Here is a 457,981-nt window from a genome sequence, read left to right as displayed (position 1 = left end):
CTTCATCTGGTCCTCGAGGTTGGCCCCGACGATCCCGACCCCGATCGCGCGACGGACGGTGTCGGCGGCGTCGCCGTAGCCGCCCTCGAGGTCGGCGCTCACCGGCAGGTCGGTCGCCTCGACGATGCGGCGGCTCATGTCGAGCATCTCCTCGACGGGTATGACCTCTCCGTCGGGGTAGCCCAGGGTCGCGGCGATCGAGTGGCTCGCGGTCGCCAGGGCCCTGGTGCCGGGCACGTCGGCGACGACCTTGGCCGAGATCGCGTCCCAGACGTTGACGACGGTGAGGAGCTCTGGGGCTCGGTGGAGGGCGAGCAGGTCGGTCGCGCGTGCGGAGGTAGTCATGTCAGGCATCAAAGCGGACGCGGCGGTTCCTATTCCCCCGGGCGCCCGATCTCGCCCTGCTCAGACGGCGTCCAGCCCCAGGCGGCCCTCCTTGAAGGCCTCGACGAAGAGGGGATAGTCGGTGTGCACCTGCGCGGCATACGCCATGGCCTGCTCGACCACCCACGTCGTGAACTCCGAGCGCCTCCCCTCGAGCGGGCCGGCGATCGCCTCCTCGACCTGGAAGGTCACGAGGTGCTGGTCGCTGTCCTCATCGGAGGCGCAGTGGATCTTGGCGGTGGCCTGCCCCAGCTGTCGCACCACGACGCCGATCTCGTCCGGCTCGTCGAGGTCCGACCAGGCCAGCCCCACCTCGTAGGGCGAGATCTCGGACAGGACGAAACCCACTCCGTCCATCGTCGTGTGCCCGAGGAGGGAGTCGGTGTGCGCCTGGAGGGCGCGCTGGCTGACCACGGTGCGGTGCGCCTCGTGCTCGAAGGCCGCGTCGATGTCGGCACTGTCGATGAAGCGGCTGAGCGCCGGCACGTTGGCCTGCTTCATCTGCACGACGACGTCGTTCTCGAGGGCCTGGCTGTGGCCCTCGAGCAGCAGGTTGTAGCTCGTGAGGCCGGCGCTTCCGATGCCGTGGGTGACGGTGGAGACGACGTCGCGCACGTCGTAGAAGACGGGGATGTGGCTGCGCTTGTCGTCGGGGATCGTCGACAGGTAGCCCTCGTAGGCCCCCATCACCCGCGCGCGCTCCGCCTTGCCGAGGCGGCGCACCCCGTCCTTGACGATGAAGAGCCGATGGTGCTCCTCCACGGTGGTCAGCCCGTTGAGCAGGTCCACCCGGCGCACCTCGCGAGCCTTGCGCAGCGCAGCAAGGACGGGACCGCGAGCGTTCTCGAGACGGATGGCGAACTCGGTGTCGTCGGGCGTGCCGCGGTAGTGGTTGACCTGGCGCAGGTACGAACGCAGGTAGGTCTCGATCAGCGCGCGCACCTCCTCGTCAGGGAGCGCCTTCTGCCAGCCGTGCAGTGCCAGCGACGTGCTGAAGCGCAGCAGGTCCCAGGTGAAGTGGCCGACGTAGGCCTCGTCGAAGTCGTTGACGTCGAAGACCAGCCGGCCGGCGGAGTTGAGGTAGGTGCCGAAGTTCTCGACGTGCAGGTCGCCGTGGACCCAGATCCGGGAGGACCGCTCGTCGACGTAGGGGGCGTCCATCCGGGTGACGTCCCGGTAGAACAGAGCGGCGGAGCCGCGGTAGAAGGAGTGCGGGTCGTGCGCCATCCGCCGGAACTTGTGCCGGTATGCCGTCGGGTGGGCAGACATCGCCTCACCGAACGACTCCTGGAGCACGTCGACGATGGTGCGCGTGCGGCTCTCGGACCGGGTTGTCGGCATGGTTCGGACCCTACTGCCGGGAGAGGCTCCAAACCGGGCGCGCGCCAAGTGCCGTTGGGACGCAGGACCGCGCCTCGAGAATCCCCCAGGGCGGCAGCAACGTCTGCTCGACAGGACGACTCTGCCAACTCTGGTTACCCTGTGGTCAACAGTTCTGTGGGGGCCTGTGGACAACTGCACGGTCGCTCTCGCGAATCTTGTTTGGATGGCGGGGACAGCGACGAGAGATCGTCGACGAGAGATCAACATCGACGCGTGAGCCAGTGGGGTGAGCGCGAGCATTGAGGGGGAGGGGTCCCGTTGGACGCCGTGCGTACCGTTGAGGCCGAGGTCCGTGAGCTCATCCGACGCTCCGGACTCGACCCCGCGCGCGACCCCAAGGCCGTGCAGCGTCTCGTCCGCGACGCCGTCGCCGACTACGACCAGCGCTCGATGCACGGCGGTATGCCAGTGCTCGTCGATGTGGCTCGGACCGAGAAGTCCGTGTGGGACACCGTTGCCGGCTTCGGACCGCTCCAGCAGTACTTCGACGACCCGACGGTCGAGGAGATCTGGATCAACGAGCCGACCCGTGTCTTCATCGCCCGCAACGGTGTGGCCGAGCTGACGACGACCCTGCTCACCGGCGACGAGGTGCGCGACCTCGTCGAGCGCATGCTCAAGTCCTCGGGTCGGCGGGTCGACCTCTCCAGCCCGTTCGTCGATGCCGTCCTGCCCGACGGCTCGAGGCTCCACGTCGTCATCCCCGACATCACCCGTGAGCACTGGCACGTCAACGTCCGCAAGTTCATCGTCAAGGCCGACAGCCTCGACGACCTGGTCCGGCTGGGCACGGTGACGCGCCAGGCCGCGACCTTCCTCGATGCGGCAGTGGCATCGGGCCTCAACATCCTCGTGGCGGGAGGCACGCAGGCGGGCAAGACCACGATGCTCAACTGCCTCGCGTCCGCGATCCCGGCCCGCGAGCGGGTGGTCACCTGCGAGGAGGTCTTCGAGCTGAAGATCCCGATGCGCGACGTGGCGTCGATGCAGTGTCGCCAGCCCTCGCTCGAGGGCACCGGCGAGGTGCCACTGCGACGGCTCGTCAAGGAGGCGCTGCGCATGCGGCCCTCGCGGATCATCGTCGGTGAGGTGCGCCAGGCCGAGAGCCTCGACCTCCTCATCGCGCTCAACAGCGGGCTTCCGGGCATGTGCACGATCCATGCCAACAGTGCCCGCGAAGCGATCACCAAGATGTGCACCTTGCCGCTGCTCGCCGGCGAGAACGTCGGCAGCCGCTTCGTCGTGCCGACCGTCGCCGGCTCGATCGACATCGTCGTCCACGCCGCCCTCGAGCGCGACGGCACGCGCCGCATCCGAGAGATCGCTGCGGTGCCCGGTCGGGTCGAGGGCGACGTCATCGAGATCGCCGACCTGTTCGTGCGTCGTGGGGACGAGCTCGTGCGCGCCGATGGCTACCCTCCTCACCGCGACCGCTTCGAACGGGCGGGATACGACCTTCCGGCCCTGCTCGCCCAGGGGTCGACGTGACGGGCATCGTCGTCGGCCTCCTCTTCGGCACCGGGCTCTTCTGCATCTGGTGGAGCTTCTGGCCCCGCGACGAGAACCCGAGCCGGCAGCCTGAGCCACCCACGCTGATCCGGGTCCTTCGCGACGACCTGGTCCAGGCGGGCTACCCGACCGTGACACCGCGCATGCTCCTCGTGGGGTGCGGAGTGGCGTTCACCCTGGTCTTCCTCTTCGTGTATGCCGTGGTCGCCGTCCCGGCGATCGGCTTCTGCTTCGGTCTCATGGCGGCATGGGGTCCCTATGCGCTGGTCCGGATGCGGGCGCGGCAGCGTCGCAACCGGTTGCGTGACCTGTGGCCGGATGCCGTCGACAACATCACCTCCGCGGTGCGAGCCGGCATGTCCCTGCCCGAGGCGGTCTCGCAGCTCGGGCTCCGTGGCCCCGAGGAGCTGCGGCCGGCCTTCCAGGCCTTCGCGCAGGACTACCGCATCACGGGGCGGTTCCACGACTGCCTCGACCGGCTCAAGGAGCGGCTCAGCGACCCCGTCGCCGACCGGCTCATCGAGTCGCTGCGCATCGCCCGCGAGGTCGGGGGCAGCGACCTCGGCCGGCTCTTGCGCACGTTGTCCGTCTTCCTGCGCGAGGACTCGCGCACCCGCTCAGAGCTCGAGACCCGGCAGGCGTGGACGGTCAACGCTGCCCGGCTCGCGGTGGCGGCACCGTGGATAGTCCTCGCGATGCTGTCGACCCGACCCGAGTCGGTCCAGGCGTACTCCACGGGCACGGGGGCGCTCGTGCTGCTCTTCGGGGCAGCCATGACGGCCATCGCCTACTGGATCATGGTGCGCATCGGCCGCCTCCCCGAGGACGAGCGGGTGCTCCGGTGACCGATCTCGCACGCTCCGGCGCCATCCTCGGCTTCCTCATGGGCGCGGGCCTGCTCCTGACGTGGGTCGGCCTGCCGCGCCATCGTCGAGCGGGGTTGGGTGACCGGGTCCTGCCCTACCTCAAGGACACCCCGAGACCCTCGAACCTGCTCGCCGTGGACAGCCAGACGAAGGGGGTGTTCTCGGTCCTGCTCGCGCCGGTGGTCGGTGAGCTTTCCGGCCACGTGGAGCGGATCATGGGCGGAGCACCGTCCATCCGCCGTCGCCTCCTGCGAGCCGGACTGGCTCCGGACGTGGACAGGTTCCGAGCGCAACAGGTGCTCTGGGGTGTGGGTGGTGGACTCGGGATGCTTGCCGTCGGGACGCTGGCCTTCTTCACCCGTGGCTCCAGCCCTGTCCTCGTCGTGCTGCTCACGGCCATCGGTGTCGCGTCCGGTGTCGTCGCGGCCGACTGGTTCCTCAGCCGCCGTGCCGCCAAGCGCGAGGAGCGCATGCTCGCCGAGTTCCCCACGGTCGCCGAGCTGCTCGCACTCGCCGTGGGGGCCGGTGAGGGGGCCGTCGGTGCTCTCGAGAGAGTGTGCCGGCTGTCCCATGGCGCGCTCTCCGACGAGCTTCGCCGGTGCCTGGCCGATGCCCGAGCCGGTGCCAGCCTCCCCGTCGCCCTCCACGGTCTCGCCGACCGCACCGGGCTCATGAGTCTCACCCGGTTCGTCGACGGCATCGTCATCGCCGTCGAGCGCGGGACCCCCCTCGCCGACGTCCTGCGCGCACAGGCGCAGGACGTGCGGGAGGAGGGCCGCCGCCTCGTCATGGAGGCCGGGGGCAAGAAGGAGATCGCCATGATGGTCCCGGTCGTCTTCCTGGTGCTCCCCGTCACCATCCTCTTCGCCGTATATCCCGGCTTCTCGTTCCTGAACTTCTCGATATGACACCTGAATTCGTCGATGTGACACCAGCGAAAGGCAGCACCATGCAGACCATCCAGCGATCGCTCGTCCGAGCCCAGCTCGCCGCCATGCACCTCGTCGACAACGCCGATCGTCGGCGTGAGCGCGGCGACGTGCCGGGCTGGGTCCTCATCACCCTCATGACGGCCGGGCTGGTCGCGGTCCTGTGGACGGTGGCCGAGGACCAGCTGCAGAACCTGTTCCAACAGGCCATGGACAGCGTCTCTCGTTGAGATGACCACGCTCGCCCGTCGGGACGAGCGCGGGTCGGCCGTGGCGGACTTCGTCATGGTCTCGGGGCTCGTCGTGTTCCTGTTCATGACGGTCTTCCAGCTCGGGCTCGTCCTCCACATCCGCAACACCCTCATCTCGTGCGCGAGCGAGGGTGCGCGGCTCGGTGCCCGCGCTGACGCCGATCCGGGGATGGGGGCCGCCAGGGCGCGAGAGCTCATCGAGACCTCGCTGTCCGACGACTACGCCGACAACGTCTCGGTGGGCACCGACGTGGTCGAGGGGGTGCAGGTCGTCGAGGTGCGGGTGCGTGCGCCGTTCCCGGTTCTCGGCCTGCTGGGGCCGGATGGCCAGCTCGACGTCACCGGCCGAGCCTTCCTCGAGCGGCAGTGAGCGAGGTGAGCGCATGGACAGGAACACCTGGCGGGACCGACTAGGGCAGGCCCGCGGCGAGGAGGGGAGCGCCATCCTCGAGTTCATCTTCCTCGCCGTCCTCATGCTCGTGCCCCTCATCTACCTCGTCATGACGCTGGGGCGGATCCAGGCCGGTTCGTATGCCGTGACGACGGCCGCGCGCGAAGCCGGACGCGCCTTCGTGACGTCGCAGTCCGGGCAGGACGCGGCGGCGCGGGCACAGGCGGCCTCCGAGGTGGCGTTCGCGGACCAGGGCTTCGGCGGGAGGGGGACGATGGAGGTCGCCTGCTCGACCTCCCCGTGCCTCACTCCGGAGGCCCGCATCGAGACGACGGCCCGGGTCGTCGTCCCCCTGCCTCTCATCCCCGGCTTCGCCCGCGACGTCGTTCCTCTCGAGATCCCGCTGACCGCGAGCCACCTCTCGACCGTCGACCGGTTCCGAGGTTCATCGTGACCAGGCATGGCCAGCAGGTTCGAAACCCGCTGCGGCACAGTCCTGTCCAGCGTGACGAGCAGGGGCGGGTCGCCCTCCTCGTCCTCGTCTTCACGATGATCTGCGTGCTGCTCATCACCGGTGTCATCGCCGTGACGTCCGTGCACCTGTCCCGGATGAAGCTCCTCGACGCCGCCGACGGCGCCGCCCTGGCAGCCGCGAACGCACTCGACGACACGGCATACGGGGGAGGTGTGGGTGAGGCGGTCCCGCTCAGCAACGCCACGGTCCAGCAGGCCGCAGGTGACTACGTCGCGAGACGACCGATGCCCGCCGGGATGCGCGAGTGGGGGCTCGGCGCAGAGACTGGGACGCCCGACGGCGAGCTCGCGGTCGTCCACATGTCTTGCGTCGCAAAGGTGCCGCTGGTCGGCTGGATGCTGGGCGACGGAGTGCGTGTCGACGTCGTGTCCCGCGCGCGGGCAGACCTCGAGTAGGGCCATGATGTGCCCGTGGACACCCAGCGACTGGCCCGCCCGTGGCACGCCCTCACCGCCGTCGTGACCTGGGCGGCGCTCATCCTCCAGGTCGCCCTCGTCCTCAAGGGTGGCCGGGTCCTCGATGAGTCGGTCGGGCCCGTCCCGCTCGGCACCCGCCTCATCCGGTTGGTCTCCTACTTCACGATCCTGTCCAACCTGCTCGTGGCGGTCACGACGACGACGCTGGCGCTGCGGCAGGACACCTTCCCGAGGTGGTGGCGGGTCATTCGGCTCAATGCCATCATCTGCATCGCCGTCACCGGCGTCGTCCACTTCTTCCTCCTGCGGCCGCTGCTCGACCTGAGCGGTGCCGACTGGGCGGCCGACAAGCTGCTGCACATGGTCGTCCCGCTGCTCGCCATCATCGGGTGGCTCGCCTTCGGCCCTCGCGGCCGGGTCGACAGCAGCCTCCTGCTGCCCTCGCTCATCTTCCCGATGGGGTGGCTCGTCTACACCCTCGTGCGTGGCGCCGTCGTCGACTGGTACCCCTACCCGTTCCTCGACGTCGGGCTCCACGGCTACCCGAGCGCCCTCCTCGCCTGTGCCGGAGTCGCAGTGCTCCTGCTCGCCCTGACCTGGGCCGCCATCAGGCTCGACCCGCGCCTGCCGGGCCAGCATGCAAAGGAGTCACGCCACGTCCCTGCGTGATGTGGCCACGGGCCGGTCCGCGACGTGCCAGATTGGGCACATGAGCGACACGACGGGCGGCCCGAACCTGACCCAGCAGCGCACCTTGGCCACGGCCATCCCCGGCCCGAAGTCTCTCGAGCTGCAGGCCCGCAAACAGGCCGCCGTCGCGGCCGGGGTCGGCACGACGCTGCCCGTCTACGTTGTGGCAGCCGGCGGTGGGGTGGTCCTCGACGTCGACGGCAACTCGCTCATCGACTTCGGGTCCGGCATCGCCGTCGTGACAGTGGGCAACAGCGCCCCGCGCGTCGTCGAGGCCGTCACCGAGCAGGTCCAGGCCTTCACCCACACCTGCTTCATGATCACGCCCTACGACGGCTACGTCCGCGTCGCCGAGGCGCTCAACCGGCTCACCCCCGGCGACCACGAGAAGCGCACCGCCCTCTTCAACTCCGGGGCCGAGGCCGTCGAGAACGCCGTCAAGATCGCCCGTCAGCACACCAAACGGCAGGGGGTCGTCGTCTTCGACCACGCGTACCACGGTCGGACCAACCTGACCATGGCGATGACGTCGAAGAACATGCCCTACAAGTCCGGCTTCGGCCCCTTCGCCGGCGAGGTCTACCGGGCGCCGCTGTCCTACCCCTATCGCGACGGGCTGGACGGCAAGGCCGCCGCGGCCCGTGCCATCAACGTCATCGAGAAGCAGGTCGGTGTCGAGAACCTCGCCGCCGTCGTCATCGAGCCGATCCAGGGGGAGGGCGGCTTCATCGTCCCGGCTCCCGGCTTCATCGCCGAGCTGGTGCAGTGGTGCCGTGACAACGGCGTCGTCTTCGTCGCCGACGAGGTGCAGACCGGGTTCGCCCGCACCGGAGCGCTGTTCGCGATGGAGCACGAGGACGCCGTGCCGGACCTCATCGTCACGGCCAAGGGGATCGCCGGCGGGTTGCCGCTGGCCGCGGTCACGGGGCGCGCCGACATGATGGACGCCCCCCACGTCGGCGGGCTCGGCGGGACCTACGGCGGCAACCCGCTCGCGTGCGCCGCAGCCCTCGCCGTCATCGAGACCATCGACGCCGACGACCTCGTGGGCCGCGCCCGGGCCATCGAGGCCACGATGATGGAGCGCCTGACCGCCCTCGCCGAACGCGACCCGAGGGTCGGCGACCTGCGCGGTCGCGGGGCGATGATCGCGATCGAGCTCGTGGACCCAGCCACCGGCGCGCCGGATGCCGGTCTGACCAAGGCCGTCGCGACAGCCGCCCACCAGCGCGGGCTCATCGTCCTCACCTGCGGCACCGAGGGCAACGTCCTGCGCTTCCTGCCCCCACTGGCGATGCCCGACCACCTGCTCACCGAGGGTCTCGACCTCCTCGACGAGGTCTTCGCCGACGCCTGATCGTGGGCCGACCAGCGGTCAGTGGCAGCTGGGCGCCGCACCGCCCTTGCCGCCATCAGGCTTCGGAGCCTGCGAGGCCTTCTCGGTCGGGGCCACGTTGATCGACGGGTTGCGGTCGAAGAAGCCAAAGGGCTTGAGCCAGAAGGCAATCGTGTCCGCCGGCATGATCGGCCAGTCCTCGACCCGGGTGATGTGGTGGATCCCCATGACGTACCAGAGCACGACGTCGGTGTTCTCGAGCGGCTCGTCGTCGGCGACCCACCGGCTCATGCCCGTGTCCTCGCGTGACTGGGTCGGGTAGGCGCCTGCCGGCCACAGCTCGTTCGCGTGGTTCTTCGTCACCCACAGCGTGTGCCCGATGACCGGCGCACGGAGGAACTGCGGGGCCTCGGGGTCCATCAGTGCCGGGACCGAGGCGCTCGGGACGAGCTTGTATGCCGGGTGCGTCCCGTGTGCGTTGGTGCGGTTCGGGTTGACGACCTTCCAGGCCCGCTGCCGCTGCCAGTCGAAGTCCCGGCCCGACTCGGCCTCGGACCGCACCGGCGTCGACCGCGTCCTCAGGGCGAGCCCGTGCGGGTTGTCGGCCGAGATCGGGACGACCTCGGAGTCCACCTCGTGCACCGTGTTGTCCTCACCGTCGACGTCGAGGTCGAGCCGGGCCACGATGAAGTGCTGGTGGAAGGGCGCATAGGTCTGGTTGTCCACGACGGTGCCGGTCTCCGGGGCGGGGGAGCCCTCGGCGTAGGGCGTCGTGACCATGAGCCCGGTCGCCCGGACCTCGCACTCGATGCTGCCGTCCTGGTAGAAGCGCCAGTAGACGATGTACTCGTAGTTGGCCACCGTGGCGTGGAACGAGACGACGAGCCTTCGCATCCGGCGCACCTCGGCGCCCGTGCGGTCGTCGACGTGCTTCCACAGCAGGGCGTTGTCCTCCTCGTGGATGCAGATCGCGTTGGGGATGTCATAGGGCTCGCCGCGGCTGTCGTGCAGCGTCGCGTCGAGGTAGCGGATCTCGCCGAGGCAGTCGCAGCCCAGCTCCAGCGAGGTCGTCATGAACCCCAGGCCCCACTCGCCGATGTCGTAGGCCGTGCGCCGGTAGTGCTCGAAGCTCGGGTCGCGGTAGGGAACGATCATCTCCGCGAACGACATTCGGTGTGCGATGGGCCGACCGTCGTAGCCCACCTGGTGCAGCACGAGCCCCTCGCGGAAGGTGAAGCCGACCCGCAGCCGCCAGCCCTGCCAGGACAGCTCGTTGCCGTCGAGTGCGAACGAGACCCCGTCGGGCTGGGTGATGTGCAGTGGCTTGAGGTCCGAGCGCAGCTCACCACCACGGACGGAAGGTGCGTACTCACCGTCGACACGCGGCATACCGGGGTTGGGTCCCTCGTCGATCTCGAGGAGCTGACCGGTGTTCATGTCGACGATGAGCTTGATCCCGGGCACGGGGTGCGCATAGGGGTTGCCGTCCGGGGTCTCCCGCAGCCACAGGTCGCACCACCCCAGCCGGCGGTCGCGCCACTTCTCGGGCATGAGGTCGTAGCCGTAGGTCCAGGCGTCGACCAGCAGCAGGCTGAGGTCGGTGATGCCGCGCTTGGCCAGGGCGGCGATGACGTCGGGATGGGCGCGCATGAGCACGTCGATCTCGTGCCACTCGTCGATGGTGAAGTTCGGGGTCATGCCCGGCACGTGGGTCCACGTCACGACCCGGTCGGCGGTGAGGTCGACGACCGCCTCGTAGGCCCGGTTGTCGTCCCGGTTCCATGCGACGGCGAAGGCGGTCCGCGCGAGCGGTGCACCGGCCTCTGCGTCCCGCAGTGCGGCCTTGTCCGGCTCCTGGAGAGAGATTCCGGCGAAGCGCCACCGCTCGTCGACGCCCTGGTCCCGTCGCAGGATGGCGGCGGTCGCCCGGAACTCCTCGGCGGACAGCGGATCCAGCGGGTGATCGGTCATTTCTGCTCCAATGCCTCGTCGCCGTTGCCCATCCGGCCTAGCCTGATCGCAGAAGGGCATCGGCGTAATGAGTTCGGCGAATCCGGGAGTGACGAATGTCGACGAAGAAGGTTCTGCACAACATCATCGACGGCGAGGCCCAACCAGCGGCGTCCGGCGCGATGATGGACATCATCGACCCCTCGACGGGGGAGGTCTATGCAACCGCGCCGCACTCGGACGAGGCGGACGTCGACCGGGCGTGCGCCGCCGCCGGCAAGGCCTTCGAGAAGTGGCGCTGGACCACCCCGAACGAGCGCCAACAGGCGCTGCTCAAGCTCGCCGACGTCGTCGAGAGCAACGCCGATGAGCTGGTGGCGATCGAGTCCGAGAACACCGGCAAGCCGTTCTCGGTGACGATGTCCGAGGAGCTGCCGGTGATGGTGGACCAGATCAGGTTCTTCGCCGGTGCCGCGAGGATCCTCGAGGGCAGGTCCTCGGGCGAATACATGCGCGGCTACACGTCCTCGGTCCGGCGCGAGCCGATCGGTCCGGTCGCCCAGGTCACGCCGTGGAACTACCCGATGATGATGGCGGTGTGGAAGTTCGCGCCCGCGCTGGCCGCCGGCTGCACCGTCGTCCTCAAGCCGTCCGACACCACCCCGGCATCGTCGGCATGGATGTTCGAGAAGATGCAGGACATCTTCCCGCCCGGGGTGTGCAACCTCGTCACCGGCGACCGCGACACCGGCGCGGCCCTGACTAAGCACAAGGTGCCGCAGCTCGTCTCCATCACCGGCTCGACCCGCGCCGGCATGGCGGTGGCCACCGCAGCGGCGGCCGACCTCAAGAAGGCCCACCTCGAACTCGGTGGCAAGGCGCCGGTCGTGGTGTTCGACGACGTCGACATCGCCTCGGCGGTCGAGGGCATCTCCGTCGCAGGCCTGTTCAACGGTGGCCAGGACTGCACCGCCGCCACCCGGGTCATCGTGCAGGACGGGATCTACGACGAGTTCACCGCCGCGCTGGCCAAGGCGGCCGCGGACACCAAGACCGGCTACGACCGCTCCGACGACGACATCCTCTATGGCCCGATCAACAACGAGAACCAGCTCGGCCACATCTCCGGCCTGGTCGACCGCACGCCCCCGCACGCCCGCGTCGCCACCGGCGGGCAGCGGCTCGACCGGCCGGGCTACTTCTATGCACCGACCGTCATCGCCGACCTGCGCCAGGACGACGAGCTGGTGCAGACCGAGGTGTTCGGGCCGGTCATGACGGTGCAGCGCTTCACCACCGAGGATGACGCCGTGCGGATGGCCAACGACACGGTCTACGGACTGTCCTCGTCGGTGTGGACCAAGGACGCCAGCACCGCGGCCCGCATGGCGGCGAGGCTCGACTTCGGGTGCGTGTGGATCAACACCCACATCCCGCTGCTGGCCGAGATGCCCCACGGCGGCTTCAAGCACTCCGGCTACGGCAAGGACCTGTCGGTCTACGGGTTCGAGGACTACACCCGGATCAAGCACGTCATGCAGCACCACGGGTTCGAGGGCTGACCCGCAGCTGCCGACTTCGTGCCCCATTGGGCCGTGTGTGCGTCGGGCGCACCTGCGCACTCAAGGGCCCAATGGGGCACAAAGTCGAGGGGTATCCGTGGGTCACTCCGGCGCCTTGACGGGGGTGTCCACGTGGAGGGTCTCGCCGTTGAAGAACGGCTTCTGCTCCTCGCGCCGCGACAGGATGAACATGATCGGCAGGCCGAGCAGGATCGTGCCCATCCCGAAGAGGAAGACGCTGCCGATCTCCCAGCCGAGGCCGGGCACCGTCCAGGCTCCGAGGTAGCCGTAGTCGGCAGAGAGCATGTCGATCGCGCTCTTGAAGAAGGCGAAGGTGAGGATGAGCGCGCCCAGCAGCGGCAGGATCCCCTTGACCCACAGGTCCTTGCCGCCGCGGGCGATGTCCTTGCGGAAGTACCAGACGCACGCGTAGGCAGTGATGCCGTAGTAGAAGGCGATCATCAGGCCGATCGCCAGGAGCACGTCGCCATAGACGTTGTCGCCCATGAGGCTCAGCGCCACATAGATCGCCGTCGCCACTCCACCGATGAACACGGTGGAGTAGGTCGGGGTGAGGTAGCGCGGGTGGGTGTCGGCGAACCGCGTGAGGATCGCCCGGTAGACGCCCATCGCCAGGGTCCCGCGGGCGGCCGGCAGGATCGTCGTCTGCGTCGAGGCCACGGCCGAGACGAGGACCGCGAGCAGCACGACCCAGTCCCAGCTGCCGAGCGCCTGCTCGCCGATGACGCTGAAGACGTCGTCGGCGTTCTCCTCGTTGCTCAGCCCGATGCCGGTGTCGCCGACACCGGCATACGAGACGGACGCGACGGTCGTCAGGAGGTAGGTCGCCAGCAGGATGAGGGTGGCCGCGACGGCCGCGCGACCGGGGGTGTTCTCCTTGTCCTTGGTCTCCTCGTTGAGCGACAGGATCGTGTCCCAGCCCCAGTAGATGAAGACCATGAGGATCATGCCCTCGGTGAGGGAGCCCCAGCCGCCGCCACCTTCCTGGAAGAACGCCAGCGGGTTGAACCACGAGGCCGAGATGTCGATCGAGGTGTCGGGACGGTCCGCGCCGAACACCGCCCAGAGCAGCGCGCCGACGAGTATCGCGAGCGCGACGTACTGGACCGCCACGAGGACGTTCTGCAGCCACTTCGCGATCTCGATGCCGCGATAGGAGATGTAGGTCATCGTGGCGAGCAGGACGACGCCGAGCCCTGTCACCGCCACCTTGTTGTCGGCGAGGCCGTCGGCCCCGAGGAGAAGGAACGAGTACTGCGCCGCGACCTGCGCGAGGTTGGCCAGCACGATGATCCCGGCCATCGCCAGCACCCAGCCGCTGAACCAGCCGGTGCGCGGACCGAACGCCTTCGTCACCCAGGTGAACGTCGTCCCGCAGTCCGGCACCGCCCGGTTGAGCTCGCGATAGGCGTAGGCCGTGAGCAGCATCGGGATGAAGCCGAGGATGACGGCGACCGGAGCGAGCACTCCCGTCTCGATGACGACGTAGCCGAGCGTGGCAGCGAGGCTGTATGCCGGTGCCACCGATGCCAGCCCGATCGCGAGCGTGCCCGTGAAGGAGAGCGAGCCCTCGCTCAGCCCCTTGTGAGCCTGGATGTCGCCGCCGGGTGCGTTCCTGGTTGATGCGGACACGTCAGCCTGCCCTTCACGCTCGGGCGGCACGGGCACGCAGTCCGCCGGGTGAGCGCACTGTATGCCCGCGGCCGGGGGGCCGGTGGGCTCTTTCGCGGAATCGCGCTTCCGCCCTCCACGCCCGCAACGGGCCACGGGCTGCAACGATGTGGCGATGGTGCCCGATGTCGCCGCCTCACTTGCTCACGCCGAGCCGAAGGTGTTCTGGCTGGCCGACCGGGCGGCGCCTGCCCCCGCGCCGACCCTTACCGGCGACACCACGGCCGACCTCGTCGTCGTCGGGGGCGGCTACACCGGACTGTGGGCGGCACTGCAGGCCAAGGAGGACCACCCTGCTCGCGACGTCGTCCTCCTCGAGGCCCACACCATCGGGTGGGCCGCCTCTGGTCGCAACGGCGGCTTCTGCGCTGCGAGCCTCACCCACGGCGAGGCCAACGGGCTCGACCGCTTCGGCCCCGAGTTCGACACCCTGCAGGCGATGGGCCGGGACAACCTCGACGGGATCGAGGACGCGCTCGTGCGGCACGGCATCGACGCCGAGTTCGAGCGCACCGGTGAGCTCGACTTCGCCGTCGAGCCGTGGCAGGTCGAGGACCTGCGGGAGCTCGTCGACACGGTCAACCGTCACGGCGGCTCGATGGCCTTCCTTGACCGCGACGAGGCGCGGGCGCACGTGGACTCCCCGACCTACCTCGCCGCGATGCACGACCCTGACGGTGTCGCCATGGTCCATCCGGCCAAGCTCGCCTGGGGCCTGCGCCGTGCCTGCCTCGACCTCGGTGTCCGCATCCATGAGCACACGAGCGTCACCGCCATCGACACGGACGGACCCGGCGTGCGGCTCCGCACCGACCACGGCAGCGTCCGAGCGGCCAAGGCGGTGCTCGGCACCAACGTCTTCGGCGGTCGGCTCCTGCGCCGGCTGGACCACTACGTCATCCCGGTCTACGACTACACGCTCGTCACCGAGCCGCTCAGCGCCGAGCAGCTCCACTCGATCGGCTGGAAGGGACGCCATGGGCTGGCCGACAGCGCCAACCAGTTCCACTACTACCGGCTCACCGCCGACAACCGGATCCTCTGGGGTGGCTACGACGCCGTCTACCACTTCGGCTCCCGGGTGCGAGCCGAGTACGACCACCGACCAGCGACGTATGCCGTTCTCGCGCAACAGTTCTTCGACACCTTCCCCCAGCTGCGCGGGCTCGCCTTCACCCACCGGTGGGGAGGGGCGATTGACACCTGCAGCAGGTTCACCGCGTTCTGGGGTCGGGCCCACGGTGGGCGGGTCGCCTACGTGGCGGGCTACACCGGGCTCGGTGTCGGGGCGAGCCGGTTCGGGGCCCGGGTGATGCTCGACCTCGTCGACGGCGCCGACAACGAACGCACCCGGCTCCAGATGGTGCGCAGCAAGCCGCTGCCGTTCCCGCCGGAGCCCGCCCGGTGGGCCGCGATCAAGGCCACGACCTGGTCGATCCAACGAGCCGACCTGCACGAGGGCCGACGCAACCTGTGGCTGCGAACCCTCGATCGTGTCGGGCTCGGCTTCGAGTCCTGACCGCAGACGACGGAAAGAGCAGCTCATGCCCATGGCCCAGGGTCCGCGGGACGCGGACGTCATCATCGTGGGCGCCGGCCTGTCCGGGCTCGTCGCCGCCCGTGAGGTGCAGCGCGCCGGGCACGAGCCGCTCGTCCTCGAGGCCAGCAACCGCGTGGGCGGGCGGATCCTCACGGAGGAGCCGCTGCCGGGTGTCTTCCTCGAGCTCGGGGCGCAGTGGATCGGCGACACCCACCACCGGATGGAGGCGCTGGCCGCAGATCTCGGCATCGCTCTCTATCCGCAGTTCGAGGAGGGCGAGACCTCCTACGAGTTCGGTGGACGGCTGCTGCGCGGCGACGCCTTCCGGACGGCCCACGAGCAGGACCTCGCCGACGTCGACCGCGTGCTGCGCCGACTCGACGCCATGGCCGAGACCGTGACCGTCGCCGCCCCCTGGCTGGCCCCGGACGCCGACGAGTGGGACCGCATCACCGTCGGCCAGTGGTACGACGCGCAGGGCCTCTCGCCGACCGCACGCTCGCTGCTGGAGATCTGCACCGTCGGCATCCTCGCCGTGCCCACCGTCGAGGTCTCCCTGCTCGGGCTGCTCGTCAACGTCGTGACCTGCGGCGTCACCGCCGACCTGCTCTCGGAGTCGGAGGGAGGCGCCCAGACCCAGCGCTTCGTCGGTGGCACCGCGCAGATCCCGGAGCGGCTCGCGGACGACCTGGGGGAGCGGGTGGTGCTCGACGCCCCTGTCCTCACCATCGACCACGGGCCGGACTCGGTGACGGTGACCTGCCGGGGCGGTCTGGTCGCGAGAGGTCGGCAGGTCATCGTCGCGCTCGCCCCCACGCTGGCCGGGCGGATCATGTACGACCCGCCCCTGCCGGGGACGCGCGACCAACTGACCCAGCGCATGCCACAGGCCTCGGCGCACAAGGCGTTCGCGATCTACGACGAGCCGTTCTGGCGTGCGGACGGGCTCAACGCCCAGCTCATCTCCGACGTGGGCCCGGCCCGCATGTCCAACGAGTCCTGCATGCCCGAGGGGAGCGGGGGGCCCGGCATCATCCTGGCGTTCCTCGAGGGTGAGAACGCGCGCGCCGAGGGTCGGTGGCCCGCGGAGCAGCGGCAGGAGGCGCTGCGCGCCGAGCTGGGCCGCCACTTCGGACCCCGGGCCGCTGCTCCCGAGCTCATCGTCGAGGGCGGCTGGGCCGACCGGGAGTGGACCCGCGGCTGCTACAACGCCAACCCGGGACCCTGCGGCTGGATCCACTTCGGCCAGGCCCTCGCGGCACCGATCGGGCCGATCAAGTGGGCCGCCACCGAGACCGCGACCCAGTGGAGCGGCTACATGGAGGGCGCGGTCGACGCAGGGGTGCGCGCCGCCGCCGAGGCCCTGGCCGACCTGCCCTGAGGGACACGGCACACCTGCAGGGCGGCCGCGGTGACTACGTCAGGGGTCGAGGAGTTGCATCACGAGTAGTCCGGCCGGGCTCGCGAAAAATGATCCTGACGGGTGGCCCTCGGTTTCGCCAACGCCCGGACGGCCGAACCGGGTCGGAGAAGACTCCTTGGTCAGGAGTTCCGCCGCACCACGGCGACGTCCCCGTCGCCCCGGCGGCGCTTCGGAAAGGGATCCGAGATGCGTCGCACGACCAAGCGCTTCGGCGCCGCCATTGCCATGACGGCCGCCATCGGTCTCGCCACCGCGACAACAGCGGCGGCTCACGAGTGCTACAACGCCAGCCGCTCCGACAAGGGCAACACACAGGCCGGTGCCAACTCCAACGCGTGGTTCACGCTCGTGGTGTCCGACGCCATCGGTGGTGACGTCGAGGACGGTGTGCTCACTGCGGAGCAGGGCGAATGCGTCATGGCTGCATACGAGGCCAGCGGCGCGCCATCCTCCTTCACCATCAAGACCGTGGCCGGCAAGGACGGTGTCGTCGGCGGCCCCAACAACGCCGACGGCCGTGGCATCGACCACGTCTTCGCCGCCTACGGTGACGTCATCGGCGGCGCCTACGCGTCGTGCGGCGCCGGAGGTCCCGGCTGACCGGACGCGACTTCCTGACCTGGGCGGGTTACCGACACCCCTCGTCGGTGGCCCGCCCAGCCCGTCCAGCCCGCCCAGCCGGTCCGGACCGCGGGAGGTGAGCGGACGGCATACGGGCACGTAGTCTTGGCTCTTGTGGCAACCGACTTCCAGCAAGAGATCAAAGACCTGCGCACGACGATGACGTCGGTGCGTGACGTCACCGACCTGAGCGCGCTCGAGGCGACGATCGCCGACCTCGAGCAGCAGGTGGCGGCACCCGACCTCTGGGACGACCAGGAGAAGGCGCAGGTCGTCACCTCGGCGCTCTCTCGCGCCAAGTCCGAGTACGAGCGCGTCACCGGCATGGACACCAAGGTCGACGACCTCGAGGCTCTGGTCGAGATGGGCCAGGAGGAGAACGACGCCGAGACCCTGCTCGAGGCCGAGAAGGAGCTGCGCGCCGTCAAGAAGGCCGTCGGCGAGCTCGAGGTCCGCACCCTGCTCAGTGGCGAGTGGGACGAGCGCTCCGCCGTCGTGACGATCCGCGCCGGCGCCGGCGGCGTCGACGCGGCCGACTTCGCCGAGATGCTCATGCGCATGTATCTGCGCTGGGCCGAGCGCCACGGCTACCCGACCAAGGTCATGGACACGTCCTACGCCGAGGAGGCCGGCATCAAGTCCGCGACCTTCGAGGTCAACGTGCCCTATGCGTTCGGCAACCTCTCGGTCGAGGGCGGCACCCACCGCCTCGTCCGGATCAGCCCCTTCGACAACCAGGGCCGCCGCCAGACGAGCTTCGTCGCCGTCGAGGTCATCCCGCTCATCGAGGGGACCGACTCGATCGAGATCCCCGAGAACGACCTCAAGATCGACGTCTTCCGCTCCTCGGGACCGGGCGGTCAGTCGGTCAACACCACCGACTCCGCCGTGCGCATGACGCACCTCCCGACCGGCACCGTGGTGTCGATGCAGAACGAGAAGTCCCAGATCCAGAACCGCGCCGCCGCGCTGCGGGTCATGCAGTCCCGCCTGCTCCTGCTCAAGCGCGCCGAGGAGGCCGCCGTCAAGAAGGAGATGGCCGGCGACGTCAAGGCGAGCTGGGGCGACCAGATGCGCTCCTACGTCCTCAACCCCTACCAGATGGTCAAGGACCTGCGCACCGAGTACGAGACCGGCAACCCGACCGCCGTCTTCGACGGTGACATCGACGGCTTCATCGAGGCCGGCATCCGTTGGCAGATCGCCCAGCGCAAGGCCGCTGAGTGAGTTCCCTTGCGGGACAGTGAGACTCGAGACCAACGATGAGGTATGCCGTGGAGCTCCCGGCTGATGGACCGGCGGACTGGACGGAGTGGTCGGCTGCGCTGGCGCTGCGGATCCGGGGTCTGGCCGCGGGGGAGGACGTCGTCATCTCGCTCCCCTCGCTGGCGCGTCCGCACCTCGTGCGCAAGAGCCGGTTCCTGGGGATCATCCCCGCCGTCCACGAGGACACCTGGCCGTGGGCACGGGTGCGGCGCGATGACGACCACGCCGTCGCCGAGCTCGTGGGCAGCGAGCGCTTCGGCGGTGAGCTCCTCCTGTCGGAGGCCGAGGAGGCCCAGATCGACGCACTCGGCTGGCGCCGTCCGAGCCACGACGAGATCGAGGCGCGGATCTGGTCACGGTGGTTCCCCGACGACGTCGCGGTCTCGGGCTACCTACCGGCCTCGGACGCCGCGGCAGCGGCAACACTCGTGACCCGCACGCTGCGCGAGCTCTTCGTCACCGACGCCTGAGCGGTCGCACAGACACACACGCTCCACGGGGGAGTGGGGCCTGCGCACATGGGACTGCGGGTGGCGCCCGAGGATGCTGAGCGCCATGTGCCCGACAATGACGTCTCCTCGCGCGGTCCTCGCCACCCTGACCGCCCTCGCAGCCACCGCCGCCCTCGTGGCCGCCGCACCAGCGGCTACCGCCGACAAGCCGGGTGGCGGGCACTGCGCCCGCCAGGCCAAGATCGCGGTCCCCGGAGCCGAGAAGCAGAAGGTCTCCTGCCTCGACGACCTCACGACCGCCGGCACGGTGCCGTCCGGACACAGCAGGGCCGCGGACTTCGCCGGTCTCCACACACCCGGCACGGTCAACCCGACGGGGGTGCCCGGCATACAGGTCGACGGCTACTTCCCCGACACGTCGACGACGAACACCAACAACGGCTGGAACCACGACAGCCAGTTCGTCATCCGCATCCCCGACGACTGGAACGGCGGGCTCGTCATCACGGGCGCCCCGGGCAACCGCACGCAGTACGCCAACGACTTCATCTGGTCGGACTGGGTTCTCGCACAGGGATATGCATTCGCGAGCACCGACAAGGGCAACATGGGCCTGCGCTTCTACGACGACGGCTCGGAGCCGGGCGGCAGTGTGCGCGAATGGAACTCACGCGTCACCGAGCTCACCCTCGCCGCCAAGCGCGTCGTCAAGCAGGTCCGGGCGAAGGCGCCGCAACGGACCTGGATGGCCGGCATCTCCAACGGCGGCTACCTCGTCCGCTGGCAGCTCGAGAACCGCCCCGACCTCTATGACGGCGGGCTCGACTGGGAGGGCACGCTCCTCCGCGCTGACGGACCCAACCTGCTCACCTACCTGCCGACCGCGCTCAAGCACTACCCCGCGTATGCCGCGACCGGCAGTCCCGAGGCCCACGCGGCGATGATCGCGGCCGGCTTCGCACCCGGCAGCGAGTTCCTCTGGCCGTTCCACCACACCGTCTACTGGGACCTCACCCAGCGGATCTACCGCGAGGAGTTCGACCCCACCTTCGACGGCGCAACCGACGCCGGGACGCCCTACTGCGCTAGCGGCACTCCCCAGTGCGACGCGGACTACGACTACGCGAGCCGCCCCGCCGCGGTGAAGGAGGCCATGCGGTCGGTGGAGCTCACCGGCGACATCGGCAAGCCGCTCATCACGGTGCACGGCGACCTGGACACGCTGCTGCCGATCGGCACCGACTCCGACGTCTACGAGCAGCTCGTCGATGACGCCGGCCGGGGCTCCGACCACCGCTACTACCGGGTCGAGGACGGCACCCACACCGATGCGCTCGTCCCCGCGTTCCCGGACCGCCTCCGCCCGCTCCTGCCCTGTGCCCGCGCCGGGTTCGACGCGCTCACGGCGTGGGTCGAGGACGGGACGGCGCCGCCGGCGGACGCGACCGTGCCGCGCCCGACCTCGGGAGACCTGCTCCACACGTGCGCCCTGTGACCCGGCCACGTCCGACTTCGTGCCCCATCGGGCCGGTTCCGCATCCGGCGCACCCGCGCTGAAGGTGGCCCAATGGGGCACGAAGTCGCCTGGTGGGTGAGGGGATCTGCGGTCAGTCGATGGGCCGTTCGAGCCCGAGGGGATCCTTGTCGTCCTGCTTGGTGACCGTCGTCCGCAGCGCGGTGTGCGGCATGAACGCGATGGCGACGAGAGTGAAGACGGCCACGCCCGCCGCGATGAGGAAGATGAAGCCGGTGCTGTCGCCATAGGCCTGCCGCACGACCTCGAGTGCCGGGGCCGGCAGGGTGTCGAGGTCGAGGTTGCCCCCGCCCGTCGCGTCGCCCGAGCTGGGGATGCCCTTGGCCCGGAGACCGCTGACGATGTTGTCGCTGACCCGGCTCGTGAGGATGGCGCCGAGCACGGCGATGCCGACGGTGCCACCGAGCGAGCGGAAGAAGCTCACGACGCCACTGGCGGCACCGATGTCGCGCAGGTCGACGGTGTTCTGCACGACGAGGACGAGGTTCTGCATCAGCGTGCCCTGGCCGACGCCCATGAGGAGCATGTAGATCGAGAGGTGCCAGATCGGCGTCGTGTGGTCGGTCGGCCCCATGAGGGCCAGCCCGGCGATGAGGACGACGGTGCCGACGAGCATGTAGGGCTTCCAGATGCCGGTGCGGGTGATCAGCTGGCCCGACACCGTGGCTCCGACCATGCTGCCGAGGATGAGGGGCAGCATGAGCAGCCCGGCCTCGGTGGGCGAGAAGCCCTGGGCCACCTGGAAGAACTGGCTGAGGAAGACCGAGGTCCCGAACTGGGCGATGCCGACCGCGATGCTGGCGACGATGGCCAGCGTGGTCGTGCGCTCGAGGAGGATCTTGGGCGGGATGAGCGGCTCGGGGTGGCTCCGCTCCACGAAGATCAGGGCGAGCACGGCGAGCGCCGCGGGGACGAGGAAGGCGGCGGTCTCGACCGAGACCCAGTCGAAGCGGCTGCCGGCGAAGGAGACCCAGACGAGCGGGAGGCTGGCCGCGACCGAGATGAGGACGGCGCCCCACCAGTCGATCCGGACCGGGCGGCGGACCTGCGCGAGGTGCAGGAACCTCTGCAGCATGGCGAGCCCGACCAGCGAGATCGGCACCGCCGCCCAGAAGCACCAGCGCCAGCCGACCGTGTCGACGAGGAGCCCTCCGAGGAGCGGGCCGGACACGGTCGCGACGGCCATGACGGCAGCCATGTAGCCGCTGTACCTCCCGCGTTCGCGGGGCGGGATGATCGAGCCCATGATGGCCTGGGCCAGCGCCAGCAGGCCGCCGACGCCGAGCCCCTGCAGGCCCCGGGCGCCCAGCAGCTGGGGCACGTTCTGGGCGAACCCCGCGGCGAGTGAGCCGAGCAGGAAGAGCACGCCGGAGATCTGGACGAGGAGCTTCTTGTCGAAGAGGTCGGCGAGCTTGGACCAGATCGGGCTCGACACCGTCATCGCCAGCAGGGTGGTGGTGACGACCCACGTGTAGGAGGTCTGGCTGCCCTGCAGGTCCCCGATGATGGTCGGCAGGGCGGTGCTGACGATGGTCGAGCTGACCATCGCGACGAAGAGCATGGACAGCAGCCCGGTGAGGACCTCCAGGACCTCCTTGTGGCTGAGATCCGGTTCTGCGTAGGCGGTCCTGGTCGCCGTGGTGGTGGTGCGGTCAGACATGGGTGTCCTTGTTGGTGGTGTCGGTGGTGTCGGTGCTGGTGGTGTCGCCCGAGCCCCGCTCGGGACCGCCGAGTGCCGGGCTGAGGTGGTCGGAGATCTCGTCGAGCAGGGCTGCGGCGGCCTGGGCCCTGGCGGCGTCCCAGTCGGTGAACTGCTCACGCATACCGCGGACGTATGCCGCGCGCAGGGTGCGCAGCCGTGCCTTGCCCTGCGCGGACAGGCTGATCAGCTCGGCGCGGCCGTCGTCCGGGTCCTTGCGCCGCAGAACCAGTCCGTCGGCGACGAGGGAGACGAGCTGGCGGCTGACGACGGAGGCGCCCACGCCGAGCCGGTCGGCGACGAAGCCGGGGCGGCAGTCCCCGTGGTCGGACAGGATCGTGAGGATCGTGATGTCCGTGCGCTTGAGGTTGCCGGGCAGCTGGACCCACAGGTGCGACGTCGAGCGGAGCGAGCGGGTGAGGCGGAAGAGGCTGGTGCTGAACTCCTCGAAGGCGTCGTCCGCGCCCATGTGCTTGACCATGTCAACCATTGAACACCCGTTGGTTGCATCAAGCAACTTCATCACCGGAGTCCATCCGGGCACGCCGTTCTGCTCAGGGGTGCACTCGGGCCACAGGTCCGGAACCTATGCTCGACAGGCACCCTTCCCCGAGCCGTGAGGCCTGACCCCAGCGCATGATTCGCTTCGACAACGTCACCAAGGTCTATCCGAGGTCGACCCGCCCCGCGCTCGTCGACGTGTCCGTCAACGTCGAGCGCGGCGAGTTCGTCTTCGTCGTCGGCCCCTCGGGGTCCGGCAAGTCCACGATGCTCCGGCTCGCCCTGCGCGAGGAGAAGGCGACCTCCGGCGCCGTCCTCGTCGCCGGTCAGGACCTCGGGACCCTGTCGACCCGCAAGGTCCCACGCTTCCGTCGGGGGATCGGCGCGGTGTTCCAGGACTTCCGGCTCCTCCCCGGCAAGACCGTCGACCAGAACGTCGCCTTCGCGCTCCAGGTCATCGGCAAGCCGACGTCGGCCATCCGCCAGCTCGTGCCCGAGACCCTGGAGATGGTCGGGCTCGAGGGCAAGGGCAAGCGCCTCCCGCACCAGCTCTCCGGTGGCGAGCAGCAGCGCGTCGCCATCGCCCGGGCGGTCGTCAACAAGCCGCAGATCCTTCTGTGCGACGAGCCCACCGGAAACCTCGACCCCAAGATCAGCCTCGACATCGTGCACCTGCTCGACCGGATCAACCGCGCGGGCACGACCATCGTCATGGCGACGCACGACGCGGACACCGTCAACGAGATGCGTCGCCGGGTCGTCCAGCTCGACGACGGCGTGGTCGTGCGCGACGCCGAGGACGCGACCTACCTGGCTCTGGAGGTGGACAAGTGAAGGCCGGCTTCATCGCGGGCGAGGTCTGGTCGGGACTGCGCCGCAACCTCTCCATGGCGCTCTCGGTCATCCTCGTGACGATGGTGTCGATGTTCCTGCTCGGCATGGGCCTGCTCGCCCAGAAGCAGGCCGACACGATGAAGGGCTACTGGTACGACCGGATCCAGGTGTCGATCTACCTGTGCGCCGAGTCCTCCCTCCAGCCCAACTGCCAGGGCCAGGCTGCGACCACGGCGCAGGAGGAGAGCATCGAGAACCAGCTCCGCGCCATGCCCGAGGTCAAGGAGGTCTTCCACGAGTCGGAGGCCGAGGCCTTCGAGCGCTTCAAGGAGCAGTTCCGCAACAGCCCGATCACCGGCAACGTCCAGCAGGGTGACATCCCGCAGAGCTTCCGCGTCCAGCTCGGCGACCCGACGAAGTATGCCGTCGTCACGAGCCAGTTCGAGCGCGCACCGGGCGTCGCGAGCGTCCAGGACCAGGAGAAGGTCCTCAAACGCTTCTTCCAGATCATCAACTGGATCACCGTGTTCTCGGTCTTCCTCGCCGGCCTCATGGTCATCTGCGCGACGCTGCTCATGGCGACGACGATCCGGCAGGCGGCCTTCATCCGCAGGCGCGAGATCGGCATCATGCGGCTCGTGGGGGCGTCCAACTGGACCATCCGGATGCCGTTCATCATCGAGATGCTCGTGGTCGCCACACTCGGAGTGGGGTTGGCGGTCGGTGCGTTGTGGCTCGGCCTGCGGCTGATCTTCAACCTGGGCTTCAACCAGGTCGTGCTCAACCAGGCCCTCATCGGGGCGGGTGACGTCTGGTCGCTGACACCGTGGCTCTTCGGCGGCGTCATCCTCATCGCGGTCCTCACGAGCGTGGTCACCCTGCGCCGCTACCTGCGGGTCTGAGCCATCTCTGCCAGTGCGCCCGCACCCGCCAATCGCCTGCGGTCCGACCCCTGCGTCCGCGACAATGGTCGAGTTCCCGACCACCTCTGCGGACGCAGGAGAGACGACGGGCAGGAGAAGCTTCCCGGCGGGGGAGGTTCCATTCGGAGGTGACTCGTGTTACCAATGGTGACTATGTGGCGAACCCCTGCGCCTCGATCCGCTTCCGTTCGCCGGTATGCCGGTGTCTCGGTGGCGCTCGCGTGCTCCCTTGCTCTCGTGGCTCCCGTCTCAGCGCTCCAGGGCGCTGACCCCGACCCCGGTCAGCAGAAGCGCAAGGTCGACTCGCAGATCAACCAGCTGCGCGAGGATCTCAGCGAGACCAACTCGAGCCTGGCGGCGGCATACACGGCCCTGCAGGCGACCCAGGCCAGGCTGCCGGCCGCGCAGGCCGCGCTGACCCGGGCGCAGACCGCCGCAGCTCGCGCCGAGACCGCCAACGCCATGGCGACGCAGGAGCTCGAGGTCGCCCGGGCCAACGAGACCAAGGCGCAGGACGAGCTGACGTCCACGACCACGCAGATCCGCGAGAGCCGCGACGAGGTGGCGCAGTTCGCCGCACAGATCTACCAGGAGCAGGGCTTCGGCGAGTTCGACATGGCCATGACGTCGACGAGTCCGCAGCAGTTCGCGGACCGCATCGCCCTCATCGGCACGGTGATGGACCTGCAGGGCCAGTCGATGGTGGCGCTCGCGACGGCCAGGGCCAGCCAGACTGCGCAGGAGGACCACCTCTCAGCGCTGCGTGCCGACTCCGAGAAGGCCAAGCGCAAGGCCGAGGCATCACTCGCCGCCGCCAACTCCGCCCGCGACGAGGCCACTGCGGCCAAGACGGCGCTCGACACCCTGGCCGCCCAGCAGACCACCCAGGCAGCTACCGTCCGGGCCCAGTCGATCGCCGAGAAGGCCAGGCTCGCTCAGATGCAGGCCGAGTCGGCGCGCCTCAGCTCCGTCATCAAGGCCCGCGCCGCCGCCGCCCTCAAGGCCGCGCGCATCGCTGCCGCGGCCAACGCTCGCGCCAAGGCAGCGGCTGCGGCACGCGCGGCTGCGGCACGTGCCGCTGAGGCCCGGGCCTCAGCCGCGGCCGCCGCGGCGGATCGCGCGGCACGCAACAACAACAACCGGCCGGCGCCTCGAGGCCCGGCTGCACCGCCGCCGCCCCCCGCACCGCCCAGCGGCGGTCCGCTCAGCGCTCCGAGCGGAGGCCGGATCAGCTCCGAGTTCGGCATGCGCTTCCACCCGATCCAGCGGGAGTGGCGGCTGCACAGCGGTCGCGACTACGCGGCGCCCTGCGGCACTCCGGTCAGGGCCGCGGCCGCGGGCACCATCATCGAGTCGGGCTACAACTCCGGCTACGGCAACCGCGTCATCGTCGACCACGGCGTCATCAACGGAGTGCACCTGACGACGACCTACAACCACCTGCAGCGGATCCGCGTCGGTTCGGGTGGGGTCTCGCGGGGCGCCGTCGTCGGCTACGAGGGCTCGACCGGCAACTCCACCGGCTGCCACCTCCACTTCGAGGTCTACGAGGACGGCACCTTCGTCGACCCGCGCAACTACCTCTGACCGCGTCGGGGCTTGGGGCGGGACCAACGACGCCGCGGGTGCGGGCCGAAGGCACGCGCGCACACGGCATACGCTGCAGTAGCGTGTCGCACTGACTCGAGGAGGTGAGCGTCGTGGCACAGGCCAACAAGAAGAAGAGCGCCAAGGTCGACGACGGGCGCAAGCTCATCGCGAGCAACAAGAAGGCGCGGCACGACTACCTCATCGAGGACACGTTCGAGGCCGGGCTCGTGCTCATGGGCACCGAGGTCAAGGCCCTGCGCATGGGTCGCGCGACGCTGGTCGACGGGTGGGCCAGCTTCAGCGGTGACGAGCTGTTCCTCGAGGGAGTCCACATCCCCGAGTACCTCTCCGGCTCCTGGACCAACCACACGCCGCGGCGTCGGCGCAAGCTCCTCCTCAACCGCAAGGAGCTGGACCGCATCGCCCACAAGACCCGCGAGAGCGGCCACACGATCGTCCCGCTGCAGCTCTACTTCAAGGACGGCCGCGCCAAGGTGGAGATCGCCATCGCCAAGGGCAAGAAGGAGTACGACAAGCGCCAGACCTTGCGGGAACGCCAGGATCGTCGTGAGACCGAGCGCGCGCTCGGCACGAGCAGGGGGTAGTTCGTGAGGGGTCGGCTTCGGACCTGGTGGGTTGGCCTCGGTGCCATGGCAGTGGTGGTGCTGGGCTGCGTCCCGGTGGGAGCGGCCCTGGCGGCACCTGGGGTCGGCGGCGACGCCACACCGGCCTCGGTCGTCGGCTTCGTGCCGACGGACGACGACGCCACCCGCTTCAACGTCTCGTATGCCGTGCAGCCGGACGGGTCGATGCAGGTCACCCAGCGCATCCGCTGGGACTTCCCCGAAGGGGAGGAACGCCACGGCATCTATCGCACGATCCAGGTGCGCGCCGGCTACCAGGAGTCCACGACCCAGTACCGCCACTACGAGCTCTCCGACGTCGAGGTGACCTCCCCGACCGGGGCACCGACGGACACCGACATCTCGGACTTCGGCGCCTATGAGCAGGTGCGCATCGGCAACGCCGACGAGACCGTCGAGGGCGTGCACGACTACGTCCTGTCCTACACGCTCGACAACGTCGTCAACGACATCGGCGACGGCACCGCCGAGCTCTACTACAACCACATCGACCCCTCCAACGAGTACGTCTACCGCGACGTGAGCGCCGAGGTCACCGGCCCGGTCCCCGCGACGAAGGTCGCCTGCTACTACGGCGCGCTCCAGGAGGACACGACCTGCACCGGCACCGCGGGGGCCACGTCGACGTTCACCGTCCCCGACATCGCACCCGGTCAGGGGGCGACGATCGTCGTCTCGTGGCCACGCACGGCCTTCGGTGACCTCACCCCGGACCTGCGGGATGCCGAGGCCGACGGCGGTTTCGGTGGAGGCTATGGCGACCCGGGGCCCTCGCTCAGCCCGGACCAGCAGAAGTACCTCGGGGCGGCACTGGCCGGTGGCGGCGTGCTCATCCCGTTGCTCGCCGGTGGTCTCATGGGGGTGCTCGTCTGGACCCGTGGACGCGACGAGGTGTATGCCGGACTGACCCCGGGACTCTCGCCCGGCGCTGGTGAGAGCGTGCCCGTGGTGCGGGGGAGCGCCCCGACCGTGGCGGTGCAGTTCACGCCACCGGCGGGAGTCCAGCCGGGAATGGTCGGCACGATCATGGACGAGAAGGCCGACGTCGTCGACGTCACGGCCACTCTCATCGACCTGGCCGTCCGGGGACACCTCACCCTCACCGCCGAGGAGAAGGGGCGCTTCCGCAGCGACGACTGGATCCTGCGCCGGGCCACGCCGCCGGCCGGCGCCGCGGCCCTGGCGCCCTACGAGCAGCAGCTGCTCGACGGCGTGTTCGCCTCCGGTGACGAGACCAGGCTCTCCGCCCTCAAGAACACCTTCGCCGGCACCCTCAAGCAGGTGCAGGGGATGATGTACACCGAGGCCGTGCAGCGCCACTGGTTCCGCCGCTCACCCGATGCGCAGCGCTCCGCGTGGAGTGGGTTCGGGATCGTCCTGCTCATCCTGGGTGCCCTCGCCCTCTTCTTCCTGACGTCAGCGCTCGGTGGGCTCGGGGGCGGTGGGCTGGTGGCCATGGGATGGGTCTTCGGCATCGGCCTCGTCGTCGCCGGGCTCCTCGTGCAGGCGCTGGGCCGCCGGATGGCCTCCCGCACGGCGCAGGGCAGCGCGGTCCTGGCCCAGTCCAGGGGATTCGAGCAGTACATCGCGACGGCCGAGGCCAACCAGATCCGGTGGGAGGAGGCACAGGACGTCTTCTCGAAGTTCCTGCCCTACGCCATCGTCTTCGGCCTGGCCGATCGCTGGGCCACCGTCTTCGAGGACGTGGCCTCGGCGGCTGCCGCGGCGGGCCACGTCATCGCTGCCCCGAGCTGGTACCTCGGGCCGATGACCGGCTGGAACTTCGGCCACGTCGCCACGAGCATGGACTCGTTCTCGACGCAGGCCGCCGGAACGTTCGTCTCCACCCCTGGCTCGTCCGGCGGTTCAGGGCTCGGCGGCGGGGGTTTCTCCGGCGGCGGTGGGTTCTCCGGCGGAGGCGGCGGCGGGGGTGGCGGCGGCTCCTGGTAGCCGCTCCTCGCGCACGCACCACGTCGGAAGTCTCGAGTATCGCAATGCACGCTCAGTTGCTCCTTCGTCGCAAACGCGCGCATCGCGATACTCGAGACTTCCGCCCGCACCCTCTTCACCCCTCCGGAGGTGCCGAACACCGTTCGTCCGTGATGGGCTGGGTGGCATGACCAAGAAGATCGCATTCCTGACCGCACCAGAGGGCATCGAGCGGGTGGAGCTCACCGACCCCTGGGACTCCGTGACCGACACCGGGCACTCAGCCACGCTGCTGAGCACCGAGCCGGGCACCGTGCAGACCTTCGACCACCTCGACAAGGCGGAGACCCGCCCGGTCGACGGCCTCGTGAAGGAGGCGTCGGTCGACGACTTCGACGCTCTCGTCCTGCCCGGCGGCGTCGCGAATCCGGATGCGCTGCGCATGGACGAGGACGCCGTGGCGTTCGTCAAGGCGTTCGTCGAGTCGGGCAAGCCCGTGGCCGCCATCTGCCACGCGCCGTGGACCCTCATCGAGGCGGGCGTGGTCGAGGGCCGGACCCTCGCCTCGTGGCCCAGCCTCCAGACCGACCTACGCAACGCAGGCGCCACCTGGCAGGACGAGGAGGTGGTCGTCGACGGCAACCTCATCACCAGCCGCAACCCCGACGACATCCCCGCCTTCACCAAGGCGCTGCTCGACGCGCTGGGCTGAGGCCGCCTCGACACAGCGAAGGCCGGTCACCCGCGGGGTGACCGGCCTTGGCTACGTGCGACTCAGTTCTTGAAGGCGTCCTTGGCCTTCTCGCCGGCCTGCTTCAGGTCCGCCTTGGACTGGTCGGTGCGACCCTCGGCCTCGAGGCGCTCGTTGTCGGTCGCCTTGCCGGTGCCCTCCTTGGCCTTGCCACTGAGGTCGTCCTTCATGTTCTCGATCTTGTCTCCGATACCCATGGTGAGTCTCCTTGGTTGTGCGGATGATGATCTGCACCGAGCCAGCGCCGCGTCTTGACGCTTCGGTGCCCTCTCAGGCTAGACCCTTCAGGACGATGAGAAGGTCTCCGCCCTCGACCTGTTGGTGACCACCGATGGCGAGGCGCTCGACGGTGCCAGCGCTCGGTGCGGTGATGCTGGCCTCCATCTTCATGGCCTCGATCGTCGCCACCACGTCGCCGACCTCGACCGTGGCGCCCTCGGCGACCACCGGGGTGACGACCCCGGCAAAGGGCGCGGGCACGTGCCGGGAGTTGCCCGGCTCGGCCTTCTCGGCGGCCTTGACGTCGACCTTGACAGCGCTGTCGCGCACGGTGATCGGGCGGAACTGGCCGTTGAGCGTGCACATGACCGTGCGCATGCCCTTGGCGTCGGCGTCGCCGATCGACGACACCCCGAGAAGCAGTCGCTTGCCGGCCTCGATCTCGACCTCGTACTCACGGTCCTGGTCGAGCCCGTGGAGGAACTCGACCGTTCCGAGCACGGAGAGGTCGCCGTGGCGCTCCCTCGACGTCAGGTAGTCCTGCGTGGGGCCTGGGAAGAGCAGCTCGTTGAGTGCGCCGCGCGGGCTGACGTCGAGGGCCTGCTCCTGCGCGGGCGTCAGGTCGGTCACGCGGGGCTTGCGCCCGCGTCCGCGGAGGGCCTTGGTCCGGAACGGCTCGGGCCAGCCCCCGGGAGGGTCGCCGAGCTCACCCTCGAGGAAGCCGATGACCGAGTCGGGGATGTCGTACTTCGTGGGGTTCTCCTCGAAGTCGTCCGGGTCGGCTCCGGCTCCGACCAGGGCCAGCGCGAGGTCCCCGACGACCTTGCTGCTCGGGGTGACCTTGACCAGGTTGCCGAGGATGCGGTTCGCGGCGGCATACATGTCCTCGATGTCCTCGAACCGGTCGCCGAGCCCGAGGGCGATGGCCTGCTGGCGCAGGTTCGAGAGCTGCCCACCGGGGATCTCGTGGAAGTAGACCCGGCCGGTGGGGGAGGGCAGGCCGGACTCGAAGGGGGCGTAGAGCTGACGGACGGCCTCCCAGTAGGGCTCCAGCGCGAAGACGTGGTCGATGTCCAGCCCCGTGGGCCGGTCCGTGCCGTCCGTCGCAGCGATCAGGGCCGAGAGGGACGGCTGGCTCGTGGTCCCTGCCATGGCGGCGCAGGCGGCGTCGACCGCGTCCACCCCGGCGTCGATGGCGGCGAGGAGCGTGCCGATCTGCCCACCGGCCGTGTCGTGGGTGTGGAGGTGCACGGGCAGGTCGAAGCGCTCGCGCAGGGCCGTGACCAGCGTGCGCGCGGCGGGTGCGCGCAGCAGCCCGGCCATGTCCTTGATCGCCAGCACGTGCGCGCCGGTCTCGACGATCTGCTCCGCCAGCCGGAGGTAGTAGTCGAGCGTGTAGAGCTGCTCGGCGGGGTCGCTGAGGTTGCCGGTGTAGCAGAGAGCCACCTCGGCAACGGCGGTGTCCGTGGCGAGCACGGCCTCCACGGCCGGGCGCATCTGGCTCACGTCGTTGAGCGAGTCGAAGATCCGGAAGATGTCGAGCCCGGTGCGGGCCGCCTCCTGGACGAAGACGTCGGTGACCCGGGTCGGGTAGGGCGTGTAGCCCACGGTGTTGCGTCCCCGCAGGAGCATCTGCAGCGGGATGTTGGGCATGGCCTCGCGCAGGAGGGCGAGCCGCTCCCAGGGGTCCTCGCTGAGGAACCGCAGACCGACGTCGTAGGTCGCTCCGCCCCAGGCCTCCATCGACAGCAGCTCGGGGGTGAGGCGGGAGACGTGGCCGGCGACGTGGAGCAGGTCGCGGGTGCGCATCCGGGTCGCGAGCAGCGACTGGTGGGCGTCACGGAACGTCGTGTCGGTCACGGCGACGTCGGTGCGCTCGCGCAGCTGCCGTGCGAACTCCACCGGACCGACCCGCTGCAGCAGGTCACGTGAGCCGGGCGGCACGGGGGCGTCGAGGTCGAGCGCCGGCAGCTTGGTGCGGGGCCGAACCCTGGTGCGGGCCGGGCCGTGCGGCTGGTTGACGGTGACGTCCGCGAGATAGGTGAGCAGCTTGGTCCCGCGGTCTGCTGGGGTGCGGGCGGTGAGCAGCCCGGGGCGCTCGTCGATGAATGACGTGGTGGCCTCGCCTGCCTGGAACTGTGGGTCGGCGAGGACTCCCTCGAGGAAGCGGATGTTGGTGGACACACCGCGAATCCTGAACTCCGCCAACGCCCTTCGCGCCCGTCGCACTGCCATGGGGAAGCTCCGTCCACGACAGGTGAGCTTGACGAGCATCGAGTCGAAGTGGGCCGAGACCTTGGCGCCGACGAAGACCGTGCCACCGTCGAGCCGCACCCCACCACCGCCGGCGGAGCGATAGACGGTGATCGTGCCGGCGTCGGGACGGAACCCGTTGGAGGGGTCCTCGGTGGTGATCCGGCACTGCAACGCGAACCCGCGGACGACGATGTCCTCCTGCCGCAGGTCGAGGTCCTCGAACGTCTCGCCCGAGGCGATCCGCAGCTGGGAGACGACGAGGTCGATGTCGGTGACCTCCTCGGTGACGGTGTGCTCGACCTGGATGCGAGGGTTCATCTCGATGAAGACGTAGCGTCCGTCCTTGCCGAGGAGGAACTCGACGGTGCCGGCGTTGACGTAGCCGATCTCGCGCGCGAAGCGCACCGCGTCGGCACACATCTGCTCGCGCACCGCGGGGTCGAGGCCCGGTGCCGGAGCGATCTCGACGACCTTCTGGTGCCGGCGCTGCACCGAGCAGTCGCGCTCGAAGAGGTGGAGCACACCCGCGTCACCGTCGGTCGTCCCGGTGCCGTCGCTGAGGATCTGGACCTCGATGTGCCGCGGGTCGACGACGGCTTCCTCGATGTAGAGCGTGGGGTCGCCGAAGGCCGCGTCGGCCTCGCGCTGAGCCGCCTCCAGTGCGTCGCGCAGCTGGCCCGGGTCGGCCACCCGTCGCATGCCACGGCCGCCTCCACCCGAGACGGCCTTGACGAAGCACGGGAAGCCGATGTCCGCGGCGGCCGCCTCCAGCGCGTCGAGGTCGGTCCCGGCCTCGGACCCTCGCAGCGTCGGCAGTCCTGCCGCGCGGGCGGCAGCGATGGCCTTGGACTTGTTGCCGGTGAGGTGCAGGACCTCGGGCGGCGGACCGACGAAGGTGATGCCGTGGGCGGCGCACTCCTCGGCCAGGAGCGGGTTCTCGGAGAGGAAGCCGTAGCCGGGGTAGATCGCGTCGGCGCCACAGTCGAGGGCGACCCGCACGATGCTCTCGTGGTCGAGGTAGGCCCGGACCGGGTGACCCTCCTCGCCGATCTGGTAGGACTCGTCGGCCTTGAGCCGGTGCTCGGAGTTGCGGTCCTCGTGGGGGAAGACGGCGACCGTCTTGGCCCCCAGCTCGGTGGCCGCGCGGAAGGCCCGCACGGCGATCTCACCTCGGTTGGCGACGAGGACCTTGCGGAACACGGCATACCTCCAGCTGGGGACGAAAACGTGCCTCGATCGTAGTGACCGCTCACGGGGTGAGACGGTCTGCTCAGAGTCCGGACCTGTTAGCCCTCTCGACGCGCGCGGTTCACCCGGGAGGGGCAGGGTGTCGGACATGCCTCGTATGCCGTTCGCCCGCCCAGCCGTCCTCCTCACCGCGCTGCTCGGCGCCGGTCTCGTCACCGGCCCGGTCGCCTCCGCCTCCGTGTCGACGCCCTCCCCGGCGGGCGTGAGCGCCGTTGCCGCACCGGCCCCACGCTCGAGCGTGCAGCCGCTGGAGCGTGCTCATGCACACAACGACTACGAGCATGACCGCCCGCTGCTCGACGCTCTCGACCACGGCTTCACCTCGGCCGAGGCGGACGTCTGGCTCGTCGACGGCGAGCTCTATCTCGGGCATGACGGCCCCGATCTCAGCCGCACCCTGACCAACACCTATCTCGAGCCGCTGGCCCGGCGCTTCCGCGAGAACGGCGGCGCCATCCACCCGCGGTGGCGCGAGGACTTCCGCCTCCTCATCGACGTCAAGAGCAACGGCCCGGCAGCGTGGCCGGTCATCGACCGGCAGCTCGCGGCATACCCACAGCTGTTCTCCGCGTCCCGCCAGGGGCGCGTGCACGAGCGCGCCGTGACCGCAGTCATCTCCGGCAACCGCGACCTCGCCGCGATGCAGGCCGCGACGACTCGCTTCTCGTTCTACGACGGTCGGATGAGTGACCTCGGTGGGCCGCTGGATGCGGGCATCGTGCCGCTCATCAGCGACAACTGGACGAAGTTCTTCACCTGGCGGGGCGTCGGCGAGATGCCGGCGGGGGAGCGGGCCAGGCTCCACGAGATCGTCGCGACGGCCCACGCCCGCGGGCAGGACGTGCGCTTCTGGGCCACGCCCGACCTCGCCCTGCCCAACCGCGAGGCGCTGTGGCGAGAGCTCGTCGCCGCCGACGTCGACGTCCTCAACACCGACGACCTCGCCGGACTGCAGCGCTTCCTCCTCGCCGAGGACCCGGCTGAGCAGAGCGCCGCTCGCGCCGCCTGACTCACGACGCGGCGGCCGCATCCTCGAGGATGTCGGGGGCGTTCTCGACCACCCAGACCATGAGCGGGTTGAGCAGCGCGGCGAGCTCGAGCCCACGAGGAGTGAGCGAGTACTCCACGTGCGGCGGCACGACCGGTCGTGCGTCGCGCAGCACGAACCCGTCGGCCACGAGGGTCCGCAGGGTCTGGGCGAGCATCTTCTCGCTCACCCCTTCGGCGCGCCGGCGCAGCTCGCTCCACCGCAGGGGCTCCCCGTCGCCGAGAGCCAGGAGCACCAGGAGGCCCCACTTGCTCATGACGTGGTCGAGGACGGTGCGGCTCGGGCAGCCCGCTGCGAAGACGGCGTCCGGGAAGAGCTCGCGCAGAGGGGTACTCACTTTCATGTAGGTACCTTACTTCAAAGTGGGTACTAACTTCTGGGAAGTATGGCCCGGTGTCGGTCGTTCTCCGGGTGTCAGCCCCACAGCCACCACCTCGAAAGGCCTCAACCATGACCACCATCCTCGTCACCGGCGCCACCGGAGCGCTCGGCCGCCTCGCGATCGACTCCCTGCTGGACCGCGGTGTCGCAGCCGCCGACGTCGCCGCCCTCGTGCGGGACCCGGGCAAGGCCACGGACCTCGCCGAGCGTGGGGTCGAGCTGCGCGTCGGAGACTATGACGACCCGGCCTCTCTCGACGCTGCCCTCGTCGGGATCGACCGGCTGCTCCTCATCTCGTCGAGCGAGGTCGGCAAGCGAGCAGGCCAGCACCAGAACGTCATCGACGCCGCCGCCCGGGCCAGCGTGGATCTCGTTGCCTACACGAGCATCGTCCGGGCGGACTCCTCGTCGCTGGGTCTGGCCGCTGAGCACAAGGCCACCGAGGACGCGCTCACGGCGTCCGGACTGCCGACGGTGCTCCTGCGCAACTCCTGGTATCTCGAGAACTACACCGGGCAGATCCCCGTGCAGCTCGAGCACGGTGCCGTCCTCGGCGCGGCCGGCGAGGGCCGGATCAGCGCTGCCACCCGGGCCGACTTCGCCGAAGCCGCTGCGGCGGTCGTCACGCAGGACGGTCACGCGGGTCAGGTCTACGAGCTCGGTGGCGACGCCGCGTTCACGCTGGGCGAGTATGCCGCGGCGCTGTCGGAGCAGTCCGGCACGCAGGTGACCTACCGCGACCTGTCCGTGGACGACTACGCCGCCGCGCTCGTCGATGCAGGTCTCCCCGAGGGCTACGCCCAGGTCCTGGCGTCGAGCGACGAGGGAATCAGGCACGGCGCCCTGCTCACGGAGTCGGGGGACCTCTCACGCCTCATCGGCCGCCCGACCACGACGCTGGCGCAGGCTCTGAAGTCGGCCCTGGCCTGATCCGTGACCGGTGCCGGACACGGAATTGATTCGGGGCCGCCGCGCGTTGACAGGTAGAGTTCGACGACACAACTGAACAGCGTGGGATGAGCCCCCTCAGGGGGGTGATCGGTTTCGACATTGGTCGGCGGATCAAGGGAAGCGGGTCGAGGATGCACGGTTATCTCGTAAACGCTCCGTGCAAACCAATAGGTGCCGACTCAAAGCGCACCGACTTCGCCCTCGCCGCCTGAGCGAGCTCCGAAGTCCGTCAGCCTGAGCTAGATCTCGACTCAGTGCCTGGCGCCATCTAGAGAACTGGCTGCGTCACTCTTGTCGGGGGGTGGCGTGGGACTTAATCCGACTGGGCCTGTCAGGGAACGTGTGCGCGCGAGCCCTGGGGCCGAGAAAATCCACAGCGCACTGCACCCGGAGAAGCCTTGGTTTCCCGTCAGTGGACGCGGGTTCGATTCCCGCCACCTCCACCACCGTGGTCATCCCACGAACCTCGACACCCGGTTCGGGCGGCACTGCTGCCCGAACCGGGTGTCTGTGTGTCCGCACCTGTCGATGTGTGACGATCTCGTATGCCGTCCGCTCCCACCCCGACCCCCGCGCCGCACGACGAGGAGCGGGTCGGCACCCGCGACCTCGCGCAGTGGCGCACGGCCACGGGACGCCGACTCGTCCGGCTCGTCGCCCAGGTGGCCGAGGTACTGGCCCGGCTCCTGCGCTGGTCGGTGTCCAACATCGCGCTGCTGCTCACCGCCGGAGTGGGGCTCGCGCTCGTGTGGGGCCCCAGCGCCGTGACGGCGGAGGTCTATGAGAACGTCGTCGACCGCGACGGCATCTCGGTCATCGACCAGCCGGTGCTCGACGCGTCCGTGGCGGCACGCACCCCCTTCCGGTCCGAGCTCGCCACCGACTTCACCGACGTCGGCGGACCGGTGGTCATGCCGATCCTCACGGTTCTCGTCGCCGGCGGGCTCGCGCTCATGTGGCGCCGGTGGACGCCGGTCGTCCTCATGGCCATCGCCAGTCTCGGGTCGTTGGCGATGACCGTGACGGGCAAGCAGCTCACCGGCCGAGCCCGTCCGCCCGAGTCGCTCGCCGTCCCTCCCTTCGAGACCTCACCGAGCTTCCCCTCGGGGCACACGCTCAACGCGACCGTCATCCTCGGGCTCACGGCATACCTGCTCGTCCTCTGGATCAACCGCCAGCGCTGGCGGGCGGTCGTCATCGTCCTGCTGGGTGCCCTCATCGTCGGGATGGGCCTGTCACGCGTGTTCCTCGGCCACCACTGGCTCACCGACGTCATCGCGGGGTGGGCGGTGGGCCTTGCCTGGCTGGCCAGTGTCATCACCGGGCACCGCGTCAAGATCACCCTCGACCGCCAACGCAGGCGCCGGGCCGACGGTCAGGGACGGGTGCCGGACACGACGAGCATCTCGCACGGCCCGACGAACCCCTCCGGCCCCTCGAACTGACCGAGGGCTCCCTCGATCTCCCGCCACGCACCGGCGCGAGCGGTGTCGTCGACGCCGGACAGCATCTGGTGCAGGGCGCCGAACGACTCCTGCTCGAAGCGGACGCACTCTGCGGCGTTCGCCATCCGCACCGGTGAGGGCACCGTCGAGACGGTCACGTCGACGAGTCCCGCCGCTGCATACGCCGCCTCGGCCACACCGGGTACGCCCAGGCTGAACGGTCCGGGCAGCCCGGGACCGGGGGCCGGCAGGCCGGCGACCCTGCGGATGATCCCCACCGGGATCGAGAAGAAGCCGTTGCGGTCAGGTGTCGAGTAGACGATGGCCGAGACCCGTCCACCGGTCCGGAGCGTCCGACAGATCTCCTCGAGGGCGCGGGCCCGGTCGGGGAAGTAGATGAGACCGACCCGCGAGATGGCCGCGTCGACGCTGCCATCCGGCACGGCGGAGAGGTCCTCGCCGTCGGCCTCCAGGGTCGTGACGTTGGACAGTCCGGCCGCCGCGGCCTCGTCCGCCGTGAACCGGAGGATCGCCGGTGAGATGTCGGTCGCGAGGACGTGGCCGGAGCTGCCGACCCGGCGGGCGGCGGCGAGGGTCTGGCCTCCTGCACCGGCGGCGACGTCGAGGACGCGAGAACCCTCGGTGAGCCGGACGTCGTCGAGCATCTGCCCGGTGGCCGTCCCGAGCCACCTCTCGATCGAGGGGCCCCAGCGGTGCCAGGCCTCGGCTGCGTTCTCCCACTGGGCGCGGGTGGTGGTCTTGAAGGCGATGGGGTCGAAGGTGGTGGTCATGGTTCCTCCTGGTGTCGGGGTGATGGAACGAGCGTGCCTCTCGGAGTTCGGGCCCCTCCAGAACGCAAAGTGGACCGAACTGGGCCAGTTTCTGGACCGCAGGCCCCCGGCGGGTCGACACTCGACAGGTGAAGGAGTACTCGCAGTACTGCCCGGTCGCCTTGGCCAGCTCGGTGTTCGCCGAGCGGTGGACGCCGCTGATCATCCGGGAGCTCGTGCTGGGTGCCCGCCGCTTCAACGAGATCGACCGCGGGCTGCCGGGGATCTCCCGCTCGCTGCTCAAGCAGCGCCTCGAACACCTTGAGCGCAAGGGCGTCGTCCAGCGGGTGGCCGTGCCTGCGGGCCACGAGTACCAGCTCACGCCGGCAGGGCGAGACCTCGAGGGCGTCATCACGGCTGCCGGTGAGTGGGCGGTGCGCTGGATGTTCAGCGAGCCGGAGCCCCGTGAGGTCGACCCGGTCACCCTGACGTGGTGGATGTCGCGCCGCCTGGTCAGCACGGAGCTGCCCGACCACCGCACGATCGTCGAGTTCGACTACACGGGAGAGGACCCCACCCGGATCTGGATGGTGATCGAGCGCCGTGAGACCTCGGTGTGCACCGACCCACCCGGCTTCGCGAACGACCTGGTGGTTACCACGGAGCCGGTCGCGTTGATGCGCGTCTTCTCGGGCATCGTCACCTATCCGCACGCACTGGCTGACGGGAGCCTGGCGCTGACCGGACCGTCACACCTCACCCGGGCACTTCCGCACTGGTTCGCGTGGAGCCCGTTCGCTCCTGCGGTGCGCAGGCACCTGGGGCTCGACACCTCACCCGCGTGACGACGGCTCAGCGATTGCCGTCCGGGCGGGTGACAGCGGCGATGTCGAGGGCCCAGGCGTCACCGTCGCGGCGAAACCCCAGCCGTTCGTAGTAGGCCCCCACCATGGCGTCGGGTGTGCGGATCGTGCGCCACCCGTGGCCGGTGAAGAGGCCGCTGTGCCGCCACACGAACTCGCCCGGCGTGAAGTCGCGGTAGCGCTCGGTCACGTAGTCGAGCTCGACCTGGCCGACACCGCCGCCGGCGTCGCGCAGCACGACCACGCCCACCGTCTCGTGGCCGTGCAGGACGAGGTAGGCGAAGCGCCCGGCCGACTCGGTGACCCCGCTGAAGCCGGGGTTGAACTTCGCGATGTCGCCCCGCTGGACCTCGAGGAAGTGCTGCAGGTAGGCCTCACCCTCCTCGACCTCGATGACGGCGAAGGCGTTCTCGTCGTTCCTCTCCTGCAGCATCCGCGCGATGAAGAACAGGTTGATGCCGGCGAGGACGACGTTCATGGCGACCATCGGCCAGACACCGATGAGGGCGTTGAAGGCGGTGAGGATGACACACGCGACCGTGTTGAGGATCCGGAGCCGGAGGATGCGCGCCTGGAGGAGCGAGAAGATGAGGAGCGCCGACCCGAACCAGCCGAGGGCGTCGAGCCAGCTCACGCCAGGGCCCACCGCACCGTGACGGTGGTGGCGATGGCCTGCGTCCCGCCCTCGACGGGCATCGACCCCCCGAAGGCGTCCGCGGACCGAGCCATCATCGGCCGCGGCCGGTGGTCGTCGACGCCACCTTCACGGATGTGGATGACCCGACCGAGCTCGGCCCCGGCGAGGCGCGCGAACTGCGTGGCCCGGTCGTGGGCATCGGCGAACGCGGCGTCGCGGGCGGAGGCGACGGCGTCCGTGGTCTGGTCGGCCCCCATCTCGATGCCGTCGACGGCGAGCGCGTCGCCCGCCGCACCGGCGAGGGCCTGGAGGAGGTCGCCGACCCGGTCGCGGTCGCGGACGGTGAGCCGGAAGGCCTGGTATGCCGTGTAGCCGATGACCTTGCGCCCGTTCTGGTCGTGCCGTGGATGGATGCCGACGTCATCGGTGCGTCGGTCACGAGGCTCGACGCCGTGGTCGGACGCCGCCTGCAGTGCGGCAGCGGTGCGGTTCGACGACTCCGTCAGGGCGGAGGCGACGTCGCGGGCGTCGCACTGCACGCGGGCCCGCACGATGACGAGGTCGGGGACGACGTGGTGGGCTCCGTGGCCGGTGACTTCGACGTGGTCGGTCATGGTCGCAACTCTAGGTCCGCGCAGCCGCCTCGTGACCCAGGGTGCGGGAGGTCCGGCTGTGGCGGGTCGATGAAGTCGAACTGGCGAGTAGCAGGTTGAATCGTCTCCATGGCCGCCCTCCCCTCTGCTGCGAACTCCGTCACCGTCCGCCTCATCGTCCCCGCCAGAGCCACCGCCGTCAGCGAGCTCACCAGCGTCGTCGAGCAGGCCGGGGGAGTCGTCACCGGTCTCGACGTGACGGCCTCGGGCCACGAGCGGATCCGCGTCGACGTGACCCTCATGACCCGCGACCCGGGCCACGCCGACGAGATCGTCGAGCGCATGCGCACGGTCGAGGGCGTCGAGATCGGCAAGGTGTCGGACCGCACCTTCCTCATGCACCTCGGCGGCAAGCTGAGCATCGAGTCCAAGGTCCCGATCCGCAACCGTGACGACCTGTCCCTCATCTACACCCCCGGTGTCGCGCGCGTCTGCCTGGCGATCGCCGCCAACCCCGAGGACGCCCGCCGCCTCACCATCAAGCGCAACACGGTCGCTGTCGTCACCGACGGCACCGCGGTCCTCGGTCTGGGCGACATCGGCCCGCTCGCCGCACTGCCTGTCATGGAGGGCAAGGCGGCTCTCTTCAAGCGGTTCGCGGACATCGACGCGTTCCCGATCTGCCTCGACACCACCGACACCGAGGAGATCATCACGGCGGTCAAGGCGATCTCGCCGGTCTTCGCGGGCATCAACCTCGAGGACATCTCGGCGCCGCGCTGCTTCGAGATCGAGGCGCGCCTGCGTGAGGAGCTCGACATCCCGGTCTTCCACGACGACCAGCACGGCACCGCCATCGTCTGCCTCGCCGCCATGCGCAACGCGCTCGCCGTCGTCGGCAAGAGGCTCGAGGACGTCACCCTCGTCATGAGTGGTGCCGGCGCTGCCGGCACCGCGATCCTCAAGCTGCTTCTGTATGCCGGCCTGCGCAACGTGGTCGTGGCCGACTACTACGGCGTCATCCACAAGGACCGTGAGGACGTGGTGTCGGGAGAGCACCCCAACCAGGCGTGGATCGCCGAGCACACCAACCCGCAGGGCCTGTCCGGAACCCTGGTCGAGGCCCTGGCCGGTGCCGATGTCTTCCTCGGCGTCTCGGCCCCCAACATCCTCACCGGTGACGACATCGCCACGATGGCCGACGACGCCGTCGTCTTCGCGATGGCCAACCCGACGCCCGAGGTGGACCCGCTCGAGGCAGCGAAGCACGCAGCTGTCGTCGCCACCGGTCGCTCCGACTTCTCCAACCAGATCAACAACGTCCTGGTCTTCCCCGGCGTCTTCCGCGGCCTGCTCGACTCCGGCTCGAAGGTGCTCACGCCGGAGGTCCTCCTCGCCGCAGCCGACGCGCTCGCCGCGGTCGTCAAGGAGGAGGAGCGCAACGCGACCTACATCATCCCCAGCGTCTTCCATCCCGACGTCGCCGGTGTCGTGGCGGCCGCCGTCTCGAAGGCTGCTCTCGCTGCTGGTGCCGCGACCGCAGAGCCGAAGCCGAACGCCTCGGTGGCGGAGCCGGCCAACACCACGGCGTGAGGAGCGAGCCCGCTCGTCGTGGGACCCTCGCGCCGGTGCTTGCGGCGCTGCTCCTCCAGCTCGCGGTGCTGTATGCGCCGTCCGGCGGGGGCACCCCGCCCTTCGCCCACTTCGACAAGCTGGTGCACTGCGCGGTCTTCGCGCTGCCCGTCTTCGCAGCGCTGCTGGTCCGCCTGCCGTTCACCCCGGTCGTCCTCGGTTTTGCTGCGCACGCACCGGGCAGCGAGATCGTCCAGGCGACGCTGCTGCCCAAGCGGGCCGGTGATCCCTGGGACGTCGTCGCCGACCTCGTCGGCGTCTGCCTCGGAGTCGCTGCGGCCCATCTCGCGCTGGGCAGGGCGAAGCGGGATCGCTGATAAGATGGACCCTTGCGCCACATCCGGCGCCCGCGTTCCAGCCCGTTGAATCTCGTTGACACAGATGTCGCGTGGAGGGCCGTATACGCCCCCACCACCGACTCGGATCGAGTGATTCACCATGCCCAAGAAGACTTCCTCCGGCGGCAAGAAGCCGCGTTGGACCTCCTCACAGAAGTCCGCGGCCCAGGCCAAGGGGCCCAAGAAGGCCCACCGCGGCCAGCCCGACGGGCCCACCCGCACCAAGGCGCCGCGCTCCGAGCGCAGCCCGCGCTGGGACCGTGAGGACCGTGGAGCGCGACCCGAGCGCAGTGAGCGCCCGGAGCGTCGCGACGACCGCGCCTCCTCGGGCCCGCGCCGCGATGACCGTTCCGACTCGCGTGGCGGCTACCAGGGTCGCGACAACCGCTCCGACTCTCGCTCCGACTCGCGCGGGTACCAAGGTCGCGACAGCCGCACCGACTCCCGTGGAGAAAGCCGCGGCGAGCGGCCGGCATACGGCCAGCGTCGTGACGACCGCGGTTCCTCCGCGCCACGTCGTGACGACCGTTCCGACTCTCGCGGCTACCAGGGCCGGGACAGCCGCAGCGACAACGGCACGAGCAGCCGCGGCGGCAGCCGTGGTGAACGGCCGGCATACGGCCAGGGTCGTGACGACCGCGGCACCTCTGCGCCGCGACGTGACGACCGTGGTGACCGGCCCGATCGTGGTGACCGTCCGGCATACGGCGGTCCCCAGCGTGGCGAGCGCAACGCCCGCCCGGGCTACGCCGGCCCACGTCGTGACGACCGCAACGAGCGCACCAGCCGCCCCGCCTACGGCGAGCGCCGTGACGGTCGCCCGCCGTTCCGTCGTGACAGCGACACCCCTGCCCGTCGCGTCGCCGACCCGGTGCGTCGTGACCGCCACGAGGGCCGTCACTTCGACGAGCGTCGCAACGACCTGCCCGAGCAGCGCACCTTCGAGGAGGCCGAGGCCGAGCGCGCCCAGGCCGACACCTGGGTGAAGTACGAGTCCAGGAAGGGCACCGGCCCGACCGAGGTCACCGAGGACAACGGCTTCGCCAGGCTGGGGGTCGACCCGCGCCTCGTCGAGCGTCTCGCCCGCGACGGCATCTCCTCACCGTTCCCGATCCAGGAAGCCACCATCCCCGACGCGCTCGCGGGTCGCGACGTCCTTGGTCGCGGCCAGACCGGCTCCGGCAAGACGCTCGCGTTCGGCCTCCCGACCATCACCCGCCTCATCGACGGGACCCGCCCCGCGCCCAAGCGCCCGCGCGCCCTCATCATGGTGCCGACGCGCGAGCTCGCCATGCAGGTGAGTGACGCCCTCGAGCCGCTCGTCCACGTGACCGGGCTGCGTCACAAGCTCGTCGCCGGTGGCCTGTCCTACGAGCCCCAGGTGCGGGCGCTCAAGAGCGGCATCGACATCCTCGTCGCCACACCGGGCCGCCTCAACGACCTCATCGAGCGCGGTGCCTGCGAGCTCGACGACGTGCGCGTCGTCATCCTCGACGAGGCCGACCACATGGCCGACATGGGCTTCATGCCCGAGGTCACCGCGATCCTCGACAAGATCCCCGCGGGCGGTCAGCGGCTGCTTTTCTCGGCGACGCTCGACAAGGGCGTGGACAAGCTCGTCGACCGCTACCTCACCGACCCGGTCACGCACTCGACCGAGGACGCGCAGGCCAGCGTCACCACGATGGCCCACCACATCATGCTCATCGACCCCAACAACAAGAAGCAGCTCACGGCCGAGCTCGCCGCACGCGACGGTCGCACCGTGGTCTTCGTGCGCACCCAGCTCGGCGCCGACCGCATCGCCCGCGAGCTCCGTGAGAAGGGCGTCCTCGCGGCCGCCATCCACGGCGGCCTGTCGCAGAACCTGCGCAACCGCGCACTCGGCGCCTTCCGCGACGGGTCGCTGCCCGTCCTCGTCGCCACCGACGTCGCCGCCCGTGGCATCCACGTCGACGACATCGGTCTCGTCCTGCAGGCCGACCCGCCTGCCGACCACAAGGACTACCTGCACCGCGCCGGCCGCACCGCTCGTGCGGGGAGAAGGGCACCGTCGTGACCTTCGCCCTCCCGCACCAGAAGCGGACGATGGCCCGTCTCGCCGAGGCTGCCGGTCTCGACGTCGAGCCCATCCGCGTAGTTCCCGGCGACCACAACGTCGCCGCTGCTGGAGGGCGTATGCCGTCCGGCGTCCCCGTGGCCGACCACGTCTGGATGCCGCTGCTCGAGGCCAAGGAGCAGCGTGGCCGTCGCCCGGGTGGCCCGCCGCGTCGCTTCCAGGGCGCCTCGCGTGGTCACCAGGGAGGATCCGGTGGCGGCTCGGGCGCACCTCGTGGTGGCGAACGCCGGGGTGCCGGCAGCCGCGCGGGTGGCCGTGCAGAATGGAACCGTGGCCGCTGACAGCACGACGGGACGACTTCTCGTCTCCACCCCGCAGCTCGATGACGGGTTGTTCCACCGCAGCGTGATCCTCGTGCTCCAGCACGACGACAACGGCGCCCAGGGGGTTGTCCTCAACAAGCCGCTGGGCGCCGACGTCGACTCCGTCCTCCCGGGGTGGGGCGAGCACATCGCCTCGCCGCAGACCCTCTTCCAGGGGGGTCCGGTGCAGCTCGACTCGGCGCTGGGGCTCGTCACCTTCCGCGGCGACGCAGAGCCGCCTCCGGGCAGCAAGCGGTTGTTCGACTCGGTCGCGATCGTCGACCTCGACACCCCGCCACTGCTCGTCATGCCCGAGGTCGGCGGCCTGCGGATCTTCGCCGGGTATGCCGGGTGGTCCAGCGGGCAGCTCGAGGGCGAGCTGGATCGCGGGTCGTGGTTCGTCGTGGACTCCGTCGCCGGTGACCTGCTGACCGGCGACCCGGGACGCCTCTGGGAGCAGGTGCTCCGGCGCCAGCGGGGCGAGCTGGCCTTCGTCGCCTACTACCCGTCGGACCCCGAGCTCAACTGACCGCCGGCCGAACCCGACGTACGCTGGACCGGTGAGCGACCCGCAGATGCCCAATGACCCCTTCACTCCCGAGCGGGAGTCCGAGCCTTCGGGTCCCTCGACGCGCACGGCTGTGCTCGAGCGCGAGGAGACGGTCCCGCAGCTCCAGGAGCCCGGTGACCACGAGCGCTTCTCGCACTACGTGCGCAAGGAGAAGATCCTCGAGTCCGCGCTCTCCGGCGAACCCGTGACCGCTCTGTGCGGCAAGGTGTGGGTCCCGGGTCGCGACCCCAAGAGGTTCCCGGTCTGCCCGGAGTGCAAGGAGATCTACGAAGGGCTGCGCAAGCCGCAGGACGGCGGCGAGTGACCCGCTGACGCGTCCCTCACCGCCCGCCGGACCAGTGGCGGCGGAGCGGGGGCGCGGTGTCATCGCGGGGTGAGCGGACGGCATACCGGCCATGGTCGCTTTGCCAAACCTTGACCGGATCATGGAACTTCTTTGGTATCCGGGGTTCGGTGGCGTCGCTAGGTTCGAGAGAACCGGACCTCACAGAGGTTTGTGCAAACCGAAAGGGACACCACATGTCTGTTCGTCCAGTGCGCACCGTCGCACTTCTTGCCGCCTCGCTCCTGTCGGCAGCCGGGCTCGGCGTCACGAGCGCCTCGGCCGTCACCACGGCCGGTGACCCGACCATCTCCGCCGAGTGCGTGCACCACGACGACGAGGCCGGGGGCGCCGCCGCTCGCTCCGGCAAGGCCGGCAAGTCCGACCCCCACCACTTCACCGCAGCCGAGGTCGCCGCCAAGGAGTCGGCGTTCGCCAAGGCGCTCGCGGCCAAGGGACTGACCAAGAGCAGCTCGGGCAAGGCCGTGGACGCCAAGAGGCCCGGCGGTGGCGGCGGAACGGCAGCGTTCGCGCCCACCACGGTCAACGTCTACTGGAACACGATCACCAACGGTTCGGCCGGTGCGGTCAGCAGCACCGCCATCGCCTCGCAGATCAACGTCCTCAACCAGGCCTACGCCTCCACCGGTTTCTCGTTCGTGCTCAAGGGCACCAAGGTGACCAACAACGCGGACTGGTTCAGCGTCACCATGCCGAACCGCGGTGAGCCCAGGGACGCAGCGGCCATGAAGACGGCGCTGCACCAGGGCACCATGGCCGACCTCAACGTCTACTCGCTGAGCTTCGCCGACGGCACCCTCGGCTATGCCACCTTCCCGGGCGGCTCCCTGAGCTACGACGGCGTCGTGCTCGACTACCGGACCCTGCCCGGTGGGAGCGCGGCTCCCTACAACCTCGGCGACACCGGCACCCACGAGGTCGGTCACTGGGCCGGGCTCTACCACACCTTCCAGGGTGGCTGCACGACCACGGGCGACTCGGTCGCGGACACCCCGGCCGAGGCCAGCCCGGCCTTCGGCTGCCCGGTGGGACGCGACTCCTGCACCTCGCTGCCCGGCACCGACCCGGTCCGCAACTTCATGGACTACACCGACGACTCGTGCATGGACCAGTTCACGCCGAACCAGATCACCCGCATGCAGAACCAGTTCGTCGCCTTCCGCGCCTGACTGCGCTGACCATCTGAACGGACGCGCAGCCGACAGTGCTGCGCATGCACACCACCGAGGGCCCGTCCGTGAGGCGGGCCCTCGGCATGTCGTCCGGCGATCATCGTTACCCTTGCGGAGCCGATGAGTACCTCTGCTGCCAGCCACCTCAGTCCCGCCTTCCCGGAGCGGGCCGCGTGGGGTACCGCCGCGAAGCTGCGTGCTTGGCAGCAGGACGCGCTCACGGCATACCTCGAGGCGGATGCCAAGGACTTCCTGGCGGTCGCGACGCCCGGTGCCGGCAAGACGACCTACGCGCTGCGCATCGCCGCCGAGCTCCTGGAGAGCGGTGAGGTCGAGGCCATCACGGTCATCGCGCCCACCGAGCACCTCAAGACGCAGTGGTCCGAGGCGGCCTCGCGCGTCGGCATCCAGCTCGACCCGAAGTTCTCCAACTCCACCGCCGTCCACAGCCGTGAGTACGACGGTGTCGCCCTGACCTACGCCCAGGTGGCAGCGCGGCCGGACCTGCACCAGCGCCGCACGGAGTCGACCCCGACGTTCGTCATCCTCGACGAGATCCACCACGGGGGAGACGCGCGCAGCTGGGGCGATGCCATCCGGGTGGCCTTCACGCCCGCGAAGCGACGGCTCTCGCTCACCGGGACGCCGTTCCGGTCCGACTCCAACCCCATCCCGTTCGTGCGCTACGAGATGGACGAGGCCGGGATCGTGCGTTCCGCCGCTGACTACACCTACGGGTATGCCGCCGCGTTGCGTGACGCCGTCGTCCGTCCCGTGCTCTTCCTCGCCTACGGCGGCGCGATGCGGTGGCGGACCAAGGCCGGTGACGAGATCGCGGCCCGCCTCGGCGAGCCGCTGACCAAGGACCAGACGGCCCAGGCCTGGCGCACGGCGCTGGACCCCAAGGGGGAGTGGGTGCCGTCGGTGCTCGCTGCCGCCGACAAGCGGCTCACCGAGGTACGACGCCACGTGCCCGATGCCGGCGGGCTCGTCATTGCGACCAACCAGACCACTGCTCGTGCCTACGCCAAGATCCTGCACTCGATCACGGGGGAGAGGACCACGGTCGTCCTCTCCGACGACGCCGGGTCGAGCCAGCGGATCGAGGAGTATGCCGCGGGTCAGTCGCGCTGGATGGTGGCGGTGCGCATGGTGTCCGAGGGCGTCGACGTGCCCCGCCTCTGTGTCGGCGTCTATGCCACGTCGACCTCGACGCCGCTGTTCTTCGCGCAGGCCGTGGGTCGCTTCGTGCGGGCGCGCAAGCGCGGGGAGACCGCCTCGGTCTTCCTGCCGTCCGTGCCCACGATCCTCGAGCACGCCGCGTCGATGGAGCTCGAGCGCGACCACGCCCTCAACCGCAAGAGCGACCCAGAGGCCGAGGCCTCGATGTGGGCTGAGGAGGAGAGCCTCATCGCGGCGGCCAACCGCACGGACAGGACGATGGGACTCGAGGACGAGAGCTTCGAGGCGCTGGAGTCCGATGCGCACTTCGACCACGTGCTCTTCGACGCGCAGCAGTTCGGGCTGCACGCCGACGTCGGGTCGGACGAGGAGCAGGACTACCTCGGGCTGCCCGGCCTGCTCGAGCCCGACCAGGTGTCGGTCCTGCTCCACGAACGACAGGCCAGGCAGAGCAGCGCCCCCGGGCGCAAGCCCCGTGCCTCGGAGGCCCCGGTCTCGGCCCACCGCGCGCTCGCAGCGCAGCGCAAGGAGCTCGACAAGCTCGTCGCGGCCTATGCCAAGAAGACCGGGTCACCCCATGCCAACGTGCACATGGAGCTCCGAAGGGCCTGTGGCGGACCTGAATTGGCGGCCGCGACGTCCGAGCAGGTGGCCGTCCGGATCGACAAGCTGAGGCTCTGGTTCGTCGGACGCCGCTGAGGGCCTCGACCCGGCGGTCAGTCGTTGCCCCGCTGGGCGGACGCCTCCACGAGCGGTCCGGTGCGGTGGTCCAGGTGGGTCACGAGGCACATCGAGGTGTTGGCGCGCAGGACGTGGACGTCGTCGATGATCTCGTCGATGACCCGGCCGAGGTCGGCGTTGTCCCGCGCGACGACGCGGACGATGAGGTCGCCGACGCCCGTCGTCGAGTGGATCTCGAGGACCTCGGGGATGGCAGCGAGGTGAGCCACGACGGGCGCGTGCCCCTGCCGTTGGCGGATCTCGAGCGTGCAGAACGCCGTGACCGGATAGCCCAGCGCTGCCGGGTCGACCTGGGGGCCCATGGCCGAGATGATCCCGCGCCCCTGGAGCCGGTCGAGCCTGGCCTGGACGGTGCCTCGGGCCACGCCGAGGCGCCGGGAGGCGCCGAGCACCCCGACGCTCGGGTTCTCGGTGAAGAGAGCGATGAGGCGCGCGTCCAGGGCGTCGATGCCGTCGGGTCGGATCATGGGCACAGTGTCAACCTGATGCCCCTCCCAGGGCAAGACGGTGCGCAGACTGTGCAGCGCGGCGGCATACCGTTGCACATCGTGCGTGGGTCAGACACCCTGCAACCATGACCGACACCACGATGACGACCCAGGCCACGGACGCACCGGCGCAGCCCGGCCAGCTCGACCTCACCCCTCAGGAGCGCGAGGCCAACCTCGACCTCGACCAGCTCAAGCAGCTCGTCGGACTGGTCGAGTACGACGAGACCAAGGACCCGTTCCCCGTGACCGGCTGGGACGCCATCGTCTTCGTCGTGGGCAACGCGACCCAGGCGGCGCAGTACTACCAGTCCACCTGGGGCATGGAGCTCGTCGGCTACTCGGGTCCGGAGCACGGCAACCGCGACCACAAGGCGTTCGTGCTCAAGTCGGGCTCGATCCGCTTCGTCCTCAAGGGCGCCGTCAGCCCGGACAGCCCGCTCATCGCCCACCACACCAAGCACGGTGACGGCGTCGTCGACATCTCGCTCGAGGTGCCCGACGTCGACAAGTGCATCGCCCAGGCCAAGGCCGCCGGTGCCCGCGTCGTGCAGGAGCCCGAGACCGTCTCCGACGAGTTCGGCTCCGTGCGCATCGGGGCGATCGCGACCTATGGTGAGACCCGCCACACCCTCGTCCAGCGCACCATCGACGGCCAGACGTATGCCGGCCCCTACCTGCCGGGCTACGTCGCGCGCACGTCGACCTTCACCAAGCGCGACGGTGCGCCCAAGCGGCTCTTCCAGGCGCTCGACCACATCGTCGGCAACGTCGAGCTCGGCAAGATGGACGAGTGGGTGACCTTCTACAACAAGGTCATGGGCTTCGTGAACATGGCCGAGTTCATCGGCGACGACATCGCCACCGACTACTCGGCGCTCATGTCCAAGGTCGTCGCCAACGGCAACCACCGGGTGAAGTTCCCGCTCAACGAGCCGGCGATCGCCAAGAAGCGCAGCCAGATCGACGAGTACCTCGACTTCTACCAGGGCCCCGGCGCGCAGCACCTCGCGCTCGCGACGAACGACATCCTGCGCAGCGTCGACGAGCTCCGCAAGGAGGGCGTGGAGTTCCTCGACACCCCGGACGCCTACTACGACGACCCCGAGATGCGGGCTCGCATCGGTGAGGTCCGCGTCCCGATCGAGGAGCTGAAGTCGCGCAAGATCCTCGTGGACCGTGACGAGGACGGCTACCTGCTGCAGATCTTCACCAAGCCGCTCGGCGACCGTCCGACGGTCTTCTTCGAGATCATCGAGCGCCACGGCTCGCTCGGCTTCGGCAAGGGCAACTTCAAGGCCCTGTTCGAGTCGATCGAGCGCGAGCAGGACGCGCGCGGCAACCTCTGAGGTAGCCGCCCCAGAACGACAGGCGGGGTATGCCGGGTGGTGACACTCCGGCATACCCCGCCTTTTCGCATCCCTGCCCGCCGCATTATCGGGTCACCCGATAAAGGGGCGCTCGACCCTGTTTGGCAACTCGGGTGGAGCGGCACATTGTCGGGTCGCCCGATAATGCGGCCGTCGGCGTGGCGTCACGCTGTTGACAGTGACGTCATGGTGGTGTCATCATGACGTCATGGAACTCACGAGATATGTCGACTCGCTCCAGCAGCAGCTGGCCGTTGCCGCCGCAGCAGGCGGTCCGGAGGCGGAGGCTGTCGCCGAGCGGCTTGCGGCGCCGCTGGACTCCGCTGTTCGGCTGACCCTGCAGGAAGCGGTGGTCGACGCTGCCGCCGAGATCACGCTCGCACTGGCCCCGGCGTCGGTCGACGTCCGCCTCGCGGGTCGCGGTCTCGCCTTCGTCGTCTCCGGTGCTCCCGAGACGCCCACTCCAGTGACGTCACCAGTGACGTCATCACCCACGACCGAGGACGGAGACGAGGGGGGAACCTCCCGCATCACCTTCCGCCCCTCCGACCGGCTCAAGGCCGACATCGAGACCGCCGCCGAGCGCGAGGGCCTCTCCGTCAACGCCTTCCTCGTCCGCACCCTCACCCTCGTGGTCCGACCGAGCGGTCCGAGCGCGTCGGCACCCCACCCCACGACCGCAACGGTCTCCACCCCCCAGGGCGGCCAGCGGCTGTCCGGGTGGGTCCAGTGACCTGCGCCATGACCGCCACCGACCACCCGCAGGAGCTCTCCATGACCACCTTCGACACCCCCGCACCCATCCGGGCGCGCGTCCGGCTGCATGCCGGCAGCGTGCGCGCCGTCGCCTCCGACACCGACCACACCGTCGTCACGGTGACCCCGTCCCGCCCCGACCGGGCAGGGGACGTCGACGCCGCCGAGCGCACGAGCGTCACGCTGGTCGACGGTGTCCTCGACGTGGCCGCCCCCCGCGACCGGGGTATCAGCCTCGTGTGGCGCCCGGCCTCCGTGGAGGTGCTCGTCGAGCTGCCGAGCGGCTCCCACCTCGACGCCGAGACGAGCGCCGGCGACATCGAGGCGACCGGGCGGCTCGGCGAGTGCACCCTCAAGACCTCAGCGGGCAACGTGCGCGCCGACGAGGCCTCTCGCGCGCAGCTCCGGACCTCGGCGGGCAACGTCGACGTCCGGCGCGCCACCGTCGAGGCAGACCTCAACACGAGCGCCGGCAACGTCACCCTGGGGGACAGCGGCGGCCGCGCCACCCTGCGGGCCAGCACCGGCGACATCTCCGTGGGCCGCAGCTCCGGCCACCTCGACGCGCGGACGTCCTACGGACAGATGCGGGTCGACTCCATCAGCCAGGGGGAGCTCACCCTCGCCACCGGATACGGGTCCATCGACGTCGGCGTCCTCGATGGGACGGCGGCCAGGCTCGACGTGTCCTCCAACCACGGGCACGTCCGGAGCGAGCTGTCGCCGACGCCGGGCCGCCCCGAGGGCGCAGAGCTCACGGCGACCATCGCGGCCGTCACCAAGTACGGCAACATCACGATCAGGAAGGCACTGTCATGACGACCACCACCGGCGCCCCGCCGGCCACGGCCACGCCGGCCATCGCGGTCAAGGGGCTGCGCAAGTCCTACGGCGACGTGGCGGTCCTGCAAGGCGTCGATCTCGAAGTTGCCTCGGGGAGCATCGTCGCCCTGCTCGGCAGCAACGGCGCCGGCAAGACCACCCTCGTGCGGATCCTGTCCACGCTCCTGCAGGCCGACGCCGGCGAGGCGAACGTGCACGGGCTCGATGTGGTCTCCGACGGCGCCGCCGTGCGGGCGGCGATCAGCCTCACCGGGCAGTTCGCGGCCGTCGACGAGGTCCTGACCGGCCGAGAGAACCTCGTCATGATCGCCCAGCTGCGACACCTCAAGGAACCGGGTCGGATCGCCGACGACATCCTCGAACGGTTCTCGCTCACCGATGCCGGCGGTCGACGCGTGGCGACCTACTCCGGCGGCATGCGTCGCCGGCTGGACATCTCCATGAGCCTCATCGGCGACCCGCGGGTCATCTTCCTCGACGAGCCGACGACCGGCCTCGACCCCGAGGGCCGCCTCGAGGTGTGGGCGGCCATAAAGGAGGTGGCGGCGCAGGGCACGACCGTGCTGCTCACCACGCAGTACCTCGACGAGGCCGAGCACCTCGCCGACCGGATCGCCATCCTCCACGAAGGCCGGATCATCGTCGACGGGACGTTGGCCGAGCTCAAGGCCCTGCTGCCTCCGGCAGAGGTCGAGTACGTCGAGAAGCAGCCCAGCCTCGAGGACGTCTTCCTCGCGGTCGTCGGCGCCAGGAAGAACTGAGGAACACCGATGAGCACCACCACACCAGCGACCGCCCACTTCTTCGGCGACACGGCGGTCCTGCTCCGCCGCTCACTTCGCCACATCGCCCGCAGCCCCGACACCATCATCACGACCCTGGTCATGCCGATCGCCATGATGCTGCTCTTCGTCTACGTGCTCGGCGGAGCGATCCGCACGGGGACCGAGTCCTACGTGAGCTACCTCCTGCCCGGCATCCTCGTGATCACCATCGCCTCCGGGATCTCCTACACGGCGTTCCGCCTCTTCCTCGACATGCAGGGCGGCATCGTCGAGCGGTTCCGGTCGATGCCCATCGCGCGCTCGTCGGTGCTCTGGGCCCATGTCCTCACGTCGCTCGTGGCCAACCTGCTGTCCCTGGTGGTCGTGCTCCTCGTGGGACTGGGGATGGGATTCCGTTCCGGCGCAGGGCCGCTCGCGTGGTTGGCGGTCCTCGGCATCCTCGTCCTGCTGACCCTGGCCCTCACGTGGGTGGCGGTCATCCCGGGCTTGAGGGCGAAGACGATCGACGGCGCCAGTGCGTTCGCCTACCCGCTGATCTTCCTGCCGTTCATCAGCTCCGCGTTCGTGCCGACCGACAGCATGCCCGGGCCGGTTCGGGCCTTCGCCGAGCACCAGCCGATCACGACGATCGTGGACGTCCTCCGTCGGCTGTTCACCGAGCAGCCCGTGGGCAGCGACATCTGGACCGCCCTCGCCTGGTGCGTCGGCATCCTCGTCGTCGCCTACGTCGTCGCGGTCCGCACCTACCGGAGCAGCGTCGCCGTCTGACCGGACCACCGAGAAGCCGAACGTATGCCGTGGGGCCGCCCCCACGGCATACGCTCGTCTTCATGGGATATGAGTACAAGGTCGTGCAGATCCGCGAAGGGCTCGTCGGCGGCAAGATGTCGGCAGGCAAGCTCGAGTCGGTCCTCAACGAGTGGGCCGCCAAGGGGTGGCAGCTCAAGGCCGTCACCGCTGTCGAGGTCAAGGGCCGCATCGGTCCGGGAGGCACCGAGGGCGTCCTCGTCACCTTCGAGCGCGCGCTGAGCTGACCTCGGCGCGCGACGCCCCGCCTCTGACTGCGCACGCGTGGGGAAGGGTCCCAAGGCGGTGTGACATCCTGCGAGGCATGAGCACGCCGAGCAGCGCCGGGTGGTACGAGAACCCGGACAACCCCGATGAGCTGCGCTATTTCGACGGCATCCTCTGGACCGCGAACACGACGCCCCTGCGCAAGCGGCCGCAGCAGGGCCCACCGGTCGTCCCCCCGTCGTCGGGACCGCAGCCGAGACCCGAGGGCTGGGGTCCGCAACCGCACCAGCAGACCGGTCATCCGGAGCCGCACGCCGCGCGCCCCGGTCCCTCGGACGTGCCCGGTCAGCCGATGCTCGCCTCCTACCCGCTGCGCGTCGTGGCCTACCTCATCGACATGCTCGTCGTCGGTGCTCTCTCACTGCTCTTCGGAGGTTTCTTCCTGTTGAAGGCCTTCGAGCCGATCGCTGACCGGCTCGACGCAGCCGTCGTGAGTGGCGACGTGGGTGCCATCAGCGCGGCGTTCGCCGACGTGCACTTCGGCTACCTCGGAGCCTTCCTCGCCATCCAGCTGCTCCTCTTCGTCGCCTACCAGTTCCTCTGCCTGCTGAGATGGAGTGCGACTCCGGGCAAGCTCGCCGTCGGGATCAGCGTGCGTCGGCTCGACCGTCCGGGACTGCTCGACGCCGACACCGCCATCCGTCGGGTGGGCTTCCAGGCAGCGGCCCAGGCACTTGGCAACATCCCGTTCCTGGCGGTCTTCGGGACGTTCCTCATCATCGCCGACCTCGTCTGGCCGCTGGCCGACGCCAGGAAACAGGCCCTGCACGACAAGGTCGCCAAGACCATCGTGGTCAAGGGCAAGGTCCAGCGCTGACCCGTCCGGTACGGGCCCCTGCGGGTTCGCCTCGTTGACGAAGAGATCGCGTCAACGACGGACGACAGGGCTGGTGGACTCCCAGATGTAGGTCGCAGGACGGAGGACGACACGGTACTCACGTGAGGCCGAGGTCGTGTAGGTGTAGCTGTAGGTCCCACTCGTCGTGGAGTAGACGTCCTTCAGCCCGTTCCAGGTGCTGCTGCCGGGGGTGCGCCACTGGATCTGGCCGCGGGCCCCCGACCATCCGATGAACTTGCGGCCACCAGCCCAGTAGCGCATCGCCGTCGTGCGCACGTTGACCTTGGACCCTGCTCGCGTCGCGGTGACCCGGCCGTAGGAGCCGTAACGCACATCGGTGGAGTACGGGCCGTACTGGTCGACCTCGTTAAAGTCTGCGTCGAAGGCACCCTCGGGGTTCCACGCCCACCGACCCACGGCATCGAAGTCGTAGAGCTCCCACGGCTCGCTCGATGTGCCGTCGTACAACATGAAGGTCTGCGTCCCCTGCGTCGGGTGGACTGCTTCCCAGGCTGCGAGCTCGACACCGGCCGCAGCACAGTTCGGACCCAGCGGCACGTTGATTGCGCGGTAGGGCGTGGTGATGGAAGCGCGGGTGGGGACGTGCATGGAGCAGGTCCCTGCATTCGAGCTGCTCGCCCCGGTTCGGGCGTCCCTTGCTGCGTCCAGTGTCTGCTCCGCCGCGTGCGCTTGGGCAGCGCGGTCGGCTTCGACCTGACCGGGACCCGGCTTGGTGTCGGCGGAGACGCTCCCCGCGGAGATGCCCCATCCGCTGGCAGCGATCGCGACAGCGAGTGTGACGTGGAACGACCGACGCATGGTGAGGCCTCTCGAGTTCGACGGATGAGTTGAGGCGTGACCATACATATCGAGGTCCACGGGCGCGCGACGGACGCACGGACCCGCCGCAGAGTTGCCCCTAACCTGCCGCTCTCGGGGCGCGCGTCATCAGGACCCGGTCACGGCCGGCCGGATCGTCCCCACGCACTCGCCGAGCGAGATCCTCGTGCCGTCCGGGCCGGGTGCGCTCGCGCGCAGGATGACCGTGTCGTCGTCCTCGAGGAAGGTCCGGGTCGAACCGTCGTCCAGGGTCACGGTTTCTTGACCGCCCCAGGAGAAGCTCGAGGAAGGAGCCGCGCTCGGCCTTCTCGGGTCCCGAGATGGTGCCAGACCCGAAGAGGTCCCCGCTGCGCAGCGTCGCTCCGTTGACCGTCATGTGCGCGATCATCTGGGCCGGTGACCAGTACATGCTGCGGTAGGGCGGGCGCGAGACGACCGTGCCGTTCCACTCGACCTCGTAGGTGATGTCGAGCCCGTATGCCGTGCTCGCACCGTCGTCGGTCGGCTCACCCTGCAGATAGGGCAGGGGAGCGGGGTCGGACTGCCCCGGGAGGGGCACCCGCGCGACGCGCAGGGCATCGCTCGTCACGACCCATGGTGAGATCGTCGTCGCGAACGACTTGCCCAGGAAGGGTCCGAGCGGGACGTACTCCCAGGCCTGAAGGTCGCGCGCGCTCCAGTCGTTGAGGAGGACGACGCCGAAGAGGTGGTCGTCCGAGTCGGCAACGGAGACAGGCGAACCCAGCTCGGTGCTGCCGCCGACGATGAAGCCCAGCTCGGCCTCGATGTCGAGGCGGACGCTCGGCCCGAACACGGGGACGGGCTCGGTCGGTGGCTTGCGCTGCCCGGTCGGCCGCACGACGTCGGTGCCGGAGACGACGACCGTTCCGGACCGGCCGTGGTAGCCGATCGGCAGGTGCTTCCAGTTGGGGGTGAGCGGTTCGGAGTCCGGGCGGAAGAGGCGGCCGACGTTGGTCGCGTGGTGCTCGCTCGCATAGAAGTCGACGTAGTCGGCGACCTCGATCGGGAGGTGCATGGTGACCTGGTCGAGGGGGATCAGGTGGGGCTCGACGCAGTCCCGACGGGCCGGGTTGGTGAGGACCTCCACGAGCCACTCGCGGGCGGCGGTCCACGCAGGTCGCCCCAACGCGAGGAACGGGTTGAGGGACGGCTGCTGCCACACGGCATACGACTCCATCCCGGCCTGCTCGGCGCAGGGCGCGAGGTCGAGGACGTGGTCGCCGATGCGGGTGCCCACCCGCGGTGTCGAGTCTGCGGTCGAGAAGACGCCGTAGGGAAGGTTGCTGATGCCGAAGGGGTGGTCGGCGGGCAGGTCGAGCCAGGTCATGAAGGGTTCTCCTCAGGGAGGTCGAGGTCGAGCAGGCCGAGGTCGTCGAGCTCGCCGATGGGGTCGGTGACCTCACAGCATCCGTATGCCGTGAGGAGACTTCGCAGACGTGTCGTGTCGGCGTCGTCGAGGGACTCCACCGCGTCGGCGAGCAGGTGTGAGTCACGTTGTGCCAGAAGGGCTTCGACCGCCACGAGGGCTCCGTCGTGGGCTGCCGAGTGCACCGCGAGCAGGACGTTGAGGAGCCCGTGCTGGGGCTCGCCGTCATGCTCGGCGCGGACGGCGTGGTGCAGGCCGCCGGTCAGCTTGAAGGGAACTCCCAACCGGGCGGATTCGTGGATGAACGCCGCGAGCTCGGCCTCGTCGGGCCAGGCCCACGTCGGGGTCGCTCCCGTGCGGAACTTCGCCTGGACGACGTGGCCAGCCTCGTCGACTCCTGCGCGGATGTCGTCGAGCGCACGGCGATGGTCCGCGCCACGGGGCACCTCGAGCGTCAGGGGCAGCGGGCCCACGGGGAGGGTGCGCCAGCCGGGGAACCAGCCGAGCTCGGCACCGACGGCAACCACACTCGCCTCGGCCTTCAGCCGCTCCACCACGTCGAGGACGACTGAGGGGTCGACCCCGGGGCGAGCGATCAACCCGACCTCCAGCGGATTGTCCGACGCCGTGTCGACGGAGGTCAGGAGCGCCTCCACGTCGGAAGCGGGGACGAGCAACGGACCGATGAGGCCGGCATACGCCGCCTGTCTGTGCACTCGGTGGCGGGCGACGGCGACGTCGAGCGGTGCATTGCCGGGAGGGAAGACGGCGGCATCGTCGATGAGCCCTGCGAGCAGGGCGGTGGGCGCCGTTGACATGGCCGACACGCTACTAGGCTGAGGGAAGCAGGAGTTTCGACACGTACTCGACACAAAGAGGTGGAGACCAAGTGGCGCACTACCAGTCGATGGGCAGCATCCCGCCCAAGCGGCACACGCAGCACCGGCGACCAGCCGGGCGTGGCAAGACCGGCGAGCTCTACTACGAGGAGCTCATGGGCGAGGAGGGCTTCTCGTCAGACTCCTCCCTGCTCTATCACCGGGGCATCCCGTCGACGATCGTCGATGCGCGGGTGTGGGAGATCGGCGACCTGTCCACGACGCCGAACCACCCGCTGAAGCCGCTCCACCTGCAGCCGCACAAGCTGTTCGATGAGGGTTCAGGCGCCAAGTCCGTCAAGACGACCGATGTCGTCACGGGCCGTCGCCTGCTGCTCGGCAACGGTGACGTGCGGATCTCGTATGCCGTGGCCGGCGCCACGAGCCCGTGGTACCGCAACGGCATCGGCGACGAGTGCGTCTACATCGAGCGCGGCGCCGCCCGGGTCGAGACGATCTTCGGCGCCTTCGACGTCGCGCAGGGCGACTACATCATCATCCCGCGGGCCACGACGCACCGCTGGATCCCGAAGGGGTCGCGCAAGGAGCCGCTGCGGGCCTATGCCATCGAGGGCAACAGCCACATCGCGCCGCCGAAGCGCTACCTCAGTAAGTACGGCCAGCTGCTCGAGCACAGCCCCTACTGCGAGCGTGACCTGCGGACGCCGCAGGGGCCGCTTCTCGCCGAGGACATCGGCGAGAAGGAGGGCGCAGAGACCGAGGTCTACATCAAGCACCGCGGCTCCGGCCCGGCGGCCAGTGGCGGCATCGTCGGGACCGTCCACACGCTGCCGTTCCACCCGCTCGACGTCGTGGGCTGGGACGGCTGCCTCTATCCCTACGTCTTCAACGTGCGCGACTTCGAACCCATCACCGGCCGCGTGCACCAGCCGCCGCCCGTGCACCAGGTCTTCGAGGGCTGGAACTTCGTCGTGTGCAACTTCGTGCCGCGCAAGGTCGACTACCACCCGTTGTCCATCCCGGTGCCCTACTACCACTCGAACGTCGACTCCGACGAGGTCATGTTCTATGTCGAGGGCGACTACGAGGCGCGCAAGGGATCGGGCATCGGCCAGGGCTCGATCTCGCTGCACCCGGGCGGACACGCCCATGGTCCGCAGCCGGGCGCTGCGGAGGCGTCGATCGGTGCGGAGTACTTCGACGAGCTCGCCGTCATGGTCGACACGTTCCGTCCGCTCGACCTCGGCGAGGGTGGGTTGGCGTGCGACGACGGCAAGTACCACCTCAGCTGGAGCGGTGGCCGGGGCGGCCGCCGCTGAGCAACCGCCACTGGCGCCGCGCCTCGACCCACCCGCATACGAGGGAGTCGAGCGCGGCGTCGCCGGTCGCGGCGTGCACCAACCAGACCCGGTCGAGGTCGCTGGGGCGCGGGGCGCGGTTCTCCCACGTGATGCGCCGCTCGGCGAGCAGGTCGAACATGTCGTCGCAGAGGTGGGCTGCGATGACGGTCACCGCGTGCGCGCTCTGGGCGAGGGCGTCGACCCGGGCCGCCGCCACGCGTCCTCCGCCCACGACGAGCACGTGCCGGTCCGGCGTGGGGAAGTCGAGCAACCTCACCGTGTCACGGTGTCTGTCTGTAGTCATGAGTCATCATCGCGACGCTGGGTTGCGGTGGGTGTCACGCTGCGTTACGTCTGGGTTGCCCGACGGGTTCACTCGGCAGGGCTGAGGCCGAGGCGGTAGCCGCGTTTGACGACGGTCTGGACGAGGGCGCGCCCTCCGGCGTCGCGCAGGCGGCCGATGGCCACTTCGGCGGCGTGCGGGTCGGTCGAGTCGCCCGGGAGCACGGCGAGGACTTCGGCCCGCGACACGACGCCGCCCCCGGCGTCGACGAGGAGCCGCAGCACGGACAGCCCGCTCGGTGACAACGGCAGGACATGGCCGTCGAGCAGGGCCACGGTGCGCCGCACCTGGAGGTGACCGTTGACGGTGGCCACGGCCGACGACTGCGCCACCTCGTAGTGGTGGACGAGGCGTCGGACGAGCGCCCCCAGTCGCCCTCGGTCCGGCACGATCGGCTCGATCCCCCTGTCCTGCAAGGGAAGTGCTGTCACCGGTCCGACCGCGGCCGCGACGAGGCAACCGGAGGCGCAGCGGGCGACGATCCCGTCGGTGACCCCTTCGGCGTCGGCGGCTGCCAGCCAGGCGTGCGCTCCGGGTGCCGATGTGAACACGACGGCGTCGATCTCGCCGGCGGCGGCGTCGCGCACCGACTGGGCCAACGCTGCGGGGTCCGGCGTCGGCCCCCACCGATAGACGACGAGGCTCGCGACATCGGCTCCGGCGGCAGCGAGCTCGGTGTCGAGACCGTCGGCGCCGGCCCCATGGTGTTGCACGGCGATGCGCAGACCCGCGACGCCCTCGTCGAGCAGGAGCTCGAGGATCTCGGCGGACGTCTCGCTCTCGGCGACCCAGTCGGCGGTGAGCCCAGCGGCCTGGATGGCGCCACGCGCCTTGGGTCCGCGGGCGATGATCCGGGCACGACCGAGCACGAGGACCAGGTCGTCGGCGAGACCCGCGGCGTCGGCCGCCTCGATCCAACCCCTCAGGCCGATGCCGGTGGTGACGACCACGACGTCCGGCGGGGCGGCGAGCAGCTCCTTGGTCGCGATGAGCAGGTCGTCGTCGTGCTCGTGGGGGACGATCGTCATCGCCGGCGCATGGCGGACGGTGGCACCACGCCTGACCAAGGCGGACGACAGCTCGGCCGAACGCCGGTCCGCGGTCACGAGGACGACGCAACCGGCCATGACCTGGCTGAGCGTCGGGGGAGTCCGGGCAGCGCTCACACCGTCAGCCTGTCCGACGGCTCGGGCGCCAGCAGCGCGGGGTCCGCAACCCGGCCGACGACGATGACGGCGGGCGCGCGCACGTCGGCAGAGACGGCGGCCTCGACGATCTCAGCGAGACAGGCGCGGGTGACGCGCTGGCGCTCGGTGGTCGCATCCTCGATGATCGCCGCCGGCAGGTCGGCGCGGGCTCCGTGAGCGACGAGGTCGCGCACGTGGTCCGCCAGCAGTCGCACTCCCATGAGGATGACGAGTGTCGCAGTCTCGGCCGCTGCCGCTGACAGCGCGTGGGTGTCGATCTGATCGTGGCCGTGCACGATGTGCACGGCACCGACCGTTCCCCGGTGGGTGAGGGGTATGCCGGCCGCCCCCGGAGCGCTCAGAGCTCGCTCACGCCGGGGACCACCTCGACCGAGACCCCGGCCCCGCGGCACGCCAGGACCTCTTCGCCGCCACGGCCATAGACGAACGGGTCGCCTCCCTTGAGCCGCACGACGGTGCGCCCGCGCTGGGCGTGCTCGACGAGGAGGCGGTTGATCTCGTGCTGGGGAACCGGGTGGTGACCGGCGGTCTTGCCCACGTCGATGACCTCGACGCTGACGGGGAGGGTGCGCAGCAGGGCGGTGGGGCCCAGCCGGTCAGTCACGACGACGTCCGCCTCGGCCAGGGCCCGACGTCCGCGCACGGTGATGAGGTCGCCCGCGCCCGGTCCACCCCCGACGAGGATCACCCGCCCGTCGCTGTCGGGCCGCCTGCGTCGGGCGCGCAGGTCCAGGTCGGCGCTCTCGAGGTGCAGGGCAAGGGCGTTGCGGATGGACACCACCCGAGCCGGGTCAGGGCGCCCGGTCGAGACGACGCCCACCCTCACGCCGGCGTGGTCGGTGACCGCCGGGCTGCGGGCGGTGCCGTGCTCCGAGGTGCCGGCACAGACACTGAAGACCCGTGCTGCGGTGGCCTGCTCGCACAGTGCTCGGTCGACCGACACGTCACCGGTGGCCGCGACGACGAACCAGGTGCCGGCGACGTCATCGAGCGCCACCTCGCGCTGGCTCCAGGTCACCGACGCCTCGGCGACGAGGTCGAGCATGGCTTCGCAGACGACCGGCGTGACGACGTGCACGACGGCACCATCGGCGACGAGCGCCGCAGCCTTGGTCGCCGCGACCGGCCCTCCGCCGGCCACGAGGACCGGACGGCCGACGAGGTCGACGCCCAGCAGAGTCGTCATGTCACCCTCCCGCCGTGAGGTTCGGGACGAGCGACGTGCACGACGCCGTCGCGCACCTCCGCGGGCCAGGTCCGCAGGGGCTGCGGCTCCTTGCCCACGGGGTCGAGGCACTCGCCGGTGCGCAGGTCGAAGACCTGCTTGTACATCGGCGAGGCCACGGTCGGTGCCTCTCCACGAGTCCCGACGATCCCTCGGGACATCACGAAGGCGCCGGAGAAAGGGTCGAGCTGCTGCACGGCATACACGTCGTCCGAATGGGTGCGGAAGAGCGCGACCTGCTCGCCGCCCACGAGGGCCGCAGAGCCGCGTTCCGGCGCCAGGTCGTCGAGTCGGCACACCGCGATCCACCCTGGGATCGCGAGGGTGAGCTCCTGCGTCGCGACGTCGATGGTCATCGGCGGACCTCCAGGGTGGTGCCGGCGATGAGCACGCCGCCGGCGCGCTCCTCCGCGGTGGCAGGGCGGGGCTGGCCGCGTTCGGCGACGTAGGCGAACGAGTCGTCGGCCTGGTCGGGCGCGTTCACGAAGGACCCGAAGCGGCGCAGCTTCTCGGGGTCGGCGAGCGCTGCGGCCCACTCGTCCTCGTAGCCGTCGACGTGGGTCACCATGGCCGCGTCGAGGTCGGCGGCGATGCCGAGGGAGTCGTCGAGGACGACCGCGCGGATCGCCTCGAGCCCGCCCTCGTGGTCGTCGACCCACGCAGCCGTGCGCTGGAGCCGGTCAGCCGTGCGCACATAGAACATGAGGAAGCGGTCGATCGCCTGCACGAGAGTCTCGGTGTCGAGGTCCTCGGCGAGGAGCTGCGCGTGCTTGGGGGTGAATCCGCCGTTGCCACCGACGTAGAGGTTCCAACCGTTGTCGGTGGCGATGACGCCGACGTCCTTGCCGCGGGCTTCGGCGCACTCGCGCGCGCACCCGGAGACACCGAGCTTGATCTTGTGCGGCGAGCGCAGACCGCGGTAGCGCAGCTCGAGGGCGATCGCGAGGCCGACCGAGTCCTGCACGCCGTAGCGGCACCAGGTCGACCCGACGCACGACTTCACCGTGCGCAGCGACTTGCCGTAGGCATGGCCGGACTCGAAGCCAGCGTCGACCAAGCGGGTCCAGATCTTGGGGAGCTGCTCGATGCGAGCCCCGAAGAGGTCGATCCGCTGGCCACCGGTGATCTTGGTGTAGAGCCCGAAGTCCTTGGCGACCTCGCCGATGACGATGAGCCCCTCAGGCGTGATCTCACCGCCAGGGATGCGCGGCACGACGGAGTAGGAGCCGTCCTTCTGCAGGTTGGCCATGACGTGGTCGTTGGTGTCCTGCAACGTCGCTCGCTCACCCTCGAGGATGTGACCGGTGCCGAGCGTGGCGAGGATCGAGCCGATGACGGGCTTGCAGATGTCGCAGCCACGGCCGCGTCCGTGGGTCGCGATGATCTCGCTGAAGGTCGTGAGCCCCTGAACTCGCACGACGTCGAAGAGCTGGGCGCGGGAGAGGTCGAAGTGCTCACAGAGAGCCTTGCTGACCTCGACACCGGACTTCTCCAGCTCGGTCGTGACGAGCTTCTTGACGAGGGGGAGGCAGGAGCCGCAGCTCGTGCCGGCCAGGGTGCAGGCCCTGACGCCGGCGAGGTCCGTGCAGCCGCCGTCGGTCACCGAGCACCGGATGGCCCCGGCCGTGACGTTGTTGCACGAACAGACGGTTGCGTCCTCCGGCAGGTCCGTTGCCGGCGCCGGTCCACTTCCTTCGGGGAGCAGGTATGCCGCGGGGTCCCCTCCCAGCTCACGGCCCACCATCGGACGCAGGGCGGCATACGCACTGGCGTCACCCACGAGGATGCCGCCACGCAGGGTGCGGGCGTCGTCGGACATGACGAGCTTCTTGTAGACGCCACCGACCGGGTCGGAGATGACGACCTCGAGGCTGCCCGGCTCCTGCGCGAACGCGTCACCGAAGCTCGCGACGTCGACGCCCAGGAAGCTTGAGCTTGGTCGACAGGTCGGCGCCGGGGAAGGTGCCCTCACCGCCGAGCAGCCGGTCGGCGACGATCTCGGCCATCGTGTAGCCGGGAGCCACGAGGCCGAGGCAACGGCCGCCGATGTTGGCGACCTCGCCGATGGCCCAGATCGCGGGATCGGCTGTAGCACAGGCGTCGTCGATGACGACACCGCCGCGCTCGCCCACCTCGAGTCCGGCGGCCCGGGCGAGCTCGTCCCGAGGTCGGACACCCACGGCGAAGATGACGACGTCGACGTCGAGCGCTGGTCCCTCGGCGAACTCCATGCGCGAGACCGTCCCGCGGGCGCCGACGATCTTGGAGGTCGCGGTCGACGTGCGCACCGTGACGCCGAGGCCCTCGATGAGGCGCTTGAGGCCTGCGCCGCCACCCTCGTCGACCTGGAGCGGCATGAGGCGCGGCGCGAACTCGACGACCGTCGACTCGACCTCGAGTGCCTGGAGGGCGCCCGCTGCCTCGAGTCCGAGGAGGCCACCACCGACGACCGCGCCACGCACCGGGCGGTCGAGCTCCTCACGACGCTTCTCGACGAAGGCGCGCAGGTCGGCGACGTCGTCGATGGTGCGGTAGACGAAGGCGCCCCGGAGGTCTTTTCCGGGGACGGGGGGCACGGCGGCATACGAACCGGTTGCCAGCACGAGGGCGTCATACGGCAGGACCGCGCCACCGTTTGTGGTCACCGTCCGTGCGTCGCGGTCGATGCTGCCGGCCTTGACACCACGCTTGAGCGTGACGAGTGGGTCGTCCCAGATCTCCTGACCACCCAGGGCGAGCTCCTCGGGGTGGCGCCCGGTGAAGTAGGACGTGAGGGCGACGCGGTCGTAGGGTGCGCGCGGCTCTTCACAGAGCAGGGTCACCGCCCACTGCCCGGTCTCGTCGCGGGCACGGAGGGCGTCGATGAGTCGTCGTGCCACCATGCCGCCGCCGACGACGACGAGCTGTTTGATGTGCGGTGCCTCGAGCATGGTGACGACGCTAGGCATGGGCCGTTTCGGGACGGTCGTCCAACTGTTTCCCCTACGTAAAACGGTCCTCACACACCGGGGTGCCCCGCAGTGAGATTGCGAGCGCGATGGTTCCAAGGCAGATCAGCGCCTGCGAAGTCTCTGCTCGTGGCCGCCGCCGAGTGCTGGCTCTTCGTGTGTTCATCGGACCCTTGTGATCGGCCCAGCCGATTTCATTCCATGAGAGCGCGTCAGTAGACGGGGAGTGGCAGTGGCGTCATCAGGCTTCACTCTCATGCCGAATTGAGGATGTTCGGCGGAGGGCATGCGGGCCCCGTTCTGGCGCGGTCAGCGGTCGATTGCTGCCATGTTGGTTTTGTCGTGCCGCTCGCCGGCGGCGGGGTCGAGGTGGTCGAGCCGGTGCAGTTGGTCGGGTGTCAGCTCGACGGCGTCCGCTGCCGTGTTCTCCTCGACGCGTGACACGCGACGGGTGCCGGGGATCGGGGCGATGTCGTGGCCTCGGGTGAGCAGCCACGCCAGCGCTGTCTGCGCGGGGGTGGCGCCGTTCTCGGCTCCGATGGCCTTGACCTCGTCGACGATCGCGAGGTTGCGTTGGAAGTTCTCGCCAGTGAATCTGGGATTTGTCTTGCGCCAGTCGTCGTCGGCGAAGTCTGCGACGGTGCGGATCTGACCGGTGAGGAGGCCGTGGCCCAAAGGCGAATAGGGGACGAGGCCGATGCCGAGCTCGCGCAGCAACGGCAGGATCTCGGCTTCGACGTCGCGGGTCCAGAGCGAGTACTCGGTCTGCAGGGCACTAATCGGGTGCACGGCGTGCGCGCGGCGGATGGTGTCCGGACTGGCCTCAGACAGGCCGATGTGTCGGATCTTGCCCTCGACGACAAGCTCGGCGAGCGTCTGCACGGTGTGCTCGATGGGCGTGCCCGGGTCGACGCGGTGCTGGTAATAGAGGTCGATGTAGTCGGTACCGAGCCGGCGCAGAGAGCCCTCGACGGCGGCCCGGATGTTGGCGGGGCTGCTGTCGGTGATGCCGGGGGTCGGGTCCCCTTCGCCGTGCTGGACAAGGCCGAACTTGGTGGCGATGACGACCTGGTCGCGGCGACCCCTTACGGCCTGACCTACGACCTCCTCACTGTGGAAAGGCCCGTAGATCTCGGCGGTGTCGACGTGGGTGACGCCCAGGTCGAAGGCTCGGTGGATCGTGCGGATGGACTCGGCGTCGTCGACTGCGCCTTCGGTGGTGTAAGTGCCGGCCATGGTCATGGCGCCCAGACCGATGCGGGACACGTCGAGGGCGCCGAGGTGAGCGTTGTGCATGAGGGTTCAATCCTTCAGTGGTGGTGTGCGGAAGAGGGTTTGGCGTTCCAGTTGGCTAGCAGCCGCAGCGCGCCGTGTCGGAGGCTGCCCGGCCCTGGCAGTGCTCTACTTGCGCTCGATGAGCATTTCGACGTTGTCGGGGAGGTTCTCGAAGGCGGCGAGGTCGGAGGTGACCTCTCCCATCTTGGTGAGGGTGGGGACTGAGGAGGTCGGGGCGTAGATGATGGTGATGCTGTCCATCGGGTTGTAGTAGACGATGTCGCCGGCCTCGACGCTGGTGTAGAACGGTCCCGTTTCAGTCATCGGGGCGGGTAGCTCGGTGATGTACTCGATGCCCGCGTTCCGCTCCCAGGGCAGCGTCACGGGCAGGGTGGCCAGGAAGTCCCGCGACACCTGGCTGTCGTTGATAGTTGCCTCGAAGGTCTGGTTCCCGGCCGTGATGGTTACGGCGGTGTCCTGACCCGAGGTCTGAGGGGTGGTTGACGGGCTCGAGGAGGGTGAAGCCGTCGCGGGTGCGGCCGATGGCTGCGACGGTGCGGCGGTGCCTGCCGGCGCCTCGGTGTCAGGGGTGGTGGTGCAGGCGCTCAGGGCCACGGCGGCCGTCACGGTGGCGAGGGAGGCAAGGGTCTTCTTCATGGCGGGTGTCTTTCGTGAGCTGGTGAGTCGGGCGGGGTGGCGGGATTCAGGCATCGTCGTGGGCAAGGGAAGAGGACAGCTGGCGGTGGGCGTCGGCCTGGGTGAGGAGCTCGTTCGCCTTCTGCTCGACCGCGGCGACTGCGTCGGCGCCGGCGATCCAGCGCAGCGGTGGCTCGTCGAGGGCCATCACCTGCACCAGAGCGCGGCCGAGTTTGGCGGGGTCCCCTCCCTGCTGGCCGTTCATGGCCTTCCAGGCGGTGATCGTCTGTGCTGTGCGTGGGGCGTAGTCCTTGATCGAGAGCTCGGGCCAGATCGACGAGGCGCCTTCGACGAGCAGCTCGGTGCGGAAGAAGCCCGGCTCGACCACGGTGGTGGTGATGTCGTAGGGGGCCACGTCGAAGTGCAGGGACTCCATCCAGCCCTCGAGGGCGAACTTGGAAGCGGCGTAGGCCGCGCAGAACTCCCCTCCGACGATGCCTGCGGTTGAGGTGATGGTGACGACCTGGCCGCTTCGCTGCCGGCGCAGGACGGGCAGGACGGCCCGGGTGACGTTGAGGGGGCCGAAGAAGTTGGTCTCCATCTGGGCCCGGAACTGGCTGTCACTGATCTCCTCGAAGTAGCCGGCATAGAAGTTGCCGGCGTTGTTGACGAGGGTGTCGATGCGCCCGAACCGCTCGACGGCCGCGGCGACGGCGGCGTGTGCGGCGTTCGGGTCGGTGACGTCGAGGGAGACCGCGAGGAGATTGTCGTGCTGGCCAAGGGCGGCGGTGACCTTGCCAGAGTCGCGGGCGGTTCCGACGACGCGGTGGCCGGCGTCGAGAGCGGCCTTGGCCAGGTCGATGCCCATCCCGCGGGCCGCGCCGGTGATGAACCAGACAGCCGAGGTGCCGGGGGTGGAGTCAGTCATGAGGGGAGTGCCTTTCTGGAGTGATGTGCTCCAGTCAAGACGGCCCGCGACCGCGCAGGGAGTCACTACCTATGGGGTTAATGCCAGTGACTCCCTGGCGTCTGGGTGCGGTGCCTAAAGTCGAACCCATGGACCCCCGGAACGACCTGCGCGACTTCCTGACGACACGTCGGGAACGCCTCACCCCCGCCCAAGCGGGCCTGCCCGACTTCGGGGGACGACGCCGCGTGAAAGGCCTGCGCCGTGAAGAGGTTGCCCTCCTCGCCGGGATGAGCACCGAGTACTACGTCCGGCTCGAACGGGGCAATGGGACTGGCGTCTCCCAAGCCGTCCTAGACGGGGTCAGCCGGGCCTTGCAGCTCGACGAGGCCGAACACGCCCACCTTTACGACCTGGTGCGCGCTGCGAATCAAGGCAACAACCCCGGGCGCCGCCGAGGGCCCACACGTGCTCAGCAGGTCCAGGCCAACGTGTTGCAGCTGATCGACGCCATGCACGACGTACCGGTTTTCGTCCAGAACGGCCGCCTCGAAGCCGTGGCTACGAACCGGCTCGGCGCAGCGCTTTTCTCCGAGATGTTCGTGCTGCCGCAACGGCCGATGAACGCGGCCCGGTTCACCTTCCTGGACCCTCGCGCCACGACCTTCTACCGGGACTGGGAGAGCAACGCCCACCAGATCGTCGCCCTCCTGCGAGCCGAGGCAGGCCGCGCACCCTACGACCGGATCCTCACTGACCTGGTCGGAGAGCTAGCCACCCGCAGCGACCTCTTCCGCACCCTGTGGGCATCACACGACGTACGGGTGCACCGCACAGGGACCAAGAACGTGCACCACCCCATCGTCGGAGACCTTGACCTCACCTTCGAGGCCATGGACCTCACCTCCGAACCGGGCCTGCAGCTGCTGGCCTTCTCCGCCGCCCCCGGCACCCCCAGCCACGACGGACTCCAACTGTTGGCGACCTGGGCTGTCACCGCTCAGCTCGAGGCAGTCCGGCCCACCGCAGCCACGAAGAGGAAGGTCGACCAGCCCTGACATCGTGTCCGACGTCTTTGCCGAAGACATGGCGTTCCTCGACACACTCACCAACCCATGAGTGGAGCGTCCTGCCCGCACGCCTAGACCCGACCTCGAACGAGCCTGAGGGCCCGCGCCGCAGCTGACCGCGCCACAACCAGCCAAATCATCCGACCCATTGCGCTCGGCTCGCCACCGCCTAAGCAGCGTCCGCAATTGCCGCATCCGTGGGTCGGGCGTGCCAGGACCGTGCGGGCACTTGTCGGGCGTTGGGCGTCGGGCGCCGTCCCGTCCGGGACACTGGGGGAAACCGACCGTAGCTTCGAGAAGGAGTCAGCCGTGACCGAGGGAACCGTCCGCTGGTTCGATGCCGAGCGGGGGTTCGGCTTCATCGCCCTCGGTGAGGATGTAGAGGACCTGTACGTGCACGCATCCGAGATCGTCAGCAACGACGCGATGAAGCTGCTCCGCGAGGGTCAGGTGGTCGAGTTCGAGGTGGGCGAGGGGGACCGCGGTCCGCAGGCGCGCCGCGTCCGGGTCACAGGCGACCAGGCCCGCGACACACCACTGGGCGTGCTCGGCACCGTCTCCTGGTACGAGCCCTCCAAGGGGTACGGGTTCATTACGCCCGACGGCGGTGGAGCCGAGGTCTTCGTGCACAGTTCGGCCATCGTGGGCGGCGGCGTGGTCTCGGAGGGGCAGCGGGTGGCCTTCCTCGTCGTCGACGGCGAGAAGGGACCGCAAGCTGACCATCTGCTGCCACTGGGAGCCCAGGCTGCCCAGCAGGCCGTGGCATCCGACGGGGCGGACGGCACCGTGTCCTGGTACGACGGGGGCAAGGGCTTCGGCTTCATCACCCCCGATTCGGGCGGCCCCGATGTCTTCGTCCACGTCCGGGAGCTGGCCGATGGGCTCCCTGAGCTGGGCGAGGGGGACCGGGTGACGTATGCCGTCGTCGTGAGCGAGAAGGGCCCGCAAGCTCGCGATGTGCGCCTCGCACGCAGCTCGACACCTCGGGGCGCACCCGCGACGTCGACGACCCACGCTCGATCGGGACGCCGGGACGCATCCGACGTCCCGGCGCGCGGCGGAGAGGGAGTGGTCGCGCGCTACGACGCGGAGCGGGGATTCGGCTTCATCTCCCCGGACGCGGGAGGCGCGGACCTGTTCGTGCACGTGTCGGTGCTCAGAGGCGCAGAGGCGCTGGAGCAGGGCGATCGGGTCCGCTATCAGGTGCGACAGAGCGATCGAGGACCACAGGCAGACCGCGTCGAACGGCTGTGAGCCGAGGGCGGTCCCGGCAGAGCTGATGCTCACGCGTGTCCCGTTCCCACCACACGCTCATCCCGCAGACAGGGCCGGCAAGACACATCTCCGTCGGCGACACCTTGGTGACCCAACGGGATGCTGGAGCGGCGAAGGCACAGGCTTACACCGCGGCAGTGGCCGCGGGCTTCTCGTTCAGCCAGCCGAGGAGTCCGCAGACCTCGTCCTTGCAGCCGCCACATCCCGTCGTGGCTTGGGTCGCCCTGGCGATGTCGTCGACGGACCGCGCACCGCAGGCGTGGGCCGTCATGATCTCGGCCTTCGTCACGCTGTTGCAGCGGCAGACGGCCGCGTCGTCCGTCAGTGCGTCAGGTGTCGTGGCCGCCACCGGCGCCGCGGACAACGCCGTGAGGAGCAGGCGGGCTGGGTCGCTGGGGACCGGGGTGCGCCGGGTGTAGGCCGCGACGAGGTCGGCCGCCACCTGCCCCGCGCCGATGCAGGTGGCGCCGACCAGCCGGTCGCCCGAGACGACGACCTCGACGTGCCGACCGGCGTCCGGGTCCGAGAGGCTCAGCGTGCGCTGCGCGGGATCGTCGGTGCGAGAGCCACCGCACACACCCATGGTCACGACGTCGAGCCCATGGGCTTTGACGCGCACGATGTCGCTGATCGCGGTGTCGGACCCGCGGCTGCGCGGGGCGGTTCCGGTGAGACGGTCGGCGAGGCCGCGGGCCCGGTCCCATCCGAGTGCGACGAGCCCCATGGCTCCGCTTGGTGGCTGGGCGCAGTCACCGATGGCGAAGATGCGGGCGTCGGCCGTGCTCGACGCGTCGTCGACGACAATGCCGCGCTCACAGGCGAGCCCGGCCTCGGCGGCGAGCTCGGTGTTGGCGATCGTTCCCGTGGCGACGAGCAGGAGGTCGGACTCGACGACGTCGCCGTCGGTGAGACGTATGCCGGTGAGTCGCCCGTTCGCGACCACCGCGGCTTCCGCTCCCACGCCGACACGCGGGTGGATGCCGAGCTCGGGCATGGCGCTCGCGAGGACGCGACTCGCGGACCCGTCGAGCTGGCGCTCCATGAGAGCCTCAGCCGGATGGATGATCGTCACGGCGCAGCCGCGTTGAGCCAGTCCGCTCGCCGCCTCGATCCCGAGGACGCCGGCGCCCAGGACGACGGCGCGACGGGAGTTGAGCGTGGCCGCGACGATCTCGCGGGCGTCGTCGATGCTGCGCAGCGAGTGCACGCCGAGGGGGAGCGTGCCGGTGCCGCTGTCCAGGCCCGCGAGGGGAGGGATGCGTGCTGCGGCGCCGGTGGCGAGCACGAGCTGGTCGTAGCGGTGTCGGCTGCCGTCGGTCGTCGTCACGACGCGGTCGTCACGGTCGATCGACGCGGCCGCGGTGCCTCGCAGCACGGTCAGCCGAGGGTGGTGCGGGGTCGGCAGCGTGAGGGACGTCAGGTCGTAGCGTCCGGCGACGACCTCGCTGAGGAGGACGCGGTTGTAGGGCTCGCATCCCTCGGCCCCGATGACGGTGATGTCGTACTTGCCCACGGTGTCGCGTCTCAGGAGGTCCTCGACGAACCGTGACCCGACCATGCCGTTGCCGATGACGACGAGCCTCATGTCAGAACCTCCGTGGCGGTTCGGAAGCTCGGCGAGCTCCGAGGTGGCGGGGGAGTCGGCGCGGGCCACGATGACCGCGCAGACCTTGAACTCGGGCATGCCCGAGATGGGATCGGTGGCGTCGTTGGTGACGCGGTTGACGCTCTCGGCACCGGCCCAGTGGAACGGCATGAAGACCGTGTCCGGGCGCACCGACTCGGTGATGCGGGCGGGGGCAGTCACGACACCACGGCTGCTCGTCAGGCTGACGAGGGCGCCCGCGGCGATGCCGTGCAGGTCGGCGAGGATCGGATGGATCTCGACGAAGGCTGCGGGCGACGCACTGACGAGGGCGTCGACGCGTCGGGTCTGGGCCCCTGACTGGTAGTGCTGGAGCACCCGCCCCGTCACGAGGTGGATGGGCGCACCGGAGCGCACGTCCTCGGCGGGTCCGTGGTCGTCCACGGCGACGAAGAGCGCGCGTCCGTCAGCCGTCGGGAAGCCGTCGAGGAAGAGCCGAGGCGTTCCGAGGTGTGGGGCTCCGTCCGTCGCCGGGCACGGCCAGTAGAGATCGGGCTCGGCGTCGAGACGCTCGTGGCTCAGGCCGCTGTAGTCGGCCCGACCACCCGCGCTGGCCCTGGCGAGCTCGTCGAAGACGAGGGACGCGTCTGTGTCCCAGGTGCCAGGAGCGTCGAGCCGCTCAGCGAGCTCGCGCCACAGCCAGAGCTCGGACCGCGCACCGCTGGGTGCGTCAATCGCCTTGCGACGACGCAAGATCCGTCCTTCGAGCGAGGTCATCGTGCCCTCCTCCTCTGCCCACTGCAGCACGGGCAGGACGACGTCAGCACGCTGCGCGGTCTCGGACGGGACGACGTCGCACACAACCAGGAGCTGCAGCGCGTCGAGACGGTCGCCCACGTGGTTGGCGTTGGGCGCAGACACCCGGACATTGGCTCCGTGCACGAGCAGTGCACGCGGGCCGTCCTCGCGTCCGAGCGAGTCGAGCAGCTCGACCGCGGGCTTGCCCTTGCCGGGGATGATCCCCGGGTCGACGCCCCACACCGAGGCGACGTGTGCCCGCGCCGCAGGGTCGTCGATCATCCGATATCCCGGGAGCTGGTCGGACTTCTGCCCGTGCTCACGCCCGCCCTGGCCGTTGCCCTGGCCGGTGATGGCGCCGTAGCCCGAGCCGACCCGTCCGGGCAGGCCCAGCGCCAGGGCGAGGTTGATGGCGGCGTTGACGGTCGCGGTGCCCTGCGAGGACTGCTCGACGCCACGCCCGGTGAGGATGTAGGCACCGGTGCCGCCCCGTGACGGGCTCGCCGCCGCGAGCAGCCGAGCGGTCTCGCGCAGCAGCATCGCCGGGACTCCGGCAACCTGCTCGACGCGTTCGGGCCACCAGGCGGCCGCGAGCCGACGGACGTCGTCGACCCCCGTCGTCCGAGAAGTGATGTATGCCGTGTCGGCCAGTCCCTCGGCAAACGTCACGTGGAGCATTCCGAGGAGGACGACCAGGTCGGTCCCGGGCACCGGCTGAAGGTGAAGTCCCTGACCGTTGTCCGCCAGGGACGCCGTGGCACTGACCCGCGGGTCGACGACCACGAGCCCACCCCTGGCCCGGGCGCCCGCCAGGTGCGCCACGGCGGGGGGCATCGTCTCGGCGAGGTTGCTGCCGAGGAGCAGGACGGCCTGGGCGCCGCCAAGGTCGGCGAGCGGGAAGGGGAGACCCCGGTCGATCCCAAGGGAGCGGTTGGCAGCGGCTGCCGCACTGCTCATGCAGAACCGTCCGTTGTAGTCGATGTTCGCCGTCCCAAGGGCGATCCGGGCGAACTTCCCCAGCTGGTAGGCCTTCTCATTGGTGAGCCCGCCACCGCCGAACACGGCCACCGCGTCGGCACCGTGCTCGGCGCGGACTGCCCTGAGCTGCAGCGCAACCAGGTCGAGCGCCGCCTCCCACGACGTGGGCTCGAGCTCGCCCGACGCGCTGCGCACCAACGGAGTCGTGAGCCGGTCCGGCGCACGCAGCACCGAGGCACTCGTCCAGCCCTTCTGGCACAGCCCTCCCCGGTTGGTCGGGAAGTCACGCCCGGCGACGCTCACGCCGGTGGGCTCCGGCGTGAGCGTCTGGGCGCACTGCAGGGCGCAGTAGGGGCAGTGCGTGGCAACAGTGGTCATGGAGACGTCAGATCGTCTCCGAGGCCAGCGCGGAACCACGGCGCTGGTACACGGCATACACGGTCAGGGCCATGAGGACGTAGGCCGCCACGAAGACGTACAACGCCGGGACCAGCGACCCATAGGTGTCCTTGGCCATCGCGAAGCCGCGCGGGATGAAGAAGCCGCCATAGGCACCCACGGCTCCGGCGATGCCGATGCAGCCGGCCGCCGCCTTGCGCGCGGCGGGGAGCGCCTCCGCGGACACCCCGGCACGGAAGACCGCGGGGATCATCCGGTAGGTCGCACCGTTGCCGATGCCAGCGCCGGTGAAGAGCACGAGGAAGGCGCCGAAGAAGAGCGGGAAGCTCTTGGCCTGCAGCCCTTCGATCGCCGCCAGGGCGCCACCGGCGAGGATGACGAACGACGCGATGGTCACTCGTGCGCCGCCGAGGCGGTCCGCGACCATGCCACCGAGCGGGCGGGTCAGGGCCCCGATGAGAGCACCGATGAAGGCCAGCCCGAGGGGAGCCGTCGGGAACTGGGTCTTGAGCAGCGTCGGGAACGCACCGGCATACCCGATGAAGGAGCCGAAGGTCCCGATGTAGAGGAACGAGATGATCCACGTGTGGGGGTTCTTCGTCGCGAGGGCGAAGGACCTGTAGTCAGCCCTGATCCCGGTGAGGTTGTCCATCCACCGCCAGGCGCCGACGGCGGCCAGCAGCGCCAGCGGGATGAAGATCAGCCCCGCGCGCTCGAGGTGCACACCGGCACCGATGGCGATGACCGCGGGGACGACCATCTGGACGATGCCGGTGCCAAGGTTGCCGCCAGCAGCATTGAGCCCCAGCGCTTTCCCCTTCTCGGCCTCCGGGAAGAAGAAGGAGATGTTGGTCATCGAGGAGGCGAAGTTGCCGCCTCCGAAGCCTGCCAGGGCGGCACACAGCAGCAGGACACCGAACGACGTCTCTGGCCGGGTGACGATGAACGCGAGAGCCGACGCCGGAAGCAACAACAACAGCGACGAGATGATCGTCCAGTTGCGGCCGCCGAACGCCGGCACGGCGAACGTGTAGGGGATGCGGATGGTCGCGCCGACGAGGCTCGGGACGGCGATGAGCCAGAACTGCTGGTTGAGAGTGAGCGAGAAGCCGGCTGCGGGCAGCAGCGGCACGACGACGGACCAGAGGGCCCAGACGCAGAAGCCGAGGAACTCGGCGAAGACGGAGAAGCCCAGGTTGCGGCGCGCGACGCTGCGGCCGGTGGACTGCCAGAAGCTGGTGTCCTCGGGGTCCCAGTGCTCGATCCAGCGACCGGGACGCGTCTCAGGGGCGGTGGCGGCGGGGGCCGCAGCGGCAGTGCCGGCAGGGGCCGGTTGCGCGGTGGGGGTGGTGGTCTCCATGGGGCCAGACCCTGCCCAAGGCGTGTTTCCGAACCCTGCGGCCCAGGTAAATCATCCGTAACGCCGGCCGCACAGCCGGGCTGGCGCCACTGTGAGAAGAGGAGGGCCCTCAGAGGTAGGTGGTGGGGATCGCCGGCTCGCCGCGGCTCAGCTGGTGCGCCGACCGAGGCAGCTCGGCAACCGACGCCTCGTGCCGATCGCGCGCCGTGGCCAGCTCCGCGTGCTGACCGCCGACGACGTCCCCGCCCCGGACGTACTCCACGAGCAGTGGGCGGTCGTCCCCGTCGTCGTCGGGCGGCTCGCCGATCCCGATGATCTCGGCCTCGGCGATGCCGCGGGTACTGCGCCGCCGCAGGGCGTACTTGCGCCCACCGACCGACGTCTTGTCCTTGCTCGCCTTCGCGACGCCGACCATCTCGCCGGAGTCGTCAGAGCGGGCCACGAGCTTGTAGACCATGCCCGCGGTGGGCGCACCGGACCCGGTGACGAGCTGTGTGCCCACGCCATAGGCGTCGACCGGCCCCGCGGCCAGTCCGGCGATGGCGAACTCGTCGAGGTCCGACGTCACGACGATGCGCGTGTTCCTGGCGCCGAGCGAGTCCAGCTGCTCGCGGACCTCACGCGCCTGGACGAGGAGGTCCCCGCTGTCGAGACGCACCGCGCCCAGCTCGGTCCCCGCGACCTCGATGGCGATCTCGACGGCCTTCTCGACGTCATAGGTGTCGACGAGCAGGGTCGTGCCTACACCCAGCACCTCGACCTGCGCCGCGAAGGCTTCTCGCTCGTCGTCGTGGAGCAGCGTGAACGCGTGCGCAGCCGTCCCTGACGTGGGCACCCCCCAACGGCGGCCTGCCTCGAGGTTCGAAGACGTCGCGAACCCGGCGATGTATGCCGCCCGCGCAGCTGCCACTGCGGCTTCCTCGTGCGTGCGTCGAGACCCCATCTCGATGCACGGCCGGGTGCCTGCGGCTCCGGTCATGCGCGAGGCCGCGCTCGCAACAGCGCTGTCGTGGTTGAGGATTGACAGCACGAGGGTCTCGAGGACGACTCCGTGGGCGAAGTCGGACTCGACCACGAGCACCGGTGAGCCGGGGAAGTAGGCGTCGCCCTCGGCATACCCCCAGATGTCCCCTTCGAAGCGGTAGCCGGCGAGGAAGTCGAGCGTCTCGTCGTCGACCACGCCCCCGGCCCGCAGGGCTGCGATGTCGGCATCGTCGAACCGGAAGCGTTCGATGGCGTCCAGCAGCCGTCCGGTCCCCGCAACCACGCCGTAGCGCCGGCCGTCGGGCAGTCGCCGGGCGAAGGTCTCGAAGACGCAGCGTCGAGACGCCGCCCCCGACCGCAGGGCCGCCTGGACCATCGTCAGCTCGTAGTGGTCGGTCAGCAGGGCCGTCGATGGCGCGGTCGAGGACGCAGGAGCAGGGGAGGAGAGGCTCACCCCCAGCACCCTATTGTGGGAGCCGTGTCCATCGCGCCCGTGCAGGAGGAGATCACCTCCTCCTCGACCGATGTCGCGCCAGACGTCCCGTGGATCACGCTCGTCTGGAACGACCCGGTCAACCTCATGTCCTACGTGACCTACGTCTTCCAGAGCTACTTCGGCTACGACCGGACCAAGGCCGAGAAGCTGATGATGGACGTGCACACCAAGGGTCGTGCCGTCGTCTCCCACGGCTCGCGCGAGAAGATGGAGAGCGACACCGAGGCCCTGCAGGGCTACGGGTTGTGGGCCACCTTCCAGAAGGACGACTGATGTTCCGAGCGAACGTCCGCATGTGCAAGGGCGCCACAACCAGCCAGAAGGACGACTGACTGATGGCGCGCGCGTTCGCCCGCAAGGGCAAGGGAACCAACGTCCGGTATGCCGCCAAGCTCGATGCCGTCGAACGTGCCGTCGTCGCCGGGCTCATGGAGCAGGTTCACGCCCTCGTCGCGCCGGAGCCGGTGGCGGGCGTCGAGACCGGCCCTGCGGGCGAGTCGGGCGACGATGACTTCGCGGCGATCGTCTCGGGCCTGGGCGGTCTCGGCATGGGTGTCTCGGTCTCCGCCGAGGACCAGGTGCCCGACGACCGGCCCGTCCCCAGCGACGCGCGCTCGTTCGGTGACCGCGACCCGGCTCTCGAGCGGCTGCTCCCGGCCGGGAACCGGGCCGACGACCAGGCCTCGGCCGAGTTCCGGCGGCTCACTGAGCACGGCCTGCGGCAGCGCAAGGCCGGCCACCTCGAGTCCGCGATCCGCTCACTCCGGGCGCCCGGTCCGGGGGTGCAGCTCGACGAGCGCGCCGCCATCGACATGGTCATCGCCCTGACCGACGTGCGCCTCGTCCTCGGCGAGCGCCTCGGGCTGCGCGAGGACGCCGACGTCGACCGCCTCGAGCAGGAGCTCGCCGACGTGGACGACGACGATCCTCGGGCGCACGCCATGTCGGTCTACGACTTCCTCACGTGGCTGCAGGAGACGCTCGCCACGGCGATGCTGCCCGGTGCCGACCGCAGCGCATAACCTTGTGCGGTGCCTGACTCTCCCATCGGAATCTTCGACTCCGGGTATGGCGGTCTCACGGTGGCGCGAGCCGTCCTCGACCAGCTCCCGCACGAGTCGGTGGCCTATCTGGGTGACACGGCCCGCACGCCCTACGGCCCCCGCCCGATCGCCGAGACCCGGGCCCTCGCGCTCGAGTGCCTCGACCGCCTCGTGGCGCACGGCGTCAAGGCGCTCGTCATCGCCTGCAACACCGCCAGTGCCGCCGTGCTCCACGACGCGCGGGAGCGCTACGACGTGCCGGTCGTCGAGGTCATCCGACCGGCGGTCCGTCGCGCCGCCGGAGCCACGCGCAGCGGTCGGATCGGCGTCATCTCCACGCTCGGCACGCACCAGTCGCGCGCCTACCTCGACGCCTTCGCGGCCGCCCCGCACCTCCGGGTGACGAGCGAGCCGTGTCCGCGCTTCGTCGACTTCGTCGAGTCGGGCGTGACGGGCGGCGCGGAGCTGAGGAACGTGGCCCGCGACTACCTCGCCCCCCTCCAGGACCAGGACGTCGACACGCTCATCCTCGGATGCACGCACTACCCGTTGCTCGCCGGTGTCATCTCCTACGTCATGGGGCCTGACGTCACGCTCGTGTCCTCCGCCGAGGAGACGGCCAAGGAGCTCTATCGCGTGCTCGCGGACGCCGACCTCCTCCGCCCTGACGACCGCCCCGCCCCGGAGCACGGGTTCACGACGACGGGCGACCCGCAGGAGTTCCGCCGGCTGGCGCTGCGGTTCCTCGGGCTCGGTCCGAACTTCGGCCACATCTTCACCTCCGCCATCGGCGTCCCGGCGGTGATCGCGTGAGGGTCACCGTCATCGGCTGCAGCGGGTCGTTCGCGGGACCCGAATCGGCCGCGTCGAGCTATCTCGTGTCGGTGGACGCCGGGGATCGCACGTGGAACGTCCTCCTCGACCTCGGTTCCGGTGCCCTGGGCCCGCTGCAGCGGCACCTCGACCCGCGAGACCTCGACGCGGTCTTCCTCACGCACCTGCACCCGGACCACTGCGCCGACCTGTGTGGCCTCTATGTGGCGCACCACTACGCCCCGGCCGGAGCGCCGGGCAAACGACTCCCCGTCTGGGGTCCCCACGGCACCGCGTCTCGCATGGCGCTCATGTACCACGGCCTCGAGGAGGGCGGCATGGACGGGGTCTTCGCCTTCTCCGAGCTCGGTGACCGCGTCCCGGTCACCGTCGGCCCGTTCACGATCACTCCGTATGCCGTGAACCACCCGGTCGAGGCCTTCGGCTTCCGCGTCGAGGCCGAGGGGGCCGTCCTCTGCTACACCGGGGACACCGACACCTGCGACAACCTCGAACCGCTCATGCGCGACGCCGACCTCGTGCTCGCGGACTCGGCCTTCGTCGACGGACGCGACGAGGTCCGCGGCATTCACCTCTCCGGGAGCCGTGCGGCGCGTGCCGCCGCCGAGGCCGGGGGAGTCAGGCGCCTCGTGCTGACGCACATGCCGGCGTGGAACGACCGAGATGTATGCCGTGATCAGGCCGAGCCGTTCTGGCCCGGTGTCGAGGTGGCCCGGCCCCACGACGTCTACGACCTCGGCGCGGCTGCAGGCACGAGCGCCGTCTAGCCTGCTCGTGTGACTTCACAGCAGACCAGACATGACGGCCGCGCCCCCGAGGACCTCCGCGAGGTGCGGATCACCCGCAACTGGCTCGACCATGCCGAGGGCAGCGTCCTCATCGAGTTCGGCCGCACCCGCGTGCTCTGCGCAGCGTCCTTCACCGAGGGGGTGCCGCGCTGGCTCAAGGGACGCGGCACCGGGTGGGTCACCTCCGAGTACGAGATGCTCCCGCGCTCGACCAACACCCGCTCGGACCGTGAGTCCCGCAAGGGCAAGGTCGGCGGCCGCACCCACGAGATCTCCCGTCTCATCGGACGTGCGCTGCGTGCCGTCATCGACACGAAGGCGTTGGGGGAGAACACGATCGTCGTCGACTGTGACGTGCTACAGGCCGACGGTGGCACGCGCACGGCGTCGATCACCGGTGCCTACGTCGCGCTCGTCGACGCCATCGAGGACGCCCGTGCCAAGGGCCTCATCGCCAAGAACGCCCAGCCGCTGTCCGACTCCATCGCGGCTGTGAGTGTCGGCGTGGTCGGCGGGCTCCCCGTCCTCGACCTCGACTACCCCGAGGACTCCACGGCCGACACCGACATGAACGTCGTCATGACCGGCTCGGGTCGCTACGTCGAGGTGCAGGGGACGGCCGAGGGTGCCGACGCGGCATTCGACCGCGACCGGCTGAACGAGCTGCTCGACCTCGCCGCTGCCGGCTGCGCCACCCTCACGGCCCTGCAGAAGCAGGCGCTCGACGAGGCCCCTCGGGAGCGGACGCGATGACGAGGCTGGTCCTCGCGACCCAGAACGAGCACAAGGTCCACGAGCTCCGCCAGATCCTCGCCGAGCTCGTCGAGGAGCTCGGGCTGGAGGTCGTCGGCGCCTCGGACTTCCCGGACGCCCCCGACGTCGTCGAGAGCGAGGTGACCTTCGTGGGCAACGCCCGGCTCAAGGCCGTCGCCGTCGCGCAGGCCACCGGACTGCCCAGCGTGGCCGACGACTCCGGGTTGGCCGTCGATGTGCTCGGCGGCTCGCCCGGCGTCTTCTCGGCACGGTGGTCCGGGTCGCACTCCGGCCCCGACGCCCCCCGCGCCGAACGCGACCGTGCCAACCTCTCGCTGCTCCTCGAGCAGCTCGGCGACGTGCCCGACGAGCACCGCAGCGCCTCCTTCGTCTGTGCCGCGGTGCTCGCCATGCCCGACGGCTCCATCGAGTCCGTCGAAGGTCGCGTCACGGGCACGATCCGACGGGACCCGGTGGGGGACAATGGCTTCGGCTACGACCCGATCTTCGTCCCCGACGGCGACACCAGAGCAATGGCGGAGTACTCCGACGTCGAGAAGAACGAGATCTCGCACCGGGGCCGCGCCTTCCGCGCCATGATCCCGGTCCTTCGCGAACGCCTCACCTGACTCTCACCTCCCCCTTGCGTCCACGGAGGTGGCCGCAAGAGCCGCCAGATGCGCAGACGCAAGGGTGGGGGTCAGGGCGGAAGGTGGGCGGACGGCATACCCTGTCCTCGCGCGCGAGTGGCGGAACAGGCATACGCGCTGGTCTTAGGAACCAGTGCCTTCGGGCGTGCGGGTTCGAATCCCGCCTCGCGCACTGGCTGTCGGTGCCTCGCTGATAGTTTGGCGAGAGCCGACCATCGAGGAGATCTGCGTGACTGAGCGACTCAGTCCGGGCGACGTTGCACCGGACTTCACCCTGACCACCGACACCCGTGAGAGCGTCACGCTCTCGGACCTGCGTGGCGACAAGGTCATCGTCTACTTCTACCCGGCTGCGATGACGCCCGGGTGCACCAAGCAGGCCTGCGACTTCAGCGAGTCGCTCGAGCTGCTCAAGACCGACGGCTACACCGTGCTCGGCATCTCACCGGACAAGCCCGAGAAGCTCGCGAAGTTCCGCGACGCGGAGCACCTCTCGCTCACGCTCCTCTCGGACCCCGACAAGTCCGTCATGACGTCGTGGGGCGCCTTCGGTGAGAAGAGCCTCTACGGCAAGACCGTCCAGGGCGTGATCCGCTCCACCTTCGTCGTCGACGGTGAAGGCAAGGTCGAGCACGCCTTCTACAACGTCAAAGCCACAGGTCACGTCGCCAAGCTCCGGCGCGACCTCGGACTCAGTGAGGACTGATTCGATGACCAGCATCCCCGCCCTCGAGGCCGACATCGCGGAGCGCCGCACGCGCCTCGCGCGCACCCTCAACGAGCTCACCGCCAAGGCGACCCCCTCAGCGATCGCCAAGCGGCAGGTCGACCAGGCGAAGGCCCGGTTCGCCGACGCCACGACGACCCCCGAGGGTGACCTGCGGGTGGAGCGCGTCGCTGCAGCGGTGGCCGTCGTCGCCGTCATCGTCGTGATCAAGGTGCTGCGTCGCCGACGGCGCTGACCGATACTGGGGTCACGGCAACGCTGCCGCACCTCGTCGGGGCCTGAGCCGTCGACGGGTGAGACCCCTGGGAGTGTCCATGACGACCACTGAGACGGCCACGCCCTCGGACGCCACGCCGACGGTGCCCGACGAGAGCACTCGAGCAGCACTTGACGCGGCGATCGTCACTGTCCGGGCGGGCGAGCAGCGCTGGGCCGAGCTGGGGCTGCGCGACAGGGTCGACCTGCTGGGCCGCGTCCACGCCGCCGTCGCGTCGCAGGCCGAGCAGTGGGTGGCTGCCGCCGTGCGGGCCAAGGGCCTCGAGCCGGACTCGCCTCTCGTGGGTGAGGAGTGGCTCTCCGGTCCCTACTGCACGCTGACGGCCTTGTCGGCGCTGCAGCACTCGCTGACCGCCGTCGGCCAGGGTGAGAGCCCGGTCGAGACCCAGCGGTTCGGCACGGCGCCCGGGGGACGGGTGGCCGTGCCCGTCCTGCCGACCAGTGCCTACGAGTACCTGCTGCTCCACGGCTTCTCGGCCGACGTGTGGATGAAGCCCGGCCTCAGTGCCAGCGACGTGCGGGCCAACGCCGGCCTCGGTGCCCTCACGCCCACGAGCACGGGCGGGGTGGGCCTCGTCCTCGGCGCCGGCAACATCACCTCCATCGCGCCCCTCGATGTGCTCTACGAGCTCGTGGCCCACAACCGCGTCGTCGTCCTGAAGCTCAACCCGACGATGGACGAGCTCCTGCCGGTCTACACCGCCGCCTTCGCGCCGCTCATCGAGCTCGGGCTGCTGGCCGTGGTGACCGGCGCCGGGGACGTCGGCAGCTATCTCGCCCACCACCCGGCCTTCTCGCACGTGCACATCACCGGCAGCGCCGTGACCCACGACGTCATCGTCTGGGGGCCCGGGCCGGAGGGTGCCGCGCGCCGGGCAGCGGGCACGCCGGCCCTCGACAAGCCCATCACGAGCGAGCTGGGTGGCGTCTCGCCGATCATCGTCGTCCCGGGGGAGTGGTCCGCGGCCGACCTCCGCTTCCAGGCGCAGCACGTCGCGACCCAGCGCCTGCACAACGGCGGCTACAACTGCATCGCCGGCCAGGTCGTCGTCCTCAGCAGCGAGTGGCCGCAGCGGGAGGCCTTCGTCGAGGAGCTCCGGCGTGCGCTGGCGCAGGCCCCGGAGCGCGCGCCCTGGTATCCCGGGAGCGGTGACCGCGTCGCCGCTGCGGGTGCGGCCTACGCGCGGGCCGATCGTCTCGGACAGGGCAGCGGACGGTTGCTCGTCGACGCGCGGAACGGCGTGGATGCGTCGGCGATCGAGACGACCGAGTACTTCTCACCGGTCCTCGGGGTCGTCGACGTGCCCGGCACCGGGCAGGCCTTCCTCGACGCCGCCGTCGCCCACGCGAACACCGCCCTCGTCGGGACTCTCGGCGCGAACCTCATCGTCGCCCCGGCCACGCTCAAGGAGCTCGGCAGCGGCTTCGACGAGGCGCTGGCCCGGCTCGAGTACGGCTGCATCGCCGTCAACGCCTGGACGGGCCTCGGCTTCCTCGCGGCCGGTGCGCCGTGGGGGGCCTTCCCCGGCCACACGCTCGCCGACGTCCAGAGCGGGATCGGCACCGTCCACAACGCGTTCCTGCTCGAGGGCACGGAGCGGACCATCGTCCGGGGACCGTTCCGGCCGTTCCCCCGCTCCGTCCTCGGCGGTGAGCTCTCGCTCTCGCCGAAGCCGCCGTGGTTCGTCTCGGCCCGCAGCGCGCGGCGGACCGGGCAGCTGCTCACGCAGTTCGCGGCCAAGCCGTCGTGGGCCAAGCTTCCCGGGGATCTTCCTCTCCGCCTTCCGCGCCTGACGGCCGGGCGTATGCCGGGTGCGCACCACCCGGCATACGCGCTGAAGACTCCAGCACCAAAAAACCGCAGACCGGGCAAGATCGCCCGGTCTGCGGTGCTGGTGCGCCATCAGGGACTCGAACCCCGAACCCGCTGATTAAGAGTCAGCTGCTCTGCCAATTGAGCTAATGGCGCGCGATCGGAGACATTATCAGGACTCGCGCCCGGTCGCGAAATCGATCTCGGCACGCGCGGCGGCGGCGAGGCGGTAGGGCTTCGTGCCACCGGTGCTCAGGACTGGGACTCGTCGCGCCGCACGGCGTAGAAGGTGGCGGCGACCGCTCCGACGAGCGCTGCGAAGACGATGAACCAGACCCACGACGGGGTGCCACCGGATTCCCCGGAGTCGGCTGCCGCAGGGGCGTCGCCGGTGGCCTCAGAGGCCGCCGGCGGGCTCGCGAGCGAGGGACTCGTGGACGCACGCGGAGTGGCTGCGCCGGACGCGCTGCCCGAGGGCGACTCGGACGCAGTGGCGCTGGGTGAGCTCGGCGGGGCAGCGGGGTCGCCGGCCACCGTGAAGCGCGTCGACCCAGAGATCGGATGGGAGTCCGCGCTCACCACGCGGTAGACGACGTTGTAGGTCCCGGCGGCGATGGGGTCGCTCACCGGCAGGGTGACCTTCGCCCCCTGCGTCGACGCCTTCTCGCCGACGACCTCGCCGCCCTCGCCGTCGGTGACGCGCACCGTCACGAACTGGGGGTTGATCGGCTCGTTGAAGGTCAGCACGATCTCCTGGGGAGACGCTGGCACTGACGCGCCGTCGGCGGGGGAGATCGAGATCAGCCGCGAGTGGGCGCTCGCCGGAAGCACCCCCAGCGTCACTCCCGAGAGTGCGGTGAGGAGCAGCAGGACGAGTCCACGCGTCGTCGTTCTCATGGGACCCATACTGCACACCCAGCCTGAACATGACGAAAGCCCCTGCGGTGCAGGGGCTTTCGAGCGGGGTGAGTAACGGGACTTGAACCCGCGACATCCGCCACCACAAGGCGGCGCTCTACCAGCTGAGCTATACCCACCAAGGCACTGCACGGCATACACATCAGTGGAGCCGAGGCAGCGCGAACTATCGTACCTGCTCCCCGGGCGTGCTCCTGACCAGACCGACAGTGCCGCTCGACACCGGCTCGGAGTGGTCGACGACGTGCTGGGCAGCGATGGTGCGCAGCTCGTCGGTCCCGCGTCCCGGAGGGTCGACGAAGACGGCGGCGCGGTAGTAGCGCAGCTCCGCGATGGACTCCCGGATGTCGGCCAGCGCCCGGTGGCCACCGGACTTCTCGGGGGCCGCGAAGTAGGCGCGGGGGAACCAGCGCCGCGACAGCTCCTTGATCGAGGAGACGTCGATGATCCGGTAGTGGAGGTGCTCCTCGAGCTCGGCCATGTCGCGCGCCAGGAAGCCGCGGTCGGTCGCCACGGTGTTGCCACCCAAGGGCGCCTTGCGGGGCTCGGGCACCCACTCGCGCACGTAGTCGAGGACCCGCTGCTGCGCCTCCTCGATGCTCACCCCGTTGGCGAACTCGTCGATGAGCCCGGAGGACGTGTGCATCTCGCGGACGAAGTCACCCATCTGCGCGAGCGCCTCGTCGTTCGGCTTGATGACGACGTCGACGCCGTCGCCGAGGATGTTGAGCTCGAAGTCGGTGACGAGCGCTGCCACCTCGACCAAGGCGTCGTTCTCGAGCGAGAGCCCGGTCATCTCGCAGTCGATCCAGACGATGCGGTCGGTCAGGGCTCGGTCGGGGGCTGAGGACATGGCCTCCACTGTATGGCGCTGCACTAGGGTCGCGGACATGAGTGGGGAGCAGGCCGTCGCCATCGGTCCAACCGTGCCCTCGGGGCCGGATCGCACGCGCTCGGGTGCGCATCGGGGGAGGTCCATGATCCGGCGCTGGGTGCTCCTCGGCGTCGCAACGCTGGGCTTCGGAGTCGCCGCGCTCGCCGTCGCCGTCGCCATCGGGGCCGCGGCCGGAGTCAGCGCGACCCTGCTGGGGCTCGTCATCGCCATCATCCCCTTGGGCATCGTCGTCCCGACCTTCATGTGGCTCGACCGCTTCGAGTCCGAACCGACCCGCTACCTCTGGATGGCCTTCCTCTGGGGCGCCCTCATCGCCGTTCTCATCGCGATGACCCTCAACACCGCCGGCCAGCTCGTCCTGTGGGGGTCGATCCCGCAGGACGAGTCCCTCGCGCTCACCGCCGTGTTCGTCGCGCCCGTCGTCGAGGAGGCCGCCAAGGGTCTGCTCATCCTCCTGGTGTGGCGCTTCGCCCGACGGGAGTTCGACGGGATCACGGACGGCATGGTGTATGCCGGTGTGACGGCCGCCGGTTTCGCGTTCACCGAGAACATCCAGTACCTCGCCCTCGCGTGGGCCGAGCATGGGCAGGACGGGCTCACCGCCACGTTCATCGGCCGCTGCCTCCTCTCGCCCTTCGCCCACCCGATGTTCACCATCTGCACCGGCATCGGGATCGGCGTCGCCGCGATGTCGCGCCGCGGCTGGGTGCGGTGGGTCGCGCCTCTCGTCGGTTTCGTCATCGCGGTCATCTCCCATGCCGTCTGGAACCTTGCGGCGGTGAGTGGAGGTGAGGGACTCATTGCCGTCTACCTCGTCGTCGAGCTCCCGCTCTTCCTCGCGTTCCTCGGCTTCGTCGTCTGGGTCCGGCGTCGTGAGGGACGCCTCATCGGCCAGTTCCTGCATGCCTACTCGGACGCAGGATGGCTGTCCTCCGCCGAGGTGGCGATGCTCGCCTCGATGCCGCGGCGACGCGAGGCGCGACAGTGGGCGAGGGCCAACGGTGGCCGACCCGCTCTGCGGTCCATGGAGGACTTCCAGGACGCGGCGAGCGAGCTCGCGCTCCTCCGTCGACGCATGCACCACTCGGCCGCCGACGCTCGGGCCCTCGAGGACGAGCGCGAGCTCCTCGCCACCCTGGTGACGCGACGACGCGAGTTCGCCGGCCAGGTCCTCTGATGGGGCGGCACCCGTCCGTCCTCGAGCTGTCGCAGGCCGTGGCACCCGAGCTGGTCAGCCTGCGACACGACCTGCACCGTCACCCCGAGCTCGGCAACGACCTTCCGCGAACTCAGCAGGCAGTGCTCGACGCGCTCGACGGCCTCGACCTCGAGATCACCCTGGGGCAGAGCCTCAGCAGCGTCGTCGCGGTGCTGCGTGGTCGCGGGGGGTCGGCCGACGGTCGTGAGCGACCCGTCGTGCTCCTGCGCGGTGACATGGACGGGCTGCCCGTCACCGAGACCACCGGGCTCGACTTCGCGTCCGAGCGAGACGGACTGATGCACGCCTGCGGTCACGACCTGCATGTCGCCGGGCTCGTCGGTGCAGCGCGCATCCTGCACGAGCTGCGTGACGAGCTCGCCGGTGACGTGGTCTTCATGTTCCAGCCGGGCGAAGAGGGCCCCGGAGGGGCCGAACCGATGCTGCGCGAAGGACTGCTGGACGTCGCCGGGCGACGGGTCGACGCGGCATACGCCATTCATGTGTATGCCGCGGAGCACCCCCGAGGCGTGTGGTTCGGTCGCCCCGGCCCCCAGATGGCCGCAGCCGACGAGGTGCTGGTCACGGTGCAGGGCAAGGGCGGTCACGGCTCGCAGCCGCAGTACGCCCTGGACCCCGTGCCCGTCGCGTGCGAGATCGTGCTCGCTCTCCAGACCATGGTGACGCGCCGGTTCGACGTCTTCGACCCGGTCGTCGTCACGGTCGGTCGGATCAGCGCGGGCACGGTCAACAACGTCATCCCCGACACCGCCGAGATCGAGGCGACGCTGCGGACCTTCTCGCCGGAGCACCGCGACAAGGCGCACGCCGAGATCCGACGCGTGGCCGAGCACGTCGCCGCCGCACACCACCTCACCGCCACCGTCGACATCGGCGGGGGATACCCCGTGACGGTGAACGACGCGCAGGAGTTCGGCTTCGCGCAGGCCACGGTCGTCGACCTCTTCGGCGCCGAGCGTTGGGCCGACATGGTCACCCCCGAGGCCGGCGCGGAGGACATGTCCTTCGTGCTCGAGCAGGTGCCCGGCGCCTACCTCAACGTCGGCGCCTGCGTCGTGGACGACCACACGACCGCAGACGACAACCATTCTCCGCGGGCGGCATACGACGACTCGGTCATCCCGGACATGGCCGCCCTGCTCGCCGAGCTGGCGTTGCGACGCACCGCCGCAGGAGCTCAGCCGCGCTGAAGCCGCACCGTCAGCGGCCGACTCGTGAGGACGGCGACGGCGGCACGGTGGTCGACACGACCGACGTCGAGGTCGCTGACCTGCATCGGACCGGGGAGGTGCTGGGCCGCCTTCCACTCGAGCAGCTCGGCGGGGGCGTCGTGGGCGGACACGACGATCTGGCTGGGGTCGACGACGAGCCCGTGCCCGGTGGCCTTGAGGATGGCCTCCTTGCGCGACCACAGCTGGGCACGCACGCCGAGCAGGGCGTCGCCGTGCAGCTCGGCCAGCTGGGCCACCTCGGTGGGGTCGAGGGTGACCGAGCCGAAGCCGTCGAAGTCCGCGGACTCGAGGTCCTCGACGTCGACACCCACCTCACCCAGGCTGGTCACGGCCGCCACGGCCATCCGCTCGCCGTAGGACACGGAGACATGGACGTCACGCATGCCGACGACGTGGGGCTTGCCGTGCCGGTCGGTGCCGCACGTGGCGCACCGTCTCTCGAAGTCGAGAGCACGTGGATCCACACCGGTCTCGTCCGCCACGAGGCGACGCAGGAGTGCGTGGGCGGTGATGAAGGGATGCGGATCGGCACGGCGTTCGGCCCGTTCGCGCTCGCCGGCGTCGAGCAGGTCGAGCAGTCGCGGGTCGTCGACCACCTGGGTGGCCCGGATCGCGACGGACATGGCCCGATCATCGCACCTCTCCTCGCCAAGCCCGTGGAGTCGCTGAGCCCGGCTGAGCTCCATCGCGCTCGACGCCTGCTCCCATCGACCCCCCTCTCGGTCCGACGCGGGGCTGCGAGGCGTGATACTTGACCCATGACGACCCCGAGCTCGCGCGAGACGACCTCAGCCTTCGCCTCCCTGGCGGAGCTGGTCTACTCCGGCAACGGACCGGACGACGTGCTGGGCGCGATCTGCCGCACTGCGGTCGAGATCATGCCCGGCGCCGACCACGCCTGCGTCTCCACGCTCCACAAGAACGAGCAGCTCGTGACCCGAGCCGCGAACGACGACGTGGCTGCCCTGATGGACCGACTGGAGTCCGAGGCGCACGAGGGACCGTGCCTCGACAGCATCGTCGAGGACTCGGTCCAGCACGACCCGGACATCCGCCGCAACAGCAAGTGGCCCCGCCTCGCCGAGCTCACCCTGGCCCGCACCACGGTGAGAGGGATGGTCGGCTACCAGCTGCTCGACGGCCTGAGCGGACGAGCGGCGCTGAACATCTTCTCCGACACCCCCGACGCGCTGACGCAGGAGTCCGTGGACGTCGGCGCGGTCCTTGCCGCCTTCACCTCCGTCGCCCTGGCTGCGGCCGAGCGTGAGGCGAGCGCCGACAACCTCCGCCGGGGGCTGCAGAGCAACCGTGAGATCGGCAAGGCCATCGGACTGCTCATGGCGGCCCACAAGGTCGACGACGAAGCGGCCTTCGAGATCCTTCGTGGTGCCTCGAGCCGCACGAACACCAAGCTCGCCGACCTGGCAGAGCGGATCAACGCGAGCCACCGCGCCGGCCTGACCTGACCTGCGCGCTCCACGGGCACCGGCGCCGGTGGGGATCTCCCGCCGCGGCCCGAGGGCGCTATGTTGGCTCGAAGTCCACGGCGGTCAAACAGCGTGCCGTCTGCCCATCGGTCGCGCCACCATCTCCGCGCGCCTTGTCACGAAGGTCAGCCGTGATCAACGTCGCCTCGATTCCCTCTGCCCACGTCTACGTCAGGCACCTCTCATCTCCCTTGGCCGGAGCAGATTCGGTCGTCCGTCTGGCCGACCCGCCCTCCGGTGAGTCAGCGGACTCCCCGTGGTGGCCGCCGCGCATGCTGAGCCGGACGTGGATCTGCGAGCACGCCGCCGAGTTCGACGTCATGCACATCCACTTCGGGTTCGACGCCCTCTCTGCCGAGGACCTGCGGGACGTGGCGGCGGCACTGCGCGAGCACGACAAGCCGTTGGTCGTCACGGTCCACGACCTGCGCAACCCGCACCATGACGCCCCGCTGCTGCACGACGCGCAGCTGGGTGTCCTCGTCGACGCCGCCGATGCCCTCATCACCCTCACTCCGGGAGCCGCGGCAGAGATCCGCGACCGCTGGGGACGGGAGGCGACGGTGCTGCCCCACCCCCAGGTGGTGCCCGCCGAGTGGCTGCACCGGGACCGTCCGGAGCGCGCCGAGTTCGTCGTGGGGATCCATGCCAAGAGCCTGCGCGCCAACATGGACCCGGCGCCGCTCATCGACGCGCTGGTGACGGCACTTCCTGGTATGCCGGGTGCGCGCTTGCGCGTGGACGCCCACACCGACGTCATGACTGCGGGCTTCGTGCGTCACGACGCCGGGTTCTCGGATCGCGTCACCTCCCTGGCCCGGCAGGGACTTCTCGAGCTGCAGGTGCACGACTACTTCTCCGACGACGAGCTCTGGGGCTACCTCCTCGGGCTCGACGTGTCGGTCCTGCCCTACCAGTTCGGCACCCACTCGGGTTGGCTCGAGGCCTGCCACGACCTCGGGACGTGGGTCGTCGCCCCGGACTGCGGGTTCTATGCGGAACAGCGACCAGCCCTGTCGTACTCCGCCACGGGGCCCACGCGGCTCACGTCGCTCGTCGACGCCGTGCGCAGAGCTCACGGCCGATGGCTGTCCGGTGAGAGTGCGCCACGGGCCACCGCTGCCGAGCGGCACGCTGAGCGCGTCAGCCTCGCGCGAGCCCACGAGGCGATCTACTCCGCGGTCCGGACCCTGGCTGCCTGAGCCCACGCCCCCGCTGGATCACGCTCGGCCGCTGTGCCCGAAGTCCGCCCCAAGGACGGCAAAGACCGGTCGACACGGACGGACCGCGTCGCCGGACAGTTATGCCGTCTCCGCCGCGAGGAGCGTGTCGGTCGTTTTGTACCCCTCGACTCGGGTAGGCAGACAGTGCACGTCGTCCGTCTCCAACAGCGTGGGACGGGCGGCGTGCGCCTACACGGTTGACGAGCCATGCCCCGCGAGCTCGACTCCGCGCGGAGCCCCGTCGGCGCTCTCACTCCATTCGAGCGCGCCTGTTGCTTCTGCCGTACAGCCAATCGTCACGACGCGCTCCGCGGATCTACGACGTTTGGCGCCCCCGGCAGGACTCGAACCTGCGACCCAGTCATTAGAAGTGACTCGCTCTATCCGCTGAGCTACGGGGGCTGATCGAGAAAGGAGTCTAATGTCCCCGTGGCGGCCGACCGTCGTGGACCGACGAACGACAACAACGCAGGTGGGAGCGTCGGCACGTCGGCGCGCGGCGTCTCGCCATTTCGTTAGGCTGAGCGCGTGACCACATCCGAGACGACCGAGGCGAGTGTCCTTGTCGAGGCCGTGACCGGACTGCGCGACGCCGTCGAGTCCTCCGTGCTCCCGCTCAGCACCCCCGGGCAGGCACGCGGCGTCACCGTGCGCCGCGAGCTCATCCAGCAGCTCGACGACTACGTCCTGCCGCGACTGCGCTCCATCGACGCACCGCTCCTCGCGGTCGTCGGAGGGTCGACCGGCGCCGGCAAGTCCACCCTGGTCAACTCGATCGTGGGGGCCCAGGTCAGCCGCTCCGGCGTGCTCCGCCCCACCACCACGAGCCCGGTGCTCGTCCACCACCCGCAGGACCGGAAGTGGTTTGCCGACCAGCGCATCCTCCCCAGCCTCGCCCGGGTCACGGGCGGCCCCGGCGAAGAGGCGGCGCCGGGCACCGTGCGGCTCGTGGACTCGTCCTCGCTCCCGCCCGGCATGGCGCTGCTGGATGCGCCCGACATCGACTCGGTCGTGCAGGCCAACCGTGAGCTCGCCGGCCAGCTGCTGTCCGCCGCCGACCTGTGGCTCTTCGTGACGACTGCTGCCCGCTACGCCGACGCCGTGCCCTGGGACCTGCTGCGCACCGCCGCCGAGCGAGGCACGGCCGTCGCCATCGTCCTGGACCGCATCGCTCCCGAGGCCGTCGACGAGATCCGCCCCCACCTCGCAGCCATGTTGCGCGAGCAGGGACTCCCGACCGCCCCTATCTTCACCGTGCCCGAGGCCACGCTGTCGCCCGAGGGCTTCCTCCCACCCGAGGCCATGGGCCGGCTCAAGGCCTGGCTCGATGCCCTCGCCGGAGATGCCAGGGCCCGCTCCGTCGTCGTGAGCCAGACCCTCAAGGGCGCGATGAGCTCGACTTTCGGGTCGCACGGCCACCCTGGCCGAGGTCTCCGACGAACAGGCCTCGGCCGCCGAGGCGTTGACGGCGGCGGCATCCGGCAACTACGAGCGCGCGACCCAGGGCGTCAGGGACGGCATGACCGACGGCACGCTCCTGCGCGGTGAGGTCCTCGCCCGCTGGCAGGAGTTCGTCGGCACGGGCGAGTTCTTCCGCCAGATCGAGTCAACCCTGTCCAAGTGGCGCGACAAGCTCACGGCTGCCGTCAAGGGTCAGCCGGCGCCCGCCGAGGACCTGGGCGAGGCGCTCCAGTCGGGCGTCGCCAACCTCCTCGTCTCCCATGCCTCCGCGGCCTCGGCCGACACGGCCCGCGAGTGGCGTCGCCTGCCCGGTGGCGACACCCTGCTGGCCGACCACCCCGAGCTGGCCAAGCCGTCCGCCGACTTCAACCTCCGCGTCGAGGCCATGGTGCGCCAGTGGCAGGGGGAGGTCTTCGACATCGTCCGCAACGAGGGCGGCAACCGACGCACCAACGCCCGCATCGCGGCATACGGCGTCAACGGCATCGGGCTCTTCCTCATGCTCGTCTCGTTCGCCGCGACCGGTGGGCTCACCGGCGCCGAGGTCGGCATCGCGGGCGGCACGTCCGTGCTGGCCCAGCGCGTCCTCGAGGCGATCTTCGGGGACCAGGCCGTGCGCGAGATGGCGGCCAAGGCGCGAGCGAGCCTGCTGGCCCACGTCGCCGAGCTCTACGAGACCGAAGAGCAGAGGTATGCCGCAGTCGTCGCCTCCGTGGGTGACACCGCGGAGCAGTCGGCCGCGCTCCACGCGGCAGCGACCCGTGTGCGCGAGGTCGCCGCATGAGCCCACTTCGCATGGGCAGCGCCACGATCAAGGGTGTGTCCGCCGAGTCGCTGACCGCTGCCTCCACCTCGCTCAGCGCCGCCATCGAGAGTGGCGGCTCCGAGCTGCCTCCCGCGCCCGTCGCCAAGGCCACGGCCGTCGTCACCAAGGTGGGGGAGCGGACATCGCTCGTCGGCGGCCACACGGTCGTCGCGCTGGCCGGTGCCACGGGCAGTGGCAAGTCGTCCCTCTTCAACCAGCTCGTCGGCTCCGACGTCGCCACCGTCGGAGCGCGCCGTCCCACCACGTCCAAGCCGGCTGCGGGCGTCTGGGGCGACGAACCCGCCGGACCGCTTCTCGACTGGCTCGGTGTCGCAACCCGGCACCACGTCGCCGCCGACCAGACCAGCGACAAGGCCAGTGACAAGGCCGGCAACAAAAGGATCGGCTCCCTCGACGGGCTGGTTCTGCTCGACCTGCCCGACTTCGACTCCCGCGAGACCTCGAACCGGGTCGAGGCCGAGCGCGTCCTCGAGCTCGTCGACGTGTTCGTCTGGGTCACCGACCCGCAGAAGTATGCCGACGCGCGCCTCCACGACGACTACGTCTCGGCGCTCGCGACCCACGATGCCGTCACCATCGTCGTGCTCAACCAGGTCGACCGCCTCAGTGACTCGGAGATCGACCAGTGCGTCACCGACCTCACCCGGCTCATGGCTCGTGACGGCATCGCCAAGGCCACCGTCATCCCCACCTCGGCGCGCACCGGCCGCGGCCTGGACGTCCTGGGCCAGCGACTCAGCAACGCCGTCTCCGGCTCGAATGCCGCCAGGGCTCGTCTGGCGGCGGACGTGCGGCAGTCGGCCGCAGCCCTGCGTCCGGGCGTGGCCGACTCCGAGCCGGCCATCAAGGCCAAGGGGGAGGGCGAGCTCGTGGACGCCCTGGCCCGGGCCGCGGGGGTCCCCACCGTCGTGCGGGCCGTCGAGCGCGACTACTCGATGCAGGCCGTCAGCCACACCGGTTGGCCGATGACGCGATGGGTGCAGCGCCTCCGACCGCGACCGCTGCGTCGGCTGCGCCTCGACACAGGCCGTGACGACATCGGCGTGACGCAGGCCGACGTCCGCTCCGTGCTGGGCCGCTCGTCACTGCCGCCACCCACGCCGGCTGCACGCGCCGCTGTCGACCTCGCGACCCGACGGCTCGCCGACAGGGCGGGCTCGACGCTGCCCACTCCGTGGGGCGACGCCATCGACGCTGCCGCTGCGCCCCCCGGCCATGCGATGTCCGACGCCCTCGACCAGGCCGTGATCCACACGTCGCTGCGTTCGCGCACCCCCGTGTGGTGGCGGGTCGTCGGCCTCATCCAGATCCTGCTCGCCCTTGCTGCACTGGCGGGCGCACTGTGGTTCGTCGTCCTCTGGGTGCTGGGCTGGCTCCAGTTCCCCAGCATCGAGACCCCCATGTGGGGGCCGTTGCCCTGGCCGTTCGTGCTGCTCGTCGGAGGCATCGCGGCGGGTCTGCTGCTGGCACTGGTCTCGCGCTTCCTCGCCGGCATCGGAGCCCGTCGTCGGGGATCGGTCATCAACGGCCGGCTGCGCGACTCCATCGCGGTCGTGGCCGACGAGCGGATCCTCTCGCCGGTGACGGCCATCCTCGAGCGGCACCGCGAGACGCGCCAGCACATCGACGCGGCCGCGAAGGTCTGAGCCCCTCCGAGCACGGGGTCGCTGTCCACAACGCAGCGGTCCAACCGGGGCTGTCCACAGATCCCGGAGTCAGGGTTGTCGCGTCGATCGGCCTTGCCGAGGCTGTCATCAGCGCACCGCACGAGCGGTGCCTGATCAGCAGAGGAGCAGCCATGCAGGACACCATCGTGACCGTCCACGGACGCCTCGTCGCCGACCCCGAGGTCTGCGTGGGGCGTAGCGGTCAGCCCTACGCGAAGTTCCGGGTCGCCTCGACTCCACGTCGACCGGTCTCCGGTCAGCCGGGTGCCTTCGAGGACGGCGACACGGCGTTCTACACCGTCTACGCCTTCCGCAACCTCGGTGCCAACATCGTGAAGTCCTTCACCAAGGGCGAGCCGGTCGTCGTCCACGGACGTCTGCGGGTGCGCGAGTTCCAGCGCGAGGACAAGTCCTACGGGACGTCGGTCAACATCGACGCCAACGTCGCGGGGCACGACCTCAGCTGGGGTCAGGCCGCCTACGAGAAGGTCGCCAAGCCGTCCTACGGGTCCGGGGACCGGATGGACGACGCCTTCGGAGCGGAGGAGGAGGCGGAGGGCTACGGGGACCCGGAGCGCGACGACTACCTCCTGGCGGAGCGTCCGGCCGACGTCACCTCGGGGCCGTTGGTCCAGGAGGCGGCGGCCTGACCGCAAACGGATTCGGGTATGGGGCGGGCAGTCGATAGCCTTGCCCCATGCCCGAGTTCATTTATGTCATGTCGCGCGCCCGCAAGGCCCACGGCGACAAGGTCATCCTCGATGACGTCACGCTGTCGTTCCTGCCCGGCGCCAAGATCGGCGTCGTCGGCCCCAATGGTGCCGGCAAGTCGTCCGTCCTCAAGATCATGGCGGGCCTGGACCAGCCCTCCAACGGTGAGGCGCGACTGACCCCGGGCTACAGCGTCGGCATCCTCATGCAGGAGCCCGAGCTCAACGAGGACAAGACCGTCCTCGGCAACGTCGAGGAGGGTGCCGGCGAGATCAAGGCCAAGCTCGACCGTTACAACGCCATCTCCGAGGAGATGGGTGAGCCGGACGCCGACTTCGACAGCCTCATGGTCGAGATGGGCAAGCTGCAGGAGGACATCGACGCTGCCGACGCGTGGGACCTCGACTCCCAGCTCGAGCAGGCGATGGACGCGCTGCGCTGCCCGCCGCCGGACGCCGACGTCACCGTGCTCTCCGGTGGCGAGCGTCGACGGGTCGCCCTGTGCAAGCTGCTCCTCCAGAAGCCCGACCTGCTCCTCCTCGACGAGCCCACCAACCACCTCGACGCCGAGTCGGTCCTGTGGCTCGAGCAGCACCTCGCCGCCTACCACGGCGCCGTCGTCGCCGTGACCCACGACCGCTACTTCATGGACAACGTGGCCGAGTGGATCCTCGAGCTCGACCGGGGGCGTGCCTACCCCTACGAGGGCAACTACTCGACCTACCTCGAGAAGAAGCAGGCCCGCCTCCAGGTCCAGGGCAAGAAGGACCAGAAGCTTCTCCAAGCGCCTCGCCGACGAGCTCGAGTGGGTGCGCTCCAACGCCAAGGCCCGCCAGACGAAGTCCAAGGCCCGGCTGGCCCGCTACGAGGAGATGGCCGCCGAGGCCGACCGCACCCGCAAGCTGGACTTCGACGAGATCCAGATCCCGCCAGGCCCGCGGCTGGGCAGCAAGGTCATCGAGGTCAAGGACCTCAAGAAGGGCTTCGGCGACCGCGTCCTCATCGACGGGCTGTCGTTCTCGTTGCCGCGCAACGGGATCGTCGGTGTCATCGGCGCCAACGGTGTCGGCAAGACCACGCTCTTCAAGACCATCGTCGGCCTCGAGTCCGCGGACGGTGGAGTCGTCGACGTTGGCGAGACGGTGAAGATCTCCTACGTCGACCAGAGCCGTGGCGGCCTCGACCCCAACAAGAACCTCTGGGAGACGGTGTCCGGTGGGCACGACTACATCCAGGTCGGTCAGGTCGAGATCCCGTCTCGCGCCTACGTCTCGCAGTTCGGTTTCAAGGGGCCCGACCAGCAGAAGAAGGCCGGAGTCCTCTCCGGTGGCGAGCGCAACCGCCTCAACCTCGCGCTGACCCTCAAGGAGGGTGGCAACCTGCTCCTCCTCGACGAGCCGACCAACGACCTCGACGTCGAGACCCTGGGCTCGCTCGAGAACGCCCTGCTCGAGTTCCCCGGCTGCGCCGTGGTCATCAGCCACGACCGGTGGTTCCTCGACCGGGTGGCGTCGCACATCCTCGCCTACGAGGGCACCGAGGAGAACCCGGGCAACTGGTACTGGTTCGAGGGCAACTTCGAGGCCTACGAGGCCAACAAGATCGAGCGCCTGGGTGAGGATGCGGCTCGACCGCACCGCGTCACCTACCGCAAGCTCACCCGCGACTGAGGTCAGCGCCGAGAGGGCAGGCCGCCACCGCTTCGTAGTGGGGCCTGCCCTTTCCCGTGCCCCGGTGCGACACGAAGACCGTCACCTCGTCAGCGGTCCAGGATGGGCCGGCATACGCATCCATGACACGCAGCCAGCGGGTCGCCTCGAAGGGGCGACGCGAGCGCGCCAGGGTGAGGTGTGGGCGGTAGTCACCGCCCGCGGGTGAGGCCCCGACGCGTCCACACGCACGCCGCACACCGAGTGCCAGGTGCTCGAGCCCGACGAGGCCTCCGGGTGCGTCGGAGCGAACGTCCATCCACACGACCCGGGCGTCGGCGACCGACGGGAAGACGCCAGCACCGCTGAGCTGCAACGCCATGGGCTGGTGCTGGATCGCCACGCCGGCGATCTCGTCGATGACCTCGTCGACGATGCGCTCCTGCACGTCGGCCATGAAGGCCAGGGTCACGTGCCAGAGGTGGGGTGGGGTCCATCGCAGCCCGGACTCGACGTCACGTCGCACCTCGACGAAGGCGTCGAGGTCGGTGTGAGCGGCCGGTGACGGCACGATCGCGGCAAACATTCGCACGGCGCCATTGTGCTTGCCACCGATCCGGAAGTCTGCGCAGGATCACCACATGCGCTGTGGACTGCAGGTCTCCTCCTTCTCCTGGCCGAACGCCCCGGCGTCCATCGGCCCCACCTTCCGGCGCATCGCCCAGAATGCCGAGGGCGCGGGCATGGCCTCGCTCTGGGTGATGGACCACTTCTTCCAGATCGAGATGATCGGCCCGCCGGAAGCTCGAGATGCTCGAGGGCTACACCGCCCTGGCGTATGCCGCAGCAGCCACCGAACGCATCGAGCTCGGCACGCTCGTCACCGGGGTGACCTACCGGCACCCGGGCCTGCTCGCCAAGACCGTCACCACGCTCGACGTGCTCTCCGGTGGGCGGGCGTGGCTGGGCATCGGCGCAGCATGGAACGAGGAGGAGCACCGAGGGCTCGGCGTGCCGTATCCCGGTGTGTCAGAGCGGTTCGAGCGGCTCGAGGAGACGTTGCACATCACACGCCGGATGTTCGACGGCGACCAGAGACCGTATGCCGGCAGGCACTTCACGCTCGAACGTCCCCTCAACGTCCCTCCGCCCCTGCGCCGCACGCCGATCCTCGTCGGCGGCAGTGGGCCGAAGAAGACACTGCGGCTCGTGGCGAAGTACGCCGACGCGTGCAACCTGTTCGACGCCGGGCCGGAGGCGATGGCGGCCCGACTCGCGATCCTGCGCGGACACTGCGACGACGTCGGCCGCGATCCTGGCGAGATCGAGGTCACCGCCCTGTCGCGACTCACCCTGGGGCGCTCCGGTGGCACCTCAGCTCGTGGAGAGCCGGTGAGGTCGGTGGACGAGGCGGTCGACCACTACGGCACCCTGGCCGCGGTGGGACTCGACCACGTCATCCTGTCCATGTCCAACGACACGGACGACACGGCATACGACCTCGTGGGTGAGCTGGTCCGTCAGCTCGAATCGGTCACCTCGGGCACGTGGTGACCCGCTGCGTCAGCGTGGGTCGCTGACCTTCGTCGCGGCCACGAAGACGGAGCTGCCGAACGGGAGGTCGGTGCGCTGGAGGACGGCGTGGTCGAGCTTCGTGAGCCCCATGAGCACGTGGTGCAGGGCCCGCGGGACCGCGGGGACCTCGACGACGTCGGCGGGACCCGTGTGCTTGCGGTCGCGCAGCCTCCGCACGATGCGTTCGGCGACGAACCCTGGGAAGACGGACGTGAAGGCATAGGTTGCCCGTTCCACCTTGAAGCCGGCGCGCTCGACGGCGGCAACCGCGCGACCCCTGGTGTAGCGGCGGAAGTGCCCGTTGGCCACGTCGAAGTCGGTCCAGGCCCACTGGTAGGCCGGCACTGCCATGAGGAAGCGTCCTCCGGGGCGCAGCACCCGGTTGACCTCCGCGAGCGCCTCGGCCTCGGGTTCGCAGTGCTCGATCACGTCGAAGGCGGAGACCATGTCGAAGCCCGAGTCGGCAAAGGGGAGGGAGAGGGCCGAGCCGCAGACCCCGTTGGCGCCGAGACCCCGCGGGTCGATGTCGAGGGAGGCGAGCTGTCGTGTCCCGTCATGGAGCCAGCTCGCGCTAGGGCCGTCGGCGCTGCCGATGTCGAGGACCGTCGTGCAGTCGGTCGCGAAGTCGCTCAGCGCCGCGTGGAGGAGGTCGGTGCGGGCGAGGTACCACCAGTAGTCGGGCTGGGCGATCGACGGGGAGCCCCCGTGTCCTCCGGCGTCGGTCATGGGCCGAGAGCCTAGCGTCGGGCGACGAGGCGCACCGCAAGGTCCCCGTTGGTGCGACCGATGTCCTCGGGGGTGCGGCGGATCTCGGGGGAGTACCAACGCGCCACGTCCACGGCCATGGAGAGCAGGGCCAGCGCGGTGCCGGGGACGTCGTCCACCTCGAAGTCGCCGCGGGTCACACCGTCGGTGAGGACGCCTCGCACCACCTGGTCGATCTCCTTGCGCAGGGTGAGCACCGTGTCGCGGTGCTCCGGCGTGAGGTGGCGGAACTCGTACTGGACGATCCGGCCGAGCTGGTGGTGCTCGGCGTGCCACCTGGAGAAGCCGGCGAGGATCGAGCGCAGGGCCTCGGTCGGTGAGGCTGCGGCTTCGGCAGCGGCGACGAGCTGGTCACGGGCCGTCTGGTGACCTCGCCGGCTCAGCTGGAAGAGGAGGTCCTCCTTGGACGTGAAGTGCACATAGACGCCCGCGGGGGAGAGGCCGGCGCGGGAGGCGATGTCGCGGGTCGTCGTGGCGTGAAAGCCCTTCTCGGAGAACGCATCAGCCGCCGCCATCATGAGACGGAGCACGGTGGCACCGGCTGTGTCGCCGGAGTCCTCGAGAGTCGCGAGGATGCTCTGCTCCGACTGCGGTGCTCCGGTGGTGGCCGACATGTTGACAGCATGCCCGAGGCCGGGTTGACTAAGCAAGCGCTTAGTCAACCGTGTTCTGCCGAGGAGTGCCATGCCCCGCAACATCTACGACGACGACCACGAGGCCTTCCGGGGCTCCGTTCGTGAGTTCGTCGAGCGGACCCTCAAGCCTCGTGCCGAGGAGATGATCCGCGAGCACGTCATCCCGCGCGACATCTGGGTGGAGGCGGGCAAGCAGGGCTTCTTCGGTCTGGGCATCCCCGAGGAGTTCGGGGGCGCGGGCATCGTGGACTACCGCTTCAACGCGGTCGTGGCCGAGGAGCTCGCCAAGTTCAACGCCGCGACGTCCTCGTGCTTCGGCATCCACTCCGACATCACCGCGCCCTACATCGTCGCGCTGGGCACCCAGGAGCAGAAGGAGCGCTGGCTCCCGCAGGTCGTCACCGGCGAGAAGATCCTCTCCATCGGCATGACCGAGCCCTCGGGCGGCTCCGACCTCGCCGCGCTCAAGTCGTCGGCGGTCAAGGCCGACGACGGCAGCGGCGACTGGATCATCAACGGGTCCAAGACCTTCATCACCAACGGCCACCAGTGCGACGTCGCCGTCGTGGCCATCCGCACCGACCCGAGCAAGGGCGCCAAGGGCATCTCGCTCTTCGTGCTCGAGGCGGAGGACGAGGGCTTCTCCAAGGGCAAGCCGCTCGACAAGGTGGGCCAGCCCGAGTCCGACACCTCCGAGCTCTTCTTCGAGAACGTGCGGGTCCCTGCCGACCGGCTCCTCGGCGAGCCCGGCATGGGGTTCATCTCGATGATGCAGAAGCTTCCCGCAGGAGCGGCTCGGCAACGCGATCGCCAACATCGCCAACTGCCGCCAGATCCTCGAGGAGACGATCGACTACACCAAGGAGCGCAAGGCGTTCGGTCAGCCGATCGGCGCCTTCCAGCACAACAAGTTCAAGATCGCCGAGCTGGTCACCAAGGTCGAGGTCACCGAGGCCTACATCGACGACTGTGTCGTCGCGCATGCCGAGGGCAAGCTCACCGCGGTCGACGCGGCCAAGGCCAAGTGGTGGGCCGCCGAGGTGCAGTGCGACGTCCTGGACGAGTGCGTCCAGCTGCACGGCGGCTACGGCTTCATGAACGAGTACCGCGTGGCGCGCGCCTGGAAGGACGCCCGGGTCCACAAGATCTGGGCCGGCACGAACGAGATCATGAAGGAGCTCATCGGCCGCGACCTCGGCCTCTGAGGCGTCAGCCCCCCGTCCCGAAGGTCGAGAGGAGAGAACACGCTGGGTATGCCGGCCGGCATACGGCGAGTTCTCTCCTCTCGACTGTGTCTGGTCACGTGATTCTCAGGCTTGACCGGTCCAAACCCAGCAGCCGGGCGACCGCCTCCATGGTCGTGATCCGCCGTGGTCGTCGGTAGACGTCCTCGGCGAACAGCTCACGCACGAACCACCCCCTGTCTTCCAGGAGGTGGCGACGGTTCGCATCGATGCTGCGGCGTCCGATCGGCGCATGGTCGGCGCCCTGGTACTCGGCGATGACGCGCTCGCGTCGCCACACCAGGTCACCCTCGGCAAGGAACTCGCCGATCTCGTCGCGGACCACGCCTCCCGGCTCCGGTTCGGGGAACCCGGCACGCACGAACATCAGCCTGGCCCGGGTCTCCATCGGAGAGCGAACCCTGGGGCGAATCAGCTGTAGGGCTTGGCGCAGAAGGACTTTGCCGCGTGGTCTGACCCGTGCGTGCAGGGCTTCGTGCAGGGCACGCGTTCCTGGTGAGGTGCGCGACCCGGACGGCACGTCGATGCCTGACTGCTGGTCGACCCGCGCCACGACGGCATCTCCGAAGACGACGAGATCGTCGAGAGACAGACGCCCCCGACGCAGTTCGCCGAGGTCGACCCACGTGTCTGCCGGGCCCACGACTCGCACGCCGACGAGCTCGAGTGTCGAGCGGAGCTCGAGGCCGCGGTGACCCGTGCAGCCCTTGCGCAGCACCCGTCCGTCCTTCGTGCGAGCCATGACATGGAGCGGGCCGCTGCTCGCCTCCTCCTCGAGGAGGGCGGGAAGTGGAAGCGACTGCAGCACCGCGGAGGTGAGGTGGGAAAAGGCCCGATCGGACGGCATGCCCACGCTGTAGGCCGCGGCGCGCGTCGCGAGGGTGCTCGGAGGGGTGCAGACATGTGCCCCTCGCGTCGGATGCTCGAGATCACCGCGCCGCAGCCGTGATCCCGTAAGTCCCAGCTCGCGAGCTCGGGCCGTGCTGAACGGTCCGGCGACGAGCTCCTCGGGAAGGGGCGATGGCTGCATCCACCGAGGATGGCGAAGTTTGGAGAAGCCGCCGGTTGGTCATCCACAGGCTCGGTCGAGAGGAGAGAACACGCCGGGTATGCCGGCCGGCATACGGCGCGTTCTCTCCTCTCGACTCGTGTCAGCTGGCTTCGGCGGCGAGCTCGAGCACGACGTCGTCGATGGCGTCGTAGGAGGTCTGCATCCCACTCTCCATGCCCGAGTCGAGGACGGCCTGGACGGTCTCGGGGGAGTCGTAGGTGATGACCGCACGCAGCTCGGTCTTGCCGTCGGTCTCGGTGTAGGTGGTGTCGATGACCGAGTAGGGGCTGTCGATGTTGTCGAACTTCTCGGTGTGCACGAGCCGGCCCGGACGCTCGATCTGCTTGTAGTGGCCCGAGAACGACACCTCGTCGCCGGTGGAGCCGGCGGTCTGGGCGAAGTGCCAGGCGCCACCGACCCGGAGGTCGACCTCGCAGGCGGTCATGGTGCCGTGTCCGGCGCCCCACCACCGGCGGATGTGCTCGGGGTTGGTCATGGCCTCGAAGACGAGCTCGGCGGAGGCCGGGAAGGTGCGGGTGATGACCATCTCCGAGCCGGAGGTGGTGACGGTGGCGCGCTCGTGGGCGCCCGTGGCGTGCTGGCTGGACTGCTGGACGGACTCGGTGCTCATGCTGGGAACTCCTTGGGTTCGCCCTCGTCGGAGGGCTCGTGGATGGTCGCGAGGTAGGTGCCGAGGTTGTCGAACTGCTCTTCCCAGTGCTGGCGATAGAGCTCGAGCCACGACGTCGCGTCCTTGAGGGGTGCGACCGAGATCCGGCAGTGGCGCCGCTGCCCATCTCGGCTCTTGGTGACCAGGCCGGCGCGCTCGAGGACCGAGAGGTGCTTCGAGATTGCCGGCAGTGACATGGCGAACGGCTCGGCGAGCTCGCCGACCGTGGCCTCGCCCGAGGAGAGGCGAGCCAGGATGGCCCGCCTCGTCGGGTCGGCCAGGGCGGCGAACGTGGAGCTGAGTGCGTCGGTCACGTTGTTAACCTAACGGATAATTAACCAGATGGTCAAGAGTCTTTCGGAAGGTTCTTCGCTCCGGCTGCGACGAGCGCGACAGGGCATGGCGAAGCGTCATGGCCGGGACGAGTGGACGACGAGGTGGCTGGACCGGCCGTCAGTCGAGGGGCCCACCAGCGACATAGATCACCTGACCGGACACGAAGCCGGCCTCCTCGGAGCAGAGGAAGGAGATCGTCGCCGCGATGTCCTCGGGCTGGCCGACCCGCTGCACCGGCGTCTGCGAGGCCGCGTGGGCAAGGAAGTCCTCGAACGAGACGCCCAGCCGCTCCGCCGTCGCCGCGGTCATGTCGGTCTGGATGAAGCCCGGTGCCACGGCGTTGGCGGTGACGCCGAACTTGCCGAGCTCGATCGCCAGCGTCTTGGTGAACCCCTGGAGCCCCGCCTTGGCCGCCGAGTAGTTGGCCTGACCGCGGTTGCCCTGCGCCGAGGACGAGGAGAGGTTGACGATCCGGCCGAACTTCTCGGCCGTCATGTGGGCCTGGCACGCCTTGGCCATGAGGAAGGCCCCGCGCAGGTGCACGTTGATGACCGAGTCCCAGTCGGACTCGCTCATCCTGAAGAGGAGGTTGTCGCGGATGATGCCGGCATTGTTGACCAGCACGACGGGCGGACCCAGCTCGTCGGCGATGCGCGCCACCCCCGCCTCGACCTGCTCGGCATCGGTGACGTCGATCCCCACCCCTAGGGCCGACCCGCCGACTTCACGGATGCCGGCGGCGACCACGTCGCAGGCCGACTCGTCGAGGTCGACCACTGCCACGGCGAGACCATCCGCAGCCAGGCGCCGGGCGGTGGCCGCACCGATGCCACGAGCGGCTCCGGTGACAAGGGCGGTGCGAGCGTGCGTCACGGCCGGTTCCTCTGGGTAGGGGGACGTTGGGTAGGTTGGCCAACTGCGCGAACCATACCCAGCCGAGAGTTCCGGACGGCTGCTCGCGCCACGTGGGCCGCCGTCGTCCCGTGTGAGGAGTGCACCGAGCTTGACACAAGACACGATGTTGGAGGCGGCCATGGAGATCTGGCCCGGAACGGCATACCCCCTGGGTGCCACGTACGACGGCAGCGGAGTCAACTTCGCCCTGTTCAGCGAGATCGCCGAGGAGGTGGAGCTCTGCCTCATCGACGACGAGGGCGTCGAGACCAGGATCGAGATGCCGGAGGTCGACCACTTCGTGTGGCACTGCTACCTGCCCGGCCTGCAGCCGGGACAGCGCTACGGCTACCGCGTGCACGGGCCCTACGAGCCCGAGGCCGGGCACCGGTGTGACCCCAGCAAGCTGCTGCTCGACCCCTACGCCAAGGCGATCGAGGGGCAGGTGTCCAACGACCAGGCCCTGTTCTCCTACGACTTCCTCGACCCGTCCCAGCGCAACACCGAGGACTCGCTCGGCAAGACGATGCTCAGCGTCGTCATCAACCCCTACTTCGACTGGGGTCACGACCGGCCCCCGCGCCACGAGTACCACGACACCGTGATCTACGAGGCCCACGTCAAGGGCCTGACGATGACCCACCCGGACCTCCCTGAGGAGATCCGCGGGACGTATGCCGCGATCGGCCACCCGGTGATCATCGACCACCTCAAGGGCCTCGGCATCAACGCGATCGAGCTCATGCCGGTCCACCAGTTCGTCCAGGACACCTCGTTGCAGGCCAAGGGTCTGACGAACTACTGGGGCTACAACACCATCGGGTTCCTCGCGCCGCACAACTCCTACGCGCAGGGGCAGCAGGGCCAGCAGGTGACCGAGTTCAAGGCGATGGTCAAGGCGCTGCACGAGGCCGGCATCGAGGTCATCCTCGACGTCGTCTACAACCACACGGCCGAGGGCAACGAGTTCGGCCCGACCATCTGCTTCCGCGGCATCGACAACGCGAGCTACTACCGCCTCGTCGACTCCGACAAGCAGCACTACTACGACACGACCGGCACGGGCAACAGCCTGCTCATGCGCAGCCCGCACGTCCTGCAGCTCATCATGGACTCGCTGCGCTACTGGGTCACCGAGATGCACGTCGACGGCTTCCGGTTCGACCTCGCCGCCACGCTGGCCCGCCAGTTCCACGAGGTCGACAAGCTCTCGGCCTTCTTCGACCTCATCCAGCAGGACCCGGTCATCTCCCAGGTCAAGCTCATCGCCGAGCCGTGGGACGTCGGCGACGGCGGCTACCAGGTCGGCAACTTCCCGCCACTGTGGACGGAGTGGAACGGCAAGTACCGCGACACGGTCCGCGACTTCTGGCGCGGCGTGCCGGCGACGCTCGGCGAGTTCGCTTCGCGCATCACCGGCTCGAGCGACCTCTACGAGCACAGCGGTCGCCGGCCCATCGCGTCGATCAACTTCATCACCGCCCACGACGGCTTCACCCTGCGTGACGTCGTGTCTTACAACGACAAGCACAACGAGGCCAACGGCGAGGACGGGAACGACGGCGAGAGCCACAACAACTCCTGGAACCACGGGGTCGAGGGGCCGACCGACGACCCCGAGATCCGAGCCCTGCGGCTGCGCCAGGTGCGCAACTTCCTCACGACCCTGCTGCTCTCGCAGGGAGTGCCGATGATCAGCCACGGTGACGAGATCGGTCGCACCCAGGACGGCAACAACAACGTCTACTGCCAGGACAACGAGCTGGCCTGGGTCGACTGGGACCTCGACGAGGACCAGCTCCAGCTGCTGGAGTTCACCAAGGCAGTCGTGCGGCTGCGCCTGAGCCACCCCGTCTTCAAGCGTCGGCGCTTCTTCGCCGGGTCCGCCGATCACGGCGGCCAGTCGACGCTGGGCGACATCTACTGGCTCCAGCCGTCCGGCGAGCCGATGGCCGAGGACGGCTGGGACGGGTCAGCCCTGCAGGTCACGATGTGGCTCAACGGCGGTGCCATCTACGAGCCTGACAGCAGAGGTCAGTCCATCACCGACGACGACTTCCTCGTCTTCTTCAACGCCGACCACGAGGAGACGTCGTTCACGATCCCCTCGCAGCAGTGGGGCGAGCGCTGGGTCACCGAGGTCGACACGTGCGCCGACGTGGTCGACGCCGACTGGCACGAGGCCGGGTCGCAGATCCCTGTCGGCCCACGCGCGATGGTCGTCCTCCGGAGCCCGCGTGAGCCCATCACGCACCCGGTGGGTGCCGCGAACCCCGACCGCGTGCTCTGATGGGTATGCCGTCCGCCCCCGTCGTCGTCCACAGCTCCCGTCGTGCCGTCCCCACCTCGACCTACCGGCTCCAGATCCACGGCGGTTTCGGGTTCGACGCGGCAGCGGAGCAGGCGGCATACATCGCGTCGTTGGGTGTCTCGCACCTCTATCTGTCGCCGATCCTGCAGCCGGCGCCGGGTTCGACGCACGGCTACGACGTCGTGAGCCACGACGCGCTCAACGAGGAGGCGGGAGGACGCGAGGCGTTCGACCGGCTCGTCGCCGCTGCGCACCAGCAGGGCCTCGGGATCGTCGTCGACGTCGTGCCGAACCACATGACGGTGCCCGAGGCGACCCACCTCAACGCCCGCCTCTGGGCGTTGCTGCGGGACGGGCGCGGCTCGGCGGCGGCGGCGTGGTTCGACATCGACTGGGACGTCGACGGCGAGCGGGTGCTCATGCCGGTGCTCGGGTCCTCGCTCGACGAGGTGCTGGCGGCCGGTGAGCTGTCCGTCTCCGACGACGGCGGGCCGGACGGCTCCGAGACGGTGCTGCGCTACTACGACCACGACTACCCGGTCCGCCCCGGGACCGAGGACCTCGACCTCGCGGATCTCGTTGCGGCACAGGCCTACCGGCTCACGAGCTGGCGGGACGGCGCGACCGAGCTCAACTACCGCCGGTTCTTCGACGTCACGACGCTCACGGCGGTGCGGGTCGAGGACCCGGCCGTCTTCGACTCCAGCCACGCCCTGCTGCTGTCCCTGTTCGGCGACGGGTCCATCGACGGCTTCCGGATCGACCACCCCGACGGCCTCGCCGACCCCGGTGGCTACCTCGCCCGCCTCGCCGACGCCACCGGCGACGCGTGGGTCGTCGCCGAGAAGATCCTCGAGGGGGAGGAGCAGCTGCCGGAGTCCTGGCGCTGCGCGGGGACCACGGGCTACGACACCCTGCTGCGGGTGCAGCAGGTGCTCACCTCGGGCGAGGGTGACGCAGTGCTCGACAGCCTCTGGGCAAAGCGCGCACCGGGTCGCGAGTCGCTCGACGACGTCGTGCTCGAGGCCAAGCAGCACGTCGTCGGCTCGGTCCAGGCTGCGGAGGTCAACCGCCTCATGCGGCTGGTCGACCGGGTGCTCCCTGAGTCCGACCCGGCCCGCACCCGTGAGGCCCTCGGCTCGCTGCTCGTGTCGATGGACCGCTACCGGGCCTACGTCGTGCCCGGTGCCCAGGTGGACCCCGAGCAGCGCGCCGTCCTCGAGGGGGCGGCCGCCCGCGCCCGCGGGTTGCTGTCGCAGGAGGCGCACGAGGACCTCGACCGCGTGGTCGCCCTGGCGCTGGGTGAGGCGCCCGAGGGTGCCGACCGCACCCTGGTCGACGACTTCGTCGTGCGCTTCCAGCAGACCTGTGGGCCCGTCATGGCCAAGGGCATCGAGGACACCGCGTTCTACCGGTGGTTCCGCATGACCGGTGCCAACGAGGTGGGAGGTCATCCTTCGCACCTGTCGATCGGCGCCGACGAGTTCCACGCCTTCGCCGCGCGCCAGCTCGCCACGTGGCCCTCGACGATGACGACCCTGACCACCCATGACACCAAGCGCTCCGAGGACGTCCGGGCCCGGCTCATGACGCTTCCGGAGAGCGCCGTTGAGTGGGCGGAGTGGGTGCAGGAGGCGTCGGACCTCGCTGCTCCCGACCGCGACGAGCTCCTCGACGACGCGACCGAGTACTTCGTCTGGCAGAGCGTCGTCGGCTCCTGGCCGATCACCCCGGACCGCATCGAGGGCTACGTCCTCAAGGCCGTGCGCGAGGCCAAGGACCACACGGCGTGGGTCGACGGGAACCCCGACTACGAGGCGGCCGTGGTGCGCTTCGCGCGAGCCGCGGTCTCCGACCCCGCCGTCGTCGCGCACGTCGAGACATGGCTCTCGCTGCACGGTGCGTCGGTGCGGGCCAACGTGCTCGGGCAGAAGCTCCTCCAGCTCGTGACCGTCGGTGCGCCGGACGTCTACCAGGGCGCCGAGCTGCAGGCCCTCACGCTCGTGGACCCGGACAACCGCGGCGTCGTCGACTACGCCGAGCGGGTCGAGCGGCTGGCCCGGCTCGACGCCGGTGAGCGGCCACGCGACCTCGACGACGAGAAGCTGCTCGTCACCGCCAACGCACTGCGGCTGCGTCGCGAGCACCCCGAGTGCTTCGTCGGCGACACGGCGACCTACTCGGGTCTCGACACGATGTCCCGCTTCGCAGTCGCCCTCTGCCGTGGTGACGACTCAGGGCCGCAGGTCGTGGCCGTCGTCACCCGGGGGGCCGACAGCCTCACCGCCTCCGGTGGTTGGGGCGAGGCCCGGATCGATCTCCCTGCTGGGGAGTGGCGAAACCTGTTGTCGGAGAGCGAGACCGACCGCTTCTCCGGTCCCGTCGAGATGGCCGACCTCATGGTCGACCTGCCCGTCGCGCTGTTGGTGAGGTCGTCATGATCGAGGTGTGGGCGCCCGAGGCCACGCGAGTCGAGATCAGCTTCGGTGCGCCCGGCGCTGAACCGACGCGAGAGCCGATGGTGCGTGGCGACGGGGGCTGGTGGCGCTGGGACGGTGACTCCACGGCATACGCCGCCTTCGAGTATGCGTTCGTGCTGGACGGCGAGGAGCCGGCCCTGCCGGACCCACGCAGCGCCTGGCAGCCGCACGGCGTCGACGGGCCGAGTCGCCTCTTCGACGTCAGCGCCCACGAGTGGGCGGACACCGGCTGGCGCGGGCCCCGTGACGGAGCCGGCACGCGCGGCGGCGTGATCTACGAGCTGCACATCGGCACGTTCACTCCCGAGGGCACCTTCGACGCCGCGCTCCAGCGGCTCGACCACCTCGTCGACCTCGGTGTCGACGTCGTCGAGGTGCTTCCGGTCGCGGCCATCCCGGGACGGTGGGGATGGGGCTACGACGGTGTCGACCTGTATGCCGTCCACGACGCCCTCGGCGGTCCGGCAGCCTTCCAGCGGTTCGTCGACGCCTGCCACGCCCGGGGTCTGGGCGTGTGCCTCGACGTCGTCTACAACCACCTCGGACCCAGCGGCAACTACCTCGGACGGTTCGGTCCCTACTTCACCGAGAGCCACCTGACACCGTGGGGACCGGCGGTCAACCTCGACGCACCGGGCGCTCCCGAGGTGCGCACGTTCATCGTCGAGAACGCGTTGCGGTGGCTGCGCGACTTCCACGTCGACGCCCTGCGGCTCGACGCCGTCCACGCCCTCGTCGACGACAGCGAGCGACACCTGCTCGTGGAGCTGTCCGAGGACGTCGCGGAGCTCGCCGTGGCTCTCGGGCGGCCGCTCGACCTCATCGCCGAGAGCGACCTCAACGACACCTCCATGGTCACTTCCACCACCGACGGGGGGCTGGGGATGACCGCGCAGTGGGCCGACGACGTCCACCACGGCCTGCACGTCGCGCTCACCGGTGAGATGCAGGGCTACTACGAGGACTTCGGTGGTGGCACCCGCAGCCTGCCGGACGGTGGTCCGCTCGACGTGCTGGCCCACGTGCTGACGCGGGGCTTCCTCCACGACGGCCGCTGGTCGACGTTCCGCGACAGGGAGTGGGGCAGGCCGGTCGACGTGGACACCCTCGACGGCCGTCGGCTCGTGACGTATCTCCAGACCCACGACCAGGTGGGCAACCGAGCGACCGGTGACCGGATCGGCGCCAGCATCACGCCGGGCCGTGCCGCCATCGGTGCCGCGCTCTATCTCCTCGGCCCGGGCACGCCGATGATCTTCATGGGTGAGGAGTTCGCTGCATCGTCCCCGTGGCAGTTCTTCACCGACTTCACCGACGAGGGCATGGCCGAGGCCGTGCGCGCCGGTCGCCGGGCGGAGTTCGGCGGGCACGGCTGGGCCGCCGTCGACGTCCCCGACCCGCAGGCGCGAGCGACCCGGGACGCCAGCGTGCTGCGCTGGGACGAGGTCGGCTCGGAGCCGCATGCCTCGCTGCTCGAGTGGTATCGCCAGCTGATCCGTCTGCGTCGCACCGTCATCGGCACCGACGAGACCCGCTTCGCCGACGTCTCGTGCTCCGTCGTCGACGATGGCGCCGGGTTCGAGATGCGGCACCGGGGCATCACCCTCCGTGCCGACCTCGCACGAGACACGGTCACGGTGTCCGCACCCGGCATACCGGATCTCGTCTTCCCCTGACGGCAGCGGCACTGACGGCGGGCGCCCGTCTCGGCACAAAGTCACGAACCGGAGTCGATCACCGACGCCGACTGCCGCACCGTGGCCCGGTCAGTAGGTTGGCAGAACGCGGGCGCCCAGGGCGCTCGCGGCGGTCTGCGCGAGGAGCGCGGGGAGCGTGCCAGGGCAGTGAGGGAGGTCGGGGATGGGCGTGCTCACGCTGCTGCGTCGGCGCATCGGCACCCATCCGCTCGCCCTCACCGCCGTCGTCGTCGCCGCCCTGCTCTCGATGGTGGTCGTCGCGACCCTGCAGCTGTTGTCCGTGGCGATCTCGGACGCCGGCGTGCGCTCGAGCCTGGGGGTGGGGGGACCCGGTGGAGACCCCGTCGCGCGCACCGTGAGTGCGGCGGCGGCGATCCCACCGGCCTCGCTCCCGGCTGCCGACACCGTCGTCCGACCTCGGCTCGAGGCGCTGGCGGACGACGTCGACGTGAGCCGCGTGGCCTACCCCACGGTGCGGGGCCTGCGCGGCGGTGACGCCCGCGCGCGTATCCAGCTCGCCGACATCGATGGCCTCCAGAAGCACAGCGAGCTCGTCGCGGGCCGGTGGCCGACCCGCACCGACTCGACGGTCGAGGTGTCCCTGCCGGAGGAGGCGGCCAAGGCGCTGGAGCTTCGCCCCCGGTGGCTCGCTCAGGCTGATGAGCCTCACCGACACGGCGGCACCCGACCTCACCGTCACCGTCGTGGGCACCTATCGGGTCCGGGACCGGGCGGCAGCCATCTGGATCGACGACCCGCTCAGCCCCGTCGGTGTGCGCGAGACGGAGTTCACGACCTACGGCCCCCTCGTCCTCGGGCCGGGAGTGTTCGAGACCGGGGTGGTCGGCCAGACCCAGGTCACGTGGCGGGCGTCCACCAGGTTCGACGAGGCGACGGCTGCTTCGGTCGACGACCTCCGCAGCTCGCTCACCGACGTGCTCACCCGCCTGCGCGCTGAGGTCGGCGACACGCGTGGCGCCGAGCCAGGCACGAGTGCGCCGCCATCCACGGCCATCAGCGGCGGGCGGGTCGAGACGGGGTTGGCCGAGCAGCTCGACGCAGCCGCCCTCGTGGCAGCCCGCATCCGCGCCTCGCTCCTCACCCCGACCGTCCTCCTCGTCCTCCTCGGCGCTGCCTCGCTCGTCATGGCGGCCCGGCTCCTCACGTCGCTGCGGGCCGACGAGACCCGGTTGATGCGCACCCGTGGGATGTCCACGAGCCAGGTGGCGTTGCTCGCACTTGCCGACTCCGGGCTCATCGTCGGCGTGGGAGCCGTGGGGGCCTTTGCCGTCGCGCCGCTGCTGACGCGGGCCATCGGGGTCGCCGCGGGGGTGGAGCTCGGTGCGGCGGACCACGGCGACGCCCTGGGCAACGGGCAGCTCTGGCTGGCACTCGTGACGATGGCGCTCCTCGCCACGGTCGTCGTGGTGGCGACCAGTGTCCGCTCCGGGCGGCACGGCGACGCCGGCTCCGCTTCGGGTGGTGGTGGCCGCACCCCTGCCGCCCTCCAGTTCGCGTCGGGGTCAGGACTCGACCTCGCCCTCATCGGGCTCGGGGTCCTCGCGGTCCTGCAGCTGCGTCGCTACGACGTCGCCGGGTCGGCCACCGTGGACCCGCTGACGATCGCGGCCCCGGCATGCGTCATCGCCGGCCTGTCGGTCCTCTGCCTGCGTGTGCTCCCCGGGGCCACGCACCAGGTCGAGCGCGTGTCGGTCGGGCACGTGGGGCTGGACCGGGCGTGGGGCGCGTGGCAGCTGTCGCGACGGCTCGCCGCGCAGGGAGGCACCATCCTGCTCATCCTGCTGTGCATGGCCATGGGTGCCCTGGCCCTGTCGCACCTGGCCACGGCGGGCCGGGCGCTCACCGACCAGTCGGCGTTCGAGACCGGGTCCCCGGTCCGCATCGACACGTCGGTGGGTCGCGCCCTGGCCGAGCGAGCCGCCGGTGAGGACACCCGGGCGATGCCGGTCCTGCGCGAGACCACCGACCTGCGCACGGTCCGGGGAGTGTCGGTGCTCGGCGTCGACGCCACCCGGGCCGGGGGCATCGTCGACCCGCGACCCGACACCCTCGCTGGAGGCACCTGGCGCGGCGTCATGTCCGACCTCGCTCGCGATCGCCCGACGCCGGGGGGAGTGGCCCTGCCGCCACGAGCCACGGAGCTGACCTTCACCTCCAGGGTCCTGGTGCGGTCGGGTTCCGGGGACTTCATCGAGGGTGTCAGCGCGTCCGGCCAGGTCCTGCTCCTTGATGGCCGGGGGATGGTCACGTCGGTGCCGACCGGGTCGGTGACCACGGACCCCACGTCGTTGGCGGTCAGCCTGCCCCAGGGTGACCGGGTGCTGGCCGAGCCGATGTCCGTCATCGGGTTCGCCATGAGGATGCCCGACTTCATCCGGGAGTTCGGAGCTGCCGACCTCGTCCTGGGGCTCGAGGTCAGCGACCTGCGCGCGGACGGTCGGCCGGTGGCCGGCACCGACCGGCTGACCGACCAGTCGCAGTCCATCGACCTCCGGCTCACCACTGCCGCCTCGACGGCGAAGCACGCTCCGGTCGTGATGACCCGGGCGTTGGCCTCCGAGCTCGACGTCCCCATCGGTGGCACGCTGCCCCTGCCGGTCGGTGGGCGGACGGTGCCCGCTGAGGTCGTCGCGCTGATGGACTCGGTCCCGACGGCCGCGGACCCCACGCGGGCCGTCATCATCGACCTGCCCACGCTCTATGCCACGACCGACCGCCCTGGCGTCGACAAGGGATGGCCGACCACCGTCCCGACACCGGGGGAGTGGTGGCTCGACCCGGCCGACACCGATGCCGCCGTCGAGGTGCTGCGGGGGCGCGGGGTCCGCTCCGACGCGGTGGTCGTCCGGGAGGACGTCGAGGCAGCACGTCGGGCCAACCCGGTCAACGCCGGCATGCAGGGAGCGATGCTCCTCGTGACCGGTGCTGCCCTTGTGCTCGCGGCGGTCGGCTTCGCGGCGACGACGGCGTCGCTGGCGCGGACCCGGCACCACGAGAACGCGATCCTGCTGGCGCTCGGCATGGCGCCCGCCCGGATCCGGCGGGTGCTCACCCTCGAGCGCATCTGTGTCGTCGTGCTCACCGTGCTCGTCGGGCTGGCGATGGGCGCCGTCGCAGCGTTCGTCGTCGTCCCCTTCCTCGTCGGCGGTGACGGTCACGCACAGGTGCCCGACGTCCTTGTCGTCATCCCGTGGTGGCAGCTCGGAGCGCTCGCCGGTGCCATCACGGCCGTGCTCTCGGCGATCGGCGTGCTCGTGCTGCGCCGCACGGGTTCCGACCTGGCCATGGAGCTCCCGGATGGGGGCGCCACGATGAGTGGACGGCACGAAGCCAGGCCGGTGCGCAGGCTCCGGGTGCTCGCCCTCGTCGGGCGCGGCGCGCGCAGCACCCTGCTCGTCTCCTTCCTCTTCGCCGTGCTCACCGCGACGGCAACGGCATACCTCGTGGTGACACCGCGACTTCAGGGGACGGCATACGACCGGGCACTGAGCGACGAGCTGCGCGACGCGACCCAGCTCCAGCGCGACCTCACCCTCTCCCTCCTGCCCCGGGACCTCGGAAGTGGCCTGACGGCGCCACCCTTCGACGGGCCGGAGGGCCCCATCGGTCCCGGGGAGGGCACGTCGCCGCCCTTCGACGTCGTCACCGACGCCGCACGGCGCGCGATGGGACCCGACGCCAGCCTCGTGGGCGAGGCGCTCGTCGCCGCACAAACCTCACCCTTCGCGATCCAGCGGGAGGACGGCTCGGAGCTCCCGGGTCAGCCGCAGGCCGTGGTCCGGGTCCAGGAACGCCTCGCCGACCACGTGCGCTGGACGTCGGGAGCGGCTCCGGGCGCGCCCACGCAGACGCGGGTCCTGCTCAACGAGGGCGTGGCGATCCGCCGGGTGCACCTCCTGCCCGTGGGGGTGTCCGACGTCGTCGCCAAAGGACTCGGTCTGAGGACGGGTTCGGTCCACTCCCTCTTTCCCGCAGTGGACTCGTTCCGACGAGCTCGCGACCAGGTCTACGTCGTCATCAGCGGCACCTTTGCGCCACGTGACCGCCGCGACAGCCTGTGGGAGTCCGACGCCCGCATGCTCGACGTCGCCTCGATCCCGACGCCCCAGGGTGGCGCGGTGCGACAGGGGGCCCTGATGGTCCTGGTGGAGAACTATCCGGCGCTGTCCGACAGCCTGCGCGGCGGGCTCACGCCGGAGCTCGCTCCCATGGGCAACCCCCTGCTCACCCACACGTGGCGCTACACCGTGCGCGACGACCTGGCGCGTGCCGATGCCGCACCCCTCGCGCGCATGGCGGCGCGACTGGACACCGCCCCCGCGATGACGGCCCTCCCGGAGCGCCCTCGCCTCACCACGGGCGTCCTCTCGCTCCTGGAGAAGTACGAACGGTCGCTGGCGAGCACCGGTGTCGTCATCTCGTTCGCCACCGCGGGCATCACCGCGCTCGCGACCATCGTGCTCATGCTCACGGGGCTGGTGGCGACCGGCGGGCGACTCCGCGAGCTCACCCTCCTGGCCTCGCGGGGAGCGTCGAGCACCCACCTCCTGACGATGGCGCTGGCCGGTCCGACCTTGTCGGGGCTCCTCGCAGCCGCAGCGGCCGGCTCGCTCGCCGTGCTGCTCGTCGACGGAGTGACCCCATTGGTCACGTGGGCCCAGGTGGCTGTCCTCGTCGCTGCGCCCGCAGTGGCCATCGCGGCCCTCGTGCTCGGCACCGTGCGGGTCGGGGCGAGCGCCGCCGGCGACACGGTGAGCCGGGTGCGTGCCTGGCGTCGGATCGTCGCCGAGGCCGGCCTCGTCATCATCGCGGTCCTGGCGATCTCGACGGTGCGCGCTCGCGGCGACGTGATCTCGGGTGGACAGACCGACTGGTATGCCGCCCTCTCGCCCGTGCTCCTGGCCGCCGCTGCCGCTGTCGTCGTGTTCCGAGCGCTCCCCGCACCGATGCGGGCCCTCTCGCGACTGGCCGGACGAGGCCGCGGCTACGTGTCGTTCCTCGGGCTGGCGCGCTCCTCGCGAGCGACCGGCACCGCCGGACTCCCGCTGCTGGCGCTCGTCGTCGGGGCGAGCATCCTCACGGTCGTGGCCACGATCGCCGCGACGATCGGCGACGAGCGCTCACTGGCGGCCTACCGGACGGTCGGCGCCGACGTGCGCGTCGACGGCGCCCGGATCGAGGACGCCGACCTGGCCACGCTGCGGAAACGACCCGGTGTCTCAGCCGTCAGCGGGGCCTACGTGGACCACACCGCGCAGTTCGCCCGCGTCAGCGACGCGTCAGGTGCCGACGGAGGCCCCGTCAAACCCGTGACGCTCATCGGGACCGACCCTGCAGCCCACGCCGATGTGCTTGGAGGGACGCCACTGGCCCCGGGTGCGATGCCGCCCGCGGACGGGTCACTCGCGACTCCCGGGGGCCGCCTGCCGGCGATCGTCAGTGACGGCGCCGATGTCGGCGACGAGCTCGAGATCGTCGTCATCGGTGTGCGAGTCCCTGTCACGGTCACGGCCATCGACCCGTCGCTGGCCCGGATCCACTCCGGCCGGCTCACGCAGACGGCGCTGGTCCCGCTGGACGCGCTGGAGGCCAAGCTTCCCAGAGCACGGCCGAACACGGCATACGTCAAGGCGTCTGCAGAGGCGAGCGCCGCGCTCGTGGCGCAGGGCACGGACGACAGGGTCACGATCGGTGAGCTCGTCACGGGGGTGGTCTCGGCCCACTCCCTCGTCGAGTCGGCGGCGGGTCGGTCCCTGCCGTCGTTCGTGACGAGCAGCTATGCCGTCGCGGCGGCCCTCGCGGGACTGCTCACCTTCCTCACCACGGTGCTCCTCCTCATCGCGGGTCGTCCGGAGCGTCGCACGCTGATCCTGCGCCTGCGCGCGATGGGTGTGCCGCGGCGGGCGGAGGCCGGCCTGCTGGCCGTCGAGGTCCTCCCGCTCCTGGTCGCCGCCGTGCTCGTCGGTGCCGCCGTCGGCATCGCCGTCCCACCGCTGGTGTCGGGGGCGATCGACCTCGAGGGCTACACGGGCGGTCCGCGGCCGGAGCTCAACCCCAGCTGGGTGGTGGGTGGGCTCGCGGCCCTGGGTGCCTTCCTGCTCGCGGTCCTCGCCCTCGCCATCGAACAGATCCGAACCCGCCGTGCCTCGGCCGCCGAGCACCAACGTGCAGGAGGAAACGCATGACCCCGACCCGCCCCGTGCCAGCCGCGGACGCGACCGACCTGGTCGGTCCCCCCGGGCTCGACATCGTCTGCGACGGTCTCGTCCGCATCTTCACGTCCGAGGGAGTGGAGGTGGTGGCGCTCCAGGGCCTCGACCTCGAGGTGCGGCGCGGTGAGCTCGTGGCGGTCATCGGGGCCTCCGGCTCAGGCAAGTCGACCCTGCTCAACATCCTCAGCGGGCTCGACGTCCCCAGCGCCGGCTCGGCATCGGTGGCCGGGCACGACCTGCTGACCATGGGGCGCGCCGAGCGTCTCCGCTATCGACGCACGACCGTGGGCTTCCTGCACCAGCAGGCCACCGCGAACCTCCTGCCCTACCTGTCGGCCATCGAGAACATCCAGCTTCCCGATGCTCTTCGCCTCGGGCCAGCGGGACGAACGGACCACGCGCGCCGAAGAGATCCTGGAGGTGCTCGGCATCGCGGAGTGCGCGCCCCGCATGCTCGGCGAGCTCTCCGGCGGGCAGCAGCAGCGGGTGGCGCTCGGGGTGGCTCTCGCGAACCGTCCGATGGTGCTCCTGGCCGATGAGCCCACGGGAGAAGCTGGACTCGCGCAGCAGTGACGAGGTCTTTGGGGCGATCCGGCGGGCCAACGAGGAGCTCGGGACGACCGTGGTCGTCGTCACCCACGACGTCCATGTGAGCGAACAGGTCTCACGGACCGTGGCGATCCGGGACGGGCGGACGGCATCGGAGGTGCGCCGCCACGTGACCACGGGCGCCGACGGGGGTGAGCTCGTCATCAGCCAGGAGTACGCCGTGCTCGACCGGGCCGGCCGGCTCCAGCTGCCCAAGGCCTTCGTCACCGCGCTGGGGCTGCGCGAGCGGGTCCGCCTCGAGCTCGAGGGCGACCACATCGGGGTGTGGCCCGAGCAGCCGAGCGAGGGCGAGGGGGAGGAGAAGCCATGACGACGGCATACCTCGATGTGATGGACGTCCACCGGACGTTCGGGACGGGGGCGACCACGGTGCACGCCCTTCGTGGGGTGTCGCTCACCGCCGAGCCGGGCGAGGTCGTGGCCGTGCGCGGTCGCTCCGGCTCGGGCAAGACGAGCCTGCTGAACATCATCGGTGGGCTGGACCGACCCGACTCCGGCACGGTGCACGTCGACGGGGTCGAGGTGAGCGCGTTGGACGATGACGCGGTGCTGGCCCTGCGACGCACCTCGGTGGCCTACGTGTTCCAGTCGTTCGGGCTCGTCCCGATCCTCACCGCTCACGAGAACGTTGAGATCCCATTGCGGCTCAGGGCAGTTGACGCCACTGAGCGTGAGGCCAGAGTCGCCGAGGCCCTCGACCACGTCGGGCTGACGAAGCATGCCCGCCAACGCCCCGGCCAGCTCTCCGGCGGTCAGCAGCAACGTGTGGCGCTGGCCCGGGCCCTGGCGTCCAGACCGGGACTGCTGCTCGCGGACGAGCCCACCGGTCAGCTCGACTCGGAGACCTCACGCGAGATCATGGAGCTGGTCGTGCGCCTGGCCAAGGAGGCCACGATGACGACGATCGTGACGACCCACGACCCGGTGCTGCTCTCTCTCGCCGACCGCGTCGTCGAGATCGCCGACGGGCGTGTGCAGGAAGGTGCGGAAGTCCTTCGACCCTGACGGAGGTGTGAATGGCGCTGTGCGTGCGTTTGCGACGAAGGAGCAACTGAGCGCGCACGGCGTCGTTCACGCCTCCGGCGGTCGGCTCCCATTCGGTCAGCCGAGGTCGTCGCGCACGCGGAGCATGCCCTCCTGCGCGACCGACGCGACGAGGGTGCCGTCGGCGGTGAACATCCGCCCCAGCCCCAGGCCCCGGCCGCCCTGGGCTGACGGCGACTGCTGCGCATAGAGGATCCACTCGTCGGCACGGGCGGGCCGGTGGAACCACATTGCGTGGTCGAGGCTGGCGACGTTGAGTCCGCCGCCGACCCACTGTCGGCCGTGGCGCCGCAGCACCGGCTCGAGCAGGGCGTAGTCCGACGCATAGGCGAGAACGGCGGCATGCAGCAGCGGGTCGTCGGGCAGCCGACCCACGGCCCGGGTCCACACGCTCTGCCGGGCCACCTTCTCGTCTCCGGGAGCGAGGAAGAGCTGCCCCTCGACGTGCCGCTGCTCGATGGCGCGGCCCTCGGCGAGGTGCTTGGCGCCGGGGTGGTCGATGCCACCGAAGACGTCCGTGAGCGACTTCAGCTCCTCGGGACGCGGCACGTCCGGCACCTCGTCCTGGTGGTCCAGCCCGTCCGCCGGCTCCTGGAACGAGCAGCTCATCGACAGGATGGGCTTGCCGTTCTGGATGGCGTGGGCGCGCCGCGTCGAGAAGGACCGGCCGTCACGCATCTTCTCCACCGAGAAGTGGATGGGCTGCGTGTCGTCACCCGGACGCATGAAGTAGGCGTGCAACGAGTGGATCGGCCGCGGGGCCTCACCCTCCGCCGGCGTGACCGTGCGACCGCAGGCCACGAGCCCCTGGGCCAGGACCTGGCCACCGAAGACCCTGCCGTGCGGCATCTTCTGGCTCTGGCCGAGGAAGAGCGTGGTCTCCTCGGCGAACGTGGTCGGCACCGAGGCGGTGCCACCACCACCGGTCGGGTTGGCGCTGACCGTGACGGCCGCCGTCCCGACCTCCTCGAGGTCGAGCACCCGCAGCAGCTCGGCCAGGGCAGGCGGGTTCTGGTCCTCCACGACGTCATTCACAGGCGTCACCCTAACGACGGGGGTTGCCTCGCCCGTCCTCAGGCCACCAACGGACCGTGGCGGTGCTCGGAGCGACCCCGTCGAGAGACCGTGCCCCCGGCGGCGACCCGGTCGACCGCCCGGGCGAGTCGCTCCGCGGCCTCGACGAGCTCGTCAGGTGTCAGCACGTAGGGGAGCCGGATCCACCGGTCGAGGCCACCGGCGGCCGCGAAGCGTGGGCCGCTGGCGATGAGCACACCCTCGTCCTCGGCGGCCAGCGTCACCTCGGCGGCTACCGGGTCGGGCAGCTCCAACCACAGGGACAGGCCGCCGCTCGGCAGGACGAACCGCAGCTGCGGCAGCCGCTCCCGCAAGGCGCCGGCGAGCGCGTCACGGCCGGCAACGAGGTCGCGTCTCCGCTCCGCGGTGATGCCGGGAGTGACCTGCATGAGCTGGAGCAGCACGAGCTGGTCGATGACCGGCGCCCCGATGTCGAGGGGGACGCGAGCCGCGGTGAGTCGCTCCAGCATCGAGCCCGACGCCCGGATCCAGCCGATCCGCAGGCCACCCCAGTGCGACTTCGAGGCACTGCCGACCGAGATGGTGTCGGGGTGGTGGGTGGCGAACGGCAACGGCATCGGACCCTCGTGGTCGAGGGAGATCTCGACGACCGTCTCGTCCACGATGGCCGTGATCCGCTCTCGTACCAACGCTTTTGCCACGACGGCGCGCTGCTCGTCGGACATGAGGTTGCCCGTGGGGTTGTGGAAGTCGGGGAGCAGGATCGCGGCTCGTGCCCCCGAGGCACGGATCGTCGTCGCCATCATCGCGACGTCCCAGCCGGTCGGTTCGACCGGGACGGCGGCGATGCGCGACCTCAGCTGGGTCAGGGTCGGGAAGATGTTGGGATAGGTCGGCGTCTCCATGACGACGGTGTCGCCGGGGGAGAGCAGGGCCCGTGCCGCGATGGCCGTGCCGACGACCGCGCCGGTGGTCACGATGACCTCGTCAGCCGTGGTGGGCAGGCCGCGCGCGGTGTAGCGGGCCGCGATCGCCTCGCGCAGCTCCGGAACCCCGTTGAGCAGGTAGCCGCTTCCACTGAGGTAGCCGGGCGACGCCGCGATCGCCGCCTCCGCGGCCTGGGTCATGCCGGCTGGCGCGCGTTGTGCCGCGCAGGTGAGGTCGATCATGCCCTCCGGGACCTGGGCCGACATGTGCAGCCCGGTGTCGCGGCGCATGGCCCCGGCCGGGAGGCTCGCCACGCTGCCCGAACCACGACGCGACGTGAGGTAGCCGCGCTCGCGCAGCACGGCATACGCGCTGCTCACGGTCGTGCGGCTGAGCCTCAGCGCGATCGTGAGGTCGCGCTCGCTCGGGAGCCGCGTCCCGACTGCGATGCGGCCGTCCGCGATGAGGAGGCGGAGCGAGTCGGCAACCACCTGGTATGCCGGTCGGTCACCCGACGTGGGACCGATCAGCTCTGCGGTGCGGACGGCGGAGAGCACGGGAGCAGCCATGAGGCCACTGTCCCACAAGTGGCCATGGATCCAAGGGCCACTTGCCGGGCAGGATGGGGGCATGAGCCCGATCCAGACCCTCCGCGCCGGTGCCCGTCGCCGGGTGGACCTCGTCCCGATGACCCCGATGGAGCAGCTGCGCGCCGGCCGGACGCTGCGCCGTGTCAGTCAGCTTTTTGTCGGGCTGTGGCTCTACGGCACCGCCATGGCGATGTTCATCCGGGCAGAGCTGGGTCTCGACCCGTGGGACGTCTTCCACTACGGGGTGCAGCAGCACATCGGGCTGAGCTTCGGGACGATCGTCGTCATCGTCGGAGGCCTCGTCCTGCTCCTGTGGATCCCGCTGAGGCAGTGGCCCGGGCTGGGCACGGTGGCCAACGTCTTCGTCATCGGTATCGCGACCGACGTCATGCTGGCCGTGCTCGACGCGCCGTCCGAGCTCTGGCTGCGTTGGGTCTTCCTCCTCGGCGGCATCGTCGTCAACGGCATCGGTGGCGCGATGTACATCGGCAGCCAGTACGGCCCCGGTCCGCGCGACGGGCTCATGACCGGGCTGGCGCGACGCAGTGGCCTGTCGATCCGGCTCGTGCGCACCGCCCTCGAGATCTCGGTGCTCGCGATCGGCTGGCTGCTCGGGGGCGTCGTCGGCGTCGGCACGGTGCTCTATGCGCTGCTCATCGGACCGGCGGTCCAGGCCTTCCTGCCGCTGGTCACCGTGCGGCTGCCCGCGACCTCACGGGGCGAGGCTCAGAAGGACCTGATCCGCGAGCCGTAGCGGTCCTTGAGGGCCTGATTGTGCTCGTCGCCGCCGGGGATGTTGGCCGACAGGAACACCGGCGGCACCTCGTCGGCCTCGAGCATCCTGCTCACCACGCCGAGCGTCAGCGACTGCGCGATGAACGCCGCCGTCAGCGAGGAGACCGCGCCCACCTTGATGCCGTGCGGCAGCTCGAGGGTGGCATCGCCGAAGGGCGCCAGGTTGTCGATGACGACATCGGCGATCTCGCTGAGACGCTTGCCGCTCTCGTGCTTGGGCTCGACCGCCATCGTGTGCTCCAGGCTGGTCACGGCGATGACGCTGTGCCCACGCTCCTTGAGGGCGAGTGCCATGCCGACGATGGAGGAGTTGACGCCGGAGTTGCTGGCGATGACGAAGACGTCCTGCGGCTGGATCTCGGTGTGCGAGAGCAGCTCCTCCACGACGCCCGGGTCACGCTCCAGCTCGGCCCCGAACAGCTCCTCGGGGTCGCGGTCGCCGACGATGACGACCTCTCGGAGGGTGATCCGCCGGGTCGGGATGAGGCCACCGGCGCGGCCGGCCACCTCCATCGAGAACCCTTCGGAGTGGCCGGTCCCGAACGCCTGGATGACACCGTTGGACCGCACACACGTGGTGAGGAGGTCGATCGCCACATCGAGGCCACCGCCCGCGACGTGGTCCTGCAACCGTGCGAGTCGGCGGGTGACCTCGGCGGCGAAGTCGGCCTGGGCGGTCTGGGGCGTGCTGTCAGTCATGTCGTCCGCTCTCTCGAGGTTGATGGTCGGTGTTCGTGGCGCCGCCCTGCGGACCACGCTGCTCCGGCGGGGAGCACCCGGCAAGATGGTCCTGTGATCCTTGCAGCAGTCGACGCCGGAGGCACCCGAACCCGCGCCTCCATCGTGCAGGACACGCTCGTGTGCCGGAGCATCGGTCTCGCCGGTCGGGGGAACCCCATCTCGGGCGGTGGCCCCGAGGCGGCGTTCGGCGAGGTCGCGTCGGCCATCAGGCGTGCCGCTGCTGACGCGGAGGTGGCGCTCACCGAGATCGAGGCCGTCACCCTGGCCAGCGCGGGTGGGACCGCCTTCGAGCCGGGCTTCCTCGCAGACGCCTTCGCCGCTGTCGGCATCCGGGCGCCGTTCTCCAAGAGGGGTGACCTGGCGGCGTTGTTCTGCTCAGGCACCCATGAGACCTCTGGCTACAGCCTTGTCGCGGGGACCGGTGCCACGGCGGTGCGCATGGTGGACAGCGCTGAGGTGCAGACCATCGACGGCCTCGGCTGGCTGCTGGGCGACACCGGCTCAGGTTTCTGGATCGGCCACCGGGTGGCCCGGGCGGTCGCGGCCGCGCTGGACGGCAGGATCTCGACGTCGATGGTGGAGCCTGCTCTCCAGGTGCTGGGGATCGCGCCGGACCTCGCCCTGCGGACCGGGCGCCCCATCGCAAACCACGAGCTCGTCCGAGTCGTCTACACCCAGTCGCCCTTCGCCCTCGCAGCCTTGGCGCCGGTCGCCTTCCTCGACGAGGGTGACCCGGTGAGCGTCGCGATCGTCGACGAGGCGGCGCGAGGACTCGCCCAGGCGGTCATCGACGTCCATGCCGACGACGTCACCGGGCCGCTGGTGGTCGGCGGTGGCGTCATGGCCGGCCAACCGCGGCTGCTCGAGGGGATCGTGGCGGCGCTGCGGTCCTCCGGGCTGGAGCTGCAGGTGATCAGGGCGACCGACGGTCTGGTGGGGGCCTCCGTCCTCGCCCTACGTGGTGCCGGCGTCGCGGTCGATGCCGAGGCCTTCGAGACCGTCAGAACGACGACGGCCACGCAGCTCGCGCGGCACGCAGCGCTCTAGCCGGGACGGACCCGGACCCCGAGTCCTCACCCGTCGGTGGGTCTGTGACCAGTCGGGTGGTCTGTGACCAGTCGGGGTGTCCAGAACCCCCGACTCGTCACGCATGGCCCGACTGGCCACGCAAGCCCCGGCCGGTCGTCGTGTTTCCACCCGGGACGGCGTCGCCTGTCCAACGCCCGACTCGTCGCCGCGGCTCGACCGGCAGGCGGGGCGCTAGCCCGCACTCGCTCAGCCGTCGACCGCGAGGGCGAAGGGGAGGACGCCGTCAGCGCCCGCGCGCCGGAGCTCGCGGGCAGCGACGGTGAGCGTCCAGCGTGAGCTGACGAGGTCGTCGACGAGCAGCACCGGCCCACCCACTCCACCGAGCGTCCGCGCCAGCTCGGGTCCGACGACGAGCCGCTCCCACACTCCGGCGAGGCGGAAGGCGCTGTTGCCACCCGGCTCGCCCGTGGGCCCGCCGTGCTCGAGGTCGAGGGTCCCGAGCAGCGGCAGCCGCCCGATCTCGGCCAGCCCTGCGGCGAGCGACTGCACGAGCTGGGGATGGCTGCGGGACGGCATGGCAACGATGCCGGCGGGCCGCTGCGACCAGCCCCATTCGGCAAGGACACCGACGCAGGCGCGGAGCAGCTCGGGAGTGGCGGGTGCGTCCTCGCGCAAAACCTGGCGCAGACGGTTCCCCCAGCCGAGGTCGCTCAGCCGGGCCAGCGCTCGCCCACCCGACATCGCCTCGTCGGCCGGGATCTTGCCCTTGACCGGCACCCCGAGGCGGTCCATGCCGGTGGGCCACTGGGCACGTGGGTCGAGGTCGACCCCGACCCGGGCCAGCCGTTGGCGAGCGGCGCCGATGACGTTGTCGGGCACGTCGGTGGCGTACCAAGGGCTGGCGCAGGTGTCGCACTTGCCGCACGGCACGGCCGTCGCGTCGTCGAGCGTGCGCTGGAGGAAGGCCATCCGGCACTCGGTGGTGCGTTCGTAGTCGAGCATCAGCTGCTGCTCGTCGGTGCGGGACTGGGCGACCCGGGAGTAGCGGTCGGCGTCATAGGTCCACGGCTGACCCGTCCCGGTCCAGCCACCCTGCACCCTCGTGACGGCCCCGTCGACGTCGAGGACCTTGAGGAGCAGCTCGAGGCGGGTGCGGCGGACGTCGACGATCGTCTCGATGGCTGCCGTGGACAACGGGCGACCAGCCTCGGCGAGGGCCGTGAGCACCGCGTCGGCCTGCTCCTGCCGGGGCATCGACACGGACGCGAAGTAGAGCCAGATGTCCTTGTCCTCCGGCCCGGGCAGCAGGAGCACGTCGGCCCGCTCGGTGGCTCGCCCGGCGCGGCCGACCTGCTGGTAGTAGGCGACGGGCGAGGATGGCGCGCCCAGGTGGACGACGAACCCGAGGTCCGGCTTGTCGAACCCCATCCCGAGGGCTGACGTCGCGACGAGGGCCTTGACCCGGTTGTCGCGCAGCTCGGCCTCGAGCCGCTCACGGTCGGCGGGGTCGGTGCGGCCGGTGTAGGCCGCCACGCGCTGACCGGCCTCAGTGAGTGCGGCGGCCACCTCCTCGGCGGCAGCCACGGTGAGCGTGTAGATGATGCCGCTGCCGGGGAGCTCGTCCAGGTGGGCGAGGAGCCAGCCGAGGCGCTGCTCGGGAGACATCGAGCTCAGCACGCCGAGCCGCAGCGAGTCACGCGCGAGTCCGCCGCGGACGGTCAGGACCTCTCGCCCGCCCACGCCGAGCTGCTCCACCACGTCGGTCACGACGCGGGCGTTGGCGGTCGCCGTGGTGGCGAGCACCGGCACGTCGTCGGGGAGCTCGCCCAGCAGGTCGCGAATACGGCGGTAGTCGGGCCGGAAGTCGTGTCCCCAGTCGGAGACGCAGTGCGCCTCGTCGACGACGAGCAGCCCGCAGCGACGGGCGAGGTCGGGCAGCTGCTCGTCACGGAAGCGCGGGTTGTTGAGCCGCTCGGGGCTGACGAGCAGGACGTCGACGGAGTCGCTGGCCAGGGCCTGGCGCACCTCGTCCCAGTCCTGGGCGTTGGCGGAGTTCATCGACACCGCGCGTATGCCGGCGCGCTCGGCCGCCGCGATCTGGTCGCGCATGAGCGCCAACAGGGGGGAGATGATGACCGTCGGCCCGGCACCCTCGGCCCGGCGCAGCGCAGTAGCGACGAAGTAGACCGCCGACTTGCCCCACCCTGTGCGCTGGACGACGAGAACGCGGGACCGGTCGGCGACGAGTGCGGTGATCGCCTCAAGCTGGCCGTCGCGGAAGTCGGCGTCGTCACGCCCGACGAGCCGGCGCAGGGTCGTCGTCGCGTCGGTGGCGAGCGTGGTGGTCTGCGTTGGTGACACTGCTGATGCGTTGGTCATGATCACCCCACCGTAGGCGCGTCACCCGACAGGCGAACCATCCGCTGTGGACAACGACGCAAGGCGTGGCTGCTGTGGACGACCTCAGGGTCAGGGCTCAGCCCCGACCTAGTGCCACTCCTGCTCGTCGACCCCGCCCGGCACGTCCGCCTCCGGGTCGTAGGGCGTGCGGGTGAACCGGAACGTCGCGAGGTCGAGGTGCGACACCGACCCGTCGCCGCGACGCACCACCCGCAGCGGCTCGCCCGTGTAGTAGCCGTCGAGCCCCACCCACTCGTCGGCCCCTGCACCCACCCGCCGGAAGCGTGACCCGCGACCCTTCCCCGGCGCACCCAGCACAAGGTCCTCACCGACGAACCGCGCGGTCTCCACGCTCGGTCCCCAGTGCCACGTGCCCGCAAGCTCCAGCACGTCCGCGGACCCACTGGCCACCCACGGCGCCACAGCCGGTGCCTCGAGCTCGCGCAGGGTCCGCAGCAGCTCCTTGGGCAGGTCCTTGAGCGCCGCGCTCGCGGTCGTGTTGGTGAAGAGGACCACGCCGTCACCCACCTCACCGGCCGGTCCCTCGCCACCCTCGGCATCGAGGTGGACGAGCTGCTTCGCCAGGAAGCCGGGCATCGAGCCGCCGTGACCTGCGGACCGTGCGCCCGCGTCGTTCCAGACCTGCCAGCCGAGACCGTGGGCACCGGTCCAGGGCTGGCCGGGCTCGTCGACGACGTGGTGTGGCTCGACCATCTCGGCCAGCGACTCGGCGGAGACCACCCCGTCCGTCCGGCCGCCCAGCAGCGCTGCCCAGCGCGCGAGGTCGGCAACGGTCGTCCACAGCTGACCAGCAGGCGCCATCGCACCGGCGTCGTGCTCCGGCTCAGCGAGCAGCACGTCGGCAAAGGGGTGCACGGCCAGCCCGAGCGCCGCCTTGCCAAAGGGCCGCAACGTCGTCCGCGCCATGCCCAGAGGCTCGAGCAGCTCCTCGCTCACCACTTCGAACCAGGGACGCTCCCGGACCACCTCCAGAAGGCGACCGAGGGCGGCATACCCCGTGTTGGAGTAGTGGAAGCGCCGCCCGGAGCGGAAGCGGGTCCCGACGCCGGACGCCACCAGTGCGTCCCAGTCGCTGCCGGGGGTGCGCTCCCACCAGTGGCCCGCCGACTCCGCCTGGACGCCGCCCGCGTGGCTGAGGAGCTGCTCGATCGTCACGTCGTCGAGAAGGCTGCCAGGAACGTGCGTGCCGAAGCGGTCGGACAGCTCGAGCCTCCCTTCGTCGCGCAGTCGCATCACGGCCACGGCCACGAACGTCTTGGTGATCGACCCCATCCGGAACTGCGTGTCCGCGTCGACGGCGACACCGTCCGCGCGCCCGTCCAGAGTGCCGACGGCGCCGGACCATACGAGCTCGCCACTCCGGACGAGTCCCGCTGCGACAGAGGGCAGTCGGTGCGTGCGCTGCCCCGTGGCGAGGAGGTGGTCGAGGCGTGCGGACGTCGTCGGTGAGACTGGCATCAGACCACCCTAGGTCTGGCTGCGGGACGGGCGCTGCCGGGGATGCGCGGTGCTGCCAGACTGGGGCCATGTCGCAGGTCGATCCCGTTCCCGAAGTCACCGCGCGGCCCTACCGCACCCAGGTCCCGCTGCGCTGGTCCGACATGGACGCCTACGGTCACGTCAACAACGTGCAGTACCTCCGCCTCCTCGAGGACGCCCGTGTCATCGGCTTCCGCGAGTGGTTCGGGAGCGACCGCTCACTCCTCGACAGCGGGGTGATCGTCTCGCGTCACGAGATCGAGTACGTCGCGCCGCTCACCTACCGACCGGAGCCGATCGAGGTCGACATGTGGGTCACCGGGGTGCACGGTGCGGGGTTCAACCTGGGGTATGCCGTCCGCGACCCTGAGTCGCTCGGCAAGACCGTGTATGCCGTCGCGGAGACCGGCCTCGTGCTCTATGACTTCGCTGCGAGCAGACCGCGCCGGCTCACCCCGCAGGACCGCGAGATCCTCGCCCAGCACGCCGGCGACCCGGTCGCCTTCCGGTGGTCGCGCCGGTGAGCGCTGCCGTCGCGTCCGAGCTCGTCCTCGCCGATGCCGAGTCCCTCCAGGACCTTGGCCGGTATGCCGCCCGCGCCCGTGCGCTCGATGCTGACGGTGCCGTTCGTCTCCAGGCCGTGGGGCTCGTCCTTGCGTCGTGGGTGGGCGTGCTGCCCGGTTCGGGGTTGCTCAGCACGGGGGTGACGATCGGACTGCGGACGTCGCAGCTGGCCGAGCCGGCCCAGCTCGATGTCGTCGTCCCGCTCGCCTCAGTGAGCGACCGGGTGGCTCGGCCGGGGGAGCGGGCGGTGCTGCCCGTCCCGCCCATGACGGTGTCGGCGGCTTGGGCGGCGGTCTCTCCGCCTCGGTCGGGCTGGCAGCCGGTCGGTGTCATCGAAGCAGAAGCGTTGCAGCAGAGCGCTTCCGAAGGCATTGCCGAGGTCGCCGATGGCACCCCTGCTGGTGCTGGAGCCCCAGCCCTCGCGGCTCTGCGTGAGCAGGTCTGGCGGCGTCCAATCGCTGGGACGTCTGGCGAGGCGCCTGTGCCTGCGGCCCTCGCGTTTGCGGCGTACGCGCTCGGTTTCCTCAGCCAGGACGTGGAGGCGACGGTGGCGACGAGCGGTCGCTGGACCCGCCTCACCACCCCCGCCGGTCATGCCCTCACCCGCTCCTGAGCCGCTGGTCATGGTCTTCGTGGTCTCGCGCCTTCCCCTCTCGCGCGGGCAGAACAACTGACCCGGACATGCCTGTGTCCCCGATGCCCTCGGGCGTCGAGGTGTGGGGCGAGGTCATGGTCGGTGCCAGACGCCGGGATCCCCTGAGGCTCGACGGTGGTCACGAGCGTGCTCGCTCAAGTGCGCGGGTGCGGCTGCTCGTCCACGCCCGGAGTCGAGTCGTTCGAGGGCGTGGTCGTAGGAGCCGCGGGTGCGGTCCCACACGACGTGTCTGGCCCCGTTCTGGTGGGGTTGGATCCAGCCGTGGTTGCGCTGGGTGTGGACGGTGGTGTGGTGTCGTGGGCAGAGGAGGGCGGCATTGTCGAGGTTGGTGGGGCCGCCGTCGGCCCAGTGGATGAGGTGGTGGGCGTCGGTCCAGGAGGCGGGGGCGTCGCAGCCGGGGTAGGTGCAGTGCCGGTCGCGTAGCCAGAGCCGTTTGATCTGGGCTGGGGTGAAGAGCCGTTGCGCGCGTGCGAGGTCGACTGCTTCACCGCAGGAGTTGAGGACGGTGGGGATGATGGTGGCGTCGCACGCCCATTTGCGGACGGTGTCGGGGGTGGCGAGCTCCCCGGTGGTGAGCCCACCCAACAGGATCCGGCGCCGGCCTTGCGTTGGAGGTCCTCGAGCGCGATCTGGACGAAGATCTGCGTCTTGGCGCTGGACCAGCTCATGTCGCCGACTCTCTGGGCCAGGCCGATGACGGCCAGGAGGGCGTGGGCGCGGCGCTGGTCGTGGGGGGCGCAGGTCGGGTTCGGCGGGTCCGTGCTTGTCGACGGGGGTTGGGGTGGGTGCTGATCCGGGTCCGATCGCGGCTTCGAGGGCGGCGCGTCCTTCGCGGGTGATCCGCAGGACGTACTCCCACAGCCCGGGAGCGATCTCCTTGCCCAGCGACAGGGACTCGCCTTTCTTTGCCCGGTCCTCGGTGTCGTCGAACTCCCCGTCGAGTCCGTGGCGGGCCAAGAGCTCGTCACGCAGCCGGCGGACGGTGCGGGTGTCGTGGCGTTCCGCCAGGGTGGTGTAGGCGTGCCAGACGGTGTCGACGGCGTCGGGGTGCAGGTGCGGTGTGAGCAGTCGCATCTCGGTGAGGATCACGGCCGCGGTCGCGAAGCTGACCCGGCCGGTGGTCACGGCTTCGCGCAGGATGCTGTGGCGTGGGTCGCGGCAGGCTTGCGCAACAGTGGCGACGCGGCCGGCGCCGGTCACGGCATACCTGCAGTGGTGCTGGGCCACCCATTCGCGGTCGGTGACGGGCGGGTTCGAGGCGGCGGGTTCACCTCGCTTCAGGGCGTCGATGGTGATCGCGGCCTCGGCGCCCTCGACCACGGCGGAGAGCTCACCCAGCACCTCCAGACCCTCACCGAGCTGCGCACCGGTGGCTTGCCACAGCACGGCCGGTAACGCGGCCGCGGCTTCCTGGGCAGCACGCAGCCGGTCCACGCAGTCCGCGTAGGTCAGCTCCAGTGCCGTGTCCATGGAAGGAACTCTACGGACCACCACCGACAGCCGACGCGGTTCGAACAGGCTCTCACTGCAACGGTATTCACTTGATCACATACTCACCGCAACACCAGGCACACCGGCATCGTGGGTTGCGCTTCACCCGAGAAAGTCCCGTCCAATGATGGATGACATTCATCGAGCCGCAAAAGGCCTAGGTGCGGATGCGGCGTCCGGCCACGATGACGAGCGTCGCCACCGCTGCGGTCCCCAGCCACATCGCGACGAACGCCGGCACGTCCTCGCCCGCACGCGTGTGCAAGGCAGCGAAAACCGCCCCCGTCGCCGCGATCCCGATGACCGACCCGAGCACATCCGACAGCTGGAGGCTCGACGACGCCGAGCCATGGTCCGCGGGAGCGGTCAGCGAGAGCGCCAGCACCGAAAGGCTCGCCGTGCCGAGGCCCATCCCCAACCCGGCCAGCGCCAGAGGTGCCGCGACGAACCACGGCCACCAGCCGGCCCAGGTCACCAGGACGACACCGACCAACCCCGTCGCCAGCGCCGCTCCACCGAGGCTCACCAAGCGGTCGCGTTGACCCGAGAAGCGGTCACGGCCCTGGACCCATGAACCCACGGACCAGCCGATCGAGCCGATCGCCAGGACCATCCCCGCCTGGGCGAGCGAGAGACCTCGCTCCCCGGTGAGCATGAGCGGGATGTAGGTGATCGTCCCGAAGAAGGCACAGGGGAGGAAGAAGCGGCTGAGCATGACCGACGGCAGTCCGCGCCGCATGGTGAACGTGCCCGCTGGAAGAAGAAGGGGAGCGCACACGAACACACCCACCAACCCGACGAACGCGGCCCCCGTCTGGACCGACCCCCCCAGCTCGAGCTCGTGGGTGCCCCACTGCATGATGCCCGCCGACACCGCGATCCCCACCCCGAGCCTCGCGGCTCGTGCATGAGCCCGGTGGTCCCGGCTGGAGGGCTCGAGGCCGACCTCGCTCGCGCGGACCTGGTGCCGTCGCAGAAGCAGCACGGTGAGAGCGACCACGACGGGCGCGATCACCATCCAGAAGACCCATCGCCACGACCACGTGCTCGTGACCCAACCGGCTAGGACCGGGCCGACGAGCGACGGGACCACCCAGGCGGCACTGATGATGCTGAAGACCTTGGGCCGCAGCGCCTCCGGATAGGTGCGGCCGATGACGACGAAGGCCGCGACGAACGTCACCCCTGCGCCGAGGCCGGCGACGGCTCGGCCGAGGAGGAAGGGCGCAAAGGAGGTCGACGCTCCGCACACGGCACACCCGACGGCGAAGAGCACCTGCCCGGAGAGCAGGGAGGGCAGCGCACCGGCTCGGTCGCACCACACGCCCGCGAGCACGATGCCGAGCAGCTGCAGGGTGAGCATGACGGAGAACGCGAGACCGTAGGACCGGACGGCGTCCAGCTCCAGCGCGACCTCCGGCATCGCCGTCGAGACGGCCATCGACTCGAAGGCGATGACGGTGATGAGGGCCAGAAGGGCGAGGGTCAGCGCGGCATACGTCGGTCCGAAGACTCCCTCACGCGTGGGTGACTCGACCGCTGTTCCTTGGACTCCCCGGGTGCTCACCCGGTCACGCTACGTGAGACCACGTCGCCTCAGGCGACCGGCTGGAGGGGGTGGCCGCGCTCGGCCAGGACGTCGCGCAGCGTCGCGATGTGGTCGGTGACGATGCCGTCGACGCCGAGGTCGAGGAGCCGGTGCATCTCAGCGGCGGACTCGTCGCTCCAGGGGTGGAACCACACGTGGACCTGCTTGCCGAGCCGGTGCGCCACGGACACGAGCTGCGGTGTCACCAAGGTGATCTGGCGACCGCGCAGGCGGTGGGCGACCGGGAGCTGCAGCACGGGAGCGGGCGTGTGCAGCCACCGTGACAGCAGGCCCGGGGCATAGCGCAGCGCACCCGTCCCGACCTGTCCCGCAGCCGTCGCCAACGCCGGCCCGAGCGCACGTCGCGCGGCTCGCACCCGCCGCTCGCTGAACGACGCGATGCACACCCGCTCGACGGCCCCGTGCGCCCGGATCGTCTCGACCGCTGGCGCCAGCGCCGAGTCCGCCTTGACGTCGATGTTGAGCCGCACGGTGGGCAGCTCCTCGAGCAGCTCGGTCAGCAGCGGCACCGCGTCGGTGCCGTTGATGCGCGCCTCGCGCACGGCGGCATACGGAAGGTCGATGATGGCGCCGACGCTGTCCGTGGTCCGGTCGAGATGGGTGTCGTGGAAGGCGATGAGCTCACCGTCCGACGTGGCGTGCACGTCGGTCTCGAGGTAGCGGTAGCCCATGGCCACGGCCCGCCGGAAGGCGCCCATCGTGTTCTCGAGTCCCACGTTCGGACCGTATGCCGCACCGCCCCGGTGTGCCATGCCGATCGGTCCGCTGTGGTCGAAGTAGGCGAACTCCGAGGCCTTGGCCATGGTCAGATCGTGGCCCAGACAGCCACGTCGGTCGGCACGAGACCGTCTGCGGTGAGCTCATCCGACTGGTGCGTGACGGTGGCGCCGTCGGGCAGGGCCACGGCCTCGGGGCCGAGGTTGACCAGGACGAGCGTGCGACGCGAGTCGTCCTCGGACGCGTTGACGAACGCCACGACGTCACCACCCGAGAGCTCGTGCCGGGATGCCGAGCCCAGACCGAGCCGACCCGCACGGCGCGCAGTCAGCATCGACCGGTAGAACTCCAGCGTCGAGCCGGCGACACCGGCCTGCTGGTCCACGGCATACGCACCATAGGACTCCGGCTGCGGCAGCCAGCTCGCGTCGCTGGGACCGAAGCCGTGGCTCGGTGCGTCCTTAACCCAGGGGATCGGGATCCGGCATCCGTCACGCCCGATCTCCTTGCCCTCCGTGCGGTGGAACGTCGGGTCCTGGCGGAACTCGTGCGGCAGGTCGGTCGACTCCGGGAGTCCCAGCTCTTCACCTTGGTAGAGGTAGGCGCTGCCGGGCAGGCCGAGCATGAGCATCGTCGCCGCGCGGGCGCGTCGCAGGCCGAGCTCGGCATTGGGCTGCGCCTGGTCGGCGGCGATGCCGTTGGGCCGGGGGAGCGACTGGTCGAGCCCGAGCCGGGAGGCGTGGCGGACGACGTCGTGGTTGGACAGCACCCAGGTCGTCGGAGCGCCCACCGCGTCGTTGTCGGCGTAGGACCGCTCGATGACCGCCCGGAGGTTCTCCGCCCTCCAGTGGGTGTCGAGGAAGTCGAAGTTGAAGGCCTGGTGCATCTCGTCGGGCCGCACGTAGCGGGCCAGCCGGTCGCCGGGCTTGACCCAGGCCTCGGCGCACAGAATCCGCTCGGGAGAAGGCTGCTCGTCGAGAACCTTGCGCCAGCGGCGATAGATCTCGTGCACGCCCTCCTGGTCCCACATGGGGGGACGCGACCCCGGGCCGGCCTCGTGGATGCGGACCGGCTCGTCGTCCTCGGGAGGCAGGGCCGCCTCCTCCGAGCTGTCGAGCATCGTGAGCGGAGCACCCCAGTCAGGGAGTCCCTCCTCCTTGACCAGACCGTGCGCGACGTCCACCCGGAAGCCGTCGACCCCCCGACCGCACCAGAACTCGAGGATCGAGGCGAACTCGTCACCGACCTCGGGGTTGGTCCAGTCGTAGTCGGGCTGGGTCGTGTCGAAGATGTGGAGATACCACTGCCCGGGCGTCCCGTCGGCGTCGGTGACGCGCGTCCACCCCTCGCCACCGAAGACGGACGGCCAGTTGTTGGGCGGCTCCTCACCGTGCTCGCCCTTGCCGTCACGGAAGATGTAGCGACCGCGCTCGGCGCTTCCGGGCTCGGCGGCCAGCGCTGCCTTGAACCACTCGTGCTCGCTCGACGAGTGGTTGGGGACGAGGTCGACGATCACCCTGATCCCGAGGTCGTGCGCCCCGGCGATGAGGGCATCGGCGTCATCGAGGGAGCCGAAGACCGGGTCGATGTTGCGGTAGTCCGCCACGTCGTAGCCGGCGTCGTGCATGGGCGAGACATAGAACGGCGACAGCCAGATCGCGTCGACCCCGAGGTCGCGCAGGTAGGGGAGGCGGGCCGTGATGCCGGGCAGGTCACCGATGCCGTCGCCGTCGGAGTCCGCCCACGACCGAGGGTAGATCTGGTAGATCACCGCGTCACGCCACCATGGCGCGTCGGTCGGGTCGGCGGGGTGGAGGGTCGTCTCGGACAGGGCGTCAGGGGTGGTCAGGGTCACGTGTCCCATGCTTCCGTATGCCGTCCGCCCATCCAAGCGGGCGTCTCACCTCCTGGTGACCTCACGTCGGGTTCAGGACAGCGTGTGGACGAGTTCGCGGTGGTCCTCGTTGCGGCCGTGGCGGGGGCACGGCTGTCGAGCGGCTCGTGGGCAGAGGACCCAGACCTGGCTGGCCCGGGCGCGATAGAGGCGGTAGGGCGCCTCCCCGGTCACGTCGTCGAGCGTGAGCGTGCTGCCACCGCGCGACTCCGGACCCGGGTAGACGCGCAACCCGTGCTCCAGCTCGCTCTCGTCGACCACGGCAGCGGCGCCCACGGCATACAACGCTCGTCCGTGGTAGGCGGGAACCGTCGAGTCGAAGACGACGAGGCTCACCTCCCGGTGGGCCTCGAGGTTGACCGAGTGGCGGGCTCCGCGGCTCGACGCCCAGTAGTAGTCGCCGAGCCCGTCGGCGGCGAAGTATACAGGGGAGGTCCACGGCTGCCCATCGGCACCGACGGTGCCGAGGGTCAGGTAGGCGTTGCGCTCGAGCAGCGCCCGTGCGTGGTCCGGGAGGGGTGCGGTCAACGACTCGTCCGTCATGCCACCAGTCCTACCGCACGGCGGCGACCTGCGACCTGCGACCGGCGACCTGTGCGAGTGGCGCGGAGCCTCAGAGGGTCGGGCGCCCCTCAGGGCTCACGGCGGAGGACGGGGCCGCGCTGCTCGTGGGTGACGAAGGAGGGTTCTCGTCGGTGTTGACGAGCATGTGCGCCGCCCGCATGAAGTAGTCGCGCATCGCCTCGGCGTGGGCCTCGGGCAGGTCGAGCGTCTCCATCGCCGCAAGCATGTGACGCATCCACCGGTCGCGCATGTCGAGCGTCACCGGATAGGGAGCGTGCCGCATCCGCAGGCGCGGGTGGCCGCGCTCCTGGCTGTAGGCGTTCGGGCCGCCGAAGTACTGCTCGAGGAACATCCGCAGGCGGCGCTCGGCGGGTGCGAGGTCTTCCTCGGGATAGAGCGCCCGCAGCTCGGGGTCGGCCGCGACGCCGACATAGAAGGCATGGACGAGGCGGTCGAACGTCTCCGCCCCACCGACCTCTTCGTAGAACGTCATGGTCGGGGTCCTCCGAACGGGTTGACAGGTGGAGCCTTGACGCCGGCCACGTCGAGCGCCGTCTTGATGCGCTGGCGCAGCTCGCGCTGGATGTCGATCTTGTCGCCGGGTGAGGCCTCCGCGAGCACCCGGATGGTCATGGTCTGCCCGACGATCGACTCGATGCCGGCGACCTTGGGAGTGTCGAGCAGCCGCCCGTCCCAGGCCTCCTCGCCCGCCATGGCAGCCGCCGCCTCGCGGATGACGGCGGTCACGTGGGCGACGTCCTCGTCATAGGCGACCGGCACGTCGATGATCGCCGTGGCCCGGTGCTGGCTGAGGTTGCCGATCCTGATGATCTCGCCGTTGCGGATGTACCAGGTGACACCGTCGGCGTCACGCAGGCGGGTGACCCGCAGCGAGACCTCCTCGACGGTGCCGATCGCCTCACCCGTGTCGATGACGTCGCCGACGCCGTACTGGTCCTCGAGGATCATGAAGATGCCGGAGAGGAAGTCCTTGACCAGGCTCTGCGCACCGAAGCCGAGGGCCACGCCACCGACACCGGCCGAGGCGAGCAACGGCCCGAGCGGGATCCCGACGAGGGCCATGACGGTCAGCACGCCGACGAGCCCGACGACGAATGTCACGACGCTGCGCAGGAGCGACCCGAGGGTGGCGGTCCTCTGCTGGTGCCGAGCACGCGCGGTGATGGACGCCTCGGCGAAGAGCCGCCCGGTCAGCGACCGGTCGCGACCCTCGCTGTCGCGCTCGCTCGCTTTGGCGGTCATCGTCCGCACGACGCGGGTGATGAGGCGATGGAGCAACCAGCGCACGAGGACGGCGAGGACCACGGTCAGCAGAATCCGCAGACCGTCGGTGAGGAGCCACTCCTGGATACGGTCGGCGGTCACCAGGGTCGCGGTGAGGTCGACTTGGGTCATGCCTGGGCGTCACGCTCCTGCGCCGCGAGGGCGCGCGTGATCGGGTCGCGGTTCTCGGCGACGATCCGACGGAGGGCGTCGGGCGAGTCGGTGTGGGCGTCGAGCCACCCCTGCGTCGCGTCGCGCAGCTCCACCGAGGCAAGACCACGGGGATAGAAGCCGAGCACGATCGACTCGATGAGAGCCATGGAACCCCTGTCCTGCAACGACCTCAGCGCGTCGTGGTAGCGCGCGACGAACGGCTCGAGGGCACTCACGTCACCCAGTCGGCCGAAGCCGAGACCGTAGGCGTCGACCATCGAGTTCGAGAGCCCCTCGTCCTCGACGGCGGCCTTCCACGCGGCCTCCTTGGCCTCCACGGTCGGGATCGACGCGCGCGCCCGTGCGGCGCGCTCCTGACCGGTGGCGGTGGCGTCGCGCGCGAGCTCTGCGTCGATCTCGCCGTCCTCCAGCGCGTTCGCCCCGGCGAGACCCGTGAGGAGCGTCCAACGCATGTCGGTGTCGAGCTCGAGCCCCTCGAGGCTCTCGTCCCCCGAGAGCAGACCACGCAGGTATGCCGTGTCGTCACCCGTCGTCGTGAACCCGGCTGCTGCCGTGACGAGCTGGAGCTGCGCGTCACTGCCGGGCTCGGCGGAGGCGGCCGCACTCCAGAGGCGCTCGAGCGTGGAGCGACGGGTCGCGTCGCGGTGCTCGGGAGCGACATACAGGTGCACCGCCGTGGTGAGCTGGGCGAGCAGGGTGCGGATGAGCGTCGAGTCCGACTCGCCCGGCAGCACGTCGAGGACGAGCTCGGCGAAGGTGCGCGAGCTCATCTCCGCGTCGCGGGTCATGTCCCATGCCGACGCGAGCACGAGTGACTTCGGCAGGGAGCTCTCGAAGCCGCGCACGTGCTCGATGGCGGTGGCGAGGGAGCGCTCGTCGAGCCGGATCTTGGCGTAGGTGAGGTCGTCGTCGTTGACGAGGACGAGGTCGGGCTGCACCCGACCGACGAGCTCCGGGACCTCGGTGCGCTCGCCGACGAGGTCGAGCTCGAGACGGGCGGTGCGCACGAGGCGAGCGCCCTGGGCGCCACCCAGCTCGACGGCATACAGGCCGATGGCCAGACGGTGCGGGCGCAGGGTCTCGAAGCCGGGAGCGAAGGTCTGCTCGACGACGGCGCTGGAGATGCGGCCACGGTCGTCCACCTCGATGACCGGACGCAGCGTGTTGACGCCGGCGGTCTCCAGCCAGGCCCTGCTCCAGGTGCGCAAGTCGCGCCCCGACGTGGCCTCGAGCTCGTCGAGGAGGTCGTCCAGCGTGGTGTTGCTCCACTGGTGCTTGGCGAAGTAGGCGCGCAGCCCGTCGCGGAACGCCTCGCGCCCGACGTAGGCGACGAGCTGCTTGAGGACGGAGGCACCCTTGGCGTAGGTGATGCCGTCGAAGTTGACCTCGACGTCCTCGAGGTCGCGGATCGGCGCGACGATCGGGTGGGTCGAGGACAGCTGGTCCTGGCGGTAGGCCCAGTCCTTCTCGTGGGTGCCGAACGTCGTCCAGGCCTCGGTCCACTGCGTGGCCTCGGACTGACAGGTCGTCGAGGCCCACTCGGCGAAGGACTCGTTGAGCCAGAGGTCGTTCCACCACTTCATCGTCACGAGGTTGCCGAACCACATGTGGGCGAAGCTCGTGGAGCACGGTGAGGCCGCGGCGCTCGACGATCGCGTCGGTGACCTTGGACCGGAAGACGTACATCTCGTTGAACGTCACGCACCCGGCATTCTCCATCGCGCCCATGTTGTACTCGGGCGTGAAGATCTGGTCGTACTTCTCGAACGGGTAGGGCTGGTCGAACTCCGCCTCAAAGAACTCGAAGCCCTTCTTGGTGAGGTCGAAGAGGTTGTCGGCGTCGAGGAACTGGGTGAGCGACTTGCGGCAGAAGATGCCGAGAGGCACCTCGCCGCGACGGCTCGTGAGGGTGTCGCGCACGACGTCGTAGGGGCCGGCGACGAGTGCGGTGATGTAGCTCGAGATCGGCTCGGTCGCGCTGAACGTCCACGTCGCGACACCGTCACGGTCGGTCGGGGTCGGCTCCGGCGTCGGGGAGTTGGAGATCACCTGCCAGTGGCTCGGTGCCGTCACCGTGAAGCTGAACCGCGCCTTGAGGTCGGGCTGCTCGAACACGGGATACATGCGCCGCGAGTTGGGCACCTCGAACTGGCTGTAGAGGTAGACCTCGTCATCGACCGGGTCGACGAAGCGGTGCAGACCCTCACCCGTGTTCATGTAGCGGCCCGTCGCCTCGATGCGCAGCTCGTTGAGTCCTGCCGCGGGCGTCACGGGGATCCGGGACCCGTCGTATGCCGCCTCGACCACGTCGCCGTTGAGCGTCACCTTCTCGACGGACTCGCCGAGGAAGTCCACGAAGGTGGCTCCTCCTTCGGTGGCGGTGAAGGTGAGGGTGCTCGTCGTGGCGAACGTCGTGTCGGACGTCGTGAGGTCCAGCTCGACGGCATACGCCTGCACCGACACGAGCGCGGCGCGCTCCTCGGCCTCGACGCGGGTGAGGTTCTTTCCGGGCACGAGGGATCTCCTGGTCTGCGGCGGAACGACGTGTTGGGGGGCCTCAATCCTCGCACGCGCACCGGACGGCACGAGGCCGCTGGGGGAGTGGCACGATGAGCGCATGAGCGAGACACAGCGCCACACCGCCGAGTTCTGGTTCGACCCCCTGTGCCCCTGGGCCTGGATGACGTCGCGATGGATGGGCGAGGTCGAGCAGGTCCGCCCCGTCGACGTGACCTGGCACCCGTTCAGCCTCGCCGTGCTCAACGAGGGTCGCGACCTGCCGCCCCAGTACCGCGAGCTCATGGACCGCGGCTGGGGACCGGCCAGGGTCGTCACCGCCGCTCGTGAGCTGCACGGACAGGACGCCGTCAAACCCCTCTACGACGCCATCGGCACCGCGATCCACCCCGGCGGGGTCGACGACTACGACGAGGCGATCCGGATCGGGCTCGACGAGGCCGGGCTGCCGGCAGACCTCGCGAAGTACGCGTCCTCGGACGAGTACGACCCGCAGATGCGCGCCTCGACGCAGCGAGCCCTCGACCTCGTCGGCGACGACGTGGGCACCCCCGTGATCTCCGTCGACGGCGTCTCCTTCTTCGGGCCCGTCGTCACCCCGGCTCCCAAGGGCGAGGACGCCGGCCGCCTCTGGGACGGCACCGTGCTCGTCGCCGGCACCCCCGGGTTCTTCGAGATCAAGCGCAGCCGCACCGCCGACCCCCAGTTCGACTGAGCCTCCGGCTCGACCCGCTCGACCCGCTCGACCCTCTCGACCCGCTCGACCCTTTCGACCCTGACGTCTCGACACAGGAGCACGACCAGACATGCGCGTACACATCGGCGGCGACCACGCGGCATACGAGCTGCACCAGGAGCTCATCACCTTCCTCGAGGGCGAAGGGCACGAGGTGACCGACCACGGTCCCTTCGAGCTCGACCCGGAGGACGACTACCCCGTCTTCGTGCTGCGGGCGGCCGAGGCCGTCGCCGCGGACAGCGGCTCCTTCGGGATCGTCCTGGGCGGGTCGGGCAACGGCGAGCAGATGGCGGCCAACAAGGTCGCTGGGGTGCGGGCGGCACTCTGCTACAACGACGAGCTCGCCCGGCTGGCCCGCGAGCACAACGACGCCCAGGTCATCTCCATCGGCGCCCGGATGAACACCGTCGAGCAGGCGCGATCCATGGTGCGCACCTTCCTCGGGACGCCGTTCTCGGGCGAGGCACGGCACCAGCGCCGGGTCGACATGGTGAGTGGCTACGAGGACAGCAAAACCCTGCCTGATCTGCACTGACGCCTCATTGCTGCAATCCTTCCGCCTGTCGCTGACCGTGAGTTACTGTGATCCGCACGCAGTCCACGACAGGAGAGTTGCTGGTGGCCACGGACGTCGGCGTCCTCACACGCAAGGCACCCTGGACGCTCGCGCGTCGCCTCGGCGGGACGTTGGTGGCGGCGGGTCCCCGTCGTGACCGCATCGTCTTCGCAGTCCTCGCGCTCATCGCGCTCACCTTCCTGCTGCTCGTCATGGGTGCACCGGCCCGTGTCCCGATCGTCACGCTCGCGCCGCTGATCCTGCTCAGCGGTCTCTACCTCACCCACCGCCACCTCGTCGCCCTCTACGTCGTCCTAGGCTTCGGCATCGCCACGACGATCCCGGGACAGGCCGGCACGGCCATGGCCAAGACCCTCATGGTGTCGGCGATGTTCGCCCTCATGGCCATGATGCTCATCGTCGCCTCCTCGCGGGTGCGGGTCGGGTCGGTCGGCTTCCACGGCGAGAACCTCTTCGTCGAGCTCCGCGACCGCATCGCCCGGTCGGCGCGGCTGCCCGGACTGCCGCGGGGATGGACGGCGGAGTCCGCTGTCCGGTCCGCCTACGGCGAGGGCTTCTCCGGTGACTTCATGGTCGCGGACCGGACCCACGACGGACGGCACCTCGAGGTCGCGCTCGTCGACGTGAGCGGCAAGGGCCGCGAGGCGGGGACCCGCTCGCTCCTCCTCTCCGGTGCCCTGGGCGCCCTGCTCGGGTCGCTGCCCCCGTGTGCCTTCCTCGACGAGGCCAACCGCTACCTCGTCCGGCAGTCGTGGGACGAGGGATTCGCCACCGCCGTCCACGTCGACATCAACCTCGACACCGGCGAGTTCTCGATCGGCAACGCGGGCCACCCCGCCCCGGTTCGCTACTCCCACGGCACGGGCAACTGGGAGATCCTCGAGGGCGGTCGGGGGCCGGTGCTCGGAATCATGCCGGGCGTGGCCTTCGCCCGGACCCACGGCACCCTCGCCATGGGCGACGCCCTGATGATCTATTCGGACGGCATCATCGAGTCCCGCGGTCACGACCTCACCGAGGGCACCGACCGCATGCTGGGGGCGGCCTCCGAGGCGATGATCCGTCGCGGTGACAGCGTGGCGAACGCCGTCGTCTCCTCGGCCAGGTCCGGCGAGGCCGACGACCGCGCCGTGTTCGTCATCGTGCGCGCCTGACGACCCACGATTCCGCCCGGGTTAGCCTCGAGCCGTGCCGTCCTCGCGCTCGACCCTCGACCACCTGCCCCGAGAGGGCGTGCGGACCTACACCCCTCGGTGGCGCAAGTCGCCGCTGACCACCGAGCGGATGGAGCGCCTGCTTCCCGCGCACGCCATCCCGGCCGACGGGCCACTCGACCGCCAGGCCTGGTTCGGGCGCACGGCACCGGTCGTGCTCGAGGTCGGCTCCGGTCACGGTGCCGCCGCCGTCGCCTATGCCGCAGCCCACCCCGAGCACGACCTGCTCGCGGCCGAGGTCCATGTGCCCGGAGTCGCCCGGATGCTCGCCGACGCCGAGCCGTTCGCGCTGACCAACCTCTGGGTCGAGGTCGGCGACGCCCTGGAGCTCCTCACGGAGCGCATCCCCAGTGGCTCGCTCGCTGCCGTGCACCTCTGGTTCCCCGACCCCTGGCCCAAGCTCAAGCACGCCAAGCGCCGCTTCGTGCAGCAGCACACGCTCACCCTGGTCGCCGACCGGCTCGAGCCGGGAGGTGTGCTGCGGATCGCCACCGACCACGAGGTGTATGCCGCCCACGTCCGTCAGCAGGTCGCCTCCCATGCAGGGTGGCAGCTGCTCGAGGGGGAGCGCCCCGCATGGCGTCCGAAGCACGGCTTCGAGGCCAAGGGCCTGCGCGCCGGCCGGGACATCCACGAGTTCACCCTCACCCCCGCCTGAGCGTGCCAGCCCCGGCTTCAGCGTGCCGCGGTCCACGACGGCGAAGGGCCCCTGCGTCGCGACACTTCGCGCTCGCAAGGGCCCTGCACCTGTCGGGGTAGCCAGATTCGAACTGGCGACCTTCCGCTCCCAAAGCGGACGCGCTACCAAGCTGCGCCATACCCCGGCTCGCCCTGCGGCTTCAGCGACATCCGTGGCACCTGAGGTGCCGGCCGATTTCGGATCCCGCGGAAGAGGCCATTAGGCTAACCCCTGCTCCAACCGGCCGACGCACGTCGACCGCGACGAGCGCGCGGGCGTAAGCTCAATGGTAGAGCCCCAGTCTTCCAAACTGACTACGCGGGTTCGATTCCCGTCGCCCGCTCCACACACAGGCATGCCGCCCGCTTCCCAGAAGCGGGCGGCATACCTATTTTCGTGTCCTGTCGTGCTCGGACGTCAGGCGCGGAAGGCGAGCCAGGCGTCACTCATCCGCTCGGACTGACCGCGCGTGAACATGTTCATGCAGGAGTCCTGCGTGTAGTCCATGAAGTTGTGGATGGGGTCGAGACCGGGGGCCGTGCACGTGTCCGCGCCGGTCGGGCAGTTGAACTGCGGGACGGCCTCGCGAGGGGTGTCGGCGACGAAGTCACCGGCGGCCGAGCAGCCGTGGGCGAAGGTGTGCTCGAGCATCAGCCAGTGGCCGACCTCGTGGGTGAGGGTGTCGCCGAGCGAGTACTTGCCGGCGGTGCCCCCAGGCATCGACTCGTCGAGCATGACGACGCCGTCGATGAAGTCACGACCGGTGTTGTAGCCCTTGGGGAAGTAGGCCCAGCCCAGCAGTCCGTCACCGATGTCGGCGACATAGACGTTGAGGGTCCTGGAGTCGCCCTCGTAGAGCGCCTTCTTCATGTCGCGCTCGACCTTGCCCGGGGTGACGGTGTTCCAGACGGAGTTGACCGTCCACGTCGTCTTGGTGTGGTCGAACCGGAACGGGGTGTTGGCCGCCATCGCCGCGGTGGTTCCGGCGAAGGAGTCGTTGAGGACGTCAACCTGGTCGTTGATCATCTTCGTCATCCGGGCCTCGCCCGCGGCGTCGAGCCTGGCCTTGGAGACGACGTGGAAGATCGTGGGCACCGTGACCGACCCGGCTGCCATGAGAGGGCGGTCCTTGAGGACGCCGTAGGCGTTGGCCTCGTTCTTGTTGTAGAGCTCGGGCTCCTTGGCGCCCTTGGCGTCATCCCGCACGCGAGCAGCCGAGGGCTCTCCGGTCACCGGGTCGCACTCGGCGACGGCGGGGGAGGGGGCCGAGGCGGCGCTCACGGTGGCGGGAGCCGAGACGGCGAAGGTGGACGCTGCGAGCGCGATGACGCCGAGCGCAGGACGGATGAGACGACGTGACATGGGGGATCTCCTCGCGGGATGCGGGCCGGTTCTGGCCCACCGGGCACGCTACCTGCGCGATCGCCGCCGATACGGGGTGCGCGGTGACCATTCGCGTCGGCGATTCGGCCCACGTGGCGCGTGCCGTTAGCATGTTCGCGAGTTTGATTTTCTTTTCGGTATGCCGTGTGCTGACGATCCGTGGTTCGCGGGCAGTTGCCCGCGACCGGCACGCCGATCCTGATCTCACCCGCGAGGACTCCTCGCAATCATCCGTGATCCCAACACCTTGTGGAGTGCCTGAAGTGAAGAGTGCTGTCGAGACCCTCAGCCCGACCCGGGTGAAGCTCATCGTCGAGGTGCCGTTCGACGAGCTGAAGCCTGACCTCGACGCGGCGTACCAGACGATCGGGTCGCAGATCCAGATCCCCGGTTTCCGCAAGGGCAAGGTTCCCGCTCGCATCATCGACCAGCGCGTCGGCCGTGGCGCCGTCGTGCAGGAGGCCGTCAACGAGGCCCTGCCCCGCTTCTTCTCGCAGGCCGTCGACGCCGAGGGCATCAAGGCGATCGGCCAGCCCGACGTCGACGTCACCGCCGTGCCCCTCGAGGACGGCCAGGACCTCGAGTTCACCGTCGAGACCGACGTGCGTCCCGAGATCGAGCTCCCCGAGCTCGACGGCATCGCGGTCGAGGTCGACGAGGTCAAGGCCACCGACGAGGACATCGAGGAGCGCCTCACCACGCTCCGTCAGCGCTTCGGCACCCTCACCGCCGTCGAGCGTGCGGTCGAGACCGGCGACGTCCTGTCCATCGACCTCAAGGCCGTCATCGACGACGAGGAGATCGACAGCGTCGAGGGCGTCACCTACGAGGTCGGCTCGGGCAACATGCTCGAGGGCCTGGACGACGCCGTCCTCGGCGCCAACGCCGGCGACACCAAGACCTTCACCGCGCCGCTGGCCGGTGGCGACAACGAGGGCCAGGACGCCGAGTGCACCGTGACCGTCCAGTCCGTCAAGACGCGCGAGCTCCCCGAGCTCGACGACGACTTCGCCCAGCTCGCCTCGCAGTTCGACACCTTCGACGAGTTGCGCGCCGACATCGTCACCCAGGCCGAGCAGGCCAAGAAGTTCGAGCAGGGCGTCCAGGCCCGTGACAAGGTCCTCGAGCACCTGCTCGAGGTCACCGAGGTCGCCGTGCCCGAGGGCATCGTCGAGGCCGAGGTCAACAGTCACCTGGAGGGCGAGAACCGCCTCGAGGACGACACCCACCGCGCCGAGGTCGACGAGAGCACCCGCAAGGCGCTCAAGGGTCAGTTCCTCCTCGACGCCCTCGCCGAGAAGCTCGAGATCGAGGTCGAGCAGCCCGAGCTCATCGAGTACCTCATCATGAGCGCGCAGCAGTACGGCATGGACCCCAACCAGTTCGCCCAGGCCATCGACCAGCAGGGCCAGGTGCCCGCCATGGTCCAGGAGGTCTCGCGCCGCAAGGCCCTGGCCGCCGTCCTCGAGAAGGCAGTCGTCACCGACACCGCCGGCAACTCGATCGACCTCAACGAGCTCGTGCCGCAGGCCGACGTCGTCGAGCCCGAGCTCGAGGACGAGGGCGACCTCGACGAGCTCTCCGACGAGGCCGAGGTCGTCGATACCGAGACCGAAGAGCCCGCCAAGGCCTGACGCTGCACAGCACGACCACGACGTATGCCGTGTGCTCACCGCGAGGTGGGCACACGGCATACGTCGTTCTCGCAGGTCAGGGTTTGCTTCTCCGCGCGATCCGTGATGAGGGTGGAGGCATGACCAACGACACGCAGATCACTGTTTCGCGCACGATCGACGCGCCTGCCCAGGCGATCTTCGACGTGCTCAGCAACCCGCAGCGGCACCCGGACCTCGACGGCTCGGGCTTCGTCCGGTCCGTCGAGCAGGCCGACCGCATCCAGCAGGTCGGGGACGTGTTCACGATGAACATGACCGGCGACCACATGGGCGGCGACTACCAGACCGACAACCACGTCACGGGCTATGACGAGAACTCCCTGCTGGCGTGGCAGAGCACTCCGGCCGGCCAGGAGCCCTTCGGCTGGGAGTGGGTCTGGCGCCTGGAGCAGCAGGGCCCGGGCCAGACGCTCGTGACCCACACCTACGACTGGTCCAAGGTCACCGACAAGGAGATCCTGCAGAAGGTGAGCTTCCCGCTCGTCTCGCAGGGCCAGCTCGAGGACTCGCTCGCCAGGCTCGCCGAGGTGTCGGCAGGCTCCTGACGCCGCCCGACAGCGCGCGCGCTGTCCTGAGGTGACCACGCGGCACCGTGTCGCCCGACCAGTGTCGGAGATGCGGGCTCTCGAGCTCGAGTGAAAGCCCACATCTCCGACACTCGGCGTAGAGGCCGGTACGGCGAGGGGTGGCAGCGTGACCGATCATGGTCACGTCCACGGGCAAGATCCCTGCAGCCCCCAAAAGCCGCAGGACGATGATCGGCGTCCCCTACGACGTCCACGAGACCGTCCGCATCGGCGTCGTCGGCCTGGGCAACCGCGGCATGGGCATGCTCGGCGGCTGGGTCGCCGTCCCAGGTGCCCGCGTCACCGCAGTGTGTGACGTGCGCGCACCTCGGGCCAAGACGGCTGCCGACCGGGTCGAGGCCGCCGGTCGTCCGCGCCCGGCCGAGTTCAGCGGCACGGCGGGCTACGCGCAGATGCTCGCGTGCGACGACATCGACTTCGTCTACGTCGCGACGCCGTGGGAGTTCCACCACAGCCAGGCCAAGGCGGCGATGCTCTCGGGCCGACACGTCGGCATCGAGCTGCCCATCGCCACGGAGCTGCGCGAGCTGTGGGACCTCGTCGACACCTCGGAGGCCACGAGGCGCCACGCCTTCCTCATGGAGAACTGCAGCTACGGCCGCAACGAGCTCGCCATGCTCAAGATGGCCCACGCGGGTGTCTTCGGCGAGGTGACCAACGGACACGGCGGCTACCTCCACGACCTGCGCGACCTGCTCTTCTCGGACACCTACTACACCGACGCGTGGCGGCGGAAGTGGCACACACGCAGCACCGCCAGCTTCTACCCGATGCACGGTCTCGCGCCGATCGCGGCGGCGATGGACATCAACCGCGGTGACCGCTTCACCACCCTCGCCGCCACCGCGACCCCCGCCAAGGGGCTCGCCGACTACCGCGCTCGCAACGTGCCGGCAGGACACCCCTCCTGGAGCGAGACCTACGTCAACGGCGACCTCGTCACCTGCCTCATCGAAACAGACAAGGGCCGCATCCTCCGGGCCGAGCACGACGTCTCGACGCCTCGTCCCTACAGCCGGATCAACTCGCTGGCCGGGACCCGGGGCATCATCGAGGACTACGCCGGCACGGACTCCACCGGTGCCCGCGTCTATGTCGAGCCGAACCACTCCGGGCACTCCTGGCGTGGCTTCTCGACGATGCGCGGCGAGTTCGACCACTGGATCTGGAAGAAGGTCGGCGACGACGCAGAGCAGAACGGTGGTCACGGTGGGATGGACTACATCCTCCAGTGGCGCGTCGTGCAGCAGATGCGGACTGGTCAGGTGCCCGACATCGACGTCTACGACTCCGCAGCCTGGTGCTCGCCGGTGCCGCTGAGCGTCGCCTCGCTCGAGGCCGACGGTGACCCCGTGGCCGTCCCCGACTTCACGCGTGGGGACTGGTCCAAGCTGCGCATCGGGCTGGACTCGCGCGAGAGCGACATGCCGCCCACCGCCGATGCCCCGGTCGCTGCGACCAGGCTCGACAGCACGCCGACCACCCAGCGGGTGGCGTCATGAGCTCGGTGATGGTGCGCAGTGTGCTCGGCGCCGCTCTCGGCCTCTGCCTGACCGTGGGAGCGACTGCCCCTGCCGTCGCCGCCGCCTCCGGCTCCACGTCCGGCTCCGGCTCCTCGGTCCTGGCCGCGCCGGCCGTCGCCGAGCAGTCGGTGAGCATGAGCGTGAGCGAGGTCGACCTCGACGGCCCGGCGATCAACCCGGTCACGGTGACGATCCGCAACGACTCGTCGAAGTCCATGAGCAAGGTGACGGCGAGCATCAGCGGACCGGTCGGCTGGACGGTCTCCGGCAGCCAGACGCTCCCCAGCCAGATACGGCCGGGCGCCGCGACTGAGCTGACCTTCTGGGTCCAGGTGCCCGAGATGCGGCCGGGCTTCCGGACCTACACGTTCTCCGCCACGGCGACCTACCGCGGAGGGGACGGGGCAGGCTCGGCCACGGCGTCGCGCGCCACCCACTCCGGGACGGTCCTGCCCGACCTGGCGGCGGCATACAACAACGTGGGCGTCACCAACGAGAGCGCCACGACAGCCGGAAACTTCGACGGTGAGGGCAACTCGTTCTCGGCGCAGAAGCTCGCGGACAAGGGGCTGACTCCCGGCGCCGCGGTGTCAGCGCTGGGTGCGTCGTTCACCTGGCCCGCCGCCGCCGCCGGCACTCCCGGCAACGTGGCCAGTGCCGGTCAGGCGGTCGCGTTGTCCGGCAGGGGCAGTCGACTGGCCTTCCTCGGGTCGGGCGCGGGCACCTCGGCGACGGGGATCGCAACGGTCCACTACACGGACGGCACGTCCTCGACCGGCTCGTTCGGCTTCCCGAACTGGTCCTTCCAGGACGCGACGGCCCACGGTGCGACCCTGGTCGCCTCGAGTGTCGGACGCAACCGCCCGAGTGGCTACGGCGACGCCGCCTACGCCTACCGCGTCTTCGCGAACTCGATCGCGATCGACGCGAGCAAGACCGTCGAGTTCGTCATCCTGCCATCCAACGGCGCGGTGCACGTCTTCGACATGAAGCTGGTCCCGTGACCTGATCCGTCTGCGGCACAGGCGCATCCACGTATGCCGTGTGCTCACCCCCGAGGTGGGCGCACGGCATACGTGCGTGCGTGGTCCGGCGTTCAGGCCGGGGGAGCGGTGGTGTCGCCGATGCGCAGGCGCACCTCGAAGGGTGCGTCGTCGGGCGCCTCGCCGGCGAGGGCTCGACGCGTGAGGGCGCCGAGGAGTCGACCCTTGGCCTCACCCGGCTGCTCGACCGTCGTCAGCCGGCGGTCGAGCCAGGGAAGGTCGACCCCGTCGAAGCCGGTGACGGACACGTCCTGCGGAACCCGCAGACCGAGACCCTCCGCGGCACGAACCACGCCTGCTGCCAACAGGTCTGACTGGGCGACGATGCCGGTGGGGCGCCTGCCAGCCGGTGCGTCGAGCAGCAGCCGGCCAGCCGCCTCGCCCTGTGCGACGTCCGGGAACTCGGCCTCGACGAGGGGACTGCCGGGGGCGGCGATGTCGAGGAAGCCGAGGGCTCGGTCGCGAGCGTCGGGGTAGGCCGCATGCTCCAGCTCGGCTGTGTCCAGCCGATGCGTGGCTCGATGTCGCCCGATCGGCATGAGCACGTGGGCGAGGTCGCTGTGACCGAGCTCGACGAGGTGCCGGGTCGCCGTCGCGGACGCCCCGCGCTCGTCGACGAGCACGTGGACGACCTCGTCGTGGACCGGCGCACCGGCGCCGACCAGGGGGATGCGCCGGGCCAGGAGGTGGTCGACGAGGGGACTGACGGTGCGCCCGCAGAGCGGGAAGATCGCGGCGTCGATGGCGTGGGCGGTGAGCGGGTTGGGCTGGCCGTCCCCGTGGTCGGCGACGAGCAGCATGCTCGTCCCCATGTCGTCGAGCTCCTGGGCGAGCCCGTCGAGCACCGCGAGGGCGAACGGGTCGCGGAACGCGTGGAGCAGCCGGTCCTCGACGATGACGGCCACCGTGCCAGCCCGACCCTGGCGCAACGAGCTGGCCAGCGGGTCCGGCCCGGCATAGGCGAGCTCGGCCGCCGCAACGCGCACCCGGCTGGCGGTCGCCGCGGCCACCGGCCCCTTGCCGCTGAAGACGAGCGACGCGGTGCTGATCGAGACACCGGCCCGCTCGGCGACGTCACGCAGCGTCACCTTGCGGGTTTGACGAGAGGGGCTCATGGGGACCAGACTATCGAATCGATTCGACCCGCGCGAACAACGCCCTGTCGAGTCGAGTGTGCACGACGCGCCGGGGACCACGAGCCCACGCGGCACGTCGCGCACTCTCGACCCGGACCAGCGCAGCCGAACAGACATCGGCCGCCAGACCAGAACCCGCCAGACCAGAACCCGCCAGACCAGAACCCGCCAGACCAGAACCCGCCAGACCAGAACCCGCCAGACCATAACCCGCCAGACCAGAACCCGCCAGACCAGAACCAGAGGACTTCCCGTGACCAGCCCCGCAGCCCTGCCCCGCGAACGCGTCGTGAGCGCCCGCACCGCGGTCTTCGTCGTCTTCGCCCTCGCGGGCGTCGCCTTCGCCTCGTGGGCCTCACGCATCGCGGATGCCAAGTCCGGTCTCGACCTCACTGCGGGCCAGCTCGGCGCGACCCTCTTCGCCATGTCGGCCGGCTCCCTGATCGCCATGCCCTCGACCGGGCGCATCGCCGCCCGGATCGGGGTGGTCAACACCATCCGCATCGGCATGCTCATCGGCGTCGTCGGGTTCGCCACCGTGGGTGCTGGGGTCGACCTCGCGGAGTCCCGCCTCGTCGTCGGTGCCGGCCTCTTCCTCATCGGCAGCGGTATCGGCGTCTGGGACGTCGCCATGAACCTCGAGGGCGCCAGCGTCGAGCGGCTCCTCGGGCAGACGGTCATGCCGCAGTTCCACGCCGCGTTCAGCGGGGGGACCGTGGCCTCGGCGCTCGTCGGGTCGGCCATGTCGTGGGCCGAGGTGCCGCTCCTGCCGCACCTGCTCGGCTCTGCGGTGTTCGTCACCGTGGGTGGCTTCTGGGCCATGAGGACCTTCCTGCCGCGCGCCATCGAGGACGCCGACCCCGACGAGGCCCAGCACGACGGCCGCATTATCGGGTCACCCGATAATGCGAAGCTCGACCCGACCAGCCAACCGGGGTCGAGCGGGACCAAGTCGGGTCGAGCGGGCTCGGAGCGCTCGGCCTGGCTCGAGCCGCGCACCCTCCTCATCGGTCTCGTCACCCTCGTCGCCGCCTTCACGGAGGGCACGGCCAACGACTGGCTCGCCGTCGCCTTCGTCGAGGGCCACGACCTGCCCGCGTGGGCCGGGGTCCTGGGCTTCGCCACCTTCCTGTCCTTCATGACCGTCGGGCGGCTGCTCGGCACCAGGTGGCTCGACACCTACGGCCGGGTCCCGGTGCTGCGCGCCACCTTCGCGCTCGCCGTCCTCGGCTCGGTGCTCGTCATCTTCGGTGCGCCGTGGATGGCCTTCATCGGTGCCGCGGTCTGGGGCGTGGGCGTCTCGCTCGGCTTCCCTGTGGGCATGAGTGCCAGCGCCGACGACCCCGCTCGGGCCGGGGCACGGATGTCGGTCGTGGCCACCATCGGCTACCTCGCCTTCATCGCCGGTCCACCGGCCCTGGGCTTCCTCGGCGACCACGTCGGCGTCCTGCGCAGCCTGCTCGCCGTCGGCACGATGGCCCTCCTCGTCCAGGTCATCCTCGAGCACGTCCGCGAGCCCGCTCGCGACGCGATCACAGCGGAGCCGGCGGCCGCGCGAGACGCCCGCTGACCGGCATACCGGATGGTCTGTGGCTTCATCCCAGCACCGGCGTTGTGCTCACGGCGAACACGGGCCGGCACCGGGAGTGTGGGGGAGGACCCGCGCGTTAAGGTCTGCGAAAGGCAAGACCCCCCACATCACGGCAGGAGCAGATCAGCGTGAGCAGCAACGAGATCGTCGCAGCCGGACCGGGCGAGAAGCTCGGGCTCGACGACAGCATCTACAACCGCCTCCTCAAGGAGCGGATCATCTTCCTCGGCTCCGAGGTGCGCGATGACAACGCCAATGCGATCTGCGCGCAGATGCTCCTGCTCGCCGCGGAGGACTCCGAGAAGGACATCTGGCTCTACATCAACAGCCCCGGTGGGTCCGTGACCGCCGGCATGGCGATCTTCGACACCATGCAGTGGGTGCCCAACGACGTGGCCACGGTCGCGATGGGCATGGCCGCCTCGATGGGGCAGTTCCTCCTCTCGGCCGGCACCCCGGGCAAGCGCCACGCGACGCCCCACGCCCGCGTCATGATGCACCAGCCCTCTGGCGGCATCGGTGGCACCGCGTCCGACATCAAGATCCAGGCCGAGCAGCTGCTGCACATCAAGAAGCAGATGGCCGAGCTCATCGCCGACCACACCGGGCAGACGCCGGAGCAGATCGAGGAGGACTCCGACCGTGACCGCTGGTTCACGGCTCAGGAGGCCAAGGAGTACGGCTTCGTCGACCACGTGTTCTCGCGTGCGGACCAGGCCGGCAGCACGTCCGACAACCCGGTCACCGACTGACCCGGCGACCAGGAGAGACACGGAGATATGAACGCCAACTACCCGAACGCCCATGGCCGGCCCGGCGCGGCTGCCCCGATGGCCCCGTCGAGCCGCTACATCCTTCCGCAGTTCGAGGAGCGCACCTCCTACGGCATGAAGCGGACCGACCCCTACACCAAGCTCTTCGAGGACCGCATCATCTTCCTCGGCGTGCAGGTCGACGACGCGTCCGCCGACGACGTCATCGCCCAGCTCATCGTGCTCGAGTCCCAGGACCCGGACCGCGACATCCTCATGTACATCAACAGCCCCGGTGGCTCGTTCACGGCGATGACCGCGATCTACGACACGATGCAGTACATCCGGCCCGACGTGCAGACGTTCGTCGTCGGCCAGGCGGCCTCGGCTGCGGCCGTGCTTCTGGGCGCCGGCGCCAAGGGCAAGCGCTACGCCCTGCCCAACGCCCGCGTGCTCATCCACCAGCCGGCGATCGAAGGCACGGGCGGCATGGCCTCCGACCTCGAGATCCAGGCCAACGAGGTGCTGCGGATGCGTGGCTGGCTCGAGGACACCATCGCGGAGCACTCGGGTCGCGACGTCGAGCTCGTCCGCAAGGACATCGAGCGCGACAAGATCCTGTCGGCGGCCCAGGCCAAGGAGTACGGCCTGATCGACGAGGTCCTCCTCTCCCGCAAGGGCACCCTCGAGGACTGAGGACCCCGGGGTCGTCACGGACCCACACGCAAGAACAGGTATGCCGTCCGCTCACCGAGCGGACGGCATACCTTTGTCTGGGGTGACCGAGGGTCAGCGCGAGGCGCGTGCGCTCTCGACCGCGGCCGTGATGGCCGCTCGCTTCTGCTCGAGCTGGTCAGCCGCGGACCGCCGCGCATCGGCCTTGCCCGCCGAGCCCGCGAGGGACGCCGGGAAGGAGTAGTCGAAGGCGCCGAAGGCATCGACGATCGTGGGCGTGGAGCCGGCCGCGTTGTGCACGCGGTACTGCAGGTTCTCGTCCAGGTCGATGAACGTCGAGTTGGCACCGACGGCGCCCTGGGAGACGTTGAGGTTGCTCGTCTCGGGACGAAGGAAACCGTTGGGGTAGAGCGTCAGGTAGGTGCTGGCCGTGGGCCGCACCGCGGTGGTGTTGGCGACGACGGTGGAGGTGTCGATGTTCGCGACCGTCGCGGGCGCGGTCTGCAGGCGTGCCTCGTTCGCACCCAGCGGCGTCTTCGCGGTCCCGACGCCGGACCGGGTGTCCATGATGCGCTGCGGTGCGACCGGGCGGAAGCGGAGGTACTCGTCGTCGGAGGAGTCGTAGATCCCCACGAGGTCGACGATGACGTGGACGGTGCCGGGACCACGGTTGAAGACCTTGAAGCCCATCCCTTCTCCGGCGATCGAGTTGGCCTTGACCACGGCCATGTTCGCGAGCGACTGGCCCTTGGTGTAGTTGAGGATCGACGTGCTCGCGGACTCGGTGGAGATGTAGCCGGAGCCGGTCGCGCCGGTCACGGTGACGTTCACCGCGAGGGCCGCGATCTGGGCGTCCCAAGCCGGGTCCCCGGTCTGGAGGGTGATCGCCACGGAGTCACCCGGGGCGAACGCGCCGTCGCCCTGGCGGGAGTCGTAGTAGCGCTCCGGGTCGAAGTTGACGTACTGGCTCTGCCGTCCCGGGGTGCTAGGGACCGCCAGCCCCTGGTAGTAGCCGACGACGTCCGCGAGGATGTGGGTCGTGCCGGTGCTGTTGTAGATCCGCACGCGGCCGTCGCTGCCGACGGGCAGGGTGACGAGGTTGGCCCGGTTGGTCTTCGCCGCGACGTTGAGGTTGGAGGTCGAGGGGCGCGTCGTCCCGGACGGGTAGGCCGTCAGGAAGGTCGTGGCCGACGGGGTCACGGCCGTGAGGTTGAGGACGACGGCCGAGAGGCCGCTGGGCACCCCGCCTCGACCGGCGATGAGCACGGACACCTCGCCGCCTGCACCCACCAGGCCCTTCGGGGCACCGTTGCCGCTGCGGGTGTCGAGGAGGCGCGCGGCGTTGACGGGTTCATACGTTCCCTGCGCTCCCTCGAAGTCCGCGCCGGCGGCGCTCGGAGCGGTGGTCGCTGCGGATGAGACGGGCGCTGCCTGTGCGGCGCTTGCGGCGATGGCGGCGCACAGCGTCGCCGTGGCAGCAACGGCTGCCAGAGTGCGGGTCCTGGTGGACATGGGTTGTTCCCCTCGGGTCGTGGCCAGCTCCATGGCTGGCGATCGAAATGTAGACGACGCGAGCCCTCGGTGCGGTGGTTCGGGAGAATTCGGCATGTCACCGACCATTGGGGGAGGTTCTGCCCTCAGCGGACAAGGGCGACTCGCGCCGTGTCGGAGGCGTTCAATGGGTTGCGTCGACGGTGCTGCGAGGTAGCGTCGGTCGCGTCGCTCGACGGGTGTTGGCCCGAGCAGTTGCCGATGGCCAAGGAGCGGCACCCACCGTCTGGACGAAGGGACCCAAGGCAAGTGGCACGAGTTGGAGAGACCAGCGATCTGCTGAAGTGCTCGTTCTGTGGCAAGTCCCAGAAGCAGGTCAAGAAGCTCATCGCCGGACCGGCGGTCTACATCTGTGACGAGTGCATCGAGCTCTGCAACGAGATCATCGAGGAGGAGCTGGCGGAGTCCTCCGACCTCGGCGGGCTCGACGAGCTCCCCAAGCCTCGCGAGATCTTCGACTTCCTGCAGCAGTACATCATCGGCCAGGACGTCGCCAAGCGCTCGCTCGCGGTCGCGGTCTACAACCACTACAAGCGCATCCAGGCCGGTGAGGGTGTCGGCAAGAAGGACGCCGACCACGTCGAGATCGCCAAGTCCAACATCCTGCTCATCGGGCCGACCGGCTGTGGCAAGACCTACCTCGCGCAGACCCTGGCCAAGATGCTCAACGTCCCGTTCGCCATCGCCGACGCGACCGCGCTGACCGAGGCCGGCTACGTCGGCGAGGACGTCGAGAACATCCTCCTCAAGCTCATCCAGGCCGCGGACTACGACGTCAAGAAGGCCGAGACCGGGATCATCTACATCGACGAGGTCGACAAGATCGCCCGCAAGTCCGAGAACCCGTCGATCACCCGCGACGTGTCCGGTGAGGGCGTGCAGCAGGCGCTGCTCAAGATCCTCGAGGGCACGACCGCGAGCGTCCCGCCGCAGGGTGGTCGCAAGCACCCGCACCAGGAGTTCATCCAGATCGACACGACCAACGTGCTCTTCATCGTCGGGGGCGCGTTCGCCGGCCTCGAGAAGCTCATCGAGTCGCGCAACGGCAAGAAGGGGCTCGGCTTCGGCTCGGAGCTGCACAACCCCAAGGACCTCGCCGAGTCGATCCACGAGGTCATGCCCGAGGACCTCATGAAGTTCGGGCTCATCCCCGAGTTCATCGGTCGCCTCCCCGTCATCACGACGGTGGCGCCGCTCGACACCAGCGCCCTCACCGAGATCCTCACCGAGCCGCGCAACGCCCTCGTCAAGCAGTACCAGAAGATGTTCCGCATCGACGGCGTCGAGCTGGAGTTTACCGACGAGGCCGTCGTGGCGATCGCCGAGCAGGCCCAGGCGCGTGGCACCGGCGCCCGCGGGCTGCGCGCGATCATGGAGGAGGTCCTCCTCCCGGTGATGTTCGACGTGCCCAGCGACGACGAGATCACCAAGGTCGTCGTCACGGACGAGGTCGTCCGCAAGAACGTCCTGCCGACGATCGTGCGTCGCGACGCCGGTCCCAAGCGTCGCAAGCGCACCGCCTGAGTCCCGCGTCGAGCGAAGCCGACCGGGACCGCACGCTGGCCTGGTCGGCGGAGCTGCGCGCGGTGCACGGTCGTCTGCGGCAAGCCCTGGAGCTGGTTCGTGAGGGGATCGAGGACGGCGCCGAGAGCGGGGCGGTCGCGGCAGATCTGCTTCTCCACTGTCACGGGTTCTGTGCAGCGCTCGAGGGTCATCACCGCAGCGAGGACGCCGGGCTCTTCCCGCAGATCGCCTCTGCGCGACCTGACCTCGTGCCGGTGCTCGCCAGGCTCAGCCAGGACCACAGCATGATGAGCCACCTCATCGGCAGCCTCCAGCAGGCGCTCACCTCGGGGGCGGGGCGCGACGCGCTGAGTGGGCACCTCGACGGGATCGAAGCCCTCATGGAGAGCCACTTCCGCTATGAGGAGCGCTCGCTCCTCACCGTGCTCGACGACCTCCCGCTCACGGTGGGTCGTCGCGACGCCCTCGGCGCCATCGTCGACTGACCGACCCCCGCGTATGCCGGGTGCTCACCTCACCGGAGGCCTCACCTGCCTGGCTCACGCTCCGGCCTCGTCGGGGTGCTGCGTGCGGGGTACTGCACTCGCCAGAACGCGAGCGCAAGGACCGCCAGGGACACGATCGCGGCATACGACGCCAGGGGGTCTCCCTCCGGGGTGCTCGCAGACTGTGCGACGAGCACGGCCCACACCGGCGTCGACAGCGCGACCACCACGAGCCCACGTCGCCCCCACCTCAGCAGCGTGGGTCGAGGGAGCGGAGCCGACGGTGGCAGGGCCGACGCCAGCGATGCGGCGAGATGGATCACCAGCAGCACCGTCGCGGCCAGCACCGTGAGCACCCAGTCGCGAGGACGCGTCGGGGAGGCCGTGCTGGTGAGCCAGCTCACGGCGTGCAGGGCGACGAGCAGGGTCGTGAGCCGCGAGCCAGGATCGAGCACGACGAAGGCCGTGAGCAGCGCGAGCACGACAGCACCGACGATGCTCCCGGAGGGCGTCATGAACGCCCCGACGACCGCCAACCCCACGGACGACACGGCGAGGAGCGCCCTCAGCGCCCGGTGTGAGGGCGCCATCATCGCGACCTCACCCGTGGCGAGCGTCGTTGGCGTCCGATGTCGCGCAGGACGAGGTCGAGCGTGCCGGGGCCGTCCCAGACGACGATCGGCACGCCACCCTGTCGCGTGCGGGCCAGCTCACGTGCGCGTTCGAGGAGACGCAGTCGCCAGGCGAGCCTCGCTCCCTCGGACACCTCCTGCCCGGGGACGAGCCCGGCCAGCAGGTCGTCGGGGAGCTGCGCTTCGGACATGGCCCGGGGCAGGGTGTCGACGACCACCGTCGCGCGCCCCTGGCGCACCAGGGCCGTGGCGTGGGCCAGGACCTCGACGGAGACGGCCGGTGTGAGGAGGACGACGAGCGTGCCCGCCGAGACCGGGTGACGCAGCTGGCCGCGCAGGCGCTTCTGGTCGACGACGCCCCCATCGGCCACCCGGACCCGGGCGAGCACGTCGAGGAGCCGGCGCAGCTGGTTGCTGCCGAGGGCAGGGGGCAGCCGCGGGCTCTCGTGCGCGCCGAGGGCCTGGAGGCCGACCCTGTCTCCGGCGCGCAGATAGTGTTCCGCGATGGCCGCGGCAGCTCGCACGCCGTTGTCGAGGCTGCTGGCCTCCCCGTCACGACTCGAGCTGCGGCCGAGGTCCTGCATCGCGTCCACGAGGATGAGGATCTCGCTGTCCTGGTCGGCGTGGGTGGTCGTGACGTGGAGCTCACCGGTCCGCACGGACACCGGCCAGTGGATGCGCCGCATTCGGTCACCGAAGCGGAAGGCTCGCAGGTCGGCGATCTCGCTGCCGTCGCCCTGGTGGCGGGCCCGGCTGCGTCCCACGAGGCCGTCCGGGTCGGGGACAGGCGTGCGACCCGAGAAGGTGGCCGGGAGGGGGACCGTCGGGACGGGGGGCGCCTCGACCGGCACGGGCGCCCAGGCGAACGCACCGAACGCACTGCTGACGGCGCACGTCGCCGGGCCGAGGCGACGCAGCCCCCAGCGGGTGCTCTCGCAGAGGACGTCGAGCTGCCGAGCCGTGGGGTCAACGTCCCCGACGGCGACGGCGAGGCTCGCCGGCGTGTAGCGGGTGTACGCGGTCTCGGTCACGGAGAGACCCACGTCCTCGACCCCGTGGCCGGGCTCGACGACCGTCGTCCAGGCGGTCGTCTGCCCCTCGCGCAGGACCGAGTGGCGCAGCCAGGTGTGGACGGTCGGTGTGGCCTTGGGCCGTCGCAGCACCGACCAGGCCGCGACGATCACGAGCGGGGTGCCGATCGCGACGGCGTCCGGTCGGCGCAGCAGGACCCCGAAGGCGACCAGGACAAGGCCCACGGCCGCGGCCCGGACGTGTGCCGGCGTGGCGCGCCACCGTGCCGACAGCTGGCTCCCCGCGGGCGCCCTGGTCGTGATCTCGCCCTCGGCAGAACGGTCGATCTGCTCCCTGTCGGTCACGATCCCTCGAACCCGGTCCGTCTCTCTCCCTCGGTGGGGGAGGGCGTCGGCACGGTTGCGAGGATCGATGTCACGACGCTCTCGGCGGTGACGTCGTTGATCCACAGCTCGGGACGCACCGTCACCCGGTGGTCGAGGGCGGCGTGCGCAACCGCCTTGACGTCCTCGGGGGTGACGTAGTCGCGACCCCGGATCACGGCATACGCACGGCTGGTCAGCATGAGGGCCAGCGAGCCACGCGGCGAGGCACCCAGCACCAGGCTCGGGTGCGCGCGAGTCGCCGCCGCGAGGCGCACGCAGTAGCGCCCCATGCTCTCGTCGATGGTGACGGTCTCGACGGCGCGCTGGAGGGCGACGACACCAGCGGCGTCCGTCACGGCGGGCACGGTCTGCTCCTCGCGCTGCCTCTCCACCCGCCGCCGGAGGACCTCCCACTCCTCGCCGGCGGTGGGATAGCCGAAGGACACCCGCAGCAGGAAGCGGTCGAGCTGGGCCTCGGGCAGGGGATAGGTGCCTTCGTACTCGACGGGGTTGGCCGTGGCCAGCACGTGGAACGGCTGCTCCAGGACGAAGGTCTCGCCCTCGACGGTGATCTGGCCCTCCTGCATGGCCTCGAGCAGTGCCGACTGGGTCTTGGGTGGCGTCCGGTTGATCTCGTCGGCGAGGAGGACCTCGGTGAAGAGCGGACCGCGCCGGAACACGAACTCCTGGTTGCGCTGGTCATAGATGAACGCCCCGGTCAGGTCACTGGGCAGCAGGTCGGGGGTGAACTGCGCCCGGGCGAAGTCGAGCCCGAGGGCCTGGGCGAACGAGCGGGCCGCCAGCGTCTTGCCGAGCCCGGGGAAGTCCTCCATGAGGATGTGCCCGCCCGCGAGCACACCAGCGAGGACGAGCTCGAGGCTGGCTCGCTTGCCGACGACGGCCCGCTCGACGGCCTCGAGGATGCGACCCGACAGGTCGATGACGTCGCGCAGCGAGCGGTTGTCGGTGCTGGTGGGTGTGTCGGACACTCAGTGCTCCTCGAGGGTGGTGATGAAGGACGCGAGCCGGTCCGCGTCGACGCGCTGTGGACCCGAGGACAGGAGGTATGCCGTGAGGTCCCGTCCGAGGACCGTTTCGGTCTGGTCTCGGGGGCCGTCGAGCTCGAGTCCGCGGGGCGCTAGGTGGGCTTGCGCCAGCGGGCGCAGGACCGATCTGACCTCTTGGGAGGCAGCCGGGTCACCGGCGAAGGACGCATCGAGGCTCCGAGCGAGCGACGTGATCCGGTGGTCGCTGCCACGCACCCGCGGCAGGGCGCTGCCCCGGGTAGGCCAATCCGGGCCGTGGTGGTCACGCACCAGCCAGACCACGAGAGCGGCCAGGGCGATGAGCAGTCCCGTCCCGGCAGCGACGAGCAGGACCCGGTCGAGTCCGGGCGCGACCATCAGGGCCAGACCCAGGACTGCGCCGATCGCGAGGGTCGTGGCGACCTCCCGCCCCCGGGTCAGCTGCACGAGTCGGGTCCTCACCGCTGGGCCACCTCACCCAGCGCGTCCAGTGACCGGGTGAGGTCGTCCCGCACCTGACGCAGGGCGAGTCGGGCCGCGTCCCGGTGCTCCTCACCGATGGCGTGCACCGAGAAGCGGGCCTCACGGTAGAGCGACGCCAGCCGCTCGATCGCCCCCCGGTCCACGGCATGGCTGCTGAGCACCGCCAGGACCAGCTCGGTCGGGGTGCGCGCCCGGTCGTCGTCCACGCCGACCGTCGCGGCCGTCCGCTCGAGGGAGAGCCAGGCGTTGATGACGGCCTCGCTCGAGGAGCCGCGGTCGAGCTGGGCCTCGCTGTCGCGCACTGCCGCGACGAGCACGTCGGGCAGGACGCCTGTCCGCACCTCCTCCTTGGGTTGGACGGGAGCCTGGCTGACGCGGCGCCAGAGAGCTCGCAGGACGACGACGAGGATCGCAGCGACGACAAGGACGAGCAGGACCCGAAGTGCACCCATGAGGATCGTCGTGAGCAGGGGGTCCTCGTCGGACAGCTGCGAACGGTCGACGCGAGGAGTGGAGCGGTCGACCCCCTCCGGGTCGAAGACGTCGCCGCGATCCTCGGCCCAGGGTCTGTGTGAGGACGGGCCGAAGGCGCCGATCGCCCCGGCTCCCGAGACCCAGGCGGCGAGCACGAGCACGCACCCGGCTCCCAGTGCCCAAGCCCACTCGCGTCGCCCCATGAAGGGAGCCTACGACTGGTTCGACCGGCATCCCGGGCTCCGCCGCCGCCGGGGTCGTCCGGGCCGCACGTCGGTGGTGGCGCGAGGGGCAGGCGCGCGACAGGATGACCGTGTGGCCACGGCATACCGACTTCGCGCAGGTGACACAGGTCCGGTGCAGCAGTCGCCGGCGACCTGTGGCTCCGCCTGCCTGACCGTGGCGCGCATGCTCGTCGACCCGATCTTCGCCTCGTGGGTGCGCACCGGGAGCCCGCGACTGCCCGGCTCGCCCGAGGGTGACACCGAGGCCGAGCGGTTCGCGGCCTACGAGCGCGTCGTCATGCACCGCACCAACAGCGTCTTCCCAGGACGTCATCGGGTGGGGCTGCCCTGGCCGCGCGCGCTAGGCACGCCGCCGTGGGGTGCCAAGCGCGAGCTCGAGCTCGGCGCAGCCTCGTCGGGCACGCGCTACGACGTCGCGCTCGTGCGCCCGTTGACGGACGGCGGCCTGCGCGACGCCTTCGACCACCTCGTCGATGTCGTCGCCGAGGGCGAGCCCGGCCTGCTCTACGTCGGCTCGGCCCACCTTCCCCGCCACGTCGTGCTCGTGCTGCCGGGCGACGGCGACCGGGTCCTGGACGTCTATGACCCGGGCACGGGACGGGTCGACCACCTCCGTCGTGACACCGTCGTCGAGCGTCGGGTCGGGCTCAGTGGCTGGCAGGTCCCGTGGTTCGTCGTGCAACCGACCGGCCACCGACGGATCCGCGCCTACTCCACCTCACCGTCGCTCAGTGGCGCACGGATCACCTCAGGCGCGTGACCCCAGCCGGCGGGCCACGCCCAGGGTGAGGAGCAGGACCGCGCTGAGATACGTCGCCATGACCCAGAACCCGGGCAGTGGCACGGCCAACGACGGCACGAACTCCCCGACGGCGATGAGCCCGTCCGAGACGAGGAAGAGCACCCCGCCGACGCCGGCAAGACGGTGGACACCGGCCGACAGCAACGCCATCAGCGCCAAGGTTGCGCCATACACGGCGATGCCGAACGTCAGAGCACCGGCACGCGGAGCGCACACGACGACCATGACGACCGCCAGCGCCCCGTAGCCCCACGCCCACCGGCTCCCCAGCAACGACTCCCGACGCCACGGCCAGAAACCGGCGACGAAGAGCACGTGGGCCACGAGGAACGAAGCCATCAGCACGATGAACGCCACCGACTCGGGGACGAGGTCCGGCGCTGTGTCGCCCACCCACGACCACACCAGCCCACCGGCCGTGAACCGCGAGAGCCGCGACGCCAGCCGGGTCTGCACGACGAGGGCCAGCAGCAGCCACGGCACGGCGACCCACTGGGTCGCGTTCGAGACCGCCTCGGCGCCCACCAGGTGTCCACCCAGGTGGACGACGACGACGACGCCGTATGCCGCCAGCGCACCTGCCGCTCCCGGTGCCAGTCGTGCGCCCGGCGGGGTGTCGGACGTCGTGGCAGGGACTGGGGCCGCAGTGCTCACGACTGCGGCTTGGGCTTCTCCACGGGGATGAGCTCGACGTCGGTGGCGCCCCACGAGTCCGCCGCGACCAGGTCGAGGGAGCCGGTGATCTTGCCGGCGGAGCGGAGGTCCTGCTCGCCCGCACGGACATGGGTGAGCAGTGACTCCGGTCCACCGAGGACGATGCGGGCGACCTCGGCCCGCATCGACAGCTTGGCCTCGGACTTGCTCTTGCGGACCGTGGCCAGCGCGGCACCCACGGCGCCGAGCATCGCGGGATCCACGGCCTCACCCGGGACAGCCACCTCGGCGGGCGTCGGCCACGCCGTGACGTGCACCGAGCCGTCGTGCCACCACGACCACACCTCTTCGGTGACGTAGGGGAGGAAGGGTGCGAGCAGCCGCAGCTGGACGTCAAGCGCGATGCGGAGCGTGGCCCGGGCCGAAGCCGCCTCGGCGTCGCCCTGCGAGCCGTAGGCCCGGTCCTTGACGAGCTCGAGGTAGTCGTCGCAGAAGGTCCAGAAGAACGTCTCGGTCGCCTCCAGCGAGCGCGTGTAGTCCCACGACTCGAAGCCCGCAGTCGCCTTCTCGACGACGTCGCGCAGGCCCGCGAGGAGCGCCCGGTCGAGCGGGTTGGTCACATGTGAGATCAGCCCGCCGTCCACCTCTCCGAACGTCAGAGCGAACTTCGACGCGTTGAGCACCTTGATCGCGAGGCGGCGGCCGACCTTCATCTGACCCACGTCGTAGGCCGCGTCGGTGCCGAGGCGGCCGGAGGCGGCCCAGTAGCGGACGGCGTCGGCGCTGTGCTCACGCAGCACGTCCTCGGGCGTGACGACGTTGCCCTTGGACTTGCTCATCTTCTTGCGGTCGGGGTCGAGGATCCAGCCGCTGATGGCGGCGTTGGTCCACGGCACCGTGCCGTGCTCGAAGTGCGAGCGCACCACCGTGGCGAAGAGCCAGGTGCGGATGATGTCGTGGGCCTGGGGCCGCACGTCCATCGGGAACACCTTGTCGAAGATCGGATCCGAAGTCAGCGAACCGGACTCGTCGACGCGGCGCCACCCAGCGGCGATCTGCGGGGACAGGGATGACGTGGCCCAGGTGTCGAGGACGTCGGCGTCGCCGATGAACCCGCCCGGCTGGTCGCGCTGCGACTCGTCGAAGCCCTCGGGGGCCTGGGCGGCGGGGTCGACCGGCAGCGAGGCCTCGGACGGCACGATCGCCTTGTCCCACACCGGCTCACCGTCGCCGTCGAGCGGGTACCAGACCGGGATGGGCACTCCGAAGAAGCGCTGCCGCGAGACGAGCCAGTCGCCGTTGAGGCCGGCGACCCAGTTCTTGTAGCGGGCGCGCATGAAGTCCGGGTGGAACGCCACCTCGTCACCGCGGGCAATCAATGCGGAGTTGACCTCGGCGTCGCGGCCACCGTTGCGGACGTACCACTGGCGCGAGGTCACGATCTCGAGGGGCTTCTCGCCCCGCTCGTAGAAGTTGGCCTTGCGCTGGGTGGCCTTGGGCTCACCGTCGAGGTCGCCGGACTCACGCAGGGCGGCCACGACGACCTCGCGCGCCGAGTGCACGGTCTTGCCGGCCAGCTCACCGAACAGCGCGGCTCCGGGCCCGCCGGCCAGCCACTCGGGTGTCTCGGCCTGGATGCGACCCTGGCGGGTGATCACCGAGCGGGTCGGCAGCTGGAGCTCGCGCCACCAGATGACGTCGGTGAGGTCACCGAAGGTGCAGCACATCGCGATGCCCGCGCCCTTGTCCATCTCGGCCAGGGGGTGCGCCACGACGGGCACCTCGACGCCGAACAACGGTGAGCGGACCGTGGAGCCGAACAGGCCGGCATACCGCTCGTCGTCCGGGTGCGCGATGAGCGCGACGACCGACGGGATCAGCTCGGGCCTCGTCGTCTCGACGTGCACCGGCCCGTCGGTGGAGTGGAAGGCCACGCGGTGGTAGGCACCCGGGTAGTCGCGCGCCTCGAGCTCGGCCTGTGCCACGGCGGTCTGGAACGTCACGTCCCAGAGCCCCGGAGCCTCGGCCTGGTAGGCCTCGCCGCGAGCGAGGTTGCGCAGGAACGCCTGCTGGGCCGTCGCCCGCGAGTGGTCGTCGATCGTGCGGTAGGAGATCGACCAGTCGAAGGACTGCCCGAGGCGGCGGAACAGCGACTCGAACGCCTTCTCGTCCTCGACCGTCAGCTCGTCGCAGAGCTCGATGAAGTTCTGGCGCGAGATCGGCATCGCGTCACCGGCCCGCAGGCTCTTGGCGTCGCCGCGGTGGGGCGGCTCGAAGGCCGGGTCGTGAGGGAGCGAGGCGTCACCGCGCACGCCGTAGAAGTTCTGGACCCGCTTCTCGGTCGGCAGGCCGTTGTCGTCCCAGCCGATCGGGTAGAAGACGTTGAAGCCGACCATGCGCTTGTAGCGGGCCATGCAGTCGGTGTGCGTGTAGGAGAAGACGTGGCCCATATGCAGGCTGCCCGACGCGGTCGGGGGCGGGGTGTCGATGGAGAAGACCTGGGAGCGGTCGCCGGCCAGCGCTGCCTCGCGGTCGAAGGCGAAGGTCTGCTGCTGCGCCCATACCTGGCCCCACTTGTCCTCGAGGCCGTCCAGCGAGGGGCGCTCGGGAATCGTGGCAGCGCGAGATGGGGTGAGGTCAGCAGGCATGCGCGTGATTCTCCCAGAACGTCACCCGTGCACCCAACCGGGATACCCGCGATGGCGTATGCCGCCCGCCCACCCGACCGCTCGGGTGCGCCGATCCGTGCCGGGGACCGACGGGTCAGGCGGGCGGGGACCTGCGCAGCATGCGCGCCATCGCCAGCCCCAGGACCGAGGCGGCGGCGCCGAGCAGGAGCCACTGGACGGCGGCGCGGTCGGGGGCGCGGGGGTCGGGCGGCGGGGTGAGGTCGACCGCCGACACCTGCGGCGGGGGAGTGGCCCGGGGCTTGCCGCCCGGCGGGACCGGCCCGGCGACGCTCTCGTCGAGCACGGCCGTCATCGCCTCATAGGGCTGCACGACGCCCCACCCCGACACGTCGTCGCGGACGGTCCGAGAGCCTCGTGACGCGGTGGTCTCGAGTCGGTAGGCGATCTCGGCGGGCGAGGCCTTGGGGAACCGCTGACGCAGCAGGGCGACGGCACCGCTGACGTAGGCGGTCGCATAGCTCGTCGACTGCTGCTGCTGCGAGAAGACGCAGTCGCCCCACGCCCGGAAGGTCGTGATGACGTTGTCCCCCGGTGCGGAGACGTCGACCTGGGGGCCGTGGATGGAGTCGTCGGTGACGACATCGGCGGAGCTGGTCGCGGCGACACCGATGACACCGGGGAGGGCGGCGGGGTAGCGAACACCGTCCCGGACCTCGGCCGCCTGGTCCCGGTTGCCGCCGGAGGCGACGACGACGATGCCGGCCCTCACGGCCGACGCCACGGCTGCGCGGACGTCGCCCCGGTTGGACGTCGTCGACAGCGACAGGTTGATGACGTCGGCACCGGCCGACACGGCATACGCGATCCCCTTGGCGAGGTTCGCCGACCGCTGCCGCTCCTCGTCACCGCCGTTCTCCCCGCCGGAGATCTTGACGGGGAGGATGAGCGCGTCCTTGGCGACCCCGACGACACCGGACTTCTCGCCGATCTCCCGCGCGGCGATGATGCCCGCCAGGGCCGTGCCGTGACCGTCCTCGTCGACGGTCGCGGCGCCTCCGACGAAGCTGCGGCCGGCGAGGACCGAACCCCGCGGGAAGTGCACGTTGGCGGCCGAGACGCCGGAGTCGACGATCGCGACGACGACGCCCTTGCCCGTGGCCAGGGTCCACGACTGGCGTGCAGCCAGGCGACCGAGTGCTGGTGGGGCGTCGGCGACGAAGCGGGTCTGGTTCTCGGTGCACTGCCGGGCCTCGGCGTGGGCGGGTGGTGCGGCCGCCGGAGCCACGAGGGCGCTGGCTAGCACCCCGAACGCGCCGAGCGCCGCGACGACACCGATCCGACGCACGGTCACGACGCGGCGGCCACGGTGGTCTGGGCGGACTTGACGCTGAGGACCGGTCCTGCCCGGAAGAGCTCGGCCCATGACTGCGGCACAGGGGCGACGTCGGTGTCCTCATAGCCCAGTCGCTGCAACAGGTCCGGTGTCGAGCCGTCGATCGCATAGGACGTGCCGGTCTGGTCGATGGCCAGCAGCGGGCCGGAGCTCAGCGACCCGGCGCCGACGGCCCTCACGAGGGAGCCGGTCCCCAGGTCGACGGCGACCTTGGTGACTCCGGGGTCGGCCTTGACGGCGGTCGAGGTCGACAGCGCGACCTTGGGCTGCTGCCCACGGGCCGCGGTGAGGGTGGCGCAGGGCGCTTCGCGGACCAACGTCGGCAGGGCCGTCGGCCACGCCTGGGGTGCGACGCGCTGGGGCTGGACCTCGAGCTGGGTGACCTGCGCCGGGGTCACCGGCAGGTCCTGGGTGGTGCTGCCGGATCCCAGACCATAGAGCGCGTGGGCGAGGTCCGGCAGCGGCTCGAGATCGCCGGCCGTGTTGACGAGGTAGCGGCGAGCCTCCTGTCCGCTGTTGGCGACGGCAAGGACGGAGCCGACGGTGGCGCCGGGAGGCAGCCCCGGCGCGGACTTGCCGAAGCCGGGGATGGTCAGCGGCTTCATCTCCGGACCGAGGGTGAAGAGGTTGGTCCACACGGCGGGGGCCTGGCGCGGCGGTTGCCCGTCGAGGCCGAGGGTCAGCGAGACGAGGGAGAGGTTGGCCGCAGAGACGGGGTAGCGCATCCCGCCGGCGATGACGAAGGCCTGCCGGCCGGTCGTGACGACGGAGGCGCCCGGTGCGGTCGGCGTGCTCCTGGCCGAGGCGCCCACCGCGGTCGCGACGCCACCCTCGGGACCGAGGCACGAGACCCATCCGCTGTTGGTCAGCGACTCGGGCGGCGTGAGGGAGTCGGGCGCACCGGGGATGCCGATCGTGCTCCCACGCTTCTTGGTGGCGAGCTTGTCGTCGGCCACGGTGATGACCTCGAAGCTGTTGGCGGGGATGAGCAGGCGTGCGCTGGTCGTGTTGAGGACGGGGTGCAGCGTCTCCTTGATGGAGACGTAGCGGGCACCACTCGTCTTGGCGATGACAAGCTTGTTGTTGCCCCAGTTCTGCGGCAGGGAGCCCTTGAGCCAGCCGAAGGCGAGGCTGCCGAGGACGAGCACCACGGTGAGCGCGAGTCCGCCGATGACGGCCTTCATGGGCCGGTGCGGCTCGACCTCACGACCGCCGGGGGCGCCGCTGACGAAGGCCGTCGTGAGCCGACGCCTGCTGAAGGACTGGGCCTCGACGAGGTCCTTCTTGGTGGCCATCCCGCCGCCTCAGAGGAGCCCGACGGCGAAGGCCGCGAGCGGGACGAGGGCAGCGAGAGCGACACCCTCGACGGCATCGGCGACGCGGCCGAGCTGCACGCGGGTTCTCGGCAGGACGAGAGCCATGCCGACGACGAGCGCCGCCGCGCCGGCGAGCGCCAGCGCGAGGACGGGCCGCCAGTCGGGGTGGGTCTGGGCGGCGGTGACCGCCGCGACGGCGACCCCGGTCACGCCGGCGATCATGGCGATGAGCACCGTCGTCCGGGTGCGGCTGTGCCGGGTGCGCAGCAGGGTGGCGACGAACCCGACGAAGGTGAGCAGGGCACCCCACACACCGGAGGCGACGAGCTGGGGAGTGCACAGGACCATCACGGCGGCGCTCGCCACGCCGAGCGAGACCATGAGCTCGTGGCCGGCCGCCACCTGGCGCCGGACCTGGTCGCGCTCGACCTCCGGGGCATCGGTGAAGATCTCGAGGTCGGACTTCGGCGGGTGCGTCGTGAGGCGGCTCGACGAGATCCCGACCCAGGGGAGCACGTTGCCGATGACCGCCGCGACGACGAAGGTGACCGCCGCGATCGAGGTGAGGCCCCACCCGACGAAGTGGCTCAACGCGCCGAGCGCGACCATGGCGAGTCCCAGGGCGGCCGTGGCGCCGACGAGGAGCCGGTGGTGGGTGACCGCCACGGCACCCAGGACGCCGACGACGCTCACTCCTGCGCCGGCATACAGCAACCCTTCTCCCCACAGCGGGACGTCGGGAACGGCTGCGTAGCCGGACACGCCGGCATACGCGACCGCCGTCAGGGCGAGGGCGACGGCTGCCGACGGCTGCCGACGGACGTGCGCGAGAACAGCCGCAGCGCCCACGAGGAGAACGGCGCACACCCCGGCGAGCGCCGCGATGAGGATGCCGCTGTCGCGTGCCGTGAAGAGCGCGTATGCCGCGGCGAGGAAGAGGACGACCGCGGCACCGACCGCGGTGCCCGCGCTGTGCGACGGTGTCCACGGGGTGAACTGGGTCTCGACGAGGTCGGCCACCGCCTCGACGACATCGTCGTAGACCTTCTCGTCGTCGGGTCGGTTGGGCTCCAGCGCCAGGACGGATCCGTCCTCGATCCCTTGTGCCGCAAGGCTTCTGTCACTCTCGACGGCATGACCGTCGGACCGGACGAGGCGGTAGCCCATGCTGGCGGAGTGCGCGTCCAGGACACCGAGCTCGCGCGCGAGGTCGGGAATGACCTCCGCGACCGGGATGGAGCCGGGGATGCCGAGGTCTGCTCGTCGCGTCCCCGATGTGACGGACAGCCGGACGAGCGACGCCGCCGTGCTCTGACTCACGAGTGTGATCCTCCCCAATCGCGCATGTGCTGGAACGCCTCCGCCGCAACGGAGGTCGTCCCGAGCATAGACGGGGAGTTCTCCCCATTGGCCGGTGCGTCATCCGCCCGTATGGTCTTCCCTGTCAGGACTTCGGGGGAACTGCAAGCCGGGGTCCAACCACCATGAGTGGTCGGTAGGACCACCGAGGTCCTTGAGGACCATTGAGAGAAGGGAAGTGGCATGGGCAACACGACACACAGCGTTGGCGCTGGCGCTATCACCAAGAGTGCCGGCATCGTCGACCAGACGAGGACCGACCTCAAGACCAGGCTCAACACGCTGCAGGGGCAGATGGAAGAGGTCAAGGCGCACTGGGAGGGTGCAGGTGCCGGTGCCTTCCAGAACGTCCAGAACGCGTGGACGGTCCAGGCCAAGGATCTCGTCGACATCCTCGACAACTTCCGCGAGAACCTGATCGCCAACGACAAGCAGTACACCGCGGACGACCAGGGCGCGGCCGACATGCTCAGCAAGTACACGTCGCAGATGGGTGGTAAGTGATGAGTGGCCAGAACATCAAGGTCGCCGGTGGCGGGCTCGACACGCTGATCGACGCCATGGTCAAGGGTGTCAACGACCTCAAGGGCAAGGTCACCGACATGGAGAACGACATGAAGCCCCACATGGGTGAGTGGGAGGCCGGCACCAAGCTCGCGTTCGAGGACGTCAAGCGCAAGTGGAACGGTGAGGTCGAGGACCTCAACCAGCTCCTGCTCGACATCAAGACGGCCGTCCAGCAGTCCAAGGAGGCCTACCTCGCGGGTGAGCTCAAGAACAAGAACAGCTGGGGCTGACCTACCGGTCATGCACAGCGCAAGCCGTGCCGACACCCCGCAGGCGGGGTGTCGGCACGCACTGCGTCACAGCGACCGCACGCAGCGAGCGCAGTGACGCCCTGACCAGCGACGACGAAGTGCAGCACTGAGGCAGAGAGATTTCAGGGGAGGCAGCCATGGCGGGCGAGGACGTCGAGTACCCGACCGAGTACATGAACACCTTGGCCAACACCAAGCAGACGAAGTGGGAGAACGACTCGACCGACGGCATCAAGTACCTGCGTGACGCCCTCGCAGACGAGAGCTCGTTCGGTGACGTCCCTGCCCTGGCGTCCTACGGGCGGGTGTTCACGGAGGTGCGCACGATCTATCTCGAGACGATGCGCGGTGCCAAGTCGGACCTCGATGCGGTCGCCCAGGGGATCAAGACGTCCGCTCAGCAGATGACCGACAACGACGACGCGGCGGGTGCCGCCTTCCTCGCGCTCTGGCAGAGGTGGGAGAACGGCCCGCTCGACACGACGCGCCACCACGAGCAGGCGGCATCGACCACCGGGGCCCAGCAGGCAGCAGCGGACGCGGACGCCGCCGAGGTGGCGCCGGAGGGTGCTGTGCCCTCCGAGCCGGGTGCCGCGGACGACGCCGGAGCGAACCCCGACACTCGTGACGAAGGCGCCGTGCCGGTCGAGGCAGCGCCCGGGGACTCGACCGGGCAACCGGACGCACCTCTCCCGTGACCATGCCCGGCCCTGCCCTGCACCTCCTCCGTCGCGGCGCGGTCGCGACGGTGATCGGCGCTGCCATCTCCACGACGATGTTCGCCGTGGCGCCGACCGCCTCGGCGGACGCACTGGATGACGGCCAGTGGTGGCGGGCTGCCATGGGGGTCGAGGAGCTGCACCGCAGCGGGACGGGCAAGGGCGTGACCGTGGCCCTCATCGACGGGCCGATCGACTCCAGCGTTCCAGAGCTCAAGGGACGCGTTGCCTCGTCCACCACCGAGTGCCTCGCGCCGGGTGGTGAGCTCCGACCGAGCACCATGAAGGGGGTCGTCTCCGAGCACGCCACGAGCATGGCGGCGCTGATCGTGGGCAGTGGCAAGGGGACTGCCGCAGACGGGCGAGGCATCTCCGGAATCGCACCCGAGGCGACCCTGCGCCACTACGCGGCGGCCTACCGAACCGGAGGGGCCGAGTCGAAGCTCGCCTGCGGGCTCAAGTACGCGGACCTCGACGTCGCCTCGGAGGCACTTGCGAGGTCGATCCGACAGGCCGTCAAGGACGGTGCCAAGGTCATCAGCATCAGTCTGACCGCCGGCTACGACGACGAGTTCATCCCTGCTCTGCTCGAGGCCTACAAAGCCGGTGCCATCGTGGTGGCCTCGACCAACAACGAGACCCGTCAGGTCTTCTGGCCGGGCATCGGCAACGGGGTCGTCACCGTGACCCATGTCGATGCTGCGGGCAACCTCGACAACTCCGCGATGCGCAAGAGCTCGTTCGTGGACTTCGCGGCGCCCGGGACCAAGATCGCCACGGGTGGGTGGACCTCCTCGGGCTGGAAGAGCGACGTCCTCGCGGACGGCAGCTCACAGGCCACCGCGATCACCGCCGGCGGGCTCGCCGCCCTCTGGTCGGCCCACCCCGGCGCGACCGGGAACCAGGTGCTGCAGGCGGCCAAGGACGCCATCGGTCTGCGCGCCGAGAACGGCAAGTTCCTCACGTGGTTCCGCAGGGTCGGCGACGACCTGCCCAAGAGCTCGGGCAAGACCGAGTCCTATGGCTTCGGGATCGCCTCGCCGGCGGATGCCGTCAAGCTCGACGTCGAGTCCCTGCCGGACACCAACCCCATGGTCGAGCAGAAGGGAGTCGGGATGCCGACGGCTCAGCAGATTGCTGCGGCGACGGGCGCCACCCCCACCTCCTCCAGCCCCACCTCCTCGGCGGGGTCGAGCACACCCAGCCCGTCCCGACCCACGGCCACCGCGTCCTCCGATGCGTCTGGCGCGTCCGACCGACCCACGGAGCCGGAGTCGTCGATGACGCCCTGGCTCCCCGGTGGCGCCCTTGTCCTCTTGCTCCTCGCTGCCCTCGCCTTCGTTCTTCGGAGGCGGTCCGGCCCGGCGCACCGGGAGATTCCAGCAGCTGAGGCTGGATCTCCGCTCCGGTCCTCCGAGAGCTCACAGCCACACGACCTGCATGACACCCCGGCCGCGGCGGATGGGGCCGCAGCCACGACGAAGGAGCACAGCCATGGTCAGAGTTGACGATGGTGGGGGAGGCCCCACCCTGAATCCCAAGGCCAAGCACTACGAGCGCGAGCTCTTCAAGGTCTTCGGTGTCCAGACCGGCTCGATCTATCTCACCCAGACCGACTGGCAGAACGCCAAGAAGCAGCTCGAGGGTCTCGCCAAGGACGTCCGCACCGTGCACGGTGAGCTGGCCGCGCCGTCCGACGGGAGCAAGGGCTGGTCCGGGCCCGCTGCGGAGGCCGCGCGTGCGAGCCTCGAGAAGCTCAGCTCCACGCTCGACACCCGCGCCGGCGAGATCGGTGAGGTCGACACGAGCCTGGGGCAGGTCTACAAGGCCGTCAGCGACGCAAAGGCCGCCTGGTACGCCGAGGTCGCGAGCATCTCGACCTACGTCGACCCGGACGACCACAAGCGCCTGCCCGCTCCGTATCTCCCCACGGCCGAGAACACCGACAAGTACAGCGTCCGTGACCCGGCCGCCGCTGCTGCTGCTGAGGACGCGTTGTGGGAGCAGCGCAACCAGGCGGCCAAGAAGGTCCTCGACCAGCTGACTGCCGACACGCAGTCCGCCAAGGGCACGATGCCCATCGACGTCAAGGACGACACCCAGACGCCCTACGACAACCAGGGGCCCGCCTCGACCAACCGCACGCCGGGGTCGGCCAGCCAGTCGTCCTCCTCCGGCGGCTACATCGAGGGTGGTCACCACGTGGGGACGATCCTCGACCCGAACGGCAACGGCAACGGGGACGGCGACGGCGACTCGGACGACGACCCCACGATCGTCAACCCCCCAGACCCGGTGGACCCGGACGTGGTCATCACCGACCCACCGACCGGTGACCCGGAGGTCTTCGACCCGGAGGTCTTCGACCCGATCAGCTCAGACGGTGACGTCACCGGCTCAACGGGCGTCAACACCGGGACGGGGCCGGGCGGCGGCTCGCCGGGCTCCTACCCGACCGGCTCCGGTGGCGGCGGGATGGGCGGCGGTGGCCTGGCCGCCGGTGGCATCGGCGGCGCTGCTGGTCTCGGTGGACTGCTCCGCCGTGGTGGCGGCCTGGCCGGTGGCGGCTCGAGTGCGGCACGCGGCGGCGCTGCGGGCACCCGAGGCTCCGCGGCCCGATCGGGTGGCGCTGCCCGCGGAGGGTCTGCCGTCCCCGGTGGCGCCGGACGTGGCGGGACCGTGGTGCCGGGCAGCGGGGGTGGGGCGCGCGGTGGGGCATCCGGTCGCACCAGCGCCGTCAAGGGCGCCACCGGTTCAGGCCGCTACGGAGTCCCCAAGCTCGCAGGCAAGGGTGGAGCAGGAGTCGTGCCCGCCGGCGGCGGCCAAACCGGACGCGGCACGGGCTCGGGCAAGGGTGGCGCTCGCTCCGGAGGCCAGGCCGGGAGCCGGGGGGCCGTGGGCGCGGCCGCCGGCGGCGGCACCCGCAAGGGTCCCAAGGACGGTCAGTCCCAGGACGTCGACAAGCTGACACACGAGGATGAGGAGACCTGGTTCGACGGGACCGAGGAGTCCAGCCCCCAGGTGTGGCAGTGACTGGCGCGCACCACGTCAGCTGACGGCGGTCAGCCAGTCGATCCGGCGGATGCCCTCAACCCGAGGTCATCCGCCGGATTGCTTCGACGCCACCGGCGGCCACGATGCCGAGCGGCAGGGAAAGGGCGACCGTCAGGGTCTCGACGGCGTCGGCGAAGCGGGACATCCGGGTGGAGCGGTAGCCCCGCACGATGGCGCTGGCGCTGACCACGCTGATCCACGCGATCGCTGACGCGACAAGGAAGACGACGACCGTGGCGCCGGACCAGCCGGTCGCGAGCAGCGCGAACGCTGCGGCCAGGAGCAACGAGCCGCAGGCCGCCAGCATGCTGTAGCGCGGCAACCGGTCGCGCACCGTGCGGGACTGGTAGCCACAGGCGAGGGCGGCCACGAGGAGCAGGGCGATGGTGCCCCAGCGCGTCACCGTGTCGCGCGCCGGCGTGGTCACGAGCAGCCATCCACCGACCGCGGTGGCCAGCGAGAGGTATGCCGTACCGATGGCGACGATCTCGCGCGCGGCCTCGAAGCGCGCTCGCATGTCCGAGCGGTTGATCCGCCTGCGTCGCTGGGCGCCCCGCTCCCGGACAGACCAGATCGTCGTCGAGAGGCGTTCGGTGTCGACGAGCTGGTTGAGGTCGACGGTGAGACTCGTGGTGGGGAGCAGGCGCATGAGCAGCGGACCGAGGCCGGTCACGAGGGCGGCGATCGCGGGACCTCCCCAGTCGAGGATCGTGCCGAGGCCCACGAGCAGACCGAGGCCTCCGATGGCCGACATGACCGTCCGGTCGCCGGGGGAGTCGACCTCGACCCGGGTGCGGGTGATGGCCAGCGCGAGGACGGCGACGGCACAGCCGGCGACGACCGCGACGGACTCGCGACCGGGAGTCGTCCCCAACGGCAGGGTGAGTCCGGCGGCGAGGCCCAGTGCCGGAGCCGTGGCAGCGGCTGCGAACTGGTGCAGCCGCTGCGTGCTCAGGGCGGCGAGCCCGATGGCACCCAAGGCGAGGAGCGCTGCGGCCACGGTCGGCATCCAGGACGCCGTGAGTCCCGAGAGGCCGGGGGAGGACGAGGTGGAGGTGGGGTCAGCCCCGCCACGGGCCAGGCTCCACGCCGCGACGAGGCTGATGACGGCTCCGAAGGCGGCAGCGAGCCAGATGAGCTGGGCGGCGGTGGAGGGGAGGGGGGCCGCGATCGAGGGGCGGCGCTCGCTTCGAGCAGCGCGCACCGGCTGCGGGGAGCCGAGGGTCGAGCGTGGAGCGGTCACGTCGGAGACGTCGCTGGCAGGGGCCTCGCCGCGGCGTCGGGTGGACTCGTCGACCTCGGGTCGGCGCGGTGCCTCGACCTGCTCCCGGTGACGGCCGCCGGAGCCGGCCGGCGCCGGCGCGCTCGCCCGCGCACCGCCGGCGCCACGTCCGCGGTCGAGGTTGAGGATGTCGCGCGTCACGGCGTGCGTTGTCACCGGCACCACGCTGAGGATGGATCCGGTGGGGACCGACTCGTCGAACGTGTCGAGCGGCCCGAGCACCCGACCGCTGGGGGTCGCGATGGCGTGCGGGTTGGCGCGGGAGGCGATGCCGAGGACCGAGAGCACCTCGGTGACCTGTGCGCCGACGGGCACGACGAGGTCGTAGCGGCGCGTGCCTGCGGTGAGGCTGATCTGGAGCCCCGCGCTCGCGTCCGTACCCGGCATACCCAACCCCTCCTCGTCCACACGGCCCCGGCCACCTCGAAGGATAGGCGTCGGAAGCGACTCGTGGTGCGGCACCCTCGGTCCCCTCCACGGTCTCGGGATACGTTGTTCTCCGTCATCGGCACACGGGAGGGGAAGCGTGACAGCGACAGTCGGAGGGACGCGGCAGGAGGCTCCGTCGGTCCCCACGGGACGGATCGTCCTGCAGCCACCGCCGGAGATCACCCCGGCCGAGGGCATCAGCAACACCCTGATGCAGGCCGTCCCGATGCTCGGCAGTGTCGGCTCGATGGGCTTCGTCGCCCTGTCGTCGCCGGGCCCCAAGGGCATCATCGGCGCCGGCATGTTCCTCGTCGCCTCGCTCGGGTTCGTCTTCTCGAGCGGTCTGCGCACCCGCCAGCAGCACAACGCCGAGGTCATCTCCAACCGACGCGAGTACCTCGCCTACCTCGCCGAGGTCCGCGGGACGGTGCGTGACGCGGCGGCCAAGCAGCGCGAGGCGGGCCTGTGGAACTACCCCGCCCCGGCGTCGCTGGCCCTGCTCGCCGAGGAGAAGAGCCGCGTCTGGGAGCGCCTGCCCAAGGACGAGGACTTCCTGCACGTGCGCATGGGCACGACGTCGCAGCCGCTGTGCCTCACCCTCGAGCCCGCAGAGACCCCGCCGCTGGCGCAGCTCGACCCGGTCGCGGCGTCCGGCCTGCACCGCCTGCTCACGACGCACCGCGTGCAGCACGGACTGCCCGCCTCGGTCGCGTTGCCGGCCTGGTCCCGCATCCAGGTCACCGGCGAGGCTGGACCGGCCAGGGCCCTCGCCCGCTCACTCGTCGTCAACGCGGCGCTCATGCACTCACCCGACTCGCTCGTCGTCGCCGCCATCACGGGACCCGACGCCCGCGAGGAGTGGGACTGGCTCAAGTGGCTCCCGCACGCGCTGAGCCCGCGCGAACGCGACGCCATCGGGCCGATGCGCCTGGTCGCGGACTCCGTCGACGAGCTCCTCGAGCTGCTGCCCGAGGACATCACCGACCGGCCGAGGTTCGGGCCGACCAGCCAGATGCCCGCCCCGCACGTGCTCGTCATCGTCGACGGAGCCCGGCTCCCTCGCCACAACCCGCTCGTCACCGACGACGGAGTGCTCGGTGTCACCGTGCTCGACCTGCCCGAGCAGTGGGGGAGCTCGACTCGACCTCCACCCTGCGGCTTGCGGTCGACCCGGCTCGACAGGGTATGCCGGCCGGCCAGGTTCCGTTCGAGATCCTCAGCCTCAGCCGTGGCGGGGCCAGGGGCCTCGCGGATCAGATGAGCGTGACCCAGGCCGAAGCCGCCGCGCGACGTCTCGCCCCGATGTTCGTCAGCGGTGAGGTCGAGGTGCGCGACGCGCTCACGTCCAGCACCGAGCTCGTCGACCTCCTCGGCCTCGGCGACGTGCGTGACTTCGACCCGACCACGGCATGGCGGCAGCGGCTCCAGCGCGACCGGCTGCGCGTGCCGATCGGTGTGGGAGCCAGCGGCCAGGTCGTCGCCCTCGACATCAAGGAGTCCGCCCAGCAGGGCATGGGCCCGCACGGGCTCGTCATCGGTGCCACGGGTTCCGGCAAGTCCGAGCTGCTGCGCACGCTCGTCCTCGCGCTCGCGATGACGCACTCGTCCGAGCAGCTGAACTTCGTCCTCGTCGACTTCAAGGGTGGTGCGACCTTCGCCGGCATGGCCGACATGCCGCACGTCTCGGCCGTCATCACCAACCTCGGTCAGGAGCTCACGCTCGTCGAGCGCATGCAGGACGCCCTCCAGGGCGAGATGACCCGACGCCAGGAGCTCCTCCGCTCGGCCGGCAACTTCGCCAACGTCACCGACTACGAGAAGGCTCGAGCCGGTGGCGCCGACCTCGAGCCGCTGCCGGCCCTGCTCATCGTCGCCGACGAGTTCTCCGAGCTGCTCTCGGCCAAGCCCGAGTTCGCCGACCTCTTCGTCGCGATCGGGCGGCTCGGGCGGTCGCTCTCCATGCACCTGCTGCTCTCCTCACAGCGGCTCGAGGAGGGCCGCCTGCGCGGGCTCGAGTCGCACCTGTCCTACCGGATCGGTCTGCGCACCTTCTCGGCCGGTGAGTCGCGCACCGTCATCGGTGTCCCCGACGCCTACGAGCTGCCCCCCGTCCCGGGCCTGGGCTACCTCAAGCCGGACCAGACGACACTGCTCAAGTTCAAGGCGGCATACGTCTCGGGTCCGCCCAAGGGGCGGCGCCGTCGAGCGGCAGCCGCCGGCAACGGCTCCAACATGCAGGTGCTGCCGTTCACCTCCACCAAGGCCGTGTCCTCGCTCCCGCGCGTCGAGGACGTGCCGCAGTCGGCCGACGGACCCGAGGAGACGCGGGCCGTCTTCGACATCGCCGTCGAGCGGATGAAGGGCAAGGGTCGCCCCGCGCACCAGGTCTGGCTCGCCCCCCTCGACGTGCCCAACTCCATGGACCAGCTCCTGGGCGACCTCGCGCCCGACCCGCAGCTGGGCCTCGTCAGCAAGCGCTGGCGCTCGCAGGGCTCCTACGTCATCCCGATGGGCATCGTCGACCGGCCACTCGAGCAGCGACGCGAGCTCCTCGTCCTGCACCTCGGTGGCGCCGCCGGACACGTCGCGGTCGTCGGAGGCCCGAGGACAGGTCGCAGCACGTTCGCTCGCACCCTGGTCGCCTCCCTGGCGCTCACGACCACGCCGCTCGAGACCCAGATCTATGTGCTCGACTTCGGTGGTGGCACGTTCACGCCCTTCGCCGGGCTGCCGCACATCGCCGGTGTCGCGAACCGCAACGAGCCCGATGTCGTGCGCCGCACGGTCGCCGAGATCACCGGCATCATCGACAAGCGCGAGGCCTACTTCCGGGCCCACGGCATCGACTCGATCGAGACCTATCGCAGCCGTCGTGCCGAGGGTCGGGTCGACGACGGCTACGGCGACGTCTTCCTCGTCGTCGACGGCTGGCCGACGATCCGCGCGGAGTTCGACGAGCTCGAGCAGACCATCAGCGGCATCGCCGGGCGAGGCCTGACCTTCGGCATCCACATCGTCATCACGACGTCGCGCTGGATGGACTTCCGCATGCAGATCCGCGACGTCCTGGGCACCCGCGTCGAGCTCGGGCTTGGTGACCCCGGCGACTCCGAGATCGACCGCAAGGTCGCGGCCAACGTGCCCAAGGGTCGTCCCGGCCGGGGCATCACGACGACCAAGCACCACTTCCTCGCCGGCATCCCGCGCATCGACAACTCCGGCCGGGTCGACGACCTTGGTGATGGCGTCGAGGACCTCGTCGCCAAGGTCTCGGCCGCGTGGACGGGACCACGCGGGCCCAAGCTGCGCCTGCTGCCCGAGCAGATCTCGCTCGAGACGATCCGGTCGCAGGCCGGTGCCGGCGACAAGCGGGTGCTCCTCGGCATCAACGAGTCCAACCTCGAGCCGGTGGGCGTCAACGTCGCCGAGGAGTCGCACCTCTATCTCTTCGGTGACAGCGACTCCGGCAAGTCGGCGATGCTGCGTGCCTACGCCAGCGAGGTCGCCCGCCTCTACACCCCCGACGAGGCCAAGCTCTTCGTCGTCGACTACCGCCGGGCGCTGCTCGGTGAGCTGCCGACGGAGCACCTGGCCGAGTACATGACGACCGAGGAGCAGGTGACCGCCGAGATCGAGGGTCTGTCGGCCTTCCTGCGCACGCGGCTCCCGGGGCCTGACGTCACCCCCGACCAGCTCCGTTCGCGCTCGTGGTGGTCCGGCTCCGAGGCGTTCATCCTCGTCGACGACTACGACCTCGTCGTGACCTCGGCGGGGTCACCGCTGCGGCCGCTCATCCCGCTGCTCGCGCAGGCCGCCGACGTGGGCCTCCACCTCGTGCTGACCCGCCGCGCCGGAGGCGCCTCGCGCGCAAGCTACGAGCCCGTCCTCCAGGCCATGCGCGACCTCGCGACCCCCGGCATCATGCTCAGCACCCCACCCGACGAGGGTGCGCTCGTCGGCAACGTCAAGGGCTCTCTTCAGCCGCCCGGACGGGGCCTGCTCGTCACCCGCGACCAGGGCAACCAGGTCGTGCAGCTGGGGTGGCTCCCGGCGCAGCACTCGTGAGCCTCGAGCGGCTGATGCAGTCCGGCGACAGCAGGAGGCGCGAGGTGCTGCGCCTCGTGGGTGCCGTGGTGATGGCGCTCGTCGGAGGCGCGGTCGCTGTCCTGGCGCCCTCCGCCGTGACGCCCGGAACTCCGGAGACGGCCGGCGTCGTATGGCGGGTGGGAGCCGTTGCCGGCGTCGTGGCCTGTCTGCTCGTGGCCGGCTCCTCGCTCCTGCGTCTGAGCGGGCGCCGGGACGTGTTGTCGACGGCCGCGGTCTGGCTGGCGTGGGCGACGATCCTGGGTCTGGTCCTGGGCGGGCTCCATGGCGTGGTCACCGGCGTGCCCGCAGCTGACGCAGTGGGCCTGTCGTTCATCGTCGCGATCCCCGCAGCAGCGGCCGTGATGCTGACGTGGGCGGGACGCGGCGTGGTCGACCGATCGCAGCCATGACGCAACCTACGGCGCCGTAGGCTGCCGTCCATGGAACCCGTCTACACCCCGGTCATCACCACCGCTCGAGCCCTGTTCGCGGCTCAGGGGCTGAAGTTTAGGATCGAGGGCGCCGACAACGTGCCCCGCGTGGGTGGCGCTGTCATGGCGATCAACCACACCGGCTACTTCGACTTCACGTATGCCGGCCTGGCCGCCATCGACTCGAAGCGTCTCGTGCGCTTCATGGCCAAGCAGTCGATCTTCTCCCACAGGGTCGCCGGACCGCTCATGCGCGGGATGAAGCACATCCCGGTCGACCGCAGGGACGGCCGTGGCTCCTTCAACCGGGCCGTCCAGTCGCTCAAGGACGGCGAGATCGTCGGCGTCTTCCCCGAGGCGACGATGTCACGCTCGTTCGAGCTCAAGGAGTTCAAGCCGGGCGCCGTCCGCATGGCCCAGGAGGCCGACGTGCCGATCCTGCCGACGACGATCTGGGGCTCCCAGCGCGTGTGGAGCAAGAACACCCCCAAGCACCTGGGGCGCAAGCGGATCCCCATCTTCATCACCGTCGGCGACCCGATCCGCGTCGACCCGTCCGAGAACCGGGTGGAGGCGACCGTGCGCCTCCAGGCCGTGATGCAGGCCCAGCTCGAGGCCCAGCAGGCCGCCTACCCCCCCATGACCGGTGACGACCTCATGTTCCTGCCGGCCCGACTCGGAGGCACGGCCCCAACCCCCGAAGAGGCGAAGGCCGAGGACGACGCCGACATGACCCGCACCGTCGACAAGTTCAACAAGGGCCGCAAGGCCTGATACTTCTCACGTCAGTGCGTCTCGCTCCACGGCGCTGCGCGCAGAAACTGCCCGTTCGCCGCAGTCCCATCCGCGCTGCGCGCGTAGACCGCACTTCGCGCTCCCGCCAGGCCCAGCCAGCGGCGAACGGGCAGTTTCGGCGCTTGCCTGTGGGCGCGCCTTCCGCTCCCAGGCGTCGACTTTCGGGCTTAGACGGGGTGGCCCAGGTGGGCCAATGCTTGGCGGAGGAGGACTCCGTGGCCGCGTTCCATCTCGGCGAGGACGCCGGGCGCGAGGGCTTCGTCGGGCGTGAGCCAGGCGAGGTCGAGGGCGTCCTGCTGGGGGGCACAGTCGCCGGTGACGGGCACGACGAAGGCGAGTGAGACGGCGTGCTGGCGTGGGTCGTGGAACGGCGTGACGCCCGGGGTGGGGAAGTACTCGGCCACGGTGAAGGGGACGGGTGAGGTGGGGACCTGCGGGAGGGCCATGGGGCCGAGGTCCTTCTCGAGGTGGCGAAGGAGGGCGTCACGGACGCGCTCGTGATACAGCACTCGTCCGGAGACGAGCTCACGCTGGATGTCTCCGTCGCTGGAGGCTCGCAGCAGGAGTCCCACCGCTGCGACGGATCCGCGTTCGTCGACGCGGACTGGGACGGCATCGACATAGAGGATCGGCAGGCGCTCGCGTGCGTTGTCGAGCTCCTCACGGCTCAGCCAGGCGCGGGCGTTGTCGAGCTCGAGATCACTCATGGCCGCGATTGTGCCAGTGGACCCGGTCGGTCCTGTGCAGGTGGTCGACGGGGCCGCAGGGTGGCCCGGGTCGGGGGCGTCAGGCTCCCCAGCGTGAGCGAGACCAGGACCTGGTAGGCCGGACAGGAGGGCCCCGCCCGCGGCCATCGGCCCGCCGAAGTCGGTCGGTCACGGGTTCGAGATGCCTTGCGAGGCTCGCAGTCGCATGCGGGCGAGTCCACGGTTGTGCAGCACCCATCCACCGATGATGAGGAGCACACCGAGCACCAGGAAGCCGATGTCCCATGACGACGGCCCGCCCAGGTCGTCGCGCACGTGGTGGATCCCGAGGAGGTGATGGTTCACCAGACCCTCGACCACGTTGAAGACTCCCCAGCCGCCCAGCACCAGGCCGAAGTGGAACGACCAGCTGGGCGCGACCCGTCCCTCGCGCCAGGCATGTATCGCGGTGACGGAACCAGCCAGGACCAGGAACCACGTCGCCAGGTGGAAGAAGCCGTCGGCGAGGGTGTTCACCTCGAGCCCGGCCAAGGTCGTCATCGGGTACCTCTCCACATCACTCACCAGGTGGTGCCACTGCAGCACCTGGTGGAGGATGATGCCGTCGACGAAGCCGCCCAGCCCGAGGCCCAGCAACAGTCCGGACGCCTTGGACGGCATGGGCCACTCGGTGGCGGAGGGCGGGTGCCTTCTCATGCTCTGCCCCTACCCGAGTGCTGATGCAGGAAACCGAGTCGGTGGCGCTGGCTGAGGGAGCCGCTCGGGACGGTCCGGTCGGTACGCTTGACGGGGTGACGACGACCTTCGAGACGTTCCCGTTCACCCAGCGCTTCGCTGCCGAGCTCCCCGAGCTGGCGCTCGAGTGGCGGGCCGAGGAGGCGCCCAACCCGCAGCTGCTGCTGCTCAACGATGCCTTGGCCACCGAGCTCGGCATCGACCCGACAGCGCTTCGCGGTGTGCAGGGCCTTGGCCTGCTCACGGGCACACTGGTGCCCCTTGGTGCCACCCCGGTCGCCCAGGCCTACTCGGGCCACCAGTTCGGCGGGTACTCGCCGCGGCTCGGTGATGGTCGGGCACTCCTGATCGGCGAGGTGACCGACAGCCGGGGACGGTTGCACGACCTCCATCTGAAGGGGTCAGGGCGCACGCCGTTCTCGCGCGGGGGTGACGGACGGGCGGCAGTCGGCCCGATGGTGCGTGAGTTCGTGGTGAGCGAGGCCATGCACGCTCTGGGAGTCCCCACGACCCGAGCGCTGGCGGTGGTCGGCACCGGCCGGTGGGTGAACCGCGAGACTGTTCTCCCCGGGGCGGTGCTGGCCCGCGTGGCAAGCAGCCACCTTCGCGTGGGCACCTTCCAGTACGCCGCCTCGATCGGCGACATCGCCCTCGTGGCGCGCCTGGCGGATCACGCCATCGAGCGCCACCACCCCGCCGCAGCCGCTGCGCAGCACCCGTACCGTGCGCTGCTCGATGCCGTCGTCGCGGCGCAGGCCCACCTCGTGGCGCAGTGGATGCTCGTCGGCTTCGTCCACGGCGTCATGAACACCGACAACATGACGATCTCCGGCGAGACCATCGACTACGGACCGTGCGCCTTCATGGAGGCGTTCGACCCCGACGCGGTCTACAGCTCGATCGACGTCGGTGGCCGCTACGCCTACGGGAACCAGCCTCTCGTTGCGGAGTGGAACCTCGCGCGGTTCGCCGAGACCCTTCTTCCACTTCTCGCCGAGGACCAGGACCAGGCGGTGACGCTTGCGGAGGCGTCGCTGAACACGTTCGCGGACACGTACTCGGCCACCTACGCGGCGGGCCTCCGAGCGAAGCTCGGGCTTCCCATGGCGCTGGAGAACTCGGTCGTCGACGAGCTCGGCAAGGAGCTGCTGCAGCTTCTCCGCGTCAACCACGTCGACTGGACTGCCGGCTTTCGCGCCCTGGGGGCGGCGGCTCGCGGCGACACCCAGCCGGTCCGTGGACCGTTCCCCGACCTTGGCGCCATGCACGACTGGCTCACGCGCTGGGGGCGGCTCGGTCCGGACCCAGCCCTGATGGACCGCACCAACCCCGTCTACATCCCGCGCAACCATCTGGTGGAGGAGGCGCTCGACGCCGCGACGGCCGGCGATCTCGATCCGGTCCAGCGGCTGCTGGAGGTCGTTCAGCACCCCTTCGAGGAGCGTCCCGGTCTGGAGCGCTACGCCGAGCCAGCACCAGAGGACTTCGGGAGGTACACCACCTTCTGCGGCACCTGAGTGCCACGTGCGCGAGCCATCCACCCCGCCCAGCCTCGCGTCAGGCGGAGGCAGAGCCCCTTCTCGACAGTCCTCGTCGCTGCGGTCGTGGTTGTCGTGCTGGGTGGTTCGTCGGACCGAGAGGTCACTGGTGCTTGTCGCCTGAGAGACGGACCATGTGCGGAGTGAACTCGACCGGCGTCTCGAACGCCGCCCTGCGAGCGGCGCGGCGCAGGGTGCGCAGGACGACGCTCCCGGTGAGGCCGACGAGGACGATGTTGGTGACGGCGCGACCGATGTCCCAGCCGAGGGAGGTCGCGAACGAGTACACGAGGAAGCGATGGAGGTTGTCGAGGACCGGCGCGCCGGCGACGAAGGACAGCTCGCTCTCGAGACCGGTGGTGAACGGCCAGAACATGAGGTTGAGGGCCACGCCGTAGAGCAGCCCCGACACCGCGCCGTAGGCCGCGAGCAGGGCGATCTCGGCCTTGCCCTTCAAGGGCGGGAGCAGGCCGGCGCCCAGGCCGACCCACGCGGCGCCGAGCATCTGGAAGGGCAGCCACGGTCCGACCCCTCCGGTGATGAGCGACGAGGCGAAGAGCGTCGTCGCGCCGAGGACGAAGCCGAAGCCGGCGCCGAAGACACGCCCACCCAGGATGAGCAGGAAGAAGACGGTCTCGAGCCCCGCCGTCCCGGCGCCCACCGGCCTCAGCGCGGCGCCGACCGCGGAGAGGACGCCGAGCATGGCGATGGCCTTGACGTCGAGGCCCCCCTCGGAGATCTCGGCCAGCACCACGGCGAGCAACAGCGGCATGAGCAGCGAGAAGAGCAGGGGTGCGTCGGTCGAGTGGCCGAAGGCGCTCCCCGGATCCACGATGAGCGGCCAGCCGAAGGCGACCACACCGGCAAGGCTCACGGCCACGATGGCAAGGACCGAGCGGGGGCGCAGGCGGATCGCGCGGGTGCGACCCCCTCGCACCGAGGGGGCGGTGAGCATGGTCATGAGCCGCCCTCCACGGCATACCGGACGTCGTCGACCGTGAGCCACGGCTGAGGTGCGGTGATCTTGGCGACCTGGGGCGCGAACGCAGGGCTGGACACGACGACGCGGGCGGTCGGGCCGTCGGCGACGAGCTCGCCGGCCGCCATGACGACGACGCGGTCGGCCGTCTCGGCGACGAACTCGACGTCGTGGGTCGACACGACGACGCATCGCCCGCGTGCGGTCAGGTCGTGCAGGGCCCCGCGGAGTGCCGCCTTCCCGCTGTAGTCGAGGCCGCGAGTGGGCTCGTCGAGCAGCAGGACCGGTGGGTCGGCGGTGAGCTGGACGGCGAGGACGACGGCGAGCCGCTGGCCCTCGGACAGGTCTCGCGGATGACGGTCGTCCGGTATGCCGGGTGCCAGGTCGTCGAGCAGGCTGCGGCAGGTGCCGGGTGGGCGATCGCTCTCGCGGTCGGCCTGCTGACACTCGGCACCGACCGTGTCGAGGTAGAGGAGGTCGGATGCGGACTGGGGCACGAGGCCGACGTGTCGGCGGCGCTGCGCGGCGTCGAGCCGGTGCACGTCGACCTCTGGCGAGCCCGGGCCGGAGACGTGGACGCTGCCCGAGCGCAGCGGCCCCGAACCCTGCAGGCCCCAGAGGAGTGAGGATTTACCCGCGCCGTTGCGTCCCATGAGCGCGGTGATCTCGCCGCCGCGGAGCGAGAGGTCGACACCCGCGACGGCGAGGACGGCGTCGTGCTGGATGACGACGTCCTCGGCGGCGACGAGGACCGGGCCACCACTGACCGCCTCCGTCGGAGGCGCGACAGGGAGGTCTCGCCATGCCACGGCGTGTCGGCGGGCGTCGCGCACGGACAGGGGCAGGGGGGACCAGCCCGCCCAACGCCCGAGCTCGACCACCGGCGGTGCCACGTCGGCGCTGAGCATCACGTGCGCCGGATCGCCCTGCGAGACAGCGCCGTCGACGCCGACATGGACCACGGTGTCGGCGTACTGGAGCACGCGCTCGATGCGGTGCTCCGCCACGACGACCGTGACCGCGAGGTCGTGCACGAGGCGGGTGATGGTCGCGAGGACGTCCTCGGCGCCGGTCGGGTCGAGTGCCGACGTGGGCTCGTCGAGGACGATCACTTTGGGGTGCGCCGTGAGGACCGAACCGATGGCGACCCGCTGCTGCTGGCCACCCGACAGGTCACGCAGCGCTGCCCCACGCAGGTCGGCGATCCCGAGGACGTCGAGTGTCTCCTCGACCCGCTTGCGCATGGTCGACGCCGACAGGCCGAGCTGCTCCATGCCGTAGGCCAGCTCCTCCTCGACCGTGTCCGTGACGAACCCGGCGAGCGGGTCCTGTCCGACGACGCCGACGAGGTCGGCGAGGTCTCGTGGCCGGTGGTCCCGGGTGTCTCGACCGTGGACACGGACGTGCCCGGCGAGCGTCCCGCCCGTGAAGTGCGGGACGTGGCCGGTCATCGTGCCGAGGAGGGTGGACTTGCCAGAGCCGGTGCGACCGATGACGAGGACCAGCTCGCCCTCGTCGATGCGCAGCGAGACGTCCCGCAGGGTTGGCTTGGCGGCGCCGTCGAAGGTCACCGAGACGCGGTCGAGCTCGATCACGCCTGCCCCCTTGCCGACTTGTTGCGAGTTTGGCTCACGCGAGGAGGGCCTGCGGCCCGATCGGCGTGAGCCAAACTCGCAACAAGTCGGGGATTTCCCGGGCCACGGGTCGCCGGGGCGGGCGGCTCGGGGGTGAGGAAGGCAGGGAGCCCGGCGACGAGAAGGCTGGCCACCGCCACGAGGGGCAGAGCGGGCACGGCAAGGGGGCCGAGAGGCATACCCAGGGACGCGGCATCGCCGCGCGCGACGAGGTGCACGGCAAGGGCGGCGGCCAGGCCGGAGGCCACCGTGAGCCACTCCGGCCACTGCCAGGGGTCGGGCCGGTAGGTCGAGCGCGCGTTGCTCCGACCGCCGAGCCAGATGCCGGTGAGGGACAGCGCAACTCCCACGACGAGGACGGGGGCACCCAGCCAACCGGGCGTCGTCGAATCGAGGAACCCGTAGATCCCGACGGCACTCGCGAGGAGGCCACCGAGGGTGCAGGCGGCCGTGAGGTGGCGCTGGGCCGGGGCGACGTCGCGGCGACGTCCGTAGCCACGGGAGTCCATCGCCGCCGCGAGCATGAGCGAGCGGTCGAGGGTGTCCTCGAGCACGGGGAGGGCGATGCGGGGGAGGGCACGGATCCCGCGGGCCGTGTCGCCACGCAGGGCGCGAGCCCGCATGACGCGCTGGACGCTCTCGGCCAGCTGGGGTGCGACCGTGATCGTCACGACCACCGCCGACCCGATCTCGCTCAGCGCGCCGGGCAGGCTGCGCAGCAGGCGCTTGGGGTTCGCGAGGGCGTTGGCGGCGCCGATGCACGCGATCATCACGGCGAGTCGCAACCCGTCGGTCATGGCGCCGAGCAGCCCCTCGAGGCGGACGTCGCCGAGGATGTTGATCCCGGCAGCCCAGCCCGGAAGGGTCACCTCGGGCAGGGGGAGCACGACGGTCTCGCCGACCTTGAGTCCCACGAGGACGTGGAGGAGGGTGCGCACCGCGACGATGAAGACGCCGAGCCAGAGATAGAGGCGGAACGACCTCGCCCACGGTGAGCTGCCCCGCCGTGACGTGACGACGAGCGCCGCCACACCCAGGGCGGTGAGGAGGAGGAACGGGTTCGTCACGGTGGCCACGGCGACGGCGAGCCCGATGGCCCACCCCCACCACGCGGCGGGGTGCACCGCGCGAGGGAGGAGCGGGCTCATCGGCTCGTCATCAGGGCAGCGTCACGGCGTCAGCGTGGTCTCTGGGGCAGCACCGTCACGCCGTCGCTTCAGTGCGGCGGCACCGATGGCGGTCGCCAGGGCGAGGAGCAGGACGCTGCCGCCGACGAGTCGGCCTGAGCCTCCCGAGCCTGTGCCCGGGGGCTTCTGGGCGCTGACCTCGGACGCCGCGTCGACCGTGGATGACGTGGGTGACGCGGTGGTGGTGGGAGATCCGGGCGTTGTGGCCGAGGCCGCGGTCGACGCCCTGCGTGATGCCTGGGCAGACGCCGAGGCCGATGCCGATGATGCGACCGAGGCGGCCGTCGATGCGGCCGCACCTGCACTGCCAGTGGGCCGTGCCTGGGTTCCCGTCGACGGCCCGGTGGTCGGTGCAGTTGTGCGACGCGGAGCCGATGTCGTGCGCGGTGCAGCCGTCGTGCGCGGTGCAGCCGCCGTCGTGCGCGGTGCGGCGGTCGTGGCCCTGGGGGCGGCCGTCGTGGGTCGGGGTGCGGCCGCCGTCGGCTTCGGCCTGGCCGTGGTCGGCTTCGGCGCGGGCGCCGGAGCTGCAGGCCGCACGGTTGGCGCCGCCCCGGAACCGAAGCGGAAGCCCACCGACGAGCCGGGCCTGGGGTTGTAGCCGGCAGCACCGTCGTTGGAGTAGGTCCAGGAACCGCCCGCGGGTCCGTGGAAGAACGCCCAGTACGCACTGCCCGGAGGAGTTCGGCTGCAGTTGGCGTTCGGGTAGCCGTTGATCTGGCAGATGAAGCCGGGCTGAGGGGTCACCTGCGTCACCGATGCCACGCTCTGCAGTGCCCCCAGGGCGCTGCCGGGGTCGCCGGGTGCGCAGTGAGTGGCCGTGCCCGTCGACGACTGGATGACCACAGTGACCCCGTTGGTGCCCGAACAGGCAGCCGCCTGAGCCGAAGCGCTGACGCCCACGAGACCCACTGTCACGAGGGCGGCACCGGCGAAGACGCCGAGGACGCGACGAGCCACCGTCACTGGTGGGCACCTCGACGTCGTGCGAGCACGGTCGTTGCACCACCGAGCAGCAGGAGCAGGGCAGCGATGCCCAGCGGCCCTGCCACGGAGGCACCGGTGTAGGCCAGGCCCGATCCGGCCGACGTCGGCACGGAGGGTGCCGAGGTGGTGGGTGCAGTGACCGGCGCCGTCGTGGTGGGGCTCGCCGTGGGTGTCTCTGCGCCGCTCGAGGTGGGGGTGGCCGAGGGGGTGGCCGTCGGCGTCTGCGTGGGCGTCGGTGAGGGCTCGGCACAGACGAGGACCGGCGCCGAGGCCGCAGCGCCGTCGGCGGTGACGTCGAGGAGCGAGCCGCCGGCGAGCCCCAAGGTCGCCTGCGGGGTCGCGCGCAGCAGTCGGTCGAAGGCCTTCTGGTCCGTCGGGGACTTCATCAAGGTGGCGTGGTCTGCGGCGGTGAAGGCGATGCCACCACGCAGGCCGGCCGGTGCAGTGCAGTCGAACTGCAGACCGGCGAGGAAGGACTGTGCCTTGGCCAGTTCGGCGGCATAGCCACCGACAGCGAAGGCCTGGGCCGCGACGCCAGCGGTGTTGGTGTTGGCCTGGCCGTCCTGGTTGAGCAGACCGCCGTTGGCCGACTGCCTGGACGCGAGGAAGTCAAGGGCCTTGATCGTCCTGGCGTCTTCCGTGCCGTAGCGGCCCACGAGCGCCTGGGCCGCGAAGGCGGTGGCGTCGAGATCGCTCACGCAGGTGGCCGCGTCCACGTCGCCCCGGAACCCACCGTCGGCGCACTGCTGGTCGAGGAGGAACTCCATCGCCACGTCGGGGACCTCGCCGGTGGCAAGACCCACCCCGATGAGGTCGAGGGACTGCCCGATGGTGTTGGAGTAGTCGCAGACGGGGAAGCCGCACTCGGTGGGCAGGTCCGAGAACCGTCCCGGCTCGACCGCACCGAGCGAGTCGTTCAGCAGGACGTCGACCAGGTCCACCCCGCCGAAGCCGGTGGGGTCGCCACCATGCGCCACCACGCCCAGCAGCGCCTTGCCCGCGGGGCCGGCGTAGAGCGAGTCGAAGTCGGTCCCGATGTAGCCCCCGACGTTGTCCTCGACGTAGGCGAAGGCGGCGTCGGCACCGTCGAGACCGACCTTGGCGCCGTCGAGGCCGAGGATGGCGTCGATGGTGTTGCCGCCGTCGAAGAACGTCGAGTCGGGGAAGTTGTAGTGGTTGCCGTTCGCCGCCAGGGTGCGCACCATGAACCCACCGGCGTATGCCGCCTGCTCGCTGGGGGTGCCGGCGATCCGTTGGCTGCTACGCGCGCTCGACAGGCCGAACGGCGACATGGCCAGGGGTGCTGACGCCGAGGCAGACGCTGACGGGGTGGGGGAGGGTGTGGACGACGTGGAGGGCTTGGTCGCCGGGCTCGTGCTCGAGCTCGTCGAGGGGGTCGGCGTAGGAGACCCGGACTCCGTGGCACTCGTCGAGGGACTCGGGGTGCCGGTCGTGCTTGCGGAGGTCGTGGGGCTGGGAGTCGGCGTGGTCTCGGCGACCGCGACGGACGGCATACCCAGGGTGAGGGCGGCCAGCGCCAACGGCGCGGCGACGCGCACGCGAAGAGCGGAGCGGAGCATGTGGGGGACAGCCTTCCTGAGCGGTTCGTGACGATCGCCCGAACCCGGCCGCAAAGGCTGTCCGGGCTCCGTCCCGTGACCTCGACGGGTGATGTGGAGCCGCTCGCGCCTACGAGGAGGTCCGGCTCGCCACCCTCGCGGGCGGCCTACGGTTGCGGGTCAGCGCCGGACTTGGACCGGCTTTCCCCCGCGGACGCGGTTGGTGTCGCCGAAGGATCGGCAACGCTGGCGAGTCTAGCGCGCTCCGGGGTGCCCCCCAACTGCCGTTAGACTGGGCTCACAGGCGTTCGAGCCGTCATCAGCGGCGAGCCTCCGGAAGAACGGCGTCCCACGGGGCGCTCACTAGAACCGGACGTCAGGGTCACGTGACGACCTTGGACAAGAGCGGTTGTATGCCGGGTGCCCCAGCTGGGGTGCGCGAATGCGGCAAGCGGGGTGGTACCGCGGTGCCGCCGGGATCGGTCCCGGTGACGTCGTCCTCGGTCAGCAGGAGCACACGAGTGCTCAGCGATCGAGCAGAGGACGAGACGACGATGGCCTACCCCCAGGTCTCCACGAGCGGCGACCAGCCGGAGCAGTCGGAGCGGTCGGGCACCCCCAAGGTGCCCTCGAGCCCGCGCTTCCCGCAGATCGAGGAGGCCGTCCTCGCCTACTGGGACGCCGACGGCACCTTCCAGGCGTCGATCGACCAGCGTGACGCCGGCGAGAACGGCGACAACGAGTTCGTCTTCTACGACGGCCCTCCCTTCGCCAACGGGCTGCCGCACTACGGCCACCTGCTCACCGGCTACGTCAAGGACCTCGTGCCGCGCTTCCAGACGATGCGCGGCCGCCGGGTCGAGCGCCGGTTCGGCTGGGACACCCACGGCCTGCCCGCCGAGCTCGAGGCGATGAGCCAGCTGGGCATCAAGACCAAGGACGAGATCCTCGAGCTCGGCATCGAGAAGTTCAACGACGCCTGCCGTTCCTCGGTCCTCAAGTACACCGACGAGTGGCGCGACTACGTCACCCGCCAGGCGCGCTGGGTCGACTTCGACAACGACTACAAGACGCTCAATGCGCCCTACATGGAGTCGGTCATGTGGGCGTTCAAGTCGCTCTACGACAAGGGCCTGGTCTACGAGGGCTTCCGCGTCCTGCCCTACTGCTGGAACGACCAGACGCCGCTGTCCAACCACGAGCTCCGCATGGACGACGAGGTCTACCAGCAGCGCCAGGACCCGGCCGTCACCGTCGGACTGCGCCTCGAGACCGGCGAGCTCGCACTGATCTGGACGACGACCCCGTGGACGTTGCCGAGCAACCTCGCGATCATGGTCGGGCCTGACATCGACTATGTCGTCGTCGAGTCCGACTTCACGGGCACGACGGAGCGCTACGTCCTTGCGGAGGGGCGTCTCGCGGCATACGCGAAGGACCTGGGTCTCGACCCGGGTGCGTTGGACGACGCCGTCGTGGAGCGCCTCACCGGCGCCGACCTGCTCGGCCGCAGCTACACGCCACCGTTCTCCTACTACGCCGGTCACGAGAACGCCTTCCGCGTCGTCGAGGCCGACTTCGTCACGACGACCGACGGCACCGGGCTCGTGCACAGTGCCGGCGCCTTCGGTGAGGAGGACAAGGTCGTCACCGACCGCGAGGGCATCGAGCCGGTCATGCCGGTGGGTGCCGACGGTGCCTTCACCTTCCCCGTGGCCGAGTACGAAGGCCTGCTCGTCTTCGACGCCAACGCCCCGATCATCGAGCACCTCAAGGCGGCGACGCGTGGTTCGGTCGAGGCCGGCTCGGTGACGGCAGGGACGGTGCTGCTCCGCCGCGAGACCTACGACCACTCCTACCCGCACTGCTGGCGCTGCCGGCAGCCGCTCATCTACAAGGGTGTGTCGTCCTGGTTCGTCGAGGTGACGAAGTTCAAGGACCGCATGGTCGAGCTCAACCAGCAGATCGAGTGGGTTCCCGAGCACGTCAAGGACGGTCAGTTCGGCCGCTGGCTCGAGAACGCACGCGACTGGTCGATCACGCGAAACCGCTTCTGGGGCAGCCCTGTTCCCGTCTGGCAGTCCGATGACCCGGCCCACCCGCGCATCGACGTCTACGGCTCCTTCGAGGAGATCGAGCGCGACTTCGGGCGCCTGCCCCTGAACGCGCAGGGCGAGCCGGACCTGCACCGCCCGTTCGTCGACTCGCTCACCCGGCCCAACCCCGACGACCCCACGGGTCGCTCCACCATGCGCCGCGTCGAGGACGTGCTCGACGTCTGGTTCGACTCCGGGTCCATGAGCTATGCCCAGGTGCACTACCCGTTCGAGAACGCCGAGTGGTTCGAGCACCACTTCCCGGCCGACTTCATCGTCGAGTACATCGGGCAGACCCGCGGCTGGTTCTACATGCTGCACATCCTGTCGACGGCACTCTTCGACCGGCCGGCGTTCAGCTCGGTGATCTCACACGGCATCGTCCTGGGCTCCGACGGCCAGAAGATGAGCAAGTCGCTCCGGAACTACCCCGACGTGCGCGAGGTCTTCGACCGCGACGGCGCCGACGCGATGCGCTGGTTCCTCATGGCCTCGCCGATCCTGCGTGGTGGCAACCTCATCGTCACCGAGGAGGCCATCCGCGAGGGAGTGCGCCAGGTCCAGATCCCGCTGTGGAACAGCTGGTACTTCTTCACGCTCTATGCCAACGCCTACGGCGTGGACGGAGCCGGGTATGCCGCCCAGTCGTCGACCGCTTCCACCGCACCGTTGGACCGATATCTGTTGGCGAAGCTGCGCCAGCTCGTCGAGACGACGACGGCCCAGCTCGACGGCCTCGACGTCGCCGGTGCGTGTGACTCGGGGCGCGGGTTCGTCGACGTGCTCACCAACTGGTACATCCGCCGCTCGCGAGAACGCTTCTGGGACACCGCCTCTGGCGATGCAACAGATGGTTCGGACGCCGACACCAGGGCTGCGTTCGACACGCTCTACACGACGCTCGAGGTCCTGACCCGGGTGACGGCACCGTTGCTGCCGCTGGTCTCCGAGGAGATCTGGCGTGGGCTCACGGGGGAGCGGTCGGTGCACCTCTCCGACTGGCCGTCCCCGGAGGAGCTGCCGGCCGACGACGAGCTCGTCGCGCGCATGGACCAGGCGCGCGTCGTCTGCTCCGTCGCGTCGTCCCTGCGCAAGTCCGAGAAGCTGCGCGTGCGTCTGCCCCTGCGTGACCTCACCGTGGTCGTGCCCGGCGCGGCTGCGCTGCAGGACTTCGCGGGCATCATCGCCGACGAGGTCAACGTCCGCCAGGTCTCGCTGCTCGACCTCGACGCGGCCGCCGACAGCGACTTCGGGGTCACCCAGAAGCTCACGGTCAACGCCCGCGCCGCTGGTCCGCGACTGGGGCGTGAGGTGCAGACCGCCATCAAGGGGTCGAAGTCCGGGGACTGGACGGTCGGTGAGGACGGCACCGTCACCAGCGGTGGCCTCGAGCTCGTCGAGGGTGAGTACTTCCTCGAGACCGTCGTCGAGGGCGGCGGCGAGTCGTCGCGGGCGACGGCGGTCCTGCCCGGTGGTGGCTTCGTCGTCCTCGACACGGAGGTCACCCCCGAGCTGGCGGCGGAGGGTCTGGCGCGCGACGTCATCCGCGCCGTGCAGCAGGCCCGACGAGAGGCCGGCCTCGACGTGAGTGACCGCATCTCCCTGACCGTCACCGGCTCGCAGGTCGTCTGGGAGGCGACGGTGGCGCACCAGGCGCTCATCGTCGACGAGACCCTGGCGACCCAGTTCGGCTCGGCCCCTCAGCTCGATGCGATCCCGGCGGGCGACGGCGCGACCGACGCCACGGTCGGCGACGGCGAGGCGGTCCGGATCCTCGTCACGAAACTGGGCTGACCGGCATACGCGGGCCGTCTGTGGTCCGGCTCATGGCGAGCCGGGCCTACGGACGAGTAACTTGTCGCCATGGACACGCCGTGGGAGATCGTCAGCGACCCGACGCACGACCCGGTGTTGTTCGCGGTGCCGTTCTTCGCGCTCTTCATCGGGCTCGAGCTGCTGGCGATCAAGTACCTCGACGACGACGAGGAGGAGCCTCGCAAGGGCTACTCCACGCCGGACACCCTCTCGAACCTCGGCAGCGCCGTCGGCTCGGTCGTCATCAACCTCGGAGCGCGGTTCGCGGCGCTGTTCCTCTACTTCGCGCTGTGGTCGGTCGCGCCGTGGCAGCTGGACGCGAGCAACCCGTGGACCTGGGTCCTCACCCTGCTGGCGGTCGACCTGCTCTGGTACTCCTACCACCGCGCGAGCCACCGCGTCCGCATCCTGTGGGCCGCGCACCAGGCGCACCACTCCTCGGTCCACTTCAACTACTCGGTCGCGTTGCGGCAGAAGTGGAACCCGTGGGGCGAGCTGCTCTTCTGGACTCCACTCCCGCTGCTCGGGGTGCCGCCGTGGATGATCTTCTTCGCCTTCTCGCTCAACCTCATCTACCAGTTCTGGGTGCACACCGAGACCATCCCGAAGCTGTGGGGCCCCCTCGAGCTCGTCCTCAACACCCCGAGCCACCACCGGGTGCACCACGCGAGCCAGAAGCAGTATCTCGACCGGAACTACGGCGGCATCCTCATCATCTGGGACCGCATCTTCGGCACCTACGCCGAGGAGAAGGACCTCCCGGTCTACGGGCTCACGGTTCCGGTGACGACTCACAACCCGTTCCGCCTGCAGTACGGCGAGTTCCTCGCGGCGGTGCGCGACGTGCGCCGTGCTCGGACCTGGCGCCACCGCGCCGGCTACCTGTTCGCGCCGCCCGGATGGAAGCCGGGGGAACCCACGCTGCCGCCGGAGTCCGAGGTCGTCACCCGCTGACCCTAGGGTTGGGCGGTGCCTGAGCCCGCCCGACGCGTCCCCGGTGACGTCCTCGTGCACCTGCGCCGAGCCCGCGACCACATGGACCGCAGCTTCGCGCAGGAGCTCGACCTCGACGAGCTCGCCGCCATCGCGCGGCTGAGCAAGTTCCACTTCCTCCGGTCGTTCGCCAAGGTCTACGGACTCACCCCGCTCGCCTACCTGGGGGAGCGGCGCGTCGAACGCGCTCAGGACCTCCTGCGGACGACGAACCTCACCGTGACGGAGGTCTGCCACGCCGTCGGCTACTCGAGCCTGGGCTCCTTCAGCAGTCGGTTCCGCGAGATCGTCGGTGAGACTCCCAGTGCCTTCCAGGCGAGGTATGCCGTGAGCGGCGCCCCACGCATTCCTGGCTGCTGGGTCTTCATGACCGGCCTCGTCGAGAGGCGCGGCGACCCGGGAACGGGAGCGGGCGGCATACCGAGCAATTCGGGAGAAGCGGGGCGCTGACCCGGCGGCATACCGTCGAACCCATGATCACCAACGTGTCCCTCGTGTCCGTCTGGGTGAAGGATCTCGACGAGTCCCTCGCCTTCTACACCGACGTCCTCGGCTTCGCCGCCGGCGACGACATCGTCCTCGGGGAGGACTTCCGCTGGGTGACCGTCACCCACCCTGACCAACCCGAGCTCTCGCTCCACCTCACGACCCCGAGCAAGCCCCTCTCGGACGACCTCATCTCGGCGATGCAGCGGGCGCAGGCCGAGGGCGGCCTCCCCGGAGTGGGCCTCCACGTCGACGACTGCCGCAGGACGGTCGAGGAGCTCAAGGCCAAGGGGGTCGAGTTCCTCCAGGAGCCCGAGGACCGTCCCTATGGCGTCGAGGCGCTCATGCGCGACAACTCCGGCAACTGGATGGTGCTCGTCGAGCCGCGGAACTACACGCCCGAGGACTTCGACGGCGCCTCCTTCGACTGACCCCGTCGGTTTCCCACCCAATTCCCCCGAAACTCACGGGCACCCCGGTGAGACTCGGGGGAATTGGGTGAGAAACTCACGGGCACCCCGGTGAGAATCGGGGGAATTGGGCGAGGAACCCACTGGTCCGGGGCAGGACGTGAGGGCTGAGAGAATGGGTTCCATGGCACCGGCTCCCGACTCGTCCCAGCGTGAAGCAGCGCGCACCCTCGAGATCATGCAGCGGTTGCGTGAGGTCGAGGAGTCGATCCTCGCCCGTGCGCCCGAGCACGACCTCGAGCCATCGCTCGACCGCATCCAGGCCGTCATGGAGCTGGCCGGTGACCCACAGCGCACCTATCCGGTCATCCACCTCACGGGGACCAACGGCAAGACGACGACCGCTCGGGTGGTCGAGTCGATCCTGCGCGAGATGGGGCTGAACACAGGGCGGTTCACCTCACCGCACCTGCACACGATGCTCGAGCGCATCGCCATCGGTGGACGTCCGATCGAGGCCGAGAAGTTCCTGCGTGCCTACGCCGAGGTCCTCCCGCTCATCGAGCTCGTCGACGCGAGGTCGGCGCAGGACGACGAGCCGCGGATGACCTACTTCGAGGTCCTCGTGGCTGTCGCCTACGCGGCGTTCGCCGACGCCCCCGTCGACGTCGCGATCATCGAGGTGGGGATGGGCGGCAGCTGGGACGCGACCAACGTCGCTGACGGAGTCGTCTCGGTCATCACCCCCATCGCCCTGGACCACCAGCACTTCCTCGGCAACACCGTGGAGGCCATCGCGCTCGAGAAGGCCGGGATCATCAAGGCCGACGGCATCGTCATCTCGGCGCAGCAGGACGACCCGGCCGTCACCGCGATCCTCGCCGAGCGCGCCGACGACGTGGGCGCCCAGATCGCGGTGGAGGGACAGCAGTTCGGGCGCGAGGGCGCAGACGTCGCCGTCGGGGGACAGGCGCTCACCGTGCGCGGCCTGGCGACGACCTACGGCGACCTCTTCCTCCCGTTCCACGGCGCGCACATGGCTCAGAACGCAACCCTCGCCATCGCCGCCGTCGAGGCCTTCATCGGGGGCGGGGAGCAGGAGCTCGACCTCGACGTGCTCAAGGCCGGGCTCGCTGCGGCGACCTCGCCGGGTCGGCTCGAGGTCGTGCGCCGCAGCCCCACGGTCCTCGTCGACGCAGCCCACAACCCGGCCGGCGCCATCGCCCTGCGCGACGGCCTGCAGGAGGCCTTCACCTTCACCAAGCTCGTCGGTGTCGTCGCGATCCTCAAGGACAAGGACGCGTCCCAGATGCTCGAGATCCTCGAGCCGGTCCTCGACGAGGTCATCGTCACGCGCACCACGTCGGCGCGGGCGATGCGCCCCAACGACCTCGGCGAGCTCGCCAAGGGGATCTTCGGTGAAAGTCGCGTGACCGTGGTCGACGACCTCCCCGATGCCCTCGACCGCGCGGCCGGCATCGCCGACGAGAGCGGGGTCGGCGGGGGAGTCCTCGCGACGGGTTCGGTCATCACCGCGGCCGAGGTCCGCATGCTGCTGGGCGTCACCGACGCCTGAGGGTCATGGGGCGGGGATCTCGACCGTCGTCGTCTGACCCGCTGTCACCGTGATGGGCCCGAGACCGCTCGGAGGTGGCGCGCACGGCCACTGCTGGCAGAGGTAGTAGGTGCCAGGCCGCAGACCTCCGTGGTTGAACGGGTCGCTGACACCGAACGACCGGAAGAACAACGGTGTCCCGTCACTTGTGAAGAGCCTGACCCCGGGGCCCGGTGTCCGGACGGTTGCAATGACACGGCCGCCGAGGGCGAGTGTCCTGGTGCCCAGCTCGGTGCGTTGGCCGGCTGTCACATGAACCGTCTCCGCGCCGCGGGCGAGCAGCTCGGCGGTGGTCAGGGTCCCTGCCTGCAGCCCACCGACCCACTCGAACTCGTAGTTCTCCGTAACGTCATACAGAAGCACGAGGTATTCGCCCTCCTCGAGACCGTCGACCACGACTCGGCCATCGGACCGTTCTGGGCGTCGCACGAAGAACTGTTTCTCCGTGTCCACGTTGCGCACGAGGGCGTAGGCGGTGAGCGGCTGGATGGATGACGGGAGCAGGGTGGTGGCCACGGATCCGGCGCCGGGGAGAGTGAGGTCGATGCCCAGAGCCCTCGACCCGGCTGGGAACGCGTACGTCTTGGGGTCGACGATGTCTCCGGCGACGCACGCAGGTGCCCACGTGAGATCCGCTGCGGGGTCGATTCGTGGTTGGACCGCGCAGACAGGTGCAGAGGCCGCTGCCGTGTACCTGCGCCACCGGCCATCGAACCCTGTGCGAGCAGGCATGGCCGTAAGACCCAGGCGCCCGGGAGCCAGGTCCGGAGCGGCCAAGCCCACGTCGATCCCGTTGAGGGCCTGGCCGGCGGGCGACGTGACCTGCCCGCCCAGCACGACGTCGGGTCCCACCCAGCCGACCTGGTCGACCACGACGTGAACGGACGCCGATCCGCTGTTCTGGAGTCGCGGGACGGCCCGCGGGCTGTTGCCGCGGAAGACCGTGAGGCTCGTCGTCGTGCTTCCTGCGGCGAAGTTGGTGATGGACGCGCGGCTGCCCGAATAGGAGAGATAGCCGACTCCGGTCGCCTGGGTCGTGGTCACCGCATAGATCGGCCAGTGGTACCCCGGATATGCCGTGGTGGGAAGGTCGAAGGTGCCCCCAGGCCTGATGAGCGAGCCTCTTCGTGTGTCCAGGAGGCGGATCGGCGCATCCAACGTCACGGCAGTGGGGCGCTCCTGCGTGGACCCCGGGGCGATCCACGCCGAGACGTCGACCAACAGGTCCACGGCCGAGGTGCCGCCGTTGTGGACACGGACCTTGCCTCCGGAGACGGACGACAAGACGGCAGTGGCCCGGGTGGTTCCCGTAGTCCAGGTCAGTGACGACGACGGCGGACGCGGCGCCGACGGTGAGTGGACCACCGCCCACCCGCCTGCGTTCGGGGTCACCGCGGTGACGTTGAGCGCCACTCCGGATGCGGTCGTGGGCACCCCGTTGCGACCCGTGACCGGCACGTCGGTCGAGCCACCCGCCGGGACCTTGACCCGTGTCGCTCGCGTGTCCAGGGCGCGGAACGGCGTGATCGACTGCGTGCTCCCCGGGGCCACCGAGGTGCCTCCGCCGACTCGGGCGACCACGTCCACGACGACATGGACGGTGCCGCTGGATCCGTTGTAGACGGTCGCCTTTCCCGCGTCGGTGACGGAGACGGCAGCCAGGTTCGGGACGTTCTGGCCGGCGGTGAAGTTCAGGGTCGACGTGCTGGGACGAGGACCCTCCCCCGACCACACGGTGAGGTAGCCGGGTGCCTGCGCCTGTGCTGCCGTGACGTTGATCCACGCGCCGGCCCACGTGTCGGTCCGATCTGGCGGGCGCACGTTGATGATGCGGAGCTCGCCGGGCTTGAGGGCTGTGTGGGACCTCGAGTCGTAGGTGCGTCCGGAGGGCACCGGCTCGACGGCACCCAAGGCGGGAGGTTCGATCACGGGATCCCCACTCGTGCCGACACCAGCCGGTGTCCTGGCCACAGCAGAACCAGCCGGAACTGCAGTCGCGGCGACGAGTGCCGCACTCAGAGCAACCCCGACAGCGATCAGGGCCCGTGGGCGACGACGAGACGTCATGGTTTTCCTCTGCTCCCCCCGGGTCCCCAGCGCACCCAGCCGAGCAGATCCTAGATGGGACGAGGGTCCGGCGCAGGGAAACGGCCCCCGTGCCGAATCCCGGCGCGCAGCGGCCCGACCTCGATCAGGTGGAGGCGAGGGTCGGCGGTGGCAAGGGGACGAGTGCGGAACAGGCGCCCGTCCAGGAAACGAGAGCGGGCGGCATACCCTCATGGCATGCATCCGATCACCAAACTGATCGTCCTCGTCGCCGTCGCGGCGCTGGTCTTCTGGCTCGTGACCAAGCTGCGCGAGAGCACCCGGGGCGACAAGATCAGCTTCCGGCCGGTCGAGGACCTGCCGCCCGAGGTGCAGCAGTCCATCGACCTCGCCCTCGCCAAGGGCAAGAAGGTCACCGCGATCAAGCTCTACCGCAAGGCGACCAAGGCTCCGCTCGAAGCCGCCAAGGCCGCGATCGACGTGCGGGAGTGGAAACGCGGATGACGCGCCTCCCGTTCCTGGGTCGGACGGGCACGTTCACCTGGCGGATGCTTGCCACGGTGCTCGGGAGCCAGGCGCTCGTCATCCTGCTCGGCGCCCTGCTCGCCCGCAGCACGGCACTGGCGGACGGATCCGACAACGCCAGGACCCTGCTCTGGGGTGGTTGCGGGCTCGCGCTCCTCGCCTTCGTCGCGGCCGGGATGCTGCGCGGTCCGCTCGGGCTGCCGCTCGGCTGGGTCGTCCAGCTGCTCACCTGGCTCAGTGCGTTCGTCGTCCCCCCGATGATCGGGGTCGGCCTGATCTTCACCGGGCTCTGGGTCCTCTGCCTCGTCAAGGGCCAGCAGGTCGACACGATGATGGCGGCCCGCGAGCAGGACGCCGAGACCGATCGCTAGGGTGGCCGCGTGACCATCGAACGCTCGCTCGTCCTCGTCAAGCCTGACGGCTACGCCCGCGGTCTCTCTGGGGAGGTGCTGCGGCGCATCGAGGCCAAGGGCTACACCCTGGTAGCGCTCGCCGTGACGTCCCCGACCCGCGAGATGCTCGCCGCGCACTACGCCGAGCACGAGGGCAAGCCCTTCTACGAGCCGCTCCTCGAGTTCATGTCGTCCGGCCCGGTGACCGCCGCGGTCATCGAGGGACAGGGCTGCATCCCCGGCTTCCGCTCCCTCGCCGGTGCGACGAACCCGACCGACGCAGCACCGGGCAGCATCCGCGGCGACCTCGGTCGCGACTGGGGCGAGAAGGTGCAGAAGAACATCGTCCACGGCTCCGACTCCCCGGAGTCGGCTGCGCGCGAGATCGGGATCTGGTTCCCCCAGCTCTGAGCGATCTGACCCTCCGCACGACCCCGCGCGAAAAGATGGCCCGCTCTCACCGGGCAGAACGGCCGTCGGCGCTCTAGGTTGAGGCTCGCGGCCCATCAGGCCGCGTCCCTTGATCGAAGGAGTGCGCATGAGGATCAGTCGAGTCGGGCCGGGGGTGGTGGGCGTTGTCGCGCTGGCCACTGTCGGCCTCGTGGGTGCGGGAGTCGCCACCGCGGCGCCGCGCCCCAATGCACAGGACGACAAGGTGCAGATCGTCACCGTCCATGCGTCCACGCAGAAGGAGCGCTCGGCGGTCGACGCCCTGGGCCTCGACACCACGGAGCACGCCGACACCACCGGCGTCGACGTCGTGCTGCACGGAGCGGCCGACGTGGCCAAGCTGCGGGCGTCCGGCAAGAAGTGGACGGTGAAGGTTGCCGACCTCGCTGCCGTGGAGCGGGCCAACAAGTCCAAGGACAAGGCGTATGCCGCGAGCGTGGCCGAGTCCGCGCTCCCGAGCGGTCGCACGGGCTACCGCCACCTGGTCGACTACAACTCCGAGATGGCGGCCCTGGCCGCGAAGTACCCGACGAAGGTCAAGTCCCTCACCCTTGCGAACCCGTCCGTGCTGGGCAAGCCGATCCAGGGCATCGAGGTCACCGACAACGCGCCGAACACCAAGGACGGCAAGCCGGTCTTCCTCCTCATGGGCGCCCACCACGCCCGCGAGTGGCCGTCGTCCGAGCACGCTCTGGAGTTCGCGTACGACCTCCTCGAGGGCGACGACGCCCGCAACGCCGGACTCCTCCAGAACATGCGTCTGATCGTCGTCCCCGTGGTCAACGTCGACGGGTTCGAGATCTCGCGCAAGGCCGCCCCGTTGGGCGACTTCAGCAGGTTCGACTACGAGATGAAGCGCAAGAACTGCTCCATCAGCGTCCAGACGCCAGCGGCGTCCCGCACGGGCACCTGCGACAACAACCTCGCTGGTCGCGAGCGCGGCACCGACCCCAACCGCAACTACCCCGGATTCTGGGGTGGCCCCGGCGCCTCCACGAACTGGCGGAGCGACACCTTCCGCGGTGACGCCCCGGGCAGCGAGCCCGAGGTCGACGCGGTGCGCAAGCTGGTCAGCTCCGCCAGGTGACCAACCTCATCACCAACCACACCTTCAGCAACCTCATCCTGCGCCCGCCGTCGCTGGCCTCGACCGGCTTCACCCCCGACGAGCTCAAGTACCGCGCGCTCGGCGCCGACATGGCGCAGCACAACGACTACGCCAACATCCCGTCGTTCGGTCTCTACGACACGTCGGGCTCGACCGAGGACTGGAGCTACTGGAACACCGGTGGCCTCGGCTTCACGTTCGAGATCGGCACGGAGGGCTTCCACCCGCCGTACGAGACCGGAGTCGTCGCGGAGTACGCCGGACTCGCCCCCGCAGCCGGGGCAGGCAAGGGTGGCAACCGCGAGGCGTACTACAAGATGGCGGCGGCCACGGTCGACAAGTCCCTGCACTCGACGATCACCGGCAAGGCGCCGGCCAACACCAACCTCACGATCCGCAAGACCTACCAGGGCATGACCTCCCCGGTGATCCAGGCGGACGGCTCCGTGGGCGCACCGATCCCCTTCACCGACGTCCTCACGTCGTCGCTCCAGGGCAAGGGTGGGTCGTTCTCGTGGGCGGTCAACCCGTCGACCCGACCGATCGTCGCCGGTCGCTACGGTCGTGACGCGGTCGCCCCGCAGCAGCCGAGCACACCGATCCCCAACCCGGCCGGCCTTCCCGCGGTCGGTGGCTCGGAGTTCTCGAACGTCACGATCCAGGGCCTGCCGACCTACGACAACGGCAAGGTGCTCTTCACCTTCGGTTGGCAGGGTCCGAACCCCGATCCCAACGTCGACTGGGACTTCTTCATCTACGACTCGGCCGGCAACCAGGTCGCGTCGGCAGCAACCCTGGCCAACCCGGAGATCGCGGCCGCTCTCGACCCGGTGCCCGGTGGCTACCGCGTCGAGGCCGTGAACTACGGCGGCGGCTCGGCTGCCGACTGGACGGGCACGATGTCCTTCCAGGCGCCGGACCCGGCCATCGTCACCGGCGTCAAGGAGACGTGGAACCTCACCTGCGAGAACAAGCAGGGCAAGGTCCTCGCCACCCGCAGCATCGTCGTCGACCGCGGCGAGTCCGTGGACGTCGGCAACCCCTGCAACCGGGGCAAGAACCCGAAGCAGTGAAGCTGGAGAAGCTGACACACAGCGCAAGGTATGCCGTCCGCACCCGTGTGCGGGCGGCATACCTGCGTCTGTTCGCCCTCTTCCTGAGTAGGCTGCGGCAAGAACGACTTCTGGCGTGTGCCCCGTCCACGAGGAGAAGCCTGATGCCGGTGACCCGAGGGTTCTTCCGCCGCCGCCCCGATGGCCCCGAGGGCCGGCTGCCTCCCGGACAATACGATGTCGGTGGCGGTTGGCCGGTCCTGACCGCCGAGGCCACACCGGGCATTCGGCTCGAGTCGTGGACCCTTCGCATCGACGGGCTCGTGGACCAGCCCACGACCTGGACGTGGGACACCATCCAGCAGCTGCCGAAGTCTGCGTTCCACGGAGACATCCACTGCGTGACGACCTGGTCGAAGTTCGACGTGAGCTTCGGCGGCGTCAGCGTCGACAGCCTGCTCAGCGCTGCACGGCCGCAGGAGGAGGCACGGTTCGTCATCGCCCACTCCGAGACCGGCTACACCACCAACCTGCCCTTGGCGGACGTCACCGACGGGCGGGCGTGGGTGGTGTGGGAGTACGACGGCAGACCACTGACAGCCGAGCACGGTGGCCCGGTTCGGTTGGTGGTTCCGCACCTGTACTTCTGGAAGTCCGCGAAGTGGATCAGCCGTCTCGAGCTGACGGCGGAGGACCGACCCGGGTTCTGGGAGCGCAACGGCTACCACGACCGCGGCGACCCGTGGCGCGAACAACGCTACGAAGGCGACCAGTGACGATCGACAGCTCCGTCGCGTCCTCGAGCCCGGGCCCGACGGCCTGGACGACCGGCCGCATCATCACCAAGGACTTCCCCTCCCCGGATCTGGTGAGGCTGCGCATGCGCGTCGAGGACCGTCATCGGCACTGGCCCGGACAGCACTACCTCATCCGGCTGCGCGCCCCGGACGACTACACGGCCCAGCGGTCGTACTCCATCGCGTCCGACGACAGCGACCCACTCGTCGAGTTCCTCATCGAGCGGCTACCGAACGGCGAGATCTCGGAGTTCCTGGCCGACGTGGCCGAAGTCGGCGACGTCCTCGAGATGCGCGGCCCGATCGGCCGCTGGTTCAGGTGGGACACGCAGACCCCGGCGCTCTGCCTGGTCGGCGGGACCGGCGTCGTCCCCGCGGTCGCCATGACTCGGGCAGCTCGGCAGCTCGGCCGCGAAGACCTGCTGCGCGTCGTGGCAGTCGCTCGACGCCCTGAGGAGCTGCCCTATGCCCAGGAGCTCGCGCAGGCGGGCGCCACGATCACCTTCACCCGTCTGGCGACGAGCGAACGTGCGGCAGGCGCCCCGACCCGAGCGGAGATCACGCCGCTCCTCGAGGGCATCCAGCTCGCGTACGTCTGCGGTTCCTCGCGGTTCGCCCAGTTCGCGGAGGACCTCCTGGTCGAGTCCGGTCTGGATCCGGCGGCCATACGCGTCGAACAGTTCGGCGCCACCGGCTGAGCACACGGCGTGCGGTCCACCTCGACTGATGGAGGAGCCTGTGCCCGCGCGTGTTGGGACGCGGAGCGCGGCACGTCCCGACGTAGCATCGGTGACGTGGCTGGACTGGACCGATGGGTGCGCGCGAGAGACCTCGCGATCGACCTCGGGACGGCCAACACGGTGATCTATGAGCGGGGCCGTGGGGTGGTCCTCGACGAGCCGTCGGTCGTCGCGGTGCGCACCGGCACCTCCCAGCTCCTCGCCGCCGGTCACCGCGCCAAGGAGATGCTCGGCCGCACGCCGGACTCGGTCAGTGCCGTCCGCCCGCTGCGAGACGGAGTCATCTCCGACGCCGACGTCACCGAGCGGATGCTGCGCTACTTCGTCGACCAGGTGGCGCCGTCGCGCCTGCTCCGGCCGCGGATGGTCGTCTGTGTGCCGAGCGACATCACCAGCGTGGAGCGCCGAGCGCTGGAGGACTCCACCCTGCGCTCCGGTGCGCGACGCGTCCACGTCATCGAGGAGCCCATGGCGGCGGCCATCGGAGCCGGACTGCCCATCGAGGAGACGATGGCCTCGATGGTCGTCGACCTCGGCGGCGGCACGACCAACGTCGCCGTCATCAGCCTCGGCGGCATCGTCACGTCCCGGTCGATCCGCACCGGCGGCGACGAGGTCGACGAGGCGATCATCGCCCACGTGAAGTCCGAGTACTCCCTGCTCCTCGGTGAGCGCAGTGCCGAGCAGATCAAGGTCGCGGTCGGGTCGGCGTTCCCGATGCGCCAGGAGCTGAGCGAGCGGGTGCGTGGTCGTGACCTCGTGACCGGCCTGCCCAAGACCGTGTCGATCTCGTCAGTCGAGGTCCGTCGCGCCATCGAGGCACCGGTGCTGCAGATGGTCGAGCTGGCCCGGGCGGTCCTCGACGTCTGCCCTCCGGAGCTCGCCGGCGACATCCTCGAGCGCGGCATCACCCTCACCGGTGGTGGAGCCCTGCTGCGCGGGCTCGCCGAGCGGATGCACCACGAGCTCGGCGTCCCCGTCACCGTCGCCGAGGACCCGCTGCGTGCCGTCGCCAGGGGGGCCGGCAAGTGCGTCGAGGAGTTCGACACCCTCCACCGCGTCCTCGTCGACAACCGACGGCCGTGAGGGGAGACGCGTCCGACCGCCGACGGCGTCAACTCGTCGCGCTCGCAGTGCTCGTCACGCTGGCCCTCGTGGTCGTGGACCTCGTGGGTGGCCCCGGCACCGGGCTGCTCCGGCGCGGAGCCGCGACCGTCCTCGGCCCGCTCGAGCGGGTTCTCGCCCCGGCGGGCCGCCCAGGCGAGGAGGAGCTCCGTCGCGAGAACGACCGGTTGGCGAGCGAGCTGCGTGAGGCCCGGCTGGCCCGGGAGGGTGGGGCCGCGCTCACGACCCTGCTCGCCTCCGCCTCGACCGCGGGGGCTCGGGTGGTGCCCGCCCGTGTCGTGGGCGTCGGTGCACCCGGGCCGCAGGGCATCGTCCGCATCACCATCGACGTCGGCAGCCGTGACGGCGTCAGCGCCGACCGCACCGTCGTCTCGGGTGACGGGCTCGTCGGCCGCGTGGAGTCCGTGGCCCCGTGGACGTCCGACGTCCTCGTCGTCGGCGGGCCGGACGTCACCGTCGGTGCCACGGTCGGGGCGGCGGGTGCCCTGGCGACCGTCGGTGGGTCGGCTGCCCCGGCAGCCGAACGCGGGGCGGGCGAGCTCGGTCTCACCCTCGTCCAGACCGGCACGCTCCGTGTCGGGGACCAGGTGCGCACGCTGGGAAGCGTCGGAGGCCGCCCGTTCGTCGCTGGTGTCCTCGTCGGGACGGTGAGCGAGGTCGAGCCGCGACGCGGTCGGCTCGCGTCGACGGGCACCGTGCGACCTGCCGTGGACGTGGGTCAGCTGTCGGTCGTCGGTGTCCTCCTCACCGGTCCTCGCAGCACCCCACGACCGGACCTCACCGGGGGAGCGCCGTGACCGTGCCGGGAGCGCTCCTGCGTGGCGCCCTCCTCCTCGTCGGGGCCGTCCTCGCGGTGACGCTGGGCGCCCGTCACCTCGCTCCGCTGCCCGACCTCGTCCTCGTGGTCGTGTCGTCCGCGGCCCTTCGCGCCGGACCGCGTGCCGGCCTGCTCACCGGCCTGGCCGGTGGGTGGCTCCTCGACCTGCTCCCGCCGGGTTCGGCGGTGCTCGGCACCCAGGCCCTTCTGTATGCCGTGTGCGGCGTCGCCGTCGGGCTCGCCCGACGCCCCGGTCGGGTGTCGCTCGTGTGGGTGGTCGCCGTGATTGCGGCCGCCGGCTCCGGACTCGAGATCGCGCGGGCCCTGCTCGCCCTCGCGCAGGGTGTCCCGGTCGATGTCGGCTCCTCGCTGGGTCGCGTGCTGGCCACCGCGACCGTCGGACTCCTGCTGGTGCCGCTGTTCAACGTCGTCGAGCGGCATGCAGAGCACCGGAGGTTCGCGTGACCGACATCGGCATCCGACCCAGGGACGGGTCGGCGCACCAGGGCCGGTTCCTGGCGGCAGGCGCAGTGGTCGCGCTGCTCTTCGTCGCGCTCTTCGGTCGGCTGGGCCAGGTGCAGCTCTCCGAGCACGCCGACTACACCGCCGCAGCCGCCGCCCTCAACACGCGCGAGATCATCGTCCCCGCGGTGCGGGGTCGGATCCTCGACCGCACCGGGAAGCCGTTGGCGGACAACACCTCCGTCACCGTGGTGACGCTCGAGCGGCGCGTCGTCGCCGAGAGCGACGACGCGGGCCGCGGCCTGCTCACGCGGGTGGCCCAGACCCTCGGGCGCCCCCTGGACGAGCTCCTGGCCCGGACCCACCTGTGCGGTGAGGAGGGTGCTCCTCCAGCGCCGGCGTGCTGGTCGGGGTCGCCCCAAGTGCCCATCCCGATCGCCAGCGGCGTCGATGCGCAGCGCGCCCTCAGCCTCGTCGAGCGGCCGGACCTCTTCCCCGGGGTGTCCGTCGAAGCGGTGCCGGTGCGGCGCTACCCCGCGCCCCTGGGTGTCAACGCGGCACACCTGCTGGGCTACCTCGGCCGGGCCACCGACAAGGAGGTCGCGGCGAGCGAGTCAGGCGCCGGAGTGATCACCGCGGACGACCTCGTGGGGCGTGCAGGCCTGGAGCAGCAGTACGACACGGCCTTGCGTGGCACCCCGGGTCGCACCACCGTGTCCGTTGACCCGCGCGGTCTCGTCACGGGTGTCGTGTCGCGGGTCGACCCGGTGCCGGGGCGCGACCTGGTGACGAGCATCGACGCCTCCGTCCAGGCTGCCACCGAGAAGGCGTTGGCTCGTGAGATGGCTGCGGCACGCACCCGCGGGCAACCGGCCGACTCGGGGGGTGCGGTCGTCCTTGACGTCACGTCCGGGCGGGTGCTGGCCTCGGCGAGCGCCCCGACCTATGACCCCAACGTGTGGACCGGGGGCATCTCTGCCAAGGAGTACGCCGCGCTCACCGCACCCACGGCCGGGACACCGCTCCTCTCACGGGTGACCGGGTCGGCGACGGCTCCGGCGTCGACCCTCAAGGCGCTGAGCGTGCCGGCCGCAGTGGCCGCCGGGAAGCCGTTGACCGGGACCTACGAGTGCGGGTCGAGCTATCGGATCGGCAACAGGAAGCTTCCGGAACTTCGAGTCGCGAGCCTATGGTCCGATCAGCTTCCACCGTGCCCTCGAGGTCTCCTGCGACACGGTCTTCTATGACGTCGCCTACCGGTCGTGGCTCGCCCTCGGGGGACTCAAGGGGGCAGACGCCAAGGACCCCTTCATCACGACGGTCCGGGACTTCGGTCTCGGCAAGCGGTCGGGCATCGACCTCCCCGACGAGAGCGCGGGACGCATCCCGGACCGCACCTGGAAGCGTGCGGTCTGGGACGACACCAAGGACGAGACCTGCAGGCGGGCGAAGTCCGGCTATCCCGAGGTGTCGCGCGACGATCCGGCGCGAGCGGCATACCTCAAGGCCCTGGCCAGCGAGAACTGCACCTCGGGTGCCCTGTTCCGTGCCGGTGATGCGGCGAACTTCTCGATCGGCCAGGGCGACGTGGCGACGACACCCCTGCAGATGGGGGTGGCGTATGCCGCGGTCGCGGGAGGCGGGGTCGTGCGCACCCCGCGTGTGGGCGTGAAGGTCGTCGACCCTGTCTCCGGTGTGGCACAGGCGGTTCCGGCCGGACCGGTGCATCGTGCCGCGCTTCCCGAGGCGGTGGCGACGTATGTCCACTCCGCCCTTCGGGCAGTGGTCGTCTCGGGCACCGGGGCGCCGGCGTTCACGGGCATGCCGGCGGACTGGCCGGTCTCGGGTAAGACGGGGACGGCGGAGGTCTTCGGCAAGTCGGACACGTCGTGGTTCGTGTCCTACGCCCCGACGACCAAGCCGCGGTATGCCGTGTCCGTCGCCGTGAGCCAGGGCGGCCACGGCAGCGACACGGCGGCGCCCATCTCGCGCTCGATCCATGAGGCCCTGCGGCTGCTGCCCCGATGAACGAGCCACGCCGACCGGTCGCGAGTGGCGGTGACGGGGGAGCGCGACGGGAGCGGACGGCATACAACTAGTCTTTGTCGTATGGCTGATTTCGATGTTGTCGTCCTCGGTGCCGGTCCCGGCGGATACGTCGCGGCGATCCGCGCCTCGCAGCTGGGTCTCAAGGCCGCTGTCGTGGAGTCCAAGTACTGGGGCGGCGTCTGCCTCAACGTCGGGTGCATCCCGTCCAAGGCGCTGATCAAGAACGCCGAGCTCGCGCACACGCTGCAGCACGACAAGGCGAAGTTCGGCATCGAGGGTGACGCGACGATGTCCTACGGCCCGACGCACAAGCGCTCGCGCACGGTGTCGTCCGGCATCGTCAAGGGCGTCCACTTCCTGATGAAGAAGAACAAGATCGAGGAGATCGACGGCTGGGGCACGCTGACCAGCCCCACGTCGATGGACGTCGCGCTCAACTCGGGTGAGAAGCGCACGGTGACCTTCGACAAGCTCATCATCGCGGCCGGCGCCGTGACCCGCATGCTCCCCGGCATGGAGGTCTCCCAGAACGTCGTGACCTACGAGGAGCAGATCCTCGACGAGAACCTGCCTGGCTCGATCGTCATCGCCGGATCGGGCGCCATCGGCGTCGAGTTCGCCTACGTCATGAAGAACTTCGGCGTCGACGTGACGATCGTGGAGTTCCTCGACCGCATGGTGCCGACGGAGGACGCGGACGTCTCCAAGGAGCTGCTCAAGCACTACAAGAAGCTCGGCGTGAAGGTGATGCTCTCGACCAAGGTCGACGGCGTCGAGGACACCGGCTCCGGGGTCAAGGTCACCGTGGCCCCGGCCGCCGGCGGCGACTCGCAGGTGCTCGAGGCCGACAAGTTCATGTCGGCGATCGGGTTCGCACCGCGCACCGAGGGCTACGGGCTCGACGCCATCGGGGTGAAGCTCACCGACCGCGGCGCCGTGGAGATCGACGACTACTGCCGCACCAACGTCGAGAACGTCTACGCCATCGGCGACTGCACCGCCAAGCTGATGCTCGCCCACGTCGCCGAGGCCCAGGGCATCGTCGCCGCCGAGACCATCGCCGGCGCCGAGACCATGCCGATCGAGTACGACTTCATCCCGCGAGCGACCTACTGCCACCCGCAGATCGGCTCGTTCGGCTACTCCGAGGCACAGGCCAAGGAGAAGGGCTACGACGTCAAGACCGCGACGTTCCCGTTCAGCGCCAACGGCAAGGCGATGGGGCTCGGCGACGCCGTCGGCTTCGTCAAGATCGTCGCCGACGCCAAGCACAACGAGATCCTCGGCGCCCACATGATCGGCCCCGACGTCACCGAGCTGCTGCCCGTGCTCAACCTCGCGCAGAAGTGGGACCTCACCGCCGACGAGGTCGCCCGCAACGTCTTCGCGCACCCGACGCTGTCCGAGGCCGTCAAGGAGTCGGTCCACGGCATCGTCGGCCACATGATCAACCTCTGACCCATCAGCGCATTCAGTCGGCTTCACGCCGGTATGCCGTTCGCCGCAGTCCCATCCGCGCTGCGCGCGTAGACCGCACTCCGCGCTCCCGCCAGGCCCAGCCAGCGGCGAACGGCATACCGGCGTTTCGCCGGGGTGCCGCGGTGCCAGATCAGTTCATGCCGGACCTCCCCGGATCAGGGCATGCCGGTGCCGAGGTTGAGGATGTTGCCGTCCGGGTCCGTGAACCACACGCTCCTGAACGTGTTTTCGCCGTCGCTCCCGCTCGCGACGCCGTCGTCCCACTCCATGCCCTCGACGTCGAAGGTCTGGAACGTCACGCCCTTCGAGCGCAGGTCGGCCACAACTTCGTCGAACGCGTCGTCGGGCAGCTCGAACATCATCGCCGTCGCCTTGTTCGTGCCTGCGAACTCGGACGTGTAGACGAAGAAGGCGCCAGAGCCTGACTGGTAGGTGACGCCCTGGTCCATCATCTCGGTCCCGGGTGCGAGGCCGAGCGTGTCTTCATAGAACTCGCGAGCCCGCGCAAGATCCGAGACGCCGAGGGTGGTGACGGGAGTGTGGTCGCCGAGCATGTCTTCTCCTTGGGCGGACCGGACGACCCTCGCTCGATCGGCCCCCTCGAGCGTAGGGGCCCGTCCCGCACCGGGCAATGGGCTGATCCGGCCAGTGGCGGGGTTCCGGTGGGCCACCCCGAGAGCGGTCTGCCGGCCTAGGACGCCAGGCGTCCGCGCGCCCGGTGGGGAGGTCGGCCGGGGACCGGAGTGACCTCGCTGCTGGCCGGGCTGATCTCGGCCCACACCACGTCGAGCGAGAGGCCGAGGACCTCGGAGATGGCGGCAATGGTCGGGAAGGCGGGAGTGGCGACGCGCCCGGACTCGATCTTGCGGAGGGTCTCGGGCGAGATGCCCGCGTCGAGCGCGATGTCGAGCATCGGGCGCTCGCCCCTCGCGTCGCGCAGCAGGGCGCCGAGGCGCTGTCCGCGCTCGATCTCGGCGGGGGTGAGTGGAAGCCGAACCATGCCCGCACTCTAGCCGGGATAGTCTTACCGGGATAGTTATTGGTTCCAGGCCGGGAGGCACTGCATGATGGAGATCCTGAACACCACCGAGCTGGGCCGGGCGCGGGGGGCTGGTGCCCTCGTCGCCGACATCCTGCAGTCGCTCAAGAAGCGCGCCAGGGTCGGGACCAACCTCCTCGAGATCGACGAGTGGGCGAAGTCGATGATGCTCGAGGCGGGAGCCGAGTCCTGCTACGTCGACTACGCGCCGTCGTTCGGGCGAGGTCCCTTCGGCCACTACATCTGCACCTCGGTCAACGACGCTGTCCTGCACGGCCTGCCGCACGACTACGCGTTGGCAGACGGCGACCTGCTCTCGCTCGACCTCGCGGTCTCCCTCCGCGGCATCGTCGCCGACTCGGCGATCAGCTTCGTCGTGGGCGACTCACCCTCGGCCACGGACCTCGCCATGATCGACGCGACCGAGCGGGCGCTGCGGTCCGGGATCGCTGCCGCGAGGCCCGGCGCGAGGGTGGGGGACATCTCGCACGCGATCGGCGTCGTCCTGACGGAGGCGGGCTACCCGGTCAACCTCCAGTTCGGTGGCCATGGCGTCGGGTCGACGATGCACCAGGACCCGCACGTCTCGAACACGGGGCAGCCCGGGCGCGGCTACAAGCTGCGGTCGGGGCTGCTCCTTGCTCTGGAGCCCTGGGTCATGGCCGACACCGACGAGCTCGTCACCGATGACGACGGCTGGACGCTGCGGAGCGCTACGGGTTGTCGGACGGCCCACAGCGAGCACACGATCGCCATCACCGACGGTGGAGCGGAGATCCTCACCCTGCCCACGGCATGAGCCAACGCAGCACCCACCCGAAGGGGCACATGGCATCAGGCCCTACGCTTCCGCGATGACGTCGTTGGTGCTTCGCCGGGCGCGCATCGTCCCGGTTGGTGATGGTTCCCGCTACGCCCCCGCCCCCGCTCGCGAGGTCGACGTGCGCATCGTCGGCGAACGCGTCGTGGAGGTCGCGCCCCGGCTGCGTCCAGACCACGACGACGACGTGCTCGACGCCGAGGGGCGCTGGCTCCTCCCAGGCCTGTGGGACCAGCACGTCCACCTCGGCCAGTGGGCCGCGACGGCGGGGCGGCTCGACCTCTCGTCCACGACGAGCCCCGAGGGCGCCGTCCGCCTCGTCGAGGCCGCGGTCGGTGCACGCCGCGGGGGAGCACCGGACACCGTGATCCAGGGATTCGGGCACCGCACCGCGAGCTGGGCGCGGCAGCCCACCGTCGCCGAGCTCGACGCCGTCAGTGGCGACGTACCCGTCGTCCTCATCAGCGGCGACGCGCACAACGGCTGGCTCAACTCCGCCGCGCTGCGCCTGTTCGACGTGCCGCCGCGCGACGGGGTGCTCGAGGAGAACGACTGGTTCCCCGTCTGCGCCCGGCTCGACGAGGCGACGATGACTGCGGAAGGCAGGCGGACGGCATACGCCAAGGTTCTCGACGCCGCCGTGCGTCGCGGCGTCGTCGGCGTGCGGGAGTTCGAGTGGGCCGACAACGCCACCGACTGGGTGGAGCGTTCCAACTCCGGTCTCGCCGTGGTCCGGGTGCGGACCGCGACGTATGCCGCGGGGCTGGGCGACACGATCGCCGCCGGTCGTCGCAGTGGCGACGTCCTCGACCGGGCGGGGCTCATCACGATGGGACCGCTCAAGATCATCAGCGACGGGTCACTCAACACGCGCACCGCGTTCTGCCACGACCCCTACCTGGGCGACGACGTCCTCGAGTTCCCACGAGGGCGCGCCAACAACTCACCGGAGGAGCTTGACGAGCTCCTCACCCTCGCGACGGCCAACGGCCTCGACGTCGCGGTGCACGCCATCGGCGACGCGGCAGTGGGGATCGCGCTGGATGCGTTCTCGCACACCGGTGCTCACGGATCGATCGAGCACGCCCAGCTCGTCGCACCGGCCGATGTCGCACGGATGGCTGCCCTAGGCGTGGTCGCCAGCGTCCAACCGGCCCACCTGCTCGACGACCGGGACGTGACCCACCAGTGCTGGTCCGACCGGGCGGACCGGTGCTTCGCGCTCGCGTCCATGCTCGACGCCGGCGTGACGCTTGCCCTCGGCTCGGATGCTCCGGTCGCGACGCTCGATCCCTGGGAGGCGATGGCTGCCGCGGTCCACCGCACCGGCGATGAGCGCGAGGAGTGGAACGCCGCCGAGACGATCAGCGTCTCCCAGGCGCTCGCGGGCAGCCTCGACGGGGCCGGGGCCGTCGGGGTGGGCAGCCTGGCCGATCTGGTGCTCCTCGACTCCGACCCTCACGCCGCCGGCGAGAGCGGTGCGGCCGTCGCCGCGCACCTGCGTTCGGTCCAGGTCGCCGTGACGGTCATCGCCGGAAAGGTCGTCCAGCGGAGCCTCTGACCCGTTGTCACTAGCCGTGACTAGTCAGTGTGGCCATGATTTTTGTCCCTTGGGCGGACTTCTACGAGTTCGCGTCTCGCGCCGTCTGGCACCGACCTAGCGTCGGTGACGTCGTCAGGAGTTGACGAATCGTCAGGCTTTCCAGGGGTGCTAGATGTCGAGGTCGCAGATCTTCGCTCGACGGTCAGTGATGATCGGGTGGGACGCAGGGTCCTGGCTGCTGGCGCTCCTGGGCTTCCTCCTCGTGCGGCACGAGTTCTCGCTGAGCGACCGGATGTGGGTCATCGCGTGGACCTATGTCGCCCTGGCCATCGCGCTCCAGGTCGTCGGTGGTTTCTGGACCCACCTCTACCTCGGCCGGTCCAAGGTCGGCAGCTTCGACGAGGTCACCTCGCTCGGCCAGCTCGTCATCGCGATCAGCGTCGTCCTCGGCGCCACCTTCTACATCACCGCGCCGCTCTTCTCGCGCGGCATCGCGTTCGTCATGCCGGCGCTGGCCTTCCTCTTCATGACCGCCGGCCGTTGGGCCCACCGCGTGTCCCGCACGCGGGGTTCCCGCCGTCAGGCTGAGACCTCGGGAGTCCCGGCGCTCATCTACGGTGCCGGCGACGCGGGTCACCAGCTCGCGGGCCTCGTCGAGAGCTCGCCGGACTCGCCCTACGCCATCGTCGGCTTCATCGACGACGACCCTCGGCTGCGGTTCCGGCGCGTTCGCGGATACCGCGTCCTGGGTCAGGGGAGCGACCTGGTGAGGGCGGCCCACGCGACCGGGGCTCACACCGTGGTGCTGGCCATCAGCCAGGCGAGCCCCCAGCTCATCCAGAAGGTCTCCGACCACTGCACCGAGGCAGGCCTCGACCTCGTCGTCGTCCCGCCACTGCGAGAGATGATCGCCGGGCGCCTCGAGCTCGACACGCTGCGCGCCTTCAACGTGGCCGACCTGCTCGGCCGCCGCCCGATCGAGACCGACCTCTCCAGCATCGCCGAGCACATCAACGGCAAGGTGGTCATGGTCACCGGGGCAGGCGGCTCCATCGGGTCCGAGCTGGCCCGTCAGGTGCGCCAGCTCGGCCCGGCCAAGCTCATCCTCCTCGACCGCGACGAGTCGGCCCTGCACGCGGCCCAGCTCTCCATCGACGGCAACGGGCTGCTCGACACCGACGACACGGTCCTCTGCGACATCCGGGACAAGGAGGCCGTCTGCGCGGTCTTCAGCCGGCTCGCTCCGGAGGTCGTCTTCCACGCCGCCGCCCTCAAGCACCTGCCCATGCTCGAGCGCTTCCCCGAGGAGGGATGGAAGACCAACGTCCTCGGCACCCTCAACGTCCTCGAGTGCGCCGCCACCAACGGCGTACAGCACTTCGTCAACATCTCCACCGACAAGGCCGCCGACGCGACGAGCGTTCTCGGACAGACCAAGCGCGTCGCCGAGCGACTCACCGCCTGGTATGCCGCGGAGTCCGGACTGCGGTTCCTCTCGGTCCGCTTCGGCAACGTGCTCGGGTCCCGTGGGTCGGTCCTCGACACGTTCCGCGCCCAGATCGAGCGTGGCGGTCCGGTGACCGTCACGGATCCGGACGTCAGCCGCTTCTTCATGACCATCCCGGAGGCGTGCGAGCTCGTCCTCCAGGGTTCGGCCATCGGCCACCCCGGTGACGTCCTCGTCCTCGACATGGGTGAGCCGGTGCGCATCATCGATGTCGCCCGCCGCCTCATCGAGGAGTCCGGCAAGGACCTGCGCGTCAGCTTCACCGGGCTGCGCGAGGGCGAGAAGCTCCACGAGGTCCTGCTCAGCGCTGCCGAGAGCGGCAGCCCCACCGCACACCCGCTCATCACGCAGGTGTCGGTGCCCCACGTCAAGCCTTCCGACGTGCTCGCCGAGCACGCCGACCACGATTTCGCAGAGTTCGGTGTCAGCGGGACCGCCCGCGACGCCTCACAGAGGGGTTCACGATGACCACGTTCACCAAGGCCACAGCCACTTTCGCCCCGGCCTTCCCGGCGCTCCCCAGCGGCGTGCGGCTCGCCGTGGTCGGCCTCGGCTACGTCGGGCTGCCGCTCGCCGTCGAGTTCGGCAAGATCATGGACGTCGTCGGATTCGACATCAACGGTGCCCGCGTCAAGGAGCTCAGCACCGGCACCGACTACACCCTCGAGGTCAGTGACGAGGAGCTCGCGTCTGCCGGCGGACTGCGGTTCACCGAGGACCCCGCTGACATCGCGAGCTGCAACGTCTTCATCGTCACGACCCCGACCCCGATCGACGACGCGAAGCAGCCGGACCTCTCGCCCGTGCTCTCCGCCACCGAGACGATCGCCAAGGTCCTGCTGCCCGGTGACGTCGTCATCTATGAGTCCACGGTCTACCCCGGCGCGACCGAGGAAAAGTGCGTCCCGGTCCTCGAGGACCTGTCCGGGCTCCTCGTCAACGTGGACTTCTTCGTCGGCTACAGCCCCGAGCGGATCAACCCCGGCGACAAGGAGCACCGTCTCCCGACGATCGTCAAGGTGACCTCCGGGTCCACGCCCGAGGCGGCGGACTTCGTCGACGACCTCTATGCCTCGATCATCACGGCGGGCACGCACCGTGCCTCGTCGATCCGTGTCGCGGAGGCCGCCAAGGTCATCGAGAACACGCAGCGCGACGTCAACATCGCGCTCATCAACGAGCTCGCCATCCTCTTCAACCGCCTCGGCATCGACACCGAGGAGGTTCTGCAGGCCGCCGGCTCGAAGTGGAACTTCCTCGGCTTCCGCCCCGGCCTCGTCGGCGGTCACTGCATCGGTGTCGACCCCTACTACCTCACCCACAAGGCGCAGGCCGTCGGCTACCACCCGGAGATCATCCTGGCCGGGCGACGCCTCAACGACCAGATGGGCTCCTACGTCGCCTCGCAGCTCGTCAAGCGGATGACGAAGGAGAACATCCCGGTCCGCGGCGCTCGTGTCCTCGTCCTCGGTCTCACCTTCAAGGAGAACACCCCGGACCTGCGCAACTCGCACGTCGTCGACATCCTCGACGAGCTCGCCGAGTACGAGGTGGCCGTCGACGTCCACGACCCCTGGGCGCGGGCCGAGGAAGCCAGCAAGCACTACGGGATCGACCTCGTCGACAAGCCCGAACTCGGGTCGTACTCCGCGGTCGTCATCGCGGTCGGGCACCGTGAGTTCGTCGAGATGGGCGCCGAGCAGATCCGCGCCTTCGGGGACCCGAACGGCCACGTGCTCTACGACCTCAAGTACATCCTCGACAAGTCCGACTCAGACCTCCGCCTGTGACCCTCCGCTCGATCAAGTCCGAGGGCTTGGTCAACCTTTGACCAGAAAGGCAATACCGGGGTAAACATGGAGCTCGTGAACATCGGCGTGTTGGGGCGCGGACCGCGTACCCCACTCGGGGAAGCGCTGAAAAGTGTTGTCATGCGCTTGGACGCTGTCGACGAGCTCCTGCAGCAGACCAACGGCAGAGGTCGGCGGAGCAGGATCGCCGCCTTGGTAGGACGAATAATAGCTGGTCGACAAATCCTCGATGACGTACACACTCCCTGCTCGCATATTTGGCCAGAGGCAAGCAAAGGATCGTCGAATGTCAGACCCCAAATGTGAGCCATCGTCGATCACGAGATCCGGCACACCATGTCGGCTGACGACCACGCGCAACTGGTCCGCATTGCCTTGGTCGGCACGCTCGAAGGTAACCCGTTTTCCGAGGTTGACTGCCTTGTCCTCGATGTCAAGACCAACGATCCTTGACCGAAGCAGGTAGTCGCGCCAGATCGCTAGCGAGCCTCCGGGCGTTCGACTCTCGTAACCTCCTACGCCAATTTCGAAAACCAGCATCCTCTCGAATCGCCGCGCGCCCAAGTGCTTCTCGTAATACGCGGTGTAACCGTGCGTGAGCTTGTCGGTGCCTCCGTAGAGGCGAACGAGAGATGACAGGGAGTTGGCAAACCCAAAAACTGCGCCGGCGTGCGTTTGGCGCGCCGGGTTCCTCAAAATCTTGGCAAAGGTACCCAGTCGAACCGTCACGCCGTGCCTCCCGTTGTCCGCTTGCGGCTCCGGTGCGGAATCACACACACGGTCGGAATGCAGCGGCTGAGCTTCAGTGGTCTCAAGTTACTCGCTCAAGCCGTCACAGGTGCCGGAATGTCGCCGAGACTGGGGCGCTGAGGTGATGGCGCGGTGGGGTTGCGCATCACCGGTGTTCTGGCTGCGCGCTTGCCGTACGGTGGGGTTCGCGGCCCCCAAAGGGGCCCAGAACTGGGGCGCCAGGTCGACGACGAGCGAGCATCTCGGAGGTCTTCAATCAAACACGGCCGGACGGGCCTGTGAGTACGCGTACCGCGGGACAACAGTTGATGTCAGATGGAGTTGGCTGATGGCACGTCATGCATTCCTCATAGCCGCCTACGACGACTTCTACGTGCTCGAGAAGCTCGTTCGCATGCTTGACGATGAAAGAAACGACATCTACCTGCATGTAGACAAAAAGGCCAAAGGGTTCGATGGCGCTAGGTTCGTGGCCCTGTGTCATCACTCGCGAGTCGTTTTGCTGCCCAGGAGGAAGGTGTATTGGGGTGACTTCTCGCAAGTGGAAAGCGTCTTGGCGATGATGCGGTTGGCGTTGGCAAGCGGAGACTATATCTACCTGCACCTTCTTTCGGACTCTGACTTGCCCCTGAGGGCTTGCGGTGAAATACACCAGTTCTTTGAGGCACACGAGGGCCGAGAGTTCGTCGCCTTCAGCGACCTGCCTGCGTATGCTCACTCATGGGTCGCCTACCGCTACCCTTTCAACAGACTATTCAGGTCACCTCACAGGTCGGTGCGCAGTACCTACGCCCGCGCGCGCAAGGGCCTTCTGGCACTTCAAAGGAGGAGTGGGGTAGATCGAACTCAAGGCTTCGGAGCCGAACTGAAATATGGTAGCGACTGGTGGTCAATCAGTGCCGCACTGGCTGCCCATATGGTGAACGAACAAGCCGACATTCGTCGAATGTTCAAGAAGGCATTTATCCCCACGGAGTTCTACGTTCAGACTGCTGTCTGGAACTCCGACTTCCGAGACAAGGTGTTTGACTACGAACAGCCGTACCGCAGCAGTCAGCGCTTGTTGGACTTCAAACGCGGATCAGGCGATGGCAGCCCGCTCACCTGGAGGGAGTCTCACTTCGCCGAGCTCATCGGGTCAGACAGGATGTTCGCCCGAAAGTTCGACTCGCGGGTCGACGTTGCTGTGATCGATCGACTTTACGAGCACGTCATGTCTGACCATCCAAGATGACGAGAGGGTCCCGGGTGCAGTCCGAGTGGCCCCACCTTGCGCCCACTCGGCGCGCTGGTGAGGATGAATCGACTATGAGTAGGAGTTCCTGGGATAACGCACGCCTTGGAGCAAGGTATCGAGCCGCCCCCGGTGCCTCCGCCGACGCCAGTCGTGACAGAAGGAGGACTGAGTGAAGAGGATTCTGATCAGCTCAGGGTGGCTTGGTGGCGCCGGCGGCGCTGAACGGGCGCTGTACTCGATAGTGCGCGCCCTCGGCGAAGCGGGCCTTGAGACCGATGTGGTCGTTCGCGGTCGACTCGGGGGAGCTTGGTCACACCTGCCTCCGGAAGTCAGGGTCATGTCAGCGGGGCAGCGGCGCTGGTGGGGCGCTGGTCACGACTCGGGCGTCAAGGGGCGAGTCCTCCAACGGGCTGTCAATCCCATGCGGCGATTGCTCAACGGGAGATATGACGTGTATCTCCAGTTTCTTGCCGGTGCCCATGTCGCACCAGCGGCATCGACGGGCGTTCGCCTCCTCGTGCCGTCCGGGAATGTCGTTGATCCCGTGATCGCGAGTCGGTTCGATGCGATCGCCATGCAAGCACCCGACAACTCGCGTCTGGTGCCCCCGGGTGTGCGATCCGTTCTCCTTCCTCCTCCAGTGTTCGATCTCGCCTCGCGGGCCCTTGCACCATCTGATCCTGTGCCGGATCGATATCTTCTGACCGTGTTCAACCCCTACGACCCGGTGAAGGGCGTCGCGGATCTCAAGCGGGCAGCCGATAGGGCGCCGCTGCCCATCGTCTGGTGCCACAGCCAAGCGACAGTTAGTTTCGACATCTCCGCGGAGTTGCGCGAGCACCCACGGATACATCACGTCACGGACGCGCCTCCCGAAGTGCTTCGCCACCTGTATGAACGGTCTGCGGCCTATGTGTCCTTCTCCCTCAGCGAGGGGTTTGGGTGGAGCACCGCGGACGCCCTGCGGTACTCACCGGCCGTGGCGACACGTCCGATCGGCGTTTTCAGCAACAAGGGGGCGCTTCAGCCGGGCGTGATTCTGATTCACGATGACGGGGAAATCGACTTCGATCAACTGCTCGATGGGGCTCGTTCGCCCTCGGATCGGGACCTTTCGGTCCTCGATGGGGAAACATTCAGGGGACGACTGAGCCGTATCGTGAGCGAAGTCGATGCCTGACCAGTGGGAAGGCTTGCCGCTGGTGAGCGTGATTGTCCCGGTCTATGGAGTCGAGGCACACCTTGATGCGTGCGTGCGGAGCATCGCCGCCCAGGACTACCAGGCGCTGCAGATCATATTGGTTGATGACGGCTCGAAGGATCGGTGTCCAGAGATCTGCGACGAATGGGCTCGACGGGACTCCCGGGTGACGACTCTGCACGGCCGCAACGGTGGTCTTTCGAAAGCTCGCAATCGCGGGTTGGACGTAGCACGGGGGTCCTTCGTCACGTTCGTGGACGGTGATGATCTTCTGGGGTCGCGCCACGTCAGCCACCTTGTGGAGGTGGCTCGTCGACACGGAGCAGACTTGGTGTTGGCCAACCTGGTGCGTTTCGACGACGCCAGTAGCGAGCCGGCATACGTGCAGCCTCGCCAGGTTGGTTGCGCAGAGAAATACGAGGCCCTGTCACAGATCGTGCGAACAGGAATTGGGTTTGCTTCTTGCGGAAAGTTGATGTCCTTGAGTCTGTTCTCGGACCTTCGCTTCCGTCCGGGCGCCGACTTCGAGGATTTGGAGATCCTTCCCCGTCTGTTCGCCAAGGCTTCGGTCGTGGCGGTGACCGACGCGGCCAACTATGGCTATCGTCAGCACTCGGGAAGCCTCATGTATGGGCACCGACAGTTGCTGACTGGTTTCATCCTTGAGGTGCTCGACTCGAACATTCACTTCACAGCCCGACAAGGGCCTTCTCAAAAGGAGATCCAGGAACGACTGACGGTTGGGTACGTCCTGCACGCCTTGCGCGTCCTTGAAGGCTCTTCTCGTCCAGGTGCGCGCCGCGAACCAGGTTATGACGCGCAGCACCGCAAGTTCATGGTGCGTCACGTTGTCCACCTCTTGCGGTCGCAGGAGGTCAACAGTTTGTACAAGGTCGCAGCCCTCATTTCGACCGTTTCCCCCAGTCTTTTTGTTTGGGGGGCCAGAGGAGCTGTTCGACTCAAAGCCACGGTGGCTCCGAACCTGCGTCGCGGTCACCGAACTCTTTCGGACGCTTGACGATCCAGCCTCTCTGGGATCACGTGGCTCGTGGACCCCCTGACGCCTTCGAGACGAGCATCTCGCGCACGGCGCTCTGCCAGCCATCGGCGCCGAGTACCAATGCCGCCGCCTTCACACCTGGAGGTCGTTGTTCGCCGATCTCCGCCAAGTAGCTGACGATGGCTCCGGCTGTGATCTCCGGTGGGTCATCCCAGCTCACTACGAGGCCGGCTGAGTGATCTGCGACGAGAGGCGCCAGGTCCCACCCACAGTCACTGACGACGACCGGGGCTCCTGCGGCGAGGTACTCACCGAGCTTCATCGGCCAAGAGACAGCGTTAACGATGTTGGGTGCGCGATAGAGGAAGCCGAGACGAGTCTCAGCGAGTAGGCGCGAGACACCAACCGCGTCGGGCGACGAGACACACTCGATGGCACTCTCGGGCAGGCCGGTGCTCAGCACCAGCGTTCTGGGGTCTCGACTGATGACCCGGAAGCGCAATGATGGGTCCATCGCGTGGGCGGCCGCCCAAACCTCCGCCAACCGATCAAGGCCCTGCCACGGAGATCCGCCGCCTTGGTACGTCAGGTACACAGGCGCTTGAGGCTCGTCGGACTCGTAGGTCGTGAGGTCGACGGCGTTGGGGACCACCTCGACCCGTGTGGTGCGAAGTCGCCGTGTCACCATCGCAGCCATCGGCTGTGACACCACGACATGCAGCTCACTCGTCACGGTCCTCGCGCCCAACCAGGACGCAAGGACGACCATGCGACTCGCGACGGAAGAGTTGGTGAGGAGGCGCTCGTCCGGAATCCCGTTGAGAAACCACGCTCGGCAGCGCAGGCCAGCGACATAGGGCCAGACGCTGAAGCCCACCGCGACGATGGTTTGAGCGTCGGGCGCAATGGCATCGCGCAGACGTCGACGAGCGGCGCGAACTCGCCCTGCGGAGGCCCCGAGAAAGGCGACATGACGCACGTTGGGGAATGAGCGGGTGAAGGTTCGAAGTTCCGTCTCGCTAGAGCCGACGCCGGGAGACAAATGGAGTACATCGACCGTATCGAAGGTCTTGCACAGGCTGGCGAGGATGAACTCGATACGGGACCGCTCGATCTCGAGCTGACCACGGTAGACGAGGGTGACGCCACCTTGAGTGCCATCGCCGACCACAGCTGTGCACCCCCATATGTGTTGACCTGACCGGTATTGCCGTTCGGTACGGCAACCGTACAGCCGGTCCCAGTTCAGAGGAGAGATTCAACGAAGTTCGGTGCCACGTGCCTGCGCACACTGATCCCTGTTACGGGCACAGTCTCGCCGGTAGCACCTACGATTGCGCCAGCACCATTGTCGACGCGCGGAGGGTCATGAAGCACAGCCGATCTGAGTCCTACACTGGCGCACTTGCGGGGCCCGATGTCGCTGTGGCCAGGTGGAGCGACCTTGCAGATGACCCGAATGACCCAATCGCCCTTTTGCGTCGATCGCGCACGCTGAGGGAGGCTTGGCGGCCGCCGGTCGACGACCGCACCAACTTCATCCTCGACCGGTGCCGCGGCCGTCGAGTGCTCGACATCGGGTGTGTGGCTCACGATGTCGAGCGAATGAAATCACCGGACTGGCTCCACGGCCGGATCGCCGGTGTTGCGTCGAGCTGCTTGGGTGTTGACGTGCTTCCAGACGGCGTGGAGCATATGCGTCGCGCGGGGTACGACGTCGTAGCCCACGATCTGAGTGAAGGACTGGGTCCAGTAGCGAGCGTGGGACCGTTCGACGTGATAGTTGCAGGCGAGCTCATCGAGCACCTCCCGTCCCTCGACATGCTGTTCGCTGCTGCGCGTGACCTTCTGGCAGATGATGGACAGCTCGTCATCACAACACCGAACCCGTGGGCTCCGCACCGCGTGGCGGCTGGGCAGCGCGGGGACTGCTGGGAGAATGTCGACCACATCATGTTCGCATTCCCCAGCGGTATCGCCGAGCTGGCCGAGCGTCACGGTCTCGTTCTCTCAGAGGCCTCGACGACCGGTCCGGAGAACACACGTCCGAACGGGTTCCGAGATGTTGCACGCCGTATTCGTCGTCGCTTGCGTGGCACAGGACGGAGGCGGGTGGGGTTCGCGACGCAGGGGCCAGAGGCCGTTGTCCGAGTCGCTGGACGACCCACAATCGGATTGAATGCACGGGCACGTAAGGCGAACTTTGTGGGGGAGACCTTCGTCTACGTGGTGCGCCCAGTCACAGGGGGCTTCTGAGCATCGCTGTGGCCTAGATCGATGAGGCCGGCCGTCGAAAGTGCTCGCCGGTAGAACGTACTTGAGGCCTGGAGCGTCGCCGGGGTGCCCAGCGCAGTGACGTTCCCGGCTTCGAGCACCATGATGCGGTCACACATGTCGATGGTCGACATGCGGTGGGCGATGACCACAACGGTGACCCGACCGCGGAGCCCGACGATCGTGTCGCGGATGAGCATCTCGCTAAGTCCATCGAGGGCGGAAGTGGGTTCGTCGAGTACGAGAAGTGACGGTGAGCCTGCCAAGGCGCGAGCGATGGAGAGGCGCTGCCGCTGACCACCGGAGAGCCCGCTGCCGCGTTCGCCCAGATGGTTGTCCATCCCGTGCGGTAGCACGTTGATGTCATCGAGAACGTTCGCCTGTTGGGCCGCCCGTGTGAGGCCGCTGTCATCGATTCCTTCACGGAAGAAGCGGATGTTCTCGGCCACGCTGCCCGTGAACAGAGCGGGATCCTGCGGCACGAACGAAACCCGGTCGGTCCACCACTCACGGTCAACTTCGCTCAGGGGGACTCCACCCGCGGTGATCTCGCCGGAGTCCGGCTCGCGCAGGCCAAGGAGCAGCTGCGCCATCGTTGACTTACCCGCGCCTGATGGCCCGATGATGCCAAGGATCTCGCCCTGCTCGAGGCTGAGATCCACGGCGTCGATGATCGAACGGGAATCGTCGTAGGAGAACCCTGCCGCCCTGAGCACCACTGGAAACAATGACTGCGGCTGCGCGGTCCCTCCAGCAGCTGGAAGCCGCTCATAGCGACGAGCGGTGTCGTCCACCTCCTCGATGGCCGGGAGCGCGGAGACGACGGTGCCATGTACCGACACCAGCTGTTGCCCGTAGGTCAGCGAGCGAAGCATAAGCAGAGTGACGGCGCCCACCGTGGTGAGGTCCCGAGTGTCGACCAGACTGAGTCCTGTGATCGCCAACAGGACAGCGCCATAGGCAAAGAAGGTATAAGTCGGCGCTAGTGAGCCGTAGAGCACCTGGACCCTGTGCTGTCTCTCGGTGGCGACGTCAGTCAGGTGGTCGACCTTCTTGAGAAAGGCTGCCCGTGCCCCGAACACCTGCATCTCCCGTCCGAGGGCACCTAGTTCAGCCACTGATGTGGCGAACTCAAGGTCAGCCGCGCCTGACCGAACTGCGGCCCGGTGAATGGCGCGGCGCAGCGGACCGAGCAAGGCGGCCAGAATGCCGAGGAATGCCAGCACGGCCAGAGTCGCCAAAGGTTGGATCACGAGGCCGGCACTCAAAAATGCGGCGACGCTCAGCGCGGCTGTGAGCCCCTGGATCGCGGCGGCAACTGCGACGAGTACCCGTGAGATGAACGAGGTGAGAAGCTCCTGCAAGCGACCAGACGGCTCCCGGTTGTGAACCGACCAAGATGCTCCGAGATAGGCATGGGCAAGCCGTCGGCGCTGGCTGGTCCGAACGGCGGCGCTGAGCGCGGCCGACTGCCGAAGAGTGAGCATGTTCAGTGCAAACCGAAGGGCGAGTCCCACGGCCGCCGCCACTAGCGCAACCGAGACACTCAGATCGCGACCCGCCACCGGCCCGATGACGTCGCGTCCGCTCGTGAGCGCGAGAAGAAGTCCAGTCACAAGCACAAGGAATGCAGCTTCCACCATGGCGGCGCCGAAGGACGCGACAGCAAGCAGTGAGATCCGACCACGATGTCCCGCCCCGAGCCGCCAGAGCGCCGACCAACCGCCGGATTTGCTTGTTTCTCGTGCCGGTTTCGGCATTATGCGTTCGACCCCTCGGGCTGTGTTCGTCCGGCTTTCGAGATTCGGCGTGCTAGCCCCTTGACGCGGTAGGCGAGCACCACGGCCTTGGGGGAGAAACGAGCCAGAGCGCGGGCTATCTTCATGGAGCCTGGGCGTGGCAGGCCCCTGCCAAGTCTGGCGGCGCGCGCAAGTTCGGTCGTCTCGCGACCAGACCCTGGGCGGTCCCCTAGATGATCGAGGAGGGTGATGAGTCGTATCCGCTTTCTCAGAGCCTGATCCTGCGCCCAAGCAGCAGGTCGTAGGTGCCCGGCTGCCAAGAAGTCCCGGGCCTGAGCGTCGGCTGCCTCGATGGCGTCTCTTTGCCGGCCTGGCGTGAGGGCGGAGGCCGAGATGCCGGACGGGCGCTGGCGGTAGTTGTACAGGGCTGCAGGAACGACGACCGCGTTCGTCCCGAGAAGCGCGCGGTAGGTCGTGAATTCGTCCTCGTGCAGTCGCCCTGTCGGAAACGCGATCGTGCTCAATGTCTCGCGACGATAGAGCTTCGCGCAGGCAGTCGTCAGCATGGCGTGATGCGCGCTGGCGAACAGCTCGATGGCCGCGCCAGAGCTCAACTGCGTCACGGCACTGAAGGGACCCATCCACGCGTCCCCGGGAACTCGACGGTAGGAGGACATGGCAAGCCCTGCGTCGGGATGAGACCGCAAAGCGTCGACGAGGGAGGCAACGAACTCAGGCTCCCACCAGTCATCTCCGTCGAGGAACGTCACGAACTCACCACCTGACGAACGCAGGCCTACGTTCCGGGCTTCGCTGAGACCGGCGTTGTCCTGGTGAATGACGCGAACGCGCGAGTCTCCGGCAGCCCATGCATCGGCGATCTGGCCGCTACCGTCCGTCGACCCGTCGTCCACGACAATGATCTCAAGCATCGGGTAGGTCTGCGCCGCCACGGACTCGAGGCACTCGTCGAGATACTCCGCGATGTCGAAGACCGGCACGATCACGCTGACCATCTCGTCGTCTTCTCGCCCCACACGTCGATGCTACGGGAGACGATTCATCTCGGCGGTGTCTTGGGCAACAGCGCGGAACCTCGGTGACTCATGTCGTCTGGCCAGTAGTGTCTGTGGCGTGAAAATAGTGCGTCGTCTCTGGCCCGGTTTCGGGCGCACGCTTCCCGCACCGGTTTTCGCATCCGTCCTTCTGCCACGCCCGCTGCGCCACTATCCACTGCGGTGTGTGGGCGCAGACGTTGACAAGGCGGCCCGGGTGGAAGCCGGTGTCCGTATCGGGTCACGCAAGCTCATCGTCGGCTACGGGACCTTCATCCAGCCCTTCGTCGTCATCGACAACCAGCACGCATGGGTGCGGATCGGTCGACGCTGCGATATCGCTCGTGAGGTCCTCCTGCTCACGACGTCTCACGAGATCGGGCGGGATGGGCGCCGTGCAGGAGCGCCGAAGGCCGCAGACATCTTCATTGGTGACGGCGTCTGGATCGGAGCCCGCGCCACGGTTCTTCCGGGCGTCACCGTTCATGATGGATGCATCATCGCTGCGGGCGCGGTCGTCGCCAACGACTGCGAACCCAACGGGGTCTACGCAGGTGTTCCGGCCCGTCGCGTACGTGACCTTGACCCGGCCCGAGCGCTTCTATAGACGTCGAGCGACTTCTGCGCGATCTGCTTCTGGTCGAAGTGGCCCAAAGCGCGCTCGCGCGCGTTGGCGCTCAGCCGGGCACGTAGGGGAGCGTCGTCGAGAAGCCGCTCCACGGCATACCCCAAGGCTGGTGGGTCGCTGACCGGCACGAGCAGGACGTGCTCGTCGTGGGTGCCGATCTCGCGGCATCCGCGAATGTCGGTGAGCACCATGGCGACGTCGCACGCCGCCGCCTCCATCGAGGCCCTTGAGAAGCCCTCACGGTGCGAGGCGAGGACGAAGACGTCGAGTGCCGAGTAGATCGCCGCCATGTCGGAGCGCTCACCGAGGAAGCGCACCGCCGACTCGTGGGGGACCGTCGTCAGCGTGTCCGTCCCGTCCTCGGGGCCGACCCAGACGAACGTCGCCCGGTCCCCGAGCCCCGCGGCGACCTCGGCGAACTCGGCGAGGCCCTTCTCGCGAACCCGGCGCCCGATGGTTCCGACGAGCAGGTCGTCATCGGACAGTCCCAGCTCCTGGCGGACCCGGCGGCGGCCCTCGGGGTCCGGCTGGAAGCGCTCGAGGTCGACGCCGTTGCCCACGACCTCGTGCCGTCCGGGCTTGAGGAAGCGGCGCATCGTGTCGTGATCGGCAGCGTTCTGGAACAGCTCGTAGTGCGAGAACCGGATCGCGAGCGCCTCCGCACCGTAGACGAACGCCCGTTTGCGCAGCCGGTCCTCCGGGCGCGCCCAGAGTCCGTGGCACGTGTTGACGACGACCGGTATGCCGGCCAGTCGGCCGGCGATGCGGCCCATCACGCCCGTCTTGGGGTTGTGCGTGTGGAGGACGTCGAGGTCGAGCGAACGCAGGGTCCGCACGAGGTCACGGAACGCCTCCGCGTCACGACGCACGTCCCAGGCTCGGGTGAGGGCGGGCAGCGGCACGTGCGTGACACCGAGCGCCTCGACCCGGGGGACGTAGCGGCCGGGCGCACTGATGCCGAAGACCTCGTGACCTGCGGCGACGTCCACCTCGAGCTCGGTCGAGAGGAGAAGGGCAAGGCTCATGTCGATGGTCGTGAGGTGGGCGATGCGCATGGCCGTCACACACACCTCTCCCCGAGTCCGACGATGACGAGAGGCCATCTTGGCAAACGAACCTCCCCAGCGCGACTGTTCGGCAAAGACCCGGTGCCGAGCGGGTCCGACGGATAGAGTTGGGCGCGGACTGTCCCCCCGATCGGAAGGTGTCGTTTCATGCTGACGCGGGGGGACGCACATGGCTGCAGGCAGGAAGTGACGGCGTGACGCTGCAGGACTACATCAAGGTGTTCCGGCACCGATGGATCGTGATCGCCATCTGCACCGCCATCGCGGCCGGCGTGACGTGGTTCGTCACGCCCGCGAGCACTGACACGACCGTGAAGATCGGGTCCTACACGGCCACCGCGACCATCCTCGTGGGGTCCTCGAACTCCGAGACGGGCGCACCCAACCTGGGCCGGCTCGCGCTGTACCTGACGACTGGCGAGGTGCCCAAGCGTGCTGCCGCCCTCGTCGACTTCGAGGGCGACCCCGCGTTGCTCGCCTCCGGTCTCACAGTCACTCCCGACCCCGTGTCCCAGGCGCTGACCGTCTCGGCAACGGCCTCGGACGGGGACCAGGCGGCCGCGGTCGCCAACGCCTTTGCCAACGAGACCGTCAAGTTCATTAGCGAGGCGGATCGACCCGGCGCCGAGAATGCCAACCTGTCGATCCTCCAGCCCGCCACACCGATCCCCAGTGCGGCCTCCGACGGTGGGTTCGTCGTGCCGCCGGGGCGGGGCCCGCGCACGGCCATCGCCACCCTGCTCGGCCTGCTCGCCGGCCTGGGGGTGGCGCTGATCCTCGACCGGCTCGACTCGCGACTGCGGTCTCGCGGCGAGATCCACGCCGCCCTGCGGATGCCGATCGTCGCCGAGGTCCCGCGGCTCAAGCGGTCGCAGCGCAACCGCAACACGCTCGCGGTCCTCGAGGACCCGCTGAGCATCTACTCGGACGGCTACCGAGCAGCCCGCACGGCGCTCGCCCACACCACCGGACAGATCCTGCCGGGCGACTATTCGCCGCGACGCTCCGCCGCCGAGCCGCGACGGGCGGTCAACAGCGCCCGCCTCGTGCTGATCACCTCCGCCCACGCCTCCGAGGGCAAGACCACGAGCGTGGCCAACCTCGCCGCGAGCTTCGCCGAGACCGGCCAGCAGGTCCTCGTGCTCGACGCCGACCTCCGCTCGCCCGACATCCACAACGTCTTCGACGTGCCGCAGGGCGCCGGGATCTCGGACTACCTCACCGACCCGGGTGACGGGTCGCTCGACGCGGTGGTGCGTCCCACGAGCGTCCCGGGCGTGCGGATCATCACGGCCGGCACGAGCCTCGCCCACCCGGCCTCCCTGGCGAGCCGCATGGGGTCCCTCCTCGAGGAGGCTCGCGAGATGGCCGACATCGTCCTCATCGACACCGCCCCTCTCCTCGAGGCCAGCGACGTCTTCGACATCCTGCCCATGGTCGACACGCTCATGCTCGTCGTCCGCAGTGGCCGCCTCACCGAGGTCGCGGGCAACCGGGTCGCCGAGCTCGTGGGTCGGTTCCAGGTCCCGGTCAGCGGCGTCATCATCGTCGGTGCCAAGGCCAAGCTGGGCGACACCTACGGCTATGGCTACGGGGACGCCCGCAAGACCAAGAAGAAGGTCAAGCGTGGTCGCAAGCTCGCGGAGCAGCGGCGTCCGGCAGCCCCGGTCGTGAGCGGAGCCCAGCCCGCTGAGCTCTTCGGTGATGCCCGCGACGCCAACGACGGCACTGACGTCAGCGACGCCAGCCGCGACAGCCGTCGCGCGCGACGCGCCTCGTCAGCCTGAGCCCCTCATGACGTCCGCCCGGATGCGGCTGGCCGCAGTCGCTCTCGCGGTGCTTGCCGGGCTCGGCGTCGCAGGCGGATTCCAGTGGGCAGTGGGGACCGAGTCCTACAACTTCTGGGGTGCGGCGATCGTCGTCCCGGTCGTCATCGCCCTCAACGTCCTGCTCATCCGACGCGTCACCAGGGGCGAGGAGGAGCCCTGGCTCGCGGGACTTCTCGGAGCGGCCTACGCCCTCAAGGTCGCCGGCGCCCTGGGCCGCTACGTCGTCGCCTACATCGTCTACTCCGGTGCCGCCGACGCCCAGCGCTACAACCTCTATGCCGCCTCTCGCTACAAGCTGTGGCGCGACGGGGTGATCACCTTCGAGTGGGGTGGCAAGCAGGGCACACAGTGGATGGAGCTCATCACGACGGCGCTCTACACCGTCATCGGGCCCTCGCCCATCGCGGCGTTCGTCATCTTCGCGTCCTTCGCGTTCTGGGGTCAGTACTTCCTCTTCCGCGCCTTCCGCGTCGCCCTGCCCGACGGCAACCTCAAGAGGTATGCCGTCCTCGTCCTCCTGCTTCCCTCCTTGCTCTACTGGCCGTCGAGCATCGGCAAGGAGGCCTGGCTGATGTTCTTCGTCGGGGTCACCGCGCTGGGTGCGGCCTACCTCTTCGCCCACAGACCCCGGGCCATCCCGCTCCTGCTCGTGGGGGCGGCGGGGACCGCGCTCCTGCGGCCGCACCTGGCCGTCCTGCTCTTCGCCGCGCTCTTCGTCGCCCAGCTCTTCCGCCCCACGGCGGCGCGCAGCACCGGGATCCTCAGCAAGGTCGCCGGCGTGGTCGTCCTGGGCGCTGCGGCATTCGTGCTCACCTCCCAGTCGGCGAGCTTCCTCGGCATCGACGACCTGTCCGTCCAGGCCGTCTCCGACAGGGTCGACTCCGCCAGCGAGCAGGCGAGCGAGGGGAACTCCTCGTTCGAGTCGAGTCCGATCCAGTCACCCGTCGACATCCCCAGTGCCATCGTCACGGTCCTCTTCAGGCCCTTCCCCTTCGAGGCGCGCAACGCCCAGATGCTCCTGCAGGGCCTTGAGGGACTGCTGCTCATCGTGCTCCTCGTGCGTTCCTGGCCGAGGATCCGCCGACTGCCCGGCCTGCTCAGGCGCAACCCCTATGTGACGTTCTGCGTCGTCTACACCGCGACCTTCATCTGGGCCTTCTCAGGCTTCGGCAACTTCGGCATCCTTGCGCGACAGCGGGTGCTGATGATCCCGTTCTTCCTCATCCTCCTGGCCCTGCCGGAGGTCAGCCGTTGGCGTGCGCCGGACGACCGCACCGTGAGGAGCTCGCCCGTGCCCGCCGCTGAGACCACCGGCCCCCGCCGCCACTTCAAGAAGGCCCTGGCCAGGGTGGGGCGCAGCACGCCCGCGAGCGGGGCGAGCCTGCTCATCTATCACCGCATCGGTGGCGGCACACCCGACGAGCTCGACCTGCCGACGGCGGACTTCGAGCGCCAGCTCGACGTCCTCGCCTCGCACGACGTCCTGTCCCTCGACGCCGCCCTCGACCGGCTGGACGCCGGCGACACCCGGCCCTCGGTGGTCCTCACGTTCGACGACGGCTTCGACGACGTCCACGCCAACGCCTGGCCGCTCCTGCGGGAGCGCCGGCTGCCCTTCACCGTCTATCTCGCCTCGGGCTATGTCGCGAGCTCGATGCTCTGGGAGGGCTCCACGGCCAAGGGGGCCACAGGGCGCGGCATGACCTGGGACCAGCTGGGCGAGCTCATGGCGTCGGGCCTGTGCACGATCGGCAACCACACCCACGGACACGTCCGGCCCGAGGTGCTGACCGAGCAGGAGCTCGACGCCTGCACCGAGACCATTGAGCGGCATCTCGGTGCCACTCCTGCCCACTTCACCTACCCGTGGGGGATCCCGGTGCCCGCCATGGAGACCCAGCTGCGCGCTCGCTTCCGCAGTGCCTCGACCGGCGAGCTCGGCCGCAACCTGCCGGACACCAACCGGATGAGGCTCGTGCGGGTGCCGGTGCGCCAGTCCGACCCGCAGTCGTTCTTCGCGGCCAAGCTCACCGGTGCACTGGGACCGGAGCGGGCGTATGCCGCGGCCGTGCGTCTCGGGAAGGCCGCCGGTCTGCGCGGTTGAGTCAGCTGCCCTGCCGGCGAGGTGCGCCGCCACGCGAAGGTGCGGCCAGGGCGGCATACACCAGCTCCTGCTCCGCCACGGCGTGCCTGATGTCGTAGTCCGAGGCGCGCGCTCGAGCGGCCGCGCCCATGCGCTGGCGCAGGTCGTCGTCACGGGCCACCGCGACGAGGGCGGCGGCGAGGGCGTCGGAGTCGCCCGGTGGGACGAGAAGTCCCTCCACGTCGGCAGTGACCTGGTGGGGGAGACCGCCGACCGCCGTGGCCACCACGGGCAGCCCGGCCGCGAACGCCTCCATCACCGCGACCGGCAGTCCTTCGTGCGCGGAGGCGAGAGTGAAGACGTCGGCCGCTGCCATGAGGTCGTGGACGTCCCGACGGAAGCCGAGCAGGAGGAAGCGGTCGCCCAGCCCGAGCGATGCGTGGAGGGTGGCGACCTCCTCGACGAGGGGTCCCTGGCCGACGGCCGCGAAGCGGAGCCGGGGTTCGGCGTCGAGCGCCGTCCTGGCGGCCCGCAGGAGGTTGGGGTAGTCCTTGTTGTGACGCAGGTTGGCGACGGTGAGGGACAGGACCTCGTCGGTGGCCACACCGAGCTCTGACCGGAGGCGCTCGCGGGCGCCCGGCGACGGACTGACCGACTCGGGGTCGATGCCGTGGATGAGGACCTCGTAGTCGCCGCGCCGTGACGTCCACACGGTGCGCTTGACCTGGTCCGAGACGGCCCAGTGGTGGGCGTCCAGCGGTGCGGTCAGACCGTTGAGCAGCCGGGTCGGCGGCCGGTGGCTCGTCCACTCGTTGTGCTCCGTGGTGACCACGACCGGCCGCTGGGAGGCCGGCAGGGTCCGGGCGACGAGTCGTGCGGCCGAGGCTAGGACGGGGGAGTGGATGTGGACGACGTCGACTTGGGCCATGGCCAGCCGGAGGTCGGCCAGCCACGCGACGCGCAGCACCGGGCCCGAGGCGTTGGCGCCAAGTCGCTGTGGGACAAGGCCTTTGGCCTCGAACTCGGGGACGAGGTGGGTCTTGTCGGCGCGCACGTAGGCGACGCGGTAGTCGAAGCGGGCCCGGTCGACGACGCCCGCGGCCAGCAGCAGCAGCTGTTCTGCGCCCCCTGGACCCAGACCCTTGACGAGCCACAGGACACGCACGCGATCACCCGCCAGCGGCTCTGACCCCATCTCGTCCCTCCCGGGTGCCCGGACAGCGTGGAGAGGACGCGGAGCATCCGGGCGCGGCCCTAAACTCGCTCGAGGGTACCAACGACGAAGAGGAGCAGGCATGAGCTCGGTCACGGCGCAGGACCTCGTCATCCGGGCGGCCGAGCCCGCGGACGATGCCACGGCGTTGCCGATGCTCCGAGCCTCGCTGGGCAAGGTCGACGACCCCCACTACGAGGCGTTCCTCCGATGGAAGCACCACGACAACCCGTTCGGTGCCTCGCCCGCGTGGGTGGCCCTGCACGATGGGGTCGTCGTCGGCTATCGCACGTTCCTCCGCTGGGAGTTCCTCACCGACGAAGGCCGCACGCTGCGGGCGGTGCGCGCCGTCGACACGGCGACGGACCCGGCATACAGAGGGCTTGGGATCTTCCGCACGCTCACCCTGCAGGGAGTGAGCGAGCTGACCCTCGCCGGCGACGGCATCGTCTTCAACACCCCCAACGACCAGAGCCGGCCGGGCTATCTCAAGATGGGGTGGAGCCTGGCCCGCCAGCTCCCGGTCGGAGTGATGCCTCGTGGCCCACGGTCGCTGGTCTCCATGGTGACCTCGCGCGTGCCCGCGTCGCTGTGGTCGGAGCAGACGGAGGTGGGGCTGGATGCCGCGGTCGCCCTCGCCGACCGGTCCCTGGCGGAGCAGCTCATCGCGCACGCACCGTCGGCCGGCGTCCGGACCCACCGCACGCCCGACTACCTTGCCTGGCGCACGGCGTTCGGTCCGCTGCGCTATCGCCTGCTGCTGGCGGACGACACCGACCCGAGCCGTGGAGGCGTCGTCTTCCGGCTGCGCCGCCGGGGAGACGCGGTGGAGGCAGCGGTCGTCGAGCAGCTGACGCCGGATCGCCGCACCGGGGCGTCACTCGTGCGCCGGGTTCTGCGCGAGACCGGGGCGGACTACGCCATCGGGCTGCGGACCGGGCCGTCGGCGGGCCTGATGCCTCTGCCCCGTCAAGGACCGCTGCTCACGACCCGCCCGCTCGCCGCCTCGCCGCCGTCGCCCGGAGACTGGGCGCTCACGCTGGGTGACGTCGAGCTCTTCTGAGGGCGCCGGACCGAGACCTGGGTGGCGGCGGCCCAGCCGATGACCGTGCCAGCCGTGAGGACGACGGGCGCGAACTCCAGGAGGTGGTCCGCGTAGGAGTGGACGAGCAGCGCGGTCCAGGCCGCCGCTGCAACCACCACCTCCGGTGCTCTCCCTCGAGCAGCCCACAAGAGGCCGGCCAGCCCGGTGAGCGCCAGGAAAGCCACACCCACCCAGCCGGTCTCGGCCCCGATCTGCAGCACCGATGAGTGAGCGCTCGACGTGTCGGGGTCGACCGCCAGCGCGGTGGCGTCCTGGAACGAACCCGGTCCGGAGCCGGTGAGGGGACGCGTTCGCCAGAGAGCCACGGCGTCGCTCCAGAGCTGCTCCCGGACCGTGTCGAAGACCCCGCGCGCCCACGGCGGGAAGTCCGGTCCCTGCCCGAGGCGCAGGATCACCGCTGCACCGGCAGCTGCCAGGACCGCCCCCAGGGCCACCGCCCACCAGCGATGCACCGGCGGCCGTCTCAGCACGGCGCCGATGACCAGCACGAGGGGCACGCACACGGCGAGCCCGGCGGCGGAGCGGTTGAGAGCCACCGCGACCACAGCGAGTCCCAGGGCGACCATCAGCGTTCGTCGCCGGCCGCCCTGACCCTGCTGGTCGTGCTGGTCGCGCTGGTCGTGCTCAGCGCGCTGACCACGCTGGGTTGCGAGCAGCGCCAGGCCGCAGAGCGCCACGACCTGCACGGCCAGCGCCGCGTTGGCGTTGGCATAGCCAAGAGGACGCTTCCCGGGTTCTGCGGTGAGCAGGACACCGAGGACGAGGACGCCACCCACGAGGGCGAGGGCGACGTGCAGTCGTGAATCACCGGCATACCGCTCCAGAAGATGCCCGGCGCAGACACCGGCGACGAGCACGGCCGGGGCCAGGACATAGGGAGACGTCGGCGAGAACCCCTGGTCCAGGCGAACCCCCACGAGCAGCGACCACGCCACCCACGCCACCAGGAGAGCGAGACCGAGGAGGCCGGGCCACCCGACGAAGGCAAGAGGCCGTCGCACGGCAGCCCCCGGGTCAGGCGTGGTAGTCGGGAAGGGTGCGGAACCAGTCGACGGTTGCCTCCAGCCCGGCGCGCAGCGGGACGGGCGAGACGTCGGGGAAGTGCGCCAGCAGGCGGGAGTTGTCGGCCTGCGAGTCGCGCACGTCCCCGGCCCGGGTCTCGACGTGCTCGACCGCGGGACGCTCGCCGAGGATGTCGGCGAGCTCGTCCACGACGGCGTTGAGGGAGGTGCGGCTGCCGAAGGCGAGGTTGACCGGCTCGAGGTCGGTCACCTTCCGCACGACGGCGTCGGCGATGACGCGGGTCACGGTGCCGACGTAGGTGAAGTCGCGCGTCTGCTCGCCGTCGCCGTGGACGGTGAGCGGGACGCCACGCAGGGCGGAGTCGATGAACGCCGGCAGCACGGCGGCATACGCGTGGCCTGCGGGCTGGAGCGGACCGTAGACGTTGAAGAAGCGGAACGCGAGCGTCGGGAGGCCGTAGGTGTGGGCGAAGGACACGGTGTAGGCCTCGGTCGCCTGCTTGCTCACGGCATACGGAGAGATCGGTGCGGTGCGCATGCTCTCTCGTTTGGGCAGCTCACGGTTGGCGCCGTAGACCGACGACGAGGAGGCGACGACGACGTGGAGGTCACCCGCCCGACGGGCCGCCTGGAGCACCTCGAGGGTGCCGGTGGCGTTGGCGTGGTGCGAGGCGACCGGGTCGAGGACCGAGCGTGGAACCGACGGCAGGGCACCGAGGTGGACGACGGCGCTCGCGCCGGCGCAGGCCTCGTCGAGGGCGGCGGTGTCGAGGACGCTTGCCTCGCGCAACTGGATGTCGGTGCCCTCGAGGTTGGCCCGCGACCCGGTGGAGAGGTCGTCGAGGGCGACGACCTCGTCGACGTCGGGTCGGGCGAGCAGGTCGCGCCCGAGGTTGGAGCCGATGAAGCCGGCTCCGCCGGTCACCACGACCTTCACGTGTGTTCCCCCATGTCGAGGCGATGGCACTGCCAGCAGCTGCCAGCGGTGCCCGGTTTCGGCACGCTACCACCGGCCGGACAGGGCGTTCGCGACTCGGTAGGGTCGGGCTGTGGATGCTGCGACGATGCCCTGGTCAGTGGGTATCCGCTTCTCGCACGCCGCACTCCAGGCGATCGCCGAGGACCACGGTGTGGACCTTCTGCACATCAAGGGGCCCGCTGTCGACGAGAGCCTCGGAGGGGGGACCCGACAGAGCATCGACGCCGACGTGCTGGTCCGCCCGGCGCACGTCGACGCCCTCCTGGCGGCGATGCACGACCACGGGTGGTCCACGCGCTACCTCTTCGAGGACGGTTCCGCCTTCGAGCACGCCGCCACCCTCGGCCACCCCTTCCTCGCGCCGGTCGACGTGCACCGCAGCTTCCCGGGGATCGGCGGCGACGCCGCCGCAGCCTTCGAGCGTCTCTGGGCGGACCGGCACGACACGGACATTGCCGGTATGCCGTGTCCGGTCCCGTCCGTTGCTGCGCAACGCCTCATCCTCATCGTCCACGCGACGCGAGGGGGCAGGCTCGACCACCCGGACATCGAGCGGAGCTGGACGAGTGCCACCCCCTCCCAACGAGAGGCGGTGGTCCGCTTGGCCGACGACCTCGGCGCCGGTGTGGCACTGGCGGCAGGGACGGGGCGGCTCGATGAGTTCGTCGGCCACCGCGGTCACGAGCTGTGGCGCGTGCTCTCGACGGGCGAGCAGTCCCGAGCCAGGATCTGGGCAGCCCGGGTGAGGGCGGCGCCGACGAGAAGAGCGGCGCTGCGGGTTGCCGTGCGGCTCGTGGTGCCCAACCGGCATCGGATGGAGGCCCGTCTCGGCCGCCGTCCCACAGCGCGTGAGGTGGCCACGGCCTACGTCACGAGCGCCCGGGCCGGGGCCGGGGAGCTCGCCGGGTTCGTCCGTGCCACGGCGGTCGGCCGGCGTGGCCGATGACGACCTACTCCCTGCCGCCACGTCTGGCGGTCGTCATCCCGGAGGACCTCGACGCCCAGCTGGTCTACCTCATGAAGGCACCGGACGGGCCTCCCGTCGTGCTCCGGGACGTCTCCGCGGTGATCTGGCTGCTGGCGGCTGACGGAGAGGACGATGTGGCAGCCGCGGTGGGCGAGGTCGTGGGCCGAGATCGGGGACAGGTTGAGACCGAGGTGGAGAAGCTGCTCAGTGATCTGGTCGTTCGGGGGCTGCTGACCATCCGGAATGACTAGGCCGCGTCTGACCCGTCGGTGCTGGTCACGACCCATTTTTCGACGGTGCGACGCATGCAGTGGGCATCTTCGCCCAATCGTGGGTTCGGGCTGTTGGCGCGGTGCTAACTTGACCTCAAACCCACCATGACGAAATACAGGGGAGCATGCCATGACTGAACAGCGCGAGGATCGCCGCGTTTCGCGTCGCACCATCGCCAAGGGAGCGGCATGGGCCATTCCGGCGGTCCCGCTCGTGGTCGCCACGCCGGCCTACGCCGAGTCGGGCGGGGGTCCCACGGGCGTGTTCCTCGGGGCGTGCAAGCAGCCGGGCAACAGCTGCTTCAACCAGTTCGGCTTCCGCAAGGGTTACACCTTCACGTTCAGGATCACGAACACCACGGACCAGACGATCTACGTCTATCCGACCCTGAACAACGTGGACAACCCGGACAGCGCGAACCCGTCCCACACCCTCAACCCCGTCTTCTCCCTGACCTCGAACCCGGCCAAGGACTTCAACTACAACACCGCTCGTCGATTCACCGGCGGCGCCATCGGCGTGCCACTCCAGCCGGCCGAGGCCATCCTGCCGGGGCAGAGCCTCAACATCATCGTCAACGCAGGGACGAGCGGAAACAGCGCGAACGTCTCCGCCGTGGGGTCGGTCTACATCGCCTGGGGCCACACGGCAGTCATCGGTGCCGACCGCGACCACCCGTATGTCCCCGTGCCCCCGGCGAACCCGGCGGGAGAGGGATGGATCAGGATTCCCATCCAGTTCGGCTCGACCCCGCCGTGTGGCACGGACTGCGGCCCGGGTGGCGACGAGAGCGAAACCGGAAACTGACGGAAGTCAGAGTTCCTTGAGGACGCCGTGACGGACAAGGTCCGCCACGGCGTCCTTCGTCGCAGCCAGGGGTGAGGACCCGTCAGGCGCGCCGAAACGAAGCGTCAGTGCGCTGGCCAGCACGTCTTCCTCCACCGGGTGCTCGGCCAGCTCGAAGATCGCGGCGCTGAGACCGCTCAGTCGAAAGACGGTGCCGTTGTCGAGCATCAGGACCATCTCCCCGCCACGCCTCAGCGCATCCGCGGGCTCGATTCGCTGGACGGTCATGTCGTCTCCTGGACGAGGGCGAGCAGCGACTCCTCGGGGTGCGTCGCCTCGCTGTAGCGCAGCCTGATCACCGGTCCGTTGCCGTCGATGAGCGCGGCCAACTGTTGGAGGGGTCGGGGCAGCCTGGTCAGCGCCGACGACTGCTCCACCAGCGTCATGACGGCATCGAGGAGGGGCACCTCGTCCAGGTGCGCCGAGGTCATCCCGGGGCGCCGGTCGAGGAGCACGAGCCTGCCGACGCGCGGGGTGGCCGCGGCACGCAGCAGCCCGAGCGCGTCGGGGGAGACCTCGTCCTTGAGGGCGGGCGTCTGCGGGCGCCGCACGGACAGGGGCTTGGGATAGGGATGGATGACTCCGTCGGCGTCGATGCCAACCGTCTCGTCGGTGAGGTAGCCCATCCGCTGCCCGAGCAGGGAGCTGAGAGTGGTCTTGCCGGTGCCCCCGCGGGCGACGTAGACGAGGCTGCGACCTGTCGCCAGGTCGCACACCGCGCCGGCGTGGAACATGACCAGGTCCCCGGCGCGCGCAGCGATGAGGCTCTTGGTGACCTTGCGCGTGGTGAGCATCAGTCGGTGGGGGAGGTCCTGCACGTCATCGAGGCGGACCTCCAGGAGCTGCGCGTCAACAGGGGAGGTGGACGGCACCTCGAGACACCGGGACCACGCCGTGCGCATCGCCGACTCGAGGGCCCGGCCCGCGGTCCCGACGCAGCGCACCTCGACGACAGCGCCGAGCCCGTGCAGCCGAAGCCCCTCGCTCACCGACGGCGCCTTCCTCGTGGATGCGGAACCGGGCGCCCGCTGACCTGTTCGCACCCTATCCAGCGGATCGCCCGGATGTGCCCGGTCCACGCCGTTAGCCTGAGCCGGTGAGACCCCGACCCGAGCGAGTCGACGAGCCGCTGCGTGTGCTCTTCGTGTGCACGGCCAACATCTCCCGTTCCCCCTACGCCGAGCGCATGGCCACCCACTTGGCAGGCCCTGGGGCCGCATCGGCCGTGCGCTTCGCCAGCGCCGGAGTGCCGGGCTTCCCCGGTCGTGACATGGACCCCGACATGGCTGCGCAGCTGAGGGACCGCGGCGTGGAGCCCAACGGCCACGTGAGCAGGTCGGTCTCGTCGGCGGACCTCGCGGAGTCGGACGTCGTCGTCACGGTCGAGCTCGCCCACCGGTGGCGCATCGCCGAGGGGTGGCCCGACCAGGCGGGCAAGGTCTTCGGTCTGCGCCAGCTGGCCGACGCCCTCGGTCGCAGCACCCCCTCGACGGGAGGGCTCGCGGCCCTCGACGGCGCACTGGCCGTCGCCGGCCCGGACAGCCTGTCGTGGGACGTCGCCGACCCCTACCGGCGCGGCAGCGCGGCCGCACGCCTCTGCGCCGTCGAGATCGACGAGGCCCTGTCCGTCATCGTCCCAGCGCTGACGGGCCTGCCCGTTCCTCGATGACGGGGTCGGCCCAGCCCTCATGCACCTAGTCGAGCTCGAGGGCGGCTTCCTCCGTCGTCTCCCAGGAGACGTGGCTCGTGTGCTCGTCAATGAGCGCCAGGAGCCGGTCACCGTCCCTGACGTGCTTGGCCCACAGTGGCCCGCTCGAGCCATCGGCGAAGTGCAGGAAGCGGAAGCCGTCAGCCCGACCCACACCCACGACGTCGACCCACTCGCCTCCAATGGTCGAGCCGGCGGCGGTCACCGTGATCCCCTCGGGTCCCGCGTGCACCGCGAGGTCGCGTGGGGGCACGATCGCAGTGAGGCGTCGCTTGTGGACCTGCCCGGCGATGGGTTCACGACTGGGGAACTCCCACTCGGTCCGGTCGACGATGTCGGGGAGCGGGTTCTTCGGCAGCTCCGGCACGCCGATGACGGCGCTAGCCCTCGCCGCACGCGCCCAGTCGCGGACCTGCTCCACGGTCACCGCCTCGAAGCGCTCCCGCAGCTCCTCCCGGCTCGGAGCCGAACCCAGTCGCAAGTAGCGAAGGGCAGCGCCCTCAAGGACCGACATCACCGTGCGTGGGTCGTCGAGGTAGGCCGCGAAGCCGGCCTTCTCGTGCGCGAGCTCCCCCTCGGTGGGGCCGTGGGCAGCCAGGTCCGTGAGCTCCGCCCAGAGTGCGTGGACGATCTCATCGCTGTCCTCCTCCGCGCCGTCGGTCGCGAGGCTGACCAGTCCGAGGTCCGTGTCGACGAAGCACCCGTCGATCGAGACCTCGTAGGCCAGGCCGAGATCGTGGCGCACCTTCTCCTCGATCCGCCGCATGAGGACAAGGTCGACGAGCTGGGACTCGGTCGCCTTCGGGCTCAGGTAGGACAGGGCCACGACGGGGATCCCTCCGGCCATCAGGGCGGGGGTCTCGAAAGGCGAGGGACGCCACGAGATGTCAGATGCACGCGTACCGAGCGGCAGGTCGAGGTGGAGCTCGTCCGGCACGGGTCCAGAGAGCGCCAGCACCGCGTTGGAGGCCACACAGAAGGTGCGGGCGAACTCGATGACGTGGTTGGCGGTCGGCGCGCGTCCCTCCCGCTGGAGCTCACCGAGCAGCCCCGGACCCACCGGTCCGGACCGGACGAACAGGGCCCACCCGAGGTGGGGCTCGCACGAGCGGCCGTCCTCGGCCGCGAGGACCTTGAGCTCACGCTCGAGGCGATCCAGGGGCAGGGAGGTGAGCGCACGGCATACACCGTGCAGGAAGTCGACCACCTCGTCACGCCGACCGGTCGCATAGAAGCGCATCGAGTCGACGTCCACGGAAGCGTTCTTGTCGAGATGGTCGCGGGGGAGGGTCGACATGACGAGGTGCTCGACGAGGTGGGCGACCCCCCGGTTGCGGAAGGTCTCGTGGCGGTCGCCCGCGAAGAAGGTCAGGGTCGCGCTGAACGGTTCGGGCCCCTGCTCCCAGAAGGTGGGAACTCCGTCGACCTCGGTCTGCTGCATGATGCGGGACTGTAGTGGACCACCCGGCAGTCCCGGGTGAGGTCGTGGATTAGGGGCGAGAGGAGCCCGCTGCTAATCTTGCCTCGCCGTGAACTTCGGCCGCGGATTCAGAGTGCCCCGGTGAACCAGCCCGGAAGCGCCGCGCAACCACATCAGAAGGAGTCTCCTCGCCCATGCCTTTGGACGCAGACGTCAAGCAGAAGATCATGACCGAGTACGGCACGACCGAGGGTGACACCGGCTCCCCCGAGGTCCAGATCGCGCTTCTCACCCAGCGCATCCTCGACCTCACGGAGCACTCCCGTGAGCACAAGCACGACCACCACTCCCGTCGTGGTCTGCTTCTCCTCGTCGGCAAGCGCCGTCGCCTCCTCCGCTACCTGGAGGACATCGACATCGAGCGTTACCGCTCGCTGATCAAGCGCCTCGGCCTGCGACGCTGACCCCACGACTTCCGTCGGAGCGGCTCTCCACTTGGAGGGCCGCTCTTTCGGATGTGTCGGGCAGGTCCACAGCGGACCTGACCGACACGAAGCACGCCCGTGCACAACGACGATGCACGTGGACAGATGAAACTGACAGAAAAGGAGGACCCAATGGAGGGTCCTGAGATCACATTCGCCGAAGCCACCATCGACAACGGCTCACACGGCACCCGCACTGTCCGGTTCGAGACCGGACGCCTGGCCAAGCAGGCCGCAGGCGCAGTCAGCGCCTACCTGGATGAGGACACGATGCTCCTCTCCACCACCACCGCTGGAAAGCACCCGCGCGAGGGCTTCGACTTCTTCCCGTTGACCGTGGACGTCGAAGAGCGCATGTATGCCGCCGGCAAGATCCCCGGTTCGTTCTTCCGTCGCGAGGGTCGCCCCTCCACCGAGGCCATCCTCACCTGCCGCCTCATCGACCGCCCGCTGCGCCCGACCTTCAAGAAGGGTCTGCGCAACGAGGTCCAGGTCGTCATCTCGGTGCTCGCGCTCAACCCGGACGTCCAGTACGACGTCCTCGCGATCAACGCCGCCTCCGCGTCCACCCAGATCTCCGGCCTGCCGTTCTCGGGCCCGATCGGTGCCGTGCGCGTCTCGCTCATCGACGACCAGTGGGTCGCGTTCCCGCAGTTCTCCGACATCGAGCGCTCGACCTTCGACATGGTCGTCGCCGGCCGCGTCGCCGGTGACGACGTCGCGATCATGATGGTCGAGGCCGAGGCCACCGAGCAGACCTGGAACCTCGTCAAGAACGAGGGCAAGACCGCTCCCACCGAGGACGTCGTCGCGCAGGGCCTCGAGGCCGCCAAGGGCTTCATCAAGGTCCTCTGCGAGGCACAGGCCGAGCTGGCCGCCAAGGCCGCCAAGCCGGTCCAGGAGTTCCCCGTCTTCCTCGACTACGAGGACGACGTGTATGCCGCAGTCGAGGCTGCCGCTTCCAGTGACGCTGCTGCCGCTCTCCAGATCGCCGGCAAGGCCGAGCGTGAGGACCGCCTCGACGAGATCAAGTCGGCGCTGCACCTCAAGCTCGTGGGCGACTTCAACCCCGAGTCCTCCGACGGCACGGCCGGCGACTTCGCCGGACGCGAGAAGGAGGTCTCCGCGGCATACCGCGCGGTGCAGAAGAAGCTCATCCGTGAGCGGATCATCACCGACAAGGTCCGCATCGACGGCCGTGGCCTCGCCGACATCCGCGCGCTCAGCGCCGAGGTCGAGGTCCTGCCGCGCGTGCACGGCTCCGCGATCTTCGAGCGTGGCGAGACCCAGATCATGGGTGTCACCACGCTCAACATGCTCCGCATGGAGCAGCAGCTCGACACGTTGTCGCCGGTGACGCGCAAGCGCTACATGCACAACTACAACTTCCCGCCCTACTCCACCGGTGAGACCGGTCGTGTGGGTTCGCCGAAGCGTCGCGAGATCGGCCACGGAGCGCTCGCCGAGCGCGCGCTCATGCCGGTGCTGCCGACGCGTGAGGAGTTCCCCTACGCGATCCGTCAGGTGTCCGAGGCGCTGAGCTCCAACGGGTCCACGTCGATGGGCTCGGTCTGCGCCTCGACCCTGTCGCTGCTCAACGCCGGGGTGCCGCTGCGCGCCCCGGTCGCAGGCATCGCGATGGGGCTCGTCACGGCCGAGGTCGATGGCAAGACGCAGTACGCCGCGCTCACCGACATCCTCGGTGCCGAGGACGCGTTCGGCGACATGGACTTCAAGGTCGCCGGCACGCGCGAGTTCGTCACGGCCATCCAGCTCGACACCAAGCTCGACGGCATCCCCGCCGACGTGCTCGGTGGTGCGCTGACCCAGGCCCGTGAGGCTCGCCTGCACATCCTCGATGTCATGAACGAGGCCATCGACGTCCCCGACGAGATGAGCCCGTTTGCTCCTCGCGTCATCTCGGTGCAGGTCCCCGTCGACAAGATCGGTGAGGTCATCGGCCCGAAGGGCAAGATGATCAACCAGATCCAGGACGACACCGGCGCCCAGATCTCGATCGAGGACGACGGCACCATCTACATCGGTGCCACCGACGGTCCCTCGGCCGAAGCGGCTCGCGCGGCGATCAACGCCATCGCGAACCCGCAGATGCCCGAGCTCGGTGAGCGCTTCCTCGGGACCGTCGTCAAGACGACGACCTTCGGTGCGTTCATCTCCCTGCTCCCCGGCAAGGACGGTCTGCTCCACATCTCCGAGGTGCGCAAGCTCGTCGGTGGCAAGCGGATCGACGCCGTCGAGGACGTCCTCGCCGTGGGCCAGAAGGTCCAGGTCGAGCTCAAGGAGATCGACCCGCGCGGCAAGCTCTCGCTCGGTGCGGTGCTGGCCGAGGGTGACTCCGAGGCCCCGGCTTCGGACAGCTCGCACGCCGACGACGCGGATGACGCGGATGACGTCGACCAGGACGAGTCGACCGACTCGGGCGAGTCCGGCGAGTCCAGCGAAGGTGGCGAGGGTGGCGAGCGCCGTCAGCGCAGTCGCCGTCGTGGTGGCCGCGGTCGCGGTCAGCGCTCGGACGCGGGAGACGCGTCCGGCGACGCGTGACCTGAGTCAGGCACCAACGCACCAACGTGACGGGGCGGCATACCTTTTGGGTATGCCGCCCCTCGCCTTTGCGCGTGCGCCATGATGAGGCTTTGGCAGGGTCGAAGGGACGGAAGCCGTGGACGTTCAGCAGGTCAAGCGGGCGATGCGGGGTCGCTTCGGTGGTCCGCTGCGTCTGGCCTACCGGGGGGCCGAACGGGCGCAGGTCGCCCTCCTGCGACGTGTCGACCAGGCGCAGTTCGGCCGGGCCACGGCGCACGAACGGGCCGAGGTGGCCCGCCGGGTGACGATGACCGTCAAGACCTTCGAGCGGCCCGCAGTCCTGTCCCGCTGCCTCGCCAGTGCCCGGACAGTGTTTGACGGTCGCATCGTCGTCGCGGACGACTCCCGGGCGCCGGTGAATGACCTCGGGGCCGGCATCCATGTCATCCCGTTGCCGTTCAACAGTGGTGTCCCCGCAGGTCGCAACGCGGCCCTGGACGCGGTCGAGACCGAGCTCGTCCTCGTCACGGACGACGACGTGGTGTTCACGCCGGCGAGCGACATCGTGGCGGCGATGAACTTCCTCGACGACCACGCCGAGGTCGACCTCGTGGCCCTCACGCGCGTCGACCTGCCTCGCTGGCGGGTCGTGGTCGCTGGGCCGGACTCCCTCTTCCCGGGGGCGGCCGCGCCCCTGCTGCCCTTCGGGACCCTCATCGACGGGCTGCCCGTCGTGCCCAAGCCCCCGCAGCTCTACCTGGCCCGGACCGCGTCCATCCGGGCCGTGAGGTGGGACGAGCGCCTCCGGATGGTGGACCACCGTGACTTCTTCTCACGAGCGAGCGGCACGATCGTCTCGGTGCAGGCGCAGACGATCCGGGGCTACCACCTGCGGACGCCGTTCGACCCCTTCTACAACGCCTACCGCGAGGACGTCGCCGAGGACCTGCGCACGCTTGCCACGATCTGGAGCGGTTGAGTCCCCGACTGAGACCCGGTTGGCCCCTCCAGCGGACGTAGGGTGAGGGCGCCGGAACGACGAAAGGACACCGTGGAGCCGCAGGTCATCGCTGGACGATACGAGGTGGTGCGCGCCGTCGGGCAGGGAGGCATGGGCACTGTCTGGCTGTGCCTCGACCTCACCCTCGAGCGTGAGGTCGCCGTGAAGCGCATCGGCGCGCTCCCCGGGGACTCGGCAGCGGCGCTACGGGCGATGCGTGAGGCACGGATCGCGGCGTCCCTCAACCACCCCAATGCCGTGGCCGTCTACGACATCATCGACCAGGACGACGCGCACTGGCTCGTCATGGAGTACGTCGACGGCGCGAGCCTGTCGGAGCTGGTGCGAGACGAGGGCCCGCTGTCACCGGTTCGTGCAGCAGAGATCGGGGCCGCGATCGCCAGGGTGCTCGACCGAGCCCACGACCGGGGCATCGTGCACCGCGACATCAAGCCGGGCAACATCCTCGTGCACCGGTCCGGCACCCCGAAGATCAGTGACTTCGGGATCGCCCGCAGCGGAGCCGACGCCCAGCTGACCCTCACCGGGCAGATGACGGGAACGCCCGGCTTCCTCTCGCCCGAGCTGGCCCGCGGCGAGGACCCGACGCCTGCGTCGGACACCTGGGCACTGGGGGCCACCCTCTTCCATGCCGTCGAGGGGAGGCCGCCCTTCGAGGAGCGAGACAACCCTCTGGCGGTCCTCCAGGACGTGCTTGCCGGGCGGATGCGTCCGCTCGTCGCAGCGGGCCCGCTCGGTCGAGCGATCGAGGCGATGATGGACCCGGATCCCCCTCGGCGCTGGACCATGGCCGAGGCCGCCATCGAGCTCGACGACATCGCAGCCGGACGAGTGCCGACGTCCGTCCTGCCTGCTGCCACGGCCCCGGTGGACCGCCCCACCAGCGGGTTGGACGAGCTCGACGACTTCCTCGGTGCCCAGTCCGGAGCCGGCAGACAGTCCGGCGGGGGGTGGGCTGCGGGAGCGGGCGCGACGGCTCCTGCGTTCGGGGGAGGCGGCGCCGACGGTGAGCGTGAGGCCGGGTCCGGCCAGAGGGAGGACGGGCGGCGTCCACTCTGGCCCCTCGTCCTGCTGCTGGCGATCCTGCTCGGTGGTGGGGGTTATGCCCTCGCCAACCGGGACGACGTCGACGAGCCGGACTCGGCGCAGGGCACGCGCACGAGCACCGCCCCGCAGACGACACCTCCGTCGTCGTCCACCCCTTCGCCGTCATCGACCCCGTCGAGCACGCCTCAGGGGACGACCAGCTCCTCCCCGACGCGGACGCCGAGCAGCACACCCTCGAGCCCGACCCGCACCCCGACGCCGACCCCCACCCCGACGAGCTCCCCGTCACCGAGTGCACCGAGCAGCGATGCCGCCCTCGGAGCGTTCGTCAGGAACTACTACGCCGGGGTCACCGACTCCTCCCGTCGCGACGACACCTTCGCCCAGCTCACGCCAGCGATGCAGCGCGAGGCTGGCGGGCGTCAGGGGTACGAAGGTTTCTGGAGGACGATCGAGTCGGTGAGCGTGGCCGCGCTCGACCCGGATGCGGAGGCGCGGACGGTGGACATGCGACTCACCTTCCGTCCCAGGAGCGGCGCCCCGATCACGGAGTCGCACCGATGGACCGTCGAGCGGGACGGCGGTCGATGGCTCGTCAGCAGTGACGACGCGGTCGGCTGAGCCCGACGGGCACGACGTCGCCCGTCCCTCTGCGTCCTCGCGCCCGGGCCACCTGCACCAACGCTGCGGACCGACGCGTCAGATGACGAACTGGAAGCCGCGGCCCACGACCTTGATCGTGCCCTGAGGATCCACGACCAGCGTGAGAGTCACTGCCATGGTCGAACGGATCGAGGTCCGCGGGCCCTCCTGGAACGAGACGGCGGCGTACTTCTCGTCCCTGAGGCGGGTCGTCCATCCCGGCTTGGTGGTCTGCTCGGACTGGACCCTGTAGGACGCCTGGACGAGGAGGCCACCATCGAGTCGGACCGCCCGCACCGAGCCGTCCGGCAGCATCTGGTCCGGTCGTGACATGTTGAAGAACTCGGCCTTGGCGGTGGCGGTGGCGTGGCCGGTCTCGCGCTTGCGTTCGCGCGTGAGGTACTCGGTGACCTGCTCGGGCAGGGCGGGCCCACCCTTGCCACCGTTCAGCGACGTCATCGCGGCGGTGGAGGCCTTCATCGCCGTCTTCTCGTCCGTCGGGCCCAACGGCGATGCGGACCGGGCCGGCCCCGGGAGGGGAGTGTCGTGCCAGGCCTTGGAGTCCATGATCCATGGCGACGTGGCGCTTGCGCGACGCATGACGACCAGGACGTCCTGCGGCTCGCCGCCCTTGGCCTGTGTCGACGCGGAGACCAGGGCATACATGGGATAGCTCTTCCACTCCGAGGCGTAGACGTCCTTCACCGTCGTCGTGGTGGGTTGGACCGGCCACTTCCTGGTCAGCGCCGCGTAGCGGGTGTCAAGACGGTCCCCGGCGAGAACCACACCCGAGTCGACGCCCTCCCAGACCTGCGGCTTGAACGTTTTTGCGACGGCGGTGATGGCGGCGGTGTTGCGGACGTCGTAGCCCTTCATCGCCGCGACTGCCTCCGCACGGTTGGCCATGGCCGGCTTGGTGACCGTGTCCGACGTCCAGGCCTCGACCTTGGTCGGCACCATGCCGCACCCGGCGAGGGCAGGCACCATGAAGCCGACCGTGGCGACGGTGACGACCCGGCTCATCGTCCGCGACGGCACCGCGAGAGCGTCACCGTCGGTTCGTGCGGATGACGCGACGTCGCCGTGGGCTCCCGGGCCCGAAGCATCCACTGCTGCGGACCTGCGCCGGCGACGGAGCACCAGGACTGAGGCCATGAGCAGAAGTCCGGCGGCAACGGCACCGATGGAGAGTGCGAACCCGTTCTCCACCCGAACCCCGCTCGTCACCGTGAGGTCGCCCGGCTTCCCGATCGGCATGATGACGTACTGGGTGGGCGTCCCGTCGAGCTCGAGCGTCAACGTCTGCGTGCCGTCTCCAGTGGCGCGGGCGGCCCAGAAGCTCTGCCTGGTGGGGTCCGGGAGCGAGGTGCCGGGGTCGCCCTTGATCGCGGTGCCGCTCATTCCCGACCGGTCGACCCGGGTCACGGCATACCGCGGAGCGGTGGCGAGATAGCTCGCCGCATCGACGGGGTGTGCCTGCCCGATGAAGACCTTCCCGCCCGAGCTGCTGGCGGTGACTCGCATGGTCGTGTCGGCGAACGCGAGAAGGCTGGGCGTGGAGACCACCGCCCTGGCCTCATCCAGGGTCAGGGTCGCAGCGGGGGAGTCGAGGTTGTCGTCGCTCCCGATGAGCACGACGCCCGCGATCCCGGCTGCGGTGAGCAGCAGGCCCACGAACGCCACCAACATCCCCAAGAACTTCTTCATGGCCAGCCCCCTCAGACGTCGGGGACCCCCGCTGGCCCCCCAGGTCAGCCATTCTGCCAGCGCCACAGGAGGCGCGCCTGTCGCCATCCACAGGGTCGGGGGACAGGTCGTGAGACAGGACTGCCCCCATCGAGATCCCGATGGGGGCAGTCCTGGTTCGTGTAGCGGGTCAGGCGACCTTGGGGATGCGGCGGACGGTGGCGGGTGCGCTCCAGCGCATCTCCATCCGAGTGCGTCCGTCCCGGGTGACCGGCACCCAACGCATCGTCAGGCAGGCCGGACCCGTGACGGTCGTGGCGACCTTCTTCATGGGTGTCTCCTCTCGAGGACCTGCGGGAGGTGGGCGACGCCAATGGAGTCACGGGCGGTCGTTCACCTTCTGTTCACCCAAAGGTACACCAAAGATGAACACCAGGTGAACGGCATACGCCATGGTGTGTCTCAGGGACGGGGGGAGTGCTCCCCATTGCGAAGAACGCGGGCCGCCGTGAGACTCGGTGCAGCGCGCAGGGGCGCCGATGAAGGACGCGACGAGAGGGGTATGCCGTGCCGAAGGACTTCCGAGAAGAGCTCCACGAGCTGCGTGAGCAAAACGACCGCGAGATCCAGGCGCTGGAGGCTGCTGCGCCGGAGCGGATCGAGCGGGAAGGCCACGACGAGCTCGACATCGTCACGGTGCGCATCGGTCCCGACGGCGACGTCCGTGATGTCCGGATCTCTCCCCACTGGCGCACCCGGACAGACGAGGCCTCCCTCTCGGACGTCATCCTCGAGGCGCTGGTCCGCACGCAGGGCAGCGTCCTGGACGAGTTCGCGACCAAGGTCGAGGCCATCGACGCGCAGCCCCTCCCCCCGGCGCGCCCGATGCCCATGCCGCAGGACAGCGGGGAGATCTTCGGTCGCACCGAGCCGGTGAGCCGGGAGGAGGCCGAGCGGCTGCTGGGGGAGATCTTCGGGGAGGCCGAGCAGGCGCTCGCGGCGCTCGAGTCCTCCTTGGACTCCGCCTCGGCCCACACGGCGTCAGCGCGGAGTCGACGCGGTGAGGTCCACGTCGAGATCGACTCGAGCGGCGAGATCTCGCGGCTCGAGCTCGACCCCCGGTGGCTCGCCGGCGCACACCCCGCCAACATCGGTCGCCTCGTCGGTGACACGCTGCAGGACGCGCAGAGGCAGATGATGGCGGGTTTCGCCACGGTGAGCGAGACGGCCCGATCCACCCAGGAGGCCATGCGCCGCCTGGGCGACCCTCACACCCTCAGCCGCCGGTTCGGGCTCCAGCCATGACCGCGGACGCATCCACCACCCACGGGAGGACGACATGAGCTACGAAGTCGAACGGCAGGCACTTCTGGACGCAGCGGCCACCTGGAGCTCGGCCGAGACCGACATGACCACTGCCCAGACCAACGCGAATGCGATCAACGTGACGACCAACGGCGCGTCCGTCATCGGCGACATGACCGGGTTCGTGTCGACGTACGACGACGTCCGCGACCGAGTCGCCACCCTGCTGGGCCAGGGGGCCGCCGCGATGACGCTCATCGACGACACGCTCAAGGGCACCGAGCGACAGTACGCCACCGACGACGACGCCGCCCTGGCGCAGATCGGTGCCATCTGGTCACCGACGAACCCGTGAGGACGAGGACATGACCGCCGAAGAGCTGATGGAGAAGATCCGCGCCAAGTACGAGGAGTTCCAGCGCAAGATGGACGAGTGCCTCGAGAACTTCAACTCGGTCGTGCGCAAGATAGGCCGCTTCTTCGGGTGGGCTGCCGACCGGGCCGTCGACCTGTGGAACAACCTCGTGGTCCCCCTGTGGAACAAGTTCACCGCGTGGTTCGCGGACCACTGGAACGTGTTCGGTGCTCCGTGGATCCTGTACGACGCCGCGACCTCGTGGCGCAAGGACGTGGGTCAGGTGGTCACGCCGTGGGCCGGAACGGTCACCCAGGAGACGACCGACGTCGATGTCTACTGGAAGGGCACGGCCTCGGACATCTATGTCTCCCGTTCCAAGGACCAGATCGCCGCCTTCAAGGCGGTCGGCCCGATCGCCGAGAAGATCGCCGGGGCGCTCGACAACGTCGCGCTGGCCATCATCGTCTGGTGGGGGTCGATCGTCACCGCGATCATGGCGGCCATCGCCGGGATCCTCGTCGCCGCAGCCTCGACGGCCACCGGCCCGGGGGCGGTCGTGGGCATCCCGCTCGGCGTGAAGCTCGCGATCGCGGGCTTCTTCGTGGCGTTGCTCGTGGGGACGGGGATCCTGACCGGAACCTGCCTGGTGCAGAAGGGCAACCTCAACGGCTCGCTCACGGACATGTCGGCGTTCCCGGGCAGCAGCTGGCCGACCTTCGCATGAGCGACCCCACATCTCGCCGGGCGCCGTTGGCCCGCAACGTCAGTCTCCTCGTCGGAGGTGTCGTCGTGGTGGAGCTGGTCTTCGCCGCCTTCCTGTTCTCCATGGGTCAGCTGGCGTCCGCGAGCTCGGAGGAGACGGTTCAGGCGCTCCTCCTCGGCGCCGGGACCTCGGTCGTCGCGGCCCTCGTGGGCGTCTGGCTCTGGGTGGCGGCACGGGCCGCCGAACGCCGCATCGCCTCGCCGGTGTGGGTCGCGCGGGCCCTGCCCCTCGTCGCCGCCGGTCTTGCGGGCCTCGTGGCCGTTGCCGGCCTGGTGCCGTGGCTGGCCGTCCCCCTCGGGCTGTTCGCGGCCGCTCCGGTCTCCGTCGTCGCCCTCGTCGTCCCGCAGCTCCTCGCTTCCACGCGCGTGGGCGGCGCCGGGGCAGGGCACCGCGAGCCGCACTAGAGTTCGGGCGTGAGCATCACCAGGGTCTCGGTCATCGGCGCATCCGGACGCATGGGCTCGGAGGTGTGTCGGGCCGTCGAGGCAGCCGACGACCTCGAGCTGGCTGGTCGCTTCGACGTGGGGGACGACCTCGGTGACCTCGCGGACGCCGATGTCGTCGTAGAGTTCTCGGTCCCCGACGCCTCGGCCGCCAACGTCGCCCACTGCCTCGACCAGGGTGTCCATGTCGTCGTGGGCACGACCGGTTGGAGCGAGGGCAAGCTGGCCGAGCTCGGCACCCGGCTGGAGGAGCACCCGGACGTCGGAGTGCTCATCGCACCGAACTTCGCGATCGGCGCGGTGCTGATGATGGCCTTCGCAGAGAAGGCTGCCGAGTTCTACGAGTCGGTCGAGGTCATCGAGCTGCACCACCCGGACAAGGTCGACGCGCCCTCGGGCACGGCTGCCCGCACCGCCGAGCTCATCGGCGCCGCGCGCGACCGAGTGGGCCTGGCGGCGGTGCAGGACGCCACCACGAGCGATCCGGACGGTGCTCGCGGAGCGCGGGCACACGGCATACCCGTGCACTCGGTTCGGCTGCGCGGACTCGTGGCGCACCAGGAGGTCCTCTTCGGCCAGACCGGCGAGATGCTCACGATCCGCCACGACTCCTTCGACCGCGTGTCCTTCATGCCCGGAGTCCTCGCCGCCGTCCGCAAGGTGGGCGATCACCCCGGTCTCACCGTCGGCCTCGAGCACTACCTCGGCATCGCCTGAGGTTCGCTCGCCGCGGCTTCGTGCAGCGGGATGGCCGTTTCGACTGGTCGGCGGCCTCTGCTCGGATACGATCGGCCCGCGAGCTCACCCCGAGCGTGGTGCACCTGCCCGGAGGGACGACGCCCTGTCGTGAGCGGTGGGAGAGACGGCATGAAGCTCAATGACTACCTGAAGGCGTTTCGTCAGCGCTGGCTCGTCATCGCCCTGTGCACGCTCGTCGCCGGTGCCGTCATGTGGACGGTCACGCCCGCCAACCCCGACGTCACGGAGGGAGCCGGCAGCTACACGGCCACGGCGACCCTCCTGGTGGAGAGAACCGAGGACGTCAACGGTCAGCTGGGACGCATTGCGCTCTTCCTCACCACGGGCGAGATCCCGCGGGGTGCGGCGAGGCGACTGGCCTATGAGGGTGACCCCGCGGTGCTGGCCGCCGGGCTCACGGTCAAGCCCGAGTTCATCGCCGCCGCGCTCACCGTGTCCGCGACGGCCACTGACGGCGCTCGGGCCGCTGCCGTCGCCAACGCCTTCGCCGACGAGGCGGTGTCCTTCTTCGAGCAGCCGCGGCCGGGGACCGGCGACGCCGGAGTCACCGTCCTCCAGGCCGCCTCCCCGATCCCGAACGCCAACAGCGGCGGCTTCGTCGTCCCGCCGAGCCGGCCGGTGCGAGCGGCCCTGAGCGCGATGCTGGGCCTCCTCCTGGGGCTCGCCCTCGCTCTGGCGCTGGACCGGCTGGACTCTCGTCTGCGCACGCGCACGGAGATCGCTGCCGCTCTCGCCCTGCCCATCGTCGCCGAGGTGCCGCGGCTGGGGCGCACCAAGCGCTCGGACAAGACGATCGGGGTGGCGGAGCAACCGCTGAGTCCGTATGCCGATGCGTACCGCGGGGCGCGCACGGCGATCGTCCACACCGCGAGCCAGCGGCTTGCCGATGGAGCCGTGCCGGGTCGGTTGCTCGACGCGGGCGCCGCGCAGCCCGAAGGGGCCCGCGTCGTCCTCGTCACGTCTGCACACCCTGCTGAGGGCAAGACGACGACCGTCGCGAACCTCGCCGTGAGCTTTGCGGAGAGCGGTCAACGTGTCCTCGTCCTCGACGGCGACCTCCGCTCGCCCGACACGCACACGCTCTTCGACGTGCCACAGGGCGCGGGCATCTCGGACTACCTCAGCCGGCACAACGAGTCCTCGCTCGAGGCGTTGATCCGACCCACGAGCATCTCCGGCGTGCGCATCATGACGGCGGGCACCCGGTTGTCCCACCCGGCATCGTTGGCCAGCCTCATGGGTGGCCTCATCGCCGAGGTTCGCGCCCTCGCCGACGTCGTCATCATCGACACCGCCCCGCTGCTGGCCGCCAGTGACGTCTTCGACGTGCTGCCCGTCGTCGACACCGTGGTCGTCGTGGTGCGGCACGGTCGCATCACCGACGCTGCCGGACGCCGGGTCGCCGAGCTCCTGGGTCGGTTCCAGGTCCCGGTGACCGGAGTGGTCATCGTGGGCGCGCCGACGAGGGGAGCCGGGCGCTACGGCTACGGCTATGGGACCGGCTATGGGACCGGCTACGGCAACGGCTATGGCAACGGCGCAGACCGCGGCAAGGGGGGCTGGCGCAGACGACCGGGCCGGGGCAGGTCAGGAGGCGACGAGCTCGCCGGCCCGCCGCACCAGGAGGAATCCGACCCCGAGTCCGGGAGTCGTCGCGACGTGCGCACGACCTCCGCCTGAGCCGTTGACGAGTCGAGCGGCCCTCCGGCTGGGTTCGGTGGCGCTCGGCGTCCTCCTCGCGGGGGGCATCGCTCTCGGCTTCGCCTGGGCGCTGGAGGAGCAGTCCTACAACGTGTGGGGCGCCATCGTGGTCGTGCCCGTCCTCGTCGTCCTCAACCTGGCGCTCATCGTCAGGATCGCCCGGTCAGCGAGCGAACCGTGGCTGCTCACCCTGCTGCTGGCCGCGTTCGGCGCCAAGCTGGTCGGCGCCCTGCTGCGCTACGTCGTCGCCTACGTGGTCTACGGCGGCGCGGCCGATGCGGAGCGCTACAACCGCTATGCCGCGAACCAGCACCAGCTCTGGCGGCAGGGCTCCATCGTCTGGGAGTGGGGCGGCAAGCAGGGCACGCAGTACATGGAGCTCATCACCACGGCGGTCTACACCGTCATCGGCCCGTCGCCGCTGGCCGGGTTCCTCGTGTTCGGGACGTTCGCCTTCTGGGGCCAGTACCTCCTGTTCCGAGCCTTCCGGACCGCTGTCCCGACGGGTGACGGACGCAGGTATGCCGTGCTGGTCATGTTCCTGCCCTCGATGCTGTACTGGCCCTCGAGCATCGGCAAGGAGGCGTGGCTCCTCCTGTTCGTCGGGGTCACGGCGCTGGGCGCCGCCCGGCTCTTCGCCAGTGCACCCGGCGCCATCGCGCTCCTCGTCATCGGAGCTGGCGGCACCGCCATCGTCCGCCCGCACGTCACGGTGCTGCTCTTCGCTGCCCTGTTCATCGCTCAGCTCTTCCGCCCCGCCGGCGACCAGCCCACCGGCATCCTCAAGAAGGGTGTGGGTGTGCTGGTGCTCGGCGCGGCCGCCTTGGTCCTCGCGTCGCAGTCGGCCGTCTTCCTGGGCACCGACGACCTGAGCTGGCAGGCGGTCTCGGAGACCGTGGACGCGGCCAGCGGGCAGACCTCCCAGGGCGGGTCGACCTTCGAAGCCGTTCCCGTCTCGTCGGTCTGGGGGATACCCGTCGCGGTGGTCACCGTGCTGTTCCGGCCGTTCGTCTGGGAGGCAGGCAACGCCCAGATGCTCGTGCAGAGCCTCGAGGGTGTGTTCCTGCTCTGGCTGACGGTGCGTGCGTGGCCACGCCTGCGCCGCCTTCCCGGGGTCCTGCGACGAGCGCCCTACCTGGTGTTCTGCCTGCTGTTCACGGCGGCGTTCATCTGGGCGTTCTCCGGCTTCGGGAACTTCGGCATCCTCTCCCGGCAGCGGGTGCTGATGATCCCGTTCTTCCTCGTGCTCCTCGCCCTCCCGGACGAGCGATCGTCGATTCATCCCGCTGATGTGGACGAGGAGGACGAGCTCGACGACGTCGCAGACCTCGACGAACTGGAGGTCCCGCGTCGCTGACCCGGCCGCAAAGCGAGTCAGGTGCCGTGCTCGTCAGGCCGACGGAGTGACGCTCACGCCTTGGTTGCTGTCCCGTTGGCCGGGGTGGTGCCCGGGTTCGTCGCGGTGACGGCGAGCTGGACTGTGCCCGTGGTGCTGTTCAAGTTGCCGCTCGAGAACGTGAGTGTCGGCTGGAAGGTCACCGTGCCATTGCGGCCGATCTGCGTGTTCGAGGTGAAAGTCACGGTGTTTCCCGTGATGGAGGAGGTCCAGCCTGGAGCGGTTGCCGTGCTGATAGGGGTGGGGAAGCCAGCTGGCAGGGTGAGCACTACGCGAAGGCTGGTCGTGGTCTGGAAGCCGGTGTTGGTGATGGTCCGCGAGGTGAACGTCATCGTCCGCGACGGATTGCCTGGGCCTGCGGACCACGTGCCGGCGTTGATGCTGAGGACCGGGGGGCTCGCGGCGACGGTCGTCGTGGTCGAACCCGGCGTGCCGGGGGCGCCTGGGGTGGCCGTGACGTTGACCAGGATCTGGTTGCCGACGACGGTGTCGACCGGGTCGAAGGTCACGACGAACGGTCCGGTGGAGGCGTTGGCCCCCAGCTGAGGGTCGACCTTGTCGATGGTGATGACGTTGGATCCGTTGCCGGACACCACGGTCCATCCCGCTGGCGGGGTCACCACGGCGGTGACGCCGACGGGCAGCGTGTAGGTGACCTTGAGGTCCGTCGTGGGCTGGGTGTTGTTGTTGGTCACGGTCGTGGTCACGGTGAAGCGGGCGAGCGCGGTGCTCGCGCCGGTCCACCCGCTGTTGGTCGCAGTGACGGTCAGGGCGGCGGGGCCGGACGCAGCCATGGCGGGCGACTGCGTGACCAGCTGCACCGCGGGCACCGTCCACGCGACATGAGCGCCAGTGCGGATCAGGGTGCGTCGGTTGACACCCAGCCTGCGTGTGGAAGCGGGCGACTCTTGCTCGCGTGTCGTCATGACTCTCCCCCAGGGGCTCAGTGAGGTTGAGGCGTCAACGACCCTCACCAGAGGCTCAGCGTAGCGCGAATTCGCAGGTCAGACGCCGAACCCCTGCAATTCCACGATGTGCGCAGCCGTGAGCTCGGTCAGGAGGCGGCCCACTGCGTCGGCAGTGCTTCCGTCGGGCGGGGAACCATAGGCCGACTCCACCGCGTGGACGATCTCGGGGACTGGGGTCCAGTGCCTCCCGAGGAACGCCACCACTGTCGTCGCGATCGGCGAGAGCACGACCACCTGGTCACCTGCGTAGACAGCGCACTGGTCGCCCTCGACGAACAGGTCGTGGATGATCGCTCGCCTGGCCTTCACGGCGCCCCCACGAGCGTGTGGACCGCACCGGTGACGTCGCCGGCCTCTCGGTAGGTCAGCCGCTGCAGCCCTCCGCACGCGGCAAGCAGATCGGCGAGTCGGTGCAGGGGCGCATCCAACCGCTTGAGGTGGGAGGCGTGCTCGGACAACCGAGACAGCGCTGGCAAGGTCGGGACCACGTCGAGCATGGGAGGTCCGGTGTGGCCGGAAGCGCGATCGAGCAGCACCACGGCAACGGCGCGCAGCGGCCCCGGACCGGGTGCCGTCAGGCCGCAGTCGCCCGGGGCTCGCTGCGCCTTGAGCCGACCATCTGCGCGATGCAGCGAGAGGGGTTTGGGGAACGGCCTGATGACGTGGTCGGACTCGATCGCCGCTGTCTCGTCCGTGACATAGGCCAGCCCCGAGCCGAGCGATCCCAGCGAGAGGGCGAGGGTCGTCTTGCCTGCTCCGGACCGACCGACGAGCACCACGGCCGCGCCCGTCCGGGGATGAGCCAGGACGCATGCGTGGAGCATGAGCACCCGACCGGCGAGGTGCTCCATGGCGGCCCGCGTGATGTGCGGCGTGAGCCAGTCCTCCATGGTGTCCTCGTCGCAGTGGGCCAGCATCCCAGTGGCGCTCGCGTCCGCCACGACGGCAGGGTCTGCGTCGAGCAGTGCCTGCACGGTGACGACGGGATCGAGCTCGTCGGTGGTCAGGCACCAGGACCACGTCAGCCGGAGGGCGCCGGCGAGGGTCTCGTGACGGGAGCCGAAGCACTCCACAGCCACGGGCACCCCGAGCACCTCCAGCCGGACTTTGGAGCCACGGGTGGCTGGCATGGGCACCGCGCCAGTCTAGGTGTCCGCGCCTCAGCCCCACCCGAGCGCACGGAGGCCGGCGGCGACGGCAGCCGCCCCGATGACGACGACGAGGAAGTTCGCGCGCAGGAGCAGCAGGACGACGGCCGCGCCGACGGCCGCCAGCCGGGCGTCGACGTGGAGCGAGCCGCCGTCGCCACCGAAGGTCTGGATGGCCACCAGCCCCGCGAGCAGGGCCACCGGGAGCAGCGTCAGCACGCGGCTGCGCTTCGGACCCTCGACCCACGCCGCGGGCACGAGGTAGCCCGCGAGCTTGGTGGCATAGGCGAGTCCCGACGCGAGCAGGACGATGGTCCAGGAGCTCATGACGCGACCTCGGGGTCCGTGGTGGCTCGTTCGTGCCGGCCGCCGCCACTCAGCCCGATGACGAGGGCGGCGAGCACGGTGAGGATGACCGGCACTCCCACGGGCAGCAGGGGAGAGGTGAGGAGCGCGATCGCGACGGCCAGGACCATGGTCGCGGCGGCGTCACGGCTGCGCAGACGGGGCCAGAGCAGCGCCGTGAACGCCGCCGCTGCCGCCGCGTCGAGGCCATAGCGCTCGGGGTCGCCGAGGGCGTTGCCCACGAGCGCGCCCACGAGCGTCATGAGGTTCCAGAAGACGAACACGGCGATCCCGGTGACCCAGAACCCGAGACGGCCAGCACGCCGGTCCTCCTGTGCCACACCGACCGCCGTCGACTCGTCGATCGTCAGGTGCGCCGCGAGCAGGCGCCGCAGACCCCGCACGTCGAGGATCCGGGACGTCTGGAGGGCATAGAGGCCGTTGCGCACTCCGAGCAGGGTCGAGGTCGCCACGGCGGCCGACCCGGTGCCGCCGGCGCCGAGGATCCCGACGACCGCGAACTGCGACCCACCGCTGAACAGGAGCACCGACAGGGCCACCGTCTGGAGGACGCTCAGCCCCGACGCGACGCCGAGCGCGCCGAAGCTGATGCCATAGGCGCCGGTCGCGATACCGACCGAGAGCGACTGTCGCAGAACGGCTTTGCGCTTCGACCCGTCAAGCGGTGGGTATGCCGCCTGCTCACCGTCGGCGAGCTTCTCCACCTCTCGGGTCGGCCGCCGGGGTCGTCACCGCCCCGGCTCCGTCTCCTCGGGGTCGGGGTCCTGTGGGGCGAGCGAGGCGACGAGGCGGACCTCGCGCAGCGTGTCTCCGTCCGCCGAAACGACGCGGTCGCGGAAGGCGCCATCGGGTCCGAGACCTGAGGCGACGAGGAACGCACGGGTGGCCTCGTCGTCGGCGAGGACCCAGGTCGCGAGCTCCTCGGCCCCTGCTCCACGAAGGGTGTCGACGCAGGCGTTGAGCAGGCGGGAGCCGTGGCCCATGCGACGAGCGCCCGGGTGCACCCCCATCGCGGTGACCTCTCCGCAGGCCGGACCGGCGTCCGGGTCCTGGCTCGGGCCGATCGCGGCGAAGCCGACGACCTGCTCCCCGGCTCTCGCGACGAGCAGGCGGTGCACGCCCTCCGGCGGGCTCTCGAGCGACTGCCGCCAGGCCTTGGCGAAGGCGGGCGCCTCGAAGAGGGCGACGACGTCGTCGGGCAGTCGGCCGGCATACGCCTGCGTCCAGACGGCAGCCTGGACGACACCGACGGCTGGAGCGTCGGTGGGCTTTGCGGTCCGCACGCTCGCATCAGCCGTGGGACCCATGGCGTGCGAGTGGTCGGCGCCGTCGCCGTGGTCGTGGCTCATCTGCCCTGGAACTGGGGGGTGCGTCGTTCGCGGAAGGCCGAGCGGCCCTCGGTCAGGTCGTCGCTGGACCAGGCCTCGGCGAAGGCCGCCTCGTAGCGCGCCACCTCGGTGTGGTTGCCGCCGTGGGCGTCGAACCCGAGCTTGGAGCCCGCCTGGGTCATGGGCGCGAGGTCGGCTGCGCTCGCGGCCAGCTCGAGGGCGGCGTCGAGGTCGCCGCGCACCTGGGCGAAGCCGAGCCGCCACGCGTCGTCGGCGGTGAGCACCGCGCCGGTGAGGACCATGTGACGGGCCGCGCCCTCGCCCCAGAAGCGGGTCACCCGCTCGAGGGTCCAGTGGTCGACCATGAGCCCGAGCCTGGCCACGGGCACCGCGAAGCGGGCGTCGTCGGTGACCACGCGCAGGTCGCACGCGACAGCCAGCTGCATCCCGAGACCCATGCACGAGCCCGAGATCGCTGCGACCGTCGTGATCGGCGCCTGCGAGAGGCGGTCCAGGACCTCGGCGAGCCGGTCGGTGAAGCCCACGTCCTCGAGCTCGGTGAGATCGGCACCGGCGCAGAAGTGTCCACCCTCACCGGTGACGACGATGGCGCGCGAGACCTCGATCGCTGCCCCGACCGCCTCGTCGAGCTCGTCGAGGGCGTCATGGTTCAGCGCATTGCGTCGCTCCGGCCGGTCGATCGTGATGACGGTGACCCGGTCGGAGGTACGTGAGGAAATCGTCACGCGGTCGAGCCTAACCGGGAGGCGTTTGTGAGGATGGAGGGCGTGTCCCTGCTCCGTCGTCCCTCGAAGCCGCACCCGGTCTTCCGTCCCCTCGCCGTGGCCGAGGTCGACCCGGTGGCGGAGCACGCCGTGTCGATCGGTTTCGACGTCAGCGACATGCCGATGTTCCTCGACTACCGCGCCGGTCAGTACGTCACGCTGCGGGCGCTCATCAACGACGAGGACGTGCGGCAGTCCTACTCGATCTGGGTGCCGCCGAGCCGTGCCCGCCGCGACGGCATCATCCGGGTGGCGGCCGCGGCCGTGCAGGGCGGGCGCATGTCACCGTGGCTGGCGTCCGAGGTCGCCGCGGGCGAGGTCATGGGCGTGCTCCCACCGTTGGGGGAGTTCGTCCTCGACGAGGTGACGGGTCCACGCCACCACGTCGGCGTCGTCGGCGGCTCGGGCATCACGCCCGTCCTCGCGATCGCCGCGGCGGCCCTGGAGCAGGACGACGCCTCGACCGTCGACCTCATCATCGCGAACCGGACCCGGGAGTCGACCGTGCTCGGGCGTGAGGCGGCTGCCCTCGAGGCGGACTCGGGCGGCCGGCTGCGCATCGAGCACGTCCTCAGCCGTGAGCGGGTGGAGGGCGTGCGGCACGGACGCATCGACCCGCTCGTCATCCGGAGCGTGCTCGACGACGTCGGCGGCCCCGAGGGCGTCGACGACTGGTGGCTGTGCGGACCCGAGGGCCTCATCGCCGACGTCGAGGCCTGGCTCATCGGCTCCGGCGTCGGGGCCGAGCACGTCCACCGCGAGCGGTTCACCTCGACCGGGCCGGTCGACCCGCGCAAGCCCTGACGCACAGCGCGCGCGCCATCGGGAAGCGCATCGGCGCGGGGGAGCAGGTGATCCGGAAGCAGATCGTCCACAACGGGTCATAGTCTGCGGCCCATGGCGATCCACTGGACCTTGGGCTGCGACGCGAGCGATCCGCAGCTGTTGGCTGCGTTCTGGGCCAAGGCCCTCGGGTACGTCATGGAGCCGGGGTACGACGACCCGGACGGCGCGTCGATCATCGACCCGGGCGGTCGTGGCCCGGCCATCGGCTGGTTGCGGGTCCCGGAGGAAAAGTCGAGCAAGAACCGGGTCCACATCGACGTCCGGGTCGCGGGAGAGGGGCCCTGGGACATGATCGAACGGGAGCGGATGATTCGGGCGAAGGTGCCCGAGCTCGTCGCTCTCGGGGCGCGCGTCGTCCGAGAGGAGCAGGTCGGCGACGTCCTCGGCCATGTCGTCATGGAGGACCCTGAGGGGAACGAGTTCTGCGTCGCCTGAACGCGACCATGACGCGCCCGTCCGCTCGGGGAACCGCCTCGTCAGGCCAGCGAACGCTCGTAGGTCACCCAGGCGAAGCCGTCACGCTGCTCACGAGCCGTCTCGCGCCAGTGCGCCGGGTCGATGTCGGGGAAGCGCACGTCACCGTCGGGCTCCTGGTCGACCTCGGTGATGAACAGCCGGTGCGCGAACGGCATCGCCTGCGCATAGATCTCGCCGCCCCCTGCGACGAACACCTCACCCACCGGACCCGCCAGCCCGAGTGCGTCGTCGAGGGAGTGGACGGTCTCGACGTCGGCGTGGTGCCAGTCGCCCTGGCGCGTGATGACGATGGTCCGGCGCCCGGGAAGTGCCCGACCGATCGAGTCGAACGTCTTGCGCCCCATGACCATCGCGTGGCCCATGGTCGTCCGCTTGAAGAAGGCGAAGTCCTCGGGCAGGTGCCAGGGCATGTCGTTGTCCGCGCCGATGACGCCGTTGCGCCCGACGGCCGCGATGAGGGTCACTTGGGTCATGCCGCTCACCCTATTGCCGGCGGAACCACGACGTCAGGCATGCCGGCCGCGCACCGTGAGCGGACGGCATACCTGATCGTTGAAAAGTCGGAGAAGACGTGTCTCAGACCGCGATCGGCGCCTTGATCGCCGGGTGCGGGTCGTAGCCGACGAGCTCGAAGTCGTCGAGGTCGAAGTCGTCGATGGCGGTCTTGGGTGCGATGCGCATCGTCGGCAGGGCGCGCGGCTCGCGGGTCAGCTGGAGCCGGGCCTGCTCGAGGTGGTTGGAGTAGAGGTGCGCGTCGCCGAGCGTGTGGACGAACTCGCCGGGCTCGAGGTCGGTGAGCTGGGCGACCATCATCGTGAGCAGGGCGTAGGAGGCGATGTTGAACGGCACGCCGAGGAAGACGTCGGCCGAGCGCTGGTAGAGCTGGCAGTGCAGCTTCGCTGCGTGGTCCTCGCTGGCGGGGCTCACATAGAACTGGAAGAGCGCGTGGCAGGGCGGCAGGGCCATGTCGTCGACGTCGGCGACGTTCCAGGCGCTGACGATGTGGCGGCGGCTGTCGGGGTTGGTGCGGATGCCCTCGATGACCTTGGCGATCTGGTCGACCTGGCGGCCGTCGGGGGTGGGCCAGGAACGCCACTGGTGGCCATAGACGGGTCCGAGGTCCCCGTGCTCGTCGGCCCACTCGTCCCAGATCGAGATGCCGCGCTCCTGGAGCCAGCCGACGTTGGTGTCGCCGCGCAGGAACCAGAGGAGCTCGCCGATGATCGACTTCAGGTGCAGCTTCTTGGTGGTGACGACGGGGAAGCCCTCGGCGAGGTCGAAGCGCATCTGGTGCCCGAAGACCGAGCGTGTCCCCGTGCCCGTGCGGTCGGACTTGTCGACGCCCTCGTCGAGGATGCGGTCGAGGAGGTCGAGGTACTGGCGCATGGGTGCGAGCGTAGCCGTGAGCACCGACGGCGCAGCGACTACGGCGAGCAGGTGCGGGGTCGACAACGACTACTCTGAGGGCCATGACGACGAACCCCTTCGGCCGGGTCATCACGGCCATGGTCACCCCGATGCACCCGGACGGATCCATCGACGAGACAGGGGTGCGAGCCGTCGTCGAGCACCTCGTCGCGAACGGTCATGACGGCATCGTCGTCAACGGCACGACGGGCGAGGCCTCGACCCTCACGGACGACGAGAGCGTCGACGTCGTCCGCCTCGCGGTCGAGGTGGCGGGGGACCGCGCGGCGATCACGGCCGGTGTCGGTTCCAACGACACGGCACACAGCATCCACATGGCGGGTCGCGTCGCCGAGGTCGGGGCGGACGCGCTGCTGCTCGTCTCGCCGTACTACAACAAGCCGACCCAGGCCGGGTTGCTCGCGCACTGCCGCGCCGTGGCCGACTCGACCGAGCTGCCGATCATGCTCTACGACATCCCCGGCCGGACCGGGGTCGAGTTCAGCACGCAGACGCTCGTCGAGCTGGCCGAGCACCCGCGCATCGCGGCGGTCAAGGACGCCAAGGCCGATCTGTGGGCCTCGACCCACGTCCTGGCTGCGACCGACCTGCTCTGGTTCAGCGGGGACGACGTGCTCACGCTGGCCCTGCTCGCCCAGGGTGCGGTCGGCTGCGTCTCGGTCGTCGGGCACGTCGCCGGCCAGGAGTATGCCGCGATGATCGCGGCCGTGGACTCCGGCGACCTCGCCACCGCGCGCTCGATCCACCAGAAGCTCATTCCGGCCGTCGACGCCATCATGACGACGTCGCAGGGCGCCATCATGGCCAAGGCCGCGCTCGTCGAGCTGGGCGTCATCGAGTCGGCCTTCGTCCGGCTGCCGCTCGTCGAGTCACCGCCCGAGCACCTCGCGGTCCTGCGCAAGGGTCTCGAGGAAGCAGGCCTGCGGTGAGTCACCCGCACCCAGAGCTTCTCCCTGCCCGGACCCCTCGCGGACGATGGCGTGCGCGTCGTCGCCCTCGGAGGTCTCGGTGAGGTCGGCCGCAACATGGCCGTCCTCGAGCACAAGGGCCAGCTGCTCGTCATCGACTGCGGCGTCCTCTTCCCCGACGACCACCACCCGGGCATCGACCTCATCCTCCCGGACTTCAGCTACATCGCCGACCGGCTCGACGACGTCCAGGCCATCGTCCTCACGCACGGTCACGAGGACCACATCGGGGCGGTGCCCTATCTCCTGCGCCTGAAGTCCGACATCCCCCTCGTGGGCTCCAACCTCACGCTGGCCCTCATCGAGGCCAAGCTCAAGGAACACCGGATCAAGCCCTACACGCTGGCCGTCAAGGAGGGCGGGCGCGAGAAGTTCGGGGTCTTCGACTGCGAGTTCGTCGCCGTCAACCACTCGATCCCCGACGCGCTGGCCGTCTTCGTGCGCACCTCCGGCGGCACGATCCTGCACACCGGCGACTTCAAGATGGACCAGCTGCCCCTCGACGGGCGCCTCACCGACCTGCGCGCCTTCGCCCGGCTGGGGGAGGAGGGCGTCGACCTCTTCCTGACCGACTCGACCAACGCCGAGGTTCCCGGGTTCACCACGCCCGAGAAGGACATCGCCCCGGCCATCGACCGCGTCTTCCGGGACGCGCGCCGACGCGTCATCGTCGCCTGCTTCTCCTCCCACGTGCACCGCGTCCAGCAGGTCCTCGACGCCGCCGAGAATTCCGGCCGCAAGGTCGCCATGGTCGGCCGCTCGATGGTGCGCAACATGGGCATCGCCGCGGACCTCGGCTACCTCCACGTCCCCGACGGCATCCTCGTCGATTTCAAGAAGCTCGGGGACCTGCCCGACGACAAGGTGACGCTCATCTGCACCGGCTCGCAGGGTGAGCCCATGGCGGCGCTGTCGCGGATGGCCAACCGGGACCACCAGATCGAGGTGGGGGAGGGCGACACCGTCCTCATGGCGTCCTCGCTCATCCCCGGCAACGAGAACGCCGTCTACCGGGTCATCAACGGGCTCATGCGACTCGGCGCCGACGTCGTCCACAAGGGCAACGCCAAGGTCCACGTCTCGGGCCACGCCAGCGCCGGCGAGCTCCTCTACTGCTACAACATCGTCAAGCCGCGCAACGTCATGCCGGTCCACGGCGAGTGGCGACACCTGCGCGCCAACGCCGACCTCGCGCTCGCGACGGGGGTGCACCCCAAGGGGGTCGTCGTCGTGGAGGACGGGGTCGTGGTGGACCTCGTCGAGGGCAAGGTGCGAGTGGCCGGTGCGGTCCCGTGCGGCTACGTCTATGTCGACGGGTCGTCCGTCGGTGAGGCCGACGAGGGTCTGCTGAAGGACCGCCGAATCCTGCGTGACGAGGGGTTCATCTCCGTCATCGTCGTCATGGACTCGACGACCGGCAAGATCGTCGCCGGTCCGGAGATCACCGCCCGCGGCTTCGTCGAGGGCGACATGGTCTTCGACGACGTCATGCCGAGCCTGGTCAAGGCCCTCGACGACGCGACGGCCGGGGGCATGAACGACAGCTACCAGCTCGAGCAGGTCATGCGCCGCTCGGTCGGGGGCTGGGTGGGTCGCAAGATCCGCCGTCGCCCGATGATCATTCCCGTCGTCATCGAGGCCTGAGGCACGGTCGGTCGCCCGCGCGGGCCCGGTCGGTCGGCCCGCGCGCCCCCTTCCCTTGCGGTGGCTTTTCCACCAAGGTGTAGCCAACACAGGGAGGTGTTGGCGGTGGCGACTCAGGATCGAACCGGCGTCCGAGGACCGACGCGGGCGGGGATCGAGGCGCGCACCCTGCGCGAGGACCGCTGGTGGCTCTCGCCACTCGTGACCTTCGTGGTGTTCGGCGCCTTCGTGGTCTACGCGACCATCCGCGCGTTCATGGGGCGCGACTACTACGCCTCGCCCTACCTCTCGCCGTTCTACTCGCCCTGCCTCGGCGACTGCGTCGAGGGCGCGTCCGACTTCGGGCAGCCCTTCAGGGCGTTCCCGTTGTCCGCGGCGCTGATCATCCTGATCTTCCCGCTGGGCTTCCGGATGACCTGCTACTACTACCGCAAGGCCTACTACCGGGCGTTCTGGCTCTCGCCGCCCGCGTGCGCGGTCGCCGAGCCGCACTCAGCGTACTCCGGCGAGACTCGCTTCCCGTTGATCCTGCAGAACGTCCACCGCTGGTTCTGGTATGCCGCGGTGCTCGTCGCGATGGTCCTCACCTTCGACGTGGTGCTTGCCTTCCGCAACGCCGAGCACGAGTGGGGCCACATGGGGCTCGGCACGGTGCTCATGCTCGTGAACGTCGTCTTCATCTGGCTCTACACCCTCTCGTGCCACTCGTGCCGGCACGCGGTCGGCGGTCGGCTGCGGCACTTCTCCAAGCACCCCGTGCGCTACCAGCTGTGGACCTGGGTCTCGAAGCAGAACGTCCACCACGGTCGCTACGCGTGGGTGTCCCTGTTCTCCGTCGCCCTGGTCGACCTCTACATCTGGTTGCTGGCGGCGGGCGTGATCGACGACGTGAGGTTCTTCTGATGACGCAGGCCTCGGCGCCCGGCGAGGGCCGGCACCCGATGACGGGCAACGCCATGTCCGGTGACGCCCAGGGCGGCATGGAGCGCCACAGCTACGACGTGGTGGTCGTGGGCGCGGGCGGTGCCGGGCTGCGCGCGGCGATCGCGGCCCACGACTCCGGCGCCAGGGTCGCTGTCGTCTGCAAGTCCCTCCTCGGCAAGGCCCACACCGTGATGGCCGAGGGAGGCATCGCCGCGTCGATGGGCAACTCCTACCCCGAGGACAACTGGGAGGTGCACTTCCGCGACACCATGCGCGGCGGCAAGATGCTCAACAACTGGCGGATGGCGCAGCTGCACGCCCAGGAGGCGCCCGAGCGGGTCATGGAGCTCGAGGACTGGGGGGCGCTGTTCGACCGCACCGAGGACGGGCTGATCAGCCAGCGCGACTTCGGCGGCCACAAGTACGCCCGGCTCGCGCACGTCGGCGACCGCACCGGACTCGAGATGATCCGCACCCTGCAGCAGCGAGCCGTGGCCCTGGGCATCGACGTCTTCATGGAGTGCACGGTGACGGACCTGTTCAAGGCCGACGGCAGGATCGCCGGCGCCTTCGCCTACTGGCGCGAGTCCGGTCGCTTCATCGTCTTCGAGGCCCCCAGCGTCATCCTCGCCACCGGCGGCATCGGCAAGTCCTTCAAGGTGACCTCCAACTCCTGGGAGTACACCGGCGACGGCCACGCCCTGGCCATGCGGGCCGGCGCCAGTCTCATCAACATGGAGTTCGTGCAGTTCCACCCGACCGGCATGGTCTGGCCGCCCTCGGTCAAGGGCCTGCTCGTCACCGAGTCGGTGCGCGGCGACGGCGGCATCCTGACCAACTCCGAGGGCAAGCGCTTCATGTTCGACTACATCCCGGAGTACTTCAAGACCGAGACCGCGGACACGGTCGAGGAGGCCGACCGCTGGTACGACGACAAGAAGAGCAACCGGCGACCACCCGAGCTGCTGCCCCGCGACGAGGTCGCGCGCGCCATCAACTCCGAGATCAAGGCGGGTCGCGGGACCCCGCACGGCGGCATCTACCTCGACATCGCCTCGCGACGCTCACCCGAGTTCATCCGCAAGCGGCTGCCGTCGATGTACCACCAGTTCAAGGAGCTGGCCGACGTCGACATCACCGCCGAGCCGATGGAGATCGGCCCGACGTGCCACTACGTCATGGGCGGGGTCGAGGTCGACGCCGACACCCAGGAGAGCGCGGTCACCGGCCTGTATGCCGTGGGCGAGTGCTCGGGCGGCATGCACGGCTCCAACCGGCTCGGGGGCAACTCGCTGGGGGACCTGCTCGTCTTCGGCAAGCGCGCGGGCGAGGCCGCGACGGCATACGCCAGGTCTCTCGGCGACAGTCGACCGCAGGTCGACCAGGAGGACGTGAAGTCGGCCCAGACGAGCGCCCTGGCTCCGTTCGAGGTCGAGGGCGGGGAGAACCCCTACACGATCCAGTCGGACCTCCAGCAGTCGATGAACGACCTCGTCGGGATCATCCGCACGGCGCCCGAGCTGGAGGAGTCGCTCAGCGCGATCGAGGCGTTCAAGGCACGAGCCAGCACGATGGTCGTCGAGGGGCACCGGCAGTACAACCCCGGCTGGCACCTCGCGCTCGACCTGCGCAACATGCTCATCGTCAGTGAGTGCATCGCCAAGGCCGCGCTCGCCCGCGAGGAGTCACGCGGCGGGCACACCCGCGACGACTTCCCCGGGCCCGATGAGGAGTGGGGCACCAAGAACCTCGTGGTCACCCTCAACGCCGAGGGGACGGGCGTCAGCCTCCACGAGAAGCCGTTGCCCGAGATGCCCGACGAGCTGAAGGGGTACTTCGCATGAGCGAGCGCAGCGAGCGAGTCATCCAACACAGCGCGACATGTGCCTCATGCGCGCACGGAGCGAAGCGAGTACGCGCATGAGCTACACGCTGAAGCTGAGGGTCTGGCGTGGGGACAGGGACGGTGGGGAGATCAAGGACTATCCCGTCGAGGTCTCCGACGGCGAGGTCGTGCTCGATGCGATCCACCGCGTGCAGGCCTCGCAGGCCGGGGACCTCGCGGTGCGCTGGAACTGCAAGGCCGGCAAGTGTGGCTCGTGCAGCGCCGAGGTCAACGGCAGGCCGCGCCTCATGTGCATGTGCCGGCTCTCGGACTTCGAGGAGGACGAGGTCATCACGGTCACGCCGATGCGGGCCTTCCCGGTGATCCGCGACCTGGTCACCGACGTCTCCTACAACTACGAGAAGGCCAAGGAGCTGCCGGCGTTCGCGCCACCGGAGCGTGACGCGGACGGCAAGCGCCGGATGCAGCAGATCGACGTGGAGCGGGGCCAGGAGTTCCGCAAGTGCATCGAGTGCTTCCTCTGCCAGAACACCTGCCACGTCGTTCGTGACCACGAGGACAACAAGCCGGCGTTCGCCGGACCGCGCTTCTTCCTGCGCTATGCCGAGCTCGACATGCATCCCCTGGACACCCACGACCGCCGGGCCCTCGCGCAGGACGCGGCCGGGCTCGGCATGTGCAACATCACCAAGTGCTGCACCGAGGTCTGCCCGGAGGGCATCAAGATCACCGACAACGCGATCATCCCGCTCAAGGAGCGGGTCGTGGACCGCAAGTTCGACCCGCTGGTGTGGCTGGGCAGCAAGATCGGCGTCCGCAACAAGGACAACGACGGCCGCACCGAGGTCTGAGTACTCGAACCGACCCTCGGCCCAGGTGCCGCATTATCGGGTCACCCGATAAAGGCCCCCTCCGCCCGAGTTGCCAACCCGGGTGGAGCGGCCCAGTATCGGGTCACCCGATAATGCGGCGGGGGAAAGGGGAGCGGGCTGTGGCGCGTGTGACGCGTGTGTCTGAGGTGACTTTCGCCTAGGGTGCGAGCATGGCCTCCCGTTCGACTTCTCCTGCGCGCTCCCGCCCGGCCTCCGGGCGACCGGCCAACCGCCGCGCGCCCGCCCGACCCGCGAGCCGCAAGAAGGCCCCGGCCAAGGGCGGCACCCCCATGCCGGTGGCCGCCGTGCGCGGAGCCTGGATGGGTCTGGCCCACGCCACCGGGGGAACCGTCCGCAAGGTCTCCCATGCCGGACACGACCTCGAGCCCGAGCACCGCCGCGACGGAGCCGGCCTCACCCTCATCGCCCTGGCCGTCGTCGTCGCCGCTCGCGAGTGGTGGGGTCTCGCCGGCATGGTGGGCGACGCCACGCATGCCGTCGTCGCGGGCACCTTCGGCCGCGTCGCCTATGTCGTCCCGATCGTCCTGCTCCTCTTCGGCCTCCACCTGTGGCGCACCCCGCGCGAGCACCCCGCGACGAACCGCATGGCCATCGGCACCGCGCTCCTCGCCTTCGCCTCGACCGGCGTCGTCCACGTCGCCGCGGGCATCCCCGAGCCGCCGGCCGGCGCCGACGGCATGCGCGCTGCCGGTGGCATCATCGGCTTCCTCGCCTCGAGCCCGCTCGAGACCGCGGTCTCGATCTACGGCACCATCCCGCTGCTCATCCTCCTCGGCATCTTCGGTCTCCTCGTGCTCACCGCGACGCCGGTGCACGAGATCCCCGACCGCTTCGACCAGCTGCGTGCCACGATCCTCGGCCAGCCGGCCCACGACGACGAGGACCACACCGAGGCGCTGCCGACCAAGAAACCGCGCCGGAGCCGCGCCGTGCCCGACGAGCCACTCGTCGGGGACGAGGCCTTCGAGCAGGCCGCGATCGTCGCCTACGAGGACCGCGTCGGCGGCAAGGGCCGCAAGAACCGTCCCGCAGAGTCCGCACCCGTGGCCGAGGAGGGCGGACCGCGCCCCGGCGAGAAGCGCCCCACGGCCCCGGGCGTCCTCGCTCCGGGCGCGACCGTCAAGGCACCGCTTGAGCCGACCCGGCTCGAGGCGCCGCCGACGACCCCGTTGCCGCAGCGCGTCGAGCAGCTCTCCCTCGCCGGCGACGTCACCTACACGCTGCCCGACAACTCCGTCCTCAAGCAGGGCGCGCCCCACAAGGAGCGCTCCGAGGCCAACGACCGCGTCGTCGAGGCGCTCACCACGGTGCTCGACGAGTTCGGCATCGACGCCCAGGTCACCGGCTTCACCCGCGGACCGACGGTCACCCGCTACGTCGTCGAGCTCGGCCCGGGCATCAAGGTCGAGCGGGTCACCGCCCTGTCCAAGAACATCGCGTATGCCGTCGCGTCCGCCGACGTGCGCATCCTCAGTCCCATCCCGGGCAAGTCCGCGATCGGGATCGAGATCCCGAACCCCGACAAGGAGATGGTCTGCCTCGGCGACGTCCTGCGCAGCCGGGTCGCGCGCGACAACCACCACCCGATGGTCATGGGCGTCGGCAAGGACGTCGAGGGTGGCTACGTCATCGCCAACCTCGCCAAGATGCCCCACCTGCTGGTCGCCGGCGCCACCGGCTCGGGCAAGTCGAGCTTCGTGAACTCGATGATCACCTCGATCCTCATGCGAGCGACGCCCGACGAGGTCCGCATGGTGCTGGTCGACCCCAAGCGGGTCGAGCTCACGGCATACGAAGGTATCCCGCACCTCATCACGCCGATCATCACCAACCCCAAGAAGGCGGCCGAGGCCCTCCAGTGGGTCGTGCGTGAGATGGACGCTCGCTACGACGACCTGGCGGCCTACGGCTACAAGCACGTCGACGACTTCAACAAGGCGGTGAAGTCCGGCAAGGTCCAGCCGCTGCCGGGGTCGAAGCGGGTCATCCAGCCCTACCCCTACCTGCTCGTCGTCGTCGACGAGCTCGCCGACCTCATGATGGTCGCGCCGCGTGACGTCGAGGAGTGCATCGTCCGCATCACCCAGCTCGCGCGCGCTGCGGGCATCCACCTCGTCCTCGCGACCCAACGCCCGTCCGTGGACGTCGTCACCGGCCTCATCAAGGCCAACGTGCCCAGCCGCATGGCGTTCGCGACCTCGTCGCTCGCCGACAGCCGCGTCGTCCTCGACCAGCCCGGCGCCGAGAAGCTCCTCGGCCAGGGTGACGCACTCTTCCTGCCCATGGGGGCCAGCAAGCCGATGCGCGTCCAAGGCGCCTGGGTCACCGAGACCGAGATCCAGGACGCCGTCGCCCACGTGACCGGCCAGCTGAAGCCGACCTATCGCGAGGACGTCGCCGTCGTCGCGCCCAAGAAGAACCTCGACGACGACATCGGCGACGACCTCGACCTGCTGCTGCAGGCCACCGAGCTCGTCGTGACGACGCAGTTCGGCTCGACGTCGATGCTCCAGCGCAAGCTGCGGGTGGGCTTCGCCAAGGCGGGTCGCCTCATGGACCTGCTCGAGTCCCGTGGCGTCGTCGGACCCTCCGAGGGGTCGAAGGCGCGTGACGTGCTCGTGCGCCCCGACGACCTCGAGACCACCCTTGCGGTCCTGCGCGGGGACGAGATCCCGGACGACGTCGCCGCCTTCGACAACGAGGCGACCGACGGGATGACCCAGGACGGCGCTCCCTCGATTGACGCGCCGCCCATGTCTCCGGCGAAGGCACCGACCCAGCAGGTCCCGACCGACCGCTACGGCCCCGACGCGGTCGCAGCCGGCCTCGAGAGCCGGCCCCAGGTCGAGGCCTGGGACGAGGACGAGGACGACAGCGAGGACGCGTGGGAGCTCACCGGTCGCCGGTGAGCTGTCCCTCCGACTGACCGACGTCGACGGTGGCTGGAGGCCTATCCGCTGCCCCCGGCGCATCGGAGGCAGCCGGCGCCTCGCTCAGCGTCTGGGCAAGCTCGGCGACGAAGTCGCGGACCTCGTCGTACCCAGCCACCGGACCGCCGGCGAGGAATCCGTCGACCCCGAGGAGCACCGCGCTCGGTGATCCCGTGAGCCCGAGGGCCCGCCACGCGAGGCCTCGGTGGTCGGTCAGGGTCAGCCGCGGGGTGCTCGGGAGGAGCGACTCGACGAGGGGCACGGAGAAGACCATGCGCACGTCGACGACCTGCAGCTGCGCCTGCCAGTCCTCGAGCTCGGTGACGATGCCTCGGGTCGAGACGCAGTAGCAGTTGACGAACACGAGCAGCTGGGCCCGCCGCGCCGAGAGCTCGAGGAGCGTCACGGGACCCGACGCGGGGTCATGGAGCAGGAGCTCTGGCGTGGGGCTCCGGACGTAGTCGTCCTCGTCCACGTGGGATGGCTCGAAGGACAGACCGGGCGCGAGGGCATCGGGTCCCTCGAACGCTTCCGCCTGCTCGATCGGATCCGACTGCCCGAACCTGCCGAGGACGAGCGCCGTCACCAGGCAGGCCAGGCCGGCAAGGACGAGCCAGAGGCCGTCGTCGGCGGTGAAGTCCGCCACGAGCGACCACAGGGTTCGACCCGACGCCGCCAGGCCGAGCGCCGCCGCCGCGGCCGAGACGAGGAGCGTGTTGCGCAGGAGGGTCCGCCCGGAGATGCGGTGGTCACCGGCCTGACCGAAGCAGCCGCAGCTGGGGCGTGGGGTGATCGTCAGGCCGCGTGCGATGAGGGCCCAGTAGGCGAGCATGAGGAGCAGCGTGGCCGCGGCGGCCACACCGAAGAGCGGTGCCCACGGGGCGAGCAGGCCGGCGGCGAGTGCCAGCTCGATGCCGGGGACGGCTCGGGCCAGTGCTGCCGGGAGGACCCACTCCGGAAGGTGCAGGTTGCGGATGATCCGCTGGAGCGAGGCGCCCTTGCCCATCTTGGCCACGGCGCTGAACCCCAGGACGCCGACGAGGACGAGCGGTGCGATCACCCACGCGGCATGGTGCATGTCGTCATCGTAGGTCGGGCCCCCTTCCGGCGGAGGCGCTTAGAGTGACGCCATGGAGACCACTTCCTGGGACGACCTGCGCGAGCCGCTGACCCGGACGCAGCGCTGGGCGGCAGTGCTGCGCAAGCAGCCGTCGGCGTTCCTCCTGGCTGTCCAGCTGCTCGTCATCGTGCTGCTGCCGTGGCTCCAGGACCTCGACTACGGCCGCGTCGCGCTTTCGGTCCTCAGTCTCTCCGCGCTCACCGTCGCCGTCTTCACCGTGCGGAGCACCCCGGCGCTCACGTGGCTCTCGGTCCTCATCGGCCTCCCCGCCGGCGTCCTCGAGATCTGGACCGTCGTCTCGCCCGACAACGCGGTCGTCGTCCCCCTCGCGCACACGGCGCTCTCGCTCTTCTACTTCTACACGGCCTACGGCCTGGTCGCCTACATGTTCGAGGACGCCTGGGTGACCAAGGACGAGCTGTTCGCGGTCGGGGCTGCCTTCACCGTGCTGCTCTTCGCGTTCGCCTACCTGTTCCTCGCGGTCCAGGAGCTGTGGCCCGGGTCCTTCATCGGCCACACCGAGGATGCCGAACGCTCCTTCCTGGAGCTCCTCTATCTCTCGGGCGCCAACCTCACCAGTGTTGGCCTGTCGGACGTCCTCCCGGTTGGCTCCCAAGCGAGGGCGGTCGCAATCATCGAGCAGCTCGCGGGCGTCATGTATGTCGCCATGGTGATCTCGCGCCTCGTCGCGCTCACTGTCATGCGCAACCGGGGCTGAGCGGCTCAGACCCCGTCGAGGTCCTCGATCCGAGCAGTGCTGGGAGCGCGTCCGCCGAGGTCGCGTGCGGTCGCCTCGACACCCTCAAGCACGCGCAGGGCGTTGCTCCACGTCAGCCTGCCGAGGTCGTCGTCGGACCAGCCGCGCTCGGCGAGGGCCTCGAGCAGGCGGGGGTAGCAGGACACGTCCTGGAGACCCGTGGGCAGCACACCCACCCCGTCGTAGTCGCCGCCCAGACCGATGTGTTCGACGCCGGCGACCTCGCGGACGTGCTCGACGTGCGCGACGACGTCGTCAAGAGTCGCCGCCGGCTGCGGATGCCTCACGCGATGGCGCTCGAGGAAGGTCGTGTATGCCGTGTGGTCGGCCCAGTGGACGCCCTCGACCGCCGCTGCGTCCGCCGCTTCCAGGTCCCACTCGCGCACGGCGGGTGAGACGAACTTGGGGACGAAGGTGACCATGCAGAGACCACCGTTGGCGGGGAGCTGGGCGAGGACGTCGTCGGGGACGTTGCGCGGGTGGTCGCAGACGGCGCGAGCCGAGGAGTGCGAGAACATGACCGGCGCCGTCGTGGTGGCCAGCGCGTCACGCATCGTGTCGGCAGACACGTGCGAGAGGTCGACCGCCATGCCGACGCGGTTCATCTCGCGCACCACCTCGCGCCCGAAGGGGGAGAGGCCACCGAGCACCGGCTCGTCCGTGGCGGAGTCGGCCCAGGGGACGTTGTCGTTGTGGGTGAGGGTGAGGTATCGCACCCCCAGCGCGTGGAGCATGCGAAGTGCTCCCAGTGAGGAGTCGATGCTGTGACCGCCCTCGGCGCCCAGGAGCGATGCGATGCGGCCGCTCGCGCGCGCAGCACGCACGTCAGCCGCACTGACCGCGAGAGCCAGCTCACCGGCATACCGGGTCGTCATGGTCCGGACGAAGTCGATCTGCTCGAGCGTTGCGGTCACCGCCCGCTCGCCGGCCCACTTGGCATCGACGTAGACCGACCAGAACTGTGCACCCATGCCGCCACGGCGCATGCGGACGAGGTCGGTGTGGGTCGAGGCCAGCTCGGTGCCCAGGTCGAGGCGGTCGAGGTCATAGGCCACCTGTTCGCGAGCCGCCCACGGGAGGTCGTTGTGGCCGTCCCAGACGGGGCGGCTCGCGAGCAGGTCGGTGATGCGCTGGCCGGTCGACGTCATCGCCCCAACCTAGGACACGTCGACCCGGCACCGTCGGGAGTGCACCACGCGCGCAACTAGAGTGGACCCATGCCTGCACCCGACACGACCACTCGCTCGGTGGCCGTCGTCACTCTGGGCTGCACCCGCAACGACGTCGACTCCGAAGAGCTCGCGGGGCGCCTCCAGGCCGGTGGCTGGACCCTCGTCGACGACGCCGCCGACGCCGACGTGGCCGTCGTCAACACGTGTGGGTTCGTCGAGCAGGCCAAGAAGGACTCGATCGACAGCCTCATCGAGGCGTCCTCCCTCAAGGAGAGCGGCCGGACGCAGAAGGTCGTCGCCGTGGGCTGCCTCGCCGAGCGCTACGGCCAGACGCTGGCCGACGAGCTGCCCGAGGCCGACGCCGTGCTGGGCTTCGACTCGTATGCCGACATGTCGACGCACCTGCGCACCATCCTCGACGGCGGCAAGGTCGCGAGCCATGTGCCCAGCGACCGTCGCAAGCTGCTGCCGCTCTCACCGGTGACGCGTCAGGAGGCGTCGGCCGACGTCGCCCTTCCGGGTCACGCGGCACCCCGTGCCCGGCTCGAGACCGGCCCGTGGGCCCCGCTCAAGATCGCCAGCGGCTGCGACCGGCGCTGCGCCTTCTGCGCGATCCCGATGTTCCGCGGTTCCTTCGTCTCACGCCGACCCACCGACGTCATCGAGGAGGCCCGCTGGCTCGCCACCCAAGGGGTGCGCGAGCTCTTCCTCGTGAGCGAGAACTCCACCTCCTACGGCAAGGACCTGGGCGACCTGGCCCTCATGGACGCGCTCCTGCCCGAGCTCGCCGGCCTCGACGGCATCGAGCGGGTCCGGGTGTCCTACCTGCAGCCGGCCGAGGTCCGGCCCGGCCTGCTGGACGCGATGGTGGCCATCCCCGAGGTCATGCCCTGGTTCGACCTGTCCTTCCAGCACGCCTCCGCGCCGCTGCTGCGTCGCATGCGCCGCTTCGGCGGCACCGAGGCGTTCCTCGGGCTCATCGAGGACGTCCGGCGGCGCTCGCCGCTCGCGGGCATCCGCAGCAACGTCATCGTCGGCTTCCCGGGTGAGACCGAGGCCGAGGTCGACGAGCTCGCCGAGTTCCTCACCGCAGCGCGTCTCGACGTCGTCGGTGTCTTCGGCTACTCCGACGAGGACGGCACCGAGGGTGAGCTGCTGACCGGCAAGATCGCGCCCCAGGACATCGCCGACCGCGTCGAACGCCTCACCGACCTCATCGAGGAGCTCACCGCGCAGCGGGCGGAGGACCGCATCGGCGAGAGCGTGCGGGTCCTTGTCGAGGGGGTCGACGACGAGAGCGGCGACGTGTTCGGGCGCGCCGAGCACCAGGGTCCGGACGTCGATGGCGCGACGCGGGTCGTGGGCGTCGACGCCGCCATCGGCGAGACCGTCGTCGCCACCGTCGTCGCCACCGAGGGCATCGACCTCGTCGCGGACCCGGCGTGAGGTCTGCGTCGTGACGCCTGCTCCGGGTGGAGCGCCGACCGCGGTGAGCACCTGGAATCTGCCCAACGGCCTAACCATGCTCAGGATCCTGCTCGTCCCCGTCTACGGCGTGCTGCTGCTCAGCTCGGACGGGGCCGACCCGGCGATGCGCTGGTGGGCCGCCGTGGTCTTCGCCTTCGCGACGCTGACGGACCGCATCGACGGCGACCTGGCGCGCAGCCGCGGGCTCGTGACGAACTTCGGCGTGATCGCCGACCCGATCGCCGACAAGATGCTCATGAGCATGGCCTTCGTCGGCCTCTCTCTCCTGGGCGAGGTCTGGTGGTGGGTCACGATCGTCGTCCTGGTCCGGGAGTGGGCCATCACCGTGATGCGCTTCTTCGTCATCCGGCACGGCGTCATGCCTGCGGGCCGTGGGGGCAAGATCAAGACAGTGCTGCAGAGCCTGGGTCTGTTCTTCTTCAGCCTGCCCCTTGCCACGTTCCCCGAGCCGGACGTGTGGCGGTGGGGCGCCTCCACGCTGCTCGCGATCGCGGTGGTCGTCACGGTGGGCACCGGGCTGGACATCGGGATGAAGGCTCTGCGACTGCGGCAGACCAGCGAGCGCGCCGCCATGAAGCGGGCCAGTCGTGCTGCTCAGGGGCGCGTGGGAACTCGCGCCGCCGGCCCGGGCGCCCTCGTCCAGGCCTTGGTCGACAGGGGCCTGACGATTGCCACCGCCGAGTCACTCACCGGAGGGCTCGTCGCGGCGACACTCACCGAGGTTCCGGGTTCGTCCGCGACCGTGCGAGGCGCGATCGTCGCCTACGGCACCGATCTCAAGAGTGAGCAGCTCGGGGTCGACAGCGCACTCCTGAGCGCCGGCGGTCCGGTCCAGGCCGAGGTCGCTCGGCAGATGGCTGCGGGCATCTGCCGGGTGCTGGACGCCGACGTCGGGATCTCGACCACCGGCGTGGCCGGACCCGGACCGCAGGACGGCGTCCCCGTGGGGACCGTCTTCGTCGCCGTGGCGCACCGGGGGACGGTGACCGTGCAGGAGCTGCAGCTCTCGGGCAGCCGCGAGACCATCCGCGCGGCCTCGGTCGTCGCGGCCCTCGACCTGTGCGCGTCGCGCGTCACGGAGGAGTCGGCGGCGGACGGCGCCTGAGCCGTTCCCCGAGGGTGCGGTGGCGACACGCCGGACCCCCTCGCACCGCCACGCCGAACCACCAGCAGGAATAGGACTTCGTGCGGAACACTTCGACGTGAGGGGACCCATGCGATGTAGCGTGGTTCCAGACGAGTTGCCCGGACGCCGAAGGGAGGCACCCATCATGATCCTGCTCCGACACGAGCTCGGTGAGGTGCTGCGCGAGCGGCGGCAGGAGCAGGGCCGCACCCTGCGTGACGTGGCTGCGGCCGGTGCCGTCTCACTCGGCTATCTCAGCGAGGTCGAGCGTGGCGTCAAGGAGGCCTCCTCGGAGCTCCTCGGTGCGATCTGCGAGGCGCTCGACATCCCGATGTCGGTGGTCCTCGACGAGACCGCCCAGCGCGTGGCCCGCGTCGAGTCGATCACCGCCCCGGTGTCGCTGCCCGTGGGCGACCGGGCCTCCGTGGTCTCCGCCTCCGCAGCCTGACCGACCCGCTCGCGTCCGACCCGGCGACACTGGGCACGGTCGTCGGTGCCACCCTCGGAGCACCGTCCTTCATGCCGGGCGTGCCGCTCAGGCGCGTCGGTAGGGCGAGCGGCGACCGGCTGACGAGGAGCCCAGCGGACGTTGGGGCCGTCCGTCGTCGTGCGGAGCGAGGCCGCCCTGGCAGGTCGGGCAGTAGAACATCGTCCGCTCCTGCCCCGCGGGGCCGGTCATCGCCACGCGCACGGTGTCTCCACAGCGTCGGCAGGGGCGACCCGAGCGCGCATGGACCCACATCTCCTCACCCTTGCGCCGGACACCGGTGGGCGCCTGGACCGCGTGGAGGCGACCGGCGTCGAGCAGGTGCTGCGCTCGATCGATGATCGCGACGACCCGCTCCCGGGGCAGCTCGGCCACCGGGGTCCACGGGTGCTGGCGCTCGATGAACAGGGTCTCCGCGGCATACATCGTGCCGACGCCGGCGAGGTTGCGCTGGTCGAGCAGGGCCGACCCGATGGGACCACCAGCAGCAAGGACCCGCTCAGCGGCGACCTGCAGGTCCCAGTCGGGACCGAGCGTGTCGGGCCCGAGGTGACCCACGACGTCGCCCTCGCGGTGGGTCGGCAACAGCTCGAGCAGGCCGAGCCGAAGTCCGAGTGCCGTCCAGGCGCTGGTGCCGATGGCCGCCCTCAGGTCCGCCCGGCGCAGCCATCGCGTCGTCTCGGTCGGGGACTCGATGCGCCACTGGCCCTCCATCTTGAGGTGCGAGTGGAGGGTCACCCCGGAGTCGAACCGGTGGAGCAGGTGCTTGCCACGACTCACGACCTCGACCGTCGTCGTCCCGCGCAGGTCAGCGGTCGCGATCTCCGGGAAGCGCAGGTCACTCAACGTGACCACCTCGCCGGCCAGCGCCCGGTGCAGGCGGGTGGCGGTCCGCCACACCGTGTCGCCCTCAGGCATCGAGCTGCCTCCTTGTCATGCGTCAGCGTCGCAGCCGGAGGCCACGCGGGGTCGCGTGGAAGCCGGCCTGCGCCAAGGCATCGACGAGGGGATGGCCCGAGCCGAGCAGGGCGCCGCCATCGGCCTTCTCGACGGTGAGCCGACCCAGGGCCCCCTCGCGCACGGCCAGGGCGAGGGCATCGGCGGCGGCCTGGAGGGTCGTGGGGTCGTCGGTCCAGGAGAGCAGGGTCTTGCCACCCCGCTCGACGTAGAGGACGAGGTCACCGTCGACGAGGATGACGAGGGCGCCGGCCTTGCGGGCGGGCTGGTGGCCCCGTCGACCGGAGGTGCCCGCGCCGTCAGCCTGATCGGCACCCTCGGCGACGGGCCGGTCGGGCCACGGCAGGGCCGCGCCGTAGGCGTTGGCCGGATCGGTGGCCGCGAGCACGAGAGCAGGCTGCGCCACGGGATCGGGGGTGGCGCCGAGCTGCCGGGCGTGTGCCCGCAGCCGGTCGATGGCTCCGGTCGTCGCGAACTGTGCTGCGCCCAGGGACTCGACGAAGTATCCGCGCCGGACCCGGCCGGACTCCTCGGCGGCGGCGAGGACCCGATAGACGGCGGCGAACCCTCCGGTGACGTCCTCGGCGACGACGCTGCCCCGGGTGAGGACGCCGTAGCGGTCCTGGAGGACCTCCGCCGTCGCCAGCAGGCGCACGGTGGCATCCTGCTCGACCTCGGGCAGGAGCGCCCAGCGGCCCGCGACCACCGCAGGTGCGGTGCGTGCGACGGACAGGGGTCGGGAGGCACCCCGACGGCCACCGAGGGTACCCAGGGATCCGGTGCGACCGGCATACCGGGTGGTGCGTGGGCCGGCGGCGGAGCGCTTGTGCGAGGTGCGGCCACCGGCGAGCAGGGCACGCACTGGCGCGAAAGTGTCGCCGGAGACGTGACCGGACCACACGAGCGACCAAAGGTCCTCGACCACCTCGTCGTCCGTGCCCGCGACCGTGTCGGCCAGGGCGCGGAAGAAGTAGGCGCCACCCCCCGAGAGCACGTCCAGCAGGGCCTGAGCCCGGTCGCCCAGCTCGGTGCCGTCGGGAGCAGCCATGGTCACGTCGGCGTTCTCGGCGAGGTGGAGGGACACCCAACCGTCGTCACCGGGGAGCGACCCGTGACCGCGCCACAACACCTCTCCGACGCTCATGAGCTCGTCGAGGAGCGCGGGGGAGTAGCCGACGACGCGGGCGGGCAGCACCAGCGACTCGAGGGCGCTGGCGGGGAGGACGGCCCCGGAGAGCTGCTCGACGGCGCGGATGAGGCCCTCCCGACCACGCAGGCCACCGCCCACCGACTGCCACTGCGGCAGGAACCGAGCGAGCTCGACGGCCGCCACTGGCTCGACCTCGGCACGCAGCGCCGCCAGGGACCGGCGGCGCAGCGTGCGCAGCACCTCGGCGTCGCAGTGGTCGAGACCGTGCTGCCCGCCACCGCTCTCGGTCGGCAGGAGCTCACCCTCGACGACGCGCCCGGTGGCGACGAGGCGGCGCAGCGCATCGAGGGCGACGGCTGGGCCCACGCCCCACCACTGCGCCACGGCCTGGGTCGGGAAGGGCCCGTGGGTGCGGGCGAAGCGGGCCACGAGGTCACCGAGCGGGTCGGGCACGGGCTCGAGGAACGTCTGGGGAACGCCCACGGGGAGCGAGACCCCGAGGGCGTCGCGCAACCGCGAGGCGTCCTCGATCGCGGCCCAGCGCTCCTCACCGGCGATGCGGACCCTGATGACCCGGCGAGCCCCCTCGAGGTCGACGAGCCAGCCGCCGATGTCGCGGGTCGGCACCGTGTCGCGGGTCCGACGCTCGATCTCGGGGAGCGACAGCGGACCCAGGGTGCGCAGGAGGTCGGCCACGTCCTCGCCGTCGCGGCACCGGCGGTCCTCGGCGAGGCGCTGCAGCTCGGACTCGGTCCGGGCGATGGCCTCGGGGTCGAGAAGGTCACGCAGCGACAGGCCCTCGCCGCGACCCAGCAGCTCGGCGAGCAGGGTGGGATCGAGCGAGAGGGCGGCGGCGCGCTTCTCGGCGAGTGGGGAGTCGCCCTCGTAGAGGAACTGTGCGACGTAGCCGAACATCAGCGACCGGGCGAAGGGTGACGGCTGCGCAGACTCCACGTCGACGAGCGTCACCTCACGAGAGGCGATCGAGGACATGAGGGCCGTCAGGCCGGGCACGTCGAAGACGTCCTGCACGCACTCGCGCACCGTCTCGAGGACGATGGGGAACGAGGCGTACTGGCTGGCGACCTCGAGCAGCTGGGCCGCCCGCTGGCGCTGCTGCCACAGCGGTTGACGACGGTCGGGACGTCGCCGGGGCAGGAGCAGGGCCCGCGACGCGCACTCGCGGAACCGGGCGGCGAACAGGGCCGATCCGCCGATCTCGCCGGTGACGAGGTCGTGGACGTCGTCGGGGTCGAGCCGGACGAGCTCGAGCAGCTCGGCGGCCGCCCCCTTGCCGGACGAACCCTCACCGTCGAACTCGAGGTCGGGGAGCCGGAAGACGATGCCGTCGTCACCGTGCATGGCCTGCACGTCGACCCCGAACCGCTCGCGCATCCGAGCCGAGACGCAGAGGGCCCACGGGGCGTGCACCTGGCCCCCGAAGGGACTGTGCACGGCGACCCGCCAGTCGCCGATCTCGTCGCGGAAGCGCTCGACGACGATGGTCCGGTCGTCCGGGACGTGGCCGGTCGCGGCCCGCTGCTCGTCGAGGTAGCCGACGAGGTTGTCGGTGGCCCAGGCGTCGAGCCCGGCGGCCGAGACTCTGGCGCGAGCAGCCGCGGGGGTGGACCCGGCGACCTCGCGGACGAAGGCGCCGACCGCCTTGCCCAGCTCGGCCGGCCGGCCCAGCTGGTCGCCCTTCCAGAACGGCAGCTTCCCCGGCTGGCCCGGCGCCGGGGTGACGAGCACCCGGTCGTGGGTGATGTCCTCGATCCGCCAGGTGGACGTGCCGAGGGTGAAGACGTCGCCGACGCGCGACTCGTAGACCATCTCCTCGTCGAGCTCGCCCACGCGGCGGCCCGTGCCCTCGCCGGTGGCGAGGAACACGGCATACAGCCCGCGGTCCGGGATGGTGCCGCCGGAGGTGACGGCGAGGCGTTGGGCGCCCGGCCGCCCGGAGAGGACCCCGCCCACACGGTCCCAGACGATGCGGGGGCGCAGCTCGGCGAACTCGTCGCTGGGATAGCGGCCCGACAGCATGTCGAGCACCGACTCGAGGATCGACCGGGGCAGGCCCGCGAAGGGCGCAGCGCGGCGGACGACCTGCTCGAGGTCGTCGACGGTCCAGTCGTCGAGCGCGGTCATGGCGACGATCTGCTGGGCGAGGACGTCGACCGGGTTGGCGGGCACCCGGAGCGACTCGATGGCACCGGCCCGCATGCGCTCGACGACGACGGCCGTCTGCACGAGGTCGCCTCGGAACTTGGGGAAGAGCACTCCGCGTGACACGGCGCCGACCTGGTGGCCGGCCCGGCCGACCCGCTGCAGGCCGCTCGCCACGGAGGGTGGGGACTCGACCTGGATCACGAGGTCGATCGCACCCATGTCGATGCCGAGCTCCAGGCTGGAGGTCGCCACCACCGCGGGGAGGCGGCCGGCCTTGAGGTCCTCCTCGATGAGCTGGCGGTGCTCCTTGCTGACCGAGCCGTGGTGGGCGCGCGCCAGGATGGGCGCGGCTCCCGAGGAGGCGCCGGACTGGGCCATCACCTGGGCGGGAGTGCGGGAGGACGAGGACGAGCCGGTATGCCGTCCGCCCACCTTCGCGACCGGCTTGCCCCCGCCGTCGCCGTCGCTTCCCGCTGACTCAGCCACTTCGGCGGCCGCGGCCTCGAGCCGCTCCTCCCAGATCTCGTTGAGGCGGGCGGTGAGCCGCTCGGCCAACCGCCTCGAGTTCGCGAAGACGAGCGTCGACTGGTGCGATGCCACAAGGTCGACGATGCGCTCCTCGACATGCGGCCAGATCGAGGCGCGTCGCGCGGCGCCGGAGGCCGGCCCGCTCAGGTCGTCCTCGATGACCTCGCCGAGGGAGGACATGTCGGCGATGGGCACGACGACGTCGAGCTCCCACTCCTTGGTCGACGGCGGGCGGACGACGTCGACAGGCCGACCGCCAGCGAGGTAGCGAGCGACCTCGTCGACCGGCTCCACGGTGGCGGACAGCCCGATCCGCTGGGCCGGCCGGTCGAGGAGCGCGTCGAGGCGTTCGAGCGACAGCGCCAGATGAGCTCCCCGCTTGGTGCCGGCCACGGCGTGCACCTCGTCGAGGATGACGGTCTCGACGCCGCGCAGGGCCTCGCGCGCCTGCGAGGTGAGCAGCAGGAACAGCGACTCGGGCGTCGTGATGAGGATGTCGCTCGGTGCCCGGGCGAAGGTGCGGCGCTCGCCCGCCGGTGTGTCCCCGCTGCGCACCGACACCGTGATGTCGGGCTGGGGCACACCGAGCCTGGTCGCTGCGTGACCGATGCCGACGAGGGGACTGCGCAGGTTGCGCTCGACGTCGACGGCCAAGGCCTTCATCGGCGAGATGTAGAGGACGCGGCAGCGCCTCAGCTTCTCGGCCGGCAGGGGCTCGGTGCCGAGCCGGTCGAGCGCCCAGAGGAAGGCCGACAGCGTCTTGCCCGAGCCGGTCGGTGCGACGACGAGCGCATGGTGCCCCGAGCTGATCGCCTCCCAGGCCCCGGCCTGGGCCTGGGTGGGCGCGCTGAAGGAGTCGCGGAACCACGCCGCGGTGGCGGGGGAGAATCGCTCGAGAACGTCAGCCGTCATGAGGTGTCCAGCCTCTCACCCGGTGCCGACAGCCGCGTCGATGGCGGTGTCGCTCTTCGCGGGGGCGTCGTGACCGGTGGCACCCGGTGGAGCGCTCGTCAGGTGTCGACGTTCTGCCCAGCACCGCGGATGGGACGGGCCCGATCCATGGCGCGCCACTCGGGTTGCAGGCCGGAGACGGTGGTGGACACGAAGTAGACCGCGCCGGCGACGCCCAGTGCCGGGGCGACGCCCATGGCCGCGACCGCCACACCGCCGACCACACCACCCACCGGGAGACCGGCCCAGGCGAGGGCGTCGGCGAGCGAACCCACACGACCGACGATGTGGCGCGGCACGCGCTCGAAGAAGAGCGCGCTGATCGTCGGGTTGACGAAGCCGGCCCCCAGACCGGCGACGACGTTGGAGCCGATGATGAGCCACAGCGGCGCGTCGAGGGCCAGCACGAGGTAGCGCGGAGCCCCGGAGAGGGTGAAGCCCACGAGGTAGGCCGTGCGCCGGCTGAACCGACCGGCCATCGTCGTCGCGACGAGGCTGGCGGCGACGGCCGCGCCTCCGTAGAGCACACCGACCAGCCCGACGAGCCCGGCGTCGTAGCCGTTGGTCAGGGCCCAGGTGGGGAGCATGACCCCGAGGTAGGCGGCCTCGAGGAGGTTGGTCACGGTGATCATCGCCAGGATGGAGCGCAGCAGCCGGTCCTGGCGCAGGAACGAGGCCCCGGCCCGGAGGCGGGAGAGGTAGGAGCCGCCCTCGCGCGAGTCACCGAGCGTGACCCGGGGGATGAAGAGCGCGACGACCAGGGCGCTGAACAGCGCGGCCCCTGCCGTCACCGCGACGGTCTGGGCGGCGCCGAACGCCATGACGAGGAGTCCACCGAGTCCCGCGCCGAGGAGCCCGCTCGCGCGGTCGATCGTGCTGTCGAGGCCCGTGAGGCGTTCGAGGGGGACGCCGGAGGCGTCCGCGACCGCAGGGATCATCGCGTTGCGGGCGCCGTCGCCGGGGCCGCGGAACGCACCGGCCAGGGCCACGAGGCCCAGCAGCAGCGGAACGCGATCGGGCAGCGAGAGGTGCCCGACGGCATACAGGATCGGGATGAGGCCGAGGAACACGCCACTGACGACGTCGCCCAGGACACTGACGACCCGTGGGCCGTAGCGGTCGATGAGGGGTCCACCCAGCGCCTTGGCGATGACGTAGGGCGCCATCTCCGCCGTCAGCACGAGGCCGGCGAGAGCGGGGGAGTTGGTCTCGGTGAGGACGAGCCACGGCAGCGCGATCGTCGCGACGCGGGTGCCCGCGATCGACACGCTCGAAGCCGCGAACATGCCGTAGAGACTGCGCCGGCTAGGGCGCGCGTGCAGGCTCACTCCGGTGACATCCCGGGGGCGAGGAAGACCTCCAGGTTGACCGACACCGGGCGTGCCGTGTCGGGTGCGTCCACCGTCCCCTGGTGCGGTCGGTAGCCGCGGATCACACTGATGACGTCGCGCATCAGCGAGTCCGTCTCCTCCGGCGTGAGCCGCAGGGTGTAGTTGCTGAACGTACCGGCGTCCTCCCACTCCGTCGGCAGGGTGGCGATCTCGGCGATGGCGCGCTGGGCGTTCTCGGCGTAGCCGGCCGCCACGGCGGACAGGTATGCCGCAGACGTCACCTTGTCGGCGTCGTGCGTGTCGAAGTAGGTGCGGGCGTGGGCAGCGCGCCACCACCGGTCCCGGGCGTTGCCGAGCTCGCTGGCCTCGACGACGAAGCCGGCCTCGGCGAGCTGTCGCACGTGGTAGCTCGTGGCTCCCGTGTTGACCCCGAGGTGGGCGGCCAGACGGGAGGCGGTGGCCGGTCCGTGGAGGCGGAGGGCGCTGAGGATGCGTGGTCGGAGGGGGTGCGTCAGCGCCTTGAGCGTCGTCGCATCGAGGACGACGTCCCGACGGGGGTCGGGCTCAAGAGGAACTGGCATGGCGTTGACCTTACAAAGGAATCTCTGTGATCGCTGGATGAGCACGAGGGCCGTGCGTCCGGGTCGCAGGGGCCTGGTCGCCAGCATGCCGTGTGACAGACTCGCGGACATGCGGATCAGTCAATTCTGGACGCTGATGAACGACGAGTTCGGCGAGACCTACGCGCCCACGCTGGCGCGCGACCACGTCCTCGGCGTCCTCGGCGGTCGCAGCGTTACCCAGGCCCTCGAGGAGGGCATGCACCCTCGACTCGTCTGGCTGGCGCTGTGCGACGACATGGACGTGCCGCCGGAGCGTCGGCTGGGTCGGGTCGACGCACCGCGACGCGGCTGACCGGTGACGCTGCTCGATCGAGGGTTGGTGCTCGCGCCGATGGCGGGAGGGCCGAGCACGGTCGACCTCGCCGCTGCGGTGACCTCGGCGGGAGGGTTCGCCTTCCTCGCCGGCGCCTACCTCCCACCTGACCGGCTCCGTGACGACATCGTGCTGCTGCGCGCGGCCGTCGGTGGTGCGGCGTTCGGGGTCAACCTCTTTGCACCCAGCCCCTACGAGCCGGGGAGCGCCGCCCGGGTGCTGGAGTACGCCAACCGGCTCCAGCCGCTCGCGGACAAGGCGGGCATCCCCCTCGGCGACGCCATCCACGACGACGACTCCTTCGATGCCAAGATCGAGGTGCTCCTCGCCGAACGCCCGGCCGTGGTGTCGTTCGCCTTCGCGTGGCCACCCGCCCACGTCGTCGACCGCCTGCGAGGGGCTGGGATCGAGGTGTGGGTCACCGTCAACGACGCGAGCGAGACGGCCTGGGCCGACGAGCTCGGCGTCGACGGCATCGTGGCGCAGGGCTGGGAGGCCGGTGGGCACCGTGGCGGCCCGGTCGACAGCGGCCACCACCAGGCCCCCACCCGGATGCTCCTGCAGAGCATCCGGTCACTCACCTCCCTGCCGGTCATCGCGTCCGGGGGTGTCGCCGACCCGGCGCACCTCGCCGGCCTCCTCGCGGCCGGTGCCCATGCCGTTGCCAGCGGGACGGCCTTCCTCCGTGCCGACGAGGCAGGCACGGTCGACGTGCACCGTCACGAGCTGGCCCGCCGCGCTGACACGGTCGTGACGCGTGCCTTCACGGGGCGCAGCGCCCGGGCCCTGGTCACCTCGTGGACCGAGGTCTTCACCGAGGTCGCGCCCGCGGCCTACCCCCAGGTCCACCACCTCACGGCGCCCCTGCGCGCCCACGGCAAGGCGACCGGCCAGCCCGACCTCGTGCACCTGTGGGCCGGGACCGGGCACCGCAGCGCGCGGCAGGGCCCGGCGAGCGAGATCGTCGCGCACCTGCAGTCGCGCGTCTGACCCGCGCACCTCACCCCCCGCCGCATTATCGGGTCACCCGATAAAGGTCCGCTCGACCCGAGGTGGCACCTCGGGTCGAGCGGCACAAAGTCGGGTTGAGCTGCGGCGCGCGTCGGAAGGCCCGGTTCAGCCCTCCGGCGTGCCCTGGTGGAACAGCTGCTGCCAGTGGCCGCTGGTCCGGACCCAGAGGGAGGAGCGCAGGGTCGTCTCCGTGTCGCGCACCGCGCGCCAGGTGAGGAGCAGCGTGTCGGGACCGACCGGCATACAGGCGATGACGTCGAGGGTGACCGGCTCCGCGAGGGGGGCGATCTCGTCGAGGATCTCCTCACGCGTCCAGAGGCGGCCCGAGCGGCCGATCTCGGACCACTGCGGGTGGAGGAGTGCGGCGACGGCGGCGCTGTCGGAGCGGGTGTCGTCCTCGAGGAGCTGTCGTTCGAGGGCGATGACGTGCTCGGCGTCCGAGAGCACCGGGGCGTCGACCAGCTCCGAGAAGAGGTCCGGCTCGGGTGCCTGAGGCGCCGCCGAGGGAGCAGCTGCAGGGTCGGAGCGCTCGGGCGCGGCGGTGCCCCGTCCGGACCACCCGGGGCCGGGGTCGGGAGCCCTGCCCTTCTGGTATGCCGTCGCGGCACCGTTCGCGAGGCGGTCCGCCTCCTCGTTGAGCGCGTGGCCGGAGTGGCCCTTGATCCACTCGAAGCGCACGTCGCGACCGGCCATCGCGCGGTCGAGTGCCTGCATGATCTCGACGTTCATGACGGGCTTGCCGTCGCCCTTCTTCCAGCCCTTGCGCTTCCAGCCGGGCATCCACTGGGTTATGGACTTGATGACATAGGTGCTGTCGCAGTAGATGACGAGCTCGTCGTCCACGCCGGCGGTCTGCTCGAGCAGGTTGAGGACGGCGGTCAGCTCACCCTGGTTGTTGGTGCCGTGCGGCCAACCGCCACAGGCCCAGTGGTCCTCGTCGACGAACCAGCCCCACCCCGCGGGTCCGGGGTTGCCCAGGGCCGAGCCGTCCGCTGCCGCAATGATCGTCACGGCGCAGGAGTCTGCCAGTTGCCTAGGCTGGCCGCGTGGACCCGTCGCCCGTGCAGATTCGTCGCCAGCGCTTCACCGAGCTCGACCCGGTCGTGGCCTACCGGCTCTGGGCGCTGCGCTCCGAGGTGTTCGTCGTCGAGCAGGGCGCGGCCTATCTCGACCTCGACGGCCGTGACACGGAGCCGGGGTCGTGGCACCTCTGGTGTGCCGACGCCGCGGGTGTGCCGGTCGCCACCCTGCGGGTGCTCGACGACGGCGACGTGTGGCGCGTCGGCCGGGTGGCGACGGCTCGGTCGGCCCGGGGCCGCGGCCTGGCGGCCGCGATGATGCGAGAAGTGGTCGCGACGGGGTCGGACCGCACGATCGTCCTGGACGCGCAGACGCAGCTGAGGGACTGGTATGCCGCGTTCGGCTTCGTCGTGACCGGCGCCGAGTACGCGGACGAGGACGGCATCCCGCACGTGCCGATGCGTCGTGAGGCAGCAAGCAGCTGAGCGCGCGGCGTGTCGCGGACGCGCCTCCCTGCGTCGAACACGTGTTCGTCTACTGTTGTCCACAGGTCGCCGGACCGGCGGCATCTGTCCACAGCTTCACGGCAGCTGCAGACGGTTGTCGGTGCGACGACCTAGCGTCTGACCCGAGATCGCGACGAGACCGACCGCGAGACGGGTCGCCGGCGGACGCGCACATCGAACGACACAGGAAGAGCAGGTGCGACATGGCAGCAGCAGCCGTCAGGAACGCGAACGACCGCGACAAGTCCCTCGGCATGGTCCTCGGCCAGATCGAGAAGCAGCACGGCAAGGGCGCGATCATGCGTCTGGGCGACGACGTGCGGGCCCCGATCGAGGTCATCCCCACCGGGTCGATCGCGCTCGACGTGGCGCTCGGCATCGGCGGGCTCCCACGTGGCCGTGTCGTCGAGATCTACGGCCCAGAGAGCTCGGGCAAGACCACGGTCGCCCTCCACGCCGTGGCCAGCGCCCAGCGCGCGGGTGGCATCGCGGCGTTCATCGACGCCGAGCACGCCCTCGACCCCGAGTACGCAGCGAAGCTCGGTGTCGACACCGACAACCTGCTCGTGTCGCAGCCCGACACGGGGGAGCAGGCGCTCGAGATCGCCGACATGCTCATCCGGTCCGGTGCCCTCGACATCATCGTCATCGACTCCGTCGCCGCCCTCGTGCCGCGAGCCGAGATCGAGGGCGAGATGGGTGACAGCCACGTCGGTCTCCAGGCCCGCCTCATGAGCCAGGCACTGCGCAAGATCACCGGTGCGCTCAGCAACACCGGGACGACCGCGATCTTCATCAACCAGCTCCGCGAGAAGATCGGCGTCATGTTCGGCTCGCCCGAGACGACGACCGGTGGCAAGGCGCTCAAGTTCTACGCCTCGGTCCGCCTCGACGTGCGCCGCATCGAGACCCTCAAGGACGGCACCGACCCGGTCGGCAACCGCACCCGCATCAAGGTCGTCAAGAACAAGGTCGCCCCGCCGTTCAAGCAGGCCGAGTTCGACATCCTCTACGGGCAGGGCATCTCCCGCGAGGGTGGCCTCATCGACATGGGGGTCGAGCACGGCTTCGTCCGCAAGGCCGGCGCCTGGTACACCTACGAGGGCGACCAGCTCGGCCAGGGCAAGGAGAACGCGCGTTCGTTCCTCAAGGACAACCCGGACCTCTCCGACGAGCTCGAGAAGAAGATCAAACAGAAGCTCGGCATCGGCCCTCAGGTCGACACGCCGCTCGAAGTGGTCCCCGAGGTGCCGGTCGACTTCTGAGTCGCCGCACGCACCTGATCGCCTCGAACCGGTTCTGTCACAGTGGGATTCGCTGACTCGGACGCACCTCCGCCCCCGTGGGTGGAGGTGCGTCCTCCCGCGCCCGGGCATTCAGGGAATGGCGACCCATCTCCCGTGCGCGACGCGGCTCGCGCGCTGGAGGCAAGGCTCACGGCGAGGTCGGCGGCCGGTGCAGGTCGCCGGAAGCCCACCCCCCCACCGCCCCCTGATGTGGCTGTCGAGGGCGTCGAGCCCGATGCCCATGACGTCGCGCGCCAGATCGTCCTGCGACAGCTGACGAACTCTCCGAAGTCCCGAGCCCAGCTCGAGCAGGCCCTGGCCAAGCGGGACTGCGACCCGGCGGTGGCGGCCGCCGTGCTCGATCGCCTGGAGGAGGTCGGCCTCGTCGACGACGAGGCCTATGCCGGCATGCTCGTCAGGTCCCAGCAGGCCGGTCGGGGGCTCGCGCGGCGAGCCCTGGCCCAGACGCTGCGGCAGAAGGGCGTCGCCGACGACGTCGCCGAGTCCGTCCTGGACGAGGTCGACCCCGCAGCGGAGGAGGACCGGGCCCGCGAGCTCGTCGAGAAGCGGTTGCGGCGACTCCACGGCCTCGATGCCGTGGTGCAGCAACGCAGGCTCGCCGGCATGCTCGCGCGCAAGGGATACCCGTCCGACGTGTCCATGCGGGTGATCCGAGAGGCGATCGCCATGACCCCTGAGCACCAGCGGGACTGACCCAGCCGGGCTCTGGCGTCCGCTCCGCACATCGGCAACGGTTGAGGTCCGGTGCGCGGGAAGGGCGGTTCGGTGATGTTCGACGTGGCACGCAGCGTGACCCCCTCCGATCGGCGGACGACCCGACCCAGATGGGTCACCGACGGTGGGCTCGAGACCGACCTGATCTTCCACCGCGGCATGGACCTGCCGGGCTTCGCGGCCTACCCGCTGCTGGACAGGGCCGAAGGTCGAGCGCTGCTCGCGAGCTACTACACCGGCTTTGCCCGGGTGGCCAGCCGGGCGGGCGCCGGACTCCTCCTCGAGACGCCCACCTGGCGGGCCAGTCCCGACTGGGTCCGAGCACTCGGTGGCTCCCGCAGCGATGTCCGCCGGATCAACCTCGAGAGCGTGCTCTTCCTGGCCGGTCTCGCCGAGAGCCTGGTCGCCGACGGGGTCTCCCCGGGGGGCGCCGAGGGGTTCGACGGCACGGGGCACGGCCCGGACGTCCGCGTCTGCGGGGTGCTCGGGCCTCGGGGCGACGGCTACGTGCCCGGAGACCTCACCAGTGCCGAGGAGTTCGCTGAATACCACAGCGCCCAGATGGCGGCGTTCGCCGAGAGCGGGGCGGCGCGGGTCACGGCATACACACTCACGACGGTGGCCGAGGCGGTCGGCGTGGTGCTGGCGGCCCGAGCCGCGGGCGTCGAGGTCGCGATCTCGTTCACGGTGGAGACCGACGGGAGGCTGCCTGACGGGACACCCCTCGGGGAGGCGGTCGAGTCCTTGCGGCAGCAGGCCCCGCCGGACGGTCTCCTGCTCAACTGCGCCCACCCCAGCCACATCGCGGCAGCGCTGCGGGCCGACGGCAGCTGGACTACCCACATCACCGGTCTACGCGTCAACGCCTCGCGGCAGTCGCACGCCGAGCTCGACGACGCGGCCCAGCTCGACGAGGGCGACCTGCCCGATCTGGTTCGGGACCACGCGCAGCTCGCAGCCCGGCTGCCACGCCTCGACATCGTCGGTGGCTGTTGCGGCACGGACGTCAGGCACGTGGCCGCCCTGTGGGGCGTCGAGGTGTGACGGGATCCGTCGCCGGCGAGCACGTACCCTTGGGGGGCGATGAGTGAGCTGAAGACCTACGACGTGCGCACGCACGGCTGCCAGATGAACGTCCACGACTCGGAGCGCCTGGCCGGCCTCCTCGAGACAGCGGGCTATGTCGACGTCGCCAGCGTCGGTCTGGACGAGCGGCCCGACGCGGCCGACGTCGTCGTCTTCAACACCTGCGCGGTACGCGAGAACGCCGACAACAAGCTCTATGGCAACCTCGGCCAGCTGCGTCAGGCCAAGAAGCTCAACCCCGACATGCAGATCGCCGTCGGTGGCTGCATGGCCCAGAAGGACCGCGCCACCATCGTCCAGCGGGCGCCCTGGGTCGACGTCGTCTTCGGGACCCACAACATCGGCAGCCTCCCGGCGCTGCTGGACCGGGCGCGCCACAACAAGCGTGCAGAGGTCGAGATCCTCGAGTCCCTCGAGCGCTTCCCCTCGACGCTTCCGACCCGACGAGACTCTGCGTATGCCGCATGGGTCTCGATCTCGGTCGGCTGCAACAACACCTGCACGTTCTGCATCGTGCCGAGCCTGCGCGGCAAGGAGGCCGACCGCCGCCCCGGCGAGATTCTCGCCGAGGTCCAGGCCCTCGTCGACCAGGGCGTCGTCGAGGTGACGCTGCTCGGCCAGAACGTCAACACCTATGGGGTGGAGTTCGGCGACCGGCTCGCCTTCGGCAAGCTGCTGCGGGCGTGCGGGGAGATCGAGGGCCTGGAGCGGGTCCGCTTCACCAGCCCCCACCCGGCGGCGTTCACCGACGACGTCATCACCGCGATGGCGGAGACACCCAACGTCATGCCGAGCCTGCACATGCCGCTGCAGTCCGGGTCCGACAAGGTGCTCAAGGACATGCGGCGCTCCTACCGCAGCGCGAAGTTCCTCGGGATCATCGACCGCGTCCGCGAGCAGATCCCGGACGCCGCGATCACGACCGACATCATCGTGGGCTTCCCGGGCGAGACGGAGGCCGACTTCGCGCAGACCCTGCGCGTCGTCGAGCAGTCGAGGTTCTCGAGCGCCTTCACCTTCCAGTACTCCATCCGCGCGGGCACGCCTGCAGCCACGATGGCCGACCAGGTCCCCAAGGCCGTGGTCCAGGAACGGTTCGAGCGACTGGTCCGGCTCCAGGACGAGATGTCCTGGTCGGAGAACCGGGCCGTCGAGGGCCGCACCGTCGAGGTCCTCGTCGCGCCGTCGGAGGGCCGCAAGGACAGCCAGACCGCGCGGATGAGCGGCCGCGCCCGCGACAACCGGCTCGTCCACTTCTCGATCCCCAGCGGAGGCGAGGTCCCGCGGCCCGGCGACGTGGTGAGTGTCGACGTCACCTACGGAGCACCGCACCACCTCGTCGCCGACGGTGCCCTGCACGGCGGGACGTATGCCGTGCGCCGCACCGCCGGTGGCAACGCGTGGGCAGCCCTCCAGGACGCACCCGTCCCGGGCAAGCCCGGGGTCAGCCTCGGGATGCCGTCGATCGGGAAGCCGGCGACCGCGCCGGCGAGCGTGCCCGCCTGCGGCACCTGACCGGCATACCGGACATGTCCCCGCACGGATGGAGACGGCGACAGCCGGGTCGGACCACCGGGGCGTTGGGCAGGCCGTGGGTCGGATCACGTCCTCGTGGTTTGCGACAATGACTGCATGACGATCCGCGCCATCACCATCACGGGCGAGCCGGTGCTCCACCGGCGCGCCGAACCCGTCGAGGTCATCGACGACGCCATCCGCGAGCTCGTGGCCGACATGTTCGAGACGATGGACGCGGCACGCGGTGTCGGCCTGGCCGCGCCGCAGGTCGGGGTGGGCCTGCGCATCTTCACCTGGCAGATGGACAACTCCGACGGTGTCCCGCCCCGCGGGGTCGTCATCAACCCGTTCGTCACGGCGAGCAAGCCGGTGGCCGGCGACCCGAGCCCGAGCGACGAGTCCGAGGGCTGTCTCTCCGTGCCCGGTGAGTCGTTCCCGCTGCGTCGTGGCGAGACCGCCACGCTCACCGGCCTCGACCTCGACGGCAACGAGGTCTCGTATGCCGCGACGGGCTGGTTCGCGCGCATGTTCCAGCACGAGTACGACCACCTCAACGGCTTCCTCTACGTCGACCGGCTGCAGGGCAAGTGGGCTCGCAAGGCCAAGAAGGCGGTCCGGGCGAACGAGTGGGGGAAGCCGGGCCTGACCTGGATGCCCGGGCGGGACCGTGACCCCTTCGGCCACGACGACGTGGACGATGAGGACACAGCCGAGTTCGACAACTACGCCGAAGGCGGTGGGCACGCGGAGGGCCACGCCCGGTCCGAGGACGAAGTTGCCCGCTGACGACCCGCTCGTCATCGCGGTCGTCGGCCCGACGGCCAGTGGGAAGTCCGAGCTCGCCCTGCGCATCGCCGAGAACGTGGGTGGTGAGGTCGTCAGCGCCGATGCCATGCAGCTCTATCGCGGCATGGACATCGGCACGGCCAAGCTGCCGGTCGCCGAGCGCCGGGGGGTGCCGCACCACCAGATCGACGTCCTCGACGTCATGGACGACGCGACCATCGCGCGCTACCAGCGTGAGGCGCGCGAGTCGATCGACGACATCCGCGACCGCGGCCTGCATCCCGTCGTCGCGGGCGGATCCGGGCTCTACGTCCGCGCGGCGCTCGACCACCTCGACATCCCACCCACCGACCCGGACGTGCGGGCCCGCCTCGAGGCAGAGGCGGAGGCTCGGGGCGCCGCAGCGACGTATGCCGCGTTGTCCGAACGCGATCCCGCTGCGGCCCGGAGGATCGGTCGCCACAACGTGCGGCGGCTCGTCCGCGCCCTGGAGGTCATCGAGCTCACCGGTCGCCCGTTCAGCGCATCGATGCCCGACCGACGTCACCTGCACCCGACCGTGATGGTGGGCCTTCGCCCGCCACGGGAGCTGCTCGACGAGCGCATCGTGGAGCGGGTCGCGCAGATGTGGGCGTCGGGTCTCATCGATGAGGTCAAAGGCCTTGTGCCACAGGGGATCCGCGAAGGTCGCACAGCATCCCGAGCTCTGGGGTATACGCAGGCGTTGGCCCAGATCGACGGCACGATGACCGAGACGGCGGCCCGGGCCGAGACCGCCCAGCTGACCCGCCGCTACGCGCGCCGTCAGGAGTCCTGGTTCCGACCTGACCCGAGGATCGACTGGTTCGACCCCGGGACCGCGACCGGCGTCGACGATGCCGTGGCGCACGTCGAGCGGGCCATCGCCGACAATGGCTGACATGACCGCACAGCGCTTCACCAAGGGGCATGGCACCGAGAACGACTTCGTGCTGCTGCCCGACGTCGACGCGCGCCTGGACCTCGATGCCGACCTGGTGCGCCGTCTGGCCGACCGGCGGGCGGGCATCGGCGGCGACGGTGTCATCCGCGTCGTCCCGACCGCCTCGTCGACCGAGGAGGCCGTGCGGGCCCAGGCCGACCGGGCCTCGTGGTTCATGGACTACCGCAACGCAGACGGCTCGGTCGCGGAGATGTGCGGCAACGGCACGCGGGTCTTCGCGGCATACCTACGTCGTGAAGGTCTCGAGACGGCCGACGAGTTCGAGATCGCGACGCGCGGCGGCACCAAGGGCATCAGGTTCGAGGGCAGTGGTGACAGCGCGGTGATCGCCACCAACATGGGGCCATGGCGCTTCCTCGACGCCACCAAGGCGGAGGCCGACGGCTTCGACTCCATGGTGCTGCTGCGCGACCGCCCGCTGGCCGAGGACCCGTGGTCGGCGCTCTCCGTCGACCTGGGCAACCCGCACACGGTCGTCGCCCTGCCCGAGTCCGTCGACCTGGCCACGCTCGACCTGTTCCACGCTCCCGAGGTGCGGCCGGTCCCGCCCCACGGCACCAACATCGAGTTCGTCCGCGTGGTCGGGTCGGCGCACATCGCCATGCGCGTCCACGAGCGTGGCGTCGGCGAGACCCGCTCCTGCGGCACCGGTGTGTGCGCGGCGGCCCTCGCCACGAGCTTCTGGTCCGGCCACGCCGAGCCCGCCCAGGACTGGACGGTCGACGTCCCCGGAGGTCGCCTCCGGGTCCGAGGACTGCCCGACCACGAGGTCGAGCTCGCAGGCCCCGCCGCCCTCGTCGCCGACGGCACGATCGACCTCTCCGCCCTCTGAGCGCCACCGCCGACTGACCGACGGGCCGACCGACCGTAGCGCAGGGCTGTGCGTGCGTTCGACCGAAGGGCGTAGCGCGCCCATCAGGTGAAGGTGCGGCGGTAGAGGGACGTGGCGCGCGAAGCCCGAAGGGCGACTGAGCGCGCACAGTCCTGCGCAAGGTCGGGCGACCCGGCGCGACCTGTTGGGGATGCGGTACTGGCGGGTCGGTCGTAGCGTCGGAGCATGAGAACTCCCACGACTGTCCTCGCCCTCGTTGCTGCGGGTGGTGTTGCTGCTGCGCTTGCCGTGCCAGCTACCGCCGCCCCAAACCCGACTCGAGGTGGGCCGCCGCCCGTTGGGCATGAGCTCCCCAAGGTTCCGGTGATGACGGGTGGTGGGGGAGCCGTGGCCTCGGTCGACCCCATCGCCTCGCAGGTCGGCATCGACATCCTCGAGAAGGGTGGCACGGCTGCGGATGCCGCGGTGGCCACGGCGGCGGCGATCGCGACGGTCGAGCCGTACTCGTCGGGCATCGGTGGTGGCGGGTTCTTCGTGCACTACGACGGGCAGACCAGGAAGGTCACCACGCTGGACGGGCGCGAGACGGCGCCGGCGACGTTCCACGAGAAGGTCTTCCTCAACCCCGACGGCACGCCGATGGACTTCAACACGGTCGTGAACTCCGGTCTGTCCGTGGGCACGCCGGGCACGGCGGCCACCTGGGACGCGGCGCTGAGGTCCTACGGGACGATGAGCCTCAACAAGGTGCTCAAGCCGGCCGAGGAGATCGCCCGCAAGGGGTTCGTCGTAGACCAGACCTTCCACCAGGACACGGTCGACAACGCCAAGCGGTTCTCGATGTTCCCGGCGACGGCGGAGATCTACCTGCCAGGCGGCGCACCCGTCCCGGTCGGGGGCGTGCAGCGCAACCCCGACCTCGCCAAGGCCTACCGCGAGCTGCGCACCCACGGCATCGCCTCACTCCACACCGGCCGCATGGGAGCGGACCTCGTCAAGGAGGTCCAGGACCCCACGACGGCGCCGGGCGTGACGGTCCCGAAGGGGCAGCTCACGGCAGCCGACCTCGCGGCATACAAGGTCAACCGCAAGGCCCCGACGCACTCCGAGCACAAGGGCTTCGACGTCTACGGCATGGACACCCCGAGCAGCGGTGGCATCGCGGTCTCCGAGATCCTCAACCTGCTCGAGTCCTTCGAGGAGCGGACGAGCAGGCAGGTCAAGGACCTCTCCGAGGCGGAGTACCTCCACTGGTTCAGCGAGGCCTCGGCCATGGCGTTCGCCGACCGCAACCGCTACGTCGGCGACGTCCCCGGCGTCCCGACCGCTGAGCTGACCTCGCAGGAGTTCGCCGACGAGCGCTCCTGCCTCTTCGACCCTGCCAAGGCGCAGGCGCGTCCCGTGCCGTTCGGCTCACCCGACGGCAGCTATGCCGGGGCGTGCGCAGGCTCCGGCACCTCGCTGCTGCCCGGCGACGGCGGGTCCACGACCTCGCTCACCGTCACCGACAAGTGGGGCGACGTCGTCACCTACACCCTGACCATCGAGCAGTACGGCGGCTCCGGCATCGTCGTCCCGGGCTGGGGATTCCTGCTCAACAACGAGCTGACGGACTTCAACTTCGCACCGACGACGCCCGGCGTCCCGGACCCCAACCTCCCGGATGCGGGCAAGCGGCCGCGCAGCTCGATGAGCCCGTCGATCGTCCTCAAGGACGGCCGTCCCTACCTCACCGCCGGCAGCCCCGGCGGAGCGACGATCATCACGACGGTGGCCCAGATCATCGCCGGCGTGCTCGACCGTGACCTCAGCGTCGGTGACGCCGTCGCAGCACCGCGCCTCTCCTCGCGCAACGGCGCGGAGGAGGCCGAACGAGCCATCTTCGCCACCGACATCGGTGCCGAGCTGAGGGCCAAGGGTCACGTGCTGCGCGACCGTCCGGTCATCGGCAACGGCACGGCCATCCGCAGCCTGTCGCCGTCACTGTGGACGGCAGCCGCCGAGCCCACGCGCCGTGGTGGAGGTTCGGCCATGGTGGTCGACCCGCAGAACTGAGAACCCACGCCTTGTGTGCCTCAGGAACGGGTATGGACCGTTCTGAGGCACACAAGGCATCAGTTCTTGTCGACCTGAAGGACGCGGAAGCCCTTGTTGGATGCAAAGCGGGCACACGGCATACGCAGGTCCGACTCGATCCAGCGCTGCAGGCTGTCGGAGCCGAGGTTCCGCTGCACGACGAGGTATGCCGTCCCACCGGGTGCCAGGCTCGGCAGCCACCGCCGCAGCAGGTCATGGAGTGCGGCCTTGCCGATGCGGATCGGCGGGTTGGACCAGATGAGGTCGTATGCCGCGTCGCTGGCGACCTCGTCCGGCGTCGCCGCGCGGACGTGGTCGAGTCCCAGGGCGGCCGCGTTGCGGTTGGTCAGCTCGACGCTGCGCTCGTTGACGTCGACGCCGAGCACCTCCGCGTGCTCCGAGAGCAGCCCGAGGGTGAGGGCGATCGGACCCCAGCCGCAGCCCAGGTCGAGGAACCGTCCGGAGGGCGGCGGGTCGGGCGCCTCGTCGAGGAGGACGGCCGTGCCCTTGTCGAGCCCACCGGGGCTGAAGATGCCGGGCGCGACCTCGACGGTGAGCGTCCGGCCGGCGAGGCTGACGGTGAGCGGGCGGCGCTCGTCCGGGCTCGCGGGGGAGGCGGTGAAGTAGTGGTCCCCCGAATCCGTTGGCCCCGAGTCGGTCATAGATGAGACCCTAGACGCAACATGACTGCGAGACATCACCTCTTCACGGGCCAGGCCGACGCCCTCTCCGACGATGCTTTCGACGAAGACGGGTTCTTGGTCGAGGGCGACAGCGACGAGGCCGCACCCTCTGCCCTCTATGACGGCGACCAGCTCGAGCGTGAGGAGCGGGCGGCCCTGCGCCGTGTCGCAGGCCTCTCCACCGAGCTCGAGGACATCAGCGAGGTCGAGTACCGCCAGCTCCGGCTCGAGCGCGTCGTCCTGGCCAGCGTCTGGTCCGAGGGGACCCTGCTCGATGCCGAGAACTCCATGCGCGAGCTCGCGGCGCTCGCCGAGACCGCCGGGGCCGAGGTGCTCGAGGGGGTCATGCAGCGCCGTCAGAAGCCCGACACCGCGACCTATCTCGGCAAGGGCAAGGCCGAGGAGCTGCGCGAGATCGTCATCGCCGAGGGCGCCGACACGGTCATCTGCGACAGCGAGCTCGCGCCCAGCCAGCGGCGTGCCCTCGAGGACGTCGTCAAGGTCAAGGTCATCGACCGCACCGCCCTGATCCTCGACATCTTCGCCCAGCACGCCAAGAGCCGTGAGGGCAAGGCCCAGGTCGAGCTCGCCCAGCTCCAGTACCTCCTGCCGCGCCTGCGTGGTTGGGGTGAGTCGATGTCCCGCCAGGCCGGGGGACAGGCCGCCGGTGGTCAGGGCATGGGCTCGCGTGGACCGGGTGAGACCAAGATCGAGCTCGACCGTCGACGCATCAACACCCGTGTCGCCAAGCTCAACCGCGACATCGCGGGCATGAAGACCCACCGTGACACCAAGCGCGGCAGCCGCCGGGCCAACGCCATCCCCAGCGTCGCGATCGCCGGCTACACCAACGCCGGCAAGTCCTCGATCCTCAACCGGCTGACCGGTGCCGGCGTCCTCGTGCAGAACCAGCTCTTCGCCACCCTCGACCCGACGGTGCGTCGCAGCGAGACGCCCGATGGTCGCGAGTTCACCTTCACCGACACGGTCGGCTTCGTGCGGCAGCTGCCGCACCAGCTCGTCGAGGCCTTCCGCTCCACGCTGGAGGAGGTGGCCGAGTCCGACCTGCTGCTCCACGTCGTGGACGGCTCGCACCCCGACCCCGAGGGCCAGATCTCGGCGGTTCGCGCCGTGCTCGCCGACGTCGACGCGACCGACGTCAAGGAGGTCATCGTCGTCAACAAGGCCGACATCGCCGACACCGAGGTGATCGACCGGCTGCTGCGCCAGGAGAAGCACGTCATCGTCGTCTCGGCGCGCACCGGCGAGGGCCTGGACGCCCTGCGCGCGCTCATCGCCGACGAGCTGCCGCAACCCGACATCAGTGTCGACGTCCTCGTGCCCTACGACCGGGGCGACCTCGTCAGCCGTCTCCACGAGGAGGGCGAGGTCCTCGCGAGCGAGCACGTGGGCGAAGGAACGCACGTCACCGCAAGGGTGAACGCGGATCTCGCCGCCGAGCTCACGGCATACCGCGCCTGAGTGCTTGTTGCGAATTCTTTGCAATAAGATGTCCGTATGCCGCCTGCTCCCGTCGTCGAGACCGCTCGCCTGACGCTGCGCCCCCCTGTCGCCGGTGACCGCGACGCCTGGGTGTCGCTGCACCGGGACCCGCGGACCTACTGGCACGCCCCGCACGCCATGGCGGAGAGCGACGAGGCTGCCGAGGAGTTCTTCGAGGCGACCCGCCAGCACTGGGACGACCGCGGGTTCGGGGTCTGGGTGGCGAGCGCTCATGGGTCCGGCGACGTCGTGGGGGTGTGCGGACTCAGGGAGGTCGACCGAGACGCGCACTTCCTCAACCTCTACTACCGGCTCGGCTTCGAGCACCAGGGTCGCGGGCTCGGCAAGGAGATGTCCCGGACCTCCGCCGCCCACGCGGTCGAGTTCCTGCCTCGGCTGGCCGTGCGAGCCCTGGTCAAGGAGGTCAACACCCCTTCGGTGCGGACCGCCCTCGGCGCCGGCTTCGAGCGGGTGGGGACGCGCGTGCTCCGCGACGACCTGCCGGACGAACCGCCGTCGACGGTCTTCGAGGCGCCGAGCGTCGAGGCCGTGGGGTCGTTCGAAGAGGCCACCCGCGAGCAGATCCTCGACCTGTGGCTGCGCACCAACGACGCCGGGGGAGCTGTCGGCTTCACAGCGGGGGCGTCCCGCGCGGACGTCGACGCCCGCCTGTCAGCGGCCGAGAGGGACATGGAGTCCGGGATGAGGGTCGCCGTCGTCCAACGCTCAGCAGCCGACGACCGCGTCCTGGGCCTGGCGTTCCTGTCCGAGGGCCCGAACCCCCTTCTCTCACACACGCGCTGGGTCTACACCGTCATGACCGACCCCACGGCCCGCGGTCGCAACCTCGGCCGCCTCCTCATGGCCGGGACCCACCGCGTGGCCCGCAACCTCGGCGTCGAGATCCTCTCGCTCGGCGTGCGCAGCGGCACCGGCACGTCGCGCTTCTATGAAGCCTGCGGCTACCACGAGAGCGGCCGCGTGCTGGGCGCCATCCGCGTCGCCCCGGGCGACGAGCGCGACGACATCACGATGACCCGCCGCCTGGACGACCGCGTGCTGCACCCCGACCCCCGCAACTAAGCGGCGGACCGGACCAGGAGCGAACGGAGCACTGCCGATTCGCCGCTGGCTGGGCCTGGCGGGAGCAGTGAGTGCGCTCTGCGCGCGAACTGCGGATGGGACTGCGGCGAATCGGCAGTGCTCCGTGAGTGGGGGTCAGAGGCGGCCCGCGTTCATGGCGAGGAGGCGGTCGAGGACGTCCGCGCTCTGACGGAGGCCGTCGTGCTCGAACTCGTTGGTGACCCACGTGCGCAGGCCGCGGACGCGCCGAGCCGTCGCGAGGCTGTGCTCGCGCACGACGTACATGTCGTCGTGGTAGATCGCGGCGGCGACGGGCACGTCGTTGGTGGCGAGCGCCTCGAGGTCATAGAGCGCCGGCCAGTCGGAGCGCTCGGCGAGGAGGTCGGCAGCGTCGGCGAGGTCGGCGAGGGCCGGGTCCTGGCGGAGCTGGAAGGGGTAGGTCATCTCCCCGGTGAGCAGGGGCTCGTCCAGGTGCGGGTCGAAGTCGGGGCGTTCACGTCGGACCCGCTCGGCCGCCCACCGTGTTGCCTCGCCCTGCCCGTAGCTCGGCTCGTGCATGACGGGGAAGAGCGGGTGGGTGGCGTAGGAGACGACGGCATGGACTCCGGCGAGGAAGGTGTCGGAGAGGACAGGGTTCTCGCTGCCCGGGACGAACGCCTCGTCGAGGAGGTAGTGGAGGGGGTCGAAGCCGCTGGTCGCGCCGAGCTCGACCCCGATGGTGAGGAAGCGCTCGGGGGAGAGCTGCTCGCCGGTCGGCAGGCGCACGTCATGGGTGCGCAGGTGCTGGACGACGGCCGTGACCCGGTCGCGGTCCTGCGGGAAGGTGTCGAAGAACTTCGCGTTCTTCTCGGCCACCCGGTCGTAGGTGATGCGGTAGACCTCCTCCGCGGGCGCCGTCAGGGGAGGGAGGCCACCGGTGATGGCGACCGATGCAAGGAACTCTGGTGCCTGGGACAGGTAGGTGAGGGCGCAGAAGCCTCCGTAGCTCTGGCCGAGGACGTGCCAGGCCGACTCCTCGCCGACGAGCTGGCGTCGCAGGACCTCGGCGTCCGCGACGATCGAGTCGGCGCGGAAGTGGGCGAGGTGGTCGGCCTGGAGCTCGGGCCCACCCACCAGGGGAAGGGTCTGGCGCGTGATCGGGGCAGAGCGACCGGTGCCGCGCTGGTCCAGCAGGAGCACCCGGTGGTCCTTCAGGGCGCGGCTGAGCCACGCCGCCGGGCCGGCCGGGCGCGGACCCTTGCCGCCGGGACCTCCCTGCAGGAAGAGCAGCCACGGCTGGTCGAGATCGGCCCGGTCGGCAGCGACGACCTCGCGCGCGAAGACGGAGATGGTCGCGCCGTCCGGCTCGTCGTGCACCAGGGGTACCTCGACCTCGTGGTCGGTGACGGTCATGCCTGCGTGACGGAATCGACTGGTCTGCATCTGCATCTCCAAGCGGCTCTCGAGGGTTTCGGTGGTCAGGTGATCGTGGGCCCGGGGCTCGGTCGTGGCCGGGGTGTCAGAGGCGGCGGAGGGCGGTGGCGGTCATGACGAGCTCGCCGGCGGCGTCACTGGCGTCGAGGTCGGCGATGGCCTCGATGACCCAGTCCCGGTCGTCAGCGGGGTCGGCGAGGACCTGGCGGACGCGCCAGATGCGGTGCTCCTCGTCGTCCTCCAGTCCGGGGACCTCAGCCTTGTCCGGCTCGACCTGGAGGAGCTGAGGGCTGCGGGCGTCACCGTCGAGGCCGATCGACCCGTGCTCGTCCCAGTAGGCAGCGAGCGCTTCGTCCCAGGCGGCATACGTCATCACCGCGCTGCGCCCGTCCTCCGGGATGGCAGCGGCCGCCGTCTCCAGCTGGGCCAACGCGTTGACGTTGTCACGATCGGCCAGCTCGACCCTGCGCCACATCGCCTGTCGGACCATCGCACGGAAGGCCCTCTCGTTGGCCGTGATCGGGCGTGGAGGCGGCGGGGCTTCGCCGTGGGTGGCCGCGGCGTTGCGCACCGACTCGGGATCGGTGAGCGCGGCCCATTCGTCGATGAGCGAGGAGTCGGTCTGTCGGATCGTCTCACCGAGCCACTCGATGAGGGTGTCGAGCTCCTCGCCGCGGTGCGCCTCCGGGACGGTCTGGCGCAGGGTCCGGTAGGCGTCGGACAGGTAGCGCAGCACCACCCCCTCGGACCGGGTCAGCCCGTAGCGGCGGATGAGGTCGCCGAAGCTCATGGCCTGCTCCCACATCTCACGGACGATGCTCTTGGGGTCGAGGGCCTCGTCGGGGAGCCACGGGTGCGTCTGCCGGTAGGTCTCGTAGGCCGGCTCGAGCAGCTCCAGGAGCGGGCGCGGCCAGGTGATCTCCTCGACGATCGCCGTCCGCTCGTCGTAGTCGACCCCCTCGGACTTGAGCTCGGCGATGCGTTCGCCCCGAGCGCTCCACTGCTGGGCGCGCAGCACGGGCCGCGGTGAGTCGAGCACGGACTCGACGACCGACACCACGTCGAGGGCGTGGGTGGGGGAGTCGGCGTCGAGGAGGTCCAGCACGGCGAGGGCGAAGTGGGCCAAAGGCTGGTTGAGGGCGAAGTCGGCGGGCAGGTCGACGGTGAGCTCGACCGTGCGGCCGTCGGCCGCGGGCTCCGGCAGCCGGACGACGACGCCGGAGTCCAGCAGGGAGCGACCCAGCCGGATGGCCCGGCGGGCCAGCCGCGCCTGACCGGGGAGGCTCTCGTGGTTGTCGCGCACGAGCCGGCTCAGGGCCGCGACCGGGTCTCCGGGGCGGGCCATGAGCGCGAGGATCATCGAGTTGTCGATGCGCATCTTGGAGGTGAGGGCCTCGGGCTCGCTCGACACCAGCTTGTCGAAGGTCTGCTCGGTCCACACGATCGAGCCCTCCGGCGGCTTGCGGCGCTGGACCTTGCGCAGCTTCTTGGGGTCGTCGCCGGCCTTGGCGATGTTGCGCTCGTTCTCGATGATGTGCGGCGGCGCCTGGACGATGACCGAGCCGCTCGTGTCGTAGCCCGCGCGCCCGGCACGACCAGCGATCTGGTGGAACTCCCGCGATCGGAAGACGCGGTCACGCTGTCCGTCGAACTTGGCCAGCCCGGTGAAGAGCACCGTCCGGATCGGCACGTTGATGCCGACGCCCAGGGTGTCGGTCCCGGCGATGACCTTGAGCAGGCCGGCCTGCGCCAGCTGCTCGACGATGCGCCGGTAGCGGGGGAGGAGCCCGGCATGGTGCACACCAATCCCCTTGCGCAGCAACGCCGACAGGGTCTTGCCGAAACCGGCCGCGAAGCGGACCGGCGCCAGTCGTTCGGCGATCGCCAGCTTCTCCTCCGAGGTGAGCAGCTTGAGCGTCGTCAACGATGCAGCGTGCTCCGCCGCCAGCTGCTGGGTCGGGTGCACCACGTAGACCGGCGCCTGGTGCGTCGTGACGATCTCCTCGACCATCTCGGGGAGCGGGGTGAGCGACCAGGTGAAGGACAGCGGCACGGGGCGCTCTGCCGTCGTCACGACCGCGACCTCCCGCCCGGTGCGCCGCACCAGGTCCTCGCGGATCTGCGTCATCTCGCCGAGCGTCGCCGACATGAGGAGGAACTGGGCCTGCGGCAGCTCGAGCAGCGGCACCTGCCAGGCCCAGCCGCGCTGGCCGTCGGCGTAGTAGTGGAACTCGTCCATGACGACGAGCCCCACATCGGCCGAGCTGCCTTCTCGCAGGGCGATGTTGGCGAGCACCTCGGCCGTGCAGCAGATGATGGGTGCGTCGGCGTTGACCGCCGCGTCGCCGGTCAGCAGACCCACGTTCTCGGCGCCGAACACGTCGCACAGCGCGAAGAACTTCTCGTTGACCAGGGCCTTGATGGGCGCGGTGTAGAAGCTGACGCGGTCCCCCGACAGGGCAGCGAAGTGCGCGGCCACGCCCACGAGCGACTTGCCGGAACCGGTCGGCGTCGCCAGCACGACGTGCCGCCCCGACACGACCTCGATCACGGCCTCGTCCTGGTGCGGATAGAGCTCGATCCCGGACTCGACCGCCCAGGCCGAGAACACGGCATACAACTCGTCGGCGTCCGTCGTGACGGAGGACAGGGCGCGCTGCGCCAACGGGTGCGAAGTCATTGGCGTCATCCTCCCACCCGCGTGCCACAGTGGGGCGCATGACGTCTGTCGAGCCCGAGGGCCGGCCCCGGACCGAGGAGCACCGGCGGCTCGACGCCTCGCCGCACGACGGAGACGCCTGGCGGGCCTGGGGCCCCTACGTCTCCGGGCGCCAGTGGGGGACCGTGCGGGAGGACTACTCCGCCGACGGTGACGCGTGGTCGTTCTTCCCGTTCGACCACGCCCACGCCCGCGCCTACCGATGGGGAGAGGACGGCATCGCGGGACTCTGCGACCGCTACGGCTTCCTCAACCTCGCCATCGCGATGTGGAACGGGCAGGACGACCGGCTCAAGGAGCGCTACTTCGGCCTGACCAACGGCGAGGGCAACCACGGCGAGGACGCCAAGGAGTACTGGTGGCACCTCGACGCCACGCCCACCCACAGCTGGGCGCAACACCTCTACCGCTACCCACAGGCTGCCTTCCCGTATGCCGCGTTGCGCGAGGGTGGTGTGGCGCGTGGACGCGACGTCCCCGAGCTCCAGCTCGTCGACACCGGTGTGCTCGACGAGGACCGGTTCTTCGACGTGGTCACGACGCATGCCAAGGCCGCGGCGGGGGATGTCTGCATCACCTACGAGGCGACGAACCACGGACCTGACCCGGCGCCGCTCGACCTCGTCCCGCAGCTCTGGTTCCGCAACACCTGGGCTTGGGGACGTGACGATCGCAAGCCGGTCATCGAGGTGCTTCCGGCTACGCCCGCCGACACCGTCGTCCTGCGAGCCACGCACGCCCACATCGGTGTCATCCACGTTCTCGCGGACGGTTCGCCCGAGGTCCTGGTCTGCGACAACGAGACCAACGTGCCGGAGGTCTTCGGTGACGGTGAGAGCCTCAGCTTCCACCCCAAGAACGCCGTCGACCGGGCGATCGTGCACGGTGACCCGAGCCTGCTCGCCACCGACGGTCGCGGGACCAAGGTCGCCCTGCGCTACCGCTTCGACGCCGTCGCGCCCGGCGAGACGGTGACGGTTCGACTGCGGCTGCACGACGACGCGTGGGTCGACGGTGCATCTGACGCGCCGCCGCTCGAAGGGGCGTTCGGCCGCGGCTTCGACGACATCCTGGCCACTCGCCGCACGGAGGCCGACGCGTTCTACGGGGCGGTCATCCCGGAGCACACGGGTGACGAGGAGCGGCTCGTGGCGCGCCGCGCCTTCGCCGGGCTCAACTGGAGCAAGCAGCTCTACCGCTACGACGTGCAGGAGTGGCTCGAGGGCGACCCGGCCGGTCCGCCTCCGCCGGACTCGCGCCGAGCCCGCGAGCCCCATGGCCGCAACACGTCGTGGTCCCACCTGGCACTCGCCGACGTCATCTCGATGCCCGACGAGTGGGAGTACCCCTGGTTCGCCTGCTGGGACCTCGCCTTCCACACCGTCGCCATCGCCCACATGGACCCGGCGTTCGCCAAGAACCAGCTCCTCCTCATGTGTCGGGAGTGGAGCCAGCACCCGAACGGCCAGCTCCCGGCATACGAATGGCAGTTCGGCGACGTCAACCCACCCGTGCACGCCTGGGCCGCCTGGCACGTCTACGTCCTCGACGGCGCCCGGGACCGGGGCTTCCTCGTGCGGGTCTTCACCAGCTTCCTCTTCAACTTCTCGTGGTGGCTCAACCGCAAGGACTCCGACGGCTCCAACCTCTTCGAGGGCGGCTTCCTCGGCATGGACAACATCAGCGTCTTCGACCGGTCGCGAGAGGTCCCCGACGGGTGGCGGCTCGAGCAGTCCGACGCGACGAGCTGGATGGCCTTCACCTGTCTGCAGATGCTGCGGATCGCGCTCGAGCTGAGTCGTCTCGACCGCGACTGGGACGGTCTGGCGACGACCTTCCTCGAGCACTTCTTCTCGATCGCCGAGGCGATGGAGACGTTCGGGACACACGGCATCTCGCTGTGGGACGAGACCGACGAGTTCTTCTACGACGTCCTCGTCGACGAGGACGGCAACGGGTCCCCGGTCCGTGTCCGCTCCCTCGTCGGGCTGCTCCCGCTCATCGCCGTCGCGAACGTCCCGGCCTGGGCCTTCGACGAGCTGACCGACTTCACCTCACGCCTGCGGTGGCTGCAGGAGCGGCGCCCCGACCTCACCGACTCGCTCCTGCACAGCCAGGACGGCGACGTCGTCCACAACAGCCTGACGCCGGTGGTGCGCTCGCGCCTCGAGGCGATCCTGGGCCGGCTCCTCGACGAGGACGAGTTCCTGGCGCCGCACGGCATACGGTCGCTGTCGGCCGCCTACCGGGGCGGGACGGACCTGGAGGTGGGTGGGACGAGCGTGCACATCCAGTACGACCCCGGTGAGTCCTCGACCGGCATGTTCGGCGGCAACTCCAACTGGCGAGGACCCATCTGGTTTCCGACCAACGTCCTCATCCTCGACGCGCTGCTGGTGCTCGCGGAGGGCGCCGGCGGGGACGTCGAGGTCGAGTTCCCGACCGGCTCGGGTCACCGGGTGCCGCTAGAGGAGGCGGCGATCGGCATCCGCGAGCGACTCATCTCGCTCTTCCTCCCCGGCGAGGAGGGCCGGCGTCCGGGGACTCCGCGCGAGCACCCGGCCGGACCGCTGTGGGACGGACACCCGACCTTCAGCGAGCACTTCAACGGTGACACCGGCGTCGGGCTCGGCGCCTCGCACCAGACCGGGTGGACCGCGCTCGTGGCCCACCTCATCTGCACGACCCCCGACACGCTGCGCGAGGAGATCGACACATGACCCCCACCGGAAGCTCCACCCAGAGCGGCACCCGCCCGCTGGAGGGCAAGGTCGTCATCGTCACCGGCGGCAACAGCGGCATCGGCGAGGGCATCGTGCGCGAGGCAGCCGCGCAGGGCGCGAGGGTCGTCATCGACTACGTGTCGCACCCCGAGGCCACGGACGCGATCGTCACGGACATCGAGGCCGCCGGGGGAGAGGCCGTCGGCTGCGAGGCCGATGTCTCCAGGGTCGCCGACCTCGAGAGGCTGGTCGCGACGGCTGTCGACACCTACGGCCGCCTCGACGTCATGGTCAACAACGCGGGGGTCGAGTTCCACCAGACGCTGGCGACCCTGACCGAGGAGAAGCTACGACCTCCTCATGGGCATCAACCTCAAAGGCGCGGTCTTCGGCTCGAAGCTCGCCGCCGAGCAGATGCGCCGGCAGGGCGACGGCGGCGTCATCATCAACATCACCTCGACCCACGAGGACTGGCCGATGCCGAGCGATCTCGCCTACTGCATCTCCAAGGGCGGCATGCGCATGCTCACGCGCACGGCGGGCGTCGAGCTCGGCGCCGACCGGATCCGCGTGGTCGGTGTCGGACCGGGGGCGATCAACACCTCGATCAACGCCGACGACACCCCGGCGCAGACCAAGGCGCTCACGGACGCGATCCCGTTGTCCTACATCGGTTCACCGCAGGAGATGGGTCGGGTCGTGTGCTTCGCCGCGAGCGAGGCGGCGTCCTACATCACCGCAACGACGATCATCGCCGACGGCGGACTCATGCAGAAGCCCGGCGCCGTCTGACCCCCACCCTCGTCCGTGCGTTTCTCACCCAATTCCCCCGAAACTCACCCAGCTCGTCTGTGAGTTTCGGGGGAATTGGGTGAGAAAGCCACAGACACGCCGGTATGCCGTCCGCTCGCCTTGCGTGCCCGCGTCGCCCTTCGTCCGACTCGCCTGTGGATGGACGGCGCCGGGCTGTCCGCCCGTCGGCATAGGCTGTCTCGGTGCCGACCCTCGACGACCTCCTCGCCGCAGCGGTCAGCGGGGTCAAGGGCAGCGAGCGGCCCGGGCAGGTGAGCATGGCCAAGGCGGTCGCGCACGCCGTCGACACCGGCGAGCACCTGCTCGTGCAGGCCGGCACCGGCACCGGCAAGTCCCTCGCCTACCTCGTCCCCGCGGTGCAGCATGCCATCGACGCGGGGAAGCCCGCCGTCGTCGCGACGGCGACGCTCGCCCTCCAGGCACAGATCGTCGACCGGGACATGCCCCGAGTCGCCGACTCCCTCGAGCCGCTCCTCGGCCGGCGTCCGACCTACGCGATCGTCAAGGGGCGGCGCAACTACCTCTGCGCCCACAAGCTCGAGGGCGGCTTCCCCGACGACGAGGAGGGCCTCTTCGGCGTCGGTGACGTCGACCAGCAGGCCGGACGCCTCGGCAAGGAGGTCGTCCGGCTGCGGGAGTGGGCCGACGAGACCGGGTCCGGCGACCGGGACGAGCTCGTGCCGGGTGTCTCCGAGCGGGCCTGGCGTCAGGTCTCCGTCAGCGCGCAGGAGTGCCTCGGCAGCAAGTGCCCGATGGTCGCCGAGTGCTTTGTGGAGCGCTCGCGCGAGGCAGCCAAGGGTGTCGACGTCATCGTCACCAACCACTCGTTCATGGCGATCGACGCGTTCGAGGGGCGGCAGATGCTGCCCGAGCACGACGTCCTCGTCATCGACGAGGCCCACGAGCTCGTCGACCGCGTCACCGCGACGATCACCGACGAGGTCACACCGGCCATGGTCCGCAACGCGGCCAAACGGGCTGGCAGACAGGCCGACTCGAGCGAGATGGTCGATGACGCCGGGACGTTCCTCGAGTCGGTCCTCGACGAGATCCCCGAGGGGCGACTCACCGGCATACCCGACAACCTCGGACTCGCCCTGGCACGCCTGCGCGACACCACGCGTCAGGTGCAGACCGAGCTCAAGCCACCTCCCGGCCAGGAGGTCGACGGCGCACGTCAGATCGCCCGCGCTGCCATCGACGAGCTCAACGACAACTCGTCCCGGGTGCTCGAGGAGCGTGACCTCGACGTCGTCTGGGTGAGCAAGGACCCGCGGCGGGGGAGCGTGCTGCGCGTTGCTCCCATGAGCGTGGCCATGCTGGTGCGCGACAAGATCTTCGAGGACCGCACCGTCGTGCTCACCTCGGCCACGCTCGAGCTGGGCGGCACCTTCGACGCGGTCGCCGGCACGATCGGGCTGCGTGGCGAGGGCTCGCCGAAGTGGACGGGCCTCGATGTCGGCAGCCCGTTCGACTACCCCCAGCAGGGCATCGCCTACGTCGCCAAGCAGCTGCCGCCGCCGGGGCGGGACGGAGCGTCACCCGAGACGATGGACGAGATCGAGGCGCTCGTGCGGGCGGCGGGCGGTCGCACCCTGGGTCTGTTCTCGTCGATGCGCGCTGCCCGCGCGGCCACGGACGAGATGCGTGAGCGGTTGAAGGACCTGGACGGGGAGCTGTCGGTGCTCTGCCAGGGCGAGGACCAGATCTCGACCCTCGTGCGCCAGTTCGCCCGTGACCCTCGCACCTGCCTCTTCGGCACCCTCAGCCTGTGGCAGGGCGTCGACGTCCCCGGCTCGTCGTGCCAGCTCGTCATCATCGACCGCATCCCGTTCCCACGCCCCGACGACCCACTGGCGTCGGCGCGCTCGCAGGCCATCGCGCGCATGGGCGGCAACGGCTTCATGGCGGTCAGCGCCACCCACGCCGCGCTGCGCCTCGCCCAGGGCGCCGGTCGCCTCATCCGTCGGGGTGACGATCGCGGTGTGGTCGCCTTCCTCGACTCGCGCATGATGAGTGCGCGGTATGCCGGCTTCCTCCAGCGTTCGCTCCCGCCGTTCTGGCCCACGTCCGACCGCGCGCTGGTCCTCAACGCGTTGAAGCGACTCGACGAGACCGCTCCACCACCGCTCGACGTCGCCGACCCGGCCCTGCGGGGCCTCACCGGCGCCGTCAAGGGCACGACGATGGGCGACGCCGAGACGAGCGGAGCCGTCGATGCGACCGACACCCGTCCCGTTGCCGTCGCTCCGCCACCGGCCCCGTCGTCGCGCACGGCAGTGACCCAGGGTCACGCGTGGACCGAGCAGGAGGACGAGGAGCTGCGTGACGGCGTCGAGCTGGGCCTCAACGTCGAGGAGCTGAGCGAGTCCCTCGAGCTCCCCGCCGAGGTCGTCGCCAGCCGGCTAGAAGGACTGGGCATCGAGGCCGGCTCGGGCGTCACCCTGAGCTTCGACTGACGTGGCAGCCTCCGACGGTCCTCGACCGCCCACCCCGTCCCGACGACCCCGCCGGGTGATGCGGAGCGCCGCGCTGACCGTGGGCGTGGTCGTGGCCGTCGTCGCACTGCTCGTGGCAGTCCTTGTCGCAAGGGAGATGGTGGCAGGCCCGTGGTTCCCCAAGGGGGGTGACGGCAGCATGACCACGGGAGCGCCCGACACGACCAAGGGACCCGTCGGACTCGCGTGAGGGGGTCCTCGATGACGTCGAGGCGATCTGCGTCGATGCCGTGCGTGCCAGCCGGACGGGTCCATGACCGTCTTCCACGCTGCGTCTGAGCTTCGCATCCACCCAAACCTGCTGCCCCCGTCGTGACAGGGTCCAGAGGTGGTCATGAGCTGGTCCCGACCTGATGCGGAGTTCGAGGCGTTCGTGCAGTCGAGCACGACGCCCCTGCTCCGTGTTGCCTGGTTGCTCACGGGCGACCATCACGGTGCGCAGGACCTCGTGCAGGAGACGCATGTGCGCATGGCGGCCAAATGGAGCTCGATCCAGCGGCACGACGCGGACCCGATGGCCTATGCCCGCACGGTGCTGCACCGCCTCAACATCGACAGCTGGCGACGGCAGCAACGCCGTCCTGAACGTCTGGTCGCCGAGGCCCCTGACGCCGCGCGCACCGTGCGAGACCACGATCTTCGCTTCGCGCTCATGGAGGCCCTGGCTCGGCTCACGCCGAAGCAGCGATCCGTCCTGGTCCTCCGCTATCTCGAGGACCGCACCGAGGTGCAGACCGCTGCGGTCCTCGGATGCTCGGTCAACACCGTGAAGTCCCAGGCGCGACATGCGCTGGCTCGGCTGCGTGAGCTCAATCCCGCCCTCATGGCAGAACTGGCACCCGCTTCGAAGGAGCCGTGATGAACACCCTGACGCGACTCATGCGGGACGCTGCCGAGGGGGCGCCCGACCGTCTGGACGATCCCTCACGGCACGTTCACGACGTCTGGCGGCGCGGACGACGACGCCGGACACTCCGCGCTGCAGTGAGCGGAGCGGGGATGCTGGCTGTTCTTGCTGTCGTCGCCGCACTCGTCCTCGGCACGTCCACGGTTGTCCCGGACCGCTCGCTCCCGGCCGACGGCGGGCAGCGGACCGGTGTCACGGCATACCCTCAACGCATCGGGCACCAGTGGTGGGTGCGCGACTTGACGGACAAGGCTGACCCGGTGTCGGCACTTGTCCAGGTGATGGACGTCGAGTCGGGAGAGGGGGAGTGGCAGGCCCTCTCGGCTCGCGGTGAGCGCCGTCGACTGCAAGGGAGCAGCTCTGCAGGCGAGACCTTCCCTGCCGTCTCACCCAACGGTGAGCGCGTGGCCTACCTCCAGATGCCGGAGAACCGGTGGGTCATCCGCGACCTCCAGCAGGGCAGGTGGTGGACCCTCTCGGATGTACAAATGCAGTCTCCTGAGAGTCAGTCACCAAGGGCTGCAGGGGCTCCGCACGCCGTGGTGATGCAGTCCCCGGCCGTGTTCTCGCCGTCCGGTGAGTCCATGGTGGTGCCCACTCTCGGAGGCCCGATCGTCCTGGAGACAGCCACAGGCACAGCCTCAGTGAGAGAGGTGGACGGTATCGACCAAGCGATCGGCTGGATCGACGATGACCGTCTCGTGGGCCGGACGGTGGATGCCAGTGACGCGCCCTCGGGCGACGAGAACGTTGAGCTGATGGTGTGGAGTCGTTCGACCGGGCGCGTCAGCGAGCTCGGTCGGATCGATGTCCGCGGGCTTCCCGTCCCCGTGTCCCTGAACGGTCAATGGTGGGGGTCGGTGCGAGACGACGGGACGCTCTGGGTGTCCGTCTCTGCCGACGGGTCGCGGTCCTGGCTCGCCGGGGTCTCGCTCCCCGACCTGAGCCCGGTGACCTTCGAAGGAGATCCCGCATCCAGCCTTGTCTGGAACGAGGTCGACAACATCAACTTCGGCCCTTCGTGGCGGGGAGGTCGACCTGTGGCCCTGGTCGGAGGGGACGCAGGACAACAGCACGTCCATCTTATCTGGATGAACGAGCCGCGCGCGCCGCTCGTCAGGCTCAAGCCGTCGGTGGGGGTGCACCGGATCATCTGGGCCGATGACGCCCTCAACGGCTCGCCGTCGTTCACCCTCGTCGGCACGTCGACGGCGTGGTGGGCGTGGTGGTGGAAGGAGATCGCCCTCGTTGTCCTCGGCATCGGGTTGCTCATCTGGTGGCGTCGTCGGCGTCATACCTCCGTGGCAGAGTGACCGTCGTGAGTGATCTCGTCGAGGTGCAGCGCCGGGTCCCGCCGCTCGTCCTCATCGCAGGGCCCGAGCAGGTCCTCGCCGAGCGGGGTCTCGCCGAGACGATCCAGCTGATCAAGGAGCACGCCCCTGACGTCGAGGTCATCCGCCTCCACGCCAGTGCCTACGAGCCGGGCGAGCTCATGGTCCACTCCAGCCCGTCGCTCTTCGGTGGGGACAAGGCCGTGGTGGTCCACGACCTCGACGAGGCCACCGACGAGCTGCAGCAGGACCTCCTCGCCTACCTCGCAGCGCCACCGGAGGACGTCACTCTGGTCGTCACCCACAAGGGCGGCAACCGTGGCAAGAAGGTCCTCGACACGCTCAAGAAGTCGCGCGCGCGACTCATCGACGCCCCCGCGATCAAGACCGACCGCGACAAGGCCGACTTCGCCATGAACGAGTTCCGGCGAGCCAGGAGACGTGCGACCGGCGAGGCCGTCCAGGCCCTCGTCGACGCCATCGGCCGGGACCTGCGTGAGCTGGCCTCGGCCTGCCAACAGCTCATCGCCGACTCGACCGGCACCATCGACGAGCAGGTCGTCCTGACCTACCACGGTGGCAAGGTCGAGGCGACCGGCTTTAAGGTGGCCGACGCTGCCGTCGCCGGAGACGCGGGCGAGGCGCTGCGCCTGCTGCGCCACGCCATCGCTGTCGGCGTCGACCCCGTGCCGATCGTCGCTGTGCTGGCCCAACAGCTGCGCCAGCTCATCAAGGTCGGTTCCGCAGGGCGAGGTCGCTCGGCCGACCTGGCGCGCGACCTGGGCATGGCCCCGTGGCAGGTCGACAAGGCTCGGCGCTCGCTCCAGGGCTGGACCGCCGAGGCGCTGGCCCGCTCCCTCCAGGCGGTCGCGGCCGCCGACTTCGAGGTCAAGGGCGGTGGGCGCGACCCGGTCTATGCCGTCGAGCGAGCCGTGCTCACGATCACCCGCGAGAAGGCGGCAGGTGACGGCTGAGCGGCGGGGGAGCACGCGGCATACCCGCGTTTTGCTCATCTCCGTCGGCCGCTGGTAGATTTGCTCCCTGCGTGCGCGCTCAGGTCGTGCGCGCACGTTGCTCCATCCAGAAGCGGTTCACGCAAGGGTGTCCCCACTCCCGGTCCCGAACCGCGTCTGCCGCCCTCTACGGCAATCACCGACCTCACCAGAGAGATATTTCTTCGTGGCAAACATCAAGTCCCAGCTCAAGCGCATCAAGACCAACAAGGTCGCGACCGAGCGCAACAAGGCGGTCAAGTCCGACGTCCGCACCGCTGCCCGCAAGTTCCGCGACCTCGCGGAGGCCGGCAAGGTCGACGAGGCCAAGGACGCGCTCAAGGTTGCGTCGACCAAGCTCGACAAGGCCGTCAGCAAGGGCGTGCTGCACAAGAACAACGCGGCCAACAAGAAGTCGGCCATGGCCAAGAAGGCCGCCAGCCTCTGAGCTGACGCACCAGCTGACCCGAGCCGCTCCGGCTCCACAGCGCACGAGGGCCCGTCACCACCACGGTGACGGGCCCTCGCACGTGTCGTCCGGCTCAGCTGTCGAGCGTCGGAGTCCCGTGCTCGCGGTGGGCGGTCATGACCTCGTCCCACCGCTCCCGGTCAAGCACGGCACCCTCGCGCCGGATCGTCGCCGGGTCGATGCGGACGATGCGGTTGACCCTCACCTCGGAGGGGCGCCCCTTGCTGTCCCAGCCGCCCGGCCCGACGTCGACCCAGAGGCGGCCGGCGCGGCGCTCCTGCTCGTGGTCGCGGTCGTGGTCCTTGCTCGTGAGATACATCCCCAGCACCCAGGCGCCGTCCCAGCCGAGGACGAGCACGGGTCGGTCCTTGCACTGGGCGGCGTCGTCCTCATAGGGCACACGGGCCCAGACGACCTCGCCGGCATCCGGTGCCCCGTCGGGCTCGGGACGATAGACCGGATCGAGTGGGCCGACGAAGTCTCCGGGATAGGCAGGCATGGCCCGAGGCTAGCCGCGAGCCGGACCGTCGGGGTTCGGGCAGGTGACGTAGTCGTGGGAGACTGTCCCGACTCCCGTTCCGCCACCTCGAGGACCTAACCGACTGTGTCTCCCCGTGCCCGCACCGTGCTGCAGCCGCACGCCACGCCGCCGGAGGCGATCCGCAACTTCTGCATCATCGCCCACATCGACCACGGCAAGTCGACCCTCGCCGACCGCATGCTCGGGATAACCGGCGTCGTCGACGACCGCGCTGCCCGCGCGCAGTACCTCGACCGCATGGACATCGAGCGCGAGCGCGGCATCACGATCAAGAGCCAAGCAGTGCGTATGCCGTGGGAGAGCGTGGGTGCCGACGGCACCTCCGGCAACTACATCCTCAACATGATCGACACCCCTGGCCACGTCGACTTCACCTATGAGGTCTCGCGCTCGCTCGCGGCGTCCGAGGGTGCCGTGCTCCTCGTCGACGCGGCGCAGGGGATCGAGGCCCAGACCCTCGCGAACCTCTACCTCGCGATGGAGAACGACCTCACGATCGTCCCGGTCCTGAACAAGATCGACCTCCCCGCGGCGCAGCCCGAGAAGTACGCCGAGGAGCTCGCCCGCCTCATCGGGTGCGAGCCTGACGACTGCTTCCGGGTCTCGGGCAAGACTGGCGTCGGCGTCGAGGCGCTGCTCGACGCGATCGTCACCCAGATCCCGCACCCCGTGGGCGACCCCGATGCTCCGGCGCGAGCGATGATCTTCGACTCGGTCTACGACACCTACCGCGGCGTCGTGACCTACGTGCGCGTGGTCGACGGCAACCTCAACCCCCGCGAGAAGATCATCATGATGTCCACGCGGGCGACGCACGAGCTCCTCGAGATCGGTGTCATCAGCCCGGAGCCGGTGCCCGGCAAGGGCCTCGGGGTCGGCGAGGTCGGCTACCTCATCACCGGCGTCAAGGACGTGCGCCAGTCGCGCGTCGGTGACACGGTGACCAACGAGCGCAAGCCTGCCGACCAGGACCTCGGCGGCTACCGGGACCCCAAGCCCATGGTCTTCTCCGGGCTCTTCCCGATCGACGGCTCGGACTACCCGCTCCTGCGGGACGCTCTCGACCGGCTGAAGCTCAACGACGCCGCCCTGGTCTACGAGCCGGAGACGTCGGTCGCGCTGGGCTTCGGCTTCCGCTGCGGGTTCCTCGGTCTGCTCCACCTCGAGATCGTCCGCGAGCGCCTCGAGCGCGAGTTCGACCTCGACCTCATCTCGACCCAGCCCAACGTCATCTACGACGTCACGATGGACGACGGCTCGGTCATCGTGGTGACGAACCCGAGCGAGTTCCCCTACGGCAAGGTCGCCGAGGTGCGCGAACCCGTCGTCAAGGCGACGATCCTCGCGCCGAGCGAGTTCATCGGCGCGATCATGGAGCTCTGCCAGGGCAAGCGTGGCCAGCTGCAGGGGATGGACTACCTCTCCGAGGACCGAGTGGAGCTGCGCTACACCGTGCCCCTGGCCGAGGTCGTCTTCGACTTCTTCGACCAGCTGAAGTCGCGCACCCGCGGCTACGCGTCGCTGGACTACCAGGAGGCCGGTGACCAGGTCGCCGACCTCGTCAAGGTCGACATCCTGCTCCAGGGCGAGAATGTCGACGCGTTCAGCTCGGTCGTCCACAAGGACAAGGCCTACGCCTACGGCAACATGATGGCCGGCAAGCTGGAGGCCCATCCCGCGCCAGCAGTTCGAGGTGCCGATCCAGGCCGCCATCGGTGCCAGGGTCATCGCCCGAGAGAACATCCGCGCCATCCGCAAGGACGTCCTCGCCAAGTGCTACGGCGGTGACATCAGCCGCAAGCGCAAGCTGCTCGAGAAGCAGAAGGCCGGCAAGAAGCGGATGAAGAACATCGGCACCGTCGAGGTCCCGCCCGAGGCCTTCATCGCCGCCCTGTCCTCCGACGACGGCGACACCAAGAAGAAGTAGCCCGCCCCCCTGAGCCGTGCGTTTCTCACCCAATTCCCCCGTTTCACACCCGTGTGAAACGGGGGAATTGGGTGAGAAGCCCACGCGACAGCTCGGGTGAGGGACGCCACGAGCGGTGGGCGGACGGCATACCGGGCAGTAACATTGCGGTATGCCGGACACCTTCGCCTTGTACCGCAAGCTCACCTCGCTGCCCTTGGGCAAGCAGGCCTTCTCCTTCCTCTTCGCGCAGAAGGCGCCCTACTTCTGGACCGTGCGGCCCCAGGTCCGTGAGGTGCGCCCGCACCACGCCGCGCTCGTCATCAGGAAGCGGCGCGCGGTCCAGAACCACATCGGGACGGTGCACGCGATCGCCGTGTGCAACGGCCTCGAGGCGGCGATGGGGCTGCTCGCGGAGGCGACGACGCCCCAGGACCGGCGCTGGATCCCCAAGGGGATGGAGGTCGCCTACACCGCGAAGTCGACGACCGACCTGCTCTGCACCGCCGACACCGACCCGGCCGACTGGGACCAGCCCGGTGATGTGAAGGTGCGCGTCAGGGCCATCCGCGAGGACGGCACACCCGTCGTCGAGGGCGTCATCACGATCTATGTGAGCGAGAAGAAGAAGTAGCGAATAGTTCGGTCGAGTGTGGTGTTGTGGTGGCATGACCATCACCGGCACATACGTCCCGAGCCCCAGCGAGTGGGTCCGCCAGCAGGTCGAGACCATCGAGGAGACCGGCACCACCCGCTCCGTCGACATCATGGGCCTGCAGGTGGTGCTGCTCACCATGAACGGCGTCACCGGCACCGTCCGCAAGGTCCCGCTCATGCGGGTCGAGCACGACGGTGTGTATGCCGCCGTGGCCAGCAAGGGTGGGGCGCCCGAGCACCCCAAGTGGTACGCGAACCTGCGCAAGAACCCGGTCCTCGAGGTCCAGGACGGCGACCGGACGTGGGTGGCGAAGGCCCGTGAGCTGGAGGGCGCCGAGCGCGACGAGTGGTGGGAGCGGTGCGTCGAGGCGTTCCCGAACTACGCCGAGTACCAGCGCAACACCGAGCGGCTCATCCCGGTCTTCGCGCTCGAGCCGTACGACCCGAGCTGACGCCGACGGTTCGCGCTCATCCCGGCGCGACCGTCGACTCGTCCACTTGACCGAGGTCCAAGACCTCGGCAGGGGCGGTGCCGTCGGCAGCCACGTGGTCCCAGAGCCGCAGGATGTCGCGCGGCCAGATGTCCTCGTCGGTGACCTCGAGCTCGGACCGGGTCCACCAGTGGTGTGCGGTCATCGTCGCGATCTCGACCTCGGTGTGACCATCGGTCGAGACCTCGAACGGTGCGCAGCGCACGAACCAGAACAGCTCGTCCTGGGTCGTCACGACGTCGCTGTAGCCGTGCACGACGACTCGTTCGGCGAGTGGGCCGACGAGGTCGGACTCGGCGATGGAAAGGCCCGTCTCCTCGGCGACCTCACGCACGGCCGCCTCGAGGTCGCTCTCCCCGGGGTCGACGCCGCCGCCCGGAGTGATCCAGAACGTCGGCGTGGGGACGATGCCCGGGTCGCTGTCACCGAAGAGGAGCAGGCGGTCGTCGGTGTTGACGAGCAGGACCCGCATCGCCCGTCTGCGGTTGCGAGGCCGCTCGTCCGGAGCAGGAGCGGACAGCACCGGGTGGGCCGTGGTCACGACGTGAGCCGCTGACGCAGCCGGTCGATGTCTGCGTCCGTCCAGCCCTGGTCGCGCAGCCATCCGTGGGCGCCACCGAACTCGTCCCGCACCGTGTCCAGGATGGTGCGCATGGTCTCGGGGCGGGGCCGCTGGTCGTCGACGCTCTGCTGGCGCAGGGCGGTGCCATAGAGGTCTCTGGGCATGAGGCGGGCGATGATCCGCTCGATGCGTTCGCCGGTGAGGGCGTAGTCCTCGATGATCGCGTCGTGGGGGACCCCGGCCGCGTCGAGCGCGAGAGCGACCACCGTGCCCGTGCGGTCCTTGCCTGCGGCGCAGTGGATGACGGTGGCACCGGTGCTGCGAGAGACGACATCGAGGGCGGCGGAGATCGAGTCGGGGCGGGTCGCGAGATAACCGAGGTAGTGCTCGGACCAGAACTGGGCATCGCGGGTCGGGCGCTGGGAGTGCTCGGGCATCGCGAGGGCCTGCTCGGCCGTGACCGCCCGGCCGTCGCCGAAGAGCGAGTGGTGGTGGTGGGTGAGGGACTCGACCGCCCAGAGCGGGCCCGGCCCCTCGGTGCTCACCTCGGTGTCGCTGCGCAGGTCCACGATGTCGCTCACGCCGAGGACGTCGACGACCTCGCGGACGTCGGCTTCGCTGAGGTCCTGGAGGTTGTCCGAGCGCAGCAGCCGGCGCGGCTGGATCGTGCCGCCGTCGCGCGTCGGGAGCCCGCCCGAGTCACGCATGTTGACGACGCCCTCGAGGTGGATCCACCGGTCGGTCGCGGGCCCGTCCGGGAGCGCGTCAGGGGTCGGGTGCTCGCTCGGGTCGGTCACCTCGCCATCGTAGGTGGATCACAGGGCGACGAACTGACCTGCGCCTGTCGCCTCGGCCCGGTCGGCGACGGCGCTCGCCACCACGAGGTCGCTGATGCCGGTGCCGAGGTTCTGGACGACCAGCCGACCGTCGGGGCGGGGCGCGTGGAGGAGGTGCCCCGTCCACGCCGTGGGCGTCGGGTAACCGTCGAGCTTGCCCCGCACTGCCCGCACCGCCGCGAACTGCGGGAGGTGATCGGCTGCCAGGACGGCGCTGTCGGCGAGGTCGGCGCCCACCGAGCTCGCGTAGTCGATGGGCAGGAGGAGGGCGTCCTCGCGCGGCCAGGTCAGCGGGATGGCCATGTCGGTGAGCCCGATCGACAGCCCGGTGATGACGACGGCCTTGTCGCGGACTGCTGCCTCCCGCGACGGACAGGCCACGACGCGTATGCCGGGTGCGACCGCTTCCGTCTCCCGTGCCAGGGCGTCCATCGCCTCACGGCGGCGCGCCCAGACATGGACCTCGGTGTGCCCCAGGGCCTCGAGGACGCGGAGGTGGGAACGAGCCTGGAGGCCGGCCCCGAGGTAGGCGATGGGGCCGTCGTCATTTGCGAGGGCGCGCACACAGGCGCCCGTCACGGCGGCTGTCCGGATGGCCGTGAGCTCATGCGCCGGCAGCAGGGCGAGAGGCACACCGGTGGTCCCGTCATTGACGAGCATGACGCCGCTGGCCGACGGCAGACCGCGGACGGGGTTGTCCGGCACGATGCTGATCCACTTGCAGCCCAGCAGGTTTCGCTCGGGATAGGCCGCAGGCATGGCGTTGGCGAACATGCCGGGCGAGGTCCGCACAGTGGGCTTGGGCGGGACGTCTGCGCGGCCCTCCGCCAGGGCGCAGAGCGCGTCTGCGACGAGGTCGACCACCTCGACCAGGGGCGGGAGGCAGGCGCGGACGTCGTCGTCGGTGAGGATGCGCACGAGCGCCAACCTACGGGGAGGCGCGGGGATGGGAGGATCTGCAGCATGCCCCGCCTGCCCGATGGAGACCCTGCCCCGGACTCGGGGGAGCTGCCGGCCGGGGCGCTGGAGTCGCTCGGCAGGCGCCCGTTCGGCATCTACCTGCACGTCCCGTTCTGCCGGGTCCGCTGCGGCTACTGCGACTTCAACACCTACACGCTCACCGAGCTCGGGCCGGGCGCCAGCACGTCGACGTTCATCGACACGACCCTGGCCGAGCTCGACCTCGCGCAGGCCCTGCTCGGGGAGTCGGCCCCGCCCGTCGACACGATCTTCGTCGGTGGTGGAACGCCGACGATGCTTGCCGCAGCCGATCTCGTGAAGGCCGTGGACGGCATACGGCAACGTTTTGGGTTGGCTGACGACGTCGAGGTGACGACCGAGGCCAACCCCGACTCGGTCACTCCGGACTCGCTGCGCGAGCTCGCCGACGGCGGGTTCACGCGCATCTCGCTCGGCATGCAGTCGGCCGTCCCGCACGTCCTCGCGACGCTGGACCGGACCCATGACCCCGCCGGTGTGGAGAAGGCGGTTCGCGCTGCGCAGGATGCCGGGATGGTGACGAGCGTCGACCTCATCTACGGCACGCCGGGGGAGTCGATCGACGACTGGCGACGCAGCCTCGACCAGGCGATCTCCCTCGAGTCAGAGCACGTCTCGGCCTATGCGCTCGTCGTCGAGGAGGGGACCAAGCTGGCTGCCCAGGTGCGTCGTGGTGAGGTCGCGCGGCCCGATGACGACGACGAGGCGACGAAGTACGAGATCGCCGACGAGGTGCTCTCTGCCGCCGGCTTCGACTGGTACGAGGTGAGCAACTGGACGCGGACCCCGGCCGGTCGGTGCCGGCACAACGACGGCTACTGGACCGGCGGCGACTGGTGGGGCGTGGGTCCCGGTGCCCACAGCCACGTCGGCGGCGTGCGTTGGTGGAACGTCAAGCACCCCAGGGCGTATGCCGGCCGGCTGGCCGAGCGCCTGTCACCTGCTGCTGGGCGCGAGACGTTGACTGCGGAGCAGGTCCGCGACGAGCAGGTGCTGCTGCAGGTGCGGGTGTGTGACGGCCTCGGGGTCGATGACCTCGACGAGGTCGGTCGACTCGCTGTCGCAGGGCTCGTCGCCGACGGGCTGGTGGACGGGACGGCGGCAGTGCGCGACCGCCGGGTGGTGCTGACGTTGAGGGGCAGGCTCCTCGCCGACACCGTGGTGCGCCGTCTCCTCGGCGTCGACTCCTGAGTCCGTGACTCCCCCAGGGCGGGCGCGGATCCGGCGCCGTGCCGCGGATCGCTCCGCGCCCCCGCGCCGGATCCGCGCCCGACTCGCGGCCCTAGGGTGGCGCCCATGACTGCCACGAACCTGCGCCGGCTCGAGGGCCGCACCGCCATCGTCACCGGCGCCAGCCGCGGGATCGGCCTCGCCATCGCCGAGCGCCTCATCTCGGAGGGCGCACGCGTGTGCGTCACCGCACGCAAGCAGGAAGCGCTCGACGCGGCCGTCGCTGCCCTGGGGGGTCCCGACGTCGCCATGGCCGTCGCTGGAGGGGCGGACGACCCAGCCCACCAGGACGAGGTACTGGCCATGGTGGCCGACACGTTCGGCCCGGTCGACCTGCTCGTCAACAACACCGGGATCAACCCGGCATACGGACGGCTCGTCGACCTCGACCTCGACGCGGCCCGCAAGATCGTCGAGGTCAACTGCATCGCCGCGCTCTCCTGGATCCAGAAGGCTGTCGCCGGTGGTCTGGAGGAGCGCGGGGGCGCGATCGTCAACGTCTCCTCGGTGGCGGGCGTGCGCCCGGCGCCGGGCATCGGGTTCTATGGCGCGAGCAAGGCGATGCTGACCCACCTCACCGAGGAGCTCGCCGTCGAGCTGGGGCCGACGGTGCGGGTCAACGCCGTCGCCCCGGCGGTGGTGAAGACGCGGTTCGCCACGGCGCTCTACGAGGGCCGCGAGGAGAAGGTGGCCGCGGGCTACCCGCTCGGTCGGCTGGGCGTGCCCGAGGACATCGCCGGCGTCGTGGCGTTCCTGCTGTCGGACGACGCGGCCTGGATGACCGGCCAGCTCGTCGTCGTCGACGGTGGCCTGCTCCTCAATGGCGGCGTCTGACCGCTCCAGCCCGTCGGTGCCGGCCTCCTCGCACATCGCGATGGGCGCTCAGTCGGGACTTCGTCCCGAACGCACCCATCGCGATGTGTGGCGGAGCCGGTCAGTGTGGGCTCGTGCCCTGTCAGCGACTCACTTGACGAACTGCGGGGTCAGCGGCGGCGACCACTGCTGGCCCTCGTTGGCGCGCATGGCTCCGATGACGTGGAGCACGAACGCGAAGGCCAGGGCGAGGAAGTAGGTCGCGAAGCCCACGAGGAGCAGCATCAACGGGAACGAGACGAGCAGGAAGATCCCGGTGATGATCTGGATGTTGAGCGAGTTCGCTGCGTGCTGGCGCACGAAGTCACCCCGGTCCTTGTACATCACGTAGATGACGAGCGACCCGACGAAGCCGAGGAGCCCGGCGCTCAGCACCATGGCGATGAGCGGGATGAGGTGGGCGAACATGCCCCACTGGCGCTGCTGGGCCGGGTCGAGGACCTGCGGCTGGGCGTGGGCCACGGGCTGGCCGGGGTACGCCTGGCCGGAAGCGGGCTGCTGGTAGGGCTGTTGGTAGGGCTGCTGCGGGGGAGGCGGAGGCTGCTCGCCGTGGGAAGGCGGGAGCTGGCGCGGGTCGTGGCCCTGCGGGACTTCGGGGTGCGGGGTGGTCATGGTGTCCTCCTTCAGGGGACGGGATGCTGTCACCCAGTCAAACCCCTTCCGAACCCGGTTCATCCCCACTTCGGGGTGAGATCAGGGAGAGGTCAGGGGTGACCCTGCTGCGGAGGGCGGGCCGAGGTCACCGCTCTACCTGGGCCGGCATACCCGGGTTGGTCGCAGGGAACTGCGTCCCTCAGGGCGCGGTGACGAAGTCGATGAGCTCCTCGACCCGGCCCAGCAGCGAGGGCTCCAGGTCGGCATAGGAGCGCACCGTGCCGAGGATCTGCTTCCAGGCACGGGCGATGTCGGCCTGCTCCGCGTGGGGCCAGCCGAGGTGGGCGCAGATGCCGTGCTTCCACGACGTGCCGCGCGGGATCACCGGCCACTGCTCCATGCCGAGGCGCTCTGGGCGGACTGACTGCCACACGTCGACGTGCGGGTGGCCGACGATGAGGACGTGCGGCGCGAAGGGCTTGAGTCGCGAGGCCGCGTCGACGACGCGGGTCTCCTTGGTGCCCGGGACGAGGTGGTCGACGAGCACACCCATACGTCTGCCCGGCCCCGGGGCGAAGTCACGGATCGCGGCCTCGAGGTCATCGACGCCGTCGAGCATCTCGACGACGACACCCTCGACGCGCAGGTCGTGGCCCCAGACCTTCTCGACCAGCTCGGCGTCGTGTCGGCCCTCGACGAAGATCCGGGACGCGCTCGCGACCCGGGCCGGGGCGTTCGTCACGGCGCGTGAGCCGCTCGCCGTGCGTGAGGCGGTGGCGCGGGCGGCCGTGAGCCTCGCGTCGGCGGCGGTGGACGGCCTGGTGAGCGTGACCGGCGAACCGTCGACGTGAAACCCCGGTCCGAGCGGGAAGGCCTTGGTCCGGCCGCGACGGTCCTCGAGGTGGACGACGTGGATGCCTCCGGCCTTCTCCACGCGGACCACTGCGCCCACCCAGCCGGTCTCGACGTCCTCCACGACGACACCTAGCTCGGCGGCGAGGGGGACGGACCGGCCACCGCGAGGGGCCTTCCAGTCGCCGGAGAGCACGTCCCGGCCGTAGCGATCAGTCACCTGCGCGAGGGTAGACGTAGAATTGGCACTCACCAAGGATGAGTGCCAGTGAGGACGGAAGGTGTCGGTCATGAGTGATGAACGTCGGCTCGCGGTGCTGCGCGCCATCGTCCAGGACTACGTCGAGACGTCCGAGCCCGTCGGCTCCAAGGCGCTGCTCGAGCGTCACCGGTTGGGCGTCTCGGCGGCCACGGTGCGCAACGACATGGCGGCGCTCGAGGAGGACGGCCTCATCGCAGCTCCGCACACGAGCGCCGGACGCATCCCGACGGACGCGGGCTACCGCTTCTTCGTCGACCGTCTCAGCGGGGTCAAGCCGCTGAGCGGTGCCGAGAAGCGCGCCATCAGCACCCTGCTCGACGGTGCCATCGACCTCGACGACGTCGTCGACCGCACCGTGCGGCTCCTCGCCTCGCTGACCCGCCAGGTCGCGGTGGTCCAGTACCCGTCGCTCACCCGTTCGTCGGTCCGGCACATCGAGCTCGTCCCGATCGGCGGCTCCCGTCTGCTCGTCGTGCTCATCACGACGACGGGACGGGTCGAGCAGCGCGTCCTCGAGACGGGCATGGACCTTACCGAGCCCGCGGCCGAGCGCATGCTCGCGTCGCTGCGGTCCGACGTCAACGGTGCCACGGTCGGCAAGACGCTCGCCGACGCGGCCGGTGGACTCGGTGAGCTGCCGACCCAGGTCGACCCGGGCGCCCGGGGTCTGCTCGCTGCCATCGCGGCCGAGCTGACCGAGGTCCTCGTCGAGCAGCGCGAGGAGAGGGTCGTCATGGCCGGCGCCTCCCACCTCGTGCGGGCCGGAGAGGACTTCCCCACCTCGATCGGGCCGGTCCTCGAGGCACTCGAGGAGCACGTCGTCCTCCTCAAGCTCCTCGGCACCGTGACCGAGCAGGGAGACGCGGTCGCCGTGCGCATCGGAGCCGAGAACCCGTATGCCGGGTTGCAGTCGACCTCGCTCGTCACCTCCGGCTACGGCGCGGGGAGTGACCTCGTGGCCGGGCTCGGCGTCGTCGGTCCGACGCGCATGGACTACCCGACGACCATGGCGGCCGTCCGAGCCGTCGCCACCTATGTCAGCCGCATCCTCGCCGACTGAGCACCGACCGACCACTCACGACCACTGCCTGACCGCCTGCTTGCCCCAACCCGACACGTGACCCCACCAGCCCCCAGCGAAGGACGTCCACCGAAGTGAACGACTACTACGCCGACCTCGGCGTGGCCCGCGACGCAACCGCCGACGACATCAAGAAGGCCTACCGCCGCGCAGCCCGCAAGCTCCACCCCGACGTGAACCCCGGCCCCGAGGCCGAAGAGCAGTTCAAGAAGGTCTCGCAGGCCTATGACGTGCTCTCCGATGCCGAGAAGAGGCGCAACTTCGACATGGGGGCCGACCCGTATGCCGGCGCTGCCGCCGGCTTCGGGCAGGGCTTCTCGTTCAGCGACGTCATGGACGCGTTCTTCGGGCAGGGGGCCGGTCAGGGCCAGGGGCAGGGACCGCGATCACGCCAGGCCCGTGGCCAGGACGCCCTCGTCCGTCTCGACCTCGACCTCGTCGACGCGGTCTTCGGCGCCGAGAAGGAGCTCGTCGTCGACACGGCCGTGGGGTGCTCCACGTGCCACGGCGCAGGCACCCAACCGGGCACCGGCACCCGCACGTGCGACGTGTGCCGCGGGCAGGGCTCGATCCAGCAGGTGCAGCGCAGCTTCCTCGGCCAGGTGATGACGTCTCGCCCCTGCGTGAACTGCCAGGCGACCGGTCAGGTCATCGAGGCACCGTGCTACGAGTGCTCCGGCGACGGACGCGTGCGCACCCGCCGCAGCCTGACGATCCGCGTTCCCGCCGGCGTCGACACGGGCACGCGCATCCAGCTCGCGGGCGAGGGTGAGGTCGGCCCCGGCGCCGGTCCTGCCGGAGACCTCTACGTCGAGGTGGCCGTGCGCCGCGACAAGCGCTTCCAGCGCCAGGGCGATGACCTCCACGCCACGCTCGAGCTCCCGATGACCGCAGCCGCACTGGGCGCCACCGTGCCGTTCGAGACCTTCGACGGCGTGAGCGACCTCGAGGTCCACCCCGGCATCCAGTCCGGCGAACAGATCCTCCTGCGTGGCCTGGGCGTCACCCACCTGCGTGGGTCCGGACGCGGCGACATCATCATCCACGCCATGGTCCAGACGCCGACCCGGCTCAGCCACGAGCAGGAGGGCCTGCTCCGCGAGCTGGCCCGGCTCCGTGACGAGGAGAAGCCGACCGGTCGCATCGCCAACCCCACCGAGGGTTCGCTCTTCGGCAAGCTCCGCGACGCCTTCAAGGCCCGCTGATCCCATGTCCTGCACGCCTCCGAATGGCATGTGGCAAGGCACGCTCAGTTGCTCCTTCGTCGCAAACGCGTGCCTTGCCACATGCCACTCGTCGGTCGACGGGGTGGCGGTGTGACCCTGCACCTCTATCTCGTGGCTCCGGGCTCGCTCGACGCGACTCGGGCTGGGGATGTCGTCGTGCTCGACGGGGCCGAGGGGCGGCATGCGGCGACGGTCAAGCGGACCCAGCCCGGCGAGGGCATCCGGCTGTCCGACGGCGCCGGTCGGGTGGTGACCGGTGTGGTCGAGTCGGCCGGGCGTGACCGCCTCACCGTGCGCGCCGACGCGGTCGACGACGTGCCCGAGCCGAGCCCTCGACTCGTCCTCGTGCAGGCACTGGCCAAGGGCGACCGTGACGACCAGGCGATCGAGGCCGCGACCGAGCTGGGGGTCGACGAGGTCGTCCCGTGGCAGGCCAGCCGCAGCATCGTCCAGTGGCGGGGCGACAGGGGCGCCAAGGCGTGGGCCAAGTGGGACGCCGTCCTCGCCGCCGCGACCAAGCAGTCCCGTCGACCCCGACGACCCGTGCTCTCACCGGCGGCCACCACCCCTGCAGTGGCGGTGCGGATCGCGGCCGGTGCCACGGCATACGTCCTCCACGAGGACGCGGACGAGCCGCTGGCCACCCTGACCCTTCCAGGCGAGGGCGACGTGCTCGTCGTCGTTGGACCCGAGGGCGGCATCGCACCGGACGAGCTCGACGCCTTCCGGGAGGCGGGCGCCCACGTCGTCCGGCTGGGCGACACGGTCCTTCGCTCGTCCAGCGCCGGACCGGCAGCGCTCGCGGTGCTCAGCGCCGCGTCCCGCTGGCGCTAGCCGACGGTGAAGGTCACGAGTCTCTCGGCGACCGCCTGCTGACCGTCCTCCGCCGAGGACACGAACGTGCGGATGGTCCACGTACCGGCGTCGAGGCGCCCGAGGTCGATGGTGAAGGTCCCTCGTGAGGGCGCGCCGATCGATGCCGTGACGAAGCCGTCCCGCACGGTCGTCGTGCCACGCCGCAGCTCCCACTCGACGTTGGCCTCGAAGGCGACCGCCTGACCCCGGACACTCACCGCCCTGGCCAGCGGCAGGGTGGCACCGGGAGAGGGGTCGTCGATCCAGATGTCGCACAGCGCTTCTGGCGGGGTGGCCGCTCTGGTGAAGAGGGTGGACGACTCGAGGTGCCCGAGCAGCTCTCCCCCGTTCACCGACCGGATCGACACCGGCAGGTCACCGCGACCGACGGCACCCTGTGCCGTCCACACCAGCGACGAGACGGCCAGCCGGGCCCGCTCGGCATCCGGTGCGCGGTCGCCGGATGCGCTGAGCCGCAACGTGATGACGTCGTCCGACACCAGGGCCCGGTCCAGGGTCACCCCTTGCCAGAGCTCGGATCGTCGCAGGGACTCGCCGACGGCTGCGGTGACGCGGGCGGACTCAGAGGCGCTCGCACCGATCCCGGACGTCCAGAACTCCCGGACGAGGCCGGGCCGGTTGTCGGTGCCGCCGTTGGTGCCGACGCGATAGATGCCCAGGGCAGCACCGGCGAGGGTGGGCGGCGTCGAGGCGGTCGACGGTGAGAAGGACGGCGCCGGGGGCGTCGGTGAGGTGAGCGACGGGGGACCGGCGGGCTGGCCCGGAGGCCGCTCGGGTGCCGGTCCTGCTGCCCACACGACGCCGGCGACCGCTGCTGCCGCGGCGGCCACCCCCAGACCGGTGACCCAACGGCTCCGGACGGGAGACGGCGCCGGCTCGGACGCCTCTCGCAGGATCTCGTCGAGGCGGTCGGCGGGCCGGATGCCCCGGGCCCGTGCGGCAAGCACCTCCCGGAGCTTCCCGCTCGGTGTCGGACGGATCCAGCTGGGTCGTCATCGCTCCTCCATCTGGGTGCGCAGGGCGGCGAGGCCCCGGTGGGCGTGGGCCTTGACCGATCCGGGTGCGATGCCGAGGGCGTCGGCGATCTGGGCCTCGCTGAGGTCGAGGTAGTAGCGCAGGACGAGCACCTCCCGCTGCCGGGCGGGCAGGCGCTGCAGGCGAGCGAAGAGCTCGGCAGCCCGGTTCGCCGACATCGCCTCGTCCTCGGCGCTCGCCACCCGCAGGCGGGTGCCCACCCGGGTGGAGTCGAGATAGCGCTGCTGGACCTTGTGGTGACGGAGCGCCGAGCGCGCACCGTTGACGACGCTCTGACGCAGGTATGCCGCACCGCGCCCTTCGCGGACGTCGTCCCACTTGCGATGGAGTGAGACGAAGGCGTCCTGCGCGATCTCCTCGGCGAGGAGGTCGTCGTGCACGAAGAGCCAGGCGAGCCGGACCATGGGGCGCCAGTGGACGGCATACAGGCTCGACACGCCGTCATCGGCTGCCGCGCGCGCTGCTGCGTCACGTCGTGTGCCCACGAGGGTCATTGTCACGGTGGTAGGACGCGTGGGTGGCGCGATCGGTTTACTGTCGGAGCATGTCTTCTGCCGACTGCCTGTTCTGCAAGTTCGTCTCGCGCGACGTCGAACCGGACGTCGTGGGGGAGACCGAGCACAGCCTCGCCTTCCGCGACATCAACCCGCAGGCACCTACGCACGTCCTCGTCGTCCCCAAGCGGCACGTCGCCAACGCCGGTGAGCTGGCCGAGGCCTCGGCCGACGAGCTCGCCGACGTGGTGCTCCTCGCGCGGTCGGTTGCGGAGTCGGAGGGGCTGGGCGGCGACTACCGCCTCGTCCTCAACACGGGCGCCGGGGCGGGGCAGAGCGTCTTCCATGCGCACCTGCACCTGCTGGGTGGTCGGGCAATGGAATGGCCCCCCGGCTGAACCAAACCGTAGACTCAGGGGTGACATGACAGACGCACCCCACCCGTCCACGCCCACCGAGGCGTCGGCGCATCTCCCCGTCCACACGGTCACCATCCCCGCCGAGGTGCAGATGGTGGCGCTCCTCGGGCCGAGGGACGAGCTGCTCCGCACGATCGAGCGCCTGTTCCCGCTCACCGCCATCCACGTCCGCGGCAACGAGTTCCACATCTCCGGCCCGAGTGCGGAGGTGGCCCTCGTCGAGCGCGTCATCGACGAGCTGCTGGCCGTGATCGCGGGCGACCAGCCGCTCAACCGCGACGCCGTCGAACGCTCCGTCGGCATGCTGCGCGCACAGACGAGCGAGCGCCCCGCCGACGTCCTCACGATGAACATCGTGAGTTCCCGAGGTCGCACCATCCGGCCCAAGACCTTGGGGCAGAAGCGCTACGTCGACGCGATCGACGAGCACACCATCACCTTCGGCATCGGTCCGGCCGGCACGGGCAAGACCTACCTCGCGATGGCCAAGGCGGTGGCCGCGCTCCAGGCCAAGCAGGTCAACCGGATCATCCTCACCCGTCCTGCCGTCGAGGCGGGGGAGCGGCTGGGCTTCCTCCCGGGCACGCTCAACGACAAGATCGACCCCTACCTGCGCCCGCTCTACGACGCGCTGCACGACATGGTCGACCCCGACTCGATTCCTCGCCTCATGGCGGCCGGGACGATCGAGGTCGCGCCCCTCGCCTTCATGCGAGGTCGCTCGATCAACGACTCGTTCGTCATCCTCGACGAGGCGCAGAACACGACGCCGGAGCAGATGAAGATGTTCCTCACTCGTCTCGGGTTCGGCTCCAAGATGGTCGTGACCGGTGACATCACGCAGGTCGACCTCCCCGGCGGCACGACGAGCGGTCTGCGCATCGTGCGCGACATCCTGACCGACCTCGAGGACATCCACTTCGCCGAGCTCACGGCCCTCGACGTCGTGCGCCACCGCCTCGTGGGTGAGATCGTCAACGCCTACGGCCGCTGGGACGCCGACCAGGAGGGACGCTCGACCCACACCCGCTCACGCCGCGGACCCCGACCGGCCGACCGCTCCGACCGCGTCGACCACGCCGACCGTGCGGATCGGGACGGAGACGCGTGAGCATCGACGTCCTCAACGAGACCGAGTTCGCGCTCGACGAGCTCGAGCTCGTCGCGTGCGCCCGATACGTCCTGGCTGAGATGAAGGTCCACCCGCAGGCGGACCTCTGCCTGCGCCTCGTGGACGAGGCAGCGATGGAGACCTTGCACGTCCAGTGGATGGACCTGCCCGGACCGACCGACGTCATGCAGCTTCCCCATGGACGAGCTGCGTCCGGGCAGCGACGACGACGACCTCGAGGAGGGCGTGCTCGGTGACATCGTCCTCTGCCCGAGCGTCGCCGAGAAGCAGGCCGCCGAGGCGGGTCACGCCACCGAGGAGGAGCTGCTCCTCCTCACGACCCACGGAATCCTCCACCTGCTCGGCTACGACCACGCCGAGCCGGAGGAAGAGCGAGAGATGTTCGAGCTGCAGCGCCAGCTCCTCCTCACCTTCCTCGCGACGAGGGGTCGACACGGTGCCTGACCCAGCCAGTCCCGACGCCCGCTCGGCGTCGGGAACCCCGGCGGTGGCCCCATGACCAGGCTCGTCGTCATCAGCGTCCTCGGGCTCGTCCTCGCCTTCGCGCTGTCAGCCGCAGAGGCCGCCCTCTCGAGGATGTCGCGAGTGCGAGCGCAGGAGCTGCACGACGACGGACGGGCCGGCTCGCAGGCTCTGGCCGTGGTCGTCGCCGACAGCGCGGCATACCTGTCGGTCCTGTCGTTCGTGCGGGTCATCGCCGAGATGACCACGGCGGTCCTCGTCACCGTGGCGGTCCACCGTGTCGTCGACGGCTCCTGGACGCCGCTGCTCACCGCGATCGCGATCATGGCCGTCGTGTCCTTCGCCCTGGTCGGGGTGTCGCCGCGCACGCTCGGCGGGCAGAACGCCACCCAGGTGTCCCTCCTCGCGGCCCCCGTGGCGATCTGGCTGCGCCGCCTGCTCGGTCCGCTCTCCCGACTGCTCGTCCAGTTCGCCAACGCGGTCACCCCGGGCCGCGGCTATCGCGACGGGCCGTTCGACAGCGAGTCCGAGCTGCGAGACCTCGTCGACATGGCCGGCGAGTCCTCGCTCATCGAGGCCGGCGAGCGCCAGATGATCCACTCCGTCTTCGAGCTCGGCGACACCCTCGCCCGCGAGGTCATGGTCCCTCGCACGGACATGGTGACGATCGGCTCCGACCGTGAGGCTCGCAAGGCGATGAACCTCTTCCTCCGCAGCGGCTACTCGCGCATCCCCGTGACGGGCGAGGACTCGGACGACGTGCTCGGCCTCCTCTACTTCAAGGACGTGGTGCGCCGGATCACCGCCGACCCGGCCAGTGCCAGGGCGCCGGTCGTCGACCTCATGCGACCGATGCCGTTCATCCCGGAGTCCAAGCCCGTCGATGCCCTGCTCCGCGAGATGCAGCGTGACCAGACCCACTTCGCGCTCGTGGTCGACGAGTGGGGAGGCACGGCGGGTCTGGTGACGATCGAGGACATCATCGAGGAGATCGTGGGTGAGATCGCCGACGAGTACGACCGCGAGACACCGGACCTCGAACAGCTCTCGGAGGGACGCTGGCGGGTCGACGCGACGATGGACATCGACGACCTCGCCGACGAGCTCGGCGTGACGATCGAGGAGGACGAGGTCGACACCGTCGGAGGACTCATCGGCAAGACCATCGGGCGCGTCCCCATCCTGGGCTCCACCTGCGAGGTGGCCGGGCTGCGCCTCACCGCCGAGCGCATGGCCGGGCGCCGGCACCGCATCGCCACCGTCATCGTCGAGCGCGTCACGGCAGCCGACCGCGAGATGATGCATCCAGCCGAGACCGGGAGTTCCCATGAGTGAAGACGCGAGCGCCGAGTCCGGCGACACCAGCCGTCGCGGCGACGCCACCCAGGCCAGCGACACCCCCCAGCCGGGATACGTCGCCGGCTTCGCCTGTCTCATCGGTCGCCCGAACGCCGGCAAGTCCACCTTGACCAACGCCCTCGTCGGCGAGAAGGTCGCCATCACGTCGAGCAAGCCCCAGACGACGCGCCACACGATCCGCGGCATCGTGACGTCCCCGACGAGCCAGATCGTCCTCGTCGACACGCCGGGGCTGCACAAGCCGCGCACCCTCCTGGGGGAGCGGCTCAACGACCTCGTGCGCGAGACGCTGCTCAACGTCGACGTCGTCGGCTTCTGCCTCCCGGCCGACCAACGCATCGGCCCGGGCGACCAGTGGATCGCCCGGGAGCTGGCCGAGCTGCGGCAGGCCAAGCGCACGCCGATCATCGCCCTGGCCACGAAGTCCGACAAGGTCGACCGTCAGCGCCTGGCCGAGCACCTCATCTCCATCGACCAGCTCGGCGAGTGGTCCGAGATCGTGCCGTGCTCGGCGACGAGGGGTGACCAGGTCGACACCGTGGCCTCGGTCATCGCCAAGCACCTCCCGCCGTCCCCGGGACCGCTCTACCCGGACGACGTCCTCACCGACGAGCCGCACGCGATCATGATCGCCGAGCTGGTGCGCGAGGCCGCCCTCGAAGGCGTGCGCGACGAGCTGCCGCACTCGCTGGCCGTCGTCGTCGAGGAGATGCTGCCGCGCGAGGACCGGCCCGAGGGCAAGCCGATGATGGACGTGCGCGTCAACGTCTTCGTGGAGCGGTCGTCGCAGAAGGCGATCATCATCGGCCGCGGAGGCTCGCGGTTGCGTGAGGTCGGGACCAACGCCCGCGTCGGCATCGAGAAGCTCCTCGGCCAGCGCGTCCATCTCGACCTCCACGTCAAGGTCGCCAAGGACTGGCAGCGCGACCCCAAACAGCTGCAACGACTGGGTTTCTGACGCCGCGAGGGTGCGCACACCCGGCATACCCGGGTGGTGTGTGGCACGGGTCGCGCAAGGCGACGAGAAGGGCCTTCGCGTGCCCTCGTCAGTTTGTCATCGCGGGCTGCGTTCGGCATGGTGGGCCGCTTGCACGAACCGAGACCGAGCGGCAGCGGAGCCGCGTACGCGACTGACGAGAACAAAGAAGGAGCGGCGTCCGCGCCGATCACCAGTGAACCTGAAACTCACGAACTCCGGCCCCACAGCCCCGGCGGACGCCGCAGGGGAGCGCGAGGTCCTCGACGGACCGCTCCTCGAGGACGGCCCCCACCCCGCTCTCGACCACACCGTCGAGGAGCACCGGGCAGACGCCCCGCAGAAGCTCGACACGGTCGTCTTCGGTGTCACCGCGGTCATCGCGATCGGCTTCGTGCTGTGGGGCTTCGTCAGCACAGAGACCCTCGGGTCCGCCTCGGACAGCGGCCTGTCGTGGGTCGTCCACAACATGGGGTGGCTCTTCTCACTCGTGGCCTCCGGCTTCGTGCTCTTCGTCATCTGGCTCGCGGCCGGCAAGTTCGGCCGCATCCCGCTCGGACGTGACGACGAGCAGCCCGAGTTCAGGACCATCTCGTGGATCGCTATGATGTTCTCCGCGGGCATGGGCATCGGCCTGATGTTCTACGGCGTCTCCGAGCCCGTGGCCCACTTCACCGAGCCGCCCCCCGGCACCGGTGCGGTCGGCAACCCCGAGGCGGTCCAGACCGCGATGGCGACGACCCTGTTCCACTGGACGCTCCACCCGTGGGCGATCTATGCGGTCGTGGGTCTGGCGGTGGCCTACGGCGTCTTCCGTCGCGGTCGTTCGCTGCTCATCAGTTCGGCCTTCGCTCCGCTCATCGGCGAACGCCGGGCCAACGGCCCGGTCGGTCGCGTCATCGACATCCTCGCCATCTTCGCCACGCTCTTCGGATCCGCCGCATCGCTCGGACTCGGCGCCCTGCAGATCGGCTCCGGCCTCGAGCTCGTCGCGGGCATCGGCCGGGCCGGCAACGGTGTCCTCGTCGCGATCATCACGGTGCTCACCCTGTGCTTCATCCTGTCGGCGGTCTCGGGTGTCTCCAAGGGCATCCAGTGGCTCTCGAACACCAACATGGTGCTGGCCCTCGTGCTCGCCGTCTTCGTCCTCGTCGTCGGCCCGACGGTCTTCATCCTCAACCTCGTCCCGACCGCCGTGGGGTCCTACTTCCAGGACCTCGCGATGATGTCGGCGCGCACCGACGCCGCCGGTGGCGACGCCATGCAGACGTGGCTCTCGGGGTGGACGATCTTCTACTGGGCCTGGTGGGTCTCGTGGACGCCGTTCGTCGGCATGTTCATCGCCCGGATCTCGCGCGGCCGCACCATCCGCCAGTTCGTCACCGGCGTGCTGCTCGTCCCCAGCCTGGTCTCGCTCGTGTGGTTCGCCGTCTTCGGTGGGGCCGGCATCGCGACCCAGCGGGGCGGGACCGACCTCGCCGGCGCAGACACGCCCGAGGCGACCCTGTTCAGCATGCTCGGGACGATGCCGCTGTCGACGCTCACCTCGGTCGTCGTCATGCTGCTCGTCGCGATCTTCTTCGTCTCCGGGGCCGATGCGGCGTCGATCGTCATGGGCACGCTGTCGGAGCGAGGCACTCTCTCCCCGAGCCGTCCGACGGTGATCTTCTGGGGAGCGGCCACCGGCGCCGTCGCTGCCGTGATGCTCGTCGTGGGTGGTGAGGACGCCCTGTCCGGTCTGCAGAACATCACGATCGTCGCGGCCCTGCCCTTCCTCCTCATCATGGTCGGTCTGGCGGTCGCCCTCGTGCGGGACCTCTCCAGCGACCCGCTCGTCGTCCGCCGGGCGTATGCCGTTGCCGCCGTCGAGCAGGCCATCGTCGCGGGAGTGACGCAGCACGGTGACGACTTCACCCTCACCTACGAGGAGGCCGCCCCGGGTGAGGGTGTCGGCGACCTCGTCACCCTCGCCAGTCCGAACGCCACGGCTGACGAGAGCGTCCACCGCGAGAAGAACGACGGGGACCGGCACGAGGACAAGGTGCTCACCGCGCCCACGTCCTGATCGCCTGAAGCACCCCGACTCGCATGGCTCCTAGACTGGGTCCATGCGAGTCGGTGTCTTCGGTGCGACCGGTCAGGTCGGCAATGTCATGCGCGCTCTCCTCGTCGAGCGGGACTTCCCGGTCGAGGAGATGCGCTACTTCGCGTCCGCCCGGTCAGCCGGGACGACGCTTCCGTGGAAGGACGGTGAGGTCACCGTCGAGGACACGGCGACCGCCGACTTCTCGGGCCTCGACATCGCCCTTTTCTCCAACGGTGGCTCGACGTCCAAGGAGTGGGCGCCGCGCGTCGCTGCCGCCGGCGCCGTCGTCGTCGACAACTCCTCGGCCTGGCGCCGTGATCCCGACGTCCCTCTCGTCGTCGCCGAGGTCAACCCCCACGACCTCGACACGATCCCCAAGGGCATCGTCGCCAACCCCAACTGCACGACGATGGCCGCGATGCCGGCCCTCAAGCCGCTGCACGACGTGGCCGGGCTCGTCGCCCTGCGGGTCGCTTCCTACCAGGCCGTCTCCGGCTCCGGTGGCAAGGGAGTCCAGGAGCTGGACGGTCAGCTGCGCGGTGGGTATGCCGCAGGCGCGCCGGCCGCCCTTGCCCTCGACGGTCGTGCGGTCACCCTGCCCGAACCGAACGTGTATGCCGTGCCCGTCGGCTTCAACGTCATCCCGCTCGCGGGGTCGATCGTCGACGACGGTTCGCTCGAGACCGACGAGGAGCAGAAGCTCCGTCACGAGTCGCGCAAGATCCTGCACATCCCCGAGCTCCGGGTCTCGGGCACGTGTGTGCGGGTGCCGGTCTTCACCGGCCACTCGCTGGCCATCCACGCCGAGTTCGCCGACCACATCACGCCCGAGCACGCGCTCGAGCTGCTCGGCAAGGCGCCCGGCGTCATCGTCACGGACGTCCCGAACCCGCTCGAGGCAGCCGGCCGCGACGAGGTGTTCGTCGGACGCGTGCGCGTCGACCAGGCTGCTCCGGCTGGCAGGGGGCTGACGCTCTTCGTCGTCGGTGACAACCTGCGCAAGGGGGCTGCCCTCAACGCCGTCCAGGTGGCCGAGGAATTGCTCGCTCGCCGCTGACCCGCTTCAGAGCGGATGTCAGAGGTCCGTCATCCAGTGTCGCCAGGTCTGGGTGACCTCCATGCCCACGTGCTCGTAGAGCCCCAGGGCGCCGGTGCGTGAGTCGGTCGAGAGCTCGCTGACCGTGGCACCGCGATCGCGCGCCCGGCGGAACGCCTCGGCGAGCAGGGCTCTCGCCAACCCGTGCCCGCGTCGGTCGCGACGCACGGCGATGGCGTCGACGTAGCCCGTTCCGCCGGCAAGGATCGTGTGGCACACGGCGACGTCGGCTCCGCCGTTGTCGGTGACGAACTGGATCTGCCACGGCTCGAAGCCGGGCCGCAGCGGGCCGCGCGGCGCCCAGTCGGCATAGCTCGACGGGTCGCGGTCAGGCCATTCGTTGAACGCGTCCTCGATGAGCTGGAAGGCGATCCGGCCGTCAGCGCCGCCGCCGAACTCGCGCAGCGCGTAGCCGTGGGGGAGCGGCTGGGGCTCGATGTTGGATCCCTGGGGGAGCTGGAGGACCCACGACGTCCACCCCTGGCGATGGCCGCGTCCCCGCAGGAACGCCTCCGGGCTGCTGTCACCCGGGACCGTCTGGCCGACAAGCGTCGAGCCGCGAGCGCGCGCACAGTCCTCGACCCAGTCGGCCAGCCACGTACCGAGGCCACGGCCGCGGTGCTCCGGATGGACCCCTGCATCCGCCCGGCGCCCCTTGAAGACCTCACCCGAGGCGACGAGGCGGTCGCCCTCCCAGACGCCGACGCTCTCGGTCTCGAGGTCGAAGCTGCCCCGGGCCCAGTCGCCCTGGATGTCCTCGACCTCGATGGCCACCTCACCGGCGTCCACGAGCTCGGTGGCTGCCACGAGGTCGCAGACGGCCTGCGCATCGGCAGGCACGTGCGGTCTCGCGCTGTAGCCCGCAGGAAGGTCCATGAGGGGAGAGTGCCTCACGAGGCGGCGCCCTGTCCTGTGAATTCCGGGCGGGGTCAAGAGCATAGGGTCGTTTCCGTGACTCGCCGAACCGCCCTCATCCGCCGCCCCGGCCCGCGCCTCGCCGACGGGCTCGTCACCCACCTCGAGAAGTCACCCATCGACCTCGACCTCGCGGTCGAGCAGTGGGAGGCGTATGCCGCGTGCCTGAGATCCGCGGGCTGGGAGACTCTCGAGGTCCCGCCAGCCGACGAATGCCCCGACGCGGTCTTCGTCGAGGACGCGGTCGTGGTCAGCGGCGAGATGGCCGTCCTGACCAATCCCGGTGCAGCAGAGCGCAAGCCAGAGGTTGCCGGAGTCGAGTCAGTGGTGCGGGACCTGGGCTACCGGGTCGTGCGGATCGAGGACCCGGGCACGCTCGACGGGGGAGACGTCCTCAAGATCGGTGACACGGCATACGTCGGTCTGGGCGGCCGCACGAACGGTGCGGGGATCCAACAGCTCTCCGCACATCTGGCCACGGTCGGCATGAAGACCCAGGCCGTCACGGTCGAGCGCGTCCTCCACCTCAAGTCGGCCGTGACCGCGCTGCCTGACGGCGCGGTCATCGGCTGGGACCCCGTCGTGGACTGGCCGGGGGCGTTCTCCTCCTACGAAGGGATGCCCGAGGAGCCCGGCGCCCACGTCGTGCTGCTCGACGACAACCTGCTGCTCATGGCGGCCAGTGCCCCGCGGACGGCCGAGCTCTTGCGCGGTCGCGGGCACGAGGTCGTCACCGTCGACATCAGCGAGTTCGAGAAGCTCGAGGGCTGCGTCACCTGCCTGTCAGTGCGCTGCCGCGGCTGACGAACCCCCCGCTAGGAGAAGGTCCAGCCTCGGTCGGCCAACGCCTCCCGCAGGAGTCGCACCGCCACCGCCCCGACACCGTGCAGCCCGGCGAGCTGGGCCTCGCTGAGGTCGCGGACCTGCTCGAGCGTCCAGATCCCCTGGGCGCGCAGAGCCCGGGTGGCGGGTGCCCCGATGCGGGGTAGGGGCGTGCCGGTGGGCGCCGCCTCGCGGTCGACTCGGGGCGCGCCGGACTCGGCGTCGACCACGGCGGCACCTCGTGGCGAGAGTCGGTAGCCGATGTCGAGGGACTCGGTGAGCCCGAGCTCCTTCAGCTTGCGCACGTCTCTCTTGAAGCTCGGCGTGTCCCGGCCCAGCTCGGCGGCCAGGTCCGGCGCTCGCACGGTGGGCGACCGGTCGATGATCGCCAGCGTCGCGCGCGTCCACGGGCCGATCGACGAGGCGGCGTCCAGCCGGTCGAGGCGGGCCCTGATGGTGGCCACCTCGTCGACGTCAGGTGCGGTGGAACGCAGAGCCTCGCGTGGGTCCGCGCCGGCATACCTGAGGGTGACCCGCCACGCCGGTCGCTCGGCCTTGGCCTCGAGCATCCGACGCAGCTCCGAGACCGAGCCGGCCCCCGCTCGCTTCGCCTCGGCGGCCGTGATCCGGCTGGGCGCGACCTGCTCCACCCCTGTGACCTCGAGAAGGCCGACACGCGTGCGCAGGCGGGTGCCCACGAGCACTCGGGGCCGGTCCCACCGCCGGAAGGCGAGGTCGACCTCACCCGTTCTGATCGCAGCCAGGGTCTCGGGGCGGATCATCATGCACGGCAACCTACCGCTGGTGCTGCGCCTGCGGAGGTGCTCTTCCAGCGACCACAGCCGCAGACACGACGGGTGCGAAGGTGACCACGAGGCGGACCGGCCGTCGACGGATCGGTGCGCACACGGCATACTCCATGTCGTGCAGCACCGTCTCCTCCTTCTCTGCCGCGGCGAGGCCTGAATCGGCCCTCCTCGTCGCGGAGTTCGCTGTGCCCGGCTGAGCACACGACGAGTAGTGAGTAGAGGCGCAAGATGATCCACCCCCAGCAGTCGTCCGGCATGCCGACGACGAAGTACGCCCCGTTCCAGGACCAGGTCGAGGTCCACCTTCCCGACCGCACCTGGCCCGACAAGGTGATGTCCAAGGCACCGCGCTGGTGTGCGGTCGACCTGCGCGACGGCAACCAGGCCCTGATCGACCCGATGGACTCCGAGCGCAAGATGCGGATGTTCAAGCTCCTCGTACGGATGGGCTACAAGGAGATCGAGGTCGGCTTCCCCAGCGCGAGCCAGACCGACTTCGACTTCTGCCGCGAGCTCATCGACGGCGGGCACATCCCCGACGACGTGACGATCCAGGTGCTCACGCAGTGCCGCGACCACCTCGTCGAGCGGACCTTCGACGCGATCCGGGGGAGCAAGCAGGCGATCGTCCACTTCTACAACTCCACCTCGGTGCTGCAGCGGCGCGTCGTCTTCGACCTGCCCAAGGAGGGCATCATCGACATCGCGCTCCAGGGCGCGCGGCTGTGCCGCAAGCTCGAGGAGACGGTCGCCGACACCGACGTCTACTACGAGTACTCGCCGGAGTCCTACACCGGCACCGAGCTGGAGTTCGCCGTCGAGATCTGCAACGCCGTCATCGAGGTCATCGACCCGACGCCGGACCACAAGATGATCATCAACCTGCCGGCGACCGTCGAGATGGCCACGCCCAACGCCTACGCGGACTCGATCGAGTGGATGGTGCGTCACCTCGACCGTCGCGAGTCGGTTGTCGTGAGCCTGCATCCGCACAACGACCGCGGTGAGGGAGTGGCGGCCGCGGAGCTGGGCTACCTCGCGGGCGCGGACCGGATCGAAGGGTGTCTCTTCGGCAACGGCGAGCGCACCGGCAACGTCTGCCTCGTCACCCTCGGCATGAACCTCTACAGCCAGGGCATCGACCCGCAGATCGACTTCTCCGACATGGCCGAGATCCGCCGCACGGTCGAGTACTGCAACCAGCTGCCCGTGCACGAACGACACCCCTGGGGTGGCGACCTCGTCTACACCGCCTTCTCCGGGTCGCACCAGGATGCGATCAAGAAGGGCCTCGACGACATGGAGCGCCGCGGCAAGGCGGCGGGCAAGACGATCAACGAGCTCGACTGGGGCGTGCCCTACCTGCCCATCGACCCGCACGACATCGGCCGCTCCTACGAGGCCGTCGTCCGGGTCAACAGCCAGTCCGGCAAGGGCGGTGTCTCCTACCTGCTCAAGGCCGAGCACGGTCTCGACCTGCCGCGCCGGCTCCAGGTGGAGTTCAGCGGCGTGGTGCAGAAGCGCACCGACGCCGAGGGCGGCGAGCTCAGTGCGACCGAGATCTGGCAGATGTTCTCGGACGAGTACCTCCACGCCGACACCGCCGAGGAGCGTTGGGGCCGGTTCACGCCGGTGCGCTCGACCATCAGCGGTGACGAGGACGGGACCGACGTCATCGAGGCCACCGTGCTCGACGGCGGAAGCGAGGTCGACATCATCGGCCGCGGCAACGGGCCGATCGCCGCGTTCATCGACGCGTTGTCGAGGATCGACGTCGACGTGCGGGTCCTCGACTACGCGGAGCACGCGCTGTCCGCCGGAGGGGATGCGCGCGCGGCGGCCTACGTCGAGTGCGCCGTGGGCGACCGGGTGCTGTGGGGAGTCGGCCTGCATGAGTCGATCGTCAAGGCGTCGATGCGTGCTGTCCTCTCGGCCGTCAACCGGGCCGAGCGCGACGCAGAGGACTGACCCCGACGACTGAGCCCCACGAGCTTCGTGTGCCTGAGCGCGACCTCCGGGTCGCGCTCAGGCACACGAGGCAGCGGGTCAGCCCACGGTGACGGTGGCCTGCTGGCTCACGCCGTTGACGGTGACAGTGAGCGTGCCCGTCCCGGGTCGCAGGCCGGTCAGCCTGCCGGTCGACGTGTCGTATGCCGCAACGGCACTTCCGGGGACGTTCGCGGTGCCGATGTGGACGCCCTTCCCGCTCCACGCTGCGCTCACCGGGTAGGCGAGCGGGAACGTGCGCGTGCCCTGCGTGATCGTCGTGGTCACCGGGACCGTCGCTTCGATGGCGACGGGCGGGGCGCTGACCGCCAGCCGGTCCACGTGCGGACGGATCTGGACTCGTGCCCACGGGTGCGGGCCGGGTTCCGCGGGATCGACCCGGTAGAGCTTGGGCGCAGGGACCCGGGGTGCTTCCGGATCGATGCGGACCGTCGTCCATCCCGAGAAGCCGCCCTCGTCGGGTGAGGTCGACGGTGCCTTGCCCGAGTTCCCGTTGACGACGTAGGGCACCGAGTCGACCCGTCCGGCGGAGAAGGCCCCGACGTGGCCACCGACGAACAATGCACCCTTGCCGGTGCGCAGCCGGAAGTCCGAGAGCCAGCCCTCTACGGTCTCGGCCTCGACCCGGTCGGTCATCTGCGACCCCTTCACCGGGCTCGGGTCGCGCGGCGGGTGGTGCCAGCCCACGACCACGCCGTTGACCGCGTCGTTCCGCTCGGCGTCGTCCAGGGCCGAGCGCAGCATCTGCCACTGGTCGAACCCGCCACCTCGCAGGGTGCCGGTGGAGGAGTCGAGCAGCACGAACCGCGTGCCCTTGTGGACGAAGCTGTGGTGCGTGGCGCCGAAGGCGGCGCTGAAGTTGCTCGTCGATCCGGGCCCGTAAATCTCGTGGTTGCCGGGCAGGTAATACCACTTCACACCCTTGGCGGTGAGCTCCTCGTCGATCACCTTCTTGGCGAGGGCGAAGTCGGCGGGATAGCCCGTGTCGACGAGGTCACCGGTGATGACGACGAAGTCCGGTTTGCTGGCGACGATCTCGCGCATGGTGCGGCGAACCGCCGGCACGAGCGACTGGTTGTCGGCGGTGAACTGACCATCCGACATCACGGCATACGAGAACTGTTCGCCCGTGGTGCTCAGCGCGGTGTGCTGCTGCACGACCGGGTCGGTGACGACCGGAGCGTCGGGGGCGCTCACCGGGGGAGCCGTCTTGACGACGAGGTCGTCGAAAACGACGGCCCCGGTGTAGGAGCGGGACGCCCCTGTCTCGATGGCAGCCACGAAGTTGAGGGTGATCGGCCCCGGGAGGGTCTGCGGGACGGGCACCTCCATGTACTTCCAGCCGGTCCAGGTGATGTAGGGCCCGTAGAGCGAGGCGGCCTTGCCCTCTCCGTCGCTGATGCCGAACGACGTCCAGGCGCCCTTGCCGTCCCCGAGGACCCACACGCCGAGCGCGAGCGGCTGGCCCTGGGTGATCGTGATCGGCGTGGCCGGGCGGGCATAGCCGACCCGGGTGGCCGTCGACCTCGTGAAGTCGTAGGTCATCCTGAGGCCGGTGCCGCCCTCACGACCTGCCGCGGGCTCGACCGAACCGGCCGCGCGGGCCTGGGTGAAGCGCCACGTCGACGCGTCGTCGAACGTGCTCAGCGTCGTGCTGACCGACCCGATCGCGACCGGGACGTGGGTGACGACTCCCTTGGCGGTGGCCTTGATGACCACGGCGCCGGTGGTGACGGCGGGCTTGGCCCGGACGGTGAAGTCCACTCCGCTGCGGGTGACGTCCACGAGAGCAGGGTCGTGGTCGAGCGTGACGTCGCCTGACTCGAGTGGCGTCTCGAAACCGTTGGCATCGGCACCGACGATCCGGAAGGTCGACGGCTGCGCGGGGTCGAGGATCGAGACCTTGTCGACGCTGGGCCGCAGACTCTCGAGCGGCCCGAGCACGGTCAGCTCGAGAGTCTCCTTGAGTGCCTTGATCTCCGCGGTGGCGAGGACGTCTCCTGGTGCGCTCGCGCGCAGCAGTCCTGTGCCCGAGATGGTGGCGTTGCCCTGTGCCCGGTATGCCGGAGAGGCCGCCACGGGTGCGTAGGTCTCGTCGTGTCCCAGGGCAGTGAGCTGCCGGGTGAGGCCCGGGAAGACCCGCAGCAGGTCGGCGTTCTCCTCGTCGGAGGTGGTGACGAGCCGCAGACCGCGAACCTCCCCGGAGCCGGCCGCAGCGAAGAGCCCGACGCCGTCCGGCACCGAGCGCAGCCCACCGTCGGAGGGCTGGTTCTCGACGTCGAGGTCGGACTCACCGGCCTCCCGCGCGAGCATCGTCGACGAGCCGCCGCCGTCGAGGTTGATCCCCGTGCTGGCGCCCACCTCCTTGAGGAAGGTGCCGGTCTCGGCATAGGTCATCCCACGGGACGCGGCCATGCGCCCGTCGACGGTGAGGACGAACATCGTCGACCCGTCGGCGTCGAAGCCGATGGCCGTGCGGGGGTGGATGGCCTTGTCGGTCTGCGGGAGGACGGCGCCGTCCTTGAGCAGCATGGTGTTGCCCGAGATGGCCATCTTGAGGTTGGCGCCCTCGTTGCGCAGGGCGTAGTCGACCGAGACCTTGTCACCGACCTTGAGCGCTCCCAGCTTGTCGGCGCCGCCCCCACGACCCACGACGGCCACCTGGTCCTGGTCCAGCTGACCCGCTCCGGCCACCGTGGCGACCGACTCCACGACGCCGTCGCGAGTCACGACCTCGCGGACCTTGGTCGCACCTCCGGTGACCCGGGTGCGGGTGTAGTCACCCCAGAGGGGCGTGAAGACGGTGACGCCGTCCGCCGGGATCGCGGCCTGGTTGAGACCGTCCAGTGCGATGGGGCCGGTGGGCAGGGTGATGCTGCCCTGGAGGAACATCGAGGTGATGCGACCGAGGTTGTCATCGCCCACGCCGACGGCGTAGTTGTGTCCCGGGTTGGGTCCCTTGACGACGGTCCCGTCCAGCTGCTTCGCACCGCCCTGGGGAGCGTTGGAGTTGTTGATGTCGAAATAGTCGCCGTTGACGGCAGCGACCGCCCGACGCGGCTCCGCCTGCTCCGTGAGCGGGCTGGCCGAGGCGACCTTGCCGTTGTTGATGTAGTCCGGCTTGACCGACCCGGCGGCGAGGTCGACCTTGAGCAGGTCTCCGCGCATGAAGCCGGCAGCGTCGAGCCACTCGAAGGAACGCAGTGAGACGGCGGGTGCGACGGGTCGCGTGACGTCACTGAGCCAGAGGCGGTCGTCGATCTGGTTCGCCTGTGCCGCAAGGACTCTGGGCTCACTGACGTCCGAGCTGCCCGCGGCCACGCGACCGGCTGCAGGGTTGAGGTCCAGCGTGACCGGGGCGCGGTCGTCGGCGTCAGGACCAGGGCTGGAGGCCTGCGCCGCGGTGGGTGCGAGGAGACCGAGGGGGAGGGCGATCGTCGCCGCGACGAGGCCCTTCCGGGTGCGAGAGCGGGTCGAGCGCGAGGAGACTGGCATGTCGGGGATTCCACCGCGGCGGAGTGGCGTGGAAACATTTCCCCGATGAATGGCCGGCAAACGTAACTTGTTCACACGATGATTCTGGCACCGATCAGGGCTGACCGCTCGGCGAGAACCGGGCGGCGCCCTGAAGGCAGAGCCAGGCGTGCGGCCTCTCGCGTCAGGCCGTGCGCGTCGGGTCGTGCGCGCCAGGTTGTGCGCGTCAGGTCCTGCGCGTCACCGCAAAGACGGGCCAACCGATCTCGGTGCGCCACAACGACGGGTCCGGAGTGTCCCGCGGTCCCGTCAGGTAGGTCTCGCGCACCGGTCCGGCGACCGCGAGGGCGTTGGCGACGACCCACGCCCCCACCTCGCCGTAGGTGACGTCGATGTCGTCGTGGTCGCCGACGTGGGTCGCCACCGCCAGCTCGACGGCGGGCAGCTCGACGGGATGGACCCGCCCCCTGCGGGGAGGGTCGGGGCAGGGTCGGTGGACGAGCACGTGCCCCCGGCCGACCTCGAAGAGCGCATTGTCGTAGACACCCCCCGGAGCACCGCTGCTGTCCCCGGCGGAGTCGTCGAGGGTGGCGTCGAGCTCGGCCATCGCGCCGGCATACCAGCTGAGCACGTCGTCGAGGTCCACCTCGCCCTCGATCGCGGCGACTGTCGCGGAGGGCAGGGAGCGCACCTCCACCTGCACCGGGGCCGGCTCGGGCGCGAGCAGGCGTCTCAGCGACCGCACGGCGGCCCGCGTGCGGTCGAGCTCGGACTCGAGGCGGTGGAGGTGCTCCCTCACCAGGTGCGAGCGGAGATCCGGATCGCTGGTCGCGAGGATGCGTCGCACGACCGCGAGCGGGACGTCGAGGTCGCGTAGCCGATGGATGACCTGGGCGCTCGGGATCTGGTTGGCCGCGTAGTAGCGGTAGCCGGTGACGTCGTCGACGTTGGCGGGAGCGAGCAGTCCGGCTTCGTGGTAGCGCCGCAGTGTGCGCACGCTCAGGTGGGTGAGGCGGGAGAACTCTCCGATGCTCAGGCCTGCGTCCACGCGCCGTAGTCTGCACCCTCTCCCAGGGGGAGACTCCAGCGCTTGACCCTCCGCCCGGGACAGGCGGCACGCTCGGCCACATGAGCATCCCCACCGAGACCAGCAACCAGTCCATCGAGCTTGCCTGCGACGATCCGGGAGTTCCTCGCCGCCCACGCGGCACGCGAGGCCGACGCCGCTGCACGCACCTTCACCGAGGACGCCGTCGTCGTCGACCAGGACGAGAGGTATGCCGGGTCCGCCCAGGTGCTCGACTTCCTCCAGGGAGCCGGGAGCGAGTTCACCTACACGACCGAGCTCGTCACGGCTCGCCGGATCGACGCGAGCCGGTGGGCGGTGGTGAACCGGATCGAGGGCGACTTCCCCGGTCACGTCGCCGACCTCACCTACCTCTTCACGCTCAGCGGGGACCTCATCCGCGCGCTCACCATCCGCTGACCGCCGCCGCGGCTAGGGGCTGGGCCAGAGGGAGTGGAAGGCGTTGATGGCGGGCTGCCCGCCGAGGTGGGCGTAGAGGACCGTGGAGTCGTGCGGGATCTCGCCGCTGGAGACCAGGTCGATCAGGCCCGCCAGTGACTTCCCTTCGTAGACCGGGTCCGTGATCATCGCCTCGAGCTCGGCGCCCAGCCGCATCGCCTCCATCGTGGAGTCGACAGGTATGCCGTACAGGTCGCCGGCCCACCCCTCGAGGACGGTGATCTCGTCGTCACGGAGGTCGCGGCCGAGCTCGATCAGCTCGGCGGTGTGGCGTGCGATCCGGCCGACCTGGTCGGTTGTCTGGGCCAGGGTGGCCGAGGCGTCGATCCCGAGGACACGGCGGCGCACCCCCGTGAGCTCCTCGAGTGCAGCGAAGCCCGCCACCATGCCCGCGTGCGTCGACCCGGTGACCGTGCAGACGACGATCGTGTCGAAGTGGACGCCCAGCCGCTCCTCCTGGTCGGCCACCTCGAAGGCCCAGTTGGCAAAGCCGAGACCACCCAGGGGGTGCTCGCTGGCCCCGGCAGGGATGGCGTAGGGCGTGCCGCCGGACTCCTTGACCTCGCGCACCGCGTCCTCCCACGAGGGTCGGATGGCGATGTCGAAGCCGGCGGTGTCGAGGCGGACGTCGGCACCCATCATCCGGCTGAGCAGGATGTTGCCGACCTTGTCGTTGACCGGGTCGTCCCACGGCACCCACTTCTCCTGCACCAGGCGAGCCTTGAGCCCGAGGTGAGCAGCGACGGCCGCGACCTGGCGGGTGTGGTTGGACTGGACGCCGCCGATGGACACCAAGGTGTCGGCGCCCGAGGCCAGGACATCGGGGACGATGTACTCGAGCTTGCGAATCTTGTTGCCGCCGTAGGCCAGTCCGCTGTTGACGTCCTCACGCTTGGCCCAGACCTCTGCCCCACCGAGGTGGGCGGTGAGGCGGTCGAGGCGGTGGACCGGGCTCGGGCCGAACGTCAGCGGGTGGCGCGGGAACTCGTGCAGCTTCACGACATCTCCTCGGTGGAGGGCGGTTGGGAATGGGCCTTGTGTCCCGGCTCCGGCGGAACGGGAGAGTGCGGGATGTTCGCGGGTCAGGCCCCGTCGGCCGTGGAGAGCGAGTGGAACGTGGTGAAGACGACAGCTGCGGCGCCGTCCGCGTCACCCGCCGAGCACAGTCGGATCAGCTCCTGGTGCCGGACGATCGAGTCGTGGCCCTTCGCCGAGGCGAACTGGAGCCGCTCAGCCCTGCGGAGCACCGGTGTGAACTGCTCGAGGACGACGGCCAGGGACCGGTTGCCGCAGACGTCCACGGGCACGCCGTGGAACGAGTCGTCCGCGGCGAGCGCTGCCTCGACATCCCCGGCCACGACCGCCTGCTCGAACCTCTCGTTGGCCTCGCTCATCCGGCGCAGGTCGTCGGCGGTCAGTCTCGGCACGGACTCGCGGACCGCGAGCTGGTGCATGGCCCCCACGACGTCCCGTGCCTCGTGCAGGGTCCGGGCGTCGATCGTGCTGACCATCGTCGAGCGTCCAGGTCGAGCCACGACCAGGCCAGTCTGGCCGAGACGGAGCAGGGCCTCCCTGACCGGGGTTCGGCTGACCCCCAGCCAGGTGGCGACCTCGGCGTCCCGGAGCTGCTCGCCCGGCTCGAACGTCCCGTCGATGATGGCTTCGCGCAGCCGCCCGTAGACGTCGTCTCGCAGGAGGGCTCGACTCGGAGGAGTCGACGTCGAGGGGATCGGCATGCAACGTATTGCACCCTGCATGACGGGGCGAGTCAAAGCGCCGTGCGGGTCCGGATGCGGCACGGGGTTCAGGCCGCCGCCGGAGCTGCCTCCGCCGCCGCGACGATGACGTCCGAGACCGCGTCGGCCTGGGTGAGGTAGACGGCGTGGCTCCCCGCAACAGTGGTGACGTCGGCGCCTGCCCGCTGCGCCATGTGCTGCAGCATGGCCTGGTCGAAGGCCCTGTCCTCGGTCCCGAACACGGCCCAGCTGGGCCTCTGACGCCACGCGGCGTCCGAGACCGTCTGCGCGAAGACCGCCATGTTCACCGGCACCTGCGCGTCGCGCATCAGGTCGGAATCGGCGTCGCTGGCATCGGCGGCGAAACCCTTCTTGAAGTGCTCGGGGTTCAGGAACCCGAACCCGTCCTCGCCGATGTCGATGACGAAGTCGGGAGTCGCGGCGAAGCCGTCGTACTGCTGGCCCGAGCTCTCGCCGCTGTCGGGGATCAGGGCGGCGACGTAGACCAGCCCGGCGACCTTCTCGTGGAGGCCGGCCTCAGTGATGACCGTGCCGCCCCAGGAGTGGCCGACGAGGATGGTCGGCCCGTCCTGGCGGTCGAGCACCCGCGTGGTGGCCGCGACGTCGTCCTCGAGCGAGGTGAGCGGGTTCTGCACGATCGAGACCCGGTAGCCGCGGGCCGTCAGGCGCTCGTGCACCCCACGCCAGCCGGAGCCGTCGGCGAAGGCGCCGTGCACCAGCACGACGTTCCTGATCGATCCATCCGTGGCGGTGCTCATGGCATTTCCTTCTCTCAGTCGGGGCGGGTGGGCGTCTCATATGCAATATATTGCTGTGCCTCATCGAGAGTCAAGGGAGAAAAGGTGGTGGCATGGAGGGTGGGGTCAGCGGATGCCGTGGGGTCGGAACTGGATGGAGATCCGCGGCCCGACGGGCTTGCTGGTCTTGGGAATCGCGTGGTCCCAGGTCCGTTGACAGGATCCGCCCATGACGACGAGGTCGCCGTGCCCGAGGGAGAAGCCGATCGAGCGTCCACCCCCTCGCGGTCGCAGCATGAGCGACCGAGCGGAGCCCACGGAGAGGATGGCCACCATCGTGTCCTGGTCCCTCGCCCGTCCGATCCGGTCGCCGTGCCACGCGACGGAGTCACGACCGTCTCGGTAGAGGCACAGGCCGCCGGAGACGAACGGCTCACCCAGCTCACCGGCATACCTGTGGGACAACGCATCTCGAGCCTGGGTGAGGGCTGGGTGGGGGAGCGCTTCACCCTGCTCGTAGAACTTCAGCAGGCGTGGCACGTCGACGACGCGTTCGTACATCTCCCGTCGCTCCGCCTTCCACGGCACGTCGTGGTGCAGGGCGACGAAGAGCAGGTCGGCGCCGGTGAGCCAGCTCGGCTGGTAGTCGACCCAGGCGCCGCGGTCGAGGAGCGTGCGCGTCGGCGCGAGGGCGCCGAGGTCGATGGCGTCACCGGTGTCGAAGAGCGAGTGCTGCAGCGCTGCGGCCATGCCGCCGAGCCTACCGCAGATCGAACGTGTGTTCTAGACCCAAACCCCGCCCCGCAACCGCATTATCGGGTGACCCTGCTTCGGGCCGCTCGACCCGACCTGGCAACTCGGGTCGAGCGGGTCTTTATCGGGTCACCCGATGATGCGGCACTCCTGAGGGGTCAGAGGGTGAGCTTGGCCCAGGTCGCTGGGCCGACGATGCCGTCGGCGACGAGACCACGGCTGGTCTGGAAGGCCTTGGCCCTGGAGGTGGTGGTCGCACCGAAGATTCCGTCGGCCGTGCATGCGTACCCGCGGGCCGTGAGCGTCTTCTGGGCGGCGACGACGGCCTCACCCGAGGAGCCGGACTTCACCGTGACCACGAGGGCAGACCAGGTGTTGGGTCCGACGACCCCGTCGGCGGCGAGGCTGCGCGAGGACTGGAAGGCCTTGACCTTGCTCACGGTGATGGCACCGAAGACACCGTCCACGGTCAGCGACTGACCCCTGGCCCGGAGCAGGTGCTGGATCGCCACCACCCGGAAGCCAGTGGCTCCCGAGCTCACCGTGGACCAGGTGGTGGTCGGAGGTGGGGGAGTCGTGCCACCACCGATCTTGCTGACCAGCGGGGCGATGCGGGAGTCGCCGGGGGCGACGTTGATCTCGAAGTGCATCTCGTCCTTGCGGCTCGAGTAGTCGCCGCCCCATCGCACGACGCTGTTGCAGTAGGTCAGGATCGAGCGGATGCGACTCACCTGGGTCGAGGAGAACGTGCCGGACGCCCCGAGCGGGTGCCGGGGCGCGTTGCAGTCGATGGCCGTGCCCGACGCATGGTTGGACAGGCTCGTGCTGCCGGAGATCTCGCGGTAGTTGTAGCCCCAGCATCCGGGGGTGACCAGTGCCTCCACCTCGTTGTTGAAGCGCTGAGCGACGTAGCCGAGGATCGTGTGGACCTGGCCGCCACGCACGCCGGCGGGGAAGCTGTGCCCCGACACGGAGAGCGCCGTGATGCCGATGGCAGTGGGGCTGCTGCTGGCGGGCCAACCGTTCTGCGACGTGGCCGCATGGGCGGCGCCGGCGCCTGCGACGACCAGCCCGCCGCCGAGGAGGAGGCCGCCGGCTCCGCGCAGGAGGTGACGACGTCCGACGTCGGGCTGCGAGGTCACAGCGTCGTGGTCGTGGGTCCCTTGCTGGTCGTGAAGCTCACACATGGTCCTACCCCTTGTCGGATGCACGGAAATGGTCTGACCCTCACGAACCTATGGGCGCCCCGGGGGGTCGTCCATGGGAGGAGCCGCCCGTCAGCGCTGTGGGCCGTCATCGGTATAACCCCACGGCCGCGGGCGGCACGGCATACCTGCTTTGTCAGGGTGGCAGGGGACAATCGGGAGGTGCCGCTCTACCGAGACCAGGGGATCGTCCTGCGCACCCACAAGCTGGGTGAGGCGGACCGGATCATCACGGTCCTCACGCGCAGCCTCGGCAAGGTCCGCACGGTCGGCAAGGGCGTGCGCCGCACCAAGTCCCGCTTCGGCGCCAGGCTCGAGCCGGGGATGCTCGTCGACCTCCAGTGCTACGAGGGTCGCAACCTCGACACCGTGACCCAGGCCGAGACGCTCGAGTCGTGGGGTGACGTCGTCTCGCGCGACTACGACGCGTGGACGGCCGCCAACGCGGTGCTCGAGACGTGTGACCGCCTCACTGAGGAGCGCGAGCCGGCGCTGCAGCAGTACCTCCTCGTGACCGGCGCCCTGCGTTCGCTCGCGGGCAAGGAGCACGATCCCAATCTCGTCCTCGACGCCTACCTCCTGCGCGCCCTGGCGATCGCCGGCTGGGCGCCGAGCTTCCACGACTGCGCGAAGTGCGGAGCCGAGGGTCCCCACCGCGCGTTCCACATCGTCTCGGGTGGTGCGGTCTGCTCCTCGTGCCGTCCCCCGGGCTCCGCGGCGCCCGCTCCCGACACGCTCCGACTGCTCGCCGCGCTCCTCGCGGGCGACTGGTTCATCGCCGACGCCTCCGACCTGCGCCACCGGAGGGAGGGGAGTGGGCTGACGACGGCGTTCCTCCAGTGGCACCTCGAGCACGGAGTGCGCTCGCTCCGTATGGTGGAGCGGTGACCAGCCGGCCCTTCGCCCACCCCAGCGGCGCGCAGCCGCCGACCCTGGCTCCGGCACTGGTTCCGGGCCACGTCGCCATCGTCATGGACGGCAACGGACGCTGGGCCAACCAGCGCGGACTGCCCCGGACCAAGGGCCACGAAGCCGGTGAGGGCGCCCTCCTCGATGTCGTCGCCGGCGCGATCGAGGCCGGCGTGACGCACCTGTCGACCTACGCCTTCTCTACCGAGAACTGGAAGCGCTCACCCGACGAGGTGCGCTTCCTCATGGGCTTCAACCGCGACGTCATCCGTCGTCGGCGCGACCAGCTCAACGACTGGGGCGTGCGGATGCGCTGGGTCGGCCGCCGACCGCGGCTGTGGGGCTCGGTCATCAAGGAGCTCGAGGTCGCCCAGGAGCTCACCCAGCACAACACCGGGCTGACCCTCTACTTCTGCGTCAACTACGGCGGACGGGCCGAGCTCGGCGATGCCGCTCGTGCGCTGGCCCAGGACGTCGCAGACGGCCGGATCAAGGCCAAGAACGTCGACGAGCGGACGCTGGCGCGCTACCTCCCTGAGCCGGCCATGCCCGACGTGGACCTCTTCATCCGCTCGTCCGGTGAGCAACGGACGAGCAACTTCCTGCTGTGGCAGAGCGCCTACGCCGAGATGGTCTTCCTGGACACGCTCTGGCCCGACTTCGACCGCCGCGACCTCTGGCGATCCATCGAGATCTATGCAGACCGTGACCGCCGCTACGGCGGCGCCGTCGACCTGGCCGGCTCGTCGACCGACGGCACGAGCGGCCAGTGAGTCACGACCGTCCCGACGTCGAGGCCCCGCCGCTGACGCCGTCCGAGAACAGCCCGGACCTCGCCCAGGAAGGTGAGGGGCACACCCGGCGTGAGGCACGGCATACGCCTCGTCATGGGCACGACGCGGAGGCGCAGCCGGAGACGGGCGGGTACGCGGTCTGGGTCCTGGCCGCCCTCATGCTCGTCCTCGCACTCGCCCGGCCCAGGCTCACCGGCCTGCTCGAGGACCACGAGGCGGTGCAGGCGTGGCTCACCGTGTTCGTCTCCATCGCGCTCCAGGCGCTCCCGTTCCTCGCCCTCGGAGTGGCGCTGTCAGCGGCTGTCGCGGTGCTCGTCCCGCCCGAGGTGCTGAGCCGGTGGTTGCCGAAGTCCCCGGCCGCGGCCGTGCCGGTCGCAGGGTTGTCGGGGATGGCACTTCCCGGGTGTGAGTGCGCCAGCGTGCCTATCGCGGGAGCGCTGGTGTCCCGCGGGATCCAGCCCGCCGTCGCGCTCACCTTCCTGTTGGCTGCGCCCGCCATCAACCCCATCGTGCTCGCCTCGACGGCAGTGGCGTTCGCGGGCGACTGGCGTGTCGTGCTGGCGCGCTTCATCGCGTCGCTGATCACCGCCGTCGTCGTGGGATGGGTCTGGCTCCGCCTCGGCAAGGACTCCGTGATCCGTATGCCGCGCCGCGCGCGTGCCGGCGGCTCCCGTCTCGCGCGTTTTGTTGACGAGGTGCGGCACGACGTCCTCCACGCCGGTGGCTACCTCGTCGTGGGGGCCGCCGTCGCAGCAACCGTCAACGTCGTCGTGCCCCGCCAGTGGATCGACACCCTGGCCGGCAACCTGCTCGTCTCCGTCATCGTCCTCGCCCTCTTCGCCGTCATCGTCGCGATCTGCTCCGAGGCCGATGCCTTCGTCGCCGCCAGCATGTCGGCCTTCCCGATGACCGCCCGCCTCGTGTTCATGGTCGTCGGACCGGTGCTCGACGTGAAGCTGTTCGCGCTCCAGGTCGCGACGTTCGGCCGGCGTTTCGCCATGCTCTTCGCCCCGCTCACCTTCGTCGTCGCGGTGCTCGTGGCGACGGCGACGGGGATGGTGCTCCTCTGATGACCGCTCTCACCAGGAACGTGGAGGTCCGCGCATGAACAAGTCGATGCAGAGCACCGCGCTGTCGGTCATCGGGGTGATCTCGGTGGTCGCGGCGTTGGGCGGGCTCTACCTCAACTTCGTCAAGCCGGTCATGCGCTGGCCGATCGTCGCGGCCGCCGTGCTGCTCATCGTCGTGGCCATCCTCGGTCTGAGTGCGCGAGAGCGCGCGGACGACGGCGGCGAGCCCGACGCGGTCGCGCCCTACGAGATCACGGACGAGGCGGACCACGGGCACGACCACGGGCGAGGACCGCGCATCGGCTGGCTGCTCCTCGTGCCCTTCCTGCTCCTGGGTGTTGTCACTCCCGGTCCCTTGGGGGCGTTCTCGGCAGAGCGCGACTCCGGTCGCATCGTGACCGACGGTGAGGCGCCACTCTTCGAGCCGATCGCTGATGGTGACGGCGACGTGAGGCTGGCGGTAGGTGAGTACTCGATGAGGGCGCTCTACGACGACCCCAAGAACCTCGAGGGCAGGACCTTCTCGCTCACGGGCTTCGCGTCCACCCTCCCTTCCGGGGATGGCTGGGCTCTCACCCGCATGTCACTGAACTGCTGTGCCGGCGATGCGCAGGCCATCAAGGTGCGCGTGCTCGGCGCGCCGGCGCCGGTGGACAACGACTGGGTGACCCTCACCGGCCGCTGGAAGCAGGTCTCCACCTCGGTCGACGACCCGACCACCCTGCCCGTCATCGAGGCGCGCAACGTGCAGCAGGTCGACGTCCCGACCAACCCCTACGAGTAGGCACAGCCGCGAAGTCGGCGTAGCACGACATGCCGGAATCATTCGGCACTCGCGGCATGTCGTGCTACCTCGATCCGGTCATCAGGAAAGATCGAGGTCCGTCAGGGGTACCCCGAGGGCGAGCGCAAGTCGACGCATCATCGCGATGCGCTTCGGCCGGGTGTAGACGTCGCCCGCGAAGATCTCCACGAAGGTCCAGCCCTCGTCCTCGGCGAGGTGACGGCGCGCGACATCGACGGCTCGCTGTGTGATGTCGCGGTGGTGCCTGCCTTGGTACTCGCCGATGACGCGCTGTTCGCGCCACACGAAGTCACCCTCCAGCATCCAGCCTGCGCCACTGCCGCCAGCATCCTCGAACCTCACCTCGACGTTCAGCTCGGGTGCCGGCAACCCGCCCCGGTGGAACATCAGACGGGCGCGCGTCTCCATCGGTGACTTCGCACGCGGCGACACCAGAGGGAGGGCTGCGGAGAGCGTGACCTTGCCCCTCGGCCTGACCCGCGCCTCGAGGGCAGCCCGCATCAGCTGGACGCCGTGCCCGACCCCTCCCGACCCGTCCAGGAGTCGGGCTGTGACATCACCCGCCACGACGAGGTCGTCCAGTCCGAGGCCCCGGTCGAGCACCTCGCCCAGGTCAACCCAGGTGTCAGCGAGACTCGTCACTGCGACGCCGGAGGGATGCTGCACCACGCGGCGCCGTTCCAGCCCTCGGTGACCGATGCACCCCTCTCGCCTGACGGGACCCGACGCGCGAGCACACATCACGTCGAGGTCTGACTGCCGCTCGAGGGCTGCCGGGAGCGGTAGGCCCCACAGCAGGGCTGCGCTGACGTGGGACAAGGCCACCGGAGTGCGCAGGGCTACCAGGATCGCTTGGGACCTCTCGGCGAGAGTGGTGGGCTTGGTCTTGACCCGAGAGCCACGCGTCAGGACCAGGAGCTCCTTGTTGCGGAGCGCTCGCGGAGAAACGCCGAGCGCGCGGGCCTCCGTGGTGGAGAAGGGGCGCGCCTCGAGGTCGTCGGGGAGTCGCTTCATGGGTCGGAAGCATCCCCGATTCACCGAGCCGCGCCGCCGGGTTGTCCACAGAGTCAGGTATATGGCCCCGGAGGTCAGGTCGAGAGAGCACGACATGCCGCGCTCACCTCCGGAGCACGGCAAGTCGTGCTACCTCGACCGACGGTTGTGGGGGTCAGTGGGAGGTGCAGGTCCCAAAGAGCTCGATGGTGTGGGTGACGTCCGTGAAGCCGTTGCGGCTCGCGACGTCGGTGGCCCACCTCTCCACGGCAGGCCCCTCGACCTCGACCGTGCGACCGCACTCGCGACACACGAGATGGTGGTGGTGCGCGTCGGTCGCGCAGGAGCGATAGACGCACTCACCGTCGTCGGTCCTCAGCACGTCAACATCGCCGTCGGCAGCCATGGCCTGGAGGTTGCGATAGACCGTCGCCAGGCCGACCTGGTCACCGCGCGACTGGAGCTTGGAGTGCAGGTCCTGCGCCGAGAGGAACTCCGATGTCGCGGACATCAGCTCGGCGAGGGCGGCGCGCTGGCGGGTGGGTCGCCGCGAGGCGCTGGCCGTGGTGCCCGCGCTGCCCGCGGTGCCCGCGGTGCTGGCCGCGTCTGGGGAGGCGTCCGTGCCGACGCTGGTGGCGCTGCCGGCCCCCGTGGATGAAGCAGTCATCGAGAGATCTCCTCGGTGTCCTGGGAGGTGGTGTGACCGCGGCCCTCGTCGGGTCCGGCGTGCTCGTCGTGGCCAGCGTCCTCGTGCTCGTCGTAGTGGTCACGGTGGGGGGCGTGGCGGTGGCCGTCGTGGAGATAGTCGACGTGGTCGTCGTGCGGGACCGCGGGGTGGCCGCACACCGGACCGTGCTCGTGGTCGTGACGCTCGGCCCGCTCGTGGGCCGCGCGCCGGGCCCGCGTCACCAGGGCGCTGACGACGCTCACGACGAGGAAGGTCCCGATCGCCAGCAGCACGATCGTGCCGCCCGACGGGGTCTCGGCATAGAAGGAGACGATGACGCCGCTGACGCTGGACGCGACGCCGATGAGGGAGGCCCAGGCGAGGCTGCTCCGGAAGCTGCGTGAGACGAGCTGGGCCGTGGCGTTGGGGATGATCATGAGGGCCGTGATGAGGAGCAGTCCGACGACCCGCATCGAGACGACGACGGTGACGGCGGTGAGCACCGACAGGGCGATGTTGTAGCCCATGACGGGCAGGCCGACGGCGCGGGCGTACTCCTCGTCGTTCGCGACGGCGAAGAAGCGGTGTCGCAGCAGCCACGTCACCGTGACGACGACGACGGCGAGCGCGGCGAACACAGCGATGTCGGTGCGACTCGTCGTGAGGATCGCTCCGAAGAGATAGCCGGTGAGGTTGCCGGGCGAGGTGGACGTCGACTTCGAGATGAGGACGACGCCCAGGGCGATGCCGCCATAGAACATGACGGCGAGCGCGATGTCGCCACTCGTGCGGCCCGCAGCGCGGATGACCTCGACGCCGATCGCGGCAGCGACGGCGGCAACCAACGCAGTCAGCACCGGCATCGACCCGGTGAGGATGCCGACGGCGACCCCCGCCAGAGCGACGTGGCCGATGCCGTCACCGATGAGCGACATCCGCCGCTGGACGAGGAAGGCACCGACGAGTGGCGCTGCCAGACCGACGAGGACGGCAGCGATGAGGGCCTGTCGCATGAAGTCGAGGGCCAGCAGCTCACTCATGGTGCAGCCCCCTCGGCGGCATCGCGTCGGTGACGATCGCCGCCAGCCCGGAGCGCCGGTCGTCGACGACGGGGGAGTCGTGGTGGTGGCCGTCGCCGAGCTCGTGGCCGCGATGACCAGCGGCGTATGCCGTCGGGTCACCGTCGAAGTCCACGTGGCCGTTGTTCATGCAGACGATCCGCGTGACGACGTCACGCAGCGAGGCCAGCTCGTGGGTGACGATGAGCATCGAGGTCCCGCGCGCCGCCAGGGTCGACAGGACGTCGGCGAGGATGCGCTGGTTGGCGATGTCGACACCAGCGGTCGGCTCGTCCATGACGAGGACATCGGGCTGGGCGGCCAGCGCACGGGCGATGAGCACCCGCCGCTGCTGGCCCCCACTCAGCGCAGCCACGTCCTCGCGCTCGCGGTCGCGCAGGCCGACGGCGTCGAGGGCCTGGTCGACGACCGAGGAGTCCGTGGCGTTGGCCGGGCGCCACCAGGGGCGCAGCGGCAGCCGACCGGTCTCGACGATCTCGCGGACCGTCGCGCGCACCGACGCCGAGAGCGAGTGGCGCTGCGGCACGTAGCCGATCCGCGGCTTCTCGTGGAACCGGGCCAGGGGCGTCCCGAAGAGCAGCACCTCGCCGCCGAGGTGCTCGGAGAGACCGAGGAGGCCTTTGACGAGAGTCGTCTTGCCGGAGCCGTTGGGGCCCAGCAGGGCGATGACCTCACCGGCCCCCTGCGAGAGGGTCACGCCGTCGACAACCGTGCGGTCGGCATACCCGAAGGACGCCGACCGCAGGGAGATCAGGGGCGGACTGCTCACGTGCAGCCCTGCCCCTTCTTGAGGGTCGCGAGGTTGGAGCGCATGACCTCAAGGTAGTTCTTCCCGGCGGACGCGTCAGTCAGACCTTCGATGGGATCGAGGACGGCGACGGTGGCCCCGGTGTCGCGGGCGATGGTCTCGGTGAGGTCCTTGCTCACGAGCGTCTCGGCATACACGGTGCTCACCTTGTGCTCCTTGACGTGCTCGATGACCTCCTTCATCGCGGCCGCGTCGGGCTCGGCGTCGGGGGAGAGCCCGGCAATGCCCTCCTGGTGCAGGTCGTAGCGGTCGGCGAGGTAGGCGAACGCCGCGTGCCCGGTGACTAGGTCGCGGTTCGTGCAGTTCTTGAGGCCGGCCGTGAACTCGGCGTCGAGCGCGGTCAGCTCCGCGACGAACGTGTCGGCGTTCTTGGCGTATGCCGCCGCGTTGGCCTGGTCGACCTCGCCCAGCTTGGTGGAGATGGCCTTGACGGCGCTGGCGTAGCGGGTCGGGTCCAGCCAGAAGTGCGGGTCGACGCCTGGAGTCTCCTCGTCGGCGTGCCTTTCGCCCTCGGCCTCGTGCTCGTGCCCGTCCTCGGTCGCCTGAATCGTCAGGTCCACGGCTGTGGAGATGTCGATGGCCTTGGCCGCGTCGACCTGCTTGACGGCGTCGTCGACGGCGGGCTGGAACCCCTTCTCGTAGACCACGAGGGACGACGAACCCAGGGACGCCACGTCCTTGGGCGTGAGCTCCACGTCGTGGGGCTCGGCCCCTGGCTTGGTCAGGCTCGACACCGTGACGTGGTCCCCACCGACGCGCTCCACGGCATACGCCAACGGATAGAAGGCCGCGGTGACGGGTAGGGCCTTGCTCCCGTTCGACCCGCCCGCGGTGCCGGCGTCAGCAGAGCTCCCGCCGCAGGCGCTCAGGGCAAGGGCGCCGAGAACCGGCAGGACGAGGAGTGGACGCTTCATGACAACCATTCTCAACTCAAATGAGAATGGTTGTCAACTGGCGAACCGGGCAGTCAGTTCGGGAAGGCCTGGGTGAGGGTGACGGCGAACGCGATTGCCACGACGGCGACCCGCATGAGCCGCTCCGGCGCCGTCAGGCGGGGCCACCCGAGCAGCAGCAGCCACAGCAGGAAAAGCGTCACGACGGCGACGAGGATCCAGCCCCAACCGGGGATGACGACGCCCGCGACCATCAGGACGAGGACGAGGAGGAACGGGACGGCGCGGGGCAGCCCGGCCAACGTCTGAAGCATGGGCGCACTCGTGCGCTCGAAGGATTCGCGAAGGGGTGACACGAGCGAGGAGCCTACGCGAGCAGCCGGCATACCCTGCGGGCCGATCGGAGCCGGGAAGGTTCGCCGCAGCCGCCGAAACCGATGCGGGGAGGGCGCTGTGCGGCCAGTAACCTTGCGCGCATGGCCAAGGAGACTTCCACCGTCGATACCGTCGTCAACCTCTGCAAGCGCCGGGGGTTCGTCTTCCCCAGCGGAGAGATCTACGGTGGCACGCGGTCGGCGTGGGACTACGGGCCCCTCGGTGTCGAGCTGAAGGAGAACATCCGCCGCCAGTGGTGGAAGTCCATGGTCATCGGGCGCGACGACGTCGTCGGCCTGGACTCCTCGATCATCCTCCCGCGCGAGACGTGGGTCGCATCCGGCCACGTCGGCACCTTCACCGACCCGCTCACCGAGTGCCTCAGCTGTCACAAGCGCTTCCGCGTCGACCACATGCAGGAGGCGATCGCCGACAAGCAGAACAAGCGGGCCGCCGCGGACGCGCAGGTCGACCCAGACACCATCGCGCTCACCGAGATCGCCTGCCCGAACTGTGGCACCCGCGGCCAGTGGACCGAGGCGCGCGAGTTCAACATGATGCTCAAGACCCACCTCGGGGTCATCGAGGACGAGGGCGGCCTGCACTACCTGCGGCCCGAGACCGCCCAGGGCATCTTCGTCAACTTCCTCAACGTCATGCAGACCTCGCGCAAGAAGCCGCCGTTCGGCATCGCCCAGACCGGCAAGAGCTTCCGCAACGAGATCACGCCGGGCAACTTCATCTTCCGCACGCGCGAGTTCGAGCAGATGGAGATGGAGTTCTTCGTCAAGCCCGGTGACGACACCGAGTGGCACCAGTACTGGATCGACGAGCGCACCCGTTGGTACGTCGACCTCGGCATCAACCCCGACAACCTGCGCCACTTCGAGCACCCCGCCGACAAGCTGAGCCACTACTCCACGCGCACCGTCGACATCGAGTACCGCTTCAACTTCGCCGGCAGCGAGTGGGGCGAGCTCGAGGGCATCGCCAACCGCACCGACTTCGACCTGTCGACGCACAGCAAGCACTCGGGCACGGACCTCGTCTTCTTCGACCAGACGAGTGGCGAGAAGTACACGCCCTACGTCATCGAGCCCGCGGCCGGTCTCTCGCGCAGCCTCATGACCTTCCTCGTCGACGCCTACGCCGAGGACGAGGCGCCCAACACCAAGGGTGGCGTCGACAAGCGTGTCGTGCTCAAGCTCGACCGTCGCCTCGCGCCGGTCAAGGCTGCGGTGCTGCCGCTGTCGCGCAACGCCGACCTCTCGCCCAAGGCCCGCGACCTCGCGGCGACCCTGCGCAAGAGCTGGAACGTCGACTTCGACGACGCCGGCGCCATCGGCAAGCGCTACCGCCGCCAGGACGAGATCGGCACGCCGTTCTGCATCACCGTCGACTTCGACACCCTCGAGGACCAAGCCGTGACGATCCGCGAGCGCGACACGATGGCGCAGGAGCGGGTCTCGCTCGACCAGGTCGAGGGCTACCTCGCCCAACGCCTCCTCGGCTGCTGATGAACGCCCGACTTGTTGCGAGTTCGGGTCGTGCGAGGGAAGCGAGCATGAGCCGAACTCGCAATAAGTCGGAGATGTTGTTGGCATGAGTGAGGTCGTTGCCGCTGCCGCGGCGAGCCTGTATGCCGTCCCGCTGGCTGAGTTCATCGCCTCGCGGAAGGCGTTGGCCGCCTCCGCCAAGGCCGACGGGCACGCAGCCGCGGCCAAGGAGATCCTCGCGCTGCGCAAGCCGACGGTGACGGCGTGGGCGATGAACCTCGCCTGCCGCGACGACGCGGGCGTGATCGCCGACCTCGTGGGGCTCGGCGCCCGGATGCGCGCCGCCCAGGCCCGGCTGGATGCCAGTGTCCTCACGTCGGTGAGGGGCGAGCGGGACGCGAGCGTGGCGGCATACGTCGAACGCGTCGCGGAGGTGGCCACGGCGGCAGGTGCCGCACTCAGCGCGAGTGGCCGCGACGAGGTGCGAGCGACGGCGATCGCCGCCCTCGCGGACGAGAGCGCCTCCGACGCGCTGGCCTCGGGGCAGCTGACTCGGGCACTGAGCTACAGCGGGTTCGGCGAGGTCGACCTGTCCGGTGCCGTCGGGGTCACGAGCTCGGGCTCGATCATGTCGGTTCTCAAGGGTGGCAAGCCGCAGGTCGACCCGGAGTCGGAGGCGGAGTCCGAGCCGGTGACGGCGCAGCCCGAGGACGACGACGACGAGCTGACGGACGAGGAGCTCGCCCGGGCGGTGGCCGACGCCAAGGCGGCCAAGGCCGCGGCCCGGGTGCGGCGTCAGGCCGAGGCCGAGGTCGCCGAGGCGGAAGCGGAGATGAAGGCCGCCCAGGCCGAGCTGCAGTCCGCCGAGGACGCTGCTCGCGCCGCCCGAAAGGCGGTCGTCGCCGCTCAGAAGCGCCTCGACGCCGCCCGCGCTGCCCTGAAGTGACTCCAGGGCGCGGCGACGCCTGACCCAGTGTCGGGGATCCGGGCTATCGAGGAAGAGTGAAGGCCCAGATCTCCGACACTCGACTCATGGGTGTGCGCCCGGGACGGGGAATGTCTCAACCGGCGCCTCGGTTCTGATAGATGAATGTTCAACGACCTAGCAAGGAGTGGCTGAGATGGAGTTCGGTATCTTCACCGTCGGTGACGTCACCGTGGACCCGACAACCGGCCGGGCGCCCAGTGAGAAGGAGCGCATCAAGGCGACCCTCGCCATCGCCCGAAAGGCGGAGGAGGTCGGGCTGGACGTCTTTGCGACGGGAGAGCATCACAACCCGCCGTTCACCGCGCCCGCCAACCCGACGGTCCTCCTCGCCCACGTCGCCGCCCAGACCGAGCGCCTCGTCCTGTCGACGTCGACGACCCTCATCACGACGAACGACCCGGTGCGGCTCGCCGAGGACTACGCCTATCTGCAGCACCTGTCGGACGGGCGCATGGACCTCATGCTGGGCCGCGGCAACACCGGCCCGGTCTACCCGTGGTTCGGCAAGGACATCCGTGACGGCCTCGACCTCGCCATCGAGAACTACGCGCTGCTGCGTCGCCTCTGGACCGAGGAGAACGTCACCTGGCAGGGCAAGTTCCGCACCCCGCTCCAGGGGTTCACGTCCACGCCCCGCCCGCTCGACGGCATACCCCCGTTCGTCTGGCACGGCTCGATCCGCAGTCCCGAGATCGCCGAGCAGGCCGCGTTCTACGGGGACGGGTTCTTCCACAACAACATCTTCTGGCCGCTGTCGCACACCAAGCAGATGGTCAACCTCTATCGCCGTCGCTACCAGCACCACGGCCACGGCAAGCACGACCAGGCCATCGTCGGGCTGGGCGGTCAGGTCTTCATGCGCGCCAACAGCCAGGACGCCGTGCGTGAGTTCCGTCCCTACTTCGACAATGCGCCGGTCTACGGCCACGGTCCCTCGCTCGAGGACTTCTCCCGCGAGACGCCGCTCACCGTGGGCTCGCCGCAGCAGGTCATCGAGCGCTACGGCGCGATGGCCGACCACGTCGGGGACTACCAGCGGCAGATGTTCCTGATGGACCACGCCGGCCTTCCGCTCAAGACCGTCCTCGAGCAGCTCGACATCCTCGGTGGCGAGGTCGTGCCCGAGCTGCGCAGGATCGCGGATGCCCGCCGACCCGCCCACGTCCCGGCCACCGCACCCCGGCACGCCGACCGTCTCAACACTCCCGTGGAGGTCTGAGATGACCCGTCGCATCGTGGCCGTCACCGCCGGTCTGTCCGAGCCGAGCTCGACCCGACTGCTCACCGACCGGCTCGTCGAGGCCGTCGACCGCCACGTGACCGCGCACGGTGAGGAGGCGAGCATCGAGGTCATCGAGCTCCGCCCGCTCGCGCGGCTCATCGCCGAGCAGATGCTCACCCGCTTCCCGAGCGGGCAGCTCACCGCGGCCATCGAGCAGGTCACCGGCGCGGACGCGCTGATCGCCGTCACGCCGGTCTTCTCCGGCTCCTACAGCGGACTGTTCAAGAGCTTCTTCGACAACCTCGACATCGGCGTGCTCGACGGGAAGCCGGTCCTCGTCGGCGCGACCGGTGGGTCGGCTCGGCACTCACTCATGCTCGATCACGCGATGCGCCCGCTCTTCAGCTACCTGCACGCGTCGGTGGTGCCCACCGGTGTCATGGCAGCGACGGACGACTTCGGCACGGTCGGCCTGGACCGTCGGATCGACCGCGCCGCGGCCGAGCTCGTCGCGACGCTGCTGGGTGCCACGGCCGGCGTGGCGTCGGCTCGCTCGGGGTTCCTGCCCGCACGGGACGAGGAGCGCGAGGCAGGCTTCACGGAGCGCTTCGACGAGGTCACCGACTTCACCGAGCTGCTGCGCCGCGCGTCCAGCTGATGCGGATGAGGTGGACACTGACGGGGTGACCCGGGCGCAGAACGAAGTCGAGGACGAGTTCGCCGACTTCGTCCGCGCGCGCCAGCACCAGCTGCTCCGTGCGGCATACCTCGTCTGCGGCGACGAGAGCATTGCGGAGGATCTCGTGGAGGGAGCGTTCAGCGCGCTCGCCGTGCATTGGTCCAAGGTCAAGGACGACACTCCAGACACGTTCGTCCGGTCGCGGATGTATCGCGCCGCGATCTCGGCGCGACGCCGCCCGCCGACGTCCCCGCCGCCCTCTGCCGGTCGCGCCGCACCCCACGAGGGCGCGGTGCTCGACCGCCTCCCGCCCAGACAACGCGCCATCACCGTCCTGCGGTTCTTCGAGCACAGGAGCGAGCGGGAGACCGCAGACATCCTGGGCACCACGCTCGGCAGCGTCAGGAGCCAGGCTCGCGCGGGGGAGGCGCTCGCCGGGCTGCTGGCTGACGCAGCCGAGTCGGTGGCCGAACGCGACTTCGTCGATGCCGCACGGGCAGGTGCGGCGGCGCGTCGTCACCGCCGCCGCCGTGTCGCAGTCGGGGTCGTCCTTGGTGCGGCCAGCATCATGGCCGTCGCCCTCGTCCTCCCGAACGACGCCGACCGGGGCTCTGCGCTTCCGGCGCCCGCCCCCTCGACCTCCATCCCGGCTTCGCGGGACACGCCGTGGGACCCGCGAGCGTTCAGCCTGCTCGAGGTCACGAGCCAGGTGGGTCCCGACCCGGCCCAGATCGGCACCCTGCCCAAGATCGACGACCTCACGAGAAGGCAGCTCGCCCTGCCCGAGGTGCTGGCCTTCAGCCCCGTCCTGCAGATGCCCACGCTGAGCGAGGTGGGCGGCAACGGAGCACCCGTGCGGGCCGTGCTGCTGCGCTACTCCGCCGAGGGGCTGCGGCCGGTGCTCGTGCGCCCCACGCTGAGCAACCCCTTCATGCTCGTGGACACGATCACGCTCGTGCCGAACGTCGACGAGGGCGGCACCACCTCGGAGCCGCTGGAGGTCACGGCGATCGCCGGCGACCGGCGTCACGTGCTCTTCCTCCAGTTAAGCAAGGTCCTCGTGCTCGACGCCTTCACGGGTGAGACCCGGACGTTTGCCGTCCCGGACCAGCACCTCGAGGGTGGGGGGTGGACCTCGAACGGGGCATCCATCATCGCGTCGTCACGGACGGCTCACTGGCGGATCACCCCGCGCACGGGGACGGTGAAGCGCCTGGGTCCGGCAACTCGGCCCGGGCGCCACGAGATCGTCGTCGCCGGCGACGACGACATGCGGGTTCTGCGTTTCGACGAGCAGGGCGCCTCGAACGGCACGCTCACGGGGCCACGAGTCCTCGGCGACGTCTGGGGGTCGACCTTCACCAACGCCGGCAGTCGAGTCGCCACCGGGGGGTTCCTCAGCCAGGTCGCCGCGAGGGAGGCGAACATCCGGCATCCCGAGCGGCTGTTCCAGGGTGTCTTCACCGTCGACACCGAGGGCATGGGCTCGGCGCGACTCCTCATCGCTCCCGGGAGCGAGGGGGTGGCCAAGGGGTGCTGCGAGGTCCTCGGCTGGGCCTACAACGACCAGGTCCTCATCCGCTGGAACGCCAGGGACCTGCTCGCCTGGGACGTCGGCTCGGGTGGGCTGCGTCGCGTGTCGACCCTCCCGGGGTCCCAGGACCGAGCGGTCATCGGAGCCGCCGCCGCAACCGTGGCTCTAGCCCCCTGATCCGGTCTCCACGGGGCGCTCGGGGTCGGTGATCCAGTGGCTCCACGAGCCGATGTAGGGCGCGGCCTCGAAGCCGGCGAGGTGGAGGGCGAGGGCCGTGTGGGCCGCGGTGACACCCGACCCGCATGACGTGCCGACCTCGCTTGGGTCGTCGGCGCCGAGCCCGGTGAAGTAGTCGCGCAGCTCCTCGGGGGACCGAAACCGGCCATCGGCCTTCAGCTGGTCCGCCATCGGTGCGTTGCGAGCGCCGGGGATGTGGCCGGCGACCGCGTCGATCGGCTCGGTCTCACCCCGGAAGCGTTCTCCTGCACGAGAATCCAGGAGTATGCCGTCCTGCGCCACTCTCGCTGCCGCTTCGGCATCGAGAACGGGGACCGATCCGACGCGCACCGTCACGTCACCCGCGGCCGGAGCCGGGACGTCGGTGGTGACCGGCAGACCGGCCTCGCGCCACGCGGCGAGGCCGCCGTCGAGCACTCGCACGTCGCTCAGGCCCGCCCAGCGCAGCACCCACCATGCCCGTGCAGCCGCCAACGAGGTCTGCTGGTCATAGACGACGAGGCTGTCACCCTCGTGCACCCCGAGAGCCCGCAGTCCCTCCTGGAGCACGTCGGCCCCGGGCAGCGGGTGCCGACCTCCATCACCGGGTGGACCGGCGAGAACGGCATCGAGGTCAAGGTGCGGAGCTTCCGGGGAGGTGCGCCGCGGCATACAGGGCGGGTCCGTCCCCGGCCAACGAGTACTGGACGTCGAGCACCCGGACCTCGCCCGCGTCGACGAGGGCGGCGAGCTCGGCAGGTGTGAGGAGCGTGGACATGCGGCCCAGTCAACCAGTGGGACAATCGAGGGGTCATGAGTGCTTCCACGATCGGCCCAGCCGCCACCGCCAAGCCCGTCCTGCCCCCGCTGCAGATCGGTCGTCACACGATCCAGTCGCCCGTCGTCCTCGCGCCGATGGCCGGGATCACCAACCGGGCGTTCCGGCGGCTGTGCCGCGAATACGGTTCTGCCGGATCCGTTGCCGGTGGAGCCAGTGGTGCGACGAGCCTCTACGTCAACGAGATGGTGACGTCGCGCGCCCTGGTCGAACGCACCCCCGAGACGATGCGCCTCATCAGCCACGGCCCGGAGGAGCACCCCCGCTCGGTCCAGCTCTACTCGGTCGACCCGGTGACCGCCGGGCTCGCGGCGCGGATGCTCGTCACCGAGGACCGCGCCGACCACATCGACCTCAACTTCGGCTGTCCCGTGCCCAAGGTGACCCGCAAGGGTGGGGGAGCGGCCCTGCCCTGGAAGACCGAGCTCTTCCGCGGCATCGTCAGCGCCGTCGTGCGCGAGGCCAGCCCCTACGGCGTGCCGGTCACGGTCAAGATGCGCATCGGCATCGACGCCGGCCACATCACCTACCTCGACGCGGGGCGCATCGCCGAGGGCGAGGGCGCCGCCGCCGTGGCCCTTCACGGAAGGACTGCGGCACAGGCCTATTCGGGGCAGGCGGACTGGTCTGCCATCGCCCGGCTCAAGGAGGCCGTGACGACGGTGCCGGTCCTCGGCAACGGTGACATCTGGTCCGCCGAGGACGCGCTCGAGATGGTTCGCCAGACCGGCTGCGACGGCGTCGTCGTGGGGCGCGGCTGCCTCGGGCGCCCGTGGCTCTTCACCGACCTGGCAGCAGCCTTCGCCGGCACACCGACCCGGGTGCAGCCGGGGCTGCGCGAGGTGACGGACACGCTCCGGCGGCACACGGCATACCTCGTCGACTTCTATGACGGCGACGAGCTGCGCGCCTGCCGCGACATCCGCAAGCACATCGCCTGGTACCTCAAGGGCTTCCCGGCCGGCTCCACCGTCCGCAACCAGCTTGCCCTCGTCGACGGGCTCCAGGCGCTCGACGACCTCATCGGCACGATGGACCTCGACGCACCCTGGCCCGGCGACCCGGCCGAGGGGCAGCGTGGACGCGCCGGCTCTCCGCGCATCGTGGCCCTCCCGGAGAACTGGCTGCGCTCGCGCGAGCTCAACGAGGCCCAGCGCGCCCAGATCGCCCAGGCCGAGCTCTCTGTCTCAGGTGGCTGACAGACTGCATGCATGACCCAGATCGGTATGCCGGGTGGCTCGGCGGAGCGTCCCGCGCTCTTCTTCCGTGACGCAGCCGAGTTCCGTGCCTGGCTCGAGGCCCACCACGAGACCGCCACCGAGCTCTGGATGGGGCTGAACAAGAAGCACGTCCCCGACCGCGGTCTCACGTGGGAGGACGCCGTCCCCGAGGCACTGTGCTTCGGGTGGATCGACAGCGTCTCGCAGCGTATCGACGACGACACCCGTCGCCAGCGATGGACCCCGCGCAAGTCCTCCAGCATCTGGAGCGCCGTCAACATCGCGCACGTCGAGCGGCTCACGGCCGAGGGCAGGATGCTGCCGGCCGGCATCGCGGCCTACGAGAAGCGCAGGCCGGAGCGGAGCGGGATCTACGCCTACGAGGCGGGACAGGAGCTGACCGAGGCGCAGCGCGCGCAGCTGCTCGCCGACCCGGCCGCAGCAGCCTTCTGGGAGATCGCCTCGCCGTCCTATCGCAAGGTGGCGGAGAACTGGGTGGCGACGGCGAAGCGCGAGGAGACCCGTGAGAAGCGGCTGCTCCAGCTCGTCGATGACTGCGCGCACGGCCGGCTCATCCCGAGCCAGCGCTATGGCACGGCACCCAGGTGGGTCGAGAAGGCCGCGGAGGCCGCCGCAGCGGCAGCGACCGCAGCCGGGACGAGCTAGTCCGGCTGGTCGACCAGGTGCTCCGGCGGCGCCATGGCCGTGATCTTGGAGCCCCAGCTCGCGAACACCGACGTCGTGGTGTCCCCGCCGGACCTGACCACGACCTCGACCGGGCGCTGTTTGTCGTCCGCGCACACCTTCGCCGTGGCGTCGGTGCCCTGGTTGACGTCGAGGCCGAACGTGTGGCACGTGGCCTCCACGCCCCTGACCGTCGCCGTCGAGGACTTCGAGACCGAGGTGGCCGCGTCGAGGACGCCGAGCAGGCCGTCCAGGGTCGCACCCTCGAGCCGCTGCGCCGTCTCTCGCTCGCCCAGCTGCTTCCACCTGTTGTTGGACTTCTGCTCGCTCTGGTCCTTGACCCAGCCCACGCCGTCGACGACGTCGAGCGTCCAGATCTCCTCGCCGACGTGCAGGACCCGGGCCGAGGGCGGCGTGGTGAAGGCGGTCTCGATCTCCTCCTGGGTCACGTCACCGTCGGCCTCCGTGAGCGTGCGGGTGACGACGACCGAGCCGGCTGCCTTGGCAGCGGCCTTGATCGGCCCGGTGGTGTCCGTCGGGTCGGCCTTTCGGTCCGGGGTCGTCGAACCATCGGTGGACCGCCCGCCGTCGCCACCCGAGCCGCCGTCGGGTTCGCCACCCGTGCAGCCGCTCACCGAAAGCACCAGGGCCAACGCACCGGTCACCCACGAGGCCACACCTGTCCGCACGCGCCACCCCTTCGTCGCTCTCCTCGGGACGGTGTCCCGACCTGGTGCCACCCTAAGGGGCGCTGCTGCTCCACCCTCTAGGGTCGTCAGCGTGACCTACACCGCCGGCGATCGCGAACGCTGGGTCGCCGAGGACCCGGCCCACAAGCGCGCGGACCGTGACGACTTCGCTCGCGACCGGGCGCGCCTCGTGCACTCGGCGTCCCTGCGGCGCCTCTCGGCCAAGACCCAGGTGCTCCAGCCCGGCAGCGACGACTTCATCCGCAACCGGCTCACTCACAGCCTCGAGGTCGCGCAGATCGGTCGCGAGTTCGGGGCGGCCCTCGGGTGTGACGCCGATGTCGTCGACACCGCCTGCCTCGCCCACGACCTCGGTCACCCTCCGTTCGGTCACAACGGCGAGACCGCCCTGAACGCGATCGCCTCGGAGATCGGCGGCTTCGAGGGCAACGCGCAGACCCTGCGCATCCTCACCCGGCTCGAGCCGAAGCGCCTCCACGCCGACGGGCGGCCTGCCGGGCTCAACCTCACTCGCGCCTCGCTCGACGCCACGACGAAGTACCCCTGGGCGCGCGGTGAGTCACCTTCTCCCACACCGAAGTTCGGAGTGTATGCCGGTGACCTGCCGGTCTTCGAGTGGTTCCGCGAGGGCGCTCCCGCTGCCCAGCGCGCCTTCGAGGCAGAGGTCATGGACTGGTCCGACGACGTCGCCTACTCCGTGCACGACGTCGAGGACGCCATCGCCTCCGGCCGGCTGGACCCACGGCTGCTCCGCAGCGGTGTCGACGTCGACGCCGTGCTCGACGTGGCCACGGCGACCTACGCGACGGACCTGTCGCGCGACGCCCTCGGTGAGGCGCTGGAACGGATCCTCGCCACGGACACCTTGCCCACGGCATACGCATCGACCCGTGCGGACCTGGCCCATCTCAAGGACATGACGTCGCGACTCATCGGCCGCTTCGTCCAGGCCGTCGAGGCCGCCACGCGCGAGCGTCACGGCTGGGGAGACCTCGTGCGTCACGAGGCCGACCTCGTCGTGCCCGACGCGACCCGGGCCGAGTGCGCCGTCCTCAAGGCCACAGCCGCCCACTTCGTCATGAACGTCGTCGAGCGGGTCGAGCTGCATGGCGGGGGAGCGGGAGGTCGTCGCGGACCTCGTCGCGGCCTACCGCCACGACCCCACGCGGCTCGATCCCGAGCTGCGGGCCGACCATGACGCGGCGGTCGACGACGGTGACGCGCTGCGAGTGGTCGTCGACCAGGTCGCCTCGCTCACCGACGTGCGAGCGCTCCACCTGCACCGTCAGTGGTGCTGACGGCTCGGCTCAGCGGACGACGTCGAGGACGTTGAGCTGGACGCCGTTGCCGTATGCCGCGTGCTCGGTGAGCGTGAGGCGCTGTCGGCTGTCGCTGTCGGTCGGGAAGAGGCGCTTGCCGCTGCCGAGGACGACCGGGTAGACGAGCAGGTGGTAGCGGTCGACCAGCCCCGCCGCCGCGAGGCCCTGGGCGAGGGTGGCGCTCGCGTGGACGAGGATCGTCCCGGGCTCGTCGGACTCCTTGAGGGCAGCGACCTCGTCGAGGCTGCGCAGGACGCTGGTGTTGTTCCACTCGGGGTCGGACAGGGTGCTGGACACGACGTACTTCGGCATGGCGTTGTAGTCGGCGAACTCCTCCATGGTCGGCCACACGGGCGCGAACTCGTCGTAGCTCTGGCGGCCGAGCAGCAGGCAGCCCGCGTCGGCCTGCTCGCGGCCCTTGATCTCGTAGGCGGCGTCGTCGTGCTCGACGACCTCGAACGTCCAGTCCGGTGACTCGACGACTCCGTCGAGGGAGATGAACTCGGAGACGATGAGGGTGCGCATGGTGCTGGTCCTTCCGATGTCAGGTTGCCCCGTGGGGCGGGTCATGTCCTCTACGAACGGCGGTCTGGGGATACGACACATCCCGGCAAACTGTGTCGCGGCATACTGAACCCCCATCCTGAGTTGAGCACAGCAGCACCCCTGAAAACCCCGAGACGAGCACGGACGGAGGACGCGTGGCGGGCCGGATCAACGCTGACGACATCCAGTCCGTCAAGGAGCGCTCCTCGATCGAGGACGTCGTGCGCGACCACGTGACGCTGCGACCCGGCGGCGTCGGCTCACTCAAGGGCCTCTGCCCCTTCCACGACGAGAAGACCCCGTCGTTCACCGTGCGCCCGGCCGTGGGGGCCTACCACTGCTTCGGCTGCGGCGAGGGCGGCGACGTCATCTCGTTCGTGCAGAAGGTCGAGCACCTCACGTTCTCCGAGACGATCGAGCGGCTCGCCGCCAAGATCGGGATGGAGCTGCGCTACGAGGAGGGTGGCGGCCCGCGCGAGGGTGGCATCGGCAGGCGCTCGCGACTCATCGAGGCGCACCGCGTCGCCGAGGAGTTCTATGCGTCGATCCTCGTCGACCGGCCCGACGCCCGTCCCGGCCGCGACTTCATGCGCGACCGCGGGTTCAACCGGGCCATCGCCGAACAGTTCGGCATGGGATTCGCACCGCGAGGTGGCGAGGACCTGACCCGGCACCTTCGTGAAAAGGGCTTCACCGAGGACGAGATGGTCACTGCCGGCCTGTCCGGTCGGGGTAGCCGGGGCCTCTACGACCGGTTCCGGGGCCGCCTCGTCTGGCCGATCCGCGACGTCACCGGCGACACGGTGGGCTTCGGTGCCCGCCGACTGCTCGACGACGACCGCATCGCCGCGAAGTACCTCAACACGTCCGAGACGCCCATCTACAAGAAGTCGCTGGTGCTCTACGGCCTCGACGCCGCCAAGAAGGCGATCGCCCGCGACCGGCAGGCCGTCATCGTCGAGGGCTACACCGACGTGATGGCCGCGCAGCTCTCCGGGGTCGAGGGCGCCGTGGCGACGTGCGGCACGGCCTTCGGCATCGACCACATCAAGATCCTGCGCCGCATCATGCGCGACGAGGCCGACGGTGCCCCCGCCAAGGTCATCTTCACGTTCGACGGCGACGCAGCGGGGCAGAAGGCCGCGATGAAGGCTTTCGGCGAGGACCAGCGCTGGGCCTCGCAGTCGTTCGTCGCCGTCGCCCCGGACGGCATGGACCCGTGCGACCTCCGGCTCGCCAAGGGCGGTGAGGCGGTCAAGGCCCTCGTCGACGACGCGGTGCCGATGTTCGAGTTCGCGGTGCGCACCACGATGAAGCGCTTCGACCTCGAGACGCCCGAAGGTCGGGTCCAGGCGATGCAGGCCGTCGCGCCGATCATCAACTCCATCCGCGACTCCTCCCTGCGCCCCGAGTACATGCGCAGTGTCGCCGGCATGCTGGGCGTCGAGGTCGAGCAGGTCCTGAGCGAGGTCCAGCGCGCTGGTCGGATCAAGGCCCGTGAAGGTGCCGACGGCGCCGCATCGGGTCGGTCCGCGGACCGCACGCCCGCGTCGACCGACGACGTCCCCGAGCCCAACGCCCAGGAGGGCGCGGCGGCGCTGCCCCCACCCAACCTGCGTGACCCGGTCGTCAACAACGAGCGCCAGCTGCTGCAGGCCCTGTTGCAGTACCCCACTCGCTTCACCACCGAGACGATCGACGCGATCCCGCCCGTGGCGTTCACAGCCCCTGCGCACGCGGCGATCTTCGACGGAGTGCGCACCGTGGCCGCTCGTGCGTCGCAGCTCTCGACGGCGGGGTGGGCCGCCGCCGTCGCCGAGGCTGCGCCCCTGGCCGTCCGGGGCCTGCTCGCCGAGCTGTCCGTGGCTCCGCTGCCGACGAAGATCGACACCACCACCGGCTTGCCCCCGCAGCGCTACCTCGAGTCGCTCGTCATCGGGGTCCACGACTCGGGTCTCAGCCGCCAGATCGCTGACGAGACCGCGGCGATTCGACGTCTGCAGAACTCGCCCGAACCCGACCAGGAGGCCCTCCGTGCCCGCTCCCGCCGACTCATCGAGCTCGAGATGAACCGTGCCCGCATGCGTGATCGGCTCACGTCATGAGGCTGGGACGCCTGCGCCGACGTGGACCCGAGATCCCCGACGAGGTCACCTCGACGTTGGGGGAGCGTGCCACCGACGTCCTGTCCGTGGTGCGCGATGAGCGCTCCACGGCATACCTCGTCGCGACCAAGACGCACGTGTATGCCGTCCGCGACGGCTCCGTGGAGCTGGACCGGCAGTGGCACATGGTCGACACGGGATCGTGGGACGACGAGACCGCGCGCCTGACGGTGGACTGGGTCGACAAGGCACCGGCGACGGTGTGGGAGCTCAGCGAGCCGGGGACGTTCCCGCAGGTGCTGCGCGAGCGTGTCCAGGCCACGGTCGTGCTCTCCGACGAGGTCGAGCTGGGCCCGAAGCGCAAGGCCCGGGTGGTCGTCCGCAAGGACCTCGCCAACGGTGCGCTGATGGGGCAGACGATCCTCGGCCGCGGGGTGCGCTCCACCGATCCGGGGGTGCGTGAGGAGACCCGAGCGGCGCTCGACCGACTCCGCGAGCAGGTCGGTCTCGACTGACCAGTGCCGCACGACCGGGTTCGCGAACCACCCATGCGCTCGTGGACCGGATCGATCAGGTCTGCGAGTGCCGGGCCGGTTCACGAACCAGGTCGTGCAGGTGAAGGCCGGCTCCGCAGACCGTCACGTCGCGTCCGGGCAGCCGTTTTCGTCGAGGCGCACTCCCTTTGCTATCGTTGCGCAGCGTGCCGCCCGCGGCATGCCACGCAGACGCGTCAGCACTGACGCATTGCATTCCCCTGTAGCTCAATTGGCAGAGCAGCCGACTGTTAATCGGCAGGTTGTTGGTTCGAGTCCAACCGGGGGAGCAAAACAGGCCTCTTACCAGCGGAAACGCGGTAGGGGGCATTTTGCTTTTCCGGGTGTTTACCCGGTTGTTTACCCACGACTGTCAGTTGCCCGCTCAGAGGTGCCGAGCAAGGTCGGACTTGTCGCCTTGGAAGTCACGGCCCAGGTAGACGCGGGCTGTGAACGCTGCGTCAGCATGGCCTAGTTGGTTGCTCACCTGTTGGAGTGGCACGCCTGCTGTCGCGAGCCGCGTTGCGACCGTCTTTCGGAAGGTATGCGACCGCGCCCATGGGCACCCGGCCTCGGTCAGCAACTTGGTGACTGCGTGCGAGCAGTTGGCTGCGTTCCACGAACTCTCGGCGTCCGTGAGTCGGGGAGCATGGAAAACGAGACCGTGCGTGCCCTGACGGGCCGCACGATCACGCATAGCCGCGTGCAGCCAGTCCGGCATGTTGACGTTGCGGACGGCGTTGGCCGACTTGGTGCCAGGAACAGCCACGCGGGCGGTGGCCAGGTCGACGTGTTCCCAGCGCAGCGCGAGAAGCTTCACCAATACGCATCCCTGTACCGGCCAGCATCCGCACCAGATCAGCCACGGCGCGCCGATGGGCCACAGTACCGGGGTGTCCTGATTGGCTCGGGTCCGCCCACTCGTCAGCTATGGCGAGCACCCGTGCTCTCTCGTCATCCGTCAATGCTCGCTTGGTATCGCGTGCGCCCTCTCCCTTGTCCTTGGGCTTGCGCTGGGAGGTTACCCGACCGACCGAACGCATTGCATTCGTCGGCAGGATGCCCACGGTCACGGCGTGCTGGAGCACGCCAGTAAGAATGGCCCGAACGTGCTTGGTGCTTGCCGTGCCGCGCTCGTCTGCCACGGCTCGCAGGAACCGGGTAAGCCGCTGAACGTCGTTCGCCTGCCCCAGTGTGAGCGCCTTGACGGACGTAGAAACCTCGCCAGTGACCTTGCCCCTATGGTCCTTACGCTCACCCTTGATGCAGCGTTCAAACGCTCCCCGGTACTCCGCCACCGTCCGAGCAGATCGGCCAGAGTCCGACCGCTCAAGGTCGGATAGCCAGCGCTCGCAGGCATCGAGCAGGGGAGTGCTTGCCGTGGCGTTGGCATCCTCGGCGTTTAGCCGCTCGCGGAGGGCTTGCACGACCTGGGCCACGGCTTCGGTCTCCGTGGCGGCACGTCGCGACACGTCGCCCGGCACGTTGTCGTGGGAAAGATAGCGCGCTCGCGCCCGGTAGGCATCGACCTTGTGGCGCTTGTTCGGCAGGGTTTCCCACTTCCCCTCACCGGTCTTGCGTAGCGGCATGACTGAGATGTCCGAGTGCTCGCCGGGGGAGAGTGCGCGTCGTGTGGTCATGGTGCCAGTATGGGTAACGAGGTAGTTATTCGCAACTGGATCGCGTAGTACGCGCTGGCGCGCCTGCCAGCGCACTTCACCGAGTCGACCGATGATAGTTGCATGACTGAAAACGCGGATGAGAACGCGGATGAGGGCGCGGCCACGAGTGGCTCCAGTAGCGACGAGATTCTTGACATGCCCCCAGAGATGCAGGCCGCCATAGAGAGCTGGGTTGATATGGGGCGCGAGGATGCGTCCGAGTTCTTCGAGCTGTACACCGGCGCGATGAAGCAAGGGATGGACTATGACGCACGGAAGGCGATTCTGCTCTCCGGTGCGATGGTGAAGGCGATTTATCTCAGGCTCCTTCGGTACGACCATGACATCAAGAAGGGGCACGCGAAGGCTCAGCTCGCGATGGTTGAGCGGATCGGAGAGCTCGCACCGTCCGCCACCCCTGCTGACTTGAGCCTCTTGACCAGTGCGTACATGTCTTTGCCGACCCCGGGGGAGGACACGTTCGGCGACCTCACGGCTCCGCCTCCCGAGGTTGCACGCCCCTTCATGGACTCGGACGAGGAGTCCGGCCCGTAGGGGGGTATGCACCTCGAGCGCGGCCAGAGCTCACCGTCTTGGGACGACCACCAGAGTCGTGGGTTCGTGATCGCTGCGGGCTTCGCCCGTCTGATTCTTTGTCACCGAGTCGCGTTCTGCGGAAACGCCATCCCGGCTCGGTACGCGCCACCTCTGAACCCGCTGACCATGGGCACATCCGTACCCGTCGCGGGGGTCGAAGGCTCGGAGGCTAGTCTCCTTCGGAACGGCACGAGACCGGACGGGCACTAGGCGAGGGAACACTGTTGCGGTACGACCTGTACGACTACCAGGAGACTGCGAAACAGGTCGTTGTCAGAGCGCTGGCATCGATGGCGCGCGCATACCAGGACGACAAACTTGATGCGGGCGCCGTCGTCCTGGCGGCACCTACGGGGGCGGGCAAGACTGTGATCGCGACGGCTGTGATTGAGGCGGCTCTGGACGGCGATCCGACAACACCTGGAATAGATGACGCCACGTTCCTGTGGGTAACAGATGACCCCTCCCTCAATCAGCAGACCCTCCACAAGATGGTGGCGGCCTCTTCCGCGCTCTCTGTCAATCGCTTGCGGACCATCGAATCGGACTTTGACCAAGAGACCTTCGATCCTGGCAGGGTCTACTTCCTCAACATTCAGAAACTCAGCGCCAACGCTACTCTCGCGAGGGGAAGCACCAATGCTCGGCGCTGGTCTATGTGGGACACACTCGCCAACACGGTCCGGCAGCGACCTCACGGATTCGTAGTTGTTATTGACGAGGCTCACCGCGGGATGGGCACAGCGCGATCGACTCGCGACACGATCGTCGGCCAGATCATTGGCGGCGGCACGACAGAGCGTCCGGCCGTCCCGATCGTCTGGGGCATCTCAGCCACGCCAAAGCGGTTTCGCGACCAGATGGCTGAACGCGATCGAACGGTGAAGTCCCACACCATCCCTATCGAGGACGTCCGAGGATCGGGGCTCCTGAAGGATCAGATTGTCTTGGGGCATACGCGGGGACTTGATGCTGCTGAGACCACACTGGTCCGGCATGCCGTCGATAAGGTACGCGACTACGAAGCTCGCTGGAACACGTACTGCGCGAGCACTGGTGAGCCCCTTGTCAACCCGGTTCTCGTCGTTCAAGTCGAGGACAAGCCCACGGAGAAGTCCCTCGGGGAGGTCGTTGGCACAATCCTCGCCGAATGGCCTGAGATCACTCCTGCAAACATCGTCCATGTGTTTGGCACGAGGGCCACGACGCGAGCCGGGACCAACCAGATTCGCTGGTGCCCACCTGAAGACATTCAAGATCGTCACGAGGTCCGTGTAGTGCTTTGCATGACGGCAATCACGACGGGCTGGGATTGCCCGAGAGCCGAAGTGCTCGTCAGCCTGCGAGTGGCCAAGGACCAGGACGCCATCACGCAGATCATGGGGCGCATGGTGCGCACGCCCCTGGCGCGGCGTGTCGAGTCCGACGCCACCCTGAATGCGGTTCACTGCATCCTGCCAAAGTTCAACAAAGGCGCGGTAGATGCCATCGCTGCCGAGTTCGAAAAGGGAGATGAGGGCATCGCCGGGGGTGCGGAGGTCATCACTGAAGAGGTCCTTCTGGCGCGTAACCCTGCTTTCCACATCTCCCGCTTAACGCCACGCCAAGACGGTCCGCTGACGGACTCCGACGCCTCCCCCGCACCGGACCACGGGGAGCCGGAGGGGTCGCTCATGGAGCGACCCAACTCGGAAACAGCGCACGTCGCCCAAGGCAAGGGTCAACGCAACTCGGTCGTCTCAACCACACAGGACGGTCCAGATCTGTGGAAGGGATCCGAACCGTCTCCCGAGCCCGAACTTGTTGATGCCACAGCCGACTCGGACGTCTACGCCGTCCTGGAGGCGCTCCCTAGCTACACGGTTCCCAACCGTTCCCCAGGTTCGGCGATCTCTCGCGCCTTCCGCCTCGCCGCGCTTCTGGCATACAAGTACGAAAGCGATGCGCTAGAACCAGCTGCCCGAAAGTTGGTGCTCAATGCCTTGCTTGGCGAGATAGACCTCTTCCGAGCAGACCTGGAAGCAAAGGACGAGCTCGCTGCCCGCATTGCGAATGTGGCCAGCACTCGTCTGTACGAGCGCAGGGTTACTTACGGTTCCCCGACCATCTTCGCCGAGCAGGAAGATGAGTCAGACCTCGCTCTTGACGAACGCGGCATCCGCATACTGATGGCTCGCGCGCGTAGGGCACTGCCCGAGGGTCTGATTGATGCATACGTCGAATCCAAGGCACCTGACGATGAGGACGTCGCGGATGCCATGATCCTCGCCATTGCGCTTGCCCAGGATCCGACGCTGCCCGACCGTGTCGAGGAGCGTGCTGCCGACCTCGTCTCGGCGTGGCTGCGGAAATACCACTCGCAGATCACTCGCCTGCCTGAGATCGCTCGCGAAGATTTCGACAAGGTGCGTCGACAGTCCAGCAGGCCCGAACCGACAACACTTCGAGTTCCGCCGCGCGCAAGCGGTGATGTGCGCGGCGCCCAATGGGACAGGCACGTCCTGTCGGACGCCCTTGGAAAGTACCGCGCCGACCTGAAGCCCCTTGAGCGAGACGTCCTCGAGCGTGAACTCGGCCACGGCGCGATCGCCTGGTATCGAAACCCCGCGAACAGAGCCAAGAACGCGCTTGTCATCCCTTGGCACAAGTGGGATGGGTGGCATGGGCTGTTCGTGGACTTCCTATTCATTCACAGCGTCGGCGGCCGACTTCGCCCCTCGATCATCGACCCACATGGCGCGTTCATGGCTGATGCGGTTGGGAAGCTAAAGGGGCTAGCCGCGTATGTGGACAAACACCAAGATGCCTACCACCGGGTTCAGGTCGTGGACCTCCTGAACGGCAAGTACCGGATGCTCGACCTCATGGACGACGAGGTCCGTGAGGCGATTGCGGAGTACAAGAGCGCCAATGCCGACGACGCAGCGGAGCTGTATCACCAGCTCGGCCACGACTACTAATCCGGGGGAACCTCATGGCTCACATCGACAACCTTGTCGCCAGCATCCCTGACGTGGCCCTACGCGAAGCACTCGCTTCGGAGGTGCACAAGCTCAACGGGTATGCGCCAGTTCGGGCTCGTGTTCAACGACCACAAGCCCGAATCCGTCCTGCTCTATAAGCAGACCAGCGTGCGCAGGGGCGACAAGGTTCGGGTCATGGCCCCGATTACCCACGACCGTACTGAGGTAGATGACACCGGCGTCTGGATCGTCGCCGGCGTCCAGAGCGGAATAGTCAGCCTTGTGCACAAGACAGACCCAACGTTCACGAGGCATGAGCCGCGCGACCGTTGCGTGGTCATTCGCGAGTTCGGTGACCCCGTCTATCCGGGCCTCAGGTCCACAGGTCGCGTCGCTCGCGGGGGCGATAAGCCACACCACGTCGTCATCAACGGCGAGAACTTCCACGCCCTTCAAGCTTTGCGCTACCCCTTCGCGGGCATAGTTGACGCGATCTACATCGACCCCCCCTACAACACCGGAGCGCGGGACTGGAAGTACAACAACGACTATGTGGATGACAGCGATCCGTACAGGCACTCGAAGTGGTTGTCGTTCATGCAGAAGCGGCTGCAACTCGCCAAGGAACTTCTAGACCCTCAGGACTCGATTCTCATCGTCACCATCGATGAGAAGGAGGTTCACCGTCTTGGCATGCTTCTGGACCAAGTGTTCCCTGCCGCGACGATGCAAATGGTTAGCGTCAACATCAACCCCGCCAACGTCGCCAGGAAGGGCCAGTTCGGTCGCTCGGACGAGTATTACTTCTTCGTGATGCAGGGAGAGGCCGCACCCAGGCGGATTCGACTCGGTGACGGCTGGCTGTCCGCGAAGGGCCGAACGTTTACCGGCTCGGCCCGCTGGGATCTCCTGCGTCGGTCCGGCACCAATGCCCGACGACTAGACCGACCCAATCTGTATTACCCGCTTTACGTCGACCCCTCAGTTCGGGCAGTGGTGGGCGCTGGGCCGTCCCATGAGTGGGGTGCGGCCGCCGCGCCAGATGGATGCATCACCGTTTGGCCGCAGCGCGCGGACGGTTCGGACGGGACTTGGCAGTTGTCGCAGACCAGCGTGATGCAGCACGTCGAGCAAGGGCGCGTGCGTCTCGGTGGATCTGAGGAGAAGGGATTCGTCGTCTACTACCTCAAGGGCGGCGAGTATCAGAAGGTACTCAAAGGCGAATACCCCTTATTGGGGAGGCTCACTGACGGCTCCTTGGATCTCGGCTCCCAGGTAGGCCCAGACGGAAACCTAGCCATCCCCTCGTCACAGTGGCGCGTACCCGGCCATGACTCGACCCAATACGGGTCCCGCCTACTGAATCAGTTCCTTCCGGATCGTAGGTTCCCCTTCCCAAAGAGTCTGTACGCCGTCCACGATGCGCTCCGCTTCTTCATTGACCACAAACCTGACGCCCTGGTTGTCGACTTCTTTGCAGGCTCTGGAACCACCGCGCACGCGGTCATGCTGATGAATCGCCATGACGGTGGACTGCGAAGGTGCATCTCGATCACAAACAACGAGGTCTCCCCCGAAGAAGCGGCGCGGCTAAAAGCCACCGGACACAATCCGGGGGACTCGCAGTGGGAGGCCCTTGGGATCTGCGAATACATCACGATTCCACGCCTCACCGCAGCCATTACGGGAGTGTCCTCCACCGGCCAGCCGGTGAAGGGCGAATACAAGTTCGGGGACCCCTTCCCCATGGCCGAGGGCTTCGAAGAAAACGTCGAGTTCTTCGAACTCAGCTACGAAGACCCTAACCTTGTCTCGCTTGGTCGGAAGTTTCACGCGGTTGCGCCCCTGCTCTGGCTCATGTCAGGCGCGTCAGGAGAGCGTGTGGACCAGGTCGCCGGCGAGGGTTGGGCCGTCCCCGACGACGGCAACTATGGGGTGCTCTTCGAGCCACAGCTCTGGTCGGACTTCACCGAGGCCGTAAACAAGCGTGACGCGGGAGACTATCCGCTAACCCATGTCTTCGTGGTGACGGACTCCGAGTCCGAGTATCGACAGGTGGTCGCCAAGCTTCCTCAACGGGTCGTCTCTCAGCAGCTTTACCGCGACTACCTCCGGAACTTCGAGATCAATGTGCAGTCCTAGACAATGCCAACGGATTGTTCACTTGTGCGTCTCGCTTGCGGGATGCACTCACAGATCCAGCCACACACACGAGCTGATGGCTGATCGACGTCAGGGCAACTACTGCCCGAACATGCGGAATGTCTCGTGCCCTGCCGGGTGGCGAACCTCCTCGTCATAACGGACGCCCCACCGCCTAAGGAAGTTTGCGTTTTGAGCGCGATCCAGTCGGTTCGCCAAGCCTTTCCAATGCGTCCAGAGCCGCCTCGTGCACTCGATAACTCGCGTCGGATTCCTCGCCCTTGGACTCATAGCCGACGCGCACCTCACTCAGCGCCGCAATGGCTGGAGTTTTGAACTCTTTGAGGCTGAGACCAAACGACGCTATCAGCGAAATCGCTGCGACTTGCTCGGTCAAACCTACAGCGCCCCCGGCGCTGTCTGGCCGACGAGCCTGCGAGATAGATGCCAGGTGAAGGAACTGAGTCGTGGTTTCGATCCGCTGCCGCGCCCTCGCCTCAGCCGTTGTTGATCGATAGATGAGCGCCGCGCCGATGATCGACCCGGCCAGCGTAAGGATGCTCGGCCACATGCACAGAGGGTAATGGGCAACCATGCCTGGGGAGCCGACTCGGGCGGCCTCGGTCACGGTCATCGGCCTCAGTTCCTCACCTCGAAGCGACTTCTCAGTAGCATCGCGGCGACGGCAATCATTCCCCAACTAGCTTGGGTGAGCCTGGTTCAGCCTTGAAGCCCGGCCGAGCCTTCCTCCAAGCTTCGCGCTGCTCCTTATCCTCATGGATTTCTTGAGCGAGCTCTTGCTCCATCTCTTCGTAGAACTCCTTGAGCGAGAAGAGATACTCCTGCACGTACACGGGCGCGGGGGGCGGATCCTCATGCCTGAGGAAGGCCGCAACCTGCCTATGGGCCTCCTCAGCCGCGTTACTGATGATGTTCCGTGGACTGTGGTAGTGGGTGCCTTCTGCGTAGCGGGTCTCTCCCACGCCCTCGGCGTTTCTCAGGAGTTGAGAGAGCTCGAGTAAGCGATCCCTCAAGCCGACCGGCAGGTACGCCACTTGAGCCGACACCTCATCAAAGTCCCGATGGACCCGGTCGTGCAGTGGCCGTATCTCCTCGTCGGACAGCCCGCGGTAGTCGAGCTTGATTGGCAGATCACGTGCGAGAGATGAGAACAGCCGGTCTACCTCCTCGGCTGCTTGCTCTTCCCTGAGTCGGCGCTGCCTGCCGATCTGTCGCTCTTCTTCGCGGGTTTCTGCTTCGACCCTCTTCGCCTCATCGCGCTCCTCCTTGCTCACCACATTGCGGTTCTTGAACCACTCCACCGCAAAGGTGATCCCAGCTCCGACGGCGACGGGGACCAGGATCAACGCAAGTCCCGGCAAGCTGAGGGCCGCAGCTGGCCCGCCATCCGTTCCAACCGCCGCAGACGTTGAAGGGGTGGCCGTGCTCGTCACAGTCGCGGAAGCTGGTTCGCTAGACGTCACCGAGGTGGGCATGGTGAGCGTGGGAGTGGGCGTTGGTGCTTCCAGAGGGGTGGGCGCAGCCACCACCAGGACCGTCGTGCCGTTCCACTGCATAGCCATTCCCCTTTTCTTGACATCTTCGCTGAACATCATGGGGCCCGGGGGTAGGACCCCGGACGCGACACACGCAGAACCGTCTTGTGATAGCAGCCGCCCTTCTGCGCAGGTTACAGAGCCGCTGCCACGCTCCCTTCCGCACGAATAGCGTTGTGGCACAGCCGAACTTGCTTCGGCCACGGCTAGAACCCGCGCTGAAACTGGCCTTTTCCTCTCATCGAGCGCCTGAAATCCCGCGCAACCACGCGGAAGTCCCTCAGCATCGGCGCTGTGAGATCCCGAAACAGGACGTTTTCAACGCCCGAAAGCCCCACCCTGTGGCCGAAGTCGCTCGGCTCGCAGGGTGGGGCATCGGTGTCTACTTCGCGGCGCGGTTCAACTTCGCCATGTGCCTACGGCAGCGGTCGGAGCAGAATCGACGGGTGAAGCTCGTGCTGTCGCGAGGGTGGTCCTCACCGCAGAGCACGCAGACGCTCATGGCGTGTCGGTAGTCCTGTTCGGCAGCGTCGGGCAACTCGGTTGGAAGGTGGAGGGTCGTCGCCATCCTCAGACCAACTTGGACACGTAGGTGATGGAGAACGCGACGTGCCCACCCATCATCCCGTAGTCACCAATCGTGGTCGTGCCCGACTTGATGATTTCGACGGACTTGGCTCGTCCGCAGAAGTCGACCTTGCCCACCTTGTCGTTGACAACCTGCTTGACGACCTCGATGACCTGACCGACCGTGAAGCCGCCCTTGTTGATGGGCCATGCCACGCAGCTGGACTCGATCACGACCGTGCGGATGCCGTTCTCGTCCGTGGTGTCGGACTTGACCTTCGACCTGCCGTCGCGAAGCGTGTTGATGAACTCGATGCCGTGGTAGGTGCTGAACCCGCGAGCAACCACTTGGTTGCCGATGTTGTTGGCAAAGGAGTTGAGGTGCATACCTGCGACAGCGCCCCCGCTCCCGCGAGGCGTGAGGGCGTAGCCGTGGTGGACCTGAATCGAGTAGGTATCTGTCTCCAACTCGTCGGTCAGCGCGGACGTCACAGCATCTCGCACGGTGACGCGCTGGCCTGCCGCCCTCAGCCGCTCACCGATCTTAGATGCGCTCGGGGTGCTGCCGAGCTCGTCGCGGACGTGGACAAGCTTCAGGCTCCCCTCCAAGAACGGCTCGCCCAGATTGCTGCCGACCTTCATTGATCCGGGGATGAGGTATGCCTGAGGCACTTCGCCACTCTCGGGCTCGCCGGTCGGCGGCTTGTCCGTGACGGTCAGCGGGACCTTAATGATGGACTTGATGTCGTCCAGGAGAGCGAGGGCCAGCTCGTCGGACTTCTCGGCCGTCGCCTTCTCGCGTCGCACTGCATTCTCGGCAGCCTCAACCTTGAGCTTGGCCCAGTCGATAGCAGCGGCAGCGGCAGCAAGGTCGGCGGGAGTGACGTCCTCATTGCCGGAGCGAACTTCTCCTCGCAGCTCGTCTAGCGCTTCCTCCGCAGCCTCGACCTCGCGGTGTCGTTGCTGCACGAGCTTCGCCGGGTCGATGGCGGGAAGGATGATCTCAGCCTTGGATGCGGCCTTGGCCGGAGCGGCCTTGACCTTGGGGTTGGTGTTCTTGACGGTCATGTGTGGAACTCCTGTATCTGTGAGTGAGGGCGAGCCGTGTGCTCGACCTCGGGGCATGCTGGAGAGACCGGCGTAGGTGCCGGATCTCGGTACTTCGATATGCGCCATGAGCGCGGTCTTCGGGTGCTTCGCACCCTCGACTACGCCCGATGGGAGATGGAGCGGCGGCGACAGCCGCACAGGGTCTTCACCTGTGGGGGACGGAGTCCCCCCGCATAGGCACTGGTCCTGTGGGGACTTCGTCCCCCAACGTGTAGAACCAGTGAGCTTGTCGCCGGTGACCCTGCCTCTACTTGTGCGGAGTGAGGGTGCGAAGCACCCGAGAGCACGTTCTAGGCGCAGGCCAAGCCCAGAGCGAGGGCTACGTCGGACCTGTTGGCTCAGACCTGATGGACGTAGCCCCTTACTCTGGCCATTGGTCAGGCCACGTCGGCAAGCTCGATGACTGGCAGGTGGTCGGGCAGCAGGTCCAGCCGTTCGGACAGTGCCACCCGGTCGCCCGGCATGATCCTGAATGTCGTCTTGGACCCTCGCCCCTTGCCCGTGGTCTCGACCTCCAGCCAGCCCGAGCGGGTGAGGACGCCCACCCCGGACTCGGCATAGGCGCGGGTGCGCCCACCCTTGTCCGAGATGCCCACGGCATCGGCTAGAGACCTCCACGGCACAGTCACCTCAGACTCCTCACCGCAGAGTCGGGCCAGTTGCCGTGCGACGTTCTGGGCCGATGGTGCCGACACAAACCACATGACCTCCCAGAACCAATCCCCAGCCTGTCCGATAGGCGGCATCCCTTCCCACGACATCGGGGAGCCACGCTTCTTCAGCAAGACGCGGTGGGCTTCCACGACCTCACCGAATCTCCCTTTCATCGGGCTCGACCCCGCTCCCGCACTTCGTCCCGCCAGGCGCGGTGGCAGGACCGGCAGCGAGACATCAGCTGGACGCCAGGGCGACCACGACGGCGCTTGAACGCCATCCCGCTCATCCATCGGTCGCAGTCATCGCAATGCTTGACGACCTTCCCTGCGAGCACGAGCTCAGCCGACATGGGAGACCTCCCGCATGGGCACGATGGAGCAGTGCCGCGCCAGCCCCACTGTGAGGTGAGCCTCGGCGAAGACTCGGACGGCTCCGCAGTCGCAGCGTGCTGCCCACTGTCCCGGTCGCGGCGAGCCGGTCAGTGTGAGGGACCCGAACCTTTCGCCGGGACGTGGGATGCCGTGAGGTTGGACCTTGGCCGTGTCGAGCAGGACTCGTGTTGCCGTTGATCCCTCCAGGATGTGGCCGTGCCGGATAGCCAGCCCGAGCAGGGACCCAAGCGCGGACTTGCTGAGCCCGTACTCGGTTCCCTCCCCGATCAGCTCGCGCAGTTCGTTCGACTCCCATTCGGCCGCACCGGAACGGTCAGCCCGCTCGGCACAGCAGAGCACCAGCCGGATGAGAGGACGGGTTCCCGCCACCAGCGCGAGGTCTAGGAGGTAGTCGCGGTCGAGCGTCGCGCCGCTCATGCGGCAACGCCTCGCCCAGCGCAGGACCGCTCCGGGTTGACGACGCCTGCGAGCGTCAGGGGTCCGTCAGGACCACCCGGCCCCGACACGGCGCTAGAACGCCTGCGGTCGGGTACCGCATGCAGCACGGCAAGGGAAGCGGCCTGCGCAGCGGTGGGAGCCTCGCGCCAGTACGTCACGCCCTCGTCATCCCGACCATTGCCGGTTCGCAGGGTCAGGGCAGGTGAGCCGTCCCGGCGCGCCGCGTCGAGCGGAGACCGGCAAGTACCCGCATGGTCGGGTGCGGAGCGGTGCATGTCGGCAGCGCGCTCGCTGTCGAAGGTCAGGTGGCACAGGACGCAGTGCGCGGTTTGGGACCCTCGCTGACTCCATCGAGCACCGCAGCGGCAACGGGCGACGTTCATGCCGCACTCTCCAGCGTTTCGACGCGAGCGGATGCTTCGGTCGCCTCGACGTCGGCCATCAGGTAGATGACGCGACCCATCGGGCGGGAGTATGCAGGGCCTCGCCCGGCGGACCTTTGATTAGCAAGGGTGCCGACTGAGCAACCCCAGCGGGCAGCCAGGGCAGCGGGGGTCAGGGTGGTTGATTCGTGGGTCGTCAAGATGACGTCTCCTCTCGGTAAGACCCGCAGGGCCACGTCGAGCGGAGACAACAAAGGCACCCCGGTCGCGCCGTGCGCTTGGGGTGCCCGCGAGGTCAGCCGACTGAGGCCTTACAGGTGAGCGATTTCGTACATGAGTGGTGCTCCGTTCGTTGTCCAAGTGCGGTTCGTGTTGCCGTCTGGCTCAGAAAGGCTCTCGGTCATGCTTCGGTTGGTTGTTCACAACTTACATTACCGATCACGGCGCAACGCGTCAAATCGGCATGCGTAACTAAGACCTTTTTCAAGCGCCAACGCAACAGTAGGACATCGAGCGGCCTCAGCGCAAGTCAGCCAATGACGTGGGGCGACGGCCCGTCCGCCCGTGAGGCGGGGGCGGGATGTCCTGTTACCCGTTCAGTTACCCACGTTGCCCGTGACTCGGAGTGATCCGCGATGTCACCTCAGTGATGCACGGAAATGAGCTGCACTGTGCCACAACGGTATTCGACACTCACACGTGATCCCTCGTGATCCTGGATTAGTCCACTCAGCTAATCGGCAGGTTGTTGGTTCGAGTCCAACCGGGGGAGCAGTACGACGAAGGGCCCGGATCGACGTGATCCGGGCCCTTCGACGTTGGCTGCTCAGCGCGCGGTGCTGGCCGGGTCGATGTTCTGGACGTTGGAGCCACCGAGTCCCTGCGCCGGCAGGGTGCCCGTTCCCAGGGGCGCGCCGGGCATCGCGTTGGTCTGCGCTCCGCCGGCGGTCCTGCCACGGCGGTTGATCCGCCGCGAGACCCGCCCGGCGATGACCGTGAGGGTGTAGTTGATCAGGATGAACAGCATCGCTGCGACGAGGTATGCCGGCACGGTGTTCGAGAACGCCGAGCCCAGGGTCTTGGACCAGTTGAGGAGCTCCGGATAGGTCACCTGGTAGCCCAGGGCCGAGTCCTTGAGGATCACGACGAACTGACCGATGAGCGCCGGGAGCATGGCCGTCAGGGCCTGGGGGAGCTGGATCGAGCGCAGCGTCTGCCACGAGGTCAGACCGATGGACAGGCCCGCCTCCGACTGGCCCTTCGGCAGCGAGTACACGCCCGAGCGGACGAGCTCGGCGAGCACCGAGCCGTTGTAGAGCGTGAGGCCGGTGACGACGGCCGCGAGCGGTGCCGTCGACGCCGAGAAGAGGTCGCCCCGGGCGAAGAGCCCGTAGTACGCGAAGATCATCATGAGCAGGACGGGCACGGACCTGAAGAACTCCACGACGATGCCGCAGAACCAGCGGATCGGCGCGATCGGCGAGAGTCGCCCGATCCCGAAGACCAGCCCGAACACGGCGGCGAGGACGATCGAGATCGCGGCCGCCTTGAAGGTGCCGATGAGCCCGTTCACCAGGTAGTCGCGCCACACGGCACGGTCGGTGACGAAGGGCTTCCACAGCGCCGGGTCGAGCTGTCCCGCCTGGTGCATCTTGCGCAGGAGGAGCCCGAGGATGGCGACGACGAGCACGATGCCGACGACCGTGAGGATCTGGTGCCTGCGCCGGGCGCGAGGTCCCGGGGCGTCGAAGAGGACCGAGGTGCTCATCGCTTCACCGCCAGACGTCGCGACAACGAGGTGAAGAACAGCCCGAGGGGCAGGGTGAGGATGACGAAGCCGAGGGCGAAGACCGCGAAGACCGTGAACGATCCGCCCTCGAACTCGATGACCCGTTGCATCAGACCCGCAGCCTCGGCGGAGACGATGACTGCCGCCACCGTCGTGTTCTTGATGAGCGCGATGAGGACCGACCCGAGCGGGGCGATGGCACCACGGAAGGCCTGCGGGAGGATCACTTCGCGCATGCTCTGGCTGAAGGTGAGGCCGATCGCGCGAGCCGCTTCGGCCTGACCGGCGTCCACGGTGTTGACCCCGGACCGCAGCGCCTCGCACACGAACGCTCCGTGGTAGACCGCGATGACGACGATGGCCCACCGGATGGCGTTCTGGTTGATGTCCTCGGAGAGGCTGATGCCCACGATGTAGGTCAGACCGAGCACGCTGAGCACCATGAGCAGCGTCAGCGGGGTGTTGCGGAAGATGTTGACGTAGCCCGCACCGATCATGCGCAGGACGGCCACGGGCGAGACGCGCATGACGGCCGTGATCGTGCCGAGGACCAGGGCGCCGAGGGCGCCGAAGAACGACAGCTTGATCGTCCACCAGAACGCACCGAGGACGTCGTAGTTGCTGAGGATCTCACCCATGGGCGGAGTCCTTCCTCCTCACGTGTGGGTTCGCGCAGGTATGCCGTCCGCTCGAGGGGAGCGGACGGCATACCCGCGCTGTGGACGGACTCAGGAACAGGCGTCCGGCTTGGGCGGGTTGGTCGCGGTGTCGACCTTGAAGCCGGCCGGTCCGAGGTTCGCGTCCACGGCCTTCTGCCAGTCACCGGAGTCGATCATCTTCTTGAGGGCAGTGTTGATCTTCTCGCACATGGCGGTGTCGCCCTTCTTGATGCCGACGCCGTAGCGCTCCTCGGAGAACGGGGCGCCGACGACCTTGAGCTTGCCCTTGTACTGATCCTGCGCGGCGTAGCCGGCGAGGATCGTGTTGTCGGTCGTCAGGGCGTCGATGCCCTTGGACACGAGGGCCGCGACGCACTCGGAGTAGGTCCCGAACTCCTGGAGCTGAACGCCTGGGACCTTCTTCTTGACGTTCTCGGCCGAGGTCGAGCCCGTCACCGAGCAGAGCTTCTTGCCCGCGAGCGAGTCCGGGCCGGTGATCGAGCTGTCGTCAGCGCGGACGAGGAGGTCCTGGCCCGCGATGAAGTACGGCCCAGCGAAGGACACGGTGGCCTTGCGCTTGTCGGTGATCGAGTAGGTCGCGAAGATCATGTCCACCTGACCGGTGGAGAGGAGGGTCTCGCGCTGGGCGGAGGGGGCCTGGACCCAGCTGATGTCGCCCTCGGCGCTGCCGAGCTCCTTGGCGACGTACTTGGCGACATCGACGTCGAGCCCGGTGTAGCCGTTGCCCTCCTTGAGGCCAAGGCCCGGCTGGTCGAACTTGATGCCGATCTTGATGGCCTTGCCGCCGCCTCCGCTACCGCTTCCGGCGTCGGCGTTGCCGCCGGTGTCGGCGCTGTCGCCACACGCGGCAAGACCGAGCGTGAGCACCGATGCGGCGATGACCGCGCTGAGCTGACGAACCTTCATGTGTTTCCTCCTGTTAGGGCTGGGTCAGTGGGTGAGGATCTTGGCGAGGAAGTCCTTGGCCCGGTCGCTCTTGGGGTGGGTGAAGAACTCCTCGGGGGTGTTCTCCTCGACGATCTGCCCGCCGTCCATGAAGACGACGCGGTTGGCGGCCTTGCGGGCGAAGCCCATCTCGTGGGTGACGACGATCATCGTCATCCCCTCCTTGGCCAGGCCGACCATGACGTCGAGCACCTCGTTGATCATCTCGGGGTCGAGCGCCGACGTCGGCTCGTCGAAGAGCATCACCTTGGGCTCCATGGCGAGCGAGCGCGCGATGGCGACCCGCTGCTGCTGCCCGCCGGAGAGCTGTGCGGGGAACTTCTGCGCCTGCTGCGCGACGCCGACCCGCTCGAGCAGCTCCATGCCGCGCTTCTCGGCGGCGTCCTTCTTGTGCTTGCGGACCTTGATCGGACCCAGCGTGACGTTGTCGAGGATCGTCTTGTGGGCGAAGAGGTTGAACGACTGGAAGACCATGCCGACGTCCGCCCGGAGCTGGGCGAGCTCCTTGCCCTCCTCGGGGAGCTTGTTGCCGTCGATCGTGATCGTCCCGGACTCGATGGTCTCGAGGCGGTTGATCGCCCGGCACAGCGTGGACTTGCCGGAGCCCGACGGGCCGATGACGACGACGACCTCTCCCTTGCCGATCTCCATCTGGATGTCCTTGAGGACGTGGAGGTCGCCGAAGTGCTTGTTGACGTCCTTGAGGACGACCAGGGGCTCAGTCATGAGCGGCAACCTACCGTCCGACGTCGCCCGTCACGCGGCACTGCGCCGAGGCGACACCGATTCGCAACGTGCCCGGGCCGTTTTGGGAACGGCGGGGTATGCCGTCCGCTCGCCGTGCGCAGGTAGGCTCGGCTCCGCTTCAGGGGCGGTAGCTCAGTCGGTCAGAGCAGCGGACTCATAATCCGTCGGTCCTGGGTTCAAGCCCCAGCCGCCCCACCGTCAGGGAACCAGGAGCGGGCCGACCCCCTTGAGGAGTCGGCCCGCTCTGGTTTGGAAGGTGCGGAGGATCAGCAGGCGTTCTTGCCCCTGCCCTTGCACGTCGTGGTCGGCGCGGTCGGCGTGGTCGTCGTGGGGAGCGCGTTCACGTTGAGCCCGTCCAGCTTCACAATCGTGGCGTTCAGGCGTTGCCCGAGGTAGACCGTGCCGTTGTGCACACCGATCGACCAGGAGAGGTCCGGGGTCTTGGCGACGCCCTTCCAGGTCATGCCGTCGGCGCTGCGGAAGATGCCGTCACCGGCGAGGGCGTAGATGTAGCCGTCACCGGGGATGTCGAAGTCCAGGACGTTCCACTCGGTCGCGGGCAGGACCGTGGTCGCCTTCTGCCCGTCGAAGGCCACCACACCCTTGGCGTAGTTCGTGCAGATGATCTTGCCCTTGAAGACCTCGACCGCCCGCGCCTCGACCGTGTGGCAGGGGTTGAGGCCCGGCAGGGTCGACCACCTGGTGCCGTCGAAGACGCGCAGCGGTGCGCCACCTTCGACGTCGGTCGCCTGCAGGTACATCTTGCCGCCGAGGGCAGCAGCCCAGTAGTAGCGCTCGCGCCCGCCCTCGATGACCGAGGTGTCCTTGGCGACCATCGACCACGATGCCCCACCGTCGGTGGAACGGTAGGCCGCGGCACCACCCTTGGTCGTGCCGGGATACTTCGCCGAACCCACCATCCAGAGGTCGGACCCCGTGAGGGTCGCAACGTCGTAGACGTGCTCGGCCGGCGCCTTGAACTCGTTGGTCCACCTGCCGCTGGCGTTGGTGGAGAAGCCCTGGTTGGCGCTGGCGGACCCCGTCGGATCGGTCCACGGCGCGTAGAGCTTGCCGCCCAGCTTCCGGAAGGTGGTGATCTCCTCGGTGGGCGCCGTCAGACCACTCTCCGCGAAGGTCCGGGTGGTCGGGTCGAAGGTGCTCACCTTGGTGGGCCCGGAGTTGCCGATGTAGTCGCCGTGGCCGACGTAGAACGTGCCGTTGTCCATGGTCAGGCTGCGAATGGTCTTGCCGGACGCGGTCGGCTTCGCCAAGGCCGAAGGGCTCACGCCGACCACCGAGGTCGGGTACGTCGGAAGGCTTGCGGTGGGCGGGGGCGGGGGCGGCGGGGTGGGCTTGGCCGCCTGCGCCGGGCCGGCGGCGAGGCCGGCGACGCAGCCGAGACCGGTGACGGTGGCGGCCAAGACGGCCAAGAGCGGCCGACCTGACGTCTTTCGAGTGTCCATCGTGGTGCTCCTCAGGGAAAGGAAGGGAGGCCCGAAAGCGTCGGGATGGGTCTGATAGTGGAGGACAACCACATCGGCCGCAACCCTTAATGGCTATTTGTTCTAGGCCCTAAGGACTATGTCCTCACAACCAGCTCTGCCCAGAAAGGCCGCAGATGCCTAGCACCATCGAACTGGTCATCGCAACCAAACGAAGTCGGCCGCGGTGGTGGGGGTGTCGCAGATGGTGTTTGTGGTGCTTCTGCGGCATCACGAGGCTCGTGGTTCACGAGTTCGCTCGTGTGGCATGTGAAACAGGACAGCCAACGGCACCGGCGCGTGCCTGCATAGCGAGCTGAACGGCATACAGATCTGTTGCCTCCGAAGGACCCGTGCGAAGGCGTTGGGGAAGACGTCCCTTGCACGTGAAGGAGGCCAGGATGTCTGTCGCGACGCGACGTATCTCGACCCGGGGAGTGGTGTTCATCCACTCGGCCCCGGCAGCGCTGTGCCCCCACATCACGTGGGCGCTCGAGTCCGCCACGGGCTCTCGCGTCACTTTTCCCTGGTCTCCGCAGCCCGCTGCGCCCGGTCTCATGCGTGGTGAGTGGTCCTGGATCGGCGAGCAGGGCACGGGTGCCCGCATGGCGTCGACGCTGCGCGGGTGGCAGGGACTGCGCTACGAGGTCACCGAGGACCCGAGCGCCGGCTGCGACGGCTCGCGCTGGTCACACACCCCGAGCCTGGGCATCCACCACTCGACGACGTCCGCCAGCGGTGACGCGGTCATCAACGAGGAGCGGCTCAAGGAGATCCTCATGCTCGCGCAGGGGTCGCCCGAGGCGATCCAGGAGATGGTGGAGGAGGTCCTCGGCACGGAGTGGGACAACGAGCTCGAGCCCTTCCGCTACGCCGGCGACGGCGCCCCTGTCCGCTGGCTGCACAAGGTCGGCTGATCCCCGCGCAGAAACACCGAATGTCGTGAGGCCCGCTCCCGTACAGGGGGAGCGGGCCTCACGCTTGCGTCAAGAGATCACAGGGGAATGTTGTTGTGGTCGCCCCGGCGTTGGGGTGCCTCGGCGATCGCCCTGGCGATGGCCGAACGGGTCACGTTGGGCTCGACGATCTCGTCGACGACCCCGATCTCGACGGCGCGGGCCAGGCCGCCGGACAAGGCGTCGTGCTCGTCGGCGAGCTGCTGCTCGACCGCCGCGCGATCTGCGTCGTCGACCTCGACGAGGCGGCGACGGTGGAGGATGCGGATCGCTGCGACCGAACCCATGACCGCGACATGGGCGGTCGGCCAGGCGAAGACCCGAGTGGCGCCGAGCGAGCGCGAGTTCATCGCGATGTAGGCACCGCCGTAGGTCTTGCGGGTCACGAGAGTGACGCGCGGTACGACGGCTTCGGCGAACGCGTGCAGCAGCTTGGCCCCGCGGCGGACGACGCCGTCCCACTCCTGCCCGACCCCGGGCAGGTATCCGGGGACGTCGACGAGAACGATGAGCGGCACCCCGAACGCGTCGCACATGCGCACGAAGCGGGCGGCCTTCTCGGCAGAGGGTGAGTCGAGGCAGCCGCCGAGGCGCATGGGGTTGTTGGCGATGACGCCGACGGTGCGGCCACCGAAACGACCGAGCTGCGTGACGATGTTGGGAGCCCAACGCGGGTGCAGCTCAACGGAGTCGGCGCCCTGGTCGAGCACGTTGTCAACGACCGGATGGACGTCGTAGGCCCGCTTGGCCGACTCCGGGAAGGTCGCCTCGAGGTCGAAGTCCTCGACCTTCGAGACCTCGAGCGTCCCCTGGTCGGCGAGGAGAGAGCAGAGCTGGCGCCCCCGCTCGTAGGCCTGCTCGGTCGACTCCGTGACGACGTGGACCACACCGCTGCGGCGTCCGTGCGGCTCGGGTCCACCGAGGCGCAGGGCGTCGACGTTCTCGCCGGTGACCGAGCGGACGACGTCGGGACCGGTGACGAAGATCCGTCCGTCGGGGGCGAGGATGACGATGTCGGTGAGGGCGGGACCGTAGGCCGCGCCACCGGCCGCCGCGCCGATGACGACGGAGATCTGCGGGACCTTGCCGGACGCCCGGGTCATGATCGCGAAGACCTCACCGACCGCGTGCAGGCTCACGACACCCTCAGGGAGGCGTGCGCCTCCCGAGTGCCAGATGCCGACGACCGGTATGCCGTCCGCCAGCGCCCGCTCGTAGGCCGCCACGACGACCTTGCAGCCGTCGACCCCCATCGCGCCACCCATGATGGTGGCGTCGGAGCAGAAGGCGACCGCTCGGGTGCCCTGGCAGGTGCCGATGGCGGCGAGCATGCCCGAGGTGTCCTCGGGGGTGATCAGCTCGACCGAGCCCTCGTCGAAGAAGGCCTCGAGGCGCAGCCGCGGGTTGCGTGGGTCGGTGGCTCGGTCCGGCTTGGGCTTCGTGGCCGCGGAGGCGGTCGCGGAGGACTCGTTGGGCTGGCGTGACATCAGAAGCTCTTCACGGTGAGGGCGACGTTGTGTCCGCCGAAGCCGAAGGAGTTGTTGAGCGCCGCGATGTCACCGTCGGGGAGCGTGCGGTGCTCACCCCGGACGACGTCGAGGGCGATGGCCGGGTCGAGGTCGTCGATGTTGATGGTCGCGGGCGCGATGCGGTGGTGCACGGAGAGGATGGTGAACAGGGCCTCGAGAGCGCCGGCCGCACCGAGCAGGTGACCGGTCATCGACTTGGTCCCGCTGACGCACATGCCGTCGGTCGCGTCACCGAAGGCACGACGGATGGCGTTGGCCTCGGCGACGTCGCCCACGGGGGTGGACGTGGCGTGCGCGTTGATGTGGACGATGTCCTTTGCAGTGATCCCGGCCCGTTCGACGGCCTCGACCATGGCGCGGGAGGCGCCGGCACCCTCGGGCTCGGGCGCGGTGATGTGGTGGGCGTCGGAGGACATCCCGGCAGCACCGAGCTCGGCATAGATCCGGGCGCCGCGTGCCTTGGCGTGCTCCTCGGACTCGAGGACGATCACGCCCGCACCCTCGCCCATGACGAAGCCGTCTCGGGCGGTGTCGTAGGGGCGGGAGGCGTGCGTCGGGTCGTCGTTGCGGGTCGAGAGCGCCTGCATCTGGGTGAAGCCGGCGAAGGGCAGCGGGTGGATCGCGGCCTCGGTGCCACCGGCGACGACGATGTCGGCGCGCCCGAGACGGATCTGGTCCATCGCAAGGGCCATCGACTCAGCCCCTGATGCGCACGCCGAGACGGCGGTGTGGGCACCGGCGCGGGCGCCGAGGGCGAGCGAGACGTTGCCGCTGCTCGTGTTGGGCATGAGCATGGGGACGGCGAGCGGGAAGACGCGACGCACGCCCTTCTCCCGCAGGTTGTCCCACTGGGTGAGGAGGGTGTGGACACCGCCGATGCCGGTGCCGATCGCCACCATGAACCGGTCCGGGTCGACTTCGGGTGAGCCGGCGTCGGCCCAGGCCTCGCGCGAGGCGACCATGGCGTACTGCGCGCTGGGATCCATCCGGCGGCACTCGACCTTGGTGAGCACCTCCTCGGGGGAGGTGTGGATCGAGGCGGCGAAGGTGACGGGCAGCTCGTACTTCTCCACCCAGTCCTGGGTCAGCGTCCGAGCACCCGACGTGCCGGCGAGGATCGCTTCCCACGTCTGGGTGATCGTCCCGCCGAGCGGGGTGGTGGCTCCGAGACCCGTGACGACGACGCGACGTTCGGTGCTCATGGCGATGGCTCCTTGGCGTGGGGAAGGTGTCCCGGTGCCGCCCCCACGACGTGAGGGCGGCACCGACGGAACAGCTGGGTTCAGCTCTGGTTGGACTTGATGAAGGTGACGGCGTCGCCGACGGTGCGGAGGTTCTTGACCTCGTCGTCGGGGATGCGCACGCCGAACTTCTCCTCGGCGTTGACGACGATGGTCATCATCGACAGCGAGTCGATGTCGAGGTCGTCGGTGAACGCCTTGTCGCTCTGGACGGTCTCCGGGTCGAGGCCGGTCTCCTCGTTGACGATCTCTGCGAGACCCGCGAGGATCTCCTGCTCGCTCTGAGCCATGTGTCCTGCTCCTTCATGGTTCGGGTCCGCCGGGTGCGGACGCTCTGGGTGCTGCGATGGTGCTGTCGTGCTTGGTCCGTGATGACCCGCGGACCGCGGGAGTCTCTATGGCAGGACGACGACCTGCGCGGCATACGACAGGCCTGCCCCGAAGCCGATCTGCAGGGCAAGGGCACCACGCAGCTCCGGCTGCTCACGCAGGAGGCGCTCGGTGGCCAGCGGCACGGAGGCTGCGGAGGTGTTGGCCATGTCGACGATGTCCCGGGCGACGGCCACGTTCTCGGGCATCTTCAGCTGCTTGCACATCGCGTCGATGATCCGGACGTTGGCCTGGTGGGGGATGAAGGCGTCGAGCTGGTCGACGGTCACGCCGGCGGCGTCCAGTGCCTGCTGGGCCACGGGGGCCATGCTCCACACGGCCCAGCGGAAGACCCGCTGGCCCTGCATGCCGATCGTCGGCCACTCGAGCTTCTTCTCGTGGACGTCGATCCAGCTCTCGTTCTGCGCGATGACGTCCCACTTGTCGCCCTCGGAACCCCAGACCGTCGGCCCGATGCCCACCGTCTCGGACGGCGACACGATCGCCGCACCGGCACCGTCGCCGAAGATGAACGCGACACCTCGGTCCGTGCGGCTGGTGAAGTCGGAGAGGCGCTCCACGCCGACGACGAGCACGTGCCTGGCGCTGCCGGCACGCACCATGTCGTTCGCGAGGGAGATGCCGTGGCAGTAGCCGGCGCACGCCGCCGAGATGTCGAACGCGGCGGGCTTGGACATGCCCATGCGGTCGGCGAGCGCCGGTGCGGCGGCGGGGGTCTGGTAGGGGAAGGTCACGGTCGCCAGGATCACGGCGTCGATGTCGGAGACGTCGAGACCGGCCATCTCGAGGGCGCCTCGGGCGGCGAACTCGGACATGTCGACGACGCTCTCGCCGTCACCGGCGAAGCGTCGGGTCTTGATGCCCGAGCGCTCCTGGATCCACTCGTCGGAGGAGTCGATCGCCTCGACGAGCTCGGAGTTGGGGACGACCCGGCGCGGTCGGTAGGCGCCGATGCCCGAGATGCGGGTGTGCGCCGCACCGGTGCGAGAGGTGATGAGTCCGGACATGGCGGCTCAGCCTTCCTGGGGGTGGAGGCGAAGGATCGGCTGGCCCGGTGAGACGGGGTCGCCGTCCTCCACGAGCCACTCGACGATGCGGCCACCGTGCGGCGCGACGACCTCGTAGGTGTCGCGCAGGGTGCCGACGGTGGCGATGACGCTGCCGGTCTCGACCTCGGTCCCGAGCTCGGTCGCGGTGAACGAGACCATGCCCTTGGCCGGGCTGATGACGAGGCGCCACGTCGGGTCCTGGGCGACGCCGGACGAGACGGCGTGCTCCTTGACCATGCGGTGCGCCTGCTCGAGGTCGTCGGGGGACTTCAGCGCCAGGATCTCGACGCCCTTGAGGGCGCGCTTGGCCAGACCGGCGAGGGTGCCGGCCGGGGGGATCTCGATGATCCCCGTGACACCGAGCTGCGCGAAGGTCTCCATCGTGCGGTCCCACCGCACCGGGTTGCTTACCTGGCTCACGAGGCGCCCGAGGACCTCGCGACCGCTGTGGACGACGGCGCCGTCGCGGTTGGACACGAGCGGCACGCGGGCGTCGTGGGTCGACATGGCCTTGGCGTAGCCGGACAGGACGTCGACGGCCGGCGCCATGTGCTCGGTGTGGAACGCCCCGGCTACCTTGAGCGGGATGACCCGGCTCTTGGCCGGAGGGTCGGCCGTGAGCGCCGCAAGCTGCTCCATCGTCCCGGCGGCGACGACCTGGCCGGCGCCGTTGATGTTGGCGGGCGTGAGGCCGTGGCGCTCGATGGCTGCGATGACCTCGTCGGGGTCGCCACCCATGACCGCACTCATCCCCGTCGGCTGGACGGCGCTCGCGGCCGCCATGGCCTGGCCGCGCTCGCGGACGAAGACCATGGCCTGCTCCGCCGAGATCACACCCGCGGCGGACGCTGCCGTGATCTCACCGACGGAGTGGCCGGCGCCGGCCCCCACGAGGCGGAAGCCGTCAGCAGGATGCTGGAAGAGCGCCAGGAGCGAGACGAGGCCCGAGGCGACGATGAGCGGCTGCGCGACAGCCGTGTCCTTGATGGTCTCCTCGTCCGACTCGGTCCCGTGTTTGACGAGATCCATGCCGGCGACGGCGGAGAGCCACCCCATCCGCTCGCGCAGGCCGGGGATGGCCAACCACGGGGCGAGGAAGCCGGGGGTCTGGGAGCCCTGTCCCGGGCACACGATCACAAGCACCTCTTCAGAGTGGCGGTGACCGGGCCTGCTGGGGGCGACGGACCGAGACGATTCTCGGCGGCCAGATCTGTAGGGTTCCTACAACGGCGGTGACGAGGGCCCCGACGTCCGGGCCACCCGGGTCGACGGCTCCGGGGCCACCCGCCCGTAGGCCAGGGCGAGCCGCACTGTCTGGGCGTCGTGCGGGTCGGTGAGGTCGTAGCCGATGGTGTCGGCGATCTTGCCGAGGCGATACCTCACCGTGTTGGTGTGGACGAAGAGTGCACGCGCGGTGCCCTCGAGGCCGAGACCTCCGTCGAGATAGGCCGCGGCGGTCTCGAGAAGGTTGCCACCGCCGCTCGCCGACAGGGGCGCATAGACCCGCGAGACGAGGGCTGCCCGCGCCGGGAGGTCGCCGAGGAGGGCCCGCTCGGCGAGCAGGTCGTCGCTGAGGACCGGACGTGGGGCGGTGGGCCACGCCGGCGCAGCCGTGTGACCCGACAGCGCGGCCCGCGCGCTGCGCCCCGCGGCATACAGGTGGGGGACGACCGGACCGACGACGATCGGACCGTCACCGAAGTGCTCGCCGAGGCGGGACGCCGTCGTCAGGGCGTCGGTGACCTGTCCGACGATGCTGACGATGCGCCTGCCGTGGATCGCGACGAGGACCTCGACACCCAGACGCTTGGCGCCGCGGTGGAGCTCGTCGACCACCCGTGCGGTCCCTGTGCTCGGGGTGGACCCGACGAGGACGCAGACGTCCGTGGTCGTGCCCCACCCCAGGGCGGACGCGCGCGACTGCATGGAGTCGTCGGCCTCGCCGCGGATGACGGCGTCGACGACGAGTGCCTCGAGCCGGGCGTCCCACGCGCCGCGGGACTCCGCCGCGTGGGCATAGACCTCGGCGACGGAGAAGGCGATCTCACGGCTGTAGCGCAGGACCGCCTCGCGCACCTTGGTCTCGTCGCCCCGGGCCGCGAGGTTCATGGACTCGCGCTCGACGACGTCGACGACGGTGCGCATGAGGTCGAGGGTCTGGCCGAGACTGATCGACCGGGTCAGCTCGCGTGGCGCGGTGCCGAAGACGTCGGCCGTGACGTGGGCGTGGTCCTGGCTGCCGCTGAACCACTCGATGAACGACTTGATGCCGGCCTGGGCGATGAGCCCCACCCACGAGCGCTCCTCGGCGGGGAGGGCGCGATACCACTCGTGGTCGTTCTCCATCTGCTGCACGGCGGCCGCGCCGAGGTCACCGGCAGTGCGCTCGACCCGGCGACGTGTCGCTGCCGACAGGCGGGTTCTCGAGGTGGCCACGTCGGAAGTCTATTTGTATGCCGTGCACAACCTCCCGGCATACGTCGTCGTGCGTCGTGGTGCCCCTCAGGGCCGCCATCCGAGGAGCTGCTCCCCGAGGGTGAGGGTGGCCAGCCAGACCGCCGCCGCGACGAACGGGAGCAGGAGCACCAGCCAGGGCCGTCGGCTGAACCACCGCAGGGACAGCACGGCGAGCAGCGCCCAGAAGAGGAGCAGGAGGACGATCGCCCAGAGCGGAGCCACCAGGCCGGACGAGACGTAGATCGGCAACGCGGCGATCAGCCCGAGCACCCCGAGGGTCGCCACGACCCTCCCGAGAACCTGTCGCCCGTCCATGCCACTCAGCATCCTCCGGAACTGGCCGACGTGGGGCCGGTTCAGTCCCTGCCGGACTCCATGGCTGCACGGTCGAGCGCGTCGTCGCGAGAGCTGCGGTCGACCGGGCTGTCGGCGATCCGGTCGTAGCCGCCGGCCGGGAGGTCGCCGAAGAGGGTGCCGTTCTCCACGAGCAGCTGGCCCTGCTCGACGGGTTGGCTGGCGTACAGCTCGAGCTTGGCCCGGCTGTCGGCGATGTCGAGGTTGCGCATGGTCAGCTGGCCGATCCGGTCCAGCGGCCCGAAGGCGGCGTTCTCGACCCGCTCCATCGACAGCTTGTCGGGGTGGTAGCTGAAGTTCTCGCCGCGCGTGTCGACGATCGAGTAGTCGTCACCGCGCCGCAGCCGCAGGGTGACCTCACCGGTGACGACCGACGCGATCCACCGCTGGATCGCCTCGCGCAGCATGAGCGACTGCGGGTCGAGCCAGCGGCCCTCGTAGAGCAGCCGGCCGAGCTTGCGACCCTCGGCGTGGTAGTTCGCGATGGTGTCCTCGTTGTGGACCGCGTTGAGGAGGCGCTCGTAGGCGATGTGGAGCAGCGCCATGCCCGGCGCCTCGTAGATGCCACGCGACTTGGCCTCGATGATCCGGTTCTCGATCTGGTCGGACATGCCGAGGCCGTGGCGCCCGCCGATGGTGTTGGCGAGGTCGACGAGCGCGACCGGCTCCAGGTCCTCACCGTTGATGGCGACCGGCCGGCCCTGGACGAAGCGGACCGTCACCTCCTCCGGCTCGATGACGACCGACTGGTCCCAGTGCTTGACGCCCATGATCGGCTCGACGATCTCCATGGACTCGTCGAGGTGCTCGAGGGTCTTGGCCTCGTGGGTCGCGCCCCAGATGTTGGCATCGGTCGAGTAGGCCTTCTCGGCGCTCGCCTTGTAGGGAAGGTCGCGCTCCGTGAGCCACTCGCTCATCTCGTGCCGGCCGCCGAGCTCGCTGACGAAGGCCGCGTCGAGCCACGGCTTGTAGATGCGCAGGTCCGGGTTGGCGAGGAGTCCGTAGCGGTAGAACCGCTCGATGTCGTTGCCCTTGAAGGTCGAGCCGTCGCCCCAGATCGAGACGTCGTCGGCCTGCATGGCCCGCACGAGCAGGGTGCCGGTGACGGCCCGGCCCAGGGGAGTGGTGTTGAAGTAGGTCCTGCCGCCGCTGCGGATGTGGAAGGCCCCACAGGCGAGGGCCGACAGCCCCTCCTCGACGAGGGCGCTGCGGCAGTCGACCAGTCGGGCGACCTCCGCGCCGTACTCCCCGGCGCGCTCCGGCACGGTGTCGATCTCGGGCTCGTCGTACTGCCCGAGGTCGGCCGTGTAGGTGCAGGGGACTGCACCTCGCTCGCGCATCCAGGCGACGGCGACGGAGGTGTCGAGACCTCCGGAGAAGGCGATGCCGACGCGCTGGCCGACCGGCAGGGACGTGAGTACTTTGGACACGCTGCAAGACTATACAGCCGAGCGTATATCCACAAACCGTGCGTATGCCGGTCAGTCAGGTGTCGTGGTCTGGTCACCCACTGTCCATGTCCTCGACAGGCGGTGGCACCGACTCCGCCCTACGTTGGCAGCCATGAAGAGAACTCTCGTAGCCCTGTCCGTGGCCACCGGTCTGGCCCTCTCCTCCGTCGCGGCGAGCACCGTCGCCCAGGCCGACGCGCCGCCGACCTCCAACGGTCGGGCGACCTTCACGTCACCGCTCGTGCACGCGCATCGTGGTGCCTCGGGCTACCGACCGGAGCACACGCTCGCTGCCTACCGCCTGGCCGTGCAGCAGGGTGCGGACTTCATCGAGCCGGACCTGACCCTGACCAAGGACGGTGTCCTCATCGCCCGCCACGAGCCGGAGATCAGCGGCACGACGAACGTCGCGGCGCACCCCGAGTTCGCCGACCGTCGGGTCACCAAGCGGCTGGACGGCGCAGCCGTCACGGGCTGGTGGGTGGAGGACTTCACGCTCGCCGAGCTCAAAACCCTCAGGGCTGTCGAGCGACTCGGGGCCCAGCGACCGGAGAGCGCGAGCTTCAACGGCCAGTTCGAGGTGCCGACGTTCGAGGAGGTGCTCGACCTCCGCGAGGAGCTCAGCAGGCAGACCGGGCGCACCATCGGCGTCATCCCCGAGATCAAGCACTCGACCTTCCTCCACGACGCCGGGTTCGACCCCGAGGTCGCGGTGGTGTCGGCCCTCACCGCTCACGGGCTCAACCGCCCCAACGCCGCGGTCTTCGTGCAGAGCTTCGAGCTGACCCCCCTGATCCGGCTCGACGACGAGCTCGGCTTCAAGGCCGGTCTCGTCTTCCTCGTCAGCGGGAGTGGCCGACCCTACGACCTCGTGGACCAGGGTGACCCGCGCACCTACACCGACCTGCTCACCCCCACCAGCCTCAAGGCCCTCGTCAAGGACGTCGACGGCCTCGGAGTCGACAAGAGCCGGGTCATCCCGCGCAGGGCCGACGGCACGCTCGGCATCCCGACCGCACTCGTCGCCGACGCCCACAAGGTCGGCCTCGACGTCACGCCGTACACCTTCCGGGCCGAGAACTCGTTCCTGCCCGTGGACTACCGGATCGGGACCAACCCGGCGACCTACGGCCGGATGGGCCACGAGGTGACCCGCTTCTTCGAGGCCGGCGTCGACGGCGTCTTCTGCGACCAGCCCGACATCTGCGTCAAGGCGCGCGCGGAGTTCCTCGCCCGCTGAGGACGAGGGCCCGAGTCGCGCCGAGCCTGCCCAGCACGCACGCGACCTGGGCTGGCTGCGAGAGCCGGCCACCCGGCATACGGCAGATTGCCGGGTGGTCTTGTCGCCGGGTGTCGGGCATTCGGGCTGACGGAGGCCGCGATGGCCCCGCATCCCCGACACCCGGACTGCTGACCCTCGTGCCGCAGCCCCGGCCGACCTGAGGTCGGGACCGGGGCTGCGGACGGGTGGCGCTCCGACAGGGTCAGCTGTCGCCGCCCTCGTTGCCGCTCGTGCCGGCGCGGACGTCGAGGAGGTCGTACTTCTCGGCGGCCTTCGTCGCCAGGTCTGGGGCGACCTCTCCGCGGGCGGCGAGCACCTGGAGGGTGCGCACCGCGAGCGAGGGACCGTCGACGTGGAAGAAGCGTCGGGCAGCGGGCCGGGTGTCGGCGAACCCGAATCCGTCGGTGCCGAGCGAGTGGAACTCGCCGGGGACGTACTGCGCGATCTGGTCGGGCACCGCACGCATGTAGTCGGACGTCGCGAGCACGGGGCCCTCGGCGTCGGCGAGCTTCTGCGTCACGTAGGGCACGCGAACCTCGTTCTCCGGGTGCAGGAACGCGTCCTCGTCGCAGGAGAGACCGTCGCGGCGCAGCTCGCCCCAGGACGTCACCGACCAGACGTCGGCGGCGACGCCCCAGTGGTCGGCGAGGAGCCGCTGCGCCTCGAGTGCCCACGGCACGCCGACGCCGGACGCGAGCAGCTGGGCCCGGGCCGGGGTGTGGGTCCAGTCCGAGGTGTCGGCCTTCTCGAGGAGGTAGAGCCCGCGGACGACGCCCTCGCGGTCGAGGTTCTCGGGCTCCTTCGGCTGCACGTAGGGCTCGTTGTAGACGGTGACGTAGTAGATGACGTTCTCGGGGTTCTCGCCATACATCCGCTCCAGCCCGTCACGCATGATGTGCGCGATCTCGTAGCCGTAGGCGGGGTCGTAGGTGATGACGCCCGGGTTGGTCGAGGCGAGCAGCGGCGAGTGTCCGTCGGCGTGCTGGGTGCCCTCGCCCGTCAGCGTCGTGCGACCGGCCGTGGCTCCGATGAGGAAGCCGCGCGACAGCTGGTCGGCGGCGGCCCAGATGGAGTCACCCGTGCGCTGGAACCCGAACATCGAGTAGAAGACGTAGATCGGGATCATCGGCTCGCCGTGCGTCGAGTAGCTCGACCCGGCCGCGGTGAAGGCGGCGACGGACCCGGCCTCGTTGATACCGGCGTGGAGGATCTGACCGGAGACCGACTCGCGATAGCTGAGCATGAGGTCATGGTCGACGGGGGTGTAGTTCTGCCCGTGGGGGTTGTAGATCTTCAGCGTCGGGAAGAACGAGTCCATGCCGAAGGTGCGTGCCTCGTCGGGGATGATCGGCACGATCCGCTTGCCGAACTCCTTGTCGCGCATGAGGTCCTTGAGCAGCCGGACGAACGCCATGGTCGTCGCGATCGTCTGCTTGCCGGAGCCCTTGCGGACCTGCGTGTAGGCCTCGTCCCCGGGCATCGAGACCTGGGTGTACTTGCTGCGGCGCTGCGGGATCGAGCCACCGAGGGCCCGACGACGCTCGAGCATGTACTCGAGGGTCGAGTCGTTCTCGCCGGGGTGGAAGTAGGGCGGCTGGTAGGGGTTCTCGTCGATCTGCGCGTCGGTGATGGGAAGCCGCAGCTGGTCGCGGAAGCCCTTGAGGTCCTCGACGGTCATCTTCTTCATCTGGTGGGTCGCGTTGCGACCGGCGAAGCCCTTGCCGAGGCCGTAGCCCTTGATCGTGTGGGCCAGGACGACGGTCGGCTGACCGGTGTGGTTGACCGCGGCCTGGTAGCCGGCGAAGACCTTGCGGTAGTCGTGCCCACCACGCTGGAGGTCGTGCCAGATCTGGTCGTCGGTGAGGCCCTCGACCATCTTGCGGGTGCGTGGGTCGCGACCGAAGAACTCCTCGCGGACGTAGGCGCCGTCGTTGGCGCGGAAGGTCTGGTAGTCACCGTCGGTCGTGGTGTTCATGATGTGGCGCAGGGCGTGGTCACGGTCGGCCGCGAGCAGGGGGTCCCAGCCTCGGCCCCAGATGACCTTGACGACGTTCCAGCCGGCGCCGCGGAAGAAGGCCTCGAGCTCCTGGATGATCTTGCCGTTGCCGCGCACCGGGCCGTCGAGCCGCTGCAGGTTGCAGTTGACGACGAAGGTCAGGTTGTCGAGCTCCTCGTTGGCGGCGAGCTGCAGCAGACCGCGCGACTCCGGCTCGTCCATCTCGCCGTCGCCGAGGAAGGCCCAGACGCGCTGCTCGGCGGTGTCCTTGATGCCCCGGTTGTGGAGGTACTTGTTGAACTGCGCCTGGTAGATCGCGTTCATCGGGCCGATGCCCATCGACACGGTCGGGAACTGCCAGTAGTCGGGCATCATCCGAGGGTGCGGGTAGGACGACAGCGCCCGGATCTTGCCGTCGACGATGTGGCTCTTCTCCTGGCGGAAACCGTCGAGGTCGGTCTCACCGAGGTGGCCCTCGAGGAAGCTGCGGGCATACATCCCGGGGGAGGCGTGGCCCTGGTAGAAGATCTGGTCCCCGCCACCGGGGTGGTCCAGGCCACGGAAGAAGTGGTTCATGCCCACTTCGTAGAGCGTGGCCGCGGAGGCGTAGGTGGAGATGTGCCCCCCGACCGAGACCCCGGGACGCTGGGCGCGGTGCACCATGACGGCGGCGTTCCACCGGATCCAGCGCCGGTACTGCCGCTCGACCTCCTCGTCACCGGGGAACCAGGGCTCCTGCTCCTGGTCGATGGTGTTCACGTAGTCGGTCGCCGTGAGCGAAGGAACACCGATCTGGCTCTCTCGCGCCCGCTCCAGGAGACGGAGCATGAGGTAGCGAGCGCGCTTCCGACCGCCCTCGTCGATCACCTGGTCGAGCGAGGCCAACCACTCCGAGGTCTCCTCGGGGTCGATGTCGGTGAGGCTGCTGGGGAGGCCATTGAGGATTGGGCCGGCTTCCTCGCGAAACGTCACGACGATGTCCCTTCTTCTGCGGTTTCGACCCAGTGGGGCCGACCCGTCCATCCTTCCACTGGGAGTGGTCACGGTCACAGTGGGGTTCACATGGCAGGCACTCGGAGGTCGAATGGCAGGCTGGGGTCATGACCACCCCGCTGGACCCGGGCCCGGACCCGGCACCGGACTTCGTTCCGGACTTTGCACCGGACTTTGCACCGGACCCGGCCGCCGTGACCCTGCGCGGTGGGGAGCTGCCGTGGCGCACCGTGAGCCCCGCGCTGCGGACGGTGCGGCTCATCACCCTCGGCGGGTGGCTCGCGCCGTTCCTCGTCGCCTTCGTCGTGCTCGCACTGCTCGCCTCACCGTGGTTCTGGGTCGGTGCGGGCGCCGCTGCCGTCCTCATCGCCTGGGGGGCCTGGCTCATCGTGCGCCAGGTCTCGGCCATCACCTGGATCGAGCTCCCCGACGAGATCGTCATCCGCAAGGGGCGGCTCTTCCGCTCGCTCGTGAGCATTCCCTATGGCCGCCTGCAGTACATCGACGTCGAGTCCGGCCCGCTCATGCGCTCTCGGGGCATTGCCTCCTGCGAGTTCCACACCGCCTCGCCCGAGAGTGGCGGAACGCTGCCGGGCCTGCCCGTCGACGAGGCCGAGGCGCTGCGAGGCCGACTCGCGGCCCGTGGTGAGGCACAGCGAGCAGGCCTGTGACACAGGAGGATTCGCAACCCGGCTCGCCCGCTCGCGAGGGGCGCGACCTGGAGCTGCACGAGTGGCAGCACCTGCACCCCTTGTCGCCCGTCCTGCGGGGCGGCGTGGTCGGCATCGCGATCCTCGGGTATGCCGCGACCCAGTTCGTCGATGACATCTTCCGGGGGTGGGGTGGAGGCAGTCGTGACCGGGGCGACGAGGCCGCCGATGAGGGCTTCCGCGAGGGTCTGGGGTTCGTCTTCGACCACTCGCTCGTCGCCGCGGCCGTCATCCTCGTCGGCCTGCTGGGCGTGGCCCTGCTCGGCTGGCTCATGTGGCGGTTCTCGAAGTTCCGGGTCACTGGCGGGCAGATCGAGTTCCGCAAGGGTTGGCTCTTCCGCGAGCACCGACAGGTCCCCCTCGAACGCGTGCAGGCCATCGAGATCAGCCGTCCGCTGCTCGCCCAGCTCACGGGTCTCTCGCAGGTGATCGTGCAGTCGGCCGGTGGGGGAGACGCGCAGCTGAAGCTCGCGTTCCTCAGTGCCGGTCGAGCCGACGAGGTGCGTCACGAGCTGCTCGACCTCGCCGGGCGACGTGACGAGGCGAGCCCGTCACGGACCGATGCGCCTGCCGACACCGGGGGCGATGAGGGGCGTGAGGTGCTGCGCGTCCCGAACTCCCGCCTCTTCGTGGCCACGATCCTGCACGGCGGCACGATCTTCCTGGGGGCCGTGGCCCTGCTCGGGGGGAGCGTGGCCCTGGCCACCTACGGGTCGACGGTCGAGACGCTCACCGGCGCGGCCATAGCGCTCCCGGCGCTCGGGCCGCTCGCGTTCGGCATCGTCGTCAACCGGGTGGGGGAGCTGCTCAAGCACGGCAACTTCCGGCTCGCCGACACCGGCACCTCCGCGCGCATCCAGCACGGCCTCACCGACAAGCGGACGACGACCATCCCGCTCCACCGCATCCAGGCGGTGGGCATGGTCCAGCCCCTGTGGTGGCGCCCGCTCGGCTGGTGGCGCGTCAAGGTCAACGTTGCGGGCATCGCCCACGACCCCTCGAGCAACACCGACAACGAGACGACGGTCCTCCCGGTCGGCACCCTCGACCAGGCCCTCGATGTCCTGACCCTGCTCGACCCGGCGCTCTCCGAGGCCGACCTGCGCGGGGCCGCCGTCGAGGACGGCGAGGCCGGTGGGTGGACGCTCGTCTCACCCCGCGCGAAGCGGTTCGACCCGTTGAGCTGGCGCCGGGCGGGATACGCCGTGTCGCCGCACTCGGTCATGGTCCGCGCTGGTCGCCTGTCCCGGCGCGTCTCTGTCATGCCGCATGCCCGGGTCCAGTCGCTGAGCCTTTCGCAGGGGCCGCTCGATCGCCCTCTCGACCTGGCAACCGTCACACTGGTGTCCACGCCCGGCCCGGTGGGCGTCCGCGTGCCCCATCTGGACCACGACGTCGCCGCGCGGCTGCTCATCGAGGAGTCGGCCCGGGCTCGCACAGCACGGCAAATCTCACGAAGCGCTTGCACGACCGACGATCTTCCTAGTCAACTAGTGACCCCAGCACCATCCGACGAGAGGTAGTCCCACCGTGAACACCGCTGCACCACCGCCTGCCGACCCCGGGCCTGACGGCTCAGGTGCCGTCGAGCGCCTCGGTTTCGCCGCCGAGCAGATCGTGCAGGAGTTCGGCTGGGACGACGACGTGGACGACGACTTCCGCTTCGCCGTCGAGGACGTCATCGGCTCCGACCTCGAGGACGAGGACTACACCGGCGAGACCGACGCAGTCGTGTTCTGGTGGCGAGCCGACGACGGTGACCTCACCGATGCCCTCGTCGACCTCGTCGGCGTGCTCGCCGAAGGCGGCTTCGTCGTCGCCCTCACCCCCAAGGACAAGGCCGACGGGGCCGTAGACCCGGCCGAGATCGAGGAGGCTGCGGCGACGGCCGGCCTGCACACGGGCGGCGCGTTCCACGCGTCACCACACTGGCGCGCCACCAAGCTCGGCGCACCCAAGGGACGGCTCTGATCCGCCTACGGCAGACTTCTCGGCATGACGGACACCGTGTCGGGACTTGAGGTGGGGCAGCCTGCCCCCCATTTCGCCCTGCGTGACCAGAACGGTTCGGAGGTCTCGCTCGCCGAGCACCTCGGCCGGCGCGAGGTCCTGCTCGTGTTCTACCCGTGGGCGTTCTCCGGCATCTGCACGGGCGAGCTCACCGAGATTCGCGACGACCTGGGCCGCTTCGTCAGCGAGGACGTGCAGGTGCTCACCATCTCGTGCGACGCCATGTTCTCCCTGCGCGCCTACGCGGACCGCGATGGCTACTTCTTCCCGTTGCTCTCGGACTTCTGGCCGCACGGTGAGGTCGCGAAGGCCTACGGCGTCTTCGACGCCAAGGCCGGCGTGGCACGTCGAGGCACGTTCCTCATCGACCGTGAGGGTGTCATCAGGTGGTCGCTCGTGACCGGTCTCGGTGAGCGGCGCGACTTCAGTGGCTATCACGCCGCGACCTCGCACGCCTGACCGCTTCCACCTGACCCACCCACGTCCGGGGCCTGACACAATGGGCGACCGATCTCGGCCCAGGCCGTGTCGGGGCCTGTAGCTCAGTTGGTAGAGCACCGCGTTTACACCGCGGGTGTCGTCGGTTCGAGGCCGGCCGGGCCCACGTGACCCTTCTCCTGCGCGACGTCGTCGACGTCCTCGAACGCCTCTACCCGCCACGGACAGCTCAGTCCTGGGACCAGGTGGGGCTCGTCACCGGGGATCCGGCCCAACCGGTCGAGCGCATCCTGCTCGCGCTCGACCCGACCCTGGAGGTCATCGACGAGGCCAGGAGCGCGGGGGTGGACCTCCTCATCACCCACCACCCGCTGCTGATGCGCGGCATCCACTCGGTGGCGACGACGACGGCCAAGGGTGCGAGCGTCACGGGCCTCGTCGTCGGCGACATCGCTCTCTACGTCGCCCACACCAACGCCGACGTCGCGCAGTCCGGGGTCAGCGAGGCGCTTGCCGCCGCCGCCGGCCTGACCGAAACCCGACCCCTGTCCCTCGTCGAGGAGCAGCCGCTCGGCCGCGTGGGGCGGCTCGCCTCGCCGACGACGTTGGGCAGCTTCGCTGCGGCCCTGTATGCCGCCCTGCCGGCTGCCGCTGCCGGCCTGCGCGTCTCCGGCCCGGCCGACGCGACCGTCGAGACGGTGGCCGTCCTCGGGGGAGCGGGCAACGACCAGTTCGACGCGGTCAGGGCCTCGGGCGCCGACGTCTATGTCACGGCCGACCTCAGACACCACCCGGCGCTCGAGGCCCGCGAGGAGTCTCGTGGCGGGCCGCCCTATCTCGTCGATGCCGGCCACTGGTCGAGCGAGGCGGTGTGGCTGCCGACCCTGCGGGACGCCCTCACGGCAGCGCTTAGGGTGGACATCGACATCAGCACAGTGCGCACCGACCCGTGGACGTTCACGGTCGGAGCAACCCCAGCCGGAGGTATGCCGTGAAAGCCGATCCAGGACAACAGTCCAAGCTGCTCGACCTCCAGGCCCTCGACACCCGGCTGTCCCAGATCGCCCATGCCCGCAAGACGCTGCCGCAGCTGGCCGAGATCGCCGACCTCGAGGCGAAGGCTGCCCTGCTCGATGACCAGCTGGTGCGTTCACGGACCGAGCTCAGCGACATCCAGCGCGAGGTCATCAAGGCCGACGGGGACGTGCAACAGGTGCGCGACCGCGCCACCCGCGACCAGCAGCGCTTGGACTCGGGCACCGGCAGCGCCAAGGACCTGACCGCGATCCAGCACGAGCTCGAGTCGCTCGCGCGTCGCCAGTCCGAGCTCGAGGACGTCGAGCTCGAGGTCATGGAGCGGGCCGAGGCGGTCCAGTCCGACGTGGCCGAGCTGGAGCGGGGTCGCAGCGAGATCACCGAGCGGCTGACGGTCCTGGAGTCCGCCCGCGACGCACGGCTGGCCGAGCTCGCGGCCGACGAGGCCGAGGTGGGTGCCCCGCGCGACGGCCTGGTCAGGTCCGTCGGGGTCGAGCTGGTCGCGCTCTACGACAAGATCCGGGCGACGAGCGGCACGGGTGCCGCGGCACTGCGCCAGCGCCGTTGCGGTGGATGCCAGCTCGAGCTCAACCCGATGGCGCTCCGGGACATCAAGGCTGCTCCTCAGGACGAGGTGCACCGCTGCGAGGAGTGCCGTCGCATCCTCGTGCGCACGGCAGAGTCCGGTCTCTGAACGGCGGACCACCCCGGCCGGGCCGGACCCTACGCTGGCCACATGACCTATGCCGGTGATGTCACTCCGTCCGAGGCCTTTGCTGCGGTGACGCAGGGCGAGGACGCCGTCCTCGTCGATGTGCGCACCCGCGCGGAGTGGACCTATGTCGGTGTCCCTCAGGTGGATTCGCCGCGTCGGCCTGTGTTCGTCGAGTGGCAGCAGTACCCCGACGGACGCATCAACGAGGCGTTCGTCGACGAGCTCCGCGCTGCGGGCGTGTCCGACGGGACCCCTCTGTACTTCCTCTGCCGCTCGGGCGTTCGGTCGGTCGCGGCGGCGGAGGCCGCGACGGCAGCGGGTCTGGGGCCGGCATACAACGTCCTCGAAGGTTTCGAGGGCCCGCACGACCCGGCAGGCCACCGTTCGGTGGCCGGCTGGAAGGTCGCCGGACTCCCGTGGAAGCAGGGCTGACATGAGTGATGCACTGGAAGGGGCCGGACGGTCCTTCCGCCCCGAGACTCTTGCCGTGCGGGGAGGGCTGAACCGCAGCGGTTTCGACGAGACCAGTGAGGCCATGTACGTCACCTCGGGCTTCGTCTACGAGTCGGCCGAGCAGGCCGAGGCTGCCTTCAAGGACGAGATCGAGAAGTTCATCTACAGCCGCTACGGCAACCCGACGGTGAGCATGTTCGAGGAGCGTCTGCGCCTCCTCGAGGGCGCGGAGGCGTGCTACGCGACGGCGTCGGGGATGGCGGCCGTGTGGGTCGCCCTGGCTGCCCTCTGCGGCAAGGGCGACCGCATCGTGTCGTCCCGTGCGCTCTTCGGGTCGTGCTTCGTCGTCATCGACGAGATCCTCCCCAGGTTCGGCGTCGAGGCGGTCTTCGTCGACGGCCCCGACCTCGCCCAGTGGGAGGAGGCGCTGTCCGTCCCGACGACCGCGGTCTTCTTCGAGACCCCGAGCAACCCGATGCAGGAGCTCGTCGACATCGCCGCGGTGTCCCGGCTGGCGCACGCCGCCGGAGCCAAGGTCGTCGTCGACAACGTCTTCGGCACCCCGGTCTTCTCCCGCCCCCTCGAGCACGGCGCCGACATCGTCGTGTACTCGGCGACCAAGCACATCGACGGGCAGGGGCGGGTGCTCGGTGGCGCCGTCCTCGGACCGGCCGACTTCATCGACGGCCCGGTCAAGAACCTCATGCGGCACACCGGACCTTCCATGTCGCCGTTCAACGCGTGGGTCCTCGTCAAGGGTCTGGAGACCATGGCGGTGCGGGTCGGTCAGATGTCGAGCAACGCGCTCCGGCTCGGTCGTCACCTCGAGGGGCGTGACGGCATCGTCAGGGTCATCCACCCGATGCTCGAGAGCCACCCGCAGCACGCGCTGGCCCAGCAGCAGATGACAGGTGGCGGCACCGTCATCACCTTCGAGGTCGCGGGCGGCAAGGACGTCGCCTTCAAGGTCATGAACGCGCTCCAGCTCGTCGACATCTCCAACAACCTCGGAGACACCAAGTCGCTGGTGACGCATCCCGCCACGACGACCCACCGGCGTCTGGCTCCCGAGGACCGCGTCGCGGTCGGCATCACCGACGGGACCATCCGCATCTCGGTCGGGCTCGAGTCCGTGGAGGACCTCATCGAGGACGTCGAGGCAGCGCTCGTCGGAGCCCTCCCGACCTGAGGTCACGCGCGTCGGTCGAGTGTCGGGGATTCGGGCGATCACCGGCCCGTGTGAGCCCGAATCCCCGACACTCGGCGAGCCGGACCGGGACCCGGCCGGATCAGCGGGTGGTGACGTCGAGGATCGCCGGCTTGCCCCGCCGCCCAGGGGGAGTGAGCTCGACGTCGAACGCCTCACCGACGATGGCGGCCAGCTTCTCCGGCGTGCGGATGCGCTGACCGCTGACGCAGAGGTGACGGGCCACGAGCCCGCGGGTGTGCTTGGCCATGTGGCTGGCCCCGGGCACCCGGACCTGCACCCACCGGTCCGCGACGTCGCCCTTGGGAGTCCACGCCGCGGCATACGTGGAGCTCCGGCAGTCCACGACGACCTCGCGCCCGGCAGCGGGCGCGAGCACGTCGTCCAGGACCGGTCGCCACACCGACGAGACCGGCCCGAGGCCCGGGAGGTTGACGTCCATGGAGAGCCGGTATGCCGTGATCCGGTCCTTGAGCCGCACGGCGCCGTGCAGTGCGGAGACGATGACGACCCACTGGTTGGCCCGGCGGCGCGCCGAGGCATCCATCGAGTCGAGTCCTAGGGCGTCGTAGAGCACCCCGGTGTAGACCTCGGCTGCCGGCGTGGCCGGAGCGGAGTGGAGCGACAGGTTGCGAGCGACCTCGCCGGACAGGCCTGGTGAGACGCCGAGATCCGCTGTGGCAGTGGGGGACTCGCTGACCAGTCGCAGGTGTGCTGCGACCGTTGCGCGCGTGTCGGTGAGCTCCGGGAAGGACCACGTGCTCGGGTCCACCGGCTTGCCGCGGCGGCGGTTCGACTTGGACTCCGACGGGGGGAGGACGATGAGCACGCGGCAACCCTATGCGCGGCGTACCCCTTGTAGGTTGGCTGGCATGCCCCAGCGCCAGATCACCCTCGCCCCGGCCGACGCCACGACGTCCGAGACCCTTCGAGAGACCCTCCTGGCCCGCTTCGCGGCGATCCGCGCGGAGCTCCAGGTCACCGAGGAGTTCCCACCCGAGGTGGAGGCCGAGGCTGAGGCCGTGGCCGCCGCACCGCCGGCGCTGCCGGAGCGGGACGAGACCGCGCTGGCGTTCTTCAGCATCGACCCCGCGACGTCCATGGACCTCGACCAGGCGATGCACCTCGAGCGCGACGGTGACGGCTACCGGGTCCGCTACGCCATCGCCGACGTGCCCGCTTTCGTCGCGCCAGGCGGAGCCATCGACGTCGAGGCGCGCCGGCGTGGCCAGACGATCTACTGCCCGGACAAGCGGATCCCGTTGCACCCCACCGTCGTCAGCGAGGGTGCCGGCAGCCTTCTGCCCGGCGAGGTGCGGCCCGCCTTCGTCTGGGACATGCGCCTCGACAGCGAGGGCGAGGGAACGAGCGCCGAGGTCTACCGCGCCATGGTCAGGTCGGTCGAGCGGTTCGACTACATCGGCGTCCAGGAGCAGGTCGACACGGGCACCAGCGACGAGCGCTGGGTGCTGCTCCGTGAGATCGGCGAGAGGCGCATCCGCCAAGAGCAGCTCCGAGGCGGCGCCAGCCTCCCGATGCCGGAGCAGGAGGTGCACCTGGGTGACGACGGCAACTTCACCCTGGAGTTCCGTCCACCCCGGACCGTCGAGGACTGGAACGCCCAGATCTCCCTGCTCACCGGGATGGCGGCGGCAGACATGATGCTCCACGCCGGTGTCGGCATCCTTCGCACGATGCCCGAGGCCGACCACAACGCCGTGGCACGCTTCCGGCGACAGGCCAACGCGCTCGGCGCGCCCTGGCCGGCCGAGCAGGGGTACGGCGACTTCCTGCGCGGACTGGACCGTGACAACCCCAAGCACCTGGCCCTCATCTATGAGGCGACCACGCTCTTCCGGGGCGCGGCCTACACGCCCTTCGAGGGTGACGTGCCCGAGCAGGTCGAGCAGGCGGCCGTCGCCGACGCCTACGCGCATGTCACCGCGCCCCTGCGCCGCCTCGTCGACCGCTTCGGGCTGGTCATCTGCGAGGCCATCAGCAGTGGCTCGGAAGTCCCCACGTGGGTTCGCGAGGCGCTGCCCACCATCCCGGCGATCATGAAGGAGTCCGACCGCCGGGCAGGGGCCGCCGAGCGCATGTGCGCTGACGCCGTCGAGGCAGCGGTCCTGCACCACCGCGTCGGCCAGACCTTCTCGGCGGTCGTCGTCGACCGGGACGACAAGGGTGTCGAGATCCAGCTGCTCGACCTGCCGGTAGTCGTGAGGGCCAAGGGCCGTGGCGAGCTCGGCGCGACCGTCGACGCCCGCCTCGAGTCCGCCGACGTCTCGACGGGCCAGGTGCGTTTCGTCGTGGTCTGAGGGCGCCTCGACCCGCGTATGCTGTGCGGGCGGACGAGTCAGTCCGACGGTCGCGTCGTGGGCAACCACGTCGAGGAAAGTCCGGGCTCCACAGGGCAGGGTGGTGGCCAACAGCCACCCGGGGTGACCCGCGGGACAGTGCCACAGAGAACAGACCGCCTCCCACCTCTTCGCGAGAACGGGTGGGCGGTAAGGGTGAAACGGTGGTGTAAGAGACCACCAGCGGCTCCGGTGACGGAGTCGGCTAGGTAAACCCCACCCGGAGCAAGCTCAGACAGTGTGCGTTCGAGGGCGGCCCGCCCGAGCACACGGGTAGAGCGCTGGAGGCCACTGGCAACAGTGGTCCGAGATGGATGACCGTCAGCGTGACCCGGGCAACCGGCCACGCGACAGAACCCGGCTTATGACTGACTCGTCCGCCCAAGAATCGATGATCTTCCGCGGTGTCGCCTTCGCTGACGCCGACCCGCAGGCGCTCACACCAGTTCGGCCACACGGCATACCGTGAGCAGATGCGACTGACTCACCTCGGACACGCCTGCCTCCTCGTGGAGATCGCCGACGCACGGATCCTCATCGACCCGGGTGGCTTCACCCCGGCCTTCGAGGATCTGCGCGACCTCTCTGCCGTCGTCGTCACGCACCAGCACCCCGACCACCTCGACCAACATCGCGTGCCGATCCTCATGCACCACAACCCGGACGCCCGGCTCCTCTCCGACCCCGGCAGCGTCGAGATCCTGTCCGGGCTGGGCCTCGACGCCGAGGTCGGGGGCGAGGCGACCCGCGTGGGCGCCGTGACGGTCACGCCGGTCGGCGAGGTCCATGCCCTCATCCACGACGACATTCCACGGATCCCTAACGTCGGCGTGGTGCTGCGTGCCGACGGCGAGCCGAGCGTCTTCCACCCGGGGGACAGCCTCGACGGCGACCCCGGCGACCCCGGCAGCGTCGACGTCGTCGCCTTCCCGCTCAGCGCTCCGTGGCAGCGCAGCCGTGACATGACCGGCTTCCTGCGACGGCTGAACCCTCGCTTCGCGGTGCCGATCCACGACGGGCTGCTCAACCCGACCGGTCGCGACCTCTACCTCGGGCAGGCGGACCAGCTCGGGGAGCGGACACCGAGATCCGTGACCTGCTTGCTCGGGGTGCGGTGGAGTTCGCGACCCACTAGCGTCCATCGCAACGCCGGCACCAGCGTGTCGGCCACTATCGGGAGGGGTTCTGGCATGGGTGCGACGAGAGCGGTGGCGGTGGCGGGTCTGGCGGCTCTGGGGGTGTTCGCCTCCACGACTGCGGCGTACGCGGCGGGCGGCACCGGAGGCAACGGGTTCCGCGCTGTCGCGTGCCCCGGCGCGGTCATCGGCACCTACCAGCTGCACGCCTCGGGTGGGGCGACGCACCCCAGTGCCCGCGTCAAGGTCTACTACTCGACCGCCAGCGGCGGCACCAACTGCGCCGTGCTGCTCGACAACCAGGCGGGTGACCATTACATGCGCGTCACCATCGGCGGGCGACCGGAGGTTCCCGTCGACTGGGCGAGCGACTACGGCACGTTCTCCTCGTATGCCGGCGCAGTCGGCATCCGCAGCACCAACGGCCGGTGCGTCCATGTCACCGGGACCATCCGCGACAACGGGCGGGACTACGACTTCGGCCGCTACGCCTGGTGCGGCTGACGCTGAGCCGCGCAGTGCGCAGCACGGGGCCGAGCCGGTCCGCGGCCGGCGACGCGCCCACGTGACGGACCTGTTTGCGATGTAGGTAAGGCTGCCCTACGCTCGATCAGGTGCCCAAGGTCTCCGCGAAGAAGAAGTGCTGCAAGGACAGGCCCCGCTGCAAGGCGTGCCCGGTCGTCCTCATGCGCCTCACCAAGATGGGCTACGCGGAGCAGCTTCTCGACGGACAAGAAGCCCAAGTACGACGTCGACAAGAACATCCCCAAGAAGGCGATGGTGCTCGCGCGCCAGCGTTGAGAGCGTGAGCGGCGCGAGCAACCCGCGCACGCGGACTCACTGCGAGTCGTGGTACTCCTGCGCCAGGTGCGCTGCGCCGATGATCCCGGCCTTGTTCTCGAGCTGTGCCGGGACGATGGGCGTGCGGAGCCGGAGCAGCGGGAGGAACTCCTCGGCGTCCTTGGACACACCGCCGCCGACCACGAACAGGTCCGGCCACAGCAGGTTCTCGAGGTGGCTGTAGTAGCGCTGGAGACGCTCGGCCCACTCCGGGTAGGTCAGCCCCTCGGTGTCCTTGATCGACGAGGCCGCGCGCTTCTCGGCGTCGAAACCGTCGAGCTCGAGGTGGCCCAGCTCGGAGTTGGGGATCAGCACTCCGTTGTGGATGAGAGCGGTCCCGATCCCGGTGCCGAGGGTGGTGAGGATGACCAGACCCTTCTGGCCCTTCGCCGCGCCGTAGTGGAGCTCGGCCACACCCGCGGCGTCGGCGTCGTTGACGAGGACGATGTCGTGGCCGAGCTTCTGCTCCAGCATCGTCTCGGCCTCGAAGTCGAGCCAGGACTTGTCGATGTTGGCTGCGGTCCGCACGACGCCCCTGGTCACCACACCCGGGATGGTGATGCCGATGGGGGAGTCGCCCCGCACCTCGTCGAAGTGGTCGACGATCTGGTCGATGATGTCGCCGACCGCTTCGGGTGTGGACTTGGCCGGGGTGTCGATGCGCTTGCGCTTGCCGGAGAAGGCGCCCTTCGCCAGGTCGACCGGAGCACCTTTGATGCCGCTCCCGCCGACGTCGATGCCGAGGGGCAGGCCGGTCTTCTTGCTCATGGGGACTCCTTCGTCCGTCGGTGCAGGGGTGCTTCAGGGGAGGGTGAGGATCTCGTTGCCGGTGTCGGTGATGAGGATGGTGTGCTCGAACTGGGCGGAGCGCCTGCGGTCCGCGGTGACGACGGTCCAGTCGTCGTCCCACATCTCCCAGGACTCCGTGCCGAGGTTGAGCATCGGTTCGATGGTGAAGGTCATGCCGGGCTCGATCACCGTGTCGTAGGACGGCGCCGCGTCGTAGTGCGGGACGACGAGCCCTGAGTGGAACGAGCGGCCGATGCCGTGACCGGTGAAGTCGCGCACGACTCCGTAGCCGAAGCGCTTCGCGTAGCTCTCGATGACCCGCCCGATGACGTTGATCTGACGCCCGGGTACGGCGGCCTTGATGCCGCGCATCATCGCCTCGCGGGTTCGCTCGACGAGCAGCCGGGACTCCTCGTCGACGTCGCCGCAGAGATAGGTCGCGTCGGTGTCACCGTGGACGCCACCGAGGTAGGCCGTGATGTCGATGTTGACGATGTCGCCGTCCTCGAGACGGCGGGAGTCGGGTATGCCGTGGCACACGACCTCGTTGACCGACGTGCAGAGCGACTTCGGGAAGCCGCGGTAGCCGAGCGTCGAGGGGTAGGCGCCGTGGTCGAGCAGGAACTCGTGGCCGACGCGGTCGATCTCGTCGGTGGTCACGCCGGGCGCGATGACCGCGGCGGCCGCCTCCATCGCCTGTGCCGCAACGCGACCCGCGACGCGCATGAGCTCGATCGTCTCGGCGTCCTTGACCTCGGGCGAGAGGTTCTTGTCCGGTGAGGCCTTGTCGACGTACTCGGGGCGCTCGATCGACGCTGGGACCGCTCGCCTGCTGGAGACCTCACCGGGAGCGACACTTCCGTACGTCATCGGCATACGGTGGAGTCTAGGCAGAGCGCCTGCTCACACACTCAGGAGGACACCGTGGCGTACTGGTACAACATCGCGACCAAGCAGGTCGAGACCGACGAGAACCGCAGTCGCAACGACGACGTCATGGGCCCGTACGACACCGAGGACGACGCGCGCAACGCCCTCGCCAGCGCCGCGAGGAACACCGAGCAGTGGGATGCAGAGGACCGCGCCTGGGAGGGCGAGAAGGACCCCGAGGACTGAGCGGGTCCTCGGGCCACGACGACGACGGGAGCAGGTATGCCGGGTGCGCACCCGGCATACCTGCTCCCGTCGCGTCCGAGGGCCGTCAGGCCTCGAAGCTGTGCTCGGCCGCGGGGAACGTGCCGGAGGCGACCTCGGCGGCGTACTGCCTCGCAGCGTCGCCCAGGTCGGCGCGCATGTCGAGATACTTCTTGACGAAGCGCGGGGCGCGGCCACCACGCAGGCCGGCCATGTCCTGCCAGACGAGGACCTGCGCGTCGCAGTCCGGGCCGGCGCCGATACCGATGGTGGGGATGCGCAGGGCCTCGGTGACCCTCTTGGCAGCCGGGGCCGGCACCATCTCCATGACGATCGCGAAGCAGCCGGCGGCCTCGAGGGCCAGGGCGTCGTCGAGCAGCCGGTCGGCGCCGTCGCCGCGACCCTGGACGCGGTAGCCGCCGAGGACGTGCTCGCTCTGCGGGGTGAAGCCGATGTGCCCCATGACCGGTATGCCGGCTCGGACGAGCAGCTCCACCTCGGGCACCATCGGCTTGCCGCCCTCGAGCTTGACCGCGTGGGCCAGGCCCTCCTTCATGAACCGGGTGGCCGTCGCGAGGGCCTGCTGCGGACTGGCCTGGTAGGAGCCGAAGGGAAGGTCGGCGACGACCATGGCGTGCTTGGCGGCCGACGTGACCGCGCGGCAGAGCGGGACGAGGTGGTCGACGGTGACCGGGACCGTGGTCTCGAAGCCGTAGACGTTGTTGCCGGCGGAGTCGCCGACCAGGAGGCAGGGGATGCCGGCCTCGTCGAAGATCTCGGCGGCATACATGTCGTAGGCCGTGAGCATGGCCCACTTCTCCCCGGTCTCCTTCATCTTCTGGAGGTGCGGGACGCGGATCCGCCTCTGGGGCGCAGCCTGCGCGCCGGTACCGTAGGGGTTCGTCGTCTCGACGGGGGGAGTGGGCTGTTCGCTCATGTCGGGAATCCTCTCAGAGGGAGCGCACGGGCACGGAGATGCCGCTGAGGATCACGGTCCCCACCATCGGGTGATCGTGCTCTGAACGAACGGCAGCAGTGACGAGGGCCCCGGAGCGAGATGCTCCGGGGCCCTCGTGCTGCCTCCCCCTAGGATGCCGACCATGGATCGTCAGCAGGAGTTCGTTCTCCGCACCATCGAGGAGCGGGACATCCGCTTCGTCCGCCTCTGGTTCACCGACGTCCTCGGAGGGCTGAAGTCCGTCGCCGTCGCCCCGGCCGAGCTGGAGGGTGCCTTCGCCGAGGGCATCGGCTTCGACGGCTCGGTGATCGAGGGCTTTGCCCGGGTCTACGAGGCCGACATGCTGGCCAAGCCCGACCCGTCGACGTTCCAGGTGCTCCCGTGGCGCGGCGACAACCCGGGCACGGCGCGGATGTTCTGTGACATCACGCTGCCCGACGGAGCTCCGAGCATGGCCGACCCGCGCCACGTGCTGCAGCGCACGCTCGCCAAGGCCGCCGACCAGGGGTTCACCTTCTACACGCACCCCGAGATCGAGTTCTTCCTCTTCGAGCGGGGCTTTGCCCCGGGGGAGCCGCCGACACCGATCGACCAGGCGGGTTACTTCGACCACGTCCCGCACGGATCGGCCCAGGACTTCCGCAGGGCCGCCATCACGATGCTCGAGTCGATGGGCATCAGCGTCGAGTTCAGCCACCACGAGGGCGCTCCGGGCCAGAACGAGATCGACCTGCGCTATGCCGACGCGCTGTCGACGGCCGACAACATCATGACCTTCCGGACGGTCATCAAGGAGGTGGCCCTCGAGCAGGGCATCTTCGCCTCCTTCATGCCCAAGCCGCTCGCCGACCACCCGGGTTCGGGCATGCACACCCACATGTCGCTCTTCGACGGCGACAGCAATGCCTTCTACGAGGCGGGTGCGCCCTACTCGTTGTCCAGGACCGGCCGGCAGTTCATCGCCGGACTCCTGCACCACGGCGCCGAGATCACCGCGGTGACCAACCAGTGGGTCAACAGCTACAAGCGGCTCTGGGGTGGCGGTGAGGCCCCGGCGCACCTCACCTGGGGACACAACAACCGCTCCGCGCTCGTGCGCGTGCCCATGTACAAGCCCAACAAGGCGCAGAGCAGCCGGGTCGAGGTCCGCTCGATCGACCCGGCCTGCAACCCCTACCTCGCGTTCTCGGTGCTGCTCGCGGCTGGGCTCAAGGGCATCGAGGAGGGATACGAGCTGGCTCCCGAGACCGAGGACGACGTCTGGGGTCTCACCGACTCCGAGCGCAAGGCCATGGGCATCCGGCCACTCCCGGCGAGCCTGAGCGAGGCGATCGAGGTCATGGAGGAGAGCGAGCTCGTGGCAGAGACCCTCGGCGAGCACACCTTCGACTTCTTCCTGCGCAACAAGCGCGCCGAGTGGGCGGACTACCGCGGGCAGGTCACCGCGTTCGAGCTCGAGCGGTACCTCCCGCGGCTGTGAGGAGCGCACCGTGAGCGCTCGTATGCCGTCCGTGTCCGGAGACCTGACGCGTCTCGGCTTCGCGGAGCCGCGGCGAGCCGACACCCTCCTCGCCGATCCCGCGCTGGCCCCCCTCGTCAAGGACCGTGAGCGGGTAGAGACCGACGGGCTCGCCGTGGCCCTCGCCAAGGTCGCCGATCCCGACCAGGCGCTGCTCACCCTCGTCCGGCTCATGGAGTGCGTGGCCACGCCCGGGCACACAGCCCTGCGCGAGGCACTCGTCCCCGCCCTGCGCGAGCCCGGCCGGGCCCGGGACCGGCTGTTCGCCGTCCTGGGCGCCTCGACCGCGCTCGGCGACCACCTCGTCGCCCGACCGGAGCACTGGACCTCGGTCGTCGACGCCGTCCAGCTCGAGGTCGAGGAGCGCATCCACCTGCTGACCGCTGCGGTGACCTCACCGGAGGAGGGCACGACCGCCGAGGACGCCCTGCGCATCGAGTACCGGCGACAGCTCCTGGGGATCGCCGCGCTCGACGTCTCCCGCCCGGACCCGCAGGCCCGGCTCCCGGAGGTGGCCGCTGCCCTGGCAGACCTCGCCGAGGCCGCCCTCGAGGCGGCGATCGTCATCGCGCGTGCGGCGATCGGTTCCGAGGCCGAGCAGTGCCGCTTCGCCGTCATCGGCATGGGCAAGACCGGTGGACGCGAGCTCAACTACATCAGCGACGTGGACGTCATCTTCGTCGCCGAGCCTGTCGACGGCGCGGACGAGGACGCGGCGGTCGCGGTCGGCACGGAGCTCGCCACCCGGCTCATCAGGATCTGCTCCAGCCAGACGGCCGCCGGAGCCCTGTGGCAGGTCGACCCGGCCCTGCGCCCCGAGGGCAAGAACGGGCCGCTCGTGCGCACCCTCGACTCCCACGTCTCCTACTACGAGCGGTGGGCCAAGACCTGGGAGTTCCAGGCCCTGCTCAAGGCGCGCCCGATCGCCGGTGACCGCGGCCTCGGTCGCGCCTACGTCGATGCCGTCGCGCCCTTCGTGTGGTCGGCGGCCTCGCGCGAGAACTTCGTCGAGGACGTCCAGGCCATGCGCCGCCGCGTCGAGGACAACGTCCCCTCGGGGGAGGCCGACCGGCAGCTCAAGCTCGGGCCGGGTGGCCTGCGCGACGTCGAGTTCAGCGTCCAGCTGCTCCAGCTCGTCCACGGCCGGGCCGACAGGTCCCTGCGCTCCGGCACCACCCTGACCGCGCTGGCTGCGCTCTCCCAGGGCGGCTACGTCGGGCGGGAGGACGCGCAGACCCTGCAGACGGCATACCGGCTCCTGCGCACGTTGGAGCACCGCATCCAGCTGCACCGGATGCGGCGCACGCACCTCATGCCGACCGCGCCGGGCGACCTCCGGCGTCTCGGCCGGGCGCTCGGTCACCAGCGCGACCCGGAGGACTCGGTCGTCGCGCAGTGGCGTTCGGCGGCCCGCGAGGTGCGCCGCCTGCACCAGCGCATCTTCTACCGTCCGCTGCTCTCCGCCGTCGCCCGACTCGGCCCGGACGAGGTGCGCCTCGCACCCGAGGCTGCCCGCGAGCGCCTTGCGGCGCTGGGCTTCCGCGACCCTCGTGGGGCCCTTCGCCACCTCGAGGCGCTCTCCGGGGGCGTCAGCCGGCGGGCCGCCATCCAACGCCAGCTGCTGCCGGTCATGCTCGGGTGGTTCGCCGACGAGGCGGACCCCGACGCCGGGCTCCTCGCCTTCCGCCGGATCAGCGACCAGCTCGGCACGACGCCGTGGTTCCTGCGCCTGCTGCGCGACGAGGGCAGCGCCGCCGAACGCCTGGCGCACACTCTCGGGCGGAGCCGGTATGCCGCTGAGCTCCTGGAGCAGGGACCGGAGTCGGTGCAGTTCCTGGGCGAGTCCACCGGGCTGCGCCCGCGGTCGCGTGAGGACGTCCAGGGGCGGATGCGGGCCGCGGCCGGACGCAAGGACGGGTCGGAGGCAGCGGTCCTGGCGGCCCGGGCGGTGCGCCGCTCCGAGCTCTTCCGGCTCGCCGTGGCCTCCCTCCTGGGTCACCTGACCCTCGACGACCTCGGCACCGCCCTCGCCGACCTGAGCGGTGCGCTCATCGACGTCACCCTCGAGGTCGTCCTCGCGGCGGTCGAGGAGCAGACGGGCACGCCTCCGCTGAGCCGGCACCTCGTCGTCGGCATGGGTCGGCTCGGCGGCGGCGAGGCCGGCTTCGGCAGCGACGCCGACGTGCTCTTCGTCCACGACCCTCTCGACGGTGCGGACTCGCGCGCCGCCCAGGAGCAGGCGCTCGAGGTCGTCAAGGAGCTCATCCGCCTGCTCGGGCTGGCTGCCCCCGACCCCCGGCTCGAGGTCGACGCCGGCCTGCGCCCCGAGGGCAAGAACGGGCCGTTGACGCGCTCCCTCGACTCCTACCGCGCCTACTACGACAGGTGGTCCCTCGTCTGGGAGTCGCAGGCACTGCTGCGGGCGGCGCCCGTGGCCGGGGATCCGGAGCTCGGTGCCGCCTTCGTGGAGCTCATCGACCCGCTGCGCTGGCCCGAGGGTGGGATCGATGCAGGGCAGGTCCGCGAGATCCGCACCCTCAAGGCCCGGATGGAGTCGGAGCGACTGCCGCGCGGCGCCGACCGCAAGACGCACTTCAAGCTGGGGCACGGGGGCCTGAGCGACGTGGAGTGGTGTGTCCAGCTCATCCAGCTGCAACACGCCCACGCGCACGAGGGCCTGCGGACGACGTCGACCCTCACGGCGCTGGCCGCCGCCCAGAGCGAGGGCCTCGTCGAGGCCGACGACGCCCTGGCCCTGTCGCAGGCCTGGCGCCTCGCGTCGCAGATGCGCAATGCGGGACTGCTCGCTCGCGGGCGGGCCGTCGACTCCGTTCCGTCCAACCTGCGTGACGCCGACGGGATGGCTCGGATCATGGGTCTGCCGGCTGGCTCCGGGCAGGAGCTGGCCAACCGCTATCGCGGGGTGGCCCGTCGTGCCCGGCATGCGGCCGAGCACGTCTTCTACGGGGACGCTACCTAGACTGGGGGCCATGATCCCCGTTCTCGACCTTCGCGGACGCGCGCCCACGGTCCGCGAGCTCAGGGGCACCCTTCCCCGTGCCGAGCTGGACGTGGAGGCGGCGCTCGCTGCTGTCCGGCCGGTGTGCGACGACGTCGCCGCCCGCGGCGCTGACGCGGTCCTCGACGCCTCGGAGGCGTTCGACGGCGTGCGCCCGGTGACGTTGCGGGTCCCGGCCGACGTCATCGCCGCGGCCCTCTCGGACCTCGACCCCGAGGTCCGCCTCGCCCTGGAGGAGTCCGTCCGGCGCGCCCGGATCGTGCACGGCGCGCAGCGACGCACGGAGAGCACGACGCAGGTCACGACCGGCGGCACCGTGACCGAGCGTTGGGTCCCGGTCGACCGCGTCGGCCTCTATGTCCCCGGGGGGCGCGCGGTCTATCCGAGCAGCGTCGTCATGAACGTCGTCCCTGCCCTGCTCGCAGGCGTCGGGTCGGTCGCCGTCGCGAGCCCACCCCAGAAGGACTTCGACGGCTGGCCCCACCCGACGATCCTGGCTGCCTGTGCCCTGCTGGAGGTCGACGAGGTCTGGGCGATGGGCGGCGCGCAGGCCGTGGCAGCGTTCGCGCACGGCTTCGACGGTGACGAGGTCCTCGACCCGGTCAACCTCGTCACGGGGCCCGGCAACATCTATGTGGCTGCCGCCAAGCGACTGCTCAAGGGCCTCATCGGCATCGACTCCGAGGCCGGACCGACCGAGATCGCGATCCTCGCCGACGCCACCGCCGACCCCGAGCACGTCGCCGCCGACCTCATCAGCCAGGCCGAGCACGACCCCATGGCCGCAGCCGTCCTCGTGACCGACAGCCCGGCGCTTGCCGACGCCGTCGAGGCCGCTCTCGCGCGCCGGGTCCCCGACACCAAGCACTCCGACCGGGTCACCGAGTCGTTGACGGGGCGTCAGTCCGCCGTCGTCCTCGTCGACTCCGTGGACGTCGGCCTCGACGTCGTCAACGCCTATGCCGCCGAGCACCTCGAGATCCACACGACCGACGCGGCGGCCGTCGCGTCGCGCGTCCGCAACGCGGGCGCCGTCTTCGTCGGCACGTGGTCGCCGGTCAGCCTCGGTGACTACTGCGCCGGCTCCAACCACGTCCTGCCCACCGGTGGGTGTGCCGCGCACTCGAGCGGCCTGTCGGTGCAGTCCTTCCTCCGCGGCATCCACGTCATCGAGTACTCCGAGGAGGCCCTGCGCGAGGTCGGTGCCCATGTCGTCACCCTCGCGAACGCCGAGGACCTCCCGGCTCACGGCGAGGCCGTCATGGCTCGCCTGACCGAGCTGGCATGAGCGTGATCGAGCAGCTGCTGCGTGAGGACCTGCGCGGGCGCACCGCCTACGGCGCGCCCCAGCTCGACGTCCCGGTCGCCCTCAACACCAACGAGAACTCGTATGCCGTGCCCGCTGCGGTCGTCGACGAGATCGTCGCCGCCGTGGCCGGGGTGGCCTCGGGCCTGAACCGCTACCCCGATCGTGAGTTCACGGACCTGAGAGGTGACCTCGCGGCATACCTCTCACGCAGCGGGACCACCGTGCGCCCGGAGCAGGTCTGGGCCGGCAACGGCTCCAACGAGGTTCTCCTGCACCTGTTGCAGGCCTTCGGGGGTCCCGGGCGCACGGCGCTGGGCTTCACGCCGGCCTACTCGATGCACCCGATCATCACGGCGACCACGGGCACGACATGGGTCGACGGGCTGCGCGGCGTGGAGGGCGGGGGAGCGTTCGACCTGTCCGTCGAGTCCGCCGTCGCGCAGGCGGAGGCGCACGACCCGCACGTCGTCTTCCTCTGCTCGCCCAACAACCCGACAGGCACGGCGCTGACCCTCGAGGTCGTCACCGCCGTGCACGACGCCGCTCCACACGCGGTCATCGTCGTCGACGAGGCCTACGCCGAGTTCGCGCGGCCGGGCACGCCCAGTGCGCTCACCCTGCTCCCGGGCCGTCCGCGCCTCGTCGTCACCCGCACGATGAGCAAGGCGTTCGCCTTCGCCGGCGGCCGTCTGGGCTACCTCGCGGCGGACCCCGAGCTCGTCGACGCCCTCCGGCTGGTGCGGATGCCCTACCACCTGTCGTCGCCTGCCCAGGCGATCGCCCGGGCAACCCTGCGGCACGCCGACGCCATGCTCGGCACCGTCGACGTCATCAAGGCCGAGCGCGACCGCATCGTCACCGCGTTGGCCGACCTCGGCCTCGACCCGGTGCCCAGCGACGCCAACTTCGTCCTCTTCGGTGGGCTGCGCGACAGCCGAGCGACCTGGCAGGCGCTGCTCGACCGGGGGGTTCTCGTTCGGGACGTGGGCATCGCCCACTATCTTCGAGTCACCGCCGGGACGCCCGCGGAGACCACTGCCTTCCTCGACGCCGTGGCCGCACTGCCACCCGACCACCTGCGCCCCGAACACCCGGAAGGACAGTCGTGACCAGCAACCGCACCGCGACGGTGACGCGTTCCACCTCCGAGAGCAGCGTCGAGCTCAGCCTCGACCTCGACGGCACGGGCGTGGGCGAGGTGAGCACGGGCGTCCGGTTCTACGACCACATGCTCCTGTCCCTCGCCAAGCACTCGCTCATCGACCTGCGGGTCAGGGCGACCGGCGACGTCGACGTCGACGCGCACCACACGGTCGAGGACGTCGCCATCGTCCTTGGCGACGCCGTCCGCGAGGCGCTGGGCGACAAGCGCGGCATCGCCCGCTTCGGGGACGCCACCGTGCCCCTCGACGAGGCTCTCGTCCACGCCGTCGTCGACGTCGCGGGCCGTCCCTACGTCGTGCACACCGGCGAGCCCGCCGGTCAGGAGTACGTCGTCATCGGCGGCAACTACGTCGGGTCGCTGACCCGGCACGTGCTCGAGTCCTTCGCTTACCACGCGGGCATCGCGCTGCACGTGAGGGTGCTCGCCGGTCGCGACCCGCACCACATCGTCGAGGCCCAGTTCAAGGCGGTGGCTCGTGCGCTGCGCTCAGCCATCGAGCTCGACCCGCGGGTCGATGGCATCCCGAGTGCCAAGGGCGCACTCTGAGCCGTGGCCACCCTTGACCAGACACCAGCGCTCGGCCACGGTGTCGTCCTCGTCCGAGGTGGCGGCGCCGCCTCGGCCCGGTGGGTCCGTCGCGGTCTCGTCGCCGTGCGCGTGGTCCCGCTCACCGGGTGGACCGGTATCTACCTCGCCGAGGACCGGGCCCTGTCGGCAGCGCCCTATGACGTCGGTCTCGAGGTGCTGGCCGCTCGACGTGTGCCCACCCGCCGCCGGCCAGCCATCGGGCTCTTCGTCATCGACGGGTGCGCCGTGGTGACGGTGCAGGCCCGCGGCTGGCGGCTGGAGCAGCGCTGGCTGGTGTGGGAACCCGGCGTCGGCGTCCGACGCACCCCTGACCTTCCAGCGCTCCCCGCAGGGCTCGTCGTCGACGTCGCGGGCGCTCGTTCGCGCACGTCCGCGGCTGCGGTCACCGCGCACTTCGCCGACCCGCAGGGGCAGCCGCTCGACCTCCTGGTCGGTCTCGTGCGGCTCCTCGGCCTGCCCGGGGAGGAGCTCCTCCTGGGTGGCGCGGACGAGAGCCACGAGCGGATCGACCCGAGCCCGCGATCGGTCGCGACCTTCGACGCCCTCGTCGCCGAGGAGGCCGCCCACCGGACCGAGGACGACCGATGACCGCCCGACGGGTCGTCGTCCTCGACCACGGCAGCGGCAACGTCCACAGCGCGGTGCGGGCGCTGGAGCGCGTCGGTGCCGAGGTCGAGCTGACCGCCGACCGCCAGCGGGCACTCGACGCCCACGGACTGTTCCTCCCCGGGGTGGGCAACTTCCACGCGTGCGTCCGGGGGATGCGCGCGGCCGAGGCGCCTCGCATCGTAGACGTCCGCCTGGCCGGGGGGCGCCCCGTGCTGGGAGTGTGTGTCGGGATGCAGGCGCTGTTCGAGTCCTCCACCGAGCCGAGCGGCACGACGGAGGAGGGCTTGGCCGAGTGGCCCGGCACGGTGGAGCGGCTGCAGGCACCGATCGTCCCGCATATGGGATGGACCGAGGTCGACGTGCCCTCCGGGTCGACCCTGTTCGCAGGAGTCGAGTCCGAGCGCTTCTACTTCGTCCACTCGTATGCCGTCCGCACCTGGACGCTTCCCGAACCCACCGGGGCCTTCGCCGCCGTGGCACCCCGGGTCACCCACGCGACCCACGGTGAGCGGTTCGTCGCTGCCGTGGAGAACGGCCCCCTGTCCGCCACCCAGTTCCACCCCGAGAAGTCGGGCGACGCAGGCCTGCGCCTGCTCGAGAACTGGGTCGGCTCGCTCTGACCCCCCAACCACCCGTGAACCACAGTGAAGGCGCCATGACCACCCCACGTCTCCAGCTCCTCCCCGCCGTCGACGTCGCCGACGGGCGCGCGGTCCAGCTCGTCCAGGGCGTCGCGGGGACCGGCGGCGAGTTCGGCGAACCCGTCGAGGCCGCGATGCGATGGCAGGAGCAGGGCGCCGAGTGGCTGCACCTCGTCGACCTCGATGCCGCCTTCGGGCGCGGCGACAACGCCGAGCTGCTCGCGCGGATCGTCGGGCGGCTCGACATCGACGTGGAGATGAGCGGCGGCATCCGCGACGCCGAGACCCTGGACCGCGCGCTCGCGACCGGGTGCCGGCGGGTCAACCTCGGCACGGCCGCCCTCGAGAACCCGGAATGGACGGCCGCCGCCATCGCCGAGCACGGCGACCGCATCGCCGTGGGACTCGACGTGCGGGGCACGACTCTGGCGGCGCGCGGCTGGACCCAGGAGGGCGGCGACCTCTGGGAGACGCTCACCCGTCTCGATGCCGAGGGATGTGCACGCTACGTCGTCACCGACGTCAACAAGGACGGCATGCTCAAGGGGCCCAACCTCGACCTCCTCCGGGACGTCTGCGCCCGGACGGACAGACCCGTCATCGCCTCCGGCGGAGTCTCGACCCTGGCGGACATCGAGGCCCTCCGGGTCATGGTGGGCGACGGCGTCGAGGGCGCCATCGTCGGGTCCGCTCTGTATCGCGACGCCTTCACCCTCCCCGATGCGCTCGACGTCGCCGGCCGGCCGTGACGCGCGATCTCGTCTTCACCGGCTTCGAGGGTGACGACGGCGCGGCCGACCCGGCCCTCGTCGATGCTCTCGCCGCGGGTGACCCGAGCGAGCTCATGCGCGTTCTGGCCGACACGCGGTTGCTCGTCCCGATCGTCGCCGAGCCGGTCGAGACCGACGTCAAGGACGGACTGACGGTCGACAAGCAGACCGACATGGCCGCCGTGACGCTCGTCGCGCCCGACGGGGAGCGGGCGCTGCCCGTGTTCACCAGCCTTGAAGCCCTGGCGGCGTGGGACCCCAGCGCCAGGCCGGTCCCTGTCACTTCAGCACGCGCAGGGCAGGCAGCGGTCAGCGAACGTTGCGACGTCATCGTCATCGACGTCGCCGGCCCGCGCACCCAGGTTTTGCGGCCCTCCATGGTGTGGGCCCTGGCCCAGGAGCGCGAGTGGCTCATCCCGCACCTCGACCCGTTCGTCGCCAAGTCCGTGGAGCGGGCGCTATCGGATGAGCCGACTGTGCGCGGCCATCGGCTCGAGGAAGGCGCACCGGCAGGTCGGGGCGTCCTTGGTCTGGCCCTCGAGCTGACGGAGGGCCTGGACCCCGACGAGATCCAGCAGATCGCCACTCGGGTGGGGGAGCGCCTTGCCACGGACGGCGAGCTGAGGGCGCGCATCGACGGCCTGGCCTTCCGCATCACCTGACCGGCGTGTCGGTGAGATTCGGGGGAATTGGGTGAGAAACCCACGGGGGTGAGCGGGCGGCATACACCGAATTGGTCCGGCGGCTGGCTGCTGCTAACCTTGGTGCCGGACCGGCTGGGTCCACACCTTCCCGGTGATGAGCTCAGTGCGCAAGTGAAGTTCGCTTCCACCCGCGTCGACCTCAGGGTCGCCGGGTTTCTCCATACGGTCCACGGCAGGAGTTTCTGTCGTGGGTGTGATGTGTGGACGGATGTGAGGCTTCTCGTGCGCTGCGCGAGAAGCCATTTCTCTTTCCCGGCCACAGTTCAGACCCTGTTTCCGCTCAGAAGGAGTACGACATCAGCGAGCCTCGCATCAACGACCGCATCCGGGTTCCGGAAGTGCGGTTGGTTGGCCCCAACGGCGAGCAGGTCGGCATTGTCCGGGTCGAGGACGCACTGCGCCTCGCAGCAGAGGCAGATCTCGACCTGGTCGAGGTGGCCCCCATGGCCAAGCCGCCCGTCGCCAAGCTCATGGACTTCGGCAAGTACAAGTACGAAGCCGCCATGAAGGCCCGAGAAGCGCGCAAGAACCAGGTCAACACGGTCATCAAGGAGATCAAGCTCCGCCCGAAGATCGACCCGCACGACTACGCCACCAAGAAGGGCCACGTCGTCCGGTTCCTGGGCGGCGGCGACAAGGTCAAGGTCACGATCATGTTCCGTGGTCGCGAGCAGTCCCGACCCGAGCTCGGCTACCGCCTCCTCCAGAAGCTGGCCGAGGACGTCATCGAGCTGGGCACCGTCGAGTCGGCGCCCAAGCAGGATGGTCGCAACATGATCATGGTGCTCGCCCCGACCAAGAAGAAGTCCGAGGCCCGCGCCGAGCAGCGCCGCAAGAAGGACTCTGCGGACGTCGCCCCGGCCGCGGCTCAGTCTCCGTCTGACGAGCCCACCGACGAGGCCACCCCGGTCGAGACCGACGAGCGCCCGATCGAGCAGCCGGAGGTCGTCGAGACCGAGCAGCCCGAGGTCGTGGAGGTCGAGCAGCCGCAGACCGAGCAGCCCGAGGTCGTCGAGACCGCCGCCCCCGCGGAGCCGAAGCCCGAGCCGAAGCCCCAGGCGGAGCCGAAGCCCCAGTCGGAGCCGAAGCCCAAGGCCACGCCGAAGCCGAAGGCCGACAACAAGCCCAAGGCCCCCAAGAAGGCCGTCGCCGCCGAGTAGGCGTCGCCACACTTTTTCCCGCAGCACCGACACACAGCAGCACCACAGCAGCACCGACAGCGAAGGAGATCGGCAGCCATGCCGAAGAACAAGACCCACAGCGGCACCAAGAAGCGCTTCCGCGTCACCGGTTCCGGCAAGGTCATGCGCGAGCAGGCCGGTCACGTCCACAAGTTCCACGAGAAGACCCCGCAGAAGGCTCGCGCCCTCAGCAAGGACGTTCTCGTGTCCAAGGCCGATGTCAAGAAGGTCAAGAAGCTTCTCGGCATCTGAGCCGGGCCCACCGAACGTCCAAGAACAGCAAGGAGTACTCACGTGGCACGCGTGAAGCGGGCAGTCAATGCCCATAAGAAGCGCCGGGTCGTCCTCGAGCGAGCGAGCGGTTACCGCGGTCAGCGGTCCCGTCTCTACCGCAAGGCCAAGGAACAGGTCACCCATTCCCTCGGCTACGCCTACCGCGACCGTCGCGCCCGCAAGGGTGACTTCCGTCGTCTGTGGATCCAGCGCATCAACGCTGCGGCCCGCGCCAACGGCATGACCTACAACCGCCTCATCCAGGGCCTCAAGATCGCCGAGATCGAGGTCGACCGTCGCATGCTCGCCGAGCTGGCCGTCAACGACGAGGCCGCCTTCGCTGCCCTGGTCGAGATCGCCAAGGCGAACGTCCCGGCGCAGCCGGTCGTCGACAAGGCTGGCGTCTGAGCCACCACAGGGCGCACCGCGTCCCTGTCGAAGCGCCGGGAGAGCCGTGCTGACCAACGTCCGATCTGATCGGGTCAAGTCGGTGCGATCGCTCTCCCGGCGCTCCGTGCGTGAGCGGACGGGTCGTTTCGTCGTGGACGGCCCGCAGGGCGTGCGCGAGGCGATCCGGTATGCCGCCGCGCGCGTCGACGACCTGTACGTCACCTCAGCGGCGATCGAGCGTCACCACGACCTCGTCGCGGCCGCGCAGGACGCCGGCATCCACGTCCATGAGGTCGACGACGCCGTGCTCGCCGCGATGTCCGACACCGAGTCGCCGCAAGGGCTCCTCGCCGTCGTCGCTGCGCAGCCCCACACCCTCGAGAAGGTGCTCGCCGACGACCCGCGACTCGTCGTGCTGCTGAGCAACGTGCGCGACCCGGGCAACGCCGGGACGGTCATCCGTGGCGCCGACGCCTTCGGCGCTGATGCCGTGCTCGTCACCGACGGCTCCGTCGACGTCCTCTCGCCCAAGGTGGTCCGCTCCACCGCCGGATCCCTCTTCCACCTGCCCGTCGTCACGGGTCTCGACGCGCACGCGACGTTGGACGCCTTGACCGCACACGGCATACGGACGCTTGCTGCCGACGGAGTCGGCGAGACCCTGCTGCCCGACGTCGACGTGAGCCGGCCGCACGCCTGGGTCATGGGCAACGAGGCCTGGGGGCTGCCGCCCGAGATCCGCGACCGCTGCAGCGACGTGGTGAGGGTGCCGATCCACGAACGCGTCGAGTCGCTGAACCTCGCCATGGCCGCCACGATCTGTCTCGCAACCTCCGCCGGGGCGACGCGGCGCCTCTGACGTGGTGGGATGTTGCCATGGATGCGTCCCCCGCCTCGCAGAGTTCCTCGACCGTTCCGTCTGCGACCGCGGTGGCGGCGCAGATGCTCCCGGACGGACTGGTCACCGCTGACGCAGACGGCACCGTGACCTCGGTCAACAGGCGCGCCGAGCAGGTCCTCGGTCGGGGGGCGGCTGAGCTGGTCGGACGGGACATCCGCACGGCCCTTCCACTCGAGACGCGCAACGGCGAGTCGTGGTGGACCATCACCGACCCGTGGAACGGACTGCGCATCCGGACCGGCCACCGGGAGAAGCTGCTCCAGACCGGTGACGGCACGGAGCTCCTCGTCACCGCGAAGTACGACCGGGTGGGCCGGGGCGGGCCCCTCGCCGGGATCCTGCTCGGCCTGCGGGATGCCGAGGCACGTCGTCGGGCCGAGCACGACCACGCGGCGCTGATCTCCACGATCGCCCACGAGCTGCGCTCCCCGCTGACGGGAGTCAAGGGCTTCTCGTCGACCCTGCTGCGCCGGTGGGACCAGTTCACCGAGCCGCAGCGCCTGACAATGATCGAGGCCATCGACTCCGACGCCGACCGCCTCACCCGCCTCATCACCGACCTCCTCGACGTCTCGCGCATCGACACGGGCAAGCTGCGGATCCATGAGATCCCGGTGCCGGTGCGGGAGTTCTTCACCCGGCACGTCGAGCGGGCGGTGGCCGCGGGGGGCGATGCCGATGGGTTCACCATCGACATCGATCCCGGCGCCGAGGAGGTCTACGCCGACAGCGACCGCCTCGACCAGGTGCTCTCCAACCTCGTCGAGAACGCCGTGCGACACGGTCATGGTCGGGTGGAACTCCGCGCGTCCCCCCACGCGTCGGACGACGGGCCCGGCGTGCTGATCAGTGTCAGCGATGACGGAGCAGGCATCCCGACCGAGCAGCGGCGGGCCGTCTTCGGCCGGTTCTGGCACGGGCCGAGCGGGACCGGTACGGGCCTGGGCCTCTACATCGTCAAGGGCATCGTCGAGGCACACGGTGGGTGGGCCCAGATCGATGATGGCGCCGACAGCGGTGCCGTCGTGCGGGTCTTCTTCCCCGGGGAGCCCACCTAGCTGGACACCTGGCCGGGCCGGACACCTGGCCGGGCCGGACACCTGGCCGGGCCGGACTTGGTCGGCGAAGCCACCCGGCATACGCTGCGAAGCGTTCTGCAGGAGCGGTTTCGAGCGCAAGGGGTGTCGCGTGGCGGTCGTGTCCATCGCGCCCTACCGCGTCGCCCTGGCGAGTCGAGACCTGCGGCTGGCCCTGCTCCTGGGGTCGTTCGTGCGGATCCCGGTGTTCTCCGCCGGCGTCCTCCTGACGGTGCACGTCGTGTCCACCCTCGATCGTTCGTATGCCGCCGCGGGACTGCTTGCGTCCGTCGCGACGGTCGCCATCGCGGTGAGTGGGCCGTGGCGGGGTCGTCTGCTGGACCGGATAGGACTGCGCAGGGTCGTCCTCCCGTCCACGGTGGTGGCTCTCGTCTGCTGGTCGATCGCGCCGTGGGTCGACTACCTGCCGCTGCTCGTCCTTGCCGGGGTGGCCGGGCTCTTCGTCATCCCGAGCTTCTCGATCATCCGCCAGGCCGTCATGGCGGCGGTGCCGAGCCAGGAGCGTCGCACCGCGATCTCGCTCGACTCCGTCGCCGTCGAGATCGCCTTCATCATCGGCCCGGCCACGACGATCTGGGCGGCCTCCCACTGGGACACGCGGTGGGTGCTCTTCGCCGTCCAGATGCTCGGGGTCGTGGGGGGCCTCACGCTGTGGCTCGCCGACCTGCCCCTGCGCAGCGACTCCGAGGACGACGACGCTGGGGAGCGTCCGTCGCGGTCGTCGTGGCTGGGGCTGCCCTTCATCGCCGTGTGCTGTGCTGCCGCGTGCGCGACCTTCGTGCTGTCCGGGACGGACCTGGGCATCGTCGCGCGCATGCGTGAGCTCGGGTCGCCGACGTCCATCGGCATCGTCCTGGGCCTCTGGGGACTCGGTTCGCTGTTCGGCGCCCTGGTCTACGGCGGACTGAGCAGGTCGATCTCGACGTTCTGGTTGCTCGGTGCCCTGGCGCTGGTCACCCTGCCGATGGCGCTGGCCCACAGCCTGCTCTCCCTGTCGGTCCTCGCCTTCGTCGCCGGGGTCCTCTGTGCCCCCACGATCACGGCCAGCGTGGACCAGGCGAGCCGGATCGTGCCCGCCTCGGCCCGGGGCGAGGCCATGGGATGGCACGGTTCGTCGCTGACCCTGGGCGGCGCCATGGGCGCGCCTTTTGCCGGGCTGGCCATCGACGAGGTCGGTGCGGACGGAGGCTTCGTGGCGCCTGCGGCCGTGGGTCTGGTCGTGGCCCTGCTCGGTGCCGCGGCCGCCCAAACCCGTCGACGTCGGCGGGCGCCCGGGCGCTAGGCTGGTCGACATGTCTCCCGCCTGCGCCTCTCGCACGCCCCGTGCCGTGCGCCGATTTACCGTGCCCTCGGGCCCGGAGACGCAGGCCGCCTGAGCTCGTGCGAATCGAGGCCCGGCGACCACGTCCGGCCCGGGGGCGCGTGTGTCCTCACGCATCCGATGTCCCAAGCCCGAGGGCGCACCCCAAGGGCGCACCCGCAGGGCGCTGGCCCGCAAGGCAAACCCGTTGCCCGTGACGAGAAGTGGAAGCCATGTCTGGACCCAACACCAACTTCGACCCGGTGGAGGTCGCCGTGCTCGACCCCGGAGCCATTGAGGATGCCGTGACGAGCGCTCTGGGCGCCGTGGCCGCAGCCACAACGCTCGACGAGCTCAAGGCCCTGCGCCCCAAGCACACCGGGGACAGGTCACCCCTTGCCCAGGCCAACCGCGAGATCGGCGCACTGCCCCCCAGTGCCAAGGCCGAGGCCGGCAAGCGGGTCGGGCAGGCGCGCGGCCGGGTCAACCAGGCCTTCGCCGCGCGTCAGGTCGAGCTCGAGGCCGAGCGCGACGAGCGAGTGCTCGTCGAGGAGACCCAGGACCTCACGGTCCGTGTGCCTCGTCGTCCCGTGGGCGCCCGGCACCCGGTCAACCTCGTCTCCGAGCGCGTGGAGGACATCTTCGTGTCCATGGGCTGGGAGATCGCCGAGGGGCCCGAGATCGAGGCGGAGTGGCTGAACTTCGACGCGCTCAACATCGGACCCGACCACCCGGCCCGCCAGGAGGCGGACACGTTCTACGTCGCGCCGACCGGGTCCGGGCTGGTCCTGCGGACGCACACGTCACCCGTGCAGGTGCGCACCATGCTCGACCGCGAGCCGCCCATCTATGTCCTCTGCCCCGGCAAGACCTTCCGGACCGACGACCTCGACGCGACGCACACCCCGGTGTTCCACCAGTTCGAGGGTCTCGTCGTCGACGAGGGCATCACCATGGCTCACTTGCGAGGGACGCTCGACGCCTTCGTCCAACGGCTCTTCGGCGACGGGATTGTCACGCGCCTGCGGCCCAACTACTTCCCGTTCACCGAGCCGAGCGCCGAGATCGACTGCCAGTGCTGGGTCTGCCGCGGCGGCTCGGACGCCGAGGTCAAGGCGTGCCGCTCCTGTGGCGGCACCGGTTGGATCGAGCTCGGTGGCTCCGGCATGGTCAACCGACGCGTCCTGCGCAGCGCCGGGATCGACCCGGACCGCTACACCGGGTTCGCCTTCGGCCTCGGCATCGAGCGCTCCCTCATGTTGCGCCACGGGATCGGTGACATGCACGACATCGTCGAGGGAGACGTTCGCTTCTCCCGCCAGTTCGGAATGGAGATCTGATGCACGCCCCCGTCTCATGGTTGCGTGAGCTGGCCGACGTCCCGTCGGACGCCCAGGGTGTCGACATCGCGGCGGCACTCGTCCGTGTCGGTCTGGAGGAGGAGGGCCTGCACGGTGGCGACATCGCCGGTCCCCTTGTGGTCGGCCGCGTCCTCACCGTGGAGCCCGAGCCCCAGAAGAACGGCAAGACGATCAACTGGTGCACCGTCGACGTGGGTGACCACGGCCAGAGGACCTCCGAGGGCAAGGCGCAGGAGATCGTGTGCGGTGCCCACAACTTCCGCCCCGGGGACCTCGTGGTCGTCGTCCTGCCGGGCGGTGTGCTGCCCGGGGGGTTCGAGATCTCCGCGCGCAAGACCTATGGCCACGTCTCCAACGGCATGATCTGCTCTGCCGCCGAGCTGGGCCTGGGGGAGGACCACGACGGCATCATCGTCCTGAGTGAGCTGCTCGGTGCGGACGCAGCCGCCGCCCTCGAGCCCGGCGACGACGCCATCGCCCTGCTCGGCCTCGGCGACGAGGTCGTCGAGGTCAACGTGACGCCCGACCGCGGCTACTGCCTCTCGATGCGCGGGATCGCGCGCGAGTACGCCCTGTCGACAGGGGGTGAGTTCCGCGACCCGGCTCGCCTCGAGGTGGCCGAGCCCAACGATGACGGGTATGCCGTGTCGCTGGCCGACGAGAGTCCGCTCGAGGGCCGTGCGGGGTGCGACCGCTACGTCGCTCGCGTCGTCCGTGGCGTCGACGCGACTGCCACGAGCCCGCGGTGGATGCAGAAGCGCCTGACCCAGGTGGGAATGCGCCCCATCTCGCTCGCCGTCGACGTGACCAACTACGTCATGCTGCTGCTCGGCCAGCCGCTGCACGCCTTCGACCTCGACACCCTCTCCGGGTCGATCGGCACGCGCCGTGCCCGGACGGGGGAGACGCTCACGACCCTCGATGACGTCGAACGCGCCCTCGATCCGGAGGACCTGCTCATCGTGGACGGCTCCGACGCGCCGCTGGCGATCGCGGGAGTCATGGGTGGGGAGTCCTCCGAGGTGAGCGACTCGACCACCAACGTGCTCATCGAGGCTGCGCACTTCGACCCGGTGACGGTCGCGCGGTCCGCCCGCCGCCACCGGCTCACGACCGAGGCGTCCAGGCGCTTCGAGCGTGGCGTGGACCCGGCGGTGACGTCGGCGGCAGCCCAGCTTGCGGTCGACCTCCTCGTCGAGCACGGCGGAGGCACGCCGGACCCCGGCGTCACCGACGTCGACCGTCGCACCGCTCCAGCGGTCTTCGACTTCGCGCTCACGCTCCCGACCCGCTACATCGGCCTGGACTACCCACGGGCCGAGGTCCTCACCACGCTGCGTGCGATCGGCTGTGACGTCGAGGAGCGGGAGGGTGACGTCGTCTCCGTGACCCCGGCGACGTGGCGCCCCGACCTCACCGACGGTCCCGAGCTGGTCGAGGAGGTCGCCCGGGTCCGCGGCTATGACCAGATCCCGTCCGTGCTGCCACAGCCCAAGAGCGCCGGTCGTGGCCTCACCCATGGTCAGCGGGTCCGACGCACGATCGCCGGGACCCTCGCCCACCAGGGGCTCGTCGAGGTGCTCACCTACCCGTTCATCGGCGAGGGCAGGTTCGACCACCTCGGCTATGCGCCGGATGACGAGCGTCGTTCGACGGTGCGCATCGCCAACCCTCTCTCGGACGAGGCGCCGCTCATGCGAACCTCGATCCTGGACACCCTGCTCGATGCGTTGCGCCGCAACGTCTCACGGGGTGCGCGCGATGTCGCCCTCTACGAGGTGGGTTTGGTGACGGTGGGCTCGTCGGCCCCCGCGACCGCTCCCGTCCCCCCGGCCGACGCCCGTCCCGACGACGCGACGCTGACCCGGATCCTCGAGGCGGTGCCGTCCCAGCCGAGGCACGTGGCGTTCGCCGCTGCCGGTGACATCGACCTGGGCGGTCCCTGGGGCCCGTCCCGGCGCGTCGACGCCACCGACGGGGTCGCCTGGGCCCTGGCGGTCGGCCGTGCCGTCGGTCTCGACCTGTCCGTCCTCGCGGCTCGCGACCGTGCGCCGTTCCATCCCGGCCGGTGTGCGGCCATCACCCTGTCCGACGGCACGGTCGTCGGTCAGGTCGGCGAGCTGCACCCCAAGGTCGTCGCCGCGCTCGACCTGCCCGCGGGCACCGTGGGCGGTGAGCTCGACGTCGACGCCCTCGTGGCAGCGAGCGGGACTCCCGTCCAGGCGCACCAGCTGTCCACCTTCCCGGCAGCACACACCGACGTGGCCCTCGTCGTCGACGAGTCGGTGGCAGCAGCCGAGGTCGAGTCCGCGTTGCGCGAGGGCGCCGGAGACTCGTTGGAGACCCTGTCGCTCTTCGACATCTACCGCGGCGACCAGCTCGACACGGGCAGGAAGTCGCTGGCCTACCGGTTGACGTTCCGGGCCGACCGCACCCTCAGGACCGAAGAGGTGTCGGCGTTGCGTGACTCCGCGGTGGCTTCGGCATCGGCGGCGACGGGAGCCGTGCAGCGATGACGCAGCCGGTCGCGATCGTCACGGGAGCGTCCCGGGGCATCGGCGCCCACATCGCCGATGCGTTGCAGGAGAGCGGGTATGCCGTGGAGCGGGGTTCGCGTTCCACGGCGCCGGTGACGGATCGGTCAGCTGTCGAGGGCTGGGTCGGCGACATCGTGGCTCGCCACGGTCGGATCGACCTCCTGGTCAACAACGCCGGCGTCATCGACGCGGAGGTGGCTCTCGTCGACAGTGATCCCGAGCAGTGGTGGCAGACCGTCGAGACCAACGTTCGCGGCCCCTACCTCATGACTCGGGCGGTGCTCCCGCACCTCACCCCCGGGGCCGGGCGGGTGGTCAACCTCAACTCGGGCGCCGCCTACAAGAACGCCGACAACGCGACGGCATACAACCTCAGCAAGGGTGCGTTGGCCCGGCTCACGTCGCAGCTCGGCCTCGGAGATGAGCGCACCGCGCTCGTCTTCGACCTCGCGCCCGGAGTCGTCAGGACTGACATGACCGAGGCGATGGTCATGCACCGCGGCCGGACCGAGTGGACCTCTCCGCAGGAGGTGACCGACCTGCTGCTCGCCATCGCGCGGGGAGAAGCTCGACGCCTGGAGCGGGCGGATGGTGCGTGCCGGGATCGACACCGTGGAGTCGCTGCGTGCCCACGCAGCCGAGGGTCTCTCACCGCGTGACCGGACGCTGGGGCTCATCACCTGGGGTGACGACGACCCGTTGGCCTGACGCCGAGGACGGTCGTGCAGCTCGACTCCCGTCCACGTGGACCGCTGTCCGCGGCGTAGGGGGGCGGACCATCGAGATTGCATAGTGATGTTGCTGCGTGCAAGACTATGCACATGCTGAGAGTCGCAGTCGCCGGAGCAAGTGGCTATGCCGGTGGCGAGGTGCTGCGGTGGCTGCTGGGACATCCCGAGGTCGAGATCGGCGCCGTGACCGCCGGAGGCAATGCCGGCGCCCAGCTGGGCACCATCCACCCGCACCTGTTCTCGCTGGGCGACCGAATCCTCGCCGAGACCACGCCAGAGACGCTCGCGGGACATGACGCCGTCGTCCTCGCCCTCCCGCACGGACACTCCGCAGCCGTGGCCGAGGCGCTCGGTGACGACATCGTCGTCATCGACTGCGGGGCGGACTTCCGCCTGCGCAGCGAGTCGGCCTGGACCGCCTTCTATGACACCCCGTATGCCGGGTCGTGGGCCTACGGCCTGCCGGAGCTGGCGCTGTCGGGTGGAGGGCGCGGACGTGATGCACTCGGCGGGTCCCGCCGCGTCGCGGTGCCCGGCTGCTATCCGACCGCAGTGACCCTGGCCCTGGCGCCCGGCCTCGCGGCGGGTGTCGTCGAGCCCCAGGACGTCGTCGTCGTCGCGGCCTCGGGCACCTCCGGCGCAGGCAAGGCCCTCAAGCCACACCTCCTCGGGTCCGAGGTCATGGGTTCGATGTCGCCCTACGGCGTGGGGGGAGTCCATCGGCACACACCGGAGATCGAGCAGAACCTTGCAGCCGCCGCCGGCGCGCCCGTCACCGTCTCGTTCACTCCCACCCTGGCCCCGATGCCCCGCGGGATCCTCGCGACCTGCACGGCCAAAGTCTCGTCCGGCACCTCCGCTGCAGACGTCCGCGAGGCCTGGCACACGGCATACGAGCTCGAGACGTTCGTCCACCTCCTCGAGCCCGGTGCGTGGCCGGCCACGGGTCACGTCGTCGGGAGCAACCACGTCACGGTCCAGGTCTCGCTCGACGAGCGCGCCGGCCGGGTCGTGGCCGTAGCCGCCATCGACAACCTCGCCAAGGGCACGGCCGGCGCAGCGGTCCAGTGCCTCAACCTCGCCGTCGGCCTGCCCGAGTCGAGCGGCCTCCTCGGGTCGGGGGTGGCGCCGTGAGCGCCATGCCACTGCACCTCATGACCCACCCCGAGCTGCTCGCGGTCGCGCGCCTCGAGGCCGGAGAGGTGCCGACGTGGAACTGGTCGGCCGGTCCCTTCGCGTCGCTCAGCCACACCTCGCACGAGACGTCGGTCGTCAGTCTCGCCTCTGCCATCCCTGCGGGTGTGCTGTCCGAGGGCCCGTTCCGGGGAGTGGAGGTCGCTGGTCCGCTCGCGTTCGACGCGGTCGGGGTCATGGCCGAGATCCTCGGCCCTCTCGTTCCCGCACGGATCAGCGTCCTGGCCCTCTCCACCTACGACACCGACTGGATCCTCGTGCCTGCAGACAAGGTCGACCGGGCGTGCGAGGTGTGGCGCAAAGCGGGACTGATCATCACGCCCACGATCCTCAGTGGCAGGGGCGGGGCGTGAGCGTCACTGCCGCACAAGGGTTTCGCGCGGCCGGAGCGACAGCGGGCCTCAAGGCCTCGGGCTCGAGCGACGTGGCGCTGGTCGTCAATGACGGCCCTGACCATCACGTCGCTGCGGTCTTCACCTCCAACCGCGTGGAAGCCGCACCCGTGACGTGGTCGCGCCAGGTCGTGAGCGACGGGCGCGCCGACGCGGTGTTCCTCAACTCCGGCGGAGCCAACGCGTGCACGGGCCCGCGAGGATTCCAGGACGCCCACCGCACCGCCGAGCTCGTCGCTGACACCCTCGCGTGCAGCGCCACTGACGTGGTCGTCTGCTCGACCAGGCTCATCGGGGAGTTCCTGCCGATGGACCGGATCGAGGCCGGTGTCGCCCTGACGACCGCTGCTCTGGAGGTCGAGGGTGGGTTCGCGGCCGCCCGCGGCATCATGACCACGGACTCCGTGCCCAAGGAGGCCACCTCGACGCGGGACGGCTGGAGCGTGGGCGGCATGGCCAAGGGCGCGGGCATGCTCGCACCCGGGCTCGCCACGATGCTGTGCGTCATCACGACCGACGCGATCGCCGACGCAGCAGTCCTCGACGGCGCGCTCAGGGCCGCGACCGCCGTGAGCTTCGACCGGGTCGACTCCGACGGGTGCATGTCGACCAACGACACGGTCGTGCTCATGGCGTCGGGTGCCTCCGGCGTCCCCGTCTCGAGCGCGGACCTCACGGCTGCCGTCACCGAGGTCTGTGCCGCGCTCGCCCGTCAGCTCGTGGCCGACGCCGAAGGCGCGAGCCACGACATCGCCGTCGAAGTGCGCTCTGCCGCAACGGAGTCCGACGCCGTCGAGGTCGCCAGATCCATCACCCGGAGCAACCTGTTCAAGGCCGCTATCTTTGGCAGGGACCCCAACTGGGGGCGTGTCCTCGCGGCCGTCGGGACGACCGGTGCTGCCTTCGACCCGAGTGCCCTCGACGTCGCGATCAACGGTGTCCAGGTCTGCCGGGCGGCCACCGTCGGTGACGACCGCGACCTCGTGGATCTGGCACCGCGCGAGGTGCACGTCGTCGTCGAGCTCCACGCCGGAGACGCCACCGCAACGGTGTGGAGCAACGACCTCACGCACGACTACGTGCACGAGAACTCGGCCTACAGCTCATGAGGAGCCACCGATGATCGATGACGTGACCAGGCTCAAGGCAAGCACCCTCGTCGAGGCGCTGCCGTGGCTCGAGCGCTTTCGCGGCGCCCTCGTCGTCATCAAGTACGGCGGCAACGCGATGATCGACGACGAGCTCAAGCGCGCCTTCGCCCAGGACATCGCGTTCCTGCGCTACGTCGGACTGCGGCCCGTCGTCGTCCACGGAGGCGGCCCGCAGATCAAGGCCATGCTCGACCGTCTCGGACTCGAGAGCGAGTTCAAGGGCGGCCTGCGAGTCACCACACCCGAGGTGATGGACGTCGTGCGCATGGTCCTGACCGGCCAGGTCGGACGCGAGCTGGTCGGACTGCTCAACCAGCACGGACCGCTTGCGGTCGGTCTCTCCGGCGAGGACGGTGCGCTCTTCGGCGCTCGCCGTCGTGGTGTCGTCGTCGACGGGGTCGAGCATGACCTGGGGCTCGTCGGTGACGTGGTCTCGGTCAACACCCAGTCCGTCATGGACCTGCTCGACGCAGGCCGGGTCCCCGTGGTCTCGACGATCGCCCCCGACCTCGACCAGGAGGGGCAGGTGCTCAACGTCAACGCGGACACCGCGGCGGCGGCCCTGGCCGTCGCGCTCGGGGCTCGCAAGCTCGTCGTGCTCACCGATGTCGAGGGCGTGTATGCCGCGTGGCCGGACCGCTCCTCACTCCTGTCGTCCCTGCCCCTCAGCCAGGCGCGCGAGCTGGTCAGGACCGTGGACGCCGGCATGATCCCCAAGCTCGAGGCCTGCATCCGCGCCGTCGCCGAAGGTGTGCCCCAGGCCCATGTCATCGACGGGCGCGAACCACACTCCCTGCTGCTCGAGGTCTTCACCTCCGACGGCATCGGCACCCTCATCGAGGAGGACGCATGAACGCACCCCATCTGAGTAGCCACGACGGCGACGACGACCAGCAGGACGTCCTCGATCGCTACGCCCGCTCGCTCATCGGCGTCTTCGGCGCGCCCCAGCTCGTCCTCGAACGAGGCGATGGTGCCTGGGTGTGGGACGTCGACGGCAACCGCTACCTCGACCTCGTCGGCGGGATCGCCGTCAACGCGCTCGGGCACAACCATCCCGCGCTCGTGGCGGCCGTGTCCAAGCAGGTCGGCGAGATGGCCCACATCTCGAACTTCTACACCTCTCGGGTGCAGGTCGAGCTCGCGGAGCGGATCCTTGCGCTCGCCGAAGCCCCTGCCGGCTCGGGCGTGTTCTTCGCGAACTCCGGCACCGAGGCCGTCGAGGCGGCCATCAAGCTGTCCCGGCGCACGGGTCGCAGGGGCATCGTCGCGGCCGAGGGTGCCTTCCACGGGCGCACCACCGGCGCCCTTGCCCTGACCCACAAGGCGGCCTACCGGGAGCCCTTCGCCCCGCTCATCCCCGACGTCTCCCACGTCCCCTACAACGACATCGAGTCCCTGCGCGCTGCGGTCACCGAGGGCACGGCGGCCGTCGTCCTCGAACCCGTCCAGGGTGAGGCGGGAGCGATCGTCGCGGACCCGGCATACCTGCGGGCTGCGCGTGAGATCACCACGGCGGCAGGTGCGCTCCTCATCCTCGACGAGATTCAGACCGGAGTCGGTCGCACCGGTGACTGGTTCGGGTTCCAGAGCAGCGGCATCGTCCCGGATGCGATCACGCTCGCCAAGGGTCTGGGTGGCGGTCTGCCCATCGGCGCGCTGGTGACCTTCGGTCCAGGGATCACCGGGCTGCTCGCTGCCGGTCAGCACGGGACGACGTTCGGCGGGAACCCACTGGTGGCCGCCGCGGGGCTGAGCGTTCTCACCACCATCGACGCAGACGGCCTGCTGGGCCACGTGACGGCGATGGGGGAGCACATCGTGGACTCCGTGATGGGCCTGGACCATCCCGACATCGAGGGTGTGCGTGGCCGAGGCCTGCTGCGCGCGATCGTCCTGCGGTCGGACCTGTCAGCGGGCATCGCAGCTGCCGCCCGCGAGGCGGGGTTCCTCGTGAACCCGGTGGCGCCAGGTGCGATTCGCCTCGTGCCGCCCCTGGTCATCAGCCGCGAGGAGCTCGACCTCTTCGTCGCCGCCCTGCCTTCTCTCATCGCCACCGCCAAGGAGTCGTCACCATGAGCACCCCGCAAAGTTCTCTCCCGCTTCGCTTCTCCGATACTTCGCGGGGACCCCGCAATCGCGCAACCGTTCGGCACCTCCTCCGGGACGACGACGTCACCCCCGCAGAGCAGGCAGAGATCCTCGAGCGTGCCGCCGCCATCAAGGCGAGGCCGTTCAGCGACCGCTGCCTCGAAGGGCCCGAGGTCGTGGCCGTGCTCTTCGACAAGCAGACCCTGCGCACCCAGGTCTCCTTCGCCGGCGCCATCGCCCACCTCGGCGGGTTCCCGCTCGTCATCGACGGCAAGCTCGCCCAGGTCGGAGTCCGGGAGTCCATCGCCGACGTCGCCCGGGTCCTCACCCGTGAGGCGCGAGCCATAGTCTGGCGCACCTACGGCCAGGAGCGCATCGAGGAGATGGCGGCGCACTCGAGCGTCCCGGTCATCAACGCCCTGACCGACGAGTTCCACCCGTGCCAGATCCTCGCCGACCTGCTGACGATCAAGGAGCACAAGGGCACCCTCGCGGGCCTGACCTTCGCCTACGTCGGGGACGGTGCCAACAACATGAGCCACAGCTACCTCCTCGGCATGGCCATGTCCGGACTGCACGTCCGGATCGGCACCCCTGCCGACTACCAGCCCAACCCCGCGGTGCTAGCCAGGGCCGTGGCGCTCGCCGGCGACCAGGGCGGCTCGGTGACGATCCTTCAGGATCCCGTCGAGGCCGTCACGGGGGCAGACGTGGTGGCGACCGACACCTGGGTGTCGATGGGCTTCGAGAAGCAGAAGGAGTCGCGGCAGGGCTCGGCCAGTCCGTTTGCGCCCTATGCCGTGAGCGCCGAGCTCCTGGCACGTGCCAAGGCGGACGCGATCTTCCTGCACTGCCTGCCGGCCTATCGCGGGTTCGAGGTCGACGCCTCGGTCATCGACGGGCCGCAGTCGGTGGTGTGGGACGAGTCCGAGAACCGGCTCCATGCCCAGAAGGCCGTCCTGTCGTGGCTCATCGAGAGGTCGGGGGGTGACCGGCGGTGACCGTCTCGTCCAGCCGCACCGCACGCCTGCAACGCATCAACGAGATCCTCTCGAGCCGGGCCATCCGCTCCCAGACCGAGCTCCTCGGTGTCCTTCTCGAGGACGGCATCGACGTGACGCAGGCGACGCTCTCGCGTGACCTCGTCGACGTGGGCGCCGAGAAGGTCCGGTCCGGCAAGAACCTCGTGTATGCCGTTCCCGGCCAGGGTGGTGACCGCACCGTGCGTGTCGCACCGGAGGGCCAGGAGACGACGAACCGCCTGGCACAGCGCTGCCACGAGCTCCTCGTGTCGGCCGAGGTGTCGGCCAACCTCGTCGTCCTGCGCACGCCCCCGGGTGCCGCGAACTTCCTCGCCTCGGCGATCGACCACACCACCGTCCCGGGCATCGTCGGCACGATCGCCGGGGATGACACGATCATGGTCATCACGACCGGAGCTGCGGCGTCGCGCAAGGTCGCCGCCCGACTCATGGCCTACACCCGCAAGGAGAACGCGTGAGCGCACACGAGACCAGCGAGGCAGCGTCGGAGGGGCCGACAGGACTGAGCCTCTGGGGAGGTCGCTTCACCGGTGGCCCCGCCGAAGCGCTGGCGGAGCTGTCCCGGTCCACGCACTTCGACTGGCGCCTCGCCCTCCACGACGTGGCCGGGTCGCGCGCCCACGCCCGGGTCCTCCACGCCGCGGGCCTGCTCGGTGACGACGACCTCGCCGCGATGCTCGCAGCCCTGGCGCAGCTCGCCACCGACGTCGAGTCCGGTGCGTTCCTGCCTGCCCCCGGCGACGAGGACGTCCACACGGCGCTCGAGCGCGGGCTCATCGAACGCGCCGGCGCCGACGTCGGTGGGCGGCTGCGGGCCGGACGGTCCCGCAACGACCAGGTCGCGACGCTCGTCCGGATGTATCTGCGGGAGCACGCTCGGACCGTGGCCGGCCTCGTCCTCGACGTCGTCGACGCCCTCATCTCCCAGGCGACGCGCCACCCAGAGGTCCCCATGCCGGGACGCACCCACCTCCAGCACGCCCAGCCGGTCCTCCTGGCCCACCACCTGCTGGCCCACGCCTGGCCGCTCCTGCGTGACGTCGACCGCCTGCGTGACTGGGATGCCCGTGCTGGCCTGAGCCCCTATGGTTCCGGCGCCCTGGCCGGCAGCTCGCTCGGGCTCGATCCCGAGGCGGTGGCTGCAGACCTAGGCTTCAACGGTGCCGTCGAGAACTCCATCGACGGCACGGCGGCGCGCGACGTCGTCGCCGAGTTCGCGTTCGTCACCGCGATGGTCTCGGTCGACCTGTCGCGCATCGCCGAGGAGGTCATCCTCTGGGCGACCAAGGAGTTCGGTTTCGTCACGCTCGACGACTCCTACTCCACGGGCTCGAGCATCATGCCGCAGAAGAAGAACCCCGATGTCGCCGAGCTCGCCCGTGGCAAGTCCGGTCGGCTCGTCGGCAACCTCACCGGGCTCCTCACCACCCTCAAGGGCCTGCCACTGGCCTACAACCGTGACCTCCAGGAGGACAAGGAGCCGGTCTTCGACTCCATCGACACGCTCGAGGTCCTCCTGCCCGCCTTCAGTGGCATGGTCGACACGATGGTCTTCGACACCGACCGGCTGGCCTCCCTTGCGCCGCAGGGCTTCTCGCTCGCAACAGACATCGCCGAGTGGCTCGTGCGCGAAGGCGTCGCCTTCCGCATCGCCCATGAGGTCGCAGGGGAGTGCGTGCGGGTCTGTGAGACTCGTGGCATCGAGCTCTGGGACCTGACCGACGAGGACCTGTCCGGCATCAACGAGCACCTGACGCCTTCCGTGCGGGAGGTCCTCACCGTCGAGGGCTCACTCGCATCGCGCGACGCCAAGGGCGGCACCGCCCCCTTGCGGGTCGCCGAGCAGCTGGCCCGCGCGACGGAGCGGCGTGACGAGCTCCGCCGCTGGGCCGAGGTCCAACCCAGCATCCGGTGAGCCGCCTTCCCAGGGACTTCTTTGCGCGGCCCGTCCTCGACGTCGCGCTGGAGCTCCTCGGCGCGCGCCTCGTCCATGGCGACGTGGTCCTCCGGCTCACCGAGGTCGAGGCGTATGCCGGGACCGCAGACCCGGGGTCGCACGCCTTCCGTGGTCCGACGCCGCGCACCGCGGTGATGTTCGGGCCGGCGGGTCACCTCTACGTCTACTTCACCTACGGCATGCACTGGTGTGCCAACGTCGTGTGCGGGGTGGAGGGGGAGGCCAGCGCGGTGCTGCTGCGTGCCGGTGAGATCGAGTCCGGTCATGCCCTGGTCGCGCAGCGCCGACCTGGGGTGCCGGCCCGCGACCTGGCCCGTGGGCCGGCCCGCCTCGCCAAGAGCCTGGGGCTGGACGGTGCGCACACCGGGGCCGACGTGTGTGCGGACGACGCGGACATCCATCTCCTGCCGCCGACGACTGAGGTCGACCGGTCCCTCGTCCGCACCGGACCACGTGTCGGCGTGAGTGGTCCGGGAGGTGACGGGGCGGCATACCCCTGGCGGTTCTGGATCGATGCGGAGCCGACGGTCAGCGTCTATCGGCCCGGCGTCATCCGCCGACGTGGTCGCTGATCTCGACGCGCAGGCGTTCCTTGACGGCATCGGGCGCATAGCTCGCGTCCACGGCGGTCACGGCGAGGGCACCCAGGCCACGCTCGTCCAGGTCGAGCAGGTCGGCTGCGATCTCGTACTCACGGTTGAGCGTCGTCCCGAACATCGGCGGATCGTCGCTGTTGACGGTGACGACGACGCCGGCGTCGCGGAGAGCCCGGATCGGGTGGTCCTCGAGCCGCTCCACACAGCGGGTCGCGAGGTTGGACGTCGGGCAGACCTCGAGAGGGATGCGGTCGGCGACCAGCCGCTCGACCAGCAGCGGGTCGTCGATGGAGCGGATGCCGTGACCGATGCGTTCGGCGCCAAGAACATCCAGCGCATCCCAGACGGACTGGGCATCGGTGGACTCGCCGGCGTGGGGGAGGGAGCGCAGACCTGCGGCACGGGCACGGTCGAAGTGCGGCTTGAACTGGGGCCGGGGCACCTCGGGACCACCGAGCCCGAACCCGATGAGTGACTGCGGGCCATGGTCGAGCGCGTAGCCGAGCGTCGCGTCCGCGGACTCCAGTCCGGCCTCGCCCGGGATGTCGTAGATCCACTGGAGGACGATGCCGTGGTCGCGCTCAGCAGCCCGCCGGGCGTCTTCGATGGCCTCGGTGTAGGCCTCGATCGAGATGCCCATCCGCACGCTGGTGAACGGCGTCATCGTCAGCTCGGCGTAGCGAACCTGCTGTGCCGCAAGGCCTTCGGCCACCTCGTAGGTGAGCAGGTGGATGTCCTCGGGCGTCCTCAGGAGTCCGACGACGGCGAGGTAGACATCGATGAAGTGCCCGAAGTCCGAGAACGTGTAAAAGTCGCGTAGTGCCTCGATGCCGTGTGGCACACCAGCATCGGGGTGTCGTTCGGCCAACCGCGCCACGGTCTCCGGCCGCGCCGATCCGACGTGGTGGACGTGCAGCTCTGCCTTCGGCAGCCCTGCGATGAACTCGGTGTATGCCGTCCGCTCACTCATGGCCGGAGTCTGCCAGTCAGTGACCGGCCGGATGTCCCACCCTCGGCGTGAAGGCCGTCAGGGCGTCGAGGTCGCTGTTGCGCGAGCGGACGTACTCGTCGGCCCATGCCTCCCGGTCGGGGTACTCGGACTCGGCAACGATGCGGGCACACACGGCGTCGACGTCGATCTCGGTGTGCCGCAACGAGACCTGGCCGTGGTCGAGGAGAGCCCACGCTCCGCCCGCGCGGCCGTAGGGCATGCCGACGCTTCCGGGGTTGAGCACGAGCCGGCGATCGACGAGGCGCACGAAGGGCATGTGGGTGTGCCCGCAGGCAACCGTCCTCACCTCGTCAGGCACGGTCGAGAGGGCGCTCTGCCACGCGGGGACCGGGGAGTCGACGAGCACGACCTCGTCGTCGTCGCGGGGTGACCCGTGGCAGAAGAGGACGGGGCCGAACCCGGCGATGTCGACCGTGACGGGGTGGGGTAGCCCTGCCAGGACGGCGATCTGGTCCTCCCGCAGGGCGTGAGCCGCCCAGAGCGACTCGGGATGCGCACTGTCCGCGCCGGACCGGATGGCGACTAGCTCGCGGTCGGCGTTGCCCCGCACGAGCACGATTCGATCGCCGAGCGAGGTGAGCGCATCGAGCGTCTCGACGGGCATGGGCCCGGCCGTGTGGTCGCCGGTGACGACGACGAGGTCCGCGCCGGCGACGTCGGGTTCGGCCAGCACTGCCTCCAGGACCGGCAGCACCCCGTGCACGTCGGACAGCACCGCCACACGTTGCGCATCGACCATGACGGCAGTCTCTCAGTCCGCCAGGGCCTCCGCCACGGCCCGGACGCCGAGCGGCGCAAGGGCATGGTGGCGGGGACCGTAGAACCAGTCCGCCATCAGTCCTTGGGCGGCTGCGAAGGCGCGTCCCCAGGCCCACGACACGTCATCCACGTCGAGAAGCTCCCTGAAGCGGCGGCGCCCGGCGCGGTCGAGAACCCACCACGCGGGCGTGAGGTCCCACGCGGCGTACCCCGTCGTCAGGGTGCCGAAGTCGAGAAGTCCCACGAGCTCTCCATCCCGGACGACGAAGTTGCCCGGGATGAGGTCGGCGTGAAGGAGGACGGGACCCGGCTCCGGTGTGCCGGCGGCCAGCGCGGTGTCCACCAAGCCCCTGATGGGCGTGGGGTCTAGGGCGCCCGATAAGGGGTCGGTGGCCGCGGCAAGGCGCTCGAGTCGACGCCGCAGGTGGTCACCGCGCTCTCCTCGTGGGAGATCCGTCGACGGCATCGAGGAGAGGTCGACACCGCGCAGCGACCTCACGAGCCCGGCCAACGTGTCGGGCCACGAGCTGGGAGTGACACCGGAGAGCACCATCGCGGTGGCGTCCTCTCCGGCCACCCACCGGTTGACCGTCCAGATGTGCGGGTAGGCGCCGGTGGGTTTCCCCACGTGCTCGATCTCCGGCAGCTCCAGGGCGATGGACTGCCGCAGCCGGGGCAGCCAGTCGATCTCCTTGCGCAGACCCTGCTCCGCCGAGGAGTCACGCGGGATCCGGACAAGCAGGTCGTCGCCGAGCCGGTAGGTCGTGTGCTCGGTCCCGGAGGTGGTCATGGCACGCAACGGGAGGTCCTTCCACCCTTCGCACTGGGCATCCACGAGTGCGCGGACCGTCGCCAGATCCACGGGGGTCTCACCCTCGAAGAGCGTCGGCATGACGCCATCCCACACGTCGATGCGCCCCGCGTCCACCGAGTCGCCCGTGGCAGGCTGACGCCTGTGAACGACATCCTTGCTGAACTGCAGTGGCGCGGCCTTGTCGCCCAGACGACTGACGCGGACGCCTTGCGGGACGCCCTGACGGCCGGACCGATCACCGCCTACTGCGGGTTCGACCCGACGGCGCCCTCGCTCCACTTCGGCAACCTCGTCCAGCTCATCGTGCTGCGACACCTCCAGCGCGCGGGCCACCGGGTGATCTGCCTCGTGGGTGGGTCGACCGGCCTCATCGGCGACCCGCGCCCGAGCTCGGAGCGGGTGCTCAAGACCAAGGAGCAGACGGCCGAGTGGGTCGCGGGCATCCAGGACCAGGTCCAGCCCTTCCTCGACTTCGAGGGTGACAACGCGGCAGTCATGGTCAACAACCTCGACTGGACGGCGCCGATGTCGGCGCTCGACTTCCTGCGCGACATCGGCAAGCACTTCCGCGTCAACCAGATGGTCAAGAAGGACGCGGTGGCGGCGCGGCTGGGCTCGGCCGAGGGCATCTCGTACACCGAGTTCAGCTACCAGATCCTGCAGGGCCTCGACTTCCTCGAGCTCTACCGCGCCCACGGCTGCACGCTGCAGACCGGTGGGCAGGACCAGTGGGGCAACCTCACCGCCGGCTCGGACCTCATCCACAGGGTCGAGGGGGAGTCTGTCCACCTGCTGACGACCCCGCTCGTCACCGACGCCGCCGGCAACAAGTTCGGCAAGAGCGAGGGCAACGCCGTCTGGCTGTCGCCCGCGATGACGAGCCCCTACGCCTTCTACCAGTACTGGCTCAACGTCGAGGACGCCTCCGTCATCAAGCTCGTGCGGATCTTCACCGACCGCACCCAGGACGAGGTGGCAGAGCTGGAGCGTCAGCTCGCCGAGGAGCCGTTCCGGCGAGCCGCGCAGCGCACCCTCGCGGCAGACGTGACGACCCTCGTCCACGGGGCGGAGGCCACCGCATCGGTCCAAGCGGCGTCCGAGGCGCTCTTCGGCAAGGGCGACCTCGCTGCTCTGGACCTGCGCACGCTGCAGGACGCGACGGCCGAGCTGCCCGGGGGAGAGGTGTCCCCGGGGATGACCATGACCGAAGCCCTCGTGGCCGTCGGGCTGGTCGACTCCCGCAACGCCGCCCGACGCGCGATCGGCGACGGCGGAGCCTCGGTCAACGGCGAGAAGGTCAGTGATGCCGAGTTCACCCTTCGCGATGAGCACTTCCTCCACGGCTCGGTGGCCATCCTCCGACGTGGCCGCAAGTCCATGGCTGCCGCCCGCAAGGCCTAGAACCGTTGTCTCACAACACAATCGGGTATGCCGGCCGGTCCGGCACGCGCTGACCCCGAGCCGATTTGTGTTCTGGTCCGGGAGTCATCTACTGTTCTCGATGTCAGCCCGCAAGGGAGGAACGGACACCACGGTGTGGGGCTTGAGGCCCCGTGCGAAGTAGGCCGGTCCCAAGGTTGACTCGACCAGCCCGGACCGGTGGAGACACTGGTTCGAGAGGCGCCGAGAGGCTGCTAAGGTTAGAACCCCGCGAAGATCCAAGTGCAGTCGCATCCGGGCCGTGAAGTGTGCGGTGTTTGGATTTGACGCCCAAGTGTGGCCGTGGGTAGGTTTTGTCAGGTTGCCCTGTTGTCTGGCCCCGGTGTGGGTTGGGTGGTGGTGTGCGTCCGATCCTTGAGAACTCAACAGCGTGTCAAAAATCGATGCCAATTAACCTCGTTTCGTGGTGGCTGTGATTTGCCTTTTGTGGGTGATGAGTGGTGGCTGCGTTTCGATTATCCTTTGGTTGACAATGATCATTCAGCTTAATTGCTGGTTGTTCAGACTCAGCCGGGTAGACAACCCTTTATTGGGTTCAGTATTGCTCGGGCTTCCTTTGGGGGGTTCGGGTGTTTGAACATCAACGGAGAGTTTGATCCTGGCTCAGGACGAACGCTGGCGGCGTGCTTAACACATGCAAGTCGAACGGTGATCAGGGAGCTTGCTTCCTGTGAGCAGTGGCGAACGGGTGAGTAACACGTGAGTAACCTGCCCCAGACTCTGGAATAAGCGCTGGAAACGGCGTCTAATACCGGATATGACATCAAGCCGCATGGTTATGGTGTGGAAAGTTTTTCGGTCTGGGATGGACTCGCGGCCTATCAGCTTGTTGGTGAGGTAATGGCTTACCAAGGCGATGACGGGTAGCCGGCCTGAGAGGGCGATCGGCCACACTGGGACTGAGACACGGCCCAGACTCCTACGGGAGGCAGCAGTGGGGAATATTGCACAATGGGCGCAAGCCTGATGCAGCGACGCCGCGTGAGGGATGACGGCCTTCGGGTTGTAAACCTCTTTCAGCAGGGAAGAAGCGCAAGTGACGGTACCTGCAGAAGAAGCACCGGCTAACTACGTGCCAGCAGCCGCGGTAATACGTAGGGTGCGAGCGTTGTCCGGAATTATTGGGCGTAAAGAGCTTGTAGGCGGTTTGTCGCGTCTGCTGTGAAAATCCGGGGCTCAACCCCGGACTTGCAGTGGGTACGGGCAGACTAGAGTGTGGTAGGGGAGACTGGAATTCCTGGTGTAGCGGTGAAATGCGCAGATATCAGGAGGAACACCGATGGCGAAGGCAGGTCTCTGGGCCACTACTGACGCTGAGAAGCGAAAGCATGGGGAGCGAACAGGATTAGATACCCTGGTAGTCCATGCCGTAAACGTTGGGAACTAGGTGTGGGTCTCATTCCACGAGGTCCGTGCCGCAGCTAACGCATTAAGTTCCCCGCCTGGGGAGTACGGCCGCAAGGCTAAAACTCAAAGGAATTGACGGGGGCCCGCACAAGCGGCGGAGCATGTGGATTAATTCGATGCAACGCGAAGAACCTTACCAAGGCTTGACATATACCGGAAACATTCAGAGATGGGTGCCCCGCAAGGTCGGTATACAGGTGGTGCATGGTTGTCGTCAGCTCGTGTCGTGAGATGTTGGGTTAAGTCCCGCAACGAGCGCAACCCTCGTTCTATGTTGCCAGCACGTGATGGTGGGGACTCATAGGAGACTGCCGGGGTCAACTCGGAGGAAGGTGGGGATGAGGTCAAATCATCATGCCCCTTATGTCTTGGGCTTCACACATGCTACAATGGCCGGTACAAAGGGCTGCGATACCGTAAGGTGGAGCGAATCCCAAAAAACCGGTCTCAGTTCGGATTGGGGTCTGCAACTCGACCCCATGAAGTTGGAGTCGCTAGTAATCGCAGATCAGCAACGCTGCGGTGAATACGTTCCCGGGCCTTGTACACACCGCCCGTCAAGTCACGAAAGTCGGTAACACCCGAAGCCGGTGGCCCAACCCCTTGTGGGAGGGAGCCGTCGAAGGTGGGACTGGCGATTGGGACTAAGTCGTAACAAGGTAGCCGTACCGGAAGGTGCGGCTGGATCACCTCCTTTCTAAGGAGCACTGGCCGGCAACGGTCCAGAGCCTGGTCTGTCCCCGAGTGTGGGGCAGCAGGTGCTCAAGGGTGGAACATCGATTATTTGACGCCGTGTCGTTCGCGACTGCCAGTACACCTGGTTCTCTTTTGGGGGAGCTGGGAGGGACCGCAGTTGTCGAGGGGCCGGCGTCTGACACGTTGTTGGGTCCTGAGGGCTCGAGCGCATGCTCGTTCCTGAAGGCCGGTATCCGGTCAGGACCTCCACCACGGTGAACCACCACGACTCCTTTGGGGTGGTGGGAGGCGCCGGGTTTGGTGTGGGGCCGCCCGTATGTTGAGAACTACACAGTGGACGCGAGCATCTTTGTGGCTCAAGTTTTTAAGGGCGCACGGTGGATGCCTTGGCACCAGGAACCGAAGAAGGACGTAGGAATCTGCGATAAGCCACGGGGAGTCGATAACCAGACTGTGATCCGTGGATTTCCGAATGGGGAAACCCGGCTGGAGGCAAGTCCAGTCACTCCTGCCTGAATATATAGGGCAGGTAGAGGGAACGTGGGGAAGTGAAACATCTCAGTACCCACAGGAAGAGAAAGCAACCGCGATTCCGTGAGTATTGGCGAGAGAAAGCGGATGAGGCTAAACCGTATCTGTGTGATAGCTGTCAGGCGTTGCAGGTACGGGGTCGTGGGACCTCTCGGTCGGGACTGACATCCCGGCATGGAGTCAAAAATTTGCGTCATAGTCGAAGGGCATTGAAAGGCCCGGCACAGAGGGTGCGACCCCCGTAGACGAAATGACGTGAACTTCAGAGAGTTATCCCAAGTAATACGGGGCCCGAGAAATCCCGTATGAATCTGGCGGGACCACCCGCTAAGCCTAAATATTCCCTGGTGACCGATAGCGGACAAGTACCGTGAGGGAAAGGTGAAAAGTACCCCGGGAGGGGAGTGAAATAGATCCTGAAACCGTGTGCCTACAATCCGTTGGAGCCTCCTTGTGGGGTGACAGCGTGCCTTTTGAAGAATGAGCCTGCGAGTTAGTGCTCAGTGGCGAGGTTAACCCGTGTGGGGAAGCCGTAGCGAAAGCGAGTCCGAATAGGGCGTATGAGTCGCTGGGTCTAGACCCGAAGCGGAGTGATCTACCCATGGCCAGGTTGAAGCGACGGTAAGACGTCGTGGAGGACCGAACCCACTTAGGTTGAAAACTGAGGGGATGAGCTGTGGGTAGGGGTGAAAGGCCAATCAAACTCCGTGATAGCTGGTTCTCCCCGAAATGCATTTAGGTGCAGCGTCACGTGTTTCTTACCGGAGGTAGAGCTACTGGATAGCCGATGGGCCTCAACAGGTTACTGACGTTAGCCAAACTCCGAATGCCGGTAAGTGAGAGCGTGGCAGTGAGACTGCGGGGGATAAGCTCCGTAGTCGAGAGGGAAACAGCCCAGACCACCAGCTAAGGTCCCAAAGCGTGTGCTAAGTGGAAAAGGATGTGGAGTTGCAGTGACAACCAGGAGGTTGGCTTAGAAGCAGCCACCCTTTAAAGAGTGCGTAATAGCTCACTGGTCAAGTGATTCCGCGCCGACAATGTAGCGGGGCTCAAGCACACCACCGAAGCTGTGGCATTGACATATTGCCCGGCCATCTTACCTGCGGGTGGGTGGTCCAAGCGTGTTGATGGGTAGGGGAGCGTCGTGTGGCCAGGGAAGCGGCGGTGTGAACCAGCCGTGGAGGCCACACGAGTGAGAATGCAGGCATGAGTAGCGAATGACGGGCGAGAAACCCGTCCGCCGAATAACCAAGGGTTCCAGGGTCAAGCTAATCTGCCCTGGGTAAGTCGGGACCTAAGGCGAGGCCGACAGGCGTAGTCGATGGACATCCGGTTGATATTCCGGAACCGGCGAAGAACCGCCCATGACGAACCTTGTGATGCTAAACGCCTGAAGCTCGTGAACCAAAGCCTTCGGGTGGAGGTCGTGAGTGGAGCGCGTGACCCGATCAGGTAGTAGTCAAGCGATGGAGAGACGCAGGAAGGTAGCCTCCGCGTGGCGATGGTAGTCCACGTCCAAGGGTGTAGGGAGTGAGATAGGCAAATCCGTCTCACACATATCCTGAGACCTGATAGTGACCGCGAATGCGGGAAGCAGGGTGATCCTATGCTGCCAAGAAAATCTTCTAGCGAGGTTCGAGCCGCCCGTACCCCAAACCGACTCAGGTGGTTAGGTAGAGAATACCAAGGCGATCGAGTGAATCATGGTTAAGGAACTCGGCAAAATACCCCCGTAACTTCGGGAGAAGGGGGGCCCAGACCCTGAAGACACTTGCTGTCTAGGGGAAACGGCCGCAGAGACCAGGGAGAAGCGACTGTTTACTAAAAACACAGGTCCGTGCTAAGTCGCAAGACGATGTATACGGACTGACGCCTGCCCGGTGCTGGAAGGTTAAGAGGACGGGTTAGATCCTTCGGGGTCGAAGCTCAGAATTTAAGCCCCAGTAAACGGCGGTGGTAACTATAACCATCCTAAGGTAGCGAAATTCCTTGTCGGGTAAGTTCCGACCTGCACGAATGGCGTAACGACTTCTCCACTGTCTCAACCATGAACTCGGCGAAATTGCACTACGAGTAAAGATGCTCGTTACGCGCAGCAGGACGGAAAGACCCCGGGACCTTTACTATAGCTTGGTATTGGTGTTCGGTACGGCTTGTGTAGGATAGGTGGGAGACTGTGAAGCGGGCACGCCAGTGTTCGTGGAGTCAACGTTGAAATACCACTCTGGTCGTTCTGGATATCTAACCTCGGTCCGTGATCCGGATCAGGGACATTGCCTGGTGGGTAGTTTAACTGGGGCGGTTGCCTCCTAAAAGGTAACGGAGGCGCTCAAAGGTTCCCTCAGCCTGGTTGGTAATCAGGTTTCGAGTGTAAGTGCACAAGGGAGCTTGACTGCGAGACCGGCAGGTCGAGCAGGGACGAAAGTCGGAACTAGTGACCCGGCGCTGGCTTGTGGAAGCGGCGTCGCTCAACGGATAAAAGGTACCCCGGGGATAACAGGCTGATCTTGCCCAAGAGTCCATATCGACGGCATGGTTTGGCACCTCGATGTCGGCTCGTCGCATCCTGGGGGTGGAGTCTCTCCCAAGGGTTGGGCTGTTCGCCCATTAAAGCGGTACGCGAGCTGGGTTTAGAACGTCGTGAGACAGTTCGGTCCCTATCCGCTGTGCGCGTAGGAAATTTGAGAAGGGCTGTCCCTAGTACGAGAGGACCGGGATGGACGAACCTCTGGTGTGTCAGTTGTTCTGCCAAGAGCACCGCTGATTAGCTACGTTCGGAAGTGATAACCGCTGAAAGCATCTAAGCGGGAAGCACGCTTCAAGATGAGATTTCCATGGAGCTCTGCTCCGAGAGGCTCCCAGCTAGACTACTGGGTTGATAGGCCAGACGTGGAAGTGCAGTAATGCATGTAGCTGACTGGTACTAATAAGCCGATAACTTGATACACACTAAAAAAGTTGCGTTCGCGTCCACTGTGCAGTTCCCGAGATACGGTCGGGACTCCCCACACACACCACCACCCCCACACCAAGGGAGTGGGCCCTGGTGTGCAACGGGAGGGTCAACCACATCTCCATAGAGTTTCGGCTGTCATAGCGAAGGGGAAACGCCCGGCTCCATTCCGAACCCGGAAGCTAAGCCCTTCAGCGCCGATGGTACTGCACTGGTGACGGTGTGGGAGAGTAGGACGCAGCCGGACAAACATTCCCGGAATGGCCCGCCAACAATGGCGGGCCATTTCGCATTTTGGGGTCTGTGCCGTGCAGCACCGGGCCCTAGACTGCATCTGCTCGACGCGGCTGTTGTCGCCAGATCTGCCCTGGAGGGTACTCATGACCAACGAGAACCGTGGACCCCGCCGTGACGGCGGGCGCGATGACTCGCGCCGAGGAGGGTCCGATCGGGACGCCTCCCGAGGACGCGACGCCAGCGGTCGCGGACCCCGAGGTGGCGACCGGCCGGACCGGGGGCGGGACGAGCGTCGCGACGGGGGATCCGCAGGACGGGACAGTGGGCGGCCGGCCCGCGGTGGCGTGGACCGGGACCGTGATCAGCGTGGCGGCCCTCGCTTGGCACCCAAGACTGCGCGCCGCCCCGAACCCCGCATCCCGGACGGGGTCACCGGCAAGGAGCTCGACCGTTCGGTGCATCAGCAACTGCGCACCCTGAGCAAGGAGAACGCCGAGGGTGTGGCCCAACATCTCGTCATGGTGGCGGCGTTGCTCGAGGCCGACGAGATCGAGAACGCCATGGCGCACGCCGAGACCGCGGTGCGCCGGGCCGGCCGCGTTCCCGCAGCCCGCGAGGCCCTCGGCATGGTGGCCTACCGCTCCGGCGACTTCGCTCGTGCCCTCGGAGAGTTCCGCACTGTTCGTCGGATCAGTGGCTCGGATCACCTCATCCCGCTCATGGTCGACTGCGAGCGGGGGCTGGGGCGCCACGAGCGCGCGCTGGACCTGGCGCAGTCTGCCGAGGCCAAGCGACTGCCCAAGGAGGAGCGGGTCGAGCTGGCCATCGTCGTCAGCGGCATTCGCCGTGACCTCGGCCAGACCGACGCTGCACTGGTCGCTCTGCAGATCCCAGAAGCTGAAGAAGTCGAACCAGCCCCGGCTCGCCTACGCCTA

409 protein-coding genes, 9 tRNA genes, 3 rRNA genes, 2 other RNA genes and 15 pseudogenes (1 of these 438 cut by a window edge) are annotated in these 457,981 nt (G+C 69.6%); 268 read left to right on the top strand and 170 right to left on the bottom strand.

What is annotated here, in order from left to right; genetic code table 11:
* Positions 1-345, bottom strand: the 5' end (the start) of a protein-coding gene (locus tag ACZZ98_RS02190) for an isocitrate lyase/PEP mutase family protein (protein ID WP_463514745.1). Its footprint begins 432 nt before the window's first position; 345 of the gene's 777 nt are visible here — the first part of the coding sequence; its start codon is at positions 343-345; its stop codon lies off the left edge, out of view.
* A gap of 60 nt (positions 346-405) precedes the next feature.
* Positions 406-1,725: a DUF2252 domain-containing protein gene (locus tag ACZZ98_RS02185; protein ID WP_463514744.1), complete on the bottom strand. Its 1,320-nt coding sequence runs from the start codon at positions 1,723-1,725 to the stop codon at positions 406-408.
* A 300-nt stretch (positions 1,726-2,025) separates the two neighbouring features.
* Here ACZZ98_RS02185 and ACZZ98_RS02180 point away from each other — a divergent pair, with 300 nt between their 5' ends.
* Genes ACZZ98_RS02180 through gabT form a run of 9 tightly spaced genes read left to right on the top strand, consistent with a single transcriptional unit; the run spans position 2,026 to position 8,711 of the window.
* Positions 2,026-3,255 (top strand): CpaF family protein, encoded by a 1,230-nt coding sequence (locus ACZZ98_RS02180; RefSeq protein ID WP_463514743.1) that lies wholly within the window; start codon positions 2,026-2,028, stop codon positions 3,253-3,255.
* Positions 3,252-4,121, top strand: coding sequence for a type II secretion system F family protein (locus ACZZ98_RS02175; RefSeq protein ID WP_463514742.1), 870 nt, complete (start codon positions 3,252-3,254; stop codon positions 4,119-4,121). Before ACZZ98_RS02180 ends, ACZZ98_RS02175 begins: the two co-directional genes overlap by 4 nt.
* The gene (locus ACZZ98_RS02170) at positions 4,118-5,050 is read left to right on the top strand and encodes a type II secretion system F family protein (RefSeq protein WP_463514741.1); all 933 of its coding nucleotides are present in this window, start codon (positions 4,118-4,120) and stop codon (positions 5,048-5,050) included. Before ACZZ98_RS02175 ends, ACZZ98_RS02170 begins: the two co-directional genes overlap by 4 nt.
* Positions 5,051-5,091: 41 nt before the next feature.
* Positions 5,092-5,301 carry a hypothetical protein gene (locus tag ACZZ98_RS02165; RefSeq protein WP_463517819.1) on the top strand — a complete coding sequence of 70 codons (210 nt, stop codon included), beginning with the start codon at positions 5,092-5,094 and terminating at the stop codon, positions 5,299-5,301.
* Position 5,302: 1 nt separating this feature from the next.
* On the top strand, positions 5,303-5,692 hold the full coding sequence (locus ACZZ98_RS02160) for a TadE family protein (RefSeq protein WP_463514740.1): 390 nt from the start codon (positions 5,303-5,305) through the stop codon (positions 5,690-5,692).
* A gap of 13 nt (positions 5,693-5,705) precedes the next feature.
* Positions 5,706-6,167 (top strand): TadE/TadG family type IV pilus assembly protein, encoded by a 462-nt coding sequence (locus ACZZ98_RS02155; protein WP_463514739.1) that lies wholly within the window; start codon positions 5,706-5,708, stop codon positions 6,165-6,167.
* Positions 6,164-6,643 (top strand): pilus assembly protein TadG-related protein, encoded by a 480-nt coding sequence (locus tag ACZZ98_RS02150; RefSeq protein ID WP_463514738.1) that lies wholly within the window; start codon positions 6,164-6,166, stop codon positions 6,641-6,643. Before ACZZ98_RS02155 ends, ACZZ98_RS02150 begins: the two co-directional genes overlap by 4 nt.
* Before the next feature lie 15 nt (positions 6,644-6,658).
* Entirely contained in the window at positions 6,659-7,333 is a 675-nt protein-coding gene (locus tag ACZZ98_RS02145) for a Pr6Pr family membrane protein (protein ID WP_463514737.1), read from the top strand.
* A 40-nt stretch (positions 7,334-7,373) separates the two neighbouring features.
* Positions 7,374-8,711: a 4-aminobutyrate--2-oxoglutarate transaminase gene (gene gabT, locus ACZZ98_RS02140; RefSeq protein ID WP_463514736.1), complete on the top strand. Its 1,338-nt coding sequence runs from the start codon at positions 7,374-7,376 to the stop codon at positions 8,709-8,711.
* 18 nt (positions 8,712-8,729) lie between these two features.
* Here gabT and ACZZ98_RS02135 read toward each other — a convergent pair whose 3' ends face one another.
* Positions 8,730-10,661 (bottom strand): primary-amine oxidase, encoded by a 1,932-nt coding sequence (locus ACZZ98_RS02135; RefSeq protein WP_463514735.1) that lies wholly within the window; start codon positions 10,659-10,661, stop codon positions 8,730-8,732.
* A gap of 95 nt (positions 10,662-10,756) precedes the next feature.
* On the opposite strand from ACZZ98_RS02135, the gene ACZZ98_RS02130 reads away from it, so the two are divergent.
* Positions 10,757-12,202, top strand: a complete 1,446-nt coding sequence (locus tag ACZZ98_RS02130; protein WP_463514734.1) for a gamma-aminobutyraldehyde dehydrogenase — start codon at positions 10,757-10,759, stop codon at positions 12,200-12,202.
* A gap of 102 nt (positions 12,203-12,304) precedes the next feature.
* Here ACZZ98_RS02130 and ACZZ98_RS02125 read toward each other — a convergent pair whose 3' ends face one another.
* Positions 12,305-13,855, bottom strand: a complete 1,551-nt coding sequence (locus ACZZ98_RS02125; protein ID WP_463514733.1) for an APC family permease — start codon at positions 13,853-13,855, stop codon at positions 12,305-12,307.
* Between the two features lie 154 nt (positions 13,856-14,009).
* On the opposite strand from ACZZ98_RS02125, the gene ACZZ98_RS02120 reads away from it, so the two are divergent.
* The 6 genes from ACZZ98_RS02120 to ACZZ98_RS02095 all read left to right on the top strand — a co-directional run bounded on the left by ACZZ98_RS02120 (position 14,010) and on the right by ACZZ98_RS02095 (position 20,691).
* A complete protein-coding gene (locus ACZZ98_RS02120; protein ID WP_463514732.1) occupies positions 14,010-15,413 on the top strand; it encodes an NAD(P)/FAD-dependent oxidoreductase in 1,404 nt (467 codons plus the stop codon).
* Positions 15,414-15,438: 25 nt separating this feature from the next.
* Positions 15,439-16,815 (top strand): flavin monoamine oxidase family protein, encoded by a 1,377-nt coding sequence (locus tag ACZZ98_RS02115; RefSeq protein WP_463514731.1) that lies wholly within the window; start codon positions 15,439-15,441, stop codon positions 16,813-16,815.
* A gap of 228 nt (positions 16,816-17,043) precedes the next feature.
* Positions 17,044-17,457: a hypothetical protein gene (locus tag ACZZ98_RS02110; RefSeq protein ID WP_463514730.1), complete on the top strand. Its 414-nt coding sequence runs from the start codon at positions 17,044-17,046 to the stop codon at positions 17,455-17,457.
* A gap of 135 nt (positions 17,458-17,592) precedes the next feature.
* Positions 17,593-18,705, top strand: a complete 1,113-nt coding sequence (gene prfB, locus ACZZ98_RS02105) for a peptide chain release factor 2 (RefSeq protein WP_463514729.1) — start codon at positions 17,593-17,595, stop codon at positions 18,703-18,705.
* A 35-nt stretch (positions 18,706-18,740) separates the two neighbouring features.
* Positions 18,741-19,214 carry a TY-Chap domain-containing protein gene (locus ACZZ98_RS02100; RefSeq protein ID WP_463514728.1) on the top strand — a complete coding sequence of 158 codons (474 nt, stop codon included), beginning with the start codon at positions 18,741-18,743 and terminating at the stop codon, positions 19,212-19,214.
* A gap of 97 nt (positions 19,215-19,311) precedes the next feature.
* The gene (locus ACZZ98_RS02095) at positions 19,312-20,691 is read left to right on the top strand and encodes a 3-hydroxybutyrate oligomer hydrolase family protein (RefSeq protein ID WP_463514727.1); all 1,380 of its coding nucleotides are present in this window, start codon (positions 19,312-19,314) and stop codon (positions 20,689-20,691) included.
* Between the two features lie 112 nt (positions 20,692-20,803).
* On the opposite strand, the gene ACZZ98_RS02090 is transcribed toward ACZZ98_RS02095, so the two are convergent.
* Both ACZZ98_RS02090 and ACZZ98_RS02085 read right to left on the bottom strand, forming a co-directional pair.
* A complete protein-coding gene (locus ACZZ98_RS02090; protein ID WP_463514726.1) occupies positions 20,804-22,390 on the bottom strand; it encodes an MDR family MFS transporter in 1,587 nt (528 codons plus the stop codon).
* Positions 22,383-22,910 carry a MarR family winged helix-turn-helix transcriptional regulator gene (locus ACZZ98_RS02085; RefSeq protein ID WP_463514725.1) on the bottom strand — a complete coding sequence of 176 codons (528 nt, stop codon included), beginning with the start codon at positions 22,908-22,910 and terminating at the stop codon, positions 22,383-22,385. Before ACZZ98_RS02085 ends, ACZZ98_RS02090 begins: the two co-directional genes overlap by 8 nt.
* A 155-nt stretch (positions 22,911-23,065) precedes the next feature.
* On the opposite strand from ACZZ98_RS02085, the gene ftsE reads away from it, so the two are divergent.
* The 6 genes from ftsE (at position 23,066) to ACZZ98_RS02055 (ending at position 29,562) form a co-directional block, all read left to right on the top strand.
* On the top strand, positions 23,066-23,764 hold the full coding sequence (gene ftsE / locus ACZZ98_RS02080) for a cell division ATP-binding protein FtsE (RefSeq protein WP_463514724.1): 699 nt from the start codon (positions 23,066-23,068) through the stop codon (positions 23,762-23,764).
* Positions 23,761-24,666, top strand: a complete 906-nt coding sequence (ftsX, locus tag ACZZ98_RS02075; RefSeq protein ID WP_380085301.1) for a permease-like cell division protein FtsX — start codon at positions 23,761-23,763, stop codon at positions 24,664-24,666. Before ftsE ends, ftsX begins: the two co-directional genes overlap by 4 nt.
* A gap of 258 nt (positions 24,667-24,924) precedes the next feature.
* The gene (locus ACZZ98_RS02070; protein ID WP_463514723.1) at positions 24,925-26,274 is read left to right on the top strand and encodes a peptidoglycan DD-metalloendopeptidase family protein; all 1,350 of its coding nucleotides are present in this window, start codon (positions 24,925-24,927) and stop codon (positions 26,272-26,274) included.
* Positions 26,275-26,387: 113 nt separating this feature from the next.
* Positions 26,388-26,882, top strand: a complete 495-nt coding sequence (smpB, locus tag ACZZ98_RS02065; protein WP_380085299.1) for an SsrA-binding protein SmpB — start codon at positions 26,388-26,390, stop codon at positions 26,880-26,882.
* Between the two features lie 45 nt (positions 26,883-26,927).
* A complete protein-coding gene (locus tag ACZZ98_RS02060; protein ID WP_463514722.1) occupies positions 26,928-28,871 on the top strand; it encodes a DUF2207 domain-containing protein in 1,944 nt (647 codons plus the stop codon).
* Between the two features lie 166 nt (positions 28,872-29,037).
* Positions 29,038-29,562 (top strand): type 1 glutamine amidotransferase domain-containing protein, encoded by a 525-nt coding sequence (locus tag ACZZ98_RS02055; protein ID WP_463514721.1) that lies wholly within the window; start codon positions 29,038-29,040, stop codon positions 29,560-29,562.
* A 62-nt stretch (positions 29,563-29,624) separates the two neighbouring features.
* Here ACZZ98_RS02055 and ACZZ98_RS02050 read toward each other — a convergent pair whose 3' ends face one another.
* Together ACZZ98_RS02050 and ACZZ98_RS02045 are read right to left on the bottom strand one after the other, a co-directional pair.
* Positions 29,625-29,798, bottom strand: a complete 174-nt coding sequence (locus tag ACZZ98_RS02050; protein ID WP_380085296.1) for a CsbD family protein — start codon at positions 29,796-29,798, stop codon at positions 29,625-29,627.
* A gap of 73 nt (positions 29,799-29,871) precedes the next feature.
* The gene (locus ACZZ98_RS02045) at positions 29,872-33,276 is read right to left on the bottom strand and encodes a pyruvate carboxylase (RefSeq protein WP_463514720.1); all 3,405 of its coding nucleotides are present in this window, start codon (positions 33,274-33,276) and stop codon (positions 29,872-29,874) included.
* Positions 33,277-33,412: 136 nt separating this feature from the next.
* Between ACZZ98_RS02045 and ACZZ98_RS02040 the strand changes: the two genes are divergently transcribed.
* Positions 33,413-34,333 (top strand): phosphatidylinositol-specific phospholipase C/glycerophosphodiester phosphodiesterase family protein, encoded by a 921-nt coding sequence (locus ACZZ98_RS02040; protein ID WP_463514719.1) that lies wholly within the window; start codon positions 33,413-33,415, stop codon positions 34,331-34,333.
* Position 34,334: 1 nt separating this feature from the next.
* Here ACZZ98_RS02040 and ACZZ98_RS02035 read toward each other — a convergent pair whose 3' ends face one another.
* Positions 34,335-34,715 (bottom strand): winged helix-turn-helix transcriptional regulator, encoded by a 381-nt coding sequence (locus ACZZ98_RS02035; protein ID WP_463514718.1) that lies wholly within the window; start codon positions 34,713-34,715, stop codon positions 34,335-34,337.
* A 107-nt stretch (positions 34,716-34,822) separates the two neighbouring features.
* Here ACZZ98_RS02035 and ACZZ98_RS02030 point away from each other — a divergent pair, with 107 nt between their 5' ends.
* The 3 genes from ACZZ98_RS02030 (at position 34,823) to ACZZ98_RS02020 (ending at position 37,149) form a co-directional block, all read left to right on the top strand.
* Positions 34,823-35,683, top strand: a complete 861-nt coding sequence (locus tag ACZZ98_RS02030; protein WP_463514717.1) for an SDR family oxidoreductase — start codon at positions 34,823-34,825, stop codon at positions 35,681-35,683.
* A 100-nt stretch (positions 35,684-35,783) separates the two neighbouring features.
* Positions 35,784-36,150, top strand: a transfer-messenger RNA (tmRNA) gene (gene ssrA / locus ACZZ98_RS02025).
* A gap of 99 nt (positions 36,151-36,249) precedes the next feature.
* A complete protein-coding gene (locus ACZZ98_RS02020) occupies positions 36,250-37,149 on the top strand; it encodes a phosphatase PAP2 family protein (RefSeq protein WP_463514716.1) in 900 nt (299 codons plus the stop codon).
* Here ACZZ98_RS02020 and ACZZ98_RS02015 read toward each other — a convergent pair.
* Positions 37,080-37,940, bottom strand: coding sequence for a class I SAM-dependent methyltransferase (locus ACZZ98_RS02015; protein ID WP_463514715.1), 861 nt, complete (start codon positions 37,938-37,940; stop codon positions 37,080-37,082). The two genes, ACZZ98_RS02020 and ACZZ98_RS02015, sit on opposite strands and share 70 nt — an antisense overlap.
* A 128-nt stretch (positions 37,941-38,068) precedes the next feature.
* Between ACZZ98_RS02015 and ACZZ98_RS02010 the strand changes: the two genes are divergently transcribed.
* Complete coding sequence (locus ACZZ98_RS02010) at positions 38,069-38,764, top strand: winged helix-turn-helix transcriptional regulator (RefSeq protein ID WP_463514714.1); 696 nt, start codon at positions 38,069-38,071, stop codon at positions 38,762-38,764.
* 7 nt (positions 38,765-38,771) lie between these two features.
* On the opposite strand, the gene ACZZ98_RS02005 is transcribed toward ACZZ98_RS02010, so the two are convergent.
* A complete protein-coding gene (locus ACZZ98_RS02005; RefSeq protein ID WP_463514713.1) occupies positions 38,772-39,416 on the bottom strand; it encodes a hypothetical protein in 645 nt (214 codons plus the stop codon).
* Positions 39,413-40,033 (bottom strand): SIMPL domain-containing protein, encoded by a 621-nt coding sequence (locus ACZZ98_RS02000; protein ID WP_463514712.1) that lies wholly within the window; start codon positions 40,031-40,033, stop codon positions 39,413-39,415. The genes ACZZ98_RS02005 and ACZZ98_RS02000 overlap by 4 nt, the downstream gene beginning before the upstream one ends.
* A 108-nt stretch (positions 40,034-40,141) precedes the next feature.
* Between ACZZ98_RS02000 and ACZZ98_RS01995 the strand changes: the two genes are divergently transcribed.
* The 8 genes from ACZZ98_RS01995 to ACZZ98_RS01960 all read left to right on the top strand — a co-directional run bounded on the left by ACZZ98_RS01995 (position 40,142) and on the right by ACZZ98_RS01960 (position 48,370).
* Complete coding sequence (locus ACZZ98_RS01995; protein WP_463514711.1) at positions 40,142-41,605, top strand: malic enzyme-like NAD(P)-binding protein; 1,464 nt, start codon at positions 40,142-40,144, stop codon at positions 41,603-41,605.
* Positions 41,602-41,961, top strand: coding sequence for a VanZ family protein (locus tag ACZZ98_RS01990; protein ID WP_463514710.1), 360 nt, complete (start codon positions 41,602-41,604; stop codon positions 41,959-41,961). The genes ACZZ98_RS01995 and ACZZ98_RS01990 overlap by 4 nt, the downstream gene beginning before the upstream one ends.
* Before the next feature lie 121 nt (positions 41,962-42,082).
* Positions 42,083-44,041: a DEAD/DEAH box helicase gene (locus ACZZ98_RS01985; RefSeq protein WP_463514709.1), complete on the top strand. Its 1,959-nt coding sequence runs from the start codon at positions 42,083-42,085 to the stop codon at positions 44,039-44,041.
* Entirely contained in the window at positions 44,038-44,382 is a 345-nt protein-coding gene (locus ACZZ98_RS01980) for a hypothetical protein (protein ID WP_463514708.1), read from the top strand. The genes ACZZ98_RS01985 and ACZZ98_RS01980 overlap by 4 nt, the downstream gene beginning before the upstream one ends.
* On the top strand, positions 44,372-44,932 hold the full coding sequence (locus ACZZ98_RS01975; protein WP_463514707.1) for a YqgE/AlgH family protein: 561 nt from the start codon (positions 44,372-44,374) through the stop codon (positions 44,930-44,932). The genes ACZZ98_RS01980 and ACZZ98_RS01975 overlap by 11 nt, the downstream gene beginning before the upstream one ends.
* 46 nt (positions 44,933-44,978) lie before the next feature.
* A complete protein-coding gene (locus ACZZ98_RS01970; protein WP_463517707.1) occupies positions 44,979-45,278 on the top strand; it encodes a DUF3039 domain-containing protein in 300 nt (99 codons plus the stop codon).
* 215 nt (positions 45,279-45,493) lie between these two features.
* Complete coding sequence (locus ACZZ98_RS01965) at positions 45,494-46,486, top strand: zinc metalloprotease (protein ID WP_463514706.1); 993 nt, start codon at positions 45,494-45,496, stop codon at positions 46,484-46,486.
* A gap of 123 nt (positions 46,487-46,609) precedes the next feature.
* A complete protein-coding gene (locus tag ACZZ98_RS01960) occupies positions 46,610-48,370 on the top strand; it encodes a DEAD/DEAH box helicase (RefSeq protein WP_463514705.1) in 1,761 nt (586 codons plus the stop codon).
* Between the two features lie 17 nt (positions 48,371-48,387).
* Here ACZZ98_RS01960 and ACZZ98_RS01955 read toward each other — a convergent pair whose 3' ends face one another.
* Complete coding sequence (locus tag ACZZ98_RS01955; RefSeq protein ID WP_463514704.1) at positions 48,388-48,879, bottom strand: Lrp/AsnC family transcriptional regulator; 492 nt, start codon at positions 48,877-48,879, stop codon at positions 48,388-48,390.
* Positions 48,880-48,986: 107 nt separating this feature from the next.
* Between ACZZ98_RS01955 and hppD the strand changes: the two genes are divergently transcribed.
* The 7 genes from hppD (at position 48,987) to ACZZ98_RS01920 (ending at position 54,545) form a co-directional block, all read left to right on the top strand.
* A complete protein-coding gene (gene hppD, locus ACZZ98_RS01950) occupies positions 48,987-50,249 on the top strand; it encodes a 4-hydroxyphenylpyruvate dioxygenase (RefSeq protein WP_463514703.1) in 1,263 nt (420 codons plus the stop codon).
* Positions 50,250-50,478: 229 nt separating this feature from the next.
* Positions 50,479-51,003, top strand: coding sequence for a histidine kinase (locus ACZZ98_RS01945; protein ID WP_463514702.1), 525 nt, complete (start codon positions 50,479-50,481; stop codon positions 51,001-51,003).
* 41 nt (positions 51,004-51,044) lie between these two features.
* Positions 51,045-51,845, top strand: coding sequence for a DUF4097 family beta strand repeat-containing protein (locus tag ACZZ98_RS01940; protein WP_463514701.1), 801 nt, complete (start codon positions 51,045-51,047; stop codon positions 51,843-51,845).
* Complete coding sequence (locus ACZZ98_RS01935) at positions 51,842-52,630, top strand: ABC transporter ATP-binding protein (RefSeq protein WP_463514700.1); 789 nt, start codon at positions 51,842-51,844, stop codon at positions 52,628-52,630. The genes ACZZ98_RS01940 and ACZZ98_RS01935 overlap by 4 nt, the downstream gene beginning before the upstream one ends.
* A gap of 9 nt (positions 52,631-52,639) precedes the next feature.
* Complete coding sequence (locus ACZZ98_RS01930; RefSeq protein WP_463514699.1) at positions 52,640-53,422, top strand: ABC transporter permease; 783 nt, start codon at positions 52,640-52,642, stop codon at positions 53,420-53,422.
* A 62-nt stretch (positions 53,423-53,484) separates the two neighbouring features.
* A complete protein-coding gene (locus ACZZ98_RS01925) occupies positions 53,485-53,688 on the top strand; it encodes a DUF4177 domain-containing protein (protein WP_380085274.1) in 204 nt (67 codons plus the stop codon).
* Between the two features lie 77 nt (positions 53,689-53,765).
* The gene (locus tag ACZZ98_RS01920) at positions 53,766-54,545 is read left to right on the top strand and encodes an RDD family protein (protein ID WP_463514698.1); all 780 of its coding nucleotides are present in this window, start codon (positions 53,766-53,768) and stop codon (positions 54,543-54,545) included.
* Positions 54,546-54,596: 51 nt separating this feature from the next.
* Here ACZZ98_RS01920 and ACZZ98_RS01915 read toward each other — a convergent pair whose 3' ends face one another.
* The 3 genes and pseudogenes from ACZZ98_RS01915 to ACZZ98_RS01905 all read right to left on the bottom strand — a co-directional run bounded on the left by ACZZ98_RS01915 (position 54,597) and on the right by ACZZ98_RS01905 (position 57,611).
* Positions 54,597-55,385, bottom strand: a complete 789-nt coding sequence (locus ACZZ98_RS01915) for a hypothetical protein (RefSeq protein WP_463514697.1) — start codon at positions 55,383-55,385, stop codon at positions 54,597-54,599.
* 129 nt (positions 55,386-55,514) lie between these two features.
* Positions 55,515-56,754 (bottom strand): annotated as a pseudogene (gene fahA / locus ACZZ98_RS01910) (fumarylacetoacetase).
* Complete coding sequence (locus ACZZ98_RS01905) at positions 56,751-57,611, bottom strand: hypothetical protein (RefSeq protein ID WP_463514696.1); 861 nt, start codon at positions 57,609-57,611, stop codon at positions 56,751-56,753. Before ACZZ98_RS01905 ends, fahA begins: the two are co-directional and overlap by 4 nt.
* Before the next feature lie 71 nt (positions 57,612-57,682).
* Here ACZZ98_RS01905 and ACZZ98_RS01900 point away from each other — a divergent pair, with 71 nt between their 5' ends.
* On the top strand, positions 57,683-58,951 hold the full coding sequence (locus ACZZ98_RS01900) for a homogentisate 1,2-dioxygenase domain-containing protein (RefSeq protein WP_463514695.1): 1,269 nt from the start codon (positions 57,683-57,685) through the stop codon (positions 58,949-58,951).
* Here ACZZ98_RS01900 and ACZZ98_RS01895 read toward each other — a convergent pair.
* The 9 genes and pseudogenes from ACZZ98_RS01895 to ACZZ98_RS01855 all read right to left on the bottom strand — a co-directional run bounded on the left by ACZZ98_RS01895 (position 58,917) and on the right by ACZZ98_RS01855 (position 67,535).
* Entirely contained in the window at positions 58,917-59,276 is a 360-nt protein-coding gene (locus ACZZ98_RS01895; protein ID WP_463514694.1) for a precorrin-2 dehydrogenase/sirohydrochlorin ferrochelatase family protein, read from the bottom strand. The genes ACZZ98_RS01900 and ACZZ98_RS01895 overlap by 35 nt on opposite strands.
* A 68-nt stretch (positions 59,277-59,344) precedes the next feature.
* Complete coding sequence (locus ACZZ98_RS01890; protein WP_463517706.1) at positions 59,345-60,442, bottom strand: uroporphyrinogen-III synthase; 1,098 nt, start codon at positions 60,440-60,442, stop codon at positions 59,345-59,347.
* 35 nt (positions 60,443-60,477) lie between these two features.
* Positions 60,478-60,807, bottom strand: coding sequence for an SAM-dependent methyltransferase (locus ACZZ98_RS01885; RefSeq protein WP_463514693.1), 330 nt, complete (start codon positions 60,805-60,807; stop codon positions 60,478-60,480).
* Between the two features lie 53 nt (positions 60,808-60,860).
* Positions 60,861-61,709 (bottom strand): SAM-dependent methyltransferase, encoded by an 849-nt coding sequence (locus ACZZ98_RS01880; protein WP_463514692.1) that lies wholly within the window; start codon positions 61,707-61,709, stop codon positions 60,861-60,863.
* On the bottom strand, positions 61,706-62,104 hold the full coding sequence (gene nirD / locus ACZZ98_RS01875; protein WP_463514691.1) for a nitrite reductase small subunit NirD: 399 nt from the start codon (positions 62,102-62,104) through the stop codon (positions 61,706-61,708). Before nirD ends, ACZZ98_RS01880 begins: the two co-directional genes overlap by 4 nt.
* Positions 62,101-64,678 (bottom strand): annotated as a pseudogene (gene nirB / locus ACZZ98_RS01870) (nitrite reductase large subunit NirB). The gene nirD and the pseudogene nirB overlap by 4 nt, the downstream one beginning before the upstream one ends.
* Positions 64,679-65,005: 327 nt before the next feature.
* Positions 65,006-65,992 (bottom strand): aldo/keto reductase, encoded by a 987-nt coding sequence (locus ACZZ98_RS01865; protein WP_463514690.1) that lies wholly within the window; start codon positions 65,990-65,992, stop codon positions 65,006-65,008.
* Positions 65,993-66,097: 105 nt separating this feature from the next.
* The gene (locus tag ACZZ98_RS01860) at positions 66,098-66,628 is read right to left on the bottom strand and encodes a cyclophilin-like fold protein (protein WP_463514689.1); all 531 of its coding nucleotides are present in this window, start codon (positions 66,626-66,628) and stop codon (positions 66,098-66,100) included.
* Positions 66,629-66,674: 46 nt separating this feature from the next.
* Positions 66,675-67,535 carry an SDR family oxidoreductase gene (locus ACZZ98_RS01855; protein ID WP_463514688.1) on the bottom strand — a complete coding sequence of 287 codons (861 nt, stop codon included), beginning with the start codon at positions 67,533-67,535 and terminating at the stop codon, positions 66,675-66,677.
* Positions 67,536-67,663: 128 nt separating this feature from the next.
* On the opposite strand from ACZZ98_RS01855, the gene ACZZ98_RS01850 reads away from it, so the two are divergent.
* Both ACZZ98_RS01850 and ACZZ98_RS01845 read left to right on the top strand, forming a co-directional pair.
* The gene (locus ACZZ98_RS01850) at positions 67,664-68,572 is read left to right on the top strand and encodes a helix-turn-helix domain-containing protein (RefSeq protein WP_463514687.1); all 909 of its coding nucleotides are present in this window, start codon (positions 67,664-67,666) and stop codon (positions 68,570-68,572) included.
* 321 nt (positions 68,573-68,893) lie between these two features.
* On the top strand, positions 68,894-69,838 hold the full coding sequence (locus tag ACZZ98_RS01845) for a cold-shock protein (RefSeq protein ID WP_463514686.1): 945 nt from the start codon (positions 68,894-68,896) through the stop codon (positions 69,836-69,838).
* Between the two features lie 145 nt (positions 69,839-69,983).
* Here ACZZ98_RS01845 and ACZZ98_RS01840 read toward each other — a convergent pair.
* The 4 genes and pseudogenes from ACZZ98_RS01840 to ACZZ98_RS01825 all read right to left on the bottom strand — a co-directional run.
* A pseudogene (locus ACZZ98_RS01840) lies at positions 69,984-71,429 on the bottom strand (FAD-dependent oxidoreductase); the annotation flags it as partial.
* Between the two features lie 45 nt (positions 71,430-71,474).
* Positions 71,475-73,598: pseudogene (locus tag ACZZ98_RS01835) on the bottom strand (molybdopterin oxidoreductase family protein); the annotation flags it as partial.
* Between the two features lie 7 nt (positions 73,599-73,605).
* Positions 73,606-74,979, bottom strand: a complete 1,374-nt coding sequence (locus tag ACZZ98_RS01830) for an MFS transporter (RefSeq protein ID WP_463514685.1) — start codon at positions 74,977-74,979, stop codon at positions 73,606-73,608.
* A gap of 109 nt (positions 74,980-75,088) precedes the next feature.
* On the bottom strand, positions 75,089-76,417 hold the full coding sequence (locus tag ACZZ98_RS01825; protein ID WP_463514684.1) for a nicotinate phosphoribosyltransferase: 1,329 nt from the start codon (positions 76,415-76,417) through the stop codon (positions 75,089-75,091).
* A 24-nt stretch (positions 76,418-76,441) separates the two neighbouring features.
* Here ACZZ98_RS01825 and clpS point away from each other — a divergent pair, with 24 nt between their 5' ends.
* The 10 genes and pseudogenes from clpS to ACZZ98_RS01775 all read left to right on the top strand — a co-directional run.
* A complete protein-coding gene (gene clpS / locus ACZZ98_RS01820) occupies positions 76,442-76,732 on the top strand; it encodes an ATP-dependent Clp protease adapter ClpS (protein WP_380085249.1) in 291 nt (96 codons plus the stop codon).
* Between the two features lie 62 nt (positions 76,733-76,794).
* Complete coding sequence (locus ACZZ98_RS01815; RefSeq protein WP_463514683.1) at positions 76,795-77,481, top strand: DUF2017 domain-containing protein; 687 nt, start codon at positions 76,795-76,797, stop codon at positions 77,479-77,481.
* 9 nt (positions 77,482-77,490) lie between these two features.
* Positions 77,491-78,315 (top strand): glutamate racemase, encoded by an 825-nt coding sequence (gene murI, locus ACZZ98_RS01810; RefSeq protein WP_463514682.1) that lies wholly within the window; start codon positions 77,491-77,493, stop codon positions 78,313-78,315.
* On the top strand, positions 78,312-79,103 hold the full coding sequence (locus ACZZ98_RS01805; protein WP_463514681.1) for an MBL fold metallo-hydrolase: 792 nt from the start codon (positions 78,312-78,314) through the stop codon (positions 79,101-79,103). Before murI ends, ACZZ98_RS01805 begins: the two co-directional genes overlap by 4 nt.
* A gap of 9 nt (positions 79,104-79,112) precedes the next feature.
* Positions 79,113-79,877 (top strand): ribonuclease PH, encoded by a 765-nt coding sequence (gene rph / locus ACZZ98_RS01800; RefSeq protein WP_463514680.1) that lies wholly within the window; start codon positions 79,113-79,115, stop codon positions 79,875-79,877.
* The gene (gene rdgB, locus ACZZ98_RS01795) at positions 79,874-80,506 is read left to right on the top strand and encodes an RdgB/HAM1 family non-canonical purine NTP pyrophosphatase (protein WP_463514679.1); all 633 of its coding nucleotides are present in this window, start codon (positions 79,874-79,876) and stop codon (positions 80,504-80,506) included. The genes rph and rdgB overlap by 4 nt, the downstream gene beginning before the upstream one ends.
* 111 nt (positions 80,507-80,617) lie before the next feature.
* Positions 80,618-80,699, top strand: a tRNA-Leu gene (locus ACZZ98_RS01790).
* 57 nt (positions 80,700-80,756) lie between these two features.
* Positions 80,757-81,233, top strand: coding sequence for a thioredoxin-dependent thiol peroxidase (gene bcp, locus ACZZ98_RS01785; protein WP_463514678.1), 477 nt, complete (start codon positions 80,757-80,759; stop codon positions 81,231-81,233).
* 4 nt (positions 81,234-81,237) lie between these two features.
* Positions 81,238-81,489, top strand: coding sequence for a DUF3618 domain-containing protein (locus ACZZ98_RS01780; protein WP_463514677.1), 252 nt, complete (start codon positions 81,238-81,240; stop codon positions 81,487-81,489).
* 79 nt (positions 81,490-81,568) lie between these two features.
* Positions 81,569-82,585: pseudogene (locus ACZZ98_RS01775) on the top strand (aldehyde dehydrogenase family protein); the annotation flags it as partial.
* Between the two features lie 222 nt (positions 82,586-82,807).
* Here the strand turns inward: ACZZ98_RS01775 and ACZZ98_RS01770 are convergent.
* The 5 genes from ACZZ98_RS01770 to orn form a co-directional block, all read right to left on the bottom strand.
* Positions 82,808-83,101: a hypothetical protein gene (locus ACZZ98_RS01770; protein WP_463514676.1), complete on the bottom strand. Its 294-nt coding sequence runs from the start codon at positions 83,099-83,101 to the stop codon at positions 82,808-82,810.
* Positions 83,102-83,423: 322 nt separating this feature from the next.
* Positions 83,424-83,499, bottom strand: a tRNA-Lys gene (locus ACZZ98_RS01765).
* Positions 83,500-83,595: 96 nt separating this feature from the next.
* A complete protein-coding gene (locus ACZZ98_RS01760) occupies positions 83,596-84,240 on the bottom strand; it encodes a copper resistance CopC family protein (RefSeq protein ID WP_463514675.1) in 645 nt (214 codons plus the stop codon).
* 67 nt (positions 84,241-84,307) lie between these two features.
* Positions 84,308-84,380 (bottom strand) — tRNA-His (locus tag ACZZ98_RS01755).
* A gap of 47 nt (positions 84,381-84,427) precedes the next feature.
* Positions 84,428-85,114 (bottom strand): oligoribonuclease, encoded by a 687-nt coding sequence (gene orn, locus ACZZ98_RS01750; protein WP_463514674.1) that lies wholly within the window; start codon positions 85,112-85,114, stop codon positions 84,428-84,430.
* Between the two features lie 37 nt (positions 85,115-85,151).
* Between orn and ACZZ98_RS01745 the strand changes: the two genes are divergently transcribed.
* Positions 85,152-86,333, top strand: coding sequence for a PrsW family intramembrane metalloprotease (locus tag ACZZ98_RS01745; RefSeq protein ID WP_463514673.1), 1,182 nt, complete (start codon positions 85,152-85,154; stop codon positions 86,331-86,333).
* A complete protein-coding gene (locus ACZZ98_RS01740) occupies positions 86,333-87,565 on the top strand; it encodes a M20 metallopeptidase family protein (protein ID WP_463514672.1) in 1,233 nt (410 codons plus the stop codon). Before ACZZ98_RS01745 ends, ACZZ98_RS01740 begins: the two co-directional genes overlap by 1 nt.
* Here ACZZ98_RS01740 and ACZZ98_RS01735 read toward each other — a convergent pair.
* The gene (locus ACZZ98_RS01735) at positions 87,553-88,230 is read right to left on the bottom strand and encodes a 4'-phosphopantetheinyl transferase family protein (protein WP_463514671.1); all 678 of its coding nucleotides are present in this window, start codon (positions 88,228-88,230) and stop codon (positions 87,553-87,555) included. The two genes, ACZZ98_RS01740 and ACZZ98_RS01735, sit on opposite strands and share 13 nt — an antisense overlap.
* Positions 88,231-88,365: 135 nt before the next feature.
* On the opposite strand from ACZZ98_RS01735, the gene ACZZ98_RS01730 reads away from it, so the two are divergent.
* Complete coding sequence (locus ACZZ98_RS01730; protein WP_463514670.1) at positions 88,366-89,073, top strand: GAF and ANTAR domain-containing protein; 708 nt, start codon at positions 88,366-88,368, stop codon at positions 89,071-89,073.
* A 293-nt stretch (positions 89,074-89,366) separates the two neighbouring features.
* Positions 89,367-90,296 carry a glycosyltransferase family protein gene (locus ACZZ98_RS01725; protein ID WP_463514669.1) on the top strand — a complete coding sequence of 310 codons (930 nt, stop codon included), beginning with the start codon at positions 89,367-89,369 and terminating at the stop codon, positions 90,294-90,296.
* Positions 90,297-90,643: 347 nt separating this feature from the next.
* Here the strand turns inward: ACZZ98_RS01725 and ACZZ98_RS01720 are convergent.
* Positions 90,644-90,719, bottom strand: a tRNA-Arg gene (locus ACZZ98_RS01720).
* Between the two features lie 126 nt (positions 90,720-90,845).
* Here ACZZ98_RS01720 and ACZZ98_RS01715 point away from each other — a divergent pair.
* From ACZZ98_RS01715 to ettA, 5 genes and pseudogenes are all read left to right on the top strand, one after another.
* Positions 90,846-91,865: a dynamin family protein gene (locus ACZZ98_RS01715; RefSeq protein ID WP_463514668.1), complete on the top strand. Its 1,020-nt coding sequence runs from the start codon at positions 90,846-90,848 to the stop codon at positions 91,863-91,865.
* Positions 91,837-92,562 (top strand): hypothetical protein, encoded by a 726-nt coding sequence (locus ACZZ98_RS01710; protein ID WP_463514667.1) that lies wholly within the window; start codon positions 91,837-91,839, stop codon positions 92,560-92,562. Before ACZZ98_RS01715 ends, ACZZ98_RS01710 begins: the two co-directional genes overlap by 29 nt.
* Complete coding sequence (locus tag ACZZ98_RS01705; protein WP_463514666.1) at positions 92,559-94,250, top strand: YfjP family GTPase; 1,692 nt, start codon at positions 92,559-92,561, stop codon at positions 94,248-94,250. The genes ACZZ98_RS01710 and ACZZ98_RS01705 overlap by 4 nt, the downstream gene beginning before the upstream one ends.
* A gap of 152 nt (positions 94,251-94,402) precedes the next feature.
* Positions 94,403-94,921, top strand: a complete 519-nt coding sequence (locus tag ACZZ98_RS01700) for a single-stranded DNA-binding protein (RefSeq protein WP_463514665.1) — start codon at positions 94,403-94,405, stop codon at positions 94,919-94,921.
* A gap of 47 nt (positions 94,922-94,968) precedes the next feature.
* A pseudogene (gene ettA, locus ACZZ98_RS01695) lies at positions 94,969-96,652 on the top strand (energy-dependent translational throttle protein EttA).
* On the opposite strand, the gene thpR reads toward ettA, so the two are convergent.
* Positions 96,639-97,217 (bottom strand): RNA 2',3'-cyclic phosphodiesterase, encoded by a 579-nt coding sequence (gene thpR / locus ACZZ98_RS01690; RefSeq protein ID WP_463517705.1) that lies wholly within the window; start codon positions 97,215-97,217, stop codon positions 96,639-96,641. The pseudogene ettA and the gene thpR overlap by 14 nt on opposite strands.
* A gap of 224 nt (positions 97,218-97,441) precedes the next feature.
* Between thpR and ACZZ98_RS01685 the strand changes: the two genes are divergently transcribed.
* Positions 97,442-98,185 (top strand): TIGR03560 family F420-dependent LLM class oxidoreductase, encoded by a 744-nt coding sequence (locus ACZZ98_RS01685; protein ID WP_463514664.1) that lies wholly within the window; start codon positions 97,442-97,444, stop codon positions 98,183-98,185.
* A 9-nt stretch (positions 98,186-98,194) separates the two neighbouring features.
* On the opposite strand, the gene ACZZ98_RS01680 is transcribed toward ACZZ98_RS01685, so the two are convergent.
* Both ACZZ98_RS01680 and ACZZ98_RS01675 read right to left on the bottom strand, forming a co-directional pair.
* Entirely contained in the window at positions 98,195-98,932 is a 738-nt protein-coding gene (locus tag ACZZ98_RS01680) for a class I SAM-dependent methyltransferase (RefSeq protein ID WP_463514663.1), read from the bottom strand.
* Positions 98,933-98,943: 11 nt separating this feature from the next.
* Positions 98,944-99,585, bottom strand: a complete 642-nt coding sequence (locus tag ACZZ98_RS01675; RefSeq protein ID WP_463514662.1) for a TetR/AcrR family transcriptional regulator — start codon at positions 99,583-99,585, stop codon at positions 98,944-98,946.
* Positions 99,586-99,655: 70 nt separating this feature from the next.
* On the opposite strand from ACZZ98_RS01675, the pseudogene ACZZ98_RS01670 reads away from it, so the two are divergent.
* A pseudogene (locus ACZZ98_RS01670) lies at positions 99,656-100,811 on the top strand (acyl-CoA dehydrogenase family protein).
* 94 nt (positions 100,812-100,905) lie between these two features.
* Here ACZZ98_RS01670 and ACZZ98_RS01665 read toward each other — a convergent pair.
* The 4 genes from ACZZ98_RS01665 to fabG all read right to left on the bottom strand — a co-directional run bounded on the left by ACZZ98_RS01665 (position 100,906) and on the right by fabG (position 103,780).
* Positions 100,906-101,880 (bottom strand): hypothetical protein, encoded by a 975-nt coding sequence (locus ACZZ98_RS01665; RefSeq protein WP_463514661.1) that lies wholly within the window; start codon positions 101,878-101,880, stop codon positions 100,906-100,908.
* 121 nt (positions 101,881-102,001) lie between these two features.
* Positions 102,002-102,532 carry an SRPBCC family protein gene (locus ACZZ98_RS01660; protein ID WP_463514660.1) on the bottom strand — a complete coding sequence of 177 codons (531 nt, stop codon included), beginning with the start codon at positions 102,530-102,532 and terminating at the stop codon, positions 102,002-102,004.
* The gene (locus ACZZ98_RS01655; RefSeq protein ID WP_463514659.1) at positions 102,529-102,885 is read right to left on the bottom strand and encodes an ArsR/SmtB family transcription factor; all 357 of its coding nucleotides are present in this window, start codon (positions 102,883-102,885) and stop codon (positions 102,529-102,531) included. Before ACZZ98_RS01655 ends, ACZZ98_RS01660 begins: the two co-directional genes overlap by 4 nt.
* A gap of 139 nt (positions 102,886-103,024) precedes the next feature.
* A complete protein-coding gene (gene fabG, locus ACZZ98_RS01650) occupies positions 103,025-103,780 on the bottom strand; it encodes a 3-oxoacyl-ACP reductase FabG (RefSeq protein WP_463514658.1) in 756 nt (251 codons plus the stop codon).
* Positions 103,781-103,940: 160 nt separating this feature from the next.
* Here fabG and glgX point away from each other — a divergent pair, with 160 nt between their 5' ends.
* From glgX to treZ, 3 genes are read left to right on the top strand one after another with little or no spacing between them, the layout of a single operon-like run.
* Positions 103,941-106,091 (top strand): glycogen debranching protein GlgX, encoded by a 2,151-nt coding sequence (gene glgX / locus ACZZ98_RS01645; protein WP_463514657.1) that lies wholly within the window; start codon positions 103,941-103,943, stop codon positions 106,089-106,091.
* Positions 106,092-106,096: 5 nt separating this feature from the next.
* On the top strand, positions 106,097-108,553 hold the full coding sequence (gene treY, locus ACZZ98_RS01640; protein ID WP_463514656.1) for a malto-oligosyltrehalose synthase: 2,457 nt from the start codon (positions 106,097-106,099) through the stop codon (positions 108,551-108,553).
* Positions 108,550-110,268: a malto-oligosyltrehalose trehalohydrolase gene (gene treZ, locus ACZZ98_RS01635; protein WP_463514655.1), complete on the top strand. Its 1,719-nt coding sequence runs from the start codon at positions 108,550-108,552 to the stop codon at positions 110,266-110,268. The genes treY and treZ overlap by 4 nt, the downstream gene beginning before the upstream one ends.
* Before the next feature lie 90 nt (positions 110,269-110,358).
* On the opposite strand, the gene ACZZ98_RS01630 is transcribed toward treZ, so the two are convergent.
* Positions 110,359-110,694 carry a hypothetical protein gene (locus ACZZ98_RS01630; RefSeq protein WP_463514654.1) on the bottom strand — a complete coding sequence of 112 codons (336 nt, stop codon included), beginning with the start codon at positions 110,692-110,694 and terminating at the stop codon, positions 110,359-110,361.
* A 254-nt stretch (positions 110,695-110,948) separates the two neighbouring features.
* Between ACZZ98_RS01630 and ACZZ98_RS01625 the strand changes: the two genes are divergently transcribed.
* The 4 genes and pseudogenes from ACZZ98_RS01625 (at position 110,949) to ACZZ98_RS01610 (ending at position 118,136) form a co-directional block, all read left to right on the top strand.
* The gene (locus tag ACZZ98_RS01625; protein ID WP_463514653.1) at positions 110,949-116,495 is read left to right on the top strand and encodes an FtsX-like permease family protein; all 5,547 of its coding nucleotides are present in this window, start codon (positions 110,949-110,951) and stop codon (positions 116,493-116,495) included.
* Positions 116,492-117,095: pseudogene (locus ACZZ98_RS01620) on the top strand (ABC transporter ATP-binding protein). The gene ACZZ98_RS01625 and the pseudogene ACZZ98_RS01620 overlap by 4 nt, the downstream one beginning before the upstream one ends.
* Positions 117,058-117,441, top strand: coding sequence for a hypothetical protein (locus ACZZ98_RS01615; RefSeq protein ID WP_463514652.1), 384 nt, complete (start codon positions 117,058-117,060; stop codon positions 117,439-117,441). The pseudogene ACZZ98_RS01620 and the gene ACZZ98_RS01615 overlap by 38 nt, the downstream one beginning before the upstream one ends.
* A complete protein-coding gene (locus tag ACZZ98_RS01610; protein ID WP_463514651.1) occupies positions 117,438-118,136 on the top strand; it encodes an ABC transporter ATP-binding protein in 699 nt (232 codons plus the stop codon). Before ACZZ98_RS01615 ends, ACZZ98_RS01610 begins: the two co-directional genes overlap by 4 nt.
* A gap of 96 nt (positions 118,137-118,232) precedes the next feature.
* On the opposite strand, the gene ACZZ98_RS01605 is transcribed toward ACZZ98_RS01610, so the two are convergent.
* Positions 118,233-119,210 (bottom strand): acyl-CoA thioesterase, encoded by a 978-nt coding sequence (locus tag ACZZ98_RS01605; protein WP_463514650.1) that lies wholly within the window; start codon positions 119,208-119,210, stop codon positions 118,233-118,235.
* Between the two features lie 38 nt (positions 119,211-119,248).
* Positions 119,249-120,706, bottom strand: a complete 1,458-nt coding sequence (gene yczR, locus ACZZ98_RS01600; protein ID WP_463514649.1) for a MocR-like transcription factor YczR — start codon at positions 120,704-120,706, stop codon at positions 119,249-119,251.
* 61 nt (positions 120,707-120,767) lie between these two features.
* Between yczR and yczE the strand changes: the two genes are divergently transcribed.
* Complete coding sequence (gene yczE, locus ACZZ98_RS01595) at positions 120,768-121,481, top strand: membrane protein YczE (RefSeq protein WP_463514648.1); 714 nt, start codon at positions 120,768-120,770, stop codon at positions 121,479-121,481.
* On the opposite strand, the gene ACZZ98_RS01590 is transcribed toward yczE, so the two are convergent.
* Positions 121,454-122,221 carry a sugar isomerase domain-containing protein gene (locus tag ACZZ98_RS01590; protein ID WP_463514647.1) on the bottom strand — a complete coding sequence of 256 codons (768 nt, stop codon included), beginning with the start codon at positions 122,219-122,221 and terminating at the stop codon, positions 121,454-121,456. The two genes, yczE and ACZZ98_RS01590, sit on opposite strands and share 28 nt — an antisense overlap.
* 93 nt (positions 122,222-122,314) lie before the next feature.
* Here ACZZ98_RS01590 and ACZZ98_RS01585 point away from each other — a divergent pair, with 93 nt between their 5' ends.
* The gene (locus ACZZ98_RS01585; RefSeq protein ID WP_463514646.1) at positions 122,315-123,310 is read left to right on the top strand and encodes an N-acetylglucosamine kinase; all 996 of its coding nucleotides are present in this window, start codon (positions 122,315-122,317) and stop codon (positions 123,308-123,310) included.
* A gap of 228 nt (positions 123,311-123,538) precedes the next feature.
* Here ACZZ98_RS01585 and ACZZ98_RS01580 read toward each other — a convergent pair whose 3' ends face one another.
* Together ACZZ98_RS01580 and ACZZ98_RS01575 are read right to left on the bottom strand one after the other, a co-directional pair.
* Positions 123,539-125,671, bottom strand: a complete 2,133-nt coding sequence (locus tag ACZZ98_RS01580; protein ID WP_463514645.1) for a RecQ family ATP-dependent DNA helicase — start codon at positions 125,669-125,671, stop codon at positions 123,539-123,541.
* A gap of 108 nt (positions 125,672-125,779) precedes the next feature.
* The gene (locus ACZZ98_RS01575; RefSeq protein ID WP_463514644.1) at positions 125,780-127,171 is read right to left on the bottom strand and encodes a serine hydrolase domain-containing protein; all 1,392 of its coding nucleotides are present in this window, start codon (positions 127,169-127,171) and stop codon (positions 125,780-125,782) included.
* Positions 127,172-127,239: 68 nt separating this feature from the next.
* On the opposite strand from ACZZ98_RS01575, the gene ACZZ98_RS01570 reads away from it, so the two are divergent.
* A complete protein-coding gene (locus tag ACZZ98_RS01570; protein WP_463514643.1) occupies positions 127,240-127,716 on the top strand; it encodes an acyl-CoA thioesterase in 477 nt (158 codons plus the stop codon).
* Entirely contained in the window at positions 127,713-128,369 is a 657-nt protein-coding gene (locus tag ACZZ98_RS01565) for a hypothetical protein (RefSeq protein WP_463514642.1), read from the top strand. Before ACZZ98_RS01570 ends, ACZZ98_RS01565 begins: the two co-directional genes overlap by 4 nt.
* A gap of 114 nt (positions 128,370-128,483) precedes the next feature.
* On the opposite strand, the gene ACZZ98_RS01560 is transcribed toward ACZZ98_RS01565, so the two are convergent.
* The 8 genes and pseudogenes from ACZZ98_RS01560 to pepN all read right to left on the bottom strand — a co-directional run bounded on the left by ACZZ98_RS01560 (position 128,484) and on the right by pepN (position 138,658).
* On the bottom strand, positions 128,484-129,881 hold the full coding sequence (locus ACZZ98_RS01560) for an HNH endonuclease signature motif containing protein (RefSeq protein WP_463514641.1): 1,398 nt from the start codon (positions 129,879-129,881) through the stop codon (positions 128,484-128,486).
* A 178-nt stretch (positions 129,882-130,059) separates the two neighbouring features.
* Complete coding sequence (locus ACZZ98_RS01555; protein WP_463514640.1) at positions 130,060-131,469, bottom strand: MFS transporter; 1,410 nt, start codon at positions 131,467-131,469, stop codon at positions 130,060-130,062.
* 29 nt (positions 131,470-131,498) lie between these two features.
* Entirely contained in the window at positions 131,499-132,314 is an 816-nt protein-coding gene (locus ACZZ98_RS01550) for a glycerophosphodiester phosphodiesterase family protein (RefSeq protein ID WP_463514639.1), read from the bottom strand.
* A 2-nt stretch (positions 132,315-132,316) separates the two neighbouring features.
* On the bottom strand, positions 132,317-134,092 hold the full coding sequence (locus tag ACZZ98_RS01545) for a glycoside hydrolase family 13 protein (protein ID WP_463514638.1): 1,776 nt from the start codon (positions 134,090-134,092) through the stop codon (positions 132,317-132,319).
* A 63-nt stretch (positions 134,093-134,155) separates the two neighbouring features.
* Positions 134,156-134,665 (bottom strand): pyridoxamine 5'-phosphate oxidase family protein, encoded by a 510-nt coding sequence (locus ACZZ98_RS01540; protein ID WP_463514637.1) that lies wholly within the window; start codon positions 134,663-134,665, stop codon positions 134,156-134,158.
* A 70-nt stretch (positions 134,666-134,735) separates the two neighbouring features.
* Complete coding sequence (locus ACZZ98_RS01535) at positions 134,736-135,179, bottom strand: globin (protein WP_463514636.1); 444 nt, start codon at positions 135,177-135,179, stop codon at positions 134,736-134,738.
* Positions 135,176-136,102, bottom strand: coding sequence for a mechanosensitive ion channel family protein (locus ACZZ98_RS01530; RefSeq protein WP_463514635.1), 927 nt, complete (start codon positions 136,100-136,102; stop codon positions 135,176-135,178). Before ACZZ98_RS01530 ends, ACZZ98_RS01535 begins: the two co-directional genes overlap by 4 nt.
* Positions 136,099-138,658: pseudogene (gene pepN, locus ACZZ98_RS01525) on the bottom strand (aminopeptidase N). The gene ACZZ98_RS01530 and the pseudogene pepN overlap by 4 nt, the downstream one beginning before the upstream one ends.
* A 103-nt stretch (positions 138,659-138,761) precedes the next feature.
* Between pepN and ACZZ98_RS01520 the strand changes: the two are divergent.
* The 4 genes from ACZZ98_RS01520 (at position 138,762) to trmB (ending at position 141,849) form a co-directional block, all read left to right on the top strand.
* The gene (locus ACZZ98_RS01520) at positions 138,762-139,376 is read left to right on the top strand and encodes a mycothiol-dependent nitroreductase Rv2466c family protein (RefSeq protein WP_463514634.1); all 615 of its coding nucleotides are present in this window, start codon (positions 138,762-138,764) and stop codon (positions 139,374-139,376) included.
* Positions 139,377-139,467: 91 nt separating this feature from the next.
* The gene (locus ACZZ98_RS01515; RefSeq protein WP_463514633.1) at positions 139,468-139,935 is read left to right on the top strand and encodes a ribose-5-phosphate isomerase; all 468 of its coding nucleotides are present in this window, start codon (positions 139,468-139,470) and stop codon (positions 139,933-139,935) included.
* Between the two features lie 83 nt (positions 139,936-140,018).
* Positions 140,019-141,131: a PP2C family protein-serine/threonine phosphatase gene (locus tag ACZZ98_RS01510; RefSeq protein WP_463514632.1), complete on the top strand. Its 1,113-nt coding sequence runs from the start codon at positions 140,019-140,021 to the stop codon at positions 141,129-141,131.
* A 34-nt stretch (positions 141,132-141,165) separates the two neighbouring features.
* Positions 141,166-141,849 (top strand): tRNA (guanine(46)-N(7))-methyltransferase TrmB, encoded by a 684-nt coding sequence (trmB, locus tag ACZZ98_RS01505; protein WP_463514631.1) that lies wholly within the window; start codon positions 141,166-141,168, stop codon positions 141,847-141,849.
* A gap of 92 nt (positions 141,850-141,941) precedes the next feature.
* Here the strand turns inward: trmB and ACZZ98_RS01500 are convergent.
* A tRNA-Pro gene (locus tag ACZZ98_RS01500) sits at positions 141,942-142,015 on the bottom strand.
* Positions 142,016-142,141: 126 nt separating this feature from the next.
* On the opposite strand from ACZZ98_RS01500, the gene ACZZ98_RS01495 reads away from it, so the two are divergent.
* Positions 142,142-142,216, top strand: a tRNA-Gly gene (locus tag ACZZ98_RS01495).
* A gap of 71 nt (positions 142,217-142,287) precedes the next feature.
* On the opposite strand, the gene ACZZ98_RS01490 is transcribed toward ACZZ98_RS01495, so the two are convergent.
* On the bottom strand, positions 142,288-143,232 hold the full coding sequence (locus tag ACZZ98_RS01490) for a zinc metalloprotease (protein ID WP_463514630.1): 945 nt from the start codon (positions 143,230-143,232) through the stop codon (positions 142,288-142,290).
* A 284-nt stretch (positions 143,233-143,516) separates the two neighbouring features.
* Between ACZZ98_RS01490 and tig the strand changes: the two genes are divergently transcribed.
* From tig to ACZZ98_RS01470, 4 genes are all read left to right on the top strand, one after another.
* Positions 143,517-144,887: a trigger factor gene (tig, locus tag ACZZ98_RS01485; RefSeq protein ID WP_463514629.1), complete on the top strand. Its 1,371-nt coding sequence runs from the start codon at positions 143,517-143,519 to the stop codon at positions 144,885-144,887.
* A 119-nt stretch (positions 144,888-145,006) separates the two neighbouring features.
* Positions 145,007-145,474, top strand: a complete 468-nt coding sequence (locus ACZZ98_RS01480) for an SRPBCC family protein (RefSeq protein ID WP_463514628.1) — start codon at positions 145,007-145,009, stop codon at positions 145,472-145,474.
* A 158-nt stretch (positions 145,475-145,632) separates the two neighbouring features.
* Complete coding sequence (locus ACZZ98_RS01475) at positions 145,633-147,018, top strand: Gfo/Idh/MocA family protein (protein WP_463514627.1); 1,386 nt, start codon at positions 145,633-145,635, stop codon at positions 147,016-147,018.
* A complete protein-coding gene (locus tag ACZZ98_RS01470; protein ID WP_463514626.1) occupies positions 147,015-148,043 on the top strand; it encodes an NEW3 domain-containing protein in 1,029 nt (342 codons plus the stop codon). The genes ACZZ98_RS01475 and ACZZ98_RS01470 overlap by 4 nt, the downstream gene beginning before the upstream one ends.
* A 92-nt stretch (positions 148,044-148,135) precedes the next feature.
* Here ACZZ98_RS01470 and ACZZ98_RS01465 read toward each other — a convergent pair whose 3' ends face one another.
* Entirely contained in the window at positions 148,136-149,197 is a 1,062-nt protein-coding gene (locus tag ACZZ98_RS01465) for a LacI family DNA-binding transcriptional regulator (protein WP_463514625.1), read from the bottom strand.
* Between the two features lie 274 nt (positions 149,198-149,471).
* Here ACZZ98_RS01465 and ACZZ98_RS01460 point away from each other — a divergent pair, with 274 nt between their 5' ends.
* The 3 genes from ACZZ98_RS01460 to ACZZ98_RS01450 all read left to right on the top strand — a co-directional run bounded on the left by ACZZ98_RS01460 (position 149,472) and on the right by ACZZ98_RS01450 (position 152,257).
* Positions 149,472-150,788, top strand: coding sequence for an MFS transporter (locus ACZZ98_RS01460; RefSeq protein WP_463514624.1), 1,317 nt, complete (start codon positions 149,472-149,474; stop codon positions 150,786-150,788).
* 149 nt (positions 150,789-150,937) lie between these two features.
* The gene (locus ACZZ98_RS01455; RefSeq protein ID WP_463514623.1) at positions 150,938-151,561 is read left to right on the top strand and encodes an ATP-dependent Clp protease proteolytic subunit; all 624 of its coding nucleotides are present in this window, start codon (positions 150,938-150,940) and stop codon (positions 151,559-151,561) included.
* Between the two features lie 27 nt (positions 151,562-151,588).
* On the top strand, positions 151,589-152,257 hold the full coding sequence (locus ACZZ98_RS01450; protein ID WP_463514622.1) for an ATP-dependent Clp protease proteolytic subunit: 669 nt from the start codon (positions 151,589-151,591) through the stop codon (positions 152,255-152,257).
* 93 nt (positions 152,258-152,350) lie between these two features.
* Here ACZZ98_RS01450 and ACZZ98_RS01445 read toward each other — a convergent pair whose 3' ends face one another.
* Entirely contained in the window at positions 152,351-153,748 is a 1,398-nt protein-coding gene (locus ACZZ98_RS01445; protein ID WP_463514621.1) for a hypothetical protein, read from the bottom strand.
* 288 nt (positions 153,749-154,036) lie between these two features.
* On the opposite strand from ACZZ98_RS01445, the gene clpX reads away from it, so the two are divergent.
* Entirely contained in the window at positions 154,037-155,311 is a 1,275-nt protein-coding gene (gene clpX / locus ACZZ98_RS01440) for an ATP-dependent Clp protease ATP-binding subunit ClpX (protein ID WP_380085171.1), read from the top strand.
* A gap of 62 nt (positions 155,312-155,373) precedes the next feature.
* On the top strand, positions 155,374-155,796 hold the full coding sequence (locus tag ACZZ98_RS01435) for a hemerythrin domain-containing protein (protein ID WP_463514620.1): 423 nt from the start codon (positions 155,374-155,376) through the stop codon (positions 155,794-155,796).
* Between the two features lie 41 nt (positions 155,797-155,837).
* Here the strand turns inward: ACZZ98_RS01435 and ACZZ98_RS01430 are convergent, their stop codons facing one another.
* Genes ACZZ98_RS01430 through ACZZ98_RS01410 form a run of 5 tightly spaced genes read right to left on the bottom strand, consistent with a single transcriptional unit; the run spans position 155,838 to position 160,010 of the window.
* Positions 155,838-156,386, bottom strand: a complete 549-nt coding sequence (locus ACZZ98_RS01430) for a hypothetical protein (RefSeq protein ID WP_463514619.1) — start codon at positions 156,384-156,386, stop codon at positions 155,838-155,840.
* Positions 156,386-157,804 carry a DUF58 domain-containing protein gene (locus ACZZ98_RS01425; RefSeq protein WP_463514618.1) on the bottom strand — a complete coding sequence of 473 codons (1,419 nt, stop codon included), beginning with the start codon at positions 157,802-157,804 and terminating at the stop codon, positions 156,386-156,388. Before ACZZ98_RS01425 ends, ACZZ98_RS01430 begins: the two co-directional genes overlap by 1 nt.
* Positions 157,801-158,814: an AAA family ATPase gene (locus ACZZ98_RS01420; RefSeq protein WP_463514617.1), complete on the bottom strand. Its 1,014-nt coding sequence runs from the start codon at positions 158,812-158,814 to the stop codon at positions 157,801-157,803. Before ACZZ98_RS01420 ends, ACZZ98_RS01425 begins: the two co-directional genes overlap by 4 nt.
* Positions 158,815-159,312 (bottom strand): hypothetical protein, encoded by a 498-nt coding sequence (locus ACZZ98_RS01415; protein WP_463514616.1) that lies wholly within the window; start codon positions 159,310-159,312, stop codon positions 158,815-158,817. It lies immediately after the preceding gene.
* Entirely contained in the window at positions 159,309-160,010 is a 702-nt protein-coding gene (locus ACZZ98_RS01410) for a DUF4129 domain-containing protein (protein WP_463514615.1), read from the bottom strand. Before ACZZ98_RS01410 ends, ACZZ98_RS01415 begins: the two co-directional genes overlap by 4 nt.
* Here ACZZ98_RS01410 and ACZZ98_RS01405 point away from each other — a divergent pair.
* Positions 160,009-160,812 (top strand): hypothetical protein, encoded by an 804-nt coding sequence (locus ACZZ98_RS01405; RefSeq protein ID WP_463514614.1) that lies wholly within the window; start codon positions 160,009-160,011, stop codon positions 160,810-160,812. The genes ACZZ98_RS01410 and ACZZ98_RS01405 overlap by 2 nt on opposite strands.
* Here the strand turns inward: ACZZ98_RS01405 and ACZZ98_RS01400 are convergent.
* From ACZZ98_RS01400 to eccD, 5 genes are all read right to left on the bottom strand, one after another.
* Positions 160,801-161,508, bottom strand: coding sequence for a lysoplasmalogenase (locus tag ACZZ98_RS01400; RefSeq protein WP_463514613.1), 708 nt, complete (start codon positions 161,506-161,508; stop codon positions 160,801-160,803). The genes ACZZ98_RS01405 and ACZZ98_RS01400 overlap by 12 nt on opposite strands.
* Positions 161,505-164,156, bottom strand: coding sequence for a valine--tRNA ligase (gene valS, locus ACZZ98_RS01395; protein ID WP_463514612.1), 2,652 nt, complete (start codon positions 164,154-164,156; stop codon positions 161,505-161,507). The genes ACZZ98_RS01400 and valS overlap by 4 nt, the downstream gene beginning before the upstream one ends.
* A 115-nt stretch (positions 164,157-164,271) precedes the next feature.
* On the bottom strand, positions 164,272-165,489 hold the full coding sequence (locus ACZZ98_RS01390; protein WP_463514611.1) for a S8 family serine peptidase: 1,218 nt from the start codon (positions 165,487-165,489) through the stop codon (positions 164,272-164,274).
* Positions 165,486-166,826, bottom strand: coding sequence for a type VII secretion protein EccB (gene eccB / locus ACZZ98_RS01385; RefSeq protein WP_463514610.1), 1,341 nt, complete (start codon positions 166,824-166,826; stop codon positions 165,486-165,488). The genes ACZZ98_RS01390 and eccB overlap by 4 nt, the downstream gene beginning before the upstream one ends.
* 9 nt (positions 166,827-166,835) lie before the next feature.
* On the bottom strand, positions 166,836-168,167 hold the full coding sequence (eccD, locus tag ACZZ98_RS01380) for a type VII secretion integral membrane protein EccD (RefSeq protein WP_463514609.1): 1,332 nt from the start codon (positions 168,165-168,167) through the stop codon (positions 166,836-166,838).
* Positions 168,168-168,389: 222 nt separating this feature from the next.
* Here eccD and ACZZ98_RS01375 point away from each other — a divergent pair, with 222 nt between their 5' ends.
* The 5 genes from ACZZ98_RS01375 to ACZZ98_RS01355 all read left to right on the top strand — a co-directional run bounded on the left by ACZZ98_RS01375 (position 168,390) and on the right by ACZZ98_RS01355 (position 172,776).
* Entirely contained in the window at positions 168,390-168,710 is a 321-nt protein-coding gene (locus ACZZ98_RS01375; RefSeq protein ID WP_463514608.1) for a WXG100 family type VII secretion target, read from the top strand.
* Entirely contained in the window at positions 168,710-169,003 is a 294-nt protein-coding gene (locus ACZZ98_RS01370; RefSeq protein WP_380085157.1) for a WXG100 family type VII secretion target, read from the top strand. The genes ACZZ98_RS01375 and ACZZ98_RS01370 overlap by 1 nt, the downstream gene beginning before the upstream one ends.
* Before the next feature lie 158 nt (positions 169,004-169,161).
* Positions 169,162-169,722, top strand: coding sequence for a hypothetical protein (locus tag ACZZ98_RS01365; protein WP_463514607.1), 561 nt, complete (start codon positions 169,162-169,164; stop codon positions 169,720-169,722).
* Positions 169,723-169,724: 2 nt separating this feature from the next.
* Positions 169,725-171,251, top strand: a complete 1,527-nt coding sequence (locus ACZZ98_RS01360; RefSeq protein ID WP_463517704.1) for a S8 family peptidase — start codon at positions 169,725-169,727, stop codon at positions 171,249-171,251.
* A complete protein-coding gene (locus tag ACZZ98_RS01355) occupies positions 171,238-172,776 on the top strand; it encodes a hypothetical protein (RefSeq protein ID WP_463514606.1) in 1,539 nt (512 codons plus the stop codon). The genes ACZZ98_RS01360 and ACZZ98_RS01355 overlap by 14 nt, the downstream gene beginning before the upstream one ends.
* 55 nt (positions 172,777-172,831) lie before the next feature.
* Here ACZZ98_RS01355 and ACZZ98_RS01350 read toward each other — a convergent pair whose 3' ends face one another.
* On the bottom strand, positions 172,832-174,466 hold the full coding sequence (locus ACZZ98_RS01350) for a hypothetical protein (RefSeq protein WP_463514605.1): 1,635 nt from the start codon (positions 174,464-174,466) through the stop codon (positions 172,832-172,834).
* Positions 174,467-174,605: 139 nt separating this feature from the next.
* Between ACZZ98_RS01350 and ACZZ98_RS01345 the strand changes: the two genes are divergently transcribed.
* Genes ACZZ98_RS01345 through ACZZ98_RS01330 form a run of 4 tightly spaced genes read left to right on the top strand, consistent with a single transcriptional unit; the run spans position 174,606 to position 179,799 of the window.
* On the top strand, positions 174,606-175,769 hold the full coding sequence (locus ACZZ98_RS01345) for a hypothetical protein (protein ID WP_463514604.1): 1,164 nt from the start codon (positions 174,606-174,608) through the stop codon (positions 175,767-175,769).
* 2 nt (positions 175,770-175,771) lie between these two features.
* Positions 175,772-178,573, top strand: coding sequence for a type VII secretion protein EccCb (gene eccCb / locus ACZZ98_RS01340; RefSeq protein ID WP_463514603.1), 2,802 nt, complete (start codon positions 175,772-175,774; stop codon positions 178,571-178,573).
* Positions 178,570-179,004: a hypothetical protein gene (locus ACZZ98_RS01335; protein WP_463514602.1), complete on the top strand. Its 435-nt coding sequence runs from the start codon at positions 178,570-178,572 to the stop codon at positions 179,002-179,004. Before eccCb ends, ACZZ98_RS01335 begins: the two co-directional genes overlap by 4 nt.
* A 30-nt stretch (positions 179,005-179,034) precedes the next feature.
* Complete coding sequence (locus ACZZ98_RS01330; RefSeq protein WP_463514601.1) at positions 179,035-179,799, top strand: lysophospholipid acyltransferase family protein; 765 nt, start codon at positions 179,035-179,037, stop codon at positions 179,797-179,799.
* A 188-nt stretch (positions 179,800-179,987) separates the two neighbouring features.
* Here the strand turns inward: ACZZ98_RS01330 and ACZZ98_RS01325 are convergent, their stop codons facing one another.
* Positions 179,988-180,527 carry an NUDIX hydrolase family protein gene (locus ACZZ98_RS01325; RefSeq protein WP_463514600.1) on the bottom strand — a complete coding sequence of 180 codons (540 nt, stop codon included), beginning with the start codon at positions 180,525-180,527 and terminating at the stop codon, positions 179,988-179,990.
* A gap of 168 nt (positions 180,528-180,695) precedes the next feature.
* A complete protein-coding gene (locus ACZZ98_RS01320; RefSeq protein ID WP_463514599.1) occupies positions 180,696-181,223 on the bottom strand; it encodes a DUF2243 domain-containing protein in 528 nt (175 codons plus the stop codon).
* Positions 181,224-181,318: 95 nt separating this feature from the next.
* On the opposite strand from ACZZ98_RS01320, the gene ACZZ98_RS01315 reads away from it, so the two are divergent.
* Entirely contained in the window at positions 181,319-182,779 is a 1,461-nt protein-coding gene (locus ACZZ98_RS01315) for a protein adenylyltransferase SelO (protein ID WP_463514598.1), read from the top strand.
* A gap of 124 nt (positions 182,780-182,903) precedes the next feature.
* On the opposite strand, the gene ACZZ98_RS01310 is transcribed toward ACZZ98_RS01315, so the two are convergent.
* From ACZZ98_RS01310 to ACZZ98_RS01300, 3 genes are read right to left on the bottom strand one after another with little or no spacing between them, the layout of a single operon-like run.
* Positions 182,904-183,761: an ECF transporter S component gene (locus tag ACZZ98_RS01310; protein ID WP_463514597.1), complete on the bottom strand. Its 858-nt coding sequence runs from the start codon at positions 183,759-183,761 to the stop codon at positions 182,904-182,906.
* Positions 183,758-185,374 (bottom strand): ABC transporter ATP-binding protein, encoded by a 1,617-nt coding sequence (locus ACZZ98_RS01305; protein ID WP_463514596.1) that lies wholly within the window; start codon positions 185,372-185,374, stop codon positions 183,758-183,760. Before ACZZ98_RS01305 ends, ACZZ98_RS01310 begins: the two co-directional genes overlap by 4 nt.
* Positions 185,371-186,561, bottom strand: a complete 1,191-nt coding sequence (locus tag ACZZ98_RS01300; RefSeq protein ID WP_463514595.1) for an energy-coupling factor transporter transmembrane component T — start codon at positions 186,559-186,561, stop codon at positions 185,371-185,373. The genes ACZZ98_RS01305 and ACZZ98_RS01300 overlap by 4 nt, the downstream gene beginning before the upstream one ends.
* Before the next feature lie 151 nt (positions 186,562-186,712).
* On the opposite strand from ACZZ98_RS01300, the gene ACZZ98_RS01295 reads away from it, so the two are divergent.
* Complete coding sequence (locus ACZZ98_RS01295) at positions 186,713-187,198, top strand: hypothetical protein (RefSeq protein ID WP_463514594.1); 486 nt, start codon at positions 186,713-186,715, stop codon at positions 187,196-187,198.
* 361 nt (positions 187,199-187,559) lie between these two features.
* On the opposite strand, the gene ACZZ98_RS01290 is transcribed toward ACZZ98_RS01295, so the two are convergent.
* Positions 187,560-188,789, bottom strand: a complete 1,230-nt coding sequence (locus ACZZ98_RS01290; RefSeq protein ID WP_463514593.1) for a hypothetical protein — start codon at positions 188,787-188,789, stop codon at positions 187,560-187,562.
* Between ACZZ98_RS01290 and ACZZ98_RS01285 the strand changes: the two genes are divergently transcribed.
* The 6 genes from ACZZ98_RS01285 (at position 188,788) to ACZZ98_RS01260 (ending at position 196,519) form a co-directional block, all read left to right on the top strand.
* On the top strand, positions 188,788-189,195 hold the full coding sequence (locus ACZZ98_RS01285) for a hypothetical protein (protein WP_463514592.1): 408 nt from the start codon (positions 188,788-188,790) through the stop codon (positions 189,193-189,195). The genes ACZZ98_RS01290 and ACZZ98_RS01285 overlap by 2 nt on opposite strands.
* 502 nt (positions 189,196-189,697) lie before the next feature.
* Positions 189,698-193,033 carry an isoleucine--tRNA ligase gene (gene ileS / locus ACZZ98_RS01280; protein ID WP_463517703.1) on the top strand — a complete coding sequence of 1,112 codons (3,336 nt, stop codon included), beginning with the start codon at positions 189,698-189,700 and terminating at the stop codon, positions 193,031-193,033.
* Positions 193,034-193,102: 69 nt separating this feature from the next.
* Positions 193,103-194,008: a sterol desaturase family protein gene (locus ACZZ98_RS01275; protein WP_463514591.1), complete on the top strand. Its 906-nt coding sequence runs from the start codon at positions 193,103-193,105 to the stop codon at positions 194,006-194,008.
* Between the two features lie 15 nt (positions 194,009-194,023).
* Positions 194,024-194,497 (top strand): helix-turn-helix transcriptional regulator, encoded by a 474-nt coding sequence (locus ACZZ98_RS01270; RefSeq protein ID WP_463514590.1) that lies wholly within the window; start codon positions 194,024-194,026, stop codon positions 194,495-194,497.
* Between the two features lie 23 nt (positions 194,498-194,520).
* Positions 194,521-194,964: a VOC family protein gene (locus ACZZ98_RS01265; protein WP_463514589.1), complete on the top strand. Its 444-nt coding sequence runs from the start codon at positions 194,521-194,523 to the stop codon at positions 194,962-194,964.
* 154 nt (positions 194,965-195,118) lie between these two features.
* Complete coding sequence (locus tag ACZZ98_RS01260) at positions 195,119-196,519, top strand: bifunctional folylpolyglutamate synthase/dihydrofolate synthase (protein ID WP_463514588.1); 1,401 nt, start codon at positions 195,119-195,121, stop codon at positions 196,517-196,519.
* A 3-nt stretch (positions 196,520-196,522) separates the two neighbouring features.
* Here the strand turns inward: ACZZ98_RS01260 and ACZZ98_RS01255 are convergent, their stop codons facing one another.
* On the bottom strand, positions 196,523-198,487 hold the full coding sequence (locus ACZZ98_RS01255) for a hypothetical protein (protein ID WP_463514587.1): 1,965 nt from the start codon (positions 198,485-198,487) through the stop codon (positions 196,523-196,525).
* 354 nt (positions 198,488-198,841) lie between these two features.
* Between ACZZ98_RS01255 and ACZZ98_RS01250 the strand changes: the two genes are divergently transcribed.
* From ACZZ98_RS01250 to lpdA, 13 genes are all read left to right on the top strand, one after another.
* A complete protein-coding gene (locus ACZZ98_RS01250; protein WP_463514586.1) occupies positions 198,842-199,108 on the top strand; it encodes a hypothetical protein in 267 nt (88 codons plus the stop codon).
* Positions 199,105-199,500, top strand: a complete 396-nt coding sequence (locus tag ACZZ98_RS01245) for a DUF4233 domain-containing protein (RefSeq protein WP_463514585.1) — start codon at positions 199,105-199,107, stop codon at positions 199,498-199,500. Before ACZZ98_RS01250 ends, ACZZ98_RS01245 begins: the two co-directional genes overlap by 4 nt.
* A gap of 9 nt (positions 199,501-199,509) precedes the next feature.
* The gene (gene ndk, locus ACZZ98_RS01240; RefSeq protein ID WP_463514584.1) at positions 199,510-199,932 is read left to right on the top strand and encodes a nucleoside-diphosphate kinase; all 423 of its coding nucleotides are present in this window, start codon (positions 199,510-199,512) and stop codon (positions 199,930-199,932) included.
* Between the two features lie 127 nt (positions 199,933-200,059).
* Positions 200,060-201,058 carry a M14 family zinc carboxypeptidase gene (locus ACZZ98_RS01235; protein WP_463514583.1) on the top strand — a complete coding sequence of 333 codons (999 nt, stop codon included), beginning with the start codon at positions 200,060-200,062 and terminating at the stop codon, positions 201,056-201,058.
* Entirely contained in the window at positions 201,055-202,152 is a 1,098-nt protein-coding gene (locus ACZZ98_RS01230) for a hypothetical protein (RefSeq protein ID WP_463514582.1), read from the top strand. Before ACZZ98_RS01235 ends, ACZZ98_RS01230 begins: the two co-directional genes overlap by 4 nt.
* A 143-nt stretch (positions 202,153-202,295) precedes the next feature.
* Positions 202,296-202,907, top strand: coding sequence for a sulfite oxidase-like oxidoreductase (locus ACZZ98_RS01225; protein WP_463514581.1), 612 nt, complete (start codon positions 202,296-202,298; stop codon positions 202,905-202,907).
* Positions 202,904-203,626 carry an FAD-binding oxidoreductase gene (locus ACZZ98_RS01220; RefSeq protein WP_463514580.1) on the top strand — a complete coding sequence of 241 codons (723 nt, stop codon included), beginning with the start codon at positions 202,904-202,906 and terminating at the stop codon, positions 203,624-203,626. The genes ACZZ98_RS01225 and ACZZ98_RS01220 overlap by 4 nt, the downstream gene beginning before the upstream one ends.
* 96 nt (positions 203,627-203,722) lie before the next feature.
* Positions 203,723-204,754, top strand: a complete 1,032-nt coding sequence (mreB, locus tag ACZZ98_RS01215; protein WP_463514579.1) for a rod shape-determining protein MreB — start codon at positions 203,723-203,725, stop codon at positions 204,752-204,754.
* On the top strand, positions 204,751-205,590 hold the full coding sequence (gene mreC / locus ACZZ98_RS01210; protein ID WP_463514578.1) for a rod shape-determining protein MreC: 840 nt from the start codon (positions 204,751-204,753) through the stop codon (positions 205,588-205,590). The genes mreB and mreC overlap by 4 nt, the downstream gene beginning before the upstream one ends.
* Positions 205,587-206,075, top strand: a complete 489-nt coding sequence (gene mreD, locus ACZZ98_RS01205) for a rod shape-determining protein MreD (protein ID WP_463514577.1) — start codon at positions 205,587-205,589, stop codon at positions 206,073-206,075. The genes mreC and mreD overlap by 4 nt, the downstream gene beginning before the upstream one ends.
* Positions 206,072-207,319, top strand: coding sequence for a penicillin-binding transpeptidase domain-containing protein (locus tag ACZZ98_RS01200; RefSeq protein ID WP_463514576.1), 1,248 nt, complete (start codon positions 206,072-206,074; stop codon positions 207,317-207,319). Before mreD ends, ACZZ98_RS01200 begins: the two co-directional genes overlap by 4 nt.
* Entirely contained in the window at positions 207,216-208,100 is an 885-nt protein-coding gene (locus tag ACZZ98_RS01195) for a penicillin-binding transpeptidase domain-containing protein (protein ID WP_463517702.1), read from the top strand. Before ACZZ98_RS01200 ends, ACZZ98_RS01195 begins: the two co-directional genes overlap by 104 nt.
* A gap of 81 nt (positions 208,101-208,181) precedes the next feature.
* Positions 208,182-209,579: a dihydrolipoyl dehydrogenase gene (gene lpdA, locus ACZZ98_RS01190; RefSeq protein WP_463514575.1), complete on the top strand. Its 1,398-nt coding sequence runs from the start codon at positions 208,182-208,184 to the stop codon at positions 209,577-209,579.
* A gap of 176 nt (positions 209,580-209,755) precedes the next feature.
* On the opposite strand, the gene ACZZ98_RS01185 is transcribed toward lpdA, so the two are convergent.
* Both ACZZ98_RS01185 and ACZZ98_RS01180 read right to left on the bottom strand, forming a co-directional pair.
* The gene (locus tag ACZZ98_RS01185) at positions 209,756-210,154 is read right to left on the bottom strand and encodes a VOC family protein (RefSeq protein ID WP_463514574.1); all 399 of its coding nucleotides are present in this window, start codon (positions 210,152-210,154) and stop codon (positions 209,756-209,758) included.
* Between the two features lie 137 nt (positions 210,155-210,291).
* Positions 210,292-210,600, bottom strand: a complete 309-nt coding sequence (locus ACZZ98_RS01180) for a helix-turn-helix transcriptional regulator (protein ID WP_463514573.1) — start codon at positions 210,598-210,600, stop codon at positions 210,292-210,294.
* A 64-nt stretch (positions 210,601-210,664) separates the two neighbouring features.
* Between ACZZ98_RS01180 and map (ACZZ98_RS01175) the strand changes: the two genes are divergently transcribed.
* From map (ACZZ98_RS01175) to tviB, 4 genes are all read left to right on the top strand, one after another.
* A complete protein-coding gene (gene map, locus ACZZ98_RS01175) occupies positions 210,665-211,438 on the top strand; it encodes a type I methionyl aminopeptidase (protein WP_463514572.1) in 774 nt (257 codons plus the stop codon).
* A gap of 55 nt (positions 211,439-211,493) precedes the next feature.
* Positions 211,494-213,020, top strand: coding sequence for an amidohydrolase (locus tag ACZZ98_RS01170; protein ID WP_463514571.1), 1,527 nt, complete (start codon positions 211,494-211,496; stop codon positions 213,018-213,020).
* 154 nt (positions 213,021-213,174) lie between these two features.
* Positions 213,175-214,977: a polysaccharide biosynthesis protein gene (locus ACZZ98_RS01165; RefSeq protein ID WP_463514570.1), complete on the top strand. Its 1,803-nt coding sequence runs from the start codon at positions 213,175-213,177 to the stop codon at positions 214,975-214,977.
* Positions 214,974-216,299, top strand: coding sequence for a Vi polysaccharide biosynthesis UDP-N-acetylglucosamine C-6 dehydrogenase TviB (gene tviB, locus ACZZ98_RS01160; RefSeq protein ID WP_463514569.1), 1,326 nt, complete (start codon positions 214,974-214,976; stop codon positions 216,297-216,299). The genes ACZZ98_RS01165 and tviB overlap by 4 nt, the downstream gene beginning before the upstream one ends.
* Positions 216,300-216,329: 30 nt before the next feature.
* Here the strand turns inward: tviB and ACZZ98_RS01155 are convergent, their stop codons facing one another.
* Complete coding sequence (locus ACZZ98_RS01155; RefSeq protein WP_463514568.1) at positions 216,330-217,049, bottom strand: hypothetical protein; 720 nt, start codon at positions 217,047-217,049, stop codon at positions 216,330-216,332.
* A 349-nt stretch (positions 217,050-217,398) separates the two neighbouring features.
* Here ACZZ98_RS01155 and ACZZ98_RS01150 point away from each other — a divergent pair, with 349 nt between their 5' ends.
* From ACZZ98_RS01150 to ACZZ98_RS01140, 3 genes are all read left to right on the top strand, one after another.
* Positions 217,399-218,304 (top strand): beta-1,6-N-acetylglucosaminyltransferase, encoded by a 906-nt coding sequence (locus ACZZ98_RS01150; RefSeq protein WP_463514567.1) that lies wholly within the window; start codon positions 217,399-217,401, stop codon positions 218,302-218,304.
* Positions 218,305-218,476: 172 nt separating this feature from the next.
* On the top strand, positions 218,477-219,487 hold the full coding sequence (locus tag ACZZ98_RS01145) for a glycosyltransferase family protein (RefSeq protein WP_463514566.1): 1,011 nt from the start codon (positions 218,477-218,479) through the stop codon (positions 219,485-219,487).
* Complete coding sequence (locus ACZZ98_RS01140; protein WP_463514565.1) at positions 219,480-220,526, top strand: glycosyltransferase family 2 protein; 1,047 nt, start codon at positions 219,480-219,482, stop codon at positions 220,524-220,526. Before ACZZ98_RS01145 ends, ACZZ98_RS01140 begins: the two co-directional genes overlap by 8 nt.
* Before the next feature lie 19 nt (positions 220,527-220,545).
* Here ACZZ98_RS01140 and ACZZ98_RS01135 read toward each other — a convergent pair whose 3' ends face one another.
* Positions 220,546-221,679, bottom strand: coding sequence for a glycosyltransferase (locus ACZZ98_RS01135; RefSeq protein WP_463514564.1), 1,134 nt, complete (start codon positions 221,677-221,679; stop codon positions 220,546-220,548).
* A 197-nt stretch (positions 221,680-221,876) separates the two neighbouring features.
* On the opposite strand from ACZZ98_RS01135, the gene ACZZ98_RS01130 reads away from it, so the two are divergent.
* Complete coding sequence (locus ACZZ98_RS01130) at positions 221,877-222,764, top strand: class I SAM-dependent methyltransferase (RefSeq protein ID WP_463514563.1); 888 nt, start codon at positions 221,877-221,879, stop codon at positions 222,762-222,764.
* Here the strand turns inward: ACZZ98_RS01130 and ACZZ98_RS01125 are convergent.
* The 3 genes from ACZZ98_RS01125 to ACZZ98_RS01115 all read right to left on the bottom strand — a co-directional run bounded on the left by ACZZ98_RS01125 (position 222,731) and on the right by ACZZ98_RS01115 (position 226,063).
* On the bottom strand, positions 222,731-224,542 hold the full coding sequence (locus tag ACZZ98_RS01125) for an ABC transporter ATP-binding protein (protein ID WP_463514562.1): 1,812 nt from the start codon (positions 224,540-224,542) through the stop codon (positions 222,731-222,733). The two genes, ACZZ98_RS01130 and ACZZ98_RS01125, sit on opposite strands and share 34 nt — an antisense overlap.
* Positions 224,542-225,558, bottom strand: coding sequence for a glycosyltransferase family 2 protein (locus tag ACZZ98_RS01120; protein ID WP_463514561.1), 1,017 nt, complete (start codon positions 225,556-225,558; stop codon positions 224,542-224,544). The genes ACZZ98_RS01125 and ACZZ98_RS01120 overlap by 1 nt, the downstream gene beginning before the upstream one ends.
* 259 nt (positions 225,559-225,817) lie before the next feature.
* A complete protein-coding gene (locus tag ACZZ98_RS01115) occupies positions 225,818-226,063 on the bottom strand; it encodes a hypothetical protein (protein WP_463517818.1) in 246 nt (81 codons plus the stop codon).
* On the opposite strand from ACZZ98_RS01115, the gene ACZZ98_RS01110 reads away from it, so the two are divergent.
* Positions 225,953-226,183 carry an acyltransferase gene (locus tag ACZZ98_RS01110; RefSeq protein ID WP_463517701.1) on the top strand — a complete coding sequence of 77 codons (231 nt, stop codon included), beginning with the start codon at positions 225,953-225,955 and terminating at the stop codon, positions 226,181-226,183. The genes ACZZ98_RS01115 and ACZZ98_RS01110 overlap by 111 nt on opposite strands.
* Here ACZZ98_RS01110 and ACZZ98_RS01105 read toward each other — a convergent pair.
* Positions 226,123-227,259, bottom strand: a complete 1,137-nt coding sequence (locus tag ACZZ98_RS01105) for a glycosyltransferase family 4 protein (protein WP_463514560.1) — start codon at positions 227,257-227,259, stop codon at positions 226,123-226,125. The genes ACZZ98_RS01110 and ACZZ98_RS01105 overlap by 61 nt on opposite strands.
* A 206-nt stretch (positions 227,260-227,465) precedes the next feature.
* On the opposite strand from ACZZ98_RS01105, the gene ACZZ98_RS01100 reads away from it, so the two are divergent.
* Together ACZZ98_RS01100 and ACZZ98_RS01095 are read left to right on the top strand one after the other, a co-directional pair.
* Positions 227,466-229,058 carry an AAA family ATPase gene (locus ACZZ98_RS01100; protein ID WP_463514559.1) on the top strand — a complete coding sequence of 531 codons (1,593 nt, stop codon included), beginning with the start codon at positions 227,466-227,468 and terminating at the stop codon, positions 229,056-229,058.
* 7 nt (positions 229,059-229,065) lie between these two features.
* On the top strand, positions 229,066-231,204 hold the full coding sequence (locus ACZZ98_RS01095) for a polysaccharide deacetylase family protein (protein ID WP_463514558.1): 2,139 nt from the start codon (positions 229,066-229,068) through the stop codon (positions 231,202-231,204).
* A gap of 1 nt (position 231,205) precedes the next feature.
* Here ACZZ98_RS01095 and ACZZ98_RS01090 read toward each other — a convergent pair whose 3' ends face one another.
* Complete coding sequence (locus tag ACZZ98_RS01090; protein ID WP_463514557.1) at positions 231,206-232,348, bottom strand: glycosyltransferase; 1,143 nt, start codon at positions 232,346-232,348, stop codon at positions 231,206-231,208.
* A gap of 130 nt (positions 232,349-232,478) precedes the next feature.
* Between ACZZ98_RS01090 and ACZZ98_RS01085 the strand changes: the two genes are divergently transcribed.
* Positions 232,479-233,459 carry a GNAT family N-acetyltransferase gene (locus tag ACZZ98_RS01085; protein ID WP_463514556.1) on the top strand — a complete coding sequence of 327 codons (981 nt, stop codon included), beginning with the start codon at positions 232,479-232,481 and terminating at the stop codon, positions 233,457-233,459.
* Here the strand turns inward: ACZZ98_RS01085 and ACZZ98_RS01080 are convergent.
* Positions 233,366-234,502: an O-antigen ligase family protein gene (locus ACZZ98_RS01080; protein ID WP_463514555.1), complete on the bottom strand. Its 1,137-nt coding sequence runs from the start codon at positions 234,500-234,502 to the stop codon at positions 233,366-233,368. The genes ACZZ98_RS01085 and ACZZ98_RS01080 overlap by 94 nt on opposite strands.
* Positions 234,503-234,515: 13 nt before the next feature.
* Entirely contained in the window at positions 234,516-235,460 is a 945-nt protein-coding gene (locus ACZZ98_RS01075; RefSeq protein WP_463514554.1) for an NAD-dependent epimerase/dehydratase family protein, read from the bottom strand.
* Positions 235,461-235,587: 127 nt separating this feature from the next.
* Here ACZZ98_RS01075 and ACZZ98_RS01070 point away from each other — a divergent pair, with 127 nt between their 5' ends.
* From ACZZ98_RS01070 to ACZZ98_RS01060, 3 genes are all read left to right on the top strand, one after another.
* Positions 235,588-236,448 carry a nucleotidyltransferase family protein gene (locus ACZZ98_RS01070; protein ID WP_463514553.1) on the top strand — a complete coding sequence of 287 codons (861 nt, stop codon included), beginning with the start codon at positions 235,588-235,590 and terminating at the stop codon, positions 236,446-236,448.
* On the top strand, positions 236,445-236,720 hold the full coding sequence (locus ACZZ98_RS01065; RefSeq protein WP_463514552.1) for a hypothetical protein: 276 nt from the start codon (positions 236,445-236,447) through the stop codon (positions 236,718-236,720). The genes ACZZ98_RS01070 and ACZZ98_RS01065 overlap by 4 nt, the downstream gene beginning before the upstream one ends.
* 151 nt (positions 236,721-236,871) lie before the next feature.
* Positions 236,872-237,549 (top strand): hypothetical protein, encoded by a 678-nt coding sequence (locus tag ACZZ98_RS01060; protein ID WP_463514551.1) that lies wholly within the window; start codon positions 236,872-236,874, stop codon positions 237,547-237,549.
* A 6-nt stretch (positions 237,550-237,555) separates the two neighbouring features.
* On the opposite strand, the gene ACZZ98_RS01055 is transcribed toward ACZZ98_RS01060, so the two are convergent.
* Positions 237,556-237,816, bottom strand: coding sequence for a hypothetical protein (locus tag ACZZ98_RS01055; protein ID WP_463514550.1), 261 nt, complete (start codon positions 237,814-237,816; stop codon positions 237,556-237,558).
* Positions 237,813-238,577, bottom strand: a complete 765-nt coding sequence (locus ACZZ98_RS01050) for a hypothetical protein (RefSeq protein ID WP_463514549.1) — start codon at positions 238,575-238,577, stop codon at positions 237,813-237,815. Before ACZZ98_RS01050 ends, ACZZ98_RS01055 begins: the two co-directional genes overlap by 4 nt.
* Positions 238,578-238,684: 107 nt before the next feature.
* On the opposite strand from ACZZ98_RS01050, the gene ACZZ98_RS01045 reads away from it, so the two are divergent.
* A complete protein-coding gene (locus ACZZ98_RS01045) occupies positions 238,685-239,257 on the top strand; it encodes an arsenate-mycothiol transferase ArsC (protein WP_463514548.1) in 573 nt (190 codons plus the stop codon).
* A gap of 25 nt (positions 239,258-239,282) precedes the next feature.
* Here ACZZ98_RS01045 and ACZZ98_RS01040 read toward each other — a convergent pair whose 3' ends face one another.
* Entirely contained in the window at positions 239,283-240,737 is a 1,455-nt protein-coding gene (locus ACZZ98_RS01040) for a M16 family metallopeptidase (RefSeq protein ID WP_463514547.1), read from the bottom strand.
* A 173-nt stretch (positions 240,738-240,910) separates the two neighbouring features.
* On the opposite strand from ACZZ98_RS01040, the gene rpsO reads away from it, so the two are divergent.
* The 4 genes from rpsO to ACZZ98_RS01020 all read left to right on the top strand — a co-directional run bounded on the left by rpsO (position 240,911) and on the right by ACZZ98_RS01020 (position 246,434).
* Positions 240,911-241,180 carry a 30S ribosomal protein S15 gene (gene rpsO, locus ACZZ98_RS01035; RefSeq protein ID WP_463514546.1) on the top strand — a complete coding sequence of 90 codons (270 nt, stop codon included), beginning with the start codon at positions 240,911-240,913 and terminating at the stop codon, positions 241,178-241,180.
* Positions 241,181-241,333: 153 nt separating this feature from the next.
* Entirely contained in the window at positions 241,334-243,763 is a 2,430-nt protein-coding gene (locus ACZZ98_RS01030) for a polyribonucleotide nucleotidyltransferase (protein WP_463514545.1), read from the top strand.
* A gap of 118 nt (positions 243,764-243,881) precedes the next feature.
* Positions 243,882-244,724 carry a glycosyltransferase family 2 protein gene (locus tag ACZZ98_RS01025; protein WP_463514544.1) on the top strand — a complete coding sequence of 281 codons (843 nt, stop codon included), beginning with the start codon at positions 243,882-243,884 and terminating at the stop codon, positions 244,722-244,724.
* Between the two features lie 42 nt (positions 244,725-244,766).
* The gene (locus ACZZ98_RS01020; RefSeq protein WP_463514543.1) at positions 244,767-246,434 is read left to right on the top strand and encodes a serine/threonine-protein kinase; all 1,668 of its coding nucleotides are present in this window, start codon (positions 244,767-244,769) and stop codon (positions 246,432-246,434) included.
* Positions 246,435-246,512: 78 nt separating this feature from the next.
* Here the strand turns inward: ACZZ98_RS01020 and ACZZ98_RS01015 are convergent, their stop codons facing one another.
* Together ACZZ98_RS01015 and ACZZ98_RS01010 are read right to left on the bottom strand one after the other, a co-directional pair.
* Complete coding sequence (locus ACZZ98_RS01015) at positions 246,513-248,162, bottom strand: hypothetical protein (RefSeq protein ID WP_463514542.1); 1,650 nt, start codon at positions 248,160-248,162, stop codon at positions 246,513-246,515.
* A gap of 169 nt (positions 248,163-248,331) precedes the next feature.
* A complete protein-coding gene (locus ACZZ98_RS01010; protein WP_380085091.1) occupies positions 248,332-248,472 on the bottom strand; it encodes a hypothetical protein in 141 nt (46 codons plus the stop codon).
* Positions 248,473-248,708: 236 nt separating this feature from the next.
* Between ACZZ98_RS01010 and ACZZ98_RS01005 the strand changes: the two genes are divergently transcribed.
* From ACZZ98_RS01005 to ACZZ98_RS00975, 7 genes are all read left to right on the top strand, one after another.
* Positions 248,709-249,446: a hypothetical protein gene (locus ACZZ98_RS01005; RefSeq protein WP_463514541.1), complete on the top strand. Its 738-nt coding sequence runs from the start codon at positions 248,709-248,711 to the stop codon at positions 249,444-249,446.
* Between the two features lie 34 nt (positions 249,447-249,480).
* Positions 249,481-249,801 carry a hypothetical protein gene (locus ACZZ98_RS01000; protein ID WP_463514540.1) on the top strand — a complete coding sequence of 107 codons (321 nt, stop codon included), beginning with the start codon at positions 249,481-249,483 and terminating at the stop codon, positions 249,799-249,801.
* A 10-nt stretch (positions 249,802-249,811) separates the two neighbouring features.
* Entirely contained in the window at positions 249,812-250,528 is a 717-nt protein-coding gene (locus tag ACZZ98_RS00995; RefSeq protein ID WP_380085088.1) for a hypothetical protein, read from the top strand.
* Complete coding sequence (locus ACZZ98_RS00990; protein ID WP_463514539.1) at positions 250,525-250,971, top strand: hypothetical protein; 447 nt, start codon at positions 250,525-250,527, stop codon at positions 250,969-250,971. The genes ACZZ98_RS00995 and ACZZ98_RS00990 overlap by 4 nt, the downstream gene beginning before the upstream one ends.
* Positions 250,972-250,980: 9 nt before the next feature.
* Positions 250,981-251,727, top strand: coding sequence for a 4-hydroxy-tetrahydrodipicolinate reductase (gene dapB / locus ACZZ98_RS00985; protein ID WP_463514538.1), 747 nt, complete (start codon positions 250,981-250,983; stop codon positions 251,725-251,727).
* Between the two features lie 150 nt (positions 251,728-251,877).
* Entirely contained in the window at positions 251,878-253,449 is a 1,572-nt protein-coding gene (locus ACZZ98_RS00980; RefSeq protein ID WP_463514537.1) for an AAA family ATPase, read from the top strand.
* A 4-nt stretch (positions 253,450-253,453) separates the two neighbouring features.
* A complete protein-coding gene (locus ACZZ98_RS00975; RefSeq protein WP_463514536.1) occupies positions 253,454-254,827 on the top strand; it encodes a hypothetical protein in 1,374 nt (457 codons plus the stop codon).
* Between the two features lie 53 nt (positions 254,828-254,880).
* Here ACZZ98_RS00975 and ACZZ98_RS00970 read toward each other — a convergent pair whose 3' ends face one another.
* From ACZZ98_RS00970 to ACZZ98_RS00940, 7 genes are all read right to left on the bottom strand, one after another.
* Positions 254,881-255,687: a hypothetical protein gene (locus ACZZ98_RS00970; protein WP_463514535.1), complete on the bottom strand. Its 807-nt coding sequence runs from the start codon at positions 255,685-255,687 to the stop codon at positions 254,881-254,883.
* Between the two features lie 183 nt (positions 255,688-255,870).
* Complete coding sequence (locus ACZZ98_RS00965) at positions 255,871-256,143, bottom strand: hypothetical protein (RefSeq protein WP_463514534.1); 273 nt, start codon at positions 256,141-256,143, stop codon at positions 255,871-255,873.
* Positions 256,140-256,970, bottom strand: coding sequence for a hypothetical protein (locus ACZZ98_RS00960; protein WP_463514533.1), 831 nt, complete (start codon positions 256,968-256,970; stop codon positions 256,140-256,142). Before ACZZ98_RS00960 ends, ACZZ98_RS00965 begins: the two co-directional genes overlap by 4 nt.
* A gap of 24 nt (positions 256,971-256,994) precedes the next feature.
* A complete protein-coding gene (locus tag ACZZ98_RS00955; RefSeq protein ID WP_463514532.1) occupies positions 256,995-257,309 on the bottom strand; it encodes an AzlD domain-containing protein in 315 nt (104 codons plus the stop codon).
* The gene (locus ACZZ98_RS00950) at positions 257,306-258,052 is read right to left on the bottom strand and encodes an AzlC family ABC transporter permease (RefSeq protein ID WP_463514531.1); all 747 of its coding nucleotides are present in this window, start codon (positions 258,050-258,052) and stop codon (positions 257,306-257,308) included. The genes ACZZ98_RS00955 and ACZZ98_RS00950 overlap by 4 nt, the downstream gene beginning before the upstream one ends.
* A 24-nt stretch (positions 258,053-258,076) precedes the next feature.
* Entirely contained in the window at positions 258,077-258,697 is a 621-nt protein-coding gene (locus ACZZ98_RS00945) for a GNAT family N-acetyltransferase (protein ID WP_463514530.1), read from the bottom strand.
* Positions 258,694-259,422, bottom strand: coding sequence for an enoyl-CoA hydratase (locus tag ACZZ98_RS00940; RefSeq protein ID WP_463514529.1), 729 nt, complete (start codon positions 259,420-259,422; stop codon positions 258,694-258,696). Before ACZZ98_RS00940 ends, ACZZ98_RS00945 begins: the two co-directional genes overlap by 4 nt.
* Before the next feature lie 33 nt (positions 259,423-259,455).
* Here ACZZ98_RS00940 and ACZZ98_RS00935 point away from each other — a divergent pair, with 33 nt between their 5' ends.
* Positions 259,456-260,265 (top strand): FAD-binding oxidoreductase, encoded by an 810-nt coding sequence (locus tag ACZZ98_RS00935; protein WP_463514528.1) that lies wholly within the window; start codon positions 259,456-259,458, stop codon positions 260,263-260,265.
* 93 nt (positions 260,266-260,358) lie between these two features.
* A complete protein-coding gene (locus tag ACZZ98_RS00930; protein WP_463514527.1) occupies positions 260,359-260,742 on the top strand; it encodes a VOC family protein in 384 nt (127 codons plus the stop codon).
* 41 nt (positions 260,743-260,783) lie between these two features.
* Here the strand turns inward: ACZZ98_RS00930 and ACZZ98_RS00925 are convergent, their stop codons facing one another.
* Both ACZZ98_RS00925 and ACZZ98_RS00920 read right to left on the bottom strand, forming a co-directional pair.
* Positions 260,784-261,257 (bottom strand): dihydrofolate reductase, encoded by a 474-nt coding sequence (locus ACZZ98_RS00925; protein WP_463514526.1) that lies wholly within the window; start codon positions 261,255-261,257, stop codon positions 260,784-260,786.
* Positions 261,258-261,360: 103 nt separating this feature from the next.
* Complete coding sequence (locus ACZZ98_RS00920) at positions 261,361-262,170, bottom strand: thymidylate synthase (RefSeq protein ID WP_463514525.1); 810 nt, start codon at positions 262,168-262,170, stop codon at positions 261,361-261,363.
* Positions 262,171-262,253: 83 nt separating this feature from the next.
* On the opposite strand from ACZZ98_RS00920, the gene dapA reads away from it, so the two are divergent.
* The 6 genes and pseudogenes from dapA (at position 262,254) to ACZZ98_RS00890 (ending at position 271,396) form a co-directional block, all read left to right on the top strand.
* Complete coding sequence (dapA, locus tag ACZZ98_RS00915; protein WP_463514524.1) at positions 262,254-263,141, top strand: 4-hydroxy-tetrahydrodipicolinate synthase; 888 nt, start codon at positions 262,254-262,256, stop codon at positions 263,139-263,141.
* Positions 263,138-264,824: pseudogene (locus ACZZ98_RS00910) on the top strand (ribonuclease J). Before dapA ends, ACZZ98_RS00910 begins: the two are co-directional and overlap by 4 nt.
* A gap of 105 nt (positions 264,825-264,929) precedes the next feature.
* Positions 264,930-265,727 carry a hypothetical protein gene (locus ACZZ98_RS00905; protein ID WP_463514523.1) on the top strand — a complete coding sequence of 266 codons (798 nt, stop codon included), beginning with the start codon at positions 264,930-264,932 and terminating at the stop codon, positions 265,725-265,727.
* Entirely contained in the window at positions 265,727-267,592 is a 1,866-nt protein-coding gene (locus ACZZ98_RS00900; protein ID WP_463514522.1) for a fumarate reductase/succinate dehydrogenase flavoprotein subunit, read from the top strand. Before ACZZ98_RS00905 ends, ACZZ98_RS00900 begins: the two co-directional genes overlap by 1 nt.
* 76 nt (positions 267,593-267,668) lie before the next feature.
* Positions 267,669-268,445, top strand: coding sequence for a succinate dehydrogenase/fumarate reductase iron-sulfur subunit (locus tag ACZZ98_RS00895; protein WP_463514521.1), 777 nt, complete (start codon positions 267,669-267,671; stop codon positions 268,443-268,445).
* 311 nt (positions 268,446-268,756) lie between these two features.
* Positions 268,757-271,396, top strand: coding sequence for an FtsK/SpoIIIE family DNA translocase (locus tag ACZZ98_RS00890; RefSeq protein WP_463517700.1), 2,640 nt, complete (start codon positions 268,757-268,759; stop codon positions 271,394-271,396).
* On the opposite strand, the gene ACZZ98_RS00885 is transcribed toward ACZZ98_RS00890, so the two are convergent.
* Positions 271,380-272,495, bottom strand: a complete 1,116-nt coding sequence (locus tag ACZZ98_RS00885) for a MauE/DoxX family redox-associated membrane protein (RefSeq protein ID WP_463514520.1) — start codon at positions 272,493-272,495, stop codon at positions 271,380-271,382. The genes ACZZ98_RS00890 and ACZZ98_RS00885 overlap by 17 nt on opposite strands.
* A 52-nt stretch (positions 272,496-272,547) precedes the next feature.
* On the opposite strand from ACZZ98_RS00885, the gene ACZZ98_RS00880 reads away from it, so the two are divergent.
* A complete protein-coding gene (locus tag ACZZ98_RS00880; protein ID WP_463514519.1) occupies positions 272,548-273,255 on the top strand; it encodes an ion channel in 708 nt (235 codons plus the stop codon).
* A 5-nt stretch (positions 273,256-273,260) separates the two neighbouring features.
* On the opposite strand, the gene ACZZ98_RS00875 is transcribed toward ACZZ98_RS00880, so the two are convergent.
* Entirely contained in the window at positions 273,261-274,442 is a 1,182-nt protein-coding gene (locus ACZZ98_RS00875; RefSeq protein ID WP_463514518.1) for a dipeptidase, read from the bottom strand.
* Positions 274,443-274,511: 69 nt separating this feature from the next.
* Here ACZZ98_RS00875 and rimO point away from each other — a divergent pair, with 69 nt between their 5' ends.
* From rimO to ACZZ98_RS00860, 3 genes are all read left to right on the top strand, one after another.
* Positions 274,512-275,912, top strand: a complete 1,401-nt coding sequence (gene rimO, locus ACZZ98_RS00870) for a 30S ribosomal protein S12 methylthiotransferase RimO (protein WP_463514517.1) — start codon at positions 274,512-274,514, stop codon at positions 275,910-275,912.
* Positions 275,913-275,922: 10 nt separating this feature from the next.
* Entirely contained in the window at positions 275,923-277,059 is a 1,137-nt protein-coding gene (locus ACZZ98_RS00865) for a nicotinamide-nucleotide amidohydrolase family protein (protein WP_463514516.1), read from the top strand.
* Between the two features lie 166 nt (positions 277,060-277,225).
* Entirely contained in the window at positions 277,226-277,528 is a 303-nt protein-coding gene (locus tag ACZZ98_RS00860) for a helix-turn-helix domain-containing protein (RefSeq protein WP_380085067.1), read from the top strand.
* An 87-nt stretch (positions 277,529-277,615) separates the two neighbouring features.
* On the opposite strand, the gene ACZZ98_RS00855 is transcribed toward ACZZ98_RS00860, so the two are convergent.
* The 4 genes from ACZZ98_RS00855 to ACZZ98_RS00840 form a co-directional block, all read right to left on the bottom strand.
* Entirely contained in the window at positions 277,616-278,485 is an 870-nt protein-coding gene (locus ACZZ98_RS00855) for a DNA-formamidopyrimidine glycosylase family protein (RefSeq protein ID WP_463514515.1), read from the bottom strand.
* 22 nt (positions 278,486-278,507) lie between these two features.
* The gene (locus ACZZ98_RS00850; RefSeq protein WP_463514514.1) at positions 278,508-283,280 is read right to left on the bottom strand and encodes an ATP-dependent helicase; all 4,773 of its coding nucleotides are present in this window, start codon (positions 283,278-283,280) and stop codon (positions 278,508-278,510) included.
* A 98-nt stretch (positions 283,281-283,378) separates the two neighbouring features.
* Positions 283,379-284,605, bottom strand: coding sequence for an MFS transporter (locus tag ACZZ98_RS00845; protein WP_463514513.1), 1,227 nt, complete (start codon positions 284,603-284,605; stop codon positions 283,379-283,381).
* 38 nt (positions 284,606-284,643) lie between these two features.
* Complete coding sequence (locus ACZZ98_RS00840) at positions 284,644-285,231, bottom strand: helix-turn-helix domain-containing protein (protein WP_463514512.1); 588 nt, start codon at positions 285,229-285,231, stop codon at positions 284,644-284,646.
* Between the two features lie 109 nt (positions 285,232-285,340).
* On the opposite strand from ACZZ98_RS00840, the gene ACZZ98_RS00835 reads away from it, so the two are divergent.
* The gene (locus ACZZ98_RS00835; RefSeq protein WP_380085060.1) at positions 285,341-285,565 is read left to right on the top strand and encodes a DUF3046 domain-containing protein; all 225 of its coding nucleotides are present in this window, start codon (positions 285,341-285,343) and stop codon (positions 285,563-285,565) included.
* A 3-nt stretch (positions 285,566-285,568) separates the two neighbouring features.
* Positions 285,569-286,576: a nitronate monooxygenase gene (locus ACZZ98_RS00830; protein WP_463514511.1), complete on the top strand. Its 1,008-nt coding sequence runs from the start codon at positions 285,569-285,571 to the stop codon at positions 286,574-286,576.
* Between the two features lie 126 nt (positions 286,577-286,702).
* On the opposite strand, the gene ACZZ98_RS00825 is transcribed toward ACZZ98_RS00830, so the two are convergent.
* Complete coding sequence (locus tag ACZZ98_RS00825; protein WP_463514510.1) at positions 286,703-287,608, bottom strand: RNase H family protein; 906 nt, start codon at positions 287,606-287,608, stop codon at positions 286,703-286,705.
* Between the two features lie 35 nt (positions 287,609-287,643).
* Between ACZZ98_RS00825 and ACZZ98_RS00820 the strand changes: the two genes are divergently transcribed.
* The 9 genes and pseudogenes from ACZZ98_RS00820 (at position 287,644) to ggt (ending at position 297,403) form a co-directional block, all read left to right on the top strand.
* Positions 287,644-288,102 (top strand): GNAT family N-acetyltransferase, encoded by a 459-nt coding sequence (locus ACZZ98_RS00820; protein ID WP_463514509.1) that lies wholly within the window; start codon positions 287,644-287,646, stop codon positions 288,100-288,102.
* 224 nt (positions 288,103-288,326) lie between these two features.
* Positions 288,327-289,331: pseudogene (gene recA / locus ACZZ98_RS00815) on the top strand (recombinase RecA); the annotation flags it as partial.
* 288 nt (positions 289,332-289,619) lie between these two features.
* A complete protein-coding gene (locus ACZZ98_RS00810; RefSeq protein WP_463514508.1) occupies positions 289,620-290,123 on the top strand; it encodes a regulatory protein RecX in 504 nt (167 codons plus the stop codon).
* Between the two features lie 75 nt (positions 290,124-290,198).
* On the top strand, positions 290,199-291,188 hold the full coding sequence (locus tag ACZZ98_RS00805; protein WP_463517699.1) for a homocysteine S-methyltransferase family protein: 990 nt from the start codon (positions 290,199-290,201) through the stop codon (positions 291,186-291,188).
* Positions 291,189-291,227: 39 nt separating this feature from the next.
* Positions 291,228-292,745 (top strand): tRNA (N6-isopentenyl adenosine(37)-C2)-methylthiotransferase MiaB, encoded by a 1,518-nt coding sequence (miaB, locus tag ACZZ98_RS00800; RefSeq protein WP_463514507.1) that lies wholly within the window; start codon positions 291,228-291,230, stop codon positions 292,743-292,745.
* A 117-nt stretch (positions 292,746-292,862) separates the two neighbouring features.
* Positions 292,863-293,534 (top strand): peptide deformylase, encoded by a 672-nt coding sequence (def, locus tag ACZZ98_RS00795; RefSeq protein ID WP_463514506.1) that lies wholly within the window; start codon positions 292,863-292,865, stop codon positions 293,532-293,534.
* Positions 293,524-294,453: a tRNA (adenosine(37)-N6)-dimethylallyltransferase MiaA gene (gene miaA / locus ACZZ98_RS00790; protein ID WP_463514505.1), complete on the top strand. Its 930-nt coding sequence runs from the start codon at positions 293,524-293,526 to the stop codon at positions 294,451-294,453. Before def ends, miaA begins: the two co-directional genes overlap by 11 nt.
* Entirely contained in the window at positions 294,446-295,348 is a 903-nt protein-coding gene (gene dapF / locus ACZZ98_RS00785; RefSeq protein WP_463514504.1) for a diaminopimelate epimerase, read from the top strand. Before miaA ends, dapF begins: the two co-directional genes overlap by 8 nt.
* Positions 295,349-295,714: 366 nt before the next feature.
* Positions 295,715-297,403: a gamma-glutamyltransferase gene (gene ggt / locus ACZZ98_RS00780; RefSeq protein ID WP_463514503.1), complete on the top strand. Its 1,689-nt coding sequence runs from the start codon at positions 295,715-295,717 to the stop codon at positions 297,401-297,403.
* A gap of 59 nt (positions 297,404-297,462) precedes the next feature.
* On the opposite strand, the gene ACZZ98_RS00775 is transcribed toward ggt, so the two are convergent.
* On the bottom strand, positions 297,463-298,086 hold the full coding sequence (locus ACZZ98_RS00775; protein ID WP_463514502.1) for a class I SAM-dependent methyltransferase: 624 nt from the start codon (positions 298,084-298,086) through the stop codon (positions 297,463-297,465).
* 21 nt (positions 298,087-298,107) lie between these two features.
* Between ACZZ98_RS00775 and hflX the strand changes: the two genes are divergently transcribed.
* Entirely contained in the window at positions 298,108-299,589 is a 1,482-nt protein-coding gene (gene hflX / locus ACZZ98_RS00770) for a GTPase HflX (RefSeq protein WP_463514501.1), read from the top strand.
* Between the two features lie 36 nt (positions 299,590-299,625).
* Positions 299,626-300,693 (top strand): GNAT family N-acetyltransferase, encoded by a 1,068-nt coding sequence (locus ACZZ98_RS00765; RefSeq protein ID WP_463514500.1) that lies wholly within the window; start codon positions 299,626-299,628, stop codon positions 300,691-300,693.
* 135 nt (positions 300,694-300,828) lie between these two features.
* Here ACZZ98_RS00765 and ACZZ98_RS00760 read toward each other — a convergent pair whose 3' ends face one another.
* Both ACZZ98_RS00760 and ACZZ98_RS00755 read right to left on the bottom strand, forming a co-directional pair.
* Positions 300,829-302,115, bottom strand: coding sequence for an alpha/beta fold hydrolase (locus ACZZ98_RS00760; protein ID WP_463514499.1), 1,287 nt, complete (start codon positions 302,113-302,115; stop codon positions 300,829-300,831).
* A 76-nt stretch (positions 302,116-302,191) separates the two neighbouring features.
* Positions 302,192-304,786 (bottom strand): DEAD/DEAH box helicase, encoded by a 2,595-nt coding sequence (locus ACZZ98_RS00755; RefSeq protein ID WP_463514498.1) that lies wholly within the window; start codon positions 304,784-304,786, stop codon positions 302,192-302,194.
* 38 nt (positions 304,787-304,824) lie between these two features.
* Here ACZZ98_RS00755 and ACZZ98_RS00750 point away from each other — a divergent pair, with 38 nt between their 5' ends.
* From ACZZ98_RS00750 to rpsT, 9 genes and pseudogenes are all read left to right on the top strand, one after another.
* Positions 304,825-307,545 carry an MGH1-like glycoside hydrolase domain-containing protein gene (locus ACZZ98_RS00750; RefSeq protein ID WP_463514497.1) on the top strand — a complete coding sequence of 907 codons (2,721 nt, stop codon included), beginning with the start codon at positions 304,825-304,827 and terminating at the stop codon, positions 307,543-307,545.
* Positions 307,542-307,841: pseudogene (locus ACZZ98_RS00745) on the top strand (SDR family NAD(P)-dependent oxidoreductase); the annotation flags it as partial. The gene ACZZ98_RS00750 and the pseudogene ACZZ98_RS00745, both read left to right, overlap by 4 nt.
* A 67-nt stretch (positions 307,842-307,908) precedes the next feature.
* Positions 307,909-308,340, top strand: coding sequence for an SDR family oxidoreductase (locus tag ACZZ98_RS00740; RefSeq protein ID WP_463514496.1), 432 nt, complete (start codon positions 307,909-307,911; stop codon positions 308,338-308,340).
* A gap of 203 nt (positions 308,341-308,543) precedes the next feature.
* The gene (locus ACZZ98_RS00735) at positions 308,544-310,820 is read left to right on the top strand and encodes an ATP-dependent DNA helicase (protein ID WP_463514495.1); all 2,277 of its coding nucleotides are present in this window, start codon (positions 308,544-308,546) and stop codon (positions 310,818-310,820) included.
* 1 nt (position 310,821) lies between these two features.
* Positions 310,822-311,049, top strand: coding sequence for a hypothetical protein (locus tag ACZZ98_RS00730; protein WP_463514494.1), 228 nt, complete (start codon positions 310,822-310,824; stop codon positions 311,047-311,049).
* 144 nt (positions 311,050-311,193) lie between these two features.
* Positions 311,194-311,718 carry a SigE family RNA polymerase sigma factor gene (locus tag ACZZ98_RS00725; protein WP_463514493.1) on the top strand — a complete coding sequence of 175 codons (525 nt, stop codon included), beginning with the start codon at positions 311,194-311,196 and terminating at the stop codon, positions 311,716-311,718.
* Positions 311,718-313,079 carry a hypothetical protein gene (locus tag ACZZ98_RS00720; RefSeq protein ID WP_463514492.1) on the top strand — a complete coding sequence of 454 codons (1,362 nt, stop codon included), beginning with the start codon at positions 311,718-311,720 and terminating at the stop codon, positions 313,077-313,079. The genes ACZZ98_RS00725 and ACZZ98_RS00720 overlap by 1 nt, the downstream gene beginning before the upstream one ends.
* A complete protein-coding gene (gene holA / locus ACZZ98_RS00715) occupies positions 313,076-314,071 on the top strand; it encodes a DNA polymerase III subunit delta (protein ID WP_463514491.1) in 996 nt (331 codons plus the stop codon). The genes ACZZ98_RS00720 and holA overlap by 4 nt, the downstream gene beginning before the upstream one ends.
* Before the next feature lie 205 nt (positions 314,072-314,276).
* On the top strand, positions 314,277-314,537 hold the full coding sequence (gene rpsT, locus ACZZ98_RS00710; RefSeq protein WP_009775331.1) for a 30S ribosomal protein S20: 261 nt from the start codon (positions 314,277-314,279) through the stop codon (positions 314,535-314,537).
* 94 nt (positions 314,538-314,631) lie between these two features.
* Here the strand turns inward: rpsT and ACZZ98_RS00705 are convergent, their stop codons facing one another.
* On the bottom strand, positions 314,632-315,057 hold the full coding sequence (locus ACZZ98_RS00705; RefSeq protein ID WP_463514490.1) for a type II toxin-antitoxin system PemK/MazF family toxin: 426 nt from the start codon (positions 315,055-315,057) through the stop codon (positions 314,632-314,634).
* Positions 315,058-315,162: 105 nt separating this feature from the next.
* On the opposite strand from ACZZ98_RS00705, the pseudogene lepA reads away from it, so the two are divergent.
* The 3 genes and pseudogenes from lepA (at position 315,163) to ACZZ98_RS00690 (ending at position 318,114) form a co-directional block, all read left to right on the top strand.
* Positions 315,163-317,026, top strand: a pseudogene (gene lepA, locus ACZZ98_RS00700) (translation elongation factor 4).
* A 151-nt stretch (positions 317,027-317,177) separates the two neighbouring features.
* Positions 317,178-317,639, top strand: coding sequence for a hotdog fold domain-containing protein (locus tag ACZZ98_RS00695; protein ID WP_463514489.1), 462 nt, complete (start codon positions 317,178-317,180; stop codon positions 317,637-317,639).
* A gap of 34 nt (positions 317,640-317,673) precedes the next feature.
* Complete coding sequence (locus tag ACZZ98_RS00690) at positions 317,674-318,114, top strand: nitroreductase family deazaflavin-dependent oxidoreductase (RefSeq protein WP_463514488.1); 441 nt, start codon at positions 317,674-317,676, stop codon at positions 318,112-318,114.
* Between the two features lie 16 nt (positions 318,115-318,130).
* Here the strand turns inward: ACZZ98_RS00690 and ACZZ98_RS00685 are convergent, their stop codons facing one another.
* From ACZZ98_RS00685 to ACZZ98_RS00675, 3 genes are read right to left on the bottom strand one after another with little or no spacing between them, the layout of a single operon-like run.
* Positions 318,131-318,694 carry an NUDIX hydrolase gene (locus ACZZ98_RS00685; protein WP_463514487.1) on the bottom strand — a complete coding sequence of 188 codons (564 nt, stop codon included), beginning with the start codon at positions 318,692-318,694 and terminating at the stop codon, positions 318,131-318,133.
* Positions 318,691-319,512 (bottom strand): tyrosine-protein phosphatase, encoded by an 822-nt coding sequence (locus tag ACZZ98_RS00680; RefSeq protein WP_463514486.1) that lies wholly within the window; start codon positions 319,510-319,512, stop codon positions 318,691-318,693. Before ACZZ98_RS00680 ends, ACZZ98_RS00685 begins: the two co-directional genes overlap by 4 nt.
* A gap of 18 nt (positions 319,513-319,530) precedes the next feature.
* Entirely contained in the window at positions 319,531-320,469 is a 939-nt protein-coding gene (locus ACZZ98_RS00675) for an ornithine cyclodeaminase family protein (RefSeq protein ID WP_463514485.1), read from the bottom strand.
* A 45-nt stretch (positions 320,470-320,514) separates the two neighbouring features.
* On the opposite strand from ACZZ98_RS00675, the gene hemW reads away from it, so the two are divergent.
* Both hemW and ACZZ98_RS00665 read left to right on the top strand, forming a co-directional pair.
* Entirely contained in the window at positions 320,515-321,741 is a 1,227-nt protein-coding gene (hemW, locus tag ACZZ98_RS00670) for a radical SAM family heme chaperone HemW (protein WP_463514484.1), read from the top strand.
* 105 nt (positions 321,742-321,846) lie between these two features.
* A complete protein-coding gene (locus tag ACZZ98_RS00665) occupies positions 321,847-322,614 on the top strand; it encodes an SDR family oxidoreductase (protein WP_463514483.1) in 768 nt (255 codons plus the stop codon).
* A gap of 129 nt (positions 322,615-322,743) precedes the next feature.
* Here the strand turns inward: ACZZ98_RS00665 and ACZZ98_RS00660 are convergent, their stop codons facing one another.
* Both ACZZ98_RS00660 and ACZZ98_RS00655 read right to left on the bottom strand, forming a co-directional pair.
* Positions 322,744-323,265, bottom strand: a complete 522-nt coding sequence (locus ACZZ98_RS00660) for a DUF4870 domain-containing protein (RefSeq protein WP_463514481.1) — start codon at positions 323,263-323,265, stop codon at positions 322,744-322,746.
* Between the two features lie 181 nt (positions 323,266-323,446).
* On the bottom strand, positions 323,447-324,319 hold the full coding sequence (locus tag ACZZ98_RS00655) for a DUF3097 domain-containing protein (RefSeq protein ID WP_463514480.1): 873 nt from the start codon (positions 324,317-324,319) through the stop codon (positions 323,447-323,449).
* A gap of 70 nt (positions 324,320-324,389) precedes the next feature.
* Between ACZZ98_RS00655 and hrcA the strand changes: the two genes are divergently transcribed.
* From hrcA to ACZZ98_RS00640, 3 genes are all read left to right on the top strand, one after another.
* On the top strand, positions 324,390-325,421 hold the full coding sequence (gene hrcA, locus ACZZ98_RS00650) for a heat-inducible transcriptional repressor HrcA (RefSeq protein ID WP_463514479.1): 1,032 nt from the start codon (positions 324,390-324,392) through the stop codon (positions 325,419-325,421).
* A 95-nt stretch (positions 325,422-325,516) separates the two neighbouring features.
* Positions 325,517-326,647, top strand: a complete 1,131-nt coding sequence (gene dnaJ / locus ACZZ98_RS00645) for a molecular chaperone DnaJ (RefSeq protein WP_463514478.1) — start codon at positions 325,517-325,519, stop codon at positions 326,645-326,647.
* A gap of 111 nt (positions 326,648-326,758) precedes the next feature.
* On the top strand, positions 326,759-327,502 hold the full coding sequence (locus ACZZ98_RS00640) for a 16S rRNA (uracil(1498)-N(3))-methyltransferase (protein ID WP_463517698.1): 744 nt from the start codon (positions 326,759-326,761) through the stop codon (positions 327,500-327,502).
* Here ACZZ98_RS00640 and ACZZ98_RS00635 read toward each other — a convergent pair.
* Together ACZZ98_RS00635 and ACZZ98_RS00630 are read right to left on the bottom strand one after the other, a co-directional pair.
* Positions 327,499-328,491: a Gmad2 immunoglobulin-like domain-containing protein gene (locus ACZZ98_RS00635; protein ID WP_463514477.1), complete on the bottom strand. Its 993-nt coding sequence runs from the start codon at positions 328,489-328,491 to the stop codon at positions 327,499-327,501. The genes ACZZ98_RS00640 and ACZZ98_RS00635 overlap by 4 nt on opposite strands.
* A 45-nt stretch (positions 328,492-328,536) precedes the next feature.
* Entirely contained in the window at positions 328,537-329,073 is a 537-nt protein-coding gene (locus ACZZ98_RS00630) for a SigE family RNA polymerase sigma factor (protein ID WP_463514476.1), read from the bottom strand.
* Positions 329,074-329,123: 50 nt separating this feature from the next.
* Between ACZZ98_RS00630 and ACZZ98_RS00625 the strand changes: the two genes are divergently transcribed.
* The 7 genes and pseudogenes from ACZZ98_RS00625 to ACZZ98_RS00595 all read left to right on the top strand — a co-directional run bounded on the left by ACZZ98_RS00625 (position 329,124) and on the right by ACZZ98_RS00595 (position 336,564).
* Positions 329,124-329,471 (top strand): histidine triad nucleotide-binding protein, encoded by a 348-nt coding sequence (locus tag ACZZ98_RS00625; protein ID WP_463514475.1) that lies wholly within the window; start codon positions 329,124-329,126, stop codon positions 329,469-329,471.
* A 25-nt stretch (positions 329,472-329,496) separates the two neighbouring features.
* Positions 329,497-330,603 carry a PhoH family protein gene (locus ACZZ98_RS00620; RefSeq protein WP_463514474.1) on the top strand — a complete coding sequence of 369 codons (1,107 nt, stop codon included), beginning with the start codon at positions 329,497-329,499 and terminating at the stop codon, positions 330,601-330,603.
* A pseudogene (gene ybeY / locus ACZZ98_RS00615) lies at positions 330,600-331,068 on the top strand (rRNA maturation RNase YbeY). The gene ACZZ98_RS00620 and the pseudogene ybeY overlap by 4 nt, the downstream one beginning before the upstream one ends.
* Before the next feature lie 51 nt (positions 331,069-331,119).
* Positions 331,120-332,421, top strand: coding sequence for a hemolysin family protein (locus tag ACZZ98_RS00610; RefSeq protein ID WP_463514473.1), 1,302 nt, complete (start codon positions 331,120-331,122; stop codon positions 332,419-332,421).
* Complete coding sequence (era, locus tag ACZZ98_RS00605) at positions 332,414-333,403, top strand: GTPase Era (RefSeq protein ID WP_463514472.1); 990 nt, start codon at positions 332,414-332,416, stop codon at positions 333,401-333,403. The genes ACZZ98_RS00610 and era overlap by 8 nt, the downstream gene beginning before the upstream one ends.
* Before the next feature lie 214 nt (positions 333,404-333,617).
* Entirely contained in the window at positions 333,618-335,486 is a 1,869-nt protein-coding gene (locus tag ACZZ98_RS00600; RefSeq protein WP_463514471.1) for a BCCT family transporter, read from the top strand.
* A gap of 43 nt (positions 335,487-335,529) precedes the next feature.
* Positions 335,530-336,564: an aspartate-semialdehyde dehydrogenase gene (locus ACZZ98_RS00595; RefSeq protein ID WP_463514470.1), complete on the top strand. Its 1,035-nt coding sequence runs from the start codon at positions 335,530-335,532 to the stop codon at positions 336,562-336,564.
* Between the two features lie 18 nt (positions 336,565-336,582).
* On the opposite strand, the gene ACZZ98_RS00590 is transcribed toward ACZZ98_RS00595, so the two are convergent.
* The gene (locus tag ACZZ98_RS00590; protein ID WP_463514469.1) at positions 336,583-337,479 is read right to left on the bottom strand and encodes a GNAT family N-acetyltransferase; all 897 of its coding nucleotides are present in this window, start codon (positions 337,477-337,479) and stop codon (positions 336,583-336,585) included.
* Between the two features lie 75 nt (positions 337,480-337,554).
* Here ACZZ98_RS00590 and ddaH point away from each other — a divergent pair, with 75 nt between their 5' ends.
* A complete protein-coding gene (gene ddaH / locus ACZZ98_RS00585; protein WP_463514468.1) occupies positions 337,555-338,322 on the top strand; it encodes a dimethylargininase in 768 nt (255 codons plus the stop codon).
* An 11-nt stretch (positions 338,323-338,333) separates the two neighbouring features.
* Here the strand turns inward: ddaH and ACZZ98_RS00580 are convergent, their stop codons facing one another.
* The gene (locus ACZZ98_RS00580) at positions 338,334-339,125 is read right to left on the bottom strand and encodes a helix-hairpin-helix domain-containing protein (RefSeq protein WP_463514467.1); all 792 of its coding nucleotides are present in this window, start codon (positions 339,123-339,125) and stop codon (positions 338,334-338,336) included.
* Between the two features lie 252 nt (positions 339,126-339,377).
* Here ACZZ98_RS00580 and leuA point away from each other — a divergent pair, with 252 nt between their 5' ends.
* Positions 339,378-341,117, top strand: a complete 1,740-nt coding sequence (gene leuA, locus ACZZ98_RS00575) for a 2-isopropylmalate synthase (RefSeq protein ID WP_463514466.1) — start codon at positions 339,378-339,380, stop codon at positions 341,115-341,117.
* A 78-nt stretch (positions 341,118-341,195) separates the two neighbouring features.
* On the opposite strand, the gene ACZZ98_RS00570 is transcribed toward leuA, so the two are convergent.
* Positions 341,196-344,651 carry a phosphodiester glycosidase family protein gene (locus ACZZ98_RS00570; RefSeq protein WP_463514465.1) on the bottom strand — a complete coding sequence of 1,152 codons (3,456 nt, stop codon included), beginning with the start codon at positions 344,649-344,651 and terminating at the stop codon, positions 341,196-341,198.
* A gap of 205 nt (positions 344,652-344,856) precedes the next feature.
* Positions 344,857-345,678 carry a MerR family transcriptional regulator gene (locus ACZZ98_RS00565; protein WP_463514464.1) on the bottom strand — a complete coding sequence of 274 codons (822 nt, stop codon included), beginning with the start codon at positions 345,676-345,678 and terminating at the stop codon, positions 344,857-344,859.
* Between the two features lie 120 nt (positions 345,679-345,798).
* Between ACZZ98_RS00565 and ACZZ98_RS00560 the strand changes: the two genes are divergently transcribed.
* A complete protein-coding gene (locus ACZZ98_RS00560; RefSeq protein ID WP_463514463.1) occupies positions 345,799-346,116 on the top strand; it encodes a hypothetical protein in 318 nt (105 codons plus the stop codon).
* 12 nt (positions 346,117-346,128) lie between these two features.
* On the opposite strand, the gene ACZZ98_RS00555 is transcribed toward ACZZ98_RS00560, so the two are convergent.
* The 5 genes from ACZZ98_RS00555 to ACZZ98_RS00535 all read right to left on the bottom strand — a co-directional run bounded on the left by ACZZ98_RS00555 (position 346,129) and on the right by ACZZ98_RS00535 (position 350,589).
* On the bottom strand, positions 346,129-347,154 hold the full coding sequence (locus tag ACZZ98_RS00555) for a 1-aminocyclopropane-1-carboxylate deaminase (protein WP_463514462.1): 1,026 nt from the start codon (positions 347,152-347,154) through the stop codon (positions 346,129-346,131).
* 83 nt (positions 347,155-347,237) lie between these two features.
* On the bottom strand, positions 347,238-347,891 hold the full coding sequence (locus ACZZ98_RS00550; protein ID WP_463514461.1) for a GntR family transcriptional regulator: 654 nt from the start codon (positions 347,889-347,891) through the stop codon (positions 347,238-347,240).
* A 68-nt stretch (positions 347,892-347,959) separates the two neighbouring features.
* The gene (locus ACZZ98_RS00545) at positions 347,960-348,670 is read right to left on the bottom strand and encodes an alpha/beta fold hydrolase (RefSeq protein ID WP_463514460.1); all 711 of its coding nucleotides are present in this window, start codon (positions 348,668-348,670) and stop codon (positions 347,960-347,962) included.
* Positions 348,671-348,775: 105 nt separating this feature from the next.
* A complete protein-coding gene (locus tag ACZZ98_RS00540) occupies positions 348,776-349,399 on the bottom strand; it encodes an alpha-ketoglutarate-dependent dioxygenase AlkB (RefSeq protein ID WP_463514459.1) in 624 nt (207 codons plus the stop codon).
* A 161-nt stretch (positions 349,400-349,560) separates the two neighbouring features.
* On the bottom strand, positions 349,561-350,589 hold the full coding sequence (locus tag ACZZ98_RS00535) for a peptidoglycan-binding protein (RefSeq protein WP_463514458.1): 1,029 nt from the start codon (positions 350,587-350,589) through the stop codon (positions 349,561-349,563).
* A 180-nt stretch (positions 350,590-350,769) separates the two neighbouring features.
* On the opposite strand from ACZZ98_RS00535, the gene recO reads away from it, so the two are divergent.
* From recO to ACZZ98_RS00515, 4 genes are read left to right on the top strand one after another with little or no spacing between them, the layout of a single operon-like run.
* Entirely contained in the window at positions 350,770-351,495 is a 726-nt protein-coding gene (gene recO / locus ACZZ98_RS00530) for a DNA repair protein RecO (RefSeq protein ID WP_463514457.1), read from the top strand.
* Complete coding sequence (locus ACZZ98_RS00525) at positions 351,492-352,289, top strand: isoprenyl transferase (protein ID WP_463514456.1); 798 nt, start codon at positions 351,492-351,494, stop codon at positions 352,287-352,289. The genes recO and ACZZ98_RS00525 overlap by 4 nt, the downstream gene beginning before the upstream one ends.
* Complete coding sequence (locus tag ACZZ98_RS00520; protein ID WP_463514455.1) at positions 352,286-353,380, top strand: permease; 1,095 nt, start codon at positions 352,286-352,288, stop codon at positions 353,378-353,380. Before ACZZ98_RS00525 ends, ACZZ98_RS00520 begins: the two co-directional genes overlap by 4 nt.
* 34 nt (positions 353,381-353,414) lie before the next feature.
* On the top strand, positions 353,415-354,164 hold the full coding sequence (locus tag ACZZ98_RS00515; protein WP_463514454.1) for a TIGR03943 family putative permease subunit: 750 nt from the start codon (positions 353,415-353,417) through the stop codon (positions 354,162-354,164).
* 81 nt (positions 354,165-354,245) lie between these two features.
* On the opposite strand, the gene ACZZ98_RS00510 is transcribed toward ACZZ98_RS00515, so the two are convergent.
* From ACZZ98_RS00510 to ACZZ98_RS00485, 6 genes are all read right to left on the bottom strand, one after another.
* Positions 354,246-355,199: a hypothetical protein gene (locus ACZZ98_RS00510; protein ID WP_463514453.1), complete on the bottom strand. Its 954-nt coding sequence runs from the start codon at positions 355,197-355,199 to the stop codon at positions 354,246-354,248.
* Between the two features lie 154 nt (positions 355,200-355,353).
* A complete protein-coding gene (locus ACZZ98_RS00505) occupies positions 355,354-355,845 on the bottom strand; it encodes a Fur family transcriptional regulator (RefSeq protein ID WP_463514452.1) in 492 nt (163 codons plus the stop codon).
* Positions 355,842-356,885, bottom strand: coding sequence for a metal ABC transporter permease (locus ACZZ98_RS00500; RefSeq protein WP_463514451.1), 1,044 nt, complete (start codon positions 356,883-356,885; stop codon positions 355,842-355,844). Before ACZZ98_RS00500 ends, ACZZ98_RS00505 begins: the two co-directional genes overlap by 4 nt.
* Positions 356,878-357,693 carry a metal ABC transporter ATP-binding protein gene (locus ACZZ98_RS00495; protein WP_463514450.1) on the bottom strand — a complete coding sequence of 272 codons (816 nt, stop codon included), beginning with the start codon at positions 357,691-357,693 and terminating at the stop codon, positions 356,878-356,880. The genes ACZZ98_RS00500 and ACZZ98_RS00495 overlap by 8 nt, the downstream gene beginning before the upstream one ends.
* Positions 357,690-358,646: a metal ABC transporter substrate-binding protein gene (locus tag ACZZ98_RS00490; RefSeq protein WP_463514449.1), complete on the bottom strand. Its 957-nt coding sequence runs from the start codon at positions 358,644-358,646 to the stop codon at positions 357,690-357,692. The genes ACZZ98_RS00495 and ACZZ98_RS00490 overlap by 4 nt, the downstream gene beginning before the upstream one ends.
* Positions 358,647-358,699: 53 nt before the next feature.
* Positions 358,700-359,011 (bottom strand): DUF6703 family protein, encoded by a 312-nt coding sequence (locus ACZZ98_RS00485; protein WP_463514448.1) that lies wholly within the window; start codon positions 359,009-359,011, stop codon positions 358,700-358,702.
* 90 nt (positions 359,012-359,101) lie between these two features.
* Between ACZZ98_RS00485 and ACZZ98_RS00480 the strand changes: the two genes are divergently transcribed.
* From ACZZ98_RS00480 to ACZZ98_RS00460, 5 genes are all read left to right on the top strand, one after another.
* A complete protein-coding gene (locus tag ACZZ98_RS00480) occupies positions 359,102-360,517 on the top strand; it encodes a glycine--tRNA ligase (RefSeq protein WP_463514447.1) in 1,416 nt (471 codons plus the stop codon).
* 85 nt (positions 360,518-360,602) lie between these two features.
* Positions 360,603-361,442, top strand: a complete 840-nt coding sequence (locus tag ACZZ98_RS00475; RefSeq protein WP_463514446.1) for a hypothetical protein — start codon at positions 360,603-360,605, stop codon at positions 361,440-361,442.
* 175 nt (positions 361,443-361,617) lie between these two features.
* Complete coding sequence (locus ACZZ98_RS00470; RefSeq protein ID WP_463514445.1) at positions 361,618-362,703, top strand: LLM class flavin-dependent oxidoreductase; 1,086 nt, start codon at positions 361,618-361,620, stop codon at positions 362,701-362,703.
* A 1-nt stretch (position 362,704) separates the two neighbouring features.
* Positions 362,705-363,364: an FMN reductase gene (locus tag ACZZ98_RS00465; RefSeq protein ID WP_463514444.1), complete on the top strand. Its 660-nt coding sequence runs from the start codon at positions 362,705-362,707 to the stop codon at positions 363,362-363,364.
* Between the two features lie 10 nt (positions 363,365-363,374).
* Positions 363,375-365,096: a sigma factor-like helix-turn-helix DNA-binding protein gene (locus tag ACZZ98_RS00460; protein ID WP_463514443.1), complete on the top strand. Its 1,722-nt coding sequence runs from the start codon at positions 363,375-363,377 to the stop codon at positions 365,094-365,096.
* On the opposite strand, the gene ACZZ98_RS00455 is transcribed toward ACZZ98_RS00460, so the two are convergent.
* Both ACZZ98_RS00455 and ACZZ98_RS00450 read right to left on the bottom strand, forming a co-directional pair.
* On the bottom strand, positions 365,085-365,807 hold the full coding sequence (locus ACZZ98_RS00455) for a sulfurtransferase (protein WP_463514442.1): 723 nt from the start codon (positions 365,805-365,807) through the stop codon (positions 365,085-365,087). The genes ACZZ98_RS00460 and ACZZ98_RS00455 overlap by 12 nt on opposite strands.
* The gene (locus ACZZ98_RS00450) at positions 365,770-365,913 is read right to left on the bottom strand and encodes a hypothetical protein (RefSeq protein ID WP_463514441.1); all 144 of its coding nucleotides are present in this window, start codon (positions 365,911-365,913) and stop codon (positions 365,770-365,772) included. Before ACZZ98_RS00450 ends, ACZZ98_RS00455 begins: the two co-directional genes overlap by 38 nt.
* Before the next feature lie 35 nt (positions 365,914-365,948).
* Between ACZZ98_RS00450 and dusB the strand changes: the two genes are divergently transcribed.
* Together dusB and ACZZ98_RS00440 are read left to right on the top strand one after the other, a co-directional pair.
* Positions 365,949-367,172, top strand: a complete 1,224-nt coding sequence (gene dusB, locus ACZZ98_RS00445) for a tRNA dihydrouridine synthase DusB (protein ID WP_463514440.1) — start codon at positions 365,949-365,951, stop codon at positions 367,170-367,172.
* Positions 367,173-367,184: 12 nt separating this feature from the next.
* Positions 367,185-367,859 carry a YdeI/OmpD-associated family protein gene (locus ACZZ98_RS00440; protein WP_463514439.1) on the top strand — a complete coding sequence of 225 codons (675 nt, stop codon included), beginning with the start codon at positions 367,185-367,187 and terminating at the stop codon, positions 367,857-367,859.
* Here the strand turns inward: ACZZ98_RS00440 and ACZZ98_RS00435 are convergent.
* Entirely contained in the window at positions 367,856-368,566 is a 711-nt protein-coding gene (locus ACZZ98_RS00435) for a hypothetical protein (protein ID WP_463514438.1), read from the bottom strand. The genes ACZZ98_RS00440 and ACZZ98_RS00435 overlap by 4 nt on opposite strands.
* 91 nt (positions 368,567-368,657) lie before the next feature.
* On the opposite strand from ACZZ98_RS00435, the pseudogene ACZZ98_RS00430 reads away from it, so the two are divergent.
* Positions 368,658-369,885: pseudogene (locus ACZZ98_RS00430) on the top strand (deoxyguanosinetriphosphate triphosphohydrolase).
* A 9-nt stretch (positions 369,886-369,894) separates the two neighbouring features.
* On the opposite strand, the gene ACZZ98_RS00425 reads toward ACZZ98_RS00430, so the two are convergent.
* Entirely contained in the window at positions 369,895-370,431 is a 537-nt protein-coding gene (locus ACZZ98_RS00425; RefSeq protein WP_463514437.1) for a dihydrofolate reductase family protein, read from the bottom strand.
* Between the two features lie 176 nt (positions 370,432-370,607).
* Between ACZZ98_RS00425 and dnaG the strand changes: the two genes are divergently transcribed.
* From dnaG to ACZZ98_RS00410, 3 genes are all read left to right on the top strand, one after another.
* Positions 370,608-372,557: a DNA primase gene (gene dnaG / locus ACZZ98_RS00420; protein ID WP_463514436.1), complete on the top strand. Its 1,950-nt coding sequence runs from the start codon at positions 370,608-370,610 to the stop codon at positions 372,555-372,557.
* On the top strand, positions 372,554-373,072 hold the full coding sequence (locus ACZZ98_RS00415; RefSeq protein ID WP_463514435.1) for a hypothetical protein: 519 nt from the start codon (positions 372,554-372,556) through the stop codon (positions 373,070-373,072). The genes dnaG and ACZZ98_RS00415 overlap by 4 nt, the downstream gene beginning before the upstream one ends.
* Positions 373,073-373,307: 235 nt before the next feature.
* Positions 373,308-373,380 (top strand) — tRNA-Asn (locus ACZZ98_RS00410).
* A gap of 95 nt (positions 373,381-373,475) precedes the next feature.
* Here ACZZ98_RS00410 and ACZZ98_RS00405 read toward each other — a convergent pair.
* Together ACZZ98_RS00405 and ACZZ98_RS00400 are read right to left on the bottom strand one after the other, a co-directional pair.
* Entirely contained in the window at positions 373,476-373,859 is a 384-nt protein-coding gene (locus tag ACZZ98_RS00405; protein WP_463514434.1) for a tyrosine-type recombinase/integrase, read from the bottom strand.
* On the bottom strand, positions 373,780-374,730 hold the full coding sequence (locus ACZZ98_RS00400) for a hypothetical protein (RefSeq protein ID WP_463514433.1): 951 nt from the start codon (positions 374,728-374,730) through the stop codon (positions 373,780-373,782). Before ACZZ98_RS00400 ends, ACZZ98_RS00405 begins: the two co-directional genes overlap by 80 nt.
* A 102-nt stretch (positions 374,731-374,832) precedes the next feature.
* Between ACZZ98_RS00400 and ACZZ98_RS00395 the strand changes: the two genes are divergently transcribed.
* The 3 genes from ACZZ98_RS00395 (at position 374,833) to ACZZ98_RS00385 (ending at position 380,453) form a co-directional block, all read left to right on the top strand.
* Positions 374,833-375,306 (top strand): hypothetical protein, encoded by a 474-nt coding sequence (locus tag ACZZ98_RS00395; RefSeq protein WP_463514432.1) that lies wholly within the window; start codon positions 374,833-374,835, stop codon positions 375,304-375,306.
* Positions 375,307-375,572: 266 nt separating this feature from the next.
* Positions 375,573-378,308, top strand: coding sequence for a DEAD/DEAH box helicase (locus ACZZ98_RS00390; RefSeq protein WP_463514431.1), 2,736 nt, complete (start codon positions 375,573-375,575; stop codon positions 378,306-378,308).
* Between the two features lie 102 nt (positions 378,309-378,410).
* Positions 378,411-380,453, top strand: a complete 2,043-nt coding sequence (locus tag ACZZ98_RS00385) for a site-specific DNA-methyltransferase (RefSeq protein WP_463514430.1) — start codon at positions 378,411-378,413, stop codon at positions 380,451-380,453.
* Positions 380,454-380,628: 175 nt separating this feature from the next.
* On the opposite strand, the gene ACZZ98_RS00380 is transcribed toward ACZZ98_RS00385, so the two are convergent.
* From ACZZ98_RS00380 to ACZZ98_RS00335, 10 genes are all read right to left on the bottom strand, one after another.
* On the bottom strand, positions 380,629-381,024 hold the full coding sequence (locus ACZZ98_RS00380; RefSeq protein WP_463514429.1) for a hypothetical protein: 396 nt from the start codon (positions 381,022-381,024) through the stop codon (positions 380,629-380,631).
* Between the two features lie 118 nt (positions 381,025-381,142).
* Positions 381,143-382,069, bottom strand: a complete 927-nt coding sequence (locus tag ACZZ98_RS00375) for a hypothetical protein (RefSeq protein ID WP_463514428.1) — start codon at positions 382,067-382,069, stop codon at positions 381,143-381,145.
* 510 nt (positions 382,070-382,579) lie between these two features.
* Positions 382,580-383,644: a hypothetical protein gene (locus ACZZ98_RS00370; RefSeq protein ID WP_463514427.1), complete on the bottom strand. Its 1,065-nt coding sequence runs from the start codon at positions 383,642-383,644 to the stop codon at positions 382,580-382,582.
* A 419-nt stretch (positions 383,645-384,063) separates the two neighbouring features.
* On the bottom strand, positions 384,064-384,315 hold the full coding sequence (locus ACZZ98_RS00365) for a hypothetical protein (protein WP_463514426.1): 252 nt from the start codon (positions 384,313-384,315) through the stop codon (positions 384,064-384,066).
* Positions 384,316-384,681: 366 nt separating this feature from the next.
* Positions 384,682-385,152, bottom strand: a complete 471-nt coding sequence (locus ACZZ98_RS00360; protein WP_463514425.1) for a hypothetical protein — start codon at positions 385,150-385,152, stop codon at positions 384,682-384,684.
* Positions 385,149-385,556, bottom strand: coding sequence for an FDXHR family putative zinc-binding protein (locus ACZZ98_RS00355; RefSeq protein ID WP_463514424.1), 408 nt, complete (start codon positions 385,554-385,556; stop codon positions 385,149-385,151). The genes ACZZ98_RS00360 and ACZZ98_RS00355 overlap by 4 nt, the downstream gene beginning before the upstream one ends.
* 826 nt (positions 385,557-386,382) lie before the next feature.
* Positions 386,383-387,324 carry an amino acid ABC transporter permease gene (locus ACZZ98_RS00350; protein ID WP_463514423.1) on the bottom strand — a complete coding sequence of 314 codons (942 nt, stop codon included), beginning with the start codon at positions 387,322-387,324 and terminating at the stop codon, positions 386,383-386,385.
* Positions 387,321-387,983 carry an amino acid ABC transporter permease gene (locus tag ACZZ98_RS00345; protein WP_463514422.1) on the bottom strand — a complete coding sequence of 221 codons (663 nt, stop codon included), beginning with the start codon at positions 387,981-387,983 and terminating at the stop codon, positions 387,321-387,323. The genes ACZZ98_RS00350 and ACZZ98_RS00345 overlap by 4 nt, the downstream gene beginning before the upstream one ends.
* A 90-nt stretch (positions 387,984-388,073) precedes the next feature.
* Entirely contained in the window at positions 388,074-388,931 is an 858-nt protein-coding gene (locus ACZZ98_RS00340) for a glutamate ABC transporter substrate-binding protein (protein ID WP_463514421.1), read from the bottom strand.
* 24 nt (positions 388,932-388,955) lie between these two features.
* The gene (locus ACZZ98_RS00335) at positions 388,956-389,696 is read right to left on the bottom strand and encodes an amino acid ABC transporter ATP-binding protein (protein WP_463514420.1); all 741 of its coding nucleotides are present in this window, start codon (positions 389,694-389,696) and stop codon (positions 388,956-388,958) included.
* 142 nt (positions 389,697-389,838) lie between these two features.
* Between ACZZ98_RS00335 and ACZZ98_RS00330 the strand changes: the two genes are divergently transcribed.
* Positions 389,839-389,912 (top strand) — tRNA-Ile (locus ACZZ98_RS00330).
* Between the two features lie 71 nt (positions 389,913-389,983).
* On the opposite strand, the gene ACZZ98_RS00325 is transcribed toward ACZZ98_RS00330, so the two are convergent.
* Complete coding sequence (locus ACZZ98_RS00325; protein WP_463514419.1) at positions 389,984-391,180, bottom strand: hypothetical protein; 1,197 nt, start codon at positions 391,178-391,180, stop codon at positions 389,984-389,986.
* A 419-nt stretch (positions 391,181-391,599) separates the two neighbouring features.
* Here ACZZ98_RS00325 and ACZZ98_RS00320 point away from each other — a divergent pair, with 419 nt between their 5' ends.
* Positions 391,600-392,115: a DUF3145 domain-containing protein gene (locus ACZZ98_RS00320; protein ID WP_380084981.1), complete on the top strand. Its 516-nt coding sequence runs from the start codon at positions 391,600-391,602 to the stop codon at positions 392,113-392,115.
* A gap of 77 nt (positions 392,116-392,192) precedes the next feature.
* Here the strand turns inward: ACZZ98_RS00320 and ACZZ98_RS00315 are convergent, their stop codons facing one another.
* The 8 genes from ACZZ98_RS00315 to argG all read right to left on the bottom strand — a co-directional run bounded on the left by ACZZ98_RS00315 (position 392,193) and on the right by argG (position 400,604).
* Positions 392,193-393,641 (bottom strand): acyl-CoA carboxylase subunit beta, encoded by a 1,449-nt coding sequence (locus tag ACZZ98_RS00315; protein WP_463514418.1) that lies wholly within the window; start codon positions 393,639-393,641, stop codon positions 392,193-392,195.
* Positions 393,641-394,885, bottom strand: a complete 1,245-nt coding sequence (gene fabF, locus ACZZ98_RS00310; protein ID WP_463514417.1) for a beta-ketoacyl-ACP synthase II — start codon at positions 394,883-394,885, stop codon at positions 393,641-393,643. The genes ACZZ98_RS00315 and fabF overlap by 1 nt, the downstream gene beginning before the upstream one ends.
* 80 nt (positions 394,886-394,965) lie before the next feature.
* The gene (locus tag ACZZ98_RS00305; RefSeq protein ID WP_380084978.1) at positions 394,966-395,214 is read right to left on the bottom strand and encodes an acyl carrier protein; all 249 of its coding nucleotides are present in this window, start codon (positions 395,212-395,214) and stop codon (positions 394,966-394,968) included.
* Between the two features lie 105 nt (positions 395,215-395,319).
* Complete coding sequence (locus ACZZ98_RS00300; RefSeq protein ID WP_463514416.1) at positions 395,320-396,321, bottom strand: beta-ketoacyl-ACP synthase III; 1,002 nt, start codon at positions 396,319-396,321, stop codon at positions 395,320-395,322.
* A gap of 6 nt (positions 396,322-396,327) precedes the next feature.
* Positions 396,328-397,506, bottom strand: coding sequence for an acyltransferase domain-containing protein (locus ACZZ98_RS00295; RefSeq protein ID WP_463514415.1), 1,179 nt, complete (start codon positions 397,504-397,506; stop codon positions 396,328-396,330).
* Between the two features lie 78 nt (positions 397,507-397,584).
* Positions 397,585-398,799: a PucR family transcriptional regulator gene (locus tag ACZZ98_RS00290; protein ID WP_463514414.1), complete on the bottom strand. Its 1,215-nt coding sequence runs from the start codon at positions 398,797-398,799 to the stop codon at positions 397,585-397,587.
* A 66-nt stretch (positions 398,800-398,865) separates the two neighbouring features.
* Positions 398,866-399,135, bottom strand: a complete 270-nt coding sequence (locus ACZZ98_RS00285) for a hypothetical protein (protein ID WP_463514413.1) — start codon at positions 399,133-399,135, stop codon at positions 398,866-398,868.
* 41 nt (positions 399,136-399,176) lie between these two features.
* On the bottom strand, positions 399,177-400,604 hold the full coding sequence (gene argG / locus ACZZ98_RS00280; RefSeq protein WP_463514412.1) for an argininosuccinate synthase: 1,428 nt from the start codon (positions 400,602-400,604) through the stop codon (positions 399,177-399,179).
* A 133-nt stretch (positions 400,605-400,737) separates the two neighbouring features.
* Here argG and ACZZ98_RS00275 point away from each other — a divergent pair, with 133 nt between their 5' ends.
* Positions 400,738-401,865, top strand: a complete 1,128-nt coding sequence (locus tag ACZZ98_RS00275; RefSeq protein WP_463514411.1) for a glycerophosphodiester phosphodiesterase family protein — start codon at positions 400,738-400,740, stop codon at positions 401,863-401,865.
* A 244-nt stretch (positions 401,866-402,109) separates the two neighbouring features.
* On the opposite strand, the gene aceE is transcribed toward ACZZ98_RS00275, so the two are convergent.
* Positions 402,110-404,875 carry a pyruvate dehydrogenase (acetyl-transferring), homodimeric type gene (aceE, locus tag ACZZ98_RS00270; protein WP_463514410.1) on the bottom strand — a complete coding sequence of 922 codons (2,766 nt, stop codon included), beginning with the start codon at positions 404,873-404,875 and terminating at the stop codon, positions 402,110-402,112.
* Positions 404,876-405,003: 128 nt separating this feature from the next.
* Between aceE and ACZZ98_RS00265 the strand changes: the two genes are divergently transcribed.
* The 9 genes from ACZZ98_RS00265 to ACZZ98_RS00225 all read left to right on the top strand — a co-directional run bounded on the left by ACZZ98_RS00265 (position 405,004) and on the right by ACZZ98_RS00225 (position 411,446).
* Entirely contained in the window at positions 405,004-405,567 is a 564-nt protein-coding gene (locus tag ACZZ98_RS00265) for a PH domain-containing protein (protein ID WP_463514409.1), read from the top strand.
* Positions 405,564-407,129 carry a PH domain-containing protein gene (locus tag ACZZ98_RS00260; protein ID WP_463514408.1) on the top strand — a complete coding sequence of 522 codons (1,566 nt, stop codon included), beginning with the start codon at positions 405,564-405,566 and terminating at the stop codon, positions 407,127-407,129. Before ACZZ98_RS00265 ends, ACZZ98_RS00260 begins: the two co-directional genes overlap by 4 nt.
* Before the next feature lie 7 nt (positions 407,130-407,136).
* Positions 407,137-407,577: a DUF3052 domain-containing protein gene (locus tag ACZZ98_RS00255; protein WP_463514407.1), complete on the top strand. Its 441-nt coding sequence runs from the start codon at positions 407,137-407,139 to the stop codon at positions 407,575-407,577.
* A 24-nt stretch (positions 407,578-407,601) separates the two neighbouring features.
* Positions 407,602-408,075, top strand: a complete 474-nt coding sequence (locus tag ACZZ98_RS00250; protein ID WP_463514406.1) for a peroxiredoxin — start codon at positions 407,602-407,604, stop codon at positions 408,073-408,075.
* A 72-nt stretch (positions 408,076-408,147) separates the two neighbouring features.
* Positions 408,148-408,220, top strand: a tRNA-Val gene (locus ACZZ98_RS00245).
* Between the two features lies 1 nt (position 408,221).
* Positions 408,222-409,049: a Nif3-like dinuclear metal center hexameric protein gene (locus ACZZ98_RS00240; protein ID WP_463514405.1), complete on the top strand. Its 828-nt coding sequence runs from the start codon at positions 408,222-408,224 to the stop codon at positions 409,047-409,049.
* The gene (locus ACZZ98_RS00235) at positions 409,046-409,783 is read left to right on the top strand and encodes a zinc ribbon domain-containing protein (RefSeq protein WP_463514404.1); all 738 of its coding nucleotides are present in this window, start codon (positions 409,046-409,048) and stop codon (positions 409,781-409,783) included. Before ACZZ98_RS00240 ends, ACZZ98_RS00235 begins: the two co-directional genes overlap by 4 nt.
* A gap of 42 nt (positions 409,784-409,825) precedes the next feature.
* Positions 409,826-410,236, top strand: coding sequence for a rhodanese-like domain-containing protein (locus tag ACZZ98_RS00230; RefSeq protein ID WP_463514403.1), 411 nt, complete (start codon positions 409,826-409,828; stop codon positions 410,234-410,236).
* A gap of 1 nt (position 410,237) precedes the next feature.
* Positions 410,238-411,446, top strand: coding sequence for an O-succinylhomoserine sulfhydrylase (locus tag ACZZ98_RS00225; RefSeq protein ID WP_463514402.1), 1,209 nt, complete (start codon positions 410,238-410,240; stop codon positions 411,444-411,446).
* 100 nt (positions 411,447-411,546) lie between these two features.
* Here the strand turns inward: ACZZ98_RS00225 and ACZZ98_RS00220 are convergent, their stop codons facing one another.
* Positions 411,547-412,293, bottom strand: coding sequence for a YaaA family protein (locus ACZZ98_RS00220; protein WP_463514401.1), 747 nt, complete (start codon positions 412,291-412,293; stop codon positions 411,547-411,549).
* Positions 412,294-412,336: 43 nt separating this feature from the next.
* Here ACZZ98_RS00220 and ACZZ98_RS00215 point away from each other — a divergent pair, with 43 nt between their 5' ends.
* The 4 genes from ACZZ98_RS00215 to ACZZ98_RS00200 all read left to right on the top strand — a co-directional run bounded on the left by ACZZ98_RS00215 (position 412,337) and on the right by ACZZ98_RS00200 (position 415,766).
* The gene (locus ACZZ98_RS00215; RefSeq protein ID WP_463514400.1) at positions 412,337-413,782 is read left to right on the top strand and encodes an RNB domain-containing ribonuclease; all 1,446 of its coding nucleotides are present in this window, start codon (positions 412,337-412,339) and stop codon (positions 413,780-413,782) included.
* A 34-nt stretch (positions 413,783-413,816) separates the two neighbouring features.
* Positions 413,817-414,201: RNase P RNA component class A (gene rnpB / locus ACZZ98_RS00210), an RNA gene on the top strand.
* Between the two features lie 93 nt (positions 414,202-414,294).
* Positions 414,295-415,461 carry an MBL fold metallo-hydrolase gene (locus ACZZ98_RS00205; RefSeq protein WP_463514399.1) on the top strand — a complete coding sequence of 389 codons (1,167 nt, stop codon included), beginning with the start codon at positions 414,295-414,297 and terminating at the stop codon, positions 415,459-415,461.
* 110 nt (positions 415,462-415,571) lie between these two features.
* Positions 415,572-415,766 (top strand): hypothetical protein, encoded by a 195-nt coding sequence (locus ACZZ98_RS00200; protein WP_463514398.1) that lies wholly within the window; start codon positions 415,572-415,574, stop codon positions 415,764-415,766.
* A 28-nt stretch (positions 415,767-415,794) separates the two neighbouring features.
* Here ACZZ98_RS00200 and ppgK read toward each other — a convergent pair whose 3' ends face one another.
* Positions 415,795-416,565, bottom strand: a complete 771-nt coding sequence (gene ppgK / locus ACZZ98_RS00195; RefSeq protein ID WP_463514397.1) for a polyphosphate--glucose phosphotransferase — start codon at positions 416,563-416,565, stop codon at positions 415,795-415,797.
* Between the two features lie 33 nt (positions 416,566-416,598).
* Positions 416,599-417,462 carry a type I methionyl aminopeptidase gene (gene map / locus ACZZ98_RS00190; RefSeq protein WP_463514396.1) on the bottom strand — a complete coding sequence of 288 codons (864 nt, stop codon included), beginning with the start codon at positions 417,460-417,462 and terminating at the stop codon, positions 416,599-416,601.
* A 48-nt stretch (positions 417,463-417,510) separates the two neighbouring features.
* On the opposite strand from map (ACZZ98_RS00190), the gene ACZZ98_RS00185 reads away from it, so the two are divergent.
* Entirely contained in the window at positions 417,511-417,702 is a 192-nt protein-coding gene (locus ACZZ98_RS00185) for a methionine aminopeptidase (protein WP_463514395.1), read from the top strand.
* Positions 417,703-417,787: 85 nt separating this feature from the next.
* Here ACZZ98_RS00185 and panB read toward each other — a convergent pair whose 3' ends face one another.
* Positions 417,788-418,657, bottom strand: coding sequence for a 3-methyl-2-oxobutanoate hydroxymethyltransferase (gene panB / locus ACZZ98_RS00180; protein ID WP_463514394.1), 870 nt, complete (start codon positions 418,655-418,657; stop codon positions 417,788-417,790).
* A 163-nt stretch (positions 418,658-418,820) separates the two neighbouring features.
* On the opposite strand from panB, the gene ACZZ98_RS00175 reads away from it, so the two are divergent.
* From ACZZ98_RS00175 to ACZZ98_RS00045, 27 genes are all read left to right on the top strand, one after another.
* Positions 418,821-420,158, top strand: coding sequence for a glutamine synthetase family protein (locus ACZZ98_RS00175; RefSeq protein WP_463514393.1), 1,338 nt, complete (start codon positions 418,821-418,823; stop codon positions 420,156-420,158).
* 22 nt (positions 420,159-420,180) lie between these two features.
* The gene (locus tag ACZZ98_RS00170; protein ID WP_463517697.1) at positions 420,181-423,177 is read left to right on the top strand and encodes a bifunctional [glutamine synthetase] adenylyltransferase/[glutamine synthetase]-adenylyl-L-tyrosine phosphorylase; all 2,997 of its coding nucleotides are present in this window, start codon (positions 420,181-420,183) and stop codon (positions 423,175-423,177) included.
* Positions 423,178-423,187: 10 nt separating this feature from the next.
* Positions 423,188-424,504: a histidinol dehydrogenase gene (hisD, locus tag ACZZ98_RS00165; protein ID WP_463514392.1), complete on the top strand. Its 1,317-nt coding sequence runs from the start codon at positions 423,188-423,190 to the stop codon at positions 424,502-424,504.
* The gene (locus ACZZ98_RS00160; RefSeq protein ID WP_463514391.1) at positions 424,501-425,634 is read left to right on the top strand and encodes a histidinol-phosphate transaminase; all 1,134 of its coding nucleotides are present in this window, start codon (positions 424,501-424,503) and stop codon (positions 425,632-425,634) included. The genes hisD and ACZZ98_RS00160 overlap by 4 nt, the downstream gene beginning before the upstream one ends.
* The gene (gene hisB, locus ACZZ98_RS00155) at positions 425,631-426,236 is read left to right on the top strand and encodes an imidazoleglycerol-phosphate dehydratase HisB (RefSeq protein ID WP_463514390.1); all 606 of its coding nucleotides are present in this window, start codon (positions 425,631-425,633) and stop codon (positions 426,234-426,236) included. The genes ACZZ98_RS00160 and hisB overlap by 4 nt, the downstream gene beginning before the upstream one ends.
* A 3-nt stretch (positions 426,237-426,239) precedes the next feature.
* Positions 426,240-426,866 (top strand): hypothetical protein, encoded by a 627-nt coding sequence (locus tag ACZZ98_RS00150; RefSeq protein WP_463514389.1) that lies wholly within the window; start codon positions 426,240-426,242, stop codon positions 426,864-426,866.
* A complete protein-coding gene (hisH, locus tag ACZZ98_RS00145) occupies positions 426,863-427,507 on the top strand; it encodes an imidazole glycerol phosphate synthase subunit HisH (RefSeq protein WP_463514388.1) in 645 nt (214 codons plus the stop codon). The genes ACZZ98_RS00150 and hisH overlap by 4 nt, the downstream gene beginning before the upstream one ends.
* A gap of 35 nt (positions 427,508-427,542) precedes the next feature.
* Entirely contained in the window at positions 427,543-428,277 is a 735-nt protein-coding gene (gene priA, locus ACZZ98_RS00140) for a bifunctional 1-(5-phosphoribosyl)-5-((5-phosphoribosylamino)methylideneamino)imidazole-4-carboxamide isomerase/phosphoribosylanthranilate isomerase PriA (protein ID WP_463514387.1), read from the top strand.
* A complete protein-coding gene (locus ACZZ98_RS00135; RefSeq protein WP_463514386.1) occupies positions 428,274-428,960 on the top strand; it encodes an SseB family protein in 687 nt (228 codons plus the stop codon). Before priA ends, ACZZ98_RS00135 begins: the two co-directional genes overlap by 4 nt.
* 380 nt (positions 428,961-429,340) lie before the next feature.
* Positions 429,341-430,162 (top strand): translation initiation factor IF-3, encoded by an 822-nt coding sequence (gene infC / locus ACZZ98_RS00130; protein WP_463514385.1) that lies wholly within the window; start codon positions 429,341-429,343, stop codon positions 430,160-430,162.
* Positions 430,163-430,240: 78 nt separating this feature from the next.
* On the top strand, positions 430,241-430,435 hold the full coding sequence (rpmI, locus tag ACZZ98_RS00125; protein ID WP_009775194.1) for a 50S ribosomal protein L35: 195 nt from the start codon (positions 430,241-430,243) through the stop codon (positions 430,433-430,435).
* Positions 430,436-430,477: 42 nt separating this feature from the next.
* Positions 430,478-430,864, top strand: coding sequence for a 50S ribosomal protein L20 (gene rplT, locus ACZZ98_RS00120; protein WP_380084942.1), 387 nt, complete (start codon positions 430,478-430,480; stop codon positions 430,862-430,864).
* Between the two features lie 46 nt (positions 430,865-430,910).
* Positions 430,911-431,705 carry a TrmH family RNA methyltransferase gene (locus ACZZ98_RS00115; protein WP_463514384.1) on the top strand — a complete coding sequence of 265 codons (795 nt, stop codon included), beginning with the start codon at positions 430,911-430,913 and terminating at the stop codon, positions 431,703-431,705.
* A 17-nt stretch (positions 431,706-431,722) separates the two neighbouring features.
* A complete protein-coding gene (locus ACZZ98_RS00110) occupies positions 431,723-432,805 on the top strand; it encodes a PAS domain-containing sensor histidine kinase (RefSeq protein WP_463514383.1) in 1,083 nt (360 codons plus the stop codon).
* A 130-nt stretch (positions 432,806-432,935) separates the two neighbouring features.
* Positions 432,936-434,126 carry an MFS transporter gene (locus ACZZ98_RS00105; RefSeq protein ID WP_463514382.1) on the top strand — a complete coding sequence of 397 codons (1,191 nt, stop codon included), beginning with the start codon at positions 432,936-432,938 and terminating at the stop codon, positions 434,124-434,126.
* Between the two features lie 251 nt (positions 434,127-434,377).
* Entirely contained in the window at positions 434,378-435,484 is a 1,107-nt protein-coding gene (pheS, locus tag ACZZ98_RS00100; RefSeq protein ID WP_463514381.1) for a phenylalanine--tRNA ligase subunit alpha, read from the top strand.
* Positions 435,484-438,021, top strand: a complete 2,538-nt coding sequence (gene pheT / locus ACZZ98_RS00095; RefSeq protein WP_463514380.1) for a phenylalanine--tRNA ligase subunit beta — start codon at positions 435,484-435,486, stop codon at positions 438,019-438,021. Before pheS ends, pheT begins: the two co-directional genes overlap by 1 nt.
* On the top strand, positions 438,018-438,701 hold the full coding sequence (locus tag ACZZ98_RS00090) for an SDR family NAD(P)-dependent oxidoreductase (protein WP_463514379.1): 684 nt from the start codon (positions 438,018-438,020) through the stop codon (positions 438,699-438,701). The genes pheT and ACZZ98_RS00090 overlap by 4 nt, the downstream gene beginning before the upstream one ends.
* 162 nt (positions 438,702-438,863) lie before the next feature.
* Positions 438,864-439,907, top strand: coding sequence for an N-acetyl-gamma-glutamyl-phosphate reductase (gene argC / locus ACZZ98_RS00085; RefSeq protein WP_463514378.1), 1,044 nt, complete (start codon positions 438,864-438,866; stop codon positions 439,905-439,907).
* Between the two features lie 5 nt (positions 439,908-439,912).
* Positions 439,913-440,320 carry an ACT domain-containing protein gene (locus tag ACZZ98_RS00080; RefSeq protein ID WP_463517696.1) on the top strand — a complete coding sequence of 136 codons (408 nt, stop codon included), beginning with the start codon at positions 439,913-439,915 and terminating at the stop codon, positions 440,318-440,320.
* On the top strand, positions 440,317-441,468 hold the full coding sequence (gene argJ, locus ACZZ98_RS00075) for a bifunctional glutamate N-acetyltransferase/amino-acid acetyltransferase ArgJ (RefSeq protein WP_463514377.1): 1,152 nt from the start codon (positions 440,317-440,319) through the stop codon (positions 441,466-441,468). Before ACZZ98_RS00080 ends, argJ begins: the two co-directional genes overlap by 4 nt.
* A gap of 10 nt (positions 441,469-441,478) precedes the next feature.
* A complete protein-coding gene (gene argB, locus ACZZ98_RS00070) occupies positions 441,479-442,363 on the top strand; it encodes an acetylglutamate kinase (RefSeq protein WP_463514376.1) in 885 nt (294 codons plus the stop codon).
* Complete coding sequence (locus tag ACZZ98_RS00065) at positions 442,360-443,589, top strand: acetylornithine transaminase (RefSeq protein WP_463514375.1); 1,230 nt, start codon at positions 442,360-442,362, stop codon at positions 443,587-443,589. The genes argB and ACZZ98_RS00065 overlap by 4 nt, the downstream gene beginning before the upstream one ends.
* A complete protein-coding gene (gene argF / locus ACZZ98_RS00060) occupies positions 443,586-444,602 on the top strand; it encodes an ornithine carbamoyltransferase (RefSeq protein ID WP_463514374.1) in 1,017 nt (338 codons plus the stop codon). The genes ACZZ98_RS00065 and argF overlap by 4 nt, the downstream gene beginning before the upstream one ends.
* Positions 444,599-445,102, top strand: coding sequence for an arginine repressor (locus ACZZ98_RS00055; RefSeq protein WP_463514373.1), 504 nt, complete (start codon positions 444,599-444,601; stop codon positions 445,100-445,102). Before argF ends, ACZZ98_RS00055 begins: the two co-directional genes overlap by 4 nt.
* Positions 445,099-446,559 (top strand): argininosuccinate lyase, encoded by a 1,461-nt coding sequence (gene argH, locus ACZZ98_RS00050; RefSeq protein WP_463514372.1) that lies wholly within the window; start codon positions 445,099-445,101, stop codon positions 446,557-446,559. The genes ACZZ98_RS00055 and argH overlap by 4 nt, the downstream gene beginning before the upstream one ends.
* Positions 446,556-447,173: a DNA-3-methyladenine glycosylase gene (locus ACZZ98_RS00045; protein ID WP_463514371.1), complete on the top strand. Its 618-nt coding sequence runs from the start codon at positions 446,556-446,558 to the stop codon at positions 447,171-447,173. The genes argH and ACZZ98_RS00045 overlap by 4 nt, the downstream gene beginning before the upstream one ends.
* Here ACZZ98_RS00045 and ACZZ98_RS00040 read toward each other — a convergent pair.
* The 3 genes from ACZZ98_RS00040 to ACZZ98_RS00030 are packed head-to-tail and all read right to left on the bottom strand — an operon-like array spanning position 447,151 to position 449,860.
* Positions 447,151-448,167 (bottom strand): adenosine deaminase, encoded by a 1,017-nt coding sequence (locus tag ACZZ98_RS00040; protein WP_463514370.1) that lies wholly within the window; start codon positions 448,165-448,167, stop codon positions 447,151-447,153. The two genes, ACZZ98_RS00045 and ACZZ98_RS00040, sit on opposite strands and share 23 nt — an antisense overlap.
* A 16-nt stretch (positions 448,168-448,183) precedes the next feature.
* The gene (locus ACZZ98_RS00035; protein ID WP_463514369.1) at positions 448,184-448,948 is read right to left on the bottom strand and encodes a metallophosphoesterase family protein; all 765 of its coding nucleotides are present in this window, start codon (positions 448,946-448,948) and stop codon (positions 448,184-448,186) included.
* A gap of 12 nt (positions 448,949-448,960) precedes the next feature.
* Entirely contained in the window at positions 448,961-449,860 is a 900-nt protein-coding gene (locus ACZZ98_RS00030) for an aminoglycoside phosphotransferase family protein (RefSeq protein ID WP_463514368.1), read from the bottom strand.
* Between the two features lie 63 nt (positions 449,861-449,923).
* Here ACZZ98_RS00030 and tyrS point away from each other — a divergent pair, with 63 nt between their 5' ends.
* The 5 genes from tyrS to ACZZ98_RS00005 form a co-directional block, all read left to right on the top strand.
* Positions 449,924-451,183, top strand: coding sequence for a tyrosine--tRNA ligase (gene tyrS / locus ACZZ98_RS00025; RefSeq protein ID WP_463514367.1), 1,260 nt, complete (start codon positions 449,924-449,926; stop codon positions 451,181-451,183).
* A gap of 619 nt (positions 451,184-451,802) precedes the next feature.
* Positions 451,803-453,326: ribosomal RNA gene (locus ACZZ98_RS00020) — 16S ribosomal RNA — on the top strand.
* Positions 453,327-453,679: 353 nt separating this feature from the next.
* Positions 453,680-456,803, top strand: a 23S ribosomal RNA gene (locus ACZZ98_RS00015).
* A 136-nt stretch (positions 456,804-456,939) separates the two neighbouring features.
* Positions 456,940-457,056, top strand: a 5S ribosomal RNA gene (gene rrf / locus ACZZ98_RS00010).
* Together the 16S, 23S and 5S rRNA genes form the textbook arrangement of a ribosomal RNA operon.
* Before the next feature lie 370 nt (positions 457,057-457,426).
* Positions 457,427-457,981 (top strand): hypothetical protein (locus tag ACZZ98_RS00005; protein WP_463514366.1); only part of this gene is annotated, 555 nt, incomplete at its 3' end.

The organism is Knoellia sp. AC549 (genome assembly GCF_979258975.1).
The sequence above is the reverse complement of the archived record's forward strand: the minus strand, read 5'-3'. Positions and strand labels throughout refer to the sequence as shown.

Excerpts from the sequence above, each read along its gene's own strand:
- ACZZ98_RS00355 (WP_463514424.1), bottom strand. The coding sequence starts at position 385,556 with ATGAACGTCGCCCGTTGCCGCTGCGGTGCTCGATGGAGTCAGCGAGGG.
- ACZZ98_RS01330 (WP_463514601.1), top strand. The coding sequence starts at position 179,035 with ATGGAACCCGTCTACACCCCGGTCATCACCACCGCTCGAGCCCTGTTC.
- ACZZ98_RS00505 (WP_463514452.1), bottom strand. The coding sequence starts at position 355,845 with ATGACTGCTTCATCCACGGGGGCCGGCAGCGCCACCAGCGTCGGCACG.
- ACZZ98_RS01225 (WP_463514581.1), top strand. The coding sequence starts at position 202,296 with ATGCCGGTGACCCGAGGGTTCTTCCGCCGCCGCCCCGATGGCCCCGAG.
- hppD (WP_463514703.1), top strand. The coding sequence starts at position 48,987 with ATGACCGACACCACGATGACGACCCAGGCCACGGACGCACCGGCGCAG.
- ACZZ98_RS01890 (WP_463517706.1), bottom strand. The coding sequence starts at position 60,442 with ATGGCCGGTTGCGTCGTCCTCGTGACCGCGGACCGGCGTTCGGCCGAG.
- ACZZ98_RS02035 (WP_463514718.1), bottom strand. The coding sequence starts at position 34,715 with ATGAAAGTGAGTACCCCTCTGCGCGAGCTCTTCCCGGACGCCGTCTTC.
- ACZZ98_RS02110 (WP_463514730.1), top strand. The coding sequence starts at position 17,044 with ATGCGTCGCACGACCAAGCGCTTCGGCGCCGCCATTGCCATGACGGCC.
- ACZZ98_RS01865 (WP_463514690.1), bottom strand. The coding sequence starts at position 65,992 with ATGCACAACGCTCACCTCGGCGCCCTCGACGTGTCCCGCATCGGTCTG.
- ACZZ98_RS00500 (WP_463514451.1), bottom strand. The coding sequence starts at position 356,885 with ATGAGTGAGCTGCTGGCCCTCGACTTCATGCGACAGGCCCTCATCGCT.
- ACZZ98_RS02130 (WP_463514734.1), top strand. The coding sequence starts at position 10,757 with ATGTCGACGAAGAAGGTTCTGCACAACATCATCGACGGCGAGGCCCAA.
- ACZZ98_RS01365 (WP_463514607.1), top strand. The coding sequence starts at position 169,162 with ATGGCGGGCGAGGACGTCGAGTACCCGACCGAGTACATGAACACCTTG.
- treZ (WP_463514655.1), top strand. The coding sequence starts at position 108,550 with ATGATCGAGGTGTGGGCGCCCGAGGCCACGCGAGTCGAGATCAGCTTC.
- ACZZ98_RS00850 (WP_463514514.1), bottom strand. The coding sequence starts at position 283,280 with ATGACGGCTGACGTTCTCGAGCGATTCTCCCCCGCCACCGCGGCGTGG.
- ACZZ98_RS01060 (WP_463514551.1), top strand. The coding sequence starts at position 236,872 with ATGACTGAACAGCGCGAGGATCGCCGCGTTTCGCGTCGCACCATCGCC.
- ACZZ98_RS00660 (WP_463514481.1), bottom strand. The coding sequence starts at position 323,265 with ATGACCACCCCGCACCCCGAAGTCCCGCAGGGCCACGACCCGCGCCAG.
- ACZZ98_RS00250 (WP_463514406.1), top strand. The coding sequence starts at position 407,602 with ATGACGGACACCGTGTCGGGACTTGAGGTGGGGCAGCCTGCCCCCCAT.
- ACZZ98_RS02135 (WP_463514735.1), bottom strand. The coding sequence starts at position 10,661 with ATGACCGATCACCCGCTGGATCCGCTGTCCGCCGAGGAGTTCCGGGCG.
- ACZZ98_RS01320 (WP_463514599.1), bottom strand. The coding sequence starts at position 181,223 with ATGAGAAGGCACCCGCCCTCCGCCACCGAGTGGCCCATGCCGTCCAAG.
- ACZZ98_RS01685 (WP_463514664.1), top strand. The coding sequence starts at position 97,442 with ATGCTCGAGGGCTACACCGCCCTGGCGTATGCCGCAGCAGCCACCGAA.
- ACZZ98_RS01700 (WP_463514665.1), top strand. The coding sequence starts at position 94,403 with ATGCAGGACACCATCGTGACCGTCCACGGACGCCTCGTCGCCGACCCC.
- ACZZ98_RS01930 (WP_463514699.1), top strand. The coding sequence starts at position 52,640 with ATGAGCACCACCACACCAGCGACCGCCCACTTCTTCGGCGACACGGCG.
- nirD (WP_463514691.1), bottom strand. The coding sequence starts at position 62,104 with ATGACCATCGACGTCGCGACGCAGGAGCTCACCCTCGCGATCCCAGGG.
- map (WP_463514572.1), top strand. The coding sequence starts at position 210,665 with ATGATGGAGATCCTGAACACCACCGAGCTGGGCCGGGCGCGGGGGGCT.
- ACZZ98_RS02160 (WP_463514740.1), top strand. The coding sequence starts at position 5,303 with ATGACCACGCTCGCCCGTCGGGACGAGCGCGGGTCGGCCGTGGCGGAC.
- ACZZ98_RS00400 (WP_463514433.1), bottom strand. The coding sequence starts at position 374,730 with ATGACCACACGACGCGCACTCTCCCCCGGCGAGCACTCGGACATCTCA.
- ACZZ98_RS01925 (WP_380085274.1), top strand. The coding sequence starts at position 53,485 with ATGGGATATGAGTACAAGGTCGTGCAGATCCGCGAAGGGCTCGTCGGC.
- ACZZ98_RS01275 (WP_463514591.1), top strand. The coding sequence starts at position 193,103 with ATGGACACGCCGTGGGAGATCGTCAGCGACCCGACGCACGACCCGGTG.
- ACZZ98_RS01030 (WP_463514545.1), top strand. The coding sequence starts at position 241,334 with ATGGAGGGTCCTGAGATCACATTCGCCGAAGCCACCATCGACAACGGC.
- ACZZ98_RS00335 (WP_463514420.1), bottom strand. The coding sequence starts at position 389,696 with ATGACTGAGCCCCTGGTCGTCCTCAAGGACGTCAACAAGCACTTCGGC.
- ACZZ98_RS01955 (WP_463514704.1), bottom strand. The coding sequence starts at position 48,879 with ATGATCCGACCCGACGGCATCGACGCCCTGGACGCGCGCCTCATCGCT.
- ACZZ98_RS00325 (WP_463514419.1), bottom strand. The coding sequence starts at position 391,180 with ATGGACACTCGAAAGACGTCAGGTCGGCCGCTCTTGGCCGTCTTGGCC.
- ACZZ98_RS00935 (WP_463514528.1), top strand. The coding sequence starts at position 259,456 with ATGGAGGGCGTGTCCCTGCTCCGTCGTCCCTCGAAGCCGCACCCGGTC.
- ACZZ98_RS01515 (WP_463514633.1), top strand. The coding sequence starts at position 139,468 with ATGCGCGTACACATCGGCGGCGACCACGCGGCATACGAGCTGCACCAG.
- ACZZ98_RS00740 (WP_463514496.1), top strand. The coding sequence starts at position 307,909 with ATGGGCATCAACCTCAAAGGCGCGGTCTTCGGCTCGAAGCTCGCCGCC.
- ACZZ98_RS00370 (WP_463514427.1), bottom strand. The coding sequence starts at position 383,644 with ATGACCGTCAAGAACACCAACCCCAAGGTCAAGGCCGCTCCGGCCAAG.
- ACZZ98_RS00930 (WP_463514527.1), top strand. The coding sequence starts at position 260,359 with ATGGCGATCCACTGGACCTTGGGCTGCGACGCGAGCGATCCGCAGCTG.
- ACZZ98_RS00945 (WP_463514530.1), bottom strand. The coding sequence starts at position 258,697 with ATGAGCCACGACCACGGCGACGGCGCCGACCACTCGCACGCCATGGGT.
- hisD (WP_463514392.1), top strand. The coding sequence starts at position 423,188 with ATGATCCCCGTTCTCGACCTTCGCGGACGCGCGCCCACGGTCCGCGAG.
- ACZZ98_RS00440 (WP_463514439.1), top strand. The coding sequence starts at position 367,185 with ATGACCCAGATCGGTATGCCGGGTGGCTCGGCGGAGCGTCCCGCGCTC.
- ACZZ98_RS01725 (WP_463514669.1), top strand. The coding sequence starts at position 89,367 with ATGCTGAGCCGGACGTGGATCTGCGAGCACGCCGCCGAGTTCGACGTC.
- ppgK (WP_463514397.1), bottom strand. The coding sequence starts at position 416,565 with ATGAGCAAGAAGACCGGCCTGCCCCTCGGCATCGACGTCGGCGGGAGC.
- yczR (WP_463514649.1), bottom strand. The coding sequence starts at position 120,706 with ATGGCTGCTCCCGTGCTCTCCGCCGTCCGCACCGCAGAGCTGATCGGT.
- ACZZ98_RS00690 (WP_463514488.1), top strand. The coding sequence starts at position 317,674 with ATGACCATCACCGGCACATACGTCCCGAGCCCCAGCGAGTGGGTCCGC.
- ACZZ98_RS02015 (WP_463514715.1), bottom strand. The coding sequence starts at position 37,940 with ATGACCACCACCTTCGACCCCATCGCCTTCAAGACCACCACCCGCGCC.
- ACZZ98_RS00345 (WP_463514422.1), bottom strand. The coding sequence starts at position 387,983 with ATGGGTGAGATCCTCAGCAACTACGACGTCCTCGGTGCGTTCTGGTGG.
- hemW (WP_463514484.1), top strand. The coding sequence starts at position 320,515 with ATGCCCCGCCTGCCCGATGGAGACCCTGCCCCGGACTCGGGGGAGCTG.
- def (WP_463514506.1), top strand. The coding sequence starts at position 292,863 with ATGACGATCCGCGCCATCACCATCACGGGCGAGCCGGTGCTCCACCGG.
- ACZZ98_RS00380 (WP_463514429.1), bottom strand. The coding sequence starts at position 381,024 with ATGTGGCCGAGCATCCTTACGCTGGCCGGGTCGATCATCGGCGCGGCG.
- ACZZ98_RS00455 (WP_463514442.1), bottom strand. The coding sequence starts at position 365,807 with ATGCCGCGGCGCACCTCCCCGGAAGCTCCGCACCTTGACCTCGATGCC.
- ACZZ98_RS01150 (WP_463514567.1), top strand. The coding sequence starts at position 217,399 with ATGGCACGTCATGCATTCCTCATAGCCGCCTACGACGACTTCTACGTG.
- ACZZ98_RS01730 (WP_463514670.1), top strand. The coding sequence starts at position 88,366 with ATGACGACCCCGAGCTCGCGCGAGACGACCTCAGCCTTCGCCTCCCTG.
- ACZZ98_RS00765 (WP_463514500.1), top strand. The coding sequence starts at position 299,626 with ATGCCGCCTGCTCCCGTCGTCGAGACCGCTCGCCTGACGCTGCGCCCC.
- rimO (WP_463514517.1), top strand. The coding sequence starts at position 274,512 with ATGCCTGCACCCGACACGACCACTCGCTCGGTGGCCGTCGTCACTCTG.
- ACZZ98_RS02050 (WP_380085296.1), bottom strand. The coding sequence starts at position 29,798 with ATGGGTATCGGAGACAAGATCGAGAACATGAAGGACGACCTCAGTGGC.
- ACZZ98_RS00415 (WP_463514435.1), top strand. The coding sequence starts at position 372,554 with ATGAGGCTGGGACGCCTGCGCCGACGTGGACCCGAGATCCCCGACGAG.
- ACZZ98_RS01965 (WP_463514706.1), top strand. The coding sequence starts at position 45,494 with ATGTCTGTTCGTCCAGTGCGCACCGTCGCACTTCTTGCCGCCTCGCTC.
- yczE (WP_463514648.1), top strand. The coding sequence starts at position 120,768 with ATGAGCCCGATCCAGACCCTCCGCGCCGGTGCCCGTCGCCGGGTGGAC.
- ACZZ98_RS01265 (WP_463514589.1), top strand. The coding sequence starts at position 194,521 with ATGATCACCAACGTGTCCCTCGTGTCCGTCTGGGTGAAGGATCTCGAC.
- ACZZ98_RS02090 (WP_463514726.1), bottom strand. The coding sequence starts at position 22,390 with ATGTCTGACCGCACCACCACCACGGCGACCAGGACCGCCTACGCAGAA.
- ACZZ98_RS01105 (WP_463514560.1), bottom strand. The coding sequence starts at position 227,259 with ATGCGCATCGCCCACCTCACGACCATCGACATGAGCCTTGCCCTTCTC.
- ACZZ98_RS02115 (WP_463514731.1), top strand. The coding sequence starts at position 15,439 with ATGCCCATGGCCCAGGGTCCGCGGGACGCGGACGTCATCATCGTGGGC.
- ACZZ98_RS01545 (WP_463514638.1), bottom strand. The coding sequence starts at position 134,092 with ATGGGACACGTGACCCTGACCACCCCTGACGCCCTGTCCGAGACGACC.
- ACZZ98_RS02055 (WP_463514721.1), top strand. The coding sequence starts at position 29,038 with ATGACCAAGAAGATCGCATTCCTGACCGCACCAGAGGGCATCGAGCGG.
- dusB (WP_463514440.1), top strand. The coding sequence starts at position 365,949 with ATGAGTGCTTCCACGATCGGCCCAGCCGCCACCGCCAAGCCCGTCCTG.
- ACZZ98_RS01680 (WP_463514663.1), bottom strand. The coding sequence starts at position 98,932 with ATGACCGACGCCGGAGGACACGGGGGCTCCCCGTCGATCGCCCAGCCC.
- ACZZ98_RS00315 (WP_463514418.1), bottom strand. The coding sequence starts at position 393,641 with ATGTCACGCCAGCCCAACGAGTCCTCCGCGACCGCCTCCGCGGCCACG.
- ACZZ98_RS01125 (WP_463514562.1), bottom strand. The coding sequence starts at position 224,542 with ATGCCGAAACCGGCACGAGAAACAAGCAAATCCGGCGGTTGGTCGGCG.
- ACZZ98_RS01475 (WP_463514627.1), top strand. The coding sequence starts at position 145,633 with ATGGTCACGTCCACGGGCAAGATCCCTGCAGCCCCCAAAAGCCGCAGG.
- ACZZ98_RS00995 (WP_380085088.1), top strand. The coding sequence starts at position 249,812 with ATGACCGCCGAAGAGCTGATGGAGAAGATCCGCGCCAAGTACGAGGAG.
- ACZZ98_RS01260 (WP_463514588.1), top strand. The coding sequence starts at position 195,119 with ATGGGTTCCATGGCACCGGCTCCCGACTCGTCCCAGCGTGAAGCAGCG.
- ACZZ98_RS01850 (WP_463514687.1), top strand. The coding sequence starts at position 67,664 with ATGGACCCCCGGAACGACCTGCGCGACTTCCTGACGACACGTCGGGAA.
- ACZZ98_RS02020 (WP_463514716.1), top strand. The coding sequence starts at position 36,250 with ATGCCGTCCGCTCCCACCCCGACCCCCGCGCCGCACGACGAGGAGCGG.
- ACZZ98_RS01375 (WP_463514608.1), top strand. The coding sequence starts at position 168,390 with ATGGGCAACACGACACACAGCGTTGGCGCTGGCGCTATCACCAAGAGT.
- ACZZ98_RS01180 (WP_463514573.1), bottom strand. The coding sequence starts at position 210,600 with ATGGTTCGGCTTCCACTCACCCCCGCCGAGATCGAGCGCGGACAGCGC.
- ACZZ98_RS00755 (WP_463514498.1), bottom strand. The coding sequence starts at position 304,786 with ATGACTTCGCACCCGTTGGCGCAGCGCGCCCTGTCCTCCGTCACGACG.
- ACZZ98_RS01130 (WP_463514563.1), top strand. The coding sequence starts at position 221,877 with ATGAAGCACAGCCGATCTGAGTCCTACACTGGCGCACTTGCGGGGCCC.
- ACZZ98_RS00300 (WP_463514416.1), bottom strand. The coding sequence starts at position 396,321 with ATGTCCGGACTCATCACCTCTCGCACCGGTGCGGCGCACACCCGCATC.
- ACZZ98_RS00840 (WP_463514512.1), bottom strand. The coding sequence starts at position 285,231 with ATGCCAGTTCCTCTTGAGCCCGACCCCCGTCGGGACGTCGTCCTCGAT.
- ACZZ98_RS00040 (WP_463514370.1), bottom strand. The coding sequence starts at position 448,167 with ATGAGTGAGCGGACGGCATACACCGAGTTCATCGCAGGGCTGCCGAAG.
- treY (WP_463514656.1), top strand. The coding sequence starts at position 106,097 with ATGCCGTCCGCCCCCGTCGTCGTCCACAGCTCCCGTCGTGCCGTCCCC.
- ACZZ98_RS01370 (WP_380085157.1), top strand. The coding sequence starts at position 168,710 with ATGAGTGGCCAGAACATCAAGGTCGCCGGTGGCGGGCTCGACACGCTG.
- orn (WP_463514674.1), bottom strand. The coding sequence starts at position 85,114 with ATGTCCTCAGCCCCCGACCGAGCCCTGACCGACCGCATCGTCTGGATC.
- ACZZ98_RS02095 (WP_463514727.1), top strand. The coding sequence starts at position 19,312 with ATGACGTCTCCTCGCGCGGTCCTCGCCACCCTGACCGCCCTCGCAGCC.
- tviB (WP_463514569.1), top strand. The coding sequence starts at position 214,974 with ATGACCACGTTCACCAAGGCCACAGCCACTTTCGCCCCGGCCTTCCCG.
- ACZZ98_RS00775 (WP_463514502.1), bottom strand. The coding sequence starts at position 298,086 with ATGACCGACTCGGGGCCAACGGATTCGGGGGACCACTACTTCACCGCC.
- ACZZ98_RS01185 (WP_463514574.1), bottom strand. The coding sequence starts at position 210,154 with ATGCTCGGCGACCACACTCCCGTCACCACCCTCGGCGTCTCGGATCTT.
- fabF (WP_463514417.1), bottom strand. The coding sequence starts at position 394,885 with ATGAGCACCGAACGTCGCGTCGTCGTCACGGGTCTCGGAGCCACCACC.
- ACZZ98_RS00580 (WP_463514467.1), bottom strand. The coding sequence starts at position 339,125 with ATGATGATCCGCCCCGAGACCCTGGCTGCGATCAGAACGGGTGAGGTC.
- ACZZ98_RS01855 (WP_463514688.1), bottom strand. The coding sequence starts at position 67,535 with ATGACTGACTCCACCCCCGGCACCTCGGCTGTCTGGTTCATCACCGGC.
- ACZZ98_RS02085 (WP_463514725.1), bottom strand. The coding sequence starts at position 22,910 with ATGGTCAAGCACATGGGCGCGGACGACGCCTTCGAGGAGTTCAGCACC.
- ACZZ98_RS00845 (WP_463514513.1), bottom strand. The coding sequence starts at position 284,605 with ATGTTCGCGGCTTCGAGCGTGTCGATCGCGGGCACCCGCGTCGCGACG.
- ACZZ98_RS00880 (WP_463514519.1), top strand. The coding sequence starts at position 272,548 with ATGGAGACCACTTCCTGGGACGACCTGCGCGAGCCGCTGACCCGGACG.
- ACZZ98_RS01740 (WP_463514672.1), top strand. The coding sequence starts at position 86,333 with ATGGGGCGGCACCCGTCCGTCCTCGAGCTGTCGCAGGCCGTGGCACCC.
- ACZZ98_RS00490 (WP_463514449.1), bottom strand. The coding sequence starts at position 358,646 with ATGAAGCGTCCACTCCTCGTCCTGCCGGTTCTCGGCGCCCTTGCCCTG.
- ACZZ98_RS00835 (WP_380085060.1), top strand. The coding sequence starts at position 285,341 with ATGCGGATCAGTCAATTCTGGACGCTGATGAACGACGAGTTCGGCGAG.
- ACZZ98_RS02000 (WP_463514712.1), bottom strand. The coding sequence starts at position 40,033 with ATGACCGACCACGTCGAAGTCACCGGCCACGGAGCCCACCACGTCGTC.
- ACZZ98_RS01945 (WP_463514702.1), top strand. The coding sequence starts at position 50,479 with ATGGAACTCACGAGATATGTCGACTCGCTCCAGCAGCAGCTGGCCGTT.
- ACZZ98_RS00515 (WP_463514454.1), top strand. The coding sequence starts at position 353,415 with ATGAACAAGTCGATGCAGAGCACCGCGCTGTCGGTCATCGGGGTGATC.
- ACZZ98_RS00160 (WP_463514391.1), top strand. The coding sequence starts at position 424,501 with ATGAGCGTGATCGAGCAGCTGCTGCGTGAGGACCTGCGCGGGCGCACC.
- ACZZ98_RS01705 (WP_463514666.1), top strand. The coding sequence starts at position 92,559 with ATGAGCCCACTTCGCATGGGCAGCGCCACGATCAAGGGTGTGTCCGCC.
- glgX (WP_463514657.1), top strand. The coding sequence starts at position 103,941 with ATGGAGATCTGGCCCGGAACGGCATACCCCCTGGGTGCCACGTACGAC.
- ACZZ98_RS01920 (WP_463514698.1), top strand. The coding sequence starts at position 53,766 with ATGAGCACGCCGAGCAGCGCCGGGTGGTACGAGAACCCGGACAACCCC.
- ACZZ98_RS01355 (WP_463514606.1), top strand. The coding sequence starts at position 171,238 with ATGGTCAGAGTTGACGATGGTGGGGGAGGCCCCACCCTGAATCCCAAG.
- ACZZ98_RS00595 (WP_463514470.1), top strand. The coding sequence starts at position 335,530 with ATGCGAGTCGGTGTCTTCGGTGCGACCGGTCAGGTCGGCAATGTCATG.
- ACZZ98_RS00885 (WP_463514520.1), bottom strand. The coding sequence starts at position 272,495 with ATGCACCATGCCGCGTGGGTGATCGCACCGCTCGTCCTCGTCGGCGTC.
- ACZZ98_RS01940 (WP_463514701.1), top strand. The coding sequence starts at position 51,045 with ATGACCACCTTCGACACCCCCGCACCCATCCGGGCGCGCGTCCGGCTG.
- ACZZ98_RS01780 (WP_463514677.1), top strand. The coding sequence starts at position 81,238 with ATGACCAGCATCCCCGCCCTCGAGGCCGACATCGCGGAGCGCCGCACG.
- ACZZ98_RS01065 (WP_463514552.1), top strand. The coding sequence starts at position 236,445 with ATGACGACCTACTCCCTGCCGCCACGTCTGGCGGTCGTCATCCCGGAG.
- ACZZ98_RS01985 (WP_463514709.1), top strand. The coding sequence starts at position 42,083 with ATGCCCAAGAAGACTTCCTCCGGCGGCAAGAAGCCGCGTTGGACCTCC.
- ACZZ98_RS00760 (WP_463514499.1), bottom strand. The coding sequence starts at position 302,115 with ATGCAGACCAGTCGATTCCGTCACGCAGGCATGACCGTCACCGACCAC.
- ACZZ98_RS00890 (WP_463517700.1), top strand. The coding sequence starts at position 268,757 with ATGCCGGTGGCCGCCGTGCGCGGAGCCTGGATGGGTCTGGCCCACGCC.
- ACZZ98_RS01465 (WP_463514625.1), bottom strand. The coding sequence starts at position 149,197 with ATGAGCCCCTCTCGTCAAACCCGCAAGGTGACGCTGCGTGACGTCGCC.
- ACZZ98_RS01970 (WP_463517707.1), top strand. The coding sequence starts at position 44,979 with ATGCCCAATGACCCCTTCACTCCCGAGCGGGAGTCCGAGCCTTCGGGT.
- ACZZ98_RS01000 (WP_463514540.1), top strand. The coding sequence starts at position 249,481 with ATGAGCTACGAAGTCGAACGGCAGGCACTTCTGGACGCAGCGGCCACC.
- ACZZ98_RS00570 (WP_463514465.1), bottom strand. The coding sequence starts at position 344,651 with ATGCCAGTCTCCTCGCGCTCGACCCGCTCTCGCACCCGGAAGGGCCTC.
- thpR (WP_463517705.1), bottom strand. The coding sequence starts at position 97,217 with ATGTTTGCCGCGATCGTGCCGTCACCGGCCGCTCACACCGACCTCGAC.
- ACZZ98_RS00215 (WP_463514400.1), top strand. The coding sequence starts at position 412,337 with ATGCCCCAGCGCCAGATCACCCTCGCCCCGGCCGACGCCACGACGTCC.
- ACZZ98_RS00860 (WP_380085067.1), top strand. The coding sequence starts at position 277,226 with ATGATCCTGCTCCGACACGAGCTCGGTGAGGTGCTGCGCGAGCGGCGG.
- ACZZ98_RS01575 (WP_463514644.1), bottom strand. The coding sequence starts at position 127,171 with ATGCCAGTCTCACCGACGACGTCCGCACGCCTCGACCACCTCCTCGCC.
- gabT (WP_463514736.1), top strand. The coding sequence starts at position 7,374 with ATGAGCGACACGACGGGCGGCCCGAACCTGACCCAGCAGCGCACCTTG.
- map (WP_463514396.1), bottom strand. The coding sequence starts at position 417,462 with ATGCCGATGACGTACGGAAGTGTCGCTCCCGGTGAGGTCTCCAGCAGG.
- ACZZ98_RS00620 (WP_463514474.1), top strand. The coding sequence starts at position 329,497 with ATGACAGACGCACCCCACCCGTCCACGCCCACCGAGGCGTCGGCGCAT.
- ACZZ98_RS01170 (WP_463514571.1), top strand. The coding sequence starts at position 211,494 with ATGACGTCGTTGGTGCTTCGCCGGGCGCGCATCGTCCCGGTTGGTGAT.
- pheT (WP_463514380.1), top strand. The coding sequence starts at position 435,484 with ATGCACGCCCCCGTCTCATGGTTGCGTGAGCTGGCCGACGTCCCGTCG.
- panB (WP_463514394.1), bottom strand. The coding sequence starts at position 418,657 with ATGAGCGAACAGCCCACTCCCCCCGTCGAGACGACGAACCCCTACGGT.
- ACZZ98_RS01660 (WP_463514660.1), bottom strand. The coding sequence starts at position 102,532 with ATGAGCACCGAGTCCGTCCAGCAGTCCAGCCAGCACGCCACGGGCGCC.
- ACZZ98_RS00920 (WP_463514525.1), bottom strand. The coding sequence starts at position 262,170 with ATGCGCCAGTACCTCGACCTCCTCGACCGCATCCTCGACGAGGGCGTC.
- ACZZ98_RS00285 (WP_463514413.1), bottom strand. The coding sequence starts at position 399,135 with ATGGACGGGCGACAGGTTCTCGGGAGGGTCGTGGCGACCCTCGGGGTG.
- ACZZ98_RS00475 (WP_463514446.1), top strand. The coding sequence starts at position 360,603 with ATGAGTGAGGTCGTTGCCGCTGCCGCGGCGAGCCTGTATGCCGTCCCG.
- ACZZ98_RS00705 (WP_463514490.1), bottom strand. The coding sequence starts at position 315,057 with ATGCCTGCCTATCCCGGAGACTTCGTCGGCCCACTCGATCCGGTCTAT.
- ACZZ98_RS00225 (WP_463514402.1), top strand. The coding sequence starts at position 410,238 with ATGAGTGATGCACTGGAAGGGGCCGGACGGTCCTTCCGCCCCGAGACT.
- ACZZ98_RS00035 (WP_463514369.1), bottom strand. The coding sequence starts at position 448,948 with ATGGTCGATGCGCAACGTGTGGCGGTGCTGTCCGACGTGCACGGGGTG.
- argC (WP_463514378.1), top strand. The coding sequence starts at position 438,864 with ATGCTGAGAGTCGCAGTCGCCGGAGCAAGTGGCTATGCCGGTGGCGAG.
- ACZZ98_RS00875 (WP_463514518.1), bottom strand. The coding sequence starts at position 274,442 with ATGACGTCGACCGGCCAGCGCATCACCGACCTGCTCGCGAGCCGCCCC.
- eccB (WP_463514610.1), bottom strand. The coding sequence starts at position 166,826 with ATGGCCACCAAGAAGGACCTCGTCGAGGCCCAGTCCTTCAGCAGGCGT.
- ACZZ98_RS01095 (WP_463514558.1), top strand. The coding sequence starts at position 229,066 with ATGACGTCCGCCCGGATGCGGCTGGCCGCAGTCGCTCTCGCGGTGCTT.
- ACZZ98_RS01085 (WP_463514556.1), top strand. The coding sequence starts at position 232,479 with ATGAGCTCGGTCACGGCGCAGGACCTCGTCATCCGGGCGGCCGAGCCC.
- ACZZ98_RS01410 (WP_463514615.1), bottom strand. The coding sequence starts at position 160,010 with ATGGGGCGACGCGAGTGGGCTTGGGCACTGGGAGCCGGGTGCGTGCTC.
- ACZZ98_RS01070 (WP_463514553.1), top strand. The coding sequence starts at position 235,588 with ATGCCCTGGTCAGTGGGTATCCGCTTCTCGCACGCCGCACTCCAGGCG.
- ACZZ98_RS00510 (WP_463514453.1), bottom strand. The coding sequence starts at position 355,199 with ATGAAGCGACTCCCCGACGACCTCGAGGCGCGCCCCTTCTCCACCACG.
- ACZZ98_RS02165 (WP_463517819.1), top strand. The coding sequence starts at position 5,092 with ATGCAGACCATCCAGCGATCGCTCGTCCGAGCCCAGCTCGCCGCCATG.
- ACZZ98_RS01530 (WP_463514635.1), bottom strand. The coding sequence starts at position 136,102 with ATGACCCAAGTCGACCTCACCGCGACCCTGGTGACCGCCGACCGTATC.
- ACZZ98_RS00030 (WP_463514368.1), bottom strand. The coding sequence starts at position 449,860 with ATGCCGACGCTCTTCGAGGGTGAGACCCCCGTGGATCTGGCGACGGTC.
- ACZZ98_RS02030 (WP_463514717.1), top strand. The coding sequence starts at position 34,823 with ATGACCACCATCCTCGTCACCGGCGCCACCGGAGCGCTCGGCCGCCTC.
- ACZZ98_RS00170 (WP_463517697.1), top strand. The coding sequence starts at position 420,181 with ATGCCGTCCGTGTCCGGAGACCTGACGCGTCTCGGCTTCGCGGAGCCG.
- ACZZ98_RS00535 (WP_463514458.1), bottom strand. The coding sequence starts at position 350,589 with ATGTGTGAGCTTCACGACCAGCAAGGGACCCACGACCACGACGCTGTG.
- ACZZ98_RS00090 (WP_463514379.1), top strand. The coding sequence starts at position 438,018 with ATGACGCAGCCGGTCGCGATCGTCACGGGAGCGTCCCGGGGCATCGGC.
- ACZZ98_RS00610 (WP_463514473.1), top strand. The coding sequence starts at position 331,120 with ATGACCAGGCTCGTCGTCATCAGCGTCCTCGGGCTCGTCCTCGCCTTC.
- ACZZ98_RS01675 (WP_463514662.1), bottom strand. The coding sequence starts at position 99,585 with ATGTCGGCCACCACCGGAGCACCGCAGTCGGAGCAGAGCATCCTCGCG.
- ACZZ98_RS01560 (WP_463514641.1), bottom strand. The coding sequence starts at position 129,881 with ATGGACACGGCACTGGAGCTGACCTACGCGGACTGCGTGGACCGGCTG.
- ACZZ98_RS00805 (WP_463517699.1), top strand. The coding sequence starts at position 290,199 with ATGTTCGACGTGGCACGCAGCGTGACCCCCTCCGATCGGCGGACGACC.
- ACZZ98_RS00980 (WP_463514537.1), top strand. The coding sequence starts at position 251,878 with ATGAAGCTCAATGACTACCTGAAGGCGTTTCGTCAGCGCTGGCTCGTC.
- ACZZ98_RS01830 (WP_463514685.1), bottom strand. The coding sequence starts at position 74,979 with ATGGAGACCACCACCCCCACCGCGCAACCGGCCCCTGCCGGCACTGCC.
- ACZZ98_RS00750 (WP_463514497.1), top strand. The coding sequence starts at position 304,825 with ATGACGTCTGTCGAGCCCGAGGGCCGGCCCCGGACCGAGGAGCACCGG.
- ACZZ98_RS01350 (WP_463514605.1), bottom strand. The coding sequence starts at position 174,466 with ATGCCGGGTACGGACGCGAGCGCGGGGCTCCAGATCAGCCTCACCGCA.
- ACZZ98_RS00395 (WP_463514432.1), top strand. The coding sequence starts at position 374,833 with ATGACTGAAAACGCGGATGAGAACGCGGATGAGGGCGCGGCCACGAGT.
- ACZZ98_RS02185 (WP_463514744.1), bottom strand. The coding sequence starts at position 1,725 with ATGCCGACAACCCGGTCCGAGAGCCGCACGCGCACCATCGTCGACGTG.
- ACZZ98_RS01815 (WP_463514683.1), top strand. The coding sequence starts at position 76,795 with ATGGCGCGCGCGTTCGCCCGCAAGGGCAAGGGAACCAACGTCCGGTAT.
- ACZZ98_RS00450 (WP_463514441.1), bottom strand. The coding sequence starts at position 365,913 with ATGTCCACGCTCCTCACACCTGCCGAGCTCGCCGCCCTCGTCGACGCG.
- pheS (WP_463514381.1), top strand. The coding sequence starts at position 434,378 with ATGTCTGGACCCAACACCAACTTCGACCCGGTGGAGGTCGCCGTGCTC.
- ACZZ98_RS01995 (WP_463514711.1), top strand. The coding sequence starts at position 40,142 with ATGGCCGCCCTCCCCTCTGCTGCGAACTCCGTCACCGTCCGCCTCATC.
- ACZZ98_RS00385 (WP_463514430.1), top strand. The coding sequence starts at position 378,411 with ATGCGCCAGTTCGGGCTCGTGTTCAACGACCACAAGCCCGAATCCGTC.
- ACZZ98_RS01040 (WP_463514547.1), bottom strand. The coding sequence starts at position 240,737 with ATGCAGCAGACCGAGGTCGACGGAGTTCCCACCTTCTGGGAGCAGGGG.
- ACZZ98_RS00080 (WP_463517696.1), top strand. The coding sequence starts at position 439,913 with ATGCCACTGCACCTCATGACCCACCCCGAGCTGCTCGCGGTCGCGCGC.
- miaB (WP_463514507.1), top strand. The coding sequence starts at position 291,228 with ATGAGTGAGCTGAAGACCTACGACGTGCGCACGCACGGCTGCCAGATG.
- ACZZ98_RS01300 (WP_463514595.1), bottom strand. The coding sequence starts at position 186,561 with ATGAGCCCGCTCCTCCCTCGCGCGGTGCACCCCGCCGCGTGGTGGGGG.
- ACZZ98_RS01625 (WP_463514653.1), top strand. The coding sequence starts at position 110,949 with ATGAGCCTCACCGACACGGCGGCACCCGACCTCACCGTCACCGTCGTG.
- ACZZ98_RS00175 (WP_463514393.1), top strand. The coding sequence starts at position 418,821 with ATGGATCGTCAGCAGGAGTTCGTTCTCCGCACCATCGAGGAGCGGGAC.
- ACZZ98_RS01430 (WP_463514619.1), bottom strand. The coding sequence starts at position 156,386 with ATGGCGCCCTCACACCGGGCGCTGAGGGCGCTCCTCGCCGTGTCGTCC.
- argB (WP_463514376.1), top strand. The coding sequence starts at position 441,479 with ATGATCGATGACGTGACCAGGCTCAAGGCAAGCACCCTCGTCGAGGCG.
- ACZZ98_RS00470 (WP_463514445.1), top strand. The coding sequence starts at position 361,618 with ATGGAGTTCGGTATCTTCACCGTCGGTGACGTCACCGTGGACCCGACA.
- ACZZ98_RS01590 (WP_463514647.1), bottom strand. The coding sequence starts at position 122,221 with ATGACTGACAGCACGCCCCAGACCGCCCAGGCCGACTTCGCCGCCGAG.
- ACZZ98_RS00485 (WP_463514448.1), bottom strand. The coding sequence starts at position 359,011 with ATGCCGGCTGCTCGCGTAGGCTCCTCGCTCGTGTCACCCCTTCGCGAA.
- ACZZ98_RS01470 (WP_463514626.1), top strand. The coding sequence starts at position 147,015 with ATGAGCTCGGTGATGGTGCGCAGTGTGCTCGGCGCCGCTCTCGGCCTC.
- ACZZ98_RS01010 (WP_380085091.1), bottom strand. The coding sequence starts at position 248,472 with ATGAAGAAGGTCGCCACGACCGTCACGGGTCCGGCCTGCCTGACGATG.
- ACZZ98_RS00545 (WP_463514460.1), bottom strand. The coding sequence starts at position 348,670 with ATGAGCACCGCCACGGATGGATCGATCAGGAACGTCGTGCTGGTGCAC.
- ACZZ98_RS00725 (WP_463514493.1), top strand. The coding sequence starts at position 311,194 with ATGAGCTGGTCCCGACCTGATGCGGAGTTCGAGGCGTTCGTGCAGTCG.
- ACZZ98_RS01445 (WP_463514621.1), bottom strand. The coding sequence starts at position 153,748 with ATGTCCACCAGGACCCGCACTCTGGCAGCCGTTGCTGCCACGGCGACG.
- lpdA (WP_463514575.1), top strand. The coding sequence starts at position 208,182 with ATGGCTGATTTCGATGTTGTCGTCCTCGGTGCCGGTCCCGGCGGATAC.
- ACZZ98_RS00205 (WP_463514399.1), top strand. The coding sequence starts at position 414,295 with ATGCGACTGACTCACCTCGGACACGCCTGCCTCCTCGTGGAGATCGCC.
- ACZZ98_RS01285 (WP_463514592.1), top strand. The coding sequence starts at position 188,788 with ATGAACCCACCGGCGTATGCCGCCTGCTCGCTGGGGGTGCCGGCGATC.
- ACZZ98_RS01615 (WP_463514652.1), top strand. The coding sequence starts at position 117,058 with ATGAGCCCACGGGAGAAGCTGGACTCGCGCAGCAGTGACGAGGTCTTT.
- ACZZ98_RS01165 (WP_463514570.1), top strand. The coding sequence starts at position 213,175 with ATGTCGAGGTCGCAGATCTTCGCTCGACGGTCAGTGATGATCGGGTGG.
- dapA (WP_463514524.1), top strand. The coding sequence starts at position 262,254 with ATGACGACGAACCCCTTCGGCCGGGTCATCACGGCCATGGTCACCCCG.
- ACZZ98_RS00925 (WP_463514526.1), bottom strand. The coding sequence starts at position 261,257 with ATGACCCAAGTGACCCTCATCGCGGCCGTCGGGCGCAACGGCGTCATC.
- ACZZ98_RS01360 (WP_463517704.1), top strand. The coding sequence starts at position 169,725 with ATGCCCGGCCCTGCCCTGCACCTCCTCCGTCGCGGCGCGGTCGCGACG.
- ACZZ98_RS01880 (WP_463514692.1), bottom strand. The coding sequence starts at position 61,709 with ATGACGACTCTGCTGGGCGTCGACCTCGTCGGCCGTCCGGTCCTCGTG.
- ACZZ98_RS00465 (WP_463514444.1), top strand. The coding sequence starts at position 362,705 with ATGACCCGTCGCATCGTGGCCGTCACCGCCGGTCTGTCCGAGCCGAGC.
- dapF (WP_463514504.1), top strand. The coding sequence starts at position 294,446 with ATGGCTGACATGACCGCACAGCGCTTCACCAAGGGGCATGGCACCGAG.
- ACZZ98_RS01450 (WP_463514622.1), top strand. The coding sequence starts at position 151,589 with ATGAACGCCAACTACCCGAACGCCCATGGCCGGCCCGGCGCGGCTGCC.
- ACZZ98_RS01550 (WP_463514639.1), bottom strand. The coding sequence starts at position 132,314 with ATGGCCAAGGCCTCGGAGTTCGCCTACTTCGACCACAGCGGACCGATC.
- ACZZ98_RS01235 (WP_463514583.1), top strand. The coding sequence starts at position 200,060 with ATGAGGATCAGTCGAGTCGGGCCGGGGGTGGTGGGCGTTGTCGCGCTG.
- ACZZ98_RS00855 (WP_463514515.1), bottom strand. The coding sequence starts at position 278,485 with ATGCCTGAGGGCGACACGGTGTGGCGGACCGCCACCCGCCTGCACCGG.
- ACZZ98_RS02040 (WP_463514719.1), top strand. The coding sequence starts at position 33,413 with ATGCCTCGTATGCCGTTCGCCCGCCCAGCCGTCCTCCTCACCGCGCTG.
- hisH (WP_463514388.1), top strand. The coding sequence starts at position 426,863 with ATGACCGCCCGACGGGTCGTCGTCCTCGACCACGGCAGCGGCAACGTC.
- ACZZ98_RS02155 (WP_463514739.1), top strand. The coding sequence starts at position 5,706 with ATGGACAGGAACACCTGGCGGGACCGACTAGGGCAGGCCCGCGGCGAG.
- ACZZ98_RS01735 (WP_463514671.1), bottom strand. The coding sequence starts at position 88,230 with ATGTCCGTCGCGATCCGGGCCACCCAGGTGGTCGACGACCCGCGACTG.
- ACZZ98_RS00375 (WP_463514428.1), bottom strand. The coding sequence starts at position 382,069 with ATGATGTTCAGCGAAGATGTCAAGAAAAGGGGAATGGCTATGCAGTGG.
- ACZZ98_RS00990 (WP_463514539.1), top strand. The coding sequence starts at position 250,525 with ATGAGCGACCCCACATCTCGCCGGGCGCCGTTGGCCCGCAACGTCAGT.
- ACZZ98_RS01915 (WP_463514697.1), bottom strand. The coding sequence starts at position 55,385 with ATGCGTCGGTCGTTCCACGTCACACTCGCTGTCGCGATCGCTGCCAGC.
- priA (WP_463514387.1), top strand. The coding sequence starts at position 427,543 with ATGACCACCCCACGTCTCCAGCTCCTCCCCGCCGTCGACGTCGCCGAC.
- ACZZ98_RS00320 (WP_380084981.1), top strand. The coding sequence starts at position 391,600 with ATGTCTGTCGCGACGCGACGTATCTCGACCCGGGGAGTGGTGTTCATC.
- leuA (WP_463514466.1), top strand. The coding sequence starts at position 339,378 with ATGATCCACCCCCAGCAGTCGTCCGGCATGCCGACGACGAAGTACGCC.
- ACZZ98_RS00625 (WP_463514475.1), top strand. The coding sequence starts at position 329,124 with ATGTCTTCTGCCGACTGCCTGTTCTGCAAGTTCGTCTCGCGCGACGTC.
- ACZZ98_RS01710 (WP_463514667.1), top strand. The coding sequence starts at position 91,837 with ATGACCGACGGCACGCTCCTGCGCGGTGAGGTCCTCGCCCGCTGGCAG.
- ACZZ98_RS00425 (WP_463514437.1), bottom strand. The coding sequence starts at position 370,431 with ATGCGCACCCTCATCGTCTCCGAGTTCATCTCCCTCGACGGAGTCGTC.
- ACZZ98_RS01115 (WP_463517818.1), bottom strand. The coding sequence starts at position 226,063 with ATGAACGGTGACGCCCGGAAGAACCGTGGCGCGGGCTCCGATCCAGAC.
- ACZZ98_RS00895 (WP_463514521.1), top strand. The coding sequence starts at position 267,669 with ATGAGCTACACGCTGAAGCTGAGGGTCTGGCGTGGGGACAGGGACGGT.
- ACZZ98_RS01760 (WP_463514675.1), bottom strand. The coding sequence starts at position 84,240 with ATGAGAACGACGACGCGTGGACTCGTCCTGCTGCTCCTCACCGCACTC.
- ACZZ98_RS00590 (WP_463514469.1), bottom strand. The coding sequence starts at position 337,479 with ATGGACCTTCCTGCGGGCTACAGCGCGAGACCGCACGTGCCTGCCGAT.
- ACZZ98_RS01490 (WP_463514630.1), bottom strand. The coding sequence starts at position 143,232 with ATGTCACGTCGTCTCATCCGTCCTGCGCTCGGCGTCATCGCGCTCGCA.
- ACZZ98_RS00900 (WP_463514522.1), top strand. The coding sequence starts at position 265,727 with ATGACGCAGGCCTCGGCGCCCGGCGAGGGCCGGCACCCGATGACGGGC.
- ACZZ98_RS01860 (WP_463514689.1), bottom strand. The coding sequence starts at position 66,628 with ATGAAGAAGACCCTTGCCTCCCTCGCCACCGTGACGGCCGCCGTGGCC.
- ACZZ98_RS01310 (WP_463514597.1), bottom strand. The coding sequence starts at position 183,761 with ATGACCATGCTCACCGCCCCCTCGGTGCGAGGGGGTCGCACCCGCGCG.
- ACZZ98_RS01570 (WP_463514643.1), top strand. The coding sequence starts at position 127,240 with ATGTCGCAGGTCGATCCCGTTCCCGAAGTCACCGCGCGGCCCTACCGC.
- ACZZ98_RS00340 (WP_463514421.1), bottom strand. The coding sequence starts at position 388,931 with ATGAAGGTTCGTCAGCTCAGCGCGGTCATCGCCGCATCGGTGCTCACG.
- ACZZ98_RS01935 (WP_463514700.1), top strand. The coding sequence starts at position 51,842 with ATGACGACCACCACCGGCGCCCCGCCGGCCACGGCCACGCCGGCCATC.
- ACZZ98_RS01540 (WP_463514637.1), bottom strand. The coding sequence starts at position 134,665 with ATGACGGACGAGTCGTTGACCGCACCCCTCCCGGACCACGCACGGGCG.
- rpsO (WP_463514546.1), top strand. The coding sequence starts at position 240,911 with ATGCCTTTGGACGCAGACGTCAAGCAGAAGATCATGACCGAGTACGGC.
- ACZZ98_RS00275 (WP_463514411.1), top strand. The coding sequence starts at position 400,738 with ATGAAGAGAACTCTCGTAGCCCTGTCCGTGGCCACCGGTCTGGCCCTC.
- ACZZ98_RS01140 (WP_463514565.1), top strand. The coding sequence starts at position 219,480 with ATGCCTGACCAGTGGGAAGGCTTGCCGCTGGTGAGCGTGATTGTCCCG.
- valS (WP_463514612.1), bottom strand. The coding sequence starts at position 164,156 with ATGCCTGCTGACCTCACCCCATCTCGCGCTGCCACGATTCCCGAGCGC.
- ACZZ98_RS00230 (WP_463514403.1), top strand. The coding sequence starts at position 409,826 with ATGACCTATGCCGGTGATGTCACTCCGTCCGAGGCCTTTGCTGCGGTG.
- ACZZ98_RS01745 (WP_463514673.1), top strand. The coding sequence starts at position 85,152 with ATGAGTGGGGAGCAGGCCGTCGCCATCGGTCCAACCGTGCCCTCGGGG.
- ACZZ98_RS00720 (WP_463514492.1), top strand. The coding sequence starts at position 311,718 with ATGAACACCCTGACGCGACTCATGCGGGACGCTGCCGAGGGGGCGCCC.
- ACZZ98_RS00955 (WP_463514532.1), bottom strand. The coding sequence starts at position 257,309 with ATGAGCTCCTGGACCATCGTCCTGCTCGCGTCGGGACTCGCCTATGCC.
- rdgB (WP_463514679.1), top strand. The coding sequence starts at position 79,874 with ATGACGAGGCTGGTCCTCGCGACCCAGAACGAGCACAAGGTCCACGAG.
- ACZZ98_RS01055 (WP_463514550.1), bottom strand. The coding sequence starts at position 237,816 with ATGACCGTCCAGCGAATCGAGCCCGCGGATGCGCTGAGGCGTGGCGGG.
- hflX (WP_463514501.1), top strand. The coding sequence starts at position 298,108 with ATGACTGCGAGACATCACCTCTTCACGGGCCAGGCCGACGCCCTCTCC.
- ACZZ98_RS00550 (WP_463514461.1), bottom strand. The coding sequence starts at position 347,891 with ATGCCGATCCCCTCGACGTCGACTCCTCCGAGTCGAGCCCTCCTGCGA.
- ACZZ98_RS00360 (WP_463514425.1), bottom strand. The coding sequence starts at position 385,152 with ATGAGCGGCGCGACGCTCGACCGCGACTACCTCCTAGACCTCGCGCTG.
- ACZZ98_RS01535 (WP_463514636.1), bottom strand. The coding sequence starts at position 135,179 with ATGACGTTCTACGAAGAGGTCGGTGGGGCGGAGACGTTCGACCGCCTC.
- ACZZ98_RS01405 (WP_463514614.1), top strand. The coding sequence starts at position 160,009 with ATGAAGGGAGCCTACGACTGGTTCGACCGGCATCCCGGGCTCCGCCGC.
- ACZZ98_RS01895 (WP_463514694.1), bottom strand. The coding sequence starts at position 59,276 with ATGACTACAGACAGACACCGTGACACGGTGAGGTTGCTCGACTTCCCC.
- ACZZ98_RS01015 (WP_463514542.1), bottom strand. The coding sequence starts at position 248,162 with ATGAAGAAGTTCTTGGGGATGTTGGTGGCGTTCGTGGGCCTGCTGCTC.
- ACZZ98_RS01325 (WP_463514600.1), bottom strand. The coding sequence starts at position 180,527 with ATGAGTGATCTCGAGCTCGACAACGCCCGCGCCTGGCTGAGCCGTGAG.
- ACZZ98_RS01245 (WP_463514585.1), top strand. The coding sequence starts at position 199,105 with ATGACGCGCCTCCCGTTCCTGGGTCGGACGGGCACGTTCACCTGGCGG.
- era (WP_463514472.1), top strand. The coding sequence starts at position 332,414 with ATGAGTGAAGACGCGAGCGCCGAGTCCGGCGACACCAGCCGTCGCGGC.
- ACZZ98_RS01250 (WP_463514586.1), top strand. The coding sequence starts at position 198,842 with ATGCATCCGATCACCAAACTGATCGTCCTCGTCGCCGTCGCGGCGCTG.
- ftsE (WP_463514724.1), top strand. The coding sequence starts at position 23,066 with ATGATTCGCTTCGACAACGTCACCAAGGTCTATCCGAGGTCGACCCGC.
- ACZZ98_RS01960 (WP_463514705.1), top strand. The coding sequence starts at position 46,610 with ATGAGTACCTCTGCTGCCAGCCACCTCAGTCCCGCCTTCCCGGAGCGG.
- ACZZ98_RS02120 (WP_463514732.1), top strand. The coding sequence starts at position 14,010 with ATGGTGCCCGATGTCGCCGCCTCACTTGCTCACGCCGAGCCGAAGGTG.
- ACZZ98_RS02100 (WP_463514728.1), top strand. The coding sequence starts at position 18,741 with ATGAGGTATGCCGTGGAGCTCCCGGCTGATGGACCGGCGGACTGGACG.
- ACZZ98_RS01665 (WP_463514661.1), bottom strand. The coding sequence starts at position 101,880 with ATGCAGCCATCGCCCCTTCCCGAGGAGCTCGTCGCCGGACCGTTCAGC.
- ACZZ98_RS00110 (WP_463514383.1), top strand. The coding sequence starts at position 431,723 with ATGGATGCGTCCCCCGCCTCGCAGAGTTCCTCGACCGTTCCGTCTGCG.
- ACZZ98_RS00305 (WP_380084978.1), bottom strand. The coding sequence starts at position 395,214 with ATGGCTCAGAGCGAGCAGGAGATCCTCGCGGGTCTCGCAGAGATCGTC.
- ACZZ98_RS00665 (WP_463514483.1), top strand. The coding sequence starts at position 321,847 with ATGACTGCCACGAACCTGCGCCGGCTCGAGGGCCGCACCGCCATCGTC.
- argF (WP_463514374.1), top strand. The coding sequence starts at position 443,586 with ATGAGCACCCCGCAAAGTTCTCTCCCGCTTCGCTTCTCCGATACTTCG.
- rpmI (WP_009775194.1), top strand. The coding sequence starts at position 430,241 with ATGCCGAAGAACAAGACCCACAGCGGCACCAAGAAGCGCTTCCGCGTC.
- ggt (WP_463514503.1), top strand. The coding sequence starts at position 295,715 with ATGACGGGTGGTGGGGGAGCCGTGGCCTCGGTCGACCCCATCGCCTCG.
- ACZZ98_RS00065 (WP_463514375.1), top strand. The coding sequence starts at position 442,360 with ATGAACGCACCCCATCTGAGTAGCCACGACGGCGACGACGACCAGCAG.
- ACZZ98_RS01610 (WP_463514651.1), top strand. The coding sequence starts at position 117,438 with ATGACGACGGCATACCTCGATGTGATGGACGTCCACCGGACGTTCGGG.
- ACZZ98_RS02060 (WP_463514722.1), top strand. The coding sequence starts at position 26,928 with ATGGCAGTGGTGGTGCTGGGCTGCGTCCCGGTGGGAGCGGCCCTGGCG.
- ACZZ98_RS00480 (WP_463514447.1), top strand. The coding sequence starts at position 359,102 with ATGGCCAAGGAGACTTCCACCGTCGATACCGTCGTCAACCTCTGCAAG.
- ACZZ98_RS00350 (WP_463514423.1), bottom strand. The coding sequence starts at position 387,324 with ATGAGCACCTCGGTCCTCTTCGACGCCCCGGGACCTCGCGCCCGGCGC.
- ACZZ98_RS01520 (WP_463514634.1), top strand. The coding sequence starts at position 138,762 with ATGAGCGAGACACAGCGCCACACCGCCGAGTTCTGGTTCGACCCCCTG.
- ACZZ98_RS01905 (WP_463514696.1), bottom strand. The coding sequence starts at position 57,611 with ATGTCAACGGCGCCCACCGCCCTGCTCGCAGGGCTCATCGACGATGCC.
- ACZZ98_RS00540 (WP_463514459.1), bottom strand. The coding sequence starts at position 349,399 with ATGGCCGCAGCGCTGCAGCACTCGCTCTTCGACACCGGTGACGCCATC.
- ileS (WP_463517703.1), top strand. The coding sequence starts at position 189,698 with ATGGCCTACCCCCAGGTCTCCACGAGCGGCGACCAGCCGGAGCAGTCG.
- ACZZ98_RS00630 (WP_463514476.1), bottom strand. The coding sequence starts at position 329,073 with ATGACCCTCGTGGGCACACGACGTGACGCAGCAGCGCGCGCGGCAGCC.
- ACZZ98_RS00695 (WP_463514489.1), top strand. The coding sequence starts at position 317,178 with ATGCCGGACACCTTCGCCTTGTACCGCAAGCTCACCTCGCTGCCCTTG.
- ACZZ98_RS01480 (WP_463514628.1), top strand. The coding sequence starts at position 145,007 with ATGACCAACGACACGCAGATCACTGTTTCGCGCACGATCGACGCGCCT.
- ACZZ98_RS01580 (WP_463514645.1), bottom strand. The coding sequence starts at position 125,671 with ATGACCAACGCATCAGCAGTGTCACCAACGCAGACCACCACGCTCGCC.
- hrcA (WP_463514479.1), top strand. The coding sequence starts at position 324,390 with ATGAGTGATGAACGTCGGCTCGCGGTGCTGCGCGCCATCGTCCAGGAC.
- ACZZ98_RS00265 (WP_463514409.1), top strand. The coding sequence starts at position 405,004 with ATGACCACCCCGCTGGACCCGGGCCCGGACCCGGCACCGGACTTCGTT.
- ACZZ98_RS01290 (WP_463514593.1), bottom strand. The coding sequence starts at position 188,789 with ATGGTGCGCACCCTGGCGGCGAACGGCAACCACTACAACTTCCCCGAC.